This window comes from Fimbriimonas sp. LA-C6 (assembly GCF_055398105.1).
In genome coordinates this window covers 1,830,670-2,292,042 of the sequence record NZ_AP038796.1, presented here as the reverse complement: position 1 = coordinate 2,292,042, position 461,373 = coordinate 1,830,670, and the positions used below count along the sequence as shown (strand labels likewise).

Sequence of the window (461,373 nt, the reverse complement as noted above, 5' to 3'; positions counted from 1 at the left end):
ATCATGCTGACGCGAAAACTCTGGAGTAACGCGGCTTAAATAAGGCTGCGACTCTGAAGGCCAACCCAGGCAGCAGCCTCATCAATCTCCCGAAACATTCGTATGTCATTCGGGAGATTTGCCAAAATCTCTTCGCCATACCGTTTGGTTTGAACACGGGGGTCCAGAATCGCGATGACTCCCCGATCCTCCGCCCGGCGAATCAATCGCCCCGCCCCCTGACGCATCATCATCTTTGCCACTGGCAGAGTATGTTGACCAAACGCATCCAGACCTTGCTGTTGAAGGTGAGCTAGCCGAGCAATCGCAGGCGGATCCACAGGCACCTCAAAAGGCACCCGCACCAGAACCACACAAGACAACGTCTCCCCAGGCGCATCAAAACCTGTCCAGAATGAGCGAAGAGCAAAGAGGGAACTGTGCTTGTTCTTGAGGAACATATCCCCGGTCGTCGATGCACCCTGCTTCATCTGCATCAAAACAGGAAGGTCCGGGTTTGGCTCCATATACGCAAATACAGCCTCCATCTCTTTCCGAGAATGGAAAAGAGCCAAAGTGCGGCCATCGCATACCCGCATGATCTGCGAAATCTCTTGTGCCACCCGCCTGTGATAAGCGTCCTCGAAACCTTCCTTACGGGCCACTGTCGGATCCAAGAGTGTCTCCAACGGAGGAAGGTACAGCGCAGCCTGCGTGCTGTAATCATACGGCGACGGAAGAATCTCCTGAAAAGTCGGCTCCGCCCCCGTGGTCCGAGTAAAGAACTCAAAGTTCCCATCAATAGCCAGCGTCGCACTCAGGCAAACGTAAGGCACACGATTCCAGATCAACTCCTGAAGCGGCTCCGCTAGGCCAATGATGTCCTGCCGAAGCACCGTGTCATTAAAATTCTTGCCTGCATAACTCACAGAGATCCCATGCGGATTGAACACCTCCATGCTGCCAGCGCCAAACTCCCGGAGGTAGTTCGAATAGTTCCGTGCTCCTTCCAGCGCGGACTGAGTCCTGTCTGGCTCCGCAAGCCTCCACTGGGCCGTGCGCTCACTCATCTCAAGCGCGAGCTTTTCACATGCATCGGTGATAGCCTTCGCAATGGCTCGTGCCTCAGCGTTGTTTCCAGGCGTTTTTGCAGCCTTCACATGAGGATGATCCAGAAGTTCTGCGGGAGACGCATTCAGAATGCCTGCACGGGGCAAGGAGAGGCCATAACTGACCAACATCCGCTGGCACTCCTCAACATTGTCCTTAAACTCCGTACAGATCTTCAGCCAAGCCGGACCATCACTGCACCGCTGCGCCAGCGGGAGAAGCGAGCTCTCCAACCGAGCCCCAATATTGAGAAGCGCGCCTAGCCGGGGAACACTCAACTCAAACTCAAGCCCGTTGGATGCAGCAGAAGGAAAGTCGTGGGCCTCATCCAAAACCAGGAAGTCAAACTTCCCGAGAAGCCCCTCATCGCTATCCGCAGCACGCGCCATCAAAGCGTCCTGAATGACAACGCTGTGATTCGTGATTACCAACCCCGCTTTCTCAGCAGACTTCCTGGCCTTGTAGTAGTAACAATCATCATAAGCCGGACAAAGTCGCCCAGGGCATACCGGCGGCGTCACAACCTTCTGCCAAAGCTGATTGAGCTGACGTTGAGGGATCTTGAGTAGGTTCCGAAACTCAGTCTCATTCCCAAGCACCGCGTTCTGCCGGAAGTAATCCTCAGAACTCGTCATATGCTCCTCCAGGGCGGCCAGGCAAACATAACGCTGCCGACCCATGAGTAGCTGGGTCTTGGGAGCCGTAAAACCTAACTCCTCGATAATGGAGATCGCCAGCGGCAGATCGGTCTTCCAATACTGCTCAGCAAGAACGTTGGTGTAAGTAGCCACCACCACACGCTTCTGGTGAAGAATCGCATGGGCCAACGCTGGCAAAAGGCAAGCCAAGGATTTTCCCAGTCCAGTAGGGGCTTCAAACGCTCCGCGCTCGCCTGATTCAATCAGATCGTTGATGAGAAGCGACAATTGCACCTGATCAGGTCTCTCGACATAACCCGTGCGTTGGCTCAGAAGGGAAAAGGCGTTTTCTATCAGCGATGCGGTTGCAGACACGTGTCTACAATATTAACCTAAATGTGAGGTATCCACCCGCGGCCCGTCAAGTTGCGGGCCGATAGGTAGGAAGTGGCATCAACTAATCAACGAAAGAATCATAACACGGAACTTTTTGAAATGACAAAGCAGTATTCGTTCTTTTAGCCACAATTTTCAGTATGTGCTGAAAAACTAGACAATCTAGTGAACAATTTTGAACCTGAGGGTAGTCATTTACCGGCTCTCACGACACATAGACGAATGTATACTTATCTGGGTCAATGATGTCGCAAGATCGTGTTAAATCTAAATATAATCCACTTTTCGCGAATCTCCTAGGAAGTGCAATCAATGGGTGAATGGAAGGATCAATCCTACACGAACGACCGGTTTCAGATCACCTCTTTCGCAGCAGAGGAAATGACGCGCTGCCGGTTCGAGAAATGCAGCTTTCAAGGCACCGACTTCCGAGAAGCCCAAGTCTCCAATTGCCATTTCGACGAATGCGACTTCACCAATGCGTCTCTCAATGCATCGGAGTTTTCAGACTGTGACTTCGTGAACTGCAAGTTCGAAACCGCCAACCTGTTCTTAGCGAAGCTCAAAAACTGCCGCCTGATGGGTGCCGACTTTTCCGGAGCAGAACTTGGCGGGATCGCCATCGAAGGAGGAGACTGGTCCTGGGTAAATCTTCGGTTCCAAGAACTTCCCAAGATCGACTTCCACGGAGTGAAGCTCCATGGCGCAGACTTTTACTCGGCCAACTTAGAAAAAGCAAACTTCAGAGACGCCAATCTCACCGAGGCAAACCTCGACATGGCCCGAATAAGAGGAGCGGACCTCCGCGGCGCTCAGATGTCCGGCGTCAATCTTGCAGGTCTTGATCTCAAAGGCTGCTCCATGGACATAGAACACGCCGTGCTCCTCGCCCGTTGCCTTGGAATCAAGGTCACTTAGGCTCAAGCCGCACCCTCCATGCCAAGGTTTGGCGTAGACTACTTACTGGTTTGTGCGCCGTCCACTCTTCATCTGAAGACACCGCAAAACCGATGGACACCCATGTCACCTAACTCCACGCCCACTCTCTTTCCTCACGTTTCAGGTGATCGGTGATCGAGGCCCCTCCTGTGCTCGAGGAGAATTCCCCGAGGAACTACTTCGGCTGGTTTGCCCTCACAGTTCTGTTCCTACTCTCTCTCGTATCGGCACTCATGTCCCAAGCGGACTCGGGCAGGGAAGAGACAGCCTCAGTCGTCAACGAACAGGCCACCCTCAAGCGACTGATCCAGAGACACTACTCGCCTTCCATCTTAGACAGTGGCGACGCTGGAGTTAGCAGTAAAAAGACCAAGGACCCGTCCAAATACAACACAGACCTGCAGAAGGTTGTCGACAAAGTGAAGCCCTACGCCGCGAAAGACCAAGTTGCGGCAATGGTGAAGGTGGTCACGCTCTACGAAATGGGCAAGCCGCTCAATGCGGATGATCTCAAGAGTTTCAAAACAAGCAAGAAAGCCGAAGAGAGAGCCGTCGCCGACATCTACTCGGCGAAATCCCTCACCAAGCCCGAAGCAGAGAAGCTGTCGCGTCAAGTCAAGTCGCTAGGGTTTGTCGGAAAGCTTGCTGCTGTCCACGCCATGCGGAAAGCGGGCGTCGACACAGCAGAAAAAACCTTCAAAGGCTCCAATCGACTGGCAAAGACCTTCGCAATGGGACTCATTGTACTCGTCGTGCTGGCAGGATCTGGGGCTGCATGGCTAGCAGTCGGGAGTCTCTATTTCTCGAAACAACTCCATCCTCTCGGTCTGCCACGCTTCCCTCAAAGCATGCAAGAAGCCGACCGGTTTGCGGTTCGGGCAGCACAAATTTTCGGACTCTTCGTAGTGCTTTCTTTGCTCATCGCCATCATCTCCAAGAGTGTGGCTATCGAAGGGCGGGTGGCTCAGATCCTAGAAGGTGTAGGCCTATTTGTAGCCATCGGCTTCCTCATGAAGCAGAAGATCAACGGCAAAGAACTCACGCTCCGAAACGTCGGGGTCAGTTCCGAAAATCTCCTTCGCCATATAGGAATCGGGTTCCTCGTGTTCTTCCTTGAGTTTCCAGTAACCATGCTGCTTGGCATCATCGGAACTCGGATCTTCTTCTGGCTCCCCGAACCAAACCATCCAGCCGAGACAGAAATCCTAACAAGCTCAAGCTCACTTGCAATTTTTAGCTTGCTGTTCGCTGCGGTCGTCGTTGCTCCGTTCTGGGAGGAACTCATGTTCCGAGGCCTCATGTTTCCAGCCCTCAGCAAGCTCACGGGCAAGCTCGTTTGGGGTGCCCTCATCAGTAGCTTTGTGTTCGCCTCAATCCACCCTCAGAACGCAGGCGCATGGCTCGGTCTTGCTTCGGTGGCAATGTTCAGCTGCCTCTCTATGCAATACACCAAATCGCTCGTGCCTTCCATGATGATGCACGCTGCGCACAACGGCACGCTCATGTTGGTCGCTCTCCTAACCCGTTAAGACCGAGCAAGCTTTTCCTGCTCGGTCATCCCAAACCGGCTCCAAAACAGGAGCCAAATGGTCAGGCTGATGCCCGCTACCGTCAGCTTGAACCAACCCGGAATATTAGGGTTGAAAGAGAAAAACCCTTCAATCGGTGCGGCAATAAACATCATCACCACAGAGGTCGAAAGCAGAACAATCGCGTCCTTACCAGCGGCTTTAAGAGACTCACCTCGTGTTCTACGACCTGGATTAATCAGAGAAAATCCGAGTAGCAGTCCCGCAGATCCCGAGATGATAATCCCGGAAAGCTCCGGCACACCATGAGGCGAAACCTGCTGCACAAGGAACCCGACTTTGCCCAGAGGAGCCAATTCCGAGGCCAAAACACCCAAAATCGCCCCGTTTTGCATCACCATGAAAACGGATAAAGTGCCGAAAGACCCAGCGCCAATAGCTCCCGCAATAATCGCTACCTTTGGGTTATTAGACGCATAAAACCCAGTCATCATGGTCGATTCCGAACTGGTTCGCTCCTTGAAGTCCCCCGTCTTCCACGATTCAAACAGCTTCTCCTGGCCAGGAGGAATCATCACATCATGTATTCGAGGCATCCCACGCATCATGAAAAACGACACGAAAGCCGAGCCAAAGAACAGTAGAAAACTGGCGATGACGAACCATTTGCGCCGCCGCACCGTTTGCGCGCTCAGCTCCACTGCATGGAACAACGAGGCCAAAATCGGCTTACGAGGCTGCCGGTAAAGGATTCCGTATGCCCGCCCCGCAAGATCGTTGAGGAAGTCGATCAGCTGAAGATTGGTCGAACGCGTGCGTGCAAGCGCCAAATCTGTCGAAATCTTTCGGTAGAGCTTCACGAACTGCCTCAGTTCATCAGCGTCTAATTTACTGGGTGAGGACTCCGCTCGATCGCAGAGTGCCATCAATAGCCTCCAGTCAGGGTCCCGTCTTTGGACAAATGCTTCCTCGTTCATATTCGACTCTTGTGAATTATAGAGTTGAATTGCAAACAAAAGTGATCGAACCGGTAGCGGAATTGCACCCAGTTGTCGTATTGTTACAACCCTTCAACGATGATGAGGTTGTTGTAACGCATCTTGTAGCTCGGCCGTATCAATGAGGTAAGGTCCAAATATTGGTAGTCCCTTTGGTACACCAAGAAACATTTCGTCTACGGAATACGTCGATATCATGATTCGACAATTTCACAGTTTTTGATCCAATGGCACAATCTCTGCAAGGGTAGCGTACAGAGACGCAACGGTTCTTTCAAAACCGTTCACCTTAAAGCATGAAAGGGGTCCTAAAGGGATGAGCGCACACCCGCATATGACGGATTACGAGGATGGGGTTCCAAGCTACCTCAGTCGCTTAACTCAGGCAGCACTGCTTACGCCTGAAGAAGAGATTGAGTTGACCCGTGCTGTGCAAGCCGGAGATAAAATTGCCAAGCAGCGTCTGATCGAATCGAACATGCGGTTGGTCATTAACATTGCCAAGACCTATCGCAACCGCTCCATTCCACTCGAAGATTTAATTCAAGAAGGTGCCATCGGTCTCATGCAAGCCGCCGAGCGTTTCGATCCAGATAAGGGGTTTCGATTCTCAACCTACGCAACCCACTGGATTAGACAAGCAATCGGGCGTGCAATCGATAACAAATCGAAAGCCATTCGACTTCCTGCTCACGTTTCGCAATCGCTTCGGCGAATAGAGAAAGAGCGGGTTCGGCTTTCCAGAGAGCTAGGCTACGATCCATCACCAGAGCAAATCGCTTCGGCTATCGGAATCAGTTCTAAGAAGTTGATCACCCTCATGCAGTCTTCGCAAGATCTGCTTTCTCTCGACATGACCGTCGGGGATAGCGGAGGGATGACTCTCGGTGGATTGATCAAGGACAGCGCGGCCACTTCAGATCCAGAGAGTATGATTCTCGATCAGGAGTTGGTTGTCGAACTCCAACGGATTCTTTCCGAACTAAACGATCGAGAGCAGCGCGTGATGCGTCTGCGGTTTAGATTAGATGGAAATGAGGCTCCTCTTCAGGAAGACATTGCGAAGGAGATGAAACTCTCTCGAGAGAGGGTTCGTCAGATCGAAGTTCAAGCGATTAAGAAACTTCGCGCTTTGGCTCATCGTCGGCGTCTCCGCGAGATGTTCAACAAATAAAGCCAAAACCAAAAAACTCTTCTTCTGTCTTCCTTGCTCCGTTGCTCTCTTCGTAAGAAGGAAGCTGAGGGTCCCGACGCGGACCAGGACCCTACGGAGGTGCGCTCTCGAGCGCTTAGCCCTTCAGAAGGCTGAGCACTCCCTGAGGAGCCGAGTTAGCTTGTGCTAAGACTGACATACCTGCCTGCTGCAGAATCTGCAACTTCGAGTACTTGGTCATTTCTTGGGCGACGTCTGTGTCTCGAATCGAGCTTTCTGTCGCGGTCATGTTCTCTTTTGCAGTGCCGAGTGATCGGACGTTGCTCTCAAGAACGTTGCGTTGGAAGTTACCGATGTTGCCTCGAACAGTGCTGATCTGATCGATTGCCTTGTCGATGACGAGAAGAGCTTGGGTAGCTCCCGTCTGAGTGGTGAGGTCCAGGTTGCTGAGGTTGACACCTGCTGCAATACCGGTTCCTAGCTGCGTTGCGGCATAGTTGCCAAGCGCCATCGTAGCGGTCTGTCCGGCGTTTCCACCAATCTGGAAGGTTGCCGAACCTGCGACAACCTGGCCGATGGCGGCTGCAACTGAAGTTGTTGCGTTACCAGCAGCGGTTAGAGTCATCGTGTTGCCATTGGCGTCCGTAAGGTTCAGACCGTCCTTTCCGGAGATACCGCCGGTGAAGAGAGCCGTTGAACCGTTGATAGCAACCGTAGCCACCGCATCCGTACCAGCAGCGTGGGAAGATCCAGAACCACCGCTTCGGATGACACCGTTTGCGTCCACCAGGTCGATAACACCCTTGGTGCCGTAAGAGTTTGACTTAAGGTCGATCGAAGAACCGTTGAAGCTAGCTGTAACACCCGTCTGTGCACTCGCTTGGTTGATCGAGTTGATGAGGTCGCCAGCAGTCGTGGAAGTCGAAGCGTTGAACGTTACACCGTTAAGAGTGAACGAGCCCGAGTTTGTGACTGCCGTGGTAAGAGATGCGAAGCTTGCGCTGGTCACTGCGGCCTGTGTGGCAGCAGTCAGCGAGTTGATCGTAACCGTCGAGTTAGCAGTGACACCCACGTTAGCGAATGAACCTCCGATGGTAAGAGCGCTTACCACCGAACCTGCTGTAACAGCACTGGTCGTTCCAGAAGAACCGTCCAGCAACTTCTTCGTACCATACTGAGTGGTCGATGCAATGCGGGTGATCGATGCCACGATACTGCTCAGCTGAGCCTGGTTGGCAGCAAGGCTGTCTGCGGAAAGTGTTGCTGAGTTAGCACTTGCGACAGCGAGTGTTCGTGCATCATCTAAAAGCTGGTTAACTTCGCCAAAAGCACCTTCTGCGGTCTTGGCGTAGTTGATGGCGTCTTGGCTATTGGTGATCGCCTGGCCGAGACCAGAGATCTGAGCGCGGAACTTTTCGCTGATGATCAAACCGGCAGGATCGTCTGCGGCGGAGTTGATGCGAAGACCAGTCGAAAGTCGTGTGATACTCTTGCTAAACTCGGAACTATTCGTGTCCAAGTTTCGCATTGCGTTCATAGCGTTGACGTTTGTATTTACTCTGAATGACATTTTAATCCTCCGTGATTCTGCTTCAGTGATCCAGGGAGTCCGTTCCCCGTCTTTCGACCACCACAGTATCTTTCACAGGTTTCTTTCCAGGTAAATCACACAGCAAACCCAAGTAAAATTACCTGGATTTTCCAAAAACACAAGTATTTTTCAGGGCAACAATACGGATCAAGTGTGGAAAGGGCATTTCTAACCTGAAAGTGCCATGGAATCGGACTCGTGGTGACCATCGTGGTGACTCACGGAAGTTAATTGGACTTGGGTGAGACCCGGCCTCATGAGTTCTATGCGTTTCGCGTGGCTATAATGCTTCTTTGTCGTTGCTTCGCTTGAATGTCCTGCAAGCTGGGCGTTGAGTGTATCGCTGACCCCAGCGCCGGAGAGAGCAGTGATGAGAGTTCGGCGCATGTCATGGATAGTCCCATGGCCGACCCCGGCGTTCGTTAGAATCTCCTGGAGCCGTTTCCAGACATAGCCAGGTCGATAAGGTAGACCAGTCGGAGAAACAAAGAGTAGCCCCGTGTCCTCGAAGCCCCCTTTGCACGCCTCGCGCCATGTCTCGGTAAGTGCTAGCTGGCTTTTCACCGCGAACACTGCATCGTTGTTAAGGGCGATGTCTCTACGGTTATGCCCTTTGGTCCCCACAATGCTCCACACACCGCCCTTTTCCCAGAGGATCTGAGAATCTATCGTTACGGACTCCTTGCCCTGCCTGAGAGTCAATTTAACGGTCGGAAGGCCAAGAGCCTCACTGATACGAGTGCCGACATTCAGGATGAATGTGAAGAGGAAGCGTTCAGGATAGACAAACTCTCCGGCTTCGTCTTGCTTGAACATCTCTCTCATGATCCGATCAATCTCGTCTTGCTCATAAATCCGATCTCGGGCTAGCCCCTTTTTGGGCATGATCAGACCTTCTGATACAAAGGCTTGAAGGTTAAGGCCGAGGCACGTGCAGACAATAGAGACACATGTAGTTACGACTCCTGCTCCTTTCCTCTTTCTCTTGATGTCTGCTACGAGGGTTTGAAGCTCTTCCAAGCCTATGCGGTCGCTGCGTTCTGAACCAATCGAAGGAACGATGTGATTCTTGATGTGCGATCTGTACGACTTGGCCGTGTTGGGTGACAGGTTCACATCCACTACGTTCGTCATCCAGCGACTGAGCTTCTGTTCAAGGGAAGGGACCTTGCTGATTTGCTTTAGCTTGCCGGTCAAGTGGATGTCTGAGTTGACAGCTCTCACCTTTTCGATTAGTGCAGCTTCAGACCTCGATTTACGCACCACGGGGACACCCGCAATGCGGATCTTCCAGCAGTAATAGAGAATGCCCGACTTCGTTCGTTGGGTATAAAAAGTTCCCGCCCCCTTTGGTTGGGGGCGTTTTTGCTTTGGCTTTCGTGCCATATAACTCCTCGCCTTGTAGGCGGATTTAGTCTACGGTCGTATTTCTTACGAAGGTGTTAATCAATTTGAGATCAGTCGTGCGACCCCTCGCACCTGGAACCATGAATAGGGCAAGTCTGCGAGTAGACGCAAACGCAGTTCCGCCGTTCGCTTAGAATGCAGCAGGACATCCAGCTTTGCTTCAACCTTCCTGACTTTGAGGCTTCTAGGAGCATCTCAAATTTTTCAATGAGGCCCTCTATGGTTTTGTCAGAAAAGGCTGGAACGCCTTCGATTTCGCACGTAAAGTTAATGGGGCCACATGTGAGCTTTAACTTTGGATTCCCTGGATGCGTGTATCCACGTATGTAGAATTCTTGATATAGAACCAGCTCCGCTCTCCTAATGGTTTCATGAGCCTGCCAAATCGTGTCCATGTCTGGGAGAGTTTCTACTTTGAATTTAGGAGGGAGAGGATTCGGCAAGTTTTCTAGTGATGGGATTGAATTTCTCATGGTCGGGGCCTCCTGTTCTTGGCCTCAGCGACCACGGCGATAACCACTGCGATAAAGATCCACACTAAGGCTTCTTCGCTTCTCATTTCTTTCGCCCCTTCCTTGGTCGTGGCTGATCTACAAGGGTGTAGTGGAGGAAAGGTTGTAGCTTGGCATCGACGGGAAAGCCATAGCGCCAACGGTCGTACCGCTTCCAGTGACGAACAATAGACTGGGATGAGATGCCGTTGCCGTACAATTTCCCGATCTCTTCAACTGAGAGGTGTCGGCTATGCTCGTAGTGGTAGAACACCTGTGCCCACGATGGGGTGTCATCGTCAAAAGGATCCGACGCGAATAGTATGAGGTCGGATTCCTTCTTAGGGCCGCGCTTTCCATCTGACCACGGAAAGAACTTGGTTCCAGCCAGCTCCGGACATTCTTCATGAAAGGTCTTTGGTTCCGGGATAATTCCTTCTGCTCGCATAATAATCGCGAGACCTTCCCGGATTAGCTGTGTGATCTTTGATTGACGCTTCTCGCAAAGCTGCTTGATTAGTTCAAGGTCACTATCTGAGACCCTAACCGTCAGGGTCTTTTTCAGCATCTCTTCCTGTGGGGCTTGCTGCTTGCGACGGATGCCGCTCATGTGGCGCTTTGGTTTCAACTGGCTAACCTCTGCCCGTAAATGCTTTCATGGAACTCTACGATCACACTGCCGTCAAGCGAGAGGTCCAGGGCTAGGAATCCCTCGTCCGCGATTACATAGAGAGATTGGAAAAAGATGTCCTCTAAGGTGTCGGTGTCTTCGCCTGGAAAGATCGCGCCCACGCTAGACACAATCCTGTCCCAGATGGGCTTATTCTCATCTAAGGCGAACCGATCTAGCCCACTCTCGCAAGAGTACGCGTAAAGCATATGGTAGATGAGGGCGCACCCTCCAGAAAGCGTTCCTAACTGTTTCATTTCAGTGGTTCTCCGTGTTTCTTGTTTGGCTCATCCATCCAAGCCAGCAACGACTTAGTGACTATGCGGCGCTGGGTTCTTCTGGTGGCAGTCGAGTTGGGAGGGATGAACGATGCGACCCATCCTTCCTTGCATAGGGCCATGACTGAATTGCGGCCTAGGTGTACGATGCGGCAAGCCCCCTCGATGCTTACGTGGGGGCGCTTCTTAAGCTCATCTAGTGATAATTTGGCGTCACTCACTTAGGCTCATCTCCGATAGTCCAGGACGTGGAGGCCTCCTTGATGACAAGCCAAGGCAGCATCTCATGTTCTGGAACACCATCAGTGCCCGCCAAGACGTTTTGGGCTAGCTTATTGAGGGCTTCTTTGCTGACCGTGGAGCCACAAACAAGAGAGTCATGGCAGCCCGGTTCCGCTGTGAGGACGTCCATGATTTTCCACGCGGACTCTTCAGATAGCTTTGAAAGGTCAACAGACAGGATTACGGAATCCTTCTCCATGCCTGCCATCCAGAAGAGAGCAGCGAACCGACTATCGAAGTCTTCCTTGATAGAGCCTAGTGCCTGAGTGGCTTTCCAAGAAACGTTGCCCCACATGGACTTCCATTTCTTGACACCCTTAACGTTCTGCTCGGCATGCTTCTTTAGTCCATCCGCATACATCTGCAAATACCGCTCTCGTTTTTGAGCGATACTTTCAAGATTGGACTTCGCGTCCTCTTTGGTTTCCTTTAGGTAGGCCTTAATCTGCCGTGCAGCTGAGTCCAGGCGGAAGAGTCTGAACATAGCAGCCTGCGCAGAGGCTGCATCGGTGACTTCGGACAAATCCTTGATGTCCTGGATAACCTCGCCGGTTTCAGAATCCACGATTGCTTTTGCGTCGACGTTGAAGACTCGGGGCATTAGCGGAAGCCTCCGAAAACCCAAATCATCTCGACGATAGCGATGCCAAGAATGATCACGGCGGCAATTCTGGCCGCAACCTTGCTGTGATTGGAAAGGGTCGTGAACGCTTCCTCGAAGGAGAGGCAAGCAATTTGAAAGGCGAACTTAATCCCGACCCTGATAAAGACTAGTCGACGCTCGTTGAACGTTAGCGCATCTAAGCGCTGTCGTGTTTTTTCCGACCAAAAGCCGTCGAACGCGTCAATAAACAGGCTGTTCGTGGCCTTTGTGATGGCTTTCTTTTGAATGCTTTGGTAGCTCATCTGTGTTACCTCGAAAGAAGAGTAACACAGAATTACCAGGAATGACGCAATTGCGCGGTAATTCTAAGTAATTTGCACTATTTTATAAAATCAAAAATTCTCGAACTTTATTCCACGAGTGTCCATCAGGATTGAAAGATGCGGGTCTTCCTCCTGATAATCGTAGATAATCGCTATCAGGCGACCAGCGACCTCGGCATTATCTACTGAGATATCTGGCTGTAGTTCTCGAACTGCTCTCCAAACTGTTTTCCCATTTACGAAGGTGCACTGCCGCAAGCTAGATGATGTTTCCGTATTCACGACTGCGCAGCGCCCAATAGTCGGAGTCTTCTCCGCAGGGTCAATTATCAGTAGATCTCCGCGCCGAACGAACGGATATGCGTCGTCTGTTTGGCAAAACAGGGCTACGTGCCGTGCCGCTGAAATGCCGATGACTTCTGGAACCGAAATAACAGGTGTGTTCATGCCACTCTCACTCCTAGACGTACCTAATGAACCGACAAGTTTTAAGCGAATCCTTTCGCTTTGATTTATTACCGGCTTTTTAAGAGTAACAATTGCAAACGTCTCAGGTTGCATTTCGTACCACTCGGTTGGTAATCCTAGCATTTCTGCTAGGCCTCGAAGGAACCATTGGGGTGGATCGGCTTTGCCTTGGCGATAGTTCGCAACTGTGCTTGGCGAGACAGCTTTACTGCCACCTCTGCCGCCCTTGTCCCTAATGCCTCGTTTGGTAAACCAGTCCGCTATGTCAGTGTTGCTGTAACCGGAAGTCTCGATTACAGACCTGACTCTCTGAGTAAGTACTTTGTATTCCATGAACCCATTGTTTCACGGTTGACGTTCAAAATAATGACGCGATCTTAAAAACTCGTAGTAAATCTAGGCATTGTGTGCTACCATCCGAAGTAATCGCGTCATTTATGGCGCTGAGGTGACACGGATGAGTAAAGAGCATCAAGACGATGGCTCTACAGTTTTGGCTAGATGGGACTCGGATGAAGGCATAAAACTAGTAAGGAAGCTTATTGCTCCTGACGTGCCTGAACTGGAGTTTGAACTATTCCTGCACACTGCGAAGCGTCTAAACCTAAACCCACTTGCAAGGCAGATTTACGCGATCATGCGGGCTGGAAAGCTCTGCATACAAACGGGGATCGATGGCTTCAGGGCAGTCGCTCAACGAAACGGATGCGCAGGGATCGACGATACGAAGTTCGACGGTATCGAGAAGATCTCTGAAACCATGAGCGGAAAGAACGGCTCAACGTGGTTGGAGCACTTCGAGAGACCGACTAGCGCGACTGTGACCGTTTACAAGATGGTGTCGGGCGTTAGGTGCCCGTTTGTGGCTACCGCTTACTGGGATGAGTACTACCCGAAGGGGAGCAGTGGTCAGATGTGGCGAAAGATGCCACGCACTATGCTTGCCAAGTGCGCTGAGGCCTTGGCGATCCGCAAAGCATTCCCTGAAGATCTATCTGGAATCTATACCGATACCGAGATGGACCAAGCAGGCCTCGGGGACTCGGTGATTGCAGAGTATCGAGACATTCCAGTTGATGACTCTGATGTGCCTGATGAAGAGGGTAACGCTTTTGGGTTCGTGCCAAGCAAATGGCCCCAAGACACCTCGTTCCAAAAGCCTCCAACTGAGAAGATGGTGGCATCTCTAAACTACGGCCTATCCAAAGTTACGGGTGACCGGAGCTTAGATGAGTGGATCCTGAAGGCTATTGCCAGCGAGATCGGGGACGTGAGCGAAGAGCCATCCATGGCATCCGCTCTGGTGGGAATCGAGTTCCTGCGCTACTCAACGGACGACCAGCTTAAGGCCTGCTTAGAGGCAGCACAGCAGCTTTGCAACAACGCCCTCTCTGATGCTGTGGACTCTGAGGCCGTTTGCGATCCGTATGAAGGTGGTCTCAAGGAGTACCCAAACTCAGGCGACCGAAAGAAGGACTTCGAGGCATTCAGTGAAATGCTTGGATGGCCTGTATTCACGGAGAATCCCAACGCGTGCCGACAAGCCTATCTGAAGATCCTTCACCGGCGAATTGGCAGGGTCACCGATCTTACAGACCTGGACTACGAACTACTGTATCAGTTTGCTTTGCAGGTCTACACGGGTCTGCAAGAAGTTCCCGTCACCTTCCAGATGGAGAAAATTTCCGAGGTGTTGACTAATGGCAGCTAGCCTGGTCCTGATTCTTCCGCTTCCTCCGGTTGAGCTAAGTCCCAATCGTAACCCTCGGCTGAATCACAAGATAGCCGTAAAGAACCGCTACAAGTCGCATTGCATGGCTGAGATTGACAAGCAGCTTTCGCAGGTCTCGCCCATTCCGTTCATCCAGGCAACGGCATCCATCACGTTCATGACTCGGGCTTCAACCGTGGTCGGAACTTCTGGGAAACGGAAGGTCAAAGATGGTCTCTACAGGCCTCGGGATGTAGACAACGCCTTGGCTTCCATAAAGTACGCCATCGACGCTCTGCGCGGAAGTGGTGTGATTCTGGATGACAGGCAAGCCCGCTTCAAGATCGCGGAAGTCACGATTAACAGTCAGTCCCCGAATGGGCCTGGTATTCGAATCGCGCTTGAGGAAACTGCACAACTTAGGGAGCCTAACGAATGACGCTGTTCGAAGAATTCGAGCCGAAGCCGGAGTTCGTTCCGATCACCCTTCGCAAATATCAGCAAGAAGCCCTCGAAGCCGTGATGGCGGCGATGGACAAAGGGATACAGCGTCAACTCGTAGTGCTACCTACGGGGTGCGGAAAGACGACGGTTTTCTCTGCTCTGCTTCACGCTCTCTCTGAGGATGACCCAAGCTTCACGGGATTGGTGCTGGCTCACAACTATGAGTTGCTTGACCAGGCACAACGGCGGATCTCGACTCAGGTCCCTGGGATGCGGTGTCAGATCCACAACGGAGATAGTAAGGTGTCCGACCGATCTGTGTCGATTGTGGTTGGATCCGTGCAGACTCTTGGACGTCCTGGCAGCGATGCACTCGACTGGCTTTGTCCTAAGCTGACGATCTGCGACGAAGCGCACCACGGAGCGGCACGGACCTATCAGAACGTGTTCAACCGCTTTGGATGCTACACCCCAGATTCAGGGTCCTACCTGCTCGGTGTGACGGCTACTGCCCACCGTCTGGACAATCAGTCGTTGTACGGAACTGATCGCAGCATCTTTGAAGAGGTCACCTACGAGATGACCTTGAAGGAGGCGATCACCCAGGGTTGGCTCTGCAACTTGGTTGGGTTCCGTGTCGGTGCCAATCTCAACCTCGACAACGTCAAGAAAACCGCGGGGGATTTCAATCAGGACCAGCTAGAAGAGGCAATCAATACCGAGCCTATCAATGAGCTGGCGTTTAACTCTTGGCAGGAAAAGGCCGCTGGGCGGCGGACGATTGTTTTCTGCACTGGCATCTCACACGCCAACGCCATTGCCGACCTGTTCAACTCTCAGGGTGTCCCAGCGGCGGCGATTCATGGCGAACTCAAGAAAGAGGCCCGCGAGAAGATTGTTAGCGACTTCCGGAATGGAAAGCTTACGGTCCTGACCAACTGCCAGATAGCTACCGAAGGGTTCGACGTTCCCGAGGTTGCCTGTGTTGTCTTGCTTCGTCCCACGCTCTCTTGGTCGTTGTTTACTCAGATGGTCGGGCGGGGCTTGCGTGTCTTGCCTGGAGTAGTTGACAACGGTATCAGCGAAGACCTCTTCCGGCGATTGGCGGTGGAAGAGTCTGCGAAGCCTGACTGTATCGTCATCGACATCGTAGACAACACGGCTACGCACACACTTGGCGGTACGCCAGAGGATGGCGGCGTACCTTCTATCGCTGGACTTGTGGGGCTTCCTTCAACCCTCGACATGGAAGGCGCTTCGATCACTGAGGCGATTGAGCTCTTCGAGGACCTACCGCCTGAAGTCCAGCAAGGGGCTTGGAAGAGGCCCGTTAAACTCAGCGGCCTATCTCATGTGCTGACTCAGATCGACATGCTAGCAGAGCTTGAGCGACCCGAGGAAGCCAAGTACGCGGCGCTGGTGTGGCTCAAGACTAAGGAGTTCCACTACTCATGTGATTGCGGGCCTTCGGGTGAAAGGAAACAGCGAGTAGCCGACTTGCATATGGACATGCTCGGCAAGTGGCACTTGGAACTAAGCGTAGGCGAGAACACCATGCTCTTTCCTATTGATGCGAAGGAAGTACGCGAAGCCTTCGAGCAATCCGAAGTTGTTATCCGACAGATGTTCTCGGGCGCGTACCAGTTTGCTCATAAGAACGCCCATTGGCGCAAAGGTGAGATAACCGATAAGCAGAGGTCTATTTTGCTTCGGTATGGGGTTGATGAATCGGTGATTAAACAGTTAGACCGAGGCAAGGCAAACGGCATGATTTCACGCCTCATCAATAACCAGAGAGGTGGGCGATGAACGCAAAGGATCGGGCAATACACGCGTACGTCATCGAGCAAGTTCGGGAGCGCTGGAGCTACCCCACGTTCTGTATCGGTCATGCCGTGATTGAGGACCATAGCAAAAAGAAGGTTAGCCGGTCTAAGCGGTTAGGCTCGTTGCACAACTGCGCGAACTACACGGAAAGGCTTCGGAATGCACTGGGGACATGCGTGATGGTTTTTGAACAGAAAGCTACCAAGAGTGAGGTAGTCGAATTTCTAGAGGGGTTAAAGTAATGGACAATAAAACATTCGAACTTATCGGCGACAGCGAACAAGACCTTATGGCGATCATTGGGATAGCTTGGCGCGATTTTAACTCTTATCACAGGGCGAAATATTACAACACCTGTGAGATTGATGGGCGACAAACATTAATCCTCTTCTGGGAGGAAGAACCCAATGCAATCAAATTGCCATATCCGCTTGATACAGCTGACAAGGGATACGAGTTCATCAAAGGATGGCTGAGCACTTGCGACAGACCTGCGCAGCCGGATCACGATGGCGACAATTCTCCAGGGTTCCGGGTCTTTACAGACAGTTGGGGGCATGTCAACGGGACTTGTTATGGCTTTGTAGGAGTGCAATTCGCATGGGCGATGTACGGGAAGTGAACATGCCATCAGAACGGCAACGGGACATCATGTCACACGCGCTGGGTGTCCCGTATGCCCGCAAGATGAAAATAAAAGCTGGGTGGCGCAACCGTTATTGCGCTGGTCCTTCTGACATTCCGGATTGTAGATCCCTCGTAGATATGGGCTTGATGTGCGAAATGGAAGCACGACCTACCGACACTAGTGTGTGGTTCTACGTAACTGACGCCGGTAAAAAGGCACTAGGTCTAAGGGCGAAGAAATGACCGACGCTGAGACTTTACAACGGATTCGCGAGTTGGTTTTTGAGGCGTATCCGAAAAGCACAGACGGTACCAGTAATCCCTTCTGGGCGATAGCTCAGAACAGTAATTTCGGCAATTGCGTAATGATTTCTGATGGTTTCTGGTTATCACGCGAGAAAGCACAGCAGCACCTTGAGAGATGCAGGCACAGGTACAGCAAAAAGGCTTTCGTCTACTGCTTTTCAAGTCACCTTCCGAGTTCGTTCCTATCGGAACTCCTTGGGCTATTGGATCCTGATGGGTTGCGATACAGGGAGGGATTCAATGCCGGAAAATAATCCGTTTGCAACTAACCTTCGGTGGATCGTGTTTGATGCCTTGAAGTTGATCCTTGAGGATGGCGTTCCGAATGCTAATCCACATGTTGGTTTTCAGTGTGTGATCGAGGTTCCTGTTGAGGTCCTGAAGCTTCTCAAGCGTGGAGCTACTAAGGGCTGGACCAAGTTTGGAGACAACGGAAAAGGTTCGGAAATTTGGATGGTGCCAGCATGGGAGTTGCTTCGGTTTGCGGACGAAGTTGACCTGGCGTCTGTCAAGGGTAAGGAGAACGGGTGACCAATGCCACGGCCTAAGAGAGACCCGTTGGATTGGTTCCCTCATGATGTGGCTGAGTGGGCTACTATGGCACGGATCCTCAACCCTGCTCATCTCGGGCACGTGATGACCTTGCGGGGCATCCAGTGGCGTGATGGGCTTCTGCCTGACGACCTACGGGCTATTGCGGGGTTCCTGTGCCTTACGTGGGACGATTTTGCGGACGCGTGGTCTGAAACGCTCTCCAAGGTGTTTAGGGCTACGGAAGGCGGTTATGCCGATCCGGCGTTTGCGGCTAAGCGCGAAGAGCAGATCGCTCGATACCAGAGCAAAGTAGAGCACAACAGGCAGATAACGGCGGAGCGTGAGTCTAAGCGTGAGGCGAACCGGAACCAACAGGAACCAACTGGTACCAACCGGTTACCAAGTGGAACCAACAGGAACCAGAATAAGAATAAGAAGAGATTAGATAAATCTAATCTCGATAGTTCCGAACCTATCGGTTCGGGCGAAGAATCGCCCAAAACGGAGCCGACTGAGCCGTATCGTTCCATCGAGCAGATTCTAATTCGGGTTGGAGAGGCGATGGAGACCGGGCCTCCCACGCGTTCCGAGGTCACTCGGCACCTTGCCCCAACGTCGCACCTTCGGCAGCTCATGGATAAGTATGAGAGTCGTTGGGACACGATGGTTACCCAGGATGGCCCGATGTATGAAAGCCTGGTGGACTTCATCTCGAAGTTGTACATCTTCGCTTGCCAGCATCGGGGTATGGGCATCGACTGGAAAACGTTGTGGGAGAACAACGCGCCGATTGCGAATCAGATGCACCATGGCGTTAAGTGGGTGCCTCGGCAACCTTCGGTTACTAAGCCAGTAGCTCCCAACCGCGTTGATACGATGGAGGCGGCTGACGCTGCTCTTAACCGGCTTTCGAGCCTGATGGGTGGTGGATGATGCTGGAAAAGGCCACGGCCTCCGAATTGGCGAAGCGAGACCAGTTGAAGCGGGATGCGGGGAAGGTGATCGACCTGCTTCGCACTTTGTTTGCTGGGAAGGGCTTCAACAGGCAGGTAGACGACTACACGGCCTCGGCCTGGATCCTCGCAATGGGTGCTATCAGCTGCACTCTGGAAGAGTTTCGCGCCATGGTCGGGGAGTTCCTTCTTGATGCCGACCCGAACCCTCCGACACCTGGAGTGTTCATGGCTGCTGTGAAGGCTTCCCGTCGATCCTCGGTGTCTGAAGCGATTCTTGAGCAGGTGGCTGAGGATGCACGCCAAGAGCAGGAACAGCGTTCTAACGAGTGGTGTATGCGTCACTTTGGGCATACCGAGCCTACTCGTGAGCAGATCCGCGCGAAGTTGGCTGAGCTAGACGAGCAAGCCGATGCGGCTATGAGAGAGCGGACACAGCTTATGCGCAGGGATTCCAACCTAGACCCTGAGAAGCTGGCCGCGATTAAGAAACGATTTGAGGAGTTGTCCTCAGAAAAACAGCGCGGAAAGCGCTAGGAGATTACAGTCATGCAAACACAGCGAAAGCTAGTTAGATTAAACAACACGTACGAAAAGGTTAACGATGGATATGGATGGCGTCAGATCCCTGACTCAGGTAGCAGCGCAGCCGATGGTGACATTCGACTGATCGAAGGGATGCTTCACGTGAAAACACGACCTGGTGCAGACGATGGGGACCGTCGCGATTGGTGGTTGCCGCTGCACGACCTAATCGAGGAGCATAGCACTCACAGCAAATCTGAACAGGTCTGCATTCAAGGATGCGACTCCGAAGATCACTGTAAAGGTGCCTGTGTCCAGGTAGCTGAACCTAAAGACACAACTGATTACGCTTGGGCACATAGTGGGTGCTACTCAATTGCCTACGGCGCTCCGGGATGGAATGAGCCTCACGAGTCTTGGACTCCCCCAATGGTCGAGGTCATGAGGCTACGAATGGCTTACGAGGCCGCTCAAAATAAACTGCATTCGCTGCTGGAATTGGCTCGGAATCCTGAAGTCGTCTTAAAATCAACATTAAAATCAACAATTGAGAGAATCATCGAAGAGCCGGGATACGCAACAAAGCTACAGACCCCGCCCGTGAAGGATGAGTCTGTTGACCAGTGCTACTGCAACGAAACCGAGGCTGTAGACACAGCGGCCGCACCAGATTCTCAGCGTGGTTTGTACGAGAAATACGTTGTTACGAAACCAAACGGGGAGCGCGTTGATCATTGCTTCGTGCTTCGCTTCCAGGACTCTTACACGGTGCCTGCCTTGGCGGCCTACGTGCACTGTTGCGCTAGCGAGAACCCTCAATTAGCGAATGACCTCCTAAGCTTCCCTCCGGTGAAAGAAATCTATGATCTTGGATCGCCCTTCGCGGAGGCATTCAAGCTTCTGCACGGAATAGACATTGCTCCTGCCGTGAGTACGTCAAAGTCAGTGGCGACGATCCGGGTTGGAACAGAGGCCGCATTTAGCGGCGTTCTCTCCAAATTGATCAGCAAGCTGAGAGAAGATGGCTTTGCAGCCGTTAATGTGCAGATCGGCGATTGAGTTAGTCGATTGTGAATCGGTGGGCGGGTTCTGGATATTCAGAGTCCGCTCATCGCCATCCAGACCGGTTCATGATGTGGCCGTGTGCGACACCAGCGGTTACGTTTGGTGCTCGTGTGAGTCGTTTTGGTTTGATTACCAATGCCACGGAAGCCCTCACATTCGGAAGAGTGAGAGTCTGTGCAAGCATGGAAGGTTTGTTTCCGAGGTTCTAAACAAGTCTAAGTAAGACTAGGTAGGTGAGAGATGGATTGCAATATTTATGATGAAGTAACTGAGTTAACCGAAGAAATGATGGAAGTGTTGATGGGTAAGAGTGTGAGGATGCTGGCGATTGCGGATGAGCATTGGCCGCGTCTCCGCGCAGAACTCAACAAGCGGGCTGAAATCCTGCCCTCAGCAGCCGATCAAAGCGAGGTTGAAGAGTAGTGCTGATACCAATGGGGGTTAGGGAGAGTCATTGGTTGTGGTCAAAAAGAAACGAGAAGTTCAAGGCGTTTATCTGGAACTTACCAGTTGATTGGAGCCTTGGTATTCATGCTGTCTTAGAACAAGCTGAAGAGGATGGCTTCCCGAAGCCTTCTTATGCTGGGTGGACGAAGTCCTGGAGTGTTGATGACTTCCGCACGCCCATCCAGGAAAAAGACCCCGCCGAAGTCCAGGCAGTTAAGGCAGTCGTGGAGATGCCGCAACCCAAGCCAACCGTAACACTGGAGTTCATCCCTGCGCGCGTGATCGGCATGACGCCAAGAAGCCCGTACGCTATTACCTGTTTTTGAGAATTCCTTGTCTATATAGTAGACATGTGCCTACTATATAGACATGAGACGTATTTCTGATCCTGATTGGCCCGCTGAGATCCGTGAGCCTAAGCGCAGGCAGCGTGTGCGCACGACGAACCTTTCCGCTCTGCCTTTGGACGTGAGGAACGAGTATCTAGCGAACACTCGGAAGGGCAAGCTTTCTAGCCACGACGTGATCAATCAGACCATCGTTTCCTTTGGGGCTGCTCGTGAATTGAGTGATGCCGCCGAGGCTACTAAGAGATCCGCCGAACAGGTTCTACCGAACTCGTTGGGTGGTTGCGTGAGTCTGCCAGATGCACCCTTCAGTGAGTGGGAGCCGGACACCGTTTGGTCCGAGTGACTTAGGGTGTGTATAATGCCCGCGTGAGACCGGAGGACGATGATAAGGTATTGGTCCTGTTTGAACCCGTGCCCGTGCGTGAGCATCCGGTAATTGAGTGGTTTACGGCCAATCGCCGAGAGCTCGTGCAATTGGCCTGGTTAGTCGGGTTCATCTTAGTTCTTGAGGTCGCGGAGAGTCTTACCGGCATGCGTCCGCCACCCTGAATCCTCTGTATCTAAGCGTGAGAAAGGATTTGGAGATGAAGGGCTAGCATCATCATCGAAAGTCAGAGGAATAGGCGTACGCTGTAGCTTCAGACTCAGTAGAAGTCTAGAAAACTCAGTAAGTTCCCTATCCCTTTCGATTGCTTCCTCGGTGCGGTTCCCGGCCGCGTAACGAAGCTTATTGGATTCGTGCTCAAGGGTTGCTATGATGCCGTCCACTTCGTCATATGGGCGCTCGATGACCATTGGCAACTCGCCCGAAAACACATAGAGTTGCAAGTCGGTGGCGACATACACTTCGACAGAGTCAAATAACCGATGCGGAATCAAGTATCCCGCGATCTTAAGGTCTCTGTCCTTTAGGTGTTCGATAACATATCTGGATAGACGACCGGCGAACTGTTGGTCGCCCGTCAAGTGGTAGCAAACCTTGCCGTAAATCGCGTCTTCCAAGATTCTGTATTGGTGGTTATTCATGAACTAGCGTTCCTTCTTGCGTGGTCTGCCTACTGGCTTTGCGGTGTAGGCTTCTACCTGTTTGCGATCGTACTGCCAGGCCATTCCGTCCCATGTGCCGGTGAGTTCACCAGCTAGGCGGAGTTGTCGCACTCGTGAGGGTGAGACATTGAGTATAACGGCCACGTGTGAGGCCCGCAATGGTTCGCGGCTCAAAACAGCACCTCCTGCAATTGTTGACCCTCGTTCGTGACGTCGAAACCTCCGTGAGAATCCATCTCCCAGGTTTTCCCGGTTGCCTTTTCGATGATCCGTACTCGGAGTTCCGGGTTGAACATCCATAGTTCCCGTGCGAGGTCCTTCGCTTTGTCGGGGTCGCGTCTGTCGTGTGACTCTCTCGCGTACTCGTGCCCGTCGATGACTGTGTAGGCGATTATCGAGTACATCAGGCCACCGCCTCAATGCGTAGTGATTCGATCTTGACCGTGAGGCCTACGGCTTCGTGTACCTGTCTTGATGCGTATCGCAGTTCGGAAGCGCTTCCGCCTATGTACGTGCAAACTACATCTAGCGGATCATCACCGAAGAACCCATAGGCATAGTTCACTGCCTGCTCTCTGTCGCTGAATTCCCAGGGCTTAAAGCGTGGTTTGGTCTCGGGTGCAACCGTGACGGTTACGGTATAGATGACGCGCTGAGTATCGGTACCAGTTGGTACCAGTTGGTTACCAGTTGGTTCCGGTTGGTTCCGGTTGGTGCCTATATTTTGTTGCATGACTGTTTCCCCTCATGAGTCGCGTTAGCGGACGCGGGTAGCCTCATCAGAGCACGCATAACGTGCTGACCGCTCACGCGGTTTCGGCTTTGGGTCTACGTTCTTCCGGTAGCAATCGCACCAGGGTTTTATTTAATGCCTCGATCAGAGACAATCCTGAACGTCTGTGTAATTGGTACAGGTTCTTGGATATCTCGCCCTGTTCGGTGCCTGTGTAGGCTCCCAGGATTTCGAGGGCCTGCTCGTCCGTCTGCGGATGCCCTGTAAATGACACTGGCTCGTTTGTGACTGCGTTGACGTAATTGACTTGCCGTAGCCACAAACCCATAGGGGGTATTAACGGTATTTGGTCCATTGGTTTTTCTCGTTGGTCTTGCGGTTTCTGCTTTACATGCGGGAAATGATCTGTTCGAATGCGTGGTTGGCTTCGTCGTTGTAATCGTTGTCTTGGGTTTCGCCATCCGATGAGAAGAAGAATCCCGACTGTTGAATATTGCGGATGGTATCGAACTTGTAACCGTTCTCCGATGCCCATACGCGAGCAGCCGGGACGAAGGCTTCAATATCCGCATCGTTTGATTCGGGTCCTAGGGCCTGGTCTAAGGTATCCCAGTTGGCTATAAGTGTTAGTTGAGGGACTTCTTTAACTGCCATATGGTGAGTCTCGTAGCCCTTGCTTCGCCATTGCTCGATTGCCTTCGTTCGGGCTTCGTCTTCGTTGTTTGCATCTATGAGGATTGGGGCAAGGTCGTAAAAGGCGCCGATTGCGCTCTCTTGTCGTCCGTGTGTGGTTACTTCAAATTTCTTCATGTTTGTTTCCTTGTGGTAGTCTCGTGATGTTACTTTCTTTGCATGACTGTAACACTGGGGGATGCTTAGCGGCTCCCCCTTCTGTGTTTTCTGATCAGATACTGACCTGGTTTAGTAGTTCGCTGTCTCCGAACAGCCTCTCTGCCAGGTCCTGAACCACTCGGTATTCACCTTGGTCGGTGGTTAGGTACTCGCCCCCTTTCAAGGTCTGATCATGCAGGAGCTTAACAAGGTTCGTTAGGCGTCTTAGTTGGCTGTTCTCAACGCATATCAGACTTATGCGCCTTCGGGTTGGTGTTTTTGACTGGACGACTGTGTACACGGTGTCTTTAGGCTTGAGAATGAGTTTGAGTTTGCTGTAGGCGAAGCCTCTTGTTAGTGCCTTCCTATCGGCCCTGGTTTGCTTCACTAAGCTGATTCGGTACGAATGCGATGCCCCCTCGTAGAACGCGACTGACCCATCTGTGTGGTGGTAAATTGATGTGATTCGCCCTAGCCCTGCTTGCACGTTGTCGTTTATATGCGCATAGGCCTCATCGAATGTGTTAAACGTGCCGAGTAGCATGCTTGCGTTATTCGTGGTTATGGTGACTTTGAAATTAGGTTTCTTTTGCATGACTGTAACCTCTCTGATGGTTAGCGGACTCATCAGCACGCGCCTCACGCGTGGACGCCCTAAGGCGTTTCGTCCTGAATAGATTTCATAATTCGCTTGACCTCAGCCCCTAATTCCGCGTCTGTGGCTTCTCTGCCGAGTTTCTCACTCAATCGGTTTGCGATAGTGTTAGGGTTGCCGCTGTGGAACGAAATAGTAATCTTGATGCCGTTCTCAGTGTGCTGAGTGACCATCAGTTACTCTCCCCGTAGCCCATGCGGTCCAGTAGGTTGTAATGTGGCTGGAACTCCTTAGTTGGGTCAATCACAGTGCGGTCTGTGATGCCTAGCGCCCAATCGAGGCATGAACGCTCATCGGCTAGTATCTGCTCAATGCTCATGCGGACACCGTTCTTAGCCATAGATCCCAGTCAAGACACTTAAACCACTCAAGTTCACTCTTGGCTGCCGGGTGAACGTCCAGAAAGAGGACTTCAACCAGCCCTTCCGATTCACGAGTGAATACCAGAGATACGTATCTTGCTAGGTCTAGCTGACGCCCTAGAGACCATCCGTTGCTTAGTAACGCCTTGGCCACCGTATCGCAGTTAAGCCCGGCATAAGTGCCGTGTACCTCTCTGATGCATGTAGCGGACACATATCCAAACTCGTGTCTCTCAAAGGATGTTAAGCAAGAGTTCTGTATAGACAGACTCTTTAATTCCGTGTTCAGTGTTTGCATGACTGTATAACCTCCGCACCGTGTGAACGATGGCGATAGATTAATATTAACACAGTTGACAGAGTTTTGTAGTATTCGCGGTAATTTTTCCGAAAATTCTTGTGCCGCCTAGGCCCGAACCCTGAATTTCTGGACTGTATTTACTCCGAGTTCTCTTTTCTTTTCTTTTCCGGAATTTCGGGGAGCGGAGTTGAGAGAGGTGCGTGAGTAACCCTGATTAACGGATGATTTTCGATACTTAGCCAATTGTCTAACTAATAGATGACTTCCGAGGCTGAAATTGTTTGTCTATTAAATTCCACGGTCTAGACTAGGTTCAAAAATGGGCAATTGAACCTGTATGGTGACCTTTCGTGGTGACCATTGGTGTTCTCGGTGTACCTGATAGCGATCATTCACCCAGCCGGTAACACGTGTAAGCCCTTTTGTCTGAGGCCCGGTTCGTTTGGAGGGGTCAAGGGGGAGAGGGGGGTGGACGGAGTTCGCGCGCTCCCTCCCGGAAACAAATTCATGCACAAAAATGGTTTTCTGATTTCTGCGCGTGGTAATCGTAGTAAAATTGTGCTGCGGACTGCGGATGAAGAAACGGAAGCCCAGAAAGAAGACGGAGAGAGAAGCCCCGGACCTGACCCCTTCGGATCAGGCTATTGCTGGCGCTGTGGCGTCTTCTGACGATGTTCGGCTCAGTCTTGGGGAGCGGGTAACTGCTCTGCCGGAGAAGATTGAGAAGTTGTCCGCCGAATCGGATAGCGCGTGGTTCCTCCAGTATCTGACCGATCAGCAGATAAGATTCGGGATCGCCTACCGCAAGCACATGGGCGACGGACGGAAGGCCCTGAAGGAAGCGGGCTATGCGCCGGGCACGAAGCTCCAGAACGTGACTGAAAACGCCGGAGAGGCGATGTACGCCTTCATGATGGCGATTAAGGCAGAGGTCTCATTGGCTCTGTCTGTGGACCGGACTTCCATCCTTGCCGCGACTAAGCGGATTCAACTCAAGTCCGAGGCTTCTGGGGAGTATGTCGCAAGCCTGAACGCTTCGAAGTTCATGGCTGAGCTGCTTGGTCTTGTTGACAAGCGTGGCGGAGCGGTTGTCCAGATCAATGCTGACGGTGCGCAGATCACCATTGCGCCGGTTAGGACTAAAGAAGACGACGTGATTGACGCGGAGTTCTTGGACGTGCTTGCGCTGAACGGGATGGAGGCGGATGGCTCCTAGGGCTGGTATCGACGAGCATAGCATTGTCTCGTGGCGGAACTATCGGACGCTCTCTGTTAAGCAGCGTATCGCGCTTGATTTCTGTACTAACCAGGGTTACTTCGCAAACAAGCCGCGAAAGCAGCCGATGTGCCTCTATGGCGGCGCTGGATGGGGCGGAAAGAGCTACCTGCTTCGATCTGCTTCGTACGAATTCAATCTTCTTTACCGAGAGCTTGGATTCCCAAACCAGTGGGGCACCCTCTACTGTCTCACGTACCCGGACCTACAGGACCGGCATATCCGAAAGATACAGAGGGAGTTCGCTGGGATTGGCCGGTTCTCTGAATCGAACAAGCACGGGTACCACATCGAGTTCTATGAGGAAGGTTTAGGGGGTGTCTACCTCCGCAACATCGTTTCATCAGGGGATTCCTCGAAAAACCAGAACACGAAGCGTGGTTCTGAGTCCGTGTACGGTCTGATTGATGAGCTTACAGAGCTGACCTACGATCAGTTCGGAAACATCCTTTACACCATCCGTCCCGATGACAAGCCGTTGCCGTTTATTCCGATCCTCGCGGCTACGAACCCGGACGGAGTAGGGCACGGATGGGTCAAGAAGGTCTTTCATCCACACTATCGAAACCTCGAACACGCATTCTTCAGGGCGTACAGTCCGGAGAACCTATTCTTTGTCCAGGCGCTAAAGTCTGACAATCCTGCTTACGCTGTCCACAAGGAAATCATCGACGCCCGTATGGGCATGGTTGAAGACCCGGATATCCGTCGTGCGCGTGACGAAGGCGCATGGGACCTGTACGCTTCGGGTCGCTTCTACATGTGGCGCGATGCCTATCACCGCTTCGTGTGGGCGAACCTCTTCGAGCGATGGGGAATCACGGACGTCAGCCCCGAAGAGTTCTTAAAAAACTGTGAGGACTACGGCTTCGTCTGCTATGCCTCCCTCGACTATGCGACTAGTCACGATTCGGTATCGGCTTATCTGCTTCACCTGGTAGACCCGGACGGAAACGTATGGACGTTCTACGGTCTCGGCATGGTCGGCAAGGAAGCTGAAGAGCAGGCGAAGCTGATTCTTGAACTGGAGCGGAGATGCGGACTGAAGGTTCGGCGTCGATTTGCAGATCCTGCGATTAACGGAAAGGCTGCTGAAGACAAATCCAGGCTTACCAGAAAGGAGAAGTTTAAGAGGGCCGGAGTTCACTTCGAGTTAGCCATCAATGACCGTGTAGAGGGCGCTGCTACCGTAGCCTCCTTCCTGCTTCTGAATTTCAATTCCGAAGGGAGCTTGACTAAGCATCCTCGCTGGAGAATCCATTCCGGTGAGCCTGGATGGATTGGAGCCAAAGACCTGGCCAACGAGATCCCGGATCTTCCGCGAGACAAGACGAACCCCGAAGATGTTGACCCGCAAGGTGGACGCAACCACTGGTACGACTCGGGCCGCTACTTCCTTCACACACGATTTAGGGGGATACCCCAGCCCAAGAACGACGCATATGAGTTCGGCTCTCCGGAGTACCTGAGGCGGCTCAGAGATGCGCAAAAGCAACGAGACAATCACTCGGAGGACTGGTTATGACAACAGACGAACAGGCTATCGAGGCCAACGAAGAACCAACAAACCAAACAACACACGAAACACATGTATTCGAAGATCACTTGCCACTCCTGCCACTTGGGGTGCTGGCCAGAGTCTTCGAGATCGGAGAGGCGAGACGCAAGCAGGTGCATGGGACCATTCACCCAATCGTTGTCTCATGCCTAGGCAACCACTATCACGTAGGGGTGAGTCAGGATCACGCGAGAATCGTTGTGCTCGTGGAGCTTGATGCTGAAGTGATTCGGCAGAAACAGACCATGAGAGAGCATATCGTTCAGTCAATAGCTGAGCGCCGGGCTGCCGCATCTATTACGATTCCATCTGAGATTGACCCAGAGACCGGGCAAGAATTGGAATTGACCGAACAACAGCGAGACGACCTCAACACGAGGAACAAGGCGATTGACGAGATTGAGGAATTCAAAAAGCAACTCAACGAGATTGACTTATCCTCCGTCAATGGTGAGGGTCTTGCGCGTTATGAGATCAGCATCGCTGCGCTGGTGAATCAGCCTCTTTGGTTCTGTGCTTCCTCGGTGACTTACGCTTACAAGGCTGATTCAGAGGATCTGGTTGGACACGTAAAACCAGACTTCTCCAGTGCTGAGTCCGCCTACAAGTACATCATGGGTGTTTCTCGCGAGGTCATTTCAACAGAGCCTTGGCCCCCAGAGAGCTTGATCTCGGACGTTGCTGTTTCATGTCTCGAAGGCTTCCTTGCCTTTGACGATGGCGCTGAGGCCGACCCTACGGAGCAAGAGAAGTGCTTGCATAGCATTTTCCGACGAGACTTCCCCGAGGGCCTTACTCCCGAGCAGCGTGACTTGTTCGAGATGTTTATTCAGGTGAGGACTCAGAGAGCATCGGCAGCGGCTTCGGAAGCCGACTTCCCATCTGCTCCTTTGAGCGAAGTGCTGGAGAGATCTGGCGGAGACGATCCAAACGCTGAAGAGACAGACAAGAAGGTCGATGCGGATTCGCTGGACGAACCGGAATCACAGCCATCTGAATCACAAGCCAACGCTGAAGAGACAGACAAGAAGGTCGATGCGGATTCGCTGGACGAACCGGAATCACAGCCATCTGAATCACAAGCCAACGCTGAAGAGACAGACAAGAAGGGCAAGGGCAAGAAATAATGGCCCAGCGCAAGACGTCCCTAGACACGATCCGCTTGTGGATCAAAGAGGCCACAGACGTGGACTACTACGACCTCATGTGGACGCTTCAGCTAATTATGTCTGGCAACAAGCGGGCTATCGATGCAGCGATGAAGGGCGGTGTTTTGAGGGCGTCTGGCGCTGCCTATCAAGCTGGAGGGGACCTGCCTCTGTATCCAAAGATTGCCCCAGGCATGGGAAGCCTGGGGCAACAGAACCATAACCTGATTAACGCACGAATCAACGCCAACGGACTCGTCATGAATCCTGAGGCAACCTTCGTGCATCCAGACCCCTATATTCGAAGGGTAAACGCTGCATACATTTTCAATCGCTGGCAAAGACAAGATTGGTCTACCGAGCTGTACCGGACGGCCATGGAAGTCGAGGCGAATGGAATCAGTGGTCTCAGCTGCGGGATTACGAAAGGTCGTGTCAACTGGAGGCATCAGCCGATCTTGCACACCTTGTGGGATCGCAGTCGTGAAACCGACTGGCGTTGGGTCTGCGAAAGACGGCTGCTTTGCCCTGAGGATGTCGAGGACATCTACGGTTCTGCTGTCACCTCGGAGGACATCAAGAACCTTGTCGTCATGGAGGGCAAGACTGAAGCGTTCAAGGGTACGCGTTCGGAGCGAAATCCAAGGCGGATCATTCTTGTGTACGACTACTGGAGTGAGGATGAGCACGTTGTGTTCCTCGGGTCCGTCCAGGGCGGAAACTCGATTGCTCTGCGCATGAACCCCAGCAAGGGCATGCGCTACGAGAAGACTACTACTAACGCTGGGCCGAACCCGTTTGGTGTTCAGCCTCATGCGTGGTGGATTGACAGTTGGTGTCCTGGCGTGGAGAGGCCTGTAGGCAAGCTCCAAACAACCACAAGGCTATCTTCGATGCTCAATGCCGTTGAGCGGCTCATGACAGAGACGGTTCGGAATGGACCTGCGCTGACGTTGATTGACTCCCAGAAGATGCACGATCCGACGTTTGTTGACAAGATGCTCAATGCCAAGAATCCTGAAGAAATGGACCGGCTGATTGTCACGAACGGAGATGTTTCGGAGGCAATCAAACGAATCCCAGCTGAGCAGTTGCCACCGATCTACTTGCAAATGCGTGCGGTCTACAAGGAAGAGATTAACGCAAGCACCGGCGTGCAGGACATGCAAAGAGGGCAAGCTCTAGGCGGAGAGCGCCGAACGAGATACGAGGTTGAAAACCTGGTTGCTTCGGCAGGTGTTCAGGCGCAACACATGAGGCGACGCTATGCAGCCTGCATAACTGATTTGATTCAGGTAACTCGGGTGATCGGTGCGCAATGGGACACAGGGAAAGAGATCCTTATCATCCCCGATATGGATCCGCTGGACCCGAAGATATTCCCGTTGGCTCCATTCCTATCAGTTGAGCTGGCAACTGACATCAATCCTGAGTCTCTTATTTTCAAGAGTGAAGAGCAGCTTAATCAGCAACTCATGTTGGAGTTCCAAACCGTTTTGACACCTGCAATGGAATTGCAGGTTGCTGACCCGGTCAAGGTTTTCAGTTATGTCCTTCGCAAGCTCGGACATCGAAACCCAGATGCAGAGTTCGGATTGAGGTCACCCGCGCCACCACCAGTGGCCGGACCAGGCCAAGACCCTAATGCCATGCCCCCAGAGGGCGCACCACAACCCATGTAAATGGGCTAGTAGAGAAATTCTCTAAATTCGTCATCCAAAGCTCACTAAAAGAAAATAACGGCGTTATACTGCTTTTGTGAGCTACTTACACGGTTAAGTGAAAGAAAAATGAAGAAACTCGTTCATAGATTGTTCCTTTATGCTCCAGACGACTCTGGTGGCGGCGGTTTTGTTTCGGGCACTGCTGACTCTGCAACTGGCAGTGAAACTAACGCTGGTGCTAGTGCTGGCTCTGAATCGACAGAGAGTCCGTCCGGTTCGACAACTGAAGGAACGGAAACATCCACAGAAGGGACTGAAGGTTCCGAAGGCAGTGCAAGTGAAGCAGCTGAAGAGGCTGATGGATCTACTACTGGAGAGATCGACTACAAGGCTGCATATCAAAACCTGATAGCCAAGCAGGCCCTAGGGATTGTGCCTCAGCCTGTAGATGCACCTGCGACTAGTGCTAGTTCTCAGGATGCCTCGGATGCTTCGGGTGCGACCGCAGAAAGCGCAACCGCTGAAGGCTCTCAGGCTCCCACCAATCCGATCCTCGACCGCATCAGTGCCCTTGAAACAGAGCTAGAGGCTGCAAATTACGACACTGAAGGCGAGCGAAGAATCGTAGGGGTCGCGAAAGAGATCGCTCAGCACGCTATTCAGATTGAACAACGGTTTGCCGCTGAGGTCGCCAATGTGCAGCAGTTCTTCTTTGCGATGCACGGCAATCAAGTTGCTGCGGCTGCTGACGTTGCTACCCGGGCCGTTAACGAAGAGTTTGGCTTGAGCTTGACTCCCACTGAGGTTCTTGGATTCATGGACAACGGTGGCGCAAAGGCTTTCCAGACCATGCGTCAGTTGACGGACCAACAGCTTTTTCTCGCATTGGCTAACCCAACGATGGTGAAAGACATCGTGTCGCTTGCATTGACAGGCAAAGGGATTAAGCCCAACTCGACAACCGCAAGCGCGGCTGCAAAGCCCGCTTCCAACTCAGGAAAGCAAGAACCAATCACATTGCCTGACCCAACGCGTGGCGGAGGCGAAGCGCCGAAGGAAGACCTTTCTCCGCTTGAAGCAGACGTTCGCGCGTGGTTCGACAATCGCGGGAAATAGGAACTAGGAAAAACACAGGAGGTAAGCAAGTATGAGTGAATTTACAGGGCTAGAAGTCTTGGCGTTGAAGCAGATGAATCGCGTTATTCGCGAAGGTCAGTTCAACACCCCAACAACTGTTGGCAGGATGCGTGGGATGGACACGTATTGGAATCGCGGAGCGCCTACCGTTAAGACAGGGTCGGACGGAATTGATTGCGGGGAGATGGCGTTTAACTGGTGGACAGGTGCTCCAAAGTGGGTAGGTGTAAACGGGCTTGATCCGGTCATTTCACGACGCCGGGTGAACATCACTAAAAACACCAAGGTTACGCAGGGACGAACAAGGGCCTCTCAGTATCAGATGGGAGAGCCGATTGACAAGACGGAAATCAGGGCGTACACGAATCGCGGAGAAGCTGCGTTCGCGAATTGGATTCAGAAAATCTCTCAACGTGCGGTCATGGGTGCTGCTCAACAGTGGCAGGCAGATCTATTCCCGACCGTGAATTTGGTTGGAGGTTCAGGCGTGAAGGATGGAGTCGTTGACTGCCTCATGAACTTTGCCTACCCTCTCCAGACGGGATATGCTGGAAATAACCCTACGGGTACAGGCGTCTACTCTTATTTAGGTATTGATCTAAATACAAGAGCTGAATTGAAGGCGCTGAACGTCGGAACCGACTCGGTCCCGTGGGTTTTCACTGTGGACAATCTTCGCAGGGATATCATTGACAAACTGCGAGACCGCGATGCTCAAGTAGACATGGTGATTTTGCCATCGGCGTTCTACCACTATGCGAGAGCACAGCTAGGCAACACGATCCGACAAATGCCCGAGGCTGCTCTGAAGATTCCAGGAGATGTTTTCCAGGATGAATCAGGTGTCTTTTGGATGCGGGAGCCACGGTTAGATCTGCTTCCTAAGCCCGAGATCTACGTAGGTGACTCGTCCGTTCTGTCGTGGGGCTTTTCGCAAGAAGAGCAAGCCAGCTTGGATCTGATTGATCCTTGGCCAGAGGTTCCGACATCGGTGCTCTTGCAGGGCTGGTTGATGACAGCATTCATCAATGAGAATCCAAGGTTCTGGGGGCGAGCCTACAACTGCCAGTTGCCGTCCTAAGGGCGGCAACGGTCGTTAGTTCAAAACAATGACTACACTCAATTTACACGACTTCTGGAACACGGACCCGACGCTCAACTACTACAACGACTTTAGCACGGCTGCTGACCTTGCTGATTTCACTGGAACTGCCGTTCTCGGCGGAACCGCTACGATAGCCGTTGGCGTAAACGGGAAATTGGGCCTGGCTGGTGCTGCTACCACTAACCTAAGTGGCTATCAGATTCAGCAGAAGACTTATCAGTTTTCGCTGATCGCAGAGAGAACCATTGCTCAACGATGGTTGATTAATGAGGCCATGTTAGATGTCGAGTGGGCGATTGGTCTCGCTGCCGTATCAACTACGGTGCTCGCGTCTCAGAACATTGATGGCATCTACCTCTACGGAGTCCCAACAAGCAACACAGTGAAACTCTATGTTGTAAAGGGCGGCGTTGCCGTGACTTACACAGTTGCCTCAGGCCTTCGGAATCCTGGTGTTGATCAGATGTGGGGGCTGGATATCAACGTTCAGCGTGACACTGACAAGGCGGTCATTAATGTCCACCTCAACGGGAAGATCATTTGGACATCCGATCCTAAGCCGACTGCATCAATGCCCACAGTTCCGCTGTGCGTAACCGCTGCGATGAGGTCCGGTTCTACGACTGGAACTCAATCCTTGTGGCTTGATTACACGCAGACGATGGGACCGAGGACGTAAACCGGCTCTAAGCCATACGACCAAAAGCCGGGAGATCCATCAAGGGCCTCCCGGCTTTGAGAGCAGATAATGACCTTTGCAGACGCTTGCGCTTATATCGCTTCTAATATCGCTCCAGACGGAGACAATCCCTTCGGGGCATTACCTACGACAAACTTTATCGCTTCCAAGTTTGGCCAACGTGTAGCATCCTTGCTGGGAGAATTTTCCAGGGCAACGTACCTTCTCTATTCGCTACCTGAGCCAATTACCCTTGCTCCAGGCGATAGGGAATTCAACTTTGCTGACCCTGCAAACTGCGCGAAGAGCTTCTTTCATGTGCTGGATGTGTGGATTGACAACGTGAAGATACGACGTTGTGAATACAGTGACATCCGATCTAGGTTCTATCCCAACGACCCGCAGAACATCCCGAGCAAATTCGCGCAATTAGACAGTTATCGAATTGTCTTTGACTACGCTTGTGGAGCTGCGTACCCTAACTCTTTTGCGGAGGGTTGGTACCGACACCCTCCGATTACCTCGGATAGTCAGGTTCTCCAGAACATGGATGACTACCTGATTTTGTTCGACCATTGGTGTCAGGCAAACATCCGAGAGGTTGTTGTATCTGACGAGATCGGAATGCAGAGGTTGCAGCGTTTCGATTCAGCTTCGTACTCTGCCGCGATGGACCTTCGAGGGCAGTCGCTTGCACGCATTCTAAGCGGTTCTAGGAATCAAACCTATGGCTATTAATCCTGGCTACACCATGAAGCCCGATGGCGGGCAGTACAAGACAAGGATCCCTGCTGGATCCTTAAACACGACTCTGGCGAAGACTGCGATTGGCGACAACGAGGCCCAGATTTGCTACAACTGTAGTACTGAGAATGGAGAGTTTGGGATTGACACGCGGTACAGGCGGTGGCAGTCTCATCCGGTCCGGAGATGGACCACGGGGTCAAGTTCGACTTACTCTTCTGTGTCTGATGCGGCTTCGGTAACTACTCAGCTGCGAACTGGAGCTACAGTCACGCTGACGCCTCCAGGATTCGCCCAATTCCCAGACACACAGTTTGCTACTGTTCGGATGACGGTCGGAGATAAGACCAATCTCCTCTATGCGGCTACGTTCAATTGGGGAATCACCTTCCCTCCTACTGCTTTAGTGAATTTGAAACTGAAGGTGTTAAGGCACGCGGAATCTACGGGGCTAAACCCTTTGCCTGTGTTTGACGACTTTGTTCAGTTCACCAAGGACGGCGTTGCGATTGGTGCTCAACTCGCGACAAATACCCTCGTGCCGGAGACTGACGGACAGGTTGTCTATAACGTGAGCCTGGCTGCGCTAGGGGTTACCGTGGCGGAACTGCAAGCTGGCAGGCTTGGTGTGCTTGCTGGGTGGTCGTCGCTAGTGGATCCTCACGCATATGACGCATCCAATTGGAACATTAATATCTCTCCGCTTCCGGCAACGAACGGCCCTGCTGGCTCGACGGCATTGCTGACAAGCAACCCAACAGCTACCATTACTGCCACCTACATTGGACCTGGTGCTCCTCCACCTTCAGTGGACCTGTCCGTGTACTCATCCATAGATGCAACCGGTAGAGTAGTCGATCTTCACCCGGGCGACGACCTGCTTATAGTTGGCTTTAGCGGTGTAGCTTCCGTGGCTGATGGACTCGGAGGCACTGACTCAGGGCCTGTTAGTGCCCCTGCGATAGATGGCGGGGAGAGCCGACACAGTTCAACTACTAAGGTTCGGCGCCTTCCTGTTGTTGGTGGAGTGGCTACTACATCAGTCACTCTTTCAGGTTCTATTCAGCTAAGCACTTGCGCTCCTGGCAACTATCCAGCGATCACGCCCACGGTCAGCGCGTCAATTTCTAGGCCAACCGATGTGATCCTGAATGTCAACAGCTTGGAGCTTGAGGCAAGTTATACCGTTGACTCATCGACAACGGTTGATCTTGAAGGTGCGCGTGGTCTGGGCTTCGGGGAGTTTGGGGGAGCAGCTGAGTATGTGGCGGCTTGGGGCCAAGGCATCTTCTCTGTAGCAGACAGCTATAGGCCTCTCGCGATGGGGAACAACTGGAGTTCGGAGTTAGCTGGAAAGCTGGTGGACGCCGGGGATTGGTTCTTCTGGAGCCATGAAAAGAGCGTGTTTGCAGCCAACGTTAACGAGGGTGTTTACTACAAGCCTGTTGGCTCGATAGCTTGGAACCCTCTCTACAAGGACACTCAGTCGGCTGGGAACACAGGTTCCATGACTGCCGATCCGATTCTAAGCGTTGGCAGGTATCTGCAACATCAGGTGTTTATTCCAGGGACGGACACCGTCAGTGTGGTCAGTTCATCTGGAGGGCTAAGTCCTGTTCCTGTCATCGACAGCGTTACAGGCCTACTTGAGATAAGCACAGCAGACTATAGCACTGGCAATTGGAAGACTGGGTTCATGGAGCTAGAAATAGTCCTTGCGACTCCGTTGTCGTTTTCCGATGCAATGGCTGCCTACTGGGAGATCATTCAGACAACTAGCCTTACCGCAACAGACATCGGGAATGATGGCTTTGATGCGGCTCCTGCAAGTAACTCCATCAAGTTCATCAACTCAACAGGCACGAGCACGGCGGCGCTTCCTTTAGTGGTTCAGGGTGAACTGAATAAGCCGTTTGGAACCTACCGCGCGTGGGTAGATTTGTCCTCAGTTCCCTCTGGGAATCTAACTGACATCAAGAAAATTAGGCTGAAATTCGGGATCTATCAAACTGGAAAGAGCTTCTACCGCCTAGTTAAGTTTTACCAAGGAGGTTTGCGCTACCACGACACCTCAGCGATACCCTTCAAAGACGCCAGTGAGCTTTCAGAGCAACCTCTTGAGTACGCGTTCAACTACACGGAGGGCACCACAGTTGGGCAAGCATTTTATTGCAAAGTAACTCCTCAGAGCCATTTAGGATCTGGAAGAGATTACGCGACACTCCCATATGCTGGGTCTGTTATGTCCGCCAAAGTGCCCATTGGAGATGCACCCTTTACACCGGCTGCAACCATAAACCTGTACAGGAAGGTCGGGACTGACTGGCATAAGATTAATTCGAGTCCCAATACCTCGGCTATGATTTTCGAGGACCATCTTAGAGATTCAGCCATAACTGCGGGTGGCTCGACCTACCCCGTTACTGTTCTGAACTTTGATGCTCCGCCTCCCAGCTTTAGCGGAGTTGTCTTGGGAATCAACTGCGGGGCATCTTGGAAGGGTTCAAATTGCTATGGCGGAATGAATGGCAAGCTGTACATGTCCAGGACGAATAAATACGATGAAGTCTTGTGGGACAACGTTGTACTTACAAATGACCCTGGATCCGTTGACCTAGGGCCTCCGCGAACACTCGTGGTCGCTGATGATACGGTGTCTCCAATCCTTGCTTTGGTATCGACAGAAAACCTGTATGTGTTTACAAGGCGGGAATGCTACGTTCTGATAGGATCTGAAACGGCCTTCAAAAGCTCGTTCCCGCGGAAGATAGATTCGGCTCGTGGCGTGCTTGGGATACGGGCATCATGCGCGTTTTCCGATAGGGCGCTGTTCGCTTCTGATGATGGTATTTGGCTGCTCAAGAAGAGTACGACTTCAACCAATGAGCCTGACGAACTGATTGAAGTCACGAAAGAAATCCGATCTACATGGTTGGACTTCGTATCCGTTACACCCGAGGCTGTAGTTGTTCGGCAGCACCTTAACGAGATATGGGCCTTCAACGGGGCGAGAACCCTTCACAGGACTAAATCGGGGCGATGGATTGAAGGTCGATGGGCTGACAACCGAAAGGTGGTAGACGCGACTTCGGATCCGTTCAGGGGACTTGTTATGCAGATGTCGGACGGATCCCTCGGGGTGTTGGGACGATATAAGTCTGACGGTGGGACTGATGTTGCTGGGGTAAATGGCGAAGTGCCCATGTGGCTTTACAGAACAGGGCGCTCCATGACTGGTGATACCGCACTAAGGGCTGTTATCTACTATGAATCTAGTGAGACCGATCCTCTTGTAACGGTGTCTGTTTTGACTGGAAACTCAAATGATTCTCAGACAATGACGGAAAGCGGCCAACATGTTGTCAGTATTCCATTTAACCGTGTAAACTCAGGTGTACGCGTTGGTGGTAAATGGGCTGAATTTGATTTGAGAGGGACGGCCAATGAGACCGTTCATTCCCTGGAAATCGCTTCTGATACCCGTGCGCAAAAACGAGGTGATAACTAATGGATCCATCACTAATTGCTGCTGGAGTAGGACTACTTGGTTCGGTGTTTGGAGGCAAACCAGCGGTACCGGCAAGTGTGCAGCGCATATATGACCTGAACGTTGGCGCGTCTCAGAGAGCGCAGGATCTGTACGATAGGACCGATTTGCAAAGCCAGGACGCGCAGACTGTTAATGACTACGCGCAGGGAGTTCTAGGCTATGCGAACAAGATTCTTTCCAATTACGATGCGCAGGCGGCGGGCGGCGGCTCGGGCATCTATAAAGCTGATACTCAGAAGGATCGTGCGCGAGCTCAAATAGCAGGGGATTCGGCATCACAGATCGCGAATCTTCAAGCGGACCTATCGCGAACTAGACCCCAGCGCCAAGCGGCTTTGCTCCCTAATCCTGGGCAGGCGGCGTCCGGTCTGCAAGGTGGCATGTATCTCGACAACCAGGCCCTAAGCAACAACTCTGCAAACCTGAACGCGATCATGAGCGCAGGCAATTTGCTTGGTAAGTTGTTTGGGCGCTCGTCGAGTTCTTCGGGTGGCGGCTACTCTCCGTTGAGTGGTGGCGTTGACCCATTCGGCAATGGGACGAATTACGGAATTGGCGGAATCTCTCAGCTTCCAGGAGTTAAGTACAAATGAGCGTCCCTCCTGTTTTGACTGGTGAGATCACCGTAAAGCCCATGGGGCAAGACCTTGGCTCAGTGCTTGGCTTGCCCTCAAACCGAATCTCTTCTCCGGACGACATCATAAAATCCTTGCGTGCTGCTCAGGCTGCAACAGACATGGGTTCTTGGGCTGGTGGGCAGATTGGTTCGGCGCTCGACTCCCCGCAGCCTGGAATTAAGCCAATCCCTATCTCTCAGATCGATGGTAAATCAAAGCTTAAGAGCTTGGTTACTGAGGCATACAGGCCCACTGAGGGAGAAAATGCGCAGGATATGGCTACACGGCTGGCGGCGCTGAACGAGTTTAGCAGCAAGATTAATGATCTTCCGCAGATGCGACCTGAAGAGGCTAATGCAATCTTCAGCGAATGGTACAGGAACGCTAATCCTCAGCCAGATCCATTCTCAACCTTCTCACCAGATGCGCAAGCCCATCTGAACGCAGCTCTTGGTGTCGGTCAAACGGTTCCAACAACTGGAGAGGGAATTAGCCCTCAGCTCAAGGCGCTTATGGACAAGTTTGATGCCCTTGGTATACCTACAGCATCCGTTAGCCCGCAAACAGTTGCTCTATTGAACCAGGCCTACGCACCGGGCACGAAGCCAAAAACCTTAAGCATCGGTGACATCGATCCGAACGAGGCGGCGGCGGCGGGCGCATATCTTTTGGTCAATCGCCTGTTCGGCGGAGGAACTCCGAACGACTTCGCGAATGTTGTTAACGGCCTCGTGGGCAGAGGGCAAGCTCGGGTCGATCTTGCAAATCAGGCTCAGATGCAGACTGATAATCTTAATCGCCAAAAGGCGCTTGCTCAACTTTCGGAGCTTCAAGACCTTCAGCACTTCAATGATTCTCAGTTGGGTTATGCCGCGAAGGATCAGCGCGACATGATTCGGCAACTCATCACTCAGACTGAGATTACCGATAGGGCTGAGGGTGCTGACAAGCGAAGACAACTTCGTGACCTGGTGACTGCTTACGCAAAACAGCTTCCCACTCTGGATCCTGGTCGTGCCACTGCAATGAAGAACTTCTTTGAGCAGGTGACAGGAATGAAGTTCGATGACGCCTTGAAGGAGCTAAATCCCACGCTGAATCAAGAGCAGGTAAAGGCGCAAACGGGCAAGACCGTTGCTGACACTGCGCTGACGAATGTTCGGACTCAGCAAGAGCAATTGAAGCTTGCGGCAGATCGAAAGACATTCGATTCGGATGTTCAGGCGCGATTGAATAAAAACTTGATTACCAACGAGCAGTTGAAGAAAATCAAGATCGAGGTTGCAGCCTTGCCTGAAGGCATTCAGCTTCAGCACGCTAAGCTTCGTGTTGATCAACAGACTGCTATTACCCGTGCGAACGCTGCGCTGCAACGCATTCAGTTGGCGATGCAAGCAGCGGGCGCAAAGCCTGCGAAGGATCGTCTAAGTGGCTTGAAGGCTAACATTGCCGGTCTCAATACCGACGCGGACAATGTCTACAAGGAAGAGGCGCACTACCTCACTCGCGTAGAGAGTCTTAAGCAGGAAATCCAGAAGTGGTCCGGACCTGCTGGGGATCCGGTTAATCAGTTGCCTTATCTCCGCAAGCAGTTAGAAGAGGCTGAGGCTAACTACAACTCTGCTCATCAAAAACGAATGGAGGCTCAGAATAAGCTCCATGCCGCTGCTGATGAGATCGACCGACTTACTACGGGAGGTAAGCAGTAATGTCGATTTACAGTATTTCGGATGCCATAGATAGGGCAAGGCGTTCAGTGCTGGGTTTGCCTTCTGACGTGCCCAACCAGGGCATCGGTCCAGTAACTTCCACGTCGCTACCGCCTCTTCAATCTCAGCCTACTTTGACGCCAGGGTTAGGGCTTCAGACGGTTACCTCTGACACCGCTAGACTAGAACCGAAGGTGCGGAAGTCCATGGCTCGACAAGTCTTGCAGACTGAGGAAGACACGCCAGGAACCCTTGGGCACGTAATGGCCGGCCTTGATAAGATGTATCAAGGCAACGTGCCCGAGTACACGCCTGAAGTTCGAGACAAGATCAAATACCGAATTCAGAAGGTCATCAACGACCTAACCGCGCGAGACCCATCGTTCATCATGACGAAGGCTCAAGCTACTCTGTATGCCCACGACTTCATGTCGAAGATCACTCCAAAGGATGTTAACTGGGGACCAAAGGGGCAGAGCGTAGTAGACCAGGCGGAGGCGATCCACGATCGTGCAAACATCGACCCTAACGAATCCATCTTCGATGCGGTAAGCAGGTTGTCATCTGAACCTTTCGGGCCAACTGCGGATTGGTGGGACAAGATTGCACAGATCGGCCATACCATCAAAACTCCCGACTATACTCCGCAGCTTGAATCCGTGCTAGGTCAGCCTGGGCATGTAGCTGGAAAGCTGTTGAAAGGAGCGATGGGTAACTTCAACCCTGGAGCTATAGTGGCCGCTCCTCACGACATAGTAGGAATGGCTAAATCTGGCGCTGATGCCGCCTATGCGGGCGATTCAGTCTTGGATGCGACGCTAGGAAAGACGCCTCAAGAAAAGTTGGATTCAAGTCTTGAGTTGCTAGGAGGAATTCTCGGCGGCTTTGGAATGCACGGTGTTTCTAAGGGATTAAAAGGTGCCCGAGCTTTGCCTCGTGAAATTCCTGATGTACCGACTCCAACGGAAGGTATCCATAGCGTAGAGCCTCCCAGACCAGGAGAAGTGACCGTAGCTAATAAGCCCACGGTGGAATCGCCTATTGCAACCACTCCAAAGGTAGAGGCCCCGATAGAAGCACCTATCCAGCCAACCAAGGTCGGAGTTGTGCAGCAAAAGGGCGGCGCTCTTGCTGATCTAATAAGCACGATCACCCATCAGCAAGACTTGATAGATCAAGCTGGGCCAAAGGTTGAGGCTAAACCGCTTGCTAAGCCGACTACGAACGAGATACCCGGTGTTGAACTCGGGACTACAAAAGCTCAACACCCTCAAGGCGGGCCATTCGAGCCTATGAAGCTCAAGCTTGTCGAGCTGGATGATCTCAAAACTTCCCATGACCAGGCAACGGGTACGCCGAACCCAGACTATCTGTTTAAGGATCTTCAGACAAGAGACCGTGGGTCGGCTGCTTCGAGGCAACAGATTCTTGAGAACGCGATGCGGTTCAACAACCATGGAGAGGTGACCACTGACTTCCTCTCGACCGATAAGGGTCCTCCTATTGTTGGGCCTGATGGAATGGTTGAATCTGGAAACGGTCGAATCATGGCAGCCCAAGCGGCACGGGAAGCAAATAACCCAGCCTGGCTGAAATACCAAGAAGAGATCAAGCAGATGCACCCTGAAGCGCAAGGGATGAAGAATCCCGTTCTAGTGCGAATTACGGATGCCAAACCTATCGCTGATCGCGTTCAGTTCGCGAGAGATGCAAACGGTATGACGTCGATGGCTCACACCTCTGTTGAGGCTGCACAGTCTGCGGCCACTGCAATACCTGACCACGTTTTTGACAACCTGCACGACACGGGTAGTTCCATAGCTGACGCGGTTAAGAACAGAGTCAACGACGGCTTCATTCGCTCTTTCCTGGACAACATCGACCCTAACGAAGCTCGCACACTGGCCAATGACCCGAAGGCCCTTGAAGGTCGCGTGAAGGCGGCTGTGCTTGCAAAGGTACTTGGCCCTGAAAACAGCGACGTTCTAGCCAGATTGGTTCAGGATGGTGACTACGGAAAGCGAATCGCGAGTGGTCTCGACCAGGCAGCTGTACCCTTAGTCAAAGCTGTTCGCGCTGTAGAGTCTGGTGTAGCGAGTCCAGAGCTTGGAGTTCAGAAGCTCATAGGAGACTCCCTGCGCATGGCTGACGAGTACAGGGCAAGCGGCAACAAATCTGGGTTCTGGTCTCAGGGGCGGTTAGACAATCCGGATCCTGCGGTAGTCAAGCTGGGCCGGGCGCTTGTTGAGGCTAAGTCCCAAGCTGCGGTTGATGAGATATTCAACGGGATCTCATCGAGAGTTCTTCATGCGGCTGATGGAGGACTCTTTGAGGATGGCCCGAAGGCGGCTTCGACTCCTATGGATCTTCTTGATCACGTTCCAGCGCCAATCCAGGGCAAGCCTCCGAAAGGCTCCAACACGATCAATATCCAGTCTCGACAGGCAGGATTCATTGACAAGAAGACCTTGATGTACACCGGTGGTCTACTCGCGACTGGAACCGTGGTGGCTCTCAACAAGGATGCGATCATCAAGGCTATGGAGCGGTATTACGACAACAATGGATTGTCGGGAATTGCTCGGGCTGGCATCTTTGGAATGGCGGCATTAGGAGCGGCGTGGGGAATTCGCGGACTTTCAAAGGGCTTGCCAGTGACACCATTCGGATTCTCGGCAGCTAAAGCGTTGTACTCACCGGCTGAGGTTGCTTCCCTGGCCATGATGTCCCCTCAGAAGATCACTCGAATCATGGGTGAGACTGCAAACGCCTTGCTTGAGGGTAGGTCTCACGCGGTTCAGGTGCGAGGCCAATTCGAGCAAGCTGTTGGTGCTGCGGGTGTCAATGCTTTTGGTAAGAAGTGGTGGCAATCAAACGACTTCAAGAGCATGGACCTCAAGGTCCGAGACATGATGGAGACCAACATAAAGGAAGGTCGGGATTGGTCTGATGGTCTACCGGAGAAGTGGAAGGCATTCGTAAGTGAAGTGAAGGTGGCCACTGACAAGATCATTGACGACTGGGAGGCGCTTGGCGGTCGTGTCAGTGTAGTGAACGACGGCACTCAAGGCGCGAAGATCAAAGTAGGTGCCTCTGTCCGTATTCGTGGCGGCGTGTTTGGTGAATATCTGGGAGAAGAGATTCCGAATGTTCAGCGTGTGGCAAATGATCCATTCGAGACCGTTCCAGGCAAAGGGACCGACTTCAATGCTAACGCACGAAGACAGAATGCGAGGGCCGAAAATGCGGTAGCAACACCAGACGCCGAGACTCCTTACCTGAAGGTTAAGATCCTGGACGCCGAGGGTAACCCCAGTATCTACAAGATCGCACCTGGCGAATCCTTTGGGCGGCCAATCAACCGCCTAGGCGAATCTTTTGTTCCTCGTATTCTCAGCGATGGATTCACGCGAAGTCTCAAGGCAATCGATGAACTTCCAGTTGGACAGCGAAACGCGCTGCTTGAGATGGTGCGCAAGAACAATCCGGATTGGGTTGGGATTTCGAATGATGAGATGATCGCCAAGCTAGGTGATCTTGCCTCATCGGTTGATCTAGCCAGTCACCAGGACATCAGCTCTTTCATGGCAAACCTTGAGCGAGAGCGACAGATGACTATGGCTAAGTATGAGTGGACTGATGCAGATGGGAACCTTCATGTCGAAGACCCCTACGAGTCCAGCTACATAAAGTCGATGCAGCTGTACGGCGAGAGGGCATCTAAGCGGCTAAGTATTGCTGCTCAGTTCGGCCCTGAACCATCAGCCATTGGGCACGTAGTGAACTCCGTGAATCAGATGAATCCTCAGTACGGCCGGTTTATCAACGAGATCATAGGCGATGCTTACGGTTGGGGTCCGGAGAGGTTCCAGAAGACGTGGCAAAGCACTGCGGCTAGCGTTGAAGGGAAGGTCCAGGCGATAACGAAACTGTCTACTCCTCTCACTCTGAGAGCGCAGCTGAACGATGCAATCTACGCGATGCACAAGGCGGGCTTGCCTCGGGCGCTATCGGCGGCATGGGAGCTAGTTACCAACGAGGCAGGCGTTAAGGAAAGAGCGAACCTGATGGCTGCTGTCCATGAACAATGGGCGAAGGAAATTAAGCAGGACTTACCTCCGACTCTCACAGGGAAGCTCAAGAAGGGTGCTGCTCAACTCGCAACCTCGGGTGAAAGAGTCATGGGCCTCACAACTCTTACCGATGCCGTCATGACCGCTACTGGCATTTCCTCCATGGACGCGGCCATGAAGCGGTTTGCGGCCATCACAGGTTATAAGGATGCCGTTGATGCCTTAGAAACCGCTACGCAGGCCATTAAGGAGAACAAGCCGGTTCCTGCGGAAGTTCTCAGTAAGATCGACTTCTACGGTCTTAAGGACTTCGTTGGTGAGGCATCTAAGGACGGCGCTGAAACGTTGTTCCATGAGAATGACCTAGCTTCTGCGGTTCTCGCGAAGAACATCAGAGGCAAGCTGACGTACTCGGGTGACGCTGTTGACCTGCCCCACTGGATGAATACACCAGCCGGAACAGTGGCGCTCCGATTCAAGAAGCCCATGTTTGTTGCGACTCGGTTCCTCATGCGTGAGGTAATTGGTGAAGCAGCGAAGGGCAACCTTGTTCCTGCCGCAAGAGCCATGGGTTATGCCGTGGCGGTAGGTGGGCTATCCACTTACCTTGGCGAGTTCATCAAGGGCAAGGGCTTCGATGATGAGACACGGCACATGTTTGCTTCCGGAGACTACATCGGTGCCCTGCATAGAATCTTCGGGACTCCAGGCAAAGAGACATCCTTTGCAACGGTTAAGACGTTTGTCCAAGAGTCAATGACTGACGGCCCTAGGTCACGAAACGTAATGGATATCTTTACCGCACTTGCTCACGATCTGACTTCCTCGGGTTCGCTCGGGCTTGCGGGCGAACTCAATCCTGGGGCTAACCCTCGGCTAGCGGATCCTTATGGAAACCCAGTTCCCAACTACATGGAACTTGCAAAGCCTGTCAGTGTTTCCGACGTTGAGAACTGGGCTAGAAAGATCCTCCAGGCCAAGAAGGTTGGTGACCAGTTCGAGAACGACCTACCCAATGCAAAGCCTGGCTATGTCGCCGGTTATAAGGACCTGGTCAACTCAGCTGCATGGTTCGAGGCGGCGCGAACCTCGTTCCCTGCGATGAAGATCGTCACGACTATTGCTGGGCTAGAACCTACTCTGACCAGGCTACACGATCTGGATCGTGAGTTTAAGGCTATCTCGGATAAGAATGGGCAGAACGTAAAGGCCGCAATCAAAGAGTTCGGTAAGGAGAAGCTAGCTGAAAGAGCTCGCTTAGAGACCGAAATCAAAGCCAAATATCTTGACATTCAAAAGGAATTCAAGATGAATAAGACTGAAATGAACCTACGCTCAGTAATGAGCGGAAAATAAAACTTACACGGTTAACTTTCTACTTGCATATGGTTAGTTAACCGTGTAAACTGTTTTTCATGGTGGTTCGCACCCAATCGCCTTGGCTAGCCCACAGGAAGCGCACACGCAATTTTACTGGCGTGATTTTGCACGCTACTGGCGGCAATGACGCACAAGGTGCTATCGACACTCTGAAGGCTCGGGGATTGTCTTACCACTACATCATTGACCGAGACGGGACCGTGCATAAGTTGGTTGGAACCGACCTTGTAGCGTTCCATGCGGGTCAGTCCATCGGGTGGGAAGGTTCCGATGTTAACAACTACGCGATAGGGATCTCCTTCGCGAACATGGATGACGGAAAGCATCCACTTACCAAAGCCCAAGAAACCGCCGTTGTCGAGCTGCTTAGTCAGCTAAAGGGGGCTATCCCAAGTCTGAAGTTCCTATCGACACACGACGGCATCTCTCGGCCTCGCAAGGTTGACCCTGTTGGGATCAACGTCCAGCCATTTGCCAAGGCGGCTGGGTTCACCTACTGGCCAGGACGGAGGCCAATCACAGAATGACAACCTACGACTTCTACAAGTCATTTCTTCACGACTGGCAGACGACCCAATGGTTTGTCTATGTGTTCGTGGTCTCCATGCTCCTGGACTCGATTGGCGGTTATGCGGCTGCTTTCGCCCGCAAGACGCTATCGAGCACCATCGCCCGCGAAGGGGCGGTTAGGAAGGTTCTCATGTTCCTAATCGTCGTCTTCTCGGCTCTTATCGATTCTTTTATCCCGAACGTTACTATCGCCGGAATAGGCGAAGTCCCGTGGGCTGCGGGGGCTTGTCTCCTGTTTATTGCCAACGAGGGGTTGTCTCTCCTTGAGAAAGCCAGCGTATTGGGGGTCCCCATCCCGCAGGGTTTGCAAGACGCTCTGATAAAGATCCGTCCTAACGCTGTCGCGATGGGAGAAAACCTGGAGGAAACCAAAAAATGAAACTACTGAAACTGCTCCTATGTGTCACCTCGCTTTCTATCGCGGTGGTCACTTTCGCAAAGCCTTCTGACTCTACGCCGACCGATCTCAAGGTTGCCTATGAGCCATTCAAGGCATCCGCTCCGTTCGCACACAAGTTCAAATCTCAGGATTCTGTAACGCCTAGCGTTCCAGAGTTTAAGTACAGCCTGGCTTTTGATCGCAGTGGCACCACGGCGGTTATCTCGAAGACTATCGGCAAGCTCAATGGCGTGTTCGGTACCGATCTCAGTCCGGAGGTTTGGGCGCTCGGGTCGTACAGCACTCAGGACACGACCTTCGGGTACGGCGTTGCTGCGGTGTTTAGCTACAAGGCGACGAAGGATGGTGGGTTGACGCTCTTTGCGGGTCCCACTTTTCGGGGAAGCTTCTCGGCCTCGCCAGCCTCCATGAGTCTAGGGATTCTGGTGGGGCTTTCTTTCAAGGGGTAACTCTCGACCAACAAGGATACAACATGTCAACTCAACGAACCCTGCCTGACGGGACGCTCGTTGGAGTCTATTCAGAAGCTCGGAGTACCACTCCAGAGCTTCTGAATACTATTTGCCTAGTTGCCATTGGCGGTGGTGGCGTGGGCGGGTCCATAGGCTCCATTAAATTCGAGACGTTCCTAGGTGATAACACACCCGCGCTACTCACTAAGAATGACGGCACGAGAACCTCTGCCATCTCGATCACGATTCCTGCTACGGCCACTTCACTGCCGGTCATTTTGGCAAACCTTGGCTACAAGATGGACCCTATGACTGTTAAGTGCAAGCTGTCCTATCCATCTCCCGGGACCGGCTCTATCTACGCTAATGCGGGCGGAAGTCTTGACGGCTCGGCTGGCACTTCGGGCTACGGCTATCGTAACAACGATCCCGCGTATGCTCCCAACGCAAACACGACAACAAACATCAACCCTGGAGGGTTGCTCGTTCTGGGGAGGAATTAAGAATGCCTGCTTTACCACCGTACGGAGTCCGGACCACGAACGGGACCGGTGTGTCCATTATCGACCCATCGTTGGTGCCGAGTTTAGGGGCATGGGGTCACCCTTACGATGCTGACTATGTGCCTCATAAACTTCGGTTGGCCTACTACCGGTTGAACGAGATCAGCCACAACGTTCGGGACTACGCGAATGGCGTCAATGTCGCGACATCGAAGGCCTATTTCTTCCACTCAGGGTTGAACGCAACCAAGCAGTCTGGAGGCAACCACCCTTCTATTGCTACCCCCGCAGGAAGGAACCCATCTGACACCGCCAACGATGGACTCGATGAACTAGGCTTTAATGCTAGTGGTGTGACGTGGGATGCCACGACAGGGCGGCTGTATCACGCCACTGCGTTCAATACTTACTATAACGCTGGAGTCTCTAAGCTAGTCTGGGGGCACTGCGTCTATGTCAAGGGTGGGACGGGCGTTAAGGTTGGACTGTATCCAATCATTGGATGCGGTGCTGGCTCGGGCGCGTTCGCAGGTCAGAACTATATTCAGATTCTAAAGAAGAATGCTTCTCTCGACAAGTACCCGTTCGATATTTGTGACGCGGCTGACTTCGGGACGGCTGCGGCTTCTGACGTTGTACTTAGTTCCGGACCGTTCCAGTCGCTTGTCAAGCTGCGGAACATGCAGGTTGTTAATCCCCAAGGCGATGTAGCCTACTGTTTGGCTGGTGGCCAGATCTGGAAGGATGCCATTCCGACATGGACATGTAGTGTTGACCCGAATACTCTGTCTAACAACGGAACTCTCGGGGCGAACCCTATCACCTTAACCGGCGTGAATGCGGCGAACCCTCTTCCGGTGCCTGGTGAGATCCTGTATCTCTACGGAAACGGAACCGGGGCTGGTAGTGGAGTTTCCCCGTACGTTGCGAGTGTCGAGGTCCTCTCGAACAACGGTAGCAACCAGATCACGCTGGCAGCCTACGACCCAGTGAATCACCCTAACGGCACCAAGAACGGGGACATCACGCAAGCGAAGTTCGGAACGTTGTTCACCACTGTGAAGCGTGCGTCCTTTGTGCAGCTGATGAATCCAGGCGAGGCGCTGCTTTCAAGTAACGAACAAATAGCGGTCATCTCCGCATGGTCTACGGTCATCCCAGACAAAGGTTCCTATACGAACACGACCGGATTACCGTTGGTCACAGCGGATTCTAAAAGCAGGGTGTCTCAGATCGCAGACGGAAACTCGGCCAACATTGTCGCGGTTCGTGACTGCGCAAACGTTGGCTGCTCGGGCATGTGGAGAAAGGTCTCCAATACAACCGAGTGCGAAGCCTATTCGGGTACCTGGACCGTTTCGGGTGGAAACCTCTACGTGCATCCTGAAACACCGTCGCCAGACGTGAACTACCCTGCTAACGGCAAGATCGACATCGAGCGACTCTACCGCAACGAGCAGAACGGCGTTATTCTGGGCAACGCTGACCGGCTGTGTGCGTCGCGAATCCGAACTGATGGTGTTGGGCTTGGTGCCGGGGCTTCTGGTGGAGTGGACACAAGCTATCTGGGCTATGGCATAGTTAGCCTGGGCGCGGCTCCGAACGTTTACAAGATCTACGCTTGTGAGTCGTACTACCACAACAGGCACGCGTTTGGAAGCCTTGCAGGTGCATGGGGGTCATGCTGGTACACCAAGGCAGCTTGGGGCCGAGAAACGAACAACATCGTAGCCTACGGGCCGAATAGCGGTGGGCAGGATCTTGTCACCTATTGCTGTGGAACCGAAGGCTCCTTATTGATCAGTGGGGCTATCCCTGCTTTGACAAGTGGAGCTTATGGTGCTAGCGAAGCGGTCTACGGGCACAGCCCGAACATCGTTGCCAATGGTGTCACTGGAAACAACTTCGTCACCCTTTCGGGGACGAACCTTCCTCTGAACTACTTTAAGCCTGGGTTCCAAGTGCAGTTTACTGGAGACGCCACTATCTACACGATCCAGTCGTACAACACCGGGACCAAGGTGTTGACGTTGACCACGAACTTATCGAGTTCGCCTGGAACACTTGCCAAATTCTATCCGGTCATCAATGGCCAGCAATGCCAGGGGATCTTGGCTTGCTATAGCCCTCAGGCTGTCATCACTATCAGATCGTACAATCGACCTGGTCAGTGGGGCGGCGGTGGACACAACTTCTTTGAAGGTGCGCAACCGGCATTTGACATGCTAGGAGACGACCTTTCAGTGATGAACTGCGTGCATATTGGGGACTGGATTGCTCAAAGGAATGGCTCTCGCTCGGACGCGCTCCAGACGGCTACCACGACGATTGCTTTGAGTTCGACGTATGCTCACCCTCACAATCTGTACATCAGCTGCGGAGGTGAATACAGGTGGGTCCAGGGCGCTCCTGAGATTGACTGCGGACTGGCATTTGGCCAGCGAACGGGAATCAACTGCTGGGACCTTGTGGACTTCTCCGGCGTAGGCGATCATGGAACTGCTCAGTGCTTCATTAACGGCACCGCGCAGTATGTGAACGACTCCCATTGCAACCTCCACTACATCAACGGAGGCGGACCAAGGCAGTACGGGTTGATTCAGAACCTGGCCAACAAGACAGACACTGACTACTCAGGAGTCTCGAAGGTTTGGTTCTCGAAGGGTGGAGTGTGGACCCATGCTGGCCCGGATGTTTGCAGTGGCAACATGATGTGGGCAATCAACAACAGCCCTGGCCAAAACCAGATCGTCGGTGGGACATACACCCTGCCAACAAAGATGACTGGCTCGAAGGGCATCGACCAGGACCCTTACATGCAGATCATCAGCAAGGGAACAGGAGGCACCAGGCCTTTCCAAGGGCTAGTGACAAGTAACAATAGTTACCTGGCCGTGTCCAACGGTCGGCGACTTGCTTATGATGCTCAGATGAGGCCTCGAACGGGTGCGAGTGGTCCAGGATCACTGGTGTCGGACTTGGTCCAGTCGATGGTCATGTCTCTAGGAAATCCTGTCATCAACGTCATCAGCTACGCTGGTGCAACGAACTCTGTTCAGGCTGGCACAGCGCCACAGAGGATCTAAAACAAATTGCCCCGTGGTGACCATTGTGGTGACTCACGGGGCAATTTACACAGTTAAGTCTAACTGTTGTCAGTCGTTATTTCTAACTAAGAGTAGCTATCAATAAGCCTTTCGATTGTGCAGGGCTACAATTTCAGAAACATGAGTCTCGTAGGCAAAGTCGGTCGAAAACGGTTCCGGGCAAGGTTCGCCATGGCGGTGCTGTATCTCGTGCTTTGCTTAGGCGCGTTGACTACGGTCTATCCATTTATTCTGATGCTGTCAACGGGCCTGAAAGGGCCGACGGATCAAAACGATAACCAGGTCGTCCCCCGCTACCTCCAGGCAGACTCTGAACTCGTTTCAAAGTATGTAGATGACAAATATTCAGGCAACCGCATCAACATCGCATCCACCCGAAACGCTAAACCCGCAGATGAAAAACTGCTCAGCGCATACGAAAGGTTCCTAAAACAGCTTCCGCTCGATTGCTGGCGAGCAGGTTTTCAGCTAGCCCCTAACCAGGTAACAAGCCGCCTCAGGGTCCGATATCAAAGCTGGCTGAGAACCCGGTACCGAGACATCCAAACAGTCAACCGCAAATATATCGAAGAGGCGATTGGGTTTCAAACAATCGATGTCCCAGCAGAACTGCTCGACCGAAAAACCTGGAACCCCCCAAACACCACAAAATACCAAGAGTGGTTGGAGTTCAAAGCTGCCTTGCCGGTCGAATTCAGAATTCCCATCCAACAACAACGCATCTACCAAGTGTGGGCGAGCAAGAAATGGCAGAACCAGATCGATCTCGTACCAGCGGAGGTCAGAGGTCAAGCTAAGAAATTCGACGATCTCATGCTGCCGAAATCCGGGGCGGTCCTAAGCCAGTTCATCGCCGAAGCGCTTCCCACAAGATATATCCCCAAAACGGTGGAAGATCGTTGGCGAGAGTTTCTCGCAGCGGAAGGCTTTACAGGCGATCAACTCACCTCACCGATGCCCATCGAACAAGCTGAGCGTGCCTATGTAGCATCCCACTCGGGCGAACTCAGGCGCGAGTTCTCAGCCCGAAACTTCACGTATGTATTGGACTACATCGTGCTGAACGGTCGCGCGCTGGTCAATACGGTCATCTTCTGCCTCCTCACAATCGCGGTTCAGCTCATGGTGAATCCGCTGGCTGCATACGCACTCTCACGCTATCCAGTCCGCCAGTCCGGCAAGATCCTCATCTTCTTACTTGCAACCATGGCATTCCCCGCAGAGGTCGCCATGATCCCGTCTTTCTTGTTGCTGAAAGACCTCGGACTCCTCAATACCTTTGCAGCCCTGGTGCTCCCGTCGGCCGCAAGCGGATACATGATCTTCCTGCTAAAAGGCTTCTTCGACTCCCTGCCGCAAGAACTGTTCGAGGCAGGCCAGCTAGACGGAGCCAAGGAGACAACGATGATGTTCCGCATCGCATTCCCACTCTCCCGCCCAGTGCTTGGCTACCTAGCGTTGATGGCTTTCATGGGGTCCTACGGGGCATTTCTCTACGCATTCCTGGTGGTGCAAGACCAACGTATGTGGACACTAATGGTCTGGATCTACCAGTTGCAGATAACCGCTCCGAAGTCCGTCATGATGGCAGCCCTCACCCTTGCCGCTCTCCCGACACTGATCGTATTCCTTTGTGCACAACGCGTGATCATGCGCGGAATCGTGCTTCCGGGAGAACGTTAAAGCTCGCTCAACAGGCAGTACTGAACGAAAGTCGATCAGATCGTGAAGGTAGACCTCGACTTCAAAATCATGAGCGAATGCACTTCGTTTTCATCAGTCGAAAAGAAGATGATAAACATGGGCGATAAGCAAAGAAATGCGGGGGTTCCTTTAGAGATTGCCGACGGAGTGAACAACGATTCGCTCCGTCAGAACGGTCTATTCTGGGGTGGCGGCGGATTTGTTGGTCCCTCCTACGCAAAAGCTCCCCATCCCATTTATGTCGGCCGAGAGTCATCGGTGCAACTTGCAAAATACGAACCGCTCGATCCCGCTACACGTCGGTGCTTCAGGTTTGAGACAAAGATAGACAAAACCCTCGAGGCAGCAACTGCAAAAGTGGAACTCCGGATCACACTAAAGAAGCTTGGGCTCAACGTGGACGTCGAGGACAAGATCCAGAAGCTCTGAATAACCCGGTGCAGGCTCCCAAAGCGGGAGCCTGCACCATCAACTGTGGCGTGATACTCATGTACACAGCAGATTTTAGGGCCTTTACATACAGGCTCGTTGTTCCTCAAGTAGACTCAGCGCCAGTGATTCCTCTTCGCGATAACCGCGTTAAGCAGAATATTCCCCTCGTTATGTGGACCTTAGTGGCCCTGAACGTCGTGATTTATCTGTGGGACCGGCAGGGACACATCTTTGGGTCAAGCATCGTTTTCGCTGACCTAGTAATGCGACCTCGCGAAGTAGTAGAAGCCGCGCGTGGCACTGGAGACCGCTTTGCCCTAGTCACGATCTTCACTTCCATGTTTATGCACGGAAGCGTCACCCACATCCTAGGGAACATGGTGTTCCTCGTGGTCTTTGGTTCCGGCATCGAAGAAGCCTTTGGCTCTGTTAGATTCGCCCTCTACTACCTAGCGTGGGGCGTATGCGCCGCTGCCGCTCAGATATGGGTGGATCCCAATTCAATCGTGCCTACCTTGGGTGCCTCAGGAGCCATCGGTGGAGTGCTGGGGGCCTACTTCCTCATGTTCCCCACCAGCAAGGTCGAGATCTTCGTGCCCATCCTAGCCTTCATTTCCTTTGAAGTCAGCGCCTACATCTTGCTGGGGCTATGGTTCCTATACCAAATCTTCTTCCCCCAAGAGGGCGTTGCCAACTGGGCGCACGCGGGTGGTTTCCTCGCCGGAATGTTGACGGTGCTCGTAATGGGCGGCCGCTCAACGGTTCTCAAAGGAAGAGAACTAGAGTTCGAATAACACGCCTTGTAACATCTGGAGATACCGTTTGACGCAACAGAGAATTCGTCTAGTAGTGATCGTCGCTGCCTTGTTCACGGCGCTCGTCTCGTTCTATAGCATTTGGAAACGGCACGAAGCCGAATCGCAAAACCGTGCGGTTGCGTTGGCTGTCGAATTCGAAACGGCCGAATCCTACGCCTCCTCACAAGGCTCCGACATAGAACACGCACTGATCTCACTCAAAGCCCAGGGCCTCAACTCGGTGGTGCTCGGTGAAGAGACGATCAGCGAGCTCATCGCCGAAGGCAAAGCAGCAGTGGTCACCACAGCAGGATCCGATGGCAGCTCGGCTTCTTCACTCCGATTCAACGACAAGTCGGAGATGGAGCGCGTTCAACAAGGCCTCCGCATCCGGTTCCATGACTTCGCAGGACGCCTAACTCCACGTGGCGATCTCCTCATGTTGCCACCCACCTCGGTGCAACACATCCGCTCCACAGCAATCGGCCTGAATCCGAAGCAAGTCGAGCTCGCCCAAAAGCTGAAGCTCGTCATCATTGCCCGTTGTTCCAACCCAGCTGGAATCAGCGAAAAGACAGTGCAAGAGACACTCGCCTGGGCGCATGAGCGTGGTGCAACAGTCTTTCTCCCACAAGGCGACCAGGTCCTAGGGCGACTAGAAGCGCTCCAGAGCACCATCGACACGCTCGAAACCCTCGGAATGACCTATGCATCTCCAGAATTCGCTAAAATCGGCGGCGATACAGAGATCGTAGAAAAGGCACCCGGTTTGGTCGTGCGGCTTCACTCAGCACAAGCAGCAGAGTTAGACAAACTCGGCCCAGTAGAGGCAGTAGAGCGCTATGTGAAGGCTGCACGTGAACGAAACATGCGCGTGCTCCTCATCCGACCACGCAGCTTCGCAGCAGTAGATCCGCTCGAATCGCTCGGAACATTTATCCGAGAGATTGACCATGGAATTACCAAGCAAGGCATCGTCATCGGCCGCCCCCACGTGTTCCACGAGCCACACGTTCCCAAAGCCCTGTTCATCTTGCTGGGACTCGTGTGCGCACCCGTCGTTTGGTCGGTAGGTGCTCGTTTCACCACGAACCCCAAGATCCTCATCGCTGGCGCCATTCTAGCCGCACTTCTGGGTTTGGCTTGTGCAACCAAGAGCGGTCAGCAACTGATGGCGCTCGCAGGTTCCATGGCGTTCCCCATCGCGGGCTTCTTCATGCTCGACGACTGGCTCTCGAACTCCAAAGGGAATCGTTGGAGCACGATCCTCATCGGCTTTATCATCGTGTCAGCATTCAGCGTAATCGGCGGAATGCTCGTAGGAGGCATGCTAAACGGCCTGCCGTTCTACGTCAAGGCGTCCGAGTTCAAAGCCATCAAGCTTTCGGTGTTCCTCCCCATCATCGTGGTCGGCTTCCACTACTTCATGCGGCTCACCAACTGGAAGGCCGACCTCCGCAGCCCCATCACATGGGGAACCTCGGCACTAAGCCTCGCCATCATGATCTCGCTTGCGCTCATGCTCGCTCGAACGGGCAACGACAGCGGGGTAGGCGCCAGCGGCGGTGAGATGGTCTTCCGAAACCTTCTGGACCGATTCTTGTACGTTCGACCAAGAACCAAAGAGTTCATGATCGGCCACCCCATTCTCTTCGTGGCCATAGGACTTCTCCTGCATCATATGAGGCGAGAGAAGCAGATCGGAGCCGCTGCTCAGTCCAAGACAAGATTGGCTGGCTGGACCGTTCTAGCGCTCATGTTGGGCGCCATCGGACAGACCAGCGTTGTGAACACAATGTGTCATTTGCACATTCCAGTGATGCTGAGTTTGGCCAGAATCATGATTGGACTCGTTCTCGGGTGTATTATCGGTGTGGGAAGCTGGTTGGTTGTTAGCCGCTGGGTTCCCGAGAGGGAGGCGTAATCACTTGGCAGGGCATATTTTGCTGGCTGGTTATCTTGGTTCCGGCAATCTAGGCGATGACGCCGTGATGCTCGGATTTGTTAATGGTTTAGGTAGTGCTGGGTACGACATATCGGTTTTAAGCGGAGCTCCAGAAGAGACCCATCGTCTCTACGGATTCCGTAGCTATCCGCGTCGTGACTTCAAACAGATTGCGGAGGCGATTGAGGCTTGCGATGCGGTGGTGTTCCCAGGTGGAAGCATCTTCCAAGACTCGACAAGTGTCAAGAGTGTCGCGTACTACGCCCAAATCATCAAGATGGCTAAGAAGGCCGGAAAGAAAGTTGTTTTAGTAGGGCAAGGTATCGGCCCACTGAACTCATTTTTTGGGAAACGAATGGCTGCGGGTGCGTTGTGCATGGCCGACGGCATCGCCGTACGCGACCCAGGCTCCCTTCAGGCTCTTCGTGATCTTGGTGTCAACGTAAACACCCGAGTCACAGCCGATAGCGCCTTCTTGCTCCCCATGCCGGCGAATACAGAAGACTCTGAAGCGTTCAACGTGGGATCCATGAAGACTGTCGGACTAGCTCCCCGTCCCGTGGATAAGAAAGGGATCGACGTCGCCGGGCTCTTTGGGGAGTTCAGCCGCCTCCTGTACCAAGCCGGTTGGGTCCCAGTGCTCGTCGCCATGGACAAAGAAGAGGACACCCCGCTGATCCAAGAGATCTCCAAGCGCCAAGGCGGAAAAGTGCCCGACCTACGAAAGCTCACCACTCCCATGCAAGTGCAACAGCGCATCTCCCGCATGGACTCTGTCATTGCCATGCGCCTCCACGCAGGCATCTTGGCCGCCTCTGTAGACGTCCCACCGTTGATGATCAACTACGATCCCAAGGTTGCGGCTTTTGCCAAACTTCTCGACCTGGGTGGAAGCGTGAACATGGAAGGCCTAACCGCCCCGAGACTTCTCGATTCGTTTAGCGCATTCTTCAAAGACCGCGAGCGTAACGCCAAACTGATTCAGAAAAAGCGGGAAGAAATGGTGAAAGCTGCAGAAGGAAATATCGAATTAGTCAAGCAGCTTGTAAGATAGGTACCTATTCTTGCAGAATCCTGACGAAACGCTAGGCGTTCTCGCGCGTAACCCACAATGGTGATGAAATCAATTCTATGGCCAGCAGCACTGGCCTTATCTTTAGCTTTAATCGGGTGCGGAGGCAGTTCACCCAAATCGTATGGCGATGTTTCCGGGGTCATCTTCGACGACCAAGGCAACCCAGTCCGAGACGCCCGAGTCTATTACCTAGATGTAAAGAACTCCACCAACAACCGAGAGACCTACTCAAATAGCACGGGTGCCTACACGCTAACTCACCTCCCGGAGGGGGATCTTGTTGTAAGGGCTGAGGTGTTTAACCAAGCCAATCAGCGCTACTTCGGATCCAACGTCCCACGCATCTTCTCCAGCGAACGCGCAAAAAACCTGAACATCGTGGTGGTGCCCGATTCGCAGATCGACTACATCGAAGGCACAGTCTACGACCGCCAAAGCAATGTTATTCAGGGTGCGCGCATCTTCGCCCGACAAGCCAATGGCGCAAATCTGAGCTCAAGCTACGCCATCTCAGATAGCAGCGGTCACTACCAGCTGGGCAGCCTACGCAAAGGCACCACCTACACCGTGACTTGCAACGCGCTCGGATTTGGAGACAGCACAGAAACCATCACGATTGGAACGGACCCGAGAACAGAAGATTTCACAATCGGCAACCCATCCAATCCAAGTTTGCCAGCTCCACAAAACGTCTCTGCAACCATTGTCACTTCACCTCAGCTCGCCAGCCGGTCGACAGCACAGAAGAGCGCGATCGAAGCAGTCAAGCAACTGATGCACCCAGGCTTTGCAGGGAAGAAGCGAGTAACACGTAAGGTTCGCGACACGATCAACGGAAATGCGATCGAAGTCGACCTTGTTTGGGACCAAGTCAACAGCATCGGCATCTTGGGTTACGCAGTGTATAGAGGCGTCGATGGCGGATCTCTCAGATCAGTTGATTTCTTCCGTGACCCGCTAGGTCAGTTCTTCGCGGACTCCGATGCAACGCTCGTGGAAGGACGCAATTACACCTACGGCGTAACGGCACTCAACACCTCTTACAACAGCTCAACAGGCGCAGGTGAGGGACCCATCTCGAACACCGTAACGGTGAAAGCGCTCGGCGACCTTGGATTAGGAACCGTGGGAACCGCCCCGCTAACCTTCAACTGGTCCGCCGGAACAGGCGCTTCCCAGTTCGTGGTCTATATCTTCGATAACTATCCGGCAATAGGAGAGAGCTCCAGATTCAATAACGCCTCCGCCCCCTCCACAACCAATAGCTTCGTCTACAACGGACCAGCTCTTCAGTCAGGGCGCACCTATTACTACATCGTAGTGGGCAGCAACTCCGACAACACAGCAAACACATTCAGCCCAGTGGGCACGTTTGTTGCCCCCTAAAGAAAACTGCCCCGATTCTTTCGGGGCAATTCCTTTATTCCTCCCGCAAGCTACCGATACAATGAACGGTACGCAGGCGTAAGAAGAGATACATCGAATGGCAGTAACTAATCCAGTTGGGAAGAATCTCGTACGTAACGCGGCTTGGAGCCTTGTTGCGATTGGCCTCGTGTACGGTTCCTACCGATCCGTTACTGCCTACATGGGACTGGACCCATTCAAAAAGCTACGTCAAAATCCCGTGAACGGGCTAGGCGACGAAGTCGGTATCCGAATGTCTGGGGTCAAGATGGCGATGTACACCAACGGAAAGCTGGTGGCCAAGGCCGATATGGACCGGGTAGACGGCACCCCCGACCGGCATAAATTCGATCTCAGAGGCATTAAAAACGGCCTCTACTACTCAGACCAAGGCCCGGTCCAGTTCGCAGCAGGAACCGGCAGCTGGAACACACTCTCCCAACAACTGAACGTCGGCGAGAAAGCACGAGTTCAAAGCAAAGACTTCGACCTCAGCACGCAAACCATGCTGTTCGACACACCGCGCGGCAACCTGCGACTGATGACCCCAATAAGCGGAAAGCTGCAAGGTGGCCAGCTGATCGCGGCCAACTTCAAATACAACTTCAAAACGGGCAATGCCGACAGCGATTCCATCCGATGGAGAGGCAAGCTCACAGCCCTCCAAGAAGCCTCTCAAGAGCCTGTCAGCCCCCGTACATGGGACCTCAGCGGCAAGTTCAGTCGCCGAAACGGAAAAGACTATTACAAGAACGCACGCGCAGAAGATGGGGAAGTCATCGTCATGGCCCCAGAAATGGTGCGCGACATCAAAAGCGACATCATCACCGCTACCGGTCGAGTGACCTACTACTCAGGCAAGGCGAATGTGGTGGCCGACAAAGTGGTGGTCTACCGCAAAGAACACCGAGCCGTCTTCACAGGCAACGTCGTGATGCTCGTCAAGCCTAAGAAAGACCAAGACAAGAAACCCGAGGTCTCGGAAATCAAACCGTTCCGACCAGAGGTCCCGTCCGAAGTAGCGAAAGCCCGCCCACAGTCGCCCATCAATGAAGAAGAGAAGAAAAAGGACGACGAACTGCGCAGCGGCAAAACCATCCGGAATTACCCCCTCTCCATCACCGCAGGCGAAGTGACCTACTGGTACAAGAAAGGCGAACGCCATGCGGTATTCCAAGGCAATCCCCAAGCCTTCCAGTCATTCCCAGGCGGCCGGTGGCGACAAGCGTGGACCAACAATGGTCAGTACGATGGCGAAACCGACATGCTGCAACTAAACAGCACGCCCGGCAAGAAAGACACGCGCATGAAGAACTCCATCGGAGATGACCTCATCGCAAAAATGATGCTCCTCTCAACAAAGGAAGATCAGGATGAGGACACCGAATCAATCGACGGAGACGATGTTTCCGCACGATACGTCGACCTCTCCGGCGAAGACCCCAGAGGCGAAAAGAAACCGGAACCACCCGTCACAAAGACCACCCCTCCCAAGAAAGGGAATGGCGGATAATTGACGACCTGTTTCTTTTGCCCGGTCCTTAGAATGTGGCGCATTTACTGAGCCGCATGACTTGAAGTTCAAAGCTATCCGTTGCCCATCACCAAGAACGGGTTCTACAGTCTAAAGCCAGCGCCAGAATAGGTGTTATTTGTCCTCACGCGCAGTTCGTGGATGCCTTACGCTGATTGACACACCTCGAATAGCTCAATCTTCTGATGGTTAACCCGCCCTAAGGTAAGTGCAAATCAAGCCATGTGGCTCCGAACGCTTTGTTCGGAGCCACTTTTTTCAACTAAAGACAATATTTCTAATTTCATCGAAACATCATGTATGATGTTTTCATGAATTTCGAAATGACCAAGCGATTGAAAGCATTGGGCGACCCCACCCGAATGCACATCGTGGAGTTTCTGGCAAGCTCGTGCTGCCGAAGAGCCTCGGTCGACGAAGAGGGTGGCGTCGAGGGCCCGACGGCTGGCGAAATCTGCTGCCATATCACCGGAGCCGAAAAAATCAGCTCCACCATCTCCCACCATCTTCACGAGCTCGAAGCCTGCAACCTGATCAAGATCGAACGAAAAGGCAAACGCATGCTCTGCACGCTCCGCGTCGAAGAGCTTCAGGCTGTCGGCGACTATCTTCATCAAATCACAACCAGCGAGGCGACCAATGAGTGCTGCTGAAACAAACTATCCCGTGGTGATCATAGGTGCTGGACCCGTAGGTCTAGCCGCTGCCGCCCACCTCATAGACAAAGGCGAGTCTCCAATCGTCCTGGAAGCCGGAGCATCAGCAGCAACCAGCGTTCGTTCCTGGGGCCATGTCAAGCTCTTCTCCCCCTGGCGCTACTGCATAGACAATGCAGCACAGCGGCTGCTAGAGAAAACCGGATGGACCAGTCCGGACCAAGACACCTGTCCAACTGGAAAGGAACTGTGGGAGCTGTATCTCAAGCCCCTCTCAACAACTCCCCAACTGGCTGCCTCCATTCGGACTGAAAAGAAAGTCATCTCAGTCACCCGCCACGGACTCGACAAGATGAAGAACGAAGGACGAGATTCAGCTCCGTTCTTGATCACCACCGAAAACAGTGATGGCAGCGAAGAAATACTCCTTGCAAGGGCTGTAATCGATGCCTCGGGTACCTATCGAACGCCGAATCCCCTCGGAGGCAGCGGCACTCCCGCCCCTGGCGAAAGAGCCGCATCCGACAAAATCCTCTACCGCATCCCAGACGTCCATGGCATAGATCGCGAACGGTACGCAGGCAAGCGAATTGCGGTAGTAGGTAGCGGCCACTCAGCTTTCAATGCCCTCATCGAACTCGCTGAGTTAGCCAAAGAGGTCTCGCAGACACAAATCGTTTGGGTGGTCCGCAAGTCAGACCTCACCGGAATGTTTGGCGGCGAAATCGGCGACGCCCTTCCAGAACGAGGTGCCCTCGGATCCCACGTCCGCCAACTCGTTGAGTCTGGTTCCATACGCCTAGAGTCAGGTTTCCGAATCGGCTCGGTCGAAACAGGATGCTGTGGAGGAAGCGACTGCTGCGGCATCACCCTCATATCCGAAGACGGCCGTCGCGTCACCGTGGACCAAGTCGTCGCCAACACAGGCTTCCGACCGGACCTTGCCATCCTTTCGGAGCTTCGCCTAGATCTCCATCCCGCCGTAGAAAGCCCATCGGCCCTTGCAGAGATGATCGATCCCAACTTCCATAGCTGCGGCACAGTGGACCCTCACGGAGCCATCGAACTCTCGCACCCCGACAAGAACTTCTACATCGTCGGAATGAAGAGCTACGGCCGAGCCCCCACCTTCCTGATGCTCACTGGCTACGAACAGGTGCGATCCATCGCCTGCGAACTAACCGGAGACCACGCTGGCGCCCGAAAAGTAGAGTTGGTTCTTCCAGAAACCGGCGTCTGCTCAGGAGACGGATGCTGCGCACCCCCTCCCACGCGGAAGACACTAAAAATGCTTCCAACAGCAAAGAAGGAGTGCTGCGATGCAGAAACCGGCTGTTGCTAGGCAAGCCACTCAAGAGGATGCGCATGCCATGGCGGAAATCTACAATGCTGGAATCGATGAGCGGCTCGCGACCTTCGAGACTCGCCACCGCTCATCAGAAGAGGTGGCTACCTGGCTCGATGGAAAACACCCTGTGGTAGTCGTCGAGGCCGATCACCAGGTCGTGGCATTTGCCTCCAGCTCTCCCTACCGCTCCCGTGAGTGCTACGAGAGGATCGCTGAGTTTTCAGTCTACGTACATCCCAGGTTCAGAACTCGAGGGTTCGGACGACAAGCCATGGCAGCCCTGGTCGCCTCAGCAAGGGATGCCGGCTTCTGGAAGCTCGTCTCACGCATCTTCGTCGAAAACCAACCCAGCCGCTCGCTCATGAACTCAATGGGCTTCCGCGAAGTAGGAATCTACCAGAAGCACGGACAACTAGACGGCCAATGGCGCGACGTGGTGATCGTCGAGAAACTGCTCGCCGAGGAAACCCAATGACCTCGAAATCATCCATGGGCAAGCGGTACCTAGCAGAGTTCATCGGCACCTTCGCCATCGTGTTCGCGCCGGTCGCACTCTCGGGAGTCGCAGGACTCAAAGGAGCCGATTCCTCCTTGCTCGCCGCTGCCCTGGTCTCCGGACTTGCGGTGTTAGCGATGATCTACGCACTGGGCCCAGTTTCGGCCGCCCACTTCAACCCCGCAGTCACCCTCGGATTCGCCACGGCAAAACGGTTCCCATGGAGGTTCGTTCTTCCATACTGGGCCGCTCAGTTCTTAGGAGGGATACTCGCTGCAGGTTTAGCGTCGATGCTTTACGGACCAGGCCACGGAACCCATGTCCCAGCCGATCCCACCCTCATCACCAGGAACCTCGCCACAGAGTTCGTACTCACCTTCTTCCTGATGCTCGTCATCATTGCGGTAGCAACAGATCGTCGCGTCTCAGGCACCGTCCCAGCACTTGCGATCGGCCTAACCGTCGTAGTGGATGTCCTCATAGGCGGCCCCGTCACCGGCGCATCCATGAATCCCGCCCGCTCATTTGGCCCAGCCCTACTCGCTGGAGGGCCCGCGCTCTCAAACTACTGGCTCTATGCACTCGGCCCCTCTGTCGGCGCGATTGCGGCGTCGCTTCTCTTCGAGTTCATCCGCCTGGAACACGAACATTCCAAAGGCGCCCCAAACGAACTTCTAGAAGCACTCAATGAACTCTCCGAAGAAGGGAGAACAAAACATCCATGACAAAGCTCGCGATCTTCTCAGACATCCACGCCAACCTGCCTGCCATTGAAGTCGTGCGTGACGATATCAACAAGGCTGGCTTCGAAGGTGTTTACTGCCTGGGAGACTTGGGCGGATACGCATCTCAACCCAATGAGGTCCAGGAACTCATCATGTCCATGCAATGCCCAACCGTCCTCGGCAACTACGACGAAGGGGTCGGCTTCAACAAGGACGATTGCGGCTGCCTCTACATCAAGCCTTTCGACATAGAAATGTCGAACGTATCCTTCCTCTGGACCCGCGAACACACAACAGATCACAACAAGGCATGGCTACGAGAGCTCCCACGCGAGATCCGATTCGAAGCAGAGGGCAGACGAATCCTCCTCTGCCACGGCTCGCCAAAGGAAACAACGGAGTATCTCTTCGAAAACCGGTCAGACGGCTACCTGCGCCAGTTTGTAGCCGGAGGAAAGTTCGATGCCCATGCAGATGTGATCGTATTCGGCCACACCCACGTCCCTTTTCACCGAGTAGTCGACGGCGTCCATTTCATCAACACAGGCAGTGTGGGCCGACCCAAAGACGGTGACCCACGCGCAGGCTATTGCCAGCTTGAAATATCGTCAACCGAAGTCACCACCAACCAGATCCGGCTCGAATACGACGTGGAACTCGCCGCAACAAGGCTGCTACAAGCAGGTTTGCCCGAGTACTTTGCCAACTACCTTCGAACAGGCGGAAATGTGCCCGCCACAGACTAGATCGACATCTCATACCGTCGTAGCTCTAGCGTGAAACCGATAAACGCTGGAAGCCAAATGACGTCATTCGTAAGATTGATCCATCCAAACGCCCAAGGCAAATCGCCACGAAGCGCCGTGAAAACGAACCCGATAGGCCCAAACAGCTTCCCCAAAAGCCCAATATAAACAAACGGCCAAAGCGTGCAGGGTCCCGAGCAATCATCCAATAGCCCAGAGCATAAACAGCCACCATCATCCCAACACTCTGAAAAATCGGCTTCGATCCAATGGGAGAAACGCCAATCAACTTGAACATGGCGTCAGGCCAAACCACCACCAAAGAGCCCCAAAGAGCATTGTAAATTGCCGCCGCCATAAACCAAAGGCGGTACCGGTTAAGCCGTTCCATAGCCCGCAGTATGGTCTCCCCCTCAGGTAATCACGAGGAACACCCCCCACTCTCCAACAACTCCCCGAAACGCAAACCCCTTAGGTCATTCTAATACTCAAAGACATGACTAAAAGCAGCTTGCTGTCCCTGAGCCTGTTCGTCGCCCTGACGAGCACAGCGAACGCCCAGGAACCCATAAAACCTTGGATCGCTCCGTCATCAAAGCTCCACCAAGAGATCATTGAGGTCGCCCAATTTCTTCACGACCACGGAATGGGCGATCCACGTGGAGGAGTATTTCGGAAAGCAACCATCTGGGCAAACACTGTGTGGGACCGTGACGCTGCAAAGAGAGAGGTGGTCGGTTGGGTGCTCCCAGCCCAGAACGGAGAAAAGCCCCGTGTCGTGACCGAGCTTGGTCTTCTCGTGGAGGTTGAGGAAGTTGGCCCGACCGTCGACATAGCCTCCGAGGTCGAAAAACTTGTCGCGAACCCTAAGGCGCTGCAAACGCGCTTCTTTAGCGGCGGAGAATATCTCCGATTTGCCATGCTTCTCCTTATCAATGGGAATGTGGACCTTGCAGAAAAACTATGTAAAGGATATATACCAACTCCCGACTATCCGGTCTTCCCAGGAATGGCACGAGGCTTCTTAACAGATGCATGGGACCGAGCAGTCACAGCACACATGAGAGGCGACGACCAAGAGGCACTGCGCTTTGCAAAAATGTTAGAGCGATACAAGGCCGACTATGATGCTTACGCTCTTAAAGTTGGGCCCAAAAATCGCGATTCGAATCCGTTCAGCTTCCTGGATCCCGTCAGCAAACTAGCAGAGGACTCCGACAGACGCGTGAAAGCGGCCCAGAAACCAAAACTCGATCTGGCAGCCTTGGCGAAAATGCCTCAGAAAGACCGGATTGAGAAACTGATCGACAACTTGGACGAAGTGGATCAACATCAACAGAGTCAACCGGGTGGCGTCATTCTGTCAGAAGATCCAATCATAAAGGCGCTCATCGCTGAGGGAGATCCTGCCATCGAACCTCTCTTCACTTGCATGGAGAAAGACACCCGACTTACCCGGTCAGTAAGTTTTGGACGGGACTTTCAACCTCAACGCAACTTGATCGCCGTGAAAGATGCCGCGAGAAGTGCTTTCTTCGTAATGGTTCAGGCGGTGGACGTTGCGTTAGCTCCAGGGCAACGTGCCACCGTTGAGCAGCTACGAGAGTCTTGGAAGAACAATCGAGGACTCACACCCGCGCAGATCAGCTTCAAGATCTTGTCCAACGATGCGCGATCCAAAGACCAGTGGATAGAGGCGGCGCAGCGAATTTTTGAAACCAGCGACGTAAGGCACATTGGAGCAAACTTAACCCGAAGCGGACCCGTTACCGGAAAGCTCAACGCAGAGGTGCTACGTGGAAAAACCAACCCATCGCTTACAGAACTCATCACAAAGCGCGCGATTCAGCTGGCAGGTTCGGGAGATCCTATCTCTGCAAGAGAACCCTACTACTGCACCAGTGCTCTTCGAATAGCCGAGTCCCTTGCACTGTGGGACAAACCTGCTGCCTTGGATTTGCTGAGACGGATAACCAAGCGAGCCATGGAACTGAGCGCAGTGCATTATGGTAGCTCGTACTTCTCACAGATCGTCAATGAGTTAAGCGCGTCAATCACTACGAGAGAAGCTCTTGGCGACAAACAAGCCTTCACGGAATACATCCAATTCATCGATGGCCTCAAGACCGAAGTCGACGGCTTTGAACTCTCCAGGGTTTTTGAACCATTTATCGAAAGCTCGTCTACTGCCGAGGCACAGCGAGCAGTTCGAAGTCTACTTCTCACGCCAGGCTCAACTTGGAACATTCTCAAGATCGCAGCGGAAACAGGTGGCGCCGACAAAGCGGGACGCTTCCTTGCCTCCCCAATCCTAAAGTTCTCCGCGGCTCGCGAGGCCGCACTCAAGCTACTGCAAGACAAAACGCTCATCGGTGAAGTTCACGTTGAGCCGAACGGTGTGCGAGTCGTCAAGATCGGCAATTCCGGGATAGGGGAGTATCCGAATTCAAGTGAGAAACCAGATCCTTTAGCTCCAAAGATCGGAGAGCGGCGCGATCTCCGAATGTGTGATGCCATAGCGGATCGTCTACAAGCGATCAAAGGTATCCCTGCCTTTAAGCCTTACTGGCCAACCAAAGAGAAAGACCTAGCCGTTCTCCAAATGATCCAATACATCGAGGCGAATGCGAGCCGCATGGATGACCTTGCCACCTGGTGGGGCCGTAGCCCATTTCAAAAGGCAAAACGCCCATGACCCCAAAAGATTTGAACGAAACACAAGACCGAGGTAACAAATGTTAGTGAGTATCAAAGCAGCTTGGCTAGCAGCTTCAGTGGTATCCGCCATTGCATGTTCCAATTGCGCAAGCACACAGTCCAAACCGGATCTGGCGCTCTGGAAACCCGAGCCGATCGCCCCATGGACACCCCCTAAATCGTCTCTGCCTCAAGATTTTGTCGACAACGCAAAATTCCTTCAATCACACGGATTCGGAGATCCGCGAGGTGGAGAGTTCAGAAGGGCGAAGGTCTTGGCATACCAGTGGAGCAGCAGGCCGGGAGCAACGCGTAGTGTGGTGGGTTGGGTTCTCCCGCCTCGAGGACACGAAAAGAGAAAGCTAGTCACGCTGGATGGGCTGACCTTTTCCATCGAGCAAGTGGGAGAAAAGCTTGACCTAGCGACAGAGGTTAGGCGATTAACAGCTCCGCCCAAACAACAGCGATCATTTCTTTATCCACCGGTGGCCCTGGGTCGAGTTGCAACGACACTTCTCATCAACGGTGATCTCGATCTAACAGCAGAAGTCTATCGGGAATCCAGCAAATTGATTCCCGGGAACGATTTCTCGTACATCACGCACACCTACCTCGCCAACTCGTGGGATGCAGCCGTGAGTGCGTTTATTGCAGGAGATGATCAGACCGCGTATGAAATCTCAAAAATGCTGGAGCAATACGGGACTGAGTTAGAAGCCCGAGCAACTAAATTACGAAAAAATCCTGGCTTCCCCTCAACCCAAAGAACCTTCCCATTCCTCGACGAAGCCCGGTTGCTCACCAAAGAAGTGCTGCGAAGGCAGGCTGAGACTGCTACCCGCCTTGACCTAACAACCCTCACCAAGCTGTCACAGCCAGAGCGGATCAAAGTTCTAATTCAGAATCTAGAAAACGAAACGCCTGAGACTTGGGATAGTGATAAGCGAGCCTGGGTGGGGCGTCCCACTGTGAGTCAGCGTCTCACAAAAGAAGGGTTCGCGGCAGGCGAACAACTACTTGACTGCATCGAATCGGACAAACGACTTACGCGCCAAGTACGGCCGTCGTTCTATGTAGGCTCACGAACAATGTACGACGTCAGGACGATGAGCCTTATGACCGTCGCAGACGTCGCGTCTAGTGTCTTCGCCAAGATCACCCTGCCGCCGGATAACCTCAATCGCTTCGTCGGTCACGCAGACCCGCAGCAACTTCGAGCGTACTGGAACACCATCAAAAACAGCACCATCGCCGAAAACTACCTGGCGATCCTCAAGGACGACAAGGCCAACGAGTACCGACACATGAACGCGGCCCTCCGATTATTCGAAACTCCGCCAGGAGAACCTCGTTCACACTGTCTCGCGGAGAGTCTTTCCCTCACCAACCGGGCGACCCTAGAGAAACTTTTGAATCAACGAGCGCTCGAAAGCTTAAATGTACAAAACTCCGAGGCTTACAAAATTTCTAACCAAATGCAGTTTGCGTCGCAATATAGCCAGCAGCTTGCTCTACTGCAAAAAGAGAAGGCTATTCCTTTGCTAAGGAAAGTCACGAGTGCGATAATCGCTCAATCGAAGAGTCAGACATTTGACTTAACGTTTTTCGCCCTACAACTCTCCAACCTCTTCGATGTTCGGATGTTGCTTGGCGACCGTGAGGCCTTCCAAGAGTACGCAAGCTTTTTGAAGAGTGGGACTGGTTCAAGCACCGACTACGGAGATTCAGAGCTGTTCCTCCCGCTTGCGCGCCGATCATCCCAACCTGCAGCACAGGCCCTGGCTCACCGAATACTTTACGATCCCAAGTCGAAGTGGAGCATTCAGGCAAACGTGAGCAAGGCAAATCATCCTTGGGCGGCAAATGGGTTTACCTATAAACCGTTCCTGAAATTAAACGCCGTGCGCCAAGCGCTCAGCAACGTGCTCAAAGATAAGTCAGTCGTAGGCAAAGTCACCTTAACCGAACAAGGTGCCGAGTTCACCAATGCCAAAGTCCAAAGCATGACGCCATTTGAGAACGTTGGAAGCGACCGCGATCCATATGCTCTTAAACCCGGCGAGACGGGCGATGTCAGAGCGTGTGATCTTCTCGCCTCAAGCTTAGCAGAGCTACGCGGTGCACCGAAATTTAAGTTCTATTGGTCCGCCGCCCACAAGGACAAGGCGCTGATCCAGATGCAGTCATTCTTCGAGAAGAACGCGTCTTCGCTGGACGAAAGATCAACAGAATCATGGAGCGACCGATGGGGACCAGGCTACCCAGCTAGATTCCGCTGAGCCCGAGCTCGCCTGCCTTCGCCTGCATCGCCGCAAGGCAATGGGCAATGTGCTCCTCAAGCGGAACCCCTATCAACTGCGCCCCAAGCGCAACGTCGTCCCGATTCACCCCAGCCGCAAACGCTGGGGTCTTCAACTTCTTCGTAACGCTCTTAACCTCGACCTCCAACACGCTCTTGCTAGGCCGCACATAAGTCACAGCCGTAATGAACCCACTCAACTCATCGCAAGCAAACAGATACTTCTGAATGGGTGCCTCGGGTGAAACCCCCGTCTTTTCCGCATAGTGAGCCGCAATCGCCAGAACCAACTCCTCCGGCCAACCCTGCGCTCGAAGCAACTCCATGCCCCAAAGCGGATGCTCGTCAGGGTGCTGCTCATAGTCAAAGTCATGCAACAGCCCCGCATTCCCCCAAAGCTCCACATCCTCCCCAAGCTTCTCCGCATACCACCGCATACAAACCTCAACCCCCAAACAGTGCCGTCGAAGACTCTCACTCGGAGTGTGTAGGTGAAGAAGCTCAAGAGCAGCAGCGCGATCATGCATCGCAAGTATTGTGCATCCAACAACCACAGCGTAACATGCATGAATGGATGATCTGGAACAGAGTTTCAGGCCAGTGCTGCTGATCGCCCAATCACTCGGCTTGCCAGGTTTGGAAGAGGGAACGAGCTGGGGGACACCAGCACTGAAAGTCCGCGGCAAGATGATTCTCAGAATCAGCGAACCCGACGTTCTGGTTCTCCACTGCGACCTAGACGAGAAAGAGATCCTCATGCAGGCTGCCCCAGAAGTGTTCTTCCAAACAGATCACTACCGCAACTTCCCCTACATCCTCGCTCGGCTCTCCACCATCGACCGCGAAGACCTCGCCTCGCGCATCGAAAAGGCTTGGCGGGCATTTGCAGGCAAAAAGCTACTGAAGCAGTTCACTACTCCTTAAGCAGCTTCTCTACAAGATCGCCCATCACTTTCTCGCCATTCTCCTTCTCCCAATTCAGCTCGCCTTCCCACTTCTGGCGAATCACACCCTTCTTGTCAATCACATAAACACAAGGCCAAGCCTGCACCCCCCATCGACTCCAGTTCTTGCCATCCGTGTCGATCAGCACCGGGTAAGTGATCTTCTGCCGAGCAATTTCACTCCGCACATTCTTCTCAACCTTCTCATAGGCGGTCTCCGGCGTATGAACCCCAATCAACGCCACACCCTTCCCAGCAAACCGCTGCTGCCACCGCTTGTAAACAGGCTGGTTATGCTTGCAATTAATACACCCAAAAGTCCAGAAGTGCACAATGGTGACCTTCCCCATCCTGCCGACCGGTCCGGCTGCATTAACCCACCTGGAGCCCGTCAGCTCAGGAGCCCTCATTTTCTGAGCGGACCCAAAGGCCACCAAAACAAACAGTCCAACAATTGTGCTCGCGAGTTTCATAGTGAAAGTCGTAACCCCTCGGGAACGCTTAAGTTCCCGGGCCCAAAAAACCGGTCGATCAAGGGACGTGTTTCAAATAGAAGGCTCGTCGCCTTGTATAGGAACCAAAGCTATAAAGATATAGCTAGAGCGGTGTCGACAGTCGGAAGATGTCCTTACACGCCCCCACATAAACAGGGGCTACCTCGTGCTGAGTCCTCATAACGTAGGCAGGGCATTGTGAGGATCTTAGGCCTTCCACATATGGAACATAGATCACAAGACCGTCAGATTCATCTGGGTCAATCAGATAGTATCTAGCTCTGGGTAGATCCTTGTAAGTTCTCGCTTCTACAGAACCTACGCCCTCGATAGTCGCCGCCATTTCAACACACTCCTGATTCAGACGAGCAATTTTCTTGACACAGTCCGCACATTCTGACCTGAGCTCGTCTGTTGTCATAGAAAAGTATCGAGCAGTGCTATCAACTGAAGGTGAATCTGGATCTAAAAAGGCGCATCGAATCTTAACGCCACGTGCCAATGCTTGCAGGTATTCGCCGCGCCAATCCGACAAGCTTACGGCAAACTGAACACCGCTGAGCCAAATCTCTCTTTTGGCCTGGTTTAGCTTTTCACCAATCTGAATTTGGGCATCGCGGCTCCTTGGAAATATCTCTAGAGATTTCGCCCCAGGTAAGCGCTGCAATTCAAATTGCTTGACTCGCTTAATGAAGTCTTTGAAATCAACAGCGGGCACTCGAGTGCCTAGGACCTTGGCTAACTGCTCGACGACCTCAACCAAGCTAGATTCACTTGTTGCCGAAATTGTTTGCAGAACACGAAATGGGAGGGGGAGCTGATCGACAGGAAGGCCAGAGTGGCAGATCGGGATCACCGGGACGTTACGAATCCATCCGGCACCCGCTTCAAAATTGATCCATGGCCGACTCATCGACTCGGGACTACAGATAACTATGACTGCCTGGCATTTTCGTAGCTTATCAAATACCTTTCCGAGCCAATCTTCGCCAGGTCCGTTGTCCGATGCAGCAGACGAGACAAACACCTCTAGATGAACAAAATATTGCTCCAGCACTTGTTTGAGTGCAATAGCAACATCTCTTTCGCTTGCAACATGAGAAATGAAAATAGAGCTTTCTACATTTGTACGGTGGTTGATGCGTGCCATTAATAGATACCGGAGGGTCGCCAGTGAGTAATCGGACGATATCGTACCTAGAGGTGTTAGATACTTGCATGAATGCCTGCCGTAAAGTTCAGAACTTCACAGATTCAGCAAGAACAACACTTTCAGCAATGCCCTTGAAGCACACATGGAGTCTTAGCCGCCAAACCCGGTGAGTGATTCACAATTTCATACAAGGAAAGAGTCTCTGATCCAGTACCACACCTCGCTATGACTAGCAAAGCCACATCAGTGATGGTCCTCGCCATCGGCTATACTTAAGGACATGACCCAGCGACTCCCTGAGTGGCTGACGATCCGTCTCCCCCGCCCCGACACCATTAAGGAAGTCGAGTCTATGATGCGGGCCAAAAGCCTGCATACCGTGTGCGAAAGCGCGCGATGCCCGAACCTTCCTGAGTGCTGGTCCAAAAAGACCGCCACGTTTATGATTCTTGGGGACACCTGCACCCGAAGCTGTGGCTTCTGTGCAATCAAGGTGGGGCGAGGCCTAGAAGTCAACCCAGATGAACCCGCAGATGTGGCCAAGGTAACAAGCGACCTCGGCCTCAAGCACGTTGTTGTCACCTCCGTGGCACGCGATGACCTTGCGGATGAGGGATCTGCACAGTTCGCCGAGACCATCCGCGCACTCCACGCAGCGAACCCGTTGGTCATCGTCGAAGTCCTCACCCCAGACTTCAAAGGCAAAAAGTGGTGCATCAAAAACGTCACCGACGCCAAGCCAGAGATCTATAACCACAACATCGAAACCATCGAGCGGTTGCACACCGTAGTTCGCCCCCAGGCGAAATACCAGAGAACTCTCGATGTTCTGCGAACCGTTAAGGAACTCGACTCGTCGATCTATACGAAGTCGGGAATCATGCTCGGACTTGGAGAAACCAAGGACGAGGTGATCAAGACCCTGCAGGATCTTCGAAACATCGGCGTAGACGCGGTCACCATCGGCCAATACCTTCGCCCAACCATGAAGCACCTGCCGGTCAACGAGTTTGTTCATCCAAACGAGTTCAAAGAGTACGAGAAGATCGGTGAGGACATGGGCTTTGCCTTCGTCGCTAGCGGACCCTTCATCCGAAGCTCCTACAACGCCATCGAGTTCAGCAAGAAAGTGATGGCAGAGAGACTCGAAAAACTGGATGCAAAGGAAGCCAGATTGAAAACGCTTCAATCACTTCCCATGGCAGACGCGTCGAAATAAGAATCTAGAGGAGTTCGTTCGGTCTTGACCGGATTAGTTAGGTATGTAACGCTTACCGGTTCGGTCGTTGCCCTATCCATTTGGGGCGGCGCCTACTTTTACGACTGCGCGAACTACCTCCTCTCCCCAGGCGTCCCCGTCTCCTTCGAATACCAGACCCCAACCGGCACCGTCAAACTGACCGCCACATCCTACGCCATCGACCCTTGGCAGGGCTCCGCAGTCATTCGAAATCCAAAAATTCAGGAGCCACTCGGCGGACAAGTAGCCGAAGCCTCCCGAGTGACCATCAGCAACTTCCACTCAATCTGGCAAGGCGATGGATCCACCCGTATCCGAGTATCCGATCTCGACGCCCGCCTCCTTCGCTTCCCAAACGGCCACTTCGAGTTCGAGCGTCTCATCCCCAAGTCAGAAGGACCACCCTCAAACAACGCCTTCGACATCGAAGTTGATCGAGCCAAGATCGCCCTCCTCGACAACTCCAAACAAGGCATGTGGCAGCAGGCAGCGAACACCTCCAAGCTGCGAATCTCCGTAGTGGGTGATGACTGGATGGCCGATGGAGAACTTTCCATACCCGGAGTTGGCACAGCCTCAACCAAAGTCCAGGGTTCCCCACAACTAGGCGTCATCGTCAAGGCTAACACCACCGGCCTACACCTCGCCTCTGCCGCCCACCACTTCTTAGAAATTTCTCCGGACAAGCGTCTCGCAAAAGCCAGCTTCACGGACCTCTACGCTAAGGGCCCAATCCAGCTTTTCATCCCTCCCAAAGGTGCCCTTCAGATAAGCACCGAAGGGCAATTTGAAGCGAAAGGACTCCGATACGAGCAGTATCAAGCCGACCACGCCACCTTTACAGGAGCAATCAATCAAGACGGCATCCAAGGGAAAGTACAAGCTTGGCAAGGCCAGAACTTAGCCATATTCGACGGTGGAGCAAACTGGAAGAGCAAGCTCGTCCTAGCAGGCAATATAAACGCCCAAGCGGCAAACAGCAGCTCTATCCCACAGTGGATCAGCAAATTCATCCCCAAAGATGTAGGTTTTCAAGGCGCAAGTTACCAAGGGTGGGTTTCCTATCAAGAGGGAGCGAACCCAATCACACGGGGCTCTCTGAAAATAGATCAAGCGCGATATCAGAAAGAATCAGCCAGAAACATATCCACAACTATCAGTGCTGCCCCCGATGAGGTCGTAGTCAATCTCAACAACGCCACCTACCAAAACCTCCCAGCCAGCGGCATTATACGACTCCAACCAAACACCAAAAGAATCGACGGACTGTTAACGGCTCAAGGCGTCTCCCTAGGCAATCTCGCCGACCGCTTCAAATTCAAAGGAGTCAAAGGCAACGCCAGTGTCACAGCAAGGCTAGAAGGAACCTATGACAAACCCGTGGCCCAATTAGTAGCCCGAGGAACGGGAAGCTACCAATGGAAACCCGGCCGCACCATCGAAGCAGACCAATTTGAATTCACCGGAACAGTCGCCAAAAAAGGAGTCACGGTCAATCGAGGCTGGCTCAGCAGCCCAGCAGGCCTCATCGCAATCACCGGCACCGCAAACCCCGACGGCACGTTTGAAATGCACGTGGATGGAAGAGCCCTCACACCCAGCAGCCTCTTCCCAGAACTTCTTGGAACAGTCAACGCGCGGGCAACCATCACCGGCACCTCAGCCCACCCAGTCGCAAAGGGACGCGTAGAAGGCTACGATCTCGCCTTCCGAGGCGAAGAAGCACCCGCCAGCACACTCGATTTCTACGCAGACCGCGATCACGTCGCAGTCAATAACATCAACGTCGTTCGTGGAACGTCCCAACTCACAGGTTCAGCGGAACTGAAGCTCAAAGACAAGCACCTCTCAGGCTTCCTTGCCGCAACGGATATCCAAATTACCGAACTCCTAGGCGACCAGTTCTCAGGGGTGCTCAACGCACCACTTATCGAACTAAGCGGAACCATCTCAGACCCGAAACTCGTCGCACAAATCGAAGGCAATAGCCTCGTAGGGCGAGGTGTGAAGGTAGACGGCCTTACAGGAAGGATCTCCCTAGATCAGACACTAGCCCAAGCCAGTGCCGACATGATCGTCGCCAACGGCAAACTACACGCCAACGGTGCCTACAGTCTAAGCTACGGAGAAGGCAGCGGCTCTTTCAATGGTAAAGACCTATCGCTCGACAAGCTCACTGCCGATGTCCAAGAGTCTGCCCTCATTGAAGGCATCACATCCCTAAACGGAACCATTGCGTACAAGAATGGCAAGGTAAACGTGGACGCAAATGGCCGACTCGACACAGTCCATCTCAACGACACCCCCCTAGGAGACGGCAACTGGACAGCAGGTTTCGACGGAACCCATGCCCGCGGCAACCTCTCCATCGGAACACTCTTGCCCGAACTAAGAGTTGCAGATCTTCGAGTCGAATACGACCTGGCCTCAAAGTGGATTCGAGCCTCCACCGAAACCAACCGCTTCGACATCCAAACGCTGGTTCTAGCAGCCGAGCCCTACCTGCGCCACACCTCCTCAGACATTCACCGAAAGATAGCAGCCACACAAGGCGACCTAGACCTGTCAGCCTCAATCTCCGGCCCTCTACACAACCCAATCATCAATGTAGAGATGCTAGAGGCCAGTAAGATCGCCGTGCAAGGAACCAGCTACGGCACACTCTCACTGGCCAACCTAGTCAGAAAATCCGGCTATTGGCGCGTCCCCAGCGCTCAAATCAAAGGCCCAGCCGGGAACGTAGAGGTCTCGGGTCTGTTTGCTGAGCAAGGCGACATCGAGATGTCCGCCAAAGGAACCAACATCCAGCTCAATGCCCTGGCACCATTTGCAGAAGGACTCCGAGCAAACAAAGGACTTCTCTCGTTCGACTTCGCCGCAACCGGAAGCGCCCTGGCTCCTTCGGTTAAAGGTAGTTTTGAGGCTTCAAATCTACTCAAAACACCAGAGATTGAGGGCGTAAAGTTCACCGAAGAGGATGCTTTAAGGATCGACAAAACGACAGTTCAGCTTTCCGAAAAGGACGGACTACAAATAGACGGAACCTATCGCTATGCCGGCTTCGGCGGAGCACTCACAGCAAAATCCGGCTTCAACTATAAAACAGCCTTCAAAGAGCAGGACATCGATGCCACCCTAACCTTGAACGAGCGAAAACTCAGCGAGCTGCCCATGGTCCAGTCCTACCTAGACCCCACACGCACCAGCGGCAAGCTCCTGGGCAAGATAACCGCGCAAGGCAAGGCGGAAAACCTGACAATCGAAGGAGGAGTCGACCTGATCGCTGAAAAACTCGGAGTCAAACTCCCAGATGGAGCCGTGATCAAAAAAGTAGACGACACCCTAAGTGATGTCGCCGTCCATCTCGGACTCAGCCCAGAAAGCAAACTGGTCGCAACAGCCTCCGCAAAAGTCGATCGCGGTGGCTCCATGCTCTTCGATCTCTCCACTACGCAGAAGTTAGCCTTGGAGAGCGAGACAGGTGTCAAGCTCTCTGCCGACTCGCTTCTGGCCATGGGACTGACAGGCAGTTTCCAGACCAACGGCGCAGTCTTCCGACAAGCACTGGAAGGCGGATATGTGCAAGGAAAAGCCACCTCAATTATTGATATCGCCGGAACAGTTCGCCGGCCAGACATCTCAGGCGTAGTCAAACTGTCCAACGTCGAATCAAGCGTCCCAAGCATCGGTGGCGGAGACTCATCCAGCGCCCCCCCAATCATCGATCCAAGATTCAAGATCGACTTCGCATTTGACAACCCTGCCAAAGTCCGCTCCTCCACCGCCGAGTTTCAGCTAGAAGGCTACGGAAACATCCTGGGTTCGCTCAGCTCCCCCGAGGCATACGCATCTCTAACCGTCGACCGAGGAAGCATCCGCTTGCCTAGCGCCCTGGTCCGGGTAGATCGAGGTGGCACGTTAGACTTCTCCTTCCGCTCCACAACAGGAACTCAACCAGCCGCCAAGCTTGAGGTCGACCTCCAGGGACGAACCTCCGTGGTCACCACCCAATTCGGAGAAGGAACCAAACGCTACGGAATCCTCCTAGCCATCTCAGGTGACCTCCTCGATCAAAAGGGCCTAAAGCTAGATGCCACTGCAGACCCACCCGATCTCAGCAACGACCAGGTTATGGGGCTTCTCGGACAAAAAGACCTACTCGAGAGTTTGGGCAGCCAGTCAAACGGACAAACCGGCGTGGAGTCTCGCTTGAGAAGCGCTCTGGCAGGCTACGCCCTGCCCACCGTCCTAGACCCTATCACCTCGAACATCGCCCGAGGGTTCGGTCTGGACTATCTCTCAATCGAATACAACGCCATCGACCAGACGACCATCTCCTACGCCAAAACGCTAGGCTCAGAGTTCTCCATCCAGGGACGCCAGCAAGTGGGGACTCCCAGCACAGGCTATAAGCCGGTCTACGACATCCGACTGGTCTATTCCCCCAGAGCCTCGTCTCGACTGCCAGGTGTTTTCAAGCGAATCAACTACTCAATTGGTGTCGACCAGGACCGCCCATTCAAGTTCTCCATGGAGTACCAGACCCGTTTTGGCGGCCCTAAGCAGGACTCTGGACCCAAAAAGAAGATCGTTATCTCCCCATAGCGTAACGCTGCTATGTTGAGCGCATCTAACCCCCAATTCAGCCCAAGAATGTTCTCTGCAAGCTTGCGGGGGTAAAGTCCGAAAGTGCGTCTCATAGTGACAACTTCGGAATTGGGCATTAGGGGGAAGAATTGAACCTTAGAGCAACCTCAGCCACACTACTTTTTGCGTTAGCCGTTATGAGCTATGCGCAAGACCTCAATGTCGTAAAAGAGATCGTCATTCGCGGCAACCGCGAAGTCACTAAAGACGCCGTGCTTGCCACAATGACCACCAAGGTCGGTGCCAAGTACACCCAAGACAGCATCGACAAGGATAAGCGCTCCCTCGAAGAGATGGGCTTCTTCTCAGCCGTGGACATCCGTGGCGTACCCGTTGATAGCTCGGATAAAGGCAACAACTGGCAAGTCGTAGTCGATCTCCAGGAATACCCCAAGATCAAAGAGATCCGGGTCTCCGGCAACTCGCACATTGCCACCTCAGAGATCCTGAAGAAACTCGCAACAGGCCTGAAGCCTGGCAGCGTATTTAACGCCCGAGACCCCAGACCAAGCGCCCGAGCCATCGAAAAGCTCTACTCAGACCGTGGATACTTCGCACGAGTAGTAGAGTTCGGCCCCAGCGTCGACTCGCCAGGCACCATCAACATTTCCCTCGTCGAACTCGTGGTAGGCAACGTTTCCGTCCAAGGCACCAAACTCACCAAGCCTTGGGTCATGAAGCGCCTCATCAAAACCCGATCCGGCGACGTCTTCGATTCCAACCGCTGGTTCCGAGATCTTTCTCGTATCAAAGACACCGGCTGGTTCGAGCCAGACCGCATCCGCAGCATCGACGACACAGAACGAGAGGAAGGCAAGATCGACCTCATCGCAGACGTAGTCGAGGCCAAGACAGGAACGTTCAACATCGGTTTCCAGGTAGATCCCAGCAGCTCCTTCGCTGGAATCCTACGCTATTCGCAAAACAACATTGGTGGAACCGGACAAAACGTCGATATCAACTACCTACAGTCCACACAGGGCACAGGTCCAAGCATCGACCTCGGATACACCAACCCGTTTTACGACAACAAAGACACAGCCGTCCACGCGTCGATCTATACCCATGGAACGATCCGCGGACAAGGCAACCTAATCGGATCCAACACCAGTTCCAGCGACTTCTACTACACCGAGCGCCGAACCGGTGTCCAGTTTGGATTTGCCCGACCGACCGATGAGTACCGAACGTTCTCATTAGGACTCAGAACGGAAGCGGTCAAAACAGAGAACTTCCACTATCCAACGAATACGACGACGACCACGACTACCACCACGACCAACAACGACTACATCCAACAGGACGGACAAGTCTCGGTCCTGACAGCAGGCTACACAATCAACCACCGCGATAGCGCGATCGATCCATCCAGAGGAAACTGGCTTCAGCTAAAGGTCGAGCCAGGCTATGCGCACATCGATAAGGTAGGCGGATTAACCTCCGATGAGAATCTCCTCGGTTCCAATGCGTTCGTCAAACTGAACGCAGAATTCCGTGGCTACTACTCAAAGGGACCAGCTCGAGACGCGAAAAACCCCAACGCACCAAGAAACGTTCTGGCCGTAAGAGCCCGCGTCGGCACCATCGGAGGAAAGGTTCCGTTCTTCGAACAAATGTTCGCAGGTGGCGTCGACAGCATTCGTGGCTATCAAGAAGATCGCTTCTGGGGTAAATCTCAGGCACTTTTAAGCGTCGAATATAGGTATCCGATCGTAGCAAAGGGACAAAGCAACTTTGCGGTGATCGGTTTTGTAGACTACGGCGGAGCATGGGGCGGTTTCAGAGAGGTCTTCGGCCTCCAGCAAACAGCAAGCTTTAAGATGCACCTCGGTTACGGCCCAGGCGTCAGCTTCAGAACTCCCCTCGGAAATATTCAGCTCTTCCTCGGATTCAACGACGAGGGCAAGAGCCGCACACACTTCCTCATCGGGAACTCTTTCTAGTAGGTTTGATATGAAGAAATTTGATAAATTAGGCTGGATCGTCGCCGCTGCATTGGCGGGCGGCATGGTCGGCATGGGATTCCAGACTCCGGCAGCAAAGTTCGGAACCGTAGATATCGAAAAGGTTTTCACCGGCAGCGATGCATTCAAGGCAGCAAACGAGCTTCTCAAGAACTATCAGGTCTCGCGCCACAACGCCCTGGAGTTTGTTAACCAGAACCAGGGAATGAAGCCAGCCGACGCTGAGAAATTCATCGCGTTGACCATCAAAGAGAAGCCCGCACCAGAAGATAAGACAGAGCTCGATCGGATCACCAAAGACGCACTAGCAGACACTGGTAAGCAGTCCAACCTAGTCACCAAGCAGGCCCCCACGGACGCCGACAAAGCTCTCCTAAACGAGTACGCAACCCGAACTCGCCAAAACCGAGACATCCTCGAAAAGTACAGCAATCAGTGGGAGAGTGAGGCACGCGAAAAGCAGGCAACGCTCCGAGCAGACGCGCTCGCAAAGGTCCGCGCATCAGTCCAGAACGTAGGCAAGTCCCAGGGCTACACCATCGTGTTCGCCCAAGAGTCGGCTCCTTACGCAGCAAACGACCTGACCGCCGATGCTCTCAAGGCCGTCACCAAAGATAAGTAATTCTTTTCGTCACGGCGCGCAGTGTCTTTGGACACCGTGCGCCGTTTTACTTTCATAGGGTCGCTCGTCAAGGGCGCATCTCCCAAATAGGAATTCCCATGCAGATTCTTCTCCTAAAGAAATTGGCGCTATCAGCGGTCCTCGTCGTGTCAGGAGTCTTCCTTGCTACAGGTTTCCAGGCTCCAGCCGAAAAGACCGGTGTGGCAGACATCAACCGACTGATGGAACAAAGCGATTTCGGCAAGGCACTCAAAGACCGCGTCGAGAAAATGAAAGCGGCCCGCCAGTCAGTGCTGGAGTTCATCGACGTCAACAGAGTGCTCACCTTGGAGCAAGCCACCCGCATTCGTGACCTCAGCCTCAAAGAAACACCCCTCACGAAAGAAGAAGACGCAGAGCTTGCAAGCCTCAAAGCAAACGTCACCGCAGCGAGCAAGCGATGGACAGAAATAGCCACCAAGGCCAACATGTCGCCCGAGGAACGCACCCTCGTCTCAGAATACGCAGACCGAGCGCAGAAAATGAGCGACATAGGCATGCGATGGCTGAGAGAGTTTGCCAACGACATCAACGCAGAACTCGACAAACAAAAAGTGATCGCGAACCAGAAAGCCCGAGACGCGGTCCATGAAGTTGGAAAAGCGCAAGGTTTCACCATGGTCTACGATGCCGTCTTCGCACCCTACGGTGCCAACGATGTGACCGATGCCGCTTTGCAAGCGATGAATGCGAAGAAATAGCTTCCTATGCCTCGTCATCCTATTATCAGGCTGCAAATCGCAGCCTGAAGCCGTCTGGGTAGATCTGGACGGCATCCTCGCGTCAGAGTCCACCCCAGCAACCTCCCAGCTTGCAGACCCGCCATCCCCACCCAAACCCTCGGGACCCATCTCAAGGGATCTACCTACGCTAACAGAGAAGACCCTAGAGGACCCCTCGATGTCCGGAGACCTCAATGTCCAGGCAAGCGCCGCAGAAAGCCAGCGGAAGGCTCTAGAAGCCCTACGCAAACAACTCCAGATAGTGTACGCCCGAGAGGCAAGACGCTTCGAGCTCGAACAGCGGCGACTCCTAGAAAAGAAAAGCAGGCTCGCCAACGAACCCCTGCTCGCCGAACTCCGGGCACAGTTCGAATCCTACGCAGCAGAACGCGAGCCGAAGTTCACCCGCCTAGCCTTCCTGGCAGGCTTCCCCGACCGAAACCCAGACAGCAAGCCACCTACCACCGAACTAACCCCAGTGCGCAAAAAACGGTTCGAAGAATCTGCATCCCTCCGACTCGCCCTAAAATCGATCGATGCAGCCTTTGCTAAGCGAGTGGCAAAGCTACTAGAAGAAGCCAAACTCCTCAGCGATAAGGAACGAGATGACTTCGAACGGCAGATTGCCGACTACGCCCAGCAAATGAACGAGCGTGCCATGAGGGAAGCCATCGGCCCCACAGGAAGGCACGAACACGAAGTCAAACTCGAATTAGCAGAATCTCACCCCATCAAACTGCCAGCAGTGCCAGGGAAAACGGTCACATTGCCCGCAGAGAAAGCACTTCCAGCCGCTCCAAAGGTAGATTCAAGGAGCGTCTCTCTTCCACCACAAATTCGCCGACAACTGCTGGAAAAACAGCTGCGTGTCTGGCTAGCCACACAAAACAAGGTTTTGACCTCAAAACGTGGCGAGGGGAAAGACGTGACCAAGGATTTTCAAGCATGGAGAAGCGAACGAGCGGTTGGACTCTAAAGGAACTTGCAGACGAACTGGGTGGCGTGCTAGATGGCCCCTCTGACTTAAGAGTCGTTCGTCCAGTAGCTACGGGAAGTAGCGACCCACAAGGCCTAGCCTTTGCGGAAAACGAAGAGTATCTAAGCCAAGCAGAGGCAAGCGAAGTAGGAGCCATACTGGTCCCGCACCACATCCGAGCCTCCACCAAGCCAGTCATCCGCTGCGCCCACCCCAAACAAACGTTCGGACTCTTTCTGGCAAAGTGCGTCCGCCCACTGCCCGTAGAGCGGGGCATCCACCCACTCGCCTCCGTAAGCCCCGAAGCAACCATTTCCCCCGACGCATTCATCGGCCCCTTCGCAGTAATCGAACGCGGAGCAGCAGTCCGAGCCGGTGCGCGCGTCTATTCCTTCGCCTATGTAGGCGAGGATTGCTTAATCGATGAGCACGCCGTCATCTACCCGCATGCTGTCCTTTATCAGCAAGTTTGTATAGGCAAACATGCAATTATCCATGCAGGAGCAGTCCTCGGAGCAGATGGCTTTGGCTTCTACTGGGATGGAAGCAGACAGGTCAAAATCCCGCAGGTCGGCAATGTCACCATCGGCGACAACGTCGAAATCGGAGCCTGCACCACCATCGACCGAGCCATGTTCGGCACCACCTCCGTGGGACGCGGAAGCAAGCTAGACAACCTCGTTCAAATGGCGCACAACTCCACCATCGGCGAGCACTCCGTAGTCGCAGGCTTAACCGGCATAAGCGGCAGCACCCACATCGGTGACCGCTGCACCGTCGCCGGACAAACAGGCTTCAAAGACCACGTTACCGTGGGCGACGACATCGTCCTAGCTGGCCGAGCAGGAGTCACCAAAGACATCCTCCAGCCTGGCGTCTACTTCGGCTTCCCAGCACGCCCCCGCCCAGAACAACAAAAGATCGAAGCCGTCCAAGGCAAACTTCCCGATATCCGCGACCGCCTCAAGGCCCTCGAAAAACGAATCGCCGAACTAGAGGACTCCAAGTGACAGCCCCACGAAACACCCTCAAAGTGGAAGCGAAGTTTAGCGGCCTAGGCCTGCACTCCGGCATACCCGTGGAGATGACAGTCCATCCAGGCACCGAAGGCATCTGGTTCCGCTACGGGAGCGAGCGCACGCAAGCAATTCCCGCCAATGTCACCGATACCTCCCGCTGCACCAAACTCGGCTCGATAGCAACCATCGAGCACATCATGAGCGCCCTGGCCGGCCTAGAGATCACAGACGTCGAGATCGAAGTCACCGCGCCCGAGATTCCCGGCATGGACGGCAGCGCACTCCCATTTGTCAAAGGACTCTCAGCCTCCGGCCTGGAACCTCTAGGAGACCAAGAGGTCCCCCCACTCTTCACAAGGCTCTTCACGCAAGAAGACGCCATCAAGACCGCCGTAGCCAAGGGCACGGGCCACTGGCGTTTCACCTACGCAACAGGCGATCGCTGGCCCCACTCCCAAAGCTACGAGAGCCTTCAGGTGATCGAGAACTATGCGGACCAGATCGCCCCAGCACGCACGTTCGCGCTAACAGAAGAGCTTCCCATGATCGCTCAGTTAGGTCTCGGAAAAGGACTAGATGAAAACTCTGCCGTGATAGTCGGACCCGAAGGCTATCAAAATGCAACACGCTTCCCAGATGAACTAGCGCGTCACAAACTGCTGGACCTCATGGGTGACCTTTATCTTGCCCGCGTTCCAGCCCGCCTACTCAGTGTCGTCGCAGAACGCAGCGGACACCGGGTCAATGTGAAAGTGGCAGCCATGCTGTACGAATCCATCTGGCTGAGATAAGTTAGCAAACAAGTTGGGATCGCATGATTAATTGCGATAGAAAACACCTAATCAGTTAGCTAAGTATTCTTGCGTTGATATGCGTATGGAATTGGACCACTAAACGGTCAAAACATTCACATATTGTACATGTTATGCCTATCGGACGATTATTAGAAGAGCTAAAGATACTCCAGCTCCATCTGGAGCGCGAGCAACCCGATCTGGACTTTATCCTGACTCACACACGGTCCCTCATGCAGATCGCAGAGAACGCAGCCAACGGGGCGATCGCCATCTCAATGAGCGATGTCGAGGTCAACATGATCCGACGATATCAAGATAGACATTGCAATAAGTACGATCTACCCATGAACTTTAACTGATACAAAAGCAATGTGCCAGCAGCAACTAATCAGATACTGCCAGCACACTATCGCTAACTACTGAGCCTCAATACCGCTAACGATCGATTGTGGATCGATGCTGCCAGATGCAGTTTGGAAACGAATCGTGATCTTTCCATTCGCATCAGGAGTGGCGCTGAAACTCTTGACCACCGCCTTGTACTTTGCACCCGCCGCCGCATAAATATCGAAATTCGAAAGAACCGTAGAGCCGTTGATCGAAACATTCTCCTTTCTCTGACCCGCCGAGTTGTTCCAATTCTCCACAAAGTGGAGCCGAACCGTATAAGACTTGGTCTTCTTAAGGCCTTCCAGCACGTAGCTGAAATCAGTGCCTCCACGAATGTTGTGATAAACATTTTGAGGAGCCGCGTTGGCCACGCCCGCCGTCGTAACCGTCGTCGAATCAGTGGCCGTGTAGGTCGAACCTGTCCAGTGAGTATCCGACTCAAAACACTTCGTCTGAGTAGAACCCGCAGTCGCAACATCAGAACCACAACTGATCCGATACGGAATATACAAAATCGCATCACCAGCCCCCGCCGAGTAGCTGAGACTAAGTTCAGGCTGATCGGTAGTGGTCGGACTAGAAGTCACCTCCAGAGCCCCAGAAATAGGATCGACGCGACCATAGTCGTTCGGCCCATGAGGCGAGTTCACCGTGTATCCATTCAGCAACTCAGTCCAAGTGTTGTTGGTCCCCAGCCACCAAGCATTGCTGTAATCAGCCTTACGCAGGCCCCAAGTGCCACCGAAATTCTCATTGAACCAGTAGTTATAGGTGATGCGGTTCCCGTTCCCTAGTAACCGAAACGTCCCAGCATATGTCCAAGCCCCGATAGCTGGATCATAGAAATATCCACTCCAGCGCTCATGCTGATTGTCCGGCTCAAGCGAAACGCGGTAAGCAAAGCGATACGCGACATTGAGCTGCCAAGGGTAGTAAAAATTCAGGTGGTCGCCCGTACCCTCGCCCCCAAATCGCCCGTGATCAATCACGTTCAACGACGAGTTATAGCCAATCAAATAGGTGAGATCCGTGGTCGACTGATCCCAAGCAGAGAACAAGAACACATGGCTGCCGTTCGTCTGGTCGTTCCACTGCTGCATCCCACCATAACCGACATTGTTTCCAATGGCCGCGAAGTAAGTGGCATTGATGACGTTCTTCGCCATCACCTGGGTTTGAAACTGAGTCGCTGCTGTCGGCTGCCCCGTAAAGAAGAAGTCTTGGGACTTCGCGCTCCCAGCGCTCCCCAATCCAACAGCAATGAAGGCCAATTGAACATTTCGAAGTTTCATAGTTCACCTCGTCGCATCCGCGCGACGAAGTAACACTATCAACTGGCACTAAAACATTTCCAAATTCACAAATATGTGCCTTTGGTCACCCCTCCTGCACGCAAGAAATGGAGGGGTGAAAACGATCCTTACAGGATTCGAGGCGTAAAGTCGGTATCTGGCTTAACGGAGCGGCAATAAGCCACCATCAGCTTCGCACAGTTCTCAACATCAACCAGCGACAGCAGCTCGCACGGTGTGTGCATGTATCGAAGAGGAACTCCTACAATTCCCACAGCCATTCCGGCTCGGTTCAACTGCATGGCATTACCGTCCGTTCCAGTGCCGTTCGGGCACACATCAACCTGGTAAGGGATCTCAGCTGCATCGCACGCCTCACGAATCATCTTGAACACAATCGGATTTGCGTTCGCGCCACGCATCACACTTGGCCCCTTGCCAATATCCAGCTGTCCATAGCGGGACTTGCTAACAGTCGGATAGTCAATCGCATGGTTCACGTCGACAGCCAAACCGGTCTGAGCATTAATCCAATACGCAGAGGTCCGCGCTCCGCGAAGCCCAATCTCTTCCTGCACGGTCGCAACAGCGTACACGCCCACGTTTGGATCCAGACCGCCCTCCTCTTTCAAAATTCGAAGCGCCTCAGCAACGATGAAGCTTCCCATCTTGTTGTCAAAGCCGCGAGCAGTAGCGCGATCACCAAGAAGCTGCTGGAACTCATATTGGAAGGTCACGCAATCGCCCAACTGAATGAACTCTTCCACTTCAGCGCGGGAGGTCGCACCAATATCAATCCAAAGGTCCTTCAGCTCAGGCTTCTTCTTCCGCTCTTCTTCTTCAAGCAGGTGTACCGCTTTACGTCCAATCACGCCAGGGATCTGTTTCTTCCCATGAATCCAAACACGCTGACCAATAGGAATCACACTATCATGTCCGCCAATTCCAGAGAAGTAAATCAGTCCTTCTTCGCTGATGTAATGGATGAGGAATCCGATTTCATCCATATGCCCTGCAAGCATGATCTTCATCTCAGCATGAGGGTTAAGAATGGCGGCAACGCTGCCATGGACGTCTGTTTTGATCTCGTCAGCAAAAGCCCGAGTGTAATTTCGATAGACTTCAGCCGCACGCTCCTCGAATCCCGAGGGCGACGGAGTATTGACGATCTCCTGAAGAAAAGCAAGCGATTCTGCGCGCATTATTAAGAATAGCAGTATCGAATGAGCAAAACCCGCAGACCTAATACGGGTTTCAAGAAATGACAATAAAACGAGAACTATCGTTTTTGTGCGGACCGGTTGCGAATGAAGATCGCCACAGAGTTCAACGCAAGCAGAGCAACCATCAGCACAACAATGGCACTCGCTGCAGTCCGATGGAACTCATCCTTGGAATCCACAGACCAGCTAAAGATCTGAAGCGGCAACGCCGTGTAACGGTCATGAATGCTGCTCGGAACCGTAACAGCACCAACAACAGCTCCTACAACGATCAGAGGAGCAGTCTCTCCAATAGCCCTACTCGCTGCAAGGATCACACCCGTCATGATGCCAGGTGCAGCATGAGGCAAAACCTGAAAGCGAATCGCCTGCCACTGAGTAGAGCCCAAGCCCAAAGACGCTTCGCGATAAGACTTAGGAACACCCTTCAAAGACTCCTGCGTCACGATGATAATCATCGGCAGAATCAAAAGGCTCATCGTCAAGGCACCAGCAAGAATGCTAGGGCCAAGGTTCATCCCTCGACTAAAAACAGCCAATCCCAAAAGGCCGTAAACAATCGAAGGCACACCCGCAAGGTTGGAAATGTTCAGCTGAATGAACTGCGTCAGCTTCGTCTTACGCGTGTTGAATTCCTCAAGGTAAACAGCCGCCGCAACACCAATAGGAATGGAGATTCCTGCCGTGAGCGCCATGATGTAGAAACTGCCGACAACCGCCTGCCAAATGCCTGTCTTACTTGGTCTTGCCGAGATCAGATCGGTGATGAAGTGAAAACTAAGCCGCCCCATCCCATCGCTAAAGATTTGGAACAGGAGCAAAACGAGCAGGAAAACACCAAAGCCTGCTGCGCCAAAACACATCGAGCGGAAAATCTTGTCTGTCCGCTTTCTTCGAGCCAGATGTCGGTTTGCAGTAGCGTTCACGAGTACTCCTGTCGGAACTTCTTCACGAGCTTATTGGCAACCAGGTTCATGATCATCGTAAAGGCGAAGAGCGTAACACCCACCGCAAAGATTCCGTTATAGCGAACCGAACCCGCCGCGGCATCACCCTGAGAGGTCGTTACGATGTAAGCAGTCATGGTCTCAATGCTCTTCATCGGGTTCAAAGTGAGCACTGGGTTCTGACCCGCAGCAAGAGTAACAGCCATCGTCTCACCAAGCGCACGAGACAGAGCCAAGATAAACGAGGCCATGATTCCCGAAAGGGCAGCAGGGACAACGATCTTCGTCGTGACTTCCATCTTGGTCGCACCCAATCCGTAAGCACCTTCTCGAAGGGCTCTCGGTACGGCTCGAAGCGCATCCTCGCAGAGCGAAGACACCAAGGGAAGAATCATGATGCCCACCACAATCGCACCAGAAGCGGCATTGGATGCCTGAAATTCGGGACTCAACTTCTTAAGGAGCGGTGTCACCAAGAATAAACCCAGATAACCGTAAACGACGGTTGGAATTCCAGCGAGAAGCTCCAAGGCAGGCTTAAGAATGCCCCGCACCTTGGGATGCGCATACTCGCTTAAAAAGATCGCACTCAAGAGTCCAAGCGGCACCGCAATAAGTCCCGCCCCAACCGTGATCATCAACGTCCCAGTGATCAACGGGAGAACGCCAAACTTGCCAGGCTCATCGCTGGGTCGCCACTCAGTTCCCGTAAGGAAGCTCAGAGCCGGAACCGATCGAAAGAACGGAATGGACTGACTCAGAAGCACATAGATGATCCCAAACGTGGTGATCACCGAGATGAGGGCGCAGACAAAGGTGAAACCTTTGACTGCGCCTTCACGCACCCTCCTAACACTCAGGCCTTTGCCATGAGTAATCACACTCGTCTCCATAGATGTCGTAGATGATAAAGGAGGTGCGGTTGCCATGTTTTTACTTTCCAGTTTCTTTGGAGAGAACCTGCGTAATGGTCATGCCAGGCTTGACGTCTTTGAAGAGCGATCCGGCTTTGCCTTCCGCAACGTGCTTCTTAACTGCGTCCAAGGCTTCCTTTGGAAGCTGAACGTACTTAGCCTCAGTAACGGCCTTCATGCCTTCTGCGCTCAATGCGTACTCAACGAACGACTTAACAGCCGGATTCGAATCGTATGCCTGCTTGCTCACATAAAGGAACAGTGGTCGTGAAAGTGGGGTGTAGCTGCCATCAGAGATCGTCTTCTCGTCTGGAAGAACTCCGCCCTTACCGGCATCCACTGCAACAGCCTTGACCTTGGTCTTGTTCTCTGCGTAGTAGTTGTAACCCACGTAAGCGATACCGTTCTTGTCGCCAGCAACGGATCCAACAATCGCGGTGTACTCCTGGTTGGCTTGGTAATCCTTGCGGATCTTCTTCTTGACCTTACAGATAGCTTCAGTGAAGTACTCGTAAGTGCCGTGGTTGTCCGAAGGACCGTAGAAGTTGATCTTATCAGCTGGCAATCCAGCTCGAATGTCTGCCCAAGTCTTAACCGTGCTCGTAGGAGCCCATGCCTTGGTCAACTCTTCAACGGTGAGCTTGTCTGCAAACTTGTTATCTGGGCTAACAATCACCGAGACACCATCATAAGCAATCGGAATCTCAATGAAGTCGATCTTCGCAGCTGCGAGCGCGTCGATCTCTTTAGCCTCAATCGGACGAGAAGCAGTAGCGATCTGGATCTCGCCACGGGTGAACTTCTGGAATCCACTACCGGTTCCAGACTTGTTCGCGGTGACCGCGCCTGGGTTCTTCTGGTTGAAGTCTTCTGCGAGAAGGTTCACGATTGGGAAAACAGTGCTGCTTCCGTCAACGGACAGCTTGCCAGTAACTGGAGCCTTCTTGTCGCCAGTCTTCGGAGCATCCGAACCGGTCTTCGTGCCAGTCTCAGAGTCGGACTTAGGGCCACAACCAACGGAAACGAATGCGAGTGCGCCGGCAACGGCGAACGCCGCTACGCTTAGGTTCAAAACGGTCTTAATCCGCATGGAAATTTTATCCTCTGGGACGTTCTCAGCCCCGCAAAAAAGGTACCGAAAGATGGTTAAGGAATTGTTAAGAATGTTAACAACCAGGCTCATGCAAGTGTTTGCACGCACAAATATGGGGACCCCCTCAGGCGGTTAAACTAACAGCAATGACCAAGCAATTGAGCGATTGGATAGCAGCAGGCAACTGGACTGAACTGGAACGGCTAGCCAAGCGCGAACCGTCGGTCGCACTCGCCGATGAATTGAGCAAGCGAGAGGAAGAACTCACCGAAAAGCAAGACCTCAAAGCAGTCCGAAAGCTCCTCTTCCTCCTGAAAACACACGGAATCGAGCCCTCCCAGAGAAAGCTTCACCCTCCAGGAACTCTTAACATACAAGCTGCCGAATTCATCGAATATGGGTATTTAGTCACAGCCAATTCAAGCGGCGAAACACGCCTCAACTACGGTTATCAAGTAGAGAACCGAGTCCGATGGCTCCTCACCACAGTAAGCCGTTCTCAAGGCATCATCACCGCCAAAGAAACGGATGTCTCCCCTGAAGCCGCAGAAACCTGGCTCCACAAACTAGCCGAAACTCCCGTAGACCCATTTGTAGGCATCGTAGTCCCCGGCGCATTTGCCCTCGCCCGCCTCAAACAAGCCCTCACCTGGCAAAAATCGCAGCTCCCCACCAGCATCGCTTTCTGGAGATCCCGCATCGAACAAGCCTCCAACCTCCAACATCCCGCCGAACAACTCCCCAGAACCCCACAATCGCCAGAAGAACTCCGCCGACTGTCGGTCGCCCAAGACGAGACAATCCTTTGGAGATTAGAACTCGGAACGGCAAACCCCATCCTCCAAGCCCTCCACGATCTCCAAAAACAACAGCTCCCACAAGAAGAGCGCAAAGCCCAGACCGATAAGATCATCAGCGAAAACCGCCAACAAATCTTCACGCCAGAAGTGCTCGAAGACCACACACTCCGCCTGCTCGACCTAGCCTACGCATGGACTCTCAAAGGAAAAGAGCCTGGAGCACTTCTCACCGCTGCCGATGATTTAAGAAAGTCAGGACCCGACAGCGACTACGCGAAGGGCCTATTGGACAAAACAGTGGTCCTATTGGTGGATAGACTCTCGAATAAGCCAGAATCGACGGTAACGGAATGAACCTCAAGTCTTTAATTACGGGCGTCGGTCTAGCAGGCGCAGGAATGCTCATCTACGGCGCGTTGGTCGAATCCAACAACCTGGTGGTCGAGCGCAAAACCCTCGCGCTGCCCGATTGGCCCGAAAGACTCCGAGGCTACAAAATAGCACTCCTGGCAGACCTCCACGTAAGAGGCCCCTGGTCGCTAGAGCTAAGCAAACAAGCCATGGTTCTAGCCATCGATGAAGAGCCCGACATGCTCGCCTTCACAGGCGATTTCGTCGCCTACTGGAAAGCCGAAAGCCCACGAGATCTAGGCGATCTGCTCGAACCCGCACTCCTCATGAACGGAAGCGCCGTAGCAGTCCCAGGCAACCACGACTACTGGATGGGTTCCCCCGAATGCCTCGATATGATCCTGGACGAGCTAAACATCAAACTCCTCCGCAATGAATCATGGGAGCACGATGGCATCACCTGGGTAGGAGTCGATTCCGCCATCGCCGGTCAAGCCGACCCTCGATTCGCCATGGCCGGAGTAAAAGGTCCAGCCATCTGCCTGTGGCACGAGCCAGACCTAGTCGACATGCTCCCAAGAGGCTGCTCGCTCCAACTAAGTGGACACACACACGGCGGCCAATTCCGCTTCCCCGGAGGCTTCACGCCGATGCACACAGAACTGGGCCGCCGATACCCAAGAGGCTTCTACCCAGAAGCCTCCACCCCACTCTACGTCTCCCGTGGAATCGGCACAACCGGCCCCCCCAGCCGCTTCTGCTGCCCCCCCGAAGTCTCCATCCTCACACTGATCCCCGCCTAAGTTACTTCTTAGGCGGATACAGCTTGACTTCAACCAAGTGAACACCCTCGTTCGCACTGTTGTGCAACATGTTCACCCGAACATACCGGGCACTGGTCGCAGGAATCACAAACCGATTCCCCGAAGCCGTAGAAGCAGTCACATTCTTCGACTGATCCACAACGGTCTCCCAGTTCAAACCGTCAAGCGACACATCCACGGTGTACTGGTACGACCGCCCATCGCCCCAATAAGGCCACACATGCACCACACCAACCTCTGTTGGCTTCAGCAAATCAATCTGCAACCACGCCGGAGCATGGGCAGCCCACCAAGCTGAGTCCAAACTCACATACCCATCAGTGGCGTTCGCAGCGCTGTGTCCGTCTTGAACGGAACTAGCGCTCACCGGCTTCCCAGCCTCCAGTCCCCCCTTGATAGGCTTCGGGAAGGCAGCCTCAAACAGGTGGCGATACTTCGCATGAAGTGCCTTTGAGACGACGGATGCATCACCAGTAGGCGCAGCCGGATAAGCATCGTGTGCGTAGGTCCAAGCACTCTCCCAATTGCGTAGCTGAGTCTCAAAAGCATCCGGATTCAGCGCCTCACCCGTCTGCAACGACTTGTCCAGAGCGGCAATACACTGCGCCCAACGAGGCAGATAGAACCCCTTCAGCAATCCACCCCACTCACGAGCCGAGTACTCATGAAGCACGCTATTCTTGTCTCCCCAAAGGGTCACAAGCCCACGCGCATTCCACTCATAAAGGTCCGACTCCTGTCGATTCTTGCCCCAAGACCGAGCATCCTGGATCCACTTCCCAAGCAGGAACTCCGACCGAGTCGACATCAACTGATCCCAATCGCGAATAAGCCCCAAGTAAGCAGAAGAAGCCTTCCCAAGAGCCGCCCGATCCTTCGCCGCGTACGCCTTCAAAACCTCTTGCTGAAACGGCTGAGCCATCTCCGCAAAGACCTGCCGACTCACATCAACCAAGTCGTACTCATAAGTAGTGACCCCACGGAACCGAGGAGCCGCCTGAACCAAAAGGTCCCAAGCCTCCAACAACTCCTTACTACCACCGTGAATACCAGACCCCGAAGGATTCAGCGCCGAACCCAAACTCGGTCGAGACTGAACCACCGAATTCACGTCCCGACCCATGCTCGAGTAAGCCACCTTGTGCAACAGATTCCAAGCTTTGTCCACCTGAGCATCGGCCTTCCCATAGTGTCGCCGAGCATACGCCTTGAGCCATTGAGAAACATCCACCGGATTGGATCGCCAAGTGTTCTCCATCATCAACTCATAAACCGGGTAGTTCGTCTCAATGGCTTCCATGGTCAGACCAATGCCTTGCATGTCGCCACTGGCGGGATCGTTTTTGGCTTCAATCGGCTGCGTGTTGATATCCTCAAGATTCCCGTGCAGACCCTGGTTCCCGCCAAAGTTGTGCAACATGCACCAGATCCAAGGCTGCCCAAAGTAAGCCTCGCGAGCCTTCCACTGAGGATAAGACTCGGTATACAAGTCAAGCACCAGCATCTTGCCCTTCGGAACGCCACTCAGCAGAGCCTTCACTTGCTCCTGCTTCCAGAAATTGGAGTCGTTGTGGAAGATCCAACCCTGCATCACCCAATTCGACTGAGGGTCAACCGATGCCATCGATTCATAGATCGACTTGCTCACGTTGTAAAGAAACGTCGGGTCACTCGAAGGCGGACGGTTCTCGTTAAAGGTGTCCGATGAGTAGTAATGGTCTGTGCCGAAATACTTGGTCTGCTCTTTCAGAAACTCAGCGCCAATCTTCTTAAACAAAGGATCCGTCGGATCCAACAGCGTCGTATCCGCAAACCCAATGCCCCAGTTGATCTTCTTCACAGCCGCCTTCGGGAACCGCTTGGTAAACGTCTGCGGCACATGCCCAGAGAAAGCTGCCAACACCGGCTTCATGCCATAAGCCCGCTCACGAGCGACAATCTTCTGCTGAAGTTTCAAGTGGGAATCAAACCACGACTGTGGCAAAGGACCGCCCCAACCATCAAGATTTCCCATCCAGAACCAAGAGAAGAACGCAGGTCCACAGAAGAAAGGCTTCAAGTCCGCATCGCTAAAGCCCATCTTGCGATAGACCTTCTGCCAAATCGCCTCTTCACCTGTAAGGGCAAGCGGCAAATTGATCCCATTGAGAGCCATCCAGTCGATCTCCCGCTCCCAACGCTTCCAATCCCACCAAGACATCGAGTAATTGAAAGTGCAGTAGTTGAGATAGTAGCGGTGCTTATGAGGGCTAACAATCCGAACAGGCTTGCTCATCACAGGCAACCGCTTCGGAAGCTTAAGCTGGTCGCCACTCCAGGACATGGAAGCATGGCATCGATTCTTGAGATACCAGTTGAGAGCAGATGCCATCGAAACGCCATCATTACCCCTCAACACAATCTTGCTACCCTTCGAGGCAACTTCAAAAACGTCGCCTTTTACATCCCTTGGTATGGATTCAAATACGAAGTCCCTTGCGTGGCTAGTGAATAAACGTTTCACTAGTCCTTCTGCCGCTTGTGTGCTCGTAGAGCCAGATGCCACGGCAGCCACGCCGCCTAATACCAATGGGAAACACCAACGTTTCATTGCGCGCAGTTTACACAGTTAAGGAGGCTCCTAGCATCCTTTCTAGGTTCCAAATTTAAAGAGTTGTTGGCTCGATTTGTGCAGCTAGGTCTTTCAACAACCGCTCACTGGAGAGAAAAATGAAAACCCTTAAATACACTCTAATCGCCGCAGCATCCTTCGCCATCATCGCACCAGCCTCGGCAAACCTGCTGAGCAACGGAGATTTCGAAGCCCCCCAAATCACAAGCGGTAACTGGGAAACCTACTCTCCAGGCAGCAACCAACTCTCCAACTGGACCATCTCCGGACTCGGAAACGTCTCCCAGACAAGAGCCGGCTACCTCGGACAAGCCACCCAAATGGTAGACCTAAGCGGTGTCGAAGACCACTACGGTGCCACCATCAGCCAGTCTGCAACCACGGTCAATGGCCAAATGTACAAGCTAAGCCTAGATGTCTACACAGGACGCAACTTCGGATACTCCGGCGGAGTCGACGTATACGTCAACAACAGTCTAGTCGCATCCAACCTCCAAACCCAAAGCGGCTGGTCATACTCCTTCCTCGGCAAAGGCGGCAGCACGGAAATCTCCCTCGCTCACCACTTCGCTTCCGGCAACGTTTCCCAAGTGGACAACGTGCAACTGAATGCAGTCCCAGAACCCGCTTCCATCGCAACCATCGGACTCGGAATCATCGGACTCATCAACCGCCGCCGACGCAAATAGACCATTTTCTTGGGTTGAACATCACCCGCTAAGAGCTTTTCTTAGCGGGCTTTTTTGCGTAACCACACCACCCTAAAAGCAACCTGTTCAAAACGTGGCTTCGTACTCTAGAATGGAGTGTCCCATTGCTCGATTGTTTAAAGTCCAGGCCATGTTACTATCATCTTTCCTTCGCAAACTGGAGCACCGTTGACCTCAGCCCGCGTGCGTATCTGGACCTGTGCAGCATTCGTGCTCGCGCTCTGCGTGGGAGCATTCTTCACGGTGCAAATAGAACGTGCCAGAAACGAGCGTAGCCGAAGAGCAGCCCTCTCGTCCGCTGCAAACTACGGAGAAAGGCTCAAAGAGCGGCTCAACCTCTCCATCTCCGCAACCTACGCGCTCTCGGCAGTCCTGCACCAAGGCAACGGAAAGATCGACAACTTCGAAGCCTACGCCCTGGAGATGGAACGACTCTACGGAGGCATCACCAACATCCAACTCGCGCCAAATGGCGTAGTGAAAGCCATCGTCCCCTTAAAAGGAAACGAAAAGGCAATAGGACACGACCTCTTCGCGGACGAGGCAAGACGCAAAGAAGCAATACTCACGCGAGAGAGCAAGAAGCTAACGCTAGCCGGCCCCATTAAACTCCGACAAGGCGGCGTCGCAGTCATCGCTAGGCTCGCCGTATTCCTCCCCAGTTCAAAAGCTCCCGATAAGTTCTGGGGCTTCACCGCCGTCCTCATCCGCATCGACGACCTCATCCAGTCCAGCGACCTCGGACGAGTAGCGGACGAGGGCTACGACTATCAACTCTGGAGAACAGATCCCTATACAGACGAAAAGAGCACCATCGCGTCTTCAACATCAAAGACACTCTCAAATCCCGTCTCGTACGCCTTCTCCGTCCCCAACGCCCTCTGGACCCTCAGCCTAACCCCCAAAGGGGGCTGGTACGCAACCAACATCATCTTCGCCGAAGTCGCCATCGATGTCCTCTTTGCCTCCCTGGTGGCAATCCTCATCTTCGTCGTGCTCCAACAACCCCTTCGGCTAAGCAAAGACGTAGAAACAAGAACCGCCGAACTCAGCGAGGCGATGGTCTGGCTCAGGTCCGAAATCGAGTCGAAAGAACAAGCTCAAGTCGCTCTGGCCAAAAGCGAGCTAGAGTTCCGGGCAATCTTCGAGTTCGCCCCCGTAGGCATCGCTAACGTCAACAGAGACGGCATGTTTGTTCGCGCAAACCCAGCACTGGTGGAAATGCTTGGCTACACAGAAGACGAACTCAAGTCGCTCCACTTTCAAGACGTCACCTTCCCGGCAGACCTAGAGACCTGCGTCCCACTCCTCCAACAGCTCATCGATTCCAAAGAAGCGAGCATCAACCTCTCGAAACGCTACATCCGCAAAGACGGCCGGATCGTCAACACCCAAGTCAGCGCATCGGGTATCCGAGATCAGCACGGCAACTACGTCAACACAGTCGCCATGATCCGCGACGTGACCGACCAACTTGCCCTAGAAAACCAACTCAGGCAGTCCCAAAAGCTCCAAGCAATCGGCACCCTGGCCGGAGGCATCGCCCACGACTTCAACAACATCCTCGCCGCCATCCGAGGCAACGTCAACCTCATGAAAGGCGACCTCCCCGGCGACCACGTGGCTCTCGAAAGCCTCCGAGAGATCGATAAAGCCAGCTTCAGAGCCAGCGAACTGGTCAAACAGATCCTCACCTTCGGAAGACAGCACGACAACACCCGGGAAAACGTAGAGCTCGAAGCCCAAGTAACCGAAGCCCTCAAACTCCTCCGGGCCACCATCCCCAGCACCATCACCTTCAAAACCAACTTCCAGCCAGGACCCTTCATGGTGGAATCCAACGCCACCGAAATCCACCAACTCCTCATGAACCTCGGCACCAACGCCGAGTACGCCATGAGAGGCGGCCAGGGAACACTCACCATCGGCCTCAAACAAATCAGCTTCCCCGAAGACGCAAGCACCCCACTCGGCCTCGGAGCAGGCAAGTACGTGGAACTGTCAGTCCAAGACACAGGCAACGGCATGGACCCCAGCATCATCGAACGCGCTTTCGAACCCTTCTTCACCACCAAAGCAGTAGGGCAGGGAACCGGTCTGGGCCTTTCCGTCGTCCACGGAATCATGACCTCACTCGGTGGTACGGTAACCATCGAGTCAGAACGAGGCACCGGTAGCAAAATCAACCTGCTGTTCCCGCTGGTAAAGGGAAGCGTCCAACAAAGCAACGGCAACAACACCATGGATAAACAAGGACAAGGCGAAACGATCCTCTTCGTGGATGATGAAGAGTCGCTCGTATTCCTATCCGAGCGACTCCTAGGAAGGCTCGGCTACAACTTCGTCGGCTACACCGACCCCCAAGAAGCCCTCAGCCGATTCCAACAAGAACCCACCCGCTTCGATGTCGTCATGTGCGACATCTCCATGCCCGGCATGAACGGCATCCATCTCGTCAAAAAACTCCGAGCCATCCGCCCAGAAATCCCCGTCATCCTCATGACCGGCTACATCCGAGAAGACGACGCCGAACAAGCCCAACAAGTAGGCGCCATGGAACTGGTCCTCAAGCCCAACACGGTAGAAGGAATCGGCGATATCCTCAATCGAGTCCTCAGAAACCACTCACACGTGTGACACCCAAAGGTTTTTGAGTATCCTTTAAGGAAGCATTCCAGCTGGCCCATCCCAGCCCATGCCGCAAGCGCCCCTGTAGCTCAGTGGATAGAGCAACCGCCTTCTAAGCGGTAGGTCGTTGGTTCGAGTCCAGTCGGGGGCGCCATTTTCTTTTTTGAGGCCAGTTGTTAAGGTTTTGCTTAGCCTTTGACCACACTCTAGGGACGGTAATGTCCAAGAGCTATTTCGTGAACATTTTCTTGTGTCCAGCTCTCGACATCAGATTGTTGGAGAAGTGCAACGTCACGTTTCCCCAAGAGCGCGTCTGCTGTTCTCATCCATTCGGGCCGCTTAGAAACATCTCCCACAATAACGGCCGCGAGTGGTATGTTGCTCGGCACTTGGCGAACATCATTGCTTATTGTATAGATCCGATGCAACTGCGATTCAATCATGTCAGTGTTTTCAACATCAAATGACATTCCAAATCCACCTAAGCGCAGGACACCGTTCTTAAGGCCATAGTCTAGATGGTGCATGACACTTTCGCCTCGGATAGCTGCCTCATCACGACCAACTATCTTGTAGCTAGCTTCAATATTTTCAGAACGCACTGCATCACGCAGCGCATTTCGTCCAATTGAGATTGCCGTCGCTTTAGTGAGCGAATGAACTCGCGGGACTGATCTCTCTACAAGGAATTTATCCGAGATCATGTCCAAGAGTTCTCCGGCCGGGCGCAATGATCCTCTTGGCGCAGTAAGTTGAATGGTGTTTTGCCACTCGTGTGAAAGACGTTCCAGCCCCTCTACACTAAACATGGACGTTTCATCAGAGTTAAAACCAATTAGACTGCATTGCTCTTCGATATGTTGAACGAGCAACTTCATATCGGCTTTTGAAATCCCCGCAAAGTTCGTAGCACGGCCCCAAGTTCTTAGAAACTTACAATAAGGTTGACCACTTTCCCCAACTGTGATCACCCCTATATTAACGCATTCCTCTTTCACAGGATCTGGAACGTATTTGATGATCGAATAATGACTTCCCATTCCATCCCTTCCCTAAAGTGTCTTTCGCAAGTACAACAGCAAAGCACAACGACGTTTTTTTAAATATTTTGCCACAGCAATGCGCTCCTTCATTCCAAATTGCCATGTATCAGGTGGGGTAGCAACCGCTTCAGCAATATCGCGATCCCTTAAAGCAATCAATCGACGATAGCCATCTCTAAACAAAGCTGTCGCTGGGCGACAATTTGTCATGATATATGAGTCAAGCATTGTCGGAGCAGGAACACATTGCTGTAAGGTCGCCAGACTCCAGTGATCAATGTAAGCATTCGAGAAACCTCCAAGAGCAAATCCATGGTCTAGACTAAACACCCTTCTCGGTGGGGCTATCTTGTAAAAGAACTGATAATCTGTTTTGACACCGGTTAGCCCGTACAGTATTGCCAATTTGGCCAATCTTTCTGGGTTATCAGCTTCCGATTCCCAACGAGAGTCAAATCCAACTCGATCCGTCAGTCCTGCAATTTCGTGAGAGCCATGGCATATGCCAGGTTGGAAGTCCGGCCAGTGCCCCATCGCGTCCTTAGCCGATTTCAGGGCAATTTCATTCAGCGTAAGAAAGTCTGTAGACACGTTAACAAGAGAGACTTTGGCCACAGGAGCATTCATTTTGAGGCCCAATCTGTGAACAATCTGCTCATTGATAAGCACCTGATTCATCAGCAAATTGGCTTTTCCTTGCGGATCTTTCGACCTCGAACTTTTGAAGCCCACGGGTTTTGGGTGAGATACCTTTACATATAGGACTGCACCTGATTTATCCAATACAACCATTGGGACAGAGTCGGTAGGCAGCAACTTAACAAAGTCTGTTGCCTCGATGGGCAATTCGCGTGTTCTGCACGCTGCCTCAATCAATCTCCGCCACCTCAGCGTTGATCCGCCCCGGACACATTTTCGATGAGTCCTAGGCGGTTTCGTTCTACTTGCGCGGGTTCGTACTAGAGCTCGACCCGGCTTTACGCCAACAGCATCACGCGAACTTACTGTATTCTGGGATTTTGATGATCTCAATGTAATGGCTTTTTATCACAAACAAGCTCCGAATTGTGCCTATGCCTCCAAATAACAGTACTTTCACCACATTCGAGGCGAAATTATAATCCAATCTGTTCCATATGTAGCTTGATCGCGCATCGGATGTTACTCTGCCGTCGTTCAGTTGCATCACTCATAGTAAGTCTTCAGTCAACAAACGGTCCCATGGAAAGGAACACGCCACGCTTGAACGATAGTTCCGTATACGATCCAATGGTCCCAGAGGGGCAAGGTACGGGTTTGGTATGCGGGCGCCTTCTCCTTGTTTCGCGCGAGATTGTGCGTAATGTATTCCTCAGTGTGTAGGGATTCAACCAATTTGTGGCGGCAGTTTCCAACTGATCGCGATACATTTACTCCTTGGAAACCAGTCTTCGCCCTTCAAGCTGGCGGCCTGCAAGCGAGGCTGCACAATCATCACCAGGGACTTACAAATACCATCCGATCAACGGAGAAACGTCATAAATAATAGACAACCATAGCTCAATGAGTGGTATTATGGAGTGTGGGCCGAATCTTCAAGGGTAGAGCTTTCACTAAGCAAACAAAGAAAGAAGGTCTGTCCGATGCGTCTTTAATTGCTGCAGTGGAAAGCGCCAATGCTGGCCTTGTCGATGCCCGCTTGGGTGGCGAAGTGGTGAAGCTTCGAATCGCTCGTAAGGGTTCTGGGAAGTCCGGTGGCTATCGGACGATCCTCGCCTTTCGCAAAGATGATAAGGCATTTTTTATCCACTTCTTTGCAAAGAACGAGTCTGAGAACATCGCTCCAGAAACCCTTGTAGCTCTTAAAGAATATGCAGAGATCCTACTCAGTCTCAACGACGCTCAACTCAAAATAGCCATAGAAGGAAAAGAACTGGAGGAAATCAAAAGTGAAACAGAAGAAGCACCGTGACCCAGTAGCGAAATCAGTTCACGAAGGGATTGCTGGTTTGCATCGCCTTGGAATTGTGGATATCACCACTTTAAGGCGGTTCGATCAATCATGCCTCACTCCAATAGAGGAGTTCACTCCAGAGGATCTTAAAGTGTTGAGAAACAGGGAAGGAGCAAGCCAAGCCGTCTGGGCTTCTCACTTTGGCGTAGCAATTAGCACCGTTTCACAGTGGGAGCGAGGTGAGCGAAGACCCGATGGACCGGCAAAAAAACTGCTGACCCTTGTGAAGATGAAAGGGTTGGAATACATCCGCTAGCCCCCTACCAACCCCTACTCCAGATAAGTCCCGTTAATCGTCAAAGCGAACCGGTAACCCAGCAGCTCCGCCGACTTCCGGCACATCACCATGCGCGACAGGAAGATCTCGAAATACTCCATCACCGTCGCCTGCTTCGTATCGATCTCCAGATTCAGCTCAATGGTCTGAGTCTCCGTGTTCATCTCAACGCGACTCTTCTGAACCGCATAGTTCACACGGTCGTGAATATCAAAGCTCTCCAAAATCGGGTTCTGAACACGGCTGAAATGCACGTCACTCTTGTCCGCAATGATCAACGCCGCCGACATAAACGAAACCGGCCCACCCGTCGCCTCTTCATGGTTCCCAATCGCACCCAGAATAGGAGCAATCTCCGAGGCGTCCATGCCCATCTCGTTCAAAATCGTGAACGCAATCACACCACCATGCATCGGGTGATTCAACCGAGTCACCACGTTGCCGATGTCATGCAGATAAGCCGCAATCTGCCCCAGCTCAATCTCCCTCGGCGGCACATTCATGTGCTCCAAGATGTACCGAGTGATCGAAGACACAACCCCCACATGCCGGTGGCCGTGCTCGGTATAGCCAATGGCCTTCATCAGCTCATTCGCGCCATCAATCAGTTTTCTAACTTTGGGGTTTGCCTTAACTTCTTTGAGAGTGATAAGTTTAGGGCCAACAACGGAGATCGGTTCCATAAGATTTTCTTGAAAGTGCCGGGACTATAACAGTGTATCGGTTTCCACCGTCACGCTTCACAGCCCACGGATCAACTGAATAGACACATCCAACTCGTTGTTTGTGCGCTGCTCCTGCTGAACAATTCCTACGCCAGACTCAAACCAGGTCGTAAGCTCTACCTGCCGATTCATGATCTTCAACGAAGCAGTTGACCGAATCGTCGCAATTTTCCGACCCGAAACCTCCAGCTTCTGAGGCGTATAAACCACCTCACCCCGTGCAGGCTCCTTCTTGTTCATCGAATAAACCCACCCGGTCCAAGGCTCCCGCTTACGGTAAGAATACAGGGGAAGGGGAGGGGTAAACCGCGCATTCGCCATCTGGTCCGTCAGCAGCTTCCCGTCTTTCCAAGCCATCCGACAAACGCCCATCTGCCCAGCAAGCTCATAGCCCTGAACGTTCGCCACAGCAATCTCCCGCGTCACCCGCAAGTTATCCGTGTACTTCTGAAGCCCAGGCCGCACCAAATACTGCCACTCATTCTTCACCTTCAGAGGCATCAGGTCGGTCGATTTGTCTCTGCACCCCGCCAAAAGAAGCACAAATCCAAAGAGGGGCCAGCGATTCACACCCGCTAGTTTACTGTGAGATAAACCCAGGGCTGGTGCGATCAAAGATTAATGAGTATCATGCGCGGTAACAATCATGGCTAGCATCCCAACTGGCGCATCGGGAGAAGGAAACGGCGGCGGACTCGCCGACAAAAACCTGTTTCACCTCTCGCTCATCATCATCTTCGGAATCTTCGCCTCCACCCTGCCCCAGCCGCAGGTCATGGGCAAACTCCCCCTCCAGCACTTGCTGAAAGATGGCCTCCACGTCGACAAGACGCAGATGGCCTCGTTCTTCTTCCTCTGCGGCATCTTCTGGTACCTCAAGCCCATCGCAGGCATCCTCACGGACGCTTTCCCTCTCTTCAAAACGCGAAGGCGTTGGTACCTCCTCATCAGCGCAGCTCTAGCAGGCATCAGCTGGATCGTCCTCGGACTCCCAGCGCTCCAAATGGCCAGCACGGATCTCAAAACCCAAAAGATCCCCTACACCTACCAATCACTCCTCATCGGCTGCATCGTCATCAACCTCTTCATGGTCATGATGTCCACAGTCGTAGGCGCCGTCCTCGTCGAAGCAGGCCAGCGCCTCAGCGCCACCGGACGCCTCACCTCCATTCGCCAAATCAGTCAAAACCTGGCGAATTTCGTCAATGGTCCAGTCAGCGGAATCCTCGCTTCCGGAATGTTCTTCCGGGCAGCCGGTGTCAACTCCCTCGTAGTACTTTCCATCATTCCTGTGGCTTTCCTCTTTCTCAAAGAGAAACCTCAAGCCACGATGAACGCTGCGGCATTTCAGGTAGCAGCCGATCAGCTTCGCATCATCGTGCGGTCGCGCACCCTCTGGTTCGCGTTAGTCTTTATTGCACTGTTCTTCTTCTCGCCCGGATTCAACACCCCGCTGTACTACCGACAAAACGACGAACTCCACTTCACGCAAACTCAAATCGGTATGTTTGGTGCCTATGGCGGCGCAGCAGGCATGTTCGCAGCCTTCCTGTATGCCTTGGCCATTCGTAAGTTCAACATCCGCGTCCTCATGCTCATCGGCATTTCTGCAGCTGCCAGCGGAACTCTTCTGTATCTCCTCTACAACAATCTCTTCAATGCCACTCTCATAGAAACCCAGAACGGATTCTTCTTCGGCTTCGCAGAGGTAGCCCTCATCGACCTAGCCGCCCGGGCTACGCCAAAAGGTTGCGAAGGTTTAGGCTACTCGCTCATTCTCTCCATCCGAAACGTTGCAATCTTCGGAGCCGACATCATCGGATCCATACTTTCAGATCACAAATGGCCCTTCGCCTGGCTCGTGTTCCTCAACGCAGGCACCACAGCCCTCGTGCTCATCCTTCTCCCCTTCATGCCCAAGGAACTCATGTCTCGCAAAGACGGAGAGGTCACCGCAACCGAACCCGAAGCGTAACACTCACACACACAAACCCTCCCCAAACCCAAAATTTGCGGAGGGTTTCCTCCAATTCCCGACACTTCTCGCCCGCCCAAACTGTCTCTAAGGGTTAGCCCCCAAAACGCGTCCGCCTAAATTAAGGTATATTAAGCGTCTGCCGAAAGGCTCTCTGCTTCTTCGGATTACCTTATAGGCGATCCAAGGAAGCCAAATTGCCCACAGGGAGCAATCACCAATCATGGCTAACCGAAAGTACGAAGCGTTTTATATTGTTAAGCCGGAGCTCACAGACTCCGACGTCCAGAAGATTGCCGACCGCTACAAAGGCGTCGTCGAGCAGCACGGCGGAACCGTAGAGTCCGCAGCAAAGTGGGATAAGCGAAAGCTGGCTTACGAAGTCAACCACTACAAAGAAGGCAACTACATCCTGATGCACTTCGAATCCGGCCCCAAGGTCCCTTCCGAACTCAACCGACTCCTCGGCATCAACGACGAAGTCATCCGACATCGCGTCTACCTCCGAGAAGAGTAAGATAGGCAAACCATGAGCCTGAACCGCGTTATCTTGATCGGTCGAATTGTCCGAGACCCAGATTTGCGAACCACCACGACCGGAAAAAGCGTGGTGGAATTCTCCATCGCCGTAGACAAGCGACTGAAACCAACCGACGGTTCAGCAACCGCTGATTTCTTCCGAGTCAAAGCCTGGAACCAAACCGCAGACTTCGTGGCCAACTACGGCGGCAAAGGCCGACTAGTAGCCGTTGACGGTCGTCTAGAAACCAGGAAGTTTGTAGACAAAGAAGGCGCTAACAGAGAAATCATCGAAGTAGTAGCCGACAGCGTCCAACTCCTAGACCGCCCAAGAGACGAAGCCGCCGGAGGCCCCACCCCAGCCGGAGTATCCACCTCCCGCCCCTCCAACGCCCCAGCCCCCTCCCCCGACGAATACGACCCATTCGCCGACGAGTAGGGCAGGGAGTTGTATAACGGAAAGCCCAGCTAGGGTTTCTAGCTGGGCTTTTTGCGTGGTGCTAAGCCGCTCATCTAGGTCTGGAGTCCCCCTGAAACACCAGCTAGATTCCAGACCACTACTTCAGTGGCAGCTTCCAGATCAGCTTAAAAAGCAGTCGCCCCACACTTTTTATGTGTGGGGCGACTGCCCACTGAGTCCAATTAACCTCTGAATAGGTGCGGCGGCAGACGGAGGTCTTGCCCAACCTAAGTTATTGGGCTTGAAGATCCCATCCGCTCGGCATTAGTTCTTAGGTCACGGTCGCTCGGAAGCCACTTAGCCTCCCCAACAACCACGACTGGTCCATATTCAAGGCCAGTGTCCCAAGGTACTCGATCTTTGAATATCTCGTACTTCGCAACCAGGTTCTGACCGATGAAAGAACAGCCGTCAAAGACCTTATGTATGTCTAACTCTTCCGCAAAAATGAGATTGGGCTTCTTTTCTTCCCAACCTTCTTCTATCGGATCGTAAACGTAGATGGATGGCGGCGAAACGTTCAGTCGGGCCTCGATCTCCTTCCGCGTACGAGGAACACCCGTCGGGCAGACGGTGTCCGTCTCGAGGTGGATATAAATGAGCCTTCTCCGCTCGGGTCGTTCCGAGAGTAGTTTGCGAATCTCCTCATAGACTCGCATCGCCACGCACAACCCGTCGGGTAGGTACTCAGTTGGACAGCCTTTAGGAAGATCCACGAACCCGAGGGCATGAGCCTCGTCGTCCACCAATGGGTCGGCAAGAACCCAGTCAGAGAGTTCATGCAAACGGATTGTCGCCATCGATTCGTCAAATTTCATAGGCCTGCTTCAAACCCACCACCTTCGATTCCAGAACCGTCGATTCCGGTACCTTCTAAATCGGTACCTTCTAATCCGGTGCCTTCCAGACCGCTGCCTTCGGCCCCACCGTCGTTAGGTGATGGCGGATTATAGCCTTTGGGGCTCCAATCGTATTTTTCGAGAAATTTCCAAACAGTTTTTGGCCAATTCGGCACCGCTCCTCCTTTCAGTTCCGACCATGTGCCGTCGGCATTTAACCTTGGTGAGCCTTCAGGGCCGTATTGGATATGGCTTGGACTTCTACCTTTTGCACCATCCTTCAGAACGTCCCATCGAAGTCCCGGGGGCCTATTGGAATTTCTCATGAACTGATTTGGTGACGGGACCCTGGATCCACCGAACTGATTATCTTCCAATGCATGCTTTCGATTTGCTCTCGCTTTCGCTCTCGCTCTCTTTTCCTTAGCCCGCTCCTCGTGTATGTCTTTAATGATGTCAGGTAGAACGTAGACAGCGATTAACCCTACTAATGCGAGCGCCACGATGACATACTTACCGCTTGGGTCGCTTCTGCCTACCGGATTACCGCCGCAATACGCGTAGACATTAATCCCACCCTGATAGCTAATCGGATCCCGGCTCGTCCAACGACCCTGGTTCGGATCGTAATAACGCGTCCCGCACAGATACAACCCAGTCTCACGATCCAGGTAATACCCACCCCATCGCGCATTGAACCCAAATGGGTCTGTCTGCTGCGTGGACTGCGAACCTGGCAGCCAAGACTCCTTGCCGTACGAGTCGTATAGTCGGAACGTGTAAATGTTCGCGTTCAGGTCAAACGGAGCAGTAACGCTGCCCTGCTGATCGAAGTTGTAGTAGATCCAAGCGCCGTTCTGCTTTCGAGCGACCAAGCCGTCTGGAGCATAAACGTTGGTGGCAATCACAGCTCCCGTGCTGTCAAGTTCACAGACCGGATTGTTACCGTCATAAAGGAAGTAAGTCTTCCCGCCAGTAGCACCTTGCTTCCAAGCTCTCTCGCCATTGGCCGCATACCCGTTCGTCAGAAGCGATCCAAATGAGGTCATCCGGTTCTCTTCGTCGTAAGTACATGTCGATCCGTTGATGACGGTCTGGTTGCCGTTGCCGTCGTAAGTACCACCCACGCGCTGATCATCAGCGTTAAAGGTAGCGCCAGCAGTGCCTCGGAATGTCGTCGGATTCCTTCCAGAATCGTACGCAAACGTGTTGTTAAAGCCAGCCGTTCGAGTGGTCGTCTCACTCGTGAGAACCGTCTTGGTTGTCGAATTGTAGCCGTACGTGGTCGTGCCAGTATGACTTCCAAGGCCAGCTACATTCGTATGTACAGAAGTAAGGTTTCCAACTCCGTCATACGTCATCGTGTCGTAATCAGCCCAGTCGTAACCGTCACCGCGTATGTTGTGCATAGCGGTCAACTGCCCCTGAACGTTTCCAGTTCCTTGATACTGATAAGTGGAATAAGAACCTGTAGGGAGACCACGGCGAGTCTGCTTTCCACCTGAGGAGTACTGAGCCGTAGCAGCAACGACACCAGACCCGTTGTTGAAGTCCATCTCCTGGTAGCGACCCGCAGAATCATAGAAATGACTAAAGGTGCCAGAGGGAGTGGTCAGAATCGCCAAGCTTCCGTCTGGATATCGGTTATATTGAACAACCTGTCCGGTACTGATACCCGTAAAGTAGCGAGTCTTTGAATAGAGGAAATCGCAATCGTCGTAGCCTCTGTATTCAGCTCCAACGCCATCAGTTGTAAGAGTTAATCTGTCGAAGTCATCGTAGTAATAGGCAATATTTTTGGAGCTATTCGCTGGGTAGCTAACAGCAGAAAGAAGACCGTCTGTATCTCCATACGTGTAGTTCGTAACTCGGCCAAGACCATCTGTTCGACTCGTGACATTTCCTACCCAGTCATAGGTGAAATTAACCGTATCCACACCCGTAAGTGACGTGGTGTTTGGATAGCGAACAGTGGCGATCTGCCCAAGCAGGTTATAAGTGTATTGCGTGGCCTTCGTAGACCATGCATTTGCTGGTTGAAGCTGAATCAACCTCTGTAGCGCATCATAGTAAAAGTTGGCGTACTCACTCACTCCGGTCTGAGTTCGCAGATTGCCGTCGGGTCCGTATAACTTGTCGTCGGTACGAACGGGACTTCCCGATTCATCGTAGTCCACGGTCTTTGAGAGTGGGCCATTGAGCCACATATACACAAACACACGGCTTCTGCGTCCACTAGGAAACGCCGTGACCGGGTAGGTAATCCGAGTGACCTTGTTGGCCAAGTCATACGTGTAGTTCGTGACATCACCATCTGCGGTCGTCACCTGCGTCACGTTGCCACGACTGTCGTAGACGTACTGAGTGGAGTGTCCAAGTTCATCCGTGATGGATGCAGGGCGAGCATAAAGCTCCACGCCACCCGTCGTGTAGTTAACTGTCTTGGTGTGAGTACTGATCGAGTTGTTTCCTGGAGAAACAACAGTCAGCGGGTTACCAATACTGGAGTAGGCTATAGCGGTAGTCTGAGTTAGACCATCGTTGGAGTGACCCGGAATGGGCGTATAGGTGTACTGCAGGCTACCGTTTGAGTAGTATGCATAGCTTGTAGCTGTCTTTCCGGCAACCTGAGTTGACTGCAAGCTGTCGTCATAGAAGTTGTTCGGGCTCGCAAGATATGTGTTGGTCGTGACTTTTCCTTTAGGAGTAGTCATCGTCAACATATGCCCGTAATTGTCCCACGTGTAATTCGTGGTGTACGTCTGAGTAGCACTATACTGCGTCGTGATACTTGAAGGCTGAAATGGATTGCCAGAAGTGTAGCTACGAATCTCAGGAGTTGCCCAAGCCGTCTCCGTAGAACCTGAATAGGCAGTAACGAACACTTTCTTGGTCGCAGACATATTCGCGTCGGAGTAACTGTAGTAGCAACTCGCGATGGTTCCACCTGGATCTTGGGTGGTAACTTTTGTGGAAACCAGCGACGTACCCGAAACCTGCGGTTGGATAAGCGTCACATTCCCGTCAACGTCCGTCCTCGAAGCAACTCCGCCATTGGAGTCATACGCAATGCTTTCAGAAACATAGTTGGTGATGGCTGAGTCAGGCCAAACGCCAGTGGCTGAGTTTCGACTCCCTGGATTTCGGAAATTGATTTGGGTGAGGAAGGGAACCTTTTCACCTGTGCGACCATTGGACAGATAAGTGTATCCATAGTATTCGGCCGTTCCTGCAGGCGCCTCAACAATCTGTGACGAACTGTTCAACGTAGCTGATGCGATATCCGACACGTAGCTGAGTTCGTCAGTATAGGCCGGGGTGTAACCTGAATCATTTGGTATAGCCTGTACTTGATACTGCACACATCGTTTCTCTAAGTCTGATTGACTTGCTGGCTGTTCGTAGACGCTAGTTAATCGACCATTTGAGTCGTACAAGAAACGTAGAGACACCGTAGGCGTGCTATTCGCATAAACTAAATACAAGCGGAAGAGCCCGGGAAGACCGGTCTTGGAGTCGTTATCCTTACTTGAACTTGCAGCGTTCCAAACGCAAGTGACGATATTGCCAAACTTGTCAACGATATCACCAGGCATCGAGAATGCTCGGTAATACGTCGTCCCACCCAATACGAAGGAGTCCGAAGCGAGTAAAGAGTTGAACTTCCACTTCGTTCGATCCGGAAACACGATTGTGTAATAGGGATAGGCTGGCAGAATGTCATTGTATGTCAACCGTAACTGCATAGGCACCCCAGCAGGCAATGGAACGTTGACTTCGGGATTTGCAGCCGTGGGAGTCGTGCTAGGGACCGTAAAAGGAATCTCGCCACCGTTTGGTAAGATGATCGTCCCGATAGTCTCTGTGGCCGTCGTCGTACCAGCAACCTGAATCCGATAGTTATAGTTGTGTGTCCAACCAGATCCCATACCGGTTGGCGTCACATTGGACAAGCTGTGATAGCTTCTCTGGAAGCTAAAACCAGGCCCCTTCGGGTTATATACAGTGATGTCAGGAGCAGGAGAGTGTATTTCCTCACCGGTAGCAAGGTTCACATCAGCGTCTACCGCCAAGTTCTGAAAAGTCGGCTGAACCGCTGTCTCTCGCAAACCAGGAAGTTGCAGCGTCGCAATAGCGGGGAATCCAGTCCCAACAACGTGAACCGCCATCGCGTTCAAGTTCCGTTGCGCTGCCACGACAATTCCAAGATTCTGACTACCTAACACGGCCAGACCAATCTTCGGGGATTCCTTCACCGGGCTCGCAGGCAAACAAGAAAGAGCAAGCGCCTCAGCACTTCCAGCCTTAGCAACGGCTAAGAACTTATCAGCCTGTAACTGCTCCCACTGCTTCCAAGTGAGGTGAACTTCCGCGCCGTCTTGATAGGTAATGCCATTTGCATCAGCCTTCTTGATGGTGACAAACCGATCCTTCTCAACTCTGGCAACAATCGGCTTGCTAACAGCAATCAGCCCCTTCTTATCAGTGGGAACAACAAATCGACCGAACAGTCCGAGCTTAGAGCAGGAATCGAGAAGATCCTTCCCGGTGCTTCCTTCACCGTCATAGCGAACAGCACTCTTCGGATCAACGTTTTGGATGCCAAGCTGCTTAACACAAACTCCCATGCTCTCAACACCAGATAGCGGGTTGATGCGTGGATGCTCAGGAATGCCAAGGCTCTTTCGGTGAGCCTTCTCACCTTCCCGAGTGGCAGCATGCACACTGTAGAGCTGCGCCACTTTTCGGTCGTAACCAGAAAGTCCGCTTGCCAGAAGCGACTTGAACTGAGCATGCGATGCTTTAAAGTCACCTTGGAAATAGAGAGCAAGCGCTCGGTCGTAAGCTGCGAGCCCCTTGTCAGCGTGTGCTGCTGGCAAAAGTGACTCAGCACGCGTAAATCGCGCCAGCGCCTCCACAGGATGATGGTTACCGAGATAGAACTCGCCAACTTGAATCTGAAGTCGAGCCTCTCGCTCAGGTTTGACACCTTCCTGAATTTCGAGTGCCCAGGTCTTCCGCTGCTTCTCAGTGAAAGGAACGCGGAATGCCCCTTGGCTGTCCAAAAGTGAAGCCCACTTCCCGGAAGTAGGTCTCGCAACAGGCGTCGCTACAGGTGTGCTCGGCCGAACTGTTGGGTCAATCGTAACAGATTTGAAAGTCGGCTTTGCCGTCGACTTTGGTAGTGCTGGAATAGGTTTAGGCGGGATCTTTACTGGCTCAAAAGCCTTTGCCATAGCGAGCGTCGGAACAAATGTGTTCGACACAAGTACGAGACTGATTGCCGATGAAATCACCCTTTGATAAGGTTTGCTCATATGCAAGAGGCAGTTTACGGGACAAAATTCGCAATAATTTGAAATGTCACCAGCCTATTTACTGGGCCTTAAACTAACGCCTCTCTTAATATATTCGCTCTATTGATTGATTTAATGAACAATGTTTCATCTTGCACTAATCCAAAAAAGATCAACTCGTACTCCCTTTAAAGTAGCCTCAGTTCCTTCTAGGTACAAAGACCTAGTCAGAGGCCAAAAAGGAAGCAAGCGACTCACACCGAACCTCTACCCAAGTTCATCAACTCTCACAGGCCCTAGATCTTCCCACCTGACGTTCCCTTTCTTGATCATCTCCTTTCCCGAGTGCTCAAGATTGCCGGAGAAGGGTCAAAATGCATTGCGGCACTTTGGGCCCGGCAAGATAATCTCACTTCAGACCCCCAACTTTGCCGAAGGGGCCGACGGCCAAGACTGGGAACATGGTCCTAGCAGTGGCAGCTCTCAAAATAGGTGTCCGTGACACAGCGCACTTGGTTGCTCCAAAACCTCAAAGGCCCTCGGAAAGCGTTTAACGTAAGGTGCTCAACTCTCGATGAATAATGCCCCTTGCAACCAACTCACCATGCCCACTGAATACCGAGAAAGAAGTTCGCTCCCCCGTTTTCTCTGTCGTATATCGATAATCCCCAGAGGGAATTTCATTAATATTCTTGGTAAACACGGTGCGTAAATGCCCAGGCCCAAACTCATCAACACTAACCGGTACACGAATGAGTCCTTCCTTATCGCTGTGAAAGACCATCCTGCACCCAATCAGCTCCCCAAATGCCGTACTAACTAAAGCCTGATAGCTCGCCCTTCGAAATTGCGCGACGGACATCGCCACAAACGCAACCACCCCCAGGGATACGGCGATAACCAATAACTTCTTCAGAACCCCAAGTGATCGTTTCATTTCAAAAATGCCCCTTCTCCACCAACCAATATTGGCAAGATTTGACGAACTGTAAAGCAGCTCGCGTACTTGCACGAAGAGCATCGGAAACTTCATAAACACATCGAACTAACAATTTAACTTATCCGAAGAGCCAATCTAGCCCCCCATTTGCCCCGATGATTCAATCGGACTCCAAGATCCCATTCGCTCAGCAAGAGTTCTCAGGTCACGGTCGCTCGGAAGCCACTGAGCCTCCCCAACAATCACGACAGGCCCATACTCAGGCCCGGTTTCCCAAGGCACCCGATCTTTAAAGATCGCGTATTTTGCAACAAGACCCTTTCCGACAAAAGAGCAGCCCTCAAAGACCTTGTGAATATCCAATTCTTCCAGATAGATGATGTTCGGCCTTTCTTGTTCCCACCCACCTTCTACTGGGTCGTACACGAAGATGGAGGGTGGCGAGTAATTGAGTCGCGCCTCAATCTCCTCCCGAGTACGAGGAACACCCGTTGGGCACACCGTGTCCGTCTCAAGGTGAATATAGATGAGCCTTCTCCGCTCCGGTCGTTCTGAGAGCAGTTTGCGAATCTCCTCATAAACTCGCATCGCCACACACAACCCGTCAGGGAGGTACTCAGCACTGCAGCCTTCAGGAAGATCCACGAACCCGAGAGCATGAGCCTCGTCGTCCACCAATGGGTCGGCAAGAACCCAATCAGAGAGTTCATCCAAGCGAATTCTCGCCATCGATTCGTCAAATTTCACAGTTCGCCTTCAAACCCGCTATCCACCACGCACAAACCCCTTACAAACAGTCCGCCCCGCAGAATCCGTCACAGTAAAAAACGGCCCCTCAACAGTGTGCTTAGTCGTAAACCGATACACGCCCGAAGGGATGCTTTTCAAGTTGAGTTCGCTGGAGTGGATGAAGCCTTCGGTTTGGTGGCGCTTGTTCAAACGCGAAGAGATCACCTTGCCAAAGACAACCTGGGTTTCCGAGAGTGGAGGCGCCGGTCGGAATACGCTCGAGATCTCATAGGCGTAGCCACACAACACACTCAAAATCGCCAGCACACACCCACCGATAAACTCACGCCGCAACATCAGTCAGAAGTATGCCCCCCAGCCTGAACGGTCGCAAGTCAAATGGAGCTTTAGTTGCATACTACCCACCCATTCACCACCGAAGGGTAAGGCCCTAGTACTGACTCGCGCGCGCCAAAGGTTGTATTCCATAAGGCTAAGTACCCATACTCAGAGGCCGTGGGGAATCAGATTAGTCAGCAAGACCTGTATCAGAGAATCAAAGATCTGATGGCAGACGGGTTGGGGCATGGACCGAAGCTCTCCTTTTTGCTCGGAGCAGGAATGAGCTACCCACTGGTTCCCGTCACCCGGGCAATTGTTGACTGGGATCTGGCCTGGTGGCAGTGGTGCGCAGACTCCAGCAACGACGCATGTTTAAAGGACTATTACGATTCAGCGATCAAAGGGCAAAGTCGACGCCGTCTTGCGGAGACGTTAGGAGAGGACAGAGCGAGTGAGGTTCTCAAACGCTCGAAGCAGTTGTGGCAGGATGTACATGCCCATCAAGCAAGCTGTTCACATCAACCGGAATACTTCGATCTAAAGTTCGAACTGGATGAAGAAGGCTTCCCAACAGACAAGACCTGCAGTAACGCCTACCAAGCAGCCTTCCACTGCCTCTGTACACCAGCGAAAATGTACGATCCAAAGAGGGCGGCTCAATACTTCCGAGATGTGGTTAAGCGAATAGGCAAGCGAATGAACGGGGCCAATCTGTTCTTAGCCTCGTTCTTATATGAAGTTCAGCAAAGCAATCTGTGCGGTCACATCTTCACCACAAACTTCGACCCACTGTTGCAAACAGCTTTCCAACTCGTTGGCCTTCCGTATTTCGTTTCCGATAGGCCAGACGTTCTCGGATACCCCAATGACGATGGAGCGGAAAACGCCACGCACATCATCCATGCCCACGGAAGCGTTTACCGTTACTTGCTTCTAAACGGCCAAGAGGAGATCAAGAAATACGCATCGAAGAACGCACGGTTCTTTACTCCTCACTTACAGACCCATGCAACCATCATCGTGGGTTACAGCGGATGGGACGACACTCTGCTCTCAGCCTTAGAGCAAGTCGACCAGTTCCAACGGTGTCTCTATTGGTGTGACAGAGGAACCTCGCTAGAGAGCAGCAACCTCTCCGATAAAGCGAAGCATTTGCTCGCCGCCAAGAGCAACTGCTATTACGTTCCCATTCGGGATGCGAACGACTTTTTTGCAGGACTCTATCGTGAGGTCTGCGGAGAGGCGCTACCTAAACTCATCCAATACCCGATTGAATCGATACGTGCTCGTTTAGAAGGCTGTGACCTCACGGACATGAAGCTTGCCAACCCTAGACACAAGCGTCCTCAGCAAGCGGACTTACAAGGTGAATTAGAACAGTTCGATGCAGAAGAGGCATTGAGGAAAGTTATCGACCGCCTCAACGAGGCAAACCGCTTCTTCCGCGGCGAAACCCTAGACCAAGCAAATGTAAAAGAGGCGGGCAGAGACGCGTTGATCGCTGAAGCGGAAGCAAAATACCTGAGTTTCAATTATAGCGAAGCACTGCCACTCTATGACCGGCTACTAAGTGATCCCAAGAACCTGAGCACCACTGAAAAAGCCCTGTTCACATACCGTTTGGGAACTGCCATGGCGTCTATTGGAGACCTCAAGGGGGCAATTGATTGCTTCGATTCTGTGCTCAACATGCCAGACGCCCCGTCTGAGCAAAGGGCAAAGTCTCTCTATAACAAAGGAGTTACATTAGGACAGCTTGGAGACCTCAAGGGGGCAATTGATTGCTTCGATTCTGTGCTCAACATGCCAGACGCCCCGTCTGAGCAAAGGGCAAAGTCTCTCTATAACAAAGGAGTTACATTAGGACAGCTTGGAGACTTCAAGGGGGCAATTGAATGCTGCGATTCCGTGCTCAACATGCCAGACGCCCCGTCTGATCAAAGGGCATGGTTTCTCTACAGCAAAGGTTGGGCATTAGGAAAGCAAGAAGACCTCCGAGGGGAGATTGAATGCTACAACTCTGTTCTCAACATGCCAGACGCCCCGTCTGAGGAGAGGGCACGGTCACTCTTGAACAAAGGAGTTGCATTAGGAAAGCAAGGAGACATCAAGGGGGAGATTGAATGCTATGACTCCGTGCTCAACATGTCCGACGCGCCCAATGACATCAAGAACGATGCCCGCCACAACCGATCACTCACAACCCCCGCCAAAAAGACCAAACCGTCCAAGAAAAAGACTGGATCCAACGACTAACCGTCCCCCGCCGCTTCCCAAAATTGCCGGATAAGGTTCAAAGCTGGTTTTGCGGCACTTTTGGCCCGGTAAGATAACCTCATATGAAGAAGCTTTGGGGCGGGGCGTTCTCCGAGAGCACTGATGCTTTGGTAGATCGATTTGGGCAGTCCATCGAGACAGACCTGAACTTTTGGCAAGAAGACATCATCGGCAGCGTTGCCCACGCACGAATGTTGGGATCTGTAGGCATCATCACGCCTGAAGAAGCCCAGCAACTGATAGGAGGCCTGGAGAAAATCCATGAACAAGGCCCCGATTTCCTTAAACTAGACGTCGAAGACATCCACACCGCCATCGAGATCCGTCTGCACGAACTCGTCGGTGAAGTCGCCGGAAAACTCCACACAGCAAGATCGCGAAACGATCAGGTCGCCACCGATACCCGGCTCTACCTGAACAACGAACTGCTCATCGTGGAAAGGCTGATCAAAAAACTGCAAGGACTCCTACTCACACAGGCCGAGCAGCACAAAGACACCATCATGCCCGGCTACACCCACCAACAGCGGGCACAACCCATCACACTGGGCTTCCACCTCATGGCCCACTTCTGGGCACTCCAAAGACACGGCTGGAGAACAGAAAAACTCACCGAGCTAGCCAACTACTCCCCCCTCGGAGCAGCCGCACTCGCCGGTACAGGTTTCCCCATCGACCGCGAACAGACCGCAAAGGAACTGGGCTTCACAGCCCCCATCCCCAACGCGCTCGATGCAACCAGCGACCGTTCGTACCTCCTGGACGCTCTGCACCTCTGCGCACTCCTCATGCTCGACCTCAGCCGAATCTCCCAAGAGCTCGTGCTGTTCTCCACCAAGGAGTTTGGGTTCATCAAACTGGCCGACACCTGCACCACAGGCTCGTCCATCATGCCCCAAAAGCGAAACCCAGATATGGCCGAACTCATCCGTGGAAGAACCGCGCGAGCCATCTCCAACTGGACAACCCTCGCAGGCGTCATGAAGGGCCTCCCACTCGGCTACAACCGAGACACCCAAGAAGACAAACCACCCCTCTTCGACTCCCTCAGAAAAGTCCGAGACTCCATCACGCTCACCTACCTCATGCTGGAATCCGCAGAATGGCAAACCGAGCGAATGGCCTCCACCGTCCGAGGCGACTTCTCCACAGCAACAGACCTAGCCGACTTCCTAGCCTCCAACGGAATCCCCTTCCGACAGGCCCACGAGATGGTCGGTAAAGTAGTCCGAGGCTGCCAAGAGCGAGACATCGTCCTAGAAGACCTAGACGAGAAACTCCTCCACGAAATCGACCCAGAAATCCCAACCGAAGCCCTCAGCGTCCTCCAACCAGCAGGCTCCGTCCAACGCCGAGAATCCTACGGCGGCCCAGGCCCCAAAGCCATGGAACAACAACTCAACCACGCCCGGGCCCTATTCAAACAACCTGGCTTCGGCAAAATAGCCTAACCATAGAGTGAAAATAGTATTAAGGTAATATATCCTTAATACTATTTTGTGGCTATAATTAAAGGGTTCACTTGTCGATCTTTAGTTACAACCATGAAAAGTCTCTGTGTCTCAACCCTCTTAATTCTCAGTGTTGGAGGTTTTGCTCAGCAGTCGAGTGGGGCGTCTCCCGAATCCTCCGTTAAGAAGTTCATCTCAGCGATCAACGCCAAGAATCCGGAGGAGGCTTATAAATACGTAGTTCATGGCAAGGTCCACCGGGACTTCGCTTTTACCGAACAGCTTATGCATCAAAAGCCGTTTGGACTGATCACGATAAAAGTCACACGCGCAGCAACCAGAGGGACAAACGCGAGAATCAGTTATGAAACGGTAGTGCGAAGACCAAGCGGTGAATCGGCCAATTCTCAAGGAGTATGTCACCAGAACCTTGTGCAAGGTCAGTGGAGAATCATCCCAGAAGACCCTTCCGCTCCCATCGAGATCCGACTTTGTAGGGTCCTTGGCCGCCTACGTCATCGACCCATATTCACTGACCAAATATAAAGACCTGAAACGAGCACTGGAGAGCAATTCTCGGCTAAGACAAATCACAGTCGGCATGCTCATGTACCTAACTGATAACGACGATGTCTTCAAGCTAACACCGGAAACGGCCCAAAAAGAGCCTCGCCCATATCTAAAAAACGACAAGCTCTGGAGCTATCCAGGAGATACTTCCGGAGAGACTGCATACAGCTTCAACAAGAATCTCACAAACGTTCGGTACGGCACCATTAAGCGGCCCGATAAGGTCGTTCTTTTCTACCAAGGTTCAGCCGGAAAGCTGAAGTCCATCAAAGGTAAAGCCTCCGTAGCATTCATGGACTGCACCATCAAAACGATCACTCCCAACCAGGAGAAACACCTCATCTGGAAACACTAGCCGGACAATCCTTCAGTCTCCTCACCCCCCAAACCAAACGCCCAAGCCAACGCCTCCGGCCCCTTTCCTTTCGTCCCCGAGAGGAAAGATGGGGATAGGAGAGTCCGGCTGGTTCCCAAGATCCACGAACCCCCGCTCCGACTCCTTCCTAGCCGAGACAACTAAAGAAGAGTCCCCCGCCCCCCACCAACTTGACTAAGAGCAAACAAAGAACGGAAACCCACCCGAAGCCCCTCTCTCCCCCAAGTTCTCCGGAATTTGGGGGAGAGAGCCGGAGTGAGGGGGCAAAACCTACCAATCACCACCCGATCTCCAATCCAACAGGAAGTCAGCACTGCACGCTCCCCAGCCCCGAACGGGGCGCTCCGTCCAAGCGAAGGACAAGCGCAAGCAACCAATGAAACGAGGGCTGAAAGCCTGGTATGCGCTAAACCTAACTATCCCTTCCATCAAACTCCCCTAGCCCCGAATGGGGCGCTCCGTTCCAGCGAAGGACGCAGTCCTGGAAACCAACCACCACCAGCCCCGAGTGCTGAAAGCACGCTCCCCATCCGGCTCCGAAGTATCCCAAACGGGATGCCAGAAAGTAGCAACGGGTCGCTAGACCCACAGATAGCTCCCACCAAGAAACGCACCCCGAAGGGGTGCCAGAAGCCACCAACCCTCAACGAAACCCAACCCCTCCGAAACGACATACCCACAGCCCAGCGGCGCAAGCCCCGCGAAAGCCGCAACGAATCGATAGCCGAGCAAACAACCCTAACCGCCCCTTCCCCCAGCCCCAAATGGGGCGCTCCGTGCGAGCGAAGGACGCAGTCCTGGAAACCAACCACCACCAAACCCAAGTGCTGAAGGCACGCTCCCCACCACCTCCGAAGAATCCCAAACGGGATGCCAGAAAGTAGCAACGGGTCGCTAGACCCGTTGAAAGCCCACCCTGAATCCGCACCCCGAAAGGGTGCCAGAAGCCACCCACCTCCAACGACGCCCAACCCCTCCGAAGCATCCCAAGCGGGATGCCAGAAAGTAGCGGTGGCGTCGAAGACCCACCGATAGCTCCCACCAAGAAACGCACCCCGAAGGGGTGCCAGAAGCCACCAACCCTCAACGACACCCAAACCCATTCCGACAGGTCCAACGGACCGGCATACCACTAGCCCAGCGGCGCAAGCCCTGGGAAAGCTACAACAAAGGAAAGAGGGCTGAAAGCCCGGCATACGCAAAACCTAACCGTCCCTTCCTCACCCCTAGCCCCGAATGGGGCGCTCCGTCAGAGCGAAGGACGCAGTCCTGGTAACCAAACCACAATAAACCCAAAGTGCTGTCAGCACGCTCCCCATCCCCTCCGAAGCATCCCAATCGGGATGCCAGAAAGTAGCGGTGGCGTCGAAGACCCACCGAAAGCTCCCACCAAGAACCGCACCCCGAAAGGGGTGCCAGAAGCCTCCAACCCTCAACGACACCCAACCCCTCCGAAACGACATACCAACAGCCAAGCGGCGCAAGCCCCGCCCCTTGCCCTAGCCCCGAACGAGGCGGCGCTTTCGCGCCGCTAAAGCCGTCAGACCGGATGCCATGGCCACTAGGGTCAGGGGTTCGGGGACTGGGTTTACTCCTCCGCCTCCCCCTGAACTTCCGCCTGTAGATCCTCCGCCAGTTGACCCGCTCGTCGACCCACTACTCGAACCAGAAGTCGTCCCTGACGAAGTACCAGAACTGGACCCTCCCGTGCTTCCCGGATCCGTTCGCGTACTTCCACCTCCACCAATCGAGCCGCCGATCGCAGGCAGCAGGCTGAACAAAGGAAAGTAAGTGCCAAACGAGGGTGTGGAAATGCTGTTCCCAGATGGCGTTGCCGCGGTAGGAACCTCCGCAGGACCAGCCTCTCCCAGGAAGATTGGGCTAGGATTGGGCGTCGGGTCTACCGCCGGGATCTCAGCCACAAGCGTCTCCGGCGTAGATAGCGCGGCAATATCCTCACTGGGCGAGATCAAAGGTTGCTCGGCAAACTCGCGCGTCTCCGGAGTCGCAGAAGCTAACCCAGTAAATCGTCTCTGAACAACAATATCGGTGCCGGTCGCCATCGGATTACCGCAGCTCAGCTTAAGCGTAATCTTCCCACTCTTGTCGGCAAAGACGGGGGTTCCTGCCTTCAGCAGAAGACTTTTCCAACCAATGACACCAGCGTTGTTCACGTTATAAACGCGGTAGTGGGTGGTCTTTTTCAGCTTCTCAACGTGCAAGCTTCCAAACCACTTCTGCAAGAACGCCTTGTCTTTACCAAAGTGCCGGGTGTAGCGGTCGAGAACCACACGGTCGCTCAACTGAGCAATGAGTCCACTCGTGCTGGTGACTCGTTTCTCCAAGAACGATCCTTTCTCAGTCCGCGCAAGGGTAGCCGCCGCGAAAACTGTGGCCAAGACTATCGATGCAGCTATCCTCTTCATGCAGTTCATGACTCTAGAATCTGCAAATAGTTCGCCACATCACGCCATCCCATACTAGCTTGTGCCTGAATTCACAAATAGGGGGCGTTGAACCTAGTATTAGCCTCAGCAAGCACTCAGATAGCCTGAGAGAGTGATTTCTCAGGCATAACAGAATGTCTAGAGGTTCTGCCAACACCCGCACCGGTACACTCCAGAAGCCGATGCCAAACCGCTCGACCATCACCACCCCGATCTATTACGTTAACTCCGTTCCGCACATTGGAACGGCGCTCACTACGTTGGCCGCGGATGTCACCGCGCGGTACCAGCGAATGCAGGGGATGAATCCATTCTTCCTCACCGGAACAGACGAAAACGGACTCAAGGTGAAAGAGGCTGCCGATAAGGCTGGCAAAGATCCGATGGCGTTTGTAGACGAGATCTCTTCCAAATTCAAGGAGATCTGGCCAGGTCTGAACATTCGGTACGACGACTTTATCCGAACCACAGAGCCCCGGCACATCGCGGCAGTGCAGGCGTTCTTCTCCGTGCTTCAGGAGAAGGGGCACATCTACAAGGGCACTTACGAAGGCTGGTACGACGTTTCCAGCGAGACCTTCTACAAAGATGCAGACCTAGTCGATGGAAAAAGCCCCGACGGGAACGAGGTCCGGTGGGTGCAAGAGGAGAACTACTTCTTCAAGATGGGTTCCTTCACAGAGCCCTTGCTCAAGCACATCGAAGAAAATCCCGACTTCATCATCCCCGAGAGCCGCAAGAACGAAGTCGTGAGTTTCATCAAGCAGGGACTCCGAGACGTCTGCATTTCCCGAACAAACGCCGGATGGGGCATCCCCGTGCCAGGCGATGATCGGCAGGTGGTTTATGTCTGGTTCGACGCACTCATCAACTATGTAGCCGCAGCAGGTTGGCCGAATGCGGGTTGGGAAGACAAGTGGCCGGCAGACGTTCAATGGATGGGCAAAGACATCCTCACCCGCTTCCACGCAACTCTGTGGCCTGCGATGCTGTTGGGAGCAGGCATCCCTCTACCGAAGACCCTCGTAGGGCACGCGTGGATGCTGATCGGCGGCGAGAAGATCTCCAAGTCCAAGGGCAACGTGGTTGCTCCATTGGAGCTTGCAGCGGAGTTGTCAGAGCGGTCCGGATGCGCTTCAGATGTCGCCATTGATGCGGTCCGCTACTACATGGCCGCAGCCATGCCCTTTGACAACGACTCGGTCTTTACCCACGACGATTTTGATCGACGCTACAACAGCGATTTGGCTAACGATCTCGGCAACGCCTTAAACAGATCACTCGCCATGGCTCATAAGTTTGTGGAAGGCAAAGTGCCCGATGCAGCCGTTGAATCAGATGCTCAGACAGCAATCGCAACGGCCAAGGCAGGCTTCGAAAAAGCCATGACGGGGTATCGCATCGACCATGCCGTAGAAGCGGCTTGGGGTCTGGTACGGTTCTTGAACAAGTACATCGACACCCGCGCTCCCTGGGCATTGGCAAAGAACCAAGATCCAGCACTTCCCGGTGTGATTCGCTCGATGCTCGGCTGCCTGCGTGCGGTGGAAGGAATGATCCGAACCGTTCTCCCAAGCACAGCAGACGCCATCGCCGAGCAGCTGGGCGTGGCTGCAACCACGCTTTGGTCAGAGATCGGCACGGCCGCCTCGCTCCCAGCAGGAACGGCGATGTTAGAGCCGAAACCGATATTCCCTCGTCTTGACCTTACCGCCAAGGTTGCAGCTCAGCAAGCAGAAAAGGCCGCCGCTGCTCCAAAACCAAAGAAGGAAGAAAACGCCCCCAAGAAGGAGGCAACTGCACCTATGGAAACAGAAATTACAATTGAAGACTTCATGAAGGTCCAACTCCGAGTTGGACGCGTGCTAGAGGCCGAGCCTGTGGAAGGTGCAGACAAACTGTTCAAACTTCAGGTGGTAATCGGCGAAGAGAAACGTCAGATCGTTGCAGGTATTCGCAAAAGCTACTCCGCAGAAGATTTGATTGGACGCCAAGTGGTGGTTTGCGTTAATCTGAAACCAGCGAAGCTGAGAGGCGTCGAGAGCCAGGGAATGTTGCTAGCTGCAACGGACACAGATGGCTCCGCTATTTTGCTTCAACCGGACCGAGAGGCGCCTGAAGGCACGCAAGTACGCTAGTTTTTGAGTCGAAAACCGACAGGTAGGGCATTTCGTGCGTCAACCTCTGTACGTCTCGAAGGGCAGTGAACTCGATGTCGAAGGATCAGACAAGCAACTTGCTTACTCAAATCTTCACTGGTGTGTATGTTTGCGCACCAGATGGAGCTGTTCTTGAGTCGCAGGGTCTTGCCTTAGATGCCTCGAATGTATTTGACAGCGATTACTTGAAAGGGGTTCGGAAGCTCCTTCTAGATTGTCAGCAAGGAGTTGCAACAGAGACCACCGCAAGCGTGGCCGACCACCATCACGCACGAGTTCGCGGTGTTCCGCTTGAGAACGGCTTCGCGGTAACAGTCGAAGAGACCTTGCATCCCTTCGCACGGGCTCGCCGTTCCAAATTGACTGTTTTCGAGTACGAGTTCATCGTACGCAACATGCGGCAGGGGATCTGGCGGCTGGATGACCGTGGGGTTGTGGAGACGGCCAACGACTACCTTGCAGATTGGTTGGAGACCACCTCAGCGGATTTGATCGGAAGTTCGTGCGATGAGTGGATGGTTTCCCGCGATCCCCACGGGACCCCCGACCGGTTTGAAGCAGAATTTCGCACCGTATCAGGATTGCATCGGCGCGCGCTGGTGGCTCGATCAGAACTCATCAGCCTCAAAGGTCGCTACCGAGGCAGCGTCGACATCGTCACGGACATCACAGCGGAGCACGCCCTGCGGACCAGCCTGGTCGCAGAAGTTCAGCGGATGTCGCGTCTAGCCCGCACGGATCCCCTAACGGGCCTGGCTAACCGCATGGAGTACGAAGAAACCCTGCGAAGACTCCAAGTGCGACAAGAACCTTTTGCGCTCGTGCTGGCGGACGTGGACGACTTCAAGGACATCAACGACACACAAGGCCACGCCGCCGGAGACCAAGCGCTAACACGTCTGGCCGAGCGATTGAAAGCCTGTGTTCGAGATACAGACCTAGTGGCGCGTCTTGGTGGCGACGAGTTCGCAGTCCTGCTGCCAGGCGCAAGCAGGGACACAGCCCACGAGGTGGTTCGTCGCATTCGCGAGCGCACCGATAGCGACGCCGATGCACAGGTATCGGTTGGTTGGTCTCACAGCACAGACGGCGTGGAAAACATCTCCATGGCGGCCGATAGCGCGATGTATGAAGACAAGCGGAGCCGCAAACGGGCTCGCCACGAATCAGGCTCTTAAAATGTCGATGTGGTGGCGCAGACCACTCGGGTCCATTGCGACAACGTCGATTCTAGTCTCTCGTTTCTCACCCGTCGCCAGCAAGTACTCATTGATCGCCCTCAACAAGGCATCGATCTTGTTGCGCCCGATGGCCTCTTCTGGGCTGTAGTCCGGGTGGTTTCGCTCTTTCACCTCCACAAACACAAGGACCTCATCGTCCAGGCAAACAATGTCCACTTCGCCATGCCTCGCTTTGTAGCGGCGCGTGACGACGGTGTAGCCGAGGGACAGCAGGAAGTCTGCCGCTCGATCTTCGGCCTCTTTCCCTACTCGACGGAGATTAGACACGGTTGTTCTGCTTCTCGGACAGGGGCAAAACTGCGACGATGGATGCGGCAGGGGCCATGCGTGCGTAGGGCTTCGAGGTGTTCCGGGGTTGGGTAGCCAAAGTGACGGTCAAACCCGTATTGCGGAAACTCCGCTGCCATCTCCACCATGTACCGGTCTCGGGCGGTCTTGGCGAGGATGCTGGCGGCGGCGATGCAGGTGATTTTGCCGTCACCTTTCACCACGGCCTCGGCCGGGTAAGAGAGCCCCGTGGGGATTCGGTTCCCGTCAACATACACCTGGCTTGGCGCCGTGGGGAGAGCGTTGACGGCCCTCGTCATGGCTGCCATGCTGGCGTGCAGGATGTTAAGCCGGTCAATCTCCTCCGGGTAGGCCATCTCGATCACCCAGATGGCGTGCTCTTTGATTCGGATCTCAAGAGCTTCACGCGCGGCGTGGGTCAGCTTCTTGGAGTCGTTCAGGCCTTTGATGTCGAATCCTTCGGGAAGAATGACGGCGGCTGCGGCTACCGGTCCGGCAAGCGGACCTCGTCCGGCCTCGTCGGTTCCGGCGCTCCCTGGGAAGTGCTGTAAGGCCATGCCCCTTAGTTTAGCGCCGTCATAATCATTGGTGATGGAAAAATCGAGTGTGGAAGAGATCCGGGCACGTTTCGATGCAGACGTGGAACGGTTCTCGAATTTGCAAACTGGACAATCGACGACGGTAGACGCCCCTCTGGCGATGGACCTCGTAACCTCCGCTGCCGCCAAACAGCGCCGCCAACCCAAGTCGATCCTGGATATCGGCTGCGGCGCTGGCAACTACACACTCGCACTCCTCCTACGACTCGACGCCCCTCCATCCAAGATCACCCTCATCGACCTAAGCTTGCCGATGTTAACCCGCGCTGTGGAGCGGATCCGAGATACCGGATTTGAAGGCGAGATCGTGACGATCCAACAAGACGTACGCGAAGTCGATCTAGGCATTGACCAGTTTGATACCGTACTGGCATCTGCCGTGCTTCACCACCTCAGGACAGAGGAAGAGTGGAAGAATACTTTCTTAAACATATACAAATCCATTAAACCAGGTGGCGGATTTTGGGTGTTTGACCTCGTTTCATACGAGATCCCAGCCGTGCTAGACATGATGACCCAACGCTACGGAGACTATCTGGTGGGCCTGAAAGACGAAGCGTATCGAGACTTCGTGTTTGCCTATGTGGAGCACGAAGACAGTCAGACTCCTCTCACCTACCAACTCGACCTCCTGAGACAGGTCGGGTTTGCGAAGACGGACGTGCTGCATGTGAATAGCTGCTTTGCAGCGTTCGGAGGCGTCAAGAACTAAAGACGTCTTCGAAGTTGTTGAAAAGTATCGGTTTCATCTCTGAAACTGATACTTTTCGACTCGTTTCTTGAGTGAGTGACGTAACCGCGTAACCCTCGATCCCACAAGGGATGATGAGCCCAAAGGGGGTCATGTCCATATCACAGTTGAGCGCAAGTCCGTGCATCGAGACCCATCGGCGCACCTTGATGCCCATGGCACACACCTTCCGATCTTCAACCCACACGCCCGTGTGAGGCGGGAATCTGCGCGCTTCCACACCTAGTTCGGCCACGGATCGAATGACGATCTCTTCCAACGCCCGCAACCATTTGTGAAGGTCTCGCTCAATCAGGTTGAGATCAAAGATGGGATAAGCGACAAGCTGACCAGGGCCATGAAAGGTAACGTCTCCACCTCGGTCGGTCACATGAACTTCGATGCCACGCTCTCGATAGAACTCTTCCGAAAAGAGTAGGTTCGACTTGTGAAAGTTAGCCCCAAGGGTGAGCGTAGGCGGGTGCTCCACCCACAGAAGCGTGCTCCGCTTGTTGCCCGCAAGCACATCCTCCAACACCTGTTTTTGGTATTCAAAGCACTCGGTATACGGCATCACGCCGAGGTCTTCAACTTCGAACTCGAAATCCATTAGCAGTTTTCCGCCTCGCTGGGGTCCATCGCCACGAATACGTTGTGGCCATCCATCGTTCTCGCAAGGGGGACAAACTGGTGCATGGGCAGTTGCGCCACAACCACGTCCGTAAGAGCGATTCCACCCACAGGGCAAATCGATTCTACGTGCGCGGCGACATCAATGACTTGAGTGAACTGAACCTTATCGAGCTCACCAGCAACCTCACCCTGATGCAGTCCGATGCGGAGCCGGAAGGGTCGGTCCAGACGATTGTCTTCCTGATTGAACCGATCCAAGTCTGCCACAAGCCTCTGGGCAGCGCAGAACGCCTCGGCACTGTCGGGGAAGGCCACGACTGCGCCGTCACCTGCAGTTGAGTGCACCTGCCCATGGTGTTTGGCCGAGAGTTCCTCGATCCAATTCTGATACTCCCGGAAGCTGTACTCAACGGCGAGCGGATCAGCATTCATCTTCATCTCGGTGCTCTTGGCAGCATCAACAACCATCACGCACACCGTTCCGCTGGCATTGGCAAGCCGCCACTGAATGCGCAACATCTCGCCCATGACCGTAGCCTGATCATTGCCCTGGAGGCTTCGGTCACGCAGAGCTTTCTGCTGAATCGTCGCACCCAGCCCCACCAGCGCTCCGGTGGCCAAAAACACAAACGTAAACGCTAGGATCGAAGGCAGGTTGTGGAGGTTGGTGAAGTAGCCAACCCCACCGTCGCCCACAGGAAGTAAGACGGACAACCCTGTGCCCACACAAAAGGCGAGGCTCGCCACAACCGACCTCACCACGCTCCCAGACATGAGGCAGCCAAACACAAAGCCAAGGCACTGGAAGATCACAAAGCCCAGCGACAGGAACAGAATCAAAAACGACTCGTCTCCAAAGGGGTTACCGCCTTTGGCAGAGAGGAAAGCCTCGGCTACATGGTAGGCCGCGCTAATACCAAATCCCCACGCGAAGAGGAACCGTACGGGGTGGGCCTGGACAAGCTTCACCAGCTGGAACTGTTCCCACTCTTTGGTCAGATCTAGGCTGTTTCCTTCCTCCAATCGGCCCTGCAATTGGAAATATCGCTCCAGCAACTCTTGCCGGGAGAGTTGCTCTTCTTGGTACTCGTGTTGCTTCAGTCGGTGCCAGCCACCCAGCACCGAGAACATGGTGCCAAACAGGGCGTAGACGGACGACCCCATGAAGGTGAGAACCGCGATGAGCGCAACCGCAAGCGCTTTTTGGACTTCCGTTTCGTTTGACTTTTCCAGCCAGTAAAGGGTCATGAAGACCAGAGAAGTGATGACCCAGATCTCGAGCGCGCCGTAGAGAGCGTAGCGGGCCATGGCTCGGCGGAAGTAGCACACGAGGTGTGCGATGCACACGAGCGAGCCGACGCTGGTGAACAGCAAAATCCGCCACATGCTAGCCTCAAACCCCATGGCTCCGAGGAGCATCGGGAAAATCAGCCAGGTGACAGCTTTGATTGTGCCAAGGCCGATGAGCGTGGTGGCGGCCACGAACACCACCGGTTTTTGGGTAGCCCAATCAAAGCTGCGATCGATCCCAGTAATCAGACCTCGACCCAAACGCTGAAGCGGGCTGGGGCCGCGGTAAGTATGGGCGGTACTCCGGTCAGGAACTTGGATCTGCCCCAGCACATTCCGAACAAACTGGACATCTAGCCCAAACTGCTGCGCAAGCTGCTCGGCAGGCATTCCGGCGTCCTCTGGAAACCGGCGAAGATGCGCCATCAAAGCGTGTGCTGCTTCGAGCTGCAGTTCTTGATTGGCTTTAATGGGCATGCGGATCCCTCACCTGAGGTGAATACGATTCTACATCGTTAAGGATGCGTTCCTGCCATACTTCCTTTGGAGTTGGCTGGATGACGGCTCCACGCTTGTCGTGGGGAGGAAAGTCCGGACTTCACAGAGCGCAGTGCCCGACGCAAGCCGGGGCGGGGCGACCCGACGGAAAGTGCAACAGAAACAAACCGCCTGGTCATACGGGTAAGGGTGAAATGGTGAGGTAAGAGCTCACCGGCAGTCTGGGTAACCAGCTGGCCGTGCAAACCCCACTGGAAGCAAGGCCAAATAGGGAGGGGTTGACGCTGCTCGCAGACCCTCCGGGTTGGCCGCGTAGATAAATCGTCATTCACGACAGAATCCGGCTTACAGGCCAACTCCATTTTCTTCTGTACGCAATGAGAAAACTCCGACCCAGCGTCGTTGAGTTTGGTTCCTACAATCATTGTAGATGGTGCACTTAGTTCGAGGATTGGCCCTGTGCTTGGGCTTGTTGGCGTTTATGTTAGTGGGCCAGCGTCAGGAGTATTGTGAGGCCGCGATTTTTGTCGGGTGTGCCGTTTACGTCGCGGTGGTTTATTTGCCGATGCGGTTCTTGGATCGCGAGGCGTTTGAGGTCTGGATGATCGACGATTTCTTTCGATCGCTCTCAAGAAGAAAGCACATTTAAAGCACAAGCTTCATAGCGAGAGATTTTCGGGCCAAATCCTGCTCCCACCGGATAACTGCCTCCGCTTGCTCCCGTGAGACGTCTGGCCAACCCGAAAGAAACTCATCAATAGGATCGCCGTCTTCTAAAGTGTCCAGCAATGCTTGAACAGGCACACGTGTGCCAACAAACCTGACTGCTCCACTTAGAGTGTCCGGCGTCGCAACCAGTATGTTTTTAAGCTTCTCTGGGATCGGCATTGAGTCAAATTATGGACACATGACCCTCGAAATCCCACACAAAGAAGGCGTGAGGCTCAGTGACCGAAAAGCGATCTTAGCAATAATTGAGTCTGGATGGCACCTACTGCCAAGAATCGAAGATCTGTGAAACCTGTTCCCATACCTCTCCGTAAATGCCACTTTGTAGAGCGTGAATACCGTGACCTTATTTACTAGAACCGCAGTTGTCATATGTACTTCCACTGTCTTAACCACAGTTTCCTCTAGCAACTCGCAAGAGTGGGTTACGTGGAGAATTGGAGATGGAAAGGCGACACCCTTCAGCGTAGTTTTGCCAAAGGATTGGAAATCGGAGGACTCGCCAAAGTTCGGTATCTCAAGGACATGTACATTCAGAGACGCTTATAAGGGCAATCTTACCGTTGCTTGGCTCCCGGAGGTCGACTCCGCAACGATCAAGGAGCTTTTGGCTGAAGTGCCAACCAATATCCACAAGAGCAAAGGCGGCAAGACTAGTAGTTTGACGATTAGGATAGTCAAGCACGGTGCATGGAAGGGAACGGTGTTCCGATCTTCGATCCACCGAAAGAGTATTGCGGATGGTGAGACCTACAACATTAGCCTCACGGACGGGCGTGCATACAAAGTCGTCGGCTATGAAACTCCTCAGGTTCCGATGCGCTTGAACGAGGCTGAGCTCTGGAAGATTATCAATAGCATGAAGCCAATCTGAACTTGAGGCATTCAGGCCAAACAAACCATGCCCCAAACGCGTAGACTCTAGGCGGCGCATGGCATATCGAGACTATCAGCATTTCCTAGACGTTCTGGAATCCAAGGGTGAACTTAAGAAGATCGCCGAGCCGGTCAGTCCCTACCTCGAGATCACAGAGATCGCAGATCGCGTGATGAAGGCACAAGGGCCAGCCCTGCTCTTCCAAAACGTGCAAGGCCGACCGCACCGCCTGGGAACACCCGACCCCATGAGCGCAGTCATCGGCCACCCGGCGATGCAGCAGAGCAAAGAAGCCACCGTCAAATACGATTTCCCCGTCGCCATCAACGCCATGGGCTCGCGCAAGCGCATGTCCCTCGCGCTCAGCTGTGACGACTTCGAAGAGCACGCCCAGCGCCTGGAAGCGCTCCTCAAACCAGAAGTCCCCAAAGGTCCCATCGAAGCCCTCAAAAAGCTCCCCTGGCTCTTCAGCGAACTCAAAGGCGTGCCACCCAAGACAGTCGATAAGGCCCCCTGCCAAGAGATCGTGATGACCGGCGACGAAGTCGATCTCACCAAACTCCCCATCCTCACCTGCTGGCCCGAAGACGGTGGCCCCTTCGTCACCCTCCCCCTCGTCTTCACCCACGACCCAAACACCGGCAAGCGCAACGTCGGCATGTACCGCGTACAGCTGTTCGATAAGAACACCTGCGGCATGCACTGGCAAATGCACAAGACGGGCATGCGCCAGATGGAAGATGCGGGCGAGAAAGGGAAGAACCTCGAAGTCTGCATCGTACTGGGCGGCGACCCGGTCTACAACTTCGCGGCCATCTCCCCACTCCCGCCCGGAATCGACGAAATGCTCTTCGCCGGATTCATTCGCAAAGAGTCCGTAAAGATGGTCAAGGCCAAGACCGTCGACGTAATGGTCCCAGCCGACGCCGAAATCATCATTGAGGGCTACGTCGATCCCAGCGAGCGCCGCCTAGAAGGCCCCTTCGGCGACCACACAGGCTACTACTCCCTCGCCGACATGTTCCCGGTGCTACACGTAACTGCCGTAACCATGCGCCCCAAAGCCACCTACCCCGCCACCATCGTAGGTCAGCCGCCCATGGAAGACGGCTGGATGGGCAAGGCCGTCGAACGAATCTTCCTACCCATGATCCGCCTCAGCGTCCCCGAGATTGTGGATATGAACCTCCCCGTAGAAGCCACCTTCCACAACGTAGCCTTCGTCTCCATCAAAAAGAAGTACCCAGGCCACGCCTACAAGGTCATGAACGCCATCTGGGGCCTCGGCGGACTCTCCTTCACCAAGTTCGTGTACATCTTCGATGAAGACTGCAACGTGCAAGACATCGGCGAAGTCCTCTTCCGCCTAGGTGCCAACTGCGACCCCATGCGCGACACCCTGCACAACAAAGGCCCCGTCGATCAGTTGGACCACGCCAGCGTAGAGATGGGTTTTGGTGGCAAATTAGGCTTCGATTGCACCCATAAGCTGCCCGGAGAGAACGGATTTAACCGCAACTATCCGAAGCTTATAACAATGTCTGACGAAGTGAAATCAAAGGTCGATCAGATGTGGTCTCGGCTAGGCCTGTAGTTCTGCAGGAATTTCCAGAAACCCGGTAATCGTACGACGTACCTGTCACTTGTCCTGTCCGATCATTTCACTAGTAGAACTGACGGAAAGGAACGAATGGCAAGAAAACGGCTCGGCGAATTATTGGTATCTCTGCGACTGATTGGACAGGAGCAGGTAGATCAGGCACTGGAACTCCAGCAGACGGACAAGCGTCCGCTCGGCGCAATCCTCGTAGATCAAGGGTTTATCTCCGAGGATCTGCTCCTAAATGCACTGGCCGCACAGCTAGGTGTTTGGCCCTGGCGATTGGAGCAGTCTCCTCCAGACCCAGCCGCCATTCAGAAGCTCCCGCCCAATATCTGCAAGAACAATCAGCTTCTACCCGTAGCCATTCGCGGCGACCTCTTGCTGGTGGCAATGGTCAACCCTCAAGATATCGACGCCCTCGATATGGTGCGAAACGCATCTGGCATGCGCATTGAGCCCGTGCTTGCCGATGTTCAGCGTCTTGCCAAAGCCATCGAAGACGCCCACGGTTCTCCAAAGGTCAGCGAGGATCTAGACGAACTCGTAGACGCCGCCCTTAAGGACTTCCAGGTCAAACGAGGCAGCCGAGATACCGCTGCCCAACTCACCGAAGCCGACACGCGCCCCGTTGTGGGGTTGGTAAACCAGATCATTGCAGATGCTATCAAAGTCGGCGCCAGCGACGTCCACATCGAGCCACGCACCGACCGGATCGAGGTCCGATACCGAATCGACGGCCAGTTGCAGCTCTCAAAGACCCTGCCAATCAGCCTTCACCCGATGCTGGTAACCCGTATGAAGATCATGGCGGAACTCGACATCGTGGAGTTCCGAGTTCCTCAAGACGGTCGAATTTCGGTAGTCATGGAGAAGCGGCAGATCGACCTCCGCGTCAGCTGCTTGCCCAACCACCACGGACAGAGAATCGTACTCCGAATCCTCGATAAGTCGAACTCCCTGAAGAAGCTCCCAGAGTTGGGATTCAGTGACAACATGCTCAGCCTATTCCGGTCGTTGGTGAGCAAGCCCTATGGCATGTTCCTGGTAACCGGACCCACCGGTAGCGGTAAAACCACTACCCTCTACGCAGCCCTCCAAGAGCTGAAGAAGATTTCGAACAACATCATGACCTGCGAAGACCCCGTCGAGTACGACATCGATGGCGTCAACCAGTCCCAGGTCATGGAAAAGGTGGGCCTAACCTTTGCTCGCCAACTCCGTGCAATTTTGCGCCAAGACCCCGACATCGTCCTGGTCGGTGAGATCCGCGACGGCGAGACAGCCGAGACAGCCATTCGCGCCGCGCTTACCGGTCACATGGTGCTGAGCACGCTCCACTGCAACGACGCCCCCAGCGCCGTACCCCGACTGCTCGATATGGGGATCGACCCCTTCATGCTAAGCACGTCGCTCATCGGCACCATGTCACAGCGCCTGGTCCGTATGCTGTGCCCCTCGTGTAAGGTCGAGTCCGACCTCTCAAAGGCCGATATCGAGCTATTCGAAGCCTACGGCGTCGAGGTGCCAGAAAGCATGATGGTCTCGCGGGGATGCCCCAAGTGCCAGAAGATGGGCTTCAAAGGCCGAAACGCCGTACACGAAATCTTGGCCGTGACTCCAAACATTGCAAACATGATTGCAGACCATCAGCCAATCGAGACCATCCGAGAAACAGCCATGCGGGCCGGCTACGAGTCCATGCAGGTGCGAATCCTGAAGATGGTCGCCGCTGGCAAAACAAGCCTAGAAGAGGCGCAGCGAGTGGTGTTCTTGGATGCCGCATATGCCCACTCCGTGAAGAAATACGACAACACCATCGAATTTCGGGCAGCTTGAGCCCTCCAAGAAAACCCCTCATGCCACCACGGCATGAGGGGTTTTTTCATGTATCCGGATACCCTGCATCATTACCGGATTGTCCCTTTGCGATACTCCCGCACATGGGAAACCGAAACGAATACTAGGGAGTGGACTTGCTAGCCATGGAAATCAACAGCTGGTTGAGGTGGTTATGTATAAGAAATTCCTTGCAGCTGGCACTGCACTTGGTATTGCTACGGTAGCATCGGCGGGTCCTACCGGGCTTATTGTCATTCCTATCGCTGACATTTTGGGTAACCGTGAAGGCTCGTTTACGTACACGGGCACACTCTTTGAGAAGAAGATTAGCAAGAAACTCTCAAACGCTCACTGCGCAACCTTTGGCATCGGCGACCGATTTGAAGCGGGCTACGACAACGACTTTCTGGGTCACACGGTCTTTAGCGCAAAGATTCTGCTCTACGAATCCCCCAAGAATCACAAACACGCATTCAGCGTAGGTGTCCAAAACCTGGAACTTACAGGTGGAACTTGCGATCGCTACGCCGTCGGCAGATATGACGCCAAGCAGATCCGTTTCCACTACGGGTACATGAGCAACAACGGTCTGAACCGGTTTTGTTGTGGCGTAGACGGCCCCTTACCAAAAGGGTTCTCCTACATGGCCGATTTCACCAGCGGCCCTAACTCCATCACCTGGGTAGCGCTCAACATCCCAGTGACCCCCAGAGTAACAGCCTCACTCTGCGGCGGAATCCCAAGCAACAAAGACGACGGCTTCCGAACGCAGCTAATGCTAGCATACGGCTTCAAGTTCTAGGGAAGCCCACAAAGAAGTCGCTGATTTTCCCTCCTCTCTTACAAGAGAGGAGGGAATCAAATTACTTTCTGCGGCGACGGGTTGCTGCGGCTACGCCGAGGCTTAGGATCGCGATGGTTGCAGGCTCTGGGACCACGGCAGCTTTGAGGTCATCCATTACCATGAAGTAACCGGAGATTTGGACCTTAGCGATGGCTTCTGTTGTGCTGTAGCCGTACCATTTCATCTTCCAGTCGCTCGTAGAAGTTGCTCCGTATCCGAAGTTCTCATCGATATCGCCGGCAGTGTCATAGCCAAGCTTCGAGTCGTGCGTGGCACCAATCACTTCGCCTTTTGCATTGAGGAAGCGGAAGCGGACTTTGAAGTCGCTACCACCCGTACCGAAATAGCCACCGAAGTAGTGGAGGTTATCGGCCGGGTCGAAGGTGATCGTGAGCGGCGCATCGTACATACCAGAAGGGTCATTGTTCATGATGCCCACGCCAAGACCGTACGAGCCGCCGTTAGGATTCCAAAACTGTGGGTCCCGTCCTGTGCCCCAACCATCAACTAGGTCTTGAGTGTTGTTGAAGGTCCTCAGGAGAGAGTTACTGTTTCCTGGATAAGGCTTGCCAGTGAAAGGATCTACTTCTCCCGAACCTGGGATCGTGCTCATAGTGGCATGACCGCCGAAAATGCTATCACCGGAAGCAAAAAGGTGGTGACTGTTCTGATTCTGGGAGTAAGACTCGAAGTTCTCCGTGTACAGACCGTTAAAGTCAGTGCTATGCAGAACTGGCGAAACCGAAGGATTCGTCCAAGCAAATGCACTAGTGGTACTGATCAGGCTGAAAGAAATTGCTGCAGCTGCAGCGGACACGGTTCTCCTCGTCATCATAAAAAACCCCACAATCATTACATTCTGCAACATGTACCGGGACAAGCCTTCCAGGTATTTTCGCTGGTTTGTGTGTTTTGTTAAAGTTTTGAGAATCGTGACCTAAGCCTCATTCGTAGGGCCTAATTCTCAATCCTTCACCAACCGAGAAACTCTATGGGGTTTTAAGCGTGTACACCTTATATGGTTTTGACCCCGTTTGGCTGGAGAAGAAAATGAGAATGATGGATTATGAATCACATAAGGATTTGGCTGACGTTGGCCTCTATCTCACAACCGAAGAGGTTGAAGAGTTGTATGCCTACTTAGGGCAGATGCGCGGAAGGACCGACCTTCACCACGTTCACCTCAGTGAACTGAACGGTGTTCGACTCAACAAAGAGCTAACTGTCGCTCTGGTTGACGCACAGGTCGCTGCCGCTCACTCCGCCTGATGAGGCCGGACGATATTCCTCGATGATTTGAATTTGACCAACGATGTTCATATTCAGTTCGGCCAGATCCGCTGCGGGAATCCAATACTCCTGTAAGTCGCTACCGCCCGCCACCTGAATGGGGTAGCGCTCGATAAACTCCTTTCGCACGTCGAACTTAGTGACGTAGCCTACAAAGTTGGAGTCTCGATCTTCGACGTTCCACGTCCTCGCGATCAGTCGGGCGTACTCAAGCGTCAAGACTGGGTAGAAAATGGGCTGAAACTCCAGGCGCGGCGGCCATGCTCGGAACCCCGATTGTCTAACGAGGTCCAGTTCTTGCTCGCCCATAGGTCGGAAGAGAGTAACTATTTCCTCCGATGGAGTGGCCCTCATTTTAAGCCGCGTGCTGTAGGGCATAAAACCGACTTGCTTCCAGAACGCCGCGCCAGTGGGGTTGGTGTTGAGCACGTCAATTTCGAGGGTGCCATCCGCTGGAAGAAGTTCGCGTAGCAATTGAACCGCGCGTGAGCCGATGCCTCGCCGCCGCTGGCCGCGATCCACGTAAAACTGCTGGACCCATAGTGTGTTGGGCTCACTAAGCTTGGTGAGGCAGTAACCAAGTTGCTCGCCCTCAAGCTCAAAGAAGTAGGCCTTGAAGCCTTCGTGCTCGATGCGCCGCAGCATCCGCTGCTCCAACTCGTCCAGGCTCATTGTGTTGGAACTCTGCTCATCTTTGATGAGCCCCTGATTCATCTGGGCGAGTTCCTTCACGTCAGCGGCGGTGGCGAGTTTTAGAAGCAGGGGTTGCAGACGGTCAGACATGGTAGTTACCAGCGAAGGATGTTTGCGCCCCAAACGAGGCCAGCACCAAATCCGACGGTCATCACCACCATTCCTGGTTTGAGACGGCCTTGCTGAACAGCTTCATCCAGTGCGAGAGGGATGGAAGCACCGCTCGTGTTGCCGTACTTGTCCACGTTTACAAAGACCTTGTCGTCCGAAAGCTCGAGTCGCTTAGCCGCAGAATCGATGATTCGGAGATTCGCCTGGTGTGGAACAAAGAGGTCGATTTCAGAAGAGGTCATCCCGGCCTTCTCAAGAACCTTCACACAAGCGTCTCCCATAGCGTTGACTGCGAACCGGTAAACCTCGGAGCCTGCCATAGCAATGGTGGGGCGCTTGCCTTCGGACTCAGGCACGTAGCTCGGGTAGCGCATACCGCCTGCTTCAATGTAGATGTGCTGAGCACCACTACCGTCTGCCAGAAGGATGGTTTCGATGAGGCCTCGGTCCGTATTCTCATCCGCTTCGAGCACGACGGCCGCAGCAGCGTCGCCAAAGAGGATGCACGTGCCACGATCCGTCCAGTCCACCTGTTTGGAGAGACAGTCGGCCCCAATGACAAGCACCTTTTTGGCTTGCCCTATGCGTACCATCGCGTCGCCCACAGAAAGCGCATAGATAAAGCCTGCACAGGCAGCGCTGACATCAAACGCCCCTGCATGTTTCGCACCGATGGCGTTTTGGATGAGACAGGCTGTCGCCGGCCATGGGAAGTCTCCGCTAACCGTGGCCAAGATCACCATGTCGATGTCTTCACCCTTAATGTTTGCAGCGGCAAGCGCCTTCTGCGCCGCTTCGAGGCTAAGGGTGTACGTGGTTTCGGTCGGAGAGCTGACTCTTCGTTCTCGAATTCCGGTGCGTTGGGCAATCCATTCGTCGGATGTGTCCACGATCGTCGCAAGATCCGCGTTCGTCACAATCTTGGCAGGAACAGCGCTTCCTGTTCCTCGTACTACTGAGCGGATCGATTTGGTGTTATTCATCGGCGTGCGGGTTTGGGGACTCAAATAGAGTTACGAATCGTATCGACAAGTTTATTTTCGATGGCCATTTGGGTCATCAGGAGTGCGTTCTTGATAGCTCGTGCACTGCTTCTGCCGTGACAGATGGTGCATAGGCCATTCAGACCAAGTAACGGGGCTCCGCCAAACTCGGCGTAGTCCATCTGCTTTCGCAGTGGAGCTGTCACCTTGCGAACGGGCCAGTAGAGTGCTTTTTGAAAAGGATTCGTGGGGATGCCTTGGCGAATGGTGCTGGTGATCAGTTCGGCAACTCCCTCACTGGCCTTTAAGACGACATTTCCAACGAATGCATCGCACACCACCACGTCACATGGCGAGTTGTACATGTCTTTGCCTTCAATATTGCCTGCAAACCACGGGTACTGACGCATGAGGTTGTAGGTCTGCTTCACAAACGCATTACCCTTGCCCTCCTCCTCTCCAATGTTGAGAAGGTGAACTCGGGGGTTCTCCCGGCCCATCACCTTCTGCGCATAAGCCCGGCCCATAATGGCGAACTCCACCAGGTGCTCTGGGTCGGCGTCTGGGCTGGCTCCGGCATCGAGGAGTACAAACCCACCGTGTGCGTTGGGCATCCGGCTTGCAATCGCAGGGCGATGGATTCCCGGCAATTGGCGCCAGGTCAAAAGAGAAAAAGTGCTTGCAGCGCCGGTGTTGCCTGCCGACACGAGTGCCTGGGCGTGACCTTCTTTAACAAGCTTGGCGGCAACCATGAGGCTGCTATCTTTCTTCTTCCTGTAGGCCTCAGTCGGTTTCTCGTCCATCTCAACCTGCTGAGACGCTGGTTTGATTACTAGGTTTGCAGGAAGCTGATCCGGCAGAAAACGCTGGATTTGGACGGGATCACCCACCAGAAAGAGCTTCTGTCTCAAACTCGGCAGAGCTTCGAGAGCTCCTTTGACGATCTGTTCGGGAGCATGGTCACCTCCCATCGCATCGAGAGCGATGGCAGGTTCACCAATCACAAAGGCATGTCGAGACTCTTCTGTATAGAGCGTCTCTTTGTCGCTCAATTGCCATCCTCGGGCTTAATCAAATTCGACAGCTGCTCAAACACAGGATGGCCCTGTGGGGCGTTCCGTATAGCTGCTCCTCGTTCTTTTGCGAGGGGACAGTCTCCTTCCCATCCGTGCTCGCACAGAGGCTGGGTTGGTATGGCCAACAGCAGTCCCTGCCTCAGGAGGTTCTCCACCAGAAGCGAGTTGCCCTCAAAAAGGGGGAAAGGCTCATCTGGCGTGACCCTGGCGAAGTCTTTGGGGTCTAGCGAGCTAGGAACGCCTTCAACCGGGAACTGTTCGTCAATCTCGAACTCTAGATCGGTTTCCAACGGTCCGACGCATCGCGCGCACTCTAGGACCAGACGTGCTTTGAAATTGCCGGTGATCAACAAAATGTTGCCGGTACTTGTGGCTTCTAGGAAACCCTCGAGGGGCTGCAGTAAATCAACGTCTTCTTCTTCGGGTAACTCGGTCGAGATATCGACGGCGAGTCGCCTTCCGGGATGCTGCAGCACATCGTTCAGGTCGAGTAAGTCGTCCCTCTTCATGTGCAGGGGGGAGTGTACCTCCGGTAATAAAACTGTTCCGACTTTAGGCTGAAACCACCGATAAGGAAAGTGAGATGTCGGTGCCTGTTGCTGAGAGACGTGGATTAGCCCCTGTTCGTGGAGTTGTGCATCACTGCAAACATTTGCGCGATGCAGAACCGTTGCTGCGGAGAATGGCCGCGCTGTACGTTCGAGATGAAGTCGCACCTTCCATGGCCGAGCGGGTTGTATGTCTCGACGCCGATCACGTGAACCGCATTGTGAGTATTTCGCAAATCGTAGCCGAGTCTATGTTCGAGCCGATTCCCATCTCAATCCGCGCAGGTGTCGAGACGCTGGGATGGTCGGTCATGAAGGAGGTCGCACTCCTAGCGGGTCTTCACGTCGTGCACTCACAGCTCTGCCAATACGCAGCGCTCGATCCCATCCCACTGGGCGAGCAGGCATATCTCACTTCCGTGGCAGCAACGGCTTTTGATGCGCAGTCAAGCGTCGGACTCTTCCTGAACATCGGTGTGTGTGCCATGGCTGCCATTCACGGCGAGTCTTACACCAACCTGTTCGGTGCATTAAAGGGTTCCAAGACTCAGTTGTCGGCAGGCGAGCAGATGGCCTTTGGTCACGACCACGCGATCATCGGTGCAGTTTGGTTGGTGGAAGTCGGCTTCCCAGACTCCGTGTGCTCCGCTGTGGCAGAACACACAGACCTAACAACACCCTACGGCGTCTCCGAGCTTGTGACCCACCACTGCGGCTTCGATGGTGGCGTCGGAACGGTTCCGCCTGTGATCACAGAAAAATGCGCTGAGCAATTCGATCTGGGTGAGAAGGAGATGGACCGATTCCAGTCAGAACTCACAGGCGCCTCAGAGTTTGTTAAGAACCTGCTCATCTAAAGGGCAGACCGCTCACGTAACGGTATATGATCTGATTTGATACCGGTTTTTTCCGGTCGAACAAAGGAGATCATCCCGCATGAGAGTAACCCTTTCCGCCGTCCTCGCAGTTCTTGCCATGGGCATTGCCTTTGCAGCAACCGATGCCAAAGTTAAGATCAACCTAGCCCCGAAAGTTGGCACCTCCAAATACAAATTTGAGATCAAAACGGAGCTCCAAGGACAAGATGTACACGTCGGAGCCAATCTCCAGCAGGAAGTAAAGTCCGTTGAGAAGGACCTTGCCAAGGTCTCGATCAACTGGGAAGGCCTCAAAATCACCCTGGGCGCGGGCGAACAAGATGTCCCTGCAAGTGCAATCGACCTGGAATATGCGGTTGGAACCGGCCTCATCAAGTCTGTGTCCGGCGGCATTGATGGAACCGATCAGCAGCGGATGTACGCCGTGATGCACTTCCTTCCTCCAAAAGATGAGATCGGAGAGGGTGAGAGCTACACCGTAGAAGTCAAGCAGTCCACGGGCCATGATTCCGAGGTTCCGGCTTACAAGATCGTCGGGAAGTACATTGGGAAAGTTGATGTTGACGGAAAGAGTGCATATAAGTTCACGGCGAAGTATAGTGAAGCGGCAACTGATTCGATGGAAGCTGATACGACCTTCTTCGTAAATGAAGACGGCGTGCTCTTAAAAGCCGAGTCTGTGTTTAAGAAAATGCCTTTGCCCAAGTTCGGAACGACTCTCGACGGTAAGATGTCCGTGAGTTTGTCCAAATAAGTGGAGATTTTCTAAAAAACGCGACCTTTTAAGGGGTTCTGGAACGTCACACAAGGCCGGGCAAAGTTGTTATACTTGTGCCCAGCAGATAGAAGGTGGGCTTCTCATCGCATCAAAGAGGTGAACTGAGTTTGAGGAAGTGGGCATTTTTATTAGCCGCCACGGCAGCCGTAGTGATTGGTTGTGGTGGTAGCAGTGGCGGTGGTGGTTCTACCACGACGTCTGGGTCAACAAGTGGAAGAGCAACTGCGGCAACTGTTAACTTGCCGCAAACGGATGGAATTGTAACCTTCGGTTTTCTGACAGGCCAAGGCCGAGATACAAATCCGCTCGTAGCAGTTATCACTCGTCTATATTTACAGAACGCAGATTTTGGACTGATCAACCGAACACAAAGCAGCCAAGAGGTTCCTCTTGCGCTCGACTCCTACGGAGCTGTTCAGCAGATCCCGTTGGTTGCGCAGTTCCAAGGCAACGCAACGTATCTAAACAGCGGTTTGTTTGAAACCTTCAACTTTGATCCGAACTCGTTCCGACCTGATGGAACGACCAGTACGGATACGGTTCTGAGAGATTCAACCATCCCGTTCGCAATCCCGTCAGCTATCCGAGCGTTCCCGGGTCGACAGTCGTTTGTCCCCATTCACCTGGATGCAACGATGTTCAGCATCGATGCAAACAACGTGGTTACCATGGACCAGGCAAAGTTCAATAACGTGAACTTTGGACCTTCCGGTGGAGTGCTTCAGAGCCGATTGAGCGATTTCGTTCGCTTCGATCTAACCGGCTTAGACGCAAGTGCAAGACCTCTGATGAGCGACGGCACCACAGCAGCATCGTACGTTTACTTCTCAGGTGACAACTACTCGCTTTCCGATGCGGACCCACGCGGCATCTTCGAGACGCTCACCCTGGATCCGACATCTCCAGTTGTTGGCCACGTGGCACCTCCTTCAACAGGTACCACCAAGTTCCCAGGAACTTACAACAACCAGACAACCAGCCCAGCTGACGTGTTTGGAGTGGCAAAGCTCACCGCCGTGGTCGGAACTTGGAGAGACTATAAAGAGGTCCTCTCGAACATCCACACGTTCGAAGTGGTGATGTTCCCGAACAGCAGCGAGAAGTACGACGCAACCAAACAGGGTGACCTGGTGGCCATCGTCCGAAACGCAAGTGGTGTCATCACCAACTTCTACTTCGGCGCAGCCAACCTGGATGCCGGAACCTTCAAGCTGTTCCCAATCAAGAATCTCGTCGGTGGCGATACGACTGGCGAACTTGATGGAACGCTCACCGCCTACCTCAACCGAAGCGGTGGTTCAGCGAGCCTCAACGATCTCACTACTGTGAGAAACGGTACGTACACCTTCACCACACCTGCTGCTCAGCTTCCAACAGGATTCTTGGCAACAGGCAGCTTCGTCGTCTTCCGACGATAATGAAACCTATCCTCGCAGGCGTCGAAACGGAGTACGGTCTTCTTATCGACGGCCGCGGGGCAGACAGTCAGGTTGAAGATTCTCAAGCACTCGTCCGGAGTTATCCGGACGAGTGCTTTTTAGGTTGGGACTACCGTACAGAGTCACCCCGCGCAGACCTTCGGGGTTTCAAGCTGGAGCAGCTGGCTTTCGATCCAGAAGACGCCAAGTTTGACCAAGGCAAGTCCTATGGCACCTCTGCCGAGATCCGGTCCGACAGAATCCTACCCAACGGAGCACGGTTCTACAACGACCACGGCCACCCCGAATACGCCACCCCAGAATGCTGGTCCATCTTCGATCTCGCCCTCCGAGACTTCCAAGGGCAGGACGTCGTCTTGCAAGCCGCCCTAGCATACGAAGAGAAGATCGAAACCCGAGTCCGCATCTATAAAAACAACACAGACTTTCACGGCGCGTCCTACGGCACGCACGAGGGCTATCTGGTACCCCGCGCACTCGGTTTCCAAACGCTTTACGACACCGTCTCCCCCATGCTCATCGTCCGGCAGATCCTCACCGGCGCAGGCAAAGTAGGCAGTGAGAGCGGCCCCGCATGCAACTACCAGATCTCGCAGCGCGCCGACTTCTTTGTCGAGCCCTACAACGCGGAAACGCTCTACCGTCGTCCCATCTTCAACACCCGAGACGAGCCGCATGCAGACCATTCTAAATGGATCCGCCTCCACGTAATCTCAGGCGACGCCAACATGATCTCCACCGGCACCGCCCTAAAAGTCGGCTTGGTGAAACTCGCAGTGCAGCTCGCGATCGAAGGCACTGCTCCCATCTGGCGTATTTCAGATCCAGTCAAGGCGTTCCAAAATATCAGTCGCGATGAGCGCTACGAATTCAGAATCGAACTTCAAAACCGATCCTGGACCAACGCATACGAGGTCTTCGAGTCCTACTTCGCAGCCGCCGAGGCAACCCTAGAACTTGACGATGAGATGACTTGGGTCATCGCCACCTCCCGAACTCTGCTCGCAGACCTCAAAGGAAACTTCGCAGCCTTCCGTCGCCGCGTGGACTGGGCAGCCAAGCGATTTGTCTTGGAGCAGTACATGGAAGGCGAAGGAACGGACTGGCGAGATCCCGCCCTGCGCTCCTACGATTTGGAATACCACAATGTCGATCTGGAAGAAGGCCTCCACGAGGCACTGGTCCAGATGGGCGAAGTAGAGCCAAACCCCGCGGAGAAACCCACACAGCGGCTCTCACGCGCATTTGCGCGGGGACTAGCGGTCCAGAAGTTTGCATCCCACCTCATCACCGCCTCCTGGCGAAGCCTGACTTTTGGAATCGAGGGAGATCAGCTAGAGGTGCCCCTTCCACCAGATGTGGAATATCCCGCGAAACTCGCCGAGATTAACGACGTAGGAACGTTCATCAGTATGTTGAGAGGTATCCAATGAGTGACAGCGATCGACTCACCCGACCCGCAAGTCCCGACCCGACTCGCAAGAGCGGCGACGAAAGCGGGCCATCGGCGCCAGACATTCGTAAGCCAGAAGGTGGCAACGAACTGCTACGCCGCATGAAGAAAATCGACCCTGACCAGGCCAAGAAGTATAGGCAGCGTTCCGGCGAGTGAAGGACTTCGCGGAGATTGTCGATTTCGGCTCGACCGCTACCCTGGCGCCCACGAGCTTTGACCCAAACTTTGAGACTCACGGCACCACCGTACTCTCCCTGAGGTTCGACGGAGGCGTTCTGTCGCTTGCGGACCGCCGAGCAACCGCAGGCAACCTCATCATGTACGATCGCGCCGAGAAGATCATGGCGCTGGACGACAGCACCGTGGTCGCCATATCAGGAGCGTTCGCCAAGTCCATCGAGGTCTGCCGCTTCTTGAAACACTCGTTCAAGTACTACCGAAGAACCGTGCTGCACGAGATGTCGATGGAAGGCAAACTAGCGGAGATCTCCCGTGCTCTTGCAGGCAACGCTCCCATGGCGATGCAAGGTATCGGACTGTTCCTCCCCATCGTCTCAACCTACGACGCCAAAAAGGACGAGTTTGGTGTCTACTTCTTCGACGGGGCCGGTGCCCGCTTTGAGAACGGTTCCTACGCATGCGCAGGCTCTGGCTCAGAGCGCATCCGAGGCGTCTTTGAATACATCTCACGCCAAAAAGGCCGCTTTGAAACGCGTCCTCTGGAAGAGGTCATGGTGGACGGCCTGCACATGCTAGACATCGCAGCAGACCTCGACTCGGCAACAGGAGGCTTTAATAAAATCCTTCCCGTAGCCCGAGTGCTTGATCGCGATGGCAATCGCGCAGTATCCGACGACGAACTCCGCCGCTACATCGACCAGATTCTGGTTTCGAGATAGCTTGATCTGCGCTCTGGCCCCCACCAGAGCGCAGACCCTAAATCAAGCTGAGCGTCCGAACGTCCAAAGCCCCGGACTCAAACTGGATCTGATCAATCTCGCCCCCACGTAGATGGATGTCCCCTTCGTAGTGGGCCATGCTGAGCCACTTTTCTAGGCAAGACGGATCCTCAATAGCCACCGTCACGCCCTTCACACGCCCCCGAGGTGCAGGAAAACCATCTGGGTTCAATCGCCGCTTCAGGAACTCCGCGTAGGCGCAAAGAAACAGCGGATAGGGCAGCGGCGTGTCCAAATACAGGTTTGTACAGATATCCTGCGGAGTCTGAGCTTTCTCAGCACCGAAACCCCGCAGCGCAAGCAGCTTAGGGTCGGGCTCCCTCTTGGTCGCAATGCGGTAACCAAGACCTCGCTCCGTGCAGAACAGCTCTGCCTCCAGAAGCGACGTAGGCTCAAACACCAAGTGCGTGAGCTTAGGGTGAGCCACCTCGGCATTCAGAGGCTGCAAAAGTTCAAAGTTGAGCCCACCCAACCCAATCCCAGCCGTGAGCGCATCCGGCCAAAACGGCCCAATGGGCCAAGCCACAGAAAATCCGAGCGTCGTAGTCAGACGATCAAGAGCGCTCTCAATGTCTGGCACGAGGCAAATAACGTGATCCAGTCTATGTAGCACTAAAGTTTAACTACGCCTCTCATACTGTCTTGTACGTCCCGGCACACAAAAAAGCCTCCCCGCTTCTCAGCAAGGAGGCTCGAATTGATTAAGTAGAACTTAGAATCGGTAGCCGATGTAGAAACCAACGGAGTTGGCTCGTGCGGAACCAGCGCGGTCGCTAAGGGTTCCTACGGTCTCGAAATAGATGTTCTCGCCGAGCTCAGCGCCAAAGCCGCCTCGGAGTGTTGCAACGGTGTTGGAGCTATCTACGTCGATGAACGAGATACCTGCACCGATGAAGCCGTAAGTTCGTCGGCCTGGAAGTCTCTGACCCGTGTAGAACCGCTGGTTGATACACAGTGGCCAAACGGTGCCCTTGTCGCCTCGGAAGCTCTTGGTGAAGTAATCCAAGGAGATGTACGACTCTCCGCTTGCGAGAAGGGACTGTGGCAATTGATATTCAACGCCGAGACCGATGAGTGATTTGCCTACGTTCTTCAATGCGTTATCGAACGGGAGGACAACTCCTGCTCTCACTGAAACGTTGACGGGTGTGACGTCGGGGGCGCTGTAGCTGCTTTGTGCATTAGCCGTTACGCCGAGTCCGAGTGCTGCAGCAGTTGCTGCTAGTGTGGTGATTCTCCTCATGCTTATCATTCCCTCCGGGTTGGAATCGAGCGACCTGCTCGTTCCATGAGCGTCGCTATTTTAGCCTGTAATAAGGCTCAGCACAACAATTTGCTTCACGTCTACAATCGGAATATGCCAATCGTGCGCCTGGATGCGTCAAAAAGTGCTCTTTTAGTCGTCGATGTCCAACCTTCCTTTCTAAAGGGGATCGATGAAGCCCAAAGAGTTGTCGACCGTGCCGTTTTCTTGTCGAAGGTCGCAATTTTGAAAGGGGTCCCTGTTTTGGCCACAGAACAGTACCCCTCCAAGATGGGCCACTCCCACGAGGATCTGCTCCCCCTCATCGGAAAACCAACCCCCAAAATGAGCTTTTCCTGCTGGCAAAATCCCGAATTTCGTGCAGCCCTCGAAGCGACGGGAAAGCTACAGGTCGTCATCGTCGGGATAGAAACACACATCTGTGTGTTCCAAACAGCTCAAGACCTCATCATGGAGGGCTTTGAAGTCGTGGTCTGCCCCGATGGTGTCTCAGCAGGCAACCTCGAACGCCACAAGCTGGGGATGGAACGCATACGCGATGCCGGGATCGTGCCAGCCCATACGGAAGCCGTGGCCTACGAATGGCAACGCTCCGCAGATCAACCCGGCTTTAAGGAACTCCTTAGTTTTGTCAAGGAAGGACGCCAATCCTAAGAACGCTGTTACAGTGAAGGTATGAGCAACATTGTTGAATATATTCAGTCTGGAGAAATTGAACTCGCAAAGGAGCTCCTAGCGCACAGCCCAGACTTGGCACCCGCCGTCACGGAGAACGGCGTCTCAGCACTGATGCTTGCCCGCTACATGGGGCATACCGACCTGGCCGAAAAGATGGCCAGTCTCCACCCCGGCCTAAACGTCTTTGAGGCAGCCGCCCTGGGCCATGTAGACCGCCTGAGACAGTTGGTTAGCGAAGATCCATCACTCGTCAGCCAAAGGAGCCCAGACGGCTTCACAGCCCTCGGGTTTGCCGCCTATTTCAATCATCCTTCCGCCGTCGAAGTTCTCATCGCAGCCGGGGCACCCGTAGACGAGGTTAGCAAGAATCGGGAAAAGGTAGCCCCGCTCCACTCAGCCCTCTCAGGACAACATACCCAGGCCATCCACATGCTGGTAGAAGCAGGGGCCGATGTCAATCAGGCGAGTGGAGCCGGATGGACGCCTCTGCACTACGTGGCGACAACCAACGACGTGGAAGTGGCTCGCTATCTGATAGAGCACGGTGCGAAAGTTGGGCCCAAAAACTCCGATGGCAAGACGGCTCTAGAAATCGCCACCGAAGCAGGCCACCAGCAGTTGGTAGATCTGTTGCAGAAAGCGTAACAGAAGCAGCAAGGCGTGCCCGAAGGGATGTATCCTTCGGGAATGTCTAAACGCCCAATGCGTCCAGAGGATCTCCTCAAGATCGTCTATGTAGGCGATCCTCAGATGAGTCCAGATGGCTCCCGAGTCCTGTTCTCCCGTAAGACCATCACGGATAAGAACAAATACCTCACCCATCTCTGGACCGTCGACTTCGAAGGACACCTCACACAATGGACGCAGGGCGACAAATCGGCAGCAGGCGGACGCTGGTCACCCGATGGTAGCTCTATCGCTTTCTCCAGCAGCCGAGACGGCAAGGCTGGCCAGATCTATCTCATCTCGACCCAAGGCGGCGAGGCACAGAAACTCACAGAGCTTCCAGAAGGCAGCGTCGGAAATCTCCTATGGTCGCCCGATGGCAAGTACATCGCCTTCACCTTCCGAGATGAGATCCCAGACCGAACCGAAGCCGCTACCAAAGAGCGCGAAGCCAAGGGCGGCAGCGAGCCTCCTCTCGTTTTCGACGACATCTGCTACCGATTGGATGGCGACGGCTACTTCGCTGGGCAGCGCCACAAGCTCTACCTTCTTCAAGTGACCGGTCCCGTGGAAGGCAGCCGAGTAAAACTCCTATACGAAGCCGACCCATTAGGCGACTACTCGTTCGACTGGTCTCCCAACTCGCAGGAGCTGGTAGTGATCCATCACGCCACCAAGCGACCTTTCTCAGAGGCACCCAACAAGCAGATCTGGCGCGTAGACCTAGAAGGTCAAGCCATCAAGCTCGAAGGCCTACCCAAGGGCGACAAATCCACGCCCAAATGGTCTCCTGATGGCAAATGGATCGCCTACGCAGGTGACGTAGACGAACAGGACCCCTGGGGTACCCGCAATACCAAGATCTACCTGGTCTCCGCCGACGGTGGCACTCCCAAGGACCTCACAGGCCACCAAGACTTCGACTTCGAGGTCGCAACCCTCAGCGATACCAAAGAAGCCGCCTTCGGCGTCGTCATGGATTGGGCACCCGACAATAGCGGACTCTACGCGCAGATAGGCACAAGAGGCGAAACCCAACTCGGATTTGTAAGCAAGGACGGAGGCGTGGAACTCCTCACCAGCGGTCAACACGCCCTATCGATTGGTACCGCTTCCAAAGACGGCAGGCGCATTGCAGCCACCTGGGGCACAGCGGTCAAGCTGCCCGAGGTCGCTGTCATCGAGCCAGAACTGGTCACCGGCAAACTGGTAGCCAGGTACCTCACCGATTTCAACCACGCGTTTCACGCCGAGATCGAAGTGGTGGAACCAGAAGAACTGCTCATTCCAACGACTGACGGCCTGGAAGTACATGGCTGGGTCCTGAAGCCCGTGGGCTATCTAGAGCCCAAGAGATACCCCGCGATTCTTCAAGTGCACGGTGGCCCCCACACCCAATACGGCTGGGCGTTCTTCCATGAGCTTCAAGTGCAGGCAGCGCAAGGCTACGTCGTCGTCTACACCAACCCTCGAGGCTCCAAAGGCTACGGCGAGGCCTGGACCAGCGCCATTCGTGGCAACTGGGGCACCAAAGACTGGGAAGACATTCAGTCTGTAACCCGCTGGATGCAACACCAGCCCTACATTCATCCAGGGCAGATGGCCGTCATGGGCGGCTCCTACGGCGGCTACATGACCAACTGGGTGATCGGACACACAGACGAGTTCAAGTGCGCAATCACCGACCGCTGCGTGTCGAACATGGTCTCCATGGCAGGCAACTCGGACTTCCCGTTCAACAAGGACGGCTACTTCAAAGGCGTAGCCTGGGGCTCCCTGGAAGAGATCAAGGAACTATGGCGCCAGTCTCCCATCGCCTACTTCCAAAACGTGAAAACTCCAACCTTGGTCATCCACTCCGCCGGAGACCTCCGCTGCAACATCGAACAGGGAGAACAGGTCTTCACCGCCCTCCAGCAGCAAGGCATCGACTCAAGAATGGTCCGATACCCATCCAGCACCTTCCACGGCATGTCCCGCTCCGGCCCACCAGATCTGCGCTTGCACCGGATTGGCGAGATCCTAGGCTGGCTAGACAAGCACTTAAAGTAAAACATCAGAACCCTCTCCTTCGTCCGCGAGGGAGAGGGACAGGGTGAGGGTGGACAACCTTTCAAAAACTACACAAACACCAAGCCCTTTGCTTTCACCCCCGAGAGGAAATGCCGGGATCGGAGAGTCCGGAGGTGGCTAATCCAGATTCAAACCAGCGGACTGGACTGTGCCGCGAGTGAACCATTGGTCCTTGAGGGCCGCGCGTTTGATGGGTTTGGCGTGGCCGTCTACCATAGCGATCAGTGCGTTTCCTTTGGTGTCGACTCTATGATGCGTACGGTCTACCGACTTGGTGGACATGTGGCGGAAGTCAACATTAGGATTGTCGGGCATGGATCCAGGGGGGTCTACGAACCCGAAGTCGTAGGTCTGGCCATCGCCACCAGGTGCCCATGGAGCTAGGTAGTAAGAACTGGTTGCGAATACGATAGTGTCACTGGGGAACTGAATCTCGCTGAGGCGGGCTGGGTTGGAGCAGTTGGGGAACTGGGAGTAGTTCTTGGTGATGTGAAAATCGCTCCCGATATAGCCCCAGTTATAGCCAAACCCACTGTGATCCCCAAGGTAGTTCTTGCCTTGGAAGGTGGGGTCCTTAAGGGGTTTTGAACCTAAATAGGAGTGCAACATGCCCAAAGTGGGATCGAAGAACTCCACATCGGTCTGTACGCCGAACCAGGCATGCGTCCAGCCGTTTTCCATATACATGGCCGGCATGTACGTCTCATCGTTGTCCGCCACATACATCAAACTGGCCTTCGCCACCTGGGACAGACAGTTGGAAGCGTTGTACTGAAACGCTAACCGTTTCACGTTGGTGAAAGCGGGAAACAGGATCGCCGCGAGGATCGCGATGATGGCAATCACCACCAGGAGCTCTATCAACGTGAACGCGCGCCGATTCATACAACCGAAATTGTCGGAACCTTGCGCGCGTCTACGCAGAACTACTTGCATCAAAAACTACCTGGTTTTAAGCACGAATCTTGGCGAGAAGTTCTTGGGTCTTCTCGTGCATGAGGGCTGCATTTCCTCGTGCTTCTACGTTCAATCGTATCACGGGTTCAGTGTTGGAGCCACGGAGATTGAACCTCCAGTCGGAATATTCAATGCTTAGGCCGTCAATCTTGCTCACTTCGCCCGCTGCCCCATATTCCGCCTCGATCGCATCCAGAACCGTCTTCACGTCCTTCACTTCGCTGTTCACCTCACCACTGCAAGGATAGTTGTGGATCATCTCCGTGACCAGGTCCCCCAGAGACCTTCCAGACTGGGATACCAACCGGCTCACCAGCAGGAATGGGATCATGCCGCTGTCGCAGTACCAGTGCTGTTTGAAGTAGTGGTGGGCACTCATCTCACCGCCGTAGGTGGCATCTTCGGCGCGCATCTTCTCTTTGATGAACGCATGCCCCGACTTGCAGAGGATGGCTCGGCCCTTGAGCTTCTCGACGATGTCGAGCGTGTTCCAAGTCAGCCGAGGGTCGTAGACGATGCCTAGGCCTGGTTCCTTGGTGAGGATGGCTTGTGCGAGGAGGCCGACGATGTAGTAGCCCTCAATGAAGTTGCCGTGCTCGTCGAAGAAGAAGCATCGGTCGTAATCGCCATCCCAAGCGACGCCGAAGTCGTAGCTTCCCTTCTTGAGGTCTTCCACTGTTCCGGCTCTTGCCTCTTCCAAGATCGGGTTTGGAACGCCGTTGGGGAAGGTGCCATCAGGTTCAAAATGACGTCGGGTTGGGTTCAGCGGGAGGTGCTTCAGCAGCATGTCGCAGGCCACTCCGGCGGCTCCATTTCCTGCATCAAGAAGCACATTTAGCGGCTTGAGGTCGCTTGGTGGGACGATGCCTAGGAGGTGCTGGATGAAGTCGGCATAGACATCTTTGTCGGTTCTTGTGCCGGTTCCGGTCCTTTCCCACTTCTTCTCAAAGGCGCGTCTTTCGATGTCAAGGAGTCCGGTGTCGCCACTGATGGGGCGGCTTTCGGAGCGGACCATCTTTAGGCCGTTGTACTCGGGTGGGTTGTGGCTGGCGGTGATCATAACACCCCCGTCATAGCCATAGAATGCGGTGGCAAAGTACACCATTTCGGTACCAACCATGCCCAAATGGATCACGTCTACGCCGGCGTCGTTGAGGCCGCGTGCGAAGGCGTCGTACAGTTCCGGTCCGCTGAGGCGGATATCGTAGCCGATACACACCTGGCGTGGGTTGAGTTCGTCGGCATAGGCTCGTCCTATTTCGTAGGCCAGTTCTGGGTTGAGTTCGCTTGGAACCTTCCCGCGGACGTCATATGCTTTGAATGCTGCCAGGTATTTGCCCATAGAGCAAAGTCATACCCGAAGTGATCGTCCTACCGGCTGGTAACAATGCCAGTGACAACAATTTCTTGTTTTAAGGGTGGCGTTTGCTCTGTGAAATGGGCGGAAACTGGCAAAAAATAGTACTAAAATTTAATGAAAAATGCCCCAAAAACGGGAAAAATCGGGCGTTTTTGCCCGAAAAAACCGACTTTCTCTCGCGTGTTTGGCGTTGTGGGTGGGGGCCTCGAAAGGTACTCTCCTGTTTATGGCAGCGACGCTTCTGGGGGCACACGTCCCGACATCAAAGGGTCTTGGAAATGCGATTCGGGAGGGGCATGGGTTTGGGTGCACGGCGATTCAGGTGTTCACTTCCAGCCCTCGCATGTGGAAGTCTGCTCCTGCGGATCCGGGCAAGGCTGCTGATATAGCGGCAGCGGTTAAGGAGACAGGTATCGAGGCACTAGTGAGTCACGATACTTACTTAGTAAATCTTTGCCATCCCGAGCCAGAGACTGCCGAGAAAAGCTATAGCACCCTGCGCGATGAGATGGTTCGGTGTGGGGTTTATAAGATTCCTTTTGTAGTGTCTCACATGGGGGCACTCAGTGGACAGTCTCAGGAAGTGGGTCTGAAGAAAGTGGCTGAGGCTGCGTTGCGGATCTTGGACGATACTCCTGAGGGAGTTACGCTTTTGATGGAGACGACTGCGGGGCAGGGGTCTTCGATTAACAGCAAGTTCGAGGAGATCGCGAAGATCTTGGAGTTAACCAAGGCCCCTGGGCGGCTGTGTGTTTGTCTCGACACTTGTCACATCTTTGCAGCCGGGTACGACATCCGCACGCCGGAGACGTTTGAGGCTACTTTTGCTGAGTTCGACAAGGTGGTTGGGTTCGACCGGTTGAAGGTGGTCCACTGCAACGATAGCAAGAAGGCCTTGGGGACTCGTGTGGACCGGCACGACAACATTGGGAAGGGGTTCATTGGCGTGGAGGCGTTTCGGTGTTTGGTGAACGACTCTCGGTTCGACCGGATTCCGATCATTTTGGAGACGCCCATTGAGAATGAGGGGCATGAGAACGACTTGGCCCTTCTGAAGTCGCTGATCGCCTGAGACGGCGGGGGCAGGACCCGAGGGTCCTGCCGGGAATGGAGGGTTATCGGGCGGTTGCCCCAGTGAGCGTGCTGAGTTGAGTTACTTCCACGTTCTTCAGGGCCACATCCACGTACTTGATCGCTAAGCGCTCCACCGCTGAACGGATGTCTTTGTTCTCGATATCCCCAAGAGCTTGCTGGAAGATCGAGGCGACGATGATGGTGTCGCCGAATTCCATGTGGTGACCTTTGGGTGGCCACTTTCTTGGGGGCGGGCAGATGTCGCCATCATCCCATCCGGCAATCATGCCGCGAGCAGCAGTCACGTAGGACTTCGCTTGATCGGGCGGTAGGTTCTTTGCCACTTCGTCCATGGTGAGGACTGCCGTGACGGTCTTGTTTACCTTTGCTACGAGTTGCTTCCTTCCGTCCCATTGGGGGTGGATCGCGTCGTACATTGCGGGGTTCATCCTCGCGAGAATCTCAAGAAATTGAATATTGACGTTACTCATTCACGTCTCTCCTTAAGTCAGCTTTTCCTGCTGAGGTACCCCATTGTATGTACGGGTTTCTGAGAGTGTCAAGATAAATATGATGATCTTTTAGGGAGTAAGTTGCACAAATCCGTAAAGGGGTTCTTGGTTGGGTACGGGGGGCACTGTGTTGAGTTAGGTGTCCCTGAAGTCATGGCGGTCCATGGTCTTTGTTGTAGACTTTCGTGTGATGCAAGATCGGTTTCAGGAGCCTGTTGAGGACGAGAACTATATTAGGCCGGAGCTCGCAGAACAGATCATTGAACGGTTTGCGGAGCGGGAGCGGCTTCGTCAGTTAGAGCAGGAGCGCCTGGCGTCGATGACGAGGGTTGAGGATTTGGCGTCGCTGCTGGGGACGACTCCGGAGGATATTGCGAAACTTGCTGCTGAGACTTCGGTTGTGGACACGGTGCGTTCCGAGGAAGAACTGAATGAAACTGCCAACCGAGCCGGTCAATGGGTGATCGGCATCCTTGGTGGATCGTTCCTTTTCCTGTGCTTTGTTCTTGCTATTCGGTCACCACGGCAAGGTTCGGAGATCACCGTGGGCGCTCCTAGTCCTTCTTTTCAGGTCCCTGCCTCTACAGGAGTTGATTCCACTTGGAATACAAGGGAGATCGCAACCGACACCGCCCCTGCTGGTTTAAGGCGCCCTCCATTGTCGGTTAACGGGTGGCCAGATTTTGACGCGGCGCTTCGGCGTACGATTGTGAAAGAGCCTCCAGCTGGAGTTACGATTCAGATCTACTCTGGCGATTTGATGTTTGCGACTGGACACTTTTCCAAGAATCCGAGCTTGGGTGCTGGAGCAGCAGCGGATATCTGTGCATCGATCCGTTCGCTGATGGCCTATCAGGAGGCGCGGTTTGAACTTCTTTCGGCTGGTGAGGTGCTTCCGTTCAAGGATGTGCCCATGGAATCGACGGCGTCCGTCCCGGGTTGGCACCGGTTGTGCTTGCTGATTGGTGGCAATACGGTGAACGCGTTGCTGCCTGATCGCCGATACTATTTGAGCAATCCTGGCTATGAGACAGAAGTGAATCGACGGCTCAACTGGGTTACTGGCCTTTTAGACAAGCGAGCCGTGAAGAAGTAGGGTTAGGGGGAATGGGGCGGATGATGGGTCTCGAACCCACGGCCTCCTCAGCCACAGTGAGGCGCTCTAACCCCTGAGCTACACCCGCCACGCAATATTAAGTTTGGCAGATGAGAGCGCGATTCGGCAACCCCTGTCAGGACTATTAGGTGCGGGTGGTTGTGTGGGGCTGTCTTTCTCGTGATCGTTCCCGCCCTGCTGCTGCGTTCGCCGCACCCGCTTTCCTGGGCTTGTGGTTGGCTGTATGAGGTCGTGCCGGTTGGTGCCTTCGGACGTTGAGTAAGTCTGTCGAGGCTCTGCAAGGCCCCGTGAGGAGGGTTGGAGGCTTCTGGCACCCTTTCGGGGTGCGGATTCAGGGTGGGCTTTCAACGGGTCTAGCGACCCGTTGCTACTTTCTGGCATCCCGTTTGGGATGCTTCGGAGGGGATGGGGAGCGTGCTGACAGCACTTGGGGTTTGGTGGTGGTTGGTTTCCAGGACTGCGTCCTTCGCTCGGACTGAGCGCCCCATTCGGGGCTCGGGGAAGGGGCGGTCAGGGTTGTTTGCTCGGCTATCGATTCGTTGCGGCTTTCGCGGGGCTTGCGCCGCTGGGCTGTGGGTATGCCGCTTCAGAGGGGTTGGGTGTCTTTGAGGGTTGGAGGCTTCTGGCACCCCTTTCGGGGTGCGGTTCTTGGTGGGAGCTTTCGGTGGGTCTTCGACGCCACCGCTACTTTCTGGCATCCCGATTGGGATGCTTCGGAGGGGATGGGGAGCGTGCTGACAGCACTTTGGGTTTATTGTGGTTTGGTTACCAGGACTGCGTCCTTCGCTCTGACGGAGCGCCCCATTCGGGGCTAGGGGTGAGGAAGGGACGGTTAGGTTTTGCGTATGCCGGGCTTTCAGCCCTCTTTCCTTTGTTGTAGCTTTCCCAGGGCTTGCGCCGCTGGGCTGTTGGTATGTCGTTTCGGAATGGGTTGGGTGTCGTTGAGGGTTGGAGGCTTCTGGCACCCTTTCGGGGTGCGGATTCAGGGTGGGCTTTCAACGGGTCTAGCGACCCGTTGCTACTTTCTGGCATCCCGTTTGGGATGCTTCGGAGGGGATGGGGAGCGTGCTGACAGCACTTGGGGTTTGGTGGTGGTTGGTTTCCAGGACTTCGTCCTTCGCTGGAACGGAGCGCCCCGTTCGGGGCTGGGGAGCGTGCATTGCTGACTTCCTGTTGGATTGGAAATCGGATGGTGATTGGTAGGTTTTGCCCCCTCACTCCGGCTCTCTCCCCCAAATTCCGGAGAACTTGGGGGAGAGAGGGGCTTCGGGTGGGTTTCCGTTCTTTGTTTGCTCTTAGTCAAGTTGGTGGGGGGCGGGGGACTCTTCTTTAGTTGTCTCGGCTAGGAAGGAGTCAGAGCGGGGGGTTCGTGGATTTTGGGATGCAGCCGGACTCTCCTATCCCACCTTTCCTCTCGGGGACGAAAGGAAAGGGGCCGGAGGCGTTGGTTTGGGTGGTTTGGTAGGTTGTCAGTGCTCGACCCTCGGATGAAAGAGAGGGTTTTGACGTTGTTGGTGCCTCTGTGGGGACTGAAACGAATCTGAGTGGAGAGTTCGTGGATTTTGGAAACCAGCCGGACTCTCCTTTCCCCATCTTTCCTCTCGGGGACGAAGGGAAAGGGGGCGGAGGCGTTTGGTAGGTTGTCCGCCCTTGCGCTTGTATGTTCATGTTATGCCTCTCGATGTGGGAACGTTTGAGGTGAGTTTGGGCTGTACGGTTTCTTTGGCCTTTTCTGTGTGTGTAGGTGAGAGGAGACTCGGGCAATCTATGAACGCCGTGGGCTAAAACCGTTTTGCGTGTGGCAGTCAAGGCTTGCTATGGAAGCCAGCGCGCCGAAGGATGGCTAGTCCCCATTTGGGAAGTTGGTGTATAGAAACTGAAGGGTCCGTTCCTATGAGGAACGGACCCTTCTGGATGACCTGACTTTGAATCTCCTCAGAGTTTGATTAGGTCGGAGCGGTCTAGTTTTTGGTCTTTCTTTAGGGTGACCTTGATCGTTACTTTCTCGCCGGGGGTGAAGCTTTTGACGGAGCCGAAGAGGGTGTGGGCTCTGTAGAGGCGGACTTGGATGGTTTTGCCGTCTTTGGAGAGGGTGAGTTCTTCGTCGATTCGGTTTCCAAGCTTTCCTGCGAAGGAGACGACTCGGTCTACCTTCTCGATGGTGTAGATGTCGTTTTGCTGCGGCGTATAAGGAATGAAGACCATGATATCTATCTAACGGGCAGGATTTGTACCACGTGCTGTTCTGCCGGAAAATCGGGTGTTTTAACTGGGGAGGCTAGTTTGGGTTCATCCACTCTTTCATGTCGCGTGAGCGGAGTTTGAAGAAGGTGGGCTCTTTGGGTTGGCTTCGGAGAAGTGTTAAGAGTTCTTCCATTCTTTCAAGGGTGTCGGTTGTCTCCAGCATCCGTTGTTTATCTAGGTTTTCCAATGGAAACATGTTAGAAAGCATATTGGCGATGGTGAAGGAGAGGACGACTGGATCTGGGGGGAGCATGACCTGGACGTGGAACTCTTGTCGGGCCAGCATGTTTTGGATCATGAGCTTGAATTCGTCCCGGGTATCGGTTAGGATTTGGTCGGCCTCGTTGGTGTGTTCGATCGGGTGTTCGGTGAGGTTTTCCACACGTCCCACGAGGTAGGGCTGGGTGTCTTCCTCTAGCTCTCGGATGCGGAAACGGCGCTCTCCTTGAACCTGAATGTCCATTCTTCCGTCTTCGTACTCCTCCACTTGGATGATGCGCACGGCGGTGCCAACCATGTAAGGATCTGCGATGGCGCCGACCTCTTCACCGCTTCGGATGAGGACGATTCCGAAGGGGCGGTCTTCTTCGAGACAGTTCTGAACCATCAGCCGGTATCGCGCTTCGAACACGTTCAGGCGAAGCGTGGCGAACGGAAACATGACTGTATTGAGGGGAAAGAGTGGCAACTCTTCTAGCTGTTGGGGCATCCCAAACTTAGTATAACGCTCATTGGTCGAACGTTAAGTGTTTGTTTGGCGTCAGCTTTATTGGGTTTCTTGGGAATTTGCACAGGGAATCAAACAGGAGAAAAAGGGTAGATTGGCTAGCGTGTCTTTTGGTGACGATGTCGAACAGTTGAAGTCGCAACTGGCGAGTGCTTTACAGCGAATAAAGGAGCTGGAGGGTACCGTTGATGGTGCGAACCGACGAATCCAGCAGTTGGAAACGGATAAGAACATCCCGGCTTCCGTGCAACGCAATTCTGGAAACGAAGGTGGGCTTGATGTTGCCCCGATTAACGAAGCAGATGTGACGCTTCGTCGATTGGTCCAGCGCATTGCCATGATTCTCCAGGCGGAGAAGATCGTGATCATGTTTTATGATCGCGAAGAGGGCGAGTTGCTCGGTATTCCGCCAAGTTACGGGGTTGAAGAAGATCGACTTAAAGTCTTCAAAGTCCGGGCTACACAAGGCATTTCTGGTCAGGTTTTCCGAGAGTCTGAGGCTGTTATCTTCCACGATGCTGCCAACGATCCTCGAACCCAGCAGGATCCTTTCTCCCTGCTCCATGTTCAGAACGGCGTGACTGTTCCGTTGGTCATTGAGAAGCGGGATGAAGAGAACCGCGTGGTTGAGCGGAACACGATTGGTGTTCTTCATGCGTTCAACAAGCGCCATGGTGAGGACTTTAACGACGAGGACGTGCGGCTGTTGGAGCGCATGGCTCGCAACGTGGGTTCGATCATTGCGAACCTTCAGCTTTATCGCGAAGTGATCCAAGAGCGCGAGGAGTTGGTTCAGACCTTCGAATCGCTGAGTGCGGGTCTGATTCTGGTTTCTCCTGAGGGACGTCTGAGCCAGATCAACGCGACTGCTCGAACGATCTTCAACGTTGGCAACGAGGCGATTGGCAAGATCGGCAAAGAGACCGTTGACAACGCTGAGCTGTGGGAGCTTTTGGAAGAGGCTCAGAAGGGCGGCGAAGGCGGCAAGAAAGAGCTTCAGGTTATGGTCCCTGGTGGCGAGCGGATTTACGAAGTCCAGGCTGCGCAGGTACGTAACGAAGAGGGCAAGGATCTTGGCGTTGTCGCTATCTTTAACGACATCACCGAGATGAAGAACATCGACAAGATGAAGTCGAGCTTCGTCGCGATGGCCTCTCACGAGCTTCGTACGCCTCTCACGGCCATTAAGGGCTTTGTGAGCACCCTATTGATGGGTGAAGACGATTTCACTGTTGAGGAGCGATTAGAGTTCCACCAGATCATCGATCATGAGTGCGACCGATTGCGACGGCTTATTGATGACCTTCTCAACACGGCTCGTATCGAGTCGGGTGAGTCGCTCAAGCCGAACTACACGACAGTGGACGTTGCGGCGCTGCTTGATAAGGTGGTTCGTGTTCAGCAGCAGGCCAGCAACAAGCACACGGTCAAGTTGATTGTTCACAGCCCGATGCCTGCGCGTATCTCGGCTGACGAAGACAAGTTGGATCAGATCTTTACCAACTTGTTGAACAACGCGATCAAGTACAGCCCTGCAGGTGGAGACGTGACGATTCACGCGACCAACGAGGGTGATACGTTGCTGTTTGACGTTGAAGACCAGGGTCTGGGTATTCCTAAGGATCACCTCACCAAGGTCTTTGAGAAGTTCCACCGCGTGAACAACGAAGACAACCGAAAGATCTATGGAACGGGTCTTGGCCTTTACCTGGTTCACCACTTGGTTGAGCAGGTTCACATGGGCAAGATTTGGGTTGAGTCGGAAGTCGGCGTAGGATCGCACTTCAAATTTAGAATTCCAGCATCGATTGATGTTGAGAAGGCTAAAGAGCTTAACAACTAGTCCCCCCAGATGCCTGGTTCTCTTGAAGGGGAACCAGGCATCTTTCATTTAAACCATGAGTCAGCTTGTCGACAATCCATTAGGAATTACCCTTGATGAAAGCCTTCTCGGGGGCTTTGGCGGGTTTCCGGACAACATCTATCTCATCTCCGTTGGAGATGGCAAATACGCGGCAAACAACGTGACTTTGCCCGATGGACAGAACGTGAATGGGCTTGCGTGTTTCCCATCTTTGGATGACGGCACCACCTATATGGGGCTGCTTGCTGGGTTGGGTGGGGAACTGGTGAAGAAGACCTTTGAAGAGTCTCGACAGATTGCTATTAGCAAGCCCTCGCTCAGTTGCCTGTTGCTGTTCGATGGCGGCCATATTGTGGATGTTCACTGGATTCGCTAAGAGTTGTGAATCCTGTTAAGTTTGCTTGAAATGTGCATGTTTAAGCCCGCAAACATTACTTGAATTCAAGATCTCTTCATTGATTACCAGGCCCACGGCACCCATTTTGCTTGTCTAATAACCCAGTGGCTCAACCCTAGGGGTTTGCCACTTAGGGTTTTAGATATGAAGAAGATTTTAGCTATTTTGACGGTTACTTCGGTGGCGGTTGTTGCGAATGCAAGTACTCCTCTGACGTTCACTGGACTTGTTACTGGAGACTCCGGTGTGATCAGCGTTTATGGTCACAGCGAGAATGTTGGAATTGGCAAGCTCAGTTTTACGGACGGCTCCAACACTCTTATTTCTGTCTGCGCGGATGCTCAGAGCTTTCTGGACAGTAACTCTCATGGTTACTTCCCATCGCTGACACCGAACGACACTTCTGGTCTTGGCATTGCAGGTCGCATTGTTGCTAAGTACTTCAACTCGGCAACGACGGCTGATCAGGCTGCTGGTCTTCAGTTGGCAGTTTGGGAAGCGCTTTATGACACTGGAACTTCGTACGACGGAGCCAATGGCAACTTCTTTAGCACCGACAGCGGTTTGGCGAATGCGCAGGCATACGCAGCTACTTATTACAACGGCGCTTATAACACCAGCGGAGTTGCTATGCATTGGGGAACAGAGGATCGAGGCGCTCAGGCTCAGCTCTCTCCTGTTCCAGAGCCAGCTTCCATGGGCGCACTTGCTCTTGGTATTGCTGCGATGGTACGACGCCGACGCAAGTCCGCTTAAGACAACTTAATCAACACCAGAGAATGGGTGGGCACCGGGCGGCGCTCACCCTTCTTGTTTTAGAGGGGGTAGGGCGGAGGAGACTTGTGGCGGCATGCGCTTGGGTGTTCGGGCTACGGCGTCGATCCAGACCCACTCCGTTTCCACTTGTGCGACTCTGAGGCCATCGCGGAGGATTTGGACGTCGCGGATGGCTCTTGCGCCACTGGCCGAGCTGATACGGGTGAGGAGCTCCAGTTCGTCGCCTAGGTGCGCGGGGTGGTAGTAGGTGATTTCGTGCCTTCGGGCTACGAACATTCCTCCGGCTTCGATCATGGCGTCGGTGGAGAGGCCGGCTGATTCTGCGTGGCGGCGTGCGATTTGCTCTGCGTACTGTAGGTAGACGGCGTTATTGACGTGGTCGAGTTCGTCAATTGCGTCTTGGCCTACGACGAGGCTCATGGAGAACTGGTGGGGCCAATTGGACATCTAGGCCTCTTCTACGAGGCGACGGCCAGAGATTTCTGGACCTGATTCACGAAGTTTTGCACAATTCGGAAGCCTTCTTCGGTGAGAACGGATTCGGGGTGGAACTGGACGCCTTCGATGGGGAGCGATTCATGTCTCATTCCCATCACTTCGCCGTCGTCATCTGCGGTTGCGGTGACGATGAATCCGGGTGGGATGGAGTCTTTGGTGATCACGAGGGAGTGGTAGCGGATGGCTCGGAACGGGTTGGGCATACCTTCGAAGAGCCCTTTGCCGTCGTGGGAGACCATGCTGGCTTTGCCGTGCATGATGTTTCGGGCTTGTTTGACGATGCCGCCCGCGACTTCGCCGATGGCTTGGTGACCCAGGCAGACGCCGAAGATGGGGGTTTCTGGGTTGGGGCTGGTTTTGCTGCCATCCCAGCCGGATAGGGCCGCTCTGAGGATGTCGAGGCAGACTCCGCTCTGTTTGGGGGTGCAGGGGCCTGGGGAGAGCATGATGCCGTCTGGTTGGAGGCGTCGGATCTCGTCTAGAGTGATCTCGTCGTTTCGGCGCACAACGATGTCCGCTCCACACTGGCCCAGGTACTGCGCCAGGTTGTATGTGAATGAATCGTAGTTATCGACGACAAGGATCATATGTTTATTGTGAAGCATCTTGGGCGATATCGGGGATCAATCTCTTACCCATGCTGATGACGTGGTCGTCTTTGAAGCCCAGACGTTCATAGAATGCGATGACGGCGTGGTTGGTGCTGCGGATTTGGAGGTTGATTTTGGGGCATCCGAGGGCGAGGAGGCGGGTCTCGCACTCTTCTACGAGTCTTTTGCCGACCCCGCCGCGCTGGAGGTCGGGGGAGACGGCTAGGTAGTTGATCCAACCTCGGTGGCCGTCGTAGCCGACCATGACGCAGCCGATGATCTGGTCTTGTTGGGTGGCGACGAGGAAGAGGTCGGGGCTGTCCGCTTGCTTTCTCGCGATGTCTTTGACCGGATCGTTGTGGGGGACGATGAGGCCGCAGGCGTGCCATAGGGCGATGACCGCTTCTTGATCGCTGGAATGATAGGGCCGTATGTGAAGATCCATTCGTTTGGCTCCGGTCTTTTGGGACCACTCGCAATTTGAGTATGTCTCGGACTAGGATGAGTGATGAAATCGTTTGGCGATGAGTCCTCGCTGCCCGATCTATCGGCAATTCTGACGCGTGCTCATGAGATTGATCAGCAGACGCAGCACATGGCTGTGACGGATCGTGATTTGGACGATTTCATTACGGCCGCTGAGGAGTCTGGGTTATCGCGGGATGCGATTTTGCAGGCGTTGCGTGAGCGGATGGCTTATACGCCGGAGGCTTATCAGGAAGGTTCGCTGGTGTTTGCGAAGGGTGTGGATGACGCCTGGTACGTGGCGAAGTTGGTGAGCACTCAGGGGGTGACTGCCGAGGTGCGGTTCCTTTCCGGCTTGACGGGTTCGGTGGCTGTTGTGGATTTACGCCCGTTTCAGTTTTCTCCGGGGCAGAAGCTGCAGTATGAGTCGCCGAGCTACTACATGTGGGTGGAGGGGGTTATTGAGCGGTTTAATGCGGATAGTCAGAGTGTGACTTTTAAGGCTTGGGGGATGGAGGAGACGGTTCCGCTGGATAAGGTTCGGGTGCGTGAGAAGGTGAGTTCGCCGGTGGGACGTGCTCAGGCGACTTTGGTGCAGGTGGCGGTTGCTGCGGCTGCGGGCGGTGGGGTGTTAGGCTTTCTTATTGGGAAGCTGTTGGGGCATTAGTGCAATTATTCATTTGGGTGTAAGGTGGCGAGGGAACTCTTTGCGATGGCGTACGTTACGAAGAGCGTGCCTTGGAGACTTTGCAGATGAACCGAGTAAAGACGAATACACCGGTGGTGTTAGAGAAGAAGCACCCGCTTGCTATCCGGTGGTTTCATTGGATCAATTTCCCTGTTCTCGCGATCATGATTTGGAGCGGGTTGTTGATCTACTGGGCGAACGATGTTTACTCGTTGAAGATCGGCAGTATTACGGTCCTCAAGATGTTTCCGCAGTCGGTCTACAAGAAGTTTGATCTGGAATCTAAGCTTGCCGACGGCATGGCGTGGCACTTCTTGTTTATGTGGGTGTACGCCATTAATGGGATTCTGTATGTGCTTTACACGGCTATTTCTGGACAGTGGAGAAATCTGCTGCCTGGTCGTGGGGCGCTTAAGGAATCGGTGTTAGTGGTGTTGCATGACTTGAAGCTTTACGAGGGTACGTTGCCCAGGCGGAAGTTTAATGCGGCCCAGCAGATTGCTTATACGTTGGTTGTGTTGATGGGGCTGGGGTCTCTGTTGACGGGGATTGCGATCTACCGACCGATACAGGCTTCTTGGCTGACTAGTTTGCTAGGTGGGTATGTGGTTTGTCGGTTTATCCACTTTTGGCTGACGATGGGTTATGTGGTGTTCTTTACGATTCACGTGGGGCAGGTGATCAAGACCGGTTGGAACAACTTTAGGGCGATGGTTACGGGGTATGAGCTTGTGCCGGTTGAAGAGGCTGGTGAGTTGGCATGAGTGAGCATCGAATAGATCCACGCGATGAGATGAAGCGGATCTCTCGGCGGAGTTTTCTTTGGGCGGCTGGGGCTGTTGGGATGGGCTATGGGGGCTGGCACTGGTTGTCCACGCGGCACCAGGAGAACGGGATTCCCTGGGTTTTCCGGCGGGCTCATGAGTTCAATGAGTCGCTGAGTATGGATCTATTTGATCCGAAGAAGTTGGCGCCTACGTTCCCGGTTAGCCTTGCTGAGATGCCTCGTGAGAACGGGGACGTTGGGGTTCAGGGTGATGATTTTGACCCTGAGCAGTGGACGCTGAACGTGGAGGGGCTGTTTGAGCGTACCGAGCCTTTGGTGGTGACGATGGCTCAGATACTTGCCATGCCGAAGACCGAGATGGTCACGGAGATGAAGTGCGTGGAGGGCTGGAGCACGATTGTGCATTGGGCAGGCGTGCGGCTTTCGGACTTTGCGGCCGTTGTGAAGCCCGCGACGGTCTCTGGCGAGGCTCCGAATGTGGCGAAGAAGCCGGAGGACATTCTTCCTTATGTGGCGATGGAGACTCCTGACGGGGCTTACTATGTTGGGCTTGATACGGCCAGTGCGCTTCATCCGCAAACGTTGTTATGTTATGAGATGGATGGGAAGCGTCTTACGCTGGAACATGGGGCGCCTTTGCGGTTAGTGATTCCTGTGAAGTATGGAATCAAGCATATTAAGCGGATTGGCACCATTCGGTTTGCTACGGAACGGCCTAAAGACTATTGGGCTGAGCAAGGTTATGACTGGTTTGCTGGTCATTAATACTGGGTTTCAATAATGCGGAATTGAGCACATAAGCGCCGTTCTCCTAAGTGTTTGCGATTAGTTGCCAACACTTTTCTTACGGGGAATTATGGACGCTCATTCTGTTCCGATACCAGAAAAAGAGGCGCAGAGACTGGCTGCTCTTCGTGCCTATGAGATTCTGGATACTGCTGCGACGATCGAGTTGGAAGAGATTGTCAACTTGGCTTCCAATATTTGTCGCACACCCCTTTCTGCTGTGAGCCTCGTGGATCAGGATCGGCAGTTTTACCTTTCTAAGAAGGGGATCAACGTTTCTGAGACTCCCCGCCGGGTTTCGTTCTGCCAGTACACGATTATGGGTGACGAGATCTTTGTGGTGAACGACGCCAGCAAGGACGACCGTTTCTCGAAAAGCCCGCTTGTGGTGGATGATGGGACTCGGTTTTATGCGGGTATGCCGCTGGTCACCGCCGATGGGTACGCGCTTGGGTCGCTTTGCGTTTTGGACCGGAAGCCCCGAGAGATTACGTTGGAGCAGAAAGAGGCTTTGAAGAGTCTGGGCAAGCTTGTGGTGGCTCAGATGGAGTTGCATCGTAAGAACCTTCAGTTGGGGCGTCAGGCTCGGGAGCTGGAGATGGCTCGTGAGAACGCTTTGGAGGCGAGCCGTGTGAAGTCGGTGTTCTTGGCGAACATCAGCCACGAGATTCGGACTCCTTTGAACGGTGTGATTGGAATTGCGAGCCTGTTGCGTGAGACGGATCTTTCGTTGGAGCAGCAGGAGTACACCGACATCATTCGTCGGAGCGGTGAGAACCTTCTGAGCGTTGTGAACCAGGTTCTGGACTTCGCGAAGATTGAGACGGGTCAGGCGGTTCTGGACTCGAACGAGTTTGAGCTTGATAAGCTGATGCTGGACCTGATGGAGCCACAGCGGGCTGCGGCTCGGCAGAAGGGTCTGTCTTTGAAGTTTGCATATCACTGCCAGCCGCAGTGTAGTTTGAAGGGTGATACGGACCGGTTCCGGCAGGTGCTGCGTAGTCTGATCGAGAACGCGATCAAGTTTACGCAGGAGGGCGGTGTTTACATCTCTGCTGGGATTCGGCAGAACAAGTCTCACTTGGCGCACGTTGAGATCAAGATTCGGGATACGGGGATTGGTATTCCGGAGGAGCGGCTGAGCAAGGTGTTTGAGCCTTTTGCTCAGGCGGATGGTTCTCTCACGCGTAGTTTTGGCGGCGTGGGGTTAGGTTTGAGCATTACCCACCGGTTGATTCAGCTGATGGGTGGCAAGATCACCATCGACAGTCGGGTGGGGATTGGTACTGTTTGTACGGTGACCCTTGATCTGCCGTGTGTGCAGCTTGAATCGAGTGGCTCCAAGACGTTTGATAAATGGCGTAATCCTGCTGGCTTGAAGGTGCTGATTGTTGAAGACAGCCTTGTGAATATGAAGGTTGCGGCAACGATTCTTACCAAGAAGGGCTTGATTATTTCGACGGCTGCGGACGGTCAGCAGGCGGTCGAGGCGGTACGAGCGCACGACTTTGATCTGGTGTTTATGGATGTCCAGATGCCGGTGATGGATGGGTTGGAGGCCACGACTGAGATTCGCAAGTGGGAGAAGGCTCACAAGCGGAAGCCGCTGATCATTGTGGGCTTGACGGCTCACGCGATGACGGAGCACCGGGATATCTGTTTGGCGAGTGGGATGGACGACTTCATGACGAAGCCGGTGAACATCGCCTCATTTGAAGCTATTTTTGAGCGTTTGAGCCGGGCGAGTTTGGCTGCGGCGTGATTATAGGGCTGATGCCACTTCCGTAGAAAGGGACACTCTTGGCTTTCCAAGAAGTGTCCCTTGTTTCGTTTAGATCAGATCTTTGGTGAGCTTTTGAGCTTTGCTTGCTACGTTGGAGGAGGTCTCGGAAACCCAGTCGCCGGTCTTGGATGTCAGTTCTTTGGCTTTATCTGCGAGCTGTCCTCGCACTTCTTCGCCAGCTGCTGGGGCGAGTAGAACACCTGCTACGGCTCCTACCACTGCACCAAGTCCGAACCCAGCCAAAAGAAAAATAAGGTCGTTACTGTTTGATTTCATGAGGTTTTCGAGTTCCGCCTATGTTACGCGGATTCCTTAAAAGGATTGTACGTCATTAGGCAGACCTGGATCTTTTATGGGTTGAACCTTATGGAAATCTTAGGTTGTCGGAGGTAATTGCCTAATGTGACTCTGAAATCCTTGTGAATGGCCGTATCTCATTACGGGGTAGACGGTCAACGGTACACTCTATGGGTGGAGGGTATTAAGCCAAGTCTTGTCGGGATGACTCCTGAGGAGATCCAGATTGCGCTCGGGCATCGAACCGATGCCAAGTTGCGCGCGAAGCAGTTGGCTTTGCACTTATATAAGCATGCCGAGGATGACATCCAGGCGATGCAGGACATTCCCAAGGCTCTTCGCGATGAGCTTTGCGAGGTCTATAAGGGTCAGCCGCTGACAGTTGCTACCCATCGAACCTCCTCGGATGGGGTTGAGAAGCTGTTGGTTCATAACGGCGACCACCAGGTTTACGAGTGCGTGCTTCTTCCTTATCAGGACCGCGTTTCGTGTTGTATCTCTAGCCAGGTTGGGTGCCCTATGGGTTGCAAGTTCTGTGCGACCGGTTTGGGTGGATTTGATCGGAACCTGACGACGGGTGAGATTGTTGGGCAGTATTTGATGCTGCAGCGATTGAGTGAGCGCCGGATCTCGCACGTGGTGTTCATGGGCATGGGCGAGCCTTTGCTTAATTTGAAGAACGTGTTGGGTGCGTTGCGAATCATGCACGACCAGATTGGGTTGTCGTATCGTCACCTCACGGTCTCGACGGTTGGACTGGTGCCTCAGATTGAGCAGCTTGCGGAAGAGCATTTGCCGATTCACTTGGCGTTGTCGCTGCACTCGCCGATTGACGAGGTTCGTGATCGGTTGATGCCGGTGAACCACAAGTGGCCGGTGAAGGAAGTTCTTCAGGCGATGCGGAACTACCAGAAGGCGACTGGGCGCAAGATCACGATTGAGTATTTGCTGATCAAGGATGTGACGGACACTCCTGAGCAGGCGCACGAGTTGGCTCGGCTGATGCGGGGTGTGCCGAGTGTGGTGAACTTGATTCCGTTCAACTGGGTGGATACAGAGCAGGGGTTTGCTCGGCCGGATCGCGACCGCGTTCGTGGGTTCCGTGCGATTTTGGCTAGCAAGGGCATTAATGTTACGGAGCGCATTGAGCGCGGGCATGACATTGCTGCGGCGTGTGGTCAGTTGGCGGGGCAGCACAAGGGGCGCTTTGCTCGTCGATCTCAAGAAGGGGACGGCCTATCCGGACTTCCTCAGTTCTCGTAGCGGCTCTGCTGCTGATGGGCTGCGGGAGTTCTAAGTCTCACGGACCAGGAAAGCCGAAGGACGAGCCGAAGCAGCCTCCATTGCCGGACGTGAGCATGAACGCTGGCACGGCGGACGAGTACAGCCCCGCTCCCAACCCCAAGCACCTGTGGACCATCCGCTGGGAGAAGGCCACCCTGAAATCCAGTGCGGACATTGGAAGCATCGCGCATGGGTTTTTGGAAGGCGTGACTGGCAAGGTTTATGAAGGAGAGGTTGTGGCTTGTACCTTCAAATCGGATGCTGGACAGGCGAACAAGTTGACTCAGAAGTTGGAGTTGAGTGGGAACGTGTTGGTGCATTCGATAGATCAAAAGGCCGATCTGCGGTGCGATAAATTGACTTACGACGCCCAAAAGAAGCTGTTTTATGCGGATGGGAACGTTTCGGTGAGTTCGGACGCTGGAACCATAGGTACATTCACAAGGATCGTTGCCACCCAGGATCTGAAGCGGTACGGCACTCCTGAACTTTTCCAACAACCATGAGACGCGATGTCACTGTCAGCTTAGCGCTTATTGCAGCCGTTGCCGTTGCACAAAACCCGACTTTTGTGAGCCGGGATAAGAAGGTTCGCATCCAGTTTGTGACTTTTGTGAGCCAGGAGACCTCGAAAGGGGTCCAGCGCATGAAGTTGAGGGGCGGTGTGGATGCTCGGTCGGAGGCGCAGGGGATTCATGCGACGTCTCAAACGGTGGATCTGAAGATGGCCAGTGTGGGTAAAGAGTACAAGCTCCAGTGGATGGAAGCGGTTGGCAATGCTCGCATGGAACGCGCAAGTAAGGCGGCGGGTGTTGATCGGACGCTGGTGATTACGGGGGCAAAGATCACCTATCAGGCCGGTGTGAAAGAGGACGCCGTGCAGGTTGCGGGTCCTATCAAGGTCACGGACAATTCGGTGCCTAAGAGCAGCTCCATGGAGTTGAACGGAGCGAATGGGCAGTTGACTTTGGACCCTAACCAGAAGAACAAGAACGGGGCGTTGAAGACTGCGACGCTGACCCGAAATATCAGGATTGATCTGTTGGCTAAGAACGGCGTAGATGCGCTCCACGCGACGGGTGAGAAGTTGGTTTATGTTCGGACGGGTGTGAACGCGACGCTGACATTGACGGGCGGCGTGAAGGTGAAAACAGACGGTCCCAACGCGGGCGAGTTGCAGGATCTACGCGAGATCGTTTTGGAGTTGGATCAGAACAACCAGATTAAGAAGTCTCGGTCGGTGGGTGAATGATGAAGGCCATTCCTTTCGCTTTGCTGTTGCTGATCTCTCCTCAGAGCAAGATCCAGGTTCTCGGTAAGAACCGGGAGATTCGGCTGAGCAACTTCCATATGAACTCGGTGGATGTTGACGTTCTTGGAAAGAGTTATAAGTTTGAGGGCGTTGGGACGCCGATGTTGCTGGAGATCCGCAATGAGGGTGGCTTCATGAAGGGCAATCTCATGTCGGGATTTGCGAAGGCCAACGAGTCTGGGATTTACGAATTAAATAAGGGACATGTTGAGGGGAACGCCTACGTTGAGTTTGATACGAAGCGTGCAGATGAGTATCTGGTTGAGGCGAAGCTTCCTCCCGTTAAGCGAAAGCAGAATTCGAAGATGGTGCTGACCTCCGCGATCATTGATCAGCTTCGTTCGGGAGTGGACCAGACGGTGACGCTTCCGAAGGCATTTCAACTGAACCAGGCGGCTTCGGGTGATGGGTTTGTGGAAGTGACGGAGCCTGCGGATAAGGTGAAGGGCACTCCTGAGCGCAAGGTGAAGGTGCCGATCAGTTTTGTTTCGACGGTAGAAGTGACGGGTAGCTCCTCGAACTTTGTGCTTCGCCCCGATGAGATGGGTGAGATGGACGTTCTCAAGGGTCATGCCACGGGTCCGGTTGTGGTGCACTTCACGCGGGTAGAAACGGTGAAGGCGACGGGAGTTCAGACTGTGACGACGGTGGTTGCGACTGCTGATAAGGTGGAGGTGGACCGCACGGACGGGAACGGCAAGGTGGCAGAAGAAGGCAAGCTGACCGTCTCGGGCAACGCTCACTTTATTTATAAGAAGAAGGAAGCCGGAGTGGAGACGATGTCGACGGATCTGGTGGGTGATCAGTTCACGCTGGTTCTGGCAAAGGACAAAACGCTCAAATCGCTGAGCGGTGTGGGGCAGCCAACCACCACCACAGCGCAGCTTTCTAAGGGTGGCCGATGAAGATTGAGGCACAGTCGCTGAAGAAGCAGTACAAGGGCCGACCTGTTGTCAACGATGTTAGCTACCACATCAGCCAGGGCGAGATTGTTGGGCTGCTGGGGCCGAACGGTGCGGGCAAGACCACCACGTTTTACATGACGGTGGGCCTGGTGAAGCCGAACGGTGGCAAGGTGCTGTTTGATGGCGCGGATGTGACGAAGCTGCCCATGTATAAGCGGGCGCGGGCGGGTGTTGGGTATTTGCCTCAGGAGGCGAGCGTCTTCCGGAAGCTGACGGTGGAAGACAACCTCAAGCTGGTGTTGGAGGTTGCAGGGAAGTCTCGCAAGGAGATGAAGGCGAAGATCGAGGAGATTGCAGAAGAGCTGCACATCACTCGGGTGCTTCACTCTACTGGGAACGTGCTTTCGGGTGGCGAGCGGCGGCGTGTTGAGATTGCTCGTGCGCTGGCGACGGAGCCGAAATTCATCCTGCTAGACGAGCCGTTTGCGGGCATTGACCCGGTGACGATTGAAGAGATTCAGCACATTCTGTTTAAGCTGAAGCGGCGCAACATTGGGATCCTGATTACGGACCACAACATCGTGGCGACTCTGAGGATTACGGATCGGAACTACATTCTGATCGACGGCAAGATCGAAGCTTCGGGTACCGCGAAAGAGGTTGCGAGTAACGAGCGTGTCCGCAAGCATTATCTGGGCGAACAGTTCAATGCTGACCACTTGGTTCGCGACGCCGATGAGTTGGCGATTGAGGCCGTAGAGGGCTATACCGAGCGAGCGGAACAAACGGACGGAGAGCCACCGCTTGAAGATTGATCGGCTCATTCTGAAGGAGTTAGCCGGGCCTTGGACTTTCGGCGTCGGCTTGTTCTCGTCATTGTTGATGGCGGGTACTTACTTGGGGATTGTCACCAACTACATTGCGGACGGTGTTCCGGCGAGTCTGGTGGTGCAGTTCTTGATGCTGTTGATGCCGGCAGTGTTGGTCAAGACCTTCTCGATGTCGGTGTTGCTTGCGAGCTTGTTGGGGTTTGGTCGGCTTAGCTCGGACAGCGAGATTGTCGCATTGCGGGCTTCTGGCGCGAGCATCTACCGGATTGTGTTTCCCGTGGTTGTTTTCTCGGCGGTGATTGCGGCTGCGACGTTTGGGTTCAACGAGGTTTTTGTTCCGGCGGCGAGTAAGCAGACGATTCGGTTGCGGGACGAGATCTTGAAGAGCAAGCAGATCAGTACCAACCAGCCGACCAGCTATCCGTACATTGAGAAGACCAAGTTGAAGGCTTGGGTGAATGCGCGTAGCTTCAATGTGACGGACCGCACCATTGAGGGTGTGACCGTGATTGCTTACGACAAGGACGAGAAAGAGACCGCCGTGATGTTTGCCAAGCGCATGCGGTTTGATCCTTCGGACCGGGACAACTGGAAGATTGTTGGCGAGGCTCACATTATTAGCGTGGGTGATTCGCGGACCGATATCCGGCTGGAGAACGGACTGTGGCCAGAAACCGTCCCCAAGTTGGGGATGAGCTTTACGGAGCTGACCGCCGAGCGCGATGACCAGTTTGATACGATGTCGATGAGTGAGCTGCGCGCTTATGCAGACCGGCATCGGGAGTTGGGAGATCGGTCTAAGGAGACGCTGGCGAATTACGAGTATGGGTATTGGAACAAGATCACGGTTCCGCTGGCCGCTTTGGTGTTTGGATCTCTCGGTGCGGTCCTAGGGATTCGGAACCATCGCACGGGGACGGCGGCCGGATTTGCTCTGGCAGTTGCCATTATCTTTGGTTATATGACGGTGAGCAACTTCATGGCTACGTGGGCCTCGAAAGGGATCTTCCCCTCTTGGGTTGCTAGCTTCTGCCCGTTAATCATTGGTTTGGTGGCTAGTGGCGCAATAATGTGGCGTCGCAACGTTTTGTAAGCTAGGCTTGTATAGGTCAATAAAGAGTGGATCTACTACCCATCGGTTTCTTGCTAGTGATTGTGATCGTCAGCGGCGCTATTGCGTACGCTGCGGATCATGTCGGCAAGAAGCTGGGTAAGAAGCGGCTGAGCATCGCGGGCTTGCGGCCCCGGCATACGGCAGCTTTGGGGACGATCTTGCTGGGTGTGACGGTCTCCCTGCTCACCATCATCTTTGTTTCCGTGCTGAGCCTCCCGGTTCGTCAGTGGATCTTCGAAGGGAATAAGGCCATTCGAGAGCGCGATCGGCTTTTGGGTGAGATCGGCGACTTTAAGAAGCAGTCCGATGACGCGAAGCTGGGTTATCAAAAGCAGCTTGGGGACAGCAAACGACTGGAGAAGACGATTCAGGAGAACAAGCTTCTGCTGAATGGTCAGACTCAGAAGATTAAGGAGCTCCAGGCGCTTAAGGATGGCTTGGAGGGCAAGGTTGGGAACCTTAAGAAGCAGATTCAGAGTGTTCGCGAGGCCCTGTCTCACACGAAGGGGCTGTTGGCCAAGTCTGATTTCGCACTGTTTGCCGCTGAGAAGCAGCGAAAGGAGCTTCAAGCGAGCATCAAGATCGCCGAAGCGAATCTTGGCGAGACCAATAAGCAGCTGAATGAAAGCAAAAAGGATGCTGCTGCGCTTGATTATCAGGTTCAGACGATCCAGAGCCAGATTGAAGAGCAGAAGAAGGACTTGGCCAAGCAGAACGAGCAGCTGACGGACCTTCTGCAGAAGAAGGCTGAGCTGGAGACTGCTAAGAAACGGACCGAGCAGGAACTTGCTGCTACGCAGGCGAATCTGGAGCAGAGCAAGCGGGACTTGGAGAATGTTCGGCAGGCGTTTCTAGAGGCTCAGAGTCAGCTGAGTGTGACGACCAACTTTATTAGCTCCACGTTTGGTCCGAGTCGGTTCCAGCGGTTGATCTTTAATCTGGGTGAAGAGATGGCGCGCTTGCCCGTGCGAGCCAATCCGTCTCGTGAGGAGGCTCAGAATGCTTTGACGACTCTGATGCGGATGTCGCGAGTGGTTGCAGAGGAGCGGGGCGCTCGGAGCCACGTGACGAAGGATCGGACTTACGAGATTGCCGACTTGTATCCGCTGCCGGATCCTAAGACCAAGCAGATGATCTCGGTGGATGAGCTGAAGGAGATCATCATTCAGAACCTGATGGCGAGCAAGCAGCCGACGGTCCTGCTGGCCACCTCAAGTTTGAATGCGTTCCGCGGAGAATCGGTCTCGATTGATGTGGACGTTCAGCTTAACCCTGTGATTTACAAGCTTGGACAGATCGTTGCTGAGACGCGGATTGATGGGCGACGGTCGGAGGCGCAGGTCTTTGCGGACGTGACGAACTTCTTGCGGACTCAGTTGCAGGAGAAGGCTCGCAAGGATCATATGATCCCTCGCACCAGTGGGGATGAGGCATTTGGATCGGTTTCCATTGGCGATCTTCTACAATTGAACCAAGAGATTTTGTCCACTCATCGTATTGTGCGGTTGGAGGCTCGGGCCATCGACGATACGCGGGCGGCGGATCAGTTACGCTTGGAGTTCCGCGTTAAATGAGCGAGAAGACGGTTTTAGCCATCGATCCGGGCACTTCGAAGTGCGGCATGGCCGTGGTTCGACGGACGGAGAAGGGCAAATGCGTGATGGTTTGGCATGGGGTGGTGCCGACGAGCGCTGTTCTGCCGAAGCTGCATGAGGCTTACGCGGCTTGTCCTTATCAGCTGATCATCATGGGGGGCGGGACGCATTCGAGCGAGGTGCTGCTGGCGATTCGCGAGCATCTGCCAAGCATGGCGACCCTTGTGGTGGACGAGCGGGATACCACGATGCATGCTCGTGAGCGGTATTGGGAGTACAACCCTCGGAAGGGGTGGCGTCGGTTCTTGCCTTCAACGTTGCAGGTTCCGCCTGAGCCGGTGGATGCGTTTGTGGCGATGATCTTGGCTGAGCGGGTGTTGAACGCTTAGTGCCGTCTATCTCAAAGAACTTGCATTAAACGCTGTACCTGGGCCGCCTGCACTGCTAATCTAAGGGTTATGGCCTTTCGATCTCGTTGTCGAGACTTGTGTTTGGTGAGCCTGCTCACCATCAGTCTTGGTTATTCTCAGTCCAGCAATCTTCAGTTCGACGATCTGTTTCCTCGGAAAAGCTTCTACGGCAGGACCGCTATGGCGATGAAATGGTCGCCGGATGACCGGTATTTGGCTTACCTGTGGAACGGCTACGATGACATGGGATCCGATATTTGGATCTATGACTCGAAGGAGCATAAGACCCGGCGGATTACTTCTACCGAGACCTTTAAGCCGTTCGATCCCACCATTGTCAAGGCGATTGAACAGAAGAAGAAGGACGTGGAAGAGGACAAGAAAGTCGAGAAGATGACCGACTTGGAGTGGCGCGAATGGACGATTGAGCGCAGGAAGACTCCTCCACCGCCGAAGGTGACCTATAGCGGCGTTAGCGAGTTTAACTGGGCCAACAAGTCGGATGAGATGTTGCTGGTTTATAAGGGCGACATCTATCGGTTGTCGATGAAGGACGGCAAGCTGACGCGCATGACCGAGACGCGCGATGGCGAGATGGACGTTCGGTTTATCAAGGACGACACGGGCTTTACTTTCCGACGCGGTGATGGCATCTATCAGATGAAGTTTGATAGCTCCATGATCAAGCAGCTGAACCCTGTTTTGCCAGATGGTTTCGGTTTTGGTGGGTATGTGCTCTCGCCGGACGAGAGCAAGATGCTGATTGTGGCGAACAAGTCCAACGGACGCAGCCGGACCGTGGATTACATCAGCTATCGGGAGCGGTTTGCGCAGGCACAGAAGGCCGAACGCGATGTTTCTGAAGACAAATTTAACGGTGAAGAGGCTCTGTTCCTAGTTGATCTGAAGGACTCCGAGAAGAAGCCTTGGGAGCTTTGGCGGTTTAAGGGCGGGAACGAGCTTGAGGGCTTGAGTTTGGATGACAAGCCGTGGACGCCCGATTCGCAGCAGGTGGTATTCGCTTCTTGGAAGCGGAATGTGCACTCGGTAGATGTGCAGATTGCGGATGTGAAGACTCAGAAGGTTCGTACGGTCTTTGCGACGAAGGAAGATGGCGAGCACACTTCGAACACCTTGGCGAACCCGATGTGGACGCCGGACGGCAAGAAGATTGTGACTTTGTTAGAGACGAGCGGCTTCCGGCACGCTTGGGTGATTGATCCGCTGAAAGATGGCGCCGACCAGCTGACCAAGGGTGATTTTGAGGTCTATCCGCTGGAGATGACGAAGGACGGTAAGGAGCTGCTGGTGCTCTCTCACAAGGAGAACCCTGCTTACATGGACATCTACAGGGTGGACATGCAGACGGGTGCCATGAAGCGGCTGACCAAGCTGGACGGCAACTATGGAGTTCCGGTGTTCAGTCACTCGCAGGACCATGCGGCGACTACGTTTAAGAACTGGACTCATTTGAATGAGCTGTATGTTTTGAACTCCAAGACCGGGGGCGATGAGACGCAGCTGACGGAGTCCCACAAGCTGAGTGTGTTCAAGAAGATGAACATCAAGCAGCCTCAGCTGTTTAGCTATCCGAACCGGAACGGACAGACGGTCCACGGCTTTATGTTTTTGCCGGATGGCTGGAAGAAGGAAGACAAGCACCCCGTGATGGTGTATGTGTATGGCGGCCCTCTTGGGAAAGACAAGTCGGTGACGGCGGGTGACTTTAACTCGACTGCCTACTGGTTCAACCTATATTTGACTCAGAAGTACGGGTTTGTTACGGTGACGATTGACCCGCGTGGTGGATCGGCTTATGGCGCAGCTTTTGGTAAGGCGAACTGGGAGAACCCGGGTGTTGCTCAGGTGGAAGACTTGAGCGATGGCGTGAAGTACCTGGAAGCCAACTATGGAGTTGACCGAAAGAAGGTTGCGGTGAATGGCTGGTCGTTTGGTGGATTCCAGACGCAGATGTGCATGTACACGGCTCCTGACGTGTTTACGCTTGGCATTGCTGGCGCTGGGCCTACGGAGTGGCAGAACTATAACAACTGGTACTCGGGTGGCGTGATTGGCGATCCTAAGACGCTGGACAAGTATTCGTTGACCTACAAGGCGAAGGGGCTTCAGTCTCCGCTATTGCTGCTCCACGGCATGGAAGACACCAACGTGCTCTACCAGGACACGGTGAAGGTGTATCAGAAGCTGTTGCAGTACGGCAAGGGCTACCTAGTGGATTTGGCGCTGGACCCGACCGGTGGTCACGGAATGGGTGGGGACATGAGCAATCATGACCGGCACCGCATCTACCTTGAGTTCATCAAGACCCGCTGGCGCTTGGAGCCCTAAGCGGAAATGGTCCTCCCCTGATGCGGTTTGCGTTGGGGGAGGAGTTTGTTTATAGCTTGCCGGAGCGGACCTTTTCGATTTCGGCTTTCTTGCGGTCCTCGGGGAGTCCGGCCTTTTCGATGGCTTGGATCTTCTCTTCTACGCTGTTGGGGACCTTGGGTGGCGCTTCGGTTCTGGGCGCCATGGCCGCTGCGGGCGGCTTGTTGTCGTTGGAATCTCCGCAGCCTATTGCTAGCAATAGGGCGGCGGAGATGAGAGCCAGTTTGATGGGGGTTGCAAGCACGTGGCTAGTTCCACTCCTTGTAGCCGGTGATGTATCCCAGGATGTCTTTTTGTGAACCTGGGTCTGCCTTGGCTCTTCCCCAGAGGTCATCGGCCACGGACTTGGTTCCTTTCACGGCTTTGGCGTGGCCGTCGAAGAAGCCGGCGTTGAGCAGTCCATTTCCTACGCCTCGGCCAGTTGTGACGCTGTTATCGGTGGTGTCGCAGGAGTTGGGTTGGTAGCCACAGCCGAAGACGAGGTACCAGGCTCCAGTGTTGGGCCAAGGTTGGCGCGTGCCCGAGAGCATGATGGTGGAGGCGGGGGCTTCCAGCGCGGTCATGTTTCCGCTGCCGCCTTTGTTTTGAGGTGTTTCCCAGGACCAGTATTCGACCCATGGCCAGATTCCTGCATCGTTGGAGCCTCGGATTCCCTCGTTGAGTCCGGCGTCGCCATTGAGGGCGTAGCTGCGTGGGAATCGGGTGGAGGAGTCGCCGTAGGTGTTGGGGTCGAGTCCGTTGGTGGACCAGGAGCCAGAGTACGTTGGGCTAGCGAAGATTCCGCCGTCTTGGTTGCTGGTGCCGGAGTAGGCGGTGCCGTCTGGTTTAACGTATCGGCCGCCGTTCTTGATGTAGGGCAGGATGGAGTCTTTCCAGAGGACGATTCGGTAGCGTGGCTGGTCCCAGAAGCCTTGCATCATGGGCGGGACGCAGTCGTCGGAGTCGGAGGAGTAGATTTGCATTCCGAGTCCGATGTTTTTGGTGTTGCTAAGGTCGGAGGTCCGTTTAGCGGCTGCCTTCGCTTGGGCGAAGACGGGGAACAGGATAGCTGCCAAGATGGCGATGATCGCAATAACGACGAGGAGTTCAATGAGCGTAAACGCTTTATATCGTTGCATGATTTCTCTTCTTTGAGTAAGGAGTTGCGTGCAACGACTCCCGTCGTGTACACGCGTACATTTTATCATGCAATTTCTGTTTTTGCATATGGAATTTTATGTTGGGGGCGTTCTCGGCATTCCGCTTGTCACGTCGAGTCGTTCATTTTCGGATGGTCCAGGGTGAATATCTCTTATTTTCGCCTCGGTTGGGTGGAGACGGATTAGAATCTGCTTTGGATCACGCGGATAACAAGCATGTGGGACGATCATACGCAGCAACTTCTGAGAACTTATATGAAGGCCGCTTTCGAGTTGCCTGGTGTCCATTTCATGCTGATGGATGGGGTCTTTGATTTACTTGCTGACATCGACCAAGACATGATCAGCAAAGCAAGCTTGCAGGATCTTAGAGAAACCTTCATTCCGCCTAAGGCGCCCTTCACTGTTTCTTGGTGGTTATTTGAGGATTCTCTATCCATAGAATCTCCTCAGTGTTTGACGCTGTCGAATTTCAAGTACAAAGCTATATCGAAAATTCCTGGATTAAGAAGAGTTGTTACGATCGATTCGATTGGGCCACCAGACGCGTGTTGCCCGATTGTCTTCGACTACTCAGAAGAACACGGCTATTTTTCTCCCATGGAATATGAAATCATAGGACTGATCTGAGTTGAAAGACTTTATCGCCGTCTCCAAAGCTAGGAAAGACTCGGGTGTGGTGCCAAGTCTTGTTTTCCCGAGTATCGGCAGCGTGTTGGGAAAGATGGTGTTAACAGCTGCGCGTTTGGAGCCCTGTATCTATGTTAGGATTCTCTTCGTCTTTGCGAATGCATCCGAGAAGGTTAGGGAACTCATCGGCGACTCTCTTGATAGTTATCTGAGAGAGCTCGATGCGAATCATTCGCTCTTAGTGATGTGGTCGTCAGACGTGGAATTGGTTTTTCAATGGGAAAGAAAGGTTATAAGCTTGTGCGATCCATCTGTAACAATTTCTTTACTGGTATCTGCTGAAGTGAATGTTGCAGAATAACTGGAGCTCCAGATGAGCACAGATCCTCTTCGACTCTTGATTCTGGACGGACTTCGGAGTCAGCTATTTTTTAAAAATTAGAAAGTGATTTTGAGCATGGAACATCGCGAGATGGCTTCGGATGTCGTCTTCGGTAGGTGCCCGGACTCAGTGTTGGAGTCGATTGATCTCCGGGATGAACTGGATGTCACCTTCCTGAATTAGGGACATAGAATTTACGCTTTCGATTGCTTTAGAACATCCGAGGGCTTGTGAGGCATTGGGTGGCTACTGATCGATCCCAGTGCGTTCACGAGTTGGCCGGATTGGGACGGATTTCGGTTATGGAACGCATGTGGACCTTCGGTGACATCGCTGCTCCTTGGTCCGCTCCGCGAAAAGGAAGCTGTGACCTGGGATCTTGCTGGTGGGAATAGCGCAACCTGTGGAACTCGTTACATCCGACGATCAAAGTCAGTTTCAGAACTGTGCGGGACAGATTGGCCCGATCCTGGATTTCGGGCAGGTATTGCTTTCATCACTGCAGGTAGCTCCCACCTAGTGCATGACTCCTATGTTGAGTTTGGAATCCTCTGTCGTCGCGGTTTTCGGTGTAAATACGCTTGCTTCGGGCAATTTCGCTGACGTACGGCTGGCCATCAAGGCATCGCAAGCAGAGGCTTGGGTGGAGTCCATAAGAGTCAAGTCAAAGACGCAAGATATTGAGGTGAGTCCATTGATCTGAAGCATGTACCGGAGGCGATGCGGGCTAGGCTTCACGTTGGTTGAAACTGCGATAGCGATTTTTGTGACCAGATCGTTGCTCCCTTTGTGGAGGATAATAGTGAGCTTGTCGTAATGCGGCATGGAACAACAGCAGAAATTTCAGGTTCAGGAGTTTGTCGACGGTTTCCTGACGGAACCCGTACGACTGGAACTCCTTGCCAAGCGCGAGGTGAGCGGGATAAGTCCCGAGGAAACTTTTTCGCTGGCAATCTTCAGGCGTGCGCTCCAGGAGCCCGAGCTTGAGGATCTTCAGTTTCTGGTGCTCCTGCGTAAGTTCTACCTACACCTAGAATCGCCTTTTGAGAACAGACAGGATTTGATTGCCGATTGGTCAGCAGTTCGTGATCTCACCAAATACAGGGACTTCACCTATCTTATCACCGAGCAGTTGCGGGTGCTCATCGCTGGTCCTGAGTGGTTCTTGGACGAGGAAGCGATCGTTGGCCAAGCGAACCTGGTGAGGGTGTGCATCCGTTCTGTGATTGCTTCCATGTGCGGGCCCGGAATCAGCGATGCCAAACGAAAATTCGTTGTTCCCGCTGGTGCGATTCACCCGTTTCGCCCTAAGATGTCAGAGGAATGAAGTGACTCGCACTTAGCCATCGATTTATGAAGTCTCCTCCCAACAACATGCACCTGTTCCCCTATTTAAGTGAACTCCCTTGACGATTGCACAGGCTTGGTTGGGCGAATCTGAGAAGATACGGCACCTTGTAGCCGAAGCGATCATTCGGCATGATGATGCCGAGTTGCTTTCGCTTTCGGAACGGGCGCGAGCTTTGTTGATTGAACAGAAAGTTGCCACCGAGGAAGATCTTAAATGGTGGCTTGCAAGTGGTCACCGACCTCTCGCAACGGCAGATTTTAGGCTGTTTCCGCTGTACATGCTGTACAAATCCTTGTTGTATTCCTTCCGTGTAGACCAGGACGAAGGAGCCGAAGCGCGGTCCGCCTGGAAGGTCATGGAGGGTTTTTACGATCCGGACTTTGGCTTCTTTTTGAACCTGAAGCTAGACCGTGCTGCGCTGGCTGAGCCTGAAAATCCGGTGTCCAACGCGGTGGCAGAGCACATATCATACTGGCAAACCCTCGACGGGGAACTTTCGGACGGGATCTCGGCGCTGAACGACTTCCAAAGCGCGTGTCGATGGGTGGAGCCGTCCAGCATTGCGCGGTATTTGGCGACCTATGCGTTGCTAGACAAGGCAAGTCGAGCTCCATTTCTCCCATTTATGGATCGGGATTGGCTTTCCGAAGAGTGGCTTCGCAAGGTTAGCGAGAGCATTCGCCCTTACGCGAGGATGTTTGCGGGTCTAGATCGGTGTGAGATGAGTTGTCACTGGCACGCAATGGGGTGGACGCTCTTGCCTACAAACGCGTTATAGTAAGCACGGGACATTTGGACCCGCAAGATGTTATTCCTACTGAGCGTCGTGATTCAGGTTTTGGCCGTAGCTGTTTGGTGGCAGAATTTGCGGCGGTGGGCCGGAGGGCGGTTGGGGTGTTGAGTCTCCTGACGATCTTGCTCTGCCAGATCGTGAACCTCCGTGTCATGCGTCCCCAAAGCGAGGTGCTCTTGGTCTTTGCAGGGCTCTCTTTGTTTTCAGAAGTTGCCTGCTTCTTGACTCTCAAATCTAAGCTACGTGACTGCGAAGCGTTGCCAAAATGTGGCGTGTCCTATGCGAAGTCATTCCTTGTGTGGTGAAGCGGTAGTGCAAATATGAATCTCAGAGTCTTCATCGAGGAGCATTTTCGCGCTTCTATGCAAGTGCTCATGCTGATCTATCTGTGGGTAGGGATTTCCCCGTTTCCGGTCTCAGGGATTCTTATGTCGGGGATAGCAGCCCTTGGGGTTGCCGCTTGCATGGTTAAGGCTGTATTGAGTGGAAAGTGCTCTAAGCATTTCCCTGCATTTTGCAGTGCGTTTGCCATGGCAGCGAACAGCGTCTATATTCTGCCGCTTCATGGAGCTGCTTCCACGAGAAAGGCTGCTTACGGAATTGTGCTCTCCACGGCATTCATGGTCATCGGATTGAAATTGATTCGCAACGAGGACCTGGACTCTGAGTATACGTGGGTGAGGGTTCTGCTTTTTGCTGGGACCATCCACGCAGTGGTGTTGACATGGCCACCCTTGAAGTGATCCGAAAGGATGAGCAACATGTAGGGAAGATCGGCTGTTATGCTAAAGCAAGACTTGAAACTGCACCGCTGTGGAGGGATAGATTGATGGGACGCAACATTCTGATTGGAATTCTATGGTTGAGCCTTCTTTTTGGACTAAGTCTCTATGTTAAGTTCCAAGTTGAATTGTTTGCCGATCAGGGAAAGCTCGGGGATATCTTATTTTCAACGACATTTCTGATACTTGGTGCCATCATCGCAAGGTTTGGGCTAGCGCGCAAAAGGCGGGAGTTAGCCATTGCTTCGCTGTTTCTCGTGAGTCTGATGGCATTCTTGTTGTTGAGGGGGCAGTGGACAAATATTACGCTCCACTTCTTGGCATTCGGTACGGCATTTGGTCTCGAAAGTCGAAGAATGATGGGCTTGAGCAAGTAGCTTTGCAAGGCGACAAAATCGTGTCTGGCCAAGTTGAAGAATGAATAGTGACGGTGATTTCTTGTTTGTTCCTCCGGGTCAGTATCGGATCGGAATCAGTCCAGTAGAGGTGGAAGAATGGAAGGCTTCTACACCTGGCGTTGCGAAGTACTGCTCAAGTTCCACCGGATTTCCGGTTCCGCTTGAAGTGGCGTTCCCCGTGACAACCATTGAGATCCAAGGCTTCTACATCGGCCCTCTTCACAAGGAACCTGTTACATTTCAAGAAGCTAAGGTCTTGGCTGAGTCGCAAGGTGGGCGATTACCTGGAGAAGTTGAGTGGGAGATTGCAGAGCGATACCTACCACAACCGATTTCAGAGCATGGTTATGGTGAGTGGTGTTTAGACTATTTCCAGGGAAGACGCACTCGTGATGAGCTTTTGGCCACGCCGATTCTCCTTGATTGTCCTAAGCTGCAAATAGGATCGCCTCCAGGTCGGCGTGTTGTGCGTGGGGCCAATTTCCCTGTTTATCATCCGGCGATGCGGTTCCATGGGGGGCCCAACAATCATCCGATAGGATCTACCGGCTACCGGGTTTTGAAGCCGTTGGACGGCAACGAGCTCAAGGGTTTGTCGGCGTCGCGGTGATTTGGACGTCGGGGCCGGCGGCTTTCTTTTTCTTGTGGCGGCGGCGTTTTTTGTGGTCGTTGCCGTCGGCTGTTGCGGTGGTGGCTGGGATGGCGGCTTCGGCGGCTGATTTGGAGGCGGGGTCTAGGGTGCCTTGGAAGACGATGGCGTGGGGGACGGGGCGGCTGGGGGTGGTGGGGGTGCTGTGGCCGCTGGCCATGATTTTCTCTCCGTACACCAAGGACGTGCTGAAGCCGGAATCGAGAAGGACTGCCTCTTGCACGCCTGCTCTGGAAAGCATCTCGGAGAACTTGGAAGAGGGGACCGAGTCTTTGCTACAGGCGGCGACTGGGGTGCCGTCGGCCATGATGCCGAATGCGGCTCGGCGGCGTGGGTCTTCGATGTCTTTGGAGCCGAAGACTTTGAGGTCGTTCTTCTCGCGCGGCATGCCGTTGTGGACCAGCCAGACTCCGCCTAGGAAGGTGTCGGTCATGTCGGGCATGAAGCCTTTGTAGACGGCGTCTTCGTTGAGTCGATCTGGGTTGTAGGGGACGATGGCGAACTTGGTGGGGCCCATGATGACCAGCGGGCGGTTTCGGAGTTTGGGCCAGAGTACGGTTTCTCTGTCGGGGATGAGCTCCGGATCTTTTTGGGTTTTGCAGGGGCCGACGAGTCGGTTGTCGGTTGCGGCGATGGCGGCCATAGCAAAGAAGGTTCCGTTGATGCCTGCCACGGTGTTGGTGCGGTGCATGAAGTCGAGAACGGACTCTCGGGTTTCGGAGGTGACGGTGAACGGTTTGCCGCCGAGGACCATGGCGAGTTTTCTGCCGTCGATCTCTTCCTCTCGGTAGGCGACGTCGATCTCTTTCCAGGGGGTTTCCACAAGGCCCATGACTCCGCCTTTGGTTTCGGTCTCGCAGTCTTCGAGTGCTTTTTCCAGGCGGGTGTGGATGTACCGGTTGATGCACATGATGGTCGGCGAGTCTTCTGCCTGACCGTTTACGATGCTAAAGGCCATGGTGTAGCCGAGGGTGCGTGCAGTTGTTTGGCTAACGGCATCGTTTTTGCCTTCAGGATACGCCAAGTAATCGATCTTTTTGCCGAGTTCTTTTTCTAATTCCTTTTTGGAGTCGCCCAGTTCTTTCTCTTGTTCAGAACTGGTGAGGCTGGGGAGGTCCGGGTGGGTGACGGTGTGGCTGCCGATGGTGATGAGGGGATCTTTCACCAGTTCTTTGAGGGTTGGCCAGTCCATGTGGGGGTGGCTGCCCTCTTTGTGGCCCACGAATCCGGTGTGGACAAACATGACGGCTGGGTAGCTGAACTCATGAAGGATGGGCAGGGCGTTGTCGTGGAAGCCTTGGTAGTTATCGTCGAAGGTGAGGAGGATGGCTTTGTCGGGGAGCTTTTCGCCAGTGGTGAGGTGTTTGTGGAACTGGTCGATGCTGATGGGTTGATAGCCGCGTTCTTTGATGAGTTCCATCTGTTTGCGGAACTCTTCGGTGGTGCAGTCGAACCAGACGGAGTCTTTGGTGCGCTCTTGGATGATGTCGTGATACATGATCACGGGTACGCGCTGGCCCAGGGACCGGAGGTTGATCTCGAAGGTGGCTTCTTGTTTGGGGGTCTCTTCCTCTTGGGTTACGGTGACGGATGGGGAGGCCTTTTTGGCGGAACCCTGAGAGTCGTTTTTGCACGACACGACCATGAGTGCGAGCACTGCGAACGGGACAAGTTTTCTGAGGGTCAAAACCTAAACACCTTGAGGCGAAGCGCCTGGAAGAGTCCTTTCAGTTTGTCTCATTGTTGGGGGAAATTACGATGAGCCGGCGCTAACTTTGGCTATTTGGAAGTTGTTGAACTCGACAGTATAGTGAGAGGGCGGAGTCGGTGGTGTTTATGCCCCGAATTGATTGAACGGAACCCGGCCCAATCTCCGTCATGGTGCCAAGGAGAAAATCCTATGTTACGAAAAGCCTTTACACTTATTGAACTTCTGGTCGTCATCGCTATCATTGCCATCCTGGCAGCTATTCTGTTTCCTGTCTTTGCCAAGGCAAAGGAGGCCGCAAAGAAGACTCGCGGGCTGGCGCAGATGAAGCAGCTTGGCACTGCCGTCTATATGTATGCCACGGACAATGATGATTACTTCGTGCCGGCATCGAGCCGAAATGGGACTGCGGATCCTAATCCCATCATCTGGACGGAGGCGCTTTACTCTTATGTGAAGAACGAGGACCTGTTTGTGGTGCCCGGGTCTGACGGGAAGTTTGCCCACAACTGGTCGGAGCGCAAGGGGCAGAATATTGGATATAGCGATGCCACGGGCGTCATTCTTGGGGCAACCACTGTGGTGGGAGCTGCGCCTGCTGGTACGGAAGGTTTTGGGAGTGCAGCCAGTTTCTCTGTTGCCGAAGAGGCTGCAAAGACGGGGTTGTTTGCGACGACTCCGAGCGTGAAGAACGCTACGTCTGCTGATAAGGAGCGGGGATATGTCTTCAACCCATATAACGGACCGAACTCTCCTGACAACGATTACGCGAAGGGGCTGCCTTTGATTGCAGATGTGAATATCTGCAAGGTGCCTTACCTGGGCACTAACTACACGAGTTTGGGTGCTGGGATGTTGAAGCCGATCTATGCGGTCTATGGGGCATCAGGGAATGGTGACGGTTCCACGCCTGTGATTTTTGCGGATGGGCACGCGAAGTCGTACTCGGCGAAGTCTTTGAATTCGTTCGGGACGGTTATCTGGCGATTCCGCTGAGGCTTGGCCGGTGAATGTGTCCGAAGGTGGTGCATTGTGCGACCACCTTCGGGCTTTGTTTTAGTGGGTAGCCGGACTCTCCTATCCCGACCTTTCCTTGTGCGCGTTAGGTTCGGGGATTTGGTGGGTTGTCCACCCTCACCCTGCCCTCTCCCTCACGGATGAGGGCGAGGGTTCTGAGGACTCTCCTATTCCGGCCTTTCCTCTCGGGGACGAAAGGAGAGGAGTCGGAGTGAGGGTTACCAGCCTCGGTCGGCCATTTTTTGGAAGTCAGGGAGTTCGGAGCAGTTGATGCCTACCATGGCTTCGCCCAGTCCCTTACTGATCTCGGCGAGTTTCTTGGCGTCTTTGTAGAACAGCACGGACTCGACGATGGCTTTGGCTCTTCTGGCTTGGACCTTGATTCGCTCGGATTCGGAGAGGCTTGCGCCTGCTTTGAAGATGCCAGAGCCTACGAAGACGGTCTCTGCGCCCAGTTTCATCATGAGAGCGGCGTCTGCTGGGGTTGCGATTCCGCCTGCGCTGAAGTTTGGTACCGGGAGCTTGCCGTTCTCGTGGACGAACTTGATGAGTTCGTAGGGAGCCTGGTGGTTTTTCGCGAGGATGTAGAGTTCGTCTTCGCGTGCGTTTTGGACGGTTCGGATTTCGCTGGTGATGGTTCGCATGTGGCGAACGGCTTCGATGACGTCTCCGGTTCCGGCTTCGCCTTTGGTTCGGATCATGGCTGCGCCTTCGGTACAGCGTCGGAGGGCTTCACCTAGGTTCTTCGCGCCGCACACGAATGGGACGGTGAAGAGGTGTTTGTCCACGTGGTTCTCGTGGTCGGCCGGGGTGAGGACTTCGCTTTCGTCGATGAAGTCGACTTCGAGAGCTTCGAGGATTTCGGCTTCTACGAAGTGACCGATTCGGCACTTGGCCATGACGGGGATGGTTACGGCAGCTTTGATCTCCAGGATCATTTCTGGATCGCTCATGCGTGCCACGCCACCGTCGCGACGGATGTCGGCTGGGACGCGCTCCAGTGCCATGACGGCTACGGCGCCGGCATCCTCGGCGATCTTCGCTTGCTCGACATTGACGACGTCCATGATGACGCCGCCCTTGAGCATCTCAGCAAGACCGACTTTTTCGCGCCAGGTTTTCTTTGCTGCGGTTGGGGGAGTGGGGATCGTACTGCTCATGTTTTGTTTCGCCTCGGTATGCACCGACGGGTCTTTTCATAAATTATGGCTGTTCCTGGTGTGCGCGGCATTCACAGTCGGCTAGTAATGCTGGCAGAACAGGCACATATCCAATAGATCCTACGAGTCTGCCGAACAATTGAAACGCAAATTACAGGTTTAGCCGCACAAATCGATTCGGGTCTGTTGGGTTCTGACAAAAGTGATGGGGACGAGACTTTAGGTGGCGTTATACTGGCCAGATGGTCTTGCTTTTGAGCCTCCTTCGACTTGCCTCGGTGAGCTTGGCTCAGGGTGGGCCGCAGTGGCCGCAGCCGTTGGAGAACCCTCTTTGGAAGCCAAAGACCGGCTATATTCGACCGACTAATTGGATCACGGGCAGGCCTTTTGTGGGGCCGGAGTTGGTGTTGAGGCAACCAAAGGGCACCGTCAGGTGGTCGTTGATCAAGGGACCGCCTGGCATGGCGATAGACGAGGGCAATCGGATTGTATGGAGCAATCCCGTGAGTGGTGGTTTCCTGGTGAAGGTCCAGGCTGAGGATGAGAGTGGCGCGGAGCAGGTGGATTGGAACCTGTGTGTTCGGACTCCGGAAGATCCGAACGTGGTGGTCCATTCCACGAAGCATCTGGACTTTATCGTTCCTCCCGAGTACGACAAGTGGATGACCGAGTCGGGGGCCGATGGGGTTGCTGATGGATATTACGAGTTTACGCGAGACCTACTTGGTGGGACGCCCTCAAGTGCACGACAGTGCTTTCTGTATAGGCCCTCTATCTGGGGCGCAGAGTCTGGCAATCCCATCTCGATAGGCAAGCATACGATGGGTGACAACGACTCGAACCGTTGGCGGTTGGGGTTTATGTTTCATGAAATGGGTCACAACTTATCGGATTGGACGCGCGTGGGATATATCGAGCACGGAGACGACCTTGCCGACAACACACTCCACGATATGGTGGAGTTTCTAAAGAACGCCTGGGTGCATCGGCTGCTTAATTCACCCACGACTCAGGGGGTGGTAAATGTTCCTCCGTTCGAGGAGTGGATGAAGTTTGAATCCACGGAGTTCGCGGGATCGTTTGACCAGTTTCAGACATCCATAAAGAGCGGCGATAACTTTTCGACTACCAAGATTGGAGCATCCGCAGTTTGGGCCGGAATGGTGGAGCGGTTCTCAATCAAATACGGATCCGAAGTTTTGGAGAAGACGATGCGGTCGATCCGGCGGGATGGGATTCCGTTGATGGATTACCCTCAGGGCAAATTGTCGGGCAGCGAGCGGCTATCGATTGTGATGGGAGTGATGGCGCGCGTGAGCGGTGAAGATCGGCGTGAGGAGTTTAAGGCGATGGGCATGCCGTTGAATGTGGCTGTGTACAACAAGATGTACTCGGCCGCAGGAAAGCAGATCGCCAATCCGCCGCCTCTTGGGAAGAACGGCGCTTGTCGTTGCCCTGCCGATGGTCGATATTACGTGCTGACCCCCTACCCGACTACATGGGATATCGGAGAGTCGATGGCTCGCCGGATGGGCGGGCATTTGGCGACGATCCGGACGGTTGCTCAGGAGAAGTGGCTGGCCGATAAGTATGGGGCTTTCGGTTGGAATTGGGTAGGTGGTCAACGATCCAAGGACGGGAGCTGGAGTTGGATCACCGGTGAGCGGACCGGTCCCGCTGTGTGGGAGCCTGAGAGACCAGAGTCCGATCCCGCAAAGACCTCGGCGGTTTTGGTTCTCCATGAAGACGCAGGCAAGCCGCCTTGGTTTGGACTGGCAAATCGCCCTCCGGAGGAGTGGCACTTCGGGATTATCGAGATGGCCGCTCCACCTTCGGTGGACGTCGATTGTTTGAAGTGACCTAGGGTTTGCTCCTATTGGATGGAATCCGTTAGGAGCAAACAACCTTCACTTGCGCGGAGGAACTACCTCGTCGGCTGGTTTCAGCTTGACGTTGGGGAAGGTGGCGAAGTTGTACTTTCTGGTTTGGAGTTGGAAGGCTTTGACTTTTCCTGGGTCTCGCAAGTCGATCGCCTTCGCGAAATCGTAGGGGCCATAGGCACTGCCTTTCATGAGATACATCGGTCCCTTGATTCCGGCGTGAGGTAACTCCTTTGAGTTGGAATCGACGGCAACGATCCTCGTGGCACTGGACAACGGTGGGAATTCGGTTACTGGGAAGGGAATTGCTTTATGCGTCCCATTTTTATAAATGACGATCAACCTGGATCCGGTGCGGATCTGGACTCCAAGGGCATTTTTGAAAATGGGATCATTTAGCTTCAGCGTTCTCTTGGTTATCCAGGTGCCTGTTGCGACGCTCACTCGAAGATCGGCCATTGATCCCTTGAGGGGAAGTCCCGATTTGATGCTCATGGGACTGTGGTCGATTTCAAGACTGTGGGGGAAGAATTGGATGGCCGAGCCGTTTTTTGGGATAGCGATCACGCTGATCGATGCTGGTTTTGACTCCAGATCATTCTTTGATGATCGGATCGTGAACTGCACTTGCAGTCGGTTAAAGCCTGGCGTGCCCTCTATATTGTTGGGGATGAGCTTTTCCGAAACCACTTTGTATGCAGTTCCATCGGGGAGCCAAGCGTCCTCGGGGTGGAGGTTTGAGGCGATTCTGCCGACGCTGTCGAGTCTCACCACGGTGCCGTCTGGGAGTGTTTTTTCGATGCCACTTCCTTGACTCTGGGTGACCATTGGTTTTGCAATAGCTTCTAGGCGTGCTCCTCCGATGAGGGTGAGCGCGAGGGCTATTGCGCAGGTGACGGCGAGCTTCAGGGCGCGTCCGCCTTTTGAGGTTTCTCCTTTTAGGATTCGGACGAGGCGTGATTCCAGATGGGAGTTGGCCATTCCGGCTACGGGCAGTCCTCGGAGGCCTCGGGCGGTTTCTAGGAGGACTTTGGCGTAGAGGGAGGGGGTGATTCCGTTTTGGAGCACCTGTTCGTCACAGGCATTTTCTGCTTCTTGGCACAGCCTTTGGGAAGCGACCCATAGAAGCGGATTGAACCAGCATGAGGCGCAGACGAGATATGCGAGTGACTGCGAGAGCGCGTCGCGCCGCTGGAGGTGGGCGAGTTCGTGAAGGAGCACGACACGGGTGTGTTGCTCGGTCCAAGTGTGGGAGCTCTTGGGGAGCAGGATGGTTTGTCCCCAGGTCGCGGGGGCAGAGAGTTCCGTGCTCAGGATCTGGATCTTGGCGGCTTGCGTGCCGGCTAGGCTTTGGAACTGGTTGGCAATTTCTGGTGAAACGGCGGTTCCCTCGCGGATGATTTTGCGCAGGCTTTGGACTTGGTGGATTCTTCGAGCAAGAAGAACGGCTGCGCCCAGAAGCCAGATGGTGAGTACCACCTTGCTCGGGTCGAACGGTTCACGTTGTTGGATGGCAGCCGGGACTGGTTCATCAAGCGGAGATTGGTGTGGTGTGTTGGCTGGTTCGACTAACAGTTTGGGTACGGGTTTCAGCTCTACAACCTGGGGGAGTTGTGGTGCGACGGGTGCCGGGACGAGTAATTTCCAGGCGGGACCGAAAGACATCAGCGCGGGCATCACCGCCACGCCGATGAGGGTTAAGAGAAGTGCTTGGTGCTTAATGGCGCCGGAGGCTTTTCGGAGTATCCAAACGAGCGTGAGTCCGATGCAGACGACGAGAGTGATACGGACGATGAGTTCTTGTGCGAACGTGCTCATGCTTCCTCGCTCCTCCGAGCTTCTTCAACCAATGCCGCCAATCGATCGAGGTCTTCGCGGCTGATCTTGGCTTCTTTGTTAGAAAGGAGGGTGGCTGCGGCTTCTGCCGGGTTGCCTCCGAAGAAGGTTTTCACGACGTTTTGGAGGGCCGTGCTGGCGACGTTTTGGCGTGCTTCGAGCGCGGAGAACACGTAGCGCGAGCCTTCTTGCTGGTGTGTGAGGTGGCCTTTCTCTTCGAGTATTCGCATGAGGGCGCGAACTGCGGAGTAGCCGGGTGGGTCTGGAAGGGCGTCTAGGACTTCTTGCGTGGTGACGTGCCCTTTCTCGTAGACGATGTCCATGATCTGTCGCTCGCGGCGACTGAGTTTGTGTTGCATAGGCGTTGACTTCCAAATGGCCCCCGGCCGGGTGGTGCTAATATCTTAGCACCTTGTTTTTGGGATGCCAAGGGTTTTGTGCTAATTTTCTAGCACCCGCATCTCGTGCTACCCTTTTGAGCTAATGCATCCGTTGCGATTGGAGGCCGTTCGACTTGCTGAGGGGGTTCCTCAGACTCCTACTAACATGACTCGCGTCGCGAAGCAGACGGATCATGAATCTGCGGCATGGGCGTTTGTGCAGTGGGATCTTCGGGCTAAGGCGGCGGGGAAGTTTGGGCAGGCGGCTCAGATGTTCTTCGTGAAAGAGGCGCTGGAGCAGGCGACTCATGAGCGTGTTGCGGAGTATCACGCGTCGCTTTTCCCTGCGGGCGAGACGGTGATCGACTTAACGGCGGGCATCGGGAGCGACCTGATTGCTCTTGCCAAGCGGGGGCCCGCGATTGGTTTTGAGTTGGACCGCGAGCGGGCAGACTGTGCGCGTTGGAATCTGGAGGCGCTTGGTTTGCAGGCGGACGTGCGGCAGGAAGACTCTGTGGCTTGGCTGAGGGAGCGCGGGGACGTGGAGTATGCGGTGGCGGACCCGGCTCGGCGGATGGACGGTCGGCGGACGCTGAACATTGAGGAGTTTGCGCCGAATCCTGTGGAGATCGGAGAGCTTTTTGGCGATCTGAAGCTGGGGATCATCAAGTTGTCTCCGCTGCTTTCGGACGATCTCTTACAGGAACTGGGCAGGGGTGTTCAGTTTGTTTCGTTTGGCGGAGAGTGTCGCGAGGCGCTCGTGATGTGCGGTTCCGAGGCAAAGAGTGGCATGGTGGCTGTCCACATTGAATCGGGCGAGGTTCTGGAAGAAGGGATGCCGGTTGGGTCTGTTCCTGCTCCTTTGGAGTACATGTTTGACTGCGATGCGGCCGCGGTTCGGGCTCACGGAACGAGCACGCTTTGTGCGCAATATGGGCTTCGTCCTTTGGCGGATTCGGTGGGCTACCTGACGGGGGCGGATGCAGTTGAGTCGCCTTGGTTGCGGTGCTATCGGGTTTTGGAGACGGATTCATTCGACTTGAAGCGGTTGCGAGGGGCGCTGAAGCGGCTGGATTCGGCGACGCCGATTTTGAAGCAGCGCTCGACTGGATTGGATCTGGATAAGCTTCGGAAGGATCTCAAGTCGGAAGGCGAGCGCCCGTTGATCGTGATTTTCTATTTGGTGGGTAAGAGCATCCGGTACGCCATCACAGAAATTCAAAACGTTTTTTGATTTCCCCCTAAATATCCCAGGGTTGATTCCGACATACCTATTGGGTCGCTTTCGGCCCGAACGGAAAAACCTCTCAAAAGGTGTTAGGGATGTCAGCTAAAAACTTAGAGTGTCAAATCGCCAACGGTCAGATCGGCCGGTACATTGCAGGAGACGCATTGTCTCCGGAAGCTGTGCGTCAGCTTGAAGCACACATCGCAGAGTGCCCTGATTGCAAGAGGACCATCGATCAGCGCCGTGAGTCGTTGCTGTCCATGATGGGAGGCACAGCCTCTACCAGTGCGGCCGTGCAGATGACCAAGCCAGAGCCGACTGCTCCAGAAGAGAGTCCTATGGCAGCTGCTCTGCGAGCGGAACTCACTAAGAAAGCAGCACCCAAGCCTAAACCTAAGCCAACACCTGCTCCGGCTGCTGAAAAGGCTCAACCTAAGACAGAGATCGCCAAAACCGAACCGGCAAAGTCTCCTTCTTTGGTGAAGCCGTTGGCACTTTCTTGCGCTCTTGCGGCGGTGTTAGTCGCAATGAGTTATGCATCGAAAGGCAAGTTTTTTGGACCCCGAGCTTCGGAGGTACCTATTGTGGCAGCCACCCCGCCCGCAGAGACCGCAAAGGCCCCTGTAAAGCCACAACAGACACCTCCTGCTGCTTCCGTAGCGAAGACGGTGGAGACTACACCGAAGGTGACCGTTCCCACCACGACCCCAGCAACGAATTCTCTGGCACCCACAGCAACCCCTAAACCGCCGGTCGCTTCAACGACGATCGTGCCGGCGGCTCCTCTTGCTACTAAGCCAGTGACACCGACACCCACGACTCCTGTTGCAGCGAAGACTCCGACACCTACGCCAACTGCCCAACCCAAAGCCACCCCGCCCGTAAAGACAGTTGCGCCAGTGGTCACCAAACCTATTGTCACCAAGCCTAAGCCTGCCAAGAAGCCCGCGGCCCCAGTCGCAAAGGTTGCACCCAAGCCGTTAAAGCATAAGGCTGCCCTTAAGAAAGCTCATCGTAAAGCGAGAGCCGTACGCCACTTCCGAAAAGGTTCGGGAAGCATTCGGGTCTACAACACCGACGGAACACCCATCAAGTAGAAGATCATGAGAACACTTACACTCGCCATCGCCCTCGTTGGACTAACGGTCTCAGGATTCTCTCAGACCCCTTCGAAAACTCCGCCTGCTCAGCAGACCGGCCCCATCTTTGTGAAGGTGACTTCCAAGGGGCACGATGTTCGAGAGGCTCTGACTCAGATTTTTACGCAGGCCGGAAAGTCGTTTGTTCTTCAGCAGAATTTAGGCAAGCCGCTCTACCTTTCGCTCGATAAGATTGAGTTTGAGAAGGCGCTGGATATTGTCTGCAAAGAGGCCAACCTTGAGGTTGAGATCAAAGACGACGTTTACTACGTGCAGAAGGTAGTTACCAAGCACAAGGCTCCTGCACCAAAAGCGATCACGCCCGTTGTGAAACCAGCCGGGACTTTGCCGAAGACGGTGTTGAACAAGCGTGTGACGACTCGCTTGAAGAAGACCGATTTGAGAACCGTGTTCGCCGAGTTCGAAAAGCAGACAGGTGTGAAGATCGAGGTTGAGAAATCTGTGCCGAACTTCAAGCTGGACGCTTATCTGATCAGCACTTCCTTGAAATACGCCCTGGACCGAATCACGGATGCGACGGGGCTTGAGTACAAGTTCACTGATCACCTCACGATCCAGGTTTCAAAGATTGAGCAGCATGTAATGCTGCTCAACAACTAATCGCTGGCTAAGACCTCGCGGCGCAGAAGCATCAATGCAGTCTGCGTCGCGCGTCTTCGTATGTCTTCCCGCGTTCCGCGGTAGTGCGCTTCCTCGCAGACCAGTCTTTCCGGACCGGAGATGGCGATGAAGACGGTTCCAACGGCTTTCTTGTCGCCGTCCGTGGTGGGACCTGCGTTTCCGGTGATGGACACGCCGTAGGCTGTCCCCAGCCTCATCTTGATTCCTTGGGCCATGGACCGGGCGACGTTGTCGGAAACGGGGCCATGGCTATCGAGTAGTTCGCCAGGTACACCGAGCAGCGCCTGTTTTGCGTGGGGGCGGTACGCGACGACTCCTCCGGCGAAAGCTTGGGAACTGCCTGGCACGTTGGTGAGGCGCTCCGCGAGGAGTCCGCCGGTCATGCTCTCCGCAAGCGACACCGTGGTATGGCGCTGGATGAGAAGGTTGATGACAGCTTCTTCGAGGCTTGTGTTGTCCACGCCATAGACGGCGTCACCGAGCAGCGAGCGGATCTCCTGATCGATTGGGTCGATCATATGATCCGCTTTGGGCAAATTGTCGGCCTTTGCGGTGAGTCGGAGGTGGACTTCACCTACATGAGCATAGGGTGCGACGGTTGGGTTCGCCGAGTCCATGAGGTGCTTGACGAGCTCCTCGACTTGGGTCTCGCCCATGCCAACGATCCGAAGGGTGCGGCTGTGGATGGTGCCGGAGTCGGATAGGGTGGCGAGGAACTCTTTCACCGGGCCATAGGCCATGGGGTCGAACTCACCTTTGGGTCCGGGGAGGGCGATGACCACCTTGTTATTCTTCTTGCAGAGCAGGCCTGGCGCGGTTCCGTTGGGGTTATTGATGAGGGTGGCGCAGGTTGGTTTGTAGGCTTGCCGGGCAGTGGAATCGACCCAGGGCACGTTGCGACTAGCGAAAAACTCTCTCAGATTAGCTTCGACCTCAGGGACGAGTTCCAGTTTGTCCCCGAGAGCTTCAGCGATGCAGTCCCGCGTGATATCGTCCAGCGTTGGGCCCAGGCCTCCGATGGTGACGACCACGTCTGAATGTTCGAGGGCACTTTTGAGTGCGCCTAGCAGACGCTCGGTGTTATCGCCAACGGTCACACGTCGGGTGCAGGAGATACCGCACTCGGCGAGGAGTCGAGACATAACGGGTGCGTGAGTATCGGTGATCTGTCCCAGTAGTAGCTCGGTTCCCACTGAAATGATTTCTGCGGTCATAGATTCAAGGGTACCGATATCCGACGAAAAACGCGATCTATATTTGAATGTTGTGCTCTATCATCAGCACTAGAGAGCGCAATAATGCCACCAAGTGACGGTCAGCAGGTACCCTCAATACCGATGAATTTTTCCCTCAAGCTTGCACAAGACCTTATCGAGGTTGAAGCGGGCGCTACTACCCCCCTTTCGATTGAGGTCCAGAACAAGGGCACTGAGTCGGATCGGTACGAGTTAGAGATTGAAGGGATTGATTCCGAGTGGAAGGCGATACCGGTTCCTGTGTTCGTTGCTGAGCCTGGGGAGGTTCACTCGGAGAAGGTTTTCCTGAAACCTCCCCGTGCCAGCGAAAGCGTTGCAGGCAACTACCCCTTCGTTGTTAAGGTCCGGTCGCTAGTCACTGGCGAGCAACGAACGGTTCAGGGTGTGGTGAAGTTAAAACCTTTTCATCACTTAACGATGGACATAAACCCTAAGAAGGGCTCCATCTCGCCTACCATCAAGCGCAATAGTTTTGAAGTAACGATCGTGAACCTTGGCAATACCGAGCACACGTTACAACTTATCGCAAACGATCCTGAAGACGATTGCGCCTTTGAGTTTGAGCACGAACAGGTCACTTTGGGCCCCGGGCAGCAGCGTGAGGTTCAGGTAAGAGCCAACCCTCGAAGCAGCCCTGTTTTGTCCAGTGGAAAGCTGATTGGGTTCTCGGTGACGGCGCGCAGCATTGATAGTCCTACGGTTGCTGCCTCCACACAGGCTCAGTTGGAGCGGCGCTCGCTTTTGAGTCCTACGAGTTTGGCCGTGGGTGTTCTGGCCGTTCTGCTTCTGACAGCTTGGTTCCTGATGATGCCCAAGCCGCCTGGGGTGACGTTGAGTGTCTCTCCATTACACGCCACGAGTGGCGATACGGTGACGATCCGTTGGAATGCTCATGACGCAACACGGGTGGTGATCACTGCGGGCAAAGACACGCTGGTGGATGGCGCAGAGCTATCAGGAAGTTATAGCTACAAAGCGAAGGAGCCAGGACGAATTAGCCTGGTTGCTGTTGCAAGTAAGGACGGCAAGAGCAGTTCCCCCGAGACGAAGGCTCTTGATGTTGACGCTGCGCCTGTGCTTGCCGATCCGGTCATCGAAAGTTTTGATGTTTCATCCAAGCGGATTCGCCTAGGCACTTCTTTCGTGATGAGCTGGAAAGTCAGCGATAGCGTGGCTAAACTTGCGATTTCGCCAGTGAAGGATGATCTGGATCCGGCTTTGCAGCAGTTCGCTTTCACGCCAACCCAAACAGGCATTCAGGACTACACGCTGGTGGCTTACAACAAGGAAGGCAAGAGCGTTCGGTCTCGCCCAATCCGCGTGGAAGTTTACGAAGAGAGCGACGCGGTGATTTTGTGGTTTAGCGCTGACCCCTCGACCGTGCCCGAGGAAGAGAGCAAGACAACCTTGTCTTGGCAGGTGAACCCCAGCGCTGTTCGAGTGGTATTGCAGGCCGACGGCGGTCCGATTGTTCCCGTGGAGAACACCGACAAGCGCGAAGTGGCTGTGTCAGCGAAGACGACGTATACACTGACGGCGACCGACGCGAAAGGTCGGACGGTAAGTCGCAAGGTTGTTGTGAACTTCCGCAAGTTGACTCCCCCTCCTCAGCTCCCGGAGAGTGGCGGCATGCCCCCTCTTGATCCGCCGAGCAAACCCGCCTCTACTGGTGGCAATAGATAAATGAAGAAAAGAGCCCTTTTGTCCGTAACTGATAAGTCTGGCGTTGTTGAATTCGCCAAAGGTCTTGAGAAACTTGGATTTGAACTCCTGAGCACTGGCGGAACTGCCAAGGCCCTGCGCGATGCTGGACTATCCGTTCGCGACGTATCCGAAGTCACCCACTTTCCTGAGATGATGGACGGTCGCTTGAAGACTCTCCACCCGATGGTACACGGTGGCCTTTTGGGCGATGTCCGGCTCCCTGAGCACGTTGCAGCGATGTCTGAGGCTGGGATCGAGCCGATTCAGGTTCTTTGTGTGAACCTGTACGCCTTCGAGAAGACGGTCACTTCGGAGCACACGTTGGAGCATGCAATCGAGTCGATCGACATCGGCGGTCCCGCCATGATCCGTGCGGCTTCGAAGAACCACGCCAACGTGTATGTGGTGGTGGATCCTTCCGACTATGCGGCTGTTCTCTCCAGCTTAGAAGCTGGGGACGACTCTAGCCTGAAGGTGAAGTTGGCGGCCAAGGCGTTTCGGCACACAGGATTTTACGACTCCATGATCGGTCGCTATCTCACGGAGGTTTCTGGGGATGGGCTGTTGGACGTTGAGGCTTTGACCGTCGGTTATCGCCGGACCATGGGTTTCCGCTACGGCGAGAACCCTCACCAGAGTGGGGCTCTGTACGCGGATCCTTTGGCCAAACCTGGGATTGCACAGGCCAAGCAGCTTTGGGGCAAGGAGCTTAGCTACAACAACCTGAACGATGCAGATGGCGCTTGGGAGCTTGTGGCGGATATGCCAGAGGGTTCATGCGCTGTGATTAAGCACGGCAACCCTTGTGGCGCTGCTTTGGGTTCCACGATGGGTGAGAGTTACAAGCTAGCTCGTGCGAGCGACCCAATCTCGGCGTTTGGTGGCATCGCGGCTTTCCACGGTTTTATCGAAGAAGAGGCCGCTTTGGCCATGACCGAGAAAGGAAACTTTCTTGAGGTTGTGATCGGAACGGGTTACTCTGCTGAGGCTGTGAATGTGTTTAAGGAGCGGTCTGGTTGGGGGCAGGATGTTCGTCTTTTAGAGGCTCCACTTCCACCTAAGGAGCCATCGCTTTCGATCAAGAGCATTCGTGGTGGAGCGATCATTCAGCAGACCGATGAGGATCCGGGTACGGACTGGAAGGTTGTGACCAAGCTTCAGCCGACTGAGGACCAGATGAAGGCTCTGAAGCTGATGTGGTCAGTCATTCCGCACGTGAAGTCCAACGCCATTGTTGTGGGCGACTCGCAGAGGTTACTCGGTGTGGGTGCCGGGCAGATGAATCGGGTTCAGTCGGTTCGATTGGCTTTGGAGCAGGCTGGAGAGGGTTCCAAGGGAGCCGCGCTTGCCAGCGACGCATTTTTCCCATTCCCCGATAGCATTGAGACGGCGGCGGCAGCAGGCATTGCTTGTATCGTGCAACCCGGCGGTAGTAAGAAGGATGCAGACGTGATTGCCAAGGCAGATGAGCTTGGGATTGCGATGTGTTTCTCGGGAGTGCGGCACTTCCGACACTAGGATTGAGCGCGCCATCCAACATTTTTAGGGTGGCGTGACCTTTTTGGCGTTGGGTAACGTCAGAAGATCAAGGTTTAACCACCATGAAAAACCAGAATGACCTTATCATTTCGATCGTAGCCGGTGTGCTGATGATCATCGCGATTGTGGTTTCGTTTGTGACGAAGCCAGAACCAGTAAGACCTCCCGATCCTGAAGCCGTTGTGACGACCAAGCTTCAGTTGCCTTCGGGTACTGTCTCGCGAGCCATGAGCCTGCCTGCGGGCACTTCAGGAGTCGGTGGTGGTTTCGGTGCTGCGGCACCTGGTGGACGTCCTGGTGGACCCGGATTTCCCAGCGGCCCTGGTGGTCCTGGCGGACGACCGGGTGGCCCTGGTGCACCGAGCTTCGGCAAGGGTGGCGGTCGACCTGGCCCCGCTGCTGGTGGCGGTGGCGATTAAGTCTGAAGTATTTCAGCTGAAATAGCAGCATAAGCTCCTTGCTTGCCTCTAGACTGTGTAAACTTTCTAGGGTCAACCGAGGAGTTTTTTACGAATGCCTGCACCCGCCGTCTTGAATGTCGGCTTCTACAACTACGTTTTAACCGACAAGATTGTCGCGATGGTAAGCAGTGAGTCCGCACCGATGCGCAGGCTCATTCAGACTTTACGCAAAGAGGGCAACCTTATCGATGCCACTCAGGGACGTCGGACGAAGTCGGTCATTTTCACTTCGGGTAGTGCGGTTGTTCTGTCCGCAATCTCCCAGGAGACACTAGCCAAGAGGCTCAATACCGGAGAGATTGTCGGCGATGAGGAATAGCGGACGCGGCTTTTTTAACACACTATATTCAAGATTTTCACGCGATATTGGAATCGACTTGGGTACGGCGAATACCCTTGTGCACGTGAATGGCAAAGGAGTTGTCATTCGCGAACCTAGCGTAGTTGCCATCAATAAGGATAACGGCGAGATTCTTGCCGTGGGCGAAGAAGCGAAGCGGATGTTGGGGCGAACCCCGGCGAACATCGTAGCAACCCGTCCCCTCAAGGATGGCGTGATCGCCGACTTTGAGCAGACGGAGGCGATGCTTCGTCACTTCATCAACAAGGTAGGCCGCCGGACGATTGTTCGCCAGACGGTTGTTGTAGGCATCCCGAGCGGCGTAACAGAAGTCGAGAAGCGAGCCGTAATCGAAGCTGCTGGCAACGCTGGCGCGCACCAGGCATACGTTATCGAGGAGCCGATGGCGGCGGCATTTGGTGCTGGACTTCCGGTGGATGAGCCGGCTGGCTCCATGATTGTCGACATTGGCGGTGGTACCACTGAGGTCGCCGTCATCTCCTTGGGTGGCATCGTCCATTCTCGTTCGATCCGTGTTGCGGGCGACGAGTTAGATGAGGCGATCTCTTCTTACGTTCGACGAGCGTACAATTTGTACATCGGTGACCGAACGGCTGAGCAGACCAAGATTGAGATTGGAAGCGCCTATCCGTTGGATCAAGAGTTGCAGTTGACGATCAAGGGTCGTGATCTTGTTACGGGGCTGCCTCGTAGCGCGGTGATCACCAGTGAAGAGGTGCGGATGGCGATCTCCGAGCCGTTGAACGCAATTGTCGAGGCTGTCAAGCTCACGCTGGAAGCAACACCTCCGGAGCTTGCTGCTGATGCCATGGATCGAGGCATTGTGCTGGCGGGTGGCGGAGCGCTCCTGCGTGGCCTAGACCGATTGATTCACATTGAAACGGGGATGCCCGTACACATTGCCCCTGACCCTCTTAGCTGCGTGGTTATTGGAACTGGAATTGTTGTGGAGGCCCTCCATGAAAACCCACTTATCCGCAAGATGCTTGAGAGGTCCTCACGCGCATAGGTGAGGATCGCAAGCGACGAACACCCGATGTGGTGTTCGTCGTTGTGCTGATTGGAGCCGGAATTGCTCTTGGCTCCATGCAAAATTCTGCGCGCGACAAAGGGAGGGTGAGTCCTTTTGATTCCGTTGTGCAAAGCCTCACTTCTCCGGTTGCTAGACCTATTCGAGCCGTCTCTCAAGGCACGGGAGAGTTCTTTGGAAGCATTGGAAGAAGCCGCACATTGAGTGCTGAAAACGCTCGACTCAAGGATCAACTTGCGGGTTTATCCATGTATTCCGAGCGGATCACCTACCTAGAGGGACAGGTGGATCTTCTTCGGAAAAATTCTGACTTACCGCCCCTTCCTGGCAAAGAACGAGTGAATGCGGACATTGTTGGTTTCTACCAATATGAGAACCGGATTCGCTTGAACGTCGGCACTGAGAAAGGCATCAAGCCCAATATGCCGGTTGTGACGGCTCACGGATTGGTGGGGGTTATTCAGACGGTGAAGAAGGGTGAGTCCCAGGCGATTTTGACCACCAGCATCGGGCTTCAGATTGGTGGCATCGACTTTAGCAGAACGCCTCCACCTGCAGGACTCATCAAGGGACGCAACTCCTCAACCTTGGTGATGACGCTCTTTGACCCAACGGCGAATGTGATGATCGGAGATACGATTGTGACCTCGCCTTATTCGGATACGATTCCGAGCGGCATTTCTATTGGGAAAGTCTTACAAGTCGAGAACGACCCGGACTACGGGTCTCGGCGAGCCATTTTGGACCCCAACATCAATATCGGGGCGATTCACGAGGTGCAGATCCTCAAATGAAGGGCATCAAGGGGATTGTGGTGGCGGTCGTCTGCTTGTGGATGGCTGCGGGGTGCCAGCAAGCTCTTGTGCCTCAGATTGGCGTTTTCCATAGCACTCCCGACTTCTTCCTCATCGTTTTGACCGTGCTGGGGTTGCTGATGGATCGTAAAGGTGCGGCCACGCTCGGCTTCTTTTGTGGCGCTCTGTCTGGGGCGCTGGCAGGGGCGAACCTTACAGCCTATGCCATCACGAGGACTCTAACCGGGTTTCTGTTGGGCTGGTTCAACGATTTAGAAATGGAGTCGAACATGCTGATGGTAGCGATCACTACTGCGTGTGTGACGATTGGCGCCCAGCTGATGTTAATGTTCAGCGTCCACAAGGGTCCGATCCCTCCATTTTTAGCGGGTACCCTCCTATCAGCGATGGTCAATGGAGTCCTAGCGATACCCGTTTACGCGGTCTTGCAAAAGCTTCTCGACCCACCCAACCGATATGGTTGATAGGGTGTCTTTCCGATGAGCCAACACATAAATATCCTGGAAATGGCGCGGCAGCAACTTGCTGTCGCTGCCCGATATCTTGATCTCGATGGAGGTCTCCACGAGGTCCTGGCGCAACCACAACGCACGCTAATCGTGCGGTTCCCGGTCGTCTTAGACAACGGGGAAGTGCAAGTCTTCGAAGGGTATCGAGTTCAACACAACTCGTCTCGCGGTCCAACAAAGGGTGGAATTCGATATCACCCAGATGTGGACGTGGAGGAGACCAGCGCTCTTGCCATGTGGATGACATGGAAGTGTGCGGTAGCCAACATTCCCTACGGCGGCGCTAAGGGTTCTGTCAAAGTCGACACGAAGCAGCTTAGCAAGCGCGAATTAGAGAAGCTGACCCGGCGTTATGTAACCGAGATCGGGACCATGCTCGGTGAGCGAAGCGATATTCCCGCTCCAGACATCGGCACAAACGCACAGGTCATGAGCTGGATCATGGACACGATCTCCATGCACGTGGGGCATACCGTTCCTGGCTCCGTTACCGGAAAGCCTATTGAATTGGGTGGTTCAGAAGGTCGTGTCGAAGCGACCGGTCGAGGCGTGGTGGTGGCGGCTGAAGAGGCTGCGAAGTCCATTGGCATGAACCTAAACGGCGCCAAGGTCATCGTTCAAGGCTTTGGAAACGTGGGTGCCACGGCTGCTAAGTTGATCGAAGAGCATGGCGCAATCGTTGTCGGTATCAGCGATGCCGTCGGTGGAATCTACAACGAGAAGGGCTTACCTGTGGCAGAGCTGTTCGCTCGCTATTCGGGGCGCGACGGCGGAATCCGCGAGTACAAAGACGCCCAACAGGTGACAAACGCCGAGTTGCTCGAGCTTCCTTGCGACGTTTTGATCCCAGCGGCAATTGCCGCTCAGATCACAGCCGAGAACGCCAACAAGATCAAGGCTAAGTTGATCGTGGAAGGTGCAAACGGTCCTTGTACACCGGAGGCAGATATTCTGCTTTCCGATCGAGGCGTGTTCCTGGTGCCCGACATCCTTGCCAACGCAGGTGGCGTGGTAGTCAGCTACTTCGAGTGGGTTCAAGATCTTCAGAACTTCTTCTGGGAAGAGAACGAAGTCAACAACAAGTTGACCCGTATTATGCGAAGCAGCTATGCAGCCGTACACCAGACGGCGCAGCTCCACAAGACCGATATGAGAACGGCAGCCTTGATCATTGGCGTCAAGCGTGTTGCCGATGCGACCATGCGTCGCGGAATCTTCCCCTGAGATTGCCGACTTTTCGGTAACCGAAGTAGTGACCATTCTTATGGTCACTACTTTTTGTTTGCCCATTCTCAGGGTCTAAAAACAAGTACCTTGCTAAGTTTGGTAAACTTTTTCGCATTAACTTGTTAAATTCTCGCTGAAGTAGAAGTGATTCTGCATTGGATCGCGACAGTTGTCGTTGCATAATGCAAAGGGAATCGCCAAAAACGTCCCTTTTTAGGTCTAAAAATGCATCTCGTGGCTCGCCAAACTCGAAAAGACGACTTAGCAACGATGTTACGCCTCAGTCGCCCTGAGGCACATGGTGACGAAGCAAGGACCGCAAGCGAGATCGCAGATTGGAACGCCATCTGGGATTACATGGATCCAAAAGGCGTGGTTCTTGAAGACCTAACAAGACGTGAAGGCCCCAAAGCTGTGGGCTTTATGCTGAGCATCCTCATGACCACGGAGATGTATCAGCGTCACTTGGCTTCTCCAACTCCAGGCCTGCTCACCCGCCTGAGAACCATGGCCGAGGCGGATCAGCGCACCTGGGCCACGGAAGAAGAGATCGCACAAGGCAACGCAACCGATGGTTTGTGCATGTTGGTCTGCTACATGGGCTGGGAGGGCGACAACTACAGTCAGGAACCTGCTCCAAACGTTCGTGCATCTCTTGCAACAGCATTTGCAGATCGTCACGCTGGGAACCGTCTGTCTATGATGTTTGGCGAGCTCGGCGGGCTTACGCTCTTCGAAGTAGCTGCGGCTACTGGTTGTGTGATTGTCAACAACTACGAAGAATGGGCGGTTGCCAACAACCAACTCGATAATCCGAGACGCCCCTATCTTGTTGCAGTGTCTCGCGAGGCAGGGTTAGCAAGCGGCAATTTCTGGCCAACCCGGATGTTTACTTACTATCCTCCGAAGTTCCATTTCACTCAATCTCAACGCGACATTTTGATCTATGCCCGTGAAGGCTATACAGACGCGGAGATTGCGGATCACTTGGGGAGTACGCCAGATGCTGTAAAGAAGCGCTGGGCTGCAATTTACGACCGAGTAGCGGAAGTTTTCCCGGATCTGTTGCCAGAAAGCCCCACCGGTGGGCGTGGTGTGGAGAAGCGCCGTGCGCTCTTGGCGCAGCTGCGCGAGCGTCCAGAAGAGCTGCGTCCTTACGAACGACGACTTGCCACTCGGCGTTAAACCGTTTCGCCGGGTAATCTCTTAGTCTCAGGCGTTGCCGCCGAGGGATTTGTCCTTGATCAAAATCGAAGAGATTCTGCAATATCTACCGCATCGTTACCCGATGCTCCTCGTAGACCGACTTTTAGAAGTTAATGAGGAAAAGACCTACTGCAAGGGGCTCAAAAACGTAACTATCAATGAGCCGTTCTTTCAGGGCCACTATCCGGGCAAGCCAATCATGCCCGGAGTCCTTATTTTGGAGAGCATGGCGCAGATGGGTGGTGCCATCATGCTCATGCGCGAAGAGTATCTCGGATTGGTACCAATCATCGGTGCCATCGATGGTGTGAAGTTTAAGCGAATGGTTCAGCCAGGCGACCAACTGATCATCGAAGCCGAGATCCTTTGGATGCGAGGTCCTGTTGGACGCATGAAGGGTACTGCCACCGTGGATGGAGAAATGGCAGCAACCATGGAGATGACCTTTAAGCTCGCACAAAAGGACGCATAGTAGCTTGCCCACGATCCACCCCCTTGCATACGTAGACCCCGCTGCCGAGCTGGCTGATGATGTGATCATTGGTCCGTTTGTGTATGTCGAATCTGGGGTTGTCATCGGTGCTGGATGCAAGCTCGACTCCCACGTGACCGTAAAGAGCGGCACGTTTATTGGTGAGCGCAACTATGTAGGGCAAGGCACGGTTTTGGGTGGCGATCCGCAAGATCGCAACTACAAGGGCGAACCAACCTACCTGAGAATTGGGAACGACAACGTTTTCCGCGAATATGTGACTGTCCACCGAGCCAAAGGTGAAGGGAAATCCACGGTGGTTCAGAACGACATCTATGTGATGGCCTACAGCCACCTTGGCCACAACGTCACCGTACACGACCACGTCACGATTGCCAACTCCGCAGGTCTTGCGGGACATGTGACGATTGAAGAGTTCGCGGTGATTGGAGGCATGGTTGGAATCCACCAATGGGCTCGCGTAGGCCGAGTTTCGATGGTAGGTGCAATGTCTCGTATCACGCGCGATGTGCCTCCGTTCATGATTGTTGAGGGCACTGAAAACCAGGTTCACGACATCAACGCAGTCGGCCTTCGAAGAATTGGTGTCACCCCCGAGACGCGAATGGCCCTTCACAAAGCATGCAAACTGCTCTTCAAGAGCCAACTGGGCTTGCGCAACGCCATGGACATCGTCCGGCGCGAGGTTCAGATCACGGACGAAGTGAGCTACCTTCTCAACTTCGAAGAGCGCCGTTGGGACGGCAAGCACGGTCGCGGCGACCAGCCCTAATCATGTCAACCACACGCGTGTTCCTTTCGGCTGGCGAAGCGTCGGGTGATGTCTATGGAGCCGCGTTTGTTCATGAACTGAGACCTCTGATCGCCCAAGGGAAAGAGGTTCACTTTGAGGGCATCTGCGGTCCCAAGATGGTGGCTGAGGGCGTGGAGCAGCACGCCAATTCTTCCCATTGGGGCGCGATCAGCATCGTGCAAGCCCTCAAGATCTATCCGAAGGTTCTCAACGGCTACTACGCGGGCAAGAAGAAACTGTCCGAGGGCACGCCGGGTCTTTTTATCCCCATCGACTTCGGCTACGCGAACATCCGGCTAGCGAGGCATGCGAAGAACCGGGGTTGGAAGGTGCTGTACTTCATCCCACCTGGCTCTTGGCGACGATATAAGCAGGGTGGCGACTTGCCCGTCGTGACGGACGAGATCGTGACGCCGTTCTCGTGGTCTGCCGAGATCCTCAATAGCATGGGCGCAAGCGCTCACTGGTACGGACACCCTATCAAGCAGCTGATTCGAAATGCGCAGGCGGATGTATCTACAGTCCGAAGCAAGCTGGCTGTGCTGCCCGGAAGCCGGTTGCACGAGATCGATGCGAACCTCCCTTTGATAGCCGAGGCGCTCAAGGATGTTCCGTCAACCATCGAGTTTGCTCTTGCAGCGACGATCGATGCCGAGGCGTTCATGCGGCAGTGGAAACAGCTTTCAGGTCGCGACCACGATGTATACGTAGTCGGGCATGCCTCTCGGGTTTTGCTTGGGGCGAAGGCAGCGGTGGTGTGCTCTGGGACGGCGACTTTAGAGGCCGCACTCAGTCACTGCCCGATGGTGGTGGTGTACCGGCTCACTGAGGCAATGCGGCGCGAGGCGAAGATCCTGAGGATGAAGCGCCCGAAGTTCATCGCGCTACCGAATATCGTGATGGACCGAGAGATCGTGCCCGAGTTGGTGGATCACGAAGCCACGGTGGAAGTAGTGCGGGGCTGGGTAGATAAGTTGATGGCCGAAAGCCCAGAGCGCACCCAGCAACTCGAAGATTTCGAGAAACTGGATGAGCTACTCGGTCCAGCCGATGCAATCACGCAGGCGGCTCGACTGGCCGAGCGTATGATCACTTCTGTTTGAGATTGACCTTCAGCGCGGCGTATCCGTCGATCTGGAAATGCTCTACTCTCAGATGATGCTTCCCACCCAGTTTGAGTTCTCTTGAGTACAGAGTCGGTCCTTGGTATTTCCATGCATCAGAGATGATGAGTTTGCCGTCCAGCCACACCTTCGCGCCGTCATCGGTGGTGAGGTCCAGCACGTACGTTCCCTTGGGAATCGTAAAGTCCCCTTCTGCCTTGGTGGCGTAGTGGTCTTTGGGGAGCGACGGCAGGAAGGCATACCCCGCGTAGTCCAGCTTGTTGGTGGTCTGCGCAGCAATTGGCTCACCTTTTAGTTTGGCTTCGAAGGCGTCCAGGTGAGTGCGTGGATCCGTAGAGTCGTCCCAAGTGTAAAACTTCACATTCCAACTGATCGGCGCAAAGAAGCGGCTGTATTTGAAGAGGACCGGCTTGCCTGCCTGGGTGACGATTCCTCGATAGTCGGTGGTTGCTCCACCTACGTATTTGAGAACGATCTCCGTCTTTCCAGCCTGACCCAGTGGAACTTCGGCATCCACAAAGCCTGGGACGGTCCCACTCTTGGCCGAGAGTTTTGCGCCTGTGGCAGAAACCAGTTTCCAATAACCCTTTGGTCCAAGGACTTCAAAACGTTGATGGGTTGTTTGGTCTAAACGCGGCCAGAGAAGAGGGCTTTTGAAGTCATAAGGACCCCAGTTGTCGACGAGGATATATTTCCGCCCGCGGAGAGCACCTTCTGGGATGAAAGGCTTCATTCCGCCTTTTAGCGGCTCCGGGCGGTACTCGTTCAGGTCTTTGACGATCTGGTGCAGCGGCAATTCGCCTCCGTTTGTAAGACTAGGAGGATCGTCATCCGAGCGTTGTTTCCGCCAATCGAATGGTCCGAAGTAACTGAGTCGTGGATGTGCTCTTGGGCTCAACTCGTTGTACTTGCTACGGAGCTTTTCGGGGACGAGTGTGCCGCCGAGGTAGGCATTGATGTTCTCGACATCGCGGAAAGGGTCGATATTCCCTTGCAGCTTGAGAACTTCTTTCACCTGGTAGAACCGGTTGTTCCTAACTTCCACCTTGGTGGTTGCCTTCAGTGAGATACCCACAGGGTTCGCAAGGAACACATTAGACAGGATCTTCGGATCGCGGCTTCGGACATCGTGGTACTTGCCATAGCCCCAGTTGGGGTCAATCGAGTCGTTCTCCCAGAGCTGAACCGCCATTTTGTCGAACACAAATCGGTTGTCGCTGATCGTGTTTGCCTGTCCATGCTCGATGGCAATGCCGACTTCATTGCGAGAGAAGAAGTTTCCTTTGATGATCGTGTCGTAAGAGAAACCGCCCCAAACACCATGCCAGCACTCGTCGACTTTGTTATAGACAAACTTGTTTCGGCTAAACGTGGCCTCGATCCCGTTGGTTGGCGCGTGGCTGAAGTCGTTCCCATAAAGGAGGTTGTCGTTGCAACCACCCTTGCCGGTGTCCATGGTGGTTTGCCCGGACCACAGGAAGAAGCCATCGCCTCCGTGCGTGACGGAGTTGTAGGCAAAAGTGTTCGCGTTGCACTGCTCAAAGATGAGGATGCCAGCGCTGTCCTGCCCGCGATTGTAAACACCGTGTGAGTAGCCACGCACGCACCAATCGATCTTGTTGTGCATCACTGTGTTATTAGAAGAACGGTACAGTCCGAGGCCCACTCCACTGAGGAACGAGAAGTTGTTGTTCCAAATCTTGCCGCGATTGGAGTTGACCAGCATAAGGCCACACTGGCCGCCCTGGATCGTGGTCTTGGCGACTTCAAAGTCGTTGCAGTTCTGAAGGTAGACCCCTGCGCCATATCGCAGCCACTCGCTGTTTTCGTTGTGGTGGTAACTCATCCAGTCGCTGAGATCTTCTTTGTCCAGCGTGCTCAGAAGCCGCCGCTTCCAGTTGTAAGAGAAGTCGCTGTTGAGGATCTTGAGCCCGTTCGCGTTGCGTGCAATGAGCCCAACTTTGTATCCGTGAACATTGAGGTTCTTGAGCGTTACGTTGCTGCCCGTGACTTCTATAGCGAGGCCCTTCCGTTGGTCCGGGTCAACTGTTTGCGTGGTCCCCTGGATGGTGGCACCCGCAAAGTCCACCGTGATGTTGCTGCCCTGGATTTTGATGGCGGGTTTGAGCGTTGGGATGGTCTCGTCGCCTGCTTTCGTTGAGCCTTGAGAGGTGGGAAGAAGATAGGTTTTCGGAATGATCTTGCAAGAATGCGAGATCACTAAGCCGTTCGTCAGTTTGATCGGCTTTTGAACTTGGGCGTAGGCGGCAAGCAACGGCAGAAGCATAGGGCCATTGTACGCCTCTCAGCGCCCGTGAGGTTTGTATGAAAATAGGATAGATCTCGACATATCCTGTTCTCTTTTTCATAGCTAACAGGTTATGCTGGTCGAGGTTCAGGTGGGCCAGATTTTTATGTCTAAACTGTCTTATCAAACAATCACAGCGTTGGGTTTGTTGGCTATTTCCTGTGTGGCGAATGCGCAGGATTCGGTGCCTCTTTACAAGCAGGCAAAGGCGCCCGTTGAGAAACGAGTAAAGGATCTCATTTCGCGGATGACGTTGGAAGAGAAAGCTCGCCAGCTTGACATGTACGCGGGCAAAGATCTAGTGGATGATCGTGTGGACGACACCCATGCTGCGGCTGGGAGCCACATCAATGCTTCTAAAACCGAGAAGGTACTTGCTGGCCTCGGTGCGGGAAGCATTCACGATCTATATCCGACACCCGAGCTGTACAACGAGCTTCAAGGTTGGGTGATCAAGCACTCACGGCTGGGTATCCCAGCGCTGTTCTTGGAAGAAGGATTGCACGGCTACCTGGGCTTGGAACAGACCATCTATCCAACCAGCTTGAACCTTGCGACAACCTGGGACCCCGAACTCGCCACGCTGACCACCACAGGCATCGCAGCAGAGGCGCGAAGTCACGGCGTCGGTATGTTGCTCGGACCCGTGTTGGACGTTGCACGCGACCCCCGTTGGGGCCGTATTGAAGAAGACTTTGGCGAAGATCCATTCCTGACCGGAACGATGGGCGCTGCCTATGTGCGCGGTATGCAGGGTAGCTCGATTGGGTCGGATCACAACGTGATTGCCGAGCCGAAGCACTTTGCCGGCCACGGCTCACCTGAGAGCGGCAACAACACCAACCCAGTCCACGCCGGTGAGCGCGAGATCCGGACCATCATGCTCCGGTCTTTCGAGCCTTCGATTCGCGAAGGAAACGCCATGGGCGTGATGGCTGCCTACCACGAAATGGACGGCGTTCCCTGTGCGGGCAACTACTGGTTGCTGACAGACGTTTTGCGTAAAGAGTGGGGCTTCAAGGGCTTCGTACTGAGCGACCTCGGCGCTATCGGGGAGCTTTGGTATCGCCACCACGTAGCGGCTACTGAGGCCGACGCCGTTCGTCTTGCCGTTTCCAGCGGCGTCGATATGCAGTTTTACGACTTCGGCCACAAGACCTTCCAGGATGCGCTGGTGGATGGCGTGAAGACCGGCAAGATGAAGCAGGCCGTGTTGGACCAAGCCGTTTCGCGCGTTCTTCGCGTGAAGTTCGAGCTGGGACTCTTTGACCGACCATTTGTGGATACCAGTCTCGCGGGACGAGTGGTTCGCAGTTCAGAGCACCTCGATGTGGCGCTCCGCAGTGCTCGCGAGTCGATGTGTCTGTTGAAGAACGACAAGAACCTTCTGCCCCTTTCCAAGACACTGAAGAACGTCGTCGTCATCGGTCCGAACGGCGATGAGCTACGCTTGGGCGACTACACACCGGGCACCAACCGCAAGATTCCATCCGTCCTAGATGGCGTGAAGGCGATTGTGTCTTCGGAGACCAAGGTCGGCTTCAATAATGGCGAGAATGTGGATGAAGCAGTCGCATTGGCGAAAGGCGCGGATGTGGTCATCGTGGCTCTCGGCGAGCGCGAAGGCATCTCGGGTGAGGGTTCGGATCGATCTGACCTGAACCTGCCAGGAAACCAGCAGAAGCTTCTGGAGGCGGTCCATGCCACGGGAGTTCCCGTCGTGTTGGTTCTCCAGAATGGACGACCTTTGACGATCCCCTGGGCTGCCGAGCACGTTCCAAGCATTCTGGAAGCCTGGTATCCAGGCGAGCGGGGCGGCCAGGCAATCGCGGAGACGCTGTTTGGCGACAACAATCCCGGTGGCAAGTTGCCCATTTCGTTCCCAAGAAGCACCGGCACGCTACCTGTGTTCTACAACCACGACGTTTCCAAGCAGAAGCGGTATGTGGATGGCAATGGAGAATCGACCTTCGTATTCGGCCATGGCCTGAGCTACACGACCTTCAAGTACGGCACGCCCACCGTCCAGGTGTCCAAAACGAAAGCCGGTCCTGATGTCACAGTAACGGTGGACCTCTCCAACACGGGTTCTGTGGAAGGAGACGAAGTCGCGCAGGTCTACTTAAGAATCGATACCAGCAGTGTCGAGACTCCTGGCAAAGCCCTGAAGGGCTTCCAGCGGGTTCACCTCAAGCCAGGCGAGACTCGCACGTTGACGTTCCATCTTCGCAAGTACGAGCTGGAAATCTGGAGCGCCAAGAAGAAATGGGAAGTGGAGCCAGGCAGCTACACCGTGATGGTCGGTGGAGCTTCTGACAAGGTTCAGAACGTGAAGTTCACTCTCCAGCCCTAAGGGCTTCCACTCGGCGGGCAGCGAGCCAAGCTGCCTGCCGGGTTTCTGGGAAGCGCGGTACCCTTTCTGCATGAGTTCAAGTAATCCAAAGGGCGAATGGATCCAGTTCTTTGATGCGCACGCCTCGCGGTACGACGAAAACGGCTTCACAGCGCATACGGTAGCGGAAGTCGATTTCTATCTCAGCCTTTTCATTCTTCCAAAAGGCTCGACGATTCTGGATATGGGCTGTGGCACAGGCCGCCACTCCCTAGAGCTGGCCCGGCGTGGCTATAAGGTCACGGGCGTGGATCTCTCCGAAGGCATGATCGAGGTGGCGCGAGCCAAAGCGGCCCAGGAAGGGTTGGACGTCACCTTCTTGCATGGAGACGCAACGGAGTTTGTGTCGAACGAGCTTTTCGATTCTGCAATCTGTCTCTGTGAAGGCGGCTTCGGCCTCATTGAGAAAGGCATGGACGCGGAGCAGCACGACACCAAGATTCTGCAGAACCTCGCGGCAAGTTTGAAGCCGAATGCTCCGTTCTTGCTCACTGCACTGAATGGCTATTCGGTGATTCGCCAGATGTCGGATCAGCAGTCGCACGAGGGACGGTTTGACCCTGCGACGATGTACGCCAGCTACCAAGACGAGTGGGAACTCCCAGAAGGGAACAAGATCGTCACCATCCGGGAGCGGTTGTTTATTGCCCCTGAGGTGGTCCGGATGCTGAAAGGAACTGGGTTTGTGGTGGACAACGTCTTTGGCGGGACGGCAGGCTATTGGTCGCGCAGGCAGCTCAGCTTGGACGAAGTTGAAGCCATGTATGTTTGTCGCCGTTCTTCATAGTTCGAGAGGAATATACTGGCCTCATGACAGGCACGGACCGGTTTTGTGGTGTTGAGGCTACGTTGGCGCTGGTGGGTGGCCAATGGAAACCACGGATCTTATGGTGCCTGCGGGAAGGCACTCAACGCTTTGGAGATGTGACGCGCCACTTGGGAGGCGCGTCTCCAAAGATGCTGACTCAGCAGCTGCGAGCACTGGAAGAAGATGGACTTATTTCCCGCAAGGTCTACCCAGAGGTGCCCCCGCGCGTGGAATATGACCTGACCGAACGCGGGGCCAGCCTGATTCCGCTTTTGACCGCCATGGATGAGTGGGGGCGCGGGAATCAGGACTGGCTGGAACAGCGAAGTTAGACGACCTTCGCCAGCCGCTCCAGAACCTTTTCGGTCTGAGCGATGGAAAGGCAGGCATCCGTAACGCTCTGGCCACGCACGAGTTCTCTTCCTGGGGTTAAGTCTTGTCGACCTTCGACGAGGTTGCTCTCGATCATCACGCTAAAGATCGACTTGTTGCCTTTCTCGATCTGCCTTGCAACGTCTTCGGCCACATCGATCTGCTTCATGTGATCCTTGCCGCTGTTGGCGTGGCTGAGGTCGATCATGAGGCGAGACGGGAGCCCCTCTCTCTCCAAGATGGAGGCCGCGTTGCGCACGTGTTCTTCGCCATAGTTGGGGCCGGTTCGAGATCCGCCGCGTAGGACGACGTGGCAGCTGGTGTTCCCTGTGGTCTGAAGGATCGCGGAGATGCCGTCCTTGGTGGCTCCTGGGAACCAGTGGGGCTGTTTGGCTGCTTTCAGCGCGTCGATGGCGGTTTGCACGTTGCCGTCGGTCGCGTTTTTGAATCCGACGGGCATGGAGAGGCCACTCGCGAGCTCACGGTGCGTTTGGCTCTCGCTGGTCCTCGCTCCGATGGCACCCCATGAAATGAGGTCCGCAATGTGCTGTGGGATGGTGGTGTCCAGGAATTCGGTAGAGGTTGGGAGTCCCACAGCCAGAACATCCGTAAGGAAGCGCCGCGCGAGTCGCAACCCTTCGTTGATGCGGAACGAGCCATCCATGCGAGGGTCGTTGATGAGTCCTTTCCATCCGACCGTGGTGCGTGGCTTTTCAAAGTAGCACCGCATGATGATGTTCAGCTTATCTTCCATGCGGTCGGCGATCTTTTTGAGCTGCTCTGCGTACTCCAGTGCTGCTTCTGGATCGTGGATGGAGCAAGGGCCGACGATGACAACCATGCGCTTGTCTTTACCGGTGAGAGAGGCCTCAATGGACTGGCGTGCCTCGGCCACGACCGCTGCACTCGCAGGCTTGAGTGGCATTTCCTCAATGAGAATGGCAGGAGGAAGCAGGGGCCTTACGGCTCGGATTCTTAAATCGTCAGTCTGGTGGCTCATGAGTAGGCTTATAAAGTATGGCTTGGTCCTACCTATATCTAAAATAAGATGTATAGTTTATTCAAGAGATAACGATGGGATTTAAAGGCGATCTTGAGGCAGTGGTGTTGGGAACTCTTCAAAATGAGGGGCTCCATGGGTACGAGATAGCGCGTCGCATTCGGCTCATCGACGAAGGCGCTCTGAATGCTCGTGAGGGGAAGTTGTATCCCTTGCTGCACCGTTTAGAGAATGAGCAATACGTGGAGTCGACTTGGATTCCGCAGGAAGGCAAGCCGCCACGGAAGGTCTATTCGCTGACCGTTTCGGGGCGATTGTTGTTGGAGCAGCACCAGAAGGCCTGGAAAGCTTTTACGAACTCCATTGAGGCGGTTCTTCACAGCGGGGAGGGAGAGGACAAAGACAAGGTGGCAAATCGTGGCTAGCACCATTCAGGAGTATCTGCAAGAGATTGAGAATCAGCTTAGCTCTAGCTTGGATGAGAAAGAACTTCAGGCGATTTTGACTGAGACGGAGGTGCATCTGCGAGAGCGTGTGGCCGAGTTCCAGGAGATTGGTCTGGACCCTCGTGTTGCCGAGTTGCGTGCCGTGGAGGCTTTTGGAGATTGCGGCGAGTATGTGGATGAGATCGCGCAGGATCTACCTTTGCGGCCGAAGGTGAGTCCGGAAAGTTCGCCTGCTCATAGGAGTCGGATTTTGGCTCTTGAATGGGTGTGGCTCTGTGGTGGCTTGGGGCTTTTGTTCTCGGTGATCGGCTTTAGTGTTGGATATAGCTATTTCACCTTGATAGTGGCTTCGCTTGGCGTTCTGATTTTTGCCTGCTTTGGCAAAGCGATTCCATGGCCCAATGTCGCGAAAACGGTTGGCTCTTGGATGGTGCTTTACTTTCTGGTTCTGAGTGCACTGTATGCGTTTCCAGAAAGCAACGCGCTCCCCCTTAGTAAGGCGAACGCATCATCCCTGCTGAAGCAGATTGAGGAGCACCACTTACTGATTTACGATTCGCTGATCAGTCGCCACGTGCGATTTGCAAGACAAGTGGACTCTTATTCAACGGTTCCGAGAGACAGTGATGGCAGCTTCATCGTGCCGCTGGGTGGGTCACCTTTGGACTTAAGACGTCCGGGAGATGTACAAGACACGCTTTTGGCAATGGAGCCTTCAGGTCCGAATGTTGGATACATGCGCATAGGCCACGACACTTGGAATGCTCAAGAGCAAGAAGGGTTTGTCAAACTTCACAAAGATGAGGTGCTTCGGAGATGGCGAGACGACGGCCCCGAGCATTTAGCTTCTCTCCAAGAAAAGAAGCGAGAGTTGCAAGAGATACGAGACGACTTGCGCGGGTCATTGACACCTCCTTTGGGCAGGCAAGTGGTTGCTGCCGGCCGCTATGCCGTGTTCGGAGGGCTACTCGTCCTCTTCTTTCTGGCAGTAGCCCAAGTGGCTGGTTCGTTTATCGGGACGTTGCTATCCGCTCTATGGAAGTTGTTGTTTCGCCGGGCACCTCGGGGCGACCTCCAACACAAGGAAGTTTAAGAAGCCTGTCTAGACAGTTGACCTATACTGCCAATAGCGGTATACTATTTGTTCGCGCGCCGGTGTTGGAATTGGTAGACAAGCATGCTTGAGGTGCATGTGCTCACAAGGCGTGAAGGTTCGAGTCCTTTCCGGCGCACCATTCTTTTCTTTCGTATTCCAACTGGTTTCTTTGGCGTGAGTCTCACCCCTACCCGTTGAGGATTTTTCGGTTCTGTATAAGAATCCATTCGATTTGTCCTATCAATCTGTGTCTTCAACGTGTTACGATATTAGTATCGAATACACGATTACGAAGATACGCACAAGATTTCGTGCATTACCTTCATGAATGCATGAATTAAATTCTCTGCAGGGAAGTGTCTGATGTTCGATCAGCTTGTGTAAATTAGAAGACGATGGCGAAAGGCAGGATCTATACAACAGAAGGATCGGCCGCTACGCTGACGATTGTTGCGCTCAGTAGTAAGACAGGTGGCTATCTGGGCAAGCTATTGAAAGTGCTTGCAGACGAAGGCGCTTTCGTAACCAGTTCGGATGAGGACAATCGGGGCTACGCCTGGTTTGCAAGCGCGCAAATCGCGGTAACTGCCATCGCTGACCTCGTACGCCAAAACTCGGACGACCTATCGGCGGTGGTCCATAGCGAAGACATTCGAGACGACGTCCAACGGCTCCATGCCATTGATCGGTCGATTGAGATCCTGAAGAGAACCGATTCAGGCCAACTGATTCTCACTCTTTCGACGGTAGAGCTGGTGCGGCGTTCCCTCCCGGACACTGTGCTTCTGGATGACCTAGGCACCATTCGAGTTGGAAGACCCACACGAGCTGAACGCCTGTTTAGTTTCCGAATCCACGAAGGGAAGCAGGGCAACATCGTTTCTGAACCCAAAACCCGCCGCCGAGACCGCAGTTGGTTCTTCGGACGCGAGCGCGAGCTAGATGAGCTACGCGGAAAGCTCGACCAAGGCCAGATGATTACCATTGTGGGTGGCCCTGGAACGGGAAAATCGGCCCTGGCAAGTCGCTTCGAGGCGGAGATTGCAGACCAGTTTTCCGGCGGAAGCGTCTGGGTAGACCTTTCGCGTATCGAGCTGGATTCGTTGATCATTGCCCGCATCGCAGAAGGGTTGGAGCTGAGCGCGTCGGGCGGCAGAAGTCTGTACGATGCTGTCGTCTCGGCCCTGAAAGGTCAGCCGATGCTCTTAGTGCTGGATAACTGCGAGTCGGCAGTGTCTATCGGCGAGATCGTGGATCAGCTGTGCAGCGACTGCCCCGACCTATTAGTTCTTTCAACAAGTCAGCGTCGCTTGCGTACAAACCTTGAGCTGGTGGTCCATCTAGGTCCCCTAGAGGTTCCTCAAGACTTCGAGCCAGCGGAGATCATGATCGAATACCCCTCCGTGCGGCTGTTCCTGCTGGAAGGTAAGACGGTCGATCCTGATTTTGAACTGGACTCCTACAACGCCCCCCACGTGGCTCGGATCTGCCAGCTCCTCGATGGTAACCCGCAGGCGATTCGGATGGCGGTCAACAAACTGCAGATACTTTCCCCCGAACAAATCGTCCTGCGGCTAAAAGACGGCCAGATATCTTCAAAGAAGGGCGAGGAAGACTCGCTGGGATTGCTCAAGGCGATTGAGGCGACCAGCGAACTGGTCCACCCTGCAGCACGAATCCTTCTCCGGCGCCTCTCCGTATTCCGGGGCCCCTTCTCGTTCGACGCAGCAAAGTCTGCATGTGTGTGGGGGGACTTCAACGAGGGCGACCTCGTCTTCTCGCTTCGTTCCCTCGTGGAGCTACACCTCGTCGAGCAATGGCCTGGAAGAAGTCGCAATCGGTACTTCTATCTATCAAACACGGTTCGTATATTCGCTGACGAGGAACTGAGAGCGAACAAGGAGTCCGAGAAACAGCGAACGAAGTACGGAGCCTGGGCGCGCGAGTTTGCGGAGGCGACCGGGAAAGAGATGAACGCGGGCGACTCGTTGGCGCTGGAAAAATTTGACGCCATGTACGAAGACGTCCGTGCAGTCCTCCTCCATGGATTGTCCCACCAGAAAACCGCCATCGATAGCGCCAACATTCTAATGAGTTGCGCAAGCTACTGGTTCCGAAAGCTCTACCTGCGCGATGGCATGATCATCACAGAGGCCGCCTTGGCCTCAAAGTACACCACCAAATCGCCGGAATACCCTCGAATCATCAACCTGGCATCGTTTCTCAGTAGCCGGTTGCACGACATCGAGAAGTCAAAGTTTTACGCACGAGAGGCGATCCGCGCGGCCCAGGCTCTCGGTCAAACTTCGGTGATTGCGCGAGCCTACAACGCACTCGGCGCCTGCTACTTCGAGGAGCGCCGTTTTCGGCGCGCCGTACGGTGCTTCCGATATGCTGCTTGCCTTCATGAACAAGCCGGAGACGCTGCTTTGACAGCCACAGTGTATTCATCGATTGCACTCTGCAATGCAGAAATTGGCAGATGGACGGATGCACTCCAAGCAGTTCAAGAAGCGGAAGATCGTAGTGAATCCATCGGTCACTACATGCAACTTACGATTTTCCAGAATTCGGCTCGCGTTCACCTGCTGTGCCAAAACTACCGGGACAGCTGGAGATCTCTGATGAGATGCCTGGAACTATTTGAACCCAATTCAGATCCTGAGCATCTCACTCTGTGTCTGTCCACTGCCGCACGAGTCGCGCTGGCCGAGAAGAAACAAGCTGTTGCAGATGCTTTGATCAACGCCTACGGGGGCATGATCCTGGCAGAGAATCTGTACTTAAGTGAGCGACGTCAGAGTTTGTTTAATGAACTCCGAGTGTTGCGATCTCTTGACGCACCTTTTCATCCAGTACGAACTTCGGAGGCATTAAATATCTTTAAATCAGTAGTTTTTGATAACTATTAAATTTGACAGGCCGATTTTGACTTATTTCGCATTATAGTACCTACTATGCGTCATGTAAAGAAATCTGTCTGCCTTTTAGGGTCCATGATACTCTTCGGAGTCGCTGCCACTAATGCATCTGTACTAGATGGTACTGTTCATCCTACTATTGTGGTGCTAGACAAGTTAATGATCAGTCCTGGTGAAACCACCTCTACTACCGTTACATTAGACAAAGCTCCCACGTCGTCTACAACCTATACGCTTTCATCTAGCAATGCAAACGTGACGTGTCCGTCAACCTACACCGTAGCCAGCGGACAGAGGACATTCACTTTCTCAGTCACGGCAAGCTCCTCAGCCCCGAACTGCACTTCCACCATCAGCGTAAGCGGAAACGGTGTAACTCAATCGACCACCGTCACGGTTCAGAACCCGTAGTCTGCCCCTAAACCTGTTCCCACGCCCTCGTGCACTCAACCAGTCGGTCGAGTGCACGAGGGTTTTGTTTGAAAAAGAGGGACGGCTCAATCAGTTCCAGCTCAGACAGAACCCATCTCCCCTCATTGTCAAGCATGAGATCAACCCGTGCGTAAACAGGTTCAAGTTCAAGCGCCCCAAGCACTTTCTCAGCAACTTCCCGCTGGATCGAGTCTGGATCCACAGCATGAGAAACGCTTTCTTCAGACCCAGAGAATCGCGCGCTCTTAACCACCCCATGAGTGATCTCTCCTCCAATGGTGACAATCGCAATCTCGCCCCCCTCACTAACGCTCCTCATGTACGGCTGAATCATTGCGTCTCGCTCTGCCACAAGGGTATCGAGAAATTCTTGTGCTTCAGAAGATTCAGAAGCAGCAAACTTTTGCGTTAAGAACGATCCTGCAGAGACGGCCGGCTTTATCACCACAGAATCCCACTCGCACTTGCCCATATCGAACTGCTCAGCAGTTTTTACAAAGCGTGTTGGGACAATAGGGACACCACGCTCTTGTAAGGAAAGCAGATACTCCTTGTGTAGGTTCTGCAATAAAATTTCAGGAGAATTGATAAGCTTTGTTAACTTTGAAGCTCGAACGATCCAATCGCGAAATGCCTTAACATCTTCGTAATAGTTCCAAGTAGATCGGATGAGTGCAACATCAAAATTCTCCCACTGAACTCCGGGATCATCCCAAGCTGCAAACTCCACATCAAAGCCACCTCGGGAAAAAGCTTCCAGCATCAGGTCCGCATCGACATCCGGCTCTGGCAGTATCTTGCAAGTGACTAAGGCGAGTTTCATCGCATGAATATACACGTGTGATCTGGGCGGCCACAGATACACACGGATTTGCCCGCAACCTGTACAAACTCCTCCCCCGTTTATGGTTCGCAAGGGCCGATGTTGGGTACCTTACACCCGATGAAGCTCGTGGCAGTCTTGCTGCTCGCGTTAACGGCGTTCGCAGCACGTGCGGAACGAATCCTCCTTATTCCGCTTGACTCCAGGCCGGCTGCGGGACAGTTCGCGCAAATGATCGCGAAGACGGCAAATGTCAACGTGGTCATGCCCCCGTACGAAACCCTCGGACGTTTTACGACCCCTGGCAATTGCGAGGCGATTCTCGATTGGCTTGAGAAGCAGGACCTATCCGACGTAAGCGCAGTCGTGGCAAGTGCCGACATGATCGAGTACGGCGGACTGATCGCCAGTCGCACCAACAACGTAACGGTCGACTTGGCGCTTAAGCGAATCCGAAGGCTGTCAAAAATCGTGCGAATGGCTCCGAAGACGAAGCTCTACGTCTTCTCATCCACCATGCGGCTCACGCCCACGGCAACCCGCAGCGCCTCCAAGTTCCGAATCTTGCTAGCGCGGTACGAAGAGTGCAAAGCGAAGTACGCCATGACCCGCGACGACGCTTCCAAAAAGGTGATGGATCGCCTGTTCCCCAAGATTCCCAAGCGGGAGATCGATATCTACGAGAACACCCGGCGGCGAAGCAACGCGGTCCAGCAGATCCTCATCCGAATGCAGAAGAACGGCGCCTTCGACTATCTGGTGATTGGCCAGGACGATGCCAGGCCGTTCGGCCCCCACGTTGCCGAGACAATCGCTCTCAAGAAACTCGTCCAGCAGATCAACATCGGCAAAAGCGTGTTCTTCTGCGAGGGAGTCGATCAGCACGCGAGCGTCCTAGTAAGCCGAGCGCTCCTCACCGAGAACAACTTCTTCCCCAAAGTCCGCGTGGTCTATTCCGACGAAGATGGCAAGCTGAAGTACGCCAACTTCGAAAGCAAGCACATCGAAGAGTCTCTCAACGATCAACTGCTAGCCAGCGGAGCAGTCCCCGCAGGCCCTAACGACACCTACGACTACACGCTGTATCTCAACACCCCCGGCCGATCCCCAGCGCGTTTCGAGCAGTTCCTCGCAGCACTTAAAAACGACGTCGATCAGGGCTTCCCAACGGCCGTTGCCGATATTGACTTGGCATCAGACGGAACGGCAGACCCTGAACTGTTCAAAGGCCTCTGGGAGAACACCCGCATGATGCGACTCCTAAGCTACGCAGGCTGGAACACGGCAGGCAACACCATGGGCACCAGCATCCCAGCCGCCAACGTGTATCTCATGGCGAGACGCAGCAGCAACAATGCGCTGATCCGGGAAGTAGCCCAACGTGAGTTCCTGCTCCATCGTTTCACCAACGACTTCGCCTATCACAAGTTCACCCGCCCAGCAGCCTACAAGATGATCCGAGAGTCAGGTGTTGGGACCACGGAAGAGGTCTACGGAGACGAACTAGAACAGGTCCAGAGTTTTGTGCGAGAGGACCTAGCCAAGCATCTCGACTTCTACTTCAAAGACCAGTTCTTAGATAGGAAGTTCTTCGTAGGCACAGAGGAGTACACCTTTACAGACCTGACGGATGTAAAGATTTGGCTCCCCTGGCCACGAGCCTACGAGGTCCGGCTTGAGTTCAAGTTGAAAGCCAAGCCAGTTGAGATCAACAAAGCAGCCTCGCGGTAACTTCCCGCGAGGTTAATTCTTGGTAGTCTTCTTGTGTCTGCCGCGCTTGTGACTCAGGAACCAGTCATACAGTTCAGAGTTGGCATAGAAGTCGGTCCAAACATCGTGCTGCCCGCCTTTGATCACGTCAAATCGGATGTTGGCCCCCATTTTCTGAAGCGCCTCCGCCATAGCTCTTTCAGGCCCAATCGCAACAACCGGGTCAGAATCTCCATGAGCGCACCAGATAGGCACATCTTTCAGCACCGAAACCGCCTCAACGCTGCCTCCGCCACACACGGGCGCGATGGCTGCAAACTTCTTAGGGAACCGTTCGGCTAAGGACCACGTAGCGAACCCGCCCATGCTCAGTCCCGTGAGGTACTCGCGGTCGCCGTCAATTCGATACTTCCTCTCAACATCCCGCAGAAGCCCGGTGAGCATGTCGAGGTCCCACCATGTGTCATCGGGGCATTGCGGAGAGACCACGATAAACGGCAGTTTGCGCCCCTTCGCCAGCTCCCGAGTGATGCCGTTGGCTCGGATCTTATTGAGGTCGTCCCCTCGCTCACCGGAGCCGTGGAGGAACAGAATAAAGGGATATTTCTTGTTCGGGTTGGCTTCGTAGCCTTCGGGAAGTGAGACCAAGTAGCGACCGGTGACCACTTTTGAGATAGAACGCGTAAATGAAACTCCGTCTTTGGGGAGCTTAGGTCCCTGCGACATCGCCATCGCAGTGACAAGACCGAGAACTGGAAGCATTCCGCGACGATACCCGCCTGCCCCCCTCTATTCAAACACGTAGACAATAGGTAACATGAAGCCATGATTGGTCGCCTACGCGGTGAGTTGGTGGAGAACGGTGCAGGTCACTGCCTAATAGATGTGGGCGGCGTGGGTTACGAGGTCACCGTACCGGAATCGGTGGCGGCACATATGCCCATGATTGGCGAGGAAACGATTCTGCTGGTAAGGCAGATTTTCCGTGAGGACGGCGTGTCGCTCTACGGGTTTCTCCAGCCGTTTCAACGACGTCTGTTTGACCTACTTCTAAGCGTCAAAGGCTGCGGCCCGAAGGTCGCTTTGGCACTGATTGGCCAAGTGGGCGAGGACGCAGTCGCAGGAGCGATCTTGGCCCAAGACCAGAAGATCTTGGCTCGTGCCACGGGTGTCGGTATCCGGCTGGCAGAGCGTATCATCCTTGAGTTGAAAGACAAGATTCAAGAAGAGACGGTGCATCGAAAGATCGAGGCGGTCCAGGCTGTGGTCGCTCCTCGCAAGGCTGTTCCAGAGGACGAGCTGGTGGAAGCGTTGCTAAACCTCGGGTACCGAAGATCGGAAGCCGAGAACGCGGCCATCAGCGCTCGCGAGAATGCCGAGGACGTGCAGGATCAGCTAAAACACGCGTTGAGGGTTCTTCGGAAGTAACGCCCCATGCGCGATAACGAACTGAATCCAGAACAGCAGTTAGGCGATGGCTCGTTTGAGCTCTCCCTTCGCCCGCGTCGACTTGAGGAGTTTATCGGCCAAGAGACGCTCAAGTCCAATCTCAAAGTGTTTCTCAAGGCCGCGCAGCAGCGTGAAGAGCCGCTAGACCATGTGCTGCTATACGGCCCTCCTGGGCTGGGTAAGACCACCTTGGCCCACATCATTGCCAACGAGATGAATTCAACGCTCCACGTGACTTCTGGGCCAGCAATCGAGCGACCAGGAGATCTGGTGGGCATCCTCACAAACCTCGATTCAGGAGCAGTGCTCTTCATCGACGAAATTCACCGCCTCAGTCGCCCAGTGGAAGAGATCCTCTACCCAGCGATGGAGGATCGAAAGGTGGACATCATGATCGGAAAAGGGCCAGCAGCCCGCTCAATTCGTCTGGATGTACCTTCGTTCACCGTCATCGGCGCCACCACGCGTCAAGGGTTGTTGACGGGGCCACTCCGCGACCGCTTTGGCATCATCTCCCACTTCCAGTTTTACGGCCAAAACGCGTTGTTTGAGATCATCACCCGCTCCGCCAACATCCTCGGTTACGAGATCGCCCCAGACGGCGCAGAAGAAATCGCACTCCGATCCCGAGGAACGCCACGTATCGCGAACCGACTGTTGCGCCGCGTGCGTGACTTCGCGCAGGTCGATGACCTAGCCGTGATCGAGCGCAAGATCGTAGACAAGGCAGCCAAGGCCCTCGAAGTGGACTCGCTGGGCCTGGACCGCATCGACAGGACCCTGTTGCGCATGATGATCGAGCGGTACCGAGGTGGTCCAGTGGGACTGGAGACGCTCGCAGCCAGCACAGGCGAGGACTCCGGTACCATTGAGGATGTCTATGAGCCGTATCTGCTTCAGATCGGCATGCTTCAACGGACACCACGAGGGCGAATCGTGACCGATCTTGCCTACAAACACTTGGGGTTCGAACCGCCGAAGCCGGCCGACGATGCCTCGTCTGACTCGGATGCGTAGCGGTGCCTAGGTCCATTGATGGCGGGGTCGTACACTAAGTGACATTCCATGCTTTTTGAAGGATCCGCCAAACAGTATCCAAACCTCGTGGCCTACATGAACTACGTGCGGCGGTTGCCGACCGCGCGTCGGCAGCAGCTTTCCGTGGTCGCGTCTTTATCAACGGCGGCGGTGTTGGGGAGTGCGGCAGTGGGCGGTTTCATCGCGCATTTCCCTGGCATCTTGGGGGGCGTTGTGGTTGGGGCGATTGGAGCCGCTGCCATTGAGCGCTCTTTCTCAACCCCAAAGAAGACGGCCGAGCAGATCCAGACAGCCGAGGCCCGGCAGACCGTGAACATCATGTGGGAATGCCTGAACAAGAGGCGGCTCCATCGAGATCTAGATTCCGGCTCGATGCAGGTGATCGAGGAAGGCGCGCGCCACTGGGCTCGGATAAGGGCAGTGTTTGGTGCGGGTGAGTGGGCAACAGATGACCTAGGTGGCCACTACGTCCAACTTCGTCAGCAGGCACTCTCGGCCGCCGACACGGCGATGGAGGAGCTGGTGCTGCTGTTCCGCAGATACCTGCCAGACCAGGTGTCCCATCGGCATCCCCTGGACTACGTGGAGGAGGCTTTAGAGCCTTTCGCGGGCAAGAGTGGCGGAAAAGCAACTTCGTTTCTCCCCGTGGAGTTTCAGAATGCCCGGCAAATCGCCGAAAAGCTGCGCATTCTGGCAGTGGAAGCAGAGCGGGCTGGTAAGGAGCTTTCCACCTTCGAAGCTACTGTGCCAGGAGCTTCTTTGGACGCCACGATCATGGAACTGCGGGCGATTCGGCAGGCAGAGGATGAGTTACAACAAGACCTCAGAAGTTAGGTTTTATGCATACATTCGTCTACTAATTTGGCGTAGAATGAATGCGTCATGCGATATAGTTTGAATCCTGGTTCCGACTCTCACCGTATCTCCATTGTTCGAGAAACGGTTGCTCCGCGGCTCCGTGAGCGGATCAAGAATGGTGGTTCTGTGCCAGGTATAGCCCGAATCGACATCAACTCCCGAACCCACAAATATGTGACTGGGTTTGAGCCTATAGAGAAGTGCGAGCTGAAACAACTGGTTCAGAGTGGACTCACGCCCCATGAGGCAACCAAGCTCATGGAAACGGCGGGGAAGATCGACTCAACCAAGCAGTTTGTGGCGCTGATCACAGAGAAGAAAGTGACAGGTCAAATAGAAGTGACAACAGCCGTTTTCAGCCTGTAGGGCGTAAGTCACCGCAAAAACACCAATCATTTCAAATTGTTCTGAAACTTCGATCATTTCAGCCGAGTAGGAAGGTATAAATCTTATAGAGGCCGAAAGATGGCGCAAAAGACAGTCGAAGAACCAATCTGGATCACGGAAGGAGCTCAAAAGAGAGCTGCTGTTCGTGGGATGTTTGGTGAGATTGCTCCTTCTTACGACCGGCTGAACAACCTAATGTCGCTGAGTCTCCACAAACGGTGGAGAGCCATCTCGGTGGGCCTGCTCAACTTGACACCCGGTGCGTCCGCACTCGATGTCTGTTGCGGTACAGGCGACTTTATGGAGCCGTTGCGCAATGCGGTGGGTCCACAAGGAAATGTGATGGGAGTGGACTTCTGCCTTCCCATGCTTCAGCAAGCCCAACACAAACAACCTGCCTCGTCTCTCGCTCTGGGAGACGCGTGCCGCCTGCCGATTGCAAGCAGCGCTTTTGAGGCAGTGAGCGTCGGTTGGGGCATCCGGAATGTGCCCGACATCGACGCAGCACATCGGGAGCTTTTCCGGGTTTTGAAGCCTGGCGGACGATTTGTTTCGCTAGACATGGCGCGGCCCAACAACGCTCTGATAAGATTTTTTTCGGAGTTCCTTTTCAACACACTCGTTCCAGCGCTTGGGACGCTTTTTGGCAAGACCAAGGCCTACACCTACTTGCCCAAGAGCACTCAAAAGTTCTGGTCCCGCGAACGCTTACAAGCCTCAATGGAGAGCGCTGGGTTTGTGAACACCGGTCATCGCGACATGATGTTTGGCAATATCTGCGTTCACTTTGGTAGCAAACCGGGAGATCCCCAATCATGACGGTATCCGCACTTTCTATTCTTACAAACGACCGCGCTCAGGGTGACCTGCTAGATCAGATCACCGAAGAAGTAGGTCATGTCGAAGAGGAACTTGGTTTCCAGATCGACTCGCAGGTCGATCTCGTGGCAAACGTAGCGAAGCACACGCTCAAGGCTGGCGGCAAGCGTCTTCGCCCCGCGTTTGTAGCGTTGGCAGCAAAGGCTACTGGCATGGAGTTTGACCCAAGCCGAACCCGACGGTTGGGTGCGTGCATGGAGATCATCCACATGGCGACCCTGATCCACGACGACGTTATCGACAACTCAGCAACCCGTCGCGGACGTCCCACGGCAAGCGCTACCTTTGGCAACACAGCCAGCATCCTCAGCGGGGACGCACTGCTTGCCCGCTCCATGGTTCTGCTAGCGCAAGATGGCGACTTGGAGATCATTCGAACCGTCTCCAAGGCTGTGGTAGACATGGCCGAAGGTGAGGTCCGAGAGCTAGAGACGCGCGGAGACTTTGACCTTGAGGAGTCGATTCACCTGGAAGTCCTCAAGCTCAAAACCGCCAGCTTTATCGAAGCGTGCTGCGAAGTCGGAGCCTTGGTCGCAGGCTGCCCTCCAAACGTTTTGGCTGCCCTCAAGACTTACGGATACCACGTAGGAATGGCGTTCCAGATTGTGGACGACCTACTGGATTACCGAGGCGACAAGGCCAAGACTGGAAAGCCAATCGCCACCGATTTCCGCGAAGGCCAAGCGACTCTGCCTTTGATCTATCTGCGCGACCTGTTGAGCGACGCCGAGGCCCAGATCGCACGCCGCAAGTTTGGTGGCGCCGTGAACGACGACGAGATCCGCATGATCGCAGACTGGATGGATACCCGCAAGGCGTTCGAGAAGTCGGAAGAGCGAGCTCGCGAGCACATGAACCTTGCCATCGAGGCTCTCGTAGAGCTTCCCGAGACCCCCGCAAAGAACCTCCTGATCACCGTTGCTGAGTACGTCATCCGCCGCCAGGCCTAAGCCTATGAAGCGGTACCGAGCGTACATTTTTGACCTCGATGGAACACTCTATCGAGGTCATGATGTGATTCCTCACGCGGTCGAGACGGTCATGGAACTGAGAAAGCAGGGCGCCCTGATCCGGTTCCTCACCAACAACTCCAGCCAAACCAGTCAGACCTTCGTCGAGAAGTTAGGCCGCATGGGCTTTGAACCTTCACTAGAGGAGGTCTACTCCTCCGCTTCTGGAACAGCGTCCTTACTCAGGCAGTGGGAGACCAAGTCAGCCTTCGTAGTAGGAATGCCCGGCCTGGTCCAGACCTTGCGAGCCGCCGACATTGAGGTCGTGAACACAGACTCAGACGACCTAACCATTCCCTCCGACACTTTGGCCGAGGTCGTCACAGCCGGGATCTGCCTCCATTTCAACTACCAACTGTTGTCCAGCGCCATGCAGCAGATCCGCCAAGGCGCAAAGTTCGTAGCCACAAATCCCGATACGACGTTTCCGCTCGAAGGCGGACGCCTGACTCCAGGCGCGGGAAGTCTAGTCGCATCACTGCAGGCCTGCTCAGGAGTCGAGCCGTTCGTAGTTGGCAAGCCCAATCCCTACCTGATCGAGCTGATTTTGAAGGACGCCCGTGTCTCTCCAGAGGAGTGCCTAGTCGTCGGCGACCGCCTCGACACAGACATCGAAAGCGGCATCCGCGCAGGCTGCGACACCCATCTCGTTCTAACCGGCGTAGAATCCTCAGCGCCTTCCAGCATCTCTTCAAGCCCAGACCTACGCGGCTTACTGTTGAAATAGTCCGAACAGGTTTCAAGGGTCCTGGGACCAGGAACAGCAGAGCCCCTATCCAACGTTGAGAAATTTACAACAAGTTTGGAAAATAGGATATCTAAAGTTATGAAACCTTCAGCCATCGCATTAACCGGAGTTGCAATCTTCGCAGGAGTGCTTGGTGCTCTTCAAGTAGATCGCGCTCTTTCTCATCGTAAAGGCTCGAGCGACCAGGAGCTATTTGGCTCCTCCAGCAGTGTGGGTGTCACCGGAATCCCAGCTTCCTACGACATCGCCGCACCATCCTTCGACTTTCGAAGCGCAGCAAAGAAAGTGAACCCCTCTGTTGTCAGCGTGGACCGATACCAAAAGGTTCAGCGTGGCATGTTCGACGAGGAAGTCCAGACGGTCGAAACAGGAACGGGTTCCGGCGTCGTGATCTCAGAGAACGGAACGATCGTCACCAACAACCACGTGGTGGAAGGGGCGACGGAAGTGAAGGTTCGCTTTAGCGACAAAGACAGCCGCGTCGCCAAGGTAATCGGAACCGACCCACGATCGGACCTCGCCGTTCTCAAAGTTGAAGGCAAGAAAGTGACCCCCATCGAACTGGGCGATTCCAAGTCGGTTGAAGTCGGCGAGTGGGTCATGGCAGTGGGCAACCCCCTCGGCTTTGACAACACAGTAAGTGTAGGCGTGGTCAGCTCTCTTAAGAGAAATCTGCCAGTGGGCACCCAAGGCTTGGTGGACGGTATCCAGACCGATGCTGCCATCAACCCAGGAAACTCCGGTGGCGCTCTCTGCGACGCACAGGGACGCCTCATCGGCATCAACTCCGCAATCGCCAGCCGCACCGGTCAGAGCGTAGGCATCGGCTTCGCCATCCCAGTGGATCGCGTAAAGAAGGTAGCCAACGAGATCGTCAAGTACGGCAAGGCTCGATACCCAAGCCTGGGCATCACCTACCGAGGCGACCTAGAGCGAGCACTGGGCGATCCCTACTTCCGACAAGACCTAGCACAGCGAGTCGGCTCAGAAGACATTCCAAACTCCGGTGTGATCGTATGGGATTCGACCGGACAAGCCGCGAAAGCAGGCATTCAGCGGCTCAGCATCATCACCGAGCTGGATGGTCAAAAGGTAGAAGGAACCTTCGATATGAACCGCGTTCTGATTCCAAAGAAACCTGGCGATAAGGTCAATGTCAAATTCTGGGATCACGGAACGATGAAAACAGCCGACGTTACGCTTCAAGAAATAGCCGCAAACTAACGAATTGTTTTAGTGAGGTTATGGACCCAAAATTCAAACAAATTGGGCTTCGCTTTTCGTAGAAATGCGTAATATCATGAGTTGGTCGGGCTAACGAACCCGGCCAACACAACTTCATATGTCGATTCATACTGACGGCCTCGCACAGTTTCTAGACGTCCTTCCTGCCGTCGTACGAGAGCGCCTTGAGAAGATTGGGGGTTTAGAGTCCCTCATTGAGGTGGTTCTCGATTACGGCCGACCTGCCGAAGCTCGCTATCGTGACCGCGTCGAACGATGGCCAGATGTAATGGTGTCGGAACACGACATCGAACAAGTAAACCGATCCATCGGTGAGTTCGGGACAGACAACCGAGCCGGTATTGAACGCACTCTCCACCGAATCAGCGCGATTCGCAACCGCCACAACAAGATCATTGGTCTCACCTGCCGTGTGGGTCGAGCGATGGAAGGAACCATCGACATGATTGATGACATTGTGCGAAGCGGCCAGTCGATTCTGTTGCTGGGACGACCCGGTGTTGGTAAGACCACAAAGCTACGCGAAGTAGCACGTGTACTTGCAGACGAGGTCGCCAAGCGCGTGGTCATTGTCGATACATCAAATGAAATTGCGGGAGACGGCGACGTACCGCACCCAGGCATCGGCGCAGCCCGCCGAATGCAGGTGCGCGTAGCAGCCGAGCAGCACAATGTGATGATCGAGGCAGTGGAAAACCACATGCCCGAAGTCATTGTGATTGACGAAATTGGAACCGAGGCAGAAGCCGCCGCCAGCCGGACCATCGCCGAGCGAGGTGTCCAGCTCATCGGAACGGCCCACGGCCAAACCCTAGAGAACCTCATGTTGAACCCCACGCTCGCGGACCTGATTGGAGGAATCCAACCAGTAACCCTGTCGGACGCGGAAGCCCAACGGCGCGGAACTCAAAAGACGGTCTTAGAGCGAAAGGCACCACCCACGTTCGACGTCGTGGTAGAGCTGATCGACTACGACCGACTGGCGGTCCACCACAACGTCATGAAGACAGTCGATACGATCTTGCGCGGAGTGACGCCTCGGCCAGAGATTCGTGTCCGCACAGGCGCGGGCGAGATAGAGATCGCCCAACCCGAGCAAACAGTCGACGTAAACGAGCCTGGTTTCAACAAGCGCTACCCAGCCCTAGCCCGAAGCGGCGAGAAGGGTGGCGGCAGGGTCCAGGAGATCACCGTGAGCCCGAACGGCTCATCGGAGAATGGCCACGTAGATCACAAAGAGCGACGCGTATCTCCACAGGAGGTGAAGGATGAGAAAGGTCTCATCCGTATCTTTCCCTACGGCATCGCCCGCACCCGGCTCGAAAGGGCGATTCGGGAGAAAAAAACGTCGGCGGTCGTAACCACAGATGTGGGCGATGCAGACGTCGTACTAGCCATCCGCAGCACCTTCCTAGCTCGTCCTAAGAAGCTGCGCGAACTGGCCGGACGGCAAGTGAGCACGATCGTGGTGAAGTCCAACACCTTCACCCACATCGCCGCTGCACTCGACGATATTCTGAGGCAGGTAGCCGAGGGGCCAGACCAGCATCAAGAGCTACTGGAGGAAGTAGATTTAGGTATCGAGGCTGTCTTACAGTCCAACAAACCCTACGAGCTTTCCCCAGCTTCCGCTGTGGTCCGCAAGGTCCAGCACCAGATGATCGAAGCCCGAAGGCTCGCCAGCGAAGGGATCGGCGACGAGCCCCACCGGCGAATTCGGATCTTGCCCACAAGGGTCTAAGTTAAGAATTCGCCAATCGACCTAACCCCCATGCAACTAAAACGTCCATACAACGTAAATGGCAGAAATGGGGGGAAGGCCGAAAGTTAGAACATGGGCAGCGTTGTATCTTGTCGTGCAAGGCACAGCAACCTCCGTCTGGTGGATCCTCTTACTCAGTCGCCCCGACATCCGCTCCTTCTTCGGCGCAGCAGGCGCCCCCGATGCCTCCCTAATGGCTCTCTTCCTGCCCGATCTATGCCTCTTCGCCGGCGGAGCATTCATCGCCGCCTGGGCGCTCCTCAAAGCCAAACCCTGGGCCTGGCCCGCCCTCTTAGTCGTAACAGGAGCAAGCGGCTACGCAGCCCTCTACAGTCTATCCATGGCCGCATTCTATCAAGGCAGCTACCCCGGAGCCGCCCTCATGAGCCCCTCGCTGGTAGTGCTGCCTTGGCTATGCTGGAAGTGTCGGCCGTAGGTGACGATTGAACCGATTCATTGCTCCAAGACAATCAACCAGTAATTGTCTGCTTCACAATCTTCTCAAGACCACCCTCCAGATCATTCTGTTCTGGGGCTTCTTTCTGCTCTTGGTCCCGAGTGTCATCCTGCGCGTCGAGGTCCTGACCGGGTTCGAAAAGTATCGACTCCACCTAACTTGGCTACCCCCAATCGGGATACTCCTGTTCTCAGTAATGGCAGCAATCGGGCTGTATTGCGCAACGCTGTTTGTTCGCTTTGGAAGTGGAACCCCGCTTCCCCTAGACAGCACCACGCGATTCATTGTCCTCGGACCCTATCGATATGTCCGAAACCCCATGGCCATCACCGGCCTCACCCAAGGCTTCGCCGTTGGATTGATTGCTCAATCACCCATCGTAATGCTGTATGCCATCCTTGGCGGTTTCGTCTGGAACTACGTCGCACGAGGATACGAAGAGCGTGACCTAGAGGCGAGGTTCGGCGAGACCTTTGTGGCCTACCGCAATTCCGTCCGGTGCTGGATACCGAAGCTCAAGCCTTATCCGAAGCAGCCTTAAGAAACGCAATCGCCGACTCGCAATGCCACCGAATGTGATCCAACTCGAACAGCAAAGCTTCCAGATTGGAAGGGTTTTGTATAGCTTCAGGCGCTAAAGTTTCACGAATCACGTCAGCCGCCTGAAGCAAATCATGCACATCCACAGCGATGCCTTCCACCGTATCGGTCGCAAAACCGGTGTTCAGGATGGCATCCTGCAGGTCTTCACCCAGCCGCCAATATTCGGGGACCAGGGTGTCGTTGCGCTCCGTGTTCGGGTCGGGGCGCGTCATTTAGTTGCCCTCTTCTTCCGCGAGTCTTCTGGCCTGTTCATCCTGAACAAGTGCGTCGAGTAGTGGCTGAATATCGCCATCCATAAACGCCTGAACGTTGTTCACCTGATAGCCGATTCGGTGGTCCGAGATGCGGCTTTGAGGGAAGTTATAGGTCCGAATCTTCTCGCTCCGATCCCCGCTTCCAATCTGTCCTTTTCGAATACCAGCCCGCTCGGCCTGGGCCTTTTCTACTTCCATCTGCTGCAGCTTGGCGCGAAGAACCGCCATCGCTTTCAGCTTGTTCTGAGCCTGGCTTCGTTCGTCTTGACAGGTGCTCACCAGCCCAGTCGGCTTATGAATAATCCGAATCGCCGTCTCGTTCTTCTGCATGTGCTGACCACCCGCAGAAGACGAACAGAACGTGCTGATCTCCAGATCCTTCGGGTCCACCACAAAGTCGACCTCCTCAGCCTCAGGAAGCACCGCAACCGTCACCGTGGAGGTATGAATGCGTCCCTGACTCTCCGTGGCCGGAACACGTTGCACTCGGTGTACGCCACTTTCATGCTTCAGCTGGCTGTAAGCCCCCTGCGCCTCAATGCTAAAGACCACGCGAGAGAGACCGCCAATCCCACTCTCTTCATGGTCCATAACCTCAGCTTTCCACCGACGGCGCTCGGCATATCGGGTGTACATGCGGAACAGCTCATTGGCAAACAGCGCAGCTTCATCTCCGCCAGCAGCAGGTCGGATCTCCACAATGATGTTCTTCTCGTCCATCGGATCTTTAGGGACGAGCATGCCTTTCAGCGTGGTTTCCAGTTGCGCAATGATCGGCTCAAGGCGGCTGACTTCTTCCGCCGCAAGCTCCTTCATGTCGGCATCTTCCAACATCTCTTCGGATTCAGCCAGATTGCCCTTCGCCTTCTTCAGCTCTCGGAATGTGTTGACGATCGGCTCCAGTTCAGATCTGAGCTTCCCAAGTCGTTGAAGCTCCTTGGGGTTCGTTACGATTTCTGGATTGTTATAATCGGCCTCGACAGAATCAAATCTGCGCTCGATTTCTTGAAGCTTGTCAAACATTCTCTGTTCTTAATTGTACCGTTTCGGTGAAGGTGGCAAGGGTTGAGACCTGCCCACTGTCGATCAAGCCATACCGAGTCTTCATCTCTTGAAACACATCTTCAGCAGGTCGCCCCAGTCCCTGTTCGGATTCCTTAAGACCCTGACGAACTGCATCAATGAACCCAGAAGCTTCGGTCTGATCCATAGCTCGACCTAAGGCGTATCCCAAACGCGGTACCCAAGGTTGAAAATCGCCATCCTCATGTTCTTCAGCGTAGCAGCCTTGAACTCAGGGAACGTAACCTCCGCGGCCTTCGCATCCTCTTCCGTAATCGTAAACAGCGGCTTGCCACGACCAATGATCTGGCCGTCCTTACCAGCGGTCGTCTCGTAAATCTCAGGCGTCTGGTCCAGATACTCGTTCAGCTTGCTAGCAGCATCATCCGCACGTTTCAGAGCATCCGTTCCAGCGAACGAGGTGATCTCTTTCTTGCCAAAGTAAACGGTGACAGTCCCCCGCTCCCCGGGCTTCACGGTGGCCCGCCAAGTGGTCGTAACTTTGCTGCGCGAAACAGGGACACCCGCCGCACCCATGTACTTGATCAGGCTAAAAGCGCGCTCCTGGCTGGGTGGGTGAGTCTTATAAATGCCCCAATCAATGTTGCCCGCAGCGCGGTCGCGAACCGCCAACCGCTCCATAAAGGTGAGCATCCCAGTCGGGTTGTAGTGGCTCTTCAGCATGTACTGGAAGCCAGCGTAGTCCGCAGCTTCCTCAGCCTGAACACTCCAGCCACTAGCCTTGGCCTGGCCAAACAACTGCCCAAGCATCGCCGCATCACCCGTAACTCCACCGCCGCCCGTGAAGATGGCGATCAAGATAAGGGGCAGGGTGAAATTCTGGACCTTGGCGTACTCGCGTTGAAGGGTCGCCACGTGCCGAAGGCTCGCGTGAGCGACTTCGTGAGCCAAAACACCCGCAAGCTCATCGTCACTCTCAACGGTCTTCAGAAGCCCTTCAAACACATAAAGGTGACCACCAGGGATCGAAAACGCATTGACGTCCTCACCCTTCACCACCTTGAATTCGTAGTCAAAAACGTTCTTGCGCGGATCACCCCAACTCACGTTGACCGTGTTGGCATTCGCGATGTTTGCCATCTCCGTGCCGATTTTCTGAACCCGCGCTATGAAGTCGGCATTCGTGCTCAGCTTGTACTCTTTGTCCGCCATCTCAGCATATTTCTTGCCGAGCTCTTTGTCGGACTGGATGTCCTTATCATGCTGAATGCGCTCTTTCTCAGCTTTGTCCTGCTTGGCTGGGGGCGTCGTTTGAGCAGGGGTTTGCGCCTGTAGGTGTGGTGGGGCAGCTGGCAGTGCAGATGCCGTGATACCTAAAAGAGTGAGCGCAATGATCATGGTTTTATTCCGACGCGCGAGGGGTGCCGTCCGTGTTAAGCAGAATAGGTCTATCCCGCTCCTTATCCACCACACAAAGGATTCCAAAGGGCTCCTTGGTGTCGTTTTTGAACTGATGAGGAACGTTACCAGCAACTCGGACCACGTCGCCTGTGGAAATCTCCGACCAGTCCTGATTCAGACAAACCGTTCCGTTTCCACGTAGGACCACCACAAAGTGTTCGTGTTCGTGCTTCTCATAAGAGGTGTATCCGCCCGGTGCCAGCTCAAAGTATCGCGCTTCAAACTTCGAATCACCGCCGCCGATAATGCGCCGCGAGACAGCCACCCACGTGCCGGGTTCGTCCTTGTAGGTCGTCATCTCCACATCAGGAAATGAAAACCCCTCGTTGCGCGTGATCATGACCACACGACCATCGGTTTTAAGATTTCACCTTTCTTCATTTGCAAATAACGTTCAGGAAGCTCGGAGAGTTCAATGAAAGAGCTTACTACCTGCTCGGCTCTGATCTTCCCTTCACGAATCCAACTCGCCGCCTGCTGAGTGTCGTTGGGACCACACGAGTAGGCGTTGACGATGCGTACATCTTTAAAATACGCCGACTGAGGCATCCGTAAGTCCTCCCCGGGACCCAAAGGTGCAAACATCACGATAGTTCCACCCGCTTCAACGATGCCAAGGGCGAACTCAAAAGCAGCTTGCGACCCCGGACACACAAATACAGTCTGAGCCGACTGAGCTCCAGAGGGTGTCTGAGCCTCCAGCCCGAGCTCCTTAGCCCAAGACACACGCGACTCGTTCAGGTCATACCCAATAGCAGAGGGCCGTAGCGCCAGCATGTGCATCAGACCCATCACTCCAAGGCCCACGACAGCGATTCGGTGGGAGGCATCTGTTTGAGAGAGGCGAATCGACTTGGCGACACACGCCAGCGGTTCGATAAGCGCCCCATCCACCGCTCGCAGATCATCAATCACCACCGTGTCGTTCAGGTTCTCTGGTCCCACCGCAAACCGGTCCGCCATGCCACCTGGCACAAGCTTGGTCCGTTTCCACTGTTCGCAGTGAACATACTGACCCGCTTGGCAGAGATCGCATTTCAAGCAAGGAGCGTGATGGTGCGGGAACACGCGTGCCCCAATAGGGAAGCGCGGGTCCTGAGATTCAATCACCTTGCCCGCAACCTCATGCCCCAGCACGTGAGGGATCTTGCGATCCATGTACCAGTCCATCAGTTCGCCAGAGCACAGCCCACAAGCTTCGGTCTCAATGAGCAAACCGCCCTCAGGACACGTAGGCTCTTGCTCCTCCACAATGGAGACCTGTCCGTTGCCGATGTATCGCGCTACTTTCATGGTTTGAAAACGTATTTGATTCCTTTGCCCGTCCGAAGGTCTTCAAAGACCTGATCCGCTTCCTCAAGGGATCGTTCGGAAGTGATGAGGCTGCTCAGATCCAAGTTAGGATTCGAGATCCAGTCCCGGGAGGTTTTCACCGCTTGGGTCCCGAAGTGGAAAGGTGAGATCAGGATGATCTGATCGTAGTGCAGTCGGTGCGTGTCGAACTGCGCTTTCGTCCCCCCAGCGCAGCCGCCGAACAGCAGAACTGTGCCTCCACGGCGGGCGAAATCCACACTTTTCTCCCACACCGACACCTGACCGGTGCACTCAATCACCACATCAAATCCGCGTCCCTCAAAGGGTTGTGCCTCCTCAAAGGGAACCGTAGTGGCTCCGAGCTTCTCGCCCGCCGCCAGTCGCAAGGGGTTTCTACCCGCGAGGACCACATCCTTAACTCCAAGAAGCTTCAGCGCAGCCACGAACATCAGGCCAATAGCTCCCGGGCCAATGATGAGAACCGACGGATTATGCTCAACCCTCAAAGCCTGAGATCGCTGAAGCTCCAGAATCCCTTGTGCCACGCAAGCCAGCGGTTCCAGCAGGGAAGCCTGCTCAAAAGACACATGCGCAGGTTTCAGGAACATGTTGAGCTTCGCAATGCGGGCGGGAACCAGCAAGTACTCCGCATACGAGCCCAGCACCTTGGAAGACATAATGCTCTCGCACAGATTCTCCTGGTCGCGCTGACACCAGTAGCAGCTCTGGCAAGGAGCCGAGTGAACACCCATCACAGCATCGCCGACCTTGAAAGGCGCGCCCTCACCCACCGCAACCACCTCACCGCTATACTCATGCCCCAGGGGGCCAGGCATAGGGATCTGCGAGTGACCTCGGAGAAACGCCTTAAGGTCCGTTCCACAAGTAGTAGCAGCTTTTACGCTAAGCAGAACATCGCCAACTCCTGGAGTAGGGACATCCACCTCGCAAAGGGTCAGTCTGCCGGGGGCTTCTAGGATGAGTGATCGCATCGGTAAATCAAAGGAGGCACAAACACACCTCTTTCTATGATTGTGAACGATTCCCTTCGACCGGATTTGAAAGCAAAACAAACGAAGGGATTGACTATTTTCTAGGAGGGAATCGAAGCCGGTAGATTCGAGATTGCACCTGAGTTGCAGCCCTTGTGAGTTCTTCGTAAGGTGTATCCGTAACCGTCACAAGACCAATGTTGTAGTTCTCTCCATCCCAGGTACGGCCCACGAGCGGCTCGTCAACATACTGAAACCAATGGCAACCCACGAAGGACGGATGCGCCGCAACACTCTCAATATAGGCTTTGTAGTACGCAGCGCGTTCCGCTTGGTTAATGGTAGGAACCAATCCAGGATGGAACATGCCCCGATCCACCGCTCCAAAATGAAACTCGCCAATAATGCACGGCTTGTTGAGTTCCTTGAGATAGCCCCACGTTGAAGAATCGATGCTCTTTTGGTAGATGTTATAGCTCACAACATCGCACACTTCCGCCGCTGCCTTCTCGACCTCAATAGTCTTCCAAGCCAATCGACAACCCAGATAGAGATGGTTCGGGTCTTCTCTTTTGAGGATGCTAGAGATAGTCTGGAAGTACTTCGTAGCGAACGCATGGACGAACTCCGACGCGTCGGTCCGATAAGCGGAACGACTGGGCACAATCGCACGCACCGATTCCCAACTGTCGAAGGACGACTGCCAGGATTGATTGAGCTTCGATAGATCGCCGTACTTGCTCTTGAGTTGTTTGATGAACGCAGCTCTCGCGGAAGAGGTTGCGTCAGACAGAGCACCCTTAGCAAGTCCATACGCCCCATCAGGTCCGTCGCCGACCCAGCTCAGTTCGTTATCAACGAAGTACCCAATGCACCAGGGATCTCCTTTAACTTTACGAATCAGATCCTTAAGGCTGTTCTCCGCGTCGGTTTTGAACTGAGGGGCAAAAGGATCGTGCATTTTGCCCCAATAGTCGGTCCCGCTCTCAATGCGTGGATGATCTCCATAGACACCGCCAGTCGCCACATAGGGCATGCGCTTGGTGGTGTAAAAACGTTCATCCGACCAGTTGCCAATGGTGTTGAACCCCCACGCGGAGAGTCGCTTGAGAACGCTCTCTTGCCACATGGAGAGATAGTTCTCGCCGTATTTTCTGTAGAGGTTCGCGCCATAAAAATTGAAGGCTTGCCCCGATTTCCGGGGGCCAGAATGCATACCCGTGACCTGAAAAGCAAATCTCGCAGCGGGGTCCCCAGCCTTAGGCAGCTCTTCAAACAGCGATTCTCGGCCCTCCGTAAAAGTGTCTTCGTTCGGCGTGATCGTGTCCACCCCTAGCGACACAAACAGATGCCCTAAAGGATCGACCAAGCTCCACTTATCCCCGACCTTGGCTGTACGGAAAAAGCCTGTCGCGTCGAGCTTTGGCCCGTCCGCCCATCCCCCATAGGAGTCCCGCTTCTCATCGCTCTTGTGCGTGGGCAACGAATCAGGCTTCTTAAGGTCGTCAAGGGAGTGGACTTTGCCCGGCCAATCCGATTTCGCATACTGCCCAAACCGATCCACGATCCCTTTCATTGGTATCGGACCCACGGTTCGGAGATTGCTCACAATCAGATGCGTCGCCTCCTTGGGCAAGTGCATAAAGATCTGCAGTTGGACCACGTGGCTTGCATCAAACCCCGGTGCTCCATTCGCACTACTCGTGGTTCCGTTCGGATATCCCGGTCCAGCTCTCATCCCAAGCGCTTCAGCTTGTGACGCGAGAGCGATGTACACCGTTTGAGATTTGCCTGCCTCAACCGCAACGTTTGCGGTACGGCTGTGCTGCCACCCATCAGCAGTCTCAGCATCATCAAATCGCACACCAAAGGTGAGCGTGGATTTGGTTGGGTTGACGACGTCAAGCGCGAGCGCCCCAGAGCCACTCCAGTTCCAGGGAGTGTTAGGCTTCAGTAAGACATTGGGCCACTCAGATGGATGGAACGTAATGTCCAACGCATGCGACGCCCCTTTTTGAATCTGCTGAAAGCCGCTGTTGTTCGTTTTCAACAGAGCCATCTCTTGCGTCTCGAAGCTGCAAATCCTCTGATCTGCCTGAGCACAAACCGAAAGGAGCATCGTCGCCCAAAGCTGGAGGGTAATCATATGTATGCCTGCCGTCTATGACAGCATACGAAATTTCGACCTAAGCCGCAGCGATTTGTTCGCTCTGCACGATCTTGATGTTGTGCCGCGCCCGCTCATGAGCAGGATTCAACGCAATCGCTTGGTTGTAGCTCTTGATGGCCCCCTCATTGAGCCCTGACATAGCCAGAGAGTTACCCAAGGTGAACCACGCATCCGCATTAAGCGGATCGTATTTGAGGCCCGTCTGGTAAAGATGGGCAGAATCCTGCGGTAGTCCCAGCCGATACAGAAGATCGCCGCAGTTGAAGTACGCATTCGCGCACTCGGGTTCTCGCTTAATCGCTTCCGTAAAGCACTGAAGCGCCCGCTCCGCATCACCAGCAGATTCTAATGTTCGTCCCCAGTTGATCAGGATCTCGGCAGTCGGTTCGTGTACTTTCGCAAAAGCATCATAAGCAGACAGCAGCCCCGCCATGTCCCCCTGCGCCTCACAAGCATTCACCCACCCAACCCACGCATCGTAGTCATCAGTCGCCGCTTCCCAAGCGGATTGAAACGCCTGCACAGCGTCCCTGAACTTCTGCATATGAAGCGAAATTCTCCCAACGCCCTTATTGGCAAGAGCAGCCGATTCTGGGTCGATCACCGCTCGTCGGAAGTACGACAGCGACTCTTCCTCACGCCCCATCTTCTCTAAAATCGCGCCCTTAGAATAGAGGGCAGAAGGCATGTTCGGATCGATTTCGAGCGCCTGATCAAGTGCCTTAAGAGCATCCTTATACCGTCCCAAAACGGCATAAATCTGCCCAAGAACCACGAGCCGCTTGTGCGTAAAGATCCCCCGATCCCCCGTCATCCCGGTAGGCCAATCGCACTTCATGCACTTCTCGGCAGCCAGCAGCGCCTCATTGTGCCGCCCCGCTTTCAGATAGATTTGTGCGCGCTCAAACTCATTGATAATGCCGCCAAACCCTTTGGCATCAGCCTCATCACACGCCTTAAGAGCATGGTCAAACTTGTTCTGGTTCCCAGCAGACACAGCAACGATCTGGTAGGCAAGCCGTCCGTAATCAGCATCCGGAGCCATCAGATTGATGCAGGTCAGGGCCGCATTTTCGGCCTCTGGGAAACGATGGGCAACAAAATAAGTGTTGGCCATGTTGAACCAGTGGAACGGATCACGAGGCGACTCACGCACCTCTTTCTCAAGAATCCGAACCGTCCGCTCAATCTTCCCCCGCGCCTCCATCACCGAAGGCCGATACCCATAGTGCAGCAACTGAGCGCCGTCAAGCCGCACCCACTGCATGCCCAGATTGGCAAGCGAAGGCGTAATCTGCTCGTGAATCCTTCCCGTAAACTGGACCCCAGGCAAAAGCCGAAACAGCCGAGTCGGCCAGTGGCGAAACTCATTGCCACCCTCCCGCTCGTCCGTAAAGTTCAAAATCTCAATGTCGTACCCGCCAAACTGAGGCCGAGCAATCCCATGCTTAATAGCCGCCGCACTCTCCGGCGTTAGCTCCTCATCAGCATCAATCCAAAGCGCCCAATTGCCAGTCGCCAGCTTAAGTGCCTCATTCCGCGCCGCCGCAAAGTTATCACACCACTCAAAGCTGCCAATGATCGCCCCATACTTCTTGGCAATCCGAACCGTCCGATCAGTAGAGCCCGTATCCACCACCACGATCTCATCGACCACCCCTTTAAGGCTGCTCAAACACCGATCAAGGTTCTCCTCTTCGTTCTTAGTGATCAGACAAGCCGTCAGCTTCGTGCCCACATGGCGACCCGAACTGTTGTAGTGACTGGAAATTCGCCCCAGAGCCACCGCCGCCTCAGCATTAGTCGGATCCAACTGGAGAGTACAGGTAAGAAAATCGCCCAGCAGTTCGCAAAGAAGGTCGTATCGCTTCGCGCCCTCTAACTTGGGAAGAAGCTGAATCGCCTCTGCTTCGCTGGAGAAGTACATGCTGCAAAGAGCACGCTCACAGAGGAGATCTCGATTGGTAGGGTCCTGGACAAGGGCAGTCGTGATAAGCCCGAGCGCATCTGCATAGCGTCGGTTCGTCGATGCCTCGATGACCTTGTCCAGGATGTTGTTCACGCTGCTTGAGATCCGGTCCTTGCAAGGTGGCGTCGCGCCCCTGCGATGCTAAACATCTCGTCTCGTAGCAACCGCTTAATCAGAAAAACGGTTTGAATATCTTCGGGTCGATAACGGCGCTGCCCGCCTTCCGTTCGAATTGGGTCCAAGAACTGTTCAAATTCCTTTTCCCAGTATCGAAGGGTATGGACCTCAACACCGGTAATCCGGCTGGCCACGCTGATGCTGACCGCCTGATCTGCTTTGCTTAATCGCCGCTCGCTCGCCATGATAGAAACTCAGGATGCTTACTCAGCGTCCCTTGATTGATCTTCGGCAAATTCCTGGTGATTTTACAGAGGGAGAGTCGCCAACTCCCAAAATCTAGCCTACTGAGGCTCCTTCACCAGCCTCACAGGCCCCAACAACCCCGATGAAACCAGCGGCGACTTAGGCGAATAAGGGTTACCACCATCCACCCAAGTGAGCCGCTTCGCCGCCGGCAAGCCACTGTCCTTAATCAGCCGATTCACCCAAAGATTCGCCACCGTGATCTCCAACTGGTTGTTCTTCGCCTTCAACGCACCGGTCACATCCACCCGCCAAGGCGCACACCAAACAGCCCCCAAATCCTTCCCATTCAGCCGAACCTGAGCCATATTCTTGACCGTTCCCAGGTCCAGATAAACCCGATTCCCCTTCACCACCACCGGCGCATCAAAGCTCTTCCGATAAACAGCCTTCCCCGAATAGTGCCGAATCCCATCCTCAGGCCGCTTGGTCCAATCCTCCAACGACGGGAACGCCACCGAAGCAGGCCCACCCCACTTGGGATCAAACGAAACATTCCAAGACCCCTTCACCAAAGAAATCACGCTGGAGCCTCTAAAATTCGGCCCCGTCGAACTTGCCGACAAAATTGGCTTTCGGAAGATCACAAAGTAAGACTGCAACGGAGCAAACTTGATCGGAACAATCGTCTGGTCCCCAAGCATCTGGAACTCCGGCAACTCACGAATCTCACCCGTCACAGGATTCCAAAGCTCCGGCTGCCGATTAGCCACCCGAAACACACACTTAGCATCCGCCTCTTTGTCGCTGGGGTTCGCCACAAAGTAGATGTCCGTATTCCCATCCACCCGATGCGTATACCGAAGCGGAGTCTCGGACCCAAAATCCGGCTGCACATTCTGAAGCCCAAGGATCTGAGTGACGAACCGATAGTCCCCATACTGATCCGGCTCCTTAGACTCCCCCTGCCGATTCCAAGGCAGCGTCCCAAAATCCCCCAAAAGCTGCACCGGCTTCCACTCAACCCGAGAGGTAGAACCACTCCACTGATCATCGGTGGTCACCACCAACCCACTCCCCGACCGGTAGCTGACTTCCACAGCCCCTATCAGACCCGCAGGGTTCGGCTTCTCCCCCGCATTCACCGCCTCCACTTCAATCACGTTCTCGCCAACCTTCAAAAACGGCGCAACGTCAAACGTATAAGTCTGATTGAAGTTATCACCGCTCCCCACAAGCCGACCATTAACAAACAGATCAAACGAGTTGTCAGCCGTCATCTGGATCTGCGCAGCCTGCACCCCCGAACTCACCTGAATAGCCCGCCTAAAAAACCTCTTCCCAACAGGCGCTTCCGCAGCAGGATTCCCAGCCTCCGGATACCAGATCCACTTGGCAGTAAGAAGCGGTGCAACCTTCTTAGGCGCAACACGAGCATCCCAATAAACTCTCCCAGAGCCAAAGGCATGCTCCCGCACATTCACCCCATCACAAGCACCCCAAACCTCATCCCCAATCGCTTTCACCTGGTCGTCACACTGCGGATAACCCACAAGACTAGGCGACTTAATAGGACGAGGACCCACCACCGTAGCCCCCGCAGCCACCAAATCCCGTACCTTCCGTAGCAGCTTTGGCGTCATCGTCTCTCGCGACGGCAAAACCAACACCCGATAGCTCATCCCGTCAGGCAAAACAAGCCGCCCATTCTTCACGCTCATCCGTTCGATCAGCGTGTCCGGAGCACACCCATCAAAGTTGTAACTCAGCCGGTCAGGCGGGGTACCCCGGGTAGCCGAAGGCGGCGGCAAGAACACATGAGGCGCACCCTCTGCCACCAAAAAACAAACATCCGCAACCGAAGTCCCCTGCCGCAAAAGCTGATTACACCGCGACAAGTAGGTGTGATAAGCAGGCACAAGATCCCACCACGTCTGAGTCCGATCCCAATGAACCCCATATCCCCCACCCGGCCCCATCGTCATCCCCGGTGAGTGGTTCAACACCGGCTGATGCTGGTACCTGTGGAAGTTAAATCGGTTCACGCCAGCAGTAAAAGCCCAGTCCCCCAGAGCCTTCATCGTAGTCGGATAGTCCTTCCAAGCCTCGTCGTCCGACGAAGTAAACGCCTCCGCAGCCACCACCCGCTTGCCATTCGTGTGCGCAATCGAAGCAGCCTCCGTGACGCTAAAGAAAGTGTCAAACCCGTGAAGCCAAAACTCCGCCATCGGAACATCCGCCGCCGCCCCAAGGCTCATATCCGAGGTCGGATTCATGTCATAAGGCTCAATCGAAAGCCCCATCCCGTTCTTATGAGCCAGCTCCGCAAGATGACGCGCGTGATTCTCAATCACCAGCTCCTGCGCCACCTGCCGCAGGTCCCAAAGGAACCGCTCAGACACCTCCAAACTACCCACCACCCGCCCCGCAATAACCGGCAGATAGGGAAGCAGGTCATAACCCGTTCGCTTCCTAAACTCATCGCGGAACTGGCCAGTCCAGTTCTGAGACCCCATCTCCCAACTATCGATGTGCAACATCTTAAGACCGCCCTGAGAATTAGGGTTCTGCGGCCCAATCTCGCGCAAAAGCGTCCCCACAAACGCCTCAAAGTGGGCATCCAGAGCCGCCTTGTCCATCTTGTCAGACTCCAACCCAATCCCAGGCTCCGGTGCAGGGCGAGTACAAGCGCCCGTCGTCGTGCATCCGAATCGTAAGACGGTCCACTTCCCAGGGGGCGCATCCCAAACGAGACGCCCATCAGCAGTCAGCTTGGAGATCAGATCAATAACGCCCGACTGCGGCGTAATGGCATTGCCCGGAAAGTCGGGGAACTTCGCAGGCGAGGGCAAAGTGAACTTCGCATAAGACATCGAAGACACCGCATGTCTCAAATTAAGCGCCTTCTCCGGAAGGTCCGTTATCTTGTCGTTCCCACTAGGAGTAGGGATAGCAAGAACCGCCACGTCCTGATAAAACTCATCCGCCGCCTTCTTAAGCACAGGCGGCAACGAGTCCCCAAAGTAAGGCCGCGGACGAGGTGCCTGGGGCAGCTTCGCATCAAAGTGGACTGGCCCCGTCACTTCTGTAGAACTGCCCACCAAACTCTGCATCGACTGCTCAGGCTTCACCCAAGGCCCCCCGCTCCCCGTCCACCCCGGACCCGCATTCAGGGTGATTTCCAGCCCAAGACGAGTCGCCTCCGACACAGCGTGCTTAAAAAGCTGTCGCCACTGAGGGCTCATAAACTCAACCGGCCCACGCGGAATCCCGATGTTCACCTCAAGAAACATCAGCCCACCAATGCCCGCTTTCTTCAGCGCCTCAAAGTCGGTCGTAATCCCTTCCTTCGTCAGCGTCCCATCCATGATGTAGAAATACACCCAGGGTCTGGCCGAGTCAGGTGGATTCACAAACGAGGCTGCCAGAGTGTCTTGGAGCAACGGCTTGGACTGAAGCGGCATGCTCAGCATGTATCCGAGAAGGAGGGGGACAATCATGTGCGTTACCAACCAGCAGGAGCATACACCTGAGTTCGCAGAACCCTGCTAAAATGCGACATGCTGACGACCTTGCTGGTAGCAACTCTGTTGCGCGGTAGCACTTTCGATTTCTACGCCGACGGCCCCTACGATGCCTCGATCCCAAGACCAGAGAGCATCCTCTCCTACGGCCCTGGCGAGAAACACACCAACTTCCGCGACCAAGAGCGGGTCATCATGGCCATCGCCCAGGCAGCCAAGGCAACGGTTCGGATCATCCAATACGGCAAGACCGCCGAAGGCCGCCCTCTGCGCGTGATCGCGATCAGCTCCGCCAAAAACATGGCCCATCTGGACGAGATCCAACAGCAGCACCACCTTCTAGCCCAAGGCAAAGGCGATGCCAGCAAGACCGTCCCCATCACATGGATCAACGAATGCATCCATGGCGACGAGACCGCAAGCTTCGAAACCGGCATGTGGACCCTCTACAACCTGGTCGCATCCAAGAACCCCCGCCTAACCACCGCCCTAGATAAGTCGGTGATCATGCTCAACCCGGTCTACAACCCCGACGGCCACGAGCGATACGTCGTCTACTACAACAGCATCGCCATGGGCGCATCGGATTCAGGCGCCTTCGAGTCCTACCAGCCCGGAACGGTCTACGGACGACTGAACCACTACCGGTTCGACATGAACCGAGACCGCGTCGCCTTCAGTCAAGACGAAACCCGCCAAGAGTTCGCAGAGATGCTGAAGTGGGGCCCGCAGGTGTACATCGACCAACACGGTCAGGTCGGCTCCTACTTCTTCCCACCCGAGCCAATGTCCATCAACCCCAATGTGGGACGCGAGCGCAACGCAAAATGGACCGAGCTCTACGGCCGAGCGACGGGCAAAGCCTTCGACTCACTGGGTCTCAACTACTTCGTAAAGGACACCTTCGACCTCTACTATCCCGGCTATCTGGACGCCAGCACCACCCTCAGCGGCGCAATCGGTATGACCCACGAGACAGACGGCGGCCGAGTCCTTGTCCAAGATCGACCAGACGGCAGCAAAGTCACCTTAAAGCAGGGAGTCTTCAAGCACTTCGTCAGCGCCCGAGCCGTGGTGGAAGCAACGGCAGAGAACGCTTCCGCTCTCTTGGCAGACTACGCGAAGTTCAAAAAGGACGCAGTCAGTGGCGCTTCAGCAGGCAAGTTCCAGCGAGTCGTCCTGACCAGCAAAGACGAGCGTCCGCTAAGACGCTTGTCTGAACAATTGGGTTACGCAGGCATCACCTCCTTCTTCGCAAAGCCCTTCAAGCAGCCAGGAGCACACGACTTCTGGTCTGGAAAAGTGGCCGACACATCCTTTGAAGACAACGTGCTGGTGGTCGACATGGCTCAACCACAAGGAGCACTCGCAAAGGCACTCCTCGAACCAGGTGGACAGTTTGAAGCCGAGTTCATCAAGGCTCAGGTGGAAAAGAAAAAGACCGCTCCAGAAGGTGAGAAGTATCCCGGACCAGATGGCTCAGAGTTCTACGACTGGACCGGATGGGCACTTCCTTACGCTCACGGCCTCAAGGCTTGGTGGTGCGAATCCACTCCCCCAGTGGAGCTGGTCGAAATGAAGCGAAAGGTCGGCACACTCCAAGTCGATAGTTCCGTGGGATACGCCATTCGATACAAGGATCAGGAGGACATTCTTGCGGTGTTCCAAATCCTCCAGGCAGGTGTCAGAGGGTCCGTGACGACCAAGCCTATGCGACTAGGTGGCGTGGACTACCCCAGAGGCACCTTCCTGTTCTTGGCAGGACACAACGAACCAGGCTTCGGAAAGGTGCTCTGCGAGATCGCCGGAAAGCGTGACGTTGCCGTAGAGCCACTCACCAGCAGCTACCCCGACAACGACCGCAACAGCCCCGGCAGCGACACAACCGTCACCCTAAAGAAACCCAACATCGCGGTCGTCATGGGCAACGGCGTAAATCTGGCGCAGAGCGGATACATCTGGTATCTCATGGATCGCGTGTTCCACCTGCCGTTCACAGCAATCAGCTCCAGCGCACTCGCGGGCGATCTCAGCAAGTACACCTGCATCGTGTTCCCATCCGGCGCTTCCGGTAGCACCGGTGGCAAACTGCGCGACTGGATCGCGGCTGGCAACTGCGCCGTCGCGTTCGATGGCTCTTGGGCAGTAGGCTCCAGCGGCTTCACCGAGCTATCAGAAGTGAAGGGCGACCCTCAGAGCCTGCCCGGAGCCTTGTTCAAGGCAGAGATGGATCCCCGAAGCTTCCTCAGCTATGGCTACGAAGCACCCGCGACCGGAAAGATCGAACTCGCCGTCCCCATCCAAGGCGGCCGCTTCTACACCACTCGCAAAGAGGGCGGAAGCATCATTACGTTATCGAACGACGAGAAGGTGACCAAGCTCCTCACGGGCTGGGCATGGCCCGATGATACAGAGAAGAACCTGCGCAACACCGTGTTCCTCCAGGATTCACCCGTGGGCGGCGGACACGCGATTCTGTACTTCCAGGACCCAACCGAGCGTGTCATGTGGCCCGGTCTGTACAAGACTCTTCTCAACGGCATGATCATCGGATCGTCTTTCTAGAGCGAGTTGGGGGCATTACAAAGCCCCCAACCTTCAAAAAGACCCGAGAATTGCGCGTAATTACCCCTGAATGACGTTCCTTGGGAACCTTAACGCCATTATTTAGGGGTCTTGTTGCACCCCAAAGGTACAATTAAGACTATGTCTTCCCCGATCCGCAACGTCGGCATCATTGCACACGTTGACCATGGCAAAACCACTCTGGTCGACGCCATCTTCAAACAAGCGGGGACTTTCCGCGAGAACCAGCATGTTGCAGAGCGAGTGATGGACAGCAACGACCTGGAACGGGAGAAAGGCATCACCATTCTCTCCAAGGTCGCCAGCGTCCGCTACCGCGATTATAAAATCAACATTGTTGATACCCCTGGCCACGCTGACTTTGGTGGCGAAGTTGAGCGCGTGCTCAGCATGGTTGACGGCGTTTTGCTCATTGTCGACGCAAACGAGGGTCCCATGCCTCAAACACGCTTCGTGTTAAAGAAAGCTTTTGAGAACGGCCTCAAGCCCATCGTCTGCATTAACAAGATCGACCGCGAAAACGCACGTCCTGCTTATGCATACGACAAAACACTCGACCTGTTTATCGACCTAGGCGCCGACGAAGACGACCTGTTCTTCCCACACCTCTTCACCAGTGGCGCAGGCGGATTTGCCCGCGTCTCGGCAGACGGTTCCGAGAAGGACATGCGCGAACTGTTCGAGATGATCGTAAACGCAGTTCCTCCTCCCCGCGTGGAGATGGAAGGCGCGTTCCGACTTCAGGTCAACAACCTAGACTACGATCCATACCTCGGACGAATGTTCGGCGGTAAGATCCTACGCGGCTCCATCAAGGTCGGCGACCGAGTTGAGCAGCTCCGCGAAGGTGTCGAGAAGAAGGTCGCGTTCAACGTAACCAAGCTCTGGACATACGAAGGAATCGAACTCAAGGAAGTCGAATCGATCGGCGCAGGCGAGATCGTCATGATGTCGGGACTCGATAAGGTCCTCATCTCAGACACGATTGCCCACGTGGATACAACCGAAGCCCTGCCTTCCATTAAGGTAGAGCCTTCAACCCTGTCCATGAACTTCTATGCCAACAACTCGCCTCTCGCAGGCAAGGACGGCGGCAAGTACCTCACGATCCACAAGATCCGTGAGCGTGTAGAGAAGGAAGAAGCGGTATCCGTTTCCGTTAAGATCGACCCAGAGTCACCAGCCGACGCGGTCAAGGTGCAGGCACGTGGTGAACTTCAGCTCGCGATCCTCATCGAGACGATGCGACGTGAGGGCTACGAAATGCAGATTTCGCGACCTCAGGTTATCTTCAAGCGCGGCGAGAAGAACGAAATCCTCGAGCCGTTCGAAGTAGCAACTCTCGAGTGCCCAGAAGACTCCGTTGGACACGTGATGGAAGACCTCAGCCGCCGAAAGGGCGACCTGGTGGACATGCGAAAGAACGACAACAACACGACGTCGCTCGACTACAGCATCCCAACCCGTGGTCTTATCGGTTTCCGATCAAACTTCCTCACCATGACCCGCGGTCTTGGCCTCATCTCTACTGTGTTCGATGGCTACAAACCATACAAGGGCGAAATCGTCAGCCGAACACAAGGATCGTTGATCAGCAAGGACACCGGAAAGATCACCCGATACGCCTATGAAGACGTGCAAGAGCGTGGAACCCTGTTCTACGAAGTCGGCACCGACATCTACGCCGGAATGATCGTCGGAGCATGCTCACGCGACGAAGACATGGTCGTCAACGCTACCAAACAGAAGGCTGCCAACAACATCCGCTCTGCCTCCAGCGAAGCCACCACCGTCATCGACGCCCACAAGGAGTTCTCCCTCGAACAAGCCCTCTCCTGGCTCCGAGACGACGAACTACTTGAGGTCACCCCCAAGCAACTCCGCTTCCGCAAAAAGATCCTAGACCACAGCGAGCGCCGCGTCTCCGAAAGAAGAAGCGACGTCCCTGTCTTCTAAGAAACCCCAAATCAAAAAAGCCCCAGGTCCTCGACCTGGGGCTTTTTTATTTGGAAAGAAGCCACTGGCTGGCGCATAGAGAGCAGAGTCTTCCCTTCTAGTTGCCGGTGCGAAGTCTTGCTCTAGGTGTGCATAAAAACCCTAGTCATAGATCATTCGGCCAAAAGTAACGACTAATCCGGTAAAAACAAAGAGTGATTGAATCAGTTGAAGCAGCGACTCGTGTTGCGTATGAAGATCTACGCAAGAAGCTGATAGATACCACGCTGCGAAACCGCATGATTAACTACAAGGTCCCAATTGCGCGTTCAGCAGTTGGACTTGAGATTACACAGGAGTCGTCTTCCGAGGTCTGGAACTCTCTTGTACTAGCACGAAAGAAGTTCTCCTTCACTGGCCCCCCAGATCCATCTAAGAAGCAGGATCAACTTCTAACCGGTGACCACAATGCTCCCTTAGAAGAGCTTGCAGGATCAGCCACAGGTAACGATAAGACAGACTTGGTCCTCTATTCGCCGACGCCGAAAACTAAGCGAGAATCCAGGCTACTAGGAACTTGGCGGAGTGCCGTCGAACAACTCGAAGAGCGAGGCGTAAACACACTCTTTCTAGCGCTTGGCATGTTGGAGTGGAAAGATCCGAACGAGGAACTGACCCACAGGGCACCTCTTATCTTGATTCCGGTAACTCTAGAACGAACACCGAAGGGTGACTTCAGACTCATTTATGAAGAAGAAGACATCAGCACAAACGAAAGCCTTCGCGTAAAACTAGCCGAGTTCCGCATCGAGCTGCCTGAGATGCCAGCAGATCTGGAAGGATTCCAGCCCTCAAGTTATTTCGACTTAGTCTCAGATACGGTACGAAACCACGATGGCTGGCACGTCCACGTGGACGAGATCGCGTTGAATTTCTTCAGCTTCGAGAAGATTGCCCTCTTTTTAGACCTAGATACCCAGAAGTGGCCAGACGGCCTGAATCCTCTGAACGACGAAGATGTATCAGCAGCCCTTGGTCGAGGCTACAAAGGCGGAGAATCTCCTTTTACTGATGAAACACAAATCGACGACTTACGTTCAGCAACTGACTCACGAGAGGTGTTTCCAGCGGACAGTTCTCAGCTCCTTGTCATCATGGAAGCCTGCCGTGGCACTTCAATGGTGGTTGAAGGTCCTCCCGGAACTGGCAAATCGCAAACCATCGCTAACTTAGTTGCCGAGCTAGTTAGTCATGGAAAGAAGGTTCTCTTCGTTTCGGAGAAAATGGCGGCTCTAGACGTGGTTTATAGGCGGCTTGAAGAAGCTGGTCTTGCTGAGGCTGCATTGAAACTGCATGGCCAGAAAGCAAATCGACGCTCGTTTTTTGAATCAATCAAGAATACTTGGTTTAGACAGTCAAAACTTAATGAAGCAACCCAACGACTTGAACGGCTGAGCGAACTTCGTCGGGATCTGAACCAATACGTCAGAGATCTACATGCGCCTCTCAGTCCCTATCAAATCTCACCGCGCCGTCTGATGAGTGTGGCCTGCGGGTTACCACCAGTCACTGACGAAGACTTAGATTCTAAATATGATCCGACTGCACTCGCTGGGTCTACATTTTTGGACATGGAAAGGCTGCGAGAGACTTTTCGTGTCATCCAGCAGAAGACAAAGCAGATAGGTATTCCCTCTGCCCACTGCTTTTGGGGCAGTGCACTAGAGTTTATTGGCCCAGACGAACGGATACTCGCCGAACGGACGATCACTCGAACAATTGCAAACTTAGACTCACTAATCGAAGAGCGCAACATCCTTGCAGACACCCTGGGCATAGAACGCCCAGACACACTTCAAGACATATCTATGCTCAATAGGTGCGTGGAGATTGCCTTGGAGGCTCCACCCTTGGATGGAGTGGCAGTCAAACTCGGAAGTTGGCACCAAGACGAAACTCGGGTCCGTTCCGCAATCAAGGATATAACACGGTATCAGGAACTCCGTAAACAGAATGAGCAACGACTGCTCCCTCTAGCTTGGGATCAGGACTGGGCAACCACGCGCTTGGCACTGGAACGAAAAGCCGATTCCTTTTATGGGAGGCTTTCGGGGGAGTTCAGGCGAGCTGCCGCTCACATACAAAACTATCTCAAAGATTCCGCTAAACCAACTCCAGGACATCTCAAAGACCTATCGCGCGATCTTTTTGAAGCACAGTCCCTTCGAAGCAGCTTATTCGACTTCGAACAAACAGGAGCAAAACTGTTCGGGGTTCAATGGCAAGGTTGGCAGACAGACCCCTCACGAATGGACAGCTTGTTAAATTGGGTTTTGCGTATTGAAACAGACATTGATGCGGGTCGGCTGCCCAATGCACTATTACAGTTCTTTAATGGCGACATTAATGCAGCTGGACTGAAGGATCATTCTAAGCTACTAGCTGAGTTCGAAAAGTCCACACGTTCAGGTCTTAGCGAAATCTCTAATCTCTTAAAAATCGCTTTAACTCAAATGGAGTCAAAGACTCTCGCCGACATGACCTTGACCCTCAGAAGATGGCTGGAGAGCCTCGGTCAGTTATCGGAAATTATCGGTTGGAACCTCATTGTAAAGGACGCACAGGGGAAGAACCTAGCTCCAGTCCTAGAACTAGCCGCACATTGGCCACTAGCAAGTGAAAGGTTAGAAAGCCACGTCCTTCGACACTGGGCTAACAGTGGAATTAAGCAAGCCTTCGAGGAGCGACCGTCATTGGCAAGGTTTGAGCGCCAACGGCATGAGGAGATGATAACCGAGTTCCAGAGACTCGACGAACTGATCATGCAACACAATCGCTCGCGAGTTGCACATGCACATCTCCGGGGACTGCCACAGGCTGGAAGTGTCGGTCTTACGGCAGAGTTGTTCCGGCAATGCGAGCTAAAGAGAGGACACAAATCGATCAGGTGGGCCTTCGAGCGGTTTGGAGAACTCATCTTAAAGATTAAGCCGATTTGCATGATGTCGCCCTTATCGGTCGCCACATTCTTACCGCGCCAGCTAGAGTTCTTCGATATCGTAATCTTTGATGAAGCAAGTCAGGTCAAACCCGAGGATGCGTTAAGTGCGATGGCTCGGGCCAAAAGCATTGTAGTTGTTGGCGATAGTAAGCAAATGCCTCCAACCAGCTTCTTCGACACTCTTGCAAACGATGACGGGGACGGCGAAGAACTTGAATATGACGCAGCAATTGGCAAAATGGAGAGTGTCTTGGCACTATGCTCTGCCGCTGTCCAAAACTCGTACAGGCGCCGTGATCTTCGCTGGCATTACCGTAGCCTTCATCAGGCACTTATCCAACCTTCCAACCGACTATTTTACGAAGACCGCCTCGTTGTTTTCCCTAGCCCCGTATATGCAACCACTGAAGCGAAAAGTGAACTAGGTCTGCGATTTAGATACGATCCCAATGCGGTTTACGATCGGGGAGCTACCCGTAAGATCAATGTTGCTCAAGCCGAGCAGGTTGCGCGCGCAGCAATTGCTCACATGAAGGAACAGCCTCAAAACAGTTTGATGGCTGTGGCCTTTAGCAAAGATCAACAGCAAGCAATACAAGACGCTTTCGATCGCCTACGCCAAGGGGATCCTGGGCTCATGACCGAGTACGACGCTCTTCACCCATTTGAGCGCTTTACGGTGAAGAACTTGGAAACCGTCCAAGGTGACGAACGAGACGTGGTCTATATTAGCGTTGGCTATGGTCGTGACGTGACAGGTGCACTCACGATGAATTTCGGTCCAATTAATAAAGAATCTGGAGGTCGGAGACTCAACGTTCTAATGAGTCGCTCCAGAAAACGCATTGAAGTGTTCTCATCAATTAGATCGGCCGACATCGTCGTTTCTGAGCAGCGAGAAACGGGCCTCAACGCTCTTAAAATATTCCTCGAATTTGCAGAGACGGGCTTCTTACAAGAACAGCTTGCTACTGGTCAGGAGGAAGACTCGGATTTTGAAATTCAAGTCCGCCAAGCAATCGAACAACACGGATTCAAGGTCGATCCTCAAGTAGGTACCGCCGGATTCAGGATAGACCTGGCAGTACGTCACCCCAAGAAGCCTGGGCTCTATGTGCTTGGAATCGAGTGCGATGGAGCGACATACCATTCGGCACGATCTGCACGTGACAGAGACAAGTTGCGGCAAATTGTCTTGGAGCAGCGAGGATGGCGTCTCCATCGAATTTGGAGCAGTGACTGGTGGAGTGATCGGGAAGCATCGCTAAAACGCGCTCTCTCAGCCATCAACCAAGCGATTGAGATGAGTGACGAAGACGAGAGCCTCGCAGCTAAGACGTTTTCGCAACCTGCGCCTGAAATTGAATCTATCGATTCCATAGAACTCTGGAATAAAACGCCCGTACTCAAAGCGGCAACGGGTGCCCAATATCGTGTTTGGGACCGCCCATTCCAGCTCTCTGGCATGGAACTCCATGAGATACCCTCAGAGGTAATGGCGCGTTGCGTCGCCACAGTAACAGCATTCGAGGGACCAATCCATGAAGAGCTACTGACCAAGCGCATCCGCGAGTCAGCGGGAAAAGGCCGGGCAGGTCAACGAATCGCCGAAGCCATCAAACGCGGAATCTCACTAGCCAAAACACTTAAGCAGGTTCGGCATGACGGTAATTTTCTATATTGGCCAGAGGCACCAGAAATCCGTGCTCGGAACCGCAGTGACCTCCCATCTTCCGAGAAACGGATTGATTGGGTATCTCCAGAAGAAATAGACGATGCCATCCTATCGACGGTAAAGGTTGCTCTGGAAGTGAACGTTCTTGAATTGAACGAAGCAGTACGAAAGGTATTTGGCTTCGCACGCACTCCAGATGCCTTGCCTATGATGATCCTAGCGAGAATAGAAGCTTTGACCGCGCTGAAGAAAATTCGATTTGATGGTCAAACTCTGTCACCAACACAATGAGAAAAATGTCAGCCTCAGCCCTGAAGGGGTTGTTTTCGAGTGTTCTGTGGAGGTCTCATTTGCAAAAACTGAAACCGCAAGAAACCACTCCGTTTTTTCGAGAAAAACGGCCAAAAAGGGCGAAAAATCGCGAAAAACGATGCGTATTTTAGTCCTTATTTAGCGCAAGCCAACGCGGCCAAGCGACCAATCCACGCACAATTCAGCCCCAGGTAGAACGTGAAATCTAGGTTCAAAATCAGCCCTTTGCCCTACGCCATAGCAACCTGTTCCGTATCATCACACACGAGACCGAAACAACTCAGCCCCTTGAAAACTGAATAAACCAAAAAATTTCAAAAAACATACACCTGCAAAATTCGAAAAGGCCACTGGAAATAACCGGTGGCTAGGAATTTTCAGGGCTTCCAGATCAGGGTCTTTTCTTGCTCGGGAGTGATGTTCTTGGCGTGGCCGTCAGCAAAGCCAACGGCTGCCTTGCCATTCATGAACTTCAATTTGCCTTTAGAGCCTTGGTAGACCATGACGACTTTGGCGAAATCTTTGATCCTTGTCATATCCGCTTTGGCAAGGTTAGCGTTAAAGCAGTAGGCAGGGATTCCGGATTTGTCGCCCGGATAGAACCAGAGCTGGTCGTTCTTGAGATACGGAGCAAGTGCTTTTCGAGCGTTTGATGGATCGATCTTCAGTACGTCGTCATTGTCTCCAGCGAGCATGAGGCAAGCCAAAGCGAGCTGTTTGACGTTGGAAAGGCTTACAGTTGTAAGCGCTGCCTCCGACGTCGGCGATAGGAGGCCTGGATTGACAACAATCTCGGAAATGTTGCCGACGATGTCAAATTTCCCAGCACCCCGTTTGGTAGGCACGATCTTCCAAACCTTGCCTTCAAGCTTAAGATCAGCTTCGCTATCCACCTTCTGTGTCGGAGCGCCCTGATTCGCAGGTGCGAGAATTTCAATGCTGTACGTAGCATGAGCCGATGAGCCATCAACCTTCGCCTCAAACTTCGTCAACTTCAGAGTAGGCCAAGTCTTGCCCAACCTGTCCAGAACAACTTTGTAATCCGTGCCACTTTTAGCACCAACCACATAAGCCCCCGACCCTTTCAAGTCCTTGGCATTAAAGCACTCAAGAAACTTCTTGACAGAGTCTTCAGGTGTGTTGGGCGTGGTTTGCTGAGCAAACACAGAAACAACAGCAAGCGCAGCTACGGGAACAAGGAAACGTTTCATAGTCAATTCCGGAGGCAGATATGGCGAATTCTACAAGTAAATGTTCTTGTGGCTCTTACTTAATCCAAAAGACCTAGGACCTCCGAAAAATCAGCTATGAAGTCCTTCGGTATGCACTTCCATGATGCAACGCCGCATGGAAGTGCAAGGCGGTTGTTAGAGTGATGTTGTTTGTGCGTAACCCACTGCTGAGAGATAGGCTTTGGCGCGGCTGCTTACTTTTTGGTCGGGGCTGGTCACGAGGGGAATGGCGGACTTGATGCCTCGGTTGTCCTTAAGATACGCCTCCACCGCAAGCCCAACACGCAGGTCGTAATTGTCCTTGCTTGTGAGGAGAGGGAGGCAGGTATCCATCATCTTTTGTTTCTGGCCTTCTTTGAAGGTGCGAACGGCTGTAAAGGCAGCAGCAGCCGAAAAGTGAACAAATCCAGGCTTGACTGAGCTTGGGTATGGGTGCGTGATGAGACCGACGAGATAGTCGAGATCCTCGTTGGAAATCTCGCCCGATTTCTCGGTTTGATCAGAGATCTTACGGATCTTTACGAAGTCCTCTTTCGATACAAAGTCTGTGAATTTGGTCGAGTTGAGTTCGATGCGCCGGTCTCTTGTCATCTCCACCGATTGGGTCTGTCTATTACGGGTTGCGAAGTAGTAACCCAGGCCGATAACGTTGAGCGCGATAAGGATGCAAAGAGCGTATTTGAACATGGGTGGACTCTTCAGGAAGCAGCGATGTAAATCGGAATCGTGATGAGTGGTTGCTTGGGATTTTGGGTTTTTAGGACGACTCTGTCGGACAAGTAATGGCCTTTGGCAATGGACCCCGCGTAGCGAATCATCAGTTGGGCGTTGTTTCCAACCTTCGTCAGTTGGGCGGAGAAAGATTGAGGGAACGACATCAAAGTGAGGTTTTGGATGTCGGGTCCTGTGATCGTGGTTCGGATCTCTTTTGATGTCGCGCTGTTGACGACGCCAAAGTTTGCTTCTTTGGGCAAAACAGCAAATTGCTCGGGGATCTTGAACCTGAGAGGCACATGGAAAGGCGCTGTACTGGGGTCACTATCGCTCACCGTAAGTTGTTCGCTGTAGTCCCCTGGAGGTATGACATTTGGAAATCTACAGGTGATTCGTGCCTCTGTATCTGAGGATTTCGACCGTGTGAAAGTGAATCCTTTCGGGCCATCGGTGGAAGCAACACGAAGTGGTTTGCCGTCTACTCTCGATACACTGAACGTTACCGCTTTTGAACTTGGGTCGGCCACCGTACCCATCTCCAGCGCAGGCGGATCGGACTTGAAAGAGGAGATTACCTTCCCGGAAAGCCTAATGACGACCGGACGGAAATGAGCACCTTGTGGTGTGATTTCTACCATCTTCGAGATGCTCCCTGGTTGATGAATCGAGTTGAAGGTGATGGTCAAACGCTTGGTCTCACCGGGTTGCAGGGTGCCTAGGTCTTCTGTAGTTGTACAACCGCAGGAACTCACGATGTTGGTTGCGACCACTGGCGAACTGCTCACATTCTTCACCGAAACCGTCCGGGTTGCTACCATGCCCTCCGAAATTTGGCCAAGGGGAATACCCGAGGGAGTGGCCACGAGAGGCGAGGTGCTTGGGTTGCGTTGAAATTGAGCTGCGCCAACCAGAGCGGTCACGACCAAACAAGTCAGCGTTAAAAGTCGGATTCCGGTCGGGCTGTTCATCGCATCGGGTCTACAACGGCATGTGGACCCCCCTATGTAGGATGCCAACAACGCGTTGTGACTATCGTATCACAGGTTTTGTGATTGGTGTGAATGGTCATGCGTATCGGTCATTGAGGCAGTTCATCAGTAGGGACTCAAGGGTTTCGTTTCTCCGGGTGGGTGGTGTCAAGGCACCCGAAGAGCATTTGCTCGTCCCCCCTAGGTTCGGAGGTGCCTCTTTGTCGGGTTGTTGGTTGTTTCTATATCCAGGATCGGTTAGCCCCGAATGGGGCGCTCCGTGCGAGCGAAGGGCAAGCGGATGCGCCGCCCTGGTAGGTTGCAACCCGGTTCCTCTCAGTCCTGTAAGGACGTTCTGAAACATGCCTCAATCGCTTGCCAGACTCCCTGTCCATCTCATTTTCAGCACGAAGGAGCGCATGCCGTTCCTCACGGATCTGGTTCGCGATCCGTTGCATGTCCAGATCACTGGGACGCTTCAGTATTTGAAGTCACCCGGGCTTGAGATGAATTCGGTGGAGGATCACATTCACATCCTGTTCGAGTTGGGACGCACGGTTTCGATGAGTGACGTGGCGAAGGAGGTGAAGCAGGCATCGTCCAAATGGATCAAGACCCAAGGGAAGGAGTTCGATGGGTTTTCTTGGCAGGCCGGTTACGGGGCGTTCGGAGTCTCCGAGTCCCACATCCCCCTCGTGACGGACTACATCCGCCGCCAAAGGGAGCACCACCGCAAGACATCTTTTCAGGAGGAGTACCGCGCCCTCTTACGAGAGCATGGGATGGCGTTTGATGAGAGGTTCCTGTGGGACTAAGAGCGTCCTTACAGGACTTGGGCTAGTCGGGCGTGCCGTGTACCAGGGCGGCGCGTTCGCTTGCCCTTCGCTCGCACGGAGCGCCCCATTCGGGGCTGAAGTCTAGAAAGAGCGTCCTTACAGGACTTGGGCTAGTCGAGCGCGCCGTGTACCAGGGCGGCGCATTCGCTTGCCCTTCGCTCTCACGGAGCGCCCCATTCGGGGCTTGGGGGGAGGCGATTACGGCAATGCGTTCAGTAGTTGCATCCAAAAGTGGATGAGGAATTATCTTCTGGTGTAGTTGGCGACGATCTGAGTTCTTGTATTTGTACGGGCGGTTTCGCTTGTGGCTTGCCACGAACGCGCTAAATCCATACCTTTCGGTCCTTCAAAACACCCCGTCAGCGCCTAAGGTGTCAGAATCAGGGTGGAGATGAAAAAAGCCCTCATCATTTACTCAGGCGGATTGGACACGACGGTGTGTATCCCGCTTATGCGCGAAGCAGGATTTGACCAGATTGTGACCGTGACTGTTGACGTTGGACAGCCCAGCGCCGATATTCAGACAGCCGCTGAGCGGGCTCGTACGCTTGGGACTGAGCATCATGTTGCGGATGTGAAGGAGAAGTTCGCCAGCGACTACTGCATGCCGGCGATTCACTTTAATGCGGACTACTTTGGTTATCCACTTTCCACTGCCATCGCTCGACCTCTGATTGCGAAGGAGGCTGCTGAGGCGGCTCATCGCGTGGGAGGGGTGGATGCGTTTGTTCATGGATGCACCGGTAAGGGTAATGACCAGTTCCGGATTGAGTTTGGACTGCGCATGTTTGCTCCTGAGATCCCCATCCTTGCTCCTGTTCGAGAGCGAAACCTGACTCGAACTTGGGAGATTGAGTATGCGGAGAAGGTGGGTGCGCCGATTGGGCAGAGCAAGGCCAAGATTTGGTCTATTGACGAGAACGTTTGGGGTCGATCCATTGAAGGTGGTCGCCTTGAAGAGCCAGGGTTTGCTCCTCCTGAAGAGATCTTTGAGTGGACTCGATCTTTGGTAGATGCTCCTAACGAGCCTGAAGAAGTGGAGATCACTTTTGAGAACGGCAACCCAGTGGACATCAAGGGTTACAGCTCTAAGTCTGCGCTGGACATCATTAAGTCGGCCAACGAGATTTCTGGTCGGCACGGCGTTGGACGCATCGACATCATGGAGGATCGAATGATCGGTCTGAAGGTGCGCGAGAACTATGAGTGCCCAGGCGCCACTTTGTTGATTGCCGCTCACAAGGCATTGGAAGCGTTGGTTACGACCAACCGCGAGCGAAGCTTTAAGGCTTTGGTGGATCAGCAGTGGGCGCGAATGGCTTATGAGGGGCTTTGGTGGGATCCGTTTATGGAAGACCTCACTGCTTTCACAGGTTCTATTCAGAAACGAGTTTCCGGAAAGGTTCGCCTTCGTCTATTCAAGGGTGGACTTCAGGTCACCGGCCGCGAGAGCGTGAATGCGCTTTACAGCGAAGCCGCGGCTAGCTTCGACGACACCGATACGCTGGAGCAAAGTCTGATGACAGGTATGGTTCGTGTTCACGGCATGGAAAGCCTGCTGTACGCACGACTCGGTAAGTAACGGAGGACTTCATGTCTATCAATCTGAATGATCGGGCGTCAATGATGGCGCTCGATCCGCACGAGATGCTTCGGTTAACCGAAGAGTTTCCGAAGCAGTGCCGCGAGGCGATGGCCTTAGCTCGTGCGGCCGTGTTGCATCCCCTGGCTAAGAAGCCGACTTTGGTTGTGCTGACGGGCATGGGAGGATCGGCTTCAGGGGGCGACTTTGTTCGCGCGATCTTTGAGGAGCAGGCCACGATGCCGTTCCTGGTGAACCGCGACTACCATTTGCCCAAATTTGTCGGCGCAGATTCTTTGGTGTTCTGCGCCAGCTACTCGGGGGATACCGAGGAGACTCTTAGCGCGTACGCCGATGCCAAGGCGGCGGGTGCGGCTATTGTGGTGGTGACCAGTGGCGGGCGGTTGCAGGAGCTTGCAGTGGCCGACGGTTTTCCGGTGATCTTGGTTCCTGGTGGTCAGCCTCCGCGGACGGCGCTAGGTTACATGATGGTGCCGGTCTTGGTGGCTTGCGAGACTCTTGGCTTGATTCCAGAGCAGCCATTGAGCAAGGCGTTTGACCTGGTTCAGCAGCGGGTGAACGAGTTGAGCGTGGGTGGATCTGATCGGTCGGCGAAAGAGCTCGCGATGCAGATGCATGGCGGGCCGAGCGTTATTTATGGTTTAGGGAGTTGGCAGGGGTTGCTGGCTAACCGATGGCGATGCCAGATGAACGAGAACGCGAAGTGTTTGGCCTTTGCGAATAGCTTCCCGGAGCTTTGTCACAACGAGATCATGGGTTGGGTGACGGCTGATGGCAAGTTCACTGCGGTTGTTCTTCAAGATGGATCCGAGAGTTTGAAGATGAAAACCCGTTTGCGGGTGACCCGCGAGCTGATTGGTGAGAAGGCCACTTTTGTGGATGTGTTGGCGAGTGGCGAGAGTCTGCTTGAGAAAATGTTGAGCCTTGCTGCGTTTGGCGACTTTGTGTCGATGTACCTTGCACGCCTGAACGGGGTGGATCCGGAGAGCATCGATTGGCTGAATACGTTAAAGTCTGAGCTGCAAAACGTTAACTAATCGAATAAACCGCAAGAAGTCCTATGTCTCTCTGAAGTGTATAAGTTTGGGTATTTAAACTTGAATACTTCATCCGTATATTTGCTGTGCAACTTCGCTGAAATTGTGGTTTTTAGGTTCGAGGGGTAGCGTTCGTGCGCGGCATCTGTTAAAAGTACGGTGTGATGGCATTGCGTCGAACTCAAAAGTCTCCGATCATTCAGAACTCATTTGTCAGAAATGACGGTAATGATTGAAGTTTTAATTTTTTCTGAAAGTTGAGAAAAGAGTTCAATTCACCGCATCACGTTGGGTTTAATCATGAATGGGACCTTCGACCCTCTGCGAAATCTGCTGAGAAATGCGGCGTATGGGGTGATTCTTAGGTTCGACTGAGAGAGCGACTATGCGACAGAATGCTTTTGCAAAATACGTATGGGCGGTGCTGCTTTACAATTTGGCAGCAGTTGCTTGGGGTGTTTTTGTAAGGGCTTCCAAGTCTGGTGATGGCTGCGGCAGTCACTGGCCTTTGTGCGATGGAGACTCGACTCCGCTGATGGGTCCTGTTTCTCGCATTGTTGAGGCGTCTCACCGAATTTCAACGGGTCTGATCGGCTTGCTCGGTTTGATCATGCTCGTTTGGGCGTTCCGCGTTTTCCCTAAGGGTCATCTTGCTCGCAAGGCTTCTGTAGTCAGCATGGGCATGATCATCTTCGAGGGGCTGGTCGGTGCCGTCCTTGTGAAGTTTAAGCTTGTTACGGACAACGATTCTGCGGTTCGTGCGGGTGTGATGGCTTTCCATGTGGTGAGCACGTTCCTGTTGCTCGGCTCCATTTCTGTGACGGCCTTGGCTGGTGCGGGGATGCGGAAGCTGAACTTTAAGGGGCAAGGGACGGTTGGCTGGATTCTGGCGATGGCCGGATTTGGCATGGTGATGCTTGGCATCAGCGGATCCATTTCTGCGCTGGGTCATCAGTTGAAGCCGACGACGGATGTTTTGAAGGCGGCTTTGAACCCGGCGACTCACTGGATGGTGCGGTTGCAGCCTTGGCATCCTTTGATTGCGGTTTCGATTGGTCTTTACCTGGTTTTGGCGGCTGGCTTGCTTCAGCACCTCCGTCCAGATCCGATGGTGAAAACGGCAGGGAAGTGGGTGGTTGGCCTTTATGGTGTGCAGCTTGCGATTGGTGCGCTGAACATTTGGGTGAAGGCGCCGATTGCCATGCAGATGCTGCATTTGTCCTTTGCAGACATCAACTGGGTTTCGCTTGTGGTTTTGACGGTGGTGTGTTTGTCTGATGGGATTGAGCGAGTTGAGTCTCGCCCAGCTCCAGAAGAGGCCGACCATGTTGGGCCGATGACGACGCGGGATCTTATCAAGGCTTATATCGCGCTGACGAAGCCGCGCGTGATTTCGCTCCTGCTTTTCACGACTTTGACTTCCATGATTGCTGCTCGGGGTGACTGGCCAGGTTTATGGTTGTTCACTGCGGTGGCGATTGGCGGCTATATGGCTGCGGGTGCTGCGAACACCATTAACATGGTGATTGACCGCGATATTGACCTTGCGATGAAGCGCACGGCTTCTCGGCCTACGGTCACTCAATCGATTTCCAGCGTCCATGCCCTCACGTTTGCGTTTGCGCTCACTGCGATCTCCTTTGGGTTGTTGTGGTCGGTGGCGAACCTTTTGAGCGCTGTGATGGCGTTTAGCGGTCTTGTGTTCTATGTGGTGGTGTACACCATGCTTCTGAAGAGGCGCACATGGCACAACATCGTGATTGGCGGTGCGGCGGGTGCTTTTCCTCCGCTGGTTGGTTGGGCTGCGGTCACCAACGATCTTCCTCCGTTAGCTCTTTATCTCTTCGCGATCATTTTTGTGTGGACGCCCGTTCATTTTTGGGCTTTGGCACTTTTGTTAAAAGATGATTACGCTGCGGCTGGTGTTCCCATGTTGCCGGTTGTGAAGGGTGAGCGAAACACCGTGATTCAGATTGCGATCTATGGCGTGATTACAGCCGTGGTGACTCTGATTCCGTTTCTTCTGCCTAAAGTTGGGTGGATATATGCAGGAACGGCGGTTGTTCTTAACGTTTTGCTGTTGCACTATTGTGCTCGGCTTTATAAGCAAGTGGACCGGCCTCGTGCGAGCGGGCTGTTCCATTATTCGATGCTCTACCTGGCAATTTTGTTCCTCATGCTGGCGATTGATCGTGCGGTGGTGATGGCATGGGCGTAATTGAGCCAGCAAAGTTGGGCGGAGCCTCGGTATCCTATTCAGCGCAAGCACTCAGCATATTTGCTGATTGTTTTGCATTTTCGGTTTTGAAACGTTCGGAGCTATGCTAGATGGCACAGATATTTAAGCCAAGTGCTAATACAGTCGCAAAGGTTGCTCTCCTCGGAGTTGCAACTGTACCGCTCACTCTCATTTTGAGCTTTGCGGCCTTGTCGCGGTCGTCCGCTAACACTAAAGTAAACGTCCCGAAGAACCAGCCGGTTCCCTTTTCTCACCAACACCACACGTGGGAACTCGGAATTGACTGTCGGTACTGCCACACAAGTGTTGAGAAGTCTTCTTATGCAGGTTTGCCAGCTACTGAGACCTGTATGAGTTGCCACTCTCAGATTTGGACGAACTCGCCTCTGCTTGAGCCAATTCGGCAGAGCTATGAGACGAACACGCCCATTAAGTGGAACCTCGTGAACAAGGTCCCTCAGTTCGTGTTCTTCAATCACTCGATTCATATCAATCGAGGAATCAACTGCAACACTTGCCATGGTGCTGTGAACAACATGCACATTACTTGGAAAGGAAATTCCTTCCAGATGGCTTGGTGCTTGCAGTGTCACCGCGCTCCAGAGCGATATTTGTTCTCTGAGAAGGAAGACGCGGGTCTGAAGCCGTCCCAGCGAGTTTTCAACTTGTATTGGAAGCTTCAGCAGAAAGGAATTAAGGGTTTGAGTCCTCGAGAACAGGAATTGGTCTACGGGGAGTATCAGGGTTCGGATAAGCCCGAAGACGTGAAGGAAGGAAAGACGCTCGTCAACGAGTACGGCGTTAAAGTGGCGCAGTTGGCAGACTGCTCGGTGTGTCACCACTAATTTGCCGAAAAAGGATTGCGGATTAAGCGTTGATGGAAGTTCAAGAAGCTAAGCAAGAGTCGCGATTAGACATCGCGGCGATAAGGGAAAAGCTGGCCGGAAAGGGAGGCCAGGCTTACTGGCGCACGCTGGAAGAGGTGGCGGATACGCCCCAGTTCCAGACGTTCCTGGATGACGAGTTCCCGAATCGTTCCACGTTACTGCAGATAAACCGACGTGATCTGCTGAAGTTCATGGGTGCCTCTTTGGCGCTTGCTGGACTCTCAGGTTGCCGTGGTGTTTTCTTGCCAGAAGACAAAGTCGTTCCGTACGTGCGACAGCCTGAGGAGTTGGTTCCTGGCGAAGCGCTGTACTATGCGTCGGCCATCGTCCACGCAGGATATGCGACGGGTGTTTTGGTTGAGCAGCATGAAGGGCGGCCCATAAAGATTGAGGGTAACCCCGAGCACCCATCTTCCCTAGGTGCTTCGGATGCGATCACTCAGGCTCAGATTCTTGCGCTGTACGATCCAGAGCGCGGCGTTGCACCCACTTTAACGGGCGACGTTGTTAACTGGGCTACGTATTCTGAGGCGATTGCCAAGGTGATGTCTGCTCAGCAGGCGAAGGGCGGGGCTGGAGTCAGAATTCTGACCGGTGCCGTCACGTCGCCAACGCTTCAGTCGTTGATGAGCCAGTTGCTGGCGAAGTATCCGGCTGCTCAGTGGCACGCATATGAGCCGATTGGGCGAGACAACGCTTATGAGGGCGCTCGACTGGCTTACGGCAACGCTTTTGAGACGGTTTACAACTTCAAGGACGCCAAGGTTGTTCTCTCGCTTGACAGCGACTTCCTGAGTTCTACTGAAGGACCTGGCAGTCTTCGATATGCACGCGATTTTGCTGCTGGCCGAAAGGTGAAGGGTAAGTCTGGTGTGATGAACCGACTGTACGCTTTTGATAGCACGCCAAGTTTGGTGGGCATCATGGCTGATCACCGATTTGTGGTGAAGGCTAGCGAGGTTCGAGGAATTGCCGAGGCTCTTGCTGCGGCTCTCGGAGTTGCTGGTGCGAGTGGTGGAAACGTTCCTCACTTGAACGAGATCGTGAAAGATCTTCAGGCGAACGCTGGTTCTAGCATTGTTATCGCTGGTCAGCATCAGCCTCCAGCGGTTCATGCGCTGGCTCATGCGATCAACCAGAAGCTTGGCAACATTGGCAAGACCGTGACTTATACGGCGCCTGTGGATGCGACAGCTGGTGGGAAGACCAAAGATCTTAAGTCGCTTGTTGATGATCTCAACGGGAATAAGGTTGACCTGCTTCTCGTGCTGGGATCGAATCCGGTTTACAGCGCGCCAGTGGACTACAAGTTTGCTGCTGCGATGGAGAAGGCGAAGCTTAAGGTTGTTGCCGGTCTTTATGAAGATGAGACCAGCGCCTTGGCTAACTGGTATCTCCCTCTGAGCCACTCGCTTGAGGCTTGGGGTGATGCTCGGGGTCACGATGGAACGGTCACGATCCTTCAGCCGCTGATCGCGCCGATCTTTGATAGCAAGTCGGAGATTGAGATTGTTGCGGATCTTCTTGGCAAGTCTGTTTCTAGCTACGATCTGGTCCGGAACTACTGGAAGGGTCGGGGTATGGGCGCTGACTTCGAATTGGAGTGGCGACGATCGGTTCATGGTGGTGTGGTCAAGGGTAGTGCGCTGCCCGTGGTCAATCCTCCGCTGAACCTTGCGGCTTTGCCGGCTGCTCCTAAGAGTTCGGGTGTTGAGTTGATGCTCCGCGCGGATGCGACGATCTACGACGGTCGGTATGCGAACAACGGCTGGCTTCAGGAGCTTCCGAAGCCGATCAGCAAGCTCACGTGGGACAACGTGATCATGGTGAGTCCGAAGTACGCTCAGAAGCTGAACGTTGTGAACGACGAGCTGGTTCGGATTGAACTGGGCGGCGAGTCGATTACGGCTCCTGTGTTCTTGCAGCCTGGACACCCTGATGAGTCGGTTACTGTTCACCTTGGCTATGGCCGAACCGCTGGTGGTTCGGTGGCTACAGTTCAGGGTCGCGACGGTGGCGGATTCAACGGCTACATTTTCCGACGAAGCAGTGCACCTGACTTCGCTGGCGGTTTGACCGTTACGAAGATTGGTGGTGAGGCTGAGATCGCGACGACTCAAGGCCACTCGCCACTTAACAGTGAGCGGATTGTTGACGAGCGCGACATTATTCGAGAAGCGAGCCTTGCCGACTTCTTGAAGGATGGTCCTAAGGCTCTTATCCCATCGTTTGCTCCTGACAGCAAGTGGGTGGAAGACCAGAACCTATTCCCAGAAGAGATCTTTGAATACGACGGACCTCAATGGGGAATGACCATTGACCTCAACACCTGTATTGGATGTAACGCTTGTGTGACGGCTTGCCAAGCTGAGAATAACATCTCGGTTGTTGGTAAGGTTCAGGTTCTGCGGCACCGCGAGATGCACTGGCTTCGAATCGACCGCTATTACAAGGGCGACGATGCGAACCCACAGGCTACTTGGCAGCCGATCATGTGCGTGCACTGCGAGAAGGCTCCTTGTGAGCCGGTCTGCCCAGTTGCTGCGACGGTCCACAGCCATGAGGGTCTGAACCAGATGGTTTACAACCGCTGTGTTGGAACTCGATACTGCTCCAACAACTGCCCTTACAAGGTTCGACGATTTAACTACCTTAACTACAGCGACAACCAGCCGAACTTCAGCGAGACGGTTGTGGAGACCAAGGTTGTTCCTGGTCCGATCCACCAGCCTCGAAAGAACGGACTTGAGCTTCTTAAGATGATGAACAACCCGGACGTTACCGTTCGAGGTCGAGGAATCATGGAGAAGTGCACGTACTGCGTTCAGCGCATTAACGATGCACGCATCGAGTCTAAGAAGGCCGGTCGCGAGTTGAAGGACGGAGACATTGTCACTGCATGCCAGCAGGCATGTCCGACTGGCACCATCGTTTTTGGAGACGTTCGAGATAAAGAATCGAAGGTCAGTGCGTTGAGAAAGGACCCACGCAGCTACTTGCTGCTGGAAGAGCTCCAGACTCGACCGCGCACCTCTCACCTTGCAAAGCTCCGCAACCCTAATCCGGAGATCAAAGCTTAGCCATGGCGAAATTGAAACCTTTAAATGTTGAGCTGATTACGGGTGGTCAAACCTACGCGTCGATTGACGAGTCTGTAGGTTCGCTCATCCTGAATCAGCGACGCCACACCAAGGCCTGGTTTGCGTTCTTCGCAATGGGCTTCCTGGGAGCGATTCTGCTTGTCACCTCCATTGGCTGGCTGCTTTACCAGGGTGTTGGCATCTGGGGTAACAACGTTCCGGTCGCTTGGGCCTGTGACATTGTTAACTTCGTCTGGTGGATCGGTATCGGTCACGCTGGAACGCTGATTTCGGCGATTCTTCTTCTGCTTCAACAGCAATGGAGAAACTCGATCAACCGCTTTGCGGAAGCGATGACGATCTTTGCGGTTATGTGTGCGGGTCTTTATCCGCTGCTCCACACGGGTCGGCCTTGGGTCGCTTTGTTCTGGTTGTTCCCTTATCCCAACATCATGGCGGTCTGGCCTCAGTTCCGGTCGCCGCTTATGTGGGACGTTTTTGCGGTTTCAACCTACTTCACGGTTTCTCTTCTCTTCTGGTTCATCGGTCTGGTTCCAGACTTTGCAACCCTTCGAGATAAGTCGACGAACAAGTTTGGAAAGGTCGCTTTTGCCATCACCTCTTTGGGATGGCGCGGAAGTAACGAGCACTGGCACCGATATGAGCAGGCTTATGTTCTGCTTGCTGGTCTTTCGACTCCGCTGGTTCTTTCCGTACACAGTATCGTCTCCTTCGACTTTGCTGTCTCCCAGGTTCCTGGTTGGAACGTGACGGTCTTCCCGCCTTACTTTGTTGCGGGTGCTGTTTTCGCCGGATTCGCGATGGTTATGACCTTCTTGATTCCGATCCGAAAGTGGTACAAGCTGGAGCACTTGGTTACGGATCGCCACCTTGACTGGATGGCAAAGATCACCCTGGCGACGGGCATGATCGTTTTCTATGGCTACATCCTTGAGATCTTCTTCTCTTGGTATAGCGGTAACACTCAAGAGTTCGATCTTTTGATCAACCGCCGATTTACTGGCCCTTACATGTGGCTGTATTGGGGACTGATCTTCTGTAACGGTGTTGCTCCTCAGATCTTCTGGTGGCACAAGGCTCGCCGCAACATGTGGTGGCTCATGGGTGTTTCACAGATCGTTAGTGTCGGTATGTGGTTGGAGCGATTCGTTATCATCCCCATGTCGCTCACGGCGAACTACCTGCCATCGAGCAACAAGATGTACTACCCAACCTTCTGGGACGTTGCGATGTTCCTTGGCACCATCGGGTTCTTCATCTTCCTGATGTGTCTGTTCGTCCGATTCCTTCCCATCATCAACATGTTCGAGATCAAGGATCTTCTGTACAAGATTGGCGGTGGAACTCCAGAGCCTGCTCCTCAGACAGCGGGTGCTACATCTGGGGGTGCTGAATAACAATGAACCTGCGAAATGTATTTGAGGTGAATGGTCGATGAGTCACGGACCCGTTCAAGAGGAAGGCCCCTACGCAATGGTGGCGGAGTTCGACAGCGCTGAAATGCTGATCGAAGCCGCCGACAAAGCGCGTCGTGCGGGCTACCGAAAGATGGATGCCTATTCACCGTTCCCTATTCACGGTTTGAGCGAGGCGATTGGATTTAAGGACACGAAGGTGCCCTGGATCGTGATCTGCTGCGGTCTGATTGGGTGCTTCACGGGTTACACCTTGCAGTGGTACACGTCGGTCATTGACTATCCGCTGAACGTGGGTGGTCGTCCGCTGAACTCGCTGCCAGCTTTCATCCCGGTTTCTTATGAGTGCACGATTCTGTTCTCTGCCTTTGGCGCGGTGTTCGGAATGTTGGCTCTGAACGGGTTGCCGAAGCCTTACCACTCGATCTTCAATACCCCTGGGTTTGATCGAGCTTCGCAGGATCGGTTCTTCCTTGCTATTGAGTCTAAGGATGCTCAGTACGACGGCTCTAAGACGAAAGAGTTCTTGGAGACCCTGAAGCCGCTCGCTGTTTGTGAGGTGGAACCATGAGATTTAATCTTCGAAACGTTGCCGCCTTGCCTTTGTTGGCTATGGCCCTCGCGGGTTGCCATACCGACATGTGGAGACAGCCTAAGGCTGAGCCGCTGGATGCGAGCGAAGGCTTGTTCCAGGATGGAGCCTTGTCTCGACCTTTGATGCCAGGCACCATTGCCAAGGATCATCTTCGAGAGGATGACGGTTTCTTCACTGGCCGATCGAACGGTAAGTGGCTCACCAAGATTCCGGTTGAGGTCACGAAGGACGTTCTGAAGCGCGGTCAGGAGCGGTTTGACATCTACTGCACGCCTTGTCACGGACAGTTGGGAGACGGTAAGGGCATGATTGCTCAGCGCGGCTTCCAGTTGAAGCGGCCAGTGGGGAACTACCACACAGACCGACTCCGCAACATGCCCGTCGGCCATTTTTACGACGTTATCACCAACGGCTATGGAGCTATGTACTCCTATGCTTCTCGTGTGGAGCCAAAGGATCGATGGGCGATTGTCGCTTATATCCGGGCGCTCCAGATTAGTCAGCACTACCCCGCAGCCAAGGCCTCTCCTGAGGATCTGAAGCAGGCGGACGCTCCACAAACTAACGGTGGGCAAGCTAACAAATGAGCGAAACGACCACTGAACATCACGACGATTTGACGCTGGGCACTGAACAGCATCAGGTACAGCTTGGAAAGCTGGGACCTCTCGCCTTTGGCGTGGGACTGATTTTCCTTGTTATAAGCGCGGCGGTTGCACTTAAGCCAGAGTCACGAGAGATCATGGCCGGGTCTTGGATTTTTGGCTGGGTTTTCTGGTTCTCCATCACCCTCGGCATGTTTGGTTTGAGTGTTCTCCACCACACTCTCCGAAGTAAGTGGACGTTGCCACTTCTTCGCATTTTCGAATCGGGTGGCGGTTGGCAGAGCCTCTTGACGATGGCAGGTCTTTTCCTGCCGCTCGTGGTGGCTCCTGCTGCGGTTTACGAGTGGGCTAATCCTAAGCTGGTTGCGGAAGATCACATTCTTCAGCACAAGGCGCCTTACTTGAACGTAGGGTTCTGGACCGTTCGATTTGCGATCTTCTTTGGCACTTGGGCTCTCTTGGCTTACGGACTCTCGAAGTCTTCCAAGAAGCAGGATGCCAATGGTGATCTTAATCTTGAGATTCGACGAAGCTCTTGGGGAGCTGCTGGGTTGGTCTGGTTCTTCATCAGCGCCACCTTTGCAGCACTGGACTGGGTGATGTCTCTTGAGCCTCACTGGTACTCCACCATGTATGGTGTTTGGCTCGTAGTTGGATCGGCTCTTGGAGCACTGTCCTTCTCGGCAGCTGTTCTGTGTGTGAACGCGAAGCGCGCTCCATACAACACCGTTGTTTCGCCTAGCTTGACGAAAGACATTGGCAACATGTTGTTCTGTATCACCATGTTGTGGGCGTACACGTCGATCTCGCAGTACCTCATTATTTGGAACGGCAACATTCCAGAAACGACTCAGTACTTCATTAAACGAAGCCACATGGGTTGGAACGCTATCGGAATGGTCACTATTGTTGGCCAGTTCTTGGTGCCCTGGATGACACTGCTTTCACCACGTGTGAAGCGTTATCCGAATCTGCTTCGCCAGATTGCTGGCTGGATCTTTATGGTTCACATCGTGGATGTTTACATCCTGGTTGTGCCAGCACTTCAGGGGTCTACCGGCAAGGGAAGATCACCTGGTGAGAACATCTGGCTTGATCTCGTAGCATTCCTTGCAGTGGGCGGAATTTGGCTTGGCGTGTTTGCTAGCGTGATCAGGAAATCGCCACTCCTCGTGAAATACGATTTGCGACTTCAGGAGCTGTTGAAGAATGCACACTAATCACCCGAAGGAAGATCCGTTGGTCGACATGGGTTATGAGATCCGTGATGTGAATGCTCCGGCAATTGCCAGGGCGACTGTCTGGTTCTTCGTTTTCGCTGTCGTCTGTTTTGGTGGAGTGCTGGTCTGGTATTTCGCTTTCGGTAAGTTGTCACCCAACTTTAATCGAGATGCGCGGAAGCCAGTTCCTTCTCAGTATCCGTTGCCTCAGTCCAACATCACGACGAAGACGGACATTATGGATATGCGCCGGCACGAGGAGAAGGTTCTCAAGGGCGCACCCAGCTATGTCACGACGGATAAGCAGTTCCTGCGTATCCCGATTGACCGCGCGATGAGCGAGTACATCACGAGTGGCTATCCAGAGCCGACGAGTGAAGTGCCGGCCAAGACGGTAGGAAACACGATTCGACAGAACGCTCTCGCACCAGGCGAGACGGCTCCAGTTCGGTAACAGACAGGCAAATTTTAGGAGGAATCAGATGAAGCAACGCAATTTCAACCGAAACATGGCTCTTGTGGCCGCAATCGCGCTCAGCATGCTGGGCGGGACGGGGAAGGTGTTTGCTCAATCCAAATCCTCCGTTTTGACTGAGCAGATGGGTATTGACCAGAAGCTTGGTGGTCTTGTTGAGAAGGATGTTCCTTTCAAAGACGAGACCGGCAAGACGGTCAAATTTGGCGACTACATCGGGAAGCGACCCGTGGTTGTCCTGCCCATCTTCTTTCGATGCCAAACCGGCTGTGCGCTCATTACCGATCAGTTGATCAAGACCCTTGCGAAGGCGACTTCGAGTAAGAGTCATCAGTTGGTGGTTGGTAAGGATCTGGATGTCGTGATGCTCGGTATTAACCCGAAAGAGACTCCTGAGCTTGCTCGGAACAAGAAGTCTCTCATCATGGCTGCCTATCTACCGGCAAACGCCTCTTCTGATTTTCGTAAACAGACCGAGCAGAATTGGCACTTGCTTACGGGCAATCTTGAAGATATTCGAAAGGTAACGGATTCTCTTGGATTCCGCTACTACTACAACGCAGAGAAGGACCTCGTGAGGCACCCGACCTGCTCGATCATTTTGACTCCGGATGGACGCATCAGTTCCTACACGATTGGAAACTCCATCCCTACTAAATTGATCGAAGACAGTTTACAGATCGCCACGAAGAATGAGATCGGTATCAAAGCTGATCAGAGCTTTATGTTTGGGTGCATCATGTTGGATCCTGCCACGGGCAAGATTCGGTTTGTAGTGATGAACATCGTTCGTGCTGCAGGCGTACTGACGCTCCTCATCTTAGCTTTCTCCATCATTCGCATGTCGATTAACAGTAAGAAGAACACGCTTGGCCAAGGAGGACAGCCTACCGGCGCCTAGCCGAAATCGGATCCATGAACGCTTTCAACTTCCCGCTTGCACCACCCTCAGCATCAAACTTTGCTGCAGAGCACGATGCGTTGTTTTACACGCTTTGTGCGCTCACGGCATTCTTCACGCTTATCGTTGCTGGTGCAGTCATCTACTTCTCGATCCGATACCGTCATGGATCGAAGGCAGACCGCTCGCGCCCGATTTACGAAGACCTCAGACTTGAGTTGAGCTGGACGATCATTCCAGCCATACTCGGCCTGTTTATTTTCTATTGGGGTGCGCACCTGTTTATCTCGATGCGCACGCCACCTAAGAATGCTGAAGAGATCTTTGTGATTGGCAAGCAGTGGATGTGGCACTCCATGCACCAGAACGGAGTGCGTGAGAACAACACGATTCACGTTCCGGTTGGTAAGCCAGTCAAGTTGACCATGATTTCGCAGGACGTTCTGCACGCCATGTATATCCCAGCGTTCCGTGTTCAGATGCACGTTGTGCCTGGTCGATATACAGGGCTTTGGTTCACTGCTACTAAGGCAGGCGAATATCACTTGTTCTGCAACATGTACTGCGGAACCCAGCACTCTGAGATGGGTGGAAAGGTAGTGGCCATGGAGCCTGCCGAGTACGCTGCTTGGCTTGCCAATGGTGGAAACTCTGCCTCGCCAATGACCGTAGAGCAGTCGGGACAGAAGTTGTTCAACAAGATTGGTTGTAATAACTGCCACGGAGCTCAGGATTCGCCACGCGGTCCATCACTCATCGGACTGTTTGGTAAGAAGCGACAGTTTTCCAATGCTCCTGCTCAGACCGCTGATGAAGCCTATATTCGAGAGTCGATTGTTCGGCCTTACAACAAGCTGACTATTGGTTACGGGGAGACAATGCCTGTCTATCCTATCCAGACCTCGGATGTGCTTCAGCCACAGGGGCAGTTGACGGAAGAGGACCTGATTAGCTTGGTGGCTTACATCAAGAGCATGGGTTCGGAGACGGCTCCTGTACCAACAGGAACCATGAGCCGCCGAGAGGCTGTGAATCGCAGCAGCAGTAGCGACAACCGAAATAATCTCGCAGTCGGTGCATTGCGGACCAATACTGAGGATCCGGATGCGACCCCAACTATTCGAAAGAAGAACCCTGCCGTGGGGGCAATCGCGGCTGAAGGAAGGAACGAGTAATGAGCGCCATCGGCATCGGTACGTCGGCAGATGAGCAACTGCACGAGGAAAAGCCTAACTATCTAAACGTATCTCATACGATTAGTTCGTGGCTTTTGACTGGGGACCACAAGAGAATTGCAATTCTCTATCTGTTCTCCACGTCGTTCTTCTTTTTCCTCGGATCAATTGCAGCGGGTCTCATCCGCTATGAGTTGACCAGCCCATCGGGTGTCGTGTTGGAGTCTGAGACCTATAACAAGGTCTTCTCGGCACACGGCATCATCATGATTTTCTACTTCCTGGTTGCAGCGATACCTGCTGTGTTCGGGAACTTCTTTGTGCCCCTGATGATAGGAGCCCGCGATCTTGCCTTCCCCAGGCTTAACCTGGGTAGCTGGTACATCTTCAACGCGGCTGGCATCCTTCTTATCATGGGTCTGTTGGGTGGCGGTGTAGACACCGGTTGGACGTTCTATACGCCTTACTCCAGCATGTATTCCAATAGCCAAGTCACTTTGGTTATTGTGAGTATCTTCCTGGCAGGATTTAGCTCGATCACCACGGCGATGAACTTCATCGTCACCATCCACAAGATGCGTGCGCCGGGTATGACGTGGTTCCGCTTGCCTTTGTTTATCTGGGCAATGTACGCGACGAGCGTCATCGTGGTTCTTGGTACACCGGTTGTTGCGATCACGCTTTTGCTGGTTGTGTTTGAGCGAGCCTTCAAGCTTCCGATCTTCTCGCCTGAGCTTGGTGGAGACCCAGTTCTCTTCCAACACTTGTTCTGGTTCTACAGCCACCCTGCTGTTTACATCATGATCTTGCCAGCGTTCGGCGTTCAGTCTGAACTGATCGCGAACTTCGCACGGAAGAGAATCTTTGGATACCACTTCATCGCGTTCTCTACGTTGGCTATTGCGGGACTGGGCTTCCTTGTATGGGGCCACCACATGTTCATCTCGAGTCAATCGATGTATGAAGGCGTGGTGTTCTCGCTGATCAGCTTCTTGGTTGCTGTTCCTTCTGCGATCAAGATCTTTAACTGGACTGCAACGCTTTACAAGGGCAACATTCGATTTGATACCCCGATGCTTTACGCACTGGGCTTCATGGGACTGTTCACCATTGGTGGTCTGACTGGTCTGTTCCTTGCTTCGATTGGTACAGACGTTCACCTTACAGCAACTTACTTCGTTGTGGCTCACTTCCACTATGTGATGGTGGGTGGTGCGCTCACTGGCTTCTTGGGAGCTCTGCACTACTGGTGGCCTAAGATGACTGGCCGCATGTATGGTCAGGGCATCGCGAAGGTCAATGCTCTGTTGGTCTTCATCGGCTTCAACCTCACGTTCTTCCCTCAATTCATTGTGGGTTGGTTGGGTATGCCACGCCGATACCACTACTACTACTTTGCACCCGAGTTCCAGGCTTATCACATCCTGTCTACTCTTGGAGCATCCGTCTTGGCGCTTTCGTTCTTCCTGCCTCTGTGCTATCTGACTTACTCCCTCTTCAAGGGTCCTAAGGCTTCGGATAACCCATGGGATGCACACGGTCTCGAGTGGAACACTAGTTCGCCTCCTCCAACGCTCAACTTCGAACAGACTCCGATCGTCACCGACGAAGTCTACGACTTTGACCCGGTGGCCGAGCACGAGCAGATCATGGCAGACCTAGCTGGGAAGGGAGTGTAACTAAGAATGTCAGCTATTTCTCACGCACCCGATCACGGACACGAGCACGATCCAGATTCGCCGCTGCATCATCAGTTCGAGGATATCGAGCAGCAGAACGAGTCTTACCTCGTTGGCATGTGGACGTTCCTCGTTACCGAGGTGATGTTCTTCGGAGCTCTGTTCATGACGTACACGCTGTACCGATGGAACTATCAGGAAGACTTCTATCTGGCTCACGAGCACCTCAGCGTTGGGGTGGGCGCTCTCAACACGACGATTCTGTTGATCAGCTCCTTCACGATGGTGATGGCCGTTCAATCGGCTCAGCTTAAGAAGCGATGGCACGTCATCTCTTATCTTGCGATGACGGCAGCCTGTGGTCTCGCGTTTGTGGTGATCAAGCTCATCTTTGAGTACGCGCCCAAGATTGATGATAAGTTGTATCCCGGTGTGAACTTCACGCAGGATGCAGCGGTTCTTCACCACGCGAACCTCAATCATGCTCAGCTGTTTTACGGTCTGTACTTCGGCATGACCGGGCTCCATGCGTTCCACATCATCTGCGGTGTGGGTGTCCTCGGTGCACTGATGGTGCTGTGGTACAAGAAAGCTAAGAGCGTGGTTAACGACTATGTTCCTACGGAGATGGTTGGCCTTTACTGGCACTTCGTCGACCTGGTGTGGATTTTCTTGTTCCCACTGTTCTACCTAATGCCGAAACCCCACTAAAGCCATGTCAAGTTCATCGCACTCGCACCATATTGTTCCTACAAGAACCTACCTGGCGACGCTTGCCGCGTTGGGTGTTCTCATGGCTCTCACTGTTTGGGTTGCTCAGTTCAACTTGCCAGCGATGGGACCCTTGTCGGGAACAGTCGTCAATCAGACCGTTGCGCTGATCATCGCCTGCGTAAAGGCCACGCTTGTCGTGTCCATCTTCATGGGTGTTAAGTATCAGACTCAACTCACTAAGATGTGGGCTATTGTCGGATTTGTTTGGTTCTTCCTGATGTTCATCATGTTTGGTGACTACGGCATGCGCTCCCACGAGCACGTTCCAAGTTGGGAAACTCAGGAGGCAGCTGGTCTACCGAGAACTCCTTCGAAGGAAACCGGACCGATTGAAGATCTGAACCAGCTCAATGTCCACCCGAGACAGTAAGGGACCCGGCTAATAAGAAGAGGGAGTTGCTCATGGCAGCTCCCTTTTTTTGTTTGGTGTTTACTCACTTAGTTCGCGCAGTTGCCCTTCGATCCACGCCAGGATTTCTTCGGCGGGAACATCTTTCGTGAAGCTTCGTGGCTCTCCCCATACTGCTTCGATTGTTCTGAAGCAGGGGCGGGGGAAGAGGGAGCCATACGGCATGATCTTGTCGGTGTGTTTGAGCCCGAGGCAGATAACTGGGGCGTCTGTCATGCGTATGATGAGGGCAACTCCGGGTTTGATCTCTTGCAGCTCTCCGGTTTCGCTGAGCTGACCTTCGGGGAAGATGCAGACGGGGTCGCCTGCTTTGAGAAGAGTTGCGGCGAACTTGAGGGCGGCGCGATCAGGTTCGCCGCGTTTGACGGGGAACGCGCCTACGAGGCGAAGGATTGGTCCAAGGAGCTTCATCTCGAAGAGTTCGCTTTTGGCCATGAAGTGGATGGCTCGTGAGCATCCTAGTTGCACGAACGGTGGATCCACGTCTGCCAGATGGTTGGCTAAGATTAGGACGCCTCCTTGTTTTGGAACACGGTAGGCGCCGCGGACGCGGTATGGGCCAAAGACTACAAAAAACAGCCAACTGATCCCGCGGACCAGTGGCAACACCACGTAGCGACGAAAGGGTGGATGTGTTTGTGCTTCAGGTAGTTTGACCAAGAATGAGTCTCCTCAGAGCCTCGGGATAGGTTTGGTGCTCCAGGGCAAGAACGCGTTCAGCCAGTATAGCGGGAGTGTCATCTGGATGGACAGGACAATGCGACTGCATCAGAATTTCGCCTTCATCGTAGCGCTCATTGACATAGTGAACTGTGCAGCCTGATTCTGTGGCTCTGGCTTCCACGACTGCTTCGTGAACTTTCATCCCGTACATGCCGTGTCCTCCAAACTTTGGGAGTAGGCTCGGATGGATATTGAGTACGCGATTAGGGAATTTCTGAAGCACTTCGTTTGGGAGGAGTCGCATGAAGCCGGCGAGGCAGACCACTGTGGCGCCTTCTAGCGCTTTCAACAGTTCATACGTATAGGTTTCGCCTGCTGAGACAACCTCCACGCGAACCCCGGCTGCCTCTGCCCACTCGGTGGCTTGGGTCTTTTCTTTGGGGGAGACCACCACGTAGGGCTTTGCCGGGACCTTTCCGGATTTGCATGCTTCCACGAGTGCTTGCATGTTAGATCCACGGCCTTTGGAGCCGACGAGTATCGCTAAATTCTCTTCTTGCACAGTAGGGTCTGATCTTACTCCTTGCTTCAAATGGAGTGCATTGTTGCACATTTCACTAGGTGAGGAATTTGCCCGTTAAAGCCAAATAATTTAGCTGAAGGCTTATGTCGATGAACCATTACCCTCAGAGTAGCCTTCAGGCAAGCCGAGCCACAACCAGTGTGGGGCGGAGATTTATCCTCCTTTTTGGCATGTGCGTGGCTATATTTCTGGGACTTGCTCTGTTTGCCGAGCAACAGCAGGCCGCTCAGATTCGACACTTCAAGCATCAGATTGATGAGGAGCACTCGCTTTTGGTGGCTGCCTCTGCGCATGCGGATAGTCAGTTGGAGAATGCGTTTGTTGATAGCAACTCTGCGTGGGACGAGTTAACGGTTGCGATTAGACAGCGGGATGTTAAGTGGCTTCATCAGAACCTAGGACTCATTCTTGGGATGTTCAACACGGATGCCGTATGGGTCACGGATATCCGCAGGAAGTTTGTTTATACGAGTACGCGACCGCAGAAGCAGAATCTTTCGAAGCTCGAACTACCGTCTCAGCTTTGGGCTGAGCTGGAGAAACCCGGTCATTTCAAGACGTTTTATCTTCAGAAAGGAACGAGATGGCTACAGATTGTCGCGGCTGGTGTGACGACTTCAGCTGATGTGAAGCGGCGCTTGGCCCCGCAGGGGTTCATCATCGCCGTTCGGGACTTGGATGCTGCGGCCTTGTCTAAGCTCAGCAAAGCTGCTTCGTCATCAAAGTTATCGATTGTGCCGGTTGCTCATGATTCTTCACCGGTCAATTCGGAAGCTTGGAGCCATGTGCCTTTGAGGGACATCAGTGGCAAGACCATTGCCTTCATTAAGTTTGGGTACAGCACGGAGAGCATTGCCAGCATTCAAGCCGCTAACCGGAACATGATTGCCGGGATGATCGGATTTGGCGGCGGAATTGTGTTGCTTTTGGGATACACGCTCTTTCGTTGGGTGAGCCGGCCATTAAGACTTATTGCGACTTCGTTACGGGAGGACCGTGCCGATGTGGTTGCGACTCTTGCGGATAGCTACGATGAGTATGGAGCGTTGGCGCGGCTTGTGATTCAGCATCAGCAGCAGATCAACAGGACGCGGGTTGCTCTCCAAGAAGCCTCGTTGGCGCGTGAGGCGGAGGCGAATTCGAGTCGAGCGAAATCGGAGTTCTTGGCAAATATGAGCCACGAGATCCGGACGCCGATGAACGGGATTATCGGTGTCACGGATCTTCTGCTGACCCACGATCTTTCTGAGGAATCTCGTGAATATGTCGAGATGGTCAAGACCAGTGCTGCCTCGCTTACCTCGTTGATCAACGACATCTTGGACCTCTCGAAGATTGAGGCGGGGAAGCTTTCGTTGAACGAGATTCCGATGGACCTTTCGGCGTTGGTGGACGAGGTGGTGAGCTTGTTCCAACCGATCGCATCGCGAAAGGAGATCCAGCTCGGTTGGTCGATGCCGCTGAACGCGCCGTCTGCTTTTGTGGCTGATCCTGATCGGCTACGTCAGGTGCTTACTAATCTCTTGGGCAATGCGCTTAAGTTTACGGCTACCGGTACTGTCCAGGTGATGGTTGAGCCGGTGTATGTGGATAACGAGTCAGCCAAGATTGAGATATCGGTCATCGACTCGGGAATCGGCATACCTGAGGACCGGTTGGAAGAAGTTTTCAGTAGCTTCACTCAGGCGGATGGATCGACGACGCGCAAATTCGGTGGGACGGGGCTTGGTCTCACTATCAGCAGGCAGTTGGTTGAGCTGATGGGCGGATCGATTCGTGTGGAGAGTGAGCTTGGTAAGGGAAGTAAGTTTACGGTGTGCATTTGCCTCAAGCACCAAGAGTTTGTGGCCCCTTCCAGCCTGCCTTTGCGTGTGATTGTTGTCGGTGGTCCCAAAGCCGATGCCGATCAGTTGAGCCTTTTCCTTCTTCGGTCGGGGCATTCGCTTTGCGACTTGTCGAGTGCTTCTTCAGCGGATCTTGTGATGATCCTGGAGGAGAGTCACGGAGTTTTAGATTTCGATGCGAATCTGAGAAGGGTGAGGATTGGGCATGGTCCTGGGCTGGTTCCACTCCAGTCTCACCGAATCTTGGCAGCCTTAGAGCCGGAAGCCAAGGTCACGTCTACTCTTAGCCAGCTGTCGTATTCAGAGCAGAGTAATAGAATCCTGCTAGTTGAGGACAATGCGGTGAATCAAAAGGTGGCTGCGCGCATGTTGGAGATTCGGGGCTATGAGGTTGAGATTGCTTCCAATGGCCAGTTGGCTCTTGATGCGGTTCGTCGATCTAAATTCGACCTCATTTTAATGGATGTCCAGATGCCCGTGATGGATGGACTTGCTGCAACACGTGCTCTCCGCTCTGATGGATTTACGATGCCTGTTCTTGCTCTTACGGCAAATGCCATGAAAGGGGACCGAGAGTTGTGTCTTGAAGCGGGCATGGATGGGTACGTTTCGAAGCCGGTGCGGGCAGAAGAGCTTTACAAGGCGATTGAGACGATCCTTCATCCACGGATTGCTGCGTAGGGCGAAGTAATCTTCGTGGATGGTTGAGCGGCAGACGTTTTCATCAGGTTCTCCTTGGGAGCCAAAGGTTGGGTATTCGCGCGCTGTGCGTGTGGGAAGCCATGTGTTTGTATCCGGCACGACGGCTGTTGATGAGAACGGCGAAGTGGTTGGAGTGGGGGATGCTTACGTACAATCTCTCTATGCTTTACGCATTATCAAATCCGCACTGGAAGGGCTTGGTGCGAAGATGGAGCACGTGGTTCGCACGAGGATGTTTGTGACGGATATTTCACAGTGGGAAATGATTGGGAAAGCTCATGGTGAGTTGTTTTCGGAGGTCCGACCGGCCGCGACTATGGTCGAAGTCTGTCGCCTTATTCACCCTGAACTCTTAGTGGAGATTGAGGTGGACGCGATAATTCCATGAAGAAGTTCGTAAAACAACGATGATTTGCGCAGAAACGGCTAAAAACGGCAGACCTGGTACCTGAGTTCTCCCCATATTCAAGAAAGTTTGCTAAGATATTTGCAGCTTGAAAGAGCAAATTTATATTGAAGAGTTGTCTTGCGAAAAGTTACCAGTGCTGATGTAGCCAAACGGGCAGGTGTTTCAAGGACCACCGTCTCTTACGTTCTTAACGGTCGTAAAGACGTTGCGATTCCTGATGAAACGCGCAATAAGGTTTTTGAAGCGGCAGAAGAGTTAGGATATAAACCCAATATCTTTGCTCGAAGCTTAATTAAAGGCATTTCGCCCTATGTAGGCGTCGTAGTGTTTCGGCTTTCTAACAGTGCCGCTGCTGAGTTTATTTCCGGCGTGCAGGAGGTCTGTCATGAGCATGGCTACGGTGTGCTCGTTGCGTGTTCTAAATATGATTACACGGTAGAAAGACAAGAAGTTGAACTTTTACGCCAACAGGCCGCTGCGATTGTGGCGTGGCCGGTTGAGCCTATTGATCTGAGTTCGCAGTGTATCTGGTCGCAGGCGGCCAGGCACCTTCCCATTTGTCTTTGCTCGGAGCCACAGGGCAATAACGCGGGAATTGATTTCGTGTCGACTGATAACTTCCAGTGTGGTTATGCGCCGACTGAGCATTTTGTTAATGCGGGTCATAAGCGTATTGCGCATATTCGGGGGTTGGTCACTGCAAGTGCCAATATTCAGCGCGCGGCAGGCTATGAGGCTGCTCTTGAGAAGGGTGGATTGCCAAAGAGTCCAGAGCTTCTGGTGGGTAATTCCTACGAAGGGCAAGGGACTGATCAAGTGATTGATCAATTGCTGGCTCTGAAGAATCGGCCTACCGCAATCGTGTGCGCAAACGACTATATTGCTGCCGAGGCAATTCTTGCTTTGCGTTCCCGAGGAATTCGGGTTCCAGAGGATATGGCAATTTCTGGGGTAGGTAACGTGGATCTAGCCAAGTACCTACAGCTCACCACCACGGAGAGTTTTCACGAGAAAATGGGTCGAGATGCTGCTCGGATGGCGCTTGCCCGTGTTCAGGACATTCACCTCCCGGTCCAGGTGGAGCGTGGTTCCGTTGAACTGATAGTTCGGGAGTCTTCTAACTCTCGCTTTCCAGTGATGGTGTGATCTAGGCAGGGAGTTGCCCTCAACTCCCTGCATGGCTTTCTCAGGCAATGTGGGCGTTTGGTAGCCCGACGATCTGCTGTCTTGCCTCGGTTAGGGTTTTGCAGTACAGATCGAAACCTTCGCTGAGCTTTTGTAGGGTTCGTGCTTCCTCTTGATAGGGTTGCTGCGTGAAGGTGCTCGCGATGTAGTAGCTGAGTCTTCCTTGTCCAATTGGGTCGAGCAAGGCGTCGCGCCCGGCGGGGGACTTCAGGGTTTTGAGTTGCTCTGGGAAGAGTCCGGACCAGAACAGCAGGAAATCGCCGATGTACCGATGCACTTGACGCTCGCGGGCAAAGGAGTCTGCTTTCAGCCGGATGTCGCCTTCTGCGACCATGTCGGAGACCATGGTGACGGTTTGTCCGGATTTGTCCTTCAGTCCATACACCTTGTCTTGGTGAGCAAAATTCACCAAAAGTTCTGCAAGGTATTGCTCCACATCTTCTTCTGGATGTCCTATCTTCTCTGTCAGAGTGTCATGGACGATCTGTGCGAAGTACAGGTGAAGTGGGTTTCCATCGGTTGGGTTGTGTTGCATCTTCAAATTTCCTCCATGCTGTCTTTTCGACCGTCTCTATTTCGATTGACGTTTTGAACTGAAAACGAGAGGTCTTGTGTTGCTTGATTTTCCGTAAATCAAGCAATTTTGCTGACGTACGAGGTTGATGGTGAGTGAGTGGTCGTAGGGCGAAAGTTCCTCTGCAAGAATCGTTGAGTATTGCTGACCTATTTCGGTCTGAAATGCGTCATAAGAAGTAATGAAATGCGTTCGGTGCGGCAAACCTCTTGCGCAAGGTGCGGCGTTTTGCATGCACTGCGGCCAGCCTGCGGTGCAGGCGGCTCCCAGTGTTCCGCAGCCGACGGTGCCCTCTGGGTCCTACCAGGCGAATGCGCTTGGCAACGCATTTGAAGCTGAGAAGCGGAAAAAGACGACGATGGCCATTGTTGCTGGGGTGATCGTTGCGATCATCGCTATTGGCTTTGGGATCAAGGCTGCCGGTCAGTTGCAACTGGGTGGCCAAAGGCCTACGGATCCCAAGCTATCGGCCACTGGCACGCTTCCGACCCAGGTTTTGGAGAAGAGCGGCAATACCGGAACGGAGTCGCTTGGCAAAGTCGCTGAGAAAGCGGTGATGCCCAAGGATGTCGAGGACTGGCTTAAGCATCTCGAAAAGTGTGAGATTCAGAAAGAAGAGATCACCTTGAGACAGGAAGCGGACCTCAAGGTGTTTCAGGCGAAGCTCAACACTTTGGGTGCGGGCATTGACCAGGTCGATCTCTATGGGAAGTCGGACGAGGAAAGCAAGGCACCTAACGACATTACCGAGGGCAAGTTCCGGGATTTGAAGCCGGATTGGGAAAAGCTGATCACGTTCTTCAACAGCTATGCTCCTCCTGAAGAGTGTAAGTCTCTTGCTTCAGACTATAACGTTGGGCTCAATGGCATCCCGGATATGACGAGCGACATCTCGGACATCTTGAACAGCTTGTCGAATGGCGGGGACATCAGTGCTGCGCTTGATCGAGCGACGAAGATGAAGAACAAGAGCTATAAGATTGATCGGGCGTTTGCTCAGGCGGATGGTCGTTTGAACGACATCTGCAACAAATATGAGAAGCACAAGTGGTTCAACATCAAGACTGACGTGAGTGGCGGCGGGTTACTCGGTAAATAACACAGGGTAATTACTGATCGTTTGAGTGCCGATTCTAATACTGGGAGTTTTCTCCTAGGTGGGTGTGGCGAATATGTTCTGTAGCAGATGTGGGGTTCAGAGGCTTCAAGGGGATTCGGCCTGTAGGTATTGCGGGCAAGGGTATTACCAGCCCGGTAGTGGACGCAAGAAAGCGGTTGCCACTTTGACCTTTCTTGTGATTGGCGGACTTGCGCTTGCTTGGTGTCTTAAGCCGGGCGGCGTGTTGCGCTCGCCAGGGACCGCCTCTTCTCTGCATGGACTTTCCGCTAGCGGTACGGCACCGTCACCTAGTCTTGGGGCTGATGGGTCGATGAACATTGCGACCACGCTCATGGGTGGCGAACAGGCTCAGCAGGTGTTGGGCACTCAGGGGGAGGCTCCGAGCACCGAGCTGGCTGTTCATGCGAATAATTCTGCTCCGATGCTTCAAGCTTCTGGGACGCAGCCCGCGCCTCAGACTCCAGTGGACGCAGCGGGAATGCCGGATGACGTTCGCAAGTGGTTGGAACACCTCGCCCGCATCGAATCTCAGCGAAATTCAATTTGTGCCAAGCAGCTTGGTGAGGCGGCTTCCGAGATGGCGCATCTTCAGGCTACGGGTGGTGGGGCGGATATGTCCAGGCTGGCCGAGGGCGACGAGGATGCGATTCCTGATGAGCGAGCGGTACGGACGAACGAAGTGTCGGGCCAGACGAGTGGGATGCGACAATCATGGACTGCTCTCCAGCGCGACTTTGTGTCGTTGCCACCGCCTTCGGAGTGTGCTTCCATTGCGAGTAACTATCAGACTGTTCTTCGCGAAACAGCGACTATGATGACCGAGATCATGAGTGCTTTGAAGAAGTCTCAGACTGACCCTAATGGTGCTTTGTCGGTGTTGATGGGCATGCAGGGACAGAGTAAGGCACGCATAGGGGTACCGGCACGTCAGGCAGATGGATTGGTCGGAAATGTGTGCAGCCGGTATAAGACCACGAAGTGGTTCGACATCCAATCCGATATTGGAAGTGGGCTACTCGGGCGAATGGGGATCTAATCCCAGTACAATCTAGGGCGTGGTCGACTCCAAGCTGGTAGCGATTGCAGAGCACGCCCTAGACGAATGCTGCCGGGCGTTCCCCCTGGGCTACCGACCTCGAATAGCCTGGAAGTCTTATCGTGTCACCGCGGGCATGGCGTATTACCGACAAGGCGTCATTGGGCTCAGTTCTCGCGTTCTTAAGGACTCTGAGTCGGTTCGGGATACCCTTGTTCATGAGTATGCGCATCTGCTGGCTGTTCATCGGCATGGGCGGATGGCCGCAGGGCATGGGGAGCCTTGGAAGCGTGCGATGCAGGATTTGGGTCAGCCGCCGCGAGTTCGACACAACTACTCAGTTGAACGCAATGTGTCCCGTCAGCGGGTGATTTACCTTTGTTTGCGTTGTCAGACAACTATTGAGCGACCCAGACGTCTAACACGAGGACGTCGCTACTTACACGCCACTTGTGGCGGAGATCTCCGCTTGATTAAGGTGGAGCGGGTAACTGATAGTCAGTAGTTTCCGTAGAGTGAGACGGGTTGGGTTCCAATCTAATCTCCGCGCAGTGCGATAAATCATGTGGATAGCTACCGCCGAACATAGCCGAGCGATTGACCGTCGCTCCGAAGAAGAGTTCGGTCTCACGTCAAAAGTTCTCATGGAGCGGGCCGGTTTGGCCGTGTTTCGAGTGGTCAAAGAGCTGCTGCCCGAGGGCGGGCGCGTGACGATCTTCTGTGGAAAGGGCAATAACGGCGGCGATGGCTTTGTGGTCGCGCGGTTGGCTAAAGAAGATGGTTACCACGTAGAGTGTCTCGTCGCTGCTGCACCCGATGACCTTACAGAGGCGGCGGCTGAGCAGATGCGGATTGCACGAGCGCAGGGTGTGGAGCCGATCTACAGTGAGGATGCCCGGTGGCAGAAAAAGGCGGAGTGCCTGGGTTGCCGTGATCTGATTGTTGACGCCTTGCTCGGGACCGGGGCGAAGTGCGATGTGCGTGAGCCGATCAAGCAGGCGATCCAAATGATCAATCGAAGTGGCGTGCCGGTTGTGGCCGTCGACATTCCGAGTGGGATTTTCTGCGATACAGGCGAAGAACTGGGGGAGAGTGTTTGGGCGCTTCGTACCGTTTCGTTTGGACTGCCTAAGCCTTATATGTTTGAGGGAATCGGTCTTGAGCACTGCGGCTATTGGACCGTTGCCGAGATCGGTTATCCCAATGCGCTCCTGAATGAACCCACCGACGCTAAATTGGTGGAATCAGATTGGGTGGGGAGTCTGCTTCCCGAGAGACTTCGAGCCAGCCACAAAGGTGAGAACGGCAGTCTGTTGATTGTGGCCGGTTCTCGACACATGCGTGGTGCGGCTGTCTTGGCTGCCCGAGCTGCATTGCGAAGTGGGATTGGATTGGTAACCGTGGCAAGCGTGCCTGAGGTGTGTGATGCGGTCTCTAACCAACTCCCAGAAGCTCTTATATTGCCGCTGCCTGGCGAAGGGGGTGTTCTTGGGCGTGAGGCTGCGGAGGTGCTGCTCAGTGCCAATGTGAAATCTCATGGGGCTGTTTTTGGGCCGGGGATGTCTCATGAACCGCCCGTGTTTGAGTTTTTGGAGCGGATTTGGCGAGATTGGGATAAGCCTTGTGTGTTGGATGCGGATGCGCTGAACGTGATCGCTCAGGGGGTTGCTTTGCCTCAGGCGGAGTGTGTTCTCACTCCGCACCCAGGTGAGATGAGCCGGCTTCTTCATTGCAGCGTGGCGGAGGCTCAGTGCGATCGATTCCAGACGGTTGCTCAGGCAGTGAAGCAGTATCAGCAGTGTGTGTTGCTGAAAGGGCCGTACTCGATTGTGGGTGAGCCTGATCAGCCGAGCATGGTTAATCAGACTGGAAACAGTGGATTGGCATCCGGTGGAATGGGTGATGTGCTAAGCGGAGTGGTCGGAACTTTGCTTGCGCAGGACCTGCCAGGTTACTATGCAGCTTCCTGTGGAATGTACTGGCACGGGGCTGCGGCCGACATTTGCGCATCCACAATTGGGCCTATTGGCTACTGTGCTTCAGAAGTTGCTGACGCACTTCCTGCAGCACGCGCTAAGATAGTTACAGCGTGCGAACGAAAGTAGTCTTCCCCATGGCGTTACTCGGTCTGATGACAGTTCAGGCCTGGGCGCAACAATCGATAACTTTAACCGTTCCTTCAGAGGGCGAGTATGTGGCCTTTACCGGTAGCAATGCGCTGTCTGCGGCTCCTGCCGATCCTTTGCGTATTGAGAAAGGTGCGGGGTCGTTGCTGCCTCATACTGGGGACACCACCGCTTATGTGTGGGACAAGAAATCGGGCAACTTAGCTTCGAAACCTGTGGCGGAGGCCCTTAAAGGCTGGACGCTTCAGAAAAAGGATTTCAACCAGATTGCCCAGGTTCACATTCGGGTGGATCACGAAGGGAAGGCTGTGGCTGCTGCGGGCGTTGAGCTGAATGATGGCAAGCGGACGATGAGCCAGCTGATTGATCCTTCTGCCAAAGGGGAAGTTGAGTTCTTTGCCGTGAATCCGGGCAGTTTGAAGGTAACGGTTAAGGTTCGCTCGGGTGGGGCTACCAATCCGGTCACGCAGTTGTTCGATGTTAAGATTGACCACGCGGATGTCGTTCCGACCTTTAAGGTCTCGATTGCGGACGTTGTGGAGACGGTTGCCACGACCCAGGCTGGTTCTCAGAAGTCGGATCAGCCCGTTACGAAGTTGAATGCGGCGCCCGAGCCTACCAAGACCACTGAAAAACCTGAGCAAGCTCCAGGTGGATTTGGGAAGGTGATTGTGTTCCTGTTTGCCATCGCTTTTGCGGTGGGGATTGGATTCCTGGCGATGCACTTTATGAAGCAGAACCCCAAGGTTGTTCAGGACAACTTGGAGAAGCTTGGGGTGCAGATTCCGAAGCCTGGTGATGCTCCTGTTACGGATCCTGGACCGATTCCGATCCCTGCAAAACCCGAACCGCAGCAAAAAATCGTTTTAGACAACGCTGCTCCCGACCCAATTGTGCCTTTGACCCCGTCTATCCCCGTAGTTAGCGCACCTTCGAGTACGGGACCGACCCTCGTTTCGGAGAGTGGAGTGGGCTTACCGCTTCAAGATGCCGAAGTGATAGTGGGGCGAGAAGTGGGGCTTGGTGTGAGTTTGGCGAGCGAGAGCACGGTGAGCCGTCGACATGCGAAGTTGGAACGACAAGGAAACGATGTGATATTGACGGACTTAGGCAGCACGAACGGGACGTACGTGAATGGCGCGAAGGTGGAGACACCTGTTGTGTTGCGGGCAGGCGACGCTGTTCAGTTTGGGTCTGTAAGATTCCGATACGAGGCATAACTCATGGGTTCATTGCTCCTTAAATTCCTGGTTGGTGGCTGTGCGGGTCTGGTCGCTTGGGCGATTATGGAACCTTCGCACCCGCTGATGTCTGACCCGAGGTGGACGCAGTGGGAGGGCATGACTATCCTGCTTTTGGGAGCAATGATCGGCTTTGCTGTCGGCGGTCTGGAAGGTTTTACTCGCGGTGGGAAGCGGCACACGATCATCGGGGCTTCCATTGGGCTTGTATTTGGAGCGATCGGAAGCAGTTTTGGGATTGCACTCGGCGGTGGTATTTCGAAGGCGATCTTCGGGACGGCGCTCACGACTGGCAACCTGGTGACTCAAATGATGGCTCGCACAGTTGCCTTCATCCCGATGGGGCTGTTTTTAGGGGCCGCGATTGGTGCGAGTTCTTTTTCCGGTAAGCGCGCGATTCAAGGGGCGACCGGCGGAGCGATTGGGGCGGCGATTGGAGGGATGAGCTTCGACATCATCGGATCGATGACTGCTTCCGCCCAGCTATCGGCTCAAGGCATCAGTAGGGGGGAGGTGGGTGGTCCTTCGCGAGCCATTACGTTCCTGATCATTGGCGCGGGGATAGGTTTGTTCATTGGCCTGGTGGACCTTCTGGCGCGAAGTGCTTGGCTGCGGCTGAACCTTGGGCGGAAGGAAGGGAAGGAGTGGTCGATTGATGGCGCTCAGACGTTTATTGGACGAAGTGAGGGTGCGCAGGTGCCTTTGTTTGGTGATCCTAACGTCGCTCAGGTCCATGCGTCGATTTTGAAGCAGCAGGGACAGTATGTGTTGGTTGACGGTGGTTCGCCGATCGGAACTTATCTCAACGGTCATCGTATTCAGCAGGCTGTGCTTACACCGGGTAGTCAGATTCAGATTGGCGGCTTTTCGCTCACTTTCCTGGTGAAGGGTTCTCGAGCTCCTGTTCATGGTCCTGAGATGTATGGCAATCAGGGATATCCTATTCAGCACGGACACCCTCAGCAGCCTTATCCTCAGCAGCCCTACCCTCAGCAACCGGTGCAGCCTCAGCCTACTCAGATGGCTCCTGGGCAGCTTTATTCTGGGCAGGCGCAGCCGATGCCTTCGATGCCGACTCAGGCTTATACACCGAATCCGGCGGCGAATCAGACTGTTGCCTACAGTCCTGCGCAGGCTGGTGGGGTTCGATCGTTTGCTCTTGTGGCTGTGGATGGCCCGATGATTGGCCAAAGATTCCCCTTGGGCGGAGCGGTTGAGATTGGTAGGGAGGTCGCAGGGATTTTGCTTGCGGGGGATGCCAACGCTTCTCGGCGTCATGCGCAGGTGACTCCTTCTGCTGCGGGTGTTCAGGTGGTGGACATGGGCAGCACAAACGGCACGTATCTTAATGGACAACGTATCCAAAATGGTCAGGCTAACCCTGGCGATGTTATCAAGGTAGGGAGCAGCAGTTTTCGCGTGGAGGTTGCGTAGGGAGAGCCTACGCCAGATAATTCATGGACCCAACACAACGTTTCGATCCTAATAGAACTCAGTTAAGTGGCGCCCCCACGCTGAACGATCCGATGCGCACTCAGGCTTTGAGTGCCACTCAGATGGGCTTTGACCCTTTGAAGACGACCGCCATGACGGCTGTTCCGGGTGGGAAGGCTTTGATGGTGGAGATCGTGCCTGGTCGCGAGGCGAGTATGGCCAACGGTCCTGCGCGCGAGCAGTTCATGCTGGAACTCACCGCTACGGGCAACCCGATTGGGTTGGGCATGGGGACTTCTCGTACGCCCATGAATCTGTGTTTGATCATCGACCGTTCTGGCTCGATGGAAGGCGCTCCGTTGGAGTATGCGAAGCAGGCTTGTTGCCACGTGGTGGACATGCTGACACCCAACGACGTTCTCAGTATCGTCACGTTTGAGGAGCAGGTGGAAGTTTTGATGGCCCCGCAGAAGGTCATTAGCAAGCAGCCGATCAAAGAGGGGATCCAGCGGATTACTCCGGGCAACACTACGAACCTGTTTGATGGGCTTTCGCTGGGTATGCAGCAGGTTGTTGGGGTGCAGGACCCAGGTCGGGCGACTCGAATGGTGATCTTGACGGACGGCGACCCGACGGCTGGTATTAAGGATTTCAGCGCGCTTGTTCAGCATGCTAGCGAGATCAAGAATCGTGGAATCACATGTACGTTCTTGGGCTTTGGGCCGGACTATAACGAGGAGCTTCTTGCCTCGATGGCCAAGAAGGCTGGAGGGAACTATCACTACATTCCTCAGCCTCAGATGATTCCTGATGTGTTTCGGCAGGAGCTGGATAAGCTCATGACGACGGTGGCGCGTAACATGCAGCTCACGTTGAAGCCTGCTCGTTGGGTGACGGTGCGTTCGCCTCAGCCGAGCGGTGGGAACGAGATTGTGCTTCCGTTGGCTGACTTGGAGCGGGGGGCGACTCTTTCTCAGGTGTTTGATTTTGAGTTCACGAACCATCCTTTGGGTTGGTATCGGGTGGCCTCGGGTCGGCTGACGTATGAGGACCTGTTGCAGGGCAAGACGGAGTCTGTTGATCTCGATTTCGTGATTGAGTTCACGGCTGATGCGGCTCGGTACTCGGCTTCTCAGAATCCACGCGTTGCCAGCGCGGCTCAGGTGGCTTATGCTTCCAAGGTGGTGGAGAAGACTGTTATGGGTCTTAAGACCGGTCAGCTCACGCAGATGGGAGCTATTCAGGAGCTTCAGAAGACGCAGATGCTCCTAGTGAATGAAGGCAGAACCATGGAAGCCCAGGAAGTTACGATGGCGCTGCGAGCGCTGCAGTCGGGCGACTCTGGCCAGGCTGAAAAGACTCTAATGGGCACGATGCTCAACCTTGATCAGGGCAAGCAGCAGCACTAGCCTTTTATCCCCCGCACTTGTCCTTTCTTTGAGTGCGGGGTGTTTTCCTCACCGGTTTGTTATCCTGACAACTCTACGGATTTTTTAAGATTATTCGATTAATCAGAGGATTTTTGGAAATTTCGGGATATGATTAATCCATTAATCGGCCATTGGTCGAGAGAAGAACAATGATGTTTCGGTACGTAATCCCATTTCTCATCCTGGGTGGTCTTGTTGCAGGCTGCGACAGCAACCCAACCAACGCTCCTGATAAGCAGGCCGTTGAAGACGCCAATAAGTCCCGGTTCGATGCCATCGATAAAGACCCCAGCATGACTCCTCAGCAGAAAGAGTTGATGAAGTCCAAGCTTGGCGGCGTGAAGCAACCCTCCACTCGGTAATAGAGCTATGTCTGTTACTATTCGCGATGTTGCGTTGAAGGCTGGCGTCTCTACCGCTGCAGTTTCAAAAGTTCTGCACGGAAGAGGCAACAGCGTGCGCGTCAGCGAGGCTCGGGCTGTCTTCATTCGAGAGATCGCCAAGGAGTTGGACTACCGCCCGAATGCCGTAGCAAGGAACCTTCGATCGAGTCGGACCCACACTATTGGTCTTATTTGGGAAGGGTTTGCTGGCATTGCATCTGGTCCTCTTTACTTTATGCATCTCTTGGACGGGATCGCGTCGGAGGTTTTGAAGAACCACTACCGGCTGACGATTCTTCCGGAGTTAGCTCACGACAACGTTCTTGGGACTCTAGGCGACGGACAACTTGAGGGTGTCATCTGGTGCAAGATGGCAAAGGATGAGCCTACGGTGCAGCTCATTCACGACTGTCCTATCCCCATCGTCGCTCTTAATGCACTTGCTCCTAAGGAAGATACTGAGGCTGTGTTCATCTCGTGTGAAAACGAGGCGGGAATTGAGCTTGCGGTTGCTCATCTTTGGGGCCTTGGTCATCGAAAGGTGATGTTCCTTCGAGAATACGAGGAGTTGACTGCTCCCGACTGTCTCGCTAGATCGCTTGGCTTTGTGGAAGCTCTCGAACGACGAGGGGTGAGCGACGCCGAGTCCAACGTTTTCACCTGGAGCTGGGAATTCGACGAATTCCCCAAGTGGTGGAGCGAGAAGACAGGTCATACCGCGGTTATCTGCTGGAGTGAGCGCGCGAGTGCGCGGTTCATGAAGCGATGCGTGGAGTTCGACATCTCAGTTCCCAACCAGCTCAGCGTGGTGGGTTTTGACAGCACCCAGTTTTGCGAGACCACTACACCCAGGCTTACCGCCGTGCGACAGCCCATCACAGAGATGGCAGCCCACGCGAGCCGAACGCTTTTCTCCATGATATCGGGCTCTGGCCCGAAGCCATCTTCGACCACTTTCCCGTGCAGTTTTGATGTGCGGGACTCGACCGCTCCACCGTGCCTCAGTGCAGAGGAAAATAAATGAACTCAAAGCGAGCTTTTACGCTTATCGAACTTCTAGTTGTTATTGCGATCATTGCTATCCTAGCTGCGATCCTCTTCCCCGTTTTTGCTCAGGCAAAAGAAGCCGCTAAGAAGACTCAGTCCCTTAGCAACGTCAAGCAGATCGGTCTTGGCGTCATCATGTACATGGGTGATGCTGACGATACATTCCCTCAGAGCGAATATGGCGGGAACGGCCCTCTGGATCACCTCACTTGGGCTACCTCCATTTATCCGTATTTGAAGAACGGCGACAACGGTAAAACCGCTGCTGGAAACGCCATCACCACTGGAAAGAGCGGGATCTACCGAAGCCCAGGTAACCCTCGTCAAGAAAAGGCGTATCCGAGCGAGTCGGGTGCGTACTCCTATGGCGTACACCACAGCCTTTTCGTTGATAACTATGGAAATCAGGGAGGAGCAGCTAACCCAGGTTGTCCTCAGAGCGCGGTTGATGCCGTTGCTGACAAGATCCTGATGATGGAAAAAGGAACTAACGACACGCCAGACAACCAGAACAACTGGCAGTATGTGTGGTTCATGGACTGGCAGCAGATGTGGGTCGGTTCGATCCTTGGAACTGCTGGAGATCCTTCCACACTTCAGCGCGACGGTGTGGACGTTTATACGAAGGGCACGAGTGTCTACTCGCCGCTTTTCGACTCCGACTGCGTTGCTAGCATCAACGGTTCGGCATGGGAGTGCGGTGCTCACCCACGTTATCGATACACTCAGTCTTCACCGAGCGTATTTGTGGATGGTCACGCAAAGACGATGAAGAAGGGTGCGGTTAAGTGGTTCCAGAACATCTGGATTGACCGACGAAACGTCAACACTCAGGGCAATTACGATTACATGAACGGCGGTGGCTGGGGCTTCCCAGGCATCCACTAAGACCCAACTGGCCCTCGGCTTGGAAGCCGAGGGCCTTTTTATAGATAAAACTTATGATTGCACCTCTTATTGCAGCCTTTTGTGTGGCTCATTTGGCACCTGCAGCACCCGCTCTTTCGGCAATCCATACCGAGGGAACGAAGCTGGTGAATGCGGAAGGAAAGGAAGTCCGCATGCGCGGAGTGAACCTGGGTGGTTGGTTAGTGGAGGAGATCTGGATGACGCCTTGGGCAGAGAACCCGCCGGCGGGGTCTAGCTTGCCTAAGGTTGATGACAGTGTTTCGCTTTGGTCGACCATTGAGAAGCGGTTGGGTAAGGATGCGGTGGTGCGCATCCGAGACAAGTGGCGAGATAACTGGATCACGGATGCGGACTTTAAGCGCATCAAGGATGCGGGATTTGACCACGTGCGCGTTCCGTTTCTTTACACGATGCTTCAGGAGCCAAAGGGCATGGATCGGCTTCGCTGGGCGGTCAATACGGCGGCCAAGCACGGCCTCTACACGATTCTTGACATGCACGGTGTGCCGGGCAGACAAAGCACGGATCAGCCGACTGGCATGAGGGGGCAGAACCGGCTGTGGTTTGATGTGGAGAACATCACCCAGATGGAGAACCTGTGGGTGGATCTTGGAAAGGAGTTTGGAGACAATCCGAATGTGGCGATGTTCGACCTTATGAACGAGCCGATGGGTGCTCCGAATCCGGCGATGCTCCACCTGGTTTACAATCGCGTGATCCAAGCGGTGAGAAAGGTTGCTCCGAAGAAGGTGGTGTTGGTGGACGATGGTTATAAGGGATTCGACACGACTCCTCATCCGAATTTGGCTGGGTGGACCAACGTCGCTTTCTCACTGCACTTCTACAACTTCGACTCGAAGACGGCAGAGGATCATGTGACAGCTCTGAAGCGTGACATTGAGCGGTACAAGCCTTTGCAAGGGTACCGAAACGCTCCGCTGTATGTGGGTGAGTTCAACCTTGAACCGTTTGGAGGTTCGGACGTGACCAAGCGATACACGCAACTGGTGACGGAGCAAGGTTGGTCTTGGACTCTGTGGACTTACAAGACTGACGCACCTGGCGGCCCGATGGGGCAGTGGGGGCTCTACCGACGGGCGAAAGGCATGCCGCCTATCAGTGCCTTTGAGGATAGCGAGCAGACGATCTTGAAGAAGATCGAGATGACTCGCACGGAGAACATGGAGCCGACTCCTGGACTCTTGGATGCGCTGAAACGATAACTCGTGAGTGGGATTTGGACGGTAGTCTCACGGCCGTCCATAGTGAACGGTTGGCGTATGGAGGTTACGTTGCCATGCGCCAGCTTTGACGGATAGCCAAAAAAGAGATGATATTTGTTATATCCCACGCGGTAGAGATTTCCGGTAGCGAAGCCTATGCTTCCAACGTTTGATACCGGAAAAGTGTTATGTTCTCCCGTCGAGTCAACGTACGTTGTAGTGCCCCGAGCGCCCCAGTCTGGACCGATGATCGCTCGCCACAGAGTGCATGGGTGGTACGCCATGACAATATCGACGCTTGTGTCCGCTATGTAGATAGGTCCTGAGACGGAACTTGTGGCTGGAGAAACGGCTCTCTTTATTTGGATGTCAGTCACGGTGAGAGGCTGAGGCTGCGCGAAATGTATGTTGAGCACTGCAGCTAAAACGACTGACACGGACACCGCACTCCTCATTAGTAAAGCCTTTCGCGTCTGTAGCTTTATGGCTTTCCTGCTGCGTAAGGTGGTCAGTGCCTCGTCAACTTGTTCTTTAGGTATCTGTAAGACCTCAGAGACGTCAGCGGTTGTCACTGTCCCATCTAAGAGAGTTTCCTCTTTCGATGCCCGAGAGAGGTCACGAAGAAGTTCTCTCAACTCTTTATTTGAAACCTCTATGGATTGAGAGTGCTGACTATCATTGCCAAACTTAAGAGGTTTCATTCTAACGGCTCTATTATGGGCGAAGTGGTTCTCAAACAAAAAAGCCCCATTCGTTAGCGAATGGGGCTTTTCCTTATCGATTCAATTTACTTGAGCTTCGCAGCGTCTTTGGTGTTTTCCCAAGGGAAGTCTGGGTTGCCGAAGTGGCCGTTTCTTGCGGTTGGGAGGTACTTCGTTTCTCGGAGTCCGAGGAGGTCGATGATTCCTTTTGGCGAGAGGTCGTAGGCTTCCCGGACGCGCTTGGAGATCTCGTCTGGTGAGATGCTCTCGGTGCCGAATGTCTCGATGTTGACTGCAACTGGCTGAGCCACGCCGATGGCGTAGGCCAACTGTACGACGACTTTCTCAGCGAGTCCAGCTGTTACGATGTTCTTGGCTACGTAGCGCGCGATGTATGCAGCGGAGCGGTCGACCTTTGTGGGGTCCTTACCGGAGAATGCGCCGCCGCCGTGAGGGGCCATTCCGCCGTAGGTGTCTACGATGATCTTTCGACCCGTTACACCGGTGTCGCCCTGAGGTCCGCCCACGATGAACTGACCGGTTGGGTTGATGTGGTAGGTGATGTCGCTCTTGACGTACTCGCTGTACTCTTCGAGAACTGGCTTGATGATCCGTGTTCGGACGATCTCGCAGATGCCTTCGTGAGTCAGGGTTGGTGCGTGCTGGGCGCTGACCACGATGGTATCGATGTTCTTAGGCTTGCCTTTCTCATCGTATACCACGCTGACTTGGCTCTTTACGTCGGGGCGAAGACCGAGGTCTACGTGCTTGCGTCGTACGGCGCTGGCTCGTCGGGTTAGAGCGTGAGCGATGGCGATTGGCAATGGCATCAGCTCTGGCGTTTCAGTGGTCGCCATGCCGAACATCATGCCTTGGTCGCCTGCACCGCCGGTGTCGACGCCCATTGCGATATCTTTCGATTGCTCTTGAATTGCGACGAGCACACCGCAGGTGTTGCCGTCAAAGCCAAGGTCGGTGTGGGTGTAGCCAGCTGCAGTTGCGGTTTCGCGCACCACTCGGGCGACGTCTACGTAGGCATCGCTCGTTACTTCGCCCGCTACAACAGCCACGCCTCGAGTCAAAAGAGTCTCGATTGCAACACGACTGTGCTTATCCTGGTCCAAAAACGCGTCGAGTAGAGCGTCCGAGATCTGGTCCGCGAGTTTGTCTGGATGCCCCTCGCTGACGCTTTCCGAAGTGTAGATCCTCATTTCTTCAACTACATAGGGTACCCCCTTGCATTTGAGACAGGTTTGAAGATTCTAGTTTCGAAGGGATAAGTTGCACCAGAACGAACTATTTTAGGAACGGTCTGTGTTTTTCAGATTGATCAAGTTAAGGGATTAAGAACGACTTTTGAACTGATGAGGTGCCCAGTGGGTTAACCTATATTGAAGATCGTCTGAGGGGCGAACTTTACGCGTGGAGAACTGCTCTTACGCTGTAGCAACTCGCATAAACCATGATAAGTCTCATCGCGTTGTCGTTTTTGACGTCCGCTCGCCCTATGCAACAGCTGAGCGTGGACGACATCTACAAGAAGGTCCTTCCGTGCATGGTTTCGCTGGAAGTGGAAACCCAGGGTGGGCAGCGCATTCATGGAACGGGCGTGCTGGCTATCAAGGATGGGCTGGCGGTGACTTCGTGGCACCTGGTGCGGGGTGCGACTCGTGTGACGGCAAAACTTTCAGACGGTCAGACTTGCGAGAGTACGGGTTTGGTGGATAAGGACGACCTTACGGATGTTGCGATCATCAAGCTACGGATTGCAGACCGTAAGATAGTGGCGCTCAGCAGTTCTACACCTGAGGCGGGTTCGAAGGGCTATGTTGTGGGTTCGCCGAAGGATGGTGAGTTCACGATCATCGACGGGTCGGTGAGCAATATACGTGTGGTGAACGGTAAGAAGCTGTTCGAGTTTACGCCGACAGCTGCGACGGGCGGGTCGGGCAGTGCGCTGCTCGATAGTACAGGGGCGCTCCTTGGCTTGGTGTTGACCGAAACGGAAGGGGCTGCGCGCCTTAGCTTTGGAACTCCGGCTGTCAATATTAAAGCGCTGGATGTGAGCTTGGCGACTCAGCCATGGGCTAAGACGGCGGAAGGTACGACGACAACGCCCGCAACCACGAACACCTCTCCAACGAGTACGATTCCTCACCTTCCGCCTCTGCCCGAACGGAAATCTCCTCGCGAATCGGATCTGGCCGGAATGGCCACGAAAGTGACGCGCTGGCGAGTGGAGGGTGCCAAGCTTTCTGCCGCAGTTTACGATCTCAATCGCGAGATCACTACTCAGCAACTGACCAAGCTGTCTGTTCCGGATAGCGTGAAGAATGCCATTCAAGACTTGCGTGACTTGGGGAATACGCTCGAATTGGTGAGTTCTCCAGATGAGCTGTACCGAAAAGCGTGTTGGCAATATGCTACCGAGCTTCGAACCATTGCCGATGGTCTTGAACTCTTGGTGTACGCAACGGTTGCGGCAAAGACTAAGGGTTGGAAGGGATACCCGGTTCACTTGTTCAATCAAGGATTGAACAAGATTGATTTGCCTCAGATTGCGTGGAAAGTGGTGGAGAACGAGCTGCGGGTGTCTCTTCCTGCTGCGGAACGAGAGAAATACGATCCCGATGTTTTGGCTCTGGTCACCTCGGATCGCCGCGACCGTTTGTTTCCCGTGTCTCACCAGATCGGGGTGGTGTTCGATATTCGGGCGTTGCCTAAGTGTGTTGTGGGCGGTGTTTTGGAGCAGTCACCCATTGCGAAGAGTGGGCTTCAGATTGGTGATGAAGTGGTTCAGGTAGATGGTGCTGACGTTAAGGGATGGTCCGGTTTTGAGGCTGTGGTTGCCAAATCTGCTGGCAAGACTCTTAATCTTAAGGTCAAGCATCGGTCAGGTGTTGCCGAAGCGGTCAAGCTTGTGGTTCCGATTTTCTAGTAATTGGTTCCCTAACGTAGGTTCGCTGCTTGAAGTTCTGAATCATCGAAGAGCTTGAAGTATCTCTCATATAGATACACGCGCTTTCTCGCTCGGCCCGTGACTTCACGAAGAATTCCTATCTCTTCGAATTGCTTCGCAATTCGATTTGCGGCTGGGAATTCCTTGCCAATGAACTCTTGAATGAGATTCGTTGATACGACCGGGTGATCAAAGAGCGCTTCGTGGAGACGTAGGGAATCTGCCATGGCGCGTCCACCTTTCGCGATGATCAGGTTTCGGTCTTTCTCTCGTAGGGCTACTATATCTCGCGCAATCTCGGTGGCTTCGTTGGCGACCGATTCTACGCCTCTCAGAAAGAACTTCAACCACCCTTCCCAGTCCCCATTGTCTCTGACTGCTTGCAAGCGGTCGTAATACTCAAGGCGGTTCCGTTTGAAGAAATAGGAGAGATACAAGAGTGGACGTTTCAGAGCTTTTCGCTCACAGAGAAGAAATGTGATGAGAAGTCGCCCGACTCTTCCATTGCCATCCAAAAATGGGTGGATTGTTTCAAATTGTGCATGGGCTAGGCCAACTCTCAGTAACAGGGGTATTGGCTCTTCGGAGTGAAAGAAAAGCTCAAGATTCCCAAGCGCCACCTTCATATCTTCGAGAGCTGGGGGAACGAATCGGGCGGTGGTGAGGGTGCATCCTTGCGGTCCAATCCAGTTCTGGCTGCGGCGAAATTCTCCTGCGCTGAGCTCTTGGCCCCTGGTGCCTTCCATCAGCTTGCCATGTATTTCGGTGATGAGCCGAAGTGATAGCGGAAGCGTGTCTAGCCGACGCATTCCGTAGTTGAGGGCATTGACGTAATTGATGACTTCAACTGCGTCGGTCGGACGCTCGGCATCAAGCACCTTCGCTTCAAGTTCTAACACCTCTGCCAGTGAAGCCTGTGTGCCTTCGATTTGGGAACTCAAAACCGCTTCTTTTCTGATGTACATGGTGACGAAAAGGTCGGGATTCGGGAGGGCTTCCGTCGAACCATCGAGTCGTCCGAGCGCTCGATCTGCTCTGGAGAGAAGATCCAGCATCTCTGGGTCGATCGAGATCGGCGGGTCTGGTGGAAGGTCAGCAGGCACAAATGCCTTGTAGCCGGTAGGTTGGTTCGTATATTTGCCTGCTCGGTACGAGATTTGCTGCATCCTACCGTTCATTATGGCTTCCAAATTGGATTCTTATTAACGGATAATGCCCTTATCCGTTAATAAGGAGTTTCGTAATTAACGGTTAGAGGCATTATCCGTTAATAAGGAGCCCCAAAACGGTCGGTAACTACACTCAGCCGTTCATTAAGGTTTGGTTGGGAATGCTGGGGGGAGCTTCTTCCATCGGAGTGGCCATGGTTTGCCTTTGGGATCCATTGGGTTGAAGCCTAGCTTCAGTGCGGGGCTTGTTGGGCGGAGTCGGAAGTCGTCTTGGTCGGGGTTCACAAATTGAGGGTCGACGAAGAGAGAGTCTTTGTCGCGGCCTTTGGCTTGCCAGTCCTTGATGCTTGCCTCGTTGAAGGTGATGGGTTGTCCATCGGTGCGCCAGTAGAGGTTGTTGTTTAGAGCCACTTGGCCGTTCCAGTTCCCCCATAGGAGGGGAGTGGTTTTCCAGATCACGATATTGTTTTGGAGGGTGAAGCTGAGATGGTCTTCGGCACGGGTTCGCGCCAACTGTGACTCTCCGGCGAAAGCGAGGATGTTCCTCTGCACGAGGTTGTTCTTCCCGTAGTGTTGGTGGAAGCTTTGTCGACTGCAGCGGTACACGATGTTGTCTTGCAAGGTGACTTCGGAGCTGCCTTCGTCCGTGTAGAGTCCCCATCCGCCGTAGTCGTAACTGCTGACGTGGTGGATACGGTTGCCGCTGAGACTGGTGCCGGGTGCGATGCCTAGGTGGTAGATCCCGCCCATGTCGGACAAGACTCCTTGACCTATATCGTAGATGTGGTTGCCGATAATTTGGTTGTGGTGCGCGTTGCTTGCCCCGTAGCCCCATGTCCAGCCGATGCTGACGCCGGTGTAGTAGAAGTCCGCAATCTCGTTGTTCTCGATCCGGTTGTAGGGAGACTGTCCAATCCAGACACCGACTGCCGCTGGGTGAACTCGGCCACCACCGGCAATGATGTTATTTCGGATGGTTACGTGTTGTGTGAGGAACTTGTCGTCGCTTGAGACCGCCATCACGCCTATCTTCACCCCACCCGCGCCGAGGTTCGTGATTCGGCCGTCTTGAAACGAAATATGCTGAGAGTTGTCTGCAATCTCGAGCCCATAACCGCCTGCTTCGCTGATCTCGCATTTCTCGAACTGTATGTTGCGCGCGTTCTGTACGAGAACGGCTCCGCCTAGGTCTGCCTCTGCCTGGGGGAAGTTGCGTCCTGTTTCTGGCATCGACCAAGCCGAGTGGCGGAAGGAGATCCCTTCGAAGCGGATTCCCTGGACCGGGTGCTCTCTCGTTCCCTCTACCATTAGTATTTTCTCGAGAACCGGAACGACGGGTGGGTTTTTCTTGAAGTTGTCGCCCGACGCTGGGATCACGGTGACTTCGTGGGAGTTCTTGTCAAAGTAGAACTGGCCTGGACGCTTGAGAGCTTCTTTTACATTTTCGACGAGGAAGCGGCTGCCCTTGTGAAGCAGTGCCCAGGAGGCTCCTTGAGTTGATCCTTTGAAAGTCACCAGGTGATGCTCTGGATCAACTTTGGCAATGGGGAACCGGGAAATGGCCCAGTTTTGGAATACGAGCATTTCGACATCGCCTAGGTTGTGCCAGTCGGCTTGTACTTCTTGGTTGGCAAAAGTGAGGCAGTCATCGCCCTTGGACTCGCGGTCTGGTTTGGTTGAGGGTGCCTCCACCGAGTAGTAGCCTGTTTCAGGCAGGCGGGGGCGGGAGTATCGTGATGGGCCTACAAAGAGTTGGTTCGCGTGGATGCTCGCCGGAAGTTTTGCCACATAGCCGTTTGCTTGCCTGGTCATGGATAACAGCGGCGTGCCTCCGCTGATCACCACTTTCTCTTTGCCGATAGGAGCGATAACGGTGGGTGAGCCTTCGACTCCCGAGACGGAGTCGCTTAAAACGAGGGGTGAGGTGAGGTAGTAGGTTCCTCCTCCCAAGCGAACGATGATCGGGCCGGGTTGTTTTTTCCTGGACCGTCGAAGTGTGGCGACCTCTTGGAGTGCGCGTGCAGGAGTCTGAAACGGCTTGGTCCTGGTGCCCGTACCCTCGTCGCTTCCACTTGGGGACACGAAGATCTCAACAGATGGCGAGACGAGAAGACAAAGTAGAGCAAGCACGATTGTTGCGAGCATAACCCTTGAACTTGATTTAGGTCAAATGATCCAGGCGACACTTGGGAGTTGGCTAACCTGATGGACGAGGAACGCAATGAAGTCGCGAATTATGTATGTGGAGTGCAAAGAGGGAAGTCTGAATGGCGAAGCTCGCATCGGACGCGTTCGGTTTTCCAAAACGGGGCGAACTCTTTATTACGGAGAGAAGCGTTTTCAGAGCCTCAAGGGTGGTTACAAGGCTAACTACTACGACCTGGCAACTGGCGACCTGTACTGGATCTCGGGTCCAAAGCGGAAGGGTGGGGACAGGTTGTATGCGAGCAATTTGCCTGTTGAGGTGGATGCGGACGTGAACGAAGAGTACTGGTCAACGATTCGCAGTTGATGGTTAGGACTCAACGCGCAGAACTTCCTCAAGTTCTGCTTCGGCTGCTGCCCGTTCGCTTTGTGCTTTAGCAAGATTCTCCCGAAGGGACTTGCCTGAGGAACTGCTGAGGGCCTGAGTGTCCTCGGCCCATCTTTCTAGTTTTCTGCCTTCGATATCGATTCGGCGGCAGATTCGGCTCATCAGATCGACGTCGGCTTCCATGGCCTTCATGTGTTTGCGGCTCTGGTCGTCGCGACGGATCACTGGATGGGCTGCTGAAGCGGCGCTCATCATGAGTGCGTCTACCTCAGCTTGCATCTCGGCAACGAGAACTGGATCTGCACTTACTAGCAGCCTTAATTCTTCTGATGCGTGGTGCCAAGCCCTTGCGGCGGCTTCGAGTGAATTGAGTACAGGTGCTGGTACGTGGGCGTTCAATCTGTTGTTCTTACAAAGATAGACTAGGCGTGAGCTTCTGAGCCAACGCTCGTAAGCTGCTCTCACTTCTGGCGTGGCTGCACTCAGTTGTCGGTCTCGCTGAGACTTTCGATAGAACAAGGTGGCGCAGGTAGCAAGTGGGCCCAAGATCAGTCCGTAACCGTGAAGTGGTGCTAGCAGAAATGGTATGCAGGCTAACAGGGCGAGCGGCCAGTCCATCCATTTGAGGGAGACTTCAGTTGGCTGCTTCACCTGCCTCAAGAAGGCATCGAGCATCGGCCTAGGCGTGCGATCCAAGAGCATTGTTAATCTATCATTCTAGACCCAACCCGAAATTTGAGTTAGGGACCTCGGCGTAGTGCGAATACTGAAGTTCAAACTTCGTCTCAGGGGGCAGCCAATCTAGATATCCGAGCGCAAGGCTGAGGGCAATTTCACCATGCCCTCTGCACTGGTGGTTTGTGGGTTGCTCCAAGTCAGAGATGCGGCCTCCTCTTTCATTGACCAGACTGGCCATATCGCCAACATAGACCATAGGTGTCTGAAAGGTCCATCGCATGATCGGCTCAAGGACGACCGGGCTTGCCTTATCGAGAGCGTCTCGAAGTGCAGCAGAACTCAATTCTGAGTTTGAACAGGGGGTGATGAGCGTCACTTTCAGATCGGTGAGAGGATGTCCTTCGATCCGCCCAGACGTCATCAGTGCTCTAAACAGATCCTCGACTAACTCAACATCTTGCCCGGCGAAAACAATTCCCGCACCTCTTGGGAGAGGCGCGACTTCTACAGTGCAGACTGTAGTTAAACCGTCGGCGCTTTCAGAATATGCCGATCCTCGCGCTGTAAATCGAATCGATTCGAATCGATGGACTATGAACTCTCCGACATGGAAATCGCTCGTCAGTTGAGATCTCAAATGCTGGATCAATGCGCGGAGACTCGTTTCACTATTAGCCGAGAGAATTACTGTGTTACCGTCCACAGCATAAGTCACATCGCCGTTAGAATTCTCTTTCACTAAACCGCACAGTCTGACGATATCAGCTGGTTGAGTAGGCGTGAGCGAAATTGATAAAATGTGCTCCCTCCTCATGGTGCTTATTTTAAGTGAAAGGGATAAGTATTTATTTTCTGTTTCCCTGGCGCAAGCTGTTCGCAATTCTATTCAATTGCAATAGATTTAATGTTAAACTATCGACGCATTCGTTCGCACGTGTAAGTCAGCAAGCTAGCGAATTCAATATCGAGTTTCACGTATGAAAACATACTTCCTTCTCACGCTTGGAGTAAGTCTTGCAAGCTGTCTCGCAACTGCTCAAGACAAGGCCGGTCAGTCGATCCGCCAAGAGCTCGCTGAGCCGTTTTGTTACTTCAAAGCGCCAACCGATCAGATCGGATTCAAGAACTGCCCTAAGGCAACCGTTGTAACCTACGATGGCGCATTTATCAGCGCATATGGTCAGCTCTCCTTTTATGCGGGTGCGCCTCAGTCTCTGCGACCCATCAACAAGCGTGTCAAGACACTTCTGAACGATTACATTCCTGTCATGCAGTTTGGATTTGATCGCGATGGCTTGCACTATAGCTTCGAGGCTTTTGCGACACCCATCAAGTTGGACCCTAAGAACAATCTTGTTACCTTCATTCAGTGCACTGTCAGCAATGCAGGCAAGAAAGCACAAAAAGGAGTTCTTGGCGCTAACTTTGGCGATATTGCCTCCGGCGTGAATTACGATCCATTCTTTGCGTGGTTTAAAGGACAGCGCGAGACCCTCAAGAAGTCACTGGATGCGCAGCGGTCGACCAAGTGGCACAGCAAGCCGTTCCTTGACCAGAAGGCTTTTGATGATGGCAAGGCCAATGTTCAGTTTGAAAACGGATTGATGAGCCAGGGCGGGCACCTTGTGTTCTCTGGCCCAAGCGCTGGCGCGACGGCGGGGATGCCGAACTACACCAGTAAGCTCAAGGAAGCTGCTGTTCAGTACGCTTTCAGCCTCAAGCCAGGTGCCAAGAAGGTATTCCGGTTCAACATGCCGGCCGTTCCAACGGAACTCTCCAAGACGGCCGCTGTGAAGGAACTGGTTAATGCGAACTACGATGAGTATCGCGCCAAGACCGTTGCGTTCTGGAAGAAGGAGATCGCCCGAGCTGAGCGATTCTCAGTGGCTGATCCGAAGGTGATGTCCACGTTCAAAGCTAGCCTCATGTATGACCTTGTGGCAAGTGAGTTGAACGAGGACGGACACATCTATCAGCGCGTGAACAAGCTCCACTACAACTACATGTGGATTCGCGACAGCGCTTTCTTTGTCCGCACCTACGACATGCTGGGTCTGCACGATACGGCCAAGGATGTATTGCGAGACTTCCTCGTTTGGAAGGACGGCAAGGCTGTTAGCTTCTTCAAGCCAGGCGCACCCCAGCCACGCGGCGCTCGACTGTCCGTTCAGGACGACTATTGGGGTCAGGTTCTTTGGGCGGTTGGTTCCCACTGCCGAACCACCGGTGACCGAGCGTTCTTGAAGGAGATCTATCCTCTTCTCGATGCGCACATTGATGAGTTCGTTGCGAAGTGTGCGAAGGATCCACGCGGTCTCTGGCCAGTGGCAGGTCCTTACGACAACGAAGCGATTGATGGCCACTATACGGGGCACAGCTTCTGGGCACTTTTGGGTCTGAAGTACGCCGTGATGATGGCGAACGACATGAAGCGACCTGAGGATGCGAAGAAGTGGCAGGCTGTTCACGACAGCTATAAAGCCAACTTTATGAAGCAGCTTCGAGAGCTCGCGGCGCAATCGGAAGGCTACATTCCTCCTGGAATGGACAATGTGACCGCTGGTAACGACTGGGATAACGCATCGGGCGGTATCTATCCGTTCGAAGTGCTTGCTAAGACTGATCCGTTGGCGCAGAAGACTCTCAAGATGGTTCGTGACTACAACTATCAGGAAGGAATCATCACCTACGGCGGAAACGCTTGGGTTGCCAAAGGGCTGAAGAAGCAGGGCAAGACCTCCGCAGACGGCACGCTTCACCACTACGAGACTTTCTATGTCACTGAGAGCAACACGATTCTTGGCGAGCAGAAGAAGGTTGTGGAGGATCTGTACTCGATCCTGGCGCACACTGGCAGCACTAACTGTGGCTTTGAATTTGCGATCCCAGCTTGGGGCACACGAGATCCAGGTGATAACTTCACCCCTCACGGTTGGTTCGCTTCGCGATTCATGTCGCAGATCCGAGACGCTCTTGTGCGTGAGGAAGATGGACAGTTGCACCTTGCATCCGTCCTTGCTCCCCAGTGGGTTGAGGCTGGTAAGGACGTCACCGTTAAAGGCGCTCCAACATTCTTTGGCTCGGTGAGCTACAACCTCCACAGCCGAAAGAATGGCGCTGTGCTGAACCTCGACGGTCGATGGAATAAGGGCAACGCGCCTACAGCCGTGGTGCTTCACACTCCTTGGTTCGTGAAGGTCTCTTCGGCGAAGGTGGATGGCAAGCACGTTCCCGTGAAGAACGGTGTGATTACTTTCTCACCAAAAGCTCGACGAGTGGAGCTCAACTGGAAGTGGATCGAGAAGCCAAACCTTTCTTATAAGGAAGCGGTTCGCATCTTCCTTGAGAAGTACTACCGAATGACCCCGACTACTAACCGCGACTTCTTGTTCCCTGTAACAAGCAAGTAATCGCTCTTGAAAAAGGCTCCCGTGCTGAAGCACGGGAGCCTTTTTGTTTCGTAGTTGAAGGTGACTATGTGGACCGAAACGCGTGTGAGCGAGAAGCTCCAGATCCGATACCCGATCATCCAAGGTCCGTTTGGTGGTCTCTCCACCGCCAAACTCGTTTCGACGGTCTCGAATGGTGGTGGCATGGGTTCCTTCGGTGCGTATCTGCTGTCGCCCGATGAGATACGTCAGACGGTGAGCGAGATCCGGTCCCTTACTAACTCTGCTTTTGCCATCAATCTTTGGATTCCGGTGGAAGGCGAGCGGGGCAGGCGGTTTACGCGCGAGAGCTATGATGCCGGAGTAGGATTGCTGGCCCCCTTTTACGAGAAGTTTGGCGTGGAGGCTCCGGCTTATCAGGAGTTTGCAGATGACGTCTTTGCGAAGCAGGTAGAGGCTTTGCTCGACGCTAAGCCTCCGGTTTTTAGTTTCATTTTCGGCGTGCCTGATCGGGAAATTCTCAAAGAGTGTCGCCGTCGTGGGATCATCACGATTGGCACGACTACCCACGTGGATGAGGCGGTTGCCATGGATGAGGCAGGTGTTGATCTGATCGTTGCATCGGGTGCGGAGGCCGGCGGACATCGGGCTGCGTTCCTTGGTCATGCGATTGATGCCCCTGGAACCCTGGCGCTGGTTCCTCAGGTTGTCGATGCCGTGAAGGCACCGGTGATTGCGGCCGGAGGGATTGCCGACGGTCGTGGAATTGCTGCTGCTTTTGCCTTAGGTGCCGAGGCTGTTCAGGTTGGGACGGCGTTTGTCGTGTGTGATGAATCTGACGCGACCGCCATCCATCGGGCGGGCCTTACGGGACCCAATGCGCGGTACACGATGCTGACCCGGGCCTACTCTGGCCGCTATGCCCGATGCCAGACCAACGCCTTTACCACCTATATACGCGAGCATGAGCAGGACATCCCCGACTATCCGTTCCAGGGTCAGCTTAGCTCGCCTCTTCGCGCGGCGGCAGCCGAGTCGGGTGACCAGACAGTCGCTGCCATGTGGTCGGGGCAGAGTGCTGCGCTTATTAAACACACCAAGGCTGCGGATGTTTTGAGCTTCTTGGTAGAAGACGCGAACCGGGTGTTTGAAAAACTGCGTTCGTACTAAAATAGCTGGCATGGGCGTTATGGTGATCACATGCTTCAAACCGAAGCCGGGCAAAGATGAGGAACTGGTCAGTGTCGTTAGGGATCATCTTCTGATTCTCCGCGCAGAAGGGCTCGCCACCGATCGACCAGCCTTGGCCATGCGCTCAACGGACGGAACGATCATCGAAGTCTTTGAGTGGGTATCTTTGGAGGCCATTCAGCAAGCTCATTCTAACGCTTCGGTCTTGGCTCTTTGGAAGCGTTATGAGGCTGTTTCGGATTTCTCGGTCTACGGTAACCTGCCCGAAGCCAGCGAGATGTTCCCGGGCTTCGAGCCAATAGATGTGTAGCGATCATGTCGACGGCGTAAACATGACACTCTGATCATGTCGACATTTCACCGTTTTGTCGACATGATGCTAGTGTTTTTTCCACTGTTCCTGTTGGACGGATTTTAAGGAGTCTTGTAGGCCGTGTTCGAAGATGAACGTTACTTCGTCGAAGTCGGTGATGATGTCATGCTCTACGCCGGAGGCTGATTCTGCCACCCATAGCAGGTTGTCTTCTGGGCCGCTGTACCAGCGGTAGGCGTAGGCTATGTCCCCTTTGTATTCCGTTACTCCGCACACGCTGCGGGAGTTGGCCCACTCGTTGCCCATCATTTTGATTCGCCAGCCCTCGCCTTCGCCGATCTGTCGACAGCAGAAGTTGAGGCCGGGTTGGGCGGGGTCGGCGTATTGGCCCTTTACGTAGACGTTGTAGGCTCCCATGGGGCCGCGGTCTCTGGTGGCGTCGAAGATTAGTAAAGGGCGGCCGGAGGTTCTGGCGCCGCCTTTGTCGTTACCTACCCAAACAAAGTCCTGTTGCAGCCAGCCGGTTTCGGCATTATTGAAGTGGACGATCTTGATGCAGCCGTCGAAGTTGGCTTGATGGACTACGATGGCGACGGCCAGCTCCTTGCGCTTGGAGTTCCATACTGCGCCAACGGGTTGCTGGCTTGTGAGGCCCGAAAGAGCGCGCATCTCATTGAGCTTGTCGCCGGGTTTTCCGATGGAGACGGATTTGGTTTTGCTGTCCCAGGCGAGAAGGAGGACTCCATGGGGTGTGGACACGAGGGTGGGTTCGACCTCGCCGAGGTCAGCCTGGCCCGAGGATTTTAATGCCAAACCGGTTTTGTCTTGCTTATAAATTCCGTATGCGTAGCCGTTGGCGGTTGGGTACGCGGTCCATAGTTCGTCGCGAATCACGGCTACGGATGGATCTCCGCAGACGCCGCTGGGAACAAGCACTTGAGGCTTGTTGTCCTTTTGGTTGGTTTGCACCATCAGCTTGCCAGGTTTGGCCCGGGTTAGGCTTTTCAGATCCCAATCCTTGATGTCTGTAGAGTCAGTGCTGGGGAAGATGCTCAGTAGGGTCTTGTCTAGTGCGGCCAGGGCGGGTGCACCTGCTGCCTTGCCCATCTTCATGGTGATGGGGAGGGTTATGGAGTAGCCATCGTTGATGTTTGCTCTTACGTGTTTTTCGCCGAAGATGCCGTTGCGGTTCCAATCTACGGCTGTGTGTTTGTCATCGATCTTCTTCAGCTTAAAGTAGTACGGCTGCTTGGTGAGGAAGTCGAGGTCTGTCAGCGTGAAGGGGACGGTCTCATCTAGGTCGTCCTCGTGCATTTTGAGGCTGGCGAACTTGCCATCGCTGTACATGATCGCCTCGCCGTTGCCGCCTAGTTGGTAGCTGTAGTCGTAGTTCATCAGGCTGCGATGGTAGGGGGAGCCTACTCGGGAGCCGAGGGGCTCGTGCGGCAGACCGAGCTGGTGTCCTAGCTCGTGAACCATGGTCGGCCAGTTGTAGCCTGTACCTGCCCAGTCGGCGCGGTTCGATTGCCCTCCGCCTCCGGGGCTGTTGTCCACGAGGATCCCGTGGGCAATCCCCCGCCACTCCAGGGGCATCGCCTTTTCGTATAGGTCCTGATATCCAAGGGTGTCCGACTCCTTCGGCATCGGAGGCGGGACTATTGCCACCATGTGGATGCCAGTGGTGCCGTCCGCGTTCTTATGAGGAAGCTCCGCGTAGAACTTCTTCATACGGTCGATGGTCGGTTGGATCGTTTCCTGCTTCATGCCCGAGCGCATTCGAAAGACGATGAAGATGTCTGCATGGTTGGGTTTGCACCCCATGGTTTTGGGATTAATGGGGCCATAGCCATCTGTCTCCCACCGATCTGGGATTCCGTCGTGATCGGCGTCTTCGTAAGCGGGACCACCGGGACCAAACGTGACGAATGGGAATGCAAGAACCACCGAGAGCAAACTGAACATGACGCTTCGCCCATTATAAACAGCCCTGAAACGTTCGTGGTAAGTTGTGATGGTTACTAGTGAAGTGTTGTCGCCTTGCAGGTTTCTCGTGGTTGATGACGAGCTGCATATCACTCGCCTGATTCAGGTCAGTCTGGAGCGGCAGGAGTACTCGGTCACCTGTGCCTGCGATGGGCGAGAGGCTATCGAGCTATTGGAGCGGGAGCCTTTTGACCGCGTCATATTGGATGTGATGATGCCAAATGTCGATGGCTATGAAGTGCTGACTTGGATTCGGACACATGCTGAACTGAGTCGGTCGTGGGTTTGCTTGATGGTCCCATGGCCGGTTGATGAGGAACAGTGGAAACAGCTTCCCCATCAACCGGATCGATATGTGACTAAGCCCATTAATCCGACAGAATTTCTACATTAAACATCGTGAATGCAGTGTTCTATGCCGTGCCGTCAGGCCCCACATGGTCGTTGGTTAGTTCCAGTGCCAGCCGTCGTCTCCCAGGAGGGTTTGGATGTAGTTGAGTTGGCCGCTGTGGTACCAGAGGTGGACTGCCATGAACTGGCAGCGGTGGAAGCGGGTTTTCTCGCCTTGCGCGGTCTTCACGGTTGCTTCTAGTTGTTCTGCGGAGAGAGCTTCGACTGTTGCGATGGCTTTTGCTGAGGAGGTTTCGAATGCTGCGATTACGACCTCTTTGGTCTGGAAGTCCTCGGGTGCGGTGATCCACTTGACGTCGGGCCAGGCGAACGGCTCCTCACCTCGGAGCACCATTCCGATGTGGTCGTTTACTAGATTGACTTCGTAAACGATGTCTGCGACTGTTCGCGTTGTTCCGCCAAAGTTCTTGGAAAACGCTTCTTCGGGTAGTGCCTTGAGGTCTTGCAAAAAGACGCCACAAGCACTCTTCAACCCACTTGTCGCAATTGTACAGAGATCCATGGCTCCATTGTGACGGTTGCGCTGGCTATTGGGAAGCCGGGAGGCGGCGCCATGGAGTTAACACATGGTAGGTCGGCATGGATGTGGGTTTGGTTTTTGTTATGGAGACGAGTTGGCGGTATTCGAGGTGGCCGATGGCGGTCTGGACGCCTCGCTTGGAAAGGCCTGTGAGGTCGGCGATCATGGAGTGGCTGAGTGTTACGGAATCGCGTCCCAACGCTACGGATTGGCGATAGAGCTGTATGTAGACGAGATAGGCGGCAGGCGAGCGAGTGTGGCCGACTAGGTCTCGCATGAGGGCGTCGAAGAGGTAGGAGTCGAATCTCATTGCTATAGCTATTATAGCTATAGTAAGTAGCCTCTCAATTATCGATATATGGCTTGAATTTGCTTGACGATTGAGCACTTCACTACCATAATGCGATCAATGATTAAGCAGATTAAATTCATAGGGGTGCCTGTTCAGGACCAGGACCGGGCGCTCCGGTTTTACACGGAGAAACTTGGATTTTTGATTCGTACGGATATGCCTTTTAACGACCAGCAGCGGTGGATCGAGCTTTCGATCCCGGGTGCGGCAACGGGAGTCGCTCTCTTCACCCCTCCAGGGCACGAGGACCGAGTGGGGACCTTCCTCAATAGTTCCTGGGCTGTTGACGATATCGACAAGACTTACGCCGAGCTTACGGAGAAGGGTGTGGAGTTCGACGGCCCTCCAGAGAAGCAGCCCTGGGGTTCGTTTTTGAAGATGAAGGACTCTGAGGGGAACAGCATCGTCCTTTCCGAGGCGAAGGGCGCTTAGCTTAGAACTGGTCGGTCATGAAGAGTTGTGGGATGCCGGGGACGTTGCGACCCATTAGGTAGAGCTCTACCACGGGTTGGGTTTTGAAGGGGATTTCTAGTACGTCTGCAAGGAGGGTCTGGCCGAACCATTCCGTGTTGTCGGGGAGGGGGAGGGATTGGACGGGGCGGCCGAAGACGGCCTCCCGCAGAATCCCTGGTTCTCCACAGAGGTAGCCGTCTTGGAAGCCCATGCAGATGCGGAAGTGCCAGTTCCAATAGCGCCAGCGTCGTTCGTCGCGGCGAAGGCGGTTGTCGTCGGCTTCGGACCAGGCGGTGTACAACTGCTTGATGTCTTGCATGTCCAGCGACGAGTAGTCGATGGTGGACGGGTTTGAGACGACCTGGCCTCGGACGATGCGGTCGATGGCCTCGAAGCCGTTGCGCTCGTAGAGCTTGGTGTTGGTGGCGTAGAGTAGGCAGGCTCCTTCATCGCGCCGGGTGTATTCGGCGACCACACGCTCGATCAGCCGCGAAGCGTAGCCTTCGTTTTGTCGGTTTGGCCGGGTGGCTACTCCCGCCACGCCGCAGGCTTTGCCCCAACCGAACTGTAGGGGGGTGGTGGTGAGGATGGAGACCATCTCCTGACCTTCGAAGAGGGCCCACTTGCGCTCTAGATCGAACATGGGTTCGGTAAAGAAGATGTTATGTGCTCGGTTGAAGTCGAGCCCAAACACGTCGCAAAGCAGCTCCAAGAACGCCTCTGCTTCGGACTCACGAATTGGTCTTATTTCCGTCACTACAGTTCGCCAGCCTTCCTGCGATCGTTCAAGGGAGGCACTCTATCCGGAAATCCACGAGAGCCGTTTACGGGGCGTTTTTTGGTTGCTTCTGGCTTGACGAAGTACTTCACACGGACCATGGTGTTTGACTTCAACTCGGTGCCAGGCGGAACGTGGAGCTTTAGGATATAGGTTCTGGAAGTTTTCAAATCTGTGACGTCTATTGGGTCGGCCGTGATCTTGCTTACCGTTGCCAGTGAGAGACTCTTGCCTGTTAGCTGCACCGTCGGCGGTTCTACTTTGTATCCGTCGGGAGTGAATCCAAATGCGGGTTGCCCTAGGAATTCTGGGGAGATCACCACGGTCTTATCTGTCAACGCGGAGCTCACGACAGGTGAAATAACGGCCTGGGCAGGAGTGGTGCGGACGTGCTGAGGTTGCACTCCATTGGCGTCGATCGGGATGAGTGCTACCGCCTGGGGCTGCGCGTTCAGCAGGTCGATCTCGGCTAGGTCTAGGTAAGCCTTCACTGTCTCGACCTTATCCACCTCGCTGGCGGGGCCGATGACTTTGACGGTCTTGGGGTTGATCTTCTTCTCGAGCAGCGTGACAGCGGGGTCCTTGAGCTGCCCCTTGCCGTCGGTTTCAATGGTGAACGTTTTCTGCTTCAGAGCCTCTACCTTGAGGCGGATTTCCAGCTTCTGGTTATCTAGGTATTGCGTCACCGAGCGTGGTGTGATCTGAATCGGATATACCGATTCCCCTGGCTTTGCGTTCGAGAGATCGACAAAGACTTGGGGTTTGCTGTTCTCGATCTTGGCTACGTCATCGGTTGAGCCTTTCACGTGCAAGGTGAACTTTGTATCTGTCGGGTCGAAGAAGAACCGGTTGTCATCGAGGTTTGTGACGTGAAGCTCTGCCTGGACTTCGCGGGGCTCGGGGCGGTTCTGGCTGTAGACCACGAACCAGAGAAACACGGAAAGACCCAGGGAGGCCAGCATGATTGGGACGTTCACTTTCCCGGTCACGGTTTGGTTACCTCCGCCTTCTTGCGGGGGCGTAGCTTCGGCTTGATCTTCGGGGCAGGGGTGCCTTCGTTTCGCAGTTCTCTATTCAAAATTTCTCGAAGCTCTTGGGGAGAGTTCAGCTTTCTTAATCGGCCCTCGAAGGCGACGCTGATGGTTCCGCGTTCTTCGCTTACTACCACGGCCATGCAGTCCAAGGACTCTGTCACACCTACCGCCGCACGGTGTCTCATGTGAAGTGTCTGATCCAAACGGCTGGACTCGCTTAAGGGCAATCGGCAAGCCGCCGCCACCAAGGTGTCACCGCGAAGGATTACCGCACCGTCGTGCAAAGGGTTGTTTTCGTAGAAGATGGAGCCGAGGAGGGGAGAACTGACGCGTGCGTTTAGCGCTACGCCGTTGTTGGCGATCTCTTCCAAGGATGCGGCTTTCTCGATGACCACCAGAGCACCCACGTGTTGGGCTGCCAATTCGGACACTGCTGCCACTAATTCTTCAACCGTTCTGGCTTCCGCTAATTCTTCAACGCCGACGCCCAGTTTCTGGGGCCAGAGACCTAGTTTTCCAAAGCCTTCGATGGCTTGCCGTAGCTCGGGAAGCAAAAGAATGACCAACGCAACCGGGCCGAGGGGAGTTGCTTGCGCCAGGACCCAGTGTAGGGTTGTTAGTCCAGCCTGACCACTGAGGAATAGCAGTGCAAGGAAGATGATGATGCCACCGACGATGCGCCAAGCTCGCGTACCTCGTACCAGCATCAGAAGTCGGTAGATAAGGTAGGCGACGAGAAGAATATCCACGGCTGCAACGATCAGCCCGTGAACTCCTAATGCCCGAAGGCCAGTAACGTTCTTGAGTAGCTCCTGAAACAAAATAATACGGTCTCTAACTAAGTTTATCTATCTTGCGTCAAATAAGCGTAGGTCCAGTTCATAATTCCTCCCATGTCCGAAGGCTCAGCGCGTTCGCTAGAAGAAATCCGAAAGGATATCGATGCCATTGACGGCGAACTTGTTCGACTGCTTAACGCAAGAGCAGCACTCGCACAAGAGGTCGGTCATGTGAAGGGACTCGGTGGAAAACCGTTCTTCACCCCTGAGCGCGAGAGAGCCATTTTTGAGAAGCTGACCAATAATAACCCCGGTCCGCTCCAATCTAGGCAGATTGCCGCGATTTACCGAGAAATCATTAGTGCGGCTAGGGCTTTAGAGAAGCCGTTGATGTGTGCGTACTGGGGACCGGCCGGTACCTACACCAACCTCGCGGCCATCCAGACTTTCGGCAACAGTGCCCAATTTAATCCTGAAGACTCGATCCAGGACGTTTTTCGAGCTGTTGAGCATGGCAGCGCCGACTATGGCGTGGTCCCTGTAGAGAACAGCGTGGCGGGTGTGGTTCCCGAGACTCTAGACCTGTTCCCGCAGACCAACGTCAAGATCTGTGCCGAGCTTTACATCCCTATTCAGCACCATCTGGTTTCGGTGGCGACTTCGCTTTCGGATGTTCACCGAGTCTATGCAGGACCTCAGCCTTCACAGCAGTGCAAGCGCTGGCTGAGAATGCACCTTCCGAACGCGGAGATCATTGAGGTGGTCCCTACTGCAAAGGCCGCCGAGAAAGCTCTGGAAGACCCCAACAGTGGTGCCATCTGCAACTGGCTCGCTGCCGAGACGGTGCAGATCCCCATCTTGGTGGAGCACATCGCCGACAACCCTTCGAATCGGACGCGGTTTATCGTCCTTGGCTACAACGAGCCGGCTAAGACTGGCAACGACAAAACCAGCTTCATGTTCAACGTCCGCAACAAGCCGGGGACGCTGGTTACTGCTCTGAAGGCGTTCGAAGAGAACGGCGTGAACCTGATGATGATTGAGTCTCGCCCAGCGCAACGTGCGACTTTTGAGTACATCTTCTACTGCGACTGCCAGGGCCACCGCAACGACCCTGAGTTGCAGGCTGCCATTGAGGACCTCAAGAAAGTCGCTATGGAAGTCGTGACGCTTGGCAGCTATCCGTATCGGAATCCGTTGGATATATAGCCTTTACCGAGAAAGAAACGCCCGGACCACTCGTATCTCGTCGTACGAGATACGACCTCCCAGGGCTTCGAAGATCGGTTTTAAGAACTCGGAATCGTTCTCTTTCAGAGCCGCTGCCACTTCGGATTGAACAGCTGGCGCGACCCAGGCATCGATGGCTGTAGGTTTCTCGACTAGGAGCCAATCGGAGAGTTGCTTCCAGACGGTCACGGGTTTGACGCCGATTTTCTCGGCGATCTCGTCCACGGTGATTCCTGCCCGAAAGTAAGCTGCATAGGCCGATGCTTTCGGCGAATTGCTGGCGACGACGGGCCTGGGCGCGGCTTTTACCAACTGTTGATCCAGCGCGACGCCAGTTTCAGAAGCGTGCTCTATTACGAGTGCCACGATCTCCGCTCCAAACTCCTCGGTTCGCTTTTCGCCGACTCCTGGCAGGGCCATGAGACGATCCAAGCTGGATGGGAGAGCCGCAGCTATGCGCATGAGTGTGGAGTCGTGGAAGATCACGTAGGCTGGTACTCCTCGTGTTGCAGAGGTGGATCTTCGCCATGCGCGGAGCTTCTCGTACAGCGCGGAGTCCACATTCTCCACGCCTGCCTCGGCTGCTTTCGACTTTTTGGGGCCGCCCTGGGTGAGAAGGGCTACGTTCTCAATGAGTTGAACCTCTGTCTCCATGGCCATCACGGTGATGCCCGCGTCGGTGATGGAGAGCACCGGATATTGACCACCTGAGACCTCCATGAGTCCAAGATCGGTCAACTGGTGTACCCATGAGGTCACTCGCGAACTGGGTTCATGGGCAAATGCGCCGAAGCCTTTGGCTTCGTCGCCGCCACGTTCCAAAACGGCCTTTACCCGAGAGCCGCACAGTACCGAAACGAGGTAGTTCACGCCAAACGAGCGGTAGCGATCGCGCGACATTAGGTTCGCGGCAGTTCTCAAAATCTGAAGCGCCACTTGGGTGCTGTTTGCCAGCGGCCTCATGCCTCCTAAACAGACATCGCACGCGCCGCAACCTTCAGGGCTTACTTCGTAGGGCTGGCCAAAGTGCTCGCTGAGGGTCTTGTGTCGGCATTGGTGAGATGTGGCAAACCGCTGGACCTCTTCCAAGAGCCGCACGTGGTGGGCCACTGTCTCGGGTTCACCGTCGGAGAGCAGCCGCTTGAGCCGAATGACGTCGCCGTGGCTGTATAGCAGGACACACTCGCTCGGCATGCCATCTCGCCCCGCTCGGCCTGTCTCTTGCTGGTAGCCTTCCATGCTTTTTGGAAGGCACTCGTGGATGACGCATCGCACGTTGGACCGGTCGATGCCCATTCCAAACGCAATCGTCGCGACGATGATATTGGCCTTTTCCCGGGCGAAGTCTTCGCTGACTTGTCGGCGAGTTTCGTTGGAAAGTCCGGCATGGTAGGCGACCGCCGGGATCCCCTGTGCCACCAAGGCCTTTGTGACCGACTCCGTATCCTTACGGCTGAGGCAGTAGACAATCACGCCTTCATCGGGATAGCGGCGGACAGCGTCGGCTATCCGCTTGACTGTGTCGTCTTTGGCCACCACGCTGTAGGTGAGATTCGGGCGGTCGAATACGCCAACAAACTTTCGGGGCCGCTCTAGGTTTAGCTGGATGGCGATGTCTCGCTGGACTTTGGGAGTGGCGGTCGCCGTAAATGCCTGCACTGGAACGCCAGGGAAGACCTCTTTGATGCGCTTCAGTTGTCGGAATTCAGGACGGAAATCGTGACCCCAGGCGCTGATACAGTGCGCTTCGTCAATCGCAAAGCGAGCTACGCCCTTGCCATTATCGGCCCGCGCGAGCAACTGAAGGGTGGAGCTTAGCAGGAGCCGCTCAGGGCTTACGTAGAGCAGCCGCAACTCGCCCGCCGCCAGCTTTCGGTGAACCTCGGTCTCCTCCTGATCGCTTAGGGAAGAGTTCAGCGCCGCTGCGGATACACCCACCACGCTGAGGCTGTCCACTTGGTCCTTCATCAGCGCGATTAATGGTGAAACGACTACGGTCAATCGCTCGGAGACCACCGCTGGGAGCTGGAAACAAAGGCTCTTTCCGCCACCCGTCGGCATGACGACCACGGCATCGCGATCATTCAGAGCTGCCTCAACGACCTCGCTTTGAATAGCCCGCAACCCCTCAAACCCCCAGAACTTCCCAAGCGCCGAGCTAATCCGATCCAGCAAGTCCGTATTCACATCCGCGGCCGAAGGCATTCCAGAAGTATAGACAAATGACGAGGTGTTTTAGGTTAGTCGAGGAGCATTAATTGTTTGTTCTTGATCGGGTGCGTTTGGGTTTGCGACGCAATTGATTAAACTCCGCCTGCATGTAATAGCGCACCTTTGGGGCGAGTCAATCGCATATTCGCCTCAGAATGTGAGGCGAATAGTCGATTAATCGCCTCAGTGACCATTCCCCTAGAGGCATCAATCTCTCTTTAGCGTCTCGGTAGTCTGTCCGGCAAGAGTAATGAGCGCTTTGCTGTCTTTGAACTCGACCCGGTAGGCCAGGTCGCGGCTGAGGAAGTTGCCCGAACGCAGGAGCGCTAGTGGGCGGCGTCCTGTGGGTGAAACTATGACCAGCTGACCACCCGAGTCCAACTCGAAGAGGTAGCCGCCGTATTTGCCCACGGGCGGAGTTTTTGACAACGGGACCTCGTCTTTTAGATCAGCTTCGGCGGTTTTTACCCATTCGGTAAGACTCGGGCCACCTGCTGTCGAAGGATCCAATTTGATTGCTCTTGCCTGCGCTACAGCGGCCTCGGAGACCTTTCCGCTGACCACAAGGCATTGGGCCCAGTCTTGAAGCATCGAGCCGTCCACGGATGCAGTGCGGCTAGCGACTCGGAAGAAGGGCTCTGCGGCAAGGGGTTCACCCCGAAACAGATTGAAGTAGCCAAGATTCCGCGCCATCTTCTCCGCCGTCTTGGTGTCTTTCACGGTCAACTTACGAAACTGCTCCAAGCCTTCTGTTGGGTCTCTATCGAGGGCTTGGGTTATTTGTTTCCAGGCTTTGCGGGGACGGGTTGAGACTTGTTCATAGCCAACCCAACTGGCGCCCACATCTCTCATGCCTCCTAGCCGGACGAGCAACTCGGCAGAGTGGAGTCCAGCCTCAGCGTTCGTTAGGAAGACGAGAGCTTCTCTCTTTGCTGGGTCTGCCAGAAGTAGCCCGGTTGAGCCACCGTTATCGCCCCATTGGAAGCCAACCCATCGACTCCCTTGTCGCTGAAGAAGTATGCCGAGACCGGCTGCGAGCTCAGCTCGGCTCTGCTTAGGGATGGAGGGGTCGAAAAACTCACCTGTGATCCGGACTTGAGGCGTGAACATTGCTCGGAGCGAGCTTTCTCGAATCACCTTGCCACCCAGAACAGCCGCCCACAAGCGGGCATAGTCGGTCGAAGTGGTGATGAGGTCGAATGCGCCTGTGCCAGAAGCGCTTGTCATCTGAGACTGCCCACGTAAGAGCCAGTTCATCCCTTTCGCACGGTTGTCCGCAAACCTGGGAGAGTAGACGAAACTCGACCGCTTCATGAGAAGTGGCTGGAAAAGGGTGCGGTTAGCCCAATCTTCTAACGAAACGCCCAGCTTCTTCTCGGCTATCTGCTGAAGGTAACGAAAGCCCAGGGTGGAGTAAGAAAAACGGCTGCCAGGCTTGGATTCGAGCTGCGGTTGGTTAAAGGCCAGTCCGCTTGAGTGGCTCAGGAGCATTCGCAGTGTTATTTCAGACCTTCGCTTATCCGTGAGGCCATCCAGTTGTACGATGGAGTCAGATTTGTCGTCTAGGTGGAGTTTGCCGTCCTCAACTAGTGAGAGAATCGCCAGAGCCACAATGGGCTTGCCCAAGGATGCGGCCTCAAAGACGGTTTCCGCGTCGACACTTGCGGCTTTCGTAGAGCGATCAAGCGCGTCGCGACGTCCGACCGCATTGTTCCACTTGGGCAAACCTGCCTCGACCTTAGCAACGCTCAGGCCCGGAATATCTCCGGTAACAAGCGCTTTTGACCAAGTCTCCGCCGATGGTCCGCCCTCCGATAGAGGAATTTTTGATAGAGGATGGGTGAGCAGGAGATGGGCAAGAGCAGTGACAAACATACGGTGACTTTACGTTGCTACAACATCGCGCAGTTCCCGCTTGGTGCTAGCTCACCGTGCAAGTTCACATTGGAAAAATGGTGGAGATTCCAAGACATGATTTGGAAGCGAAGAGGCTTTACGTCCTCTTGCAACCACATTGGATGGCCTTAGGACACCGAAGTTGAGCCGAACGCAGTCCCTGACACCGCTGCAATTGTGGTCAGGTAGCCTCGATTCGTGGACGAGTCATTGTTTGAGGTCGACGGGCACCGGGTGGCAAACCTCCCCTGGTTAAAGGATGTGCAATCGTTTATTGCGCGGGCACTACCTGGTGCAAAGTCCATACGAGGTCCCGTGGCCATCCACGCTTTGTACGATCAAGGACCTGACCGAAGGGCAACTCTTCGTTTTGCCATTGACGAGCCTCTTAGCCGGGACGTGGTAGTGAAGGTTAACCTTTTTCCTTTACTTTCTGGGTCAGGATCAGCCCATCGCTTGGTCTCTCGCTGCTCCCCCGATCGTGTCCCTTGCGTAATCGCAGTCGAAGAAACCGCCGATCGTACAATGCTCCTTCTGGAAGCGTTTACCGGAAGTACCTATCACAACGACATTGGGAGATCTGGAGTGATGAGTTTGGCAAAAACCCTCGCAAAGATCCAGCTTGAATGCACACAGGACTCAGGCGGGGAATCAGGTTTGGAAACGATCTCGCCCAGCGAAATCCCTAACCTATTCGAACAATGTCTTGCGAACATCCAAACTCACTTTGAGGCTTGGCATTCCGACGAAGGCAAACTACAAGCCGCGATGGGATTCCCTGCGGTCGAGGTGTTAGACAGGCTTGAAACCTATCGCCCTGCAGTAGCTAGCTGGGTCGAAGCTCTTGAGGAACCCGGTATAGACCTGACCATTGACCACGGTGATTGTCATTTCGGCAATGCGTGTTGGATCACAGAGGATTCAGTCTTGATTTACGACTGGGAAAACGCGAGTCGTTCACATCCGTTCTTCTCGGCGGAGAAGCTACTGGCATCGGCATGGGGTTCGGATACTGGGAACTCTGGCGGCCCTTGGGGATATGTGCGTGGCACGCCAACACAAGATGAATTGAAGAGCGCGTACCTAGTGGAGTTCGGAGGTAACAAAGCTCTGGGTCGTGCGTTTGATGCGGCTATGTGCCTTGCAGTGGTCAAAGAAATGCATCACGAGATGGAGTGGGCACGACTGTGCAGTTGGAAGCACCTAAACCCTGAGTGGACGGCTCAACTTATCAACCGTCTTGTGCAGCATTCTGCGCTATTTCGATGAATTACACACAAGGAGAAAGTTCGAATCCGCTGAACCTAAAGCCAAGAAGTCCGCGTTTACTAGGTTCAAGGAATGAATATCGATGTATGGTGGACCAGACGGGATTCGAACCCGCATCACACAGCCGGTAACTATTAGGATAACTCGCTTCCCTACAGGATTTCACTGGGCGGAACTACCCCGCCCTTGGCTCTTTGTTGCCTTTCGGTGCTTCTGAAACCGGCTACCCACCTTCGTTTCGGGGAACGCCGCGATGCGGCTATCAGTCCTACTCCTCGGGCGCCATGCTCTTTCGAAACGTTATGTCAGTTTTACGTCGCCTCTCCGTCTCAGCCACTGGTCCCTATTGGATACAGAGAATGACATGGATGAGAAGCGGGGCCAAGACCTTGTGCCCATCGACTGCTGCATGTAAGTTGAGGGGCTAGGACCGGGGTTTAATCTTTGCAAATGGCCCAAGAAAGCAAGGACCTTCCGCCCGAATTCTTCGATCTTGTCGATCAGTTTGTGAACCTCGCGAATAGCCAATCGAAGTCGTATCCACCCTCCCGAGTGAGTTCGGCGATCATGTATGCAGCGGCTCGATACAATGCCTACGCCTGGGCGTCGCATGAGCCAAACAGGGAAGAGATACTTGAAGATGTTGTGGAGTATTACCGCTCGCAGTACGAGGCGATGTTTCGTGAGAACGTGCGTGAGATGACGGCCTGACGGCGTCATCTGAAGAAACGTGTTCAATCTGTTGCTTGTACATCGTAAACTTGCGGCATGAAGGGCACGGCGCGTTATGACATTGGGTTGCTGGTTCTGCGGGTTGCATTGGGGCTGATCATGCTGTTTTACGGCTCGCAGAAGATGTTCGGCCTGTTTGGGGGCATGGGCTATTCCGCGACGATCAACATGTTCACTGCGGACATGCACGTGCCTCCCGTGTTTGCTCATCTGGCGATTGTTGGCGAGTTCTTTGGCGGACTCGGGGTCTTGTTCGGTGGACTTACTTCCGTGGCGGCCTTTGGCGTTGCTTGCACCATGGGCGTTGCTACCTTCATGAATGCTCGTGGGCCGGAAGTGATGAGCAAGCTGTTCAGCTCCGGTGATCCGGCTGATTCCAGCAAGGTTTTCTATAGCAGTTCACTTCTCTTTATGGCGATCGCTGTGATGATCATGGGGGCGGGCCAGTATTCTCTGGATGCCCGATTATTCGGCAAGAAACGAAAGAGATGAGCGAACACAATATCCGGCCCGCAACTCCGCAAGACATGCCCCGCGTTTGGGAACTGATTAATGAGCTTGCAGAGTTCGAGCGACTCACGCATGCGGTTGTCGGCACTGAACACAAGCTAGTGAATGATCTCAACAAGCACTTCCTGTGCGACGTGTATGAGTTTGAAGGTGAGATCGTGGCCTACACCCTCTACTTCCACACGTATTCCACCTTCCGGACGCAAGCGGGCGTGTGGATGGAAGACCTCTATGTTACGCCCAAGATGCGAGGGAAGGGAGTGGGCAAACAGCTCCTAGAGCATGTGATTCGAACCGCTCGTAGCAAAGGATTCGGACGTGTGGAGTGGTCGGTGTTGGATTGGAATACGAACGCCATCGCGTTTTATGAGAAGCTGGGAGCAACGCTCCTGCCGGATTGGCGCGTATGCCGCGTCAGCCTCGATGACTAGCCAAGTGCTCCAGGAGATACCTTCGGTAGAGGTCGCTGCGAAACGCGACCTTGTTGTCTGGAGTCTGGTACACAACACCCGCAGCTAACAGGCGATGATATCCATCGGTATCGCGGATATCGGAGCTTTCCAGCGATGACCGCATTGCTTCCATAACCGTCGGCATCTGAGAAACCGAAACCAGGATTCGTTTGAGGTGGTCGCCAAAGGGTCCGTCGTCTCGGTCTGCGGTGCTCAGCAAGGTAGCGAGATCCATCGTGCCCTTGCTCAAGATATCGAGCGTGCGGCGCGTCAGGAAGGGCTGGCCACCGGTCAGCGCTTGAATCTGCTCGATCTCGCTTCTGGATTTGAGTGGGCTGCCGTATCGCTGGTTGAGATCCGACACCTGCGCCACGGTGAAGCATTGTAGGTTCAACTGTCGGCCGACATTGAACGGCGACTGGTTGATGTCCTGAATGAAGAGGTGCGCCTCTGTCGCGTAGCCGATGACCACGGTGAGGCGTCCCCAAGGGCCGTACGGCTCGGTGGCTCGGGAGTTGTGCCAACTACGCACCAGCCCAAAGAAGTCGCTGGCGTAAGGCATTCCGAACATCTTGTCGGCCTCGTCCATGAACCAAACAAGGGGCGTGTCCGAGGCCTCGATGAGGCTGCGGAGGAAGTTGTCCATGTTGAGGTTGCTACCGAACACCTCCAGCCACTCGTTCTCGAAGTCGTACTGGAACTTCAACTGGCGCGCAAGGGTTGCTGCCAGGAGCTTGTAGAACGTCTCTTCCTTTCCTAACTGCGCGCTGCTCAGCTTTTGGAAGTCGGTGGTGGTGTATCGCCAGCCGGCTTCGCTCACGGCGTGGATTGCACGGCCGATGAAGGAGGTCTTGCCCATCTGGCGCGGCCCTTTCACTAGCACGATGCTCTCGTTTGCCAAGATGGCTTGGAGGCCTTCTTTGTCTGTATCTCGCTCTACGTAAAAGGGTGAGTTCGGGGAAACTGCGCCGCCCGCGGGCTCTAGCTTCGGCGGCTCATGACGAACTTTCTTGTTGTCTGAGAGCGCCTCGGTAAGCTCAGAGAGGATCCTCTCATCGTCTGAATGTGAATGCCAAATGGCGTAGTTGAGAGGGTTGATGATGGTTCCGAGAATGCCTTCTAGCTTTTCATCGGACCCCACGCGTACGGGCAGGATTTCGGGCTTTCCACGGGAGAGGCTCTCGTTGTGAGCCGTCTCGATCTCGTACTCCAACATCTCGCTGCCAAGGGCGGCATCTGAAACGATGACCACTACGGCATCCGCTTCTCGGATGCGAAGCTCGATTGCTTTTGCCCACTCTACGCCCACCTTTAAGTGGCGATCGATGAAGACGTTGTGACCTTCTGCTGAGAGCCGAGACTCGATCAGGTCAAGCAGCTCTTCATCGGGTTGCGCTTTGCGCTTGTACAGAATGACGATCTTCTTCTGCTCGGTCTCACCCGTGACGTCCGAAGTAGGAGGAGGAGAAACGGTCAATTTGGCGGGAGAGTAGGAACGACCGAAGTCGCTGCCTTGTAAGTTGTAAACCTCGATGACCGATCCGTGCTTGATGGTGCCTTCGCCCACGTGGGTGATGAATGGCTTCCAATCGTCAAACTGCATCAGCCATGTCGCGTATTGTGCAGACATGAGGATGTGACCGCCATCTGCCAAGTCCATCACACGCTGGGCCATGTTGATGCCTTCACCGGCGACATTCTCGTTGCCAGCGATGTCCGTCTGACGCTGCACCAAACCGCTATGGATGCCCATGCGGACTTCTAAATCGGAACCTTGCAGGACCTTAAATAGCTCTACGGCGCAGCGTGCCGGTGCCGCCACGTCTGAACTGAATAGGAGAGCCATGCCATCGCCGGTGGGAATGGGAAGCACCTGGTTCTGTGCCTTCGCCAATTCAAAGGTCGAAGTCGCGCTTACCATGCGCGTGAGGTCTGTGATCCAGCGTCCTTGAGTGGTGGTCGACTGCCGAGAGTAGCCGCAGATATCCAAAAACAGCACGTGTGCTATTTCGGCAGCGGTAGTTCCCGGAGTGGCGTTCATGATTTCCCCTATGCGACGATTCTAAAGACTTGTAGCGCTGACAATGATTGGAAAGTTCCTCAACATAATTAGTGTGACAGCACTTCGCGTAACTCTCTTACTGGAATCTCCCCCGTTTTGGTTGCGGTAGTCCTGAGTAATTGGACAAAGAAATCGATCTCCTTTGAAGATTCTGGGAAACCGATATTCACGAATCCATGATCGCGCTTTTGCAAGGTGGATGCAACAACGGAGCCTTTGCTGTTCAATACAGCTGCAAACGGATAAGTTGTCCCCGTGTTTCCATATTTCAAGCTTGGATCGGTCTGTTGACTTCTCTGGAGGCGCGCTACCTGGTCCAGCTGAACCTCCACAATCTCGTAGTTCTTTCGGAAGAACGGTTGAAGCCGTGGAAGATAGATGAGGCTGGCATACACACGCGAGGTCTCGTCTTTTTCGAACACCACGAACACCTTCTTTCCGGATTTTTTCGATCTCTCAATTGCTTTGGCAATGCGCAGATCGGGATCTTCATCTTCTGCAATGCGTTGGTCGATCTGGCGGGTCGGATAGGCTTTGAAAAGAGCGGTGTACTCGCTTGTACCGGCGGCGACCATGTTCCCGTCAGGAGAGAAGTCGCAAGCAAAGCTCGGTTGTGGAAGCTGCGTGAGCTGGAAAGTCATGATGCCCAACTGAACGTCCCATAGCCGAACGAGGCGATCGAGAGATGTGGAAACCAGCCGCTTGCCATCAGGTGAGAAAGCCACTGAGGTGACGTTGGAAGAGTGTGCGTTCCAGTGCTTCATCAAGCTGAGGTCTTTGGATGAAAGTGTCTCGATGATGCCGTTCTCGTCGCCAAAAGCAATGGTGCTTCCGTCTTTTGAGTAGGCAACGGATGTGGGTGAGACGGCCGTCGAGATCTTTCGGATCGGCCTCCAGGTAGCCGTATCCCAAAGCACGATGCGCTGATCCTGGCCAACCGAGACCATCTTACGGCTATCCGGGGAGAACGCGAGCCCCATGATTGCCCCGTTGTGAGCCACCACATGTTTCAGATCTCGATAATCTCCCCGGCTCCACACGTGGATCGACGCAGGGAACGTGAGTCCAAACAGCGTGCGCCGGCCTTCTCCTGCAACAAGCAACTGGCCATTGGGCGAGTAAGCGAGGTTGCCTAAGCCGGTCTGACTTGCAAAGGTTCGTATCGACTTCTTGATGGGAGCGATGCGTGTGACCCGTTTTGTCCGCTTCGCGTCCACAATCAGGATGCCGCCATCGCTTTGAGAGATGGCTATTTCCTTATCATCCGGACTCAAGGCATGTGTGAGATACCACTCGTTCACATTCTGGAATGGGACGGCCAATCGGGCGACGGGAGAGCCCGTCGCGGTATCGACCACCGACAAGTAGCGAGTGCTGGTCATCACTGCCTGCTTGGAATCCCTAGTGAAGCTAATCGAGTTTTGATTCAGGGTATTGGGGAGCTTCAAGAAGTCTTCGTTCTGCTCAACTGTCCATACCTTCGCGTTGCCTTCTTTCGAGGCTGCGATGATCTGCTTGTTGTCTTTCGAGAAGTCCAGTTCGGTGATGGCAGAAGTCAGGCCTCGATAGGTTCCGGCCTGCCGGAAACTTTCGGTGTCCCAGGTTTTTACGATGCCGTCGGTTCCGCCAGTGACCACCATCTTCCCGTCGTTTGAGAACCTCAGACAGCTGATGACCGTGGTGTGCGCTGCGGTGTACGAATGCAGGTTCTCGCGCGTCTTCAGGTCCATGATCTGGAACTCGCCATAACTGCCGCTGACGGCGATCTTTCCACCGTCAGGGGAGAACGCCATGGAATGGATGGTGGCTCCAAACGGACCGAGTGGGAACCGGCGCTCACGGCCCGTGTGGATGTCGTATATTCCCACCTGGCTGTTTTGTGGGTGATTCGCAACGGCGAACGTATCTCCTTGTGGGGACAAAGCGAGGGAGTAGAGGTTGCTAGACGGCAAGATGATCCGGGCATGCGTGCGGTTCGTCTCCAGATCGTAGGACTCTATGACCCTTCCGAAATTTGAGTCGCTCAAGGTTAACAGCGTCTTCAAATCATCTGTGATGGCAAGGCCTTGTACGCCGCTCAGTTTGGTCTGAAGGCGGAGAGTTTCTCGTCTTGAACTGGTGTCGTACACTTGCAACCTTCCATGCGCCGTCATGATCGCCAAGTGTCGACCGTCACGCGTAAAGTAGGTAACAGCCGATCCTACAATGGGTCCGACTTGTGAGCGTGAGACCTCGCGCCGCGAGAGTCCGGGCTGCAAGGAGCAAAGCTGCGAGCGGATGTCTAGATACTGAGCATTGCCATCGGGGGCGATGCTGACCGAACCGGTTGAAGAGCGAGTGTCATTTACCGCCAGCCGGGAGCGATTCAGCAGGGTCCACTGATATTGCCATTCAAAGCCTCGGAGGTCGCCAGCTCCTGTAGATTTTGTGTATCCAAGCAGACGTCGCTTCAACTGGGGCATGTCGCCCATCTGCCACTCGGTTCCTACCAGCCGCATGTCTGAGGCATACCGGAGCATCTCGGCTTTCCCGCGCTGGTTCCGCTCGTTGTCGCGAGCTATAAGCGCCTGAGTTGCGGCCTGGTCGGCGCGTTTCCGCTCGTCATCGGCGAACTTTGCAAACATCTGCGCCTTTTTCGCGTTCTCCGAGGCGAGCTCGGCGAGTCGCTTGGCGTTGTCTCTTTCTCTGGAAGCATCCTTAAGCGATGCCCTCAGATCCTGGGTAAGGCCTTGAAGGGCAAGTGATTGTCCTGTAATCTTCTCCTGCGCTTCGAGAGCCTTGGCCCGCTCGTCGTTGGCGATCTTGGCCAACTCGCGTGCGCGAACCTCCGACCGATGTGCTTCGTTTGCCGATTTGATCGCCATGGCCGCGAGTGTGGAAACCAGCAAGATCAGCATGCCCGCGCCTACACCCGTACGGACCACACCCATGCGGAACGCTGTCTTCTGCCGCCTTATTTCCTGGGCGGGCATGTTCTCGGCGACCCAAGCGGAGTCAAATACTGTCTGGTAGATCCGATTCCGGAGCTGGAGTGTGCCGTCCTGCACTCGCACCAGGCCACTCAATCGAAGGATGTTAATCAGTCGATTGGACTCATCATCGACTACGCGTTTTTTGGAGGAGCGAACTGTCTCCACGAGGTTGAGCATGTCGCTGCGATAGGTGTTCGCATCCTCGTCTGGACCAAAACTGTTAAGGACACGATTGCCAACATCCGCCAAATTGACGTTGGATTCTCTGGCTTTCTTCTCTAGAAATGTCGCTTGTACCAGCCGGTCGATATCTGCATCGGTGACGACGCTTGGGTCCTGAGAGATCGAGGCGCAGAGCGTTTGGGTGAGGTAAGGATGGCCGTTTGTCCAGTACATCACACGGGCCAGTTTTTGCTTGCCGTTGGCACCTAGCCCACTCTCTAAGGGAGCGGCCTCCGCGAGGCTGAAGTCCTTCAGAACAATGCGATGACCGACATTGAACGGCGTTGTTCGAACATCTTTGATGAGATCGCTCGGTGTCGCAACCCCGCTTAGGCACATCGTCAGCCGGTTAAATGCTGCATCGTGAACGCGGCGGTTGAAGCACTCGCGGATTCCGGCAAAGAACTCATCTGTATCGAAGGACAGGCTACGAGTCGCATCAATCTCATCAATAAAGATGCAGATCGGTGCGGGATCCGCCTCAAGAGCGACCTCGCGCAGAGCGTTGAAGAACCGCTGCATGGGCCCGATCTCTGCCTGCTCCGACCAGAACGTCATGAACTCCTTACGGAGATTCAGCGACCGTCCGACCTCCATCAAAAGCCCGGCGTACCACTGGTCAGGCGTGAGGTTCTTGCCTCCCAGCTTTGTGAGGTCAACGAAGACGGTCCGAATGCCTTCGGCTGCTAGCCGAGTCATGATGCGCACGGAGATAGACGACTTGCCCATCTGGCGGGCGTTAAGAATGAAGCAAAACTCGCCAGCCGTGAGAGCCTCGAACAAAGCGCGGTCCGCCTCGCGTTCCACATAGCTGCCCGCAGCAACGGGCATGGTGCCCCCGGCTACGTAAAAATTCTTGATCTCCCCGTTTGCATTCATGAGGCTGAGGCTATTGTACGAGATTCAGAGACAATCCTGGCGACAGGGGACCCACGGGAAAGGAATGCCCCCTGTTGCCACCGGAGATCAGTTGTGTGTCACATCAGCTCGGCAATGATTGGGGCGTAGTTCTCTTTCACCACCTTCCGCTTGACCTTGAAGGTAGGGGTCAACTCGCCGCTATCCACCGTGAACATCTTGTCCAAGATCGCATGCTTTTTCACACGCTCAAAATTGGCAAGACCCTGATTGACTTGGTCGATCTCTTTCTTGATGAGCGCTTTGGCGGAGGTGCTCTCGCTCAACTTCTCAGCATCTGGCAATTGCAGCTCTTTGCGAACGGCATCTGCGTTCGGCACCACCAGCGCCACACAGTAATCCATGCCGTCGCCTAAAACCACGACTTCCTGTATGAACTTTGAAGTTTTCAGCTTGTTTTCGATTCCCTGAGGCGCGATGTTTTTGCCGTTGCCCAGAACCAGGATGTCCTTCTTGCGATCCGTGATCTTGAGCTTGTCGCCCTCCATCTCACCGATGTCACCGGTGTGGAACCATCCGTCGGGATCGATCGCCTTAGCGGTCTCTTCGGGCATGTTGTAGTAGCCAAGCATGATGCCTGGGCCACGGAACAGGATCTCTCCGTCGTCTGCGATCTTGAGTTCCATCTCCAAGGGCACACCCACGGTCCAATACTTGTTGTCGTCCGGTCGGTTGACGCAGGTACCTGCAGACGTCTCGGTGAGACCATAACCCTGAAGCACTGTCACTCCTATCGCCATATAAAACTCAGCGACAGCCGGAGCCAACGCTGCACCGCCTGAAACAAAGAACCGCAGTTCACCGCCCAATGCCTCGCGGACCTTCTTGCCCACAATCGCATCGAGGATCCCGGCCAATGGAGCGAACTGCCCTTTTGCTTTCCTTGTCCCTTGGCTCAACATCAGGTTGAAGAGTTTCTGCTGGATGGGCGAGGACTTCTCGGATTTATCCAAGATCTTCTCGCGCATGTTCTCCAAGAACCGAGGGACGGTCATCACGATCTGTGGCTTTGCCTCCCTGATTTCGTTAGCCAAGGCCATCAGGCTTCGCGAATAGACAATGGTCGAACCCAATGAAACCGGCATGATCTGACCCGCCACCCGCTCGAACACGTGGCACATGGGCAGGAAGCTAAGGAACACGTCTTTCTCCGTTATGGGAAGGTGGTTCCTGACCGCGTTGCAAACGTGTACAAACGCTCGCTGAGGCATCACGGCCCCCTTCGGCACACCAGTGGTGCCGCTGGTGTAAATGATCGTGCAGGGGTCTTCGGGTTGCGAAGCATCGATCTCGCGGTTCAGGTCGTCCACGCCCATTGCAGATGATTTCGATAGCTCGTCCAAAGAGTCCTCGCCCCTCAGCTGCACAATCTGCAAATCGGCCATCGAAGCCAGTTTCTGCCGCTGCTCTTGATTGCTCACCAACGCAAGCTTCGCACCGCAGTCCTTCACGATGTACTGCGCCTGGTCGCTAGGGAGTGTCGGGTAGATGGGTACTACAACAATGCCGAGACTCTGGCAGGCCCAGTCAAACACGGCCCATTCCGGGCTGTTCTCGCTGAGGATCACCACGCGATCCCCGCGCTGCGCTCCAAGGCGCAGAAGTGCTCCGGCGTAACCATTCACTTTCTCGGACACTTCAAGGTAGGTCCAAGCTATGGCGTCTTTGCCAACAGTCTTAAAGGCTGTGCGGTTGCCAAACTTGGAAACCGTATCGCGGAACAGTCGTCCCAATGTCATCGCTAAGGATTGTAAAAGGTTTCACACAAGAATTGGGGTCCCGATAAGGTGGGACCCATAAAAAAAGCTCTCTAGGCCACATTCTGTAGCCAAGAGAGCCGTTTAATTAGCCTAGGTGCTTCTTAAAGAAGGCAAGTGTACGGCTCATAGAGTCCGCACTAGCTGCTTTGTCAAACTTCGCATTGCTTGGATTAGCAAATGCATGGTCTGCGTCGTAACCCTTAATTTCAATCGACTTTCCAGCTTTCACCATCGCGTCGCGGAACTTGTTCACTACGTCGTCGTTGATCCACTTGTCCTGATGGCCCCAGAAAACGGATACAGGAGCCTTGATTTTCGCGAGTCGATCGACATCTGTCTCGGGCATTCCGTAGAACATTACGCAGGCATTGACATCGTTGCCGCCATCGATCGCTGTCTGGAGCGACCAACCGCCACCGAAGCACCAACCGATCGTTCCGATCTTGGCGCTCTTCTTGACGCCGATACTCTTATCGCCACTCTTGAGCTCGCGAATGGTTCCTTTGATGATCGCATGCGCGCGGGCCGCATCCACGGAGCTCATATACTTGCCTGCATCTTGAGGCGTACTTGCGGTCTTGCCTTCATAGAGGTCCACGGCAAGCACGCCGTAACCCGTCGCATCATGGATCTTTTCGGCTTCCTTCTTGACGTAGTCGTTCAGACCCCACCACTCGTGGACCATCACAATCGTGGTCTTGACGCCTTTGGTGGGTGCCACGTAGAAGCCAGAAGTTGGCTTGCCGTTGATGTCGTTGTAGGTCACCTGCTTGCCTTCTTTTGCCACAAAGTTGAAGGGCACGGGGGCAAGGTGCTTAGCGACAAACTTAGGGTCGCTCGCAAAAATGGCCATGGAAGGATCACAGCAACTGTGCTTGGTGTCCGAAAGAGCGCTCGCAAGAATAAGAGTGATCAACATATCTCTGAATTTACTACGCCCGTCCCATAGGTATCCTCAACAAAAATGATCATTCTTATGAAGTTGGGCGCGACCCAGGAGCAAATCGACGCTGTAGCCGATGCCATCCGGCAACATGGAGTCGAGCCACTTGTGCTTCCTGGAGAAGATCGCGTAGCTGTGGGAATTCCCGCGGCCCTCACGTTGGACCAAAAGACCAACATTGAAGTCGAGATATCTGCAATGGAGCAGGTGAGTAAGGTCACGCAGACAAGCAGCCCTTACAAACTGGCTTCGCGTGAGTTCCATCCTCTCGATACCGTTGTCCAAGTGGGCAATGTCCGGATCGGAAAGGGAAGCTTTGTGGTGATGGGCGGGCCATGCTCTGTGGAATCTCGCGAGCAGTTTTCCGAAGCCGCCAAGATGGTCAAAGCAGCAGGCGCTACCATCCTTCGAGGCGGAGCCTTCAAGCCGCGTACCTCACCCTATGCGTTCCAGGGTCTTGCGGAAGAAGGTCTTAAGATCCTTCAAGATGTTGGCAACGAATATGGCCTGGTGACTATCTCAGAAGTCATGAGTCCGGATATGGTGAAGTTGGTCGGGCAGTATGTCGACATTCTCCAGATCGGTGCTCGATCCATGCAGAACTTCCCGCTCCTCATTGAAGCCGGGAAGAGTATGAAGCCGGTCTTCCTGAAGCGGGGTCCTTCTGCAACCATCGACGAGTTCCTGCTTGCGGCCGAGTACGTCCTCAACCAAGGCAACCCGAACGTTATTCTCTGCGAGCGAGGTGTGATGCCGCTAGACAGAAGCTACACCCGCAATACGTTGGATCTATCGGCTGTTCCTGTGCTCAAAGAGTACACCCACCTGCCGGTCATTGTGGACCCTTCCCACGGCACGGGTGTGGCTCGCTACGTTACGCCGATGGCCAAGGCTGGTATGGTGGCAGGAGCAGATGGTGTGATGGTCGAAATGCACCCCAACCCCAAGAAAGCGCTTAGTGATGGCTCTCAGGCGCTCACCCCCGAACAGTTCGACCGACTCATGTTCGAACTGCGGGAACTAGCTCCTTACACAAGCGTCCGACTCTAAATTGCGGCCCGTTACCTGGATGTTTGTTTCGGGTAACGGGCGCACATTAGATAGAGTACGGAGCACCATCAATGCGTTTGGGTAAAAATATTACATGTAGTGATACGTAGTATTTCTTAAAGAAAACCTGCATCTATCTTAAACAATTCCTGTTGATATTGCGAGTGAAAGATCCTATAGTGAGTCCAGCCTTACGAGGAGGTAAGCAGGTTTTCCTGATATTTGGAGAATGAATCAATTGTTGCGACTCACTTACGTTATCGCTCTGAGCACTGTGGTTGGGGCGGTCACCTCAGTTGCTCAAACCATTACGGTATCCCCATACACCGCAAATCCCGGTGGAGCATCGATCAACGCTTCTTACGATCTCGGTCCCAACTGGACAACGGAATGTTGCGATCCCAAAGACATCCGCTGGATCCAAAAGATCACGCTAACGGATGACAAGGGCAAGCCCAAGACGGTTCCAGGTTTTCCGGTCTCTGACTTTATTGATCCGCAGCCTGGGAAGACCATTGGAACCTATACGTCTGACAATGACCCCTGGTACGACTTCACCTACGACTCAAAGGCGAAGTGGATGGCCGATCCGATTGGAAACGCAAAGCAAGGGGCTGGCTCGTTCATGGTGGACTTCCCAGGTGGTTGGAACCAAGTTGGCATTCAACCGATCAACTTCGCAGCACAGACCCTGATTGTGTGCAAGAAGTCGGATCCGACTGCCAACGCCAAAGGTCAGTTCTGTTTCCTGGGAGGCTTCTCTTGGGGCTTTACAGTAGACGATAAAGGCAACACCAATCTGATGCCCCTGGCTCAACTATCGCTTACCGATGGCCTAGCCGATGGATTCAATGCATCGCTAAGCAATGCTCTTAGTAAGCCCTTTGACAAATGGGAGATGCTGAAGAAACCTTGCTGTGATGACACTTTCAAGCTCGTCCCCGAGCCTTCTACGATGCTGCTACTAGCGGGTCTACCCCTCTTGGCCGCACGCCGGCGAAGACGACAGGCTAAGTAAGACCATGCTGAGGCTTCTTGTTATCATGTGGGTGTGTGCTGCTCTCCAGAGTCCTGTCTCCCCACGCTCCAAGGAGCCTCTTTCTGTCACGACGGAACTTCTCGATGGGACGCATTGGGTCACGACGTCAAGCAAACCGTTTAGAGTCCGCGTGACCCTACGAAATAGATCCAACAAACCCATTATTCTCTGGGACCAACAGAGCGCAGAAGGTGGCCGAAACATCTCGTTCCTTTTGAAGACGAAAGCGGGCAAAGAGATCGCTTTACACCGCCCTCCAATCGTGCGGGCAGGGGGCTTCCCAACGGCCAGCACGCTGCAGCCCCAACAATCCCTTTCCGTAGTTGTGGACATGGCTCCGTTAGAAGGTGCCCAAAAGCTTCCCGAGGGGCCGCTCAAACTGAGAGCCGTTTTTTCCAACACCAAATCAGAATCCCCACCCATCACCGGAGTGTGGGTGGGGCGGGTTGTTTCTGCTTGGACAAAGATCAACTGACAGAGCCGACTATGACTTCTCAATCTGAGAAAGCAAAGCCCGGAACTTTGTCTGTTCGCTCATAGGCATGCCTTGCATACCTAGCGCAGTGCGCAGAGTAGTGATCGCTTCTTGAGTTCTACCAAGTTGAAGATAGGCACTAGCGGCATAGTAGTGGGCCATGAAGAAGTGTGGCTTTAATTAAGGAAGCTGAAAAGAGCTTCTTGCGGGTTGGGTTCATTCAGGCGGTCGGACGGTGTCGACACCGTCCCCACGGTCCTGAATCCTTTTTGGCGAAGAACGCCATAAGCAAAACGAATCCAAGGATCGTTAGGGTGCAAAGCCACGTAGTCCCGAGCCACCTTCCTGGCACCAGAGTACGGCAACACTCCCGACATGCAGTCAATGTGCCACTAGTTCGTACGAGTATGGTGAGTGGTTCTAGGTTCGACACTTTGAATTTGACGTCGAACCTAATAGTTTAAATTTAGGGATCCTCTACCACGGTGTGTTGTAGGTATTCACGATTCCTGATGGTGAAGTAACGTGGATGACTTTAAATTCCCGAGCGTTTGATGAAACCGACGAACCACCAGAGTCAACGCCGCCAGCAGTAACGTCTGACGCGAACAGTGTTCCCGCATAGTTAAGGCAGATAGCTTTACCAATCCATTTATTGACAATGGGATCCCAGTTAAAAGTGAACCCGCTATTTTGAACATTTGTTGCCCAAGTTGTTGGGTTGCCATCTGAAGCGCTTCCGGACATAGTTGGCGGTGAAACGCTACAGAGAACAGAGTAGAGTGAGAGAAAAGCAGTATTAGATGCTGACACACTTGCGCCATTGGGTCCCCCAGCGCTACCGACGAGCTGCCCTTTTGCTCGCGAGTCCACTAGCGCATAATACGGCCCGGATGTGTCTGGAACCTCCCCTCGGTAAGAGGGAACAAACTCAAAATACCAATATACATCTCCGCCAGTTGAAGCGCTGCCATGTGAGGTTAAGACCGGCGGCTGGTGTGGATTCGAGATATGAGCGGTGAAGGTATGGGCGTAGGAGCATGTGCTAGTAATAATCCGAGTCCCATCTGATCTTGTATCGAAATTCTGAGTAGCAGTGCTGTAAGTGACTGAACCGATAGTAGTTGTACTGAAATGCTCTAGGCCGTACGTTCCGTAAGGCACAACGTTGCCAGCGAGAGACAAGGTAGGTATGGCGACGCTTAACGTTATGGTTGCCAAGGTGCTTAATCTATTGATATTAGACATGACTTAATGTATATCATAAATTGCAAATTAGTAATAATGTTTGGTGAAATTAGTTGGCTTGGGACGGATAGTCCGGGCGATTTAAATTAACCGCCCGTTCATGCTTACTGCCCAGTCGCAGGAGGAGGAGTCTCGGTTCCTGCTTTCTTCTTCGCAGGCTTCGGTGTCCCTCCGCCTGGAATCGCACTCGGACCATCTAGCTTCGCTTTTAGCTTTGCCTCATCCGCGCTCGACATCTCTCCCGACGAGCCGCAGCCGACTAAACAGCCACCTAGAATGACAATCCCAAGGATAAGTGTCGTTTTCATCATCGACATGTTAGTTTGGCCAGAACGCCTTGATTGCCAATCGGCCATCGGGCAGCGTGATGGTCGTTCCCATCAGATTTCTCCAGGCAGTGTTCTTGGCGTGACCATCGACCGCTACGTAGATGCTGTTGCCGGTGGGAAGGTGAGCAGTAGGGATCTCGCTAGGCGAAACCGCGCCTGCATCTTGTCCAGTTGCGTGCACACGTGCCATTGGGCCGCAGATAGTAGCCTTGTTTCCGTATAGGTTGTACTGAGGGGTGGCCGGATCCCAGAAGTAGTCCCAGTTATCGGGTGTATCTTGGCCGTTTTGGAAGTCACCGTATCCATCGCCTGCATACTGCCAGAACATATCGTAAGCACCGGCTTGAACGATCATTACTTGGTCAGCCGGAGAGGAAACCTGTGTGGTTGTCATCGAAGGAGTGTTCTGTTCTTTGTAACCAGCAACTGCCCAGTCGTCGTTACCAGCACCTGGGTAGATGGCTGCTCCTGCGATTCCGTCAAAGTAATACTTCTTGCCGCCAGTGAAGGCAGCACCTGCCGGGTTGTTACCCAAGACCCAATCGTCTGGACTCGTCGAACGCGTGGCACTTCTCATCGGAGGCATGCCCCACTGATTGCGGATGACCCAGTTATCGCTATTGAGTGTTGCAGGACCAAGCGGGTCCATAAGAACACCGTACGATTTCATGTAAGGCTGCATCAGCTTCACGAACAAGTTTGGGTCTCCCCAATTGGCCTTATCAGCAGCGACTACTGGGCTAAAGGAGTCATCCACATCCCCGGCGTACATGATCTGAGCAAGCCCCATCTGCTTACAACCAGATAGTGCGACGGTCGCCTTAGCAGCTGCCTTGGCTTGAGCGAAAACAGGAAAAAGGATCGCGGCAAGAATAGCAATGATCGCGATGACAACAAGTAACTCGATGAGCGTAAACGCTCGACTCTTACGAATATTCATATCAATTCTCCGACGTTGGAAACAAAATGAAAAAGAAGACGGACTCCCCTATCCAGGTAGGGGAGTCATGGGAACCCTTATTGAGGTGCTCCTGCAGGAGCAGAACTGGCACCCGGAGGTGCTTCGCCCTTCTTAGCGCCCTGGCGCATCTTGGCGATCTCCTCATCGGACATTTTCCGCTTGAAGTTGTTGCGCAACTCCTTGTCTTGGTCCTTAGGAAGTTCGCTATCTGCGCCTGAGCAACCGATCACCAGGAACCCAGCGAGAGCGGCAAAGAGTACGGTTCGCATATCAGTATTTCGGAGCAGCATAAGCGAGGTACTTGGTTCCTCCGGGACCATCCACCGACTTACTGTGCATCTGTCGCCATGGGCGGACAGCTGCATGGCCATCGGTGTAGACCGACACGTTCAGACCTTCTGGGAACTGGGTCATGTCGATCACGCTTGTGGGCCAGATACCCGCCTTTGTACCGGTGGCATTCACACGAGCTGCTGGGCCGCACGTCATGTTCATGTCGCCGTAAAGGTTCAGGCCGCCATCTCCCCAGTGCCGATAGGCTCGGTCAGGTGTAAGGCTTCGAGAACCCCAAAGCATGTCAAAGTGGTTCGCTTCGGCTACAAGAACAATCTCAGCTGGGCGCGAGATCTCGGAGTTCGTCATGGACGGGACATTGTCTTTGTATCGATCCACGATGAACGTGTGCCAACCGCCGGAAAGGCTCTTAGAGGCTCCAGCGATACCGTCTCGCCCCCAAGGGACTCCGCCCGTAAGCTGAAGACCCGCAGAGTTGTACGCACCCATGGCGCAACCCGTGACGTCGGCGAAGTCCGTCGGGCATCCCGCGACCGCTTCGCGTCGTGGCATCATGGCCCACTGACTGTTGAGAACAAATGGATTGTCGCTCACTTTGGCAGGCCCCAGAGAGTCCATATAGACTCCAAAGTTCTTCACATAAGGATCTAGAACAGCAGCAAAAGACCACATATTCCAACCATCCTGGAACTCAGCAATCGGAGCAAACCGATCGTCGTTGTCCGTTCCATAGAGAAATTGGGATGTGCCAATCTGCTTCGCATTTGAAATAAGTGCAGCCTTCTTAGCAGCCACTTTGGCCTGTGCAAACACAGGGAATAGGATCGCCGCGAGAATGGCGATGATTGCAATAACAACAAGTAACTCAATGAGCGTAAAAGCTCGACTTTTAGGTATGTGCATTTTCAGATCTCCACTGTTGGAAAGATTTGTTAGAGAAGTCGTTGTTGATTCTTGGAACGGTGGTCGAACCTTGCTCCACGGTGGGAGCTTCCAGAAGGACATGGCGGAAATGGCTGGGGGTGTCACCCTCTATCCGGTGTAGGAGCATCTCTGCCGCGTACTGTCCAATACGCTCAAAGTTTTGTCGAGCTGAGGTGAGGTGTCCACCGCCGGGGACCCAGCGGAGAAGGCCATCAAAGCCCATTACCGACATCTCATCCGGAACATTCACACCCATGCGCGAAAGCACCTCGTGAACCTGGAGGCCGATGTGATCGTTCACTGCAAAGATCGCGGTTGGAGGGTTGGGAAGCGTCAAGAGCCGCTGAACGGCAGCTTCCACCGCGCCGATGTCGTCCGAAGCAACCTGCTTCATGTAGCTGGGCTGGAACGGAATTCCAGAAGCCGCCAGCGCACTCTTGTATCCTGCCAATCGTGCGGCGACCGTAGAAACCTCCTCGGTGTTTGAGACGCAAGCGATATGGCGATGGCCCTGATCGTAAAGGTACGAAACCGCTTGGAAAGCTGCTCCCTCATTGTCGGTGCCTACAAAGTCACCGTCCAATTTGGTCGGCGGAAGGCGGTCTACAAAAACAATAGGAACCCCGGCACTGCGCAGCTCTTGAAGAGCCGATAGATTCCGCTTACCTCCGAGATACCAAAGGATCGCGCCGCACGTGTGAGGGTCATGGGCGATGGTCCGCAGGTACTTCGCCTCCTCATCCAGAATCGAATCCCAGTCTGGGCCATGCGCTGTGGTCATGGTGATGCGGATATTTGGCGCGGTCGCCACCCGATGGATGCCCTTCAAAATCATAGAAGCGCCGTAATCACCCGTGTCGGGCCAAATCCAGATCGCAATCTGCCGGTGGTTGGCGTGGGACCACTTGGAGCCTTTCAGAGATTTCGCTGCAACTACAGGCCGACATCGTGGCTTGCTCTCGACCAGCCCCATATTGCCCAACTCCGCCAAAGCCGTCCTCACAACAGCGCGACTCACGCCAAATTCGATGGAGAGTTCTCGTTCGCTAGGGAGTGTTCGCCCGGAAGGCAATTCGCCTCGGTGGATGCGACTTGCGAGCGCGGAGATGACAGACGTAGTTAATGGCGAAACACCGCTCATTTACACGAACACCTGCACGTTTGCCGCCTTGGCAGTATTGATGTGGCTTCTTTGCTCCATCGGTATCATTAATACCGGAGCGGACCAAAAAGTCCAAGAAGTTTCTTAAGATTCTTGCGCTTGGTAATTTAATGGACCAAACATGTAAGAGGTGTACCAAAATAGTTCCCCGCAATAAACATTATTCAGAAAGGCTGCGGGGAAGGGAAGTCACACTAACACGACTACTTGAGGAACAGAACGCAGGCGGGGTCTTCCGTAACATCCGTGTATTCGTAGCCCAATCGTTCCAGATATTGGCTGAAATCGCCCAGTTCTGAGGTTGGAATATCGATTCCGGCAAGAACGCGCCCCACGTCTGACCCATGGTTTCGATAATGGAAGAGTGTGATGTTCCATGAGGAGTGCATTGCCTCAAGAAACTGCAATAATGCCCCCGATCTTTCGGGAAATTCAAACGCCACCAATCGCTCATTCGGCACGTCAGCCCGTCCACCTACCATGTGACGAATGTGCAACTTTGCGGTCTCATTGTCGGTTAGATCCAGCGTCTGGTATCCGCCGTCTTGCAGTTTTTGGACCAAACCTACCGCATTAGCAGACCGGATCCCCACATAAATATGGGCGGCACCTGGTCCGGAGTAGCGATAGTTGAACTCGGTCACGGTCACGTCGCCAATAGAGTCGCAAAACCGTCTAAAGCTTCCGGGAACCTCCGGAATCGTAACGGCCAAAACCGCCTCACGTCGCTCGCCAATCTCCGCGCGCTCCGAGACGTGGCGTAGGGAGTCGAAATTGATGTTTGCCCCGCTTGCAATGGCAATGTAGTTCCCGGGTCCATGTTCGGCAACCCACTTCTTAAGTCCCGCATACGCCAGGGCACCAGCAGGTTCCAAGATCGCCCGCCGATCTTCGAAGATCTCCTTGATTCCAGCACAGATGGCGTCGTTACTCACTACCACGCACTCATCGACAACCTGCTGACAAACCCGGAAAGTCTCTTTGCCGACTAACTTAACGGCAACGCCGTCGGCAAACCGACCGACATGGGGAAGGGTTACGCGCTCACCAGCCGCCAGTGAGGCAGTCATGGATGCCGCATCCTCCGGCTCAACGCCAATAATCTTGATCTCGGGTCGCAGAGTCTTCACCACCGCACCAATTCCCGAGATCAATCCACCGCCACCGACTTCAACAAAGATCGCATCAATGGGGCCTGGATGCTGCTTCAGAATCTCCACACCCACCGTGCCCTGGCCTGCGATCACATCGGGATCGTCGTAGGGATGCACAAAGGTGAGGTTCCGCTCTTCCATCAGCTCGCAAGCTCGATGGTAAGCGCCATCAAAATTGTCTCCAGCCAGCACCACTTCGCCGCCCAATGCTCTTACCGCCTCAACTTTTATGTTTGGCGTGGTACAAGGCATCACAATCACGGCCTTGCAGCCTAAGGCACGGGCGCTTAGCGCAACTCCCTGGGCATGATTCCCAGCGGATGCGGCAATCACACCCCGCGCCCGGGCCTCTTCGCTCATCAGCGCCATCTTGTTGTAAGCGCCTCGGATCTTGAAGGAAAACACTGGCTGTTCGTCTTCGCGCTTCAGCCAAACCTGGGAACCCAGACTCTCGGAAATTCGTGGGCAAATCTCAAGTGGGGTCTCGTGCGCTACGTCGTAAACGCGGGCCAAAAGCGCCCGCCGAAGATATCCCTCTAAAGTTTCCACGAAAGATTGTAGCTGTAATTTGGGTTCAAGCCAGCATCGCCATGAGCCTGTTCTTCCTCACCGCCAGCGTCGCGCCAAGCCCCAACATGGCCAGATTTGCGTCAGGATCCGAGGACATCGCAAGCACTCTTGGATCGGAAATGAGGAGCAGTTCCTTCAAAAACGTGGCACCGTTGTAGGTCTTGCTCAGGAAGTAGTGGTCCAAAAACACGACCTGAAACTCACTCAAATTGATCGAAATGAGTTCGTCTTCAAGCGAAGTCGCTTGAGCAACTCCGTTCTCAATAGAATGGATCCCCGTTTAAGCCTCGCACGAGTGGCCGCCCTCTATCAGGAAATCTCTCAAACGGGTTGCAAAGCTCACGTGGTCTTCCACGATCAGCACACGCTTTGGTTCTCCCAAAAGACCAAGGCCAGACCAAATGTCGCGAAGAACCACTTTCAGATCCTAACTGATTCGTCGGTGCCAGCTAAGAAATCACTGTAAAACGACAAGGTTTTCCCGCAATCTTTCAAACTTTAAGGTGTTCCTCTGATCAAAGATGGCGATGGAGGAGTCGAACCTTACACAATAGGAGTTCGCGTTTCACTGCTGTACGTGATATCCCGTGGTCGCCCACGCCAAACGCGCCAGACGTACGATTTGAATACTCTTACGCTCAACTTTTACGAAATCCTCGGGGTTAAATCCAACGCCGACGAGGACACCCTGAGAAAGGCTTATCGGAAACTCGCCCGTAAGCATCACCCCGACGTCAGCAACCATCCCCGTGCTCACGAGAATATGGCGCGCATCAACGAGGCGTTTTCCACGCTTGTTGATCCTACCAAGAGGATGGAATACGACGCCATGTTGGCTGGCGGTGGACTAGAAGAAGCGCCCGCACCCAACCGTAAACCACCCCAGAAGCCCATCGTCGTGAAGCTGATGAAGCGGTTGCAGTCCCACAAGACTCCCGTGTACAGCGTCACCTTCGCACCCGATACCGGCCAACTCGTCTCCAGTGCCTTCGATAACGAAATCATCTGGTGGGACGAACCCTCGGGGCAACCTAGCAAACGCACTAGGCTTGAGTCCGGCTCTGTCAGCACGCTAAGAGCTTTCTCCAATGACTGCCTTTACGCCGCAGGTTCTGCCGAGAGCCAGATCAGCATGTACCGCCTCAACGCTGGTCGAATCGACGCGTGGCGCACCAGCAACGAAGAGTGGGTCAGCAGCATCTCCATCTCCCCTGATGGCTTCGCCGTAGCCGCTGGCTCCCTGCTCCACACCTTCACCGTCAACAAAACCACCGACGGCGGCAGCATCTACCGCAAGAGCGATCACACGGAGGCGGTCACCTCCGTCGCCTGGTCCAACGATGGCAAATACCTTGCTACAGGCTCGGCCGACGCCACTGTCAAACTCTGGTTCGCCAAGACAGGCGCCCTGCTTCACACCCTTCGCCAAATCCGCAGCACGGTCACTGCCATCGCCTTCAGCAACGACAACCGATACATCGCCGTCGCAGCCGTCGACCTGAGCATTCGCGTCTTCTCACTGTCAGATGGATTGCTCGTAAAGATGATGTTTGGCCACACCAAGCCCATCGAGTCGCTCTGCTTCCATCCAAACGGCTGGCTCTTCGCCTCGGCCTCACGTGATGGCACCGTCGGACTCTGGAACGCCGCCAAGGGCATCGGCAACGTGCGAATCGAAGCCAGTTCCCGCCCCATTAGTTGCGTGGCCTTCAACCCAGAAGGAACCCGCCTCGCTGCCTGTGGTCAAGACAAGCTCGTCCGGCTGTGGGAAGTTTCCGCCAAAGATTCTCCTCAATCCAATTAATCGGAATCTGGTGTAGTCTGAGAGCACGATGCCTGCGTGCCAGCTCAACTATTTCTCGCAAGCCCTACAGATGGCGACCACCGTCAACCTGATCTTGCCAGACCCCTCGCTTAAGGGGCCCTATGAAGTCATGTTCTTGCTACATGGCTTAAGCGATGATCACACCATCTGGTCAAGACGCACCAGCATCGAACGGTATGTCGAAGGCCTCCCGCTCATCGTCGTGATGCCGAATGGCGGTCGAGGGTTCTATTGCGACGCCGTCGAAGGTTTCGCCTATGGAAAGGCCATTGGTGAAGAACTCCCTGCGCTGATCCAAACCTATTTTCAAACCAAGTCTCATTGGTCCATTACAGGTCTCTCCATGGGAGGCTACGGAGCGTTTCGCCTGGCGTTAACCTATCCCGAACTCTTCCGCTCAGCGGTATCTCATAGCGGGGCGCTGTTCTTTGGTCATGGACCGTTTTACAACAAGTCGGATGAGTTTGCAATCGAATTCACTCGTGTCTTAGGCGAAGACCCAACCGGCGGGCCCAACGACCTCTGTCATTTAGCGAAGACTTGCAAATCCGTCCCGGCACTCCGGTTCGACTGTGGAGTGGATGACTTCCTCCTCAGTAGTAACCGAGGCTTCGACGAGTTCCTGAAAGCAGAGGGAATCCCGTACGAGTACGAAGAATTCCCGGGAGATCACACCTGGAGCTACTGGGACGAACATGTCCAAGAGGCGCTTGCTTTCCACCGTAGAAATCTGAACTTCTAATGACGATAGACGCAAGCGTAGTAGTCGGCAAGCAACAACCCCTGAACCACGATAATGTGCCCGGAGTAGTTTTTATCTGGCCGAGCGGTGCTCGTGGAGATGGCATACATTTGCCCCGTATAGTTACCGATAGATACGGACTGGATAACTGCATCTTGTTTGTCGAACGTAGCTAATTTAGTGTTGGGTAGCAGCTGATCAGCGTTCCGAAGAAGGAAATGTGATCCCTCCTGAACCACCAACAGTTGATCCGTGGAAACGACCAATGTCTGTTGCCCTGACACTGTACGGTATCGAAGATAAACGGCCAGTGCTTTGGAGCCAACAGTTGAACTGGCAGTGACCTTCACGCGAGCTGATGCTAAGACCCGGTTGAGTCCACTCACCATGACATCAGAGCCCTTCGTAATTAGGCTGATCTTTGTGGTCCCGTTCGGTGTCCTGACCAAACTGTTGCCTGCAACACTCGCGTGCAGATGCGAACTCAGGCCGAGAGTTATCGCTAGTAAGCCCCATCGAACAGGTTTGGTAAAGCATAGCGAAAGTGGAATTAAATCGTAAGTTGGCATGTAAGAAAAAGCTCCCACCAATTTCTCGGGAAAATCCGAACAAACTGGATGTTTGAATCTAAATTCCTCGCAAATGACGTGTGTCACGACATCTATTCAGCTTCCACCGTCGAAGTTTAAACGAGTTATCGGGCAAACTGGTCACGTGCGTGCCTTATTGTTTTCAACCATCGGTTTAGTGAGCATTGCTCATGCCGAAACAGGATCCTACATTGACGGTGATCTACGCGTCCAAATCCTGTCCCCATCGGTCGTCCGACTCGAACTGAAAGGTCCAAGAGGATTCGAGGATCGTAAAACCTTCACAGTTGTGAATCGAAACTGGACCGGAGGGACATTCAAAGTTGTGAAGCAAACTTCAGGTGTACTCCTGAAAACAAAGGGCTTCACCGTAGAAATCCCATCAGAGCGCAAGGGACTTCGTGGGATCCGCGTTCTGGATGCAAAAGGCAAGGATCTGTACACAGTCGCAAACACCCCCGACGTGTCTTACCTGCCAGCACCTGCCAAACTGACCGGCGTCTATGCACTTGCTGATGCGCCTCGCATGGCTACCCCAGAAAAGGGCGCTATTCCAGCTTCTGCTACGGGACCCTATGCTGAGACAAACGGCTTCGACACAGGCAACGACTCAGCCGACGTCTATCTCTTCGTCACCAAGGACTACAAACAGCTTCGTAAAGACTTCCTGAAGCTCACTGGACCCATCCCCATGGTGCCCAGGTACATCCTTGGTTTCACGGATAGCCGCTGGTTCCCATACACCGAAGAGTCCGCCCTCGCAGACATCGACAGCTACCAGAAGCGCGGAATCCCGCTCGACATGTTCGTGGTCGATACCGACTGGCGAATCGGCGCATCCAAGGGATATGGCCCCAATACCAAGCTATTCCCAGACATGCCCCGGTTCATGCGGCGCGCCCACGAGAAGGGCGTTCGATTGATGTACAACGACCACCCAGAACCACAGTTCTCGGGCGCACTCGATCCTAAAGAGATCCAATACCGATGGGACGGCCTCACCAGCCTGCTCGGCATGGGACTCGACGTCTGGTGGTACGACAGAAACTGGTCCACCGTTCTTCAAGAGCCAATGCAGGGCCTTCGTCGCGAAGTATGGGGAGCCTCCATCTTCCACGACATCACGTTCGGTTACCGCCCAGATCAGCGACCGGTGATCATGAGCAACGTTTCCGGAATCGATAACGGAATCCGAAACTACCCGGCACACGCGGCCTTCCATCGCTACCCCATCTGGTGGACTGGCGACACGGGCTCCACTTGGACCTACCTGCAGTACGGCATCCAAAATGGCGTTGACATGGGCACCCTTAATCTTTTGCCTTATGTAAACGAAGACCTTGGCGGACACACGGGCAAACCAGACGCAGAGCTCTATACACGATTCCTGCAATACGGTGCGCTCTCGCCAGTTATGCGAGTCCACTGCACGTACGGCCTCAACCGACACCCTTGGGCGTATGCACCCGAGATCGAGAAGATCACCACGGATGCAATCAAGTTCCGGTACAGACTTCTTCCAACTCTCTACACTGCCGCACATCAGGCATACGAAGATGGAACTCCGTTGCTTCGCCGTCTTGATGTCGAGTTTCCGAAGTATGAGGAAGCCGCCAGCAACACCCAGTACTTGTTAGGCGACGACCTCCTTGTCTCGCCAGTCAAGAATTCGGTCGAGGGTCCAGGCCAGGCCATCAATGGATTGCTTCACACAGAGGATGGCAAAGACGGACTGAAGGCTGAGTACTTCACCAATATGAAGTTGGAAGGCACTCCAGCTGTCGTCCGAACCGATGCCAATGTTCAGTTCAATTGGAGCGAAGGATCACCCGATCCGGCTATCCCGTCCGATGGTTTTAGCGCCCGCTGGACTGGCAAGATCGGCCCGATGCCGAAAACCATGTCGTACAAGTTCAGCCTCACCAGCGACGACGGGTCTCGACTCTTCATCGATGGAAAGAAGGTCATCGACTCCTGGAAGGACCAGGCAGGCGACGATGCAACCGGCTCGATCACGCTCGAAGCAGGAAAGACTTACGACGTGAAGGTGGAGTACTACGAAAACAGCGGCGAGGCGTCCTGTAAGCTCGGCTGGTTCGGCGAGAAAGAGCCCGCAAAGGTCGTCATCAATAAGCTTTGGGTTCCACCAGGTACATGGCGCGACGTATGGACAGGCAAGACCTTCACCGGTCCTAAGCAGATTGAAGTGGAAGCGCCTCTCAACAAGGTTCCGATGCTCGTCCGAGAAGGCGGCATTGTGTTCCTCGGCGCAGATGTCCAGCGTGCAGATCTCCAGTTGAAGGCCGGACTCACAGCAGAAGTGTTCTTGCCAGCCAAGGGCAAGTCGGTCAAGCGATCGCTCTACGAGGATGACGGCATCAGCAATGAGTATATCAACGGCGCAGGCTCAACCCGAGTTGTAGAAGCCAAGACCACCAACGACGGTCTCGCGACGATCGAACTGAAGCCAGGAACGGGCACTTACAAGGGAATGCTCGAATCCAGAGACTGGAAAGTCCGAGTTCACCTCCCAGCAGGTGTATCGGTCGCAAGCGTGTCTCTCGACGGCAAGGATGTCCTTGCCGACGTACAACGCGCATTGTCCGCTGAGGCAACATCCATCCTCGACGTGTTTGCTCCACGTGGCGGAGACGTCGTTGAACTCAACCTCAAAGGCATCGCTCACACTTCAGGTCACACCATTCGCCTGAAGCTGAACTAAGCCCCCGGAGGTCCTCACATCCGCTGTGATGTGGGGACCTTACCGAGACTCGTTCATGATCTCGACTGCGTTCTCTCGAAACATCATTTCGTATTGAGATCGATAGTAGTCAACACCCTTCTCAAGGCTCATCTCCGTGTCGGTTTCGCAGCTCACCCAATAACACGCGTTATATCTGGAAGCTGCAAACATCATCGCTGCGCTCACTTGCTCAGGTGGACACTTCTCGCATGCCCGGTTTGCGATATTTAAAAATAAGTCAACCAAGTCGAAAAACTCGGTAGGCAAGGCCGGTTCGCTGTGTGACATCTCTGCTGTTACCTCTTTGTTCTAAGAAGCTATTTCCCAGTAACTACTCTCTGTTCATGTGGCAATTTTCGCTAGATCACGAGGGTTTGCTCGGAGGAGACATGCATATTTGAGCTTAATTGTTCCGGGGTTACTTCGCTCTCCCAGCGACTGATGACCACCGTAGCTACTCCGTTACCGATCAGATTCGTAATCGATCTGCATTCACTCATGAAGCGATCAATACCGACGAGCATGGCAAGAGACTCAATGGGAACGCTTGGAACCGCCTGAAGTGTTGCGGCTAAAGTGATGAACCCTGAGCCTGTAACACCGCTGGCACCTTTCGAAGTGAGCATCGCTACCATAATAAGTCCGGCCTGGTGGCTTAGGTCGAGCGGAGTATTCGTGGCTTGGGCCAAGAAGATTGCTGCCATCGCCATATATATATATTCGTCCCATCTAGATTAAAACTGTATCCTGTTGGGATCACTAGCACCACCGTAGAGGTTGAGCAACCTAAGCGCTGCATCTTCTGAATCATGCCTGGCAATGCTGTTTCAGAAGAGCTGGTGCCCAACACAAGTAGTAGCTCATCTTTGATGTAAGCAAGGAACCGAAATATCGAGAAACCACACACTCTCGCTATAGGGCCAAGGATCAGCACTACGAAAATAGCTGACGTCAAATAGAAACCGAACATCAGCACACCCAGCCTGCCAAGCGCACTGAATCCGTAGCTACCGACCGTGAAAGCCATCGCGCCAAAAGCACCAACCGGCGCAGCCTGAACAACCATGCGCATCACGCTAAAGAAGAAATCGGATGCCGTATTGAGTCCTCGCAGAATGGGTTCGCCACGTTCACCCATGTAGACCAGTGCGAATGCAGACAGCACGGACACCAGCAACACAGATAGAAGATCCCCCGTCACAAACGCGCTAAACAACGTATCTGGAATGATCTTGAGGAAGAACTCGCTTGAGCCTGCTTGGTGTGCTTTCTGCGCAAAACCGAGGCTAGCAGATGCGGCATCAGCAGTCGCATGAAACGTCTCGCCTGCCGGAGTAAAGCCAACCCCTGGCTTCAGCAAGTTCACCACGATCATTCCGATGATCAGGGCGATCGTAGAGACCACTTCAAAGTAGAGAAGCGTTTTGACACCAACCCGCCCTAGCTTCTTCAAGTCACCCATGGAAGCGATTCCATGGACCACCGTGCAGAAGATGATCGGGGCGATCATCATCTTGACTAACCGCACAAAGCCGTCTCCAAGGGGTTTAAGCGACTTCCCAAGGTCGGGCTGAATAAGGGCCACAACGATCCCCAGAACAACGGCGATCAGCACTTGATAGTACAGGATTCGATACCAAGGCGTCCTAGCAGGAGTCGACACTGACATCACTGCTAGGATACAGGAGCCTTAACGCATTAGCAAATTACAACTTACTGTCGAAGCGATACCTGCCCGACCCGACTTCAAATACGCTAAAGCCATTCTCCGTTTTAACAAGTTTCAAGCCAGCTGGTACGTTGCTCATTCCAGGCACCCAAACGGTAGCCGTCGTATTAGGCGGAACCACTATCTCCAACTGGAACTTACTGCCCGACTTCTTCCAGGAAGAAGAGATCTTGCCATAGGGTCCAAAATGAGTAGCCTTCGCCCATTTCAGGTCTGCCACAGGCTGTGGATGGAATAACACGTGCTTGAATGCCGCTACTTCGGGATCGAGTCCGATTCCAGCGATCCACTGGTAGAACCAGTTACTCACATCTCCAAACATGATGTGGTTCAGCGAAGATTCGCCTTTCCAATCTTCCCAAAGCGTGGTCGCACCTTGCCCAATCCACCAAGCCCAACTCGGCTGTTCCTTTCGAGAAACCAGCTTGTATGCAAGGTCGGTCCGACCACTCTCCGACAGTGCGCGTAAGATGAACTTCGCGCCGATAATGCCCGTGTCGATGTGACCCTGTTTCTCAACATTCGCCACCAAAGCATCAAATGCCGCCTTCTTCACAACGGGTGGAACCAAGTCGAAGTACACAGCAAGCGAAAGCGCGGTTTGCGTGCTGCCTGCCACCATCTCGGGACTCATGAAATGCTTGTTAAAGCCAGTTTTGGCAGCTTCGGCCACTGCCTCATACTTCGCGGCATCACTTGTGTTCCCATTCATCTTCGCGGCGTTTGCCACCACTTTTGCGTCGATGTACAGACAAACCGTTGAAGTGAGCTTGCTCGAAGTCTCCGTCGACCAAGGCAGCCAGTCCCCCAGGCTGTCAAACGGCACAATCCCGTCCTCGGTCATCTTGTAAAGATGATCCACATACCGCTTCAGCTTCTCGTAGTGTCGATCTAATAACCGAGTGTCACCGGAATAACGAAGCATATCCCCGGCAATGATATGAAACGCACTGTCCCATGCTGGGTGCGTATTGCCATATCCCCACCCACCAGTTGGGATGATTACAGAAACAGCACCGTCGGCTTTCATATCGTCCGAGTAGTCATCCAACCACTTGGTGTAGAACGACTCTGATCGAAAGTTCATCAACCCCGCCTCAGCTGCTAAATGAGCATCACCGGTCCATCCGTTCTTCTCCCGCTGAGGGCAGTCAGTAGGAATACTCTGTGCGTTGCTCAAGTACGAGTAGCGAGTCGCAGCCTGGATCTTGTTCAACATCTCGTCAGAACAAGAGAACTCCCCAGCGCTCTCAAACGCGGTGTGCGCAAACCGACCCTCAATATTGCTGGCTTCTAGCTTGCCAGGAAACCCTGTGACCTCTACGTACCGGAACCCGCTGTAAGAAAACCGCTGCTCCCACTCCTCGACACCTCTGCCTTTCAGGATGTAAACATCTGTCTGGAAAGGTTGTACAGGCGTCTCTTTGGTCATAAAGGTTTCGATCTCAGACCGCTGAATCATGCCTTGCTTATCCAGTCGTTCGCTATATCGGAGGGTCACCTTGTCCCCTGCCGCGCCTTTCACCCGAAGCTTCACATGGCCCGAAATGTTCTGCCCAAGATCCACCACGAAGACACCAGGCTTGGGTTCTGAAATAGCAACGGGCTTGATGCTTTTAGAAATCACCACAGGATTACAGGCCCGGCCAGCGAGCACGCCCTTCGGACCCGTCAAAACCGCAGCCGGTTGCCAAGACTTGTCATCAAACCCAAATTGGCTCCAACCAGTCATCTCTAATCGCGCATCGTACACTTCGCCTGTATAGATCCCGTCGAAAACAATCGGACCGGGGGCAGTCCTCCACGACGGGTCCGTCACGATGGTATCGCTCTGCCCATTTGCATACTCCACGTAGAGGATTGCCTTAAGGGCAGGCTGCGCCCGCCAAGGTGCTTTCTCAAAGTTCCAAGTAGCTCGGTCGTGAACGTTGTACCATCCAGTCCCCAAGATCGCCCCCAAGCTGTTGGGGCCGACTTTAAGCTGCCTCGTCACATCATGAGCAACATACAGCACGCGCTTGTCAAAGTTCGTATAGCCAGGATCCCGTTCAACGGTCTCGCCAAGCTTATGCCCGTTCACATGAAGCTCTGCGTATCCCACTCCACTTGCGTACAGCCTCGCCCGTGCCACCTTTTGCGAGAGTACGAACTCTTTCCGCAGAAAAGGTGCTGGCAGTTGCTCGTCACCTTTTGCGTGGCCTCCAATCCATGCACTCGTCCCCCAGTCGCTACCCTCAAGGAGCCCCATCTCCCAGCTCTGGGTCTTGCTCCAGCCTGATGCGTTGCCCGACGCATCCCAAACGCGGACCTTCCAGTAACACGATTGCCGCGAACGAAGGGCTTTTCCGGCATATGGAATCTGGATGCTCGCCTCAGACGCCACCTTCCCGGAATCCCACAGATCCGCTTGATCTGTGGCTAACGCTGTCGAACTGGACGCGACAAGTATCTGGTAAGCCGACTGCTTCCATCCCGGTGCAGCGCTCTCCGTGATCCAACTCAAACGTGGGGCGAGAGTCTCGACAACAGTGGGAAACGGGCTGTACTCGCACCTCAAGTCGGAGACTTTCATCTGCGGCGCGGATTCCAAGCCACCCACGATCGCCAGAAACGCGAACAACGCTGCACTCATGCCGACAATTTACCGTGGCATGCGATATATGCAACCCATTTAGGAAATTCTATCTAAGCATATGCAAGAGATGGAATGTTATGTTGATACGTCAACGTAAAGACTCGTGGTGGTAGCCCACTCAGCCTTCGTCTGTTCACTTGCTTTCTTGGCCTTATTCTCAATGCTCGACTTCAGTGAGTCCAACTCAACTTGCAAGGGCCGAATCTTCTCTTCCTTTGTCTTCGGGTCGGTGGTAGGGCAAGTCTCCCAATCGTGGATCTGAGCTTTAACTTTCATGATCTCAGGATCGGTGCTGGAATCCGGACTCTTAGACGCTGATATCGCTTCGATTGGAGCAGTGCTCATTTGAAACCCCCTACTCATAAAATTATCGGCAACCCAAAGGCCTCCACCGCCTGTTAATTCATACAGGAGATCAAGCCCACCCCCTATCACCCAACCCCAACTTTAGACCATGATTGCAGGAGTGAGAGCACTGCAGCTTGTCGAATACAACCACTTTGAACTGGTCGATCTTCCCATACCCACCATCGCCGATGATGAGGTACTCATTCAGGTCAAAGCCTGCGGCATCTGTGGGAGCGATGTCCACGGCATGGATGGCAGCACAGGACGCCGAATCCCCCCAATCGTCATGGGCCACGAAGCTTCTGGCGATATCGTAGCAGTTGGCAGCAAAGCCACCACCTGGACAGTGGGTGACCGAGTCACGTTCGACTCCACCATCTACTGTGGCGAGTGCCCGTTCTGCCTCAGAGGCGAAGTCAATCTATGCGACAACCGCCAAGTGCTCGGAGTCTCCTGCGGCGACTACCGCCGGAACGGAGCCTTTGCTGAATACGTTGCCGTCCCAGCCAGGGTCTTGTATCGGCTGCCCGATAACCTCACCTATGAGCGCGCAGCAATGGTCGAGCCAGTCTCCGTTGCACTCCACGGGGTTACAAGAAGCGGCTTCAAACCCGGACAAACCGCAGCAGTCATCGGATCCGGCATGATCGGGCTTCTTGTGGTGCAGGTCCTCAAAGCCAAAGGGGCCAAAGAGGTAACCGCTGTCGATTTAGACAAAGATAAACTTGAGCTCGCGTTAAAACTCGGAGCCGACAAAACATGCGCTGACTCAGCGGGCCTGGATCTAGACGTTGCCATCGAAGCGGTCGGCATTACACCCACGGTAGATATGTCAATCAGAACGGTGCGCAAAGGAGGCAGTGTCGCTCTAGTCGGCAACCTTGCACCCAACGTACAGATCCCTCTGCAAGTTGCTGTCACCCGCGAACTCTCTCTCTACGGCTGTTGTGCATCTCAAGGTGATTACGAGGAAAGCCTACACCTCATCGCATCCGGTGCGGTCAATGTGGACCCGATGATCTCCAAAAGCATCCCGCTAGAAGAAGCCGCCGAGTATTTCCAACGACTCCACAGCAAAGAACCCGGTCTCATGAAGGTAATGGTATGTCCGTAAACGAATTCGATCTCACCAACAAAGTCGCCATAGTAACAGGCTGTAGCCGCGGCCTTGGCCAGATCTTCGCCAGAGCCTTAGCGGATGCGGGTGCAGATCTCATCATCACAGGTAGATCTGTCAACTCGCTGCTCGAATTCCAAAAGGAAATCGAAGCCATGGGTAGGAAGTGTCTCCCACTCGCCTGTGATGTGCGCGACCACGACTCCATCCAAACCATGGTCTCCTCGGCCATTGAGACCATGGGCAAGATCGATATCCTGGTCAATAACGCAGGCTGCAATGTCCGCAAGCCTGCCCTTGATGTCACCTGGGACGACTGGAATCTCATCCTAGATACCAACCTCCGGGGCACCTTCTTCGTCGCTCAAGCAGTTGCCAAGCACATGGTCCCCAGAGGCTACGGCCGAATCATCAACATCGGCTCGGTCACTGCCGTCGCGGGCTACGCCGGACTCGGTCCTTACGGAGCCAGCAGAGGTGGGGTGAAGCAGCTCACCATGAGTCTCGCCGACGACTGGGGCATTCACGGTATCACCGTAAACTGCCTCGCCCCTGGCTGGTTCAAAACCGCCCAAAATGCCGTCATGTACGAGAACGAAGAGTGGGTCAGCTACCTCTCGGATAGAATCCCGCTTAAACGCCCAGGGCAACCCAGTGACCTCCGAGGGGCCGTGGTTTTCCTCGCTTCGGATGCCAGCGCCTACATCACCGGTCAAACCCTGTTAGTGGACGGCGGAATTTCGACTGGAGCGGTTCGAGCCTTGCCAAAATAATGCAGTTCTAGTGTGAAAAGTCGTATAAAACGTTAGTTTATGACTTTCTAATGGGCGCTCTGGGCCGAGTAACGGTATTCTAACGGTAGCCCGTCGTCTATACCTTTGAATCTTCTGCTAACACAGAGGTCGAGACTGAACTGAAAACTGTAGTGCTGAGCGAGTGGTTTCGCGGAGTCAAAAGGAACTCTCCCCGTAACAAGCAAAGCACGGTAGGAGGCACTGATCAATTAGGTTGCCAGGCTCGACCTTATCATCGAAGAGCGCAAATGGAAGCTCCGAGATAGTGGACACAATGACCGACGTCGAAGTCGCTTCAGATGCTCCACAGCAGAAGAAGTAGAAGCAGTCACTGTGCTTTGGAGATAGGGGACATACCTACCCATATCAAAGCCGCCACCACCAAAGGAGATAGACACATGCTTTACTGGGCAGCTGTATTTTTCGTCATTGCACTCATCGCCGGAGTTCTAGGATTTGCTGGAATCGCAGGTGCATCTGCAGGGATCGCACAGATCCTGTTTCTCGTCTTCATCGTACTCTTCATACTCTCGCTCATCTTGAAGCCGAAATCGCGAGTTTGAGCACGAAACTAACTTGGGGACCCTACTTGAGCCCTTGTTCCTGGACACATCGTCCGAGACGCATCAGGCATGAATGCCAGACGATCAGATCGTCCAGAGGAGGTTGTTGGTCATGAGTCCAACAAGTAAGAAATCGATATGTTTCTTGGGAAACCACACCCCGCGTCAGTGCGGGATCGCCACTTTTACGGCAGACGTCGCCGAAGCAGTGCGCGGAAGAGGAATGAATGCCCAAATCATTGCCATCAATGATGGAGCCACCTATCTCTACCCCGAAGAGGTCGTCTTTGAAATCGACCAGGAAGACCCATATTCCTACATCGCAGCCGCGAAGTTTGTCAATTCAAAAGGCTATCACGCAGTTTGCGTACAACATGAGTACGGAATCTTTGGCGGAGAAGCAGGAAGCTACGTCCTAGACTTTCTCAGTGAAGTCAAACCTCCCGTTGTGACGACCCTCCACACGATCCTGTCCGATCCAACCCCTGAGCAAAAGCGAGTCATGGATCGGATTATCCAGCTCTCGGAAACGATTGTCGTGATGACACGCCGAGCAAAAGAGATTCTTCTCAACGTGCATACAGTCGAAGCCTCAAGAATTCAAGTGATCCCTCACGGCGTCCCTGAATTCCCATACGAACGCAGAACAGAATTGCGAACAGATCTCGATCTGGTGGGAAGACAAGTGCTTCTTACATTTGGGCTGATTTCACCCGATAAGGGGCTCGAATATGCCCTTCAAGCCCTCCCCAGCATCATTGAAAAGAACCCAGAGGTTCTCTACCTAGTTGTAGGTGCTACTCACCCTCATGTAAAAGCAAAACATGGCGAGGCCTATCGAGCACAGCTTCAAACTCAGGCAGCTAACCTCGGTCTGCAAAACCATGTGAGGTTCATCGACCGCTATGTAAGCCTAAAAGAACTCCAAGAGTTTCTCGTCTCTTGTGACATCTATGTAACTCCTTACCTCAAACGGGAGCAAATCACCTCAGGCACGCTCGCCTATGCGGTTGGATGTGGCAAACCCGTGGTTTCCACCAACTATTGGCACGCCGAAGAACTCCTAGACAACGGATGTGGAGTCTTGGTTCCTACACGTGATGCCGGTGCAATCGCCGAGGCGGTCAATGGACTTCTTGGCGATCCTCAAAAGATGGCTCAGGTGTCCGAAGCCGCGAGGCAGCGATCCAAAGGTTCAGAGTGGTCAGCGGTCGGACAGAGATATGTAAACCTGTTCAGCCACGCACACGACGGTGGGCTTAAACGCCTGATTGGTTTTGCTAGCCTTTCCAAAGTCGTGGAGAAGCGAGAACCCTTGCCATCCACGAATTTGGATCACGTGATCACCATGACGGACGACACAGGGATCCTCCAGCACGCAGTCTACGAGTTCCCCAACCGCTTTGAAGGCTACTGCGTGGACGACAATGCACGGGCGCTCATTCTCACCTGCTGGCTTCCGTCGGAACCACTCGTCAACGATCTCTCTTCGCGCTATCTCTCTTTTGTCCACCACTCACTCAAAGAGGGTCGGTTCCGCAATTTCATGTCTTACGAGCGCCTCTGGCTTGAAGACGCGGGTTCAGAGGACAGTCACGGCAGAGCTCTCTGGTCTGTCGGAGTCGCCGCCTCCAAAGGCAAAACACAGGGAGCGAGAGCGCTTGCCTCCGAAGTTTTCAGAGGCGGCCTGGAAGCGGTTGAAGGTTTCACTAGCCCACGCGCCTGGTCCTTCGCCATCCTCGGATGCACGGAGTACCTTGCCGCAAATCCTTGCGACGCAAACGTGCGCAACATGGTGGCCAAACTCTCAACAAAACTGGTCGGCTTGTACCTTTCAACCTACTCTCCCGATTGGAAGTGGCTCGAAAACATCGTCGCTTACGACAACGCCCGCGTCTCGCAAGCTCTCCTTTGCGCAGGACGTATTTTAGACTCGGAGGAGATCACCAATATCGGCCTCGAGTCGCTTGAGTGGCTCGTAGAAATTCAAACCAACGAGAAAGAGCACTTCTCACCCATCGGGTCAAGCGCCTTCTACAAGCGGTACGAACAACGCAGCCAGTTCGATCAGCAACCGCTTGAAGCAGCGGCAATGATCGATGCTTGCTGCGAAGCCTTCAAAGCCACCAATGACTTCGCGTGGATCGATGCCGCCAGCAAAGCAATGAACTGGTTCCTCGGGGCCAACGACCTGGAGCTGGTCATTGCAGACATTCAGACAGGGGCATGCCGAGACGGACTTCATGCAACCGGTGTGAACCTAAACTGTGGAGCAGAGTCAACGCTCGCCTTCCAGATGGCGCTCGCCAAGATGTCCGAGCTGACCCCCGGAATCAAGATTCCAACAAGAGATCAATCCGTTAAGCTACTTTAGTGGAATGTTGGTAGCGTCGACAACCATCGGGTCGTCGACGCTCTTCTTTGTTTGAGTGGCAAGTTTCCAAATTACATCCACGAGCACCGCAAGGTCCACGGGCTTGCAGAGATGCGCCTGATAGCCTGCGCTTAGAGACCGTTCCTTGTCCTCTTCACGGGCAAAGGCAGTAAGTGCAACTGCGGGTACCTGCCCGCCATCTTCTGCCGGTAACGCTCGAACCGCTCCGATCAACTGATAACCATCAAAGCCAGGCATCCCAATGTCGCTCACCAAGACATCTGGCTCAAACTCCTTCAGTGAAGGGATAGCATTTTCGCCGGAGGATGATGCCCATACGTCCGCTCCACTCTCCGTCAGCATCACGGAGATAAGGCTGCGCGTGTCCTCATCATCATCGACAACCAGAACACGTATGCCGACGAGAGGAGCCTGTTTGTCCTGTGCAAGAGCAGCTGTACCGTTTGTCGATTTCGTTGGAGACAGTGGCAAGATGATCGTGAAGATGCTTCCTAGCCCAATTCCAGGGCTGTCAGCTCGAATGCTGCCGCCGTGTAGCTCAATGAGCTTCTTCGCAATCGATAGGCCAAGCCCGAGTCCACCCTGAGAACGCGTAATGGAGGCGTCTGCCTGCCTGAAGCGATCGAAAACAAAGGGCATGAACGATGGAGGAATCCCCTCACCGTTATCCTCAACCTGAATCACTGCGTTTGTGTCGTTCTTTCTGAGCTTTACGCATACGCGCCCACCCCGAGGAGTGAATTTAACGGCGTTCAAAAGAACGTTCGTGATGACCTGCTGGAGTCTTCCAGGGTCGGCACGCACAACCAAATCTTCTTGACACAGGTCCAAATCGAGTTGAATCGACTTATTCAGGGCGGCAGCTGAACACACAGCTACTGATTCGTCGATTACTTCGGAAAGCAACAGGACTTGCATGTCGAGCCGAACCTTGCCGCTGCTCATCCGGCTCATGTCGAGAAGTTCCTCGATTAGCCGAGATTGCAATCGCGTACTGCGTTCGATTGCAGCAAGACCTTCGGTTAACCTCTCATCGGACAGCTTCCGAACTTGGAGTAGTTCAGACCAGCCCAAGATGGATGTCAGAGGAGTACGCAGTTCATGAGAGAGCGTCGCAACGAATTCGTCTCGCAATCGGCTCGCTCTTTCTGCGTCACTGCGTGCGCGTCGCTCGTCTGCCAAAATGCGTGCCATTCGCACATCTCGTTCCTTTCGTTCCGTAACGTCCTGAATATAAAGTGTTAGTCCGTGGCGGTCAGGAAAGCCACGCAAGTGAAGCCATTTGCCGGAAGTGGACGGCTGCGGGAGATCAATAGCGAGAGTCTCTGACTTATTCTTGCAGGCGGTCACACTGTCTCGAACCACAAGCACATACACAGGCAGAATGTCCCAGAGGTTTCTGGAAACCAACTCCTCGGAACCAAGTTCAAAAATATCCCCGAGAGCTCGATTTGCGTGCGTCACCTTCCAGTCGTTATCCACCGTAAGGAAGCCGTCACTGATACTTTCAATGATGTTAACCGACTTAGCCCGCTCCTCGTCCCGCTCAATCGCCGTTTGCCGATAGCTGAAGGCTGCGTTTCGCAATAGCTGGCAAATGATACAAAGGAAAGTCCAATTCGTAGCAAAGGCAGTCACGGCAATGAGAGTGGGTGTGTCATTAATCGTCCAGGTGTGATAAGGCTTTACAAAGAAATACACACCGAGAACGATGCTCATCGTGGTGGCTACAATTCCAGGGCCAAAGCCACCCATGAATGCAGCAAACGCAACGGGCAATGTGAAAAAGGCTAAGGAGCCGCGGTCACCAAGAAACTCATGGTAGTGGAATCGTATAGCAATAAATATGCCTGTCACCACTATTGAACTTGCGTATTGCAACCAGCGGGGTAGCTGCCATAGCCTCCAATCAACCCCATTCTTCATGTTGTCTAGTCCTTACACGCTTCGCTCTATCGACGAGTTGCTCGATTCCATAGTTACAAGCTCATGTTATTTTCTAACAGTATGAGCATTGAATCTGGTGATCCTCTTACAAAATCTCCCTGATAGAAGGGATGCAACTCTAAGCCGAAACTCTTGAACATTATGTGCCCAACTTGACACCTTTCACCACTGTTAAGGTCACTTAGAAGTGGTGAATGACCCAAGGAGTTAGAAGTCCTCTCCTTGGGCCAACCATCTCGCTTCAAAGAACAGTGTGCTTAGGTGGCACAACGTCCGATGGAGCCATAGTTCCTGGCAATGGACGGTGATGTGCTTTGTATTTCTCAATCACACTTCGAGCTTCCGTGGCACTCAAATTTCCAGAAGGGACTGTGATGGTCAGAACTGCAGCGCCGCTCTCAAACGATTCAACGTATTCTGCAACTTCCTCATCGTGAACTCCCTGATCTTTTAAGTAGCCAGTAACTCCACCAACCACCGCTCCGCCCGCCGTCGTAGCAGCGGTGCCCATCAGTGCAATCCCGAGCGCACCGCCGCCCACAACGAGCCCAATTCCTGGGACCATGAGGGCTGCAAGAGCGGCAATCGCACCAAGCCCTAGCCCAATTTCTGCCCCTTTAGTCGCACCAACTCCTGCGTCCTCCGGTGTGGTTGTGCTGATCCCATGCAGAGCCGAACTACGAACGTTCTCGGCCCTGGGCTCGGTCTCGTTGAAGTGAGCCACATAAGGCTCCTTAATCACCAGGCTAATATCCTCACTCTTAGCCCCGTGATCCAAGAGTGCGCCTAGCGCTCTCTGGGCATCCTCTACATCGCCGAATACTGCATAGATACTTTCTCTCATGTTAACCTCGTCGCTGTGGCTTACGTTTAACAACGACAGCTACCCTCCAGACGATAACTAGATAGATTTGTCTCATTAGATAAATCGATCTAACAGTATTCATACACTAAGGCGTTGATTAGTAACAGGAAACAACATACATAAACAATTCTTGTGTTGTTTATACATGTATACTCAATTCATGTATAACGTTCTAATGCCAGGAATGCGTTACTAATATATCTCGATAAGATAGATTATTAGGAGGCTAAAAGTGATTCACAATGAAACAATGTTGATAGAAAGGTGCCAAGAAGGAGACCGGTATGCGTTCGATCAACTACTCTCACTCCATCAAAAGAAGGCATACGATTACGCACTCCATATGACAAGACATGTGGAAGACGCGTCAGATATCGCCTCCGAAGCCTCACTCAAAGCGTTTAAAGCTATAGGGCGATTCCAACAAAACAGCTCCTTCTCGACATGGCTCTGCCGCATCGTTCACCGGTGTTTTCTCGATCAAAGGAAGAGACGACGTCCGATCGTGGTGGCGAGCCTCGATGCCACCGACTGCGACATGAATGGACACCTTGCAGTCGAGTTTCCAGAGCCAACCGATCCCGCACAAACTCCCCTGGAAAACTCGTTGCAAAATCTGCATTCAGGTTCCGTGCGCAAAGTCCTTGCCCAGCTCCCAGAACCCCACCGTGATCTTCTTCTCATGTATCACGACGACGAACTAAGCTGCGCTGAGATAGCAAATAAAATCGGCTGCCCAATCGGCACCGTCAAAAGCCGACTAAGCCGAGCCCGAGAAGCTCTCAAGAAGCTGGTCGACGCTGACCAAGAACTCTTGGACATCGTAGCTATTTAAGTTCCATGGGCTATGAGGCGTGCGTATTACAAAGCAGTAACACGACGCGCCCCTCCTAGCTTAGGAACTCCCTTCTTCCCATGACTTCCTATAATCAGGGAAGAAGGGTTTGGGTGAGGGTGCAAGCTTAACAATTTGTGCCCCGTCGTTCATGAACCTAATCGATTTCAGTCCCGAATCAACTTCATTCCCAACCACTTGTCCATGGTCGAATAGAACAACTCTTTCTCGTCGGGCGAGAACAACCGAACGCTCGCGTTGTGGTACGCACCCTTCGCCACGATCTTGATCGCGTTCGTCCGCCCCAACAACTGCATCTGAGTCGCCGACCAAGCATCGGTCTCGCCGTAGATAAACACCACGTTGTTTGCCTTGTACTGCAGATAGTGGAACACAAACGATAACGTCTGAGGGTTGTAAACGATCTTGTCCTGCGTCCCGTCTGGACATAGATCCAAATTGCTGGGCGAAGGATTCGCCTTCAAATATGGTTTGAAGTCGGTGATGTCGTAGTTGTAGTAGCCAATCTCCGTAAACGCCTGATACATAAACGGCTCAAACCGCTTCTTCAATGCATCCCCGTAATAAGCCATCGACCCCACACGCTTAAACTGAGCCGCTAACTCCGCAGCAGGAGCGTCCGGGCCAGGAATACTACTCGGAGGCGTCCCATACTGCCAAAACGCATATGGATACTCCAAAATCCCATACTCGTAAGCCTTTTCCAACCCCATGGAGTAGTTCTTCGGGTCTTCCTTCAACAGCGGCAAAACCTCAGCCCGCCGCTTGAACATCGCAATCTGAAACTCCCGAACCCGTTTCCGATCCTCCGCAGTCCCCACGGTCTCTAGAAACTGGTTGATACGAGGATCCTCTTGCCCGATGTTTATAGGTGCCACATAGGCCACCGTCGCGTTCACATCGTTTGGGTAGTAACACTTAAAGAACAAGGAAGTCTGCCCGCCCTTACTCGCCCCAGTAGCCACCCACTTGCCCGAGTACAACTTCTTAAAAGCCGAAACAATGGCGTGCATGTCATCGGCGGCATTCTTCACAGTCAGATGCTCCCAACGAACCGGCTTTGGAACCGACCGCCCAAAATAACGGTGCTCCACCACCACCACATTGGGATCTCCCAACATGTGCTTCAACTCCCCAGCCCTAGGCCCAGAAGCCGAATATCCTTCTGTCTCCAAAAGCACCGGATGCGCGAAGTCTGCGTGAGCCAAGAACACATGCTGGATGAACTTCGCTCCGTGAGGGCGCTTGTGATCGACCGGCTGTTCAAAGCTGATGTCGAACGACGCCTTGCCGGACATCGCCTTGACATCTTTGACGCCAGGAAGCTTACGTAAACTCGTGGCAAGATCCGTCTGAGCACAAGCCGACCCGCTGGCCAGCACCAGCATCAACGAAGCAGCAGCAGAACCAAACCGAAGAGTGTTCATATATCGTTACCAAGTATGCACATGAACGATCAGTCCTTCTTGCGAAGCGACACCTTCATCCGACCGGAATAGATCGCATCCAGCAACTTGAACGCCTCGGGGTCGTACTTCTTGAAGTTCTCGCGGCCTGGAGCAGGGATGTCCGAATTCTTGGGGGTGTCTCCGTGGCCGCCGAAGTACCACATGGTCAGCTCAGCAAAGAACTCGTCCTTGTCGCTCGAAGAGTAGCCACCCTTCCACAACCCTTTGCCAGTCGAGGCCTTGAACTGGGCGATGATCTTCTCTTGAATGTCCTCAGAAAGACCGTAGTTCTGGAGGGTGTGAGCAAACTCGTGCACACAGATATCTCGCCCAAAGTACCGATCCTTAGGCAGCTTCAGAAGGTTCTCTTCGCCACAGGAAAACGCCAATCCCCCCATCCCACGAGTTCGCTCGTCGATGGTCGTGACTTTCTCCGTCGGCTTGCCCTGGAAAGGCTTTCCTTTCAAGTTGCGAAACTCAGGAAGGTCCGAAGTGACCTGGTCCTTCCCAATGATGTCCAATTCCGCACCGGCCTGGACCAAGTTGGTAATCGCATTTGGCATGTGTTTCAACATCATGTCCATGCGATGCCAAGCTTCGATAAGCGCTTTGTCTGAAACTACGCGATTCGATTTAATGGGAATCCCGTGGTAGTTCGTCTTCTTATCAAAGAACTCTTTCTCTTGCGGAACAATGGCCTCAATTTTAGGAACCTGGAGCATGACGCAGAAAGCTAGGGCTAGCATGAAACCATTCTCGCATAGGTTCCGCTAATTGTTAGGTCTAAAACGATTTAATATCAAATGAAAATCGGTCAACCCTTCGATGACTCTCGAATCACCAGCTTCGGCCGGAACCAGGTCTCCTGAACCGGAGTGAGCGGATCGTTAATCCGTCGCTGCAAACACTCCCAAGCCATCCGGAACATCTGCTCCAACGGCTGAACAATCGTGCTGATCGGGCACTCCAGGTACTCCGTGTCCTCAATACCATCACAACCCACAATGGCAACATCATCCGGAACCCGAACCCCTAAATCGCAAAGCCCTCGATAAGTCCCAATTGCAAGATCGTCGTTATGACAGAAAATCGCTTCAGGACAGCCATGCTCCCGCACGTACTCCGCGATGGTTTGCCGAGCATTCGATCGCCCAAAACCCGTGCGAATAAACTCAGTAGTCAACCCAGCCTCCCCCATGAGGGCGGCGTAAGCAAGGTACCGAGGGTCGTCTACGACAAGGTCTTGCGTCAAGTACGCAACCCTCTTCCGACCTGGCTTCAAGAGGTGTGCAATCGCTTCGTGTGAGCCATCAGCAAGATCAACCCCGACATGGTCCACACCAGGAACGCCATTGTAAGTTCCCGTACACACCACCGGGACAAACACCGAAGGTCGATCGCCAAAGAAAGCCGTCACCGCAGGACCGGCTTCATGGGCAATGATGCCATCGACGCCGAGGGGAGAGATCTTATGGCTCTCGGCAAGCTCCACGGTCTTATTGCCGACCATGTTAATGATCAGTTCGTAAGGTTCGTTCTGCAAAACGGCATGGGTATGATGCGCAACACTGGCCTGATACGAATCCGCCAAACTCTCTGACCACAGCCAAAGAGAGATCATATTCGTCTTGCCCGTAACAAGAGCGCGGGCCGCCGGGTTGGGACGATAGCCCATCTCAACAGCAGTCTCCATCACGCGCTTACGAGTGCCCTCCGAGATCATCGGATCGTTAGGCCGGTTGAGTGCGCGGGATACCGTGGCGTGTGACACATTCAGTCGCTGCGCGACATCTCGGATGGTAACTCTCAATTTGCTTCCTCTCCCCTCAATGCATCATGCCAAAACATGCACACGTTTACTATATCAGGGTTCTCTTTGGATGACAAGTCATCTTCTTCGCCCCAATTTCACGTTTACGACGTTTTATCAGGTGATTTTCGTTCAAAAAATCTAGAGAACGTGATGGGGCGCGTATGAACAGTTACACGTGTGCGGAATTCTTAGGTGATTGAGCTAGATGGAGCCGAGCAACTAGTCTTCATCGTAAGGAGGTTCGGTCAGCTTGATACCAGGCTCTGAGTTCAGAATCTGTTCCAGTTGCTGATTCACCTTTGCGGCAACAAGCTCCAGAGCAGCTATCTTGGGACCCCGCTCCCAGAACTTGAGGGATGGCATCGGCTTATCCATCTCAACACTCACGTTCCATAGAGTGTGAGTGTCATCCTCTGGAGCGCCGACACATCGGATCCAGCAGGAACCTGACTTGAAGACATCGCCCTGGATTACCACGGCCCAACCAAAGTCTTCCGCGATGGCATCGACCTCTTCATAACCCAGCTCGCTGAACTTTGCTGCCACCCACTGGGCGAGTGCCTCGCCGTAAACACCCGGGTTGGTCTCTTGGTCTTCTCCAGGGCGGACTTTGAAGAGTGTTGACTCGAACCAGAAATCTTGCACGGACAACATAGTACTTAGTATCAGCAGTCTCTTAATGAATATTGTTTCGTCACTAGGGTTCGTACGTGCAATTTCGGGCGTACCCAACATTCCTATCCATACGTTAACCTGGCTCGTGCATACTATGACGTGCGGAACCACAATTTTTCGGCGGGTCCCGGAGCATTGCCCCTCGGCGTGGAGGAAGCTGCTAGTAAAGCCCTCATCAATGTGCCAGAAGTTGGCCTACCCGTGCTCGGTATATCCCACCGATCCGGGTGGTTTTTGGATGTCGTATCAGAAGCCGAGCAGCTCGTTCGTGAACTTCTCAATCTTCCAGACAACTACCACGTCTTGTTCTTGCAGGGTGGTGCAACAATGCAATTCTCCGCAGTTGCAGCTACCTTTCTGCGGGGCAAACCGACCTTCGGAGAGTATCTCAACACGGGCTATTGGAGTACAAAGTGCCTGCCCGAGGCTAGAAAAGAAGGCGATGTCCGTGTCCTGTGGGATGGCACTTCCGAGGGATTTAGCAGACTGCCCTCAGACGAAGAACTCACGTTCTCACCCGATGCTTCCTACTTCCATTACATCTCAAATGAGACCGTAGAGGGCCTTCAATTTCATCGCGTTCTAGGACGAGATGGGGTTCGCCGGGTGATCGATATGTCCTCCGACTTCTTGTCGAGGCCAATCGATTCAACTCAGTTCGATATTATCTATGCCCACGCCCAGAAGAACCTCGGGCCGGCCGGGGTAACGATTGTTGTGCTTAAGGACGACGTGCTTGCAGAAGTCCCAGAAGGGCTACCTTCCATGATGGATTACCGCCCGCATGTAACGATGAATTCGATCTTTAATACGCCACCAACCTTTGCCATTTACGTAATTCTATTAGTGCTGCGATGGCTCAAGAATGAGATGGGTGGTTTGGAGGCGATGAACAAGCTGAACGAAGCCAAGTCATCCCTCCTGTACGAAGTTCTAGATGCAAGTGATGGCTTCTACGAGGGACGTGCGACTCCCAAGGATCGCTCGCTGATGAATGTATCGTTCACGATGCCCAGCCCCCATCTGGAAAGTGAGTTCTTGCAAGAGGCGAAAGCCGTAGGTCTGTTTGGCCTAGAGGGACATCGCTCGATTGGTGGACTACGAGCATCACTCTATAACGCAGTGACCTATGAATCGGTTCAGCGTCTTTGTGAGTTTATGAAGGAGTTTCAGGTCGGTCAACGACAAACGCATCACAGTGCGGAGTGTGTGCGATGAGTGAAGGCGGATTTACCGTTTCAGATTGGCCACCGCTCAGAAACACAGTGGTCCACGCCTGCGATAACGCACGGCCTCATACGGTCTATGCTGCCACCACCGTGGACTTTACGGAGTCGTTTTACCGGATCGCCGAGTTGCGACGGGCAACTCGCATCGCAGTTTCATACCATGCGTACGTGCTTGGATGCATGGCGAAGGCAGCGCACCCCTACAAGATGCTCCACTCCCTGAAGCAGGGGCAGAAGCTGATCACATTCGATTCAATCGACATGGGGACCATCATTGATCAGCACGCTTCGGATAAGCTGCGCACTCGGCTGCCTGTGGTGCATATCATCCGAGATGCAAATGTGAAAAGCATCGCGCAGATCAATTGGGAAATTCGCACGGCTGCTCGTACAGACCTGAGTTCCAACCCCGAGGTTGCTGCTCGGCGGAAACTGACCAAGCTCCCCTACTTTGCCCAAAAAGTCATGTTCCGTCGGCTGTTCCGGAATCCGACTTTGCACCGGCAGTTCTTCGGAACCATGGGCTTTACCTCCACCCAGAGTCCTGGATATAGCCACCCACTGCACGGATTTGTCACCAACCTCCACACATCCACCGTCGCCATGGGCAACCTACATGACGGGTTCCTGCCAGACAAAGAGGGGAAGCCAGCGTTGAGACGCTTGCTCGACCTCAGCGGATCCTTCGATCACGATTTTGTGGACGGTATGCTGCTTTCAACCTTTGGAGCGGCAGCAAGCAAACTCATCGAGTCGTGCTATGGGCTGGACGACGAATTTATTCGCGAGACCAAAGAGCTTATCGCAGCGCAGGGAGCATAGAGATGAAGATTCCGGAGATCAAAGGGCATTGGCTCACGGGATCAGCCGCATCCCTAAGGCAAGCTCCTCACCGGTTTGTCGCTCACATTGGACTTGAGAACGGTGGTCTCGCGCGATTCCGGGTTCTCAATAAGTCCTTAATCGCCTGCTCGGGTGTCTCAGCAGCACGGCACGTGCTCGTCAAGAACCACGAAAACTATCCCCGCTCCTACCACCGCCTGAATGGAGCCCTGCTTGTGGGAACTGGCTTAATCTTCAATGAAGGCGATGAGTGGTTGACGCGTCGACGACTCTTGCTACCTGCCTTCCGTGCTGAGAACATGAACCGAGTGTTCGATGTGTCCGTCGCTGAGACACGTCGGATACTGGATGAGTGGGTCGGAGTGCCGAGTGTCGTGGCCCAAACTCAAGCCCAGCGACTGACTCTGAATATCATTGCCCAGACTCTGTTGAGCGCACGTCTAACGGAGGAAGAATCCGACCGTTTCAGCGAAAACCTTCAGGAGGGACTTCGGCTTGTTCGTGGTCGGAATGTGAGTCCTCTGCCGTTGCCCATGTGGATCCCAACCCGATCCAACCGTCGAATGGCGGCCGTGAGGGCAAAGTTGGACGCTTTCGCCGACGCACATTTGGACGCAAGGACCGCAACACCCGAGGGTGAGTGGCCCGACGACATCTTAACCCACATGATGCGCGCCAAAGACCCGGAACCTCTATCTCGGGACGCACTGAGAGACGAGACGAAGACGCTGTTCACAGCGGGCTACGAGACCACAGCCACAAGTCTCACATGGTGCCTTTATCTGCTTGCCAAGAACCCCGAAGTGGCCGCCAAGTGGCATGCAGAACTGGACAGAGTCCTGGGTGGCAAAGAACCTGATTTTGAGACACTGAATCAGTTGGACTACACTGCTGCCATCATCCACGAATCCCTTCGGTTGTACCCCTCGGTTTACGCAACGGGACGCAGGGCTGTGGAGGATGACGTGATCGATGGATACGAAGTAAAGAAAGGGGATGTGATTCTCCTCTCGATTTTCGGAGTCCACCGAGACCCCTCCGAATGGAAGGAGCCTGAATTGTTCCTCCCAGAACGCTTTATGCCCGATCAGACCTGGAACAAAGACGCGTTCATGCCATTTCTGGTTGGCAAGCATCGTTGCATCGGAAACACCTTTGCCCATATCGAGCTGATGGTTGCGGTTGCCATGATCGGTCAGCGATACGAAATCAGCCTCCCGGTAGACTTCCACGCAGAGGCGAACGCCTTCGTCACTCTCACTCCAGATAGGGATATCCCCCTGACCCTGAGGGCGCGAAACTAATCCTATGCAGTTGCTTGATATCACCAATCCAGAAGAAGTTGCCGAGTACGAGCGAGGCTTTTACAAAGTGTTCGCCCCAATCGTTACAAACCGGTTGATACGTAAACTATGGGATTGGGATGAGGAAGCCAAGCGCCTGCGCACGCGCGTCCCCTACGAGGAGCAGACAATCTTCGTACAGAAGGACTCCCATGGTCGGGTGAACAGGGCGCTTGCAGTCGGCACGCAGTTGGCAACAGTGCAGTCCAGAGACTACGGATTCGAAATCGAGTCCGTGCCCGAGAATAGCGAGGCACTCACGTTCTTTACAGTGGGGAGCCGTCGCCTTGGCGAAACCAAGACATTCTATGAATCTTGTCGCCAGCGCCTCGTGGAACGCGGTCATCAGGACCTGTATGGCACCTGCGCTCCCAGAGTTTTAAAGCTCTATCTTTGGGTTGGAGCTGAAGTCATTGAAACGCGCGAAATAGAAGGTGAGACGCGCCACTTCTTCCGTATTCGACTAGATCAAAACACACGTTGGCGACCTGAAGGCTAGCCGAACTCTGCCAGCCTCCGCTCTTCAATGACGGCGAGCTTTTTCTGCCAATTGTTCATGAACTGAGCAACCGCCGATTCCGGCATGGCACCCACATGAACACGGTGCTTCATACCTTGAACCATCAAGCTAGAGGCCCTGCGTTTCTTCCACCACCATGGTTGAGTGATCGCAATGTTCTCTACACGCTCGATGGGGATAGCCGAGATCGACTGCTGAAGGTAGCCCATGCGGGTGACAAGCGCGTCCTCAGTGATCGCGAATCCATTTTCTTCCCGGGAAAGATAAAGTCCGATGAGGCGGAACGCACTAAACGTCCCGAGAACTCCAGCTGAAATCCCAACCAACAGGGTCCGAACGAGGCTTCCACCCATGCCGAACTTGGCGACGATGCATGCTAAGACCCCCAGAAAGATCATGGAACGCGTGGTGCGGACGATGTAGAAAATCGGGTCCAGAGGCTGCCATCTGAGTGTGGCAATATCTAAACCCGGGATGACCGTTGAGGCGCTGTGGTAGGCAACTTGCTTTGGAACGTAAAGAGCGAAGGGCGCGAGCACACCCGCCTCTCCAAAAGAAGAAGCCGTCCCCGCGTGGAAGCTGCTTCGTTCCAGCCACCGCTGGATGATGCTCGTCGTGATGTGCAGGTATTCGATGCGGCTGGGGCGGATAGCAGTCTGGACCTTGTTGATCAGACCGTACGAGATCCGGAAGACCCCTTCCGTCTTAAGAACCGTAAACCCTCCGAACTTGAGGAAGTACGAGATGACTCCCCATAGCCAAGAAGCAAGCACGGCAAACACAATGGCACCCAGCATCGCGAACGCTCCGGCAGTGGCAGATAGCTCGCTGATAAACGAAACCGCGATGCCAATACTGGGCCCACCTACCGTCATGAGGGTGATGATCATCTGGGCCAAGTGGTTCTCCGTGATCGCACCGAGTAGCAGATCGTGCTGAGTGAGCTTCAAGATCGGTTCTTCGGTCTTGAGTTTTTCTGGCTCCTCTTGTTGGATGGCACCAAGCAGTTCTTCACGCAGCTTCTCCGCATCGGGTAGCGACAGGACGCTGAGCTTCATATCGCGCCCATGCCCCATGGCTGTCTCCACGTCGATGGTGGCTACACGAAAGATTCTTTCTAAGAGGTTCTGGCGGATCCCAACGTTTTGGATCTGCACCAACGGTATCCGACGGTCTTTACGAAAGATCCAGCCCGTAGTGTGTACGATGTGATCGTCCACCACATCGAACCGAGTCGTCCAGTAGGTGCCCACGGCAAAGATGCCGGTGAACGCTACAATGAAGATCCCAATCCACTCGTGGTTGCTGTCGTTCTTGGCGAAGAACGTGCCGATGATGAGCGGAAATGCCGTGGACACAGCCTCGCGTAAGCGGGGCAGGAGCGCGACGACAATGGTTGCCGGGTGTAGCTTCCTCACAGCGCTTTAGGCCCCGACATCAGCTCGGTCCGAAGCCTTTCGGCGCGCTCGGTTTTGATTCCTGGGATGGTTCCAACCCGGGCTCCGGCGGTATGTACAACCACGTGGACTAGATCGAACCGCCTGCCAATCGGACCCGATTCAAAGTCAACGTGCTGAATCCGGTTCCGGGAGACGATGCGCCGATGTCGAATCCACCAACCATGGCTCATCTCCAGCGTGTAAGGCGTGAGTTGGAATGTCCAGCGTTCCCATCGGAGTTGGAGCATAAACAGAGCAGCCACGGCGCCGAGAACAGGCAAAAGGGAGAATGCAAGGATCCAGAGAGATGCACTCATCACCGTCACACCAATAACCGCACATCCCAAAACGAGGCCAAAGAGAATGCCCCATGAGGAGAGCACTTCCACACGCCAGATGTAGAGTACGTTGTGATCTGGACGCTCAATCTCGTTCATCGAGCTAGTTTACGTGGACTGGGCCCTGAAGGATTCAACAATTAAGTGGAGAGGGCAAGCGTTCTTTCGAGGGTTTTCAGGTCGATGGGCTTCACGAGGTGTTGGTCGAACCCTGCTTCCGAAGTCTTTCGACGTACCTCCTCTCCACCCCATCCGGTAAGAGCCACCAAAAGAACCCGTTCACCCCATGATTCTTTGCGGATACGAGTGGCTACTTCATACCCGTCCAAGTGCGGCATTCCGAGATCAAGCAACACGATGTCGGGTTGAAACTCTTGTCCTGACCCGATGGCTTCAAGACCATCGTGCCAAGCCATTGCCTCGTAGCCCAGGTGTTGAAGCATGAGGGAGAGTGTTGTGGCTACATCTTCGTTATCGTCCACGATCATGACGCGCTTATTGCGATCCTGAGGGTCAAGTTCAGGGACCGGAACGATTTCAGGGAGGATGACGTCTTGAAATTGCGGTATCCGGACGACAAACTTGGAGCCCGTGCCACGGCCATTGCTAACCACCTCCACGGTCCCCGAGTGCTTTTCGACGAGCCGCTTCACCAGAGAGAGTCCGATACCCAGGCCGCCCATGGATAGCGCGTTATCCTCTGCTCCCTGGGAGAACATGTCGAACAGCGACGGCATTTGCTCTTTCGAGATTCCGATGCCGTTGTCCTCCACCGTGATCACCACGTAACTACCTTCGAGTCGTGCGTCCAGGGTGATGACGCCCCCTTGATCCGTGTACTTAGCGGCGTTGTCGAGGATGTTCGACACGACCTGCGTCAGTCGGATCGGATCGCCCGTGAGAACCACTTCTTCATCGGGGAGGGTAACGCGTAGCTTGTGCTGTTTTCCATCAATCAGAGATTGAGAGAGGTCTACGGCGTTGCCAATGATTTCCGACAACTTGGTCTGCTCCATGCGTACTTGCATCTTGTTGCTTTTGATTCGGCTGACATCCAAGAGGTCATCGACCAGCCTCACCATCTGCGCGAGCTGACGTTCCATGATCTCGACAATCTTTGCCGAAACCTCTGGGTTTTGATGGGAAACTTGGAGCACTTCAAGACCACTGCGAATGGGGGCAAGAGGGTTTCGGAGTTCATGTGCAAGTGTGGCGATGAACCGATCCTTACGATCATCAGCTAACTGCAGAGCTTCCTCCGCCTTCTTCTTATCATCGATATCAGCACAGGAGCCAAACCACTCGGTCACATTTCCGTCTTCATCTCGATTTGGCACGCCCAGAACCGAGTGCCATATATACTCGCCATCTGAGGCTCGACGGATTCGGTATTCGGTGAGGAAGTCAGTGCCGGTATTCACGGAATGCCTCCATTCCGTCATAACACGGTCGAAATCGTCAGGATGGACGATTTCACGCCATGCTACGCTATACGATTTCTCAGGGGATTGCCCTGTGAAGGCGAACCAACGCTGGTTGAAATATGTTGGGAACCCCTCTGCATTTGCCGACCAAAGCAACGTTGGGAACGACTCGGTGAGGACGCGATATTGTCGTTCGCTCTCCTTGAGAGCATCGAGTGCTCTCTTACGCTCAGTGATATCGACCGCTGACGACACCACGTGAGATACATTTCCATCAAGGTCGCGTAACGGCGCAATCATCAGGTCAACAGCGATACGTTCGCCATCTTCAACCACCAGATCGACGTCATAGCGTGAAGTCTCACCCTTTGCAGCGAGTTCAATGGCGCTTTGTAGTTTGCACCTCTCGTCTGCAGAATGTCTCCACCAGAAAGTGTCCCAAGCCTTTTTGCCAACAACGGCCTCCGCGCTGATTTCTGCTGTTTTGAAAGGTCCACTGTTGACTTCTAGGACAGTGCCATCAGGTTCTAGCAAGCCCACGAAAGAGGACAGGTTATCAAGGAACTGACGGAGGAGTGCGTCGCTATCAAGAAGCTCTTTTTCGATCGCCTTGAGTCGGCTGATATCGAGATTGATGCCAGCCCAGCCGGTCACTTTTCCTTCCGCATCTCGTGACGGCACGCCCCGGGCCAAGATGGCGTGCCACTGACCATCGGCTCCCTTGACACGGAGTTCGCGGTCCCAATCACTCTCCGTCTTGACGCAGTGTTCCCACGCCTGCATATCCGCGTCCCTGGCTGCTGGATCCAGCACTCCCGACCATGAGGTGCTTAAGAGTTGCTCGAACGAGTGTCCGACCAGATTGAGGAAGGAGTCGCTGATGTAGGTGAGTCGACCGGTCGCATCGGCTGTCCAGAGTCCGTAATCGATGGATTCACCGATCGAACGGTACAGGGCCGTGTTGGTATCGAGCTGTTGTTGGAGAAGGTTTCGATCTTTCTCTGCAATTTCGCGTTGCTCGATTTCATGAGCCAATCGCTGGCGTTCTCGTTCGCTTCGTGCTCTAGCGGAGTGGAGGTTCTCGAAGCCGTAGGAAATGGACGCTCCAACGACGCAGAAAATCACGAGCTTGATCGGTTCCGAGACGACGGACGTGGGGTGATCCAAACTCGGCCCCATCAGGAAACATGCGGCCGCGACTGCACTGACGGCAGTGGCTAAAAGGCCAGGAAACAATCCGCCTAGACGTGCAACAAGAAGGATAGCGGCCACAAACGGCAGGAATATGACACCTTCTCCCAACCAAGGAGACAGGCTAAGTCGAAAACCTAACGCGAGGAGTGGGCCTATCACTGCCAGCAGGTAGTGGATCGCACGGGTTCGACGAGTCCTATTCAAGAATCACCTACTACAATTATGTGGCCTAACGCCGATTTCATATACTGTTCTTTCGTAAGTAAAGCGCGATTTCATAGTTTGTAATTCGTTGAAGTGTCACTGAATAATGGATTAAATTACGGTTAGTCTTGGCGTGATGGTAAATCTGGTGCACCATGAGTTATCTGGTCGGCGAGAAACTGATCGGAACATTGGAAAAGAGAAGACGTTTAATCGCAAAAAATTTGGCAACAATACTCAGACGTTACTTCTCAGGAGAATGTGATGGGCGACAACAGCAATGATGGTGATGGACGCTTAGAGATCTTCGAGATCCGAAATCCAACTCACCAAGTAAGCAACCAGCAGGGCGGAGTAAAGTCTCCCTCTGAAGTTGATGATATTCACCGCCTCGGACCTAACTATTCAGATGAGACCCCGGATGCTTTCAGACGACGGCTGGAAGAAATAATCCTCCGCCACGAAGAGTCGGGCAGGCAGTTTCTGGGCGATCCTCAATGGGCTAAACACGACGAAGATTTCGTTCTACTATGCGATGATATTCGTAATCGTATCGCTCAAGTCAGCACTCAAAGCACCGAAACTTGGGAGGAGTTGAAACACTGCATAGGTACGGCTATGAATCAAGCGGAGCTTGCCAACGATCAGGCTATCCAGGAGGCTCAGAATCGAAAGAGGGCCTCGCTACATTAACTCGATCGGGGTGAGAGGTTCTTCTCACAGAAGAACCTCTTCGAACTTTCAAGCGAGTTGAGGGGTGCGTGACTGTGCAGACAACTGCTCAATGATGGGTATGAGCTTATCGGCCATTTCCGCGTTTTCCTCTTCTCCTTGCTTTGCTAAGTTGGCGCAGTCGGTATCGCCAACCGTTTTCATGAACTGAGACAGTTCGTAGTAGGACGCATTCAGGTAGCACCCGGCAGCATGGACCCTAAGCGCTGCTGTCGTTGGGTCGTTGTTGGAGTCTGCCTCAGTGCTCCAGAGGTCCTTCGCTCTTGAAGAGATGGCTCCCCATCGGGTGACTTGTTCATGGCTACTCGCTCCCAAATCGATGAGGCGTTGCTCTATAGCCATGCATCTCTTGCGGCTTTTGCAAACGGCCTCTTCGCAAAGATCTCTCAACTCGTCGGGAGCGTGGCGGTCTCGAACGTGACTCCATAGAGCACGATCCACATCTTTTTCCGCCGCTCGCAGGTCATGCAAGTAGCGCTTTATCCTCTCAATATTTGTGAACATATCTCCTTCCTTGAGTGGCATTGGCTGCAATCCAACCAAAAGACCACCGCGATCATTACACATCATTACGCGTGCAAGTACAAGTAGGAAGCGCATATGGAGGAGTTTGAATTGTGTAAGAACTTTCTATCGACGGTTATCGATGGGGTTTGTGGCTTCAAAATTATAGATAAGTCTTCTTTATTCCTTCTCAATTTGCAATTTCAGCGCGTACTGTGTTCAGAAGTGAAGCGAAATGCGCTCCGTAAATAAGTAACAAGGTAAACAATCGTAGAGAATTTGTCGTCTATAAGCCAGGGCAAACCATGAAAAACTCAACACTAGACGAAACTCACCCGAGTCAGATGAAGGCCACGATCCTGGTGATTGAGGACGATCAAGCTATTCGTCGCCTGCTGAACATGGCCTTCAAAGATACGGGATTCAAGTCTATCGAAGCTTCGACCGGAGAGGAAGGTATCCAAACGGCCGTACAGGAACAGCCCGACCTGATTCTTCTCGACCTGGGTCTGCCCGATATGACCGGGCTGGATGTGGTCAAAACCGTCCGAACCTGGTCCAAGTGCCCTATCATCGTGATCAGTGCCAACGGTCAAGAACGGCTGAAAGTTGAGTGTCTCGAAGCTGGTGCAGACGACTATGTGACCAAACCGTTTGGTGTGGCTGAGCTAATGGCGCGCCTTAGGGTTGCGTTGCGGCGCGAGATCGCTAGCACGAGTCCTAACCATTCTTCAGTGTTTGAGGCAGGGCCACTTAAAGTCGATTTTGCTGCACGAGACGTGTTTGTGAATGGTGAACGGATTCAGCTGACTCCGCTGGAATACAAGCTGCTTTCCGTGCTGGTGAAACACTCGGGCAAAATTGTGACTCACCGCCAACTCCTTTCCGACATCTGGGGACCCGACTATGTTGAGGAATCCCAATACCTAAGGCTCTATGTGGGATACCTCCGCAAGAAACTACCCGATGGTCAAAAGCTGATTATCAACGAGCCCGGAGTTGGCTATCGTCTCGTGCTCACCGAGGCGTAGGCGATAGGTCCAAAGGAACTGGAAATCCGGAACTGTCGTCTGTTCCGATAGACCCAACCTCAATTTTCTTGACGGTGTCTATCAGGTGATTAACAATGTCCAATATAGAAAGATATAACAGCAACGCCCGTCTAACAACGTTTCTTCTCGGTGTCGCAACAGGTGTTGTGGGTGCAGTCGTCTACTTACGACATGAGCGCGAGATACGAGACAAACTCGATAGTGCGTACGAGTGGGTTGAAGGGCAAATAGAAGAGACGCGCCACCTCCCAGAAAAAGCGCGACGACTCGTGAATCGCTCAGCGGACACTTCCTACGATGCCATCGAAGACGCTGCGGACGCCCTGAAGGATGACGTGCGACGTGGACGAACTGCTGTAGAACGGTCCCTCGAGAAGACGCACGATGCTCTATCTGAAAAGGCAGCGGCGGCGGAGAAAGGTGCCAAACAGTTGCTTGATTCTGCCAAGCATGGCGTAAAGGATCTTCGCGACGAACTCTCCGGCTAGAGTTCCTTCCAGCCCTCCCCTGTGCGCACTGCGGAGGGCTGGTAGGAATACCTATAATGGATCAATGCTCTTCCAATCAGGTACCTCCAACGTTTCGAAATCGGCCACTCGTGCCCTGAGAGCATGGATGGCTCTCGGAGTGTTGGCTTGTATGTGTACAGCCGTTGCCGATGACGCCGCGATCTCCTACGGTGGTAACCCCAAACTTCTGAAGGGACACCCAACCGTTCAGATGGCACGCGAAAAAGTGGTGATTCGCATCTTGCCAAAGACGATTCTCGTAGATTGCACGTTTGTGTTTAAGAACCATGGGGCAGCCTGTGACGTCCGGATCGGCTTTCCAGACCGAGGTATCGGCGAGTTTGAGACCAGCTACCTCGACGAGTCAGATCAGGGGAACAAGTCTGCCCATGGCAAGCCGCCCTTCAAGAGCCTTGCGAATTTTAGAACCTACGTTGACGGCAAACCCGCAGCGATCACACTTCTAAAAGACGGAGACACCGCAAGCTCCTGGCACACCAAAGAGGTCAAGTTTGAGGCAAATCAGACGCGCATCGTGCGAGACACCTACGAAGTTCCTCAAAGTGGTGGCATCGAAATGGCCGGTGGATTTCTCCGTTGCTGCCACTACATTCTGAGCACCGGAGCATCCTGGAAAGGTGACATTGGGCTGGTAGAAGTGGTTGTCCAAGTAGATCCGAAGGCAGTCAAAGGACCGCTTAAACTTGTTCCGGTTTCCTCGCTTGGCGTAGGGGACGGATTTGCTTACCCAAAGTGGAAGGCGCTGCCCAAAAACACGATCCTTTACTCCGCGCTCTGCAAACCTAAAGTGAGCGGAAACACGCTCCGGTTCACTAAAAAGAACGTCAAACCGAAAGACTCCGACGATGTCCGACTCTATTTCGGCCACATACACGGACAGGGCTAGCCTACTTCGCAGTACCCCAGAACTTCACCAGCAGCTTCTCCATCCCCGGATCAACCTCATGAAGCTGCTTGCGGTTGAATGGGTAGAAGTCATTTCTTCCGAAGAAAGCCTCGGTGCTCTCCGCAAAGTACTCGGCAGGATTGGTCATGGCATATGCACGCTCAAAACTGTTGGGGCGTCCGTCGCCATGCCACCGTTCAACTCGGTCGTATTTCCCGCTAGCTTTGGCTTGCTCGTAGGCTGAACTGATCTCCTTGTTGTCGTAGCCCAGCACGCGCGCATGATATGTATGCGCCAATTCATGCAGCACAAACCATGGCATCCGCTTGGTCTCTTGCTTGAAGATCCTCACGTTCGTGATCTCAATACACCCTGCCATTTGCGGATCGCGCCCATGCGCCGTCAGCCACTCAGCCCCACCATGTGCCTCGGCCCGTGGAGGGAAGCCGGGGTACTGCGGCGAAATATAGACATCGACCTGTTTCAACTTGCCTAACGCTCTCGAAGGAACCACTTGGGTGATAGCAACTAACTGCTTCTTCAATAACCCGAGGGCAGTCTGCAATTGTTGTGGGTTGGTTTGATACAACTCCTCTCGCACATGCAACCGCCAACCTTCCAAAGTGATGTTTCGATACTTGGGTGGAGCAGCACAAGCAACGAGAAAAATTGCGGAAGCAAGAGGCATGTCGCACTTTACCCGCCTCCACACAAAGTCAAATTCTCTAGCTTGTGGATCTATTGTCCTCAAGTTTTTCGTACGAAATGTGTTCGCTGAGGCACGGGTTTGCGGAACGCCGGAAGCGTTCTGTTCGTTTCTTCGTTCAATGTTATTGACGGTCAACGGGTAATTGGACCCATTGGACTAGTAGGTCCTTCGGCGATCCGCTAAGCTTTGAAAACTTTCTGGTCCTACCCTATGAACGTTGTTACCGTTGGCGTGTGTCAATTGCTTACCTTGAGGATTGTATGAGCTCCCACTTAGAAACTGCTGTGTCCGCCGTGATGATGAGAACGGGTCCGAAACCGCTGCCTTTCGTTGACCTAGAAACAGTGAAGGCAGATCCAGAATCGCTGGAACTCACTCCCGGCGAATATGCGGTGAACCATCAAGTTCTACCGCTTTACTTCGATCGTGAAACACTGGTGGTCGCAATTGGGTCTGAGGCTTCCCTGTCAGCAGTAGACAATTTGGGAGTTCTTCTTGACAAGCCGGTACGAGCAGTATTGGCAGACCCCGCCCTTATCCGGGTCCAGATCGAAGAGCGGTTCATCGAAAAAATCCTCTCGGGCCTACCAAGCGATGAAGCGTCTTTCGCGGAACTCGATGACAACGCCGACCTTGCCGACCTCCAACAGATGGCAAGCGATTCGGCGATCATCCAGATGGTCAACCTCATCTTCTCGCAAGCAGTACGAGACGGAGCAAGCGACATCCACATCGAGCCGTACGAGCGGGAAATCCGGGTTCGGTACCGACTCGATGGCATTCTCCACGAGATGGCGCGCCCGCCCAAGCGGATGTTCGCGGCGTTAGTCTCTCGTATCAAGATTCTCGGCCAGATGAACATCGCCGAAAGGCGCCTGCCCCAAGATGGTCGAATCAAACTGCAAATCGCAGGACGATCCATCGATGTCCGCGTCGCCATCGTGCCAACCATGTACGGCGAACGCGTCGTCATGCGAATTCTCGATAAGGTCAACGCCATCGTCGGCCTCCAAGCCATGGGTATGGCACCGGACGTCCTCGAAGTCTTCAAACAACAGATCCGCCAACCCCACGGCATGATCCTCTCAACGGGACCCACAGGAAGCGGTAAATCCACCACGCTCTACGGTTCTCTCCAAGAGCTCATCTCGCCCACCACCAATATCCTCACCATCGAAGATCCGGTTGAGTATCAACTCTTTGGAATCGGGCAAATCCAGGTGCGGCCTCAAATCGGCCTAACCTTCGCCAACGGACTTCGAAGCATCGTCCGCCAAGACCCCGACATCCTCATGGTCGGCGAAATCCGCGACGTCGAAACCGCTGAGATCGCCATCCACGCAGCGCTCACCGGACACATGGTGTTAAGCACTCTCCACACCAACGATGCGCCCGGCGCGATCACTCGTCTGCTAGACATGGGTGTCGAGCCATACCTGGCAGCAAGTTCAATCATTGCGATTGTCGGTCAGCGACTCGTCCGAAGAAACTGCCCATTCTGCGCGGAACCCTCCAAGGAATCCACCAGCGCTTTGCAGTCAGTTCGAATCACACCAGAAGATGTGAACGGTCACACCTTGCGACGGGGCAAGGGATGCGAGAAGTGCCAAGGCACGGGATTCAAAGGCAGAACCGGCTTGTACGAACTGCTCGTGGTAGACGAAACGATTCGCCAGATGACCACCGCCCGCGCTTCTGCAGGAGAAATGAAAACCTACGCCATCCAAAACTTGGGGATGAGAACGTTGCTAGAAGATGGTCGCCGTGCGGTGTTGCAGGGTGAGACGACACCAGAGGAAGTGCTACGAGTTTGCCAAAGGGAAGAGCTTTGATCCAGACCATTTTGTCACCAGGAAATATCTGTCCACGGAGCGTTCATGAGTAAGGCAGGACTAAGCGTTCAGCCTCTTCTCGTCGAGTGGTCTCCCTCACGCGTTCGAGTATTCGACGCGCTCACAGGGCAAACCAGATTTGGTGCGAGCCTAGCCGAGTGTCTCGATGCCCGGCAAAAAGGGCGCGAGGCCGTGTTCGCGGTGAGTCGCCGGAGTGCGTTCATCCGAAGCCTGCACGTGCCAAACACGTCTCGGGCAGAGGTGGAGAAGATCTTGGGCATGCAGCTCCAGAGCCTTCTGCCCATCGGACCAGGCGAGTACGTGTACGGATTCAAACTCGCAACCGACACAACCGCGAAGGGACGTCTTGCGATCGTAGGCGCCCTGAAGACCGTCTTGTTGGAGCAGATCTACGAGGAAGCAAAGACAAACAACCTCAAGGTTCGCGCCGTACTTCCCGCCGCTTTCGGCTCTTGGATGGCCGCCAAAGCACACTCAACAAGTGACTGCGCGGTGGTCGAAGTGATTGAGGAATCAGTCGCCATCGATATCATCCAGCGAGGAGAACTGTTTTACAGCCGCTCCGTCCCTCTTCCAGAGTCCCGCGAAGACGTAATCGACGAAGTTGCGAGAACCTTCACGAGCGCCGAGGTCGCCGCCAAGCCCATCATATCCGCCGCCAGTCTAGAGATTGAAGCGGATCAGGTGGAACCCAAGAGCACATTGGAATTTCTGGGCGACGTGCATGCCATCGAACGGCAGCTGTTCGCATTTGAACTCCCATCAAAGCTAGAGGCGCAGCGAGTAAAGGCCATGCGCTGGAAGATCCAACGATCAGCCGCCGCCGCTCTGTTGGCGCTCGGGCTGGGTGGGTATGTCTATGCCAGTCGCCTTGCCATCGAGCAAAAGAGTTCCAAGGAATCGGCAAGCGTATCCAAACTTTCCAAGAGTGCCAAAACCAAGCATGGCAAGGCTCTCGAAAAGCTGGCACGCATCGAGCAAGGGAACCGCATTTTAGATGTGGCGTTCCAACCAGGACAGTCGTTTTCAGACATCGTGACTGTGTTATCGAATGCAGCCTCCGAAAAATCTTGGTTCACCAGTCTCAGCGTGGGCCGCGGCCGTACGCTGACCATCAACGGACAAGCCCTATCCGACACCGAGGTCACCAAGTTCATTTCAAGCCTCGGAGATGATCCTCGCTTTAAAGAGATGCACGTGGTCTCCACAAACAAGGTTGCGATCGGCAAGAAGACGGTCACGGAGTTTCTGATCTCAGGAAAACCTGTCGGAACGTTGGCGTTTGACAAACCACCCAAGGCGGAAAAATGAAGGATTTGAGTTTGAAAGACCGCTCAGGAGTGGCGTGGGACCTATTACTGTTCGTCTCCATCATCGGAATTGCGATCGCTTGCTGGATGATCGCCATGCAACCCAAACCCAGCCGAACGGTCAGCAAGACAGCAGAGAAGAGTCTTCGACAGACCATGCAGGCTGCCGAAAAGACGGAGCAGGTTTCAGCAGAGTCCTTGAAGAAACTGAAGGATCGGACCTGGCCGGTCAACGCGGAAGTTCTAGGCTCCCAACTCTTGGACAAGCTGACCGCAATCGCAGAGAAGAACCACTCGAAAGTCGAGCGGTTCAGCATGGGAAGCACCGTGACAGCAGCAAATCTTAAAGAGGCTCGGTTTAACGTGACCGTCCAAGGAGCCTTCATGGATGTGATGGCCGTCGTAAAAGCCCTCGAGGACCCAGACTCCAAAGTCGTGCTGAACGATCTGAAGATCGCTTCGGCCACAGGCTCTGACCAAGTGAGCGGCTCTCTCGCCCTCACCGGATTCCTTTATTCGGAGGGCAATTAAATGGCGGTATCTCGAACAGTGGTCTACGGAGGCGTCCTTGCTCTGTGTCTTGCCCTTTACGTCTGGTCCCAGGACGAACCCTCAACCACCCTCAAGCCAACAACTAAAAAGGCAAACGCATCAAAGTCCAAGGACACCGATTGGGTCTTCCCAGTTTCAGAGACTTCCGCGCACTTTGATAAACCCAAAGGCTCACTTAGAAACATCTTCAAGCCGCTCGTTGAGGTTGACAAGTTGGCGATTGCCAAGAACCTGCAAGAACAACAGCAGCTCAAGAGCGTTCCTTCGAAACTAGCAGCTGGCGAAGCGAACTGGATCTATACCGGCATGGTGGAAGTAGATGGTTCCAAGCTAGCACTGCTAGAAAACAGTGGCACCCACCAGGGCGGATTTGTGAAGGTAGGCGACACCTGGAAGAAGTCAAAGCTCGTCAGTGTCTCCTCGGAGAGCATCATCGTCGCTGGCTTAGACGACGGCATGACCGCAACTGTGTACCGGTTCAACCCGAACGAACCCCCCAAGCCGAAACTCCCTCCTGAAGGGGGCTTCAAACCGTTCGACATTAGCAAAGAGCTTAAGGGACCCATCGGTCCTAGCATCGACATCAGCAGGATCGAGCGCGTCTCTCCTGCCCGAAGAAACGCCAACTAGCGGACACCCACTATGAAAAATCCACTGCAACCGTTATCCATGGTTACACTTTTCTTGGTTCCAGCAGCGTCATCGCTTGCTCAGACGGCTGGACCTGATGTGTCCGTTACCCAAGGAGAAGCCGCTCCAGCCGTAGCAGTCCCAGCCGGTGAAACTAAAAAACCAGCAACACAAGCGCCCGCCCCCAAAGGCCAAGTTCCCGGAGGCAAGCCCGCAGCCACTCCAGCTACTGGGCAGAATCCCAAAGGCAGACCAGGCCGTGGAACGCCAGGAGGCATGCCACCTGGGATGGTGATGCCGGGAATGCCCAAGCCTCAGCCTCCCGCCTGGCTCCAGTTTAAGCTGAACCCGAAGACCAAAATCCTGCTGGACTTCACTGAGTCAAGCCCCGACATGGTCATCTCGATCTTCGCAAGAACATCGGGCATCACGATCTTGAAAGACCCATCCTTCAAGACGATGTTGACCATGACCAGCGCGACCTCGGTAAACCTCAAAGACGCCTTCGAGATCTTCAACACCGTGCTGAACATGAACGGTTACGAGTTGCAAAAGCGTGGCAACCTCATGGTGGTCGGAAGGATCCAGCCCCCACCCCCACCACCCAACAACTTCGTTCCACCTCCCCAGCCCGTGCCCGTCATCAAGACCTATCCATTGCAACACGCAAGCGCGTCGCAGGTAGCGCGGGTCGTCACTGAGCTCTTCTCCGCAGCAAGTCCCGGCGGCGGCGGAGGTGGTGGTGGCTTCCCAGACGGTGTCCGGGTGTTCGGCGGAGGGCCTGTCTCATTCGGCGGCCAACCCAACTTCGGCGGTGGCGGCGGCGGGGGTGCTCCAGGAAAGAACATTAAGGTGACTTCTGAGGACTACAGCAACAGCGTCATCGTAAGCGCCATGCCCAACGATCACAAGGACATCGAAGCGCTGATCAAGGATCTCGACAAGGTCACGAGTCAGCCGCTGGAGTCCGAACTGTTCCACCTGAAATACGTTCCGGCCGATCAGGTTTTGAGCGCAGTACAAGACATCCTGACCTCAAACACCCCTACGGGAAGAGGCGCAGGCAGAAAGGATCCGAACCAAAACAACTTTGGTTTCTTCAGCTTCAGCCGCTTTGGAGGCAGCTCCAATCAGGCAACTGCAGGTGGTCAGTCGGCGACGGCCATCAAACAGACTAACTCGATCATCGTCAATGCCACGAAAGAAAACCTGGTCCTGATTCACAAGCTGCTCGACAATTTGGACAAGCCAGCCGAGTTTGTCGGAACGACCTATGTGGTTCCTCTCAGAAACGCAAAAGCGACCGACGTAGCTGATCTCCTCAATAAGGTCCTCACCCAGAAGACCAACCAGAACGACAACAACGGCGGCTTTTTCTTCTTCGACTTCGATGGCCAGAACCAGAACAACAAGAAGAACAACGTCACCGACTATAACGAGAAAGGCGAAATTGTGAACGTTCGCGACGTGGTGGGCAAGGTCAACATCCAGGCCGATCCCAACACCAATAGCCTTCTCATCGTGACTCAACCCAGCAACATGAAGCCGATCGGCGAAATGATCGCCCAGATTGACAAAGTTGCGGAGCAGGTCATGATCGAGACAATCATCGTCGAGGCAAATCTCGATAAAACCACCAAACTTGGTGTTGAGTGGAGCTTCCTCGAAAACAAACTGTTCGGCACAACTGCGACTGGGGCAGGTAAGACCGACTTTGGAATCCAAACAGCAACCACCACCCCACAAGGTCTCAGTTACACCATTTCAGGGTCGACGTATAAGGCCTTCGTGAATGCCATGCAGACCGATACCAAGTTCAAAGTGCTCGATACTCCACGTATCTTCACTTCGAATAACGTAAAGGCCGAAATCAATGTCAGCCAGAAGCTGCCGTACATCACCAGCCAGCAAACAGGAACCACAGGTGGCCTCATCTCGAACTACCAGTTCCAAGATGTCGGCGTCGTCCTGACCGTGACCCCGCGAATCACTTCTAATGGTCAGGTCTCGATGGATGTCATCCAGTCCGCTGACGACCTTGCCGGATTCACCACCTTCAACGCTCCCATCATCAACCACCGCCAAGCATCCACGACGGTTTCTGTGAAGGATGGCGAGACCGTGATCTTGGGTGGAATTATCCGCAATACGCTCACGCAGACTGATAACAAAGTGCCAATCCTCGGGGACATTCCGTTGCTTGGCAATCTATTCCGCTCTCATAGCAAAACGGCTGGTCAAACCGAGCTGATGGTGTTCCTCACGCCGCACATCGTTCATTCCAATGCCGATGCGCAGAGGCTGAGAGAAGAGCAAAGTAAGCAACTCACACCTCAGTCGCAAGAGAGCCTTAAAAAACTCGTGCCCCCGCCAGGAGGCAAGGGCTAGAGGGAAAGATTCGGTGACTCACTCCATCCGTGGTGTGGGTCACCGAAACCGTTTTAGCCGAGGCCGCCAGAGACCTTAATCGTCTCGCCGGTGATCCAACCGGAATCGTCCGAGGCGAAGAAGACTGCGACCTTCGCGATATCATCGGGCTGGCCGATGCGCCCAAGAGGAGTTTGGGCGACGAAGTTCTTCTCGAAGTCGGAACCCAAGATTCCGATCGCATGAACTCCTTCCGTCTCCACGATTCCAGGGTTGATCGAGTTCACTCGGATCTTCCTGGCACCTAGCTCCTTGGCGAGAGTCTGCGTGATCATATCGACAGCAGCCTTGGTTGCGCTGTAAACCGAGGCGTTCGGCATAGGAAACTTGCTGACGAGAGAACTGATGTTAATGATGCTTCCACCTAGTTCATCAAAATGCTCAGCCGCTCGCTGAGACGTGAGAAGCAAGCCTAGAACGTTCAGATTGAACTGCTTGTGGTAGTGGTCTGCGGAAACCGCCTCCAAAGGCAACATCTCATAGACACCCGCGTTGTTCACAAGTATGTCTAGGCGTCCGTAGGCTTTCTTGGTCTCTGCAAAGAGTCTGTCGATGTCTTCCTGCTTGGAGACGTCTGCTTGCACGGCAACCGCCAGGCCACCCTTGGCAAGGATCTCAGAAACCACTCGATCCGCACCTTCCTTGCTGGATGAGTAGTTGACCACCACGGAAGCCCCCTCTGCGGCGAGCTGCTTGGCAATCTCGGCACCGATTCCCTTAGATGCTCCTGTAACGACTGCGACTTTGTTTGAAAGTTTATTGCTCATATCTTTTCCTCTTCAGTTCTGTACTGTTCGGTAAAGATATCGCAAAACAAAGCCCGTCGTCAATGAATTTTATACTAATCGGTAAATATTTAACAAATTAGGTCTTTCTGCCTGATTGTCGCCGAGAGAGTTCTATACCGCACGGTAAATATGCACCAAGTTGACATCACGTGTCAATGGGTTATATACTGAAAGGTATGGAAAACGGGAAAGGGTCTAAAACCATTGGACGCCCCCGTGCCTTTGACGTTGATCAAGCGCTAGAAAACGCCATGCGCGTGTTTTGGCAGAAAGGCTACGAGGGAACTTCGCTGACGGATCTTACCGACGCGATGGGGATCAATCGCCCCAGCCTCTATGCTGCGTTTGGCAACAAAGAAGAGCTTTTCAAGAAAGCAATTGAGCGTTACTCCAACGGACACGGTGCCTTTCTCTGCGAAGCACTCCAAAAGCCAACTGCCCGCGAGGTGGTTGAAGGTGTCCTCTACGGATCAGTTGATGCGATGACCTGCAACAAGTCGCCGCAAGGCTGTATGGCAGTGACCTCAGCCCTGGCATGTAGCCAAGAGGCGGAGCACGTAAGGCAAGACCTAGCCCTGCGGCGAGAGATGTTCCAATGCAAATTGACCACGCGCTTGCAGAGAGCGGTCGACGAAGGCGATCTTCCAGCCTCGGTGAGCGCCGAAGAGCTCGCTCGGTATGTGGCGACTGTGTCTCACGGCTTGGCAGTGCAGGCGGCGAGCGGATCCACCCGCGAGCAACTTAAGTCTGTCGTGGCATTTGCCCTTCGCGGGTGTCCCATCTACTTCACTTCTACTGAAGCCTAGCGGGGTACGGCGGAGTCGCCAGGCAAAAGATGCTCATGAACGACCTTCGCGGATCGCTTGATAAGCTTCCCATCCTTGTCAAAGTGGAGCTCCACGACCCAATCAAACGTCTCCGCAGGCCACTTGCCCTTAGGTAAAAGTTTGGCTGGGTCTGCGCCTAGTTTGCCCAGCATGTCAGGGATCTTTCCGTGATGCCAGCAGATGAGAATTTGCGGACCGTACGATTGATGCTCAAGAGCCTTCACCAACCCATCGTAGTCCTCGTTCTTAAACTCTAAATGGAGCTTCTTATGGAGCGCGTCTGCGGTCGGCTGGAGCGTGAGCCGTGGTCGATCGCTCTTCTTAGAATCCGCAGAGGCAAAAAGGTGATTGAAGTGAGAGGGCTTCCCATCAATCTTGTAGTTCTGGAAATACTTCACATAGGCCTTCGCCCGCTCCTCGCCCTTCGGTGAAAGTCCCCTTCCCTCGCTCGGCTTCTCGGCGTGGCGGATGATCAGAACCACCGCATTGGAAAGGCCTTTTTCACCACCCGACACTCGTATGGCCGAGGAGGATTGCCCAGCTACAAGCATCAGAGCAAAGAGGCCAAGGGTTTTGGTAAGCATCCGCATTCCCCGATTATAAGTCTTGCTGAGTGCCAATGCTCAAATTCCACACTTCAAATCAACGATAACGCGTGTTATCATAGAGGGCTACGTGTCGATGGTGACGTGAATATGCTCCTCTCCTTAATCCTTCTTTCTCAAATGTCGGTGCCCTATACCTGGCGCAATGTTTCAATCATGGGAGGAGGTTTCGTTAGCGGAATCATCACCCACCCCAAAGCCAAAGGCGTGGTTTATGCCCGAACCGACATAGGCGGTGTCTATCGCTGGGAAGCACGAGAAAGCCGTTGGACACCCCTACAGGATTGGCTCACAAAGCCAGATTGGAACCTGTATGGCGCTGAGAGTGTCGCGATCGATCCCTCGAATCCCAACCGCGTCTACATCGCAGCAGGAACTTACATCCTAGACGGCGTCCCCAACGGTGCCATCCTGAGGTCGAACGACCGAGGGAAGACTTGGAAGCGGACCGACTTGCCGTTCCAATTAGGCGGCAACATGGACGGGCGTGGCACAGGCGAGCGCCTCTCAGTCGATCCCAAAGACGGTAACCGGATCTACTTTGCCTCCAGACAGTTCGGACTTTGGAAAAGCACAGACGCAGGCGCAACTTGGGCACAAGACTCCACGTTTCCCATTAAGAAGAACGCCGATCTCTACGGAATCGGCTGGGTCGTATTTGGGCCGCACTCAATTGTAACCGCAGTCCAAACGGGTGCCGGCAGCCTCTACGAGAGCAAAGACAACGGCCAAAGCTGGAGCGTGATTCCAGGACAACCCACGGGTCTCCTTCCTCATCATGGAGCCTTCGATTCAGAAGGAAATCTGGTCGTCACCTACAGCAACCACCCAGGACCCAACGGCGCATCAGACGGAGCGGTCTGGAGAAGGGAAGCGAACACCGACTCTTGGTCCAACATCACGCCGCTCAAACCGGAGGGCAAAGACCGCTTTGGCTACGCAGGTCTCACCTTCGACCCACGATCCCCCAAGATCTTCATGGTCTCGACGCTGGATCGATGGGGCAGAGATACTCTGTTCCGGACCCTCGATGCTGGCAAAACCTGGGCCTCTGTAGCGCCAACTGCTCATATGGATCCTTCAGCATCTCCGTTCGTCACCTACGGCAGAAAAGAAGCCGACTTCGGACACTGGATCCACGATGTAGAGATCGATCCCTTCGATCCCAACCGGGCTTGGTACGGCACGGGTGCCACCATCTGGACTACCAAAAACCTCACGGCCATCGATCAACAAAAGCCGACCAACTGGGTTATCGGTGCCGACGGGATTGAAGAAACCGCCGTCATCGATCTCAGTAGTCCAACCTCTGGAGCATCAGTCTTGAGCGGACTTGGTGACATCGGCGGCTTCCGACACGAAGACCTAACCCGTCCAGCCAAGGAAGGTGTGTGGGCAAACCCATACCTATCCAACGTGGATTCTCTCGACTTCGCCGGACAGAACGCCAACCTCTACATCCGAGTAGGTCGGGGAAACACCCCTCTTCACGGGGCGATCTCCCGTGACAACGCAAAAACTTGGAACCCCCTGGAAACCGATTCGCCAGGAATGAAAGATCGAAATCAGGCAGCCATCTCCGCGGACGGCAAGACTATCGTCTGGGGTGGATACTGGACCCGAGACCTAGGCAAGACATGGACCCAATGCCAAGGTGCCCCGGTCGGGCAAGTCGTCACGGACAAAGTCGACCCGAACCGCTTCACCCTAATCAGCAAAGGCCAGATCTATATAAGCCAGGACGGGGCACTCAGCTTCGAAAAAGGAGCCAGCATCAACTCTCCTGCCTCCGACGGTCTCGTGGCGACATTCGATCGCAAGCACGACCTATGGCTCGCATCCCCAGCGGGGCTTTTCCACTCCACCGATGGCGGTCTCACACTCACCCGAATCTCAACCATTGACGGAGTCGAGCGAGTCAGTCTTGGCAAAGGATCGCCTTATCCGACGGTCTACGTGATCGGAACACAGGGCCGAGTGCCAGGCGTCTACAGATCCCTAGACGTCGGAAAAAGCTGGGTGCGCATCAACGATGCCACCTCAGGTTTCGCAACCATGGAGCGCATCGCAGGTGACCCAAAGGTGTTCGGAAGAGTCTATCTAGGAACAAACGGACGAGGTGTCCTGGTCGGAGATCCTAAACGCTAAAGAAGGTTGCGGGACCCGCTTGGGTCCCGCAATTGGGCTTACTGCCCGCCCTTTTGGACAGCCGCTTTCACATCCGGAGGCATGTGATTTGCCGAAGTATCAGGAGCCTCTTTCGGCGTTCCCGTCGCCGACTTCGAGGCCTCAGAGTCCTTCGAGCCACATCCTGCAAGGACGAAGCTGCCCAAAACCAACAACGATACGATTACCTTCACCGTCATCAGTTATCCCATTGGCTGCACGAATTGGAGCCGGTAGTGGTGATGTCGCCGCTTGGATATGGATACCAATTGCCATAAGCCGACGATACGCTGCCCGTTTGGTACAGATACTTACACCAGCCAGCGGCACCACCAAGAGCACCGACCTTCATCGATTTCGCATGGCCATCAGCAAACACCATATTGGCAGAGCCGCTATGTCGGAACCGAGGCATAATCGCAGACCAAGGCCATGGCTTCGAAAAAGCATCCGTGTCATTGTCAGCTCGCTTGGCCTGACTGAGATCGAAGCCACCCGCTGCCCAAGCCCACTCAAGGGTCATCAGCTTCACGTCGGAAAAGTCGCTATTGGCACCATTCCCGCCCATATAGCCTTTCTCCGACACGAGGATCTTAGAAGCAGCAGCGCTCAACTGTGACTCATTGGCAGACGCGTAAAGAGCGCCAAAATCGTTGTAGCCAAAGTTCGATTCGTCACCTGCAATGTGGACGTTGATGCCGTACTGTCGTGGCTGCTTCTGATTCGGGAAGCTAGGGCAGTTCCAAATGCCGCCTGCAACCTCAAGGTTTCCAGTGTTCACGGTCGCCGTAGCGTTTCCGTTCTTCACGTATGGGTTCACCACAAACTGCCAAGGCACTGGTGTGTAGCTGCCGCCATTCTGCTCCGTAGCGGTAGGGCTGCGCTGAGCCAGCGGATAAACATCGTCGCTATCTCCAAGATAGAGCATGATTCCAAGTCCCAAGTTCTTCTGGTTAGAAAGACACTGGGTCTTCTTGGCGGCTTCTTTGGCTTGCGCAAAGACTGGGAACAGGATTGCAGCAAGGATAGCGATGATGGCGATAACGACGAGAAGTTCAATTAATGTAAATGCTTTTCTTTGCATGATGAATGACCTACGCTGGCCGGGGCAGTGGACTGCCGAATGACGATTTCTGTCTGAAAGACTTGGCTAGAAACTGGTTGGTGACGAACAAGGTTCACAAGGGCGTGAGTCGCGGCGGTGCCCATGTTGTGAAGTGGCTGTCGAATCGACGTAAGGTGAGGCAGGATCACTCCGGCAATCGTGGAGTCATCAAACCCAACAATGCTGATGTCCTCGGGAATGCGTAGGCCCAGCTCCCAAGCAGCACGATAAACTCCCGCCGCTAGTTCGTCGCTGGCGCACACAATGGCCGTTGGTCGGTCAGGATTGGCCAAAAGAAACAGGGCCGATTCATATCCCATTTCCGTCGCGAAGGAGTGCCCAACAACCCAGTCTTGCCGCAGGTCCGCCCCCATGGCCGCACAAAAAGCTTCTCGCCGCTCTGCGCCATCGTTCATAGTCAGGCTGCCAACGATGTGGGCGATGCGTGTATGTCCCCGCTCTCGAAGGTGCTGGATGGCAAGTTGAATGCCTCCCTTATTGTCACAGTTGAATGCAGGGATCCCCGAATCCGCCGCTCCGCCAATCAAGGTGATGGGGATCTTGCCATCCGCCACACGGCTAAGAACCGGTGAATCCAAGTAAGGCGCGATCACCAAAAGCCCATCCACCCGCCCGTCAGTCATGAGATCTACCAGCCGATCGGGGTCCTCAGCGTCGTGGGTGTACAGTAAAATGTCGTAGTCAAGGCTCTTCGCCCCATCAACAATTCCACCAAGGCAACCCTGGAAGTACGGCGAACGCACAATGCCATCCGACATCACAAACGACACGACGCCAAGCGTCATCGTCCTACCAGAGGCAAGAGAACGAGCAATTCGGTTAGGTCGATAGCCCAGCTCCTGAGCCTTCTCAAGCACCTTCTTTCGAACATCTTCATGAACGTTGATAGGTCCGCCGTTCAGTGCGTAACTGACCGTGCTTATCGAGATGTTCAGCGCCTTTGCTATGTCTTTGATCTTGGCTGCCATGCCTTCAATCCTACTAGAAACGTTTCTAGAAACGTTTCTAGCGATATGATACAGCCCAAAAAGTAAAACTTAAACGAATAAATTTTTATCCTGGTCGATTTTGTCGAGGGGACTCGGTGAACGGAAGCGGCTCGTATTGAGCCGGCGAAGGAACAGAAACCTATACTTCGCCTGTCGGGCGACGTAGCTTACTGCTTGAGACCGGCAATCTAACTCCAGATGTTCTGCTAGGAGCGAATCTTCTGGGAACACGCCACGGTCGTGGGGAAGAGGATGTGCACCGTAAACGTGCCCCAAAAGACGGCGGATCAAGGGAGATCCTTACTAATAAAGCGCTTTTAGGTATTGGAGGAGCGACTGATTCCGGTCGTTGTCCATAAGAACGAAAGCAGAACACATCGCTTAAACGAATCACTCCCAACGAATAAATACTCGTTGGGAGTGAAATCGGATCGGCAGCTACTTGGACTTAGTCCCAGCTGACGGCATCTGGGCGTTAGGATTAATCTGCCCGCGATCAGGGTGAGCCTCGACGCCCGGCAACTTGTTAGCCGGAGGAGGTGGAGCTGATTTGTCGTCTTGAGAGCCACATCCCCCGGCGATCATGACCAGGGATACCCCGAGGATCAGTCTGCGTCCCAAATGTACTTCTCCTTGTCGTTGATCACGAGAGCGGCTGGATCGAGGTCCTTGGTGTAGTTTGTGCCCGCAGCAAGTTGGCTGTCCGTTCTAGCGGCAGCATGACCGTCAGCGTACGAGATCGTCGCTCGACCACCCTTGCGCAGGGATACCAGACCAGTGGATCCTCCAGCTTCATACTTGACACCAGGTTGAGAGTTCTTGCCCCAACTGTTGCGGCCACCTGGCGAAACGTAATTGCACCAGCTTGCCGGGTTAACGTTGGTCGTCCACCCGCTGCTGGAGTCGCAATATGGAGCGCCAATAGTGAATGAGCCATCTAGCGACTGACCACCATCCCAATACGCTGAGTATTCTTTGCCTGGCGTTGCCTTAGTCGCAATCATCACTGTCTCGGCTGGCTTCGCAAGGCCGGTCTGGGCCAATGGCTGAGGCTTTCCGAGTCCTGTGACCGGGGATAGACCTTCGAAGTTGTAGCCAAACTGCGGGTAGTAGCCGATCACTGCTTCCCGAGGGCCCCAACTGTAATCGTCAGGCGAAGTGAGTGGATCCAAGAGAAGATCGCCTGACTTCATGTAAGGCATGATCGACTGGCCCCAAGTTCGGATGTAGTTAGGTGCCCAACCAATAGGTGCCGAAGGGTCTGGGTAACCGACTGGAACAAACCGATCGTCGGAGTCGCCGCCGTACATCACCATGGCAAGCGCAGACTGCTTGGCGTTGCTCAGTGCAGCAGTCGCTTTAGCGGCTGTCTTTGCCTGAGCAAATACAGGGAACAGAATCGCTGCGAGGATCGCGATGATCGCGATCACGACGAGGAGCTCAATAAGAGTGAAGGCTCTGGGACGCACAATTTTCATATAAGAGAAGATCCTTGCATATTAAGAACTAACGAGCCAATGACTCAGCCGCGATAGTATAAGATGAAATGCTTCAATATCAAATAAAGAATTGTTGAAAATAATAAGTTTCTAACAGTCTTTGTCAATCCAGGTTCAAATGGCTCTTAAATAGCTGTTTTTCTTGGGCTGAAAGTCCTTCCGTTGACGGAGGATGGACGTTATTAAACAATCAACAAGTTAAGATAATCAGGTTGTGACTTGTTCAACGGCCACAGAATCCAAGGCTCAATATTAAGATTCTGTTGGCAATTGGGCCGCGAGCCAGCCACTGATTCCTGCCGACATCACTCTCACGTCTCGGTAACCCATCTTCTTTGCCCGGCGAGCCGCGTTCGGTGCCTTTCGGCACAGAGGGTTTGAGCAGTAAAAGACCAAAACGGTTTCGAGATCACTCGGAAGATCACTCTGCTCGAACTGGTTGGGGTCTAACAGCAGAGCACCTGGAACGTGGGACTGTGACCAGCTTTGGACGGAGTTCACATCAATCACGGTAACGGCCTTCCGCTGAATCAACTCATACAACTCCTTGGGCGCAATGGGGCCTAAACCCATGAGCTTCTCAAACACGGTTTCCTCCGCACCGCCTTTCAGTGGGAAATAGAACAAGAGGCACAAAGAGAGCCGCAGCCAACACCGGACTGGAAATCGCAGTGAATACGAGGAAGGTCGATACAACAATTCCTCTGGCATTCATTACAAAGTAAGAGTAGGCCATCAACGCGATTCCAGTAGTGATGAGCTCTAAACTAATGAGCGGCAGCTGTTTCATCAACAAGGAAGAAACAATCATGCCAAGTCCTGCTGCGATGCTAAGTGAGATTTGTTGTTTCATGGTTTTCGGTAAACAGCGGCGGGCTCAAGGCTCAAATAGGCAATCTGAGATTTCTGATTCAGTTGCACAGTGGCATAAAGCGTCTCCTTCTGGAACTTCACCCGGTAGTAGACAACCTCACCAACTCCAAGTGATCGCCCTCCTAGGTATCCCAACTCTAACACTGAGCCAAGCTTGGACAGCGACTCCTTCTGCACACTAAGCAGAGGTTTGATTTGACGGTAGAAACCTGCCTCAAACTCCACAGGATCTGCCTTGCCCGTAGCAAGACCATCCAGAGTTTTTCTTAGTTGTGAAGACCGCCGAGGTTTCGATGGCTGATTCTCCCACTGCAGCTCAGGGATATAGATTCCAGCAACCTCCTTCGCGATCCCAAACGCATCTCCCCCAGAGGTCGCTTCCAGATTCGTGAGAACAATCACGCTGAGCTTCTTATCTGGAAACCGAAAATAGGCCGTGCCAGTCGCACCCGTGTGACCGACCGATCGAATTCCGTTGAAGCTATTTGTAAACCACCCCAGTGCGTAAGAACCAGCTCCCGGAGCATAGGCTTCCGACCCATCCTGTGTGGTCGCGGGCTTCCACATCTCATTCAGCGAAGCGGATTTCAACAGCTTTTCACCGTAAAGTGCTGCATCCCACTTGGCCAGATCACCCAGCGTAGACACAACCCCAAAGTGTGAAGTCATCCCAAACTCGATGCGGCGAAAGCTATGGTAAGGCTTCCCATTGAAACTCTCATAGCCCATTGCCAACCCGTGGACAATATTGGACAAATGGATCGTCGTAGACTGCTGCATGTTGAGAGGATCAAAGATGTGACGCTTGACAAAGTTATCGTACGTCTCCCCGCTCGCTTGCTCAATAATCATTCCGAGCAGGAAATAGCCCTGATCACTGTACTGAAACCTCTCTCCTGGCTTTGAAACGGTCGGAGTTAAGCGTGCAGCATCATACATCGCAGTCTTCGAGTAACTTGACTTCCAACGATTCGTGTTAGCACTGCTATCCTCAAAACGATCACGAAGCCCCGCGGTGTGAGAGAGCAAATGGCGAATGGTCATGCCATCCCAACTGGTGGGAGTATCCGAAAGAAACTTCTGAATGGGATCGTCAAGCCTCAACTTTCCTTGTTCAGCAAGCATCAAGATGCTCGTGGCCGTGAACGACTTCGTAATAGAAGCCAGGAGAAACGGCGTATCTGTCTTCGTATGCACCCCGTAGTCAATACTCGCAAGTCCATAGGCCTTCACCTTGACTGGTTTGCCCTCGCGTAAAACAGCCACCGCAATGCCAGGGATGCCTCGCATCTTCATCGCATTCGACACAACGGCGTCCACAGCCCGCGCTTGATCATTTCCACCTCCAAATAAGAGTAGTAAAAGCAACTGATTGATCATCTCTCCCCCGGAATGAACGATACGTTGAGCAGCCGACTCCGACCCGATTCAGAAGACAGCGCCGAATAACTCTCCAAGAGCGCAAACAGCTCCTCCTTGAATCTCGTTGCCTCCCCATCTGTAAGGGTAAGACCGGTGCTGAAGTAGGTCATGCCATCTTTTTGAGGGTCAAATGCTTCTTGCTCCACGTAACGTGCCAACGCCGCCGCCGCCGATCCAGCCATAACGGCATGGAGACTCTTGTGCTCGTCCGCGCTCATGGCCCCGAACTCATCTCGACTGAAATGAGCAGACTCGGGAACATAAGAGTAAGTCGACTCCACGGTCCCATGGGCCTGACGCGTGCCACTAACGGTGATGATCCCACCCTTGCTTAGCGTGCTGACATGCCGATACAGAGTCGCCTGAGACACATCGGGCAAAGCAGCTGCCAACTGACGCGGTGTCTTGTCCCCTTGCCCCAAAGATTCCAAGATACGAAGCCGCACTGGGTGATTAACTAACTCAAACTTGGTGAGTGCCATTCTCATCTATGAGAATATTACTGCAAGTGAGAATAAAGGGCAAAGAAATAGGCACGATGGCCCATGTGGCCATCGTGCCCAACGGTCTGTTAGTGACGACCCTTCAAAGTCCGACCAGGCACACCCTCGTTCGTGATCTTCACCGGCAGGATGTCCCCATTCTTATCGAAATACATCCGATCGATGCACACCACGCGGTTGTTCGGATGAGTCTCTTCCAGCGGGCGACGGTGATAAACGATGTAGTAATCCTCTGTGCCCGGAATCTTGAACACCGAATGGTGCCCCGCGCCCTTGCCAATCGCCGGATCGCTTCCAAGAATCTTGCCTTCGCGGACAAACGGTCCGAGAGGTGACTTAGACTTCGCGTAAGCAACCCCATACGTCGAATCGCCCCAACTTCCTTCCGACCACATGTAGTAGTAGGTGCCCTTTCGCTTCAACATAAACGGCCCCTCCACATACCCCTTGGGAGTGATCTCGCGGAATTCACCCTCGGTATGGAGCATGTCTTTCGAGAGCTTCACCACGTTCGCATGTTGCCAACCGCCATAGTACAGATAGGCCTGACCGTCATCGTCCAGAAACGCATTCGCATCAATCGGCTGCGCCCCATTGATGTAATCCTTGATCAGCGGCTTCCCAAGAGCATCCTTAAAAGGCCCAGCGGGACTCTTCGAAGTCGCCACACCAATCCCCGCCCCATCACCCGCCGAGAAATACATGAAGTAAGTGCCGTCCCGCTCAATAACGGTCGGAGCCCAGGCAGCGCGGTTCGTGCTCCAAGGCACATCCTTGAAATCAAGAATCCGGCCCTCACGGTGCCAGTTCACCAGATCAGGCGAAGAGAACGCTTCAAAGAACGTCTGCTTCTCATAAGCGGCAGAATAAGTCGGATAGACGTAGTACCGACCCTGGTAAACGTGAGCCTCTGGATCGGCATACCATCCACCAAAGATCGGGTTGTTCGATGTCTTTGGCGTAGCGACTTGAAAGGCGGCGAGCAGGAGCAGACTGTAGACCATCTTGGCCCCTGACTGTACCCACCCTAACGCGTCTCGACCTTGAATATAGTTGAAGTGGAATTCATTCCCTCAGAAGGTGGATGAATAGTCAGGGCTCCCTCTTCTAAACTCCACGCGACCTTCTCCTTAGAACCCAACAACGTTACCGATTCAATAGAACCATCCAGCAACCCAGCCGCCTTGCCCAGGGACTCAATATGAATCACCGACGTCGGCTTCCCAAACAGGATCGCATAAACGGCATTCCCCTTCCGCGTAAACCGAACATCCTCAGCCGTATAAGGCTTGTTCGACCCCTCATTAAATCCCTGCGCATTCAGTGGCTTCGCACTGCGTAGGGCCGGACCCTCGCCTGCCAGCTTCCAAGGTCGCGTCCCGATGATCGCCTCCTGATGAACCTCCATCCAAGCGCCAATCTCTTCGACAATCGCCTGCTCCCGCTCATCAATGGTCCCATCGCTACGCAAAGGAATGCTCAGCAGTAAGTTGCCGTTCTTGCTCACCACATCGGCCAACGCACGGATTACATCCGCCGCACTGCGATACCCATGGCGGTCATAAACATCACGGTTATAGTGCCATTCCCCGATGCAAGTGCAGGTCTGCCAAGGCAAAGGCTCAATCGTATCGCTCTGCCCACGCTCAATGTCCCACACCATCGCCTTACGTTGCTGAGGCGTCAGGACCTTGCCGTTGATCACCGCCTGATTGCGCCCACCGTTCCACTCCGAATTCGCGTTGTAGTAGTGAGCTGCAATCCTAAGACCAGCGTCCGACACAGGCCACAGCGGTAGCGCAGTGTCATCAAAATACACCAGGTCAGGCCGATACTGGTCGATCAAATCCACCGTGCGGTTGTAGAACTTTTCACAATAAGCTTGGTCCGGCCGAGAGCATCCATTGCCCCACTCCCACCTCGTAAAGATCGAGCTCCCATCCATAAAGTTGGACCCGGGAACGTGCTGCTGCTCATACAGCTCCTGCGGATCTAACCCATCCCACCACTTGCCCTTACCATCAGCCTTCGTGAGTTTGCCGTCATATGGCAAGCCCTTATAGGGACCTTCCAAATCTGCCCCCTGAGCAGGCTCATACCAACTCCAAGCGTGGGCCGCATGAACACTCACCCCAAACCGCAGCCCATTTTTCCGTGCCGCCTTTGCCCAACCACCAATCAGATCCTGATGCGGGCCAACCCGAACAGAGTTCCACTCCTGATACCTGCTGTCCCAAAGGTCCATGTTGTCGTGGTGATTCGCCATCGCCACGAAGTACTGCGCGCCAGCCGACTTGTAAAGCTCCACCAAATGGTCTGGATCCCAATGCTCGGCCTTCCACTTCTCAATTACATCCATAAAGCCCGTCTCAGAAGGATGCCCATACCGAGCCAAGTGATCCTGATACTTCCCATTTCCCGGAACATACATCTCCCGCGCATACCAGTCGCCCTTTTCCGGCTGACACTGAGGCCCCCAATGAGCCCAAATGCCAAACTTGGCGTCCTGAAACCACTCCGGTGTCTGATAGTTCGCTTCAAGCGAATCCCATGTCGGTTCAAACTTAACTGTTGTCATGGCAAGTGTGAGAAGAGGAATCACAAGCTTTCGAAATCGAAAATGATAACGCAACCATACACCAACTCTTGCCAAAACAAGGTCAGAACATCTCGAAAAAAGCGTCCCTTACCGAGGGTCGACGTTCCAAGTTATTCCAATCAATCGATCACCAGCGTTGAGTGTGCTACTGAAACCTAATCGGTTTGACTCGTCGATGAAATATGCCAAGTAGTCCACCTGGTCAATCGCTCGAGATGTAGAACGACTCACCACAGGCACACCACGCCGAGAGTAGTGATCAGGCAGATTACGGTTAATAAGCTCCTGTGCACGTCCAGCAACATCTGCCGGAAAAATAAGAAGGTAAGACCGAATGCCTGGCCCGTCAAGCCCAAGTTGCCCCATAAAATAGTTCCGAGCAGCGAGATAAGGCTGCTCGACCCGTCGAGGATGCAACGGAGCTAAGAAAGCAAACTCGTCAGGCCTAACCAGCATATCTGGCCTAAGCTGGCGCAGCTTCGCAATACCGCTATCGGTAACAACCTGCCCAAGATCCACTTTTTTCAGGCGTCTGAACTTCGCTAGCTCCAACAACCCCACATCCGTGATCGACGTGTTTCCAAGGCCCAAGTACGCCAAGCGAGGCAGTCTCGCAAGATGTTTCAGATCGTTGTCCGTCACATTCGAACTCTCCAAAAACAGCAACTTGAGACTCTTCAGTTGGCCAATCTTGGCCCACTCTTCCGGCGTCAGTTGAGCATTGGACAAGTAGAGATTCTCAAGCTTCTTGAAGTGAACGAGTTCATCAATATCCTCTGGGGTGACTTTTCCTCTGTCCAAAGTGGCGATGATGACCTGATCATTCTCGGACTGCGGCAACATCGTCGCCGGCTCCTTGACGTTCACATTCAAATTCTTAAGCGAAGCGTAAGCCTGACGCCGAAGATCGTTATGAGAGAATCGCAAGACTCGTCCTTTCTTCTCAATGATTGCCTCCTGCCAGCCGTTATCACCGAGGAGGCTCTTAAGGAAGTCGATATTACGTGGAGTGTTGAAATAGCTCAACGCCATCGCGCCGTTGATTCGCCGCTCGCTGTCCTTCGATAGTGCTCCGCGTCGCGCGTTTTCTTCAAGCTGCCCGTCAATAGGCACATCAGTGTGGACGTTTGGGTAGTACTTGGGATCCGCGCCTTGCAAGACAGTCCCCTTAACCTTCTCCACGGGCACAGCCAGCGTGAACTGCCCACTTGTCGAACCATGAATCCTACGTTTCAGCTCATGAAGCACATCCTCAGGCTTCCGTAAGAGCTTAAGGTCTGCCGTGAGAACGGCAAGAGCCGGGTCAGAAAGGTTGATCAGCGTTGGTTGCCCGCTCGCTTTCGCAGGCAGCGCAACCAAAAGCAGGGCACCTTCCGATTTCCACTTAGCAAGCACTTCATCTCGCTGGTTGCAGAGAACCCTCACCTGCTTCTGAGCGGGCCCCTTAAGCGTTTCTCGGACCGTGATGAGCAATTCCCTCGCCAGGTAGTTATCCTTCTCCGCCGGCAACTCCGCTAGGTTCCCCGTGGCGATCACATTGGAGTTGATCGCCGGAAGGTCGATGCTCTCAAAGTGAGGAGCCCGGGGCGGCGCCCACTGAGCACTCGCTGGCACAATCGACAGCAACGCAAGAAAGGCAAAAAGCAAGTACTTCATAGCAACTCTATCTGCTCTGACGACTGAGACCCGTGCAAAGGTACGCCCAGCAAACCAAGTGTTACAATCGACTCGACGCTCCAACCGAAGCGATGAAAACAGATCTGATTCAACAAAATCGAACGTTGTGGAACAGCGCCGGAAGGCGAATGCTCTGCCTCAAGTGGGCGCTCTGCGCCGCCTTCCTCGCAGCCATGGCAGTCTCCCCAAAGATCTGGATCACTGATCGACCCTTCCCGACGGTTCCTGTGTTCGCAGGAATCCCAGATCTGCCTCAGTCGCTGAGCATTGCGCTCTCACTCCTTCTGATCTTAAGCCTCCTGGCATTAACCGTCATCCCTAAGCCCGGCACGCTCACCCTCATTCCAGCCGCTTTGACAGGAGCGCTTGTCTTCTTTGACATCAACCGACTCCAGCCCTGCGTGTACCAATACACGTTCATGCTGCTTGCGTTGGCTATTTATCAATGGGACAATCCCGATGCGAAGAGATCAAAAGCAGCCTGGGCATGCTGCGCCGTGATCCTTCTCGGCATCTATTTTTGGAGCGGAATTCAGAAGTTCAATTCCGGCTTCGCCCGCGATCAGTTTCCTTGGCTTTTGCAGCCTTTCGGAACCCAAGTCTCCTCCGCCCTGAAGCCGTTCTGGCTAGTTGCCCCCATGGGTGAATCTGGTATGGGACTACTCCTGCTCATCCCCAAAACCCGCAAACTGGGGTTGATTAGCATCGGGGTCATGCATTGCTTCCTTCTATTCGCGTTAGGCCCACTCGGCCGAAACTACGACTCCATCGTGTGGCCCTGGAACGTGGCCGTCATGGTGTTCGCGCTGATCTTGTTCACTAAGAACGACGACCAAGTGATCAGATTTGCTTGGCCACACCCACTTGGAAAGTTTGTTCTGGCCCTATTCGGCTTCACGCCGATCCTGAACTTCTTCGGCAAATGGGACGCATTCCTGTCTGCGTCCTTCTACTCCAGCAAGCTCAGAGGCGGCTGGATCTACCTCACAGAGAACGGAAAGAACCACCTTCCTCCCGAATACATCAAGAACAACGAAGGATTCGAAGAAGACGCCCCAGGTCGATACAAGCTAGACATCATGCGCTGGTCCATGTCACGCCTCAACGCCCCACCTTACGCCGAACCCCGCTGCTACATCCAAATCGCCATGAAGCTCCAGGAGGCAGGCGTGCCCCCCCAAGAAATGATCCTAATGGTCCGAGACAGACCCACCCTAACAGAAAAGGAAGAGACCTACTCCCAGGTCCCCATTCCTTAGATCAGCGTCCCTTGCCTGATCTAATTCCCGTAGCGAGATGCAAGAGCATGGCTACGACTCCAACTCAGATACCAAAGAGGAGATTTGGTCGCCATGCCTCACATACCCTGAGTCCGAGCTCGGTAAGCCGATGGACTCACACCAAACCGAGAACGGAACCTACGTGAAAACAGATTCGCATCGGTATAACCGACCGCGTACCCCACCTCACCACAATTCAAATCCGAGTTCCGCAAGAGCGATGCCGCCCGCTCAGCGCGCAAAATCGCCAAATAAGCCATCGGACCAACTCCCACCTGAGCCTTGAAAAGCCGCGAGAGGTACGCCTTATCCAGCCCAACCACCTGCGCGAGCGAGTCGGCACTCCACCCAAAACTCGTCTGCTCCTCCAACTCAATCACCGCCTTCTCAACGGCAGGATGCAACGACTTCCGAACCGGTACAGTCGAAGCAAACTGATCCAACGCCCAAATCACCAGTCCAAGTGCCCCAGTCGCATTCCGCTCAATCCGCTCCAGCAAGTCCAGCGTCTCAATCACGGGTTCAGGTAAGCGGCTGATCTGTGTCCCCTCACCCGATCGAATAATCGACCGAACCCGCTCATCCAGAAGATTTCGCCACTCTGCGCGCGCCATCGTCAGAGGGAAGCAAAAGTTCAAAACATCAAGCTCCTTGCACTGCAAATACGCATGCCAGGTCCCCGGCCTCAACATAATCGCGCTCCCCTTGCTGACAAGCACCTCCCCTGCACTGCAAGAGTGGACCGCCTCACCTCCGATGATAATGGCCAACTCCATAAAGTCGTGGTCATGCGCAGAATTCTCGTCGTGAATCAGACTCCGCGAAACGGCCGGATGAGACGCGTTCTCGAAAAACTCCTTCCATCGGAGCGTAGGGTGTCCGGATGTCATTATTAGCCTATAAGTGTGAACGATAAGACCTTTGCGAAATAAGCGGATTACTACTATGATCATGGTAGGACAACGACGCCCCATGAAACCCCAACTCCCTCTGCTCTCCCTATCGCTCGCGATCTTCGGATACGCGTGCGTCTCCAGCCAAGGCACGCCACCCAAAGCGGCCCTGGTGAGCTACGGAAGGGACGTCCGCCCAATCCTCAGTGAGCATTGCTTCAAATGCCATGGACCCGATGTAGGCACTGCTGCCGCCGGACTCCGATTCGACACCTTCGCTCACGCCACAGCAAAACTCGGCGACTCTGCGGCCATCGTCCCCGGCAACCCCAAAGCATCGCGCCTCCTAGACCGAGTCTCCGAAAAAGACCCCGAAATGCGCATGCCACCACCCAACGCAGGCGTCTCATCTCTCACAAAAGAACAGGTAGCAACCCTAAAAACCTGGATCGCACAGGGCGCACACTACGAAGAACACTGGTCGTTTGTCGCTCCGAAAATGCCCCCGATCCCCAAAGTCAGTAATCCCAACTGGCCCCGAAACCTCATTGACCGCTACGTCATGGAGCGATTAGATAAAGCGGGCATGAAACCCGAGCCCGAGGCCGACAAAAACACCCTCGCTCTCCGAGCCTCGCAAACCCTGGTAGGCCTCCCACCCACTCCCAAGGAACTCGCACAATTCCGCGCCGACACCAAGCCCGGAGCCTACGAGCGCTACGTCGACCGCCTCATGGCCAAGCCAGAATACGGCGAGCACCAGGCCCGATACTGGCTCGACGCAGTCCGCTACGGCGACACCCACGGACTCCAGCTGGACAACGAAAGAGCCATCTACCCCTACCGAGACTGGGTGATCCAAGCCTTCAACAACGACCTCCCCTTCAATCAGTTCGTGCAGTGGCAACTCGCCGGAGACCTCCTCCCCAAACCCACCACCGAACAACTGGTCGCCACCGGCTATGTCCGCATGAACCTCACCTCAAACGAAGGAGGCGCCATCCCCGAAGAGTTCCTCGCCAGAAACACCTTCGACCGAGTTGACACGACATCCACCGTGCTACTAGGCCTCACTGTCGGCTGCGCCAAATGCCACGACCACAAATACGACCCCATCAAACAGTCCGACTACTACGGCCTCTACGCCTACTTCAACTCCACCCAAGATGAACCACTCGACGGCAATATCTCCCTCCCACCCCCCTACATCCGAGCGACATCCAAGGAGCAAGAGGCACAAATCCAGTCGATCGACACACGCCTCACCAACCTCCGCAAATCCATTGACCTACCGAAAGCGATTGCCTGGTTCGCCGCCAACCACCAACCTGTCCCCACGACTCGCAATTGGGGAATTAGTCCAGTTTACACATCAACCGACTTCGATAAAGCCTTCGACGACCCCAACCCCGGCGAACCCGGCCAACCGCAAATCAAATGGAAGCCCCTCAAATTCCAGCTCGGTCAAGACTTCAACGGCATCGTCGGCAAAGACAACTCATCCGTCTACGTCCGAGGAATTGTCACCATCCCCACAGCCCGCAACATGACGCTGTACGTCGCAAGCGACGACGGAGTCAAAGTCTGGCTGAACGGCAAACTCATACACGCGAACAAGATCACCCGAGGCCTAGTCCAAGGCCCAGACCTAGTCAAAGCCGACTTCAAAGCCGGAGACAACGAACTCATCACCAAAGTGACCAATGGCATCGAGCCAGACGGACTCAGCATCCGCTTCTCCGGCCCCAACGACCTCCGAATCGATAGAGCCTTAGCCAAGCTCAAAACAGACCCCAAAGACCCGGCAGCACAAAACGAACTGCGCGATCTCTTCCTCATCGAGGGCCCCGCAACTCCAGCAAAAGCAACTCACGACAAACTACTCAAAGACAGAGCCGAAGTAGAAGCCGCTGCCCCCATGACCCTCATCGCCCGCGAGATGGCCAAACCGCGCCCCACCTTCATCCTCAAACGCGGTCAATATGACCAAAAAGGCGACCCAGTCACCCGCCACATCCCTAAAGCCATCGGCCTACTCCCAACCAACGTCCCCAACAACAGACTCGGCCTAGCCACCTGGCTTACCCAACCCACCAACCCCATGGTCGCCCGTGTATTCGTCAACCGACTCTGGCAGCAACACTTCGGAACCGGCATCGTCAAAACCGTAGAAGACTTTGGCAACCAGGGTGAGTGGCCCCTCAACCAGCCCCTCCTGGACTACCTAGCCGTCAGTTTCGTCAAAAACGGATGGAGCGTCAAGAAGCTCAACCGCCTCATCGTCACCTCCGCGGCCTTCCGACAAAGCTCCCGCATCACCCCAAATAAGCTATCCAAAGACCCCGAAAATCGCCTCATCTCCCGAGGCCCCCGCTTCCGTCTGGACGCCGAAGTCATCCGCGACAAAGCCCTCGATGCCGGTGGACTCCTCGTTCAAAAAGTCGGCGGACACGGTGTCAAACCCTACCAGCCCGACGGCCTCTGGGAAAGCAGCTCCGACCCCGCCAGCAGCACCCACATCTACGTCCGAGACCACGGCCTCGACATCTACCGACGCAGCCTCTACATGTTCTGGAAGCGCACCAGCCCGCCCCCCGTCATGATCACCCTCGACGCCCCCCTGCGCGACACCTGCATCGTCCGCCGCAGCTCCACCGACACCCCGCTGCAAGCCCTGGCGCTCCTCAACGAAACCGCCTTCCTAGAGTCCAGCCGCACCATGGCAATCCGAGTCCTCAAAGCACCCGGCGACGACTCCAAAAAGCTCCAAACCCTCTTCGACCTAACCCTCGGCCGCCCCCCGCACCCCTCCGAAGCCACGCTCCTCCTAGGTGCTCTCTCCCGCTACCGAAAGAGCTACAACGCCAACATGCAAGCAGCCCAAAAGCTCCTACACATCGGCGACGTCCCCCAGAACACCACCATTCCAGCCCCCGAGCAAGCCGCCTGGATGATTGTGTGCTCTAGCCTCATGAACACCGACGAGTTCCTGACTCAACACTAACCATGGACCCAATCAACGAAGCAGAACTGATGATGACCCGCCGGCAACTCTTCGGCAAGGCAACACTGGGAGTCGGAACCGCAGCCCTCGCGCGCCTGCTCGGCTTGGGCGGACTGTGCTCGCTACCCGGCTTCGCCGCGGCAGAAACAGGGCAAAAAAGCCACCAGGGAATCCCCGGCATGCCTAGCTTCGCCCCCAAAGCCAAGTACGTCATCTACCTCTTCATGAGCGGCGGCCCCAGCCAGCTAGACCTCTGGGACTACAAACCCAAGCTCAACGACCTGTTCAACACAGACCTCCCCGATAACATCCGCCACGGCCAACGCGTCACCACCATGACAAGCGGCCAAGCCCGATTCCCCATCGCACCCTCTCGATTCAAGTTCGCCAAACACAACAACCAAGACGAAGGAGTGTGGGTCAGCGAACTCCTCCCGCACACCGCCAGCGTGGTCAACGAGCTATGCGTAATCCGCTCCATGTGGACGGAAGCCATCAACCACGACCCCGCCACCACCTTCATGCAAACCGGAAGCCCCCTCCCCGGTCGCCCCAGCCTCGGAGCCTGGATGAGCTACGGTCTGGGCAGCATGAACGAGAACCTCCCCACCTACGTGGTGCTCCACAGCAAGGTCTCCAGCGGCAAACCCAACCAGCCCGTATACCCCCGCCTCTGGGGAACCGGCTTCCTGCCAAGCCAATACCAAGGCGTCAGCCTCCGCTCCTCCGGCGATCCCGTGCTATATCTCAAAGACCCAGACGGCATGGACCGCAAGACCCGAAGAGCCATGCTAGACGACGTCGCCGCCATGAACCACGGCTCGCTCAACGCCTTCGGTGACCCCGAGATCTCCGCAAGAATCGAGCAGTACGAACTCGCCTACCGCCTCCAATCCAGCGTCCCCGACCTCATGGATCTCAGCAAGGAAACCCCCGAAACCTTCGAGCTCTACGGCCAAGAAGCCCACGAACCCGGTACCTTCGCCGCCAACTGCCTCCTAGCCCGCCGAATGGTCCAACGCGGCGTCCGCTTCATCCAAATCTTCCACCGAGGCTGGGACCTCCACTCCGACGTAGGCATCGACCTCCCATCCCAAACCAAAGACGTCGACCAAGCCTGCGCCGCCCTCATCAAAGACCTCAAAAGAACCGGCCTCCTAGACGAAACCCTCGTCATCTGGGGCGGCGAGTTCGGCAGAACCGTCTACAGCCAAGGCCCCCTCACCCACGAAAACTACGGCCGAGACCACCACCCCCGAGCCTTCACCGTCTGGATGGCAGGCGGAGGAGTCAAACCCGGCATCGCCTACGGCCACACCGACGACTATGGCTACAACATAGTAGACAAAAACGGCCACCCCATAGAACCCAGCATAGACACCTTCACCCCAGGCGCCGTCCATGTACACGACCTCCAAGCAACTATCTTGAACCAGCTAGGAGTAGATCATACGAAGCTGACGTATCGGTATCAGGGCCGCGATTTTCGGCTTACGGACGTTCACGGACACGTTGTTAAGGATTTGATTAAGTAGAAGATTGCAATCTTGAAATGACACATGATTAGTACTATGATTTGAGTGTTATGAAAAAAGTATGTTTGCTTTTGCTTGCACTCTCAATAGCCCCATTATCGTATGGCTGGGGGAATACCGGGCATATGTTGGTCGCTGCTGTTGCTTGGCGTCTATTGCCTCATAACACCAAAGTACAAGTAGCTCATATTCTTATGCACGGTGACAAGACCTCCGGTAGCATTTATGGGCGTCCGTTTGCCCACACTGACAGTATTTCTAAAGTTGCCGATTCGGCGCTGACTGATACATTTCTTGATGAGTCTGTGCAACCTGTCTTTATACAGGCAGCAACCTGGCCAGACGATATAAAGTTTGGCAAAAGTAAATTCTTTGAGCCTCAGATCAACCAACTGAATAACTCATCTCCTAATATCAAAAAAGTTACAAAAAGTGAGGCGACACGGTGCAAGTCATGGCATTTTCTTGATATGCCTATCGTTCCTGCTGTTGGCCCACTAACTAATGTCTCGACGGTGATGGCGGGAGATGTTAAGCTATATCCCTACGACTGTTCAAATGCAGTCTATGCCCTAACGACAGAATTGATTCCGAAACTGAAACCATTGTTGGCCGGCACTAAATCTGGACCAAATGACGCGGCGCTACGACTGTTCTTTATCGAACACATTGTAGGTGACCTTCACCAGCCTTTACATTGCGTCACACTGTTCTCTTCTAAATACTCAAAGGGAGATCAAGGTGGAAACTTGATTTCCTTCACGGAAGGCAAATTGCACGAATATTGGGATCATGGAGCAGACCACGCAATGAAGAATGATTTAAACCTCTTGGGAACATCTGATTTGTCCATGGTCGCCGCTACATGGCTTATCGACTCGTCGTCGACTCCAACCAGTGCTCAGATTAATGAATTAAGGCCAATGAACTGGGTCATTGCGGGAAGAGACATCGCGGTGACATTCGCTTACAACAATCTTCCCACTTCCGCGACAACTGACTACGCAAGAAAACATGAAGCAATTTGCAAGAAGCAGATTGTGCTTGGAGGGCATCGTTTAGCAGAAATCCTCAAACAACGTCTTGGTTCTTGATCTCTAGATCCTAGCCTACTCGGCCGAGCCCCACTCTTCGGGGTGGGTTTCGGTGAACCACTCGATGTAGTCCGTATCCACCGTCTCACCACCCAACTGATCCACCAGCAAAACCACCTGACCCCGATGGTAAGCGGCGTGACCGACTAACTGGAACAACTGAGCCTCCAGGCTCATCTTCCACTTCTCGCCGCCATCGCTAAACACAAAGAACCCATCAAGCTGAGCATCATCCACCGAGCCAAGGTAGGCCTTCCACCCCGACTCCATCGCCTCGAACCGAGCACCCAGCGACCCAAACTCAACCCCATCCTCAAACGAATCCCCCAAAGGCGCCCCCTCTTCCTGAAACGCCCGCAAGAACATCTCCCGACACGCCGCCATGTGAGCCGCAATCTTCACCGCCCGCAAAAACCGAGCATCGGACCGGTTCGCCTCAGGCACCGATCCCAACATGGTCAACATCGCCCGATTCGCAACAATCTCATGCTCAAAAGCATCCCGATAAAAAACAACTCCAGTTCGCATGAGCCATTCTACAAACTCTTTGTAGACCAAGCTTGTTTTCAATAAGCTTATACGTTAAACTGGCCGAAAAATGAAGCGCTTCATGATGACTTCAGCCTCAGTTTTTGCTTCCGCAACAGTTGCCCTCGGATTGTCCTCTGTCTCAATGGCTGACACAAAACCTCAGGCGAAAGCGTCTGCCATGGGAGTGTTGCATCGACTGCTCGGTGATCGAGCCGCCGAGATAAAGGTTGAAGTCATTCCTCCAGTCGATGGCAGAGATACCTTTGAGTACCAGGCCTCAAATGGAAGGCTAACGGTGCGGGGCTCAAGCGGTGTGGCCATCAGTCGCGCTTTCTACGAATACCTGCGCGCAAACAAACTTGGGATGGTTGGCTGGGCGGGTACGACGCTTCAGATCCCGAAGGTCTGGCCGAACGCCAGCAAGGTAAGGGTCACCACCCCGTTCGAAAAGCGCTTTTATCTCAACGTGGTCACTTATGGATACACCATGCCGTACTGGACCTGGCAACGTTGGGAAAAGGAGCTTGACTGGATGGCCCTTCACGGCATCAATATGCCGCTGGCCATGGTCGGAACGGAGGCGATTGGCACCCGCGTTTGGGAGAAAGTGGGGCTTAAACAGTCTGAGATTGACGAGTTTTACACTGGCCCAGCGCACCTTCCGTGGCAGCGGATGGGAAACATCACCAAACATGACGGCCCCCTGTCTGCAAGTTGGCATAAGGATCAGATGGCTTTGCAGCACAAGATTCTCAAGCGGATGCGGGAGCTTGGAATCACGCCGATCACTCCGGGTTTCGCAGGTTTTGTACCCAAAGCCATCACGCGGCTATATCCCGACCTGAAGTTGCAGCAGACAGAATGGGGCGGCTTCCCAGCGGACAAACAGGCTCACATTCTTCCGCCAAGCGATCCACTGTTTTTGAAGCTTGGGCAGATGTATGTGGAGGAGTGGCAGAAGGAGTTTGGCAAATCCAACTATTGGCTGGTGGATAGTTTCAACGAAATGGAGCTCCCCAAGACCTCAAAGTCGATCCAAGAACTCATGGCTGAGTATGGCGAGGCCACTTATAAGTCTCTTCGTGCTGGAAATCCCAACGCGACTTGGGTTTTGCAAGGATGGATGTTGGGCTACGGGCGTGACATTTGGGACCACGGCACGCTCAAAGCACTCCTGAGCCGTGTGCCCGACGACAAGATGATCGTGCTTGATGAGGCCTGCGATTACAACGCGAACTTCTGGCACATCGACATGAATTGGAGCCACTTCGACGGGTTCTACAACAAGCAGTGGGTCTACGCCACCATTCCAAACATGGGCGGCAAGACCGGCTATACCGGTGTGCTCGACTTCTACGCCAAACATATCTTTGATGTCGAAAAAGCGCCCAACAAAGGCCGACTTATTGGGTACGGCACGGATCCCGAAGGCATTGAAAATAACGAAGTCATCTATGAACTCATCACGGACAATGCGTGGCGTACTAATGCGCCAGATCTGACTGAGTGGCTCGACCAGTACTGTTCTGCTCGATATGGCTCTTGTCCCCCAGACATGCGCGAGGCTTGGGATCTGCTTCGCAAGAGCTGCTACGGAACCTTCACAGACCACCCTCACTACGGCTGGCAACATGGCGATTCTACGAATCTAGGGACGATGAACCAGGATCCTCTCATGGCCCAAGGAGTTCAGAAGTTTCTTTCTTGCGCACCCACCCTTGGAAAGTCGGAGTTGTATCGAGCAGATGCCCTGGAACAGGCAACGATGGTTCTCGGAGCCAAGGCAACCGAGTGGTTTAAACTCGCGTATCGCGCGCACACCGTCCACGATGGAGCGCTAAGAGATCGGGCCGCCGCGCGTGGTTTGGAGTTGCTGGATGAAGCAGATAGGCTCTTGGAATCCCACCCGATGCATCGGCTGCAACGCTGGATCGACTTTGCAAGAAGCCATGGCGCATCGGAGGCCGAGCGAAACCGATATGAGTCCAACGCGCGACGTCTCGTCACACTGTGGGGACCACCCATCAATGACTATTCGTGTCGACTTTGGAGTGGCCTCATTCGCGACTACTATCGAGAGCGGATGTCGAAGGTGTTTGAACAGCTTCGAACTGGAAAGAACCTACATATTCCCGAGTGGGAAGAGCAGTGGGTGCGTTCAAGTGGGGTCAGCAAGGTTACGGCGTACAAAGACCCGATAACCACGGCTCAGAAGCTTGTTGAAAGAGCCTGCTCTGAGGTCTTACCTGTGTTGCCGAGTAAGAGCTAAAGCTCTCAATCTGCGCTGACCAACATTCTCACAAGGAGGACCTTGGCGATTCATTGGCCAAGGCCCCCAAACCATTACTGATTCACGTTCGTCGATTCGTTCGATTTGCCTTTCTGCTTCGCGCCGCCACCAGCGGCGTTCAACACCGACGTGCTACCAGACTGTGGGGTCAAAGTCGTATCAGCCTTTCCAACTGGTTCTTCCTTCTTCCCACATCCCGCAACCGACATCAGAGCGACGACTAACAACACACCAGGAATGAGCTTGTTCATTAGCGTCCCGTTGGCCAGAATTTGTTCGTGACCCACTTGCCGCTCGACGTCTGAACAGGGCGCAATACGTCGCCACGAATATCCGTCGCATGGGCCGATCCGTCGGTGGTGGAGTGAATGGAGAACCCGTTCGGAATGCCATTCGCACTCGGATCTGCGGTGGGGCTAGGCAAAACGCCCGCCGTCGCAAAGCCGCTGGAACTGCTGTTGCGTGGCTTCTTCAATGCTGTCGGACCCGACCATGCCATCTTGCCTGGCCAAGCATTCGCATTCGCGTCGGTCCACCAAACGAAGGACGTGAACGGCCGTCCGGTCGCCCCGGCAAAAAAGTCCCAGCTGCCGCTCTGGGCAACCAATACGGTCCCTGCCGGTTGGTCAATCTGTGAGGTTGTCAGCGATGGTTGATTGAGATACCAAAACGCATTGTCAGCGTCGTCCGCTCCGCCCGCAATTCCGTCGAAGTAAACAGCCTTGCCACCCGTGACCGCACCCGTTCTCGGCGATGTGTCACCCCAGTGCCAAGATCCCTCCGCGGCCCACTGTGTTACAGCGCGAGGCATGATCCCAAAGTGCGAGTTCCGCGCACTGAAGTTCTCCGCACTCGTCGTCGCGTCGGTCGCATTCACCGGACGAGGAAGCTTGGCATCAAGAGACAGATCGTGGCTCTTCGTGTATGGGTAGATCAGCTCCTGCCAAGGAGTGAAGGTCCCTTCGTTGTTCGTATAAGTCACCGCAAGGACAAAAGCGTCGTCGTTGTCGGTGGTGTAAATGAGGTTGCCAAGCGTGAGCTGTTTGACATTGCTCAGCGTGGCGGTGTCCTTCGCAGCCTCTTTGGCCTGGGCGAAAACAGGGAATAGAATGGCGGCAAGAATCGCGATGATTGCGATTACAACCAGAAGTTCGATTAAGGTGAATGCACTTTTTCTCATAAGTTCCTTTAATCTAATAGTAGATAGGTTAAGTAGACTATAGCGCATTCAGACACACTTTGAACCAAAGTTGAGCACCCTTGGCGGCAAAAACATCGCGAACGAGCAAGCCCTACCAGGGATTCCTCAGTTTCGTTTGCGAAAAAGACGGTTTCCAGTCAAATGTTTCGACAAGCCTGATAAGCAGGACTTCAACCCACTCAAACTCCCACCCATCACCTGACCCCGAATGGGGTCAAAGAAAGTAGATGCTGTCTTGACTTGTCAAGTGGTTAGGGCTGGTTTCACTCCGTAATAGGGTGTTTTGCCCTGTCTAAGTGCCTTAAGAACTCCGTAGCAGATCATGAGTAGTTTGCGCATGCAAGCGATGAGAGCTTGCATCTTGGTCTTTCCAGATTGAAGTAGTCGCTGTCTAAAAGCCTTGATAACCTCGTGGTGCCTCCCAGCAGCGGCGGCGCTAAAGTAAAGACCTTTCCTAAGACGCGCATTGCCCTTCTTAGAGAGCCTTGTCTTACCTCTCATGAGTCCAGACTCTTTGCGGCATGGATTAAGTCCTGCAGCAGCTGCGTAGCTTTGTGCATCAGTGTAGTTCTCCACATCTCCCGCTTCAGAAAGGACGAGAAGAGCGGTGGTGGTCGCAACGCCACAGATGGCTGTCAGAGCCTGCATATCCTGCTTCAAAGACTCACTGTTCTCAACGAGATCAAGCTGAGCTTGTTCAAGCTCTTTGAGCTGTATGTTCAGCAAAGCGACCTGCTCTTCTAGCTGCCGAACAGCGATGTCTGGGAAGCGCTCTTTGTGTAACAAACGGCTACTGCACCTTTGGAGATCTTCCAGGAGAAAGTCTCGCTGCCGGTTCAAAACGCATAGATGTCGAACCTTGACATCCGCCAGGTGCCACTTGGAACCTCCAACCCGTATCAGGTACTCCGCAATCGCCTTAGCATCAGCTCTGTCTGTCTTGTTGAGCTTTCCCATCGCTCTTGCAAAGTCTCTAATGCGGCGGGGATTCTCAACACTGACCTTAAACTCTGCCTCATGAACTGCGCATGCAAGGTTGAACTCATATCCACCTGTTGATTCCATGCCAACACACGTAACCTGCTTCAAGGCTCTTATGAATTTGAGAATCTGTTCAATGCCGCCAGGATTGTTGTCAAAACGCCGCTCTTTAATCTCTCCTTCAACGCTTAAAGCACATACATCTAACCAACCTTTGGAAACATCAACTCCTACAACCCAATCTTGATTCATGTTCTTTCTCCGCTAAACTGGAAAGCAGGGTCCACCCCGTCGCCTCAAGCTTGTGAAATCGAGCAAGGATATCAAGATGCTGTACGAGGACCGGGGGAGGCCCGAACGAACGCGATCTAACGAACGAGGACAATGCCTCTAGCCAGGGCATGCGTATCAACCGTTCGGGACCTGCCAACCAACTCTAACTTACAAGCCAGGGCGTCGCAGACCCCGGGATAGCCAACCCCAACTCCCCCGACTCCGTAGGAGTCGCAGAAAGCCCCACTCACAATTCAGAACCCAACCGAAGCCCCAAAGGAGGCGTTCCCTGCGAGCGAAGGAAGCAATCCTGAATATCGACCTCCCCGACCCAGGCATAAGGCCGTGGAACGCCCCACATAAAAACACGACCACCCCCCGGCCCCGAATGGGGCGCTCCGTCCCAGCGAAGGACGCAGTCCTGGAAACCAAACCAGCCCCAACCCCAAGTGCTGGAGGCACGCTCCCTATCTCGCTCCGAAGCATCCCAAACGGGATGCCAGAGAATAGCCAGGGCGTCGCAGACCCCTGGGTGGCCGACACTACTCCCCCGACTCCGAAGGAGTCGCAGAATGCCCCACTCACAAATCAGAACACAACCGAAGCCCCAGCTTCATGCGAGCGAAGGACGCAATCCTGAATAACCACCTCCCCGACGCAGACGTATGGCCGTGAAACGACCCAGACAAAAACACCACCAACCCTCCCTAGCCCCGAATGGGGCGCTCCGTCCCAGCGAAGGACAAGCGAAAGCGCAGTCCTGGTAACCACCACCACCACCAACCCCAAGTGCTGCAGGCACGCTCCGAACGAAGCACCAACTAAGACCAAATCACAAAAGCTCAGCGGCGTAAGCCCTCGGAATACACCCACAAAACAAAAAGAGTGCTGAAGGCACGGTCTACGTTCAAACGCACACCGTCCCTTCCGCACTCTGATGCCACCCAAACCCTATCGCACGCGCAATTTCAAAACCGTCACCGAATGCGCAACGAACACCTGGCGCAACGACCCTCCGGACAACTTAATCTTTTTCGTCACGGGTGCCACCTTACGTGGTTCCGAGAGCGTATTGACCAACTTCGGATCACCGCTCAGAACCGTCATCGTTCCATCAGGCGACACATCAGCACCCTTCAGATCGATGGCAACCTCCTGGTCGGTACCCAACGCATTCACAACCTTCACATACAATGCGCCCGATTTCGAATCACGAGTCGCCGAGGCAAAAAGACCCGGTAGGGTGTCCTTCCCATTCGACTGTGTCGGCACACCCGAGAGCGACAACGGAACCGTCCGGTCCCCGATACTCTCCATGAACATCTTCTGAGCGAAGTAAGAAGGCGAACCAAAACTGGTCAATGCATCGTAACCGATCAGGTTCACTGCCCACTGACGTCCACCTGGATTCACGTTCACCAGCAGCGGCGCATAGCACGCCATATTCACCACATCCGAGTTCCGCTCAAGACCCGTCATAAACGCCGCATCCGCGATGGCGCAATTCATGTTAGGGGTCGGTCCCTTAGCGTAAACGTCCTTCCAAGGCTCAGGAACGTCCTGCGCAGCCCACTCGCCAACAAAGATCTTGGGACCCTTGCGGTCGTACGAATCGTACTTGGTGGCCATCGCCATCATCTCCCACGTGCTGGAGTAATAGTGCTCATCCACCACATCTGGTTTGCGCTCGCGAATAGGATATTTCTGGCCCAGCCAGTCCTTGCCGCCGGTGGTCGAGATCACTTGAAGCTTCGGATACTTCGCCTTGATTGCGTCGTAAAACTGAACAAATCGACCTTCATAGCTGCCCGATCGATCGAATCCGTCCTCGTTTCCAATCTCCACGTACTCCAGAGGGAATGGCTTTGGATGTCCGTCTTTCGCGCGCTGAGCGCCCCACTTGGTCTCTGGGCCGCCGATCAGGTACTCGATCTCATCCAACCCATACTGAACGTGCTCTTGCAGTTCAGGTCCTGCCTTAACCACTTGGCCATTCAGTGCGTAACCAGCGAAAAGCGCAAGCACTGGCTTCGCTTTCATATCCTCGCACCAGTTGAGGAATTCCAGAAGTCCCATTCCGTCGGTCGAACGATAGCCCCAAGGAGAGTTATGACCAGGTCGGTCCTCAATCGGTCCGAGAGTGTCCTTCCAGGGGAACCGATCCGCAAGAGCGGTGCCCTCAAGGTAGTTGCCACCTGGGAACCGTAGGAACTTCGGCTTCATGTCGACCAATAACTGCATCAAGTCGGGGCGGTTTCCATTTGGTCGGCGGTTGAAGGTAGGCGGGAAGAGCGACGCAAACTTCAGCATGGTGGTGCGCTTATCACCCGTTCGCAGAACCAAATGCGCGTCCTTCGTAGGCTGGACACCTGACCTAACTTTGAGGGTCGCACTCAGCTTCCGCCAGTCGCCATCGACCCCACTAATCTCCGTCCGCGCATAAACTGTGGACCCGTCCTTGGACTCGATGCTCGCAGAGATCGGACCTGCTGCGTCTGCCTTCGCATATAACGTGAGCCGGTAGGAACTCGAAGGTCGAACAGGAATTCCCCAATAACCCTCATTGGCAACTCCTCCTCTCACTTGCAGCGTGCCTGCATTGAGTTCCGCTGTGGAACCGGCGCCCACAGCAGTCCAATGACGGGGCACTCTTGGACTGTCTTTGAAATTGCGGTTACGGAGTAGTTCGCCATACAGCCCTCCATCGTAAGAGAAGTTGATCTCCTCCGTCATAAGGCCATAGAGAGTGGGGCTAACAGCTACGCCAGGGGCGGCCAAGTCCAGGCTCAGCGTCGTCGGCGTTTGGGTAAGGAGTAGGGCTAGATAGAGCATATTGGTGTAGGGGTTTTAAGATAAGTTTTACTTTTTAGGCGGCAAACTCACGCCTTCTATTGTCTGGGTAATTGGCCGAATCGTGCCATCAGGATTGTAAAAGAGATACTCCAAGCATACGCTTCTTCTGCCAACAGCACCTCTTTCACCATTCAGCACCAGCGAGGCGTTGTGATAGAGCAGGTACCACTGCTTCTTGAACTCGATGATCGCCGGGTGAATGGTGAAGCTGTCCTTGGTTTGATCCGTGAGGATGCCTCGGTAAGTCCATGGCCCAGTGATCTTGGGTGCGGTGGCATAGCAGATCTTCTCCCACTTTCCCTGATGCGCAAAAGCGGCATAAGTGAGATAGTAAAGATTCCCTCGTTTATGAAGCCAGGGTCCCTCCGTGTAGTAGGGCACATCAATCTTTTGAATGGGGCCATCCAGCTCAATCATGTTGGGCTTGAGCTTCGCTAGGTAACAGGTGCCATTGCCCCAAGACATCCACGTGGTGCCATCCGCATCGGTGAAAACGGTCGGATCGATGTCGTCCCACGGATATGGCCCCTTCGTCATGTCATCCGTGATCAGTGCAGAACCACGAGCGTCACGAAACGGCCCAAGCGGGCTGTCCGCAACGGCCACTCCAATCGCTTTGCCCGGCTTCGTATCGTCATGCTGGATGGCCACGTACCAGTAGAACTTGCCACCTTTCTCAATCACCTGACTCGCCCACGCATCCTGCTTAGCCCATTTGAAGTCTTTCACAGACAGAAGCGGCCCGTGCGGAGTCCAGTTCTTCATGTCTTTTGAGGTGTAGCAGAGCCAGTTCCGCATGGTAAACAGCTCTTTGCCTTTGGCTTCGTCGTGGCCCGTATACAGGTAAACCGTTCCCTTGTAAACAATCGCAGCGGGATCTGCTGTGAAGGCGTCTCGTAGGATTGGGTTTGTGCCAGGCACACCTGTTTGATTCTCTGCAGGCTCTTTGCAAAGGAACGATGCCCCATTCTGCCGGTCGTACTGTGCACCCGGTTCATCGGCCCGCAATACACCTTCTGGAGTGAGTCTCAAATGCCGATGACTGCTGAGCGAAAGCAGCAGCAAATCGCCTCGCGGCATCTCCGTCCACTGGAACGACTGCGAATCAGTTGCCCCCGGTTTGGCAAGCGAAACATCCACTCCTGAGACCGTAACCAGCCGCCCATCAGGAGCCTCAATGGCTACCCGGCCGAGCTTGCGGTCCAGCACTTTGAAGTTCGCGGATGCCGAACTGGCAAGCGGATCCGATGCAGGCACGGACACGATCTCATTCCCCTTAACGATCAAGACAGAGTGATCCTTTAGGTTCTCAAATCGAACCGTTTTCCCAATGGGAATAGGCTGAGTAAACGCCGATGGACGGGGTTCGGTGACCTTAAATTGCGTGAAGTCCGCATATCCTCCACCCGAGCCATAGCTGAACAGCCCATACCGAACACCCTGGAACGTCCGCAGCTGGAACACCATGGTGAACTCGCCGCCAAGCACCTGAAAGTTCTTTCCATCCACGCTGTAGCTGAACCTTGCCTTCTCAGTGAGGAAGTCACAATGAGCGCGCAGCCATACATGAGTTCCATTGAGGGGCTGGGTGGCCGTGGTGTCGGTGCTCTCATCGTACTGCACGATCTCGGAGCCACCAGCAGTGCGGTGAACCCCAATCCATCCAAAGGGATGGTTCAGTAGGCCCAACCCCGCAATATCCCCTTCCTTCAACCCAGATGCATCTAACTCAACCGTGGGAATCGACTCGGGTCCAATGGCACGCTGGGTAAGCGTGTTTCGGGCACTGAAGAAGTCGGTTGCAGGCAGGGAGTGGAGTCTAAGGAACCCCTTACGTTCGGTTAGTGACCACTTGTCGTTGGTTGGGGCATGGTTCCATTGCCACACATTTGCAAGGGCCGGCCCATTAAAGTCGTCGTTCCGAGTGTAGGGGGCTAAAGGCTTTGAACTGAAGCCGGTGTTCGGCTTGATCCACGTCCGGGGTGTGCGACCAAGGTTGCCTGGCAGTCCAAAATAGGGCCATCCATCTTTCCATGTGACAGGCGAAAGTGCTGTGAGACGTCCTACGGAGTTGGAGTCCATCATGGACCAGCCCCACCACTCGCCTTTCTGAGTCTGGACAATTCCACCCTGGTGCATGGAAGCCCACTCGGGGCCGCCGGACGGATTGGGCGGTGCGATGACATACGGCTTGTCTCGCCGAAGACGATACCCAGCAGTCAACCCGAACGCCTCGTCTTTGCTGATCGCAGGGTTCACTTCATAGGGGCCATAAGGGGAGTTGGCACGGGCGCAGGGCATTCGGAATCCACCGTCGTACCAGGCACTTGTGATGATGTATTTTCCGTCGATCTTGTAGAAATGAGCCCCCTCGCCAATGAGGGAGTCCTTCCCGAAAGGCGTATGCTCCGTGCCGGGGACGATGTCGTCGAGCGTGCTATTGAGTTGTGCAATATGAAGATCGCGATAACCCCAAACCACGTACGCCTTCCCATCGTCGTCGAACAGAACGGATAGGTCGTGGAACCCTCTTTTCATCTCCCGATGCGTCCAAGGTCCGCTCGGATTCTTGGCCGAAAACACCTGCGTTGCCCTTCCGTTCACGTTGGAGAAGATGTAAAAAGTGCCCTTGTTGTAGCGGATACAGGGCGCCCAGATGCCCTGTCCGTAAATCGATTTCCCCTCTTCAAGCCGGAACTGCGGACCGTAGTCCAGCCTATCGAAGGCATAACCCAGGAGCTTCCAGTTGACGAGGTCTTTTGAGTGGAGCACCGGCAGACCGGGCATGGTGTGCATGGTGGTACCGGTCAGATAGTAGTCGTCTCCCACCCTGATCAGGTCGGGATCTGAGAACTCATCAAAGAAGAGCGGATTGCTAAATGTCCCGTTTCCGTTATCGGCAGTCCAGGTACTGGTTTGCGGGGTGGTCTGGGTGGATAGAGTTGCTGCGACGATTAAAGACAGGAGCATAGTCACCTTTGACTTCAACTAAGAGCCGTTCTCATATTTACCCATAAATGCTTTTGGGGTAGGCAATGGGATCATTCCGACCGAAATGGGGAAAAAGTAGCCCGTTTTGTCTCGTTTTTCTCGAAAAACTCGACTTTTTTATACAAAAAATCAAAACCGCCGGATAATGCTCGAAGAAGGTATTTACCGGTAAATTAAAAATGAGAGCGACAATCCGAGACGTGGCCGAGAGGGCCGGAGTTTCCGCAATGGCGGTGAGTGTGGTGTTGAATGGCACCAGTCAGAAGATCACTGTTAGCGAGGAAAAAGCCGAGAGAATTCGGCAGGCAGCCCGGGAACTTCGCTACCAAACCAACACGGTTGCTCGGTCTCTGCGCAACCGCAGGACGGGGCAAGTGGCGGTTGTGTTCCAGAGATTTGGTCGTTTTACTGCCCATAGCCCTTACCGTGCAGAGGTGATGAACGGCGTGATGGAGGCACTTTTCCCTCATGACTACACCCTTGCGCTCTGCCCGAAATTGATTCGGGATGGGGATCCGGTATTCATCTCGGATGGTCGTTTTGATGGGGTTCTGTGGTGCCGTCCTGACTTCACAGACAAGGCTGCGGTGGCTCTTCAGGAAGCTACGGTTCCTGTTGTAATGATGCACGCGCCTCCAGGAACAGTGCTGGGTGTGCCGACTTTCTGTGCTGACAACGATGGGGCCATGCGGCGGGTTGTTTCGCACCTGGTTGGGCTGGGACATGAACGAATTGCATTCGTGATTGACCCAATTAGCGAGCACAGCGTGGAAGGTCAGGCCCGCGCTGAGGCGCTTAAGAGCTCGGCCAAACGTGTTGGCATTCCAGAGCCTGAGGTGATTGTTTTGCCTCAGGATCACAGCATTCTTGCAAGGTATTCGCAGCCAGATGCTCCGCACACGGCGCTGGTGTGTTTTAGCGACGAACTCGCAGGGTTTGTGCTTGAGTCCTGTGCGAAGTTGGGCGTATCGGTTCCTGGGGATGTGTCCGTTGTTGGATTCGATTCCTCACCCCTTTGCGAGTTCACCAAGCCCCGTCTTACTTCGGTCAACCAACCTGTTGAGCGAATGGCTTTTGAGGCCACTAGCCATCTTTTATCTCTCATCCGTGCCGCGGAGGAAGGTTCATCACCTACCACCGCGACCTCGACTCTTTACGACTGTGGTCTTGATGTTCGAGAGTCCACAGCCCCTCCACGAACTCACTGAAGAGAACACTCATGAAAGCAAAGAACGCCTTCACACTTATTGAACTCCTTGTTGTTATCGCGATTATCGCGATCCTCGCTGCAATCTTGTTTCCCGTTTTCGCACAGGCTAAGGAGGCTGCGAAGAAGACTCAGTGCCTTAGCAATGTCAAAGAGATCGGTACCGGTCTTGCGATGTATTTGAATGATGTAGATGACACGCTGCCGCGCCAGGCTTATTGGGACTACAGCCCTGGAGCTGGTTGGGCTACTGCTGCTGGTGGCATGCATGAATGGTCTGAGGTGGTGCTGCCTTATATCAAGAATGGCAAGTACGTTCCACTGGGCTATGCAGGTGCTGCTGGCGGGCCTGGGACGATCTTCTCTTGTCCGACGCAAAAGGTGCCTGGTCAGCTCAACGTCTATGGCGTGCACTCGGACATGTTTCCGGCCTGTTTGAACTGGATGGGTGCTGATCCGAGCGTTTGTACCGGGGTGCGATCGGCGACGATTGTGGATGATCCTTCCGGGAAGGCGATGATGATTGAGAAAGGTGCGGCTAATGACGGCATCGTGCCTGGTTCGAGTTTCGATACACGTGCCATCGAGTGGACTGGCATCTGGGATGATCAGTCTGAAGTATCGAATGACATTGTGTTCACTGCACCTAATTACAACTACGTGACCGGTCAGAAGGGTAATTGCGACGGTGGTTTCCCTTGGTCTTGGCCACAGGACTGCACGGCGTTTCCCCGGTTCCGGCATAGCGACGCTGCAAATGTCACCTTCTTCGATTCTCATGCGAAGGCTATGAAGAGGGGCCAACTCAACTACGGCAGGAACGTCCGCATCAAGGGCATTACGTTCTAGGAAACACAATGAGCACCCCCATGACGACCACATCGTTCATTCGGCTATCGCTTTCGTTGACGGCTTTGGTCGTCATGGGGTGTTCCCGCCCTGAAGAAGTTGATACATCACCCATGAAGTCTGTTGACCCGCAAGCGCGGGTCGAGAACGCGACCAAGAACATTGAGGCGTCGAACATGACGCCCGAACAGAAGCAGGCTGCCCTCAATTACGTGAAGCAGGGGGCAGCTGGGGCGGAGCAGACGAAGTTGAATGCGGAGAAGGCTAAGTCTGGCGGGAAGTAGTCGTCGACCTGCAGAAGGGCGGCCTCTTTTGGAAGCGTTGGATCATTTGAGAGGTTTCGCTCCCTCACTCTGGACTTTCAAAGTTGTGATTCGGAGGTGGGCTAGATAAGGAAGGGACGGTTTCGTTCCCGCCCTAGTGCTGCATTCGCAGCACCCCACCCCTTTTAAAAAGCTGCGCTTTCCCAGGCCTGCGCTTCGCTCCAGCCTGGGCTTATATGGGGCGCGCCGGTTGGCGCTTTTGGACGTGGTTTGTCTTGGATGATTCCCTCCTTCGTGCGTATCTCTGAACGTCGAGGCTTATGGTTCAAGGTCTGTCGATGCTCTGGAAGGTTTCGGAGGGTTGGGCCCTCGTTGAGGGTTGGAGGCTTCTGGCACCCCTTTGGGGTGCGGTTCTTTGAGAGCTGTCAACGGGTCTAGCGACCCGTTGCTACTTTCTGGCATCCCGTTTGGGATGCTTCGGAGTGGGATGGGGAGGGTGCCTTCAGGACTTGTGGGTTGGTTACCAGAACAGCGATCTTTTCTCCATTCGTAGCTTGGGAGAAAACGGCACGGAAGGGACAGTTTTGTTCACGCCCAAGTGCTGCATTCGCAGCACGCCCCATGGTTTAAAGCTGTGCTTTACCAGGGAGTCAATTCATTTTGACCTAGGCTTGGATGAGGTCGCGCCGGTCGGCGCTTTCGGGCGTCGCTGTGGAGCAGTCGGCTGGTTTGGTTTGGTGTAGTGCTTGATAGGTTTTTCCCCCTCATCCCAACCCTTCTCCCCCAAAATCCGGAGAATTCGGGGGAGAAGGGCTTTCGGAGGGTTTCGGTCACGTTGGTTCAGTTTGCCAACGTCGATGGGTTGTCGTTATGAGGAAGGGACAGTGTCGTTCCCGCCCTGGTGCTGCATTCGCCGCACCCCACCCCTGGTTTTAAGGCTGCGCTTTACCAGGCCTGCGCTTTGCTTCGGCCTGGGCTGATATCGGTCGCTCCTTCAGAGCTACCGGACGTGGGTTGTGGGATTGTTTAAGCAAGGGCTGTTCCGTTTCCGCTCTCGTGCTGCATTTGCAGCATCCCGCCCATGGGCTACTGGTATGCCGGTCCGTTGGACCTTTCGGATGAGGAGCGTGCATACAGCACTTCGGATTTGTGGGTGTGGTGGTACCAGGACTGCGCTTGCGCTTGTCCTTCGCTCGGACGGAGCGCCCCGTTCGGGGCTGGGGAGTGGCGGTGATGGTTTCCGTATGAGTGCTGAATTCGTCGATGCCCCTTTTAAAGTTCCGCTTTTCCAGGCCTGCGCTTTGCCTCGACCTGGGCTGATATAGGTCGGCTCCTTCAGAGCTATTCGGACGTAGTTTGTGGGACGGGTTGTGTTTAAAGTAGTGAGACCGTTTGGTTTCCGTGCGCTGCGATTGGGGCACTCCGCGCTCTGTTGTTAAACTTTGCATTCCTTGGCCTTCGCGTTTCTTTGGACATGGATTGGTTAACTTGCTGGGGAGGTTGGGAGGGCCCCAGCAGGTTTTGGGGTTGGTTATGAACTGAGGAGTTTTTCTATTGAGATGGGGAGGTCTCGGACTCGGACTCCTGTGGCATGGTAGACGGCGTTGCTTAGGGCGGCTGCTACTCCGGCTAGGCCGATTTCGCCTACTCCGCGGAGGCCTAGTTCGTTGACTGCGGTGTCAGGGTAGTCCAGGAAGTGGACGTCTACTCGGGGGACGTCGGCGTTGACTGGGACAACGTAGTCGGCTAGGCTGGCGGTGGCTAGGGAGCCGTTGTGGTCGTATTCGCCGCCTTCGAAGAGGCCCATGCCAATGCCCATGACGACGGATCCCTCCACTTGGTTGCGGGCTGTTTTGGGGTTTACGATTCGGCCGGCGTCGATGACTGTGGTGATTCTGGGGACTCGGAGTCTCGCGGTTGCGGGGTCCCAGGTTACTTCGACGAAGTGGACGCCGTAGGAGTGGCGGGAGACCTCGGTTTTTGCGCCGAAGGTGCCATCGTCTTTGCCTCGACCGACGGCGGCTTTTTGGCCCGAGTTCTTCAGGATTTCACCGAATAGGAGTCCCGTTTTTGCGTCTTTTCCTTTGAGGTGAACGCGGCCCTCGGTGTACTCCAGTTGGTCGGGAGTTTTGCCAGAGAGGGGAGTGTTGCGAGTTGCACCTGCTGATGCGTAGAGCTTTTGGATGGCGCCATCTGCGGCCCGAAAGACGGCTGGCACTACGGAGCCTGTGGCCATGGAGCCGCCGTTGAGTGGTCCTGGTGGGAGGGATGAGTCTCCCAGGACGACCTCGATTCGGTCTACCGGAACGCCGAGCCGCTCGGAAGCGATTTGCGCGAGCATGGTGTAGGTTCCGGTGCCAATGTCTTGGGTTCCGCAGGCGACTCTAACTGTGCCGTCATCGCGAAGCTCGACGGTGGCCTCGGCGGGCATTCGCTCTGCGATCCATCCACAGACGGCCATGCCCCAGCCTAGGGTGAGCTCGCCTTGTTTCATCGATCCGACTTCGGGGTTTCGCTTGGACCAGCCGAACTCTTTTGCGCCGATCTCGTAGCACTCCAGCAAGTGGCGTGATGAAAACGGAAGTTTCTTGCCCTCGTCGATCTTTGGCTCATTGAGAATCCGAAGCTGAAGCGGGTCCATCTTTAGGGCGATGGCCAGTTCGTCCATGGCCGTTTCGGTGGCGTAGAGGCCAGGTACTGCTCCTGGGCCACGCATTGCGGTGGGGTTTCCGATGTTGCGACGGGCGAGTCCACTGGTTACGTGCACGTTTGGGCAGCTGTAGAGGTAGTCCGTGGCCTCTCCACAGCCCTCCACGTAGCTGTCGAGGATGGACGTCATGTTCACGTAATCGTGCTGAATGGATGTCAGCTTGCCATCGGGAGTCGCGCTTAGGCGAACACGCTGTTCGGTTTTAGGTCGATGGCCTGCGGTGAGGAACACCTGTTCGCGGCTTAAGACGAGTTTCACGGGGCGCTTTAGCTCTCGTGCTGCCGCTGCTGCGAGTGGGCTGTATGGCCAAGGGAAGAGTTTGCCTCCGAAGCCTGAGCCTAAGAACTTGGAGATGACGCGCACCTTTTCTTGACCTACGCCGAGCTGCTGGACCAGCACATTCCGGTGGTTGACGACGCCTTGAGTGGTCTCGTAGAGCGTAATCGAGTCGCCTTCGGGCACGGCCACGGTAGCGTGAAGTTCTATCGCGCCGTGTGTTTCTGGCGGAGTGGTGTAGACATGGTCGACCTTGACCGTTGCTGCATTGAATGCCTTGGTGGCATCGCCACGAGTACTCACGACCGCTGGGGTGCCTTCGGCTTCTAGCTTTGGCTCGACGTTCGGTTTCTCGGCATGATATGAGACTTTCACTGCGCGGGCGGCGGCTTGTGCTTGCTCGAAGGTATCGGCGACGGCTAGAGCGACGAATTGGCCCTTGTAGCGGATCTCGTCGTCCTCAAATGGAGGCCGACGCTCGTCCAGATAGGCTTCGAAGAAACCGGCTGAGGGGTCGAGCCGGTACAGCTTTGACATGTTGCCGCGATGGAACACTGCGTGCACGCCTGGCATTTTCTCGGCCAAAGATGCGTCCAGTTTTTCGATACGTCCCTTGGCGATGGTTGCACTTACCGGGACGGCGAAGAGCATGCCGGGGAAGTGGTGGTCGGAAGCGTAATCGGCCACTCCGGTGGTTTTGAGCGGGCCGTCGATGCGGGGGATGGCTTTGCCTACGGTTTTCATGCTTGCTCCTTCATGGCCATGGTTAGGGCGTGTACGAGGCAGCGGCGGCCGAGTTCGGCTTTGAATGCGTTCTCGGGGTGTGGCTTGGCGTTGCGGAAGGTTGCTTCGGCTGCTTTTGAGAAGATGTCAGGTGAGGGAGATTGGCCTTTTAGAAGGGTCTCTGCTTCTTTTGCTCGCCACGGGATCGTGCCGACGCCTCCCATTGCTAGGCGGACGTCGTCGATTCTTCCTTCTTTTAGTGAGATTGCCACGGCCGTTGAGGCTAGGGCGAACTCGTACGAGGCTCTATCTCGGAGCTTTAGGTAGCGGGATTTTGCTCCGCCGGGGAGCGGGGGGAGGGAGATGTGGGTGACTAGATCGCCTTTTTGCAGGACCGTTTCGAGGTGTGGCGTGTCTCCTGGGAGCAGGTAGAAATCGCTGATGGGCACGGCTCGGGCTCCCTTTGGTCCTTGGATATGGATGGTTGCGCCGATGGCCATGAGGGCCACGTTTTGGTCGGATGGGTTGGTGGCGATGCACTTGTCGCTTACGCCAAGGATGGCGAGGTTCTTGTGGTAACCCTCGATTGCGGAGCAGCCTGAGCCGGGTTCCCGTTTGTTGCAAGGAGCGTCGGGGTCTCGGAAATAGACGCAACGGGTTCGCTGGAGGAGGTTGCCTGCGGTGCTTGCCATGTTTCGGATTTGGCCGGAGGCACCGGCGAGGATGGCTTCTGAGAGAACACGGTAGTTCTGTATGACATCGTGGTGGTGTGCCACGTCGGAGTTGCGGGCGAGGGCACCGATTTTGAGGCCACCGTCTGAGGTCTTCTCGATTTTGTTCAGGGGCAGGCCATTGACATCCACCAGTGTGTCGGGCCGCTCTACATCGAGCTTCATCAGGTCGTAAAGGGAGGTCCCGCCTGCGATGAAGCGACCGCCATTTGATCCGAGCTTGACTGCTTCTGAGGAGCTTTTGCTTTGGGAGTATGTGAAGAGATTCATGTTAGGACTTCCTCACTTGCTGGATGGCATCGACGATGTTGGCGTAGGCTCCGCAGCGGCAGATGTTGCCGCTCATGGCTTCTTTCAGTTCGGCGTCTGACGGGCCGACGGGTTCTTTCATGACGGCTACCGCAGACATGATTTGTCCTGAGGTGCAGTAGCCACATTGGAAGCCGTCGTGTTCGACGAAGGCTGCCTGCATGGGGTGCATGTTTTCTGGGGTGCCCAGGCCTTCGATGGTGGTTATATCGTGTCCTTGGCAGCCTAGCGCGAGGGACAAACAGGAGAGGACGCGCTTGCCATCTATGTGGACGGTGCATGCGCCGCACTGCCCGTGGTCGCAGCCTTTTTTGGTGCCGGTGAGGTGGAGGGTTTCTCGCAGGGTGTCTAGTAGTGAGGCGCGTGGGTCGACTTTTACGGTGCGCTTTTGTCCATTTACGGTAAGGGCCAGGGCAACTGTGGTGGCTGCGCCTTCTGCCACTCGGGAGGTTTGCTGGTCTAGAGGAGTGAGTTCCGCGGGTGTTTCTTCAAGGTGGTCTTTGAGGGCAGATTCTGCTGTGCTGAGCGGCGAGAGTGTGGCAGCCACCCCGGCTAGTCCAACACCTTTTAGGAATGTGCGGCGAGAGGGCGGAGAACCTTTCGCGGACGTCGATTCGCTTTCCGGGAGATCTTGAGACATGGCGCTCCTTGTCGCGTGGCTTACGACTTTCCCATTCTACGACGGCAGCCTGTTGTTTTGGTTGCTCAATCCTCCTGGATAATTGTCTGATCCTACGAGAGTGTGTGTTTCCTTAATCGTTCCAGGTTTGCGCTGAAGGCCAAGTGTGGTTCCTGGTAGGAGTCGGAGGCCGATGTCTTCTAGGTATGTGTCTGGTTCTTTTTCGAAGGTGAGTTGCGTGAGTCCGACGGCGGCACTTCCGAAGATGAGGCGGCGTAGTTCGGGTTGGTTGAAGTAGCCGGAATGGCAGTCGGTGCCCTTTCTACGGACCACGTTGATGAAATATTGGGCAAGGCCGAGCAGTCTGGTGGGGAAGTTGATCGGGCCGTTGCCGTTTGAGAGTGAGATGCGCCTGTTGCCTACGTGGAAGCCGGTGCAATCGACGTAAGTGAAGCAGTTCGAGACTTCGTTGTATTCGGAGAGTTCTGTTTGTGAGCAGGCGTTTTGGATCTTGGCGAGGGATACATTGCCGAGTCGGATTGACCTCATGGGGGCGGATGATGTGCCGATTCCGGGTTCGGTGGATACGAGCTGTACGTTGCCTAGTCTTGCTGCGTTGGATGCGTGGATGCTGGGGAAAACGAAGTAGTTGGCTGTTTTTGAGATGAGGCTGAGGACGACATCGCCGCCGTTGCTGAACAGGTAGGCCTCGGAGCATCTTCGGATGGATGGGCCTAGGAAGTTGGCGCGTCCGGTGACCAGGGCGGCAGCGGGGATGTCTGGTGAGACGAGCACGAGGCGTTGGAGGGTGAGCGTTTTTCCGAGGTCGGGGTTTGGTCTTTCGGTGAAGGATCGCGCGGGTTGGTTTGGCGGTAGACGTAGAGTTTTAGTGAGTGGCAGGAAGTCGAGGGTTTGATTGGTCGGTGTTTGATCGGCGGCTGTCTTTTGTTGTGAAGTGACTCGGCGTACGGAACTGGCGTCGAAGACGTCGGTCAGAATTCGCAGGGCATTGGTGACCACAAATCCGCCCATGCTGTGCCCGACGAAGGAGATCGAGACTCTTTTTGCTTCGGGTTTGTCTTTGAGTTGCGCGTAGAGTGCTAGGTCGAGTCGTCTGACGAATTCGACGAGGTCGAGAACTCCGTAGTTGGATGCCCTGTAGGAGTCGCGATAGTATACGACTAGTCTGAGTAGGACTACGCCTAAGCTTGAGAAGAAACCAGTCCAAGCGAGTGTTCCTTGCCAGCGTGGTTGAAGCGGCCAGGAGAGGCTGGCGGCGATGAGGAGGAGGCTAGTGGCGAATGCTAGCCAAAGGAGATCTGTGAGTCCTAGGGCGAGGCCTTTGCTGGGTGCGAAAATCTGTTCTGAGGGCCAGTGGTATCCGATGTAGGTGGTGCCCTTTTCGCTGAGTTGTGGGTCTGCTGTTGTGCTTGCTGCTTTGTAGATGCGATCTAGTACGGCTTTTCGGTTGTTGCTATAGCCGTGGACGAAGATGATGACGTGGCGTTTGTCTTCGTGGCTTTGGAGGAGTTGGTTGACGAAGGCGTCGATTTGCTCGTCCATGTCTCCCGAGTTGTCCACGTGGCTTTTGCCGTCTACGTCTGTGGGTGCGGTGCTTTCGAGGAGGAACCAGTCGGAGTGATCCGGCAGGGGTGTTAATTGGATGACTGGCTCTATTCTCATGGCTAGACCTGACTGGGGCTATGTTACTAGGAGTCGGATTATGAAAGACAGAAAATAGTAACGTGAGGTTGTCGGGCTTCTATCCGGTTTGTAGAAATGCAGAGTACTTTCCATCAAGTTTTTGTAATCGGTTGTCGGGATGAAGTGCTTCGTGAGGCTCTTCGTGAGCAGCTTCGTGGGCTTAAAGTGAAGGCGGCGTTCATGAGGTCTAACGATGAGGTTCTCGACTGGATGGATGAGGTTCCAAATCGTCATCTCGTTTTTGTGCTAGATGGATGGTACTGGTTTGATCTTTTGATGTTTGATGTTGCGCGATTTGACGGGTTTACAATTCTTGTCGATTCGATTGATTGGAGTGATCAGTCTCAGAGTATGCGAAAGGGTGGGGCTGATCTTGTTGTGGATCGGGATGCCCCTGAGGTGCTTTTTCAGTTGATCGATGCTATGGCTCGGCGAAAGATTGTTTAGTTGAGATGTGGGTATGAGTTTGAAGAAAGAGGCATGCATCTCTAAGCATTCGTTACGGGCTGGATTGGTGAGTCTCTGCGTCTTTATGGTTGCGTGTGTTTTTGTATTTAGGTTGCAGCAGAATCGCGCGGCGGCGGTTTTTGTCCCTGTTCCGATTCACGATGCTCTGGCTGAGAAGCTGTTCGTCAAGCAAGTGGGGGTGAGCATTCCGAATGGGGCTTCGTTGGTTCGTTTTGAAGAGTACGACGGAAACTCAGTAGGTTGCAGTTGGGTCTTTTACTCTAGGGAGGACCTTCATTGGCTTGTCGGAAGTAGGTCGACTTCGGTTGACGGGACGGCGCTTGAGTGCTTGTATGTGCAAGTTGGAGGCAGAGTCGAGGGCGTTCATGGAATTACGTACCAAATGTTTGATCGTCATGGGTTTCAGCTGACCACTCATCGCTATGCAACCGACAAGGGCATCTATTGGGTTGTTGAGAGATTGCCTTCGGGCACAGGCTCATCTTCGCTTTGATTGGGTGAGAAATGCGGTCTCTCTTTCTTGTTTTGATCACCAAGTAGAGAGACCTGTTCTCTGCGGTTTGGTATTACTTGATGTATTCCGTGCCGGTTGGGCCGTAGCCGGTTATGTGTACTAGGACTGGGGTTTTGCCGGTTTGTGCGAAGTGGGGGGAGCTGGGTGGTTCTGTGTAGAAGCTTCCTGGGGGGAGGGGTTTTAGCTTTTTGGTGTCGAAGCGGGAGCCGTAGCCGAAGTACCAGGTGCCGCAGACGACGGTGACTACTCGGTCGTCGGGGTGGGTGTGGGCTTCTATGTGGGTGTTTGCGGGGACTTTGAGTTCGATGGTGTAGAGGCCGGGCTTGGTAGGGTTGCCTTTTAGGACTCGTGTTTGGATTCCGGAGACGCCTGATGTGCCTGCTCCTGCGCCGGTTGGTTTGAGATTTGCGATTTCGGTTGGCGTTAGACGTCGTTGGTTTTTGTCTTGGGTCTCTAAGAAAGATGAGACTGCAAACTGAATACTAGCAGTTGTCACAACTACTGCGAGCGCTAGGCGGATACGGGGTGTGCGGTGGTTCATGAGATTCTCCTTAGATGGGTTTAGGTTGGGCAGTTGGCGATGCCCAACCTGCGGGGTCGTTAGCCTTTTAGGAATGGGATGAGGGCGGCCTTGACTTGGGGAAGTCGCTCTTCCATGAGCCAGTGGCCTGAGCCTTTGAGGAGGATGGAGGTTACGTTTTCAGCGACATCTTTGGCCTGAATTTGGAGAGCGCCACCCATGCCGTGCTCGCCTTCTATGGTAAGGACTGGCATTTGCAGCTTGCCTTTTTGGAGGAGCTTTTGATTGTCGACTGCGTCTGGGGTGAAGCCTTTGAAGTAGCCGAGTGCCGCTTGCATGGCTCCTGGGCGGGCGTAGATTTTGGCGTATGTTTCACGCTCGGCTTCGGGCATGGCGACCTTTTTGGGGTTGCCGGAGAAGCTGATCCAGAAGTGGTCTAGGAATGTTCGCTCCCGACCTTTGACTAACTTTAAGGCAATGGGGCTGTCTGGGAAATGGAAGTGCCAGAGAGCCGGGTTGTTGAAGATCTTGGGCCAGATATCGCCGATGCCGGGGATTGGGGCATCGAGTAGTGCTAGCTTGGTGACTTCGTCTGGGTACTGCGCTGCGTAGGCGTAGACCGCCATCAGTCCGATGTCGTGTCCGACGAGCCGGATTTTCTTGAATCCCAGGCGGTGTACGAATTCGTGGAGGCGCTGGGCTACGGTTTTCATGTCGTAGTTGCCGGTGGGCATGAATGACGAGCCGTCTAGGCCTGGGAGGTCTGGGGTGATGACCGTGAAGTTTTTGGCTAGGGTCGGGAGGAGGGGGCGCCACATTCTGGCGGTCTCGCCGAAGCCGTGGACGAGGAGTACTGGCTCGCCCTTGCCGCCTCGTACATAGTGGACGACGGCTCCTTTGCCGACGCTCTGCTTGGCTTCTTTGAAGCCTTTTGGTAGTCCTTCGGCATGTGCTGAGACGGCCAGTGAGATAGCGAGAATTGTTAAGAGGGTCCCTTTGGGGTTCATGCTATTTGCTCCTCTGGCCTGTTTTGCTTACAGCCTGGGCGGCCTCTTCGATGATCTTCGCAACGACCTCGGGTTTGGAGAGGAAGGGTACGTGGCTTGCATCGACTTCGTGAGTTTTCGCGTTCATTCGTTTGGCAAAGAACCGTTCGAGTTCTGGGTTGATGGCTAGGTCTTTCTTTGCAATGAGGCACCAGCTTGGGATGGTTTTCCATGCGGGGACGCCCATTGGGGTTCCAAAGATCTCACCTTTGATAGGACCTTGAGCCGCGGCCATGATATTGGTTTGAGCTACTGATAAGTCAGCGGCGAAGACATCGTGGAACTTAGCTCGGTCGATGGTGAGAAAGCCTGCGGAGTCTGGGACAAGTGCCGTACCGAGTGGGGTTGGGTATTTCTGGAGGAGCGCCATGGGCGTTTCTCCTTCGTCGAGGCCGAAGGCGGCGATGTACACGAGGGCTTTTACTTTTTCTGTGGCGGCACCGGAAATGACTGCGCCGCCATAGGAATGACCCACGAGGACGACGTTGCCCGTTTGCGATTCGAGAACGCGCCTAGTTGTGGCCACATCATCTGCGTAGCTCGTCATGTGATCTTGGACCGCTGTTACGGTGTAGCCGTCTTTTTGGAGGATTGGAATGACTTTGCTCCAAGCAGATCCGTCCGCAAAAGCTCCGTGGACGAGCACAATGGATGGTTTTGTTTCGGCTGGAATCTTAGGGGTGTTAAGCGATAGGCTGGTAAGCGCAAGTGCGATAAACATGTGATATCTCTCCTGAGTGTTAGGTTGCTAACACATAGGAGGTTCTCATGCGGTGGTTATCGCAACCATTCCCAGAGAGAGTGACTAGCGTTCCGCTTTTCTCGGGCTGGGCATTTGGTGACAAGTCGGTCCTATACTGAGTTATGCCTTTGTTTGTAACCATGCTTTTACGGTGTGGTTCAGATAGATGCTAGTGAAAGAGCGATGCCCTCACTTGCCATTGATCTGTTCGGCCCCATTCGGGTGCTCGTTGATAGCGAGCCCCTTCCTCGTTTGCGGTCACGTAAGGCTCTCTGGTTGCTGTCTCTGATGACGCTTCGTGATGGCAAATCTGTTACTCGGGAATGGTTAGCGCGAACGCTTTGGCCCGATGCGGATCAATCGGTGGCTTTCGCCAATCTGCGGCCTGTAGTGAGTGAGCTCCGGCAAGCTCTCGGAAAAGAAAGCGAACGTCTTAGCTCACCGGATCGGAGCACGATTGCTCTCCACCTTGATGGGGTGGATGTGGACGTTTTAGAGTTCGATGCCGTTGTTCAGACTGGATCGGATTTGAAGCGGGCGGTGGCTTTGTATAAAGGTCCATTGTTGGAAGGGTGTTTGGAAGAGTGGTCCCACCAGGAGCGGAATGCTCGTGAGGTGGAATGCCTGAAGGCGCTGCAATTTCTGGGAGAGGAGGCTTTGCAGAATGGGTTGTTTGATGAGGCGACGTCGCTTTTTTCTAGGGCCGTTGCGATGGATAGCTGGTTGGATGCGCCTCGCAGGGGGTTGATGAATGCATTGGCTGGCTCTGGGAATGTGAATGCGGCTTTACATGTTTATCGAGAGTTCGCGCATTCTTTAAGTAGCGAGGCTGGTCTGGCGCCGGATGCTCAGACTTCGGAGCTTTATGCGCGTTTGAGAGCGCAGACTCGGAGTGCCAGGCGATCCATTCTCGTCGACGGAGAGAAGGGTAACAAGGGCGTTAGCGGCTCGCTTCCTCATGCGTTGACGAGTTTGGTTGGCCGCGAGGATGAGCGTCTTGACGTTGCAGAGAAGCTGAGGAGTTCTCGGTTGGTCACTTTGACCGGACTGGGTGGGATTGGTAAGACACGGCTTGCGACTGCGGTTGCGACGGATCTGGCGGCTGAGTTCCCGGATGGGGTTTGGCTGGTTCCGTTTGAGTCGTTGGCTGACGAGCACCAGTTACTTCAGGCGATCGCGTCGCTCATGGATGTGCGAGCGGAGTACAGTCCTTCTTTGCGACAGGGTTTGCGGCAGATTCTCCACACAAAGCGGCTTTTGCTTGTACTGGATAACTGCGAGCATCTTCTTCAACCATGCGCGGTGCTTTGTACGGAGCTTTTAGTAACTTGCGCGAACCTTCGGATTCTTGCGACGAGTCGCGAGGGATTGGGGATCACAGGTGAAAAAGTGTGGCCGGTGCCTGCTCTTCCGGTGCCTGATGCGCGGAGTTTGCCTGAGAGCCGATCTACGCTGCTGAAGGTTCTGATGAGTTATGAGGGTGTGCAGCTTTTTGTAGAGCGCGCCCGAGCGGTTACGGACCGATTTGAGCTGAATGGGGACAATGCGTTGGTGGTGGCTCAGATATGTCAGCAGTTGGACGGGATCCCTTTGGCTATCGAGTTAGCGGCTGCGCGGGTCAAGGCGATGCCGCTTAGTCAGATTGCGGCGCGTCTGGCGGACCACCTTAATTTCCTTACGTTGGGGAGTCGGGTGGCACCTACTCGGCAGCAAACCCTTCGGTCGACGCTTGATTGGTCTTACGCACTTTTGGATGAAGATGAGCGAACGCTTTTTCATCGGCTCTCGATATTCTCGGGAGGTTGGACGCTGGAGGCTGCTGAGGGAATCTGTTCTTGCGAGGACCTTGAGCCATTCATGATTGCGGACCTACTGAGTCGGTTGGTTGATAAGTCGCTTGTCGTTTTTGAACCTGGGTCCGGTGAGAGCGATGGTCGGTATCGGTTCTTGGAGATGGTTCGTCAGTACTCGAATGAAGGGGTTGCTTGTTCGAAGGATAGGGCAAGATTAGCTGAACGACACCGGAAATGGTTTGCCGATTTTTCGGAACAGGCTGCACCCCACCTTCAATCAGCCGAGCAAGAGGTATGGACCCGCCGGTTAAGATTGGAATATCCGAACCTGAGGCAGGTCATGGACGACTCGGTTATGGATGACTCTGGAATGTGCGAGGAGTCTGATCGTGTGGCCATCGCGCTCTCCCAATATTGGGAGAATGTGAACGAGTATAGCGAAGGCGAGCGGCAACTGCTGGCTGCCTCCAAGAGGACAGAAGCCCGTGCAGACAGATATCGCTTATCCAGGACTTTGCTATGGCTAGGTGTGATGCATTTTCGAAGGGGTAGTTATCACGTCGCACTGTCGTACCTTGAGGATGCGTTGACATGGCAACGATTGTTGGGAGATTCACTCGGAATTGCTGAATCTACGCTCTGCCTTGGGAAGATTGCGAATCGATTTGGTCATGTGACCGTCGGCAGAGCTCAGCTGGAGGAATGTTTGCGACTTTACAGCGAAGCAGGCGACGTCCATGGCATTGCTACTTGTATGGACGCTCTAGGACATGTGGCTAATATGAGCGGTCGGCTGACGGATGCTCATGCTCTTTTTTCTGATGCTTTAGCCTTGCACAAACAGGTTGGAGACTACCGCAAGACAGGTTGGTCGTATCACAGCCTTGGAGCGGTTGCCATTGGCGCTGGAAATTTCCTCCATGCACGTGCTTATTTGGAAGATAGCCTTCCGATCTTTGAAAAGATGGGAGATCGGAGAGGGACCGCCTGGTCGTTTTTTAAGTTAGGCACGGCGATTTTGGATGGTAGCGGAGATGCTGATTCGGCCGAGCCATACTTTGCAAAAGCAAGACAGATCTGTACAGAAATCGGTGCGCAGTCTGAGATTCCTTGGATGACGTATCAACTTGGTGTTGCTGGATTTTTGCGGGGAAACATTGAAGGAGCGCGGCGCCTATTTGATGAAGCCTCTGCTGAATTCGACATTTCCGGCGATCATCTAGGCACTTCTCTTGTGACGTTGCGCAAAGGGAATCTGAGTGCGATGTTGGGAGATTATCCTACTGCAAGGACATATTTAGTGGAGTGTCTGAGCGGGCTTTGGGAACGTGGGGACAGTTCGGTTAGGATTGCGGTTGAGTCCATCGCATTGTTGATGGCTGACCTTGGGCAACTTGCACTGGCCGTTTCTCTTCTTAGTTGTGCAGATGCGTACCGCATTTCAACAGGGGTGTTCGTTCCCGTGTATTGGGCCTCGATTATCGAGCGCAAACTTGCTGAACTTCGGTCGGCCCTTGGTGAAGAGAAATTTACTGCCGAGTGGGATGCGGGCCGCGCAATCGAATGGGATTGCGCGGTTGCCATGGCTCTCGGCGTTTAGCGTGCTTTTCCGGCAAGGAATTGGGCGGCAATCTCGACGGTTCTTCTTCCTTGGAACCGTGCTGATGCGAGTGCGGTCTCATCTGGTGGTACTGCCCCGTTTTGGCTGGTGAAGGAGACGCCGTACGGATTGCCAGCTGCGAACTGTACTGGGTCGGCAAACCCGGGTGGCACGATGATGCAGCCCCAGTGATAGAAGGTGTTGTTGAGTGCCACGATGGTGGTCTCTTGCCCTCCGTGTGGTGTTGCAGCACTGGCGAAGGAGGAGACGACCTTGTTCATCAGTTTGCCGGACGCCCACAGGGGGCCGGTTGTGTCGAGGAACTGCTTGAGTTGTGCTGCGGGGAGACCGAATCGGGTGGGTGTTCCGAAGATGAGTACGTCTGCCCATTCGAGGTCTGCTAGGGTCGCTTCTGGGAGATGCTGAGTTTCGAGACGGTGGGCCGCCCAGCCCTCGTTTGACGCGATGGCCTCGTCTGGAGCTAGCTCCCGTACTTTGAGGAGGCGGACTTCACCGCCCGCCTCTCTTGCTCCTTCGGCCACTGCCGTTGCCAGTTTGTGGGTGCCTCCCGTGGCACTGTAATGAATGATCGCCGTTCTAGTGGACATGAGGGCCCTCGCTTGTGTGGTTTGTTATCATTTCAATCTGTTTGGCTTACTTGCTGATCGCTGCAAACTGCTTGATGGCGATTTCTGTGGACCAAGGGCCGCCTTGTTTGATGCCTATCTCCAGCATTCCTGGGGCTGTGGATTGTCTGGCCCAGTCTCTTTGCAACTCGCACAAGACTCCGATCCAGCTGACTGGCTGTGCGCCTGCTTGGTAGACCCTTTGGAGGGCGGATTCGTGAGCGGTTATGGATGTTCCGGCGACGGCATCTGCGACTACGAAGACCTCGAAGCCATCTTTGAGGGCATCCAGGGCTGGGAAGGCGAGGCAGACTTCTGTCCAAAGGGCACCCATGATGAGTTTCTGGCGGCCGGTTGCCTTGACTGCCGCGACGAAGTCGGCATCTTCCCATGCGTTGATGCTTGTTCGATCGATGCTATTGACGCCTGGGAGGGCTTCGCGAATTGCCGGAGCGGTGTCGGGATTGACGCCTGACGCGACACCGACGGTGGAGAGGACGATGGGGAGGTTGAAAAGTTTCGCTATCTGGGCAAGCGCCACGACATTGGTTGTTATTTGAGCACTGTCCATGGACCGGATCGTGTTCAGCTGCGGTGCTTGGTAGTCGATGAGAATGAGCGCGGAATTTTCAGGGGTGAGAAGGTGGTCGGATATTGGGTCTCGTTTGGGTTGACTCGACATTGGAAACTCCTTGGATGATGTATCCTGCAGGGTTGTCCTGCTAGTGAGAAGTATCGAGTGGGCCGATTATCGCCAGCATTCCGTGCTGTTTCGGAAAGCGTTCCGGTAGAGAGGGATGCAGCCGTAAACCTGTTTAACGGCAGAGAGGTTGGAAAGGAAGGGGGGAATTTTGGTCGGGGCGACACGATTCGAACGTGCGACCTCTTCCACCCCATGGAAGCGCGCTACCAAGCTGCGCCACGCCCCGACGCGAAATAGGAATATACCCGACTTGTGGGTGTCGGATTCCGGGTGGCTCTAAAGACCTTGTGCGTTTAGCGTGTTGGCAAATAAATAGCCGCTCATGTTCCGTGGAACATGAGCGGCTATTCTGTTCTTGTTGCGCTTTTATTTTGGAGCGGCGATGACGGCTAGGCGGCCTGCACCGGAGAGGTAGAGCCAGGCTGGGATTGCTTTGGGGAGCTCTCGGCCTTCTAGGTTCTTTTTATCTAGCTTGCCTGCGGTTAGGCTTTCGGCTTGAGCGCCTGCATTGTTGCGTATGGCGCTGTAGGCGGCGCTGAGGGTGTAGTGGGTGGCTGCGTCGTTAGGAGCGGTCCTGACGGCGATTTCTCCGTACTTCACGGCGTCCCTGGGTTTGTTCTGGAGCAGGCTCACGATGGACATGCCGCAGAGTGCGTCGGCTGACTCTGGCCTTGCGAGCAGTGCTGTTTCGTACATCAGCTTCGCACTCTCGTAGAGGGCGTCTTTGGCTTTGTCGTCCAGTTTGCCGGAGAGGGTGAGGCTGATGCTGTAGTTACCTTGCTCGACGTAGAGGTCCGAGTAGGCGGGCTCTGCCATGACTGCGCGTTGGAAGTACTTGCGAGCGTTTCCGAACTGCTGTTGTCGGTTGGAGAGCGCCATGAGGAAGTAGTTCACGTCTGCACGTTGGCCTTGGTCTTTGACTAGGTCGGCGGTGAGCTTGCTGAGAACCTGGGTTCTGTTTCGCTTGAGTGCTGCGAACGCTTGGGCGGTTTTGACACCGATGTTGTCGCCGTCTGCCAGGAGTGCTTCGCGGATTGCGTCATCGGAGGCGGTTTCGCTGTTGAGTTCGAGCAGGATCACGCTGTGCAGTGCGTAGCCGTAGGCATCGAGTCCTGCTTCTTTCTTGTTGAGTGTCAGCGTGGTGTTGGCAGCTTGTGCTCGGTAGGCTCTCATCTGGGCGTATGCCAATCGGTTGGCAATGGCACCGTTGCGGACATCTTTCTCGAAGAAAGGCGTGAGAGCGGAGGCGGCTAGCGAGTACCGCTCAGCACGAATGGCTGCGTCGGCGTAGCGGAGAATGTTTTCTGCCGTTGGGGCGCCGATTTTGTCGAGATCGAGCTCCAGGGATTTCTTGCGGTTATTGACCGCGTTCTTGAGAGCTTCTCGGATTGCGTTTCGTGTTTCCGCTGGGTCTGATCCTTCTTTTGCGATGGTGTTGAAGGAGCGGTAGAGGTTGATGCTGGAGAGCAGTTGCAGTGCGGCTTGATCGTTCGGATCTTGTGCGACTGCATCCTCCGCATATTTTTGAGCTTGGTCAAGGATGTTCTTGCCTAGGTTGGCTCGTGCGAGAGCGATTCGAGCTTTGTTGCTCTTGGGATCGATCTTGAGGGCGATTCGACCTTCGGCGAGTGCGTCGTTCCACTTGCTGTCCGACAGAAAATCTTCTGCTTTCTGAACGTGATAGTCCAGACCCTTGGAGAAGAGGTTGTCGATCTTTAGGGTGATGGTGGACTCACCGGTTTTGTTCTCGACGGTGTAGGCCTTGAATTTCAGCTTGATGTCGCCTTCTTTTTCGGCGATGGTGTCAAGTTTGAACTCGTAGGGAACACTGGAGGCGGTGTCGCGGAGTTCGTCGTTAATGTAGAACTCGACCTGGTTGATCGCAACTTGGGACTCGACCTTTACACGGAATGTGCGCTCACCTGAGATCACATCGCCGGTTTTGGCATCGAGTACAAGGTTTATGTTCGCTTTCTGAGGTGCGAGCAACGCGAGGAATGCGGAGGCAAAAAGAACGGCGCTCATCTTTAGTCTATCTTCCTGTTAGCGTGAAGTATGACGGATGTTTTGGCTTAGGAATTCGAATAATCTTTCAGATTGCTTCATCGCCTCTTTCTGAGGTTCGAATTCGCAGTGCATCCGCTACTCTTTCGACGAAGATTTTGCCGTCTCCGTGCTCTCCTGTGCGCGCTGATGTTTCGATCGCCGTTAAGATTTCTTCTTGAAGATCATCTGGGGCTACGACTTCTAGTTTTGCTCGGATGGGGAGAGAGACGATTCCTTGGCCGCCGAGGTAGTCGCTTTGTTCGTCGGAGTTTCCGGTGCCTCGGACATCGCTGACACTCATTCCTGTGACTCCGCAGGCTGCGATGGCAGATTTGACGGTTTCTAGTCGGTGAGGCTTGATGTAGCAGGTGATTCTTATCATGAGGATCGGGGCTGGGTCCAGATTCGATGTTTGCGCCAGTGGCCAATGACTCTTGGGATGTATCCGAAGATATTGAAGACGTCTCGGAAGAGGTCGACCAGGGCGGCCATTTCTTCGCCTCGTCTTCGGCGTGCCATGAGGGAGGCGAGGTCGTAGCAGTGGTAGAGCAGGTAGACGGTGTTGCCACCCAGTGCCCACGCAGCGTATTGCGAGGGGAATGAGTGGATGGCTAGGATAGCGGCTAGGATGGTGGAGCTGGCGATGAGCGAGATGAGCGCGCAGCCGACGAAGCTGTAGTCTTTGCCACAGAGAAGTGTGTAGAGGAGCGCACAGGCGGGTCCGGCTAGCAGCGCGGCGGTGGGGATTCCTCGTGAGTAGAGTTCGTGGGCGGTCCAAGCGATGATCGGGAGGAGGACGGGTAGCGAGCAGGAGGACCACGTGGCTTCTCTCGGTTCGCCTCTGAGGGTGATTCTTAGGACGTCGAGGAGGATGAGGAAGATGGCGAGTCCGCCGAGGAGGAAGGTTAGTTCGACTCTCGGGAAGGGGAGGAGTGCGAGTGCGGCTATTACTATGAGGCCGACGGCGTGGAGGATGGTGACGCGTCGGATGAAGGCGAGTCGCACCGGATAGGGAGCAAGCGTCACGTTGCCGGGCACTTCTAGGGGTTCTGGGATGTAGTTGGGTACGTACATCGGGTTAGTCGCTATGCGATAGCTTACTCCGCGGGCTTGGGTTCGAGAGTGCCATCTTCTCAAGGAGGGCGGCCAATTCTGTCTTGAATGGATATCTGGGGTTTAGGGGAATTCTTCGTTCCCGCCGATCATGACCCCTGAGATGACTCCTGTTTGCTGTAGGGCGTTTATGGCTTTGACTACATTTCAAGGATTCTGTCGAGTTCACTGGCGTGGCTTTCGCCTAGGAATGCCAAAAGTAAAAGCACAATCGTGCGCGTTCCATTTCCGAATAGCCCTATGTCCCTTGTGATCTCCATCGAGAATCTTATGACATCGAAAAGAGTTTATGTGGGTGCTTTTAGTGTCTATATCCATTCTAAGGTGCCTTCACCTTGCTACTTCTGATAGCAAGGCGAAGGCGAGCCGAATCGGTTAGGGTTTGACTTCGACTGGGGTTGGGAGGCCGAGTCCTTCTAGCTGCTTGAGGATGGTTGCTTTGTCTCCTACCAGGACGAGGACGCCGTGGTTGAGGTCTAGGCTTCTGGCGGCTACTTTGTTGATATCTGCAGCGGTGATCTTTCGCGCTGCTTCGATGATGGCTCCGACGGTGGCGAAGGGGACTCCTAGGTCGTCGTAGCGTTCGGCGGAGCTGAGGAGTCCGCCTTGGGATTCGAAGCCTGAGATCAGTGCGGTGCTGATGGCGCCGCCTGCGGTTGAGGCTTCTCGGGCGTCGATGTCTCCAGCGTGTGCCTTGTTGAGTTCTTTGAGGAACTCTTTGAGGGATGCTCCGGTGACGTCTGCTCGGACATCGGCGCTTGCTCGGAAGGTTCCGTAGGTGGGTTCGAAGCTAAAGCGGGACGAGGCTCCGTAGGTGTAGCCCTTGTCTTCGCGGAGGTTTTGGTTGAGTCGGCTGGTGAATGTGCCGCCGAGGACGGTTCCGAGCGATTCGATGGCGACTCGATCTGGGTCGCTGTAGGGGACGCCTGGGAGTAGGAACCGGATATTGGTTTGGACTGCGCCGGGGCGATCTACCAAAACGACTCTCAGTGGCTGAGGAGCAGGGACCGTGGGCACCAACTTATCGAGTTTGCTGCCATCGCCTTTCCAGCCGGAGAGGTTCTTCTCTAATTCTGCTTTGAGGGCGTCGGGGGTGAGGTTTCCGGCGGCGTAGAGGACTGCGTTGGTGGGTTGGAACAGCTTTTTGTGAAGCGCGATGAGGTCGTCGCGATTGAGGGCCTTAATTGTTTCGGCGGTTCCTCTTGCTGGGCGCGCGAGGGTGTTGTCTTTGCCGAAGTACTCACGTGCAAGGATCTTGTTGGCGACGGCTGCTGGGTTGTCGTTTTCTTGCTCCAGTTCGGCGATGGTGAGTCGCTTGAGCTGCTCGAGTTCTGTGGTTTCAAACTTGGGGCGGAGCAGGATGTCTGCGAAGATCGGCATCGCTTTGGCAAAGTTGCTGGTGAGGACGGACAGGGCGGCGTTGGTGGATTGGTTTCCTGCGCCGACGCCTACGTTGGCTCCAAGGCTTTGGAGATCTTTTTCGATTTGGGATGCGTTCCGGGTGCCTGCACCGGTGTCCATGAGGGAGGCCGTGAATCGGGCGGCACCTAGCTTGTCGTTGGTGTCGAGGTCGGAGCCTCGATTGAAGCGGAAGCTGATGCTGGTGATTGGGAGCTCGGGCTTTTGCCAGTACTTGACTTCAATTCCGTTCGAGAGTTTGAAGCTGGTTGGGAGTGCTGGTTGGAACGGCTTGGGGGCTTCGAGGGTAGGCTTTGTGTCGCGAGGGTTGGGGCCTTGGTCTGTTGCCAGGGCTGGGATGACTCGCATGATGAGCCGAGCGTTTGGATCGACGACCTGCGCGAAGACTTTCTTGATGGCTGCTGGAGTGACCTTTTTGTAGGTGTCGAGCATCTTCTGGTAGGAGTTGGGCTCGTTGAAGTAGAACTCGTACTCGTTCAGCTGGTCCGCTGTGTTCATGATGGACTGGAGGCTGTTGACGACAGAGAACTGAAGCTTGGCGGCTTGGCGCTGGAGTTCGTCTTGGGTGGGGCCGCTTTTGGTGAACTTGGTGAGTTCATCGTCGATGGCTGCTTCGAGTTTTGCGATATCGACTCCAGATGCGGCGGTGGCGTCGATGGAGAAGAGGGAGCCTAGGAGGCGGGAGTCCATGCCTGCGCTGATGCTGGTCGCCAGTTTGTCTTGGGTGATGAGGCGCTTGTAGAGCCTGCTGGAGACTCCATCTGACAGAGCTCCGCCGGCGAGGTTGAGTTCGGCGTCGCCTGGTTGGTATTTGGCTGGCGCGTGCCACAGCATGATCACTTTGGAGGCTTGGACTTGGTCGACGAAGGTGACTCGTTTGACGCCTTTGAAGCGGGGATCTGGGACGGATTTGCGTGGGACGTCGTTTTTGCGTGCGAGCGTGCCGAACAGTTTGGCTACGAGGGGTTTGATGGCGCTAGGATCGAAATCGCCTGCTACGACCAGAGAAGCGTTGTTGGGTACGTAGTAGGTGGCGAAGAAGTCTTGAACATCTTTGACCGTGGCGTTATCGAGATCTTCCATGCTGCCGATGACGCTGGTGTGATAGGGGTGTCCGCTGGGGAACATGAGGCCGTTGATGGCTTCGTACGCCTTACCGTAGGGAGTGTTTTCGGTGTTTTGGCGTCGCTCGTTTTTGACGACATCGCGTTGGAGGTCGAGCTTCTTTTGGTCGATGTTCTGGCCCAGGGATTCAAGGCGCTCGGCTTCTAGCCAGAGGAGGGTGGGGAGCAGGTTGGATGGGCCGGACTCGAAGTAGTTGGTTCGGTCTTCGGCGGTGCTGGCGTTATTGGCTCCTCCGCCTGCTTCCATGATTTTGTCGTACTGGCCATTGGGGACTCGCTTGGTTCCCATGAACATGAGGTGCTCGAAGAGGTGGGCGAAGCCGGATCGGCGGTCTGCTTCGTCTTTGGACCCGACTCGGAACCAGATGTTGACGGAGGCGACGGGTAAGGAGTGGTCTTCGCGTAGGATGACGGTCATTCCGTTGGGAAGGGTGTATTTGTCGACTTTAACATCTTGCGCGCTGGCTGTGAGGGCTGTAGCCGCGAGCGTCAGCGCCAACGCTGTTCGCTGAATAGTGGAAAACCTCTTCATGAGTTGAAATTACCAGGAAGGTGGGTTTGGGGGAGCGTTGGAATTAGGTTTTGTGGTGGTGTGGAAGCTGGAGATGTGCAGAACGGTGGGGTTGCGCGTGTGACCAGCCAGACTTTCAGTGGTGCCAGTAAAGATTCAGTGGTAGCAATCCGCACTCACTGTTAATAACTTTCAATACCTTTTGTATGCTCTTATCAGACTCCGACGGCGGGTGTCACTGGTGATAACCATGAAGAAATTTACAAGGGCATTTACCCTGATCGAATTGCTGGTAGTGATTGCGATCATTGCAATTTTAGCTGCTATTTTGTTCCCCGTTTTCGCTCAGGCAAAAGAGGCTGCCAAGAAGACCGCTTGTCTTTCCAACACGAAGCAGGTTGGCATTTCTCTGATGTTGTACGAGCAGGATTCCGACGATGTGGTGGCTCCGAACGTGACGATTGACAACAACGGTGTGATCACGACTTGGTTTGAGTTGTTGCTTCCTTACAGCAAGAACAAGGATATTGGGCTTTGTCCGAGCGCTGACAAGAGCACTTTGTTCACCTCTAGCAACCCGTTGAAGACCAAGCAAGCCTATGTACTGAACAACTTTTACTGGTGGGATGATCGGTTATCGATTTTCCAGAATGGCAGTGCGAGTTCTGCGACTGGAATAGAGAACCTGGCAGGTGGCGTTTACTGCGTGGATGGCGGTGTGTGGACGGCTCATCCTGGCGATCCTTGGACTCCTGATGAACCGAAGTTCTCGTTCCAGGCGACGCTTTATCCTTGGGGTGGGATTTTTGATAACGTGGCGGCTCAGCCCAATGTCTCTCCGTTGACTTTGATGACTTTCCAGGGTGCGATCATTGCTCGGCACAGTGGGGGTGTGAATGCTGCTTTCCTTGACGGGCACTCGAAGTTCTTGAAGGCGACGGAGTTGCTTAAGCTAAAGGTTGAGACGAACACTGGATATGACCTTTACACTTACTTCACGAAGGCTGTGATTCAGTAATGCGGCTCTTGACGTTGTGTGTTTTGGTGATGGGCGTTGGGTTGTGTGGCTGCAGCGGGAAGTCATCTGACGAAACGGAAGCGGAGCAGGCTCTGAAGGTGAAGCCTTTGACGGAGCAGCAAAAGCAGAACCTGGAGAAGGTGAAGAAGAGCAATCCAGTTGGAAGTGCTCACGCTGGAGTACCGGGTGGTAAGCCTTAACACCTAGTCGGTCTCTTCAAAGCGGTCGAGTGCTTCAAACTATGTGCCTTCATGGTCTTAAGCATCTCGACCACTCACCGCCCTGCAACCGACCTTGGATACTTGCTCCACAAGAATCCGAGTCGCGTTCATGCGTGCGACATGTCCTTTGGGAAGGCTTATGTGCTCTTTCCCGAGGTGTCTGATGAGCGGTGCACTGCATCGGTTTTGTTGGACGTTGACCCCGTGGCGTTGGTCCGGGGTCGTCGAGATGGTTTGTTTGACCAATATGTGAATGATCGGCCATACGTGGCGTCGTCCATGCTTACCTCAACGCTCACGGAGTTCTTTAGCACGACCATGAGTGGTCGGAGTAAAGAGCGGCCGGAGTTGGCTTCTCAGGCGATTCCGTTGGAGGTTCATCTTCCAGTGCTGGCTTGCTTTGCGGGCGAGGCGTTGCTGCGTCGGTTGTTTGAGCCCTTGGGTTACGAGATTGAGGCGACCCGGCTGCCGCTTGATGAGAAGTTTTCGGACTGGGGAGAGAGTCAGTATTTTGATGTTCGTCTGAAGTATGTGGGGCGGTTGGCTGATCTTTTGAGCCATCTGTATGTGCTGATCCCTGTGTTGGATAACGAGAAGCACTACTTTGTGGATCGTCAGGAGATTGACCGGCTTTTGCGGCGCGGGAAGGAGTGGTTGTCTACTCACCCGGCACGCGTGGAGATTGCGCGTCGATACCTTCGTTACGACCGGATTTTGACTCGAGAGGCTATGTCTCGTCTGTTGATTGAGGAAGGGGACCTTGATGCGGATGAGAAGAAGACGAGCACTGAAGAGAAGGTTGAGAAGAGGATCTCGCTGCATGACATTCGTCTTGCGAAGGTTGCTGAGACGCTGGCGCAGTTGGGAGCCAAGAGCGTGTTGGACCTTGGTTGTGGCGAAGGGAAGTTGCTGAAGCTCCTCCTGAAGAACGGGCAGTTTGAGCGGATTTTGGGGATGGACGTGGCGATTTCCTCGTTGGAGCGGGCTAAGCGGGCGCTTCGGTTTGACTGGATGTCGCCTCATATGGCGAAGCGGATTCAGTTGATCCATGGATCGCTGATGTATCGGGACGCTCGGTTAGAAGGTTTCGATGCGGCGGCTGTGGTGGAGGTTATTGAGCATATGGATGCCCCGAGGCTCGCTGCGTTTGAGCGGGTGGTGTTCCAGTGTGCCCGCCCTGTGGCTGTATTGGTAACTACGCCAAACCGTGAGTACAACGCGCTGTTTGAGGGGATGGAGCCTGGGGCGATGCGACACCAGGATCACCGGTTTGAGTGGACTCGTGAGGAGTTTATGGGCTGGGGGCATAGGGTTGCTGCCGAGCATGGGTATGCGGTGAGTTTCGAGGCGGTTGGGCCCGAGGACGCGGAGCGAGGAGCACCTTCGCAGATGGCGGTGTTTAAGCGATGAGATTAGTGGTTCCTGAGTTGGCTTTGATCGTTTTGGTGGGGCCGAGTGGATGTGGTAAGTCGACTTTTGCTGCCAAGCACTTCCTGCACCACGAGGTTGTGTCCTCTGATCGATGTCGTGGGATTGTTTCGAACGACGAGAATGATCAGTCGGCGACCGAGGACGCGTTTGAACTGTTGTTTGCGATTGTTCGTAAGAGGCTGGAGCGTGGGTTGCTGACGGTTGTTGACGCTACGAGTGTCAGTCCTAAGTCGCGGAAGACGCTCATTAAGGTCGCTTCTGAGTTCTACTTGCAGGCTCATGCGGTGGTGTTTATGGTTCCTGAACAGGTTTGCCAGGAGCGGAACAAGCTACGTCCTGATCGGCAGTTTGGGGCTCATGTTGTGCGGAACCAACTCGCGGAGTTGAGACGTGGGATGCGTGAGATCAACCGCGAGGGATTTCGTCATGTCCATGTTTTGAAGGGGCAGGATGAGATCGACTCGGTTGAGATCGAGCGAACTAAGCTCTATGCGGACTTGCGTGACGAGAAGGGGCCGTTTGACATTGTGGGGGATATCCACGGATGTTTGGACGAGCTGTTGGAGCTGCTGGCGAAGCTGGGGTACGAGCCGCAGTTGAGCGAGGGGCGGTATTCGTTCACGCCTCCTGAGGGACGCAAATTGGTGTTCCTGGGAGACTTTATCGACCGTGGACCAGACTCGATGGGGGTGGTACGGCTTGTGATGGATGCCGTGGATCAGGGTGTGGCTTTGTGCGTGCCTGGGAACCACGATGAGAAGTTGCTCAGGAAGCTTCGCGGGCGTGATGTTTCGATGAGTCATGGTCTTAAGGAGACTTACGAGCAGTTTGAGGCACAGACTGACGAGTTCCAGGCGCGCGTGCAGAAGTTCTTGCAGGGGTTGATTAGCCACTACGTTTTGGATGCTGGACGGTTGGTGGTGGCTCATGCGGGAATGAAGCAGGAGATGCAGATGCGGCCTCACATGCGGGTTCGCGACTTTGCGCTGTATGGGGAGACTACCGGGGAGATCGACGAGGTGGGTCTGCCAGTTCGATATCCGTGGGCCGCTGATTATCGTGGGAAGGCGATGGTAGTTTATGGTCATACGCCTGTCGGGGAGCCGGAGTGGGTGAACCATACGCTGAACATCGATACTGGGTGTGTTTTCGGTGGGAAGTTGACGGCATTGCGGTATCCGGAGAGGGACTTGGTGAGCGTGCCTGCCAAGAAGGCTTATGCGGAGACGAAGCGGAACTTCCTTGAGCTGGTGGGGCAGAAGCTGAGTGGGCAGCACGAGCTGGACGAGTTGCTGGATCTTGCGGATGTTTCTGGGAAGCGTCTGATTGAGACTCGCTTACGTGGGAAGACGACGATTCAGGAGGATAATGCCTCGGCTGCTTTGGAGGCGATGAGTCGGTTTGCAACGAATCCGAAGTGGTTGATTTATCTACCTCCGACGATGTCTCCTACTGAGACGAGTGCGCATGAGCTTTATCTTGAGTACCCAAGCGAGGGGTTTGCTTACTTTGCACGTGAGGGTGTTGAGAAGGTTGTGTGTGAAGAGAAGCACATGGGTTCTCGCGCTGTGGTGGTTGTTTGTAAGGACGAGAAAGTTGCTCGGCGTCGGTTTGGAGTGGCTGAGGCGGAGATTGGGGCGATTATTACGCGTACCGGACGCCGGTTCTTTGACGATTTGACGGTCGAGCGTGGGTTGTTGGAGCATGTCGCTGTAGCGATGTCGAACTCGGGACTTTGGGAGAAGTTGAGCACGGACTGGGTGGTGTTGGACGCGGAGTTGATGCCTTGGTCGGCGAAGGCTCAGGCGTTGTTGCGTCGTCAGTATGCGCCGGTGGGGGCTTCTGCCAAGGCTGCGACGAGTGCTGCGATTTCGGTTTTGGAGAAGAGTGCTGGGTTGGCTCCTGACGACGAGTCGTTGAAGCAGATGTTAGAGCAGATGCGTGCGAAGCATGAGGATGCACTGAAGTATGTGGATGCTTACCGTCACTATTGTTGGGATGTGAAGGGGCTGGACGATTTGCGTCTGGCGCCGTTCCATGTGCTGGCGAGTGAAGGGAAGACGTATCTGGACAAGGATCATGTGTGGCACATGGAGACGTTGGGCGAGCTTTGCGATGCGGGTGGTCCGATCTTGTTCCGCACTCAGTACAAGGTTGTGGATCTGCATGATGAGGCGAGCGTGCGGGATGGATGCGCTTGGTGGGAAGAGCTGACCTCGAAGGGTGGCGAGGGGATGGTGATTAAGCCGTTCGACTTCATTGCTCGGAATGGGGCGGATCTGATTCAGCCTGCGGTGAAGTGTCGTGGGCGAGAGTATTTGCGGATTATTTATGGTCCGGAGTACACGGAGGAGGCGAACTTGTCTCGCTTGAGAAAGCGTGGCTTGCGAACGAAGCGTTCGCTTGCGATGCGCGAGTTCATCTTGGGTGTTGAGGCTTTGGAGCGTTTTGTAAGGAAGGAGCCTTTGCGTAAGGTGCACGAGTGCGTATTTGGTGTGCTTGCGCTTGAGAGTGAGCCAGTTGATCCGAGGCTCTAGTTTTCTAGAGCCTTTTGGATCGCGCTAAGTTTGTCGTTAATCTCTTCGATTAGCGGCATGGCTTGCGGCACTTCGCGTGGTCCTACCAGTCTTACAATGGTCTGGCCTTGTTCGACGGATAGTATTGCCTTGAGGGGTATCCATTCTAGGTTTTCGACCGAGATGTCGATCAGTGTCTTGAGATAGTCGGGGCGGAAGAAGAGGATTTGGTGGATATCGGGTGTTTCGAATCCTGCATTGCGTGCGATTTGTGATGTTGGGACTTCTGTAAGTATTCGGAAACCTTGGCCTAGAATCTGGTTTCTTGTGGTTTGTATAGCTGTTTCAAAGTCGATTGAGGATGAGAAGATGGTCTTTTTCATGGTGTTTTGAACCAGTTTGGGCAGGGTTTGCATTCCCATAAGAAAAATATGTGAACAATATTTTTGGAACGACCGTCATAGAATTGACGTAGGGATAAGGCTTCCATGTTAAGTGAAGTATCTAGATAGTGCTCCATTTAATTGTTTAGCTGAGTCTGCGGGGAGAAACCACAATGAAGAGTGTTTTGCGAATTGCTGTTGCTACTGGTTCGATGATGATTGCTGTTAGTGTGCAGGCTACCATCTATGACGCCGCTGCTGACTTCACGCTTTCCAATAATCCGAACGGTGTCTGGACGTATGGCATGGAGACTCCTGGTTTTGGGCTGCTTTCGGTAACCGGCTCCAATGCCGGACTGGATTCTTGGACGGATCCCAATGCCCTCTATTTAGGTGTTTACAAGAATACATTGGGCACCACTTTTAACGCGAGCACTGTCCAACTAGACCCTTATGCTTTGGCTCAGCACCCAGGTAACCGCGGTGAGCGTTCGGTTGTTCGATTTACAGCGCCTACTACAGGTACTTACTGGTTTAGCATTGCTTACAAGGGTGCAGACTTTATCGGGCCGACTTCGACGGACGTTTCGATCGACCTGAACGGGAGCAGCATTTTCTCAGGGCTCGTGAACGGATTTGGGCCAATGAGTGCCACCGGATATAGCACAAGCGTGTTTCTAAACGCGGGCGATACGCTGGACAGCTCTGTAGGATATGGAACGAACGGCAACTACTATTACGACACGACACAGGTCGCTTTCAAGGTTGAGGGTGTTCCTGAGCCGATGAGCATGACGGCTTTGGCGATCGGACTGATTGGTTTAGCCCGACGTCGAAGAAAATAGGGGAGAAGATGAGGGGAGGTTTTCTCCCCTCCTGTTGCTTAGCGAGCTCTTTATTGGGGCTCGCTTTTTTGCTTTTTCGCGCCGAGTTGTCGAACGAAGAGAAGCAGCCCTGCGACTAGTAGGGCGGCCCCTAGGCCCATCCTCACGTTTCCAACGACGAAGCCTACCGTTTGAAGTTGAAGAGGGTAGATCTTCTTCTCCTGGAGGTAGTTTTCGCTGACCTTCTTGGCACCGTCTTTGGTGGTTCCAGGCAGGAATGCTGCTTGGTCTTCGATGATCAGTTGTTGGGGCGAGCCGATGGCGGTTCCTTCGTCGTCGAAGACGGCTTCTGCTGCCTTGTCAACTTGGATTCTCTGGACTAGCTGCGCTTTACCGGCATAGCTGTTGTACACCGGAAACGTGGCACCGAGTCCTAGGAGGGAGATGGCGGCGATGAACATCACCGCCATTCCGAACCATTTTGCTTGGAGTAGTTTCACTTGGTTGTTGCGTAGGCATTGAGGCTAATGGTCACTTCGTTGGCGACCTTGCCCTTTGCCATGTCTGGGATCTTGATGCCGTAGTCGCTTAGCTTAATGTTGAACTTCGTTTTGATTTGAAGTACATCGCCGCTGAAGCCAGCTTTCTTGGTGGCATCGCCTTCGGCCTTTACCTTTACGGTGGCGGTTGTGGTGACCGTCTTAGTGATGCCGTGCATGGTGTACTTACCGACGATCTTGTAGTTGTCTCCGCCGAGTGACTTGACGCTTACGGTTTGGAACTTGATGGTTGGGTACTTCGCGGTGTCCAACCAGCCTGCGCTCTTCATGTGGTCGTTTCGGAGGGGGATTCCGGTATCGATGCTGGCAGCGTCTACTTCGATGGTGCCTGTGCCGGTCTTCTTGGCGAGGTTGAGGGAGATTTTTCCGGAAACCAGGTTGGTTTTACCGGTGAACGTCTCGAAGTCGCTTGCGCTTTCTACGGTGGCGACGTTCCGGTAAGAGAGTTTATCTCCGACTACTTTGAAGCTCTTGGTCTGTGCTCCGGCGAGCTGAGTGATGGCGAGGATCGAGAGTGCGACGGTTGCAATTTTCATGTGTTTATATCCTTACAGTTCGTCTAGACGAATTTATATTGAAAGGATACAAAGGGTAAGTATGAAATGTAAAGTAAGCACCTGAAGGGATGATACTCTCAAATTTCATACTAATGGGAAATGATCGTACTAAGTGTAACTTGGGTTACACTTAGTATTCATGGATAAATTATCGAATCGGCAGGGCTTCACCCTGATTGAACTCTTAGTTGTGATCGCGATCATCGCGATCTTGGCGGCGATCCTGTTTCCTGTGTTTGCGCAGGCTAAGTTGGCCGCCAAGAAGACGGTTTGCGTGAGCAATCAGAAACAGATCTCTATCGCCATCGTGATGTACTGCTCGGATTACGACGACATGTTTCCGAGGACTCAGGAGACTCTGAATGAGGACGAGCCTTCGTTCATCTCGTACTGGTCCCAGCATTACTATGAGAAATCGCTGGAGCCATACATGAAGAACGGTGTGGGTGGCGTGGATGGCGGAGGTTCGAGGACAGGGCGGGCTAGTGTTTGGTATGACCCTGCTGATCCTATAAAAGACGAGCCGGCGATGTGGGGTTCGTTTTGCAATAACGGTCTTGTGACTGGGACGACCCGTAATTTGAGTTCGATTACTCAGCCGTCCAATACGATTCTGAATACGTTGCGGACTCCCCAATGGGCTGCGTTTATCGGGATTACTCCACCCCGTCCGCTTCCGGTTGGTGATGCAAACGATCCATTTTGGGCGAGTGATTGGTGGGATATTTGTATTAACCCTTGGTTCAAGGGGCTGAGTTCTGCGGATGAGAGCAATCCGTTCCACTGGTCGCATGGGAAGGCGACTCCTCCGAGCACGCTTGGGTTGTTGGACTATGTGGGACCGATCGATGGCAGCGGGTTTAGTTGGGACCAGGGTGTGGACGGGAATACGCACTTGGGCAACGATCCTAGGGGAGCGTTGTTGAGTGGGCCGCGGTATGGAGCGGGGCAGACTTATGGATTTACGGATGGGCACGTCCGGTTCTTGCCTTTCGCTGCGACGTATAGGGGGGTGAACGATAACATGTGGAGCACGAATCAGGGGTAGGAACGTGGTTGGAAGAACCCGTAAATATCACCCTTGGGTGTGCGGAAATTGGACCGACACTTGAAAGAGGAACTACCTCCTCGAATTTGGAGTTGGTAGAGTAGTAGGTAGAGAAATCGTTTTGAGACAATCTCGCGCGCTTTGGGCTTTTCTGTTGTCGCTGACCCTTGTGGTTCAGGCGATTGCGGGTGCTCTTTGCCCTATGCGATGCTCTGCCACTCCGGATGTTGCGCGTGCTGTGTCGGTGGCGGTTGTTGACTGTTGCCATCCCGCGCCTGTGGTTAAGTCCAAAGCGCATCATGCTCCAGCGAAGCGTGATTGCTGTTGCAAGACGCTTTCTACCCCTGACACACATCCTTCCGCGTTGCAAGATGCGTTGGTGATTTCGGGTGGATTGGATCTTGTGGCGGTTTTGCCATCGATTGAATCGGTGGACTCAGTGCGACTTTATCTAGGGCAACCTGGCATTGTTGGGTTTGACTCGGGTCCGCCGCCGGATGGCTGTGTCATCCGTTCTAGCGCACGTGCGCCTCCTATCGTTTGAAGCCGAACTGTTTCACCGGCTTGGGATTCTGGTGTTTGCCGTTTCCCCTTTTCATCGATAGGAGATTTCATGATTCACAAATTTGCCGCAGTGGCAGTCCTTGGGTTTGGGCTTTGCGCTGCGAACAACGCAACTGCATTTGGCAGTGGTTTTTCTGTTCAGCATTCGCAACACGCGCAACATAAAGTGCAGGTTGGGAAGTATGAGGTGGAGCTTCGCGTTCCTGCGGAGGGGCTTTATGCCGGTGCGGAGACGGACGTTGAGTTTCGCGTGAGCGACACCACTCAGAAAGACCCGGTTGAGTCTGGATTTAAAGGTGTGGCTAATGTGAAAGCACGTGGCGTCGTGACGATGCCGAGCATGCAAGGAATGCCTCCGGCTCATCCGAGTATTCACCGCGAGGGAGTTCCAGGTGACTATGGTGTTGCGTTGTATTTCCCCCATGGGGGCGACTTTCAGCTGGATCTTTTGCTGACGCCGCCGGGTGAGAAGGAGTTCCGTGCGAGTTTCGCGGTGAGCGTCGCCGACGAAAAGCCTGCTGCTACCAAGGTTGTGGCACCCTACGTGTTGAAGGTTCTTAATTGGCCTGCTCACGCGATGGCGGGGAAGGTACAGAACTTGAAGGTCGTGGTTATCGATAGCAAGTCTGGAAAGCCTCAGACCGAGTTTGATGTGGCTCATACGATGCGGATGCATCTTTTGTTGGCGAGTAAAGACCTCGGATGGTTTACGCATGAGCATCCTTCTATGGCTGCCGATGGGACCTGGACCCTTCCTTTTAAGTTTCCTGCTGGTGGGACGTACTGGGTGTATGCGGACGTGGCGCCGAAGGGGCAGGGGTCTCGGGTTTTGATCAGTCAGGTGAAGGTTTATGGTGCGAAGCAGACTTGGAAGTCAACGTTTAGCGCGTTTGCTGGACCAGCCAGGGATCGGGATCTGACGGGATACTTGGCCTCGACTGTGAAGCCGATTCCTGTTGGTAAGACGGTGGTGCTTAAGATACGGCTTTTCGATACGGCTACGGGCAAGCCTGCTGGGGACACTCAGGATTGGTTAGGGGCTGCCGGGCATCTGATGATTTTTCACAAGGATGGAAGGACGGTTGTCCACAGCCATCCTCAGGACGGCGAAGCGATGAAATCGCTCGTCAAGAAGGGACAGGTGCTGTTCAATGCGCGCTTCCCTAAAGCAGGGCTTTATAAGGCTTATGCTCAGTTTCAGCGAGGTGGCAAGGTCCACACGCTTAGCTTCGGGATTTTGGTGAAATAGCTATGCAGACTTACAAGATTTTATCGACCGCTCTTCTTTCGCTGACTGCTTTTGCTGCCTATGCGAGTGTTTCTAAGTTGCATGAGGGGGACTGTCCTTTCTGCAAGCTGCCTCTGGTTCAGAACACGGAGAAGCAGGACAACGAGGTGGTGGTGAAGTTTGGGAACAAGAAGATTGAGTATCGCTGCATCACCTGCGTTTTTCTGGATCAGAAGCGATTTGATGGCGACTTGGTGGTTTATGCTCCCAGCGAGAAGGTTGGAGAGCCGATTGTGTTGAAGCGCACGGCTGGGAAGTGGGTTGTGCCTGAGGGGACGGTGTTTCTGAGTGCCTTTAAGAAGCACAAGAATTGCGCCAGCCTCTCGCGGACGTTCCGCACGAAGAAGGCTCTGGGTGAATATGCGAAGCTGAACGGTGCGCCTGATGCCAAGGCTATGACGGTGCAAGAGCTCCAGGATGCTCTTGCCAAGAAGGACTAGCATGCTACTCGTGCTTGCGATGGCCGTGCTTGGTGTCGCGCAGAATCGGTTGGAATCGCTGCCTGCGAATCTGCCGACTTGGATGAATAACAAGAACTCGGACAGTTTGTACTTCAAGTCTGCGAACTACAACTACAAGGTGTATCGGATTCCCAAGTTGGCGTACGACCTCAACGCGGTGGCGGTTGGGCATGCGATGGCCTATGAGGATCTGATTACGGGCAAGGCTGCTGGGTTGGAGACCAAGACTTTCGATCGGATTGATTGGGTTTTGAAGCATCCGCCTAAGTTGATGCCGGATGAGAGTGCGGTGTCGCCTACGTTTGTGCGGTCGTTTGGGTATTTGGAGAAGGTGTTTGATTGGGCCCATACGCTTCATGCACAGACCATTGATGTGTTGGCTGACCCGAAGATGACGGACGTTCAGAAGGATGCGGAGGTGGAGCGGCTGTGGAAGTTTTACAAGCAGTCCGCGCCGTTTACGGTGACGGGATTGCCGATGAACATGGAGTACCTGTGGAGCACTCCCTACAGCCAGACGTTTCGGAAGAAGTATCCAAAGGTGAATGGTCTGTTTTGGGGTTACCACTGGTTGCAGACGGCTATGTACGATATGTTGTATCGCACTCCAGGCTCGACTCACTTGGCTCAGTATGAGGTGATTGGGAAGCGGTACCACGATTCGGAACTTTATAAGACCGACAGGGATTTTATGCCGATGATGGCGGAGACGAGTCCGCGCTTTTCAAAGCGGTTTCCTGAGATTGCTAACTCGTTTGATAACCTTCACATGCTTCACGACATCGTGAATGACGTGCTGGCTAGCTCAGGGTTGAGCGCTAAGCAGAAGGAGGAGCAGATTCAGTTGGCTATCTACAAGGTGCTTACCTCGACTCATGAGGGAGAGAAGCCAGGAGCGGGTGCGGTGGTGTCGCTTCACGATCATCGCCATCCGGATGGGATGCCTGGGATGGGGATGATGAAGGGGAGTGACACCCAGAGCATGTTTATGTCTGGCATGGGCTGGATGAGCATGACGGAGTGTGCGCACTGTTCGATCTCGATGCCGAAGCACGATCCTTGGGGTGCTACGGTGAGTGCGGAAGGCTGGACCATGCAGGTTCGGTGTTTGATGTGTGCGCGCGACATGGCCTCAGAGACTGTGGGGCGGGCGATTATTCGAGCCTCTACAGAGGATCCAACTCGGAACCTTGTGCTGATCTCCAACGACAAGGGTGAGTGGACATCGAGCATGCCAGAAGCGGTTTTCTTGGAAGTGCCAGGTGAGCATCCTGAGTGTTCGGGGTGGTCTCGAGCGTTTACTTCTCGGGCTGCTTTTGCCGCGTATGTAGCGCAGAATCCGGAGTATAAGGGGGCGAAGCCTCTTGCTCTTGCGGAGTGGTCCACTCGAAATTTGGGTAAGCCTGCCACTTATCAGAAGATCAAGAAGCCGAACCCCTATCGGTCAGGGGATGACGAATGAAGGTGCGAACTGGTCTCCTGGGTTTGATGTTCGCAGCTGCGGTTCCGGTTTTCGCGACGGACCACAATAACCTTGATTCGGGCAGGCCGTTGCGGTTTGATGATGCGTATAGCATTGCGTACCGAGAACGGGATATTGAGTTTGGTTTTGGGCTTGGGTTTCCGTCTCATCGGTCGGCGTTGTACGACGCGAAGGTGGAGTACAAGTACGGTTTTGCGCCGAATCGAGACATAGGAGTCGCGTTTGAGCCTTCCATTGGGGGAGGAGATTCGCGGTTCAATGCCAACAACGTCGGCTTGAGCTATTTCCAGCAGATCCAGCGGGAAATTGGAAACGGACCGGCGCTTGCTTACCGAGTGGATGTGTTCTTGCCCACGGGGTTGGATTCGCGCGGAGTGGATGGTCGGTTGCGTGGGATCGTTACAAAGACCGTGGCGCAGTATGACAAGCTGCATCTGAACTTTGATGTGAACCTTGTTTCCAAACCTTATGACTCTGAACGGAAGAGTAGCTTGGGTGTAATATTGGGTTATAGCAAGCCCATTGGGTACCCGCGGGATTTCAATACGACGTTCGTGGCCGAGTTTGCGATGGAGCAGAGTCGGCTCAAGGGAGAGGGCTGGACTGGAACGGCTGGTGTTGGGATTCGGCGGCAGATCGGCGTGAGGTCTGTGGTCGATTTCGGCGTCGAGAGTGACCTATCAGGCCCCTCTCGAACGCCGTTTCGGTTGGTTGCGGGTTATTCGATCGCGTTCTGAACTTTAGATCGGGCTGGCTGTAGGGCGTACGATGATCTCGTTGATGTCTACGTCCGCAGGCTGCTCGATGGCATAGGCGATGGCTTTTGCAATCGCATTTGCGGGAATGGCGATCTTGCGGAAGCCTTCGAGAGCCGCGATGGAAGCGGGGTCTGTGATGGTGTTTGGCAACTCCGTCTCCGTGATACCTGGAGAGATGACCGTGACTCGGATGTCGGAGCCGACTTCTTGTCGCAGTCCCTCTGAGATAGCCATGACGGCGTATTTGGTAGCACAGTAGACTGCTGCGTTAAAGAAGACCAGATGCCCGCCGATGGAGGAGATGTTGATAAAGTGTCCAGATCCTTGCTCTTTCAGCAATGGCAAGCCGGCGGCGATGCCGTGTAGCACTCCTCGGATGTTTACGTCGATCATGTGGTTCCACTCGTCAATCTTCAGTGCTTCGAGTGGTGAGAGTGGCATGACTCCGGCGTTGTTGATGATGACATCGACCTTTCCAAACTTAAGCTTGGCGAAGGCAACGAACTCTTGAACGTTTTCAAGGTTCGTGACGTCGAGTGCTCGATATTCTGCAGAGCCGCCAGCTTCGGTGATCTCTGTGGTGATCGTTTCGAGTCGATCGGTGCGTCTTGCACCTAGGACGACGTTTGCTCCTTTGAGCGCTAGGTAGCGGGCGGTTGCTTCTCCGATTCCGCTGCTTGCTCCTGTGATGAGGACTACTTTTCCTTCGATATTTGACATTTCAGTTCTCTTCTTGCCAAGTTATTGGCGACACTAAAAGTTTGCACTGAGTGTATGAATTGTCGATTGCTTGAATCTCTCAAGTTCTTGCCTAATCCTGCAATTGCGCTCAAAGTGGAAGGAGTTGTGTCGTAATAGATGAGGGTGAGCATGGAATCAGAGATTCGACGGCAGCAGGCGGAGTTGGCGGACTTGATTGATCGTAAGGTGCTCCATGATGGGGTGGTATCCACCGAGATCACGGGGATTTCGCTGGTGCGGGTTTCAGAAGTCACCGACTGGTACCGGGGTGTGCACGAACCAGCGCTTTGTATCACCGCCCAGGGCAAGAAACGAGTGACCCTTGCCGAGGAGACGTTTGTGTACGGGCCGGATGACTGTCTTGTGGTTTCGGCTGACTTGCCGATAGCGGGTGGCGTTTTGGAGGCGACACCGAGCCGTCCCTATCTTTGCATCAGGGTGGATTTGGATCCTGCTCAACTTGCTTCGATCATGGTTGAGGCTAAGTTGGGGATGCCTGATAACCGTGCACCGAGTACTGGGTTTGCGTTGTGTGCAGTCACCAGCGAGGTGCTGGATGCTGCCATCCGGCTTGTTAAGCTGTTGGAATCTCCACGTGATACTGAGGTGCTGGCTCCGATGGTTGTTCGGGAGTTGCTGTACCGATTGCTTATTCTGGAAAGCAGTGGGAGGCTGAGGGAGATTGCGCTCTCTCAGCATCGGCTTCAGTCAGTTAATTTGGCGATTCGTTGGCTTAAGATTCACTTTGCTGCGCCGTTTCATATTGAAACCCTTGCTCGTGAGGCTTGTATGAGCGTGTCTGCTCTACACCATCATTTCAAGACTGTGACGGGCCTGAGCCCGCTTCAATATCAGAAGCAGTTACGGCTTCAGGAGGCTCGACGGTTGATGCTTGGGCATGCGTTGGATGCAGCGTCGGCGAGCTTTCAGGTGGGTTATGTGAGTCCTTCTCAGTTCAGTCGCGAGTACAGTCGGCACTTTGGGGCGCCGCCGACTCGCGACATTGCTCGGCTTAGAGAGTCAACGTTCGATCCGCAGTACGCCGGATAAAGGTTTGATCGTGCGAAGTGAATAGGACGCATCCTGGGAAGTGGGTGAGGGCTTCTTCGAGAGCTTCCATTGAATCTACATCCAGGTGATTGGTTGGTTCATCGAGGAGGAGCACATTCACTGGTGTCATGAGGATGCTTACGAGTTCTACCTTGGTGCGTTCTCCTACTGAGAGCGCCTTCATTGGCTTGTGCGAAGCGTCGCCCCTTAATCTGAGTCGAGCCAGTAAGTTGCGGACAAATTGGGTCTGGGCGTCTCCCACTGGGTAGAGCGCGTCTAGAACGGTTTTGTCCAACGGCAAGCTTGCTCGATCTTGAGAGAGAAAGCCTGGGACTGCATCGGGGGACCATGTGATCTCGCCCGAGTCAGGGCGTTCTTCGCCGAGGAGCAATTTGAATAGCGTTGTCTTGCCGCATCCGTTGGGGCCGATGATGGCGATTCTTTCGCCTTTTTCTAAGGTTAGGTTGAGATTGCCAAACAGTTGCTTGGCTCCGAATGATTTGCTTAGGCTCCGAATGGTGAGGGCATCGGAGTGCCGTAAGGGGCGTGCGTTAAATTTAATGGCGACTGAGTCTGGCTCGAATGGCTTTTCGACTCGCTTCTCTAGAGCTTGTTCCGCACGCACTCTGATTGCTTTGGCTCGGCGATCGAGCTTGGCTTCCTTGCCTGCGTAGAACGCTTTTGCTTTTGGATCGTAGGTTCGGGATGTTGGTTTTCGCGTCATGCGCGTAGCCTTTTGGAGGGTCTTCTCTGCGGCATTTTTGAGCCTTTGTTCTTCCGTGAGTTGTCGTTGATACTGTTCGGTTTGGCGTAGTTCTCGCTGCGTCTTTGTGTGTTGCATCTCGTCGAATCCGCCGGTGTACTCCGTGATGTTTCCCTGGGCGAGTTCGAGAACGCGATCGGCAACTTGGTTGACTACCTCACGGTCGTGGCAGACCATCAGCACCGTGAGTCGGCTTGACTTGAGGAACTGAACGAGCCAGGTCTTCGCCTCTATGTCTAGGTGGTTTGTTGGCTCGTCTAAGAGGAGCACGGCTGGTTCGGTGACGAGAAGCCGGGCGAGGGCTGCGCGTACTCGTTCACCGAGGCTGAGGGAGGTGTAGTTCTGGTCGAGTTGGCTTAGGTGGATGCCCAGTTTGGCGCAGGCTTTGGCGACTGCGGCTTCTTGGGCAGGGTCCGGGTGCTCGCATAGGAATGCGCGAAGGCTTCCGGTGAAATGGAAGTCAATATCCTGTGGGAGATATCCAATTCGGGCACCTTTTTCTAGGACGACTCGACCCGTGTTCGGCTGAGTGACGCCGGCCAAGATCTCCATGAGCTTGGTTTTGCCAGTGCCGTTCTTGCCGACGAGAGCGACGCACTCACCCCAATCGAGGGTGAAGCTGATATTCGTGAAAAGGTCGCCGACAAGGGGCGAAGGTTCGTAAGAAAGGCTGAAAGCCTGAAGCATGAAAAACTCCTAATACGCAGGGTCTTGGGCCGCTGGATAAGATGCGGTCAGAACGAGGAACGTATGGTTTTAGGAGTTGATTTTCATGAGAGGCTGCGCGAGCAGCCGTTAAAACGATACCCATTGTTTGCGTCAAGTTCTAGGACTTGCGACCTTGTTCGAATGTGACGCACTGGCGGATGCCTTCGTCGTAGGAGGTCCTGTTGAGGCCGCCTAGTAGAGATTCCAATCGAGTGTCCTCGAGGATGATTGGATCTTTGATGAGGTATCGCATCTCTACGATTTCTTTCAGAATTGGATTGAAGAGGTCAATGTATCTGATCTTCAAATGAGTTTCATGTTGATGGCGTAGGATGTTTGGTACGATTTGGTCGTTTTTGAGAGGAGTCTATGTTTCTTGCACCGTTGGTCCTGTTTTGTGTGACGCATTTTTCTGATAAGAAGGTGAGCGTTGTACTGCCTGCCGCGCCCTGCTCGCGGTTACTTCCTGATCTGGGGAAGGCGGTCGGTGTCTCTTTGGAAGCTGATGCGTCGGTGAAGGATGATGTTGTGTTCGTCTCGGTCAAGGATGTTGCTGCTGACGAGTTGATGAAGCGGCTTGCGGAGACTCTGAATGCGGAATGGAAGAGCGAGGGGGGCGTTCAGCGCCTGTTCCGGAGCAGTGAGCGCAACGCGGCCGAGGATGAGCGCGAGTATGTGGACCATGCCGAACTGTGCCAGAAGTTCTTTACGCGCATTAGGGACGAGGTGGAGAAGCGGCCGCCTTATAGTGACGACGTTGCTGAAAAGCCGTTCCGCACCATTCTCAAGGCGGTCGAGGAGTCGAAGACAAGTTCCGACTCTGAGATGTCTAAGTCCTTGCAGAAGGAGGTGAGCAGCATGAAAAAGAGCCTTCCTGGGTACCGGGCTCTGCAGGACTTCGTTTTGACGTTGAAGCCTCTGGATCTTGTGAAGCTTAAGGGGCAAAAACGATATGTGTATTCCACCTCTCCTACTGCTGCACAGATCGCATTGAATCCTGACCAGACAGCCGTTGCGAAGCACTTCATCAAAGACGAGAGCACTTTTCGTAAGACTTACACGCGCATGTCCCAGGAGTCTCCTGTGCTCAAGGGATTTGGGGCGACCTTTCCTGAGGTCGACTTACAGGCTTGGGAAACGAGTCCTCCTAAGGTGAGTTTCTCGGTGGTGCGGTTTGGGTCGCTCCTTACTTTTCGAGTGGCTCTGTTTCAGCCAAACGGAGACACAGCGGACAGCATGTCGTTCGACTTCGACTGGGTAACAGGAGAATTTCGGGGCGATGATGACTCGGCGGATGGTGGAGGTTCGAAGACAGGCGGCGACACGAATAAGGTGAAGGATCCCCCTTCTGTGAAAGAGGAGAAGTTGAAGCTCTCTGATGAGTGGAAGTTCCTTTCGCCCGATGGCTGGGTTAAGCCGCCGAGCAGTGTTGCCGAGAAGTTGATGGACCCGGTTAAGTATGAACCGCTGTCCCTGTTGGTCTCACCGCTTCTTGAGCAGGTTGCTTCGATCCGAAAATTGAATGTTGTGGCTTACCTGCCCGATGATGCAGCTTACGTGATGCCGATGGACGAGGGAGGGCAGATGTATGGTCCCACGGAGTATTTGCAGCAGTTCGATTCGATCGATGTATCGGAGAAGGGAAACTGGCTGATCATTCAGCCAGACCAGCCATGGTCGGCTCGAGATGAGAGAATTGATCGAGCTGCGCTGAAGGAGTATCTGGCCAAGGTGCAGACCGGGATGCCGCTTTCCGTGGACGATACGGTGGCTTTTACTAAGAAGTTTGAGAACTCTTGGGGGACTTTGCTTCAGCAGCAAAAATTGCATCTGACGGGGTACGCAGCACCCAGGTGGTCTGAGACTGAAGACTGGGCTTTGGTGTATGGGGCGATGACTGAGGAGCAACGGACGAAGGCGCTTTCCAAAGAAGGCTTTCGGTTAAGCGAAGGCTCTGAGGACCTGAAAAACCGTTTGAATGAACTACTGTATCTTGACACCACGCATCTGCACAAGTTATCCAAGGACGATTTGCAGCCGGTGGTTAACATGCCGTTTTTCAGTCAGGATTACTTAAAAAGACTTCCTTCCGAAGTGGTGCCAAATGGCGTGACTTCAGACTCGGTGCTTCGCCTCTATAAGAATAGTTTTGATGTTGTTTTCACTTGCCGCGGAGACGACATCACCCAGACGGATCTTGTTGGGGACGACGGGTGGGAGGTTGCTTCGGAGATCCACGCGGTGAGTAATGGCGGGAAAGAAGAGAAAACGGATTCTGACGATCCACGGAAATCGAAATTCGTGGTGGGGACTCGTGAGGTCATCTACTTTGTGGTGCGGTATGGCGATAAGGCCGAACAGTGGGGCACGCTTGTGACCTACCACATTGATGGAAAGAGCGCGGTTCCGTATAGTGGCTTGCCTGCTGATTTCCGCCAACGCGTGGACCGTGAGCTTGCGAGGCTGAATAAAAGTGGAGCTGCCGATGACGACGGCAGCTCTGAGTAGGCTTCTTAGAGTTCGGACGGGAGTTCGTGGAATGTGATCTTGGGGTTATTGCTTTGCAGGTATCCCAAGGTCCATTGGCTTGAAATGAGCAGGACCGGTCTTCCTTGGTTGTCTTCAATGAGGCGTGCGTTGGTTCCCCAGTATGCCTCTCGGATAGCTTGCTCATCGCCGCCGAGCCATCGGATGATATCGAACGGCACAGGTTCGAGGGCGGTTTTGACCGCGTACTCGCTTTGAAGTCGGTATTGGACGACTTCAAATTGGAGCTTACCGACAGCACCAAGGATCGGTTCGCGTCGTTGGTGGCGGCGGTCCCAGAACAGTTCGACAAGTCCTTCCTCGCAGAGCTGGGTGATGCCTTTTTCGAAGTGCTTTAAGCGACCAATGTCTTTGTTTTGGATGACAACGAAGACTTCGGGGGCGAACATGGGGACTTCGCTGAACTCGTACTTGCCAGTGGAGCAGAGCGTGTCACCGAGTTGGAAGGCACCTGGATTCGTGAGTCCTACGATGTCGCCTGGATAGGCTTCTTCTACGGTTTCCCGATCTTGGCCGAACAGTCGTTGCGGTCGGGTGAGACGAATCGTCTTGCCGGAGCGAGTGTTGAGTACCTGCATGTCCTTTTCGAACTTCCCGCTGACGAGGCGCATGAATGCGATTCGGTCTCGGTGGTTCGGGTCCATGTTGGCTTGAATCTTGAAGACAAAGCCGCTGAAGAAGTCGTCTGCTGGGGTTACAGTTCCGGTTTGTGTTTTGCGTAGCGCTGGTTCGGGCGCTCGCTGGATCATTTGGTCTAGGAACAGCTGAACACCGAAGTTGGTGATGGCCGAGCCGAAGAATACGGGCGTTAGCTCACCTTGGTCTACGAGGTCTTGGCTGTACTCTTCGCCCGCGATCTCGATGAGCTCGATCTCGTCGTGTAGGGTTTTGATCTCTTCGGCCGACAGGTGCTTGTTGATGTCTGGCGAATCGAGTGGGAGGGCGATGACGGGTGCGCGCTCTGAGCCGTGGGCGACCCTTTGGAAGAGGTGTACGTTGCCTGTTTCGCGGTCGTAGACGCCTTTGAAGAGATCACCCTGACCGATGGGCCAGTTCATGGGGACGCTCTTGATGCCGAGGGTCTCTTCGACTTCTGTGAGCAGTGCGAGAGGTCCTTTGCCTGGGTGGTCTAGCTTGTTGACGAAGGTAAAGATGGGGATGCCGCGTTTTCGGCAGACGGCAAACAGCTTTTTGGTTTGCGTTTCTACGCCTTTGGCGTTATCGATCAACATGACCGCGCTGTCGGCTGCGGTGAGGGTTCGATAGGTGTCTGCGCTGAAGTCGTCGTGACCGGGGGTGTCCAGGAGGTTTAGGACCAAACCGCTGTACTCGAACTGGAGAACGGTGGAGGTGACGGAGATGCCACGTTGTTTCTCGAGTTCCATCCAGTCGGAGGTGGATTTACGCTGGTTTTTTCTCGCTGTGACGGCGCCTGCAAGCTGGATGGCACCTCCGTACAGAAGGAGCTTTTCCGTGAGGGTCGTCTTACCGGCGTCGGGGTGAGAGATGATGGCAAACGTGCGTCGTCGTTTCGCCTGCTGGAGTACGTTGTCTGCGGTTAACATGCTTGGGTGTAAGTTGCGTGACGCCGTGCTGTGAGAAAAGATCGAGCGCTAGCCTTGTCTTTAAGGGTACCCGTTTGGTGAATTTTAGGAAAATTGAGGATCGAATTGCTTCGATCCTCTAGCCATGTGTTTTCGCTTTTTTCAGCTTATCGCTCGGTTTAGCAAAATCGCTCCGAGTCTGGTTTTGCCGCGCGGATTAGGCGAGCAAATCGTTATTGTGCTTTGAGTAGTTCGCCTTGTAGCTGCCTCAGGGTGTCGTGACGGCGTGGAGCGGCAGTGGTTCCGCGTAGGACCAAGGGGGCTTCTACGAGCACGTGTTGGACCGCTTCGGTTTTTGGAGAGGCGATCCGGTTGAGAAGGCGCTCGGTGGCGAGTCGTCCGATGAGATCAAAGTTCTGACAGACAGTGGTGAGGTGTCCGCCTGAGGGAAGCCAGCGGAGGTTCCAGTCGAAGCCGACCAGGGACATCTCTTCTGGGATTTTGATTCCGAGGTTTCGGATGGCGTCGTCGAGGAATAGCGCGATCTGGTCGTTTACGGCAAAGATGGCGGTCGGTGGGTTTTCTTTCTTGAGAAGATCGACGACGGTCATGTCCGCATCTTCTCTCGCGGTCTGTCCGTAAGCGAGTGGGAGGTTGACGATGTAGTCGGGCCGGAAGTCGATTCCGGCGTCTTGGAGGGCGGATCGATAGCCGTCGATGCGGTCGTGAACGCTTGAGGCCGGGTCGTTGTTCAGGACCATTGCGATCCTGCGATGGCCCATCTCGATGAGATGCTTGACCGCTGTCTTTGCGGCTCGGCGGTGGTTGGTCGCGACTAGGTCGGCTTCAATGGGTTCGGGGGCTTCGCGGTCGATGAAGACCACGGGGATCCCGGCGTTCATGAGCTGCTGGTAGGCGAAGTGGAAGTCGTCTCCTCCGGTGTGCCAGACGATAGCCCCTGCGGTGGAGTGGTTCTCAATGAGGGATCTCAGGAATCCTGCTTCGTAGCGTGGGGCGTTGAGCCATTCCTGTGTGCTGCTACATCCGATGAGTGTTTGATAACCGGCTACTCCTAGTGATGTTCGGATGCTCTGAAGGATGGTGGCGGCACCTGGGTCTTCGAGACTTGGATGGAGCCAAACTCCGATCATATCCTTGCCTGGTCGGGACCGCCATGGGTTTTTAGTGTCTAGCTTGCGAACCGTGGGGCGGCAGTTGGGTTGGCGCTCGATGATGCCCTGGAGTTCGAGTTGTTTGATGGCATCTTGCACGACGGCCCTGCTTACTCCGAACTCGGTGGCGAGTTGTCTTTCGCTTGGGAGTCTTTGGCCTGGACCATACTGAGCCGTTTGAATCTGCTCTTTGATCAGTTGAACGATGGATTCGTAGGTTCTCGGCTTTGTTTTCACGGTGTAGAGTCCACGTTGCCCGATAGAGTTTGGAGTAACTTTGGGCAGATTATTCCTTGAGTATGGACCAATTTGGAGGATTTGCCAAATTAGAAATGCAGAATATTTGCATTTGGTCTACTCCAAATGCACTTCTGGTAATCCTTGCAGGAGTCTTTGGCTCATGTCTAGATGAGCCAAAGACGGTCGATTTATAGAGGGTTAGCTAGGATCGTTGGATGTTTGTCGAGAGTGTGCAAGACGAACTCACCGAAGAGGGTGTTGGCCCATGCGAACCAGGTGCGGGTGAAGTTCTTGGGATCGTTCATGTGGAAGGCTTCGTGCATGAAGCCCGTGCCTGCGTGCGTTTCTTTGAGGATTCGAAGGCTATCTCGAATCTCGTCGGTTGAAGTGCTGGTGAGGCCAAACATGGTGAAGCTCATGGGCCAAACATAGTCTGGACCTACGTGTCCGCCCACGCCCTTGTATTTTCCTTCAAAGAACTGGGAGTTTTGTTTGCTCCACACGAACTTGCGGGTGGCTTGGTAGGTCGGGTCGGTCACTGGGCAGGATCCGAGGTAGGGCATGGAGAGGAGGTTCGGTACGTTGGCGTCGTCCATGAACGAGACATGGCCCAGCCCGTCGATTTCGTAAGCGTAGATGGTCCCCGCTGTTGGGTGGGGTTGCTTGGCGTGCTTTTTGAGTGCGGCTGAGACTTCATTCGCCAGTTCCTTTGCTTCTTTGGCGAGCGCGGGTTGGTGACAGATCTTGTCCAACATGGTGGCGAGTTGGTTGAGTGCTGCTACCGCGAAGAAGTTTGAGGGGATGAGGAACTGCCATTCGGTTTCGTCATCGGAGGGGCGGAAGCGTGAGCAGATGAGGCCGATGGGCTTGACTGGGTTGCCATAGATCTCGGGCGAATCCATGGTTGGTTTGCTGCCATCGCGTTTGAAGTAGTACGGTCCGTGATCGTGTTTTCGCTGCTGCTCTTTGAACGTTCGGACGATGGTCTTCATAGCCTCTACCCATTCGGAGTCGAAGGGTGAAGTGTCGCCGGTGGCCTTCCAGTAGCCATGTGAGAGCCGGATGACGTAGCAAAGGGAGTCGACTTCCCACTTGTGTTCGTGGACGCCTGGCTTCATGACGGTGAAGTCGGTTTTCCAGTTGCTTTCCTTGCTTGTGTCTGGGAAGAACGCGTTGGCATATGGGTCCAGAAGGACGCACCTTGCCTGGCGTCGGATTACGCCTTCCAGGAGGAGTTGGAGTTTAGGGTCTTTTTTGGCGAGCGGTAGGTATGGCCAGACCTGGGCGGAGGAGTCTCGGAGCCACATGGCGTCGATGTCGCCGGTGATCACGAAGGTGTCGGGCTTGCCGTTGATCTCTTGGTAGTGGACGGTGGTGTCGAGAGTGTTAGGGAAACAGTTTGCGAATAGCCATGCGAGTTCGGGATCGGCGATGCGCTTTTGTGCACGAATGATGGCGTCTTCTACTGCCGGAGACGTGAACTTGCGGTCTGCCAGTGCGGGGCGTTTTGACGGGAAGCTCTGGAATTTTCCGGCATATGCCAAAAGTGGAGCTACTTGAAGTCCTACTCCGGTTACGACGCCCGTTTTGATGAAGTCTCGCCTAGTCATTTCGGTCGCGATTCTACTCGTTTGCGGAGCGACATGGTCTGGACTGGGCCAGAAATTGTCTGGTCCAGTCCAGATTATGTCGTTGAGTCACCTGTTTGAAGTCTTAGTCCGTTCGCATGATAACGGGATTGGTAGTGAGGCGTCCAAGTTTTCAGGTGATTCATGAGACGAACTTTTATCTTCCTTGTAGTTCTTTTGGCGAGCTTGGCGGAGGGCCAAGCTGGTGCGGGGCAATCGCAATCGGCCACTTTGGCCGAAACGCCATCTGAGGCGTCGGTCAGACGAATTTTGCAGCAGATGTTGCAGGGTGGCGGTATGAGTGGGATTGCCCCGGCGTTTCCTAAACAACTCTCATGGGGTG

At 54.1% G+C, this 461,373-nt stretch carries 421 protein-coding genes, 4 tRNA genes, 1 other RNA gene and 1 pseudogene (2 of these 427 cut by a window edge); 251 read left to right on the top strand and 176 right to left on the bottom strand.

Going from position 1 to position 461,373, the window contains the following annotated elements:
* A protein-coding gene (locus ACZ51B_RS10655) for a GlsB/YeaQ/YmgE family stress response membrane protein (protein WP_464293305.1) crosses the window boundary here: on the top strand, positions 1-39 show its 3' portion. It extends 237 nt beyond the left edge of the window; the window shows 39 of its 276 coding nt (coding positions 238-276); its start codon lies off the left edge, out of view; its stop codon occupies positions 37-39.
* Here ACZ51B_RS10655 and ACZ51B_RS10650 read toward each other — a convergent pair.
* Positions 36-2,102: an ATP-dependent DNA helicase gene (locus ACZ51B_RS10650; protein ID WP_464293304.1), complete on the bottom strand. Its 2,067-nt coding sequence runs from the start codon at positions 2,100-2,102 to the stop codon at positions 36-38. The genes ACZ51B_RS10655 and ACZ51B_RS10650 overlap by 4 nt on opposite strands.
* Before the next feature lie 333 nt (positions 2,103-2,435).
* Between ACZ51B_RS10650 and ACZ51B_RS10645 the strand changes: the two genes are divergently transcribed.
* Positions 2,436-3,041 carry a pentapeptide repeat-containing protein gene (locus tag ACZ51B_RS10645; RefSeq protein ID WP_464293303.1) on the top strand — a complete coding sequence of 202 codons (606 nt, stop codon included), beginning with the start codon at positions 2,436-2,438 and terminating at the stop codon, positions 3,039-3,041.
* Positions 3,042-3,211: 170 nt separating this feature from the next.
* Positions 3,212-4,591 carry a lysostaphin resistance A-like protein gene (locus tag ACZ51B_RS10640; protein WP_464293302.1) on the top strand — a complete coding sequence of 460 codons (1,380 nt, stop codon included), beginning with the start codon at positions 3,212-3,214 and terminating at the stop codon, positions 4,589-4,591.
* On the opposite strand, the gene ACZ51B_RS10635 is transcribed toward ACZ51B_RS10640, so the two are convergent.
* A complete protein-coding gene (locus tag ACZ51B_RS10635; RefSeq protein ID WP_464293301.1) occupies positions 4,588-5,517 on the bottom strand; it encodes a stage II sporulation protein M in 930 nt (309 codons plus the stop codon). The two genes, ACZ51B_RS10640 and ACZ51B_RS10635, sit on opposite strands and share 4 nt — an antisense overlap.
* Before the next feature lie 388 nt (positions 5,518-5,905).
* On the opposite strand from ACZ51B_RS10635, the gene ACZ51B_RS10630 reads away from it, so the two are divergent.
* A complete protein-coding gene (locus ACZ51B_RS10630; protein ID WP_464293300.1) occupies positions 5,906-6,763 on the top strand; it encodes a sigma-70 family RNA polymerase sigma factor in 858 nt (285 codons plus the stop codon).
* Positions 6,764-6,878: 115 nt separating this feature from the next.
* Here ACZ51B_RS10630 and ACZ51B_RS10625 read toward each other — a convergent pair whose 3' ends face one another.
* The 8 genes from ACZ51B_RS10625 to ACZ51B_RS10590 form a co-directional block, all read right to left on the bottom strand.
* Positions 6,879-8,312, bottom strand: coding sequence for a flagellin N-terminal helical domain-containing protein (locus ACZ51B_RS10625; protein ID WP_464293299.1), 1,434 nt, complete (start codon positions 8,310-8,312; stop codon positions 6,879-6,881).
* A 189-nt stretch (positions 8,313-8,501) separates the two neighbouring features.
* The gene (locus tag ACZ51B_RS10620; RefSeq protein ID WP_464293298.1) at positions 8,502-9,719 is read right to left on the bottom strand and encodes a tyrosine-type recombinase/integrase; all 1,218 of its coding nucleotides are present in this window, start codon (positions 9,717-9,719) and stop codon (positions 8,502-8,504) included.
* 576 nt (positions 9,720-10,295) lie between these two features.
* Positions 10,296-10,841: a hypothetical protein gene (locus ACZ51B_RS10615; RefSeq protein ID WP_464293297.1), complete on the bottom strand. Its 546-nt coding sequence runs from the start codon at positions 10,839-10,841 to the stop codon at positions 10,296-10,298.
* Positions 10,842-10,855: 14 nt separating this feature from the next.
* A complete protein-coding gene (locus ACZ51B_RS10610) occupies positions 10,856-11,158 on the bottom strand; it encodes a hypothetical protein (protein WP_464293296.1) in 303 nt (100 codons plus the stop codon).
* Positions 11,155-11,400, bottom strand: a complete 246-nt coding sequence (locus ACZ51B_RS10605) for a hypothetical protein (protein ID WP_464293295.1) — start codon at positions 11,398-11,400, stop codon at positions 11,155-11,157. Before ACZ51B_RS10605 ends, ACZ51B_RS10610 begins: the two co-directional genes overlap by 4 nt.
* The gene (locus ACZ51B_RS10600; protein ID WP_464293294.1) at positions 11,397-12,062 is read right to left on the bottom strand and encodes a hypothetical protein; all 666 of its coding nucleotides are present in this window, start codon (positions 12,060-12,062) and stop codon (positions 11,397-11,399) included. Before ACZ51B_RS10600 ends, ACZ51B_RS10605 begins: the two co-directional genes overlap by 4 nt.
* On the bottom strand, positions 12,062-12,367 hold the full coding sequence (locus tag ACZ51B_RS10595; RefSeq protein WP_464293293.1) for a hypothetical protein: 306 nt from the start codon (positions 12,365-12,367) through the stop codon (positions 12,062-12,064). Before ACZ51B_RS10595 ends, ACZ51B_RS10600 begins: the two co-directional genes overlap by 1 nt.
* Positions 12,368-12,457: 90 nt before the next feature.
* Complete coding sequence (locus ACZ51B_RS10590) at positions 12,458-13,189, bottom strand: hypothetical protein (RefSeq protein ID WP_464293292.1); 732 nt, start codon at positions 13,187-13,189, stop codon at positions 12,458-12,460.
* 124 nt (positions 13,190-13,313) lie between these two features.
* Here ACZ51B_RS10590 and bet point away from each other — a divergent pair, with 124 nt between their 5' ends.
* The 9 genes from bet to ACZ51B_RS10545 all read left to right on the top strand — a co-directional run bounded on the left by bet (position 13,314) and on the right by ACZ51B_RS10545 (position 20,842).
* Positions 13,314-14,567, top strand: coding sequence for a phage recombination protein Bet (gene bet, locus ACZ51B_RS10585; RefSeq protein WP_464293291.1), 1,254 nt, complete (start codon positions 13,314-13,316; stop codon positions 14,565-14,567).
* Entirely contained in the window at positions 14,557-15,006 is a 450-nt protein-coding gene (locus ACZ51B_RS10580) for a RusA family crossover junction endodeoxyribonuclease (RefSeq protein ID WP_464293290.1), read from the top strand. Before bet ends, ACZ51B_RS10580 begins: the two co-directional genes overlap by 11 nt.
* Positions 15,003-16,820, top strand: coding sequence for a DEAD/DEAH box helicase (locus ACZ51B_RS10575; protein ID WP_464293289.1), 1,818 nt, complete (start codon positions 15,003-15,005; stop codon positions 16,818-16,820). Before ACZ51B_RS10580 ends, ACZ51B_RS10575 begins: the two co-directional genes overlap by 4 nt.
* Positions 16,817-17,080, top strand: a complete 264-nt coding sequence (locus ACZ51B_RS10570) for a hypothetical protein (protein ID WP_464293288.1) — start codon at positions 16,817-16,819, stop codon at positions 17,078-17,080. Before ACZ51B_RS10575 ends, ACZ51B_RS10570 begins: the two co-directional genes overlap by 4 nt.
* Entirely contained in the window at positions 17,080-17,460 is a 381-nt protein-coding gene (locus tag ACZ51B_RS10565) for a hypothetical protein (protein ID WP_464293287.1), read from the top strand. Before ACZ51B_RS10570 ends, ACZ51B_RS10565 begins: the two co-directional genes overlap by 1 nt.
* Positions 17,461-18,011: 551 nt before the next feature.
* Positions 18,012-18,302, top strand: a complete 291-nt coding sequence (locus ACZ51B_RS10560) for a hypothetical protein (RefSeq protein ID WP_464293286.1) — start codon at positions 18,012-18,014, stop codon at positions 18,300-18,302.
* A gap of 3 nt (positions 18,303-18,305) precedes the next feature.
* Positions 18,306-19,238 (top strand): hypothetical protein, encoded by a 933-nt coding sequence (locus tag ACZ51B_RS10555; protein ID WP_464293285.1) that lies wholly within the window; start codon positions 18,306-18,308, stop codon positions 19,236-19,238.
* Entirely contained in the window at positions 19,235-19,795 is a 561-nt protein-coding gene (locus ACZ51B_RS10550) for a hypothetical protein (RefSeq protein WP_464293284.1), read from the top strand. The genes ACZ51B_RS10555 and ACZ51B_RS10550 overlap by 4 nt, the downstream gene beginning before the upstream one ends.
* 12 nt (positions 19,796-19,807) lie before the next feature.
* Positions 19,808-20,842 carry a hypothetical protein gene (locus tag ACZ51B_RS10545; protein ID WP_464293283.1) on the top strand — a complete coding sequence of 345 codons (1,035 nt, stop codon included), beginning with the start codon at positions 19,808-19,810 and terminating at the stop codon, positions 20,840-20,842.
* A 49-nt stretch (positions 20,843-20,891) separates the two neighbouring features.
* Here the strand turns inward: ACZ51B_RS10545 and ACZ51B_RS10540 are convergent, their stop codons facing one another.
* The gene (locus ACZ51B_RS10540; RefSeq protein ID WP_464293282.1) at positions 20,892-21,032 is read right to left on the bottom strand and encodes a hypothetical protein; all 141 of its coding nucleotides are present in this window, start codon (positions 21,030-21,032) and stop codon (positions 20,892-20,894) included.
* Positions 21,033-21,088: 56 nt separating this feature from the next.
* Here ACZ51B_RS10540 and ACZ51B_RS10535 point away from each other — a divergent pair, with 56 nt between their 5' ends.
* Genes ACZ51B_RS10535 through ACZ51B_RS10525 form a run of 3 tightly spaced genes read left to right on the top strand, consistent with a single transcriptional unit; the run spans position 21,089 to position 21,988 of the window.
* Positions 21,089-21,271: a hypothetical protein gene (locus tag ACZ51B_RS10535; protein WP_464293281.1), complete on the top strand. Its 183-nt coding sequence runs from the start codon at positions 21,089-21,091 to the stop codon at positions 21,269-21,271.
* Between the two features lie 35 nt (positions 21,272-21,306).
* Positions 21,307-21,621, top strand: a complete 315-nt coding sequence (locus ACZ51B_RS10530) for a hypothetical protein (protein WP_464293280.1) — start codon at positions 21,307-21,309, stop codon at positions 21,619-21,621.
* A gap of 43 nt (positions 21,622-21,664) precedes the next feature.
* On the top strand, positions 21,665-21,988 hold the full coding sequence (locus tag ACZ51B_RS10525) for a hypothetical protein (RefSeq protein ID WP_464293279.1): 324 nt from the start codon (positions 21,665-21,667) through the stop codon (positions 21,986-21,988).
* 155 nt (positions 21,989-22,143) lie between these two features.
* Here ACZ51B_RS10525 and ACZ51B_RS10520 read toward each other — a convergent pair whose 3' ends face one another.
* From ACZ51B_RS10520 to ACZ51B_RS10485, 8 genes are all read right to left on the bottom strand, one after another.
* A complete protein-coding gene (locus ACZ51B_RS10520; protein ID WP_464293278.1) occupies positions 22,144-22,671 on the bottom strand; it encodes a hypothetical protein in 528 nt (175 codons plus the stop codon).
* A 3-nt stretch (positions 22,672-22,674) separates the two neighbouring features.
* Complete coding sequence (locus ACZ51B_RS10515; RefSeq protein ID WP_464293277.1) at positions 22,675-22,803, bottom strand: hypothetical protein; 129 nt, start codon at positions 22,801-22,803, stop codon at positions 22,675-22,677.
* Between the two features lie 59 nt (positions 22,804-22,862).
* Positions 22,863-23,096, bottom strand: coding sequence for a hypothetical protein (locus tag ACZ51B_RS10510; RefSeq protein ID WP_464293276.1), 234 nt, complete (start codon positions 23,094-23,096; stop codon positions 22,863-22,865).
* The gene (locus tag ACZ51B_RS10505) at positions 23,096-23,425 is read right to left on the bottom strand and encodes a hypothetical protein (RefSeq protein WP_464293275.1); all 330 of its coding nucleotides are present in this window, start codon (positions 23,423-23,425) and stop codon (positions 23,096-23,098) included. The genes ACZ51B_RS10510 and ACZ51B_RS10505 overlap by 1 nt, the downstream gene beginning before the upstream one ends.
* A gap of 387 nt (positions 23,426-23,812) precedes the next feature.
* On the bottom strand, positions 23,813-24,235 hold the full coding sequence (locus tag ACZ51B_RS10500) for a hypothetical protein (protein WP_464293274.1): 423 nt from the start codon (positions 24,233-24,235) through the stop codon (positions 23,813-23,815).
* 94 nt (positions 24,236-24,329) lie between these two features.
* A complete protein-coding gene (locus ACZ51B_RS10495) occupies positions 24,330-24,851 on the bottom strand; it encodes a hypothetical protein (protein ID WP_464293273.1) in 522 nt (173 codons plus the stop codon).
* A gap of 59 nt (positions 24,852-24,910) precedes the next feature.
* Entirely contained in the window at positions 24,911-25,084 is a 174-nt protein-coding gene (locus tag ACZ51B_RS10490; protein WP_464293272.1) for a hypothetical protein, read from the bottom strand.
* A complete protein-coding gene (locus ACZ51B_RS10485) occupies positions 25,084-25,251 on the bottom strand; it encodes a hypothetical protein (RefSeq protein WP_464293271.1) in 168 nt (55 codons plus the stop codon). The genes ACZ51B_RS10490 and ACZ51B_RS10485 overlap by 1 nt, the downstream gene beginning before the upstream one ends.
* Before the next feature lie 897 nt (positions 25,252-26,148).
* Here ACZ51B_RS10485 and ACZ51B_RS10480 point away from each other — a divergent pair.
* The 31 genes from ACZ51B_RS10480 to ACZ51B_RS10330 all read left to right on the top strand — a co-directional run bounded on the left by ACZ51B_RS10480 (position 26,149) and on the right by ACZ51B_RS10330 (position 69,087).
* Positions 26,149-26,790, top strand: coding sequence for a hypothetical protein (locus tag ACZ51B_RS10480; protein WP_464293270.1), 642 nt, complete (start codon positions 26,149-26,151; stop codon positions 26,788-26,790).
* Positions 26,780-28,375, top strand: coding sequence for a hypothetical protein (locus ACZ51B_RS10475; protein WP_464293269.1), 1,596 nt, complete (start codon positions 26,780-26,782; stop codon positions 28,373-28,375). Before ACZ51B_RS10480 ends, ACZ51B_RS10475 begins: the two co-directional genes overlap by 11 nt.
* The gene (locus ACZ51B_RS10470) at positions 28,372-29,535 is read left to right on the top strand and encodes a hypothetical protein (RefSeq protein ID WP_464293268.1); all 1,164 of its coding nucleotides are present in this window, start codon (positions 28,372-28,374) and stop codon (positions 29,533-29,535) included. The genes ACZ51B_RS10475 and ACZ51B_RS10470 overlap by 4 nt, the downstream gene beginning before the upstream one ends.
* A complete protein-coding gene (locus ACZ51B_RS10465) occupies positions 29,535-31,238 on the top strand; it encodes a hypothetical protein (RefSeq protein WP_464293267.1) in 1,704 nt (567 codons plus the stop codon). Before ACZ51B_RS10470 ends, ACZ51B_RS10465 begins: the two co-directional genes overlap by 1 nt.
* Positions 31,239-31,346: 108 nt before the next feature.
* Positions 31,347-32,336 (top strand): hypothetical protein, encoded by a 990-nt coding sequence (locus tag ACZ51B_RS10460; RefSeq protein WP_464293266.1) that lies wholly within the window; start codon positions 31,347-31,349, stop codon positions 32,334-32,336.
* Between the two features lie 31 nt (positions 32,337-32,367).
* Positions 32,368-33,438: a hypothetical protein gene (locus tag ACZ51B_RS10455; protein ID WP_464293265.1), complete on the top strand. Its 1,071-nt coding sequence runs from the start codon at positions 32,368-32,370 to the stop codon at positions 33,436-33,438.
* A 28-nt stretch (positions 33,439-33,466) separates the two neighbouring features.
* Positions 33,467-34,141 (top strand): hypothetical protein, encoded by a 675-nt coding sequence (locus ACZ51B_RS10450; protein WP_464293264.1) that lies wholly within the window; start codon positions 33,467-33,469, stop codon positions 34,139-34,141.
* A 69-nt stretch (positions 34,142-34,210) separates the two neighbouring features.
* Positions 34,211-34,879 (top strand): hypothetical protein, encoded by a 669-nt coding sequence (locus ACZ51B_RS10445; protein ID WP_464293263.1) that lies wholly within the window; start codon positions 34,211-34,213, stop codon positions 34,877-34,879.
* Positions 34,869-38,393 carry a hypothetical protein gene (locus ACZ51B_RS10440; protein ID WP_464293262.1) on the top strand — a complete coding sequence of 1,175 codons (3,525 nt, stop codon included), beginning with the start codon at positions 34,869-34,871 and terminating at the stop codon, positions 38,391-38,393. Before ACZ51B_RS10445 ends, ACZ51B_RS10440 begins: the two co-directional genes overlap by 11 nt.
* The gene (locus ACZ51B_RS10435) at positions 38,393-39,028 is read left to right on the top strand and encodes a hypothetical protein (RefSeq protein ID WP_464293261.1); all 636 of its coding nucleotides are present in this window, start codon (positions 38,393-38,395) and stop codon (positions 39,026-39,028) included. The genes ACZ51B_RS10440 and ACZ51B_RS10435 overlap by 1 nt, the downstream gene beginning before the upstream one ends.
* Positions 39,025-40,761 carry a hypothetical protein gene (locus tag ACZ51B_RS10430; RefSeq protein ID WP_464293260.1) on the top strand — a complete coding sequence of 579 codons (1,737 nt, stop codon included), beginning with the start codon at positions 39,025-39,027 and terminating at the stop codon, positions 40,759-40,761. The genes ACZ51B_RS10435 and ACZ51B_RS10430 overlap by 4 nt, the downstream gene beginning before the upstream one ends.
* The gene (locus ACZ51B_RS10425; RefSeq protein WP_464293259.1) at positions 40,761-46,190 is read left to right on the top strand and encodes a hypothetical protein; all 5,430 of its coding nucleotides are present in this window, start codon (positions 40,761-40,763) and stop codon (positions 46,188-46,190) included. The genes ACZ51B_RS10430 and ACZ51B_RS10425 overlap by 1 nt, the downstream gene beginning before the upstream one ends.
* Positions 46,191-46,249: 59 nt before the next feature.
* The gene (locus ACZ51B_RS10420; protein WP_464293258.1) at positions 46,250-46,741 is read left to right on the top strand and encodes an N-acetylmuramoyl-L-alanine amidase; all 492 of its coding nucleotides are present in this window, start codon (positions 46,250-46,252) and stop codon (positions 46,739-46,741) included.
* Complete coding sequence (locus tag ACZ51B_RS10415; protein ID WP_464293257.1) at positions 46,738-47,163, top strand: phage holin family protein; 426 nt, start codon at positions 46,738-46,740, stop codon at positions 47,161-47,163. The genes ACZ51B_RS10420 and ACZ51B_RS10415 overlap by 4 nt, the downstream gene beginning before the upstream one ends.
* Positions 47,160-47,633, top strand: a complete 474-nt coding sequence (locus ACZ51B_RS10410; protein ID WP_464293256.1) for a hypothetical protein — start codon at positions 47,160-47,162, stop codon at positions 47,631-47,633. The genes ACZ51B_RS10415 and ACZ51B_RS10410 overlap by 4 nt, the downstream gene beginning before the upstream one ends.
* A 23-nt stretch (positions 47,634-47,656) precedes the next feature.
* A complete protein-coding gene (locus tag ACZ51B_RS10405) occupies positions 47,657-48,139 on the top strand; it encodes a hypothetical protein (protein WP_464293255.1) in 483 nt (160 codons plus the stop codon).
* Between the two features lie 2 nt (positions 48,140-48,141).
* Positions 48,142-51,225: a hypothetical protein gene (locus ACZ51B_RS10400; RefSeq protein ID WP_464293254.1), complete on the top strand. Its 3,084-nt coding sequence runs from the start codon at positions 48,142-48,144 to the stop codon at positions 51,223-51,225.
* A 141-nt stretch (positions 51,226-51,366) separates the two neighbouring features.
* Complete coding sequence (locus tag ACZ51B_RS10395; RefSeq protein ID WP_464293253.1) at positions 51,367-52,929, top strand: carbohydrate ABC transporter permease; 1,563 nt, start codon at positions 51,367-51,369, stop codon at positions 52,927-52,929.
* Between the two features lie 42 nt (positions 52,930-52,971).
* Positions 52,972-53,379 carry a hypothetical protein gene (locus ACZ51B_RS10390; protein ID WP_464293252.1) on the top strand — a complete coding sequence of 136 codons (408 nt, stop codon included), beginning with the start codon at positions 52,972-52,974 and terminating at the stop codon, positions 53,377-53,379.
* Positions 53,380-53,504: 125 nt separating this feature from the next.
* Positions 53,505-54,176: a rhomboid family intramembrane serine protease gene (locus tag ACZ51B_RS10385; protein ID WP_464293251.1), complete on the top strand. Its 672-nt coding sequence runs from the start codon at positions 53,505-53,507 to the stop codon at positions 54,174-54,176.
* Positions 54,177-54,204: 28 nt separating this feature from the next.
* Positions 54,205-56,103 carry a DUF5693 family protein gene (locus ACZ51B_RS10380; protein ID WP_464293250.1) on the top strand — a complete coding sequence of 633 codons (1,899 nt, stop codon included), beginning with the start codon at positions 54,205-54,207 and terminating at the stop codon, positions 56,101-56,103.
* Between the two features lie 4 nt (positions 56,104-56,107).
* Positions 56,108-57,178 (top strand): polysaccharide pyruvyl transferase CsaB, encoded by a 1,071-nt coding sequence (csaB, locus tag ACZ51B_RS10375; RefSeq protein WP_464293249.1) that lies wholly within the window; start codon positions 56,108-56,110, stop codon positions 57,176-57,178.
* Positions 57,179-57,241: 63 nt separating this feature from the next.
* Entirely contained in the window at positions 57,242-58,585 is a 1,344-nt protein-coding gene (locus ACZ51B_RS10370; RefSeq protein ID WP_464293248.1) for a carboxypeptidase-like regulatory domain-containing protein, read from the top strand.
* 97 nt (positions 58,586-58,682) lie between these two features.
* Positions 58,683-60,119: a hypothetical protein gene (locus ACZ51B_RS10365; RefSeq protein WP_464293247.1), complete on the top strand. Its 1,437-nt coding sequence runs from the start codon at positions 58,683-58,685 to the stop codon at positions 60,117-60,119.
* A gap of 332 nt (positions 60,120-60,451) precedes the next feature.
* Complete coding sequence (locus ACZ51B_RS10360) at positions 60,452-60,793, top strand: ArsR/SmtB family transcription factor (RefSeq protein WP_464293246.1); 342 nt, start codon at positions 60,452-60,454, stop codon at positions 60,791-60,793.
* Positions 60,780-62,138 (top strand): FAD-dependent oxidoreductase, encoded by a 1,359-nt coding sequence (locus tag ACZ51B_RS10355; protein ID WP_464293245.1) that lies wholly within the window; start codon positions 60,780-60,782, stop codon positions 62,136-62,138. The genes ACZ51B_RS10360 and ACZ51B_RS10355 overlap by 14 nt, the downstream gene beginning before the upstream one ends.
* Positions 62,116-62,619 (top strand): arsinothricin resistance N-acetyltransferase ArsN1 family A, encoded by a 504-nt coding sequence (locus tag ACZ51B_RS10350; RefSeq protein WP_464293244.1) that lies wholly within the window; start codon positions 62,116-62,118, stop codon positions 62,617-62,619. The genes ACZ51B_RS10355 and ACZ51B_RS10350 overlap by 23 nt, the downstream gene beginning before the upstream one ends.
* Positions 62,616-63,365 carry an MIP/aquaporin family protein gene (locus ACZ51B_RS10345; protein WP_464293243.1) on the top strand — a complete coding sequence of 250 codons (750 nt, stop codon included), beginning with the start codon at positions 62,616-62,618 and terminating at the stop codon, positions 63,363-63,365. The genes ACZ51B_RS10350 and ACZ51B_RS10345 overlap by 4 nt, the downstream gene beginning before the upstream one ends.
* Positions 63,362-64,111 carry a metallophosphoesterase family protein gene (locus ACZ51B_RS10340; RefSeq protein ID WP_464293242.1) on the top strand — a complete coding sequence of 250 codons (750 nt, stop codon included), beginning with the start codon at positions 63,362-63,364 and terminating at the stop codon, positions 64,109-64,111. The genes ACZ51B_RS10345 and ACZ51B_RS10340 overlap by 4 nt, the downstream gene beginning before the upstream one ends.
* A gap of 496 nt (positions 64,112-64,607) precedes the next feature.
* Entirely contained in the window at positions 64,608-66,806 is a 2,199-nt protein-coding gene (locus tag ACZ51B_RS10335) for a hypothetical protein (RefSeq protein WP_464293241.1), read from the top strand.
* A gap of 487 nt (positions 66,807-67,293) precedes the next feature.
* Positions 67,294-69,087 (top strand): hypothetical protein, encoded by a 1,794-nt coding sequence (locus tag ACZ51B_RS10330; protein WP_464293240.1) that lies wholly within the window; start codon positions 67,294-67,296, stop codon positions 69,085-69,087.
* Here ACZ51B_RS10330 and ACZ51B_RS10325 read toward each other — a convergent pair.
* Complete coding sequence (locus ACZ51B_RS10325) at positions 69,074-69,634, bottom strand: HDIG domain-containing metalloprotein (protein ID WP_464293239.1); 561 nt, start codon at positions 69,632-69,634, stop codon at positions 69,074-69,076. The genes ACZ51B_RS10330 and ACZ51B_RS10325 overlap by 14 nt on opposite strands.
* A gap of 43 nt (positions 69,635-69,677) precedes the next feature.
* Here ACZ51B_RS10325 and ACZ51B_RS10320 point away from each other — a divergent pair, with 43 nt between their 5' ends.
* Positions 69,678-70,031: an MmcQ/YjbR family DNA-binding protein gene (locus ACZ51B_RS10320; protein WP_464293238.1), complete on the top strand. Its 354-nt coding sequence runs from the start codon at positions 69,678-69,680 to the stop codon at positions 70,029-70,031.
* Here the strand turns inward: ACZ51B_RS10320 and ACZ51B_RS10315 are convergent.
* Together ACZ51B_RS10315 and ACZ51B_RS10310 are read right to left on the bottom strand one after the other, a co-directional pair.
* A complete protein-coding gene (locus ACZ51B_RS10315) occupies positions 70,021-70,524 on the bottom strand; it encodes a redoxin domain-containing protein (protein WP_464293237.1) in 504 nt (167 codons plus the stop codon). The two genes, ACZ51B_RS10320 and ACZ51B_RS10315, sit on opposite strands and share 11 nt — an antisense overlap.
* Before the next feature lie 124 nt (positions 70,525-70,648).
* The gene (locus tag ACZ51B_RS10310) at positions 70,649-71,695 is read right to left on the bottom strand and encodes a TIR domain-containing protein (RefSeq protein ID WP_464293236.1); all 1,047 of its coding nucleotides are present in this window, start codon (positions 71,693-71,695) and stop codon (positions 70,649-70,651) included.
* Positions 71,696-71,978: 283 nt separating this feature from the next.
* On the opposite strand from ACZ51B_RS10310, the gene lipA reads away from it, so the two are divergent.
* The 9 genes from lipA (at position 71,979) to ACZ51B_RS10265 (ending at position 84,083) form a co-directional block, all read left to right on the top strand.
* Positions 71,979-72,917 (top strand): lipoyl synthase, encoded by a 939-nt coding sequence (gene lipA, locus ACZ51B_RS10305; RefSeq protein ID WP_464293235.1) that lies wholly within the window; start codon positions 71,979-71,981, stop codon positions 72,915-72,917.
* A gap of 24 nt (positions 72,918-72,941) precedes the next feature.
* A complete protein-coding gene (locus ACZ51B_RS10300; protein ID WP_464293234.1) occupies positions 72,942-77,543 on the top strand; it encodes a translocation/assembly module TamB domain-containing protein in 4,602 nt (1,533 codons plus the stop codon).
* Positions 77,544-77,722: 179 nt separating this feature from the next.
* On the top strand, positions 77,723-79,528 hold the full coding sequence (locus ACZ51B_RS10295) for a BamA/OMP85 family outer membrane protein (RefSeq protein ID WP_464293233.1): 1,806 nt from the start codon (positions 77,723-77,725) through the stop codon (positions 79,526-79,528).
* A gap of 10 nt (positions 79,529-79,538) precedes the next feature.
* Complete coding sequence (locus ACZ51B_RS10290; RefSeq protein WP_464293232.1) at positions 79,539-80,171, top strand: OmpH/Skp family outer membrane protein; 633 nt, start codon at positions 79,539-79,541, stop codon at positions 80,169-80,171.
* Positions 80,172-80,269: 98 nt separating this feature from the next.
* On the top strand, positions 80,270-80,911 hold the full coding sequence (locus ACZ51B_RS10285) for an OmpH family outer membrane protein (protein ID WP_464293231.1): 642 nt from the start codon (positions 80,270-80,272) through the stop codon (positions 80,909-80,911).
* Positions 80,898-81,908 (top strand): hypothetical protein, encoded by a 1,011-nt coding sequence (locus ACZ51B_RS10280; RefSeq protein ID WP_464297158.1) that lies wholly within the window; start codon positions 80,898-80,900, stop codon positions 81,906-81,908. Before ACZ51B_RS10285 ends, ACZ51B_RS10280 begins: the two co-directional genes overlap by 14 nt.
* Positions 81,878-82,918: a UDP-3-O-(3-hydroxymyristoyl)glucosamine N-acyltransferase gene (gene lpxD / locus ACZ51B_RS10275; protein WP_464297157.1), complete on the top strand. Its 1,041-nt coding sequence runs from the start codon at positions 81,878-81,880 to the stop codon at positions 82,916-82,918. The genes ACZ51B_RS10280 and lpxD overlap by 31 nt, the downstream gene beginning before the upstream one ends.
* A complete protein-coding gene (locus ACZ51B_RS10270; protein WP_464297156.1) occupies positions 82,915-83,718 on the top strand; it encodes a UDP-3-O-acyl-N-acetylglucosamine deacetylase in 804 nt (267 codons plus the stop codon). The genes lpxD and ACZ51B_RS10270 overlap by 4 nt, the downstream gene beginning before the upstream one ends.
* 134 nt (positions 83,719-83,852) lie before the next feature.
* Complete coding sequence (locus ACZ51B_RS10265; RefSeq protein ID WP_464297155.1) at positions 83,853-84,083, top strand: hypothetical protein; 231 nt, start codon at positions 83,853-83,855, stop codon at positions 84,081-84,083.
* Positions 84,084-84,140: 57 nt separating this feature from the next.
* Here ACZ51B_RS10265 and ACZ51B_RS10260 read toward each other — a convergent pair whose 3' ends face one another.
* The 5 genes from ACZ51B_RS10260 to ACZ51B_RS10240 all read right to left on the bottom strand — a co-directional run bounded on the left by ACZ51B_RS10260 (position 84,141) and on the right by ACZ51B_RS10240 (position 89,580).
* Complete coding sequence (locus ACZ51B_RS10260; RefSeq protein WP_464297154.1) at positions 84,141-85,406, bottom strand: DUF3472 domain-containing protein; 1,266 nt, start codon at positions 85,404-85,406, stop codon at positions 84,141-84,143.
* 128 nt (positions 85,407-85,534) lie between these two features.
* Entirely contained in the window at positions 85,535-86,608 is a 1,074-nt protein-coding gene (locus ACZ51B_RS10255) for a M20/M25/M40 family metallo-hydrolase (RefSeq protein ID WP_464297153.1), read from the bottom strand.
* A 77-nt stretch (positions 86,609-86,685) separates the two neighbouring features.
* A complete protein-coding gene (gene pstA, locus ACZ51B_RS10250; protein WP_464297152.1) occupies positions 86,686-87,555 on the bottom strand; it encodes a phosphate ABC transporter permease PstA in 870 nt (289 codons plus the stop codon).
* Positions 87,552-88,505, bottom strand: a complete 954-nt coding sequence (pstC, locus tag ACZ51B_RS10245; protein ID WP_464297151.1) for a phosphate ABC transporter permease subunit PstC — start codon at positions 88,503-88,505, stop codon at positions 87,552-87,554. The genes pstA and pstC overlap by 4 nt, the downstream gene beginning before the upstream one ends.
* Positions 88,506-88,509: 4 nt before the next feature.
* Complete coding sequence (locus ACZ51B_RS10240; protein ID WP_464297150.1) at positions 88,510-89,580, bottom strand: PstS family phosphate ABC transporter substrate-binding protein; 1,071 nt, start codon at positions 89,578-89,580, stop codon at positions 88,510-88,512.
* 149 nt (positions 89,581-89,729) lie between these two features.
* Between ACZ51B_RS10240 and ACZ51B_RS10235 the strand changes: the two genes are divergently transcribed.
* Both ACZ51B_RS10235 and ACZ51B_RS10230 read left to right on the top strand, forming a co-directional pair.
* A complete protein-coding gene (locus ACZ51B_RS10235) occupies positions 89,730-90,737 on the top strand; it encodes a hypothetical protein (RefSeq protein ID WP_464297149.1) in 1,008 nt (335 codons plus the stop codon).
* Positions 90,734-91,537, top strand: a complete 804-nt coding sequence (locus ACZ51B_RS10230; protein ID WP_464297148.1) for a metallophosphoesterase — start codon at positions 90,734-90,736, stop codon at positions 91,535-91,537. Before ACZ51B_RS10235 ends, ACZ51B_RS10230 begins: the two co-directional genes overlap by 4 nt.
* Position 91,538: 1 nt before the next feature.
* On the opposite strand, the gene ACZ51B_RS10225 is transcribed toward ACZ51B_RS10230, so the two are convergent.
* A complete protein-coding gene (locus ACZ51B_RS10225; protein ID WP_464297147.1) occupies positions 91,539-94,148 on the bottom strand; it encodes an alpha-N-acetylglucosaminidase TIM-barrel domain-containing protein in 2,610 nt (869 codons plus the stop codon).
* Positions 94,149-94,267: 119 nt separating this feature from the next.
* On the opposite strand from ACZ51B_RS10225, the gene ACZ51B_RS10220 reads away from it, so the two are divergent.
* The 3 genes from ACZ51B_RS10220 to ACZ51B_RS10210 all read left to right on the top strand — a co-directional run bounded on the left by ACZ51B_RS10220 (position 94,268) and on the right by ACZ51B_RS10210 (position 97,661).
* Entirely contained in the window at positions 94,268-94,858 is a 591-nt protein-coding gene (locus tag ACZ51B_RS10220) for a DUF642 domain-containing protein (protein WP_464297146.1), read from the top strand.
* A 204-nt stretch (positions 94,859-95,062) separates the two neighbouring features.
* The gene (locus ACZ51B_RS10215; RefSeq protein ID WP_464297145.1) at positions 95,063-97,516 is read left to right on the top strand and encodes a response regulator; all 2,454 of its coding nucleotides are present in this window, start codon (positions 95,063-95,065) and stop codon (positions 97,514-97,516) included.
* A gap of 69 nt (positions 97,517-97,585) precedes the next feature.
* A tRNA-Arg gene (locus tag ACZ51B_RS10210) sits at positions 97,586-97,661 on the top strand.
* 52 nt (positions 97,662-97,713) lie between these two features.
* Here the strand turns inward: ACZ51B_RS10210 and ACZ51B_RS10205 are convergent.
* Together ACZ51B_RS10205 and ACZ51B_RS10200 are read right to left on the bottom strand one after the other, a co-directional pair.
* Positions 97,714-98,547, bottom strand: a complete 834-nt coding sequence (locus ACZ51B_RS10205; protein ID WP_464297144.1) for a DUF3037 domain-containing protein — start codon at positions 98,545-98,547, stop codon at positions 97,714-97,716.
* Between the two features lie 12 nt (positions 98,548-98,559).
* On the bottom strand, positions 98,560-99,426 hold the full coding sequence (locus tag ACZ51B_RS10200) for a hypothetical protein (RefSeq protein ID WP_464297143.1): 867 nt from the start codon (positions 99,424-99,426) through the stop codon (positions 98,560-98,562).
* A gap of 670 nt (positions 99,427-100,096) precedes the next feature.
* Here ACZ51B_RS10200 and ACZ51B_RS10195 point away from each other — a divergent pair.
* Both ACZ51B_RS10195 and ACZ51B_RS10190 read left to right on the top strand, forming a co-directional pair.
* The gene (locus ACZ51B_RS10195) at positions 100,097-100,501 is read left to right on the top strand and encodes a type II toxin-antitoxin system RelE/ParE family toxin (protein ID WP_464297142.1); all 405 of its coding nucleotides are present in this window, start codon (positions 100,097-100,099) and stop codon (positions 100,499-100,501) included.
* Positions 100,479-100,799 carry a helix-turn-helix domain-containing protein gene (locus tag ACZ51B_RS10190; protein ID WP_464297141.1) on the top strand — a complete coding sequence of 107 codons (321 nt, stop codon included), beginning with the start codon at positions 100,479-100,481 and terminating at the stop codon, positions 100,797-100,799. The genes ACZ51B_RS10195 and ACZ51B_RS10190 overlap by 23 nt, the downstream gene beginning before the upstream one ends.
* 14 nt (positions 100,800-100,813) lie before the next feature.
* Here the strand turns inward: ACZ51B_RS10190 and ACZ51B_RS10185 are convergent, their stop codons facing one another.
* Complete coding sequence (locus tag ACZ51B_RS10185) at positions 100,814-101,503, bottom strand: phosphohydrolase (RefSeq protein ID WP_464297140.1); 690 nt, start codon at positions 101,501-101,503, stop codon at positions 100,814-100,816.
* 57 nt (positions 101,504-101,560) lie between these two features.
* Complete coding sequence (locus ACZ51B_RS10180) at positions 101,561-102,115, bottom strand: hypothetical protein (protein WP_464297139.1); 555 nt, start codon at positions 102,113-102,115, stop codon at positions 101,561-101,563.
* A gap of 76 nt (positions 102,116-102,191) precedes the next feature.
* Between ACZ51B_RS10180 and ACZ51B_RS10175 the strand changes: the two genes are divergently transcribed.
* The 3 genes from ACZ51B_RS10175 (at position 102,192) to ACZ51B_RS10165 (ending at position 104,478) form a co-directional block, all read left to right on the top strand.
* Positions 102,192-103,520, top strand: coding sequence for an MFS transporter (locus tag ACZ51B_RS10175; protein ID WP_464297138.1), 1,329 nt, complete (start codon positions 102,192-102,194; stop codon positions 103,518-103,520).
* Between the two features lie 223 nt (positions 103,521-103,743).
* Entirely contained in the window at positions 103,744-104,037 is a 294-nt protein-coding gene (gene rpsF / locus ACZ51B_RS10170; RefSeq protein WP_464297137.1) for a 30S ribosomal protein S6, read from the top strand.
* Positions 104,038-104,049: 12 nt separating this feature from the next.
* Entirely contained in the window at positions 104,050-104,478 is a 429-nt protein-coding gene (locus ACZ51B_RS10165; RefSeq protein ID WP_464297136.1) for a single-stranded DNA-binding protein, read from the top strand.
* 248 nt (positions 104,479-104,726) lie between these two features.
* Here ACZ51B_RS10165 and ACZ51B_RS10160 read toward each other — a convergent pair whose 3' ends face one another.
* The 5 genes from ACZ51B_RS10160 to ACZ51B_RS10140 all read right to left on the bottom strand — a co-directional run bounded on the left by ACZ51B_RS10160 (position 104,727) and on the right by ACZ51B_RS10140 (position 112,661).
* Positions 104,727-105,317, bottom strand: coding sequence for a hypothetical protein (locus tag ACZ51B_RS10160; protein ID WP_464297135.1), 591 nt, complete (start codon positions 105,315-105,317; stop codon positions 104,727-104,729).
* A complete protein-coding gene (locus ACZ51B_RS10155; protein WP_464297134.1) occupies positions 105,314-110,656 on the bottom strand; it encodes an RHS repeat-associated core domain-containing protein in 5,343 nt (1,780 codons plus the stop codon). The genes ACZ51B_RS10160 and ACZ51B_RS10155 overlap by 4 nt, the downstream gene beginning before the upstream one ends.
* Before the next feature lie 529 nt (positions 110,657-111,185).
* The gene (locus ACZ51B_RS10150; RefSeq protein WP_464297133.1) at positions 111,186-111,668 is read right to left on the bottom strand and encodes a hypothetical protein; all 483 of its coding nucleotides are present in this window, start codon (positions 111,666-111,668) and stop codon (positions 111,186-111,188) included.
* Between the two features lie 42 nt (positions 111,669-111,710).
* Entirely contained in the window at positions 111,711-112,322 is a 612-nt protein-coding gene (locus ACZ51B_RS10145; RefSeq protein ID WP_464297132.1) for a hypothetical protein, read from the bottom strand.
* Between the two features lie 18 nt (positions 112,323-112,340).
* Positions 112,341-112,661 (bottom strand): hypothetical protein, encoded by a 321-nt coding sequence (locus ACZ51B_RS10140; RefSeq protein WP_464297131.1) that lies wholly within the window; start codon positions 112,659-112,661, stop codon positions 112,341-112,343.
* Positions 112,662-112,820: 159 nt separating this feature from the next.
* Here ACZ51B_RS10140 and ACZ51B_RS10135 point away from each other — a divergent pair, with 159 nt between their 5' ends.
* The 6 genes from ACZ51B_RS10135 to ACZ51B_RS10110 all read left to right on the top strand — a co-directional run bounded on the left by ACZ51B_RS10135 (position 112,821) and on the right by ACZ51B_RS10110 (position 118,855).
* On the top strand, positions 112,821-114,902 hold the full coding sequence (locus tag ACZ51B_RS10135; RefSeq protein WP_464297130.1) for an SIR2 family protein: 2,082 nt from the start codon (positions 112,821-112,823) through the stop codon (positions 114,900-114,902).
* Positions 114,903-114,985: 83 nt separating this feature from the next.
* Positions 114,986-116,374 carry an argininosuccinate lyase gene (argH, locus tag ACZ51B_RS10130; RefSeq protein ID WP_464297129.1) on the top strand — a complete coding sequence of 463 codons (1,389 nt, stop codon included), beginning with the start codon at positions 114,986-114,988 and terminating at the stop codon, positions 116,372-116,374.
* Between the two features lie 391 nt (positions 116,375-116,765).
* Complete coding sequence (locus ACZ51B_RS10125) at positions 116,766-117,299, top strand: hypothetical protein (RefSeq protein ID WP_464297128.1); 534 nt, start codon at positions 116,766-116,768, stop codon at positions 117,297-117,299.
* A gap of 576 nt (positions 117,300-117,875) precedes the next feature.
* Positions 117,876-118,151 (top strand): hypothetical protein, encoded by a 276-nt coding sequence (locus ACZ51B_RS10120; RefSeq protein ID WP_464297127.1) that lies wholly within the window; start codon positions 117,876-117,878, stop codon positions 118,149-118,151.
* 164 nt (positions 118,152-118,315) lie between these two features.
* Positions 118,316-118,456, top strand: a complete 141-nt coding sequence (locus ACZ51B_RS10115) for a hypothetical protein (RefSeq protein ID WP_464297126.1) — start codon at positions 118,316-118,318, stop codon at positions 118,454-118,456.
* Between the two features lie 207 nt (positions 118,457-118,663).
* Positions 118,664-118,855 carry a hypothetical protein gene (locus tag ACZ51B_RS10110; RefSeq protein ID WP_464297125.1) on the top strand — a complete coding sequence of 64 codons (192 nt, stop codon included), beginning with the start codon at positions 118,664-118,666 and terminating at the stop codon, positions 118,853-118,855.
* Here the strand turns inward: ACZ51B_RS10110 and ACZ51B_RS10105 are convergent.
* Positions 118,820-119,746, bottom strand: coding sequence for a PEP-CTERM sorting domain-containing protein (locus ACZ51B_RS10105; RefSeq protein WP_464297124.1), 927 nt, complete (start codon positions 119,744-119,746; stop codon positions 118,820-118,822). The two genes, ACZ51B_RS10110 and ACZ51B_RS10105, sit on opposite strands and share 36 nt — an antisense overlap.
* Before the next feature lie 155 nt (positions 119,747-119,901).
* Here ACZ51B_RS10105 and metG point away from each other — a divergent pair, with 155 nt between their 5' ends.
* Together metG and ACZ51B_RS10095 are read left to right on the top strand one after the other, a co-directional pair.
* Entirely contained in the window at positions 119,902-121,905 is a 2,004-nt protein-coding gene (metG, locus tag ACZ51B_RS10100) for a methionine--tRNA ligase (RefSeq protein WP_464297123.1), read from the top strand.
* Positions 121,906-121,979: 74 nt separating this feature from the next.
* Complete coding sequence (locus ACZ51B_RS10095) at positions 121,980-123,104, top strand: GGDEF domain-containing protein (protein ID WP_464297122.1); 1,125 nt, start codon at positions 121,980-121,982, stop codon at positions 123,102-123,104.
* On the opposite strand, the gene ACZ51B_RS10090 is transcribed toward ACZ51B_RS10095, so the two are convergent.
* Positions 123,093-123,434, bottom strand: a complete 342-nt coding sequence (locus ACZ51B_RS10090; RefSeq protein WP_464297121.1) for a YraN family protein — start codon at positions 123,432-123,434, stop codon at positions 123,093-123,095. The two genes, ACZ51B_RS10095 and ACZ51B_RS10090, sit on opposite strands and share 12 nt — an antisense overlap.
* A complete protein-coding gene (locus tag ACZ51B_RS10085) occupies positions 123,413-124,012 on the bottom strand; it encodes a ribonuclease HII (protein ID WP_464297120.1) in 600 nt (199 codons plus the stop codon). The genes ACZ51B_RS10090 and ACZ51B_RS10085 overlap by 22 nt, the downstream gene beginning before the upstream one ends.
* A 34-nt stretch (positions 124,013-124,046) precedes the next feature.
* Between ACZ51B_RS10085 and ACZ51B_RS10080 the strand changes: the two genes are divergently transcribed.
* Positions 124,047-124,766, top strand: a complete 720-nt coding sequence (locus tag ACZ51B_RS10080) for a class I SAM-dependent methyltransferase (protein WP_464297119.1) — start codon at positions 124,047-124,049, stop codon at positions 124,764-124,766.
* Here the strand turns inward: ACZ51B_RS10080 and lipB are convergent.
* Both lipB and ACZ51B_RS10070 read right to left on the bottom strand, forming a co-directional pair.
* Positions 124,756-125,394: a lipoyl(octanoyl) transferase LipB gene (gene lipB / locus ACZ51B_RS10075; RefSeq protein WP_464297118.1), complete on the bottom strand. Its 639-nt coding sequence runs from the start codon at positions 125,392-125,394 to the stop codon at positions 124,756-124,758. The genes ACZ51B_RS10080 and lipB overlap by 11 nt on opposite strands.
* A complete protein-coding gene (locus ACZ51B_RS10070; protein WP_464297117.1) occupies positions 125,394-127,184 on the bottom strand; it encodes an adenylate/guanylate cyclase domain-containing protein in 1,791 nt (596 codons plus the stop codon). Before ACZ51B_RS10070 ends, lipB begins: the two co-directional genes overlap by 1 nt.
* A gap of 68 nt (positions 127,185-127,252) precedes the next feature.
* Here ACZ51B_RS10070 and rnpB point away from each other — a divergent pair.
* Positions 127,253-127,569: RNase P RNA component class A (rnpB, locus tag ACZ51B_RS10065), an RNA gene on the top strand.
* 117 nt (positions 127,570-127,686) lie between these two features.
* Positions 127,687-127,854, top strand: a complete 168-nt coding sequence (locus tag ACZ51B_RS10060) for a hypothetical protein (protein ID WP_464297116.1) — start codon at positions 127,687-127,689, stop codon at positions 127,852-127,854.
* Here the strand turns inward: ACZ51B_RS10060 and ACZ51B_RS10055 are convergent.
* Positions 127,851-128,093 carry a DUF433 domain-containing protein gene (locus ACZ51B_RS10055; RefSeq protein WP_464297115.1) on the bottom strand — a complete coding sequence of 81 codons (243 nt, stop codon included), beginning with the start codon at positions 128,091-128,093 and terminating at the stop codon, positions 127,851-127,853. The two genes, ACZ51B_RS10060 and ACZ51B_RS10055, sit on opposite strands and share 4 nt — an antisense overlap.
* Before the next feature lie 181 nt (positions 128,094-128,274).
* On the opposite strand from ACZ51B_RS10055, the gene ACZ51B_RS10050 reads away from it, so the two are divergent.
* The 4 genes from ACZ51B_RS10050 (at position 128,275) to ACZ51B_RS10035 (ending at position 133,055) form a co-directional block, all read left to right on the top strand.
* Complete coding sequence (locus ACZ51B_RS10050) at positions 128,275-128,808, top strand: hypothetical protein (protein ID WP_464297114.1); 534 nt, start codon at positions 128,275-128,277, stop codon at positions 128,806-128,808.
* A 58-nt stretch (positions 128,809-128,866) separates the two neighbouring features.
* Positions 128,867-130,405: a menaquinone biosynthesis decarboxylase gene (locus ACZ51B_RS10045; RefSeq protein ID WP_464297113.1), complete on the top strand. Its 1,539-nt coding sequence runs from the start codon at positions 128,867-128,869 to the stop codon at positions 130,403-130,405.
* Between the two features lie 96 nt (positions 130,406-130,501).
* On the top strand, positions 130,502-132,250 hold the full coding sequence (locus ACZ51B_RS10040) for a GspE/PulE family protein (protein WP_464297112.1): 1,749 nt from the start codon (positions 130,502-130,504) through the stop codon (positions 132,248-132,250).
* A 175-nt stretch (positions 132,251-132,425) separates the two neighbouring features.
* On the top strand, positions 132,426-133,055 hold the full coding sequence (locus tag ACZ51B_RS10035) for a hypothetical protein (protein ID WP_464297111.1): 630 nt from the start codon (positions 132,426-132,428) through the stop codon (positions 133,053-133,055).
* A gap of 61 nt (positions 133,056-133,116) precedes the next feature.
* Here ACZ51B_RS10035 and ACZ51B_RS10030 read toward each other — a convergent pair whose 3' ends face one another.
* Positions 133,117-133,710, bottom strand: coding sequence for a PEP-CTERM sorting domain-containing protein (locus tag ACZ51B_RS10030; protein WP_464297110.1), 594 nt, complete (start codon positions 133,708-133,710; stop codon positions 133,117-133,119).
* Between the two features lie 437 nt (positions 133,711-134,147).
* Between ACZ51B_RS10030 and ACZ51B_RS10025 the strand changes: the two genes are divergently transcribed.
* On the top strand, positions 134,148-134,366 hold the full coding sequence (locus ACZ51B_RS10025) for a hypothetical protein (RefSeq protein ID WP_464297109.1): 219 nt from the start codon (positions 134,148-134,150) through the stop codon (positions 134,364-134,366).
* Here the strand turns inward: ACZ51B_RS10025 and ACZ51B_RS10020 are convergent.
* Genes ACZ51B_RS10020 through ACZ51B_RS10005 form a run of 4 tightly spaced genes read right to left on the bottom strand, consistent with a single transcriptional unit; the run spans position 134,316 to position 137,759 of the window.
* Positions 134,316-135,170: a GNAT family N-acetyltransferase gene (locus ACZ51B_RS10020; protein WP_464297108.1), complete on the bottom strand. Its 855-nt coding sequence runs from the start codon at positions 135,168-135,170 to the stop codon at positions 134,316-134,318. The two genes, ACZ51B_RS10025 and ACZ51B_RS10020, sit on opposite strands and share 51 nt — an antisense overlap.
* Positions 135,171-135,175: 5 nt before the next feature.
* Positions 135,176-136,174, bottom strand: a complete 999-nt coding sequence (locus tag ACZ51B_RS10015) for a beta-ketoacyl-ACP synthase III (protein ID WP_464297107.1) — start codon at positions 136,172-136,174, stop codon at positions 135,176-135,178.
* A 20-nt stretch (positions 136,175-136,194) separates the two neighbouring features.
* The gene (gene plsX / locus ACZ51B_RS10010) at positions 136,195-137,226 is read right to left on the bottom strand and encodes a phosphate acyltransferase PlsX (protein ID WP_464297106.1); all 1,032 of its coding nucleotides are present in this window, start codon (positions 137,224-137,226) and stop codon (positions 136,195-136,197) included.
* Positions 137,223-137,759 (bottom strand): YceD family protein, encoded by a 537-nt coding sequence (locus tag ACZ51B_RS10005; RefSeq protein ID WP_464297105.1) that lies wholly within the window; start codon positions 137,757-137,759, stop codon positions 137,223-137,225. Before ACZ51B_RS10005 ends, plsX begins: the two co-directional genes overlap by 4 nt.
* Positions 137,760-137,833: 74 nt before the next feature.
* On the opposite strand from ACZ51B_RS10005, the gene ACZ51B_RS10000 reads away from it, so the two are divergent.
* The 6 genes from ACZ51B_RS10000 to ACZ51B_RS09975 all read left to right on the top strand — a co-directional run bounded on the left by ACZ51B_RS10000 (position 137,834) and on the right by ACZ51B_RS09975 (position 143,248).
* Positions 137,834-138,655 carry an HDOD domain-containing protein gene (locus ACZ51B_RS10000; protein ID WP_464297104.1) on the top strand — a complete coding sequence of 274 codons (822 nt, stop codon included), beginning with the start codon at positions 137,834-137,836 and terminating at the stop codon, positions 138,653-138,655.
* Between the two features lie 79 nt (positions 138,656-138,734).
* Positions 138,735-139,430, top strand: a complete 696-nt coding sequence (locus tag ACZ51B_RS09995) for a hypothetical protein (RefSeq protein ID WP_464297103.1) — start codon at positions 138,735-138,737, stop codon at positions 139,428-139,430.
* Positions 139,431-139,561: 131 nt separating this feature from the next.
* The gene (locus ACZ51B_RS09990; protein WP_464297102.1) at positions 139,562-140,872 is read left to right on the top strand and encodes a hypothetical protein; all 1,311 of its coding nucleotides are present in this window, start codon (positions 139,562-139,564) and stop codon (positions 140,870-140,872) included.
* A complete protein-coding gene (locus tag ACZ51B_RS09985; RefSeq protein ID WP_464297101.1) occupies positions 140,872-142,326 on the top strand; it encodes a proteasome accessory factor PafA2 family protein in 1,455 nt (484 codons plus the stop codon). The genes ACZ51B_RS09990 and ACZ51B_RS09985 overlap by 1 nt, the downstream gene beginning before the upstream one ends.
* Positions 142,323-142,505, top strand: a complete 183-nt coding sequence (locus ACZ51B_RS09980) for a ubiquitin-like protein UBact (protein WP_464297100.1) — start codon at positions 142,323-142,325, stop codon at positions 142,503-142,505. The genes ACZ51B_RS09985 and ACZ51B_RS09980 overlap by 4 nt, the downstream gene beginning before the upstream one ends.
* A complete protein-coding gene (locus tag ACZ51B_RS09975; protein WP_464297099.1) occupies positions 142,502-143,248 on the top strand; it encodes a proteasome subunit alpha in 747 nt (248 codons plus the stop codon). The genes ACZ51B_RS09980 and ACZ51B_RS09975 overlap by 4 nt, the downstream gene beginning before the upstream one ends.
* Before the next feature lie 37 nt (positions 143,249-143,285).
* On the opposite strand, the gene ACZ51B_RS09970 is transcribed toward ACZ51B_RS09975, so the two are convergent.
* Positions 143,286-143,888 carry a hypothetical protein gene (locus tag ACZ51B_RS09970; protein WP_464297098.1) on the bottom strand — a complete coding sequence of 201 codons (603 nt, stop codon included), beginning with the start codon at positions 143,886-143,888 and terminating at the stop codon, positions 143,286-143,288.
* A gap of 132 nt (positions 143,889-144,020) precedes the next feature.
* Entirely contained in the window at positions 144,021-144,551 is a 531-nt protein-coding gene (locus ACZ51B_RS09965) for a hypothetical protein (protein WP_464297097.1), read from the bottom strand.
* A gap of 114 nt (positions 144,552-144,665) precedes the next feature.
* On the opposite strand from ACZ51B_RS09965, the gene ACZ51B_RS09960 reads away from it, so the two are divergent.
* Genes ACZ51B_RS09960 through ACZ51B_RS09950 form a run of 3 tightly spaced genes read left to right on the top strand, consistent with a single transcriptional unit; the run spans position 144,666 to position 147,968 of the window.
* Positions 144,666-145,226, top strand: a complete 561-nt coding sequence (locus tag ACZ51B_RS09960; RefSeq protein ID WP_464297096.1) for an isochorismatase family protein — start codon at positions 144,666-144,668, stop codon at positions 145,224-145,226.
* Between the two features lie 21 nt (positions 145,227-145,247).
* A complete protein-coding gene (locus tag ACZ51B_RS09955) occupies positions 145,248-145,895 on the top strand; it encodes an ankyrin repeat domain-containing protein (RefSeq protein WP_464297095.1) in 648 nt (215 codons plus the stop codon).
* Between the two features lie 42 nt (positions 145,896-145,937).
* Positions 145,938-147,968, top strand: coding sequence for a S9 family peptidase (locus ACZ51B_RS09950; protein WP_464297094.1), 2,031 nt, complete (start codon positions 145,938-145,940; stop codon positions 147,966-147,968).
* Positions 147,969-148,106: 138 nt separating this feature from the next.
* Here the strand turns inward: ACZ51B_RS09950 and ACZ51B_RS09945 are convergent, their stop codons facing one another.
* Together ACZ51B_RS09945 and ACZ51B_RS09940 are read right to left on the bottom strand one after the other, a co-directional pair.
* The gene (locus tag ACZ51B_RS09945) at positions 148,107-148,874 is read right to left on the bottom strand and encodes a prepilin-type N-terminal cleavage/methylation domain-containing protein (RefSeq protein WP_464297093.1); all 768 of its coding nucleotides are present in this window, start codon (positions 148,872-148,874) and stop codon (positions 148,107-148,109) included.
* Positions 148,875-148,941: 67 nt separating this feature from the next.
* Positions 148,942-150,288, bottom strand: a complete 1,347-nt coding sequence (locus ACZ51B_RS09940) for a phosphohexomutase domain-containing protein (RefSeq protein WP_464297092.1) — start codon at positions 150,286-150,288, stop codon at positions 148,942-148,944.
* Positions 150,289-150,532: 244 nt separating this feature from the next.
* Between ACZ51B_RS09940 and ACZ51B_RS09935 the strand changes: the two genes are divergently transcribed.
* Positions 150,533-151,378 (top strand): deoxyribonuclease IV, encoded by an 846-nt coding sequence (locus tag ACZ51B_RS09935; RefSeq protein WP_464297091.1) that lies wholly within the window; start codon positions 150,533-150,535, stop codon positions 151,376-151,378.
* Positions 151,379-151,421: 43 nt separating this feature from the next.
* Here ACZ51B_RS09935 and ACZ51B_RS09930 read toward each other — a convergent pair whose 3' ends face one another.
* The gene (locus ACZ51B_RS09930) at positions 151,422-151,871 is read right to left on the bottom strand and encodes a hypothetical protein (protein ID WP_464297090.1); all 450 of its coding nucleotides are present in this window, start codon (positions 151,869-151,871) and stop codon (positions 151,422-151,424) included.
* Positions 151,872-152,082: 211 nt separating this feature from the next.
* On the opposite strand from ACZ51B_RS09930, the gene ACZ51B_RS09925 reads away from it, so the two are divergent.
* The gene (locus ACZ51B_RS09925) at positions 152,083-152,988 is read left to right on the top strand and encodes a hypothetical protein (RefSeq protein WP_464297089.1); all 906 of its coding nucleotides are present in this window, start codon (positions 152,083-152,085) and stop codon (positions 152,986-152,988) included.
* A gap of 12 nt (positions 152,989-153,000) precedes the next feature.
* Here the strand turns inward: ACZ51B_RS09925 and ACZ51B_RS09920 are convergent.
* The 6 genes from ACZ51B_RS09920 to ACZ51B_RS09895 all read right to left on the bottom strand — a co-directional run bounded on the left by ACZ51B_RS09920 (position 153,001) and on the right by ACZ51B_RS09895 (position 155,962).
* Positions 153,001-153,076, bottom strand: a tRNA-His gene (locus tag ACZ51B_RS09920).
* A complete protein-coding gene (locus tag ACZ51B_RS09915; RefSeq protein WP_464297088.1) occupies positions 153,067-153,390 on the bottom strand; it encodes a hypothetical protein in 324 nt (107 codons plus the stop codon). Before ACZ51B_RS09915 ends, ACZ51B_RS09920 begins: the two co-directional genes overlap by 10 nt.
* Positions 153,363-153,707, bottom strand: a complete 345-nt coding sequence (locus ACZ51B_RS09910; RefSeq protein WP_464297087.1) for a hypothetical protein — start codon at positions 153,705-153,707, stop codon at positions 153,363-153,365. The genes ACZ51B_RS09915 and ACZ51B_RS09910 overlap by 28 nt, the downstream gene beginning before the upstream one ends.
* A gap of 67 nt (positions 153,708-153,774) precedes the next feature.
* Positions 153,775-154,041: a hypothetical protein gene (locus ACZ51B_RS09905; protein ID WP_464297086.1), complete on the bottom strand. Its 267-nt coding sequence runs from the start codon at positions 154,039-154,041 to the stop codon at positions 153,775-153,777.
* A 903-nt stretch (positions 154,042-154,944) separates the two neighbouring features.
* Positions 154,945-155,214: a hypothetical protein gene (locus tag ACZ51B_RS09900; RefSeq protein ID WP_464297085.1), complete on the bottom strand. Its 270-nt coding sequence runs from the start codon at positions 155,212-155,214 to the stop codon at positions 154,945-154,947.
* 73 nt (positions 155,215-155,287) lie between these two features.
* Entirely contained in the window at positions 155,288-155,962 is a 675-nt protein-coding gene (locus ACZ51B_RS09895; RefSeq protein ID WP_464297084.1) for an LON peptidase substrate-binding domain-containing protein, read from the bottom strand.
* A gap of 121 nt (positions 155,963-156,083) precedes the next feature.
* Between ACZ51B_RS09895 and ACZ51B_RS09890 the strand changes: the two genes are divergently transcribed.
* From ACZ51B_RS09890 to ACZ51B_RS09880, 3 genes are all read left to right on the top strand, one after another.
* Entirely contained in the window at positions 156,084-157,823 is a 1,740-nt protein-coding gene (locus ACZ51B_RS09890) for an ATP-binding protein (RefSeq protein ID WP_464297180.1), read from the top strand.
* A 55-nt stretch (positions 157,824-157,878) separates the two neighbouring features.
* Positions 157,879-158,220, top strand: coding sequence for a hypothetical protein (locus ACZ51B_RS09885; RefSeq protein WP_464297083.1), 342 nt, complete (start codon positions 157,879-157,881; stop codon positions 158,218-158,220).
* Positions 158,221-158,385: 165 nt separating this feature from the next.
* Positions 158,386-158,997 (top strand): PEP-CTERM sorting domain-containing protein, encoded by a 612-nt coding sequence (locus ACZ51B_RS09880; RefSeq protein ID WP_464297082.1) that lies wholly within the window; start codon positions 158,386-158,388, stop codon positions 158,995-158,997.
* A gap of 45 nt (positions 158,998-159,042) precedes the next feature.
* Here the strand turns inward: ACZ51B_RS09880 and ACZ51B_RS09875 are convergent, their stop codons facing one another.
* Genes ACZ51B_RS09875 through ACZ51B_RS09865 form a run of 3 tightly spaced genes read right to left on the bottom strand, consistent with a single transcriptional unit; the run spans position 159,043 to position 160,551 of the window.
* The gene (locus tag ACZ51B_RS09875) at positions 159,043-159,465 is read right to left on the bottom strand and encodes an acyl-CoA thioesterase (protein WP_464297081.1); all 423 of its coding nucleotides are present in this window, start codon (positions 159,463-159,465) and stop codon (positions 159,043-159,045) included.
* Between the two features lie 11 nt (positions 159,466-159,476).
* The gene (locus ACZ51B_RS09870; RefSeq protein ID WP_464297080.1) at positions 159,477-160,103 is read right to left on the bottom strand and encodes an anthranilate synthase component II; all 627 of its coding nucleotides are present in this window, start codon (positions 160,101-160,103) and stop codon (positions 159,477-159,479) included.
* A 4-nt stretch (positions 160,104-160,107) separates the two neighbouring features.
* A complete protein-coding gene (locus ACZ51B_RS09865) occupies positions 160,108-160,551 on the bottom strand; it encodes a GNAT family acetyltransferase (protein ID WP_464297079.1) in 444 nt (147 codons plus the stop codon).
* 63 nt (positions 160,552-160,614) lie between these two features.
* Between ACZ51B_RS09865 and ACZ51B_RS09860 the strand changes: the two genes are divergently transcribed.
* The 4 genes from ACZ51B_RS09860 to ACZ51B_RS09845 all read left to right on the top strand — a co-directional run bounded on the left by ACZ51B_RS09860 (position 160,615) and on the right by ACZ51B_RS09845 (position 164,594).
* Positions 160,615-161,238 (top strand): tudor domain-containing protein, encoded by a 624-nt coding sequence (locus tag ACZ51B_RS09860; protein WP_464297078.1) that lies wholly within the window; start codon positions 160,615-160,617, stop codon positions 161,236-161,238.
* 86 nt (positions 161,239-161,324) lie between these two features.
* On the top strand, positions 161,325-162,023 hold the full coding sequence (locus ACZ51B_RS09855; protein ID WP_464297077.1) for a cytochrome b/b6 domain-containing protein: 699 nt from the start codon (positions 161,325-161,327) through the stop codon (positions 162,021-162,023).
* Entirely contained in the window at positions 162,020-162,811 is a 792-nt protein-coding gene (locus tag ACZ51B_RS09850; protein ID WP_464297076.1) for a molybdopterin-dependent oxidoreductase, read from the top strand. Before ACZ51B_RS09855 ends, ACZ51B_RS09850 begins: the two co-directional genes overlap by 4 nt.
* A gap of 91 nt (positions 162,812-162,902) precedes the next feature.
* A complete protein-coding gene (locus ACZ51B_RS09845) occupies positions 162,903-164,594 on the top strand; it encodes a GAF domain-containing hybrid sensor histidine kinase/response regulator (protein ID WP_464297075.1) in 1,692 nt (563 codons plus the stop codon).
* Positions 164,595-164,663: 69 nt separating this feature from the next.
* Here ACZ51B_RS09845 and ACZ51B_RS09840 read toward each other — a convergent pair whose 3' ends face one another.
* Complete coding sequence (locus tag ACZ51B_RS09840; RefSeq protein ID WP_464297074.1) at positions 164,664-164,891, bottom strand: YtxH domain-containing protein; 228 nt, start codon at positions 164,889-164,891, stop codon at positions 164,664-164,666.
* Between the two features lie 147 nt (positions 164,892-165,038).
* Between ACZ51B_RS09840 and rlmN the strand changes: the two genes are divergently transcribed.
* From rlmN to ACZ51B_RS09795, 9 genes are all read left to right on the top strand, one after another.
* Positions 165,039-166,175: a dual-specificity RNA methyltransferase RlmN gene (rlmN, locus tag ACZ51B_RS09835; protein ID WP_464297073.1), complete on the top strand. Its 1,137-nt coding sequence runs from the start codon at positions 165,039-165,041 to the stop codon at positions 166,173-166,175.
* 14 nt (positions 166,176-166,189) lie between these two features.
* Positions 166,190-166,702: an LPS export ABC transporter periplasmic protein LptC gene (gene lptC, locus ACZ51B_RS09830; protein WP_464297072.1), complete on the top strand. Its 513-nt coding sequence runs from the start codon at positions 166,190-166,192 to the stop codon at positions 166,700-166,702.
* The gene (locus ACZ51B_RS09825; RefSeq protein ID WP_464297071.1) at positions 166,699-167,448 is read left to right on the top strand and encodes a hypothetical protein; all 750 of its coding nucleotides are present in this window, start codon (positions 166,699-166,701) and stop codon (positions 167,446-167,448) included. Before lptC ends, ACZ51B_RS09825 begins: the two co-directional genes overlap by 4 nt.
* Positions 167,445-168,413, top strand: coding sequence for a hypothetical protein (locus ACZ51B_RS09820; RefSeq protein ID WP_464297070.1), 969 nt, complete (start codon positions 167,445-167,447; stop codon positions 168,411-168,413). The genes ACZ51B_RS09825 and ACZ51B_RS09820 overlap by 4 nt, the downstream gene beginning before the upstream one ends.
* Positions 168,410-169,228 carry an LPS export ABC transporter ATP-binding protein gene (lptB, locus tag ACZ51B_RS09815; protein ID WP_464297069.1) on the top strand — a complete coding sequence of 273 codons (819 nt, stop codon included), beginning with the start codon at positions 168,410-168,412 and terminating at the stop codon, positions 169,226-169,228. The genes ACZ51B_RS09820 and lptB overlap by 4 nt, the downstream gene beginning before the upstream one ends.
* Complete coding sequence (locus ACZ51B_RS09810; protein ID WP_464297068.1) at positions 169,218-170,336, top strand: LptF/LptG family permease; 1,119 nt, start codon at positions 169,218-169,220, stop codon at positions 170,334-170,336. The genes lptB and ACZ51B_RS09810 overlap by 11 nt, the downstream gene beginning before the upstream one ends.
* Positions 170,337-170,362: 26 nt before the next feature.
* A complete protein-coding gene (locus tag ACZ51B_RS09805; RefSeq protein ID WP_464297067.1) occupies positions 170,363-171,931 on the top strand; it encodes a DUF3084 domain-containing protein in 1,569 nt (522 codons plus the stop codon).
* Positions 171,928-172,341, top strand: coding sequence for a RuvC family protein (locus ACZ51B_RS09800; RefSeq protein WP_464297066.1), 414 nt, complete (start codon positions 171,928-171,930; stop codon positions 172,339-172,341). Before ACZ51B_RS09805 ends, ACZ51B_RS09800 begins: the two co-directional genes overlap by 4 nt.
* Before the next feature lie 69 nt (positions 172,342-172,410).
* Entirely contained in the window at positions 172,411-174,711 is a 2,301-nt protein-coding gene (locus tag ACZ51B_RS09795; RefSeq protein WP_464297065.1) for a S9 family peptidase, read from the top strand.
* 49 nt (positions 174,712-174,760) lie between these two features.
* Here the strand turns inward: ACZ51B_RS09795 and ACZ51B_RS09790 are convergent, their stop codons facing one another.
* Positions 174,761-174,994, bottom strand: a complete 234-nt coding sequence (locus ACZ51B_RS09790; protein WP_464297064.1) for a hypothetical protein — start codon at positions 174,992-174,994, stop codon at positions 174,761-174,763.
* 4 nt (positions 174,995-174,998) lie between these two features.
* The gene (locus ACZ51B_RS09785; protein WP_464297063.1) at positions 174,999-175,868 is read right to left on the bottom strand and encodes a prepilin-type N-terminal cleavage/methylation domain-containing protein; all 870 of its coding nucleotides are present in this window, start codon (positions 175,866-175,868) and stop codon (positions 174,999-175,001) included.
* A gap of 276 nt (positions 175,869-176,144) precedes the next feature.
* Between ACZ51B_RS09785 and ACZ51B_RS09780 the strand changes: the two genes are divergently transcribed.
* The 7 genes from ACZ51B_RS09780 to ACZ51B_RS09750 all read left to right on the top strand — a co-directional run bounded on the left by ACZ51B_RS09780 (position 176,145) and on the right by ACZ51B_RS09750 (position 180,835).
* Positions 176,145-176,519: a hypothetical protein gene (locus ACZ51B_RS09780; protein WP_464297062.1), complete on the top strand. Its 375-nt coding sequence runs from the start codon at positions 176,145-176,147 to the stop codon at positions 176,517-176,519.
* Between the two features lies 1 nt (position 176,520).
* Positions 176,521-176,880, top strand: a complete 360-nt coding sequence (locus ACZ51B_RS09775) for a hypothetical protein (protein WP_464297061.1) — start codon at positions 176,521-176,523, stop codon at positions 176,878-176,880.
* An 844-nt stretch (positions 176,881-177,724) separates the two neighbouring features.
* Positions 177,725-178,228: a hypothetical protein gene (locus ACZ51B_RS09770; RefSeq protein WP_464297060.1), complete on the top strand. Its 504-nt coding sequence runs from the start codon at positions 177,725-177,727 to the stop codon at positions 178,226-178,228.
* 79 nt (positions 178,229-178,307) lie between these two features.
* Complete coding sequence (locus ACZ51B_RS09765; RefSeq protein WP_464297059.1) at positions 178,308-179,030, top strand: hypothetical protein; 723 nt, start codon at positions 178,308-178,310, stop codon at positions 179,028-179,030.
* Between the two features lie 335 nt (positions 179,031-179,365).
* Positions 179,366-179,788, top strand: a complete 423-nt coding sequence (locus tag ACZ51B_RS09760) for a hypothetical protein (protein WP_464297058.1) — start codon at positions 179,366-179,368, stop codon at positions 179,786-179,788.
* On the top strand, positions 179,770-180,204 hold the full coding sequence (locus tag ACZ51B_RS09755; protein WP_464297057.1) for a hypothetical protein: 435 nt from the start codon (positions 179,770-179,772) through the stop codon (positions 180,202-180,204). Before ACZ51B_RS09760 ends, ACZ51B_RS09755 begins: the two co-directional genes overlap by 19 nt.
* A gap of 40 nt (positions 180,205-180,244) precedes the next feature.
* Positions 180,245-180,835 carry a hypothetical protein gene (locus ACZ51B_RS09750; protein ID WP_464297056.1) on the top strand — a complete coding sequence of 197 codons (591 nt, stop codon included), beginning with the start codon at positions 180,245-180,247 and terminating at the stop codon, positions 180,833-180,835.
* Here ACZ51B_RS09750 and ACZ51B_RS09745 read toward each other — a convergent pair.
* The gene (locus ACZ51B_RS09745) at positions 180,810-182,561 is read right to left on the bottom strand and encodes a polysaccharide deacetylase family protein (RefSeq protein ID WP_464297055.1); all 1,752 of its coding nucleotides are present in this window, start codon (positions 182,559-182,561) and stop codon (positions 180,810-180,812) included. The two genes, ACZ51B_RS09750 and ACZ51B_RS09745, sit on opposite strands and share 26 nt — an antisense overlap.
* Positions 182,562-182,774: 213 nt before the next feature.
* Here ACZ51B_RS09745 and ACZ51B_RS09740 point away from each other — a divergent pair, with 213 nt between their 5' ends.
* Positions 182,775-183,578 carry a prepilin-type N-terminal cleavage/methylation domain-containing protein gene (locus tag ACZ51B_RS09740; RefSeq protein ID WP_464297054.1) on the top strand — a complete coding sequence of 268 codons (804 nt, stop codon included), beginning with the start codon at positions 182,775-182,777 and terminating at the stop codon, positions 183,576-183,578.
* Between the two features lie 239 nt (positions 183,579-183,817).
* On the opposite strand, the gene pdxS is transcribed toward ACZ51B_RS09740, so the two are convergent.
* Positions 183,818-184,759 (bottom strand): pyridoxal 5'-phosphate synthase lyase subunit PdxS, encoded by a 942-nt coding sequence (pdxS, locus tag ACZ51B_RS09735; RefSeq protein WP_464297053.1) that lies wholly within the window; start codon positions 184,757-184,759, stop codon positions 183,818-183,820.
* A gap of 254 nt (positions 184,760-185,013) precedes the next feature.
* Between pdxS and ACZ51B_RS09730 the strand changes: the two genes are divergently transcribed.
* On the top strand, positions 185,014-186,618 hold the full coding sequence (locus ACZ51B_RS09730) for a C-type lectin-like domain-containing protein (RefSeq protein ID WP_464297052.1): 1,605 nt from the start codon (positions 185,014-185,016) through the stop codon (positions 186,616-186,618).
* A gap of 48 nt (positions 186,619-186,666) precedes the next feature.
* Here the strand turns inward: ACZ51B_RS09730 and ACZ51B_RS09725 are convergent, their stop codons facing one another.
* Positions 186,667-188,457, bottom strand: a complete 1,791-nt coding sequence (locus ACZ51B_RS09725) for a M56 family metallopeptidase (RefSeq protein ID WP_464297051.1) — start codon at positions 188,455-188,457, stop codon at positions 186,667-186,669.
* Positions 188,454-188,834 carry a BlaI/MecI/CopY family transcriptional regulator gene (locus ACZ51B_RS09720; RefSeq protein ID WP_464297050.1) on the bottom strand — a complete coding sequence of 127 codons (381 nt, stop codon included), beginning with the start codon at positions 188,832-188,834 and terminating at the stop codon, positions 188,454-188,456. The genes ACZ51B_RS09725 and ACZ51B_RS09720 overlap by 4 nt, the downstream gene beginning before the upstream one ends.
* A 124-nt stretch (positions 188,835-188,958) precedes the next feature.
* On the opposite strand from ACZ51B_RS09720, the gene ACZ51B_RS09715 reads away from it, so the two are divergent.
* The 3 genes from ACZ51B_RS09715 to ACZ51B_RS09705 all read left to right on the top strand — a co-directional run bounded on the left by ACZ51B_RS09715 (position 188,959) and on the right by ACZ51B_RS09705 (position 191,843).
* The gene (locus ACZ51B_RS09715; protein WP_464297049.1) at positions 188,959-190,089 is read left to right on the top strand and encodes a THUMP-like domain-containing protein; all 1,131 of its coding nucleotides are present in this window, start codon (positions 188,959-188,961) and stop codon (positions 190,087-190,089) included.
* 89 nt (positions 190,090-190,178) lie between these two features.
* Positions 190,179-191,180, top strand: a complete 1,002-nt coding sequence (locus ACZ51B_RS09710; protein WP_464297048.1) for a zf-HC2 domain-containing protein — start codon at positions 190,179-190,181, stop codon at positions 191,178-191,180.
* A 6-nt stretch (positions 191,181-191,186) separates the two neighbouring features.
* Positions 191,187-191,843 carry a hypothetical protein gene (locus ACZ51B_RS09705; protein ID WP_464297047.1) on the top strand — a complete coding sequence of 219 codons (657 nt, stop codon included), beginning with the start codon at positions 191,187-191,189 and terminating at the stop codon, positions 191,841-191,843.
* Here the strand turns inward: ACZ51B_RS09705 and ACZ51B_RS09700 are convergent.
* Entirely contained in the window at positions 191,840-193,078 is a 1,239-nt protein-coding gene (locus tag ACZ51B_RS09700; protein WP_464297046.1) for a competence/damage-inducible protein A, read from the bottom strand. The two genes, ACZ51B_RS09705 and ACZ51B_RS09700, sit on opposite strands and share 4 nt — an antisense overlap.
* A gap of 123 nt (positions 193,079-193,201) precedes the next feature.
* On the opposite strand from ACZ51B_RS09700, the gene ACZ51B_RS09695 reads away from it, so the two are divergent.
* The 12 genes from ACZ51B_RS09695 (at position 193,202) to ACZ51B_RS09640 (ending at position 204,361) form a co-directional block, all read left to right on the top strand.
* Positions 193,202-194,803, top strand: coding sequence for a COG1470 family protein (locus ACZ51B_RS09695; RefSeq protein ID WP_464297045.1), 1,602 nt, complete (start codon positions 193,202-193,204; stop codon positions 194,801-194,803).
* Positions 194,804-196,342 carry a bifunctional phosphoribosylaminoimidazolecarboxamide formyltransferase/IMP cyclohydrolase gene (gene purH / locus ACZ51B_RS09690; protein WP_464297044.1) on the top strand — a complete coding sequence of 513 codons (1,539 nt, stop codon included), beginning with the start codon at positions 194,804-194,806 and terminating at the stop codon, positions 196,340-196,342.
* Positions 196,343-196,425: 83 nt separating this feature from the next.
* Positions 196,426-196,782, top strand: coding sequence for a hypothetical protein (locus ACZ51B_RS09685; protein ID WP_464297043.1), 357 nt, complete (start codon positions 196,426-196,428; stop codon positions 196,780-196,782).
* 94 nt (positions 196,783-196,876) lie between these two features.
* The gene (locus ACZ51B_RS09680; protein ID WP_464297042.1) at positions 196,877-197,143 is read left to right on the top strand and encodes a DUF370 domain-containing protein; all 267 of its coding nucleotides are present in this window, start codon (positions 196,877-196,879) and stop codon (positions 197,141-197,143) included.
* Positions 197,133-198,194, top strand: a complete 1,062-nt coding sequence (locus tag ACZ51B_RS09675; protein ID WP_464297041.1) for a rod shape-determining protein — start codon at positions 197,133-197,135, stop codon at positions 198,192-198,194. The genes ACZ51B_RS09680 and ACZ51B_RS09675 overlap by 11 nt, the downstream gene beginning before the upstream one ends.
* A gap of 29 nt (positions 198,195-198,223) precedes the next feature.
* Positions 198,224-199,009 carry a rod shape-determining protein MreC gene (gene mreC, locus ACZ51B_RS09670; protein WP_464297040.1) on the top strand — a complete coding sequence of 262 codons (786 nt, stop codon included), beginning with the start codon at positions 198,224-198,226 and terminating at the stop codon, positions 199,007-199,009.
* Positions 199,006-199,494 (top strand): hypothetical protein, encoded by a 489-nt coding sequence (locus ACZ51B_RS09665; protein ID WP_464297039.1) that lies wholly within the window; start codon positions 199,006-199,008, stop codon positions 199,492-199,494. Before mreC ends, ACZ51B_RS09665 begins: the two co-directional genes overlap by 4 nt.
* A 15-nt stretch (positions 199,495-199,509) precedes the next feature.
* Positions 199,510-200,763, top strand: a complete 1,254-nt coding sequence (locus tag ACZ51B_RS09660; RefSeq protein ID WP_464297038.1) for a Glu/Leu/Phe/Val family dehydrogenase — start codon at positions 199,510-199,512, stop codon at positions 200,761-200,763.
* A 273-nt stretch (positions 200,764-201,036) separates the two neighbouring features.
* Positions 201,037-201,951: a helix-turn-helix transcriptional regulator gene (locus ACZ51B_RS09655; RefSeq protein WP_464297037.1), complete on the top strand. Its 915-nt coding sequence runs from the start codon at positions 201,037-201,039 to the stop codon at positions 201,949-201,951.
* Between the two features lie 55 nt (positions 201,952-202,006).
* Entirely contained in the window at positions 202,007-202,444 is a 438-nt protein-coding gene (gene fabZ / locus ACZ51B_RS09650; protein ID WP_464297179.1) for a 3-hydroxyacyl-ACP dehydratase FabZ, read from the top strand.
* A gap of 4 nt (positions 202,445-202,448) precedes the next feature.
* A complete protein-coding gene (lpxA, locus tag ACZ51B_RS09645; RefSeq protein ID WP_464297036.1) occupies positions 202,449-203,237 on the top strand; it encodes an acyl-ACP--UDP-N-acetylglucosamine O-acyltransferase in 789 nt (262 codons plus the stop codon).
* 2 nt (positions 203,238-203,239) lie between these two features.
* Complete coding sequence (locus ACZ51B_RS09640) at positions 203,240-204,361, top strand: lipid-A-disaccharide synthase (RefSeq protein WP_464297035.1); 1,122 nt, start codon at positions 203,240-203,242, stop codon at positions 204,359-204,361.
* Here ACZ51B_RS09640 and ACZ51B_RS09635 read toward each other — a convergent pair.
* Positions 204,348-206,669 (bottom strand): right-handed parallel beta-helix repeat-containing protein, encoded by a 2,322-nt coding sequence (locus ACZ51B_RS09635; RefSeq protein WP_464297034.1) that lies wholly within the window; start codon positions 206,667-206,669, stop codon positions 204,348-204,350. The two genes, ACZ51B_RS09640 and ACZ51B_RS09635, sit on opposite strands and share 14 nt — an antisense overlap.
* 127 nt (positions 206,670-206,796) lie before the next feature.
* On the opposite strand from ACZ51B_RS09635, the gene ACZ51B_RS09630 reads away from it, so the two are divergent.
* The 3 genes from ACZ51B_RS09630 (at position 206,797) to ACZ51B_RS09620 (ending at position 210,222) form a co-directional block, all read left to right on the top strand.
* The gene (locus ACZ51B_RS09630; protein ID WP_464297033.1) at positions 206,797-209,043 is read left to right on the top strand and encodes a glycoside hydrolase family 3 N-terminal domain-containing protein; all 2,247 of its coding nucleotides are present in this window, start codon (positions 206,797-206,799) and stop codon (positions 209,041-209,043) included.
* A gap of 70 nt (positions 209,044-209,113) precedes the next feature.
* Positions 209,114-209,869, top strand: coding sequence for a class I SAM-dependent methyltransferase (locus tag ACZ51B_RS09625; protein WP_464297032.1), 756 nt, complete (start codon positions 209,114-209,116; stop codon positions 209,867-209,869).
* Positions 209,870-209,892: 23 nt separating this feature from the next.
* Positions 209,893-210,222, top strand: a complete 330-nt coding sequence (locus ACZ51B_RS09620; protein ID WP_464297031.1) for a winged helix-turn-helix transcriptional regulator — start codon at positions 209,893-209,895, stop codon at positions 210,220-210,222.
* Here ACZ51B_RS09620 and ACZ51B_RS09615 read toward each other — a convergent pair.
* Positions 210,219-211,262, bottom strand: a complete 1,044-nt coding sequence (locus ACZ51B_RS09615; protein ID WP_464297030.1) for a 3-deoxy-7-phosphoheptulonate synthase — start codon at positions 211,260-211,262, stop codon at positions 210,219-210,221. The genes ACZ51B_RS09620 and ACZ51B_RS09615 overlap by 4 nt on opposite strands.
* Before the next feature lie 74 nt (positions 211,263-211,336).
* On the opposite strand from ACZ51B_RS09615, the gene ACZ51B_RS09610 reads away from it, so the two are divergent.
* The 5 genes from ACZ51B_RS09610 (at position 211,337) to ACZ51B_RS09590 (ending at position 216,136) form a co-directional block, all read left to right on the top strand.
* On the top strand, positions 211,337-211,687 hold the full coding sequence (locus tag ACZ51B_RS09610) for a PadR family transcriptional regulator (protein WP_464297029.1): 351 nt from the start codon (positions 211,337-211,339) through the stop codon (positions 211,685-211,687).
* Positions 211,680-212,801: an HAAS signaling domain-containing protein gene (locus ACZ51B_RS09605; RefSeq protein WP_464297028.1), complete on the top strand. Its 1,122-nt coding sequence runs from the start codon at positions 211,680-211,682 to the stop codon at positions 212,799-212,801. Before ACZ51B_RS09610 ends, ACZ51B_RS09605 begins: the two co-directional genes overlap by 8 nt.
* 56 nt (positions 212,802-212,857) lie before the next feature.
* Positions 212,858-212,943 (top strand) — tRNA-Leu (locus ACZ51B_RS09600).
* 256 nt (positions 212,944-213,199) lie between these two features.
* Positions 213,200-215,716 (top strand): ATP-binding protein, encoded by a 2,517-nt coding sequence (locus tag ACZ51B_RS09595; RefSeq protein ID WP_464297027.1) that lies wholly within the window; start codon positions 213,200-213,202, stop codon positions 215,714-215,716.
* Positions 215,717-215,869: 153 nt separating this feature from the next.
* Complete coding sequence (locus ACZ51B_RS09590) at positions 215,870-216,136, top strand: hypothetical protein (protein ID WP_464297026.1); 267 nt, start codon at positions 215,870-215,872, stop codon at positions 216,134-216,136.
* A gap of 7 nt (positions 216,137-216,143) precedes the next feature.
* Here the strand turns inward: ACZ51B_RS09590 and ACZ51B_RS09585 are convergent, their stop codons facing one another.
* Positions 216,144-216,980 (bottom strand): ATP-grasp domain-containing protein, encoded by an 837-nt coding sequence (locus ACZ51B_RS09585; RefSeq protein WP_464297025.1) that lies wholly within the window; start codon positions 216,978-216,980, stop codon positions 216,144-216,146.
* Between the two features lie 120 nt (positions 216,981-217,100).
* Here ACZ51B_RS09585 and ACZ51B_RS09580 point away from each other — a divergent pair, with 120 nt between their 5' ends.
* Positions 217,101-218,711 carry a DUF4127 family protein gene (locus tag ACZ51B_RS09580; protein ID WP_464297024.1) on the top strand — a complete coding sequence of 537 codons (1,611 nt, stop codon included), beginning with the start codon at positions 217,101-217,103 and terminating at the stop codon, positions 218,709-218,711.
* A gap of 12 nt (positions 218,712-218,723) precedes the next feature.
* On the opposite strand, the gene ACZ51B_RS09575 is transcribed toward ACZ51B_RS09580, so the two are convergent.
* A complete protein-coding gene (locus ACZ51B_RS09575) occupies positions 218,724-219,452 on the bottom strand; it encodes a carboxylesterase family protein (protein WP_464297023.1) in 729 nt (242 codons plus the stop codon).
* Positions 219,453-219,515: 63 nt separating this feature from the next.
* On the opposite strand from ACZ51B_RS09575, the gene ruvA reads away from it, so the two are divergent.
* From ruvA to ACZ51B_RS09525, 10 genes are all read left to right on the top strand, one after another.
* Positions 219,516-220,118, top strand: coding sequence for a Holliday junction branch migration protein RuvA (gene ruvA, locus ACZ51B_RS09570; RefSeq protein ID WP_464297022.1), 603 nt, complete (start codon positions 219,516-219,518; stop codon positions 220,116-220,118).
* Positions 220,119-220,124: 6 nt separating this feature from the next.
* Positions 220,125-221,156: a Holliday junction branch migration DNA helicase RuvB gene (ruvB, locus tag ACZ51B_RS09565; protein ID WP_464297021.1), complete on the top strand. Its 1,032-nt coding sequence runs from the start codon at positions 220,125-220,127 to the stop codon at positions 221,154-221,156.
* A gap of 48 nt (positions 221,157-221,204) precedes the next feature.
* Positions 221,205-222,011, top strand: coding sequence for a hypothetical protein (locus ACZ51B_RS09560; RefSeq protein ID WP_464297020.1), 807 nt, complete (start codon positions 221,205-221,207; stop codon positions 222,009-222,011).
* A gap of 48 nt (positions 222,012-222,059) precedes the next feature.
* The gene (locus ACZ51B_RS09555) at positions 222,060-222,401 is read left to right on the top strand and encodes a hypothetical protein (protein WP_464297019.1); all 342 of its coding nucleotides are present in this window, start codon (positions 222,060-222,062) and stop codon (positions 222,399-222,401) included.
* A gap of 99 nt (positions 222,402-222,500) precedes the next feature.
* The gene (ubiE, locus tag ACZ51B_RS09550) at positions 222,501-223,241 is read left to right on the top strand and encodes a bifunctional demethylmenaquinone methyltransferase/2-methoxy-6-polyprenyl-1,4-benzoquinol methylase UbiE (RefSeq protein ID WP_464297018.1); all 741 of its coding nucleotides are present in this window, start codon (positions 222,501-222,503) and stop codon (positions 223,239-223,241) included.
* Positions 223,238-224,251 (top strand): polyprenyl synthetase family protein, encoded by a 1,014-nt coding sequence (locus tag ACZ51B_RS09545; RefSeq protein WP_464297017.1) that lies wholly within the window; start codon positions 223,238-223,240, stop codon positions 224,249-224,251. The genes ubiE and ACZ51B_RS09545 overlap by 4 nt, the downstream gene beginning before the upstream one ends.
* Positions 224,252-224,255: 4 nt before the next feature.
* Complete coding sequence (locus ACZ51B_RS09540; RefSeq protein WP_464297016.1) at positions 224,256-225,038, top strand: HAD-IIA family hydrolase; 783 nt, start codon at positions 224,256-224,258, stop codon at positions 225,036-225,038.
* A 99-nt stretch (positions 225,039-225,137) separates the two neighbouring features.
* Positions 225,138-226,283 (top strand): S1C family serine protease, encoded by a 1,146-nt coding sequence (locus ACZ51B_RS09535; RefSeq protein WP_464297015.1) that lies wholly within the window; start codon positions 225,138-225,140, stop codon positions 226,281-226,283.
* A 118-nt stretch (positions 226,284-226,401) separates the two neighbouring features.
* Positions 226,402-228,045 carry a R3H domain-containing nucleic acid-binding protein gene (locus ACZ51B_RS09530; protein ID WP_464297014.1) on the top strand — a complete coding sequence of 548 codons (1,644 nt, stop codon included), beginning with the start codon at positions 226,402-226,404 and terminating at the stop codon, positions 228,043-228,045.
* Between the two features lie 115 nt (positions 228,046-228,160).
* Complete coding sequence (locus tag ACZ51B_RS09525) at positions 228,161-228,502, top strand: hypothetical protein (RefSeq protein WP_464297013.1); 342 nt, start codon at positions 228,161-228,163, stop codon at positions 228,500-228,502.
* A 34-nt stretch (positions 228,503-228,536) separates the two neighbouring features.
* Here ACZ51B_RS09525 and ACZ51B_RS09520 read toward each other — a convergent pair whose 3' ends face one another.
* The gene (locus ACZ51B_RS09520; RefSeq protein WP_464297012.1) at positions 228,537-228,677 is read right to left on the bottom strand and encodes a hypothetical protein; all 141 of its coding nucleotides are present in this window, start codon (positions 228,675-228,677) and stop codon (positions 228,537-228,539) included.
* Between the two features lie 42 nt (positions 228,678-228,719).
* Here ACZ51B_RS09520 and ACZ51B_RS09515 point away from each other — a divergent pair, with 42 nt between their 5' ends.
* Positions 228,720-229,064, top strand: a complete 345-nt coding sequence (locus ACZ51B_RS09515) for a methyltransferase family protein (RefSeq protein WP_464297011.1) — start codon at positions 228,720-228,722, stop codon at positions 229,062-229,064.
* Here the strand turns inward: ACZ51B_RS09515 and ACZ51B_RS09510 are convergent.
* The 11 genes from ACZ51B_RS09510 to ACZ51B_RS09460 all read right to left on the bottom strand — a co-directional run bounded on the left by ACZ51B_RS09510 (position 229,039) and on the right by ACZ51B_RS09460 (position 242,172).
* On the bottom strand, positions 229,039-229,338 hold the full coding sequence (locus tag ACZ51B_RS09510) for a hypothetical protein (RefSeq protein WP_464297010.1): 300 nt from the start codon (positions 229,336-229,338) through the stop codon (positions 229,039-229,041). The genes ACZ51B_RS09515 and ACZ51B_RS09510 overlap by 26 nt on opposite strands.
* On the bottom strand, positions 229,339-230,403 hold the full coding sequence (prfA, locus tag ACZ51B_RS09505; RefSeq protein WP_464297009.1) for a peptide chain release factor 1: 1,065 nt from the start codon (positions 230,401-230,403) through the stop codon (positions 229,339-229,341).
* Positions 230,396-230,590, bottom strand: a complete 195-nt coding sequence (locus tag ACZ51B_RS09500; protein ID WP_464297008.1) for a hypothetical protein — start codon at positions 230,588-230,590, stop codon at positions 230,396-230,398. The genes prfA and ACZ51B_RS09500 overlap by 8 nt, the downstream gene beginning before the upstream one ends.
* Before the next feature lie 8 nt (positions 230,591-230,598).
* On the bottom strand, positions 230,599-231,801 hold the full coding sequence (locus ACZ51B_RS09495) for a M48 family metalloprotease (RefSeq protein ID WP_464297007.1): 1,203 nt from the start codon (positions 231,799-231,801) through the stop codon (positions 230,599-230,601).
* Between the two features lie 4 nt (positions 231,802-231,805).
* Entirely contained in the window at positions 231,806-232,204 is a 399-nt protein-coding gene (locus tag ACZ51B_RS09490; RefSeq protein WP_464297006.1) for a cupin domain-containing protein, read from the bottom strand.
* Entirely contained in the window at positions 232,201-233,157 is a 957-nt protein-coding gene (locus tag ACZ51B_RS09485) for an alcohol dehydrogenase catalytic domain-containing protein (RefSeq protein ID WP_464297005.1), read from the bottom strand. The genes ACZ51B_RS09490 and ACZ51B_RS09485 overlap by 4 nt, the downstream gene beginning before the upstream one ends.
* Positions 233,154-234,170, bottom strand: coding sequence for a zinc-dependent alcohol dehydrogenase (locus ACZ51B_RS09480; RefSeq protein ID WP_464297004.1), 1,017 nt, complete (start codon positions 234,168-234,170; stop codon positions 233,154-233,156). Before ACZ51B_RS09480 ends, ACZ51B_RS09485 begins: the two co-directional genes overlap by 4 nt.
* 94 nt (positions 234,171-234,264) lie before the next feature.
* Positions 234,265-236,316, bottom strand: coding sequence for a hypothetical protein (locus ACZ51B_RS09475; RefSeq protein ID WP_464297003.1), 2,052 nt, complete (start codon positions 236,314-236,316; stop codon positions 234,265-234,267).
* A 40-nt stretch (positions 236,317-236,356) separates the two neighbouring features.
* The gene (locus ACZ51B_RS09470) at positions 236,357-238,402 is read right to left on the bottom strand and encodes a tetratricopeptide repeat-containing glycosyltransferase family 2 protein (RefSeq protein WP_464297002.1); all 2,046 of its coding nucleotides are present in this window, start codon (positions 238,400-238,402) and stop codon (positions 236,357-236,359) included.
* The gene (locus tag ACZ51B_RS09465) at positions 238,399-238,671 is read right to left on the bottom strand and encodes a MerR family transcriptional regulator (RefSeq protein ID WP_464297001.1); all 273 of its coding nucleotides are present in this window, start codon (positions 238,669-238,671) and stop codon (positions 238,399-238,401) included. The genes ACZ51B_RS09470 and ACZ51B_RS09465 overlap by 4 nt, the downstream gene beginning before the upstream one ends.
* Positions 238,672-238,770: 99 nt before the next feature.
* Positions 238,771-242,172, bottom strand: coding sequence for a glycosyl hydrolase (locus tag ACZ51B_RS09460; RefSeq protein ID WP_464297000.1), 3,402 nt, complete (start codon positions 242,170-242,172; stop codon positions 238,771-238,773).
* Positions 242,173-242,232: 60 nt separating this feature from the next.
* Here ACZ51B_RS09460 and ACZ51B_RS09455 point away from each other — a divergent pair, with 60 nt between their 5' ends.
* From ACZ51B_RS09455 to ACZ51B_RS09445, 3 genes are all read left to right on the top strand, one after another.
* On the top strand, positions 242,233-244,761 hold the full coding sequence (locus tag ACZ51B_RS09455; protein ID WP_464296999.1) for a M14 family zinc carboxypeptidase: 2,529 nt from the start codon (positions 242,233-242,235) through the stop codon (positions 244,759-244,761).
* A 141-nt stretch (positions 244,762-244,902) separates the two neighbouring features.
* Positions 244,903-246,738: a translational GTPase TypA gene (typA, locus tag ACZ51B_RS09450; protein ID WP_464296998.1), complete on the top strand. Its 1,836-nt coding sequence runs from the start codon at positions 244,903-244,905 to the stop codon at positions 246,736-246,738.
* Positions 246,739-246,932: 194 nt separating this feature from the next.
* Complete coding sequence (locus tag ACZ51B_RS09445) at positions 246,933-251,684, top strand: DUF3320 domain-containing protein (protein WP_464296997.1); 4,752 nt, start codon at positions 246,933-246,935, stop codon at positions 251,682-251,684.
* Between the two features lie 398 nt (positions 251,685-252,082).
* Here ACZ51B_RS09445 and ACZ51B_RS09440 read toward each other — a convergent pair whose 3' ends face one another.
* From ACZ51B_RS09440 to ACZ51B_RS09430, 3 genes are all read right to left on the bottom strand, one after another.
* Complete coding sequence (locus ACZ51B_RS09440) at positions 252,083-252,916, bottom strand: hypothetical protein (protein WP_464296996.1); 834 nt, start codon at positions 252,914-252,916, stop codon at positions 252,083-252,085.
* 156 nt (positions 252,917-253,072) lie between these two features.
* Positions 253,073-253,624 (bottom strand): hypothetical protein, encoded by a 552-nt coding sequence (locus ACZ51B_RS09435; RefSeq protein ID WP_464296995.1) that lies wholly within the window; start codon positions 253,622-253,624, stop codon positions 253,073-253,075.
* Positions 253,625-253,635: 11 nt separating this feature from the next.
* Positions 253,636-254,619: a DUF1573 domain-containing protein gene (locus tag ACZ51B_RS09430; RefSeq protein WP_464296994.1), complete on the bottom strand. Its 984-nt coding sequence runs from the start codon at positions 254,617-254,619 to the stop codon at positions 253,636-253,638.
* Positions 254,620-254,981: 362 nt separating this feature from the next.
* Between ACZ51B_RS09430 and ACZ51B_RS09425 the strand changes: the two genes are divergently transcribed.
* On the top strand, positions 254,982-255,434 hold the full coding sequence (locus tag ACZ51B_RS09425) for an IS200/IS605 family transposase (RefSeq protein ID WP_464296993.1): 453 nt from the start codon (positions 254,982-254,984) through the stop codon (positions 255,432-255,434).
* A 22-nt stretch (positions 255,435-255,456) separates the two neighbouring features.
* Here the strand turns inward: ACZ51B_RS09425 and ACZ51B_RS09420 are convergent, their stop codons facing one another.
* The gene (locus ACZ51B_RS09420) at positions 255,457-255,771 is read right to left on the bottom strand and encodes a hypothetical protein (protein WP_464296992.1); all 315 of its coding nucleotides are present in this window, start codon (positions 255,769-255,771) and stop codon (positions 255,457-255,459) included.
* Positions 255,772-255,846: 75 nt separating this feature from the next.
* On the opposite strand from ACZ51B_RS09420, the gene ACZ51B_RS09415 reads away from it, so the two are divergent.
* The 15 genes from ACZ51B_RS09415 (at position 255,847) to ACZ51B_RS09345 (ending at position 273,531) form a co-directional block, all read left to right on the top strand.
* Positions 255,847-257,037, top strand: coding sequence for an argininosuccinate synthase (locus tag ACZ51B_RS09415; RefSeq protein ID WP_464296991.1), 1,191 nt, complete (start codon positions 255,847-255,849; stop codon positions 257,035-257,037).
* Positions 257,038-257,048: 11 nt separating this feature from the next.
* Positions 257,049-258,095: a bifunctional phosphoglucose/phosphomannose isomerase gene (locus ACZ51B_RS09410; protein WP_464296990.1), complete on the top strand. Its 1,047-nt coding sequence runs from the start codon at positions 257,049-257,051 to the stop codon at positions 258,093-258,095.
* A gap of 385 nt (positions 258,096-258,480) precedes the next feature.
* Positions 258,481-260,313: a heme o synthase gene (locus ACZ51B_RS09405; protein WP_464296989.1), complete on the top strand. Its 1,833-nt coding sequence runs from the start codon at positions 258,481-258,483 to the stop codon at positions 260,311-260,313.
* 110 nt (positions 260,314-260,423) lie between these two features.
* Positions 260,424-261,179, top strand: a complete 756-nt coding sequence (locus tag ACZ51B_RS09400; protein WP_464296988.1) for a cytochrome c3 family protein — start codon at positions 260,424-260,426, stop codon at positions 261,177-261,179.
* A 32-nt stretch (positions 261,180-261,211) separates the two neighbouring features.
* A complete protein-coding gene (locus tag ACZ51B_RS09395; protein WP_464296987.1) occupies positions 261,212-264,301 on the top strand; it encodes a TAT-variant-translocated molybdopterin oxidoreductase in 3,090 nt (1,029 codons plus the stop codon).
* A gap of 2 nt (positions 264,302-264,303) precedes the next feature.
* The gene (nrfD, locus tag ACZ51B_RS09390) at positions 264,304-265,719 is read left to right on the top strand and encodes an NrfD/PsrC family molybdoenzyme membrane anchor subunit (protein WP_464296986.1); all 1,416 of its coding nucleotides are present in this window, start codon (positions 264,304-264,306) and stop codon (positions 265,717-265,719) included.
* A 37-nt stretch (positions 265,720-265,756) separates the two neighbouring features.
* Positions 265,757-266,308 carry a DUF3341 domain-containing protein gene (locus ACZ51B_RS09385; RefSeq protein ID WP_464296985.1) on the top strand — a complete coding sequence of 184 codons (552 nt, stop codon included), beginning with the start codon at positions 265,757-265,759 and terminating at the stop codon, positions 266,306-266,308.
* Positions 266,305-266,919, top strand: coding sequence for a c-type cytochrome (locus ACZ51B_RS09380; protein WP_464296984.1), 615 nt, complete (start codon positions 266,305-266,307; stop codon positions 266,917-266,919). Before ACZ51B_RS09385 ends, ACZ51B_RS09380 begins: the two co-directional genes overlap by 4 nt.
* Positions 266,916-268,157 carry a hypothetical protein gene (locus ACZ51B_RS09375; RefSeq protein ID WP_464296983.1) on the top strand — a complete coding sequence of 414 codons (1,242 nt, stop codon included), beginning with the start codon at positions 266,916-266,918 and terminating at the stop codon, positions 268,155-268,157. The genes ACZ51B_RS09380 and ACZ51B_RS09375 overlap by 4 nt, the downstream gene beginning before the upstream one ends.
* Positions 268,147-268,611, top strand: a complete 465-nt coding sequence (locus ACZ51B_RS09370; RefSeq protein ID WP_464296982.1) for a hypothetical protein — start codon at positions 268,147-268,149, stop codon at positions 268,609-268,611. Before ACZ51B_RS09375 ends, ACZ51B_RS09370 begins: the two co-directional genes overlap by 11 nt.
* Positions 268,612-268,639: 28 nt before the next feature.
* Positions 268,640-269,533 carry an SCO family protein gene (locus tag ACZ51B_RS09365; protein WP_464296981.1) on the top strand — a complete coding sequence of 298 codons (894 nt, stop codon included), beginning with the start codon at positions 268,640-268,642 and terminating at the stop codon, positions 269,531-269,533.
* A 14-nt stretch (positions 269,534-269,547) separates the two neighbouring features.
* Positions 269,548-270,708: a cytochrome c oxidase subunit II gene (gene coxB, locus ACZ51B_RS09360; RefSeq protein ID WP_464296980.1), complete on the top strand. Its 1,161-nt coding sequence runs from the start codon at positions 269,548-269,550 to the stop codon at positions 270,706-270,708.
* Positions 270,708-272,387, top strand: a complete 1,680-nt coding sequence (locus ACZ51B_RS09355; protein WP_464296979.1) for a cytochrome c oxidase subunit I — start codon at positions 270,708-270,710, stop codon at positions 272,385-272,387. The genes coxB and ACZ51B_RS09355 overlap by 1 nt, the downstream gene beginning before the upstream one ends.
* Before the next feature lie 6 nt (positions 272,388-272,393).
* Positions 272,394-273,098 carry a cytochrome c oxidase subunit 3 gene (locus ACZ51B_RS09350; RefSeq protein WP_464296978.1) on the top strand — a complete coding sequence of 235 codons (705 nt, stop codon included), beginning with the start codon at positions 272,394-272,396 and terminating at the stop codon, positions 273,096-273,098.
* A 4-nt stretch (positions 273,099-273,102) separates the two neighbouring features.
* A complete protein-coding gene (locus ACZ51B_RS09345) occupies positions 273,103-273,531 on the top strand; it encodes a cytochrome C oxidase subunit IV family protein (protein WP_464296977.1) in 429 nt (142 codons plus the stop codon).
* A 60-nt stretch (positions 273,532-273,591) separates the two neighbouring features.
* Here the strand turns inward: ACZ51B_RS09345 and ACZ51B_RS09340 are convergent, their stop codons facing one another.
* Both ACZ51B_RS09340 and purN read right to left on the bottom strand, forming a co-directional pair.
* On the bottom strand, positions 273,592-274,230 hold the full coding sequence (locus ACZ51B_RS09340) for a lysophospholipid acyltransferase family protein (RefSeq protein ID WP_464296976.1): 639 nt from the start codon (positions 274,228-274,230) through the stop codon (positions 273,592-273,594).
* Entirely contained in the window at positions 274,214-274,846 is a 633-nt protein-coding gene (gene purN / locus ACZ51B_RS09335) for a phosphoribosylglycinamide formyltransferase (RefSeq protein WP_464296975.1), read from the bottom strand. Before purN ends, ACZ51B_RS09340 begins: the two co-directional genes overlap by 17 nt.
* Before the next feature lie 59 nt (positions 274,847-274,905).
* Between purN and ACZ51B_RS09330 the strand changes: the two genes are divergently transcribed.
* From ACZ51B_RS09330 to ACZ51B_RS09320, 3 genes are all read left to right on the top strand, one after another.
* A complete protein-coding gene (locus ACZ51B_RS09330; protein WP_464296974.1) occupies positions 274,906-277,341 on the top strand; it encodes a hybrid sensor histidine kinase/response regulator in 2,436 nt (811 codons plus the stop codon).
* Between the two features lie 19 nt (positions 277,342-277,360).
* On the top strand, positions 277,361-277,750 hold the full coding sequence (locus ACZ51B_RS09325) for a RidA family protein (protein WP_464296973.1): 390 nt from the start codon (positions 277,361-277,363) through the stop codon (positions 277,748-277,750).
* 138 nt (positions 277,751-277,888) lie between these two features.
* Positions 277,889-278,917: a LacI family DNA-binding transcriptional regulator gene (locus ACZ51B_RS09320; RefSeq protein ID WP_464296972.1), complete on the top strand. Its 1,029-nt coding sequence runs from the start codon at positions 277,889-277,891 to the stop codon at positions 278,915-278,917.
* 40 nt (positions 278,918-278,957) lie between these two features.
* On the opposite strand, the gene ACZ51B_RS09315 is transcribed toward ACZ51B_RS09320, so the two are convergent.
* On the bottom strand, positions 278,958-279,491 hold the full coding sequence (locus ACZ51B_RS09315; protein WP_464296971.1) for a hypothetical protein: 534 nt from the start codon (positions 279,489-279,491) through the stop codon (positions 278,958-278,960).
* A gap of 220 nt (positions 279,492-279,711) precedes the next feature.
* Here ACZ51B_RS09315 and ACZ51B_RS09310 point away from each other — a divergent pair, with 220 nt between their 5' ends.
* The 11 genes from ACZ51B_RS09310 to ACZ51B_RS09260 all read left to right on the top strand — a co-directional run bounded on the left by ACZ51B_RS09310 (position 279,712) and on the right by ACZ51B_RS09260 (position 291,479).
* Positions 279,712-280,629, top strand: a complete 918-nt coding sequence (locus ACZ51B_RS09310; protein WP_464296970.1) for a zinc-ribbon domain-containing protein — start codon at positions 279,712-279,714, stop codon at positions 280,627-280,629.
* 184 nt (positions 280,630-280,813) lie between these two features.
* On the top strand, positions 280,814-281,686 hold the full coding sequence (locus tag ACZ51B_RS09305) for a hypothetical protein (RefSeq protein ID WP_464296969.1): 873 nt from the start codon (positions 280,814-280,816) through the stop codon (positions 281,684-281,686).
* A 19-nt stretch (positions 281,687-281,705) separates the two neighbouring features.
* Positions 281,706-282,191 (top strand): SprT family zinc-dependent metalloprotease, encoded by a 486-nt coding sequence (locus ACZ51B_RS09300; protein WP_464296968.1) that lies wholly within the window; start codon positions 281,706-281,708, stop codon positions 282,189-282,191.
* A 58-nt stretch (positions 282,192-282,249) separates the two neighbouring features.
* Complete coding sequence (locus ACZ51B_RS09295) at positions 282,250-283,791, top strand: NAD(P)H-hydrate dehydratase (protein WP_464296967.1); 1,542 nt, start codon at positions 282,250-282,252, stop codon at positions 283,789-283,791.
* Entirely contained in the window at positions 283,776-285,032 is a 1,257-nt protein-coding gene (locus ACZ51B_RS09290) for an FHA domain-containing protein (RefSeq protein WP_464296966.1), read from the top strand. The genes ACZ51B_RS09295 and ACZ51B_RS09290 overlap by 16 nt, the downstream gene beginning before the upstream one ends.
* Before the next feature lie 3 nt (positions 285,033-285,035).
* Positions 285,036-286,487, top strand: coding sequence for an FHA domain-containing protein (locus ACZ51B_RS09285; RefSeq protein WP_464296965.1), 1,452 nt, complete (start codon positions 285,036-285,038; stop codon positions 286,485-286,487).
* Between the two features lie 23 nt (positions 286,488-286,510).
* Positions 286,511-287,896: a vWA domain-containing protein gene (locus tag ACZ51B_RS09280; RefSeq protein ID WP_464296964.1), complete on the top strand. Its 1,386-nt coding sequence runs from the start codon at positions 286,511-286,513 to the stop codon at positions 287,894-287,896.
* A gap of 170 nt (positions 287,897-288,066) precedes the next feature.
* A complete protein-coding gene (locus tag ACZ51B_RS09275; RefSeq protein WP_464296963.1) occupies positions 288,067-288,279 on the top strand; it encodes a hypothetical protein in 213 nt (70 codons plus the stop codon).
* A 7-nt stretch (positions 288,280-288,286) separates the two neighbouring features.
* On the top strand, positions 288,287-289,324 hold the full coding sequence (locus ACZ51B_RS09270; RefSeq protein WP_464296962.1) for a LacI family DNA-binding transcriptional regulator: 1,038 nt from the start codon (positions 288,287-288,289) through the stop codon (positions 289,322-289,324).
* Entirely contained in the window at positions 289,321-290,235 is a 915-nt protein-coding gene (locus tag ACZ51B_RS09265) for a prepilin-type N-terminal cleavage/methylation domain-containing protein (protein WP_464296961.1), read from the top strand. Before ACZ51B_RS09270 ends, ACZ51B_RS09265 begins: the two co-directional genes overlap by 4 nt.
* Positions 290,236-290,288: 53 nt before the next feature.
* Entirely contained in the window at positions 290,289-291,479 is a 1,191-nt protein-coding gene (locus ACZ51B_RS09260; protein ID WP_464296960.1) for a glycoside hydrolase family 5 protein, read from the top strand.
* A gap of 787 nt (positions 291,480-292,266) precedes the next feature.
* Here ACZ51B_RS09260 and metK read toward each other — a convergent pair.
* Positions 292,267-293,391, bottom strand: a complete 1,125-nt coding sequence (metK, locus tag ACZ51B_RS09255; protein WP_464296959.1) for a methionine adenosyltransferase — start codon at positions 293,389-293,391, stop codon at positions 292,267-292,269.
* 251 nt (positions 293,392-293,642) lie between these two features.
* On the opposite strand from metK, the gene ACZ51B_RS09250 reads away from it, so the two are divergent.
* Complete coding sequence (locus ACZ51B_RS09250; protein WP_464296958.1) at positions 293,643-295,118, top strand: trypsin-like peptidase domain-containing protein; 1,476 nt, start codon at positions 293,643-293,645, stop codon at positions 295,116-295,118.
* 11 nt (positions 295,119-295,129) lie between these two features.
* On the opposite strand, the gene ACZ51B_RS09245 is transcribed toward ACZ51B_RS09250, so the two are convergent.
* Both ACZ51B_RS09245 and ACZ51B_RS09240 read right to left on the bottom strand, forming a co-directional pair.
* Positions 295,130-296,317 carry a Fic family protein gene (locus ACZ51B_RS09245; RefSeq protein WP_464296957.1) on the bottom strand — a complete coding sequence of 396 codons (1,188 nt, stop codon included), beginning with the start codon at positions 296,315-296,317 and terminating at the stop codon, positions 295,130-295,132.
* Between the two features lie 135 nt (positions 296,318-296,452).
* Complete coding sequence (locus ACZ51B_RS09240) at positions 296,453-298,453, bottom strand: right-handed parallel beta-helix repeat-containing protein (protein ID WP_464296956.1); 2,001 nt, start codon at positions 298,451-298,453, stop codon at positions 296,453-296,455.
* A gap of 76 nt (positions 298,454-298,529) precedes the next feature.
* Between ACZ51B_RS09240 and ACZ51B_RS09235 the strand changes: the two genes are divergently transcribed.
* Positions 298,530-298,820 carry a 1-deoxy-D-xylulose-5-phosphate synthase gene (locus ACZ51B_RS09235; protein WP_464296955.1) on the top strand — a complete coding sequence of 97 codons (291 nt, stop codon included), beginning with the start codon at positions 298,530-298,532 and terminating at the stop codon, positions 298,818-298,820.
* 3 nt (positions 298,821-298,823) lie between these two features.
* On the opposite strand, the gene ACZ51B_RS09230 is transcribed toward ACZ51B_RS09235, so the two are convergent.
* Both ACZ51B_RS09230 and ACZ51B_RS09225 read right to left on the bottom strand, forming a co-directional pair.
* Entirely contained in the window at positions 298,824-299,543 is a 720-nt protein-coding gene (locus ACZ51B_RS09230; RefSeq protein WP_464296954.1) for a hypothetical protein, read from the bottom strand.
* A gap of 10 nt (positions 299,544-299,553) precedes the next feature.
* Positions 299,554-300,156 carry a hypothetical protein gene (locus tag ACZ51B_RS09225; RefSeq protein WP_464296953.1) on the bottom strand — a complete coding sequence of 201 codons (603 nt, stop codon included), beginning with the start codon at positions 300,154-300,156 and terminating at the stop codon, positions 299,554-299,556.
* 340 nt (positions 300,157-300,496) lie between these two features.
* Here ACZ51B_RS09225 and ACZ51B_RS09220 point away from each other — a divergent pair, with 340 nt between their 5' ends.
* The 3 genes from ACZ51B_RS09220 (at position 300,497) to ACZ51B_RS09210 (ending at position 304,409) form a co-directional block, all read left to right on the top strand.
* Entirely contained in the window at positions 300,497-302,929 is a 2,433-nt protein-coding gene (locus ACZ51B_RS09220; protein WP_464296952.1) for a hypothetical protein, read from the top strand.
* Positions 302,930-302,995: 66 nt separating this feature from the next.
* Positions 302,996-304,078 carry an NAD(P)H-dependent flavin oxidoreductase gene (locus tag ACZ51B_RS09215; protein WP_464296951.1) on the top strand — a complete coding sequence of 361 codons (1,083 nt, stop codon included), beginning with the start codon at positions 302,996-302,998 and terminating at the stop codon, positions 304,076-304,078.
* A gap of 10 nt (positions 304,079-304,088) precedes the next feature.
* A complete protein-coding gene (locus ACZ51B_RS09210; RefSeq protein WP_464296950.1) occupies positions 304,089-304,409 on the top strand; it encodes a hypothetical protein in 321 nt (106 codons plus the stop codon).
* A 69-nt stretch (positions 304,410-304,478) separates the two neighbouring features.
* On the opposite strand, the gene ACZ51B_RS09205 is transcribed toward ACZ51B_RS09210, so the two are convergent.
* Complete coding sequence (locus tag ACZ51B_RS09205; protein ID WP_464296949.1) at positions 304,479-306,374, bottom strand: zinc metalloprotease; 1,896 nt, start codon at positions 306,372-306,374, stop codon at positions 304,479-304,481.
* A 49-nt stretch (positions 306,375-306,423) separates the two neighbouring features.
* Between ACZ51B_RS09205 and ACZ51B_RS09200 the strand changes: the two genes are divergently transcribed.
* Positions 306,424-306,789, top strand: coding sequence for a response regulator (locus ACZ51B_RS09200; protein ID WP_464296948.1), 366 nt, complete (start codon positions 306,424-306,426; stop codon positions 306,787-306,789).
* Between the two features lie 54 nt (positions 306,790-306,843).
* On the opposite strand, the gene ACZ51B_RS09195 is transcribed toward ACZ51B_RS09200, so the two are convergent.
* Together ACZ51B_RS09195 and ACZ51B_RS09190 are read right to left on the bottom strand one after the other, a co-directional pair.
* Positions 306,844-307,308, bottom strand: coding sequence for a DinB family protein (locus tag ACZ51B_RS09195; RefSeq protein WP_464296947.1), 465 nt, complete (start codon positions 307,306-307,308; stop codon positions 306,844-306,846).
* Between the two features lie 25 nt (positions 307,309-307,333).
* Positions 307,334-307,636 (bottom strand): helix-turn-helix domain-containing protein, encoded by a 303-nt coding sequence (locus ACZ51B_RS09190; RefSeq protein WP_464296946.1) that lies wholly within the window; start codon positions 307,634-307,636, stop codon positions 307,334-307,336.
* A gap of 99 nt (positions 307,637-307,735) precedes the next feature.
* On the opposite strand from ACZ51B_RS09190, the gene ACZ51B_RS09185 reads away from it, so the two are divergent.
* The gene (locus ACZ51B_RS09185) at positions 307,736-308,110 is read left to right on the top strand and encodes a VOC family protein (RefSeq protein WP_464296945.1); all 375 of its coding nucleotides are present in this window, start codon (positions 307,736-307,738) and stop codon (positions 308,108-308,110) included.
* A 1-nt stretch (position 308,111) separates the two neighbouring features.
* On the opposite strand, the gene ACZ51B_RS09180 is transcribed toward ACZ51B_RS09185, so the two are convergent.
* The 3 genes from ACZ51B_RS09180 to cdaA are packed head-to-tail and all read right to left on the bottom strand — an operon-like array spanning position 308,112 to position 310,764.
* Complete coding sequence (locus ACZ51B_RS09180; RefSeq protein WP_464296944.1) at positions 308,112-308,888, bottom strand: GNAT family N-acetyltransferase; 777 nt, start codon at positions 308,886-308,888, stop codon at positions 308,112-308,114.
* Entirely contained in the window at positions 308,888-309,898 is a 1,011-nt protein-coding gene (locus tag ACZ51B_RS09175; RefSeq protein ID WP_464296943.1) for a CdaR family protein, read from the bottom strand. The genes ACZ51B_RS09180 and ACZ51B_RS09175 overlap by 1 nt, the downstream gene beginning before the upstream one ends.
* Positions 309,895-310,764 (bottom strand): diadenylate cyclase CdaA, encoded by an 870-nt coding sequence (gene cdaA / locus ACZ51B_RS09170; RefSeq protein ID WP_464296942.1) that lies wholly within the window; start codon positions 310,762-310,764, stop codon positions 309,895-309,897. Before cdaA ends, ACZ51B_RS09175 begins: the two co-directional genes overlap by 4 nt.
* Before the next feature lie 72 nt (positions 310,765-310,836).
* Here cdaA and pheA point away from each other — a divergent pair, with 72 nt between their 5' ends.
* On the top strand, positions 310,837-311,931 hold the full coding sequence (gene pheA / locus ACZ51B_RS09165) for a prephenate dehydratase (RefSeq protein WP_464296941.1): 1,095 nt from the start codon (positions 310,837-310,839) through the stop codon (positions 311,929-311,931).
* Between the two features lie 3 nt (positions 311,932-311,934).
* Here the strand turns inward: pheA and ACZ51B_RS09160 are convergent, their stop codons facing one another.
* Both ACZ51B_RS09160 and ACZ51B_RS09155 read right to left on the bottom strand, forming a co-directional pair.
* Complete coding sequence (locus ACZ51B_RS09160) at positions 311,935-314,157, bottom strand: RecQ family ATP-dependent DNA helicase (RefSeq protein ID WP_464296940.1); 2,223 nt, start codon at positions 314,155-314,157, stop codon at positions 311,935-311,937.
* A 213-nt stretch (positions 314,158-314,370) separates the two neighbouring features.
* Positions 314,371-316,038 (bottom strand): serine hydrolase domain-containing protein, encoded by a 1,668-nt coding sequence (locus tag ACZ51B_RS09155; RefSeq protein WP_464296939.1) that lies wholly within the window; start codon positions 316,036-316,038, stop codon positions 314,371-314,373.
* Between the two features lie 609 nt (positions 316,039-316,647).
* Between ACZ51B_RS09155 and ACZ51B_RS09150 the strand changes: the two genes are divergently transcribed.
* The 4 genes from ACZ51B_RS09150 (at position 316,648) to ACZ51B_RS09135 (ending at position 319,001) form a co-directional block, all read left to right on the top strand.
* The gene (locus ACZ51B_RS09150; protein WP_464296938.1) at positions 316,648-317,328 is read left to right on the top strand and encodes a hypothetical protein; all 681 of its coding nucleotides are present in this window, start codon (positions 316,648-316,650) and stop codon (positions 317,326-317,328) included.
* 450 nt (positions 317,329-317,778) lie between these two features.
* Positions 317,779-318,039 (top strand): DUF3144 domain-containing protein, encoded by a 261-nt coding sequence (locus ACZ51B_RS09145; protein WP_464296937.1) that lies wholly within the window; start codon positions 317,779-317,781, stop codon positions 318,037-318,039.
* Positions 318,040-318,096: 57 nt separating this feature from the next.
* Positions 318,097-318,552 (top strand): DoxX family protein, encoded by a 456-nt coding sequence (locus ACZ51B_RS09140; protein ID WP_464296936.1) that lies wholly within the window; start codon positions 318,097-318,099, stop codon positions 318,550-318,552.
* A complete protein-coding gene (locus ACZ51B_RS09135; protein WP_464296935.1) occupies positions 318,549-319,001 on the top strand; it encodes an N-acetyltransferase family protein in 453 nt (150 codons plus the stop codon). The genes ACZ51B_RS09140 and ACZ51B_RS09135 overlap by 4 nt, the downstream gene beginning before the upstream one ends.
* Here the strand turns inward: ACZ51B_RS09135 and ACZ51B_RS09130 are convergent.
* The 4 genes from ACZ51B_RS09130 to ACZ51B_RS09115 form a co-directional block, all read right to left on the bottom strand.
* The gene (locus tag ACZ51B_RS09130; protein WP_464296934.1) at positions 318,985-321,063 is read right to left on the bottom strand and encodes an AAA-like domain-containing protein; all 2,079 of its coding nucleotides are present in this window, start codon (positions 321,061-321,063) and stop codon (positions 318,985-318,987) included. The genes ACZ51B_RS09135 and ACZ51B_RS09130 overlap by 17 nt on opposite strands.
* Positions 321,064-321,131: 68 nt before the next feature.
* Positions 321,132-325,157: an AAA-like domain-containing protein gene (locus ACZ51B_RS09125; protein ID WP_464296933.1), complete on the bottom strand. Its 4,026-nt coding sequence runs from the start codon at positions 325,155-325,157 to the stop codon at positions 321,132-321,134.
* Positions 325,158-325,255: 98 nt separating this feature from the next.
* On the bottom strand, positions 325,256-326,935 hold the full coding sequence (locus ACZ51B_RS09120) for an AMP-dependent synthetase/ligase (protein WP_464296932.1): 1,680 nt from the start codon (positions 326,933-326,935) through the stop codon (positions 325,256-325,258).
* A gap of 106 nt (positions 326,936-327,041) precedes the next feature.
* Positions 327,042-327,875 (bottom strand): dienelactone hydrolase family protein, encoded by an 834-nt coding sequence (locus ACZ51B_RS09115; RefSeq protein WP_464296931.1) that lies wholly within the window; start codon positions 327,873-327,875, stop codon positions 327,042-327,044.
* A gap of 45 nt (positions 327,876-327,920) precedes the next feature.
* On the opposite strand from ACZ51B_RS09115, the gene aroF reads away from it, so the two are divergent.
* The 3 genes from aroF (at position 327,921) to ACZ51B_RS09100 (ending at position 330,463) form a co-directional block, all read left to right on the top strand.
* Positions 327,921-328,949 (top strand): 3-deoxy-7-phosphoheptulonate synthase, encoded by a 1,029-nt coding sequence (gene aroF, locus ACZ51B_RS09110; RefSeq protein WP_464296930.1) that lies wholly within the window; start codon positions 327,921-327,923, stop codon positions 328,947-328,949.
* 229 nt (positions 328,950-329,178) lie between these two features.
* Positions 329,179-329,967: a PEP-CTERM sorting domain-containing protein gene (locus ACZ51B_RS09105; RefSeq protein ID WP_464296929.1), complete on the top strand. Its 789-nt coding sequence runs from the start codon at positions 329,179-329,181 to the stop codon at positions 329,965-329,967.
* A 4-nt stretch (positions 329,968-329,971) separates the two neighbouring features.
* Positions 329,972-330,463, top strand: coding sequence for a hypothetical protein (locus ACZ51B_RS09100; protein ID WP_464296928.1), 492 nt, complete (start codon positions 329,972-329,974; stop codon positions 330,461-330,463).
* A 1,352-nt stretch (positions 330,464-331,815) separates the two neighbouring features.
* Here ACZ51B_RS09100 and ACZ51B_RS09095 read toward each other — a convergent pair.
* From ACZ51B_RS09095 to ACZ51B_RS09065, 7 genes are all read right to left on the bottom strand, one after another.
* Positions 331,816-332,022 carry a hypothetical protein gene (locus tag ACZ51B_RS09095; RefSeq protein ID WP_464296927.1) on the bottom strand — a complete coding sequence of 69 codons (207 nt, stop codon included), beginning with the start codon at positions 332,020-332,022 and terminating at the stop codon, positions 331,816-331,818.
* Positions 332,023-332,029: 7 nt separating this feature from the next.
* The gene (locus ACZ51B_RS09090; protein ID WP_464296926.1) at positions 332,030-332,980 is read right to left on the bottom strand and encodes a prepilin-type N-terminal cleavage/methylation domain-containing protein; all 951 of its coding nucleotides are present in this window, start codon (positions 332,978-332,980) and stop codon (positions 332,030-332,032) included.
* A 77-nt stretch (positions 332,981-333,057) separates the two neighbouring features.
* Complete coding sequence (locus tag ACZ51B_RS09085; protein WP_464296925.1) at positions 333,058-333,270, bottom strand: hypothetical protein; 213 nt, start codon at positions 333,268-333,270, stop codon at positions 333,058-333,060.
* A gap of 1 nt (position 333,271) precedes the next feature.
* Entirely contained in the window at positions 333,272-334,198 is a 927-nt protein-coding gene (locus ACZ51B_RS09080; RefSeq protein WP_464296924.1) for a prepilin-type N-terminal cleavage/methylation domain-containing protein, read from the bottom strand.
* The gene (locus tag ACZ51B_RS09075) at positions 334,185-335,360 is read right to left on the bottom strand and encodes a GntR family transcriptional regulator (protein ID WP_464296923.1); all 1,176 of its coding nucleotides are present in this window, start codon (positions 335,358-335,360) and stop codon (positions 334,185-334,187) included. Before ACZ51B_RS09075 ends, ACZ51B_RS09080 begins: the two co-directional genes overlap by 14 nt.
* 224 nt (positions 335,361-335,584) lie before the next feature.
* Positions 335,585-337,084, bottom strand: a complete 1,500-nt coding sequence (ilvA, locus tag ACZ51B_RS09070) for a threonine ammonia-lyase, biosynthetic (RefSeq protein ID WP_464296922.1) — start codon at positions 337,082-337,084, stop codon at positions 335,585-335,587.
* A 25-nt stretch (positions 337,085-337,109) separates the two neighbouring features.
* The gene (locus tag ACZ51B_RS09065) at positions 337,110-337,313 is read right to left on the bottom strand and encodes a hypothetical protein (RefSeq protein ID WP_464296921.1); all 204 of its coding nucleotides are present in this window, start codon (positions 337,311-337,313) and stop codon (positions 337,110-337,112) included.
* Positions 337,314-337,727: 414 nt separating this feature from the next.
* On the opposite strand from ACZ51B_RS09065, the gene ACZ51B_RS09060 reads away from it, so the two are divergent.
* Both ACZ51B_RS09060 and ACZ51B_RS09055 read left to right on the top strand, forming a co-directional pair.
* Positions 337,728-338,909 carry a WD40 domain-containing protein gene (locus tag ACZ51B_RS09060; RefSeq protein ID WP_464296920.1) on the top strand — a complete coding sequence of 394 codons (1,182 nt, stop codon included), beginning with the start codon at positions 337,728-337,730 and terminating at the stop codon, positions 338,907-338,909.
* Between the two features lie 28 nt (positions 338,910-338,937).
* Positions 338,938-339,672: an alpha/beta hydrolase gene (locus ACZ51B_RS09055; protein WP_464296919.1), complete on the top strand. Its 735-nt coding sequence runs from the start codon at positions 338,938-338,940 to the stop codon at positions 339,670-339,672.
* On the opposite strand, the gene ACZ51B_RS09050 is transcribed toward ACZ51B_RS09055, so the two are convergent.
* A complete protein-coding gene (locus ACZ51B_RS09050) occupies positions 339,669-340,061 on the bottom strand; it encodes a hypothetical protein (RefSeq protein ID WP_464296918.1) in 393 nt (130 codons plus the stop codon). The genes ACZ51B_RS09055 and ACZ51B_RS09050 overlap by 4 nt on opposite strands.
* 325 nt (positions 340,062-340,386) lie before the next feature.
* Here ACZ51B_RS09050 and ACZ51B_RS09045 point away from each other — a divergent pair, with 325 nt between their 5' ends.
* Positions 340,387-342,984, top strand: coding sequence for a TIM-barrel domain-containing protein (locus ACZ51B_RS09045; RefSeq protein ID WP_464296917.1), 2,598 nt, complete (start codon positions 340,387-340,389; stop codon positions 342,982-342,984).
* 39 nt (positions 342,985-343,023) lie between these two features.
* Here the strand turns inward: ACZ51B_RS09045 and ACZ51B_RS09040 are convergent, their stop codons facing one another.
* The 4 genes and pseudogenes from ACZ51B_RS09040 to ACZ51B_RS09025 all read right to left on the bottom strand — a co-directional run bounded on the left by ACZ51B_RS09040 (position 343,024) and on the right by ACZ51B_RS09025 (position 347,714).
* A complete protein-coding gene (locus ACZ51B_RS09040) occupies positions 343,024-343,293 on the bottom strand; it encodes a DUF3144 domain-containing protein (protein WP_464296916.1) in 270 nt (89 codons plus the stop codon).
* 71 nt (positions 343,294-343,364) lie between these two features.
* Positions 343,365-344,674, bottom strand: a pseudogene (gene dctA, locus ACZ51B_RS09035) (C4-dicarboxylate transporter DctA).
* A 37-nt stretch (positions 344,675-344,711) separates the two neighbouring features.
* A complete protein-coding gene (locus ACZ51B_RS09030) occupies positions 344,712-347,366 on the bottom strand; it encodes a family 78 glycoside hydrolase catalytic domain (RefSeq protein ID WP_464296915.1) in 2,655 nt (884 codons plus the stop codon).
* A 78-nt stretch (positions 347,367-347,444) separates the two neighbouring features.
* A complete protein-coding gene (locus tag ACZ51B_RS09025) occupies positions 347,445-347,714 on the bottom strand; it encodes a hypothetical protein (protein WP_464296914.1) in 270 nt (89 codons plus the stop codon).
* A gap of 109 nt (positions 347,715-347,823) precedes the next feature.
* Here ACZ51B_RS09025 and ACZ51B_RS09020 point away from each other — a divergent pair, with 109 nt between their 5' ends.
* From ACZ51B_RS09020 to ACZ51B_RS09005, 4 genes are all read left to right on the top strand, one after another.
* Complete coding sequence (locus ACZ51B_RS09020; protein WP_464296913.1) at positions 347,824-348,831, top strand: galactitol-1-phosphate 5-dehydrogenase; 1,008 nt, start codon at positions 347,824-347,826, stop codon at positions 348,829-348,831.
* Positions 348,822-349,607: an SDR family NAD(P)-dependent oxidoreductase gene (locus ACZ51B_RS09015; RefSeq protein ID WP_464296912.1), complete on the top strand. Its 786-nt coding sequence runs from the start codon at positions 348,822-348,824 to the stop codon at positions 349,605-349,607. Before ACZ51B_RS09020 ends, ACZ51B_RS09015 begins: the two co-directional genes overlap by 10 nt.
* Positions 349,608-350,026: 419 nt before the next feature.
* On the top strand, positions 350,027-350,191 hold the full coding sequence (locus tag ACZ51B_RS09010) for a DUF1328 domain-containing protein (protein ID WP_464296911.1): 165 nt from the start codon (positions 350,027-350,029) through the stop codon (positions 350,189-350,191).
* Between the two features lie 73 nt (positions 350,192-350,264).
* Positions 350,265-352,565, top strand: coding sequence for a glycosyltransferase family 4 protein (locus ACZ51B_RS09005; protein ID WP_464296910.1), 2,301 nt, complete (start codon positions 350,265-350,267; stop codon positions 352,563-352,565).
* On the opposite strand, the gene ACZ51B_RS09000 is transcribed toward ACZ51B_RS09005, so the two are convergent.
* Positions 352,557-354,512: a hybrid sensor histidine kinase/response regulator gene (locus ACZ51B_RS09000; RefSeq protein ID WP_464296909.1), complete on the bottom strand. Its 1,956-nt coding sequence runs from the start codon at positions 354,510-354,512 to the stop codon at positions 352,557-352,559. The two genes, ACZ51B_RS09005 and ACZ51B_RS09000, sit on opposite strands and share 9 nt — an antisense overlap.
* 262 nt (positions 354,513-354,774) lie before the next feature.
* Positions 354,775-355,377: a hypothetical protein gene (locus ACZ51B_RS08995; protein ID WP_464296908.1), complete on the bottom strand. Its 603-nt coding sequence runs from the start codon at positions 355,375-355,377 to the stop codon at positions 354,775-354,777.
* Between the two features lie 271 nt (positions 355,378-355,648).
* On the opposite strand from ACZ51B_RS08995, the gene ACZ51B_RS08990 reads away from it, so the two are divergent.
* Positions 355,649-356,233 carry an RNA polymerase sigma factor gene (locus ACZ51B_RS08990; RefSeq protein ID WP_464296907.1) on the top strand — a complete coding sequence of 195 codons (585 nt, stop codon included), beginning with the start codon at positions 355,649-355,651 and terminating at the stop codon, positions 356,231-356,233.
* Between the two features lie 167 nt (positions 356,234-356,400).
* Here ACZ51B_RS08990 and ACZ51B_RS08985 read toward each other — a convergent pair whose 3' ends face one another.
* From ACZ51B_RS08985 to ACZ51B_RS08970, 4 genes are all read right to left on the bottom strand, one after another.
* Positions 356,401-357,681, bottom strand: a complete 1,281-nt coding sequence (locus ACZ51B_RS08985) for a S28 family serine protease (RefSeq protein ID WP_464296906.1) — start codon at positions 357,679-357,681, stop codon at positions 356,401-356,403.
* A 29-nt stretch (positions 357,682-357,710) separates the two neighbouring features.
* A complete protein-coding gene (locus ACZ51B_RS08980) occupies positions 357,711-358,448 on the bottom strand; it encodes a hypothetical protein (RefSeq protein WP_464296905.1) in 738 nt (245 codons plus the stop codon).
* Between the two features lie 68 nt (positions 358,449-358,516).
* Positions 358,517-359,512, bottom strand: coding sequence for a LacI family DNA-binding transcriptional regulator (locus tag ACZ51B_RS08975; protein ID WP_464296904.1), 996 nt, complete (start codon positions 359,510-359,512; stop codon positions 358,517-358,519).
* Positions 359,513-359,734: 222 nt separating this feature from the next.
* Positions 359,735-360,169 carry a hypothetical protein gene (locus ACZ51B_RS08970; RefSeq protein WP_464296903.1) on the bottom strand — a complete coding sequence of 145 codons (435 nt, stop codon included), beginning with the start codon at positions 360,167-360,169 and terminating at the stop codon, positions 359,735-359,737.
* Between the two features lie 120 nt (positions 360,170-360,289).
* Here ACZ51B_RS08970 and serC point away from each other — a divergent pair, with 120 nt between their 5' ends.
* The 4 genes from serC to ACZ51B_RS08950 are packed head-to-tail and all read left to right on the top strand — an operon-like array spanning position 360,290 to position 364,104.
* Complete coding sequence (serC, locus tag ACZ51B_RS08965; RefSeq protein WP_464296902.1) at positions 360,290-361,408, top strand: 3-phosphoserine/phosphohydroxythreonine transaminase; 1,119 nt, start codon at positions 360,290-360,292, stop codon at positions 361,406-361,408.
* Positions 361,405-362,241, top strand: a complete 837-nt coding sequence (locus ACZ51B_RS08960) for a hypothetical protein (protein WP_464296901.1) — start codon at positions 361,405-361,407, stop codon at positions 362,239-362,241. The genes serC and ACZ51B_RS08960 overlap by 4 nt, the downstream gene beginning before the upstream one ends.
* Positions 362,242-362,243: 2 nt before the next feature.
* Positions 362,244-363,566, top strand: a complete 1,323-nt coding sequence (locus ACZ51B_RS08955) for a cytochrome P450 (RefSeq protein ID WP_464296900.1) — start codon at positions 362,244-362,246, stop codon at positions 363,564-363,566.
* 4 nt (positions 363,567-363,570) lie between these two features.
* Entirely contained in the window at positions 363,571-364,104 is a 534-nt protein-coding gene (locus tag ACZ51B_RS08950) for a hypothetical protein (RefSeq protein ID WP_464296899.1), read from the top strand.
* Here the strand turns inward: ACZ51B_RS08950 and ACZ51B_RS08945 are convergent.
* Genes ACZ51B_RS08945 through ACZ51B_RS08935 form a run of 3 tightly spaced genes read right to left on the bottom strand, consistent with a single transcriptional unit; the run spans position 364,101 to position 368,724 of the window.
* The gene (locus ACZ51B_RS08945; protein WP_464296898.1) at positions 364,101-365,543 is read right to left on the bottom strand and encodes a PH domain-containing protein; all 1,443 of its coding nucleotides are present in this window, start codon (positions 365,541-365,543) and stop codon (positions 364,101-364,103) included. The two genes, ACZ51B_RS08950 and ACZ51B_RS08945, sit on opposite strands and share 4 nt — an antisense overlap.
* Positions 365,540-366,001 (bottom strand): PH domain-containing protein, encoded by a 462-nt coding sequence (locus tag ACZ51B_RS08940; protein ID WP_464296897.1) that lies wholly within the window; start codon positions 365,999-366,001, stop codon positions 365,540-365,542. The genes ACZ51B_RS08945 and ACZ51B_RS08940 overlap by 4 nt, the downstream gene beginning before the upstream one ends.
* A gap of 41 nt (positions 366,002-366,042) precedes the next feature.
* The gene (locus ACZ51B_RS08935; protein WP_464296896.1) at positions 366,043-368,724 is read right to left on the bottom strand and encodes a hybrid sensor histidine kinase/response regulator; all 2,682 of its coding nucleotides are present in this window, start codon (positions 368,722-368,724) and stop codon (positions 366,043-366,045) included.
* Positions 368,725-368,988: 264 nt separating this feature from the next.
* On the opposite strand from ACZ51B_RS08935, the gene ACZ51B_RS08930 reads away from it, so the two are divergent.
* Entirely contained in the window at positions 368,989-369,417 is a 429-nt protein-coding gene (locus ACZ51B_RS08930) for a hypothetical protein (protein WP_464296895.1), read from the top strand.
* 48 nt (positions 369,418-369,465) lie between these two features.
* Here the strand turns inward: ACZ51B_RS08930 and ACZ51B_RS08925 are convergent, their stop codons facing one another.
* Entirely contained in the window at positions 369,466-370,026 is a 561-nt protein-coding gene (locus tag ACZ51B_RS08925; RefSeq protein WP_464296894.1) for a DUF892 family protein, read from the bottom strand.
* Between the two features lie 239 nt (positions 370,027-370,265).
* On the opposite strand from ACZ51B_RS08925, the gene ACZ51B_RS08920 reads away from it, so the two are divergent.
* The 3 genes from ACZ51B_RS08920 (at position 370,266) to ACZ51B_RS08910 (ending at position 372,428) form a co-directional block, all read left to right on the top strand.
* On the top strand, positions 370,266-370,991 hold the full coding sequence (locus ACZ51B_RS08920) for a response regulator (protein WP_464296893.1): 726 nt from the start codon (positions 370,266-370,268) through the stop codon (positions 370,989-370,991).
* 95 nt (positions 370,992-371,086) lie between these two features.
* Positions 371,087-371,500 (top strand): hypothetical protein, encoded by a 414-nt coding sequence (locus tag ACZ51B_RS08915; protein WP_464296892.1) that lies wholly within the window; start codon positions 371,087-371,089, stop codon positions 371,498-371,500.
* Between the two features lie 64 nt (positions 371,501-371,564).
* Positions 371,565-372,428, top strand: a complete 864-nt coding sequence (locus tag ACZ51B_RS08910; protein WP_464296891.1) for a hypothetical protein — start codon at positions 371,565-371,567, stop codon at positions 372,426-372,428.
* Position 372,429: 1 nt separating this feature from the next.
* Here the strand turns inward: ACZ51B_RS08910 and ACZ51B_RS08905 are convergent, their stop codons facing one another.
* Positions 372,430-373,116 (bottom strand): M90 metallopeptidase family protein, encoded by a 687-nt coding sequence (locus ACZ51B_RS08905; protein WP_464296890.1) that lies wholly within the window; start codon positions 373,114-373,116, stop codon positions 372,430-372,432.
* A gap of 281 nt (positions 373,117-373,397) precedes the next feature.
* On the opposite strand from ACZ51B_RS08905, the gene ACZ51B_RS08900 reads away from it, so the two are divergent.
* Genes ACZ51B_RS08900 through ACZ51B_RS08880 form a run of 5 tightly spaced genes read left to right on the top strand, consistent with a single transcriptional unit; the run spans position 373,398 to position 379,870 of the window.
* Positions 373,398-374,969 (top strand): GspE/PulE family protein, encoded by a 1,572-nt coding sequence (locus ACZ51B_RS08900; RefSeq protein ID WP_464296889.1) that lies wholly within the window; start codon positions 373,398-373,400, stop codon positions 374,967-374,969.
* Between the two features lie 45 nt (positions 374,970-375,014).
* Positions 375,015-376,301, top strand: a complete 1,287-nt coding sequence (locus ACZ51B_RS08895; RefSeq protein ID WP_464296888.1) for a PilN domain-containing protein — start codon at positions 375,015-375,017, stop codon at positions 376,299-376,301.
* 5 nt (positions 376,302-376,306) lie between these two features.
* Positions 376,307-376,831, top strand: a complete 525-nt coding sequence (gene pilO / locus ACZ51B_RS08890; RefSeq protein WP_464296887.1) for a type 4a pilus biogenesis protein PilO — start codon at positions 376,307-376,309, stop codon at positions 376,829-376,831.
* Positions 376,832-377,482, top strand: a complete 651-nt coding sequence (locus tag ACZ51B_RS08885; RefSeq protein ID WP_464296886.1) for a hypothetical protein — start codon at positions 376,832-376,834, stop codon at positions 377,480-377,482.
* Positions 377,483-377,521: 39 nt separating this feature from the next.
* Positions 377,522-379,870: a secretin N-terminal domain-containing protein gene (locus ACZ51B_RS08880; protein ID WP_464296885.1), complete on the top strand. Its 2,349-nt coding sequence runs from the start codon at positions 377,522-377,524 to the stop codon at positions 379,868-379,870.
* Positions 379,871-379,923: 53 nt separating this feature from the next.
* Here ACZ51B_RS08880 and ACZ51B_RS08875 read toward each other — a convergent pair whose 3' ends face one another.
* Positions 379,924-380,676, bottom strand: a complete 753-nt coding sequence (locus ACZ51B_RS08875; RefSeq protein ID WP_464296884.1) for an SDR family NAD(P)-dependent oxidoreductase — start codon at positions 380,674-380,676, stop codon at positions 379,924-379,926.
* A 197-nt stretch (positions 380,677-380,873) separates the two neighbouring features.
* Between ACZ51B_RS08875 and ACZ51B_RS08870 the strand changes: the two genes are divergently transcribed.
* A complete protein-coding gene (locus tag ACZ51B_RS08870; protein WP_464296883.1) occupies positions 380,874-381,503 on the top strand; it encodes a TetR/AcrR family transcriptional regulator in 630 nt (209 codons plus the stop codon).
* Here ACZ51B_RS08870 and ACZ51B_RS08865 read toward each other — a convergent pair.
* A complete protein-coding gene (locus ACZ51B_RS08865) occupies positions 381,500-382,114 on the bottom strand; it encodes a flagellar basal body-associated protein FliL (protein WP_464296882.1) in 615 nt (204 codons plus the stop codon). The two genes, ACZ51B_RS08870 and ACZ51B_RS08865, sit on opposite strands and share 4 nt — an antisense overlap.
* 171 nt (positions 382,115-382,285) lie before the next feature.
* Here ACZ51B_RS08865 and ACZ51B_RS08860 point away from each other — a divergent pair, with 171 nt between their 5' ends.
* Positions 382,286-384,277 carry a WD40/YVTN/BNR-like repeat-containing protein gene (locus ACZ51B_RS08860; protein ID WP_464296881.1) on the top strand — a complete coding sequence of 664 codons (1,992 nt, stop codon included), beginning with the start codon at positions 382,286-382,288 and terminating at the stop codon, positions 384,275-384,277.
* Positions 384,278-384,315: 38 nt separating this feature from the next.
* On the opposite strand, the gene ACZ51B_RS08855 is transcribed toward ACZ51B_RS08860, so the two are convergent.
* The 11 genes from ACZ51B_RS08855 to ACZ51B_RS08805 all read right to left on the bottom strand — a co-directional run bounded on the left by ACZ51B_RS08855 (position 384,316) and on the right by ACZ51B_RS08805 (position 394,962).
* Positions 384,316-384,495, bottom strand: a complete 180-nt coding sequence (locus ACZ51B_RS08855; protein ID WP_464296880.1) for a hypothetical protein — start codon at positions 384,493-384,495, stop codon at positions 384,316-384,318.
* A complete protein-coding gene (locus tag ACZ51B_RS08850; protein ID WP_464296879.1) occupies positions 384,495-385,379 on the bottom strand; it encodes a DUF1559 family PulG-like putative transporter in 885 nt (294 codons plus the stop codon). The genes ACZ51B_RS08855 and ACZ51B_RS08850 overlap by 1 nt, the downstream gene beginning before the upstream one ends.
* Positions 385,355-386,389, bottom strand: coding sequence for a LacI family DNA-binding transcriptional regulator (locus ACZ51B_RS08845; protein ID WP_464296878.1), 1,035 nt, complete (start codon positions 386,387-386,389; stop codon positions 385,355-385,357). The genes ACZ51B_RS08850 and ACZ51B_RS08845 overlap by 25 nt, the downstream gene beginning before the upstream one ends.
* 626 nt (positions 386,390-387,015) lie before the next feature.
* Entirely contained in the window at positions 387,016-387,888 is an 873-nt protein-coding gene (locus ACZ51B_RS08840) for a prepilin-type N-terminal cleavage/methylation domain-containing protein (RefSeq protein WP_464296877.1), read from the bottom strand.
* A 273-nt stretch (positions 387,889-388,161) separates the two neighbouring features.
* Positions 388,162-388,497 (bottom strand): rhodanese-like domain-containing protein, encoded by a 336-nt coding sequence (locus ACZ51B_RS08835; protein ID WP_464296876.1) that lies wholly within the window; start codon positions 388,495-388,497, stop codon positions 388,162-388,164.
* Positions 388,490-388,762, bottom strand: coding sequence for a hypothetical protein (locus ACZ51B_RS08830; protein WP_464296875.1), 273 nt, complete (start codon positions 388,760-388,762; stop codon positions 388,490-388,492). The genes ACZ51B_RS08835 and ACZ51B_RS08830 overlap by 8 nt, the downstream gene beginning before the upstream one ends.
* Positions 388,759-390,162: a serine hydrolase domain-containing protein gene (locus tag ACZ51B_RS08825; RefSeq protein ID WP_464296874.1), complete on the bottom strand. Its 1,404-nt coding sequence runs from the start codon at positions 390,160-390,162 to the stop codon at positions 388,759-388,761. Before ACZ51B_RS08825 ends, ACZ51B_RS08830 begins: the two co-directional genes overlap by 4 nt.
* Positions 390,159-390,692 carry a helix-turn-helix domain-containing protein gene (locus ACZ51B_RS08820; protein ID WP_464296873.1) on the bottom strand — a complete coding sequence of 178 codons (534 nt, stop codon included), beginning with the start codon at positions 390,690-390,692 and terminating at the stop codon, positions 390,159-390,161. Before ACZ51B_RS08820 ends, ACZ51B_RS08825 begins: the two co-directional genes overlap by 4 nt.
* An 83-nt stretch (positions 390,693-390,775) precedes the next feature.
* Positions 390,776-391,711: a glycoside hydrolase family 43 protein gene (locus ACZ51B_RS08815; protein WP_464296872.1), complete on the bottom strand. Its 936-nt coding sequence runs from the start codon at positions 391,709-391,711 to the stop codon at positions 390,776-390,778.
* Positions 391,712-391,734: 23 nt separating this feature from the next.
* The gene (locus ACZ51B_RS08810; RefSeq protein WP_464296871.1) at positions 391,735-393,309 is read right to left on the bottom strand and encodes an alpha-L-fucosidase; all 1,575 of its coding nucleotides are present in this window, start codon (positions 393,307-393,309) and stop codon (positions 391,735-391,737) included.
* A gap of 84 nt (positions 393,310-393,393) precedes the next feature.
* Positions 393,394-394,962 carry a leucine-rich repeat domain-containing protein gene (locus tag ACZ51B_RS08805; RefSeq protein ID WP_464296870.1) on the bottom strand — a complete coding sequence of 523 codons (1,569 nt, stop codon included), beginning with the start codon at positions 394,960-394,962 and terminating at the stop codon, positions 393,394-393,396.
* Between the two features lie 92 nt (positions 394,963-395,054).
* Between ACZ51B_RS08805 and ACZ51B_RS08800 the strand changes: the two genes are divergently transcribed.
* Positions 395,055-396,242, top strand: a complete 1,188-nt coding sequence (locus ACZ51B_RS08800) for a MauE/DoxX family redox-associated membrane protein (RefSeq protein ID WP_464296869.1) — start codon at positions 395,055-395,057, stop codon at positions 396,240-396,242.
* 98 nt (positions 396,243-396,340) lie between these two features.
* Here ACZ51B_RS08800 and ACZ51B_RS08795 read toward each other — a convergent pair whose 3' ends face one another.
* Positions 396,341-397,153, bottom strand: coding sequence for a helix-turn-helix transcriptional regulator (locus ACZ51B_RS08795; protein ID WP_464296868.1), 813 nt, complete (start codon positions 397,151-397,153; stop codon positions 396,341-396,343).
* Positions 397,154-397,235: 82 nt separating this feature from the next.
* Between ACZ51B_RS08795 and ACZ51B_RS08790 the strand changes: the two genes are divergently transcribed.
* Genes ACZ51B_RS08790 through ACZ51B_RS08780 form a run of 3 tightly spaced genes read left to right on the top strand, consistent with a single transcriptional unit; the run spans position 397,236 to position 402,789 of the window.
* The gene (locus tag ACZ51B_RS08790; RefSeq protein ID WP_464296867.1) at positions 397,236-400,160 is read left to right on the top strand and encodes a DUF1553 domain-containing protein; all 2,925 of its coding nucleotides are present in this window, start codon (positions 397,236-397,238) and stop codon (positions 400,158-400,160) included.
* A 2-nt stretch (positions 400,161-400,162) separates the two neighbouring features.
* Entirely contained in the window at positions 400,163-401,695 is a 1,533-nt protein-coding gene (locus tag ACZ51B_RS08785; protein ID WP_464296866.1) for a DUF1501 domain-containing protein, read from the top strand.
* 50 nt (positions 401,696-401,745) lie between these two features.
* Positions 401,746-402,789: a S1/P1 nuclease gene (locus tag ACZ51B_RS08780; RefSeq protein ID WP_464296865.1), complete on the top strand. Its 1,044-nt coding sequence runs from the start codon at positions 401,746-401,748 to the stop codon at positions 402,787-402,789.
* A 15-nt stretch (positions 402,790-402,804) separates the two neighbouring features.
* Here ACZ51B_RS08780 and ACZ51B_RS08775 read toward each other — a convergent pair whose 3' ends face one another.
* Entirely contained in the window at positions 402,805-403,317 is a 513-nt protein-coding gene (locus tag ACZ51B_RS08775) for a DinB family protein (RefSeq protein ID WP_464296864.1), read from the bottom strand.
* Positions 403,318-403,462: 145 nt separating this feature from the next.
* Between ACZ51B_RS08775 and ACZ51B_RS08770 the strand changes: the two genes are divergently transcribed.
* Positions 403,463-405,589, top strand: coding sequence for an alpha-N-acetylglucosaminidase (locus tag ACZ51B_RS08770; protein ID WP_464296863.1), 2,127 nt, complete (start codon positions 403,463-403,465; stop codon positions 405,587-405,589).
* Positions 405,590-405,663: 74 nt separating this feature from the next.
* Here ACZ51B_RS08770 and ACZ51B_RS08765 read toward each other — a convergent pair whose 3' ends face one another.
* The 3 genes from ACZ51B_RS08765 to ACZ51B_RS08755 form a co-directional block, all read right to left on the bottom strand.
* A complete protein-coding gene (locus tag ACZ51B_RS08765; protein WP_464296862.1) occupies positions 405,664-405,861 on the bottom strand; it encodes a hypothetical protein in 198 nt (65 codons plus the stop codon).
* Entirely contained in the window at positions 405,861-406,790 is a 930-nt protein-coding gene (locus ACZ51B_RS08760; protein WP_464296861.1) for a prepilin-type N-terminal cleavage/methylation domain-containing protein, read from the bottom strand. The genes ACZ51B_RS08765 and ACZ51B_RS08760 overlap by 1 nt, the downstream gene beginning before the upstream one ends.
* Before the next feature lie 264 nt (positions 406,791-407,054).
* Complete coding sequence (locus ACZ51B_RS08755; protein ID WP_464293997.1) at positions 407,055-408,044, bottom strand: IS110 family RNA-guided transposase; 990 nt, start codon at positions 408,042-408,044, stop codon at positions 407,055-407,057.
* A 517-nt stretch (positions 408,045-408,561) separates the two neighbouring features.
* Between ACZ51B_RS08755 and ACZ51B_RS08750 the strand changes: the two genes are divergently transcribed.
* Positions 408,562-408,705 carry a hypothetical protein gene (locus ACZ51B_RS08750; protein WP_464296860.1) on the top strand — a complete coding sequence of 48 codons (144 nt, stop codon included), beginning with the start codon at positions 408,562-408,564 and terminating at the stop codon, positions 408,703-408,705.
* A gap of 311 nt (positions 408,706-409,016) precedes the next feature.
* Here the strand turns inward: ACZ51B_RS08750 and ACZ51B_RS08745 are convergent, their stop codons facing one another.
* Positions 409,017-410,897 (bottom strand): alpha-L-arabinofuranosidase C-terminal domain-containing protein, encoded by a 1,881-nt coding sequence (locus ACZ51B_RS08745; protein ID WP_464296859.1) that lies wholly within the window; start codon positions 410,895-410,897, stop codon positions 409,017-409,019.
* Positions 410,898-410,924: 27 nt separating this feature from the next.
* A complete protein-coding gene (locus tag ACZ51B_RS08740) occupies positions 410,925-413,888 on the bottom strand; it encodes a family 43 glycosylhydrolase (RefSeq protein WP_464296858.1) in 2,964 nt (987 codons plus the stop codon).
* Between the two features lie 200 nt (positions 413,889-414,088).
* Between ACZ51B_RS08740 and ACZ51B_RS08735 the strand changes: the two genes are divergently transcribed.
* From ACZ51B_RS08735 to ACZ51B_RS08725, 3 genes are read left to right on the top strand one after another with little or no spacing between them, the layout of a single operon-like run.
* Entirely contained in the window at positions 414,089-415,117 is a 1,029-nt protein-coding gene (locus ACZ51B_RS08735) for a LacI family DNA-binding transcriptional regulator (RefSeq protein WP_464296857.1), read from the top strand.
* Between the two features lie 11 nt (positions 415,118-415,128).
* Positions 415,129-415,965, top strand: a complete 837-nt coding sequence (locus tag ACZ51B_RS08730; RefSeq protein ID WP_464296856.1) for a prepilin-type N-terminal cleavage/methylation domain-containing protein — start codon at positions 415,129-415,131, stop codon at positions 415,963-415,965.
* Between the two features lie 8 nt (positions 415,966-415,973).
* Positions 415,974-416,249, top strand: a complete 276-nt coding sequence (locus tag ACZ51B_RS08725; protein WP_464296855.1) for a hypothetical protein — start codon at positions 415,974-415,976, stop codon at positions 416,247-416,249.
* Positions 416,250-417,759: 1,510 nt separating this feature from the next.
* On the opposite strand, the gene ACZ51B_RS08720 is transcribed toward ACZ51B_RS08725, so the two are convergent.
* The 4 genes from ACZ51B_RS08720 to ACZ51B_RS08705 are packed head-to-tail and all read right to left on the bottom strand — an operon-like array spanning position 417,760 to position 423,279.
* Positions 417,760-419,958 (bottom strand): xanthine dehydrogenase family protein molybdopterin-binding subunit, encoded by a 2,199-nt coding sequence (locus ACZ51B_RS08720; RefSeq protein WP_464296854.1) that lies wholly within the window; start codon positions 419,956-419,958, stop codon positions 417,760-417,762.
* On the bottom strand, positions 419,955-420,938 hold the full coding sequence (locus ACZ51B_RS08715) for an FAD binding domain-containing protein (protein ID WP_464296853.1): 984 nt from the start codon (positions 420,936-420,938) through the stop codon (positions 419,955-419,957). The genes ACZ51B_RS08720 and ACZ51B_RS08715 overlap by 4 nt, the downstream gene beginning before the upstream one ends.
* Before the next feature lies 1 nt (position 420,939).
* A complete protein-coding gene (locus ACZ51B_RS08710) occupies positions 420,940-421,617 on the bottom strand; it encodes a (2Fe-2S)-binding protein (protein WP_464296852.1) in 678 nt (225 codons plus the stop codon).
* Positions 421,618-421,653: 36 nt separating this feature from the next.
* Positions 421,654-423,279, bottom strand: coding sequence for a hypothetical protein (locus tag ACZ51B_RS08705; RefSeq protein ID WP_464296851.1), 1,626 nt, complete (start codon positions 423,277-423,279; stop codon positions 421,654-421,656).
* A gap of 96 nt (positions 423,280-423,375) precedes the next feature.
* On the opposite strand from ACZ51B_RS08705, the gene ACZ51B_RS08700 reads away from it, so the two are divergent.
* Together ACZ51B_RS08700 and ACZ51B_RS08695 are read left to right on the top strand one after the other, a co-directional pair.
* Positions 423,376-423,747 carry a hypothetical protein gene (locus ACZ51B_RS08700; RefSeq protein WP_464296850.1) on the top strand — a complete coding sequence of 124 codons (372 nt, stop codon included), beginning with the start codon at positions 423,376-423,378 and terminating at the stop codon, positions 423,745-423,747.
* 13 nt (positions 423,748-423,760) lie between these two features.
* Positions 423,761-424,261 (top strand): hypothetical protein, encoded by a 501-nt coding sequence (locus ACZ51B_RS08695; protein WP_464296849.1) that lies wholly within the window; start codon positions 423,761-423,763, stop codon positions 424,259-424,261.
* A 73-nt stretch (positions 424,262-424,334) separates the two neighbouring features.
* On the opposite strand, the gene ACZ51B_RS08690 is transcribed toward ACZ51B_RS08695, so the two are convergent.
* The 3 genes from ACZ51B_RS08690 to ACZ51B_RS08680 are packed head-to-tail and all read right to left on the bottom strand — an operon-like array spanning position 424,335 to position 426,569.
* Positions 424,335-424,823 carry a cupin domain-containing protein gene (locus ACZ51B_RS08690; protein ID WP_464296848.1) on the bottom strand — a complete coding sequence of 163 codons (489 nt, stop codon included), beginning with the start codon at positions 424,821-424,823 and terminating at the stop codon, positions 424,335-424,337.
* A 59-nt stretch (positions 424,824-424,882) separates the two neighbouring features.
* Positions 424,883-425,809 (bottom strand): alpha/beta fold hydrolase, encoded by a 927-nt coding sequence (locus ACZ51B_RS08685; protein ID WP_464296847.1) that lies wholly within the window; start codon positions 425,807-425,809, stop codon positions 424,883-424,885.
* Position 425,810: 1 nt separating this feature from the next.
* A complete protein-coding gene (locus ACZ51B_RS08680) occupies positions 425,811-426,569 on the bottom strand; it encodes an alpha/beta fold hydrolase (protein WP_464296846.1) in 759 nt (252 codons plus the stop codon).
* Between the two features lie 204 nt (positions 426,570-426,773).
* On the opposite strand from ACZ51B_RS08680, the gene ACZ51B_RS08675 reads away from it, so the two are divergent.
* On the top strand, positions 426,774-429,983 hold the full coding sequence (locus ACZ51B_RS08675) for an AfsR/SARP family transcriptional regulator (protein WP_464296845.1): 3,210 nt from the start codon (positions 426,774-426,776) through the stop codon (positions 429,981-429,983).
* Here ACZ51B_RS08675 and wrbA read toward each other — a convergent pair.
* The 7 genes from wrbA to ACZ51B_RS08640 all read right to left on the bottom strand — a co-directional run bounded on the left by wrbA (position 429,980) and on the right by ACZ51B_RS08640 (position 437,546).
* Complete coding sequence (wrbA, locus tag ACZ51B_RS08670) at positions 429,980-430,591, bottom strand: NAD(P)H:quinone oxidoreductase (protein WP_464296844.1); 612 nt, start codon at positions 430,589-430,591, stop codon at positions 429,980-429,982. The two genes, ACZ51B_RS08675 and wrbA, sit on opposite strands and share 4 nt — an antisense overlap.
* A 46-nt stretch (positions 430,592-430,637) precedes the next feature.
* The gene (locus ACZ51B_RS08665; RefSeq protein ID WP_464296843.1) at positions 430,638-431,291 is read right to left on the bottom strand and encodes a hydrolase; all 654 of its coding nucleotides are present in this window, start codon (positions 431,289-431,291) and stop codon (positions 430,638-430,640) included.
* 170 nt (positions 431,292-431,461) lie between these two features.
* Positions 431,462-431,538 (bottom strand) — tRNA-Pro (locus ACZ51B_RS08660).
* Positions 431,539-431,678: 140 nt separating this feature from the next.
* On the bottom strand, positions 431,679-433,337 hold the full coding sequence (locus ACZ51B_RS08655; RefSeq protein WP_464296842.1) for an Ig-like domain-containing protein: 1,659 nt from the start codon (positions 433,335-433,337) through the stop codon (positions 431,679-431,681).
* 67 nt (positions 433,338-433,404) lie between these two features.
* A complete protein-coding gene (locus ACZ51B_RS08650) occupies positions 433,405-433,740 on the bottom strand; it encodes a P-II family nitrogen regulator (protein ID WP_464296841.1) in 336 nt (111 codons plus the stop codon).
* A complete protein-coding gene (locus tag ACZ51B_RS08645) occupies positions 433,737-434,432 on the bottom strand; it encodes a hypothetical protein (protein ID WP_464296840.1) in 696 nt (231 codons plus the stop codon). The genes ACZ51B_RS08650 and ACZ51B_RS08645 overlap by 4 nt, the downstream gene beginning before the upstream one ends.
* A 414-nt stretch (positions 434,433-434,846) precedes the next feature.
* The gene (locus ACZ51B_RS08640) at positions 434,847-437,546 is read right to left on the bottom strand and encodes a M16 family metallopeptidase (RefSeq protein WP_464296839.1); all 2,700 of its coding nucleotides are present in this window, start codon (positions 437,544-437,546) and stop codon (positions 434,847-434,849) included.
* Positions 437,547-437,775: 229 nt separating this feature from the next.
* On the opposite strand from ACZ51B_RS08640, the gene ACZ51B_RS08635 reads away from it, so the two are divergent.
* The 4 genes from ACZ51B_RS08635 to ACZ51B_RS08620 are packed head-to-tail and all read left to right on the top strand — an operon-like array spanning position 437,776 to position 442,732.
* Positions 437,776-438,543, top strand: a complete 768-nt coding sequence (locus ACZ51B_RS08635) for a prepilin-type N-terminal cleavage/methylation domain-containing protein (RefSeq protein WP_464296838.1) — start codon at positions 437,776-437,778, stop codon at positions 438,541-438,543.
* Positions 438,543-438,743 (top strand): hypothetical protein, encoded by a 201-nt coding sequence (locus ACZ51B_RS08630; protein ID WP_464296837.1) that lies wholly within the window; start codon positions 438,543-438,545, stop codon positions 438,741-438,743. Before ACZ51B_RS08635 ends, ACZ51B_RS08630 begins: the two co-directional genes overlap by 1 nt.
* Before the next feature lie 51 nt (positions 438,744-438,794).
* Positions 438,795-440,174 (top strand): 3' terminal RNA ribose 2'-O-methyltransferase Hen1, encoded by a 1,380-nt coding sequence (locus tag ACZ51B_RS08625; protein ID WP_464296836.1) that lies wholly within the window; start codon positions 438,795-438,797, stop codon positions 440,172-440,174.
* Positions 440,171-442,732, top strand: a complete 2,562-nt coding sequence (locus tag ACZ51B_RS08620; protein ID WP_464296835.1) for a polynucleotide kinase-phosphatase — start codon at positions 440,171-440,173, stop codon at positions 442,730-442,732. The genes ACZ51B_RS08625 and ACZ51B_RS08620 overlap by 4 nt, the downstream gene beginning before the upstream one ends.
* On the opposite strand, the gene ACZ51B_RS08615 is transcribed toward ACZ51B_RS08620, so the two are convergent.
* Positions 442,729-443,094: a hypothetical protein gene (locus ACZ51B_RS08615; RefSeq protein WP_464296834.1), complete on the bottom strand. Its 366-nt coding sequence runs from the start codon at positions 443,092-443,094 to the stop codon at positions 442,729-442,731. The genes ACZ51B_RS08620 and ACZ51B_RS08615 overlap by 4 nt on opposite strands.
* 173 nt (positions 443,095-443,267) lie before the next feature.
* Between ACZ51B_RS08615 and ACZ51B_RS08610 the strand changes: the two genes are divergently transcribed.
* Positions 443,268-443,939, top strand: coding sequence for a PEP-CTERM sorting domain-containing protein (locus tag ACZ51B_RS08610; RefSeq protein ID WP_464296833.1), 672 nt, complete (start codon positions 443,268-443,270; stop codon positions 443,937-443,939).
* Positions 443,940-443,989: 50 nt separating this feature from the next.
* On the opposite strand, the gene ACZ51B_RS08605 is transcribed toward ACZ51B_RS08610, so the two are convergent.
* Together ACZ51B_RS08605 and ACZ51B_RS08600 are read right to left on the bottom strand one after the other, a co-directional pair.
* Positions 443,990-444,418, bottom strand: a complete 429-nt coding sequence (locus tag ACZ51B_RS08605) for a hypothetical protein (RefSeq protein ID WP_464296832.1) — start codon at positions 444,416-444,418, stop codon at positions 443,990-443,992.
* Positions 444,415-445,014: a YceI family protein gene (locus tag ACZ51B_RS08600; RefSeq protein ID WP_464296831.1), complete on the bottom strand. Its 600-nt coding sequence runs from the start codon at positions 445,012-445,014 to the stop codon at positions 444,415-444,417. Before ACZ51B_RS08600 ends, ACZ51B_RS08605 begins: the two co-directional genes overlap by 4 nt.
* 160 nt (positions 445,015-445,174) lie before the next feature.
* Here ACZ51B_RS08600 and ACZ51B_RS08595 point away from each other — a divergent pair, with 160 nt between their 5' ends.
* The 6 genes from ACZ51B_RS08595 to ACZ51B_RS08570 all read left to right on the top strand — a co-directional run bounded on the left by ACZ51B_RS08595 (position 445,175) and on the right by ACZ51B_RS08570 (position 450,616).
* Positions 445,175-446,083 carry a prepilin-type N-terminal cleavage/methylation domain-containing protein gene (locus tag ACZ51B_RS08595; RefSeq protein WP_464296830.1) on the top strand — a complete coding sequence of 303 codons (909 nt, stop codon included), beginning with the start codon at positions 445,175-445,177 and terminating at the stop codon, positions 446,081-446,083.
* 121 nt (positions 446,084-446,204) lie between these two features.
* Complete coding sequence (locus ACZ51B_RS08590; protein WP_464296829.1) at positions 446,205-446,627, top strand: hypothetical protein; 423 nt, start codon at positions 446,205-446,207, stop codon at positions 446,625-446,627.
* 69 nt (positions 446,628-446,696) lie between these two features.
* Entirely contained in the window at positions 446,697-447,896 is a 1,200-nt protein-coding gene (locus ACZ51B_RS08585; protein ID WP_464296828.1) for a FixH family protein, read from the top strand.
* 2 nt (positions 447,897-447,898) lie between these two features.
* Complete coding sequence (locus ACZ51B_RS08580) at positions 447,899-448,375, top strand: hypothetical protein (RefSeq protein WP_464296827.1); 477 nt, start codon at positions 447,899-447,901, stop codon at positions 448,373-448,375.
* A gap of 1 nt (position 448,376) precedes the next feature.
* Positions 448,377-449,858, top strand: coding sequence for a hypothetical protein (locus ACZ51B_RS08575; RefSeq protein ID WP_464296826.1), 1,482 nt, complete (start codon positions 448,377-448,379; stop codon positions 449,856-449,858).
* Positions 449,855-450,616 carry a hypothetical protein gene (locus ACZ51B_RS08570; RefSeq protein ID WP_464296825.1) on the top strand — a complete coding sequence of 254 codons (762 nt, stop codon included), beginning with the start codon at positions 449,855-449,857 and terminating at the stop codon, positions 450,614-450,616. The genes ACZ51B_RS08575 and ACZ51B_RS08570 overlap by 4 nt, the downstream gene beginning before the upstream one ends.
* A 3-nt stretch (positions 450,617-450,619) precedes the next feature.
* Here ACZ51B_RS08570 and ACZ51B_RS08565 read toward each other — a convergent pair whose 3' ends face one another.
* Entirely contained in the window at positions 450,620-451,357 is a 738-nt protein-coding gene (locus tag ACZ51B_RS08565) for an SDR family oxidoreductase (RefSeq protein WP_464296824.1), read from the bottom strand.
* Between the two features lie 150 nt (positions 451,358-451,507).
* On the opposite strand from ACZ51B_RS08565, the gene ACZ51B_RS08560 reads away from it, so the two are divergent.
* Positions 451,508-452,428 (top strand): AraC family transcriptional regulator, encoded by a 921-nt coding sequence (locus tag ACZ51B_RS08560; protein ID WP_464296823.1) that lies wholly within the window; start codon positions 451,508-451,510, stop codon positions 452,426-452,428.
* On the opposite strand, the gene abc-f is transcribed toward ACZ51B_RS08560, so the two are convergent.
* Positions 452,391-453,878 (bottom strand): ribosomal protection-like ABC-F family protein, encoded by a 1,488-nt coding sequence (gene abc-f, locus ACZ51B_RS08555; RefSeq protein ID WP_464296822.1) that lies wholly within the window; start codon positions 453,876-453,878, stop codon positions 452,391-452,393. The two genes, ACZ51B_RS08560 and abc-f, sit on opposite strands and share 38 nt — an antisense overlap.
* Before the next feature lie 139 nt (positions 453,879-454,017).
* Entirely contained in the window at positions 454,018-454,206 is a 189-nt protein-coding gene (locus tag ACZ51B_RS08550) for a hypothetical protein (RefSeq protein ID WP_464296821.1), read from the bottom strand.
* Positions 454,207-454,322: 116 nt separating this feature from the next.
* Here ACZ51B_RS08550 and ACZ51B_RS08545 point away from each other — a divergent pair, with 116 nt between their 5' ends.
* Entirely contained in the window at positions 454,323-456,407 is a 2,085-nt protein-coding gene (locus ACZ51B_RS08545; RefSeq protein WP_464296820.1) for a hypothetical protein, read from the top strand.
* 5 nt (positions 456,408-456,412) lie between these two features.
* On the opposite strand, the gene ACZ51B_RS08540 is transcribed toward ACZ51B_RS08545, so the two are convergent.
* The 3 genes from ACZ51B_RS08540 to ACZ51B_RS08530 all read right to left on the bottom strand — a co-directional run bounded on the left by ACZ51B_RS08540 (position 456,413) and on the right by ACZ51B_RS08530 (position 461,012).
* On the bottom strand, positions 456,413-458,011 hold the full coding sequence (locus ACZ51B_RS08540) for a peptide chain release factor 3 (RefSeq protein ID WP_464296819.1): 1,599 nt from the start codon (positions 458,009-458,011) through the stop codon (positions 456,413-456,415).
* Positions 458,012-458,223: 212 nt separating this feature from the next.
* Entirely contained in the window at positions 458,224-459,399 is a 1,176-nt protein-coding gene (locus ACZ51B_RS08535; RefSeq protein ID WP_464296818.1) for a GntR family transcriptional regulator, read from the bottom strand.
* Positions 459,400-459,590: 191 nt separating this feature from the next.
* Positions 459,591-461,012, bottom strand: coding sequence for a glycoside hydrolase family 125 protein (locus ACZ51B_RS08530; RefSeq protein WP_464296817.1), 1,422 nt, complete (start codon positions 461,010-461,012; stop codon positions 459,591-459,593).
* A gap of 162 nt (positions 461,013-461,174) precedes the next feature.
* On the opposite strand from ACZ51B_RS08530, the gene ACZ51B_RS08525 reads away from it, so the two are divergent.
* Positions 461,175-461,373, top strand: the 5' portion of a protein-coding gene (locus ACZ51B_RS08525; RefSeq protein WP_464296816.1) for a DUF4943 family protein. The gene runs 353 nt beyond the window's last position; 199 of the gene's 552 nt are visible here — the first part of the coding sequence; the start codon lies at positions 461,175-461,177; the stop codon falls past the right edge of the window.

Excerpts from the sequence above, each read along its gene's own strand:
- ACZ51B_RS08560 (WP_464296823.1), top strand. The coding sequence starts at position 451,508 with ATGGAATCAGAGATTCGACGGCAGCAGGCGGAGTTGGCGGACTTGATT.
- ACZ51B_RS08570 (WP_464296825.1), top strand. The coding sequence starts at position 449,855 with ATGAAGGTGCGAACTGGTCTCCTGGGTTTGATGTTCGCAGCTGCGGTT.
- ACZ51B_RS08615 (WP_464296834.1), bottom strand. The coding sequence starts at position 443,094 with ATGAAAAAGACCATCTTCTCATCCTCAATCGACTTTGAAACAGCTATA.
- ACZ51B_RS10255 (WP_464297153.1), bottom strand. The coding sequence starts at position 86,608 with ATGCGCGCAGAATCGCTTGCTTTTCTTCAGGAGATCGTCAATACTCCG.
- ACZ51B_RS08630 (WP_464296837.1), top strand. The coding sequence starts at position 438,543 with ATGCGGCTCTTGACGTTGTGTGTTTTGGTGATGGGCGTTGGGTTGTGT.
- ACZ51B_RS09260 (WP_464296960.1), top strand. The coding sequence starts at position 290,289 with ATGATTGCACCTCTTATTGCAGCCTTTTGTGTGGCTCATTTGGCACCT.
- ruvA (WP_464297022.1), top strand. The coding sequence starts at position 219,516 with ATGATTGGTCGCCTACGCGGTGAGTTGGTGGAGAACGGTGCAGGTCAC.
- lptB (WP_464297069.1), top strand. The coding sequence starts at position 168,410 with ATGAAGATTGAGGCACAGTCGCTGAAGAAGCAGTACAAGGGCCGACCT.
- ACZ51B_RS09380 (WP_464296984.1), top strand. The coding sequence starts at position 266,305 with ATGAGATTTAATCTTCGAAACGTTGCCGCCTTGCCTTTGTTGGCTATG.
- ACZ51B_RS08740 (WP_464296858.1), bottom strand. The coding sequence starts at position 413,888 with ATGCTCCTGTCTTTAATCGTCGCAGCAACTCTATCCACCCAGACCACC.
- ACZ51B_RS09215 (WP_464296951.1), top strand. The coding sequence starts at position 302,996 with ATGTGGACCGAAACGCGTGTGAGCGAGAAGCTCCAGATCCGATACCCG.
- rpsF (WP_464297137.1), top strand. The coding sequence starts at position 103,744 with ATGGCTAACCGAAAGTACGAAGCGTTTTATATTGTTAAGCCGGAGCTC.
- ACZ51B_RS10325 (WP_464293239.1), bottom strand. The coding sequence starts at position 69,634 with ATGCATGATCGCGCTGCTGCTCTTGAGCTTCTTCACCTACACACTCCG.
- ACZ51B_RS10285 (WP_464293231.1), top strand. The coding sequence starts at position 80,270 with ATGCAGATTCTTCTCCTAAAGAAATTGGCGCTATCAGCGGTCCTCGTC.
- ACZ51B_RS10550 (WP_464293284.1), top strand. The coding sequence starts at position 19,235 with ATGATGCTGGAAAAGGCCACGGCCTCCGAATTGGCGAAGCGAGACCAG.
- ACZ51B_RS09315 (WP_464296971.1), bottom strand. The coding sequence starts at position 279,491 with ATGCAACACAACCCAACCGATGGAAACCCACTTCACCTGTACTTCGCA.
- ACZ51B_RS08665 (WP_464296843.1), bottom strand. The coding sequence starts at position 431,291 with ATGTCGAGTCAACCCAAACGAGACCCAATATCCGACCACCTTCTCACC.
- ACZ51B_RS08900 (WP_464296889.1), top strand. The coding sequence starts at position 373,398 with ATGAGCTCCCACTTAGAAACTGCTGTGTCCGCCGTGATGATGAGAACG.
- ACZ51B_RS09945 (WP_464297093.1), bottom strand. The coding sequence starts at position 148,874 with ATGAATCGGCGCGCGTTCACGTTGATAGAGCTCCTGGTGGTGATTGCC.
- ACZ51B_RS08645 (WP_464296840.1), bottom strand. The coding sequence starts at position 434,432 with ATGTACGTACCCAACTACATCCCAGAACCCCTAGAAGTGCCCGGCAAC.
- ACZ51B_RS10355 (WP_464293245.1), top strand. The coding sequence starts at position 60,780 with ATGAGTGCTGCTGAAACAAACTATCCCGTGGTGATCATAGGTGCTGGA.
- ACZ51B_RS10340 (WP_464293242.1), top strand. The coding sequence starts at position 63,362 with ATGACAAAGCTCGCGATCTTCTCAGACATCCACGCCAACCTGCCTGCC.
- ACZ51B_RS09635 (WP_464297034.1), bottom strand. The coding sequence starts at position 206,669 with ATGCTTCTGCCGTTGCTTGCCGCCTACGCCCAAGTTCAAAAGCCGATC.
- ACZ51B_RS09095 (WP_464296927.1), bottom strand. The coding sequence starts at position 332,022 with ATGATGAAAACGACACTTATCCTTGGGATTGTCATTCTAGGTGGCTGT.
- ACZ51B_RS10035 (WP_464297111.1), top strand. The coding sequence starts at position 132,426 with ATGTATAAGAAATTCCTTGCAGCTGGCACTGCACTTGGTATTGCTACG.
- ACZ51B_RS09845 (WP_464297075.1), top strand. The coding sequence starts at position 162,903 with ATGGACGCTCATTCTGTTCCGATACCAGAAAAAGAGGCGCAGAGACTG.
- ACZ51B_RS09455 (WP_464296999.1), top strand. The coding sequence starts at position 242,233 with ATGCTGACGACCTTGCTGGTAGCAACTCTGTTGCGCGGTAGCACTTTC.
- ACZ51B_RS10535 (WP_464293281.1), top strand. The coding sequence starts at position 21,089 with ATGGATTGCAATATTTATGATGAAGTAACTGAGTTAACCGAAGAAATG.
- ACZ51B_RS09285 (WP_464296965.1), top strand. The coding sequence starts at position 285,036 with ATGGGTTCATTGCTCCTTAAATTCCTGGTTGGTGGCTGTGCGGGTCTG.
- ACZ51B_RS09080 (WP_464296924.1), bottom strand. The coding sequence starts at position 334,198 with ATGCACATACCTAAAAGTCGAGCTTTTACGCTCATTGAGTTACTTGTT.
- ubiE (WP_464297018.1), top strand. The coding sequence starts at position 222,501 with ATGGCGCAAAAGACAGTCGAAGAACCAATCTGGATCACGGAAGGAGCT.
- ACZ51B_RS08875 (WP_464296884.1), bottom strand. The coding sequence starts at position 380,676 with ATGAGCAATAAACTTTCAAACAAAGTCGCAGTCGTTACAGGAGCATCT.
- ACZ51B_RS09870 (WP_464297080.1), bottom strand. The coding sequence starts at position 160,103 with ATGATCCTTGTCGTCGATAACTACGATTCATTCACATACAACCTGGCG.
- ACZ51B_RS09955 (WP_464297095.1), top strand. The coding sequence starts at position 145,248 with ATGAGCAACATTGTTGAATATATTCAGTCTGGAGAAATTGAACTCGCA.
- ACZ51B_RS10120 (WP_464297127.1), top strand. The coding sequence starts at position 117,876 with ATGCCAGAAAGTAGCAACGGGTCGCTAGACCCACAGATAGCTCCCACC.
- ACZ51B_RS10435 (WP_464293261.1), top strand. The coding sequence starts at position 38,393 with ATGGATCCATCACTAATTGCTGCTGGAGTAGGACTACTTGGTTCGGTG.
- ACZ51B_RS09395 (WP_464296987.1), top strand. The coding sequence starts at position 261,212 with ATGGAAGTTCAAGAAGCTAAGCAAGAGTCGCGATTAGACATCGCGGCG.
- ACZ51B_RS10630 (WP_464293300.1), top strand. The coding sequence starts at position 5,906 with ATGAGCGCACACCCGCATATGACGGATTACGAGGATGGGGTTCCAAGC.
- ACZ51B_RS08620 (WP_464296835.1), top strand. The coding sequence starts at position 440,171 with ATGAGATTAGTGGTTCCTGAGTTGGCTTTGATCGTTTTGGTGGGGCCG.
- abc-f (WP_464296822.1), bottom strand. The coding sequence starts at position 453,878 with ATGCTTCAGGCTTTCAGCCTTTCTTACGAACCTTCGCCCCTTGTCGGC.
- ACZ51B_RS10175 (WP_464297138.1), top strand. The coding sequence starts at position 102,192 with ATGGCTAGCATCCCAACTGGCGCATCGGGAGAAGGAAACGGCGGCGGA.
- ACZ51B_RS10260 (WP_464297154.1), bottom strand. The coding sequence starts at position 85,406 with ATGAAACTTCGAAATGTTCAATTGGCCTTCATTGCTGTTGGATTGGGG.
- ACZ51B_RS10005 (WP_464297105.1), bottom strand. The coding sequence starts at position 137,759 with ATGAAGAGGGACGACTTACTCGACCTGAACGATGTGCTGCAGCATCCC.
- ACZ51B_RS10445 (WP_464293263.1), top strand. The coding sequence starts at position 34,211 with ATGACCTTTGCAGACGCTTGCGCTTATATCGCTTCTAATATCGCTCCA.
- ACZ51B_RS10000 (WP_464297104.1), top strand. The coding sequence starts at position 137,834 with ATGTCGGTGCCTGTTGCTGAGAGACGTGGATTAGCCCCTGTTCGTGGA.
- purN (WP_464296975.1), bottom strand. The coding sequence starts at position 274,846 with ATGTGCAACAATGCACTCCATTTGAAGCAAGGAGTAAGATCAGACCCT.
- ACZ51B_RS10095 (WP_464297122.1), top strand. The coding sequence starts at position 121,980 with ATGTCGAAGGATCAGACAAGCAACTTGCTTACTCAAATCTTCACTGGT.
- ACZ51B_RS09410 (WP_464296990.1), top strand. The coding sequence starts at position 257,049 with ATGTCTATCAATCTGAATGATCGGGCGTCAATGATGGCGCTCGATCCG.
- ACZ51B_RS09700 (WP_464297046.1), bottom strand. The coding sequence starts at position 193,078 with ATGACCGCAGAAATCATTTCAGTGGGAACCGAGCTACTACTGGGACAG.
- ACZ51B_RS09310 (WP_464296970.1), top strand. The coding sequence starts at position 279,712 with ATGAAATGCGTTCGGTGCGGCAAACCTCTTGCGCAAGGTGCGGCGTTT.
- ACZ51B_RS09055 (WP_464296919.1), top strand. The coding sequence starts at position 338,938 with ATGCCTGCGTGCCAGCTCAACTATTTCTCGCAAGCCCTACAGATGGCG.
- ACZ51B_RS09930 (WP_464297090.1), bottom strand. The coding sequence starts at position 151,871 with ATGAGTAACGTCAATATTCAATTTCTTGAGATTCTCGCGAGGATGAAC.
- ACZ51B_RS10460 (WP_464293266.1), top strand. The coding sequence starts at position 31,347 with ATGAAGAAACTCGTTCATAGATTGTTCCTTTATGCTCCAGACGACTCT.
- metG (WP_464297123.1), top strand. The coding sequence starts at position 119,902 with ATGTCTAGAGGTTCTGCCAACACCCGCACCGGTACACTCCAGAAGCCG.
- ACZ51B_RS10240 (WP_464297150.1), bottom strand. The coding sequence starts at position 89,580 with ATGCGGATTAAGACCGTTTTGAACCTAAGCGTAGCGGCGTTCGCCGTT.
- ACZ51B_RS08650 (WP_464296841.1), bottom strand. The coding sequence starts at position 433,740 with ATGATAAGAATCACCTGCTACATCAAGCCTCACCGACTAGAAACCGTC.
- ACZ51B_RS10070 (WP_464297117.1), bottom strand. The coding sequence starts at position 127,184 with ATGCCCATTAAAGCCAATCAAGAACTGCAGCTCGAAGCAGCACACGCT.
- ACZ51B_RS09400 (WP_464296988.1), top strand. The coding sequence starts at position 260,424 with ATGGCACAGATATTTAAGCCAAGTGCTAATACAGTCGCAAAGGTTGCT.
- ACZ51B_RS09855 (WP_464297077.1), top strand. The coding sequence starts at position 161,325 with ATGAACCGAGTAAAGACGAATACACCGGTGGTGTTAGAGAAGAAGCAC.
- ACZ51B_RS10395 (WP_464293253.1), top strand. The coding sequence starts at position 51,367 with ATGAGTCTCGTAGGCAAAGTCGGTCGAAAACGGTTCCGGGCAAGGTTC.
- ACZ51B_RS09840 (WP_464297074.1), bottom strand. The coding sequence starts at position 164,891 with ATGAAATCAAACAGTAACGACCTTATTTTTCTTTTGGCTGGGTTCGGA.
- ACZ51B_RS09580 (WP_464297024.1), top strand. The coding sequence starts at position 217,101 with ATGAAGCTCGTGGCAGTCTTGCTGCTCGCGTTAACGGCGTTCGCAGCA.
- ACZ51B_RS09755 (WP_464297057.1), top strand. The coding sequence starts at position 179,770 with ATGGCCACCCTTGAAGTGATCCGAAAGGATGAGCAACATGTAGGGAAG.
- ACZ51B_RS09485 (WP_464297005.1), bottom strand. The coding sequence starts at position 233,157 with ATGAAAGTAGCGCGATACATCGGCAACGGACAGGTCTCCATTGTGGAG.
- ACZ51B_RS08910 (WP_464296891.1), top strand. The coding sequence starts at position 371,565 with ATGCTCTTCCAATCAGGTACCTCCAACGTTTCGAAATCGGCCACTCGT.
- ACZ51B_RS08705 (WP_464296851.1), bottom strand. The coding sequence starts at position 423,279 with ATGAGAATAGAGCCAGTCATCCAATTAACACCCCTGCCGGATCACTCC.
- ACZ51B_RS09330 (WP_464296974.1), top strand. The coding sequence starts at position 274,906 with ATGAACCATTACCCTCAGAGTAGCCTTCAGGCAAGCCGAGCCACAACC.
- ACZ51B_RS10495 (WP_464293273.1), bottom strand. The coding sequence starts at position 24,851 with ATGCAAAAGAAACCTAATTTCAAAGTCACCATAACCACGAATAACGCA.
- ACZ51B_RS09880 (WP_464297082.1), top strand. The coding sequence starts at position 158,386 with ATGAAGAAGATTTTAGCTATTTTGACGGTTACTTCGGTGGCGGTTGTT.
- ACZ51B_RS09250 (WP_464296958.1), top strand. The coding sequence starts at position 293,643 with ATGATAAGTCTCATCGCGTTGTCGTTTTTGACGTCCGCTCGCCCTATG.
- lpxD (WP_464297157.1), top strand. The coding sequence starts at position 81,878 with ATGGAGAAGCGAACGAGCGGTTGGACTCTAAAGGAACTTGCAGACGAA.
- ACZ51B_RS09555 (WP_464297019.1), top strand. The coding sequence starts at position 222,060 with ATGCGATATAGTTTGAATCCTGGTTCCGACTCTCACCGTATCTCCATT.
- ACZ51B_RS10015 (WP_464297107.1), bottom strand. The coding sequence starts at position 136,174 with ATGAATAACACCAAATCGATCCGCTCAGTAGTACGAGGAACAGGAAGC.
- ACZ51B_RS10370 (WP_464293248.1), top strand. The coding sequence starts at position 57,242 with ATGAAATCAATTCTATGGCCAGCAGCACTGGCCTTATCTTTAGCTTTA.
- ACZ51B_RS10020 (WP_464297108.1), bottom strand. The coding sequence starts at position 135,170 with ATGTCTGACCGTCTGCAACCCCTGCTTCTAAAACTCGCCACCGCCGCT.
- ACZ51B_RS09710 (WP_464297048.1), top strand. The coding sequence starts at position 190,179 with ATGTCAGCTAAAAACTTAGAGTGTCAAATCGCCAACGGTCAGATCGGC.
- ACZ51B_RS09280 (WP_464296964.1), top strand. The coding sequence starts at position 286,511 with ATGGACCCAACACAACGTTTCGATCCTAATAGAACTCAGTTAAGTGGC.
- ACZ51B_RS08575 (WP_464296826.1), top strand. The coding sequence starts at position 448,377 with ATGCTACTCGTGCTTGCGATGGCCGTGCTTGGTGTCGCGCAGAATCGG.
- ACZ51B_RS09370 (WP_464296982.1), top strand. The coding sequence starts at position 268,147 with ATGCACACTAATCACCCGAAGGAAGATCCGTTGGTCGACATGGGTTAT.
- ACZ51B_RS09935 (WP_464297091.1), top strand. The coding sequence starts at position 150,533 with ATGGCAGCGACGCTTCTGGGGGCACACGTCCCGACATCAAAGGGTCTT.
- ACZ51B_RS09200 (WP_464296948.1), top strand. The coding sequence starts at position 306,424 with ATGGTTACTAGTGAAGTGTTGTCGCCTTGCAGGTTTCTCGTGGTTGAT.
- ACZ51B_RS08745 (WP_464296859.1), bottom strand. The coding sequence starts at position 410,897 with ATGCTCTATCTAGCCCTACTCCTTACCCAAACGCCGACGACGCTGAGC.
- ACZ51B_RS09820 (WP_464297070.1), top strand. The coding sequence starts at position 167,445 with ATGATGAAGGCCATTCCTTTCGCTTTGCTGTTGCTGATCTCTCCTCAG.
- ACZ51B_RS08635 (WP_464296838.1), top strand. The coding sequence starts at position 437,776 with ATGAAGAAATTTACAAGGGCATTTACCCTGATCGAATTGCTGGTAGTG.
- ACZ51B_RS10185 (WP_464297140.1), bottom strand. The coding sequence starts at position 101,503 with ATGGAACCGATCTCCGTTGTTGGCCCTAAACTTATCACTCTCAAAGAA.
- ACZ51B_RS08690 (WP_464296848.1), bottom strand. The coding sequence starts at position 424,823 with ATGAACCACCGCACACCCCGTATCCGCCTAGCGCTCGCAGTAGTTGTG.
- ACZ51B_RS09785 (WP_464297063.1), bottom strand. The coding sequence starts at position 175,868 with ATGCAACGATATAAAGCGTTTACGCTCATTGAACTCCTCGTCGTTATT.
- ACZ51B_RS10580 (WP_464293290.1), top strand. The coding sequence starts at position 14,557 with ATGGCAGCTAGCCTGGTCCTGATTCTTCCGCTTCCTCCGGTTGAGCTA.
- ACZ51B_RS10555 (WP_464293285.1), top strand. The coding sequence starts at position 18,306 with ATGCCACGGCCTAAGAGAGACCCGTTGGATTGGTTCCCTCATGATGTG.
- ACZ51B_RS08795 (WP_464296868.1), bottom strand. The coding sequence starts at position 397,153 with ATGACATCCGGACACCCTACGCTCCGATGGAAGGAGTTTTTCGAGAAC.
- ACZ51B_RS08980 (WP_464296905.1), bottom strand. The coding sequence starts at position 358,448 with ATGCTAGCCCTAGCTTTCTGCGTCATGCTCCAGGTTCCTAAAATTGAG.
- ACZ51B_RS10085 (WP_464297120.1), bottom strand. The coding sequence starts at position 124,012 with ATGGCCTTACAGCACTTCCCAGGGAGCGCCGGAACCGACGAGGCCGGA.
- ACZ51B_RS08780 (WP_464296865.1), top strand. The coding sequence starts at position 401,746 with ATGAAAAAAGTATGTTTGCTTTTGCTTGCACTCTCAATAGCCCCATTA.
- ACZ51B_RS08815 (WP_464296872.1), bottom strand. The coding sequence starts at position 391,711 with ATGGTCTACAGTCTGCTCCTGCTCGCCGCCTTTCAAGTCGCTACGCCA.
- ACZ51B_RS08970 (WP_464296903.1), bottom strand. The coding sequence starts at position 360,169 with ATGTTGTCCGTGCAAGATTTCTGGTTCGAGTCAACACTCTTCAAAGTC.
- ACZ51B_RS09715 (WP_464297049.1), top strand. The coding sequence starts at position 188,959 with ATGCATCCGTTGCGATTGGAGGCCGTTCGACTTGCTGAGGGGGTTCCT.
- ACZ51B_RS09665 (WP_464297039.1), top strand. The coding sequence starts at position 199,006 with ATGAAGGGCATCAAGGGGATTGTGGTGGCGGTCGTCTGCTTGTGGATG.
- ACZ51B_RS09235 (WP_464296955.1), top strand. The coding sequence starts at position 298,530 with ATGAAGTCGCGAATTATGTATGTGGAGTGCAAAGAGGGAAGTCTGAAT.
- ACZ51B_RS10490 (WP_464293272.1), bottom strand. The coding sequence starts at position 25,084 with ATGGTCACTCAGCACACTGAGAACGGCATCAAGATTACTATTTCGTTC.
- ACZ51B_RS08695 (WP_464296849.1), top strand. The coding sequence starts at position 423,761 with ATGAGTTTGAAGAAAGAGGCATGCATCTCTAAGCATTCGTTACGGGCT.
- ACZ51B_RS10480 (WP_464293270.1), top strand. The coding sequence starts at position 26,149 with ATGAAGAAACGGAAGCCCAGAAAGAAGACGGAGAGAGAAGCCCCGGAC.
- ACZ51B_RS10405 (WP_464293255.1), top strand. The coding sequence starts at position 47,657 with ATGTCAACTCAACGAACCCTGCCTGACGGGACGCTCGTTGGAGTCTAT.
- ACZ51B_RS08680 (WP_464296846.1), bottom strand. The coding sequence starts at position 426,569 with ATGTTTATCGCACTTGCGCTTACCAGCCTATCGCTTAACACCCCTAAG.
- ACZ51B_RS09350 (WP_464296978.1), top strand. The coding sequence starts at position 272,394 with ATGTCAGCTATTTCTCACGCACCCGATCACGGACACGAGCACGATCCA.
- ACZ51B_RS09460 (WP_464297000.1), bottom strand. The coding sequence starts at position 242,172 with ATGATTGTCCCCCTCCTTCTCGGATACATGCTGAGCATGCCGCTTCAG.
- ACZ51B_RS08710 (WP_464296852.1), bottom strand. The coding sequence starts at position 421,617 with ATGTCTCAAGATCTCCCGGAAAGCGAATCGACGTCCGCGAAAGGTTCT.
- ACZ51B_RS08955 (WP_464296900.1), top strand. The coding sequence starts at position 362,244 with ATGAAGATTCCGGAGATCAAAGGGCATTGGCTCACGGGATCAGCCGCA.
- ACZ51B_RS08885 (WP_464296886.1), top strand. The coding sequence starts at position 376,832 with ATGGCGGTATCTCGAACAGTGGTCTACGGAGGCGTCCTTGCTCTGTGT.
- ACZ51B_RS10280 (WP_464297158.1), top strand. The coding sequence starts at position 80,898 with ATGCGAAGAAATAGCTTCCTATGCCTCGTCATCCTATTATCAGGCTGC.
- prfA (WP_464297009.1), bottom strand. The coding sequence starts at position 230,403 with ATGTTTGACAAGCTTCAAGAAATCGAGCGCAGATTTGATTCTGTCGAG.
- ACZ51B_RS08930 (WP_464296895.1), top strand. The coding sequence starts at position 368,989 with ATGGGCGACAACAGCAATGATGGTGATGGACGCTTAGAGATCTTCGAG.
- ruvB (WP_464297021.1), top strand. The coding sequence starts at position 220,125 with ATGCGCGATAACGAACTGAATCCAGAACAGCAGTTAGGCGATGGCTCG.
- ACZ51B_RS08830 (WP_464296875.1), bottom strand. The coding sequence starts at position 388,762 with ATGAAACAACAAATCTCACTTAGCATCGCAGCAGGACTTGGCATGATT.
- ACZ51B_RS08765 (WP_464296862.1), bottom strand. The coding sequence starts at position 405,861 with ATGAACAAGCTCATTCCTGGTGTGTTGTTAGTCGTCGCTCTGATGTCG.
- ACZ51B_RS08625 (WP_464296836.1), top strand. The coding sequence starts at position 438,795 with ATGGTCTTAAGCATCTCGACCACTCACCGCCCTGCAACCGACCTTGGA.
- aroF (WP_464296930.1), top strand. The coding sequence starts at position 327,921 with ATGATCATTCTTATGAAGTTGGGCGCGACCCAGGAGCAAATCGACGCT.
- metK (WP_464296959.1), bottom strand. The coding sequence starts at position 293,391 with ATGAGGATCTACACTTCGGAAAGCGTCAGCGAGGGGCATCCAGACAAA.
- ACZ51B_RS09435 (WP_464296995.1), bottom strand. The coding sequence starts at position 253,624 with ATGTTCAAATACGCTCTTTGCATCCTTATCGCGCTCAACGTTATCGGC.
- ACZ51B_RS09295 (WP_464296967.1), top strand. The coding sequence starts at position 282,250 with ATGTGGATAGCTACCGCCGAACATAGCCGAGCGATTGACCGTCGCTCC.
- ACZ51B_RS09355 (WP_464296979.1), top strand. The coding sequence starts at position 270,708 with ATGAGCGCCATCGGCATCGGTACGTCGGCAGATGAGCAACTGCACGAG.
- ACZ51B_RS09540 (WP_464297016.1), top strand. The coding sequence starts at position 224,256 with ATGAAGCGGTACCGAGCGTACATTTTTGACCTCGATGGAACACTCTAT.
- ACZ51B_RS10565 (WP_464293287.1), top strand. The coding sequence starts at position 17,080 with ATGGACAATAAAACATTCGAACTTATCGGCGACAGCGAACAAGACCTT.
- ACZ51B_RS10500 (WP_464293274.1), bottom strand. The coding sequence starts at position 24,235 with ATGAAGAAATTTGAAGTAACCACACACGGACGACAAGAGAGCGCAATC.
- ACZ51B_RS09025 (WP_464296914.1), bottom strand. The coding sequence starts at position 347,714 with ATGAGCACTGCTCCAATCGAAGCGATATCAGCGTCTAAGAGTCCGGAT.
- ACZ51B_RS08985 (WP_464296906.1), bottom strand. The coding sequence starts at position 357,681 with ATGAACACTCTTCGGTTTGGTTCTGCTGCTGCTTCGTTGATGCTGGTG.
- ACZ51B_RS08995 (WP_464296908.1), bottom strand. The coding sequence starts at position 355,377 with ATGAGAGAAAGTATCTATGCAGTATTCGGCGATGTAGAGGATGCCCAG.
- ACZ51B_RS09680 (WP_464297042.1), top strand. The coding sequence starts at position 196,877 with ATGCCTGCACCCGCCGTCTTGAATGTCGGCTTCTACAACTACGTTTTA.
- ACZ51B_RS10635 (WP_464293301.1), bottom strand. The coding sequence starts at position 5,517 with ATGGCACTCTGCGATCGAGCGGAGTCCTCACCCAGTAAATTAGACGCT.
- ACZ51B_RS10220 (WP_464297146.1), top strand. The coding sequence starts at position 94,268 with ATGAAAACCCTTAAATACACTCTAATCGCCGCAGCATCCTTCGCCATC.
- ACZ51B_RS10295 (WP_464293233.1), top strand. The coding sequence starts at position 77,723 with ATGAGCTATGCGCAAGACCTCAATGTCGTAAAAGAGATCGTCATTCGC.
- ACZ51B_RS08870 (WP_464296883.1), top strand. The coding sequence starts at position 380,874 with ATGGAAAACGGGAAAGGGTCTAAAACCATTGGACGCCCCCGTGCCTTT.
- ACZ51B_RS09825 (WP_464297071.1), top strand. The coding sequence starts at position 166,699 with ATGAGACGCGATGTCACTGTCAGCTTAGCGCTTATTGCAGCCGTTGCC.
- ACZ51B_RS09040 (WP_464296916.1), bottom strand. The coding sequence starts at position 343,293 with ATGTCACACAGCGAACCGGCCTTGCCTACCGAGTTTTTCGACTTGGTT.
- bet (WP_464293291.1), top strand. The coding sequence starts at position 13,314 with ATGAGTAAAGAGCATCAAGACGATGGCTCTACAGTTTTGGCTAGATGG.
- ACZ51B_RS09365 (WP_464296981.1), top strand. The coding sequence starts at position 268,640 with ATGAAGCAACGCAATTTCAACCGAAACATGGCTCTTGTGGCCGCAATC.
- pdxS (WP_464297053.1), bottom strand. The coding sequence starts at position 184,759 with ATGAGCAGTACGATCCCCACTCCCCCAACCGCAGCAAAGAAAACCTGG.
- ACZ51B_RS09020 (WP_464296913.1), top strand. The coding sequence starts at position 347,824 with ATGATTGCAGGAGTGAGAGCACTGCAGCTTGTCGAATACAACCACTTT.
- ACZ51B_RS08640 (WP_464296839.1), bottom strand. The coding sequence starts at position 437,546 with ATGAAGAGGTTTTCCACTATTCAGCGAACAGCGTTGGCGCTGACGCTC.
- ACZ51B_RS09150 (WP_464296938.1), top strand. The coding sequence starts at position 316,648 with ATGAGTTTGGCAAAAACCCTCGCAAAGATCCAGCTTGAATGCACACAG.
- ACZ51B_RS08595 (WP_464296830.1), top strand. The coding sequence starts at position 445,175 with ATGGATAAATTATCGAATCGGCAGGGCTTCACCCTGATTGAACTCTTA.
- ACZ51B_RS09220 (WP_464296952.1), top strand. The coding sequence starts at position 300,497 with ATGAAAACATACTTCCTTCTCACGCTTGGAGTAAGTCTTGCAAGCTGT.
- ACZ51B_RS10625 (WP_464293299.1), bottom strand. The coding sequence starts at position 8,312 with ATGTCATTCAGAGTAAATACAAACGTCAACGCTATGAACGCAATGCGA.
- ACZ51B_RS09940 (WP_464297092.1), bottom strand. The coding sequence starts at position 150,288 with ATGGGCAAATACCTGGCAGCATTCAAAGCATATGACGTCCGCGGGAAG.
- ACZ51B_RS09115 (WP_464296931.1), bottom strand. The coding sequence starts at position 327,875 with ATGTTGATCACTCTTATTCTTGCGAGCGCTCTTTCGGACACCAAGCAC.
- ACZ51B_RS09780 (WP_464297062.1), top strand. The coding sequence starts at position 176,145 with ATGAAGGCCGCTTTCGAGTTGCCTGGTGTCCATTTCATGCTGATGGAT.
- ACZ51B_RS09415 (WP_464296991.1), top strand. The coding sequence starts at position 255,847 with ATGAAAAAAGCCCTCATCATTTACTCAGGCGGATTGGACACGACGGTG.
- ACZ51B_RS09495 (WP_464297007.1), bottom strand. The coding sequence starts at position 231,801 with ATGATCATTGCGCTCACTCTTTTAGGTATCACGGCATCTGCACTGCCA.
- ACZ51B_RS10160 (WP_464297135.1), bottom strand. The coding sequence starts at position 105,317 with ATGAAATTTGACGAATCGATGGCGACAATCCGTTTGCATGAACTCTCT.
- ACZ51B_RS10545 (WP_464293283.1), top strand. The coding sequence starts at position 19,808 with ATGCAAACACAGCGAAAGCTAGTTAGATTAAACAACACGTACGAAAAG.
- ACZ51B_RS09595 (WP_464297027.1), top strand. The coding sequence starts at position 213,200 with ATGGCGAAAGGCAGGATCTATACAACAGAAGGATCGGCCGCTACGCTG.
- ACZ51B_RS09910 (WP_464297087.1), bottom strand. The coding sequence starts at position 153,707 with ATGCCAGAAAGTAGCGGTGGCGTCGAAGACCCACCGAAAGCTCCCACC.
- ACZ51B_RS08880 (WP_464296885.1), top strand. The coding sequence starts at position 377,522 with ATGGTTACACTTTTCTTGGTTCCAGCAGCGTCATCGCTTGCTCAGACG.
- ACZ51B_RS10055 (WP_464297115.1), bottom strand. The coding sequence starts at position 128,093 with ATGCCGATCCCAGAGAAGCTTAAAAACATACTGGTTGCGACGCCGGAC.
- ACZ51B_RS08580 (WP_464296827.1), top strand. The coding sequence starts at position 447,899 with ATGCAGACTTACAAGATTTTATCGACCGCTCTTCTTTCGCTGACTGCT.
- ACZ51B_RS10475 (WP_464293269.1), top strand. The coding sequence starts at position 26,780 with ATGGCTCCTAGGGCTGGTATCGACGAGCATAGCATTGTCTCGTGGCGG.
- ACZ51B_RS09425 (WP_464296993.1), top strand. The coding sequence starts at position 254,982 with ATGCCTCAATCGCTTGCCAGACTCCCTGTCCATCTCATTTTCAGCACG.
- ACZ51B_RS09575 (WP_464297023.1), bottom strand. The coding sequence starts at position 219,452 with ATGCTTCCAGTTCTCGGTCTTGTCACTGCGATGGCGATGTCGCAGGGA.
- ACZ51B_RS10615 (WP_464293297.1), bottom strand. The coding sequence starts at position 10,841 with ATGAGCGGCATCCGTCGCAAGCAGCAAGCCCCACAGGAAGAGATGCTG.
- ACZ51B_RS08915 (WP_464296892.1), top strand. The coding sequence starts at position 371,087 with ATGTCCAATATAGAAAGATATAACAGCAACGCCCGTCTAACAACGTTT.
- ACZ51B_RS09770 (WP_464297060.1), top strand. The coding sequence starts at position 177,725 with ATGGAACAACAGCAGAAATTTCAGGTTCAGGAGTTTGTCGACGGTTTC.
- ACZ51B_RS09345 (WP_464296977.1), top strand. The coding sequence starts at position 273,103 with ATGTCAAGTTCATCGCACTCGCACCATATTGTTCCTACAAGAACCTAC.
- ACZ51B_RS08865 (WP_464296882.1), bottom strand. The coding sequence starts at position 382,114 with ATGCGGATGCTTACCAAAACCCTTGGCCTCTTTGCTCTGATGCTTGTA.
- ACZ51B_RS09675 (WP_464297041.1), top strand. The coding sequence starts at position 197,133 with ATGAGGAATAGCGGACGCGGCTTTTTTAACACACTATATTCAAGATTT.
- ACZ51B_RS09245 (WP_464296957.1), bottom strand. The coding sequence starts at position 296,317 with ATGAACGGTAGGATGCAGCAAATCTCGTACCGAGCAGGCAAATATACG.
- ACZ51B_RS10520 (WP_464293278.1), bottom strand. The coding sequence starts at position 22,671 with ATGAATAACCACCAATACAGAATCTTGGAAGACGCGATTTACGGCAAG.
- ACZ51B_RS09005 (WP_464296910.1), top strand. The coding sequence starts at position 350,265 with ATGCCAGACGATCAGATCGTCCAGAGGAGGTTGTTGGTCATGAGTCCA.
- ACZ51B_RS09275 (WP_464296963.1), top strand. The coding sequence starts at position 288,067 with ATGATGTTTCGGTACGTAATCCCATTTCTCATCCTGGGTGGTCTTGTT.
- wrbA (WP_464296844.1), bottom strand. The coding sequence starts at position 430,591 with ATGTCCACTAGAACGGCGATCATTCATTACAGTGCCACGGGAGGCACC.
- ACZ51B_RS08750 (WP_464296860.1), top strand. The coding sequence starts at position 408,562 with ATGCCAGAGAATAGCCAGGGCGTCGCAGACCCCTGGGTGGCCGACACT.
- ACZ51B_RS09960 (WP_464297096.1), top strand. The coding sequence starts at position 144,666 with ATGCCAATCGTGCGCCTGGATGCGTCAAAAAGTGCTCTTTTAGTCGTC.
- lipA (WP_464293235.1), top strand. The coding sequence starts at position 71,979 with ATGACCCAGCGACTCCCTGAGTGGCTGACGATCCGTCTCCCCCGCCCC.
- ACZ51B_RS10505 (WP_464293275.1), bottom strand. The coding sequence starts at position 23,425 with ATGCAACAAAATATAGGCACCAACCGGAACCAACCGGAACCAACTGGT.
- ACZ51B_RS09265 (WP_464296961.1), top strand. The coding sequence starts at position 289,321 with ATGAACTCAAAGCGAGCTTTTACGCTTATCGAACTTCTAGTTGTTATT.
- ACZ51B_RS09515 (WP_464297011.1), top strand. The coding sequence starts at position 228,720 with ATGGCAGCAATCGGGCTGTATTGCGCAACGCTGTTTGTTCGCTTTGGA.
- ACZ51B_RS08950 (WP_464296899.1), top strand. The coding sequence starts at position 363,571 with ATGCAGTTGCTTGATATCACCAATCCAGAAGAAGTTGCCGAGTACGAG.
- ACZ51B_RS08600 (WP_464296831.1), bottom strand. The coding sequence starts at position 445,014 with ATGAAAATTGCAACCGTCGCACTCTCGATCCTCGCCATCACTCAGCTC.
- lptC (WP_464297072.1), top strand. The coding sequence starts at position 166,190 with ATGGGCTGCGGGAGTTCTAAGTCTCACGGACCAGGAAAGCCGAAGGAC.
- ACZ51B_RS09050 (WP_464296918.1), bottom strand. The coding sequence starts at position 340,061 with ATGGTGAGTGGACTCAACCGGGTCTTAGCATCAGCTCGCGTGAAGGTC.
- ACZ51B_RS10230 (WP_464297148.1), top strand. The coding sequence starts at position 90,734 with ATGAACCTCAAGTCTTTAATTACGGGCGTCGGTCTAGCAGGCGCAGGA.
- ACZ51B_RS09535 (WP_464297015.1), top strand. The coding sequence starts at position 225,138 with ATGAAACCTTCAGCCATCGCATTAACCGGAGTTGCAATCTTCGCAGGA.
- ACZ51B_RS09430 (WP_464296994.1), bottom strand. The coding sequence starts at position 254,619 with ATGAACAGCCCGACCGGAATCCGACTTTTAACGCTGACTTGTTTGGTC.
- ACZ51B_RS10040 (WP_464297112.1), top strand. The coding sequence starts at position 130,502 with ATGGCAAGAAAACGGCTCGGCGAATTATTGGTATCTCTGCGACTGATT.
- ACZ51B_RS09145 (WP_464296937.1), top strand. The coding sequence starts at position 317,779 with ATGGCCCAAGAAAGCAAGGACCTTCCGCCCGAATTCTTCGATCTTGTC.
- ACZ51B_RS09440 (WP_464296996.1), bottom strand. The coding sequence starts at position 252,916 with ATGAAACGTTTCCTTGTTCCCGTAGCTGCGCTTGCTGTTGTTTCTGTG.
- ACZ51B_RS09125 (WP_464296933.1), bottom strand. The coding sequence starts at position 325,157 with ATGAATGCAAACGGGGAGATCAAGAATTTTTACGTAGCCGGGGGCACC.
- ACZ51B_RS10045 (WP_464297113.1), top strand. The coding sequence starts at position 128,867 with ATGGCATATCGAGACTATCAGCATTTCCTAGACGTTCTGGAATCCAAG.
- ACZ51B_RS08820 (WP_464296873.1), bottom strand. The coding sequence starts at position 390,692 with ATGAGAATGGCACTCACCAAGTTTGAGTTAGTTAATCACCCAGTGCGG.
- ACZ51B_RS09925 (WP_464297089.1), top strand. The coding sequence starts at position 152,083 with ATGCAAGATCGGTTTCAGGAGCCTGTTGAGGACGAGAACTATATTAGG.
- ACZ51B_RS08790 (WP_464296867.1), top strand. The coding sequence starts at position 397,236 with ATGAAACCCCAACTCCCTCTGCTCTCCCTATCGCTCGCGATCTTCGGA.
- ACZ51B_RS09900 (WP_464297085.1), bottom strand. The coding sequence starts at position 155,214 with ATGGTCTTCATTCCTTATACGCCGCAGCAAAACGACATCTACACCATC.
- ACZ51B_RS08540 (WP_464296819.1), bottom strand. The coding sequence starts at position 458,011 with ATGTTAACCGCAGACAACGTACTCCAGCAGGCGAAACGACGACGCACG.
- ACZ51B_RS09620 (WP_464297031.1), top strand. The coding sequence starts at position 209,893 with ATGACAGGCACGGACCGGTTTTGTGGTGTTGAGGCTACGTTGGCGCTG.
- ACZ51B_RS08735 (WP_464296857.1), top strand. The coding sequence starts at position 414,089 with ATGAGAGCGACAATCCGAGACGTGGCCGAGAGGGCCGGAGTTTCCGCA.
- ACZ51B_RS09190 (WP_464296946.1), bottom strand. The coding sequence starts at position 307,636 with ATGAGATTCGACTCCTACCTCTTCGACGCCCTCATGCGAGACCTAGTC.
- ACZ51B_RS08655 (WP_464296842.1), bottom strand. The coding sequence starts at position 433,337 with ATGAGCGCCGTTCTTTTTGCCTCCGCATTCCTCGCGTTGCTCGCACCT.
- ACZ51B_RS08585 (WP_464296828.1), top strand. The coding sequence starts at position 446,697 with ATGATTCACAAATTTGCCGCAGTGGCAGTCCTTGGGTTTGGGCTTTGC.
- ACZ51B_RS09740 (WP_464297054.1), top strand. The coding sequence starts at position 182,775 with ATGTTACGAAAAGCCTTTACACTTATTGAACTTCTGGTCGTCATCGCT.
- ACZ51B_RS09325 (WP_464296973.1), top strand. The coding sequence starts at position 277,361 with ATGGTTGAGCGGCAGACGTTTTCATCAGGTTCTCCTTGGGAGCCAAAG.
- ACZ51B_RS09075 (WP_464296923.1), bottom strand. The coding sequence starts at position 335,360 with ATGAGCGGTGTTTCGCCATTAACTACGTCTGTCATCTCCGCGCTCGCA.
- ACZ51B_RS08990 (WP_464296907.1), top strand. The coding sequence starts at position 355,649 with ATGTTGATAGAAAGGTGCCAAGAAGGAGACCGGTATGCGTTCGATCAA.
- ACZ51B_RS08925 (WP_464296894.1), bottom strand. The coding sequence starts at position 370,026 with ATGATGTGTAATGATCGCGGTGGTCTTTTGGTTGGATTGCAGCCAATG.
- ACZ51B_RS09905 (WP_464297086.1), bottom strand. The coding sequence starts at position 154,041 with ATGCCAGAAAGTAGCAACGGGTCGCTAGACCCGTTGAAAGCCCACCCT.
- ACZ51B_RS08860 (WP_464296881.1), top strand. The coding sequence starts at position 382,286 with ATGGGAGGAGGTTTCGTTAGCGGAATCATCACCCACCCCAAAGCCAAA.
- ACZ51B_RS09760 (WP_464297058.1), top strand. The coding sequence starts at position 179,366 with ATGAATCTCAGAGTCTTCATCGAGGAGCATTTTCGCGCTTCTATGCAA.
- rlmN (WP_464297073.1), top strand. The coding sequence starts at position 165,039 with ATGGCCGTATCTCATTACGGGGTAGACGGTCAACGGTACACTCTATGG.
- ACZ51B_RS09015 (WP_464296912.1), top strand. The coding sequence starts at position 348,822 with ATGTCCGTAAACGAATTCGATCTCACCAACAAAGTCGCCATAGTAACA.
- ACZ51B_RS09130 (WP_464296934.1), bottom strand. The coding sequence starts at position 321,063 with ATGAACGCCACTCCGGGAACTACCGCTGCCGAAATAGCACACGTGCTG.
- ACZ51B_RS10205 (WP_464297144.1), bottom strand. The coding sequence starts at position 98,547 with ATGGGAAGTCATTATTCGATCATCAAATACGTTCCAGATCCTGTGAAA.
- ACZ51B_RS10310 (WP_464293236.1), bottom strand. The coding sequence starts at position 71,695 with ATGGCACGCATCAACCACCGTACAAATGTAGAAAGCTCTATTTTCATT.
- ACZ51B_RS10430 (WP_464293260.1), top strand. The coding sequence starts at position 39,025 with ATGAGCGTCCCTCCTGTTTTGACTGGTGAGATCACCGTAAAGCCCATG.
- ACZ51B_RS09895 (WP_464297084.1), bottom strand. The coding sequence starts at position 155,962 with ATGCCCCAACAGCTAGAAGAGTTGCCACTCTTTCCCCTCAATACAGTC.
- ACZ51B_RS10610 (WP_464293296.1), bottom strand. The coding sequence starts at position 11,158 with ATGAAACAGTTAGGAACGCTTTCTGGAGGGTGCGCCCTCATCTACCAT.
- ACZ51B_RS10400 (WP_464293254.1), top strand. The coding sequence starts at position 48,142 with ATGCCTGCTTTACCACCGTACGGAGTCCGGACCACGAACGGGACCGGT.
- ACZ51B_RS09860 (WP_464297078.1), top strand. The coding sequence starts at position 160,615 with ATGAAATCGTTTGGCGATGAGTCCTCGCTGCCCGATCTATCGGCAATT.
- ACZ51B_RS09195 (WP_464296947.1), bottom strand. The coding sequence starts at position 307,308 with ATGGATCTCTGTACAATTGCGACAAGTGGGTTGAAGAGTGCTTGTGGC.
- pstC (WP_464297151.1), bottom strand. The coding sequence starts at position 88,505 with ATGGCAACCGCACCTCCTTTATCATCTACGACATCTATGGAGACGAGT.
- ACZ51B_RS10425 (WP_464293259.1), top strand. The coding sequence starts at position 40,761 with ATGTCGATTTACAGTATTTCGGATGCCATAGATAGGGCAAGGCGTTCA.
- ACZ51B_RS08895 (WP_464296888.1), top strand. The coding sequence starts at position 375,015 with ATGAGTAAGGCAGGACTAAGCGTTCAGCCTCTTCTCGTCGAGTGGTCT.
- ACZ51B_RS09270 (WP_464296962.1), top strand. The coding sequence starts at position 288,287 with ATGTCTGTTACTATTCGCGATGTTGCGTTGAAGGCTGGCGTCTCTACC.
- ACZ51B_RS09120 (WP_464296932.1), bottom strand. The coding sequence starts at position 326,935 with ATGACATTGGGACGACTGTTCCGCGATACGGTTTCCAAGTTTGGCAAC.
- ACZ51B_RS10410 (WP_464293256.1), top strand. The coding sequence starts at position 47,160 with ATGAAACTACTGAAACTGCTCCTATGTGTCACCTCGCTTTCTATCGCG.
- ACZ51B_RS10590 (WP_464293292.1), bottom strand. The coding sequence starts at position 13,189 with ATGGAATACAAAGTACTTACTCAGAGAGTCAGGTCTGTAATCGAGACT.
- typA (WP_464296998.1), top strand. The coding sequence starts at position 244,903 with ATGTCTTCCCCGATCCGCAACGTCGGCATCATTGCACACGTTGACCAT.
- ACZ51B_RS09160 (WP_464296940.1), bottom strand. The coding sequence starts at position 314,157 with ATGCCTTCGGCCGCGGATGTGAATACGGACTTGCTGGATCGGATTAGC.
- ACZ51B_RS10440 (WP_464293262.1), top strand. The coding sequence starts at position 34,869 with ATGGCTATTAATCCTGGCTACACCATGAAGCCCGATGGCGGGCAGTAC.
- ACZ51B_RS10560 (WP_464293286.1), top strand. The coding sequence starts at position 18,012 with ATGCCGGAAAATAATCCGTTTGCAACTAACCTTCGGTGGATCGTGTTT.
- ACZ51B_RS09105 (WP_464296929.1), top strand. The coding sequence starts at position 329,179 with ATGAATCAATTGTTGCGACTCACTTACGTTATCGCTCTGAGCACTGTG.
- ACZ51B_RS10165 (WP_464297136.1), top strand. The coding sequence starts at position 104,050 with ATGAGCCTGAACCGCGTTATCTTGATCGGTCGAATTGTCCGAGACCCA.
- ACZ51B_RS08530 (WP_464296817.1), bottom strand. The coding sequence starts at position 461,012 with ATGACTAGGCGAGACTTCATCAAAACGGGCGTCGTAACCGGAGTAGGA.
- ACZ51B_RS10025 (WP_464297109.1), top strand. The coding sequence starts at position 134,148 with ATGAGAATGATGGATTATGAATCACATAAGGATTTGGCTGACGTTGGC.
- ACZ51B_RS10575 (WP_464293289.1), top strand. The coding sequence starts at position 15,003 with ATGACGCTGTTCGAAGAATTCGAGCCGAAGCCGGAGTTCGTTCCGATC.
- ACZ51B_RS08725 (WP_464296855.1), top strand. The coding sequence starts at position 415,974 with ATGAGCACCCCCATGACGACCACATCGTTCATTCGGCTATCGCTTTCG.
- ACZ51B_RS09405 (WP_464296989.1), top strand. The coding sequence starts at position 258,481 with ATGCGACAGAATGCTTTTGCAAAATACGTATGGGCGGTGCTGCTTTAC.
- ACZ51B_RS10465 (WP_464293267.1), top strand. The coding sequence starts at position 29,535 with ATGGCCCAGCGCAAGACGTCCCTAGACACGATCCGCTTGTGGATCAAA.
- ACZ51B_RS10105 (WP_464297124.1), bottom strand. The coding sequence starts at position 119,746 with ATGAAGAGGATAGCTGCATCGATAGTCTTGGCCACAGTTTTCGCGGCG.
- ACZ51B_RS09475 (WP_464297003.1), bottom strand. The coding sequence starts at position 236,316 with ATGATTACCCTCCAGCTTTGGGCGACGATGCTCCTTTCGGTTTGTGCT.
- ACZ51B_RS08700 (WP_464296850.1), top strand. The coding sequence starts at position 423,376 with ATGCAGAGTACTTTCCATCAAGTTTTTGTAATCGGTTGTCGGGATGAA.
- ACZ51B_RS08720 (WP_464296854.1), bottom strand. The coding sequence starts at position 419,958 with ATGAAAACCGTAGGCAAAGCCATCCCCCGCATCGACGGCCCGCTCAAA.
- ACZ51B_RS09865 (WP_464297079.1), bottom strand. The coding sequence starts at position 160,551 with ATGGATCTTCACATACGGCCCTATCATTCCAGCGATCAAGAAGCGGTC.
- ACZ51B_RS08775 (WP_464296864.1), bottom strand. The coding sequence starts at position 403,317 with ATGCGAACTGGAGTTGTTTTTTATCGGGATGCTTTTGAGCATGAGATT.
- ACZ51B_RS09500 (WP_464297008.1), bottom strand. The coding sequence starts at position 230,590 with ATGGATCAGACCGAAGCTTCTGGGTTCATTGATGCAGTTCGTCAGGGT.
- ACZ51B_RS09875 (WP_464297081.1), bottom strand. The coding sequence starts at position 159,465 with ATGTCCAATTGGCCCCACCAGTTCTCCATGAGCCTCGTCGTAGGCCAA.
- ACZ51B_RS09385 (WP_464296985.1), top strand. The coding sequence starts at position 265,757 with ATGAGTCACGGACCCGTTCAAGAGGAAGGCCCCTACGCAATGGTGGCG.
- ACZ51B_RS10235 (WP_464297149.1), top strand. The coding sequence starts at position 89,730 with ATGACCAAGCAATTGAGCGATTGGATAGCAGCAGGCAACTGGACTGAA.
- ACZ51B_RS10290 (WP_464293232.1), top strand. The coding sequence starts at position 79,539 with ATGAAGAAATTTGATAAATTAGGCTGGATCGTCGCCGCTGCATTGGCG.
- ACZ51B_RS08920 (WP_464296893.1), top strand. The coding sequence starts at position 370,266 with ATGAAAAACTCAACACTAGACGAAACTCACCCGAGTCAGATGAAGGCC.
- ACZ51B_RS10595 (WP_464293293.1), bottom strand. The coding sequence starts at position 12,367 with ATGAGCTACCAAAGCATTCAAAAGAAAGCCATCACAAAGGCCACGAAC.
- ACZ51B_RS10415 (WP_464293257.1), top strand. The coding sequence starts at position 46,738 with ATGACAACCTACGACTTCTACAAGTCATTTCTTCACGACTGGCAGACG.
- ACZ51B_RS09750 (WP_464297056.1), top strand. The coding sequence starts at position 180,245 with ATGAATAGTGACGGTGATTTCTTGTTTGTTCCTCCGGGTCAGTATCGG.
- ACZ51B_RS10265 (WP_464297155.1), top strand. The coding sequence starts at position 83,853 with ATGCCTATCGGACGATTATTAGAAGAGCTAAAGATACTCCAGCTCCAT.
- ACZ51B_RS08825 (WP_464296874.1), bottom strand. The coding sequence starts at position 390,162 with ATGATCAATCAGTTGCTTTTACTACTCTTATTTGGAGGTGGAAATGAT.
- ACZ51B_RS08905 (WP_464296890.1), bottom strand. The coding sequence starts at position 373,116 with ATGCCTCTTGCTTCCGCAATTTTTCTCGTTGCTTGTGCTGCTCCACCC.
- ACZ51B_RS08960 (WP_464296901.1), top strand. The coding sequence starts at position 361,405 with ATGAGTGAAGGCGGATTTACCGTTTCAGATTGGCCACCGCTCAGAAAC.
- ACZ51B_RS09490 (WP_464297006.1), bottom strand. The coding sequence starts at position 232,204 with ATGATCACGCGCAACGAGGGGTTTTCATTTCCTGATGTGGAGATGACG.
- purH (WP_464297044.1), top strand. The coding sequence starts at position 194,804 with ATGAAGAAAAGAGCCCTTTTGTCCGTAACTGATAAGTCTGGCGTTGTT.
- ACZ51B_RS09915 (WP_464297088.1), bottom strand. The coding sequence starts at position 153,390 with ATGCCAGAAAGTAGCAACGGGTCGCTAGACCCGTTGAAAGCCCACCCT.
- ACZ51B_RS09640 (WP_464297035.1), top strand. The coding sequence starts at position 203,240 with ATGTCAACCACACGCGTGTTCCTTTCGGCTGGCGAAGCGTCGGGTGAT.
- ACZ51B_RS10110 (WP_464297125.1), top strand. The coding sequence starts at position 118,664 with ATGCCAGAAAGTAGCGGTGGCGTCGAAGACCCACCGAAAGCTCCCACC.
- ACZ51B_RS09510 (WP_464297010.1), bottom strand. The coding sequence starts at position 229,338 with ATGACGCGCCCCGACCCGAACACGGAGCGCAACGACACCCTGGTCCCC.
- ACZ51B_RS10225 (WP_464297147.1), bottom strand. The coding sequence starts at position 94,148 with ATGAAACGTTGGTGTTTCCCATTGGTATTAGGCGGCGTGGCTGCCGTG.
- ACZ51B_RS08805 (WP_464296870.1), bottom strand. The coding sequence starts at position 394,962 with ATGAAGTACTTGCTTTTTGCCTTTCTTGCGTTGCTGTCGATTGTGCCA.
- ACZ51B_RS10335 (WP_464293241.1), top strand. The coding sequence starts at position 64,608 with ATGACTAAAAGCAGCTTGCTGTCCCTGAGCCTGTTCGTCGCCCTGACG.
- ACZ51B_RS10345 (WP_464293243.1), top strand. The coding sequence starts at position 62,616 with ATGACCTCGAAATCATCCATGGGCAAGCGGTACCTAGCAGAGTTCATC.
- ACZ51B_RS10600 (WP_464293294.1), bottom strand. The coding sequence starts at position 12,062 with ATGCCCCGAGTCTTCAACGTCGACGCAAAAGCAATCGTGGATTCTGAA.
- ACZ51B_RS09660 (WP_464297038.1), top strand. The coding sequence starts at position 199,510 with ATGAGCCAACACATAAATATCCTGGAAATGGCGCGGCAGCAACTTGCT.
- pheA (WP_464296941.1), top strand. The coding sequence starts at position 310,837 with ATGTCCGAAGGCTCAGCGCGTTCGCTAGAAGAAATCCGAAAGGATATC.
- ACZ51B_RS08800 (WP_464296869.1), top strand. The coding sequence starts at position 395,055 with ATGAAAACAGATCTGATTCAACAAAATCGAACGTTGTGGAACAGCGCC.
- ACZ51B_RS08785 (WP_464296866.1), top strand. The coding sequence starts at position 400,163 with ATGGACCCAATCAACGAAGCAGAACTGATGATGACCCGCCGGCAACTC.
- ACZ51B_RS09140 (WP_464296936.1), top strand. The coding sequence starts at position 318,097 with ATGAAGGGCACGGCGCGTTATGACATTGGGTTGCTGGTTCTGCGGGTT.
- ACZ51B_RS10115 (WP_464297126.1), top strand. The coding sequence starts at position 118,316 with ATGCCAGAAAGTAGCGGTGGCGTCGAAGACCCACCGATAGCTCCCACC.
- ACZ51B_RS09695 (WP_464297045.1), top strand. The coding sequence starts at position 193,202 with ATGAATTTTTCCCTCAAGCTTGCACAAGACCTTATCGAGGTTGAAGCG.
- ACZ51B_RS09010 (WP_464296911.1), top strand. The coding sequence starts at position 350,027 with ATGCTTTACTGGGCAGCTGTATTTTTCGTCATTGCACTCATCGCCGGA.
- ACZ51B_RS08675 (WP_464296845.1), top strand. The coding sequence starts at position 426,774 with ATGCCCTCACTTGCCATTGATCTGTTCGGCCCCATTCGGGTGCTCGTT.
- ACZ51B_RS08715 (WP_464296853.1), bottom strand. The coding sequence starts at position 420,938 with ATGAATCTCTTCACATACTCCCAAAGCAAAAGCTCCTCAGAAGCAGTC.
- ACZ51B_RS10570 (WP_464293288.1), top strand. The coding sequence starts at position 16,817 with ATGAACGCAAAGGATCGGGCAATACACGCGTACGTCATCGAGCAAGTT.
- ACZ51B_RS09585 (WP_464297025.1), bottom strand. The coding sequence starts at position 216,980 with ATGAAACTCGCCTTAGTCACTTGCAAGATACTGCCAGAGCCGGATGTC.
- ACZ51B_RS09610 (WP_464297029.1), top strand. The coding sequence starts at position 211,337 with ATGGGATTTAAAGGCGATCTTGAGGCAGTGGTGTTGGGAACTCTTCAA.
- ACZ51B_RS09545 (WP_464297017.1), top strand. The coding sequence starts at position 223,238 with ATGACGGTATCCGCACTTTCTATTCTTACAAACGACCGCGCTCAGGGT.
- ACZ51B_RS08685 (WP_464296847.1), bottom strand. The coding sequence starts at position 425,809 with ATGAACCCCAAAGGGACCCTCTTAACAATTCTCGCTATCTCACTGGCC.
- ACZ51B_RS09655 (WP_464297037.1), top strand. The coding sequence starts at position 201,037 with ATGTTACGCCTCAGTCGCCCTGAGGCACATGGTGACGAAGCAAGGACC.
- ACZ51B_RS08855 (WP_464296880.1), bottom strand. The coding sequence starts at position 384,495 with ATGACGGTGAAGGTAATCGTATCGTTGTTGGTTTTGGGCAGCTTCGTC.
- ACZ51B_RS09850 (WP_464297076.1), top strand. The coding sequence starts at position 162,020 with ATGAGTGAGCATCGAATAGATCCACGCGATGAGATGAAGCGGATCTCT.
- ACZ51B_RS09085 (WP_464296925.1), bottom strand. The coding sequence starts at position 333,270 with ATGCGAACCGTACTCTTTGCCGCTCTCGCTGGGTTCCTGGTGATCGGT.
- ACZ51B_RS09205 (WP_464296949.1), bottom strand. The coding sequence starts at position 306,374 with ATGTTCAGTTTGCTCTCGGTGGTTCTTGCATTCCCATTCGTCACGTTT.
- lipB (WP_464297118.1), bottom strand. The coding sequence starts at position 125,394 with ATGGATTTCGAGTTCGAAGTTGAAGACCTCGGCGTGATGCCGTATACC.
- ACZ51B_RS09090 (WP_464296926.1), bottom strand. The coding sequence starts at position 332,980 with ATGAATATTCGTAAGAGTCGAGCGTTTACGCTCATCGAGTTACTTGTT.
- ACZ51B_RS09625 (WP_464297032.1), top strand. The coding sequence starts at position 209,114 with ATGAGTTCAAGTAATCCAAAGGGCGAATGGATCCAGTTCTTTGATGCG.
- ACZ51B_RS10150 (WP_464297133.1), bottom strand. The coding sequence starts at position 111,668 with ATGAAGTTTCCGATGCTCTTCGTGCAAGTACGCGAGCTGCTTTACAGT.
- ACZ51B_RS09185 (WP_464296945.1), top strand. The coding sequence starts at position 307,736 with ATGATTAAGCAGATTAAATTCATAGGGGTGCCTGTTCAGGACCAGGAC.
- ACZ51B_RS10080 (WP_464297119.1), top strand. The coding sequence starts at position 124,047 with ATGGAAAAATCGAGTGTGGAAGAGATCCGGGCACGTTTCGATGCAGAC.
- coxB (WP_464296980.1), top strand. The coding sequence starts at position 269,548 with ATGAACGCTTTCAACTTCCCGCTTGCACCACCCTCAGCATCAAACTTT.
- ACZ51B_RS09230 (WP_464296954.1), bottom strand. The coding sequence starts at position 299,543 with ATGCTCTTGGATCGCACGCCTAGGCCGATGCTCGATGCCTTCTTGAGG.
- ACZ51B_RS08770 (WP_464296863.1), top strand. The coding sequence starts at position 403,463 with ATGGCTGACACAAAACCTCAGGCGAAAGCGTCTGCCATGGGAGTGTTG.
- ACZ51B_RS09375 (WP_464296983.1), top strand. The coding sequence starts at position 266,916 with ATGAGCGAAACGACCACTGAACATCACGACGATTTGACGCTGGGCACT.
- ACZ51B_RS09725 (WP_464297051.1), bottom strand. The coding sequence starts at position 188,457 with ATGAGCACGTTCGCACAAGAACTCATCGTCCGTATCACTCTCGTCGTC.
- ACZ51B_RS08730 (WP_464296856.1), top strand. The coding sequence starts at position 415,129 with ATGAAAGCAAAGAACGCCTTCACACTTATTGAACTCCTTGTTGTTATC.
- ACZ51B_RS09795 (WP_464297065.1), top strand. The coding sequence starts at position 172,411 with ATGGCCTTTCGATCTCGTTGTCGAGACTTGTGTTTGGTGAGCCTGCTC.
- ACZ51B_RS08565 (WP_464296824.1), bottom strand. The coding sequence starts at position 451,357 with ATGTCAAATATCGAAGGAAAAGTAGTCCTCATCACAGGAGCAAGCAGC.
- ACZ51B_RS09965 (WP_464297097.1), bottom strand. The coding sequence starts at position 144,551 with ATGAGGAGAATCACCACACTAGCAGCAACTGCTGCAGCACTCGGACTC.
- argH (WP_464297129.1), top strand. The coding sequence starts at position 114,986 with ATGAAGAAGCTTTGGGGCGGGGCGTTCTCCGAGAGCACTGATGCTTTG.
- ACZ51B_RS10645 (WP_464293303.1), top strand. The coding sequence starts at position 2,436 with ATGGGTGAATGGAAGGATCAATCCTACACGAACGACCGGTTTCAGATC.
- ACZ51B_RS10485 (WP_464293271.1), bottom strand. The coding sequence starts at position 25,251 with ATGGCTAAGAACGGTGTCCGCATGAGCATTGAGCAGATACTAGCCGAT.
- ACZ51B_RS10470 (WP_464293268.1), top strand. The coding sequence starts at position 28,372 with ATGACAACAGACGAACAGGCTATCGAGGCCAACGAAGAACCAACAAAC.
- ACZ51B_RS09985 (WP_464297101.1), top strand. The coding sequence starts at position 140,872 with ATGAAACCTATCCTCGCAGGCGTCGAAACGGAGTACGGTCTTCTTATC.
- ACZ51B_RS10360 (WP_464293246.1), top strand. The coding sequence starts at position 60,452 with ATGAATTTCGAAATGACCAAGCGATTGAAAGCATTGGGCGACCCCACC.
- ACZ51B_RS10155 (WP_464297134.1), bottom strand. The coding sequence starts at position 110,656 with ATGAGCAAACCTTATCAAAGGGTGATTTCATCGGCAATCAGTCTCGTA.
- ACZ51B_RS09800 (WP_464297066.1), top strand. The coding sequence starts at position 171,928 with ATGAGCGAGAAGACGGTTTTAGCCATCGATCCGGGCACTTCGAAGTGC.
- ACZ51B_RS08840 (WP_464296877.1), bottom strand. The coding sequence starts at position 387,888 with ATGAAAATTGTGCGTCCCAGAGCCTTCACTCTTATTGAGCTCCTCGTC.
- ACZ51B_RS08850 (WP_464296879.1), bottom strand. The coding sequence starts at position 385,379 with ATGCAAAGAAAAGCATTTACATTAATTGAACTTCTCGTCGTTATCGCC.
- ACZ51B_RS10315 (WP_464293237.1), bottom strand. The coding sequence starts at position 70,524 with ATGAAACTCGCGAGCACAATTGTTGGACTGTTTGTTTTGGTGGCCTTT.
- ACZ51B_RS08760 (WP_464296861.1), bottom strand. The coding sequence starts at position 406,790 with ATGAGAAAAAGTGCATTCACCTTAATCGAACTTCTGGTTGTAATCGCA.
- ACZ51B_RS10030 (WP_464297110.1), bottom strand. The coding sequence starts at position 133,710 with ATGAGCACGATCCCAGGTTCGGGAGAAGTAGATCCTTTCACTGGCAAG.
- ACZ51B_RS09100 (WP_464296928.1), top strand. The coding sequence starts at position 329,972 with ATGCTGAGGCTTCTTGTTATCATGTGGGTGTGTGCTGCTCTCCAGAGT.
- ACZ51B_RS09030 (WP_464296915.1), bottom strand. The coding sequence starts at position 347,366 with ATGAGTGCAGCGTTGTTCGCGTTTCTGGCGATCGTGGGTGGCTTGGAA.
- ACZ51B_RS10060 (WP_464297116.1), top strand. The coding sequence starts at position 127,687 with ATGTTAGTGGGCCAGCGTCAGGAGTATTGTGAGGCCGCGATTTTTGTC.
- ACZ51B_RS09480 (WP_464297004.1), bottom strand. The coding sequence starts at position 234,170 with ATGCGATCACTCATCCTAGAAGCCCCCGGCAGACTGACCCTTTGCGAG.
- ACZ51B_RS10525 (WP_464293279.1), top strand. The coding sequence starts at position 21,665 with ATGAGACGTATTTCTGATCCTGATTGGCCCGCTGAGATCCGTGAGCCT.
- nrfD (WP_464296986.1), top strand. The coding sequence starts at position 264,304 with ATGGCGAAATTGAAACCTTTAAATGTTGAGCTGATTACGGGTGGTCAA.
- ACZ51B_RS09630 (WP_464297033.1), top strand. The coding sequence starts at position 206,797 with ATGTCTAAACTGTCTTATCAAACAATCACAGCGTTGGGTTTGTTGGCT.
- ACZ51B_RS09705 (WP_464297047.1), top strand. The coding sequence starts at position 191,187 with ATGAGAACACTTACACTCGCCATCGCCCTCGTTGGACTAACGGTCTCA.
- ACZ51B_RS09155 (WP_464296939.1), bottom strand. The coding sequence starts at position 316,038 with ATGTTTGTCACTGCTCTTGCCCATCTCCTGCTCACCCATCCTCTATCA.
- ACZ51B_RS10620 (WP_464293298.1), bottom strand. The coding sequence starts at position 9,719 with ATGGCACGAAAGCCAAAGCAAAAACGCCCCCAACCAAAGGGGGCGGGA.
- ACZ51B_RS09465 (WP_464297001.1), bottom strand. The coding sequence starts at position 238,671 with ATGGCGAGCGAGCGGCGATTAAGCAAAGCAGATCAGGCGGTCAGCATC.
- ACZ51B_RS09210 (WP_464296950.1), top strand. The coding sequence starts at position 304,089 with ATGGGCGTTATGGTGATCACATGCTTCAAACCGAAGCCGGGCAAAGAT.
- ACZ51B_RS09240 (WP_464296956.1), bottom strand. The coding sequence starts at position 298,453 with ATGCTCGCAACAATCGTGCTTGCTCTACTTTGTCTTCTCGTCTCGCCA.
- ACZ51B_RS09685 (WP_464297043.1), top strand. The coding sequence starts at position 196,426 with ATGAAAAACCAGAATGACCTTATCATTTCGATCGTAGCCGGTGTGCTG.
- ACZ51B_RS10450 (WP_464293264.1), top strand. The coding sequence starts at position 33,467 with ATGACTACACTCAATTTACACGACTTCTGGAACACGGACCCGACGCTC.
- ACZ51B_RS09885 (WP_464297083.1), top strand. The coding sequence starts at position 157,879 with ATGAGTCAGCTTGTCGACAATCCATTAGGAATTACCCTTGATGAAAGC.
- ACZ51B_RS08845 (WP_464296878.1), bottom strand. The coding sequence starts at position 386,389 with ATGGCAGCCAAGATCAAAGACATAGCAAAGGCGCTGAACATCTCGATA.
- ACZ51B_RS10420 (WP_464293258.1), top strand. The coding sequence starts at position 46,250 with ATGGTGGTTCGCACCCAATCGCCTTGGCTAGCCCACAGGAAGCGCACA.
- ACZ51B_RS09000 (WP_464296909.1), bottom strand. The coding sequence starts at position 354,512 with ATGAAGAATGGGGTTGATTGGAGGCTATGGCAGCTACCCCGCTGGTTG.
- ACZ51B_RS09720 (WP_464297050.1), bottom strand. The coding sequence starts at position 188,834 with ATGCAACACAAACTCAGTCGCCGCGAGCGACAGATCATGGACATCGTC.
- ACZ51B_RS10455 (WP_464293265.1), top strand. The coding sequence starts at position 32,368 with ATGAGTGAATTTACAGGGCTAGAAGTCTTGGCGTTGAAGCAGATGAAT.
- ACZ51B_RS08940 (WP_464296897.1), bottom strand. The coding sequence starts at position 366,001 with ATGAACGAGATTGAGCGTCCAGATCACAACGTACTCTACATCTGGCGT.
- ACZ51B_RS09995 (WP_464297103.1), top strand. The coding sequence starts at position 138,735 with ATGAGAGTAACCCTTTCCGCCGTCCTCGCAGTTCTTGCCATGGGCATT.
- ACZ51B_RS10540 (WP_464293282.1), bottom strand. The coding sequence starts at position 21,032 with ATGCTTGCACAGACTCTCACTCTTCCGAATGTGAGGGCTTCCGTGGCA.
- ACZ51B_RS10350 (WP_464293244.1), top strand. The coding sequence starts at position 62,116 with ATGCAGAAACCGGCTGTTGCTAGGCAAGCCACTCAAGAGGATGCGCAT.
- ACZ51B_RS10510 (WP_464293276.1), bottom strand. The coding sequence starts at position 23,096 with ATGTACTCGATAATCGCCTACACAGTCATCGACGGGCACGAGTACGCG.
- ACZ51B_RS08755 (WP_464293997.1), bottom strand. The coding sequence starts at position 408,044 with ATGAATCAAGATTGGGTTGTAGGAGTTGATGTTTCCAAAGGTTGGTTA.
- ACZ51B_RS09950 (WP_464297094.1), top strand. The coding sequence starts at position 145,938 with ATGTCTAAACGCCCAATGCGTCCAGAGGATCTCCTCAAGATCGTCTAT.
- ACZ51B_RS10365 (WP_464293247.1), top strand. The coding sequence starts at position 58,683 with ATGGCAGTAACTAATCCAGTTGGGAAGAATCTCGTACGTAACGCGGCT.
- ACZ51B_RS10140 (WP_464297131.1), bottom strand. The coding sequence starts at position 112,661 with ATGTTGCGGCGTGAGTTTATCGGTGGGTGTGTGCTGGCGATTTTGAGT.
- ACZ51B_RS10320 (WP_464293238.1), top strand. The coding sequence starts at position 69,678 with ATGGATGATCTGGAACAGAGTTTCAGGCCAGTGCTGCTGATCGCCCAA.
- ACZ51B_RS09530 (WP_464297014.1), top strand. The coding sequence starts at position 226,402 with ATGTCGATTCATACTGACGGCCTCGCACAGTTTCTAGACGTCCTTCCT.
- ACZ51B_RS09135 (WP_464296935.1), top strand. The coding sequence starts at position 318,549 with ATGAGCGAACACAATATCCGGCCCGCAACTCCGCAAGACATGCCCCGC.
- ACZ51B_RS08610 (WP_464296833.1), top strand. The coding sequence starts at position 443,268 with ATGAAGAGTGTTTTGCGAATTGCTGTTGCTACTGGTTCGATGATGATT.
- ACZ51B_RS09980 (WP_464297100.1), top strand. The coding sequence starts at position 142,323 with ATGAGTGACAGCGATCGACTCACCCGACCCGCAAGTCCCGACCCGACT.
- ACZ51B_RS09560 (WP_464297020.1), top strand. The coding sequence starts at position 221,205 with ATGCTTTTTGAAGGATCCGCCAAACAGTATCCAAACCTCGTGGCCTAC.
- ACZ51B_RS09615 (WP_464297030.1), bottom strand. The coding sequence starts at position 211,262 with ATGAGCCACCAGACTGACGATTTAAGAATCCGAGCCGTAAGGCCCCTG.